This is a genomic window from Bowmanella denitrificans, assembly GCF_002887595.1.
Classification (GTDB): domain Bacteria; phylum Pseudomonadota; class Gammaproteobacteria; order Enterobacterales; family Alteromonadaceae; genus Bowmanella; species Bowmanella denitrificans.
The window spans coordinates 1-461,373 of sequence record NZ_PEBU01000003.1 but is presented as its reverse complement, the minus strand read 5'-3'; the positions used below and the strand labels follow the sequence as shown (position 1 = coordinate 461,373).

Below are 461,373 nucleotides of genomic sequence, written 5' to 3'. Positions count from 1 at the left end.
TATCAGATTTCAGGCATTTTTTAGTTTAATAGGTTGTAGACCGACTGGACTAAAAAATTGATCTGGGAGGATGGTGGGGGTATTATTCTGTCCAGTTGGTCTAAATAAGGAAGTAAAGTGAATTACCCAAGAATTACCAGCCTCACATTGCTGATTGCTATTTTTACCCTGGCCTGGATGGTGCCAGGTGGGCCGGTAGAAACCCGCGATTTTTCGCATTTGCCTCCCCTGATCGCCTGGTCGTTTAATGTGTTTTTGACCGCATTGGTGATGGTGTCACTGGCACTGGTTTATTTTATGCACAAAAGGTTGCGCTGGGCATTTCAGGCTACGACTATTGCAGGGCTGGCCTTTGCCCTGGTGTTTTTGCTTGATCTGGCGGAAATCTTCCCGGTATCACCGGATCCTATGTCCGACCTGTTATTCACTTTAGAGATTGCCGGGTTGCTATTTGGCCTGATTCTGATGTGGCTGAGTGTACGCAGCTTGCAAACCTGCGATAACTGGCAAAGTCATGTGGCTTTGCCCGGTTGGGTGCAGGTTGTATTGGTGCTGATGTTACTGTTTGGCGCTTATGTGGTGTATTTTGCAACCTCAGCAACCTTACAGTTTTGAATCTTTGTCTGGCAGGCCTGCTAAGCTGATGCTCAGGCCAGCAATCGCATTAAACTGCTGTGCAGTGCGGCTTTGGGCAGTGGCGTCTGGCCTAAAACAGCAATCAGCATGGCGCCCATCAACTGCTGTTGCACCGCTATAGCCTGTTGGCTGTTAATGCACAGACTGTGCATAAAGGTCTGCAATAAGCTGTGTTGATAATTCGCCAGCAGCGGGTCCTGGGCAGCGTTACCGGCGCTGCGCAGGTATTCCATCACCAGATATAATTCCTGACGAAACAAAGGGATAGCCTGGTCATAATAGTCCAGCAGAATATGCAGCTTTTCCGTAAGTGTTTGCTGTGGGGTTAGCTGCAGGGCATAGCCGCTGGCCGCATCCAGAAAGCCTTGAATACAATACTGGAACAGAACTTCTTTGCTGGCAAAGTAGTGATACATCTGGGTTTTCGAAATACCTAAACTGGCAGCAATTTCCCGCATACCGCACCCGGCATAGCCTTTATCGATAAAAAGTTGGGTTGCGACCGCCGCGATTTGCTGCTTTTTTTGTTGATGATCAACTATCTTGGGCATCTGTCTCAGGGGGAGGTTACCAGACCAGTCGGTCACATTACCTTGTGCGTGTTTTCGGAGCAATAACGCTCAGGCATAAAATCTTTACCGCATATCAGCGGCTTATCCATAAAGTGACTATGCTGAGTTAACCACAGGCTTAATTCACAGAATAAACGAGGTTGGATTGCGCTTAATCTTTCGTGCGCTGGTGCTGACAATGGGTAGTTTCTGTTTATCCATACCGGCAATGGCACAAGCCATCGAACATACCATCTACACCTATCATTCTGATCCGCCCTTTTATCTGCCAGAGCAGCCCTCAGATCTCAGCAGAGCCTGGGTGGATAGATTTAATCTCAGTCAGGAACAGATCAAACTGAGATTGCTGCATATCGAGCGGGCTGCACTGAATCAGTTGATAGAACAAGGCAAACCCTACCTTATTCTGTGGGCCAATCCGGTATTTTTTCATGGCAGAGATGCCGCAATGCAAGCCTCGGAAGCGATTTTTTGGGATGCCGACATTCTGCTTAGCCGCGCGGATAGCCCGCTGGAATACCACGTACCGGCCGATCTTATCGGCTTGCGGCTCGGTGCCAGGCGCGGTTTTTACTACAAAGGTATTAATGAGTTGGTGGAGCAGGGCAAAATCACCCGTTTGGATGTTGATACGGATAACCAAAATTATCGCCGTCTGCTTAGCAACGACATTGACGTGTTTATTATGCAGCGTTCGGCCTATTACTACTGGCGGGTAAATGGCCTGGACGTTGACTTGCTGTATGTTGCCAAAGAGCCCCATGATGGTTATTCCCGTCATGTGCTGGGCAGTGCACAGCAGGCTCAGGTGTTACAACAAATAAACCGCTTTATTCGAGACAGCCATGACAATCCTAATTGGCGGGCACAGTTAATGAAATGGGGCGTAGAAGGTCTAATGAACCCCTTTGAGCTGGAACTGGAAGAATTGATGGAGGTGGATTTGGATAAACAGTAATCCCGCCGGATACTGCGTTGGTCGCAGTAGCCATAGCATGGTTGTTGCCAACTTGTTAATCTGCCCAGGAAGACATAACAACAATCATAGGAAGATCTCTGATATGAAAAGGTTTTTACTGCCGCTGGCATGCTTGTCTGCTGGCGTTGCTCAGGCCGGTGCCGATCTGGACATGGCCAATAAAATCCGCAGCGAAGGTTTTTATAACTCCCATGTCATGCATACGCTGGAACACCTCACCGACAAAATCGGCTCCAGGCTGACCAATTCACCGCAAATGGATCAGGCAAACCGCTGGACAATGCAACAACTGAAGACCTGGGGGCTGGAAAATGCCTATCTTGATCCATTTGACTTCGGCCGTGGCTGGTCACACGACTCGGCGCTGATTAATCTGGTATCCCCCCGTGATGAATCATTACATGGAATTCCGGTGGCCTGGACGCCTGGGACCCAAGGCAAGGTCGAAGGGGAGGTGATGCTGTTTGATGCGGTCACCGAGGCGGATCTGCAAAAATATCAGGGCAAGCTTAAAGGTAAAATTTTACTGATGGGTGAACAGCCTCCAATAGGTAAGCCCAAGACTATTATTTTCGAACGCCATGACAGCAAAAAACTGGAAGAGCTGAAGGAATTTGACCCCAGCCGTCCGGCCAGCCATGAAGGCTGGATGACGCCGATTCGTAAGGATGATCGTCTGCAGCGCTATCAGTTTGGCAAAGTGTTGGACGCCTTTCTGGCCAAAGAAAAAGTTGCCGCCGTCATCTATCGTTCCAGCCGCCAGGGGGGACTGGTCAGGGTCTTTGGCAAAAGCCACAAGGTAGGGGAAAGTTTCCCTGTACCGGCCATGATTATCGAGCAGGAAGATTACAGCTTGCTGCAGCGCATGCTGGATCGCAATGAAACACCTAAACTGGCGCTGGATATCAAAGCGCGTTTTCACGATGAACATACCGATGCCTACAATACCATTGCCGAGATCCCTGGCTCCGACAGCAACCCAGAGGTGGTTATGGTGGGTGGGCACCTGGACTCCTGGCATGCCAGTGATGGGGCGGTGGACAACGGCGTGGGGGTAGCGGTAGCCATGGAGGCGGTACGTATTCTTAAGGCCCTTGATGTCAAACCCAAACGTACCATTCGTATCGCCTTATGGTCAGGTGAAGAGCAGGGCCTGCATGGTTCACGAGCTTATGTGGAAGAGCATTTCGCCACCCGCCCTGAACCCAAAGACAAAGCAGAGCGCGCCTTACCCCGTTATTTGTGGAAGAGCCCGGGTTGGCCGATTGAAACCAAGCCGGATTACGACAAACTGTCGGTTTACTTCAATATGGATAATGGCAGCGGCCGATTCCGTGGGATCTACACCGAAGGCAATGTGGCGGTCAAACCGCTGTTCAGCAAGTGGTTCAGCCCTTATACAGATCTCAGTACCGGCGCTGTTTCCAACTTGTCCACCGGTGGAACCGACCACGAATCCTTTGACGATGTCGGGCTGCCCGGCTTCCAGTTTATTCAGGACCCGCTGGATTACAGTACCAGACTGCATCACACTCATATCGATTCCATCGATCATGTGATTGAGGATGATCTTAAACAAGCTTCTGTCATTATGGCGGGTTTCCTTTATGAAGCCGCCATGGCGGATGAGCGGGTGCCGCGTAAGCCAATTCCTGCCGCGCCTTCGCAACTAAAACAACAGCGCCTTAAGCTGGAAACCGAAAAAGAGCGTCGTCAGCGTGAACGTGATGCGCGCCAGGTTTTGGATACCAAAGCTTACGGTATTTAAGCATCTACCCGCCGCCAGCGGCGGGTACCTTCCAATCTGCACATTGTTTTTTAACAATTCATTGACATATGATTGCTGCGATATTAATTTGAAAGCGCTTACATTCCGATTAGTTACCCTTTGCGGGTATTTTTTTGTTAATTGTTTGTAAGCGCTTTCATTGCTGTAGGTAAGCCTCTGCGAGTGGTATGGCGGATGCAATCGACAGCCAACCACAAACTGTAGAGGGAGAATCTGACTATGAACCTGCTGCGACTGATTATGTTGCTGGGCATTCTGGCATCGCCGCAAAGTCTGGCGGCGCTGATTAACAATGGCGATTTCGCCAGCTGTGACTTAAGTGGCTGGCAAACTGATACCGACGGCGCCCCTGGTGGCGCCAACGATTTCAGCATTGAGGGCAGCGCCCCTAACTGTTCCGCCGGTATTCATGTGGATGCGGCCAACACCGATGTGTTTTTTGCCAATACCTTGTATCAGGCGCTGGATTTTACCGGCATGGGGCTGCTGAAACTGAGCCTGGACTTCTCTGTTGACAGTGAACTAACCAGCCAGGACAACGGCTTTGTGGCCGACTATTTCGCCATTGGTCTGGGCGACGGCTCAGGGGCACTGTTCGATCAATTTGGTTTGTCTGGCAGTCTGATCATGCCAACTGATATCAATGGGGCGGCAGACTTTAGTTTGTCCTGGCTGATTGATGCGAGCCTTTTGAGCCAGCCCAACTGGACACTGGAATTCCAGGTTCTGGTCGGTGCTGATCGCAATGGTTTGACAGATTTTGGTCGTTCCTCTTTGTTTGTACATCAGGTGTCTCTTGAAGCGGTTAGCAGCCAGGTGCCGGAGCCTGTCAGTCTGATATTGATGCTGGCAGGCTTGCTGCTACTGGGCAGGACGCTAAACAACCACCAGGGAGCACGCCAATGAAACGCCATGCATTAAGCCAGGTATTGGCGGCCTCACTGCTGCTTGGTGCCAGTCAGCTCGCTTATGCCGACTGGGCCGCGTTAGACAGTCAGGTACAGATTCACAGCGCTAATCCGGTGTTTGACAGGGTCAACCGGGTTTACCGGGTGACGGTGACCATCAGCAATAACAGCGAACAGACGTTGACCGGGCCATTTCGGCTGCTTGTCAGCGAGCCCAGTGTGGCGCTGGTGGAACAAAGCGGTGAAAGCGCCGAGGGGATTGCCTATATCGATGTGGAGCAGAGTGAACTGGCAGCGGGGCAGAGCCTGAGTTTGGATCTGAAATTTGCCCTGGACAGACGCCGCCTGACCTTCAACGCCAGTTTGATGAACAATCCTTCCGATTGGCAACTGGTTTGGCAGGACGAATTTGATGGTGCGCAGATTGACACCAACAAGTGGGGATTTGAACAGAACTGCTGGGGCGGCGGCAATGGTGAGCAGCAGTGTTACACCAACAGAGATAAAAACGCTTTTGTGCAGGATGGCCTGCTGAATATTGTTGCCCATCAGGAAAGCTTCACCGGCCCGGCCGGTCCCAACGGTGAGACCGACAGCTACGCAACCTTGCCTTACACCTCGGCGCGTTTGCGTACCTTGAACAAAGGGGACTGGACCTATGGCCGGTTTGAAATCCGCGCCAAGCTGCCTGCTGGTCAAGGCACCTGGCCAGCGATCTGGATGCTGCCCAGTGATTATGTGTATGGCGGTTGGGCGGCCTCCGGTGAAATCGATATTATGGAAGCGGTTAACCTCAAAGCTCAGTCGGATAAACCCGGTGCCACGCCAGGTGAGCTGGAAAATCGCACCCATGGCACACTGCATTATGGTCGGGTCTGGCCGGGGAATGTGTCTTCCGGCGCAGCTTTTGAGCTGCCGGGCGGCCTGAATCCGGCCGATGATTTCCACACTTATGCATTGGAATGGCAGGAAGGAGAAATTCGCTGGTATGTGGATGATGTGCATTTTGCTACCCAGCGCGACACAGGCTGGTATGCTCAGTATCTGGATGCCAATGGTCAGATGCAGACCGCGCCTGGCAGTGCACCCTTTAATGAACGCTTTCATTTGTTATTGAATCTGGCCGTAGGCGGCGCCTGGGCAGGTAATGTGAATGAAAAAGGCATTGACCCTAATGTGTTCCCGCAAACCATGCAGGTGGATTACGTCAGGGTATATGAATGCGCCGTCAATCCAACCATGGGCGCCGGTTGCGAGACCATCTCCGCAGATGCTGAACTGGTGGAAGGCCATGCTGCGCCTGACATTCCTGATCCGGTGGATAACCTTGGTGCCGGACCGGTGTTTAATCTGTATGCCAATGGCCTGTTTGAAGGGCTGGGTTTTAACAGTTACAACCCCGAGGGCGCCGTGCAGTTTAGCCAGGTGCAGGAGCCGGGCAAAGATCTGGTACTGCAACTGGATAAAAGCGGTTCGGTCGGCAATCTGTATATCGAATATCCACCGGGACTGGATCTGACTCATTGGCAGGAATACGGTGAGCTGGTATTCGATGTCAAACTGCAATCGGCCGATGCCGGCAGCGAATTGCTGGTGAAACTCGACAGCGGCTGGCCCTTTGTCAGCGATACCGCAGTGCCGTTAGCTGAGATTGGGCAGTGGCAGGAAGTGCGCCTGAATATTGCTGAGCTTTTGGCCAAAGGTAACCGTTTTGCACCAGGCAACTACGCCATTCTGGCCAGTATCCTCAACCCTGTGGTGTTTGAGCCAACCGGCGCCATGTCGGTGCAACTGGATAATATTCGCTACCAGTATTCGCTGGCGAATCGCAGTGAAGCAGTGATCTTCGATGAAGCCGACCATCCGCCTTTTGTTCTGGCCAGCTATGTGGCAAATGGCGATGTGACGCTGGAACAGGTCACCAGTAGTGACAGCCAATATGGCCAAGTCAAGCAAATCAGCTTCAATACCAATGAATCGGTGGTGTACTTTCAAACTCAGGTGGATACCAGCGGCACACCGCTGCGCCTGGATGTCAGTGGCTTTGACTTTATTGAGTTCGACTTGAACGTACTGGCAGATCCGCGTGAAGTGCGCAATTTTATGCTTAAGATGGATTGCGGCCACCCGTGCAGCTCAGGCGATGTTGCCATTGATGCGCCGGCTATCGGGCAGTGGACCCACTATCAGATTGCTATCAGTGACTTACTGACAAACCCCGGCTCCAGCCTGGATGTCAGCCGTGTGGATACGCCGCTGGTGCTGTTTCCGGCCTGGGGCAATCAGCAAGGGGTAGTGATGCAAGTGGATAATGTGCGTCTGACCGGCGACGGCGATGACAGCAATAACCCCGAGCCGCCGCCCAGCAATATTGTGGTGGAAGATGAGTTGGTGCTGTTTGCCGATACACCGGCCTATGGCTGGACATTATGGGACTGCTGCGCCAATGCCTCGCTGACGGTGGTGCAGGACAATGATCCAGGTTTCGGTAATGTGGTGGAAGTAAACTTCTATGGGCCCTCCGGCACAGTGTCAGGGTTGCAGGCTAATATCGCCCATGACCTGCGCCCGGTGGCTGGCGGTACCTTGGAGTTTGATCTGAAACTGGTGTCGGCGCCAGAGGATGCCGGGGCGCTGATCCTGATTAAAATTGAAGGGCAAAACAGTAGCTACGCCCAGTTTGCCTTAAGTGACAGCCTGGAAGGTCAGGCTCCGCAGGTGGGGCAATGGCAGCATTTCAGCTATGACATCAGCGCCTTAGCCGCGGCCGGGCTGGATCTCAGTCAGATTAAACTGGTGATGATCTTCCCCGAGTGGGGGCGGGCACTGGGCGCCGTCTATCGATTGGATAACCTGGTGATTCGACCCTAAGCAACATTTGCACTCATCTGTTGGCTATCATGCCAGATACACCGCCAGCATTCTGCTGGCGGTTTCTTTTTTCAAGGTATTAGAAGCGTTCTCTTAATGGCCTGATACTATGATGTGAAATATACTTTATTCTTTGTTTTCTTAATTTGTTGTAATAAATAATTCTTTGTTGTAGCTTTGTTAACAACACATAAGCGGCGTTACAGGAAAGACATAATGACAAATCGTAAACCCAATAAGCTTTTGTTGGCGGTACAGGCCGCCTTGCTTGCCAGCCAGGCCTTACCCGCCCTGGCCCAGGAGGCGGACCAGAATGAAGTGGAAGTGGTGGAAGTCAAAGGCTTCCGTGGCTCGGTACAAAAAAGCCTGAATATCAAAAGGTTGTCCAGTACGATAGTGGATGCCATCTCTGCCGAGGATATCGGCAAGTTCCCTGATCAGACGGTGGCCGATGCTATGTCGCGTATTACCGGGGTGCAGGTGGAAAAAACCGATGGCGAGAGTGATAAAGTCAGTATTCGTGGTACCGCGCCGCACCTTAACCTGACTTTGCTAAATGGCCAGAATGTGGCGTCAGCCACGGCCTCGACCTCCATTCTGACACCATCCAGAGGCTTCAATTATTCCTTGCTGCCTGCCGAAGTGGTGGAAACCCTGGAAGTGCATAAATCAGCCCAGGCCAAGGTAGACGAAGGCTCTATTGGCGGCACTGTGATTGTGAAAACCCGCAAGCCATTGTCTTCCGATAGCAATTATCTGGTGCTGTCGGCTCGTGATGGTTACCAACAAAGCAGTGGTGAGCACAGCCCATTGCTGTCGGGTTTTTATTCCTGGAAGAATGAAGACAGCAACTTTGGTTTGAACGTCGGTGCGGTATACAAAGACAACAGTATTCGCAGGGACCGTTTGAATACCGCCGGTTTTGTGCCAGCCCAGATTGACGGTAAGGATCTCTATGCACCGTCGGAAGTGCGCGCTTCACGTTATGAATCGGACAAAGACCTCAATACCCTGACCGCCACCTTCGAATATGCGGCGAGCGATGCCCTGAAACTTACCTTTAATAACCTGTATTCCAGTGTCGATGTCAGCAATAAGCAGGTGGCTAACGGTGCCTATGTGGTCGGCAGTGTCAACGACATCATCAATTCGCAGCTGGTAGGTGACACCATAGTGTCAGGTCAGGTCCCTGGCAATGAAGCGGATGCAAACTGGGCCAAAGAAGTGCTGTACAGCGCCGGTAGCCACGACGGCAGTTACGATACCCGCGTGCATGATCTGCAACTGGAATACCGTGGCGATAACTTTACCTGGACCGCGCAGCTTGGCCAAACCAAGGCTGAAGGCGAGATTCAGGACGATCAGGTTGAGTTTCAGTCCAGCGCACTGGTGGGATTTGATCTCAGTGGCGGCCAGATCCACTATGATTTGCCCGATGATTTAACCCCGCAAGGCTACACCGGCCTCTACACCCATAGAAACCTGATCAGCAATACCCAGAAAGAAACCTACCTGCAAACCGATTTGAATTGGATGCTGGACTCAGACTGGCTGAAGTCGGTGGATGTGGGTTTGAAATACCGTGACCACAATAAAACCTCCGGTTTGTACAAGGTGGTATGGCACCCTAATGATGTGGGGGCCATGACCCTGGCAGATTTTACCGACGGCAAGCTGATGGACGACTTTATGGGCGAAGGACGCCAGCAGTCAGACTTATACCAATTCCGCTATGCCAGTTGGGACGAGTGGACAGCCTCTACCAAGCCACTGCGTGAATACGACCATATGCAGTATGGTTTCGATCTGACCGAAAAAGTCACCAATGCTTATGTGCAGGGAAATTTTGCCTTCGACAAACTAAGCGGCAATATTGGCGTGCGTTATGCCCGTACCGAGCAGCGCAGTGAAGGGGTGGACTTTTACATGAAATATACCTGGGATCCTGCGTCCTGGACCTGGGTACCGGTGATCGTCGACCGTGACTACACTGATGTGCTGCCGAGCCTGAACCTGAATTATCAGTTGCAAGATGATGTGATCCTGCGTTTCGCTGCATCCAAGGTCATGTCGCGTCCGGATTATGATCTGTTGACCAGTCGCCGGGGGTACCGGTTAAGCGCCTGGTCTAACCCCAAAAATCCTGGGTTCCAGGGCAATCCAAACCTGGAGCCTTATCGTGCGACCCAGTACGATTTGTCGGCCGAATACTACTTTACCAAGTCGTCTATTTTGTCACTGGCGTTTTTCTATAAGGACATCAGCACTTACATTGACGAACAGTACTTCCCGGAGATGCTGCCGGATGACGAGGGTAATGTACAGGAATACAACCTCAAAACCCCGGTCAACAGCGACGGTGGTGTTAACCAGGGTATTGAGGTGAATATTCAGCATGACTTCAACAATGGCTTTGGAGTGCTGGCCAACTATACCTACGCTGATGCGGATATGGACGAGGAAGGTAAGGAGTTACCCAACAACTCAAAAGACACCTATAACGCCACGGTTTACTATGAAAAGCATGATCTGTCGGTGCGACTTTCCTACAACTACCGCGGCAGCTACTACGCTGGTGTGGTAGGGGATCTGCGCTGGTACCAGGACGGTTATGGCCAGTTTGATGCCAATATCAGCTATAACCTGAACGATAATGTGACCTTGCTGCTGCAGGGGGTAAACCTCAGCGACAGCAAACAGGAAGCCAATGTAGGTGACGACAGCCGCCCCTACTTTGTTAACCACTATGGCCGACGTTTGTTTGCCGGTGTGCAAATGAAGTTCTGATAGCGGTTATCCCGAATAGTCAAAGGCCACCTGCGGGTGGCCTTTATAGTCTGTTTCAATTGACAGTTGTTCCAAAGGGGGAGGAGTCAACTGAGTTGTTGAAATGCGTTAAATGCTATCTGTCGTCCGACTCTGAGTTGCGGTCAACAAATCTTCAATGACAGGATAAACAATGTAGTTCACCAACAGCTGCAGTATTAAGCGAGCACCCGGGCCCTGTCGGTATTGCTTTTGAATGGGTGGTCAAAAAATAGTCATAAATTTACCTTAAAGTTGACCTGCCAATAAGGCGCGAAATTAATTTAACTCTAAGGAAAGTCAAAATGAAAATGGTGAAAATGTTATGTGCTTCGGTTGTGCTTGCTTCAATGTCATTTTCCGCTTCTGCAGCAAAATATTGTTTGGGCACTGTCAGCAACGTGAGTGTTAACTCGAATGGAGCAACAATTAGCGCATTTTATAATAGCTCGCTGGACCCGCTTTTCGTACCAAGTTCTCAATCAAACTATGCTTCGATTGTGTCTGCGGCAATCAGTGCAGCAACCAGCCAAGACACGGTTCGTTTCTATGTATATTCTGAAACTGACGACGAAGGTCGCGATGTTAGTTGTTATGACAACACAACTGATTTGGTGAGCAACATCATTGTTGACTGATGCAATTCAAGTGGAGAGAGGCTCTCTCCACTTACTTTCATGCAATTACAAAATACTTCAACTTATTGATATTTAGCTACTTTATCAGGCAACGAGTTTTAAATTAGATTCAAAAGCCAGTATGTTTTTGTTGCCAATCTGTTTGTCGGCATTGCTGCAGACGGTTTTGCCCCTTAGCCTTGCGATCCCCTTAGTGGGTCGGAATTGATTCCGACAGCCAGCCCGATGCAACCCAGGTAGGTCGAAATTTATTCCGACAAACATAGCCCATCCCCTGCGATTAACAGACAAAAACCTGACGATAATCTCAATTAGGAATTATTATCATTTAATTGCTGTTACCCTTACCCTGTTGTTTTCCAAATGGTACATGATGCAATGAGTAAACCCAGTCCCCGCCAGTTAACCCTGATATCTAACCAACTTCTGACCCCACATATGCGCCGATTGGTGCTGGGGGACGAGAGTCTGGCTGATTTCCCCGACGTTTACCCCGGAAGTTATATCAAGCTGTTGTTTAATGCCCAGGGGGAAACCGATCTCAGTCAACTCAGCCAAGAGCAGCGGCCAGCCATGCGTACCTACAGCATTCGCGCGTTGGACAGACTAAACGCCAGGCTCACCCTGGACGTGGTGATGCACGGCAAAGGCCATGAAACCGGGCCGGGTTCAAACTGGGCGGCAACGGCCAAACCCGGACAGCCTATCTGTATTGCGGGCCCTGGACACCTGGCCAAACATGCCGCCTTAGAGGAAGGCGCGGATTGGGTATTTTTTGTTGGTGATGCCACTGCGTTACCCGCCATTGCCTGTTACCTGCAGAGTCTGCCGGCGCAGACCGTCGGCTATGCGCTTATTCAGGTGAAAAGTGTCGATGATATTCAGCCACTTAGTGCTCCAGCCGGGGTCGAGATTCGCTGGCTTCAAGAAGAGGCCAGGCAATCCTTGTCTGAACAGGTTATGGCCCTGCCCTGGTTACCGGGGCGGGTAGGGGTATGGGTTGCCTGCGAATTCGACATGATGCGAGCGCTGCGTGGCTATTTTCGCAATCAACGTAGTGTGCCGCATCAGGATATTTATATCAGCAGCTACTGGCGCCGCGGTAAGCCTGAAGATCTGCATGTGATTGATAAACGCGAAGATGCTCAGCAGTTTGAGGCTGGTTAAGGTAGGGAAAAATGTGAACAGGCATTAACTGATGAATATTTGACCTGGTGGCTGGTTCTGGCAGAATTTTCCTGATGGTTTCTCGGGCTTAACCAATACGGGGCTCCCGCATAAGGGAAGTGATGGATGCCAAATCAAGTTCAACAGGCTGTTAAAGGCTTTCTGCTATTTTTGTTCAGATTTGATGGCGAGCTGAACCGGCGATATTTCTGGCTGCATTTTGTCTTGGCTCAGTGCCTTATTTTGGTTGCCGTTATTCCCAGTAGTGGGCGGGAAGGGGGCGAACTAACTGTTTGGAGCTCCATGCTACTGATTCTTGGCACATTGGCCATGATTTCTGCATGGGTCAGACGGCTACGGGATATTGGCTGGACCCTGTTCACCTTAGTGTTAATGCTTGTTCCCTATCTTAATTTATTGCTGTGGTTAGTTATTGGTCTGACCCGCGGCGGTGCCCAGACCAATCCATTTGGTTTTTTATCAAGAATCAGCGCTCATACTTATGTGGGGTTGGGAATGTTAGTGCTGATGTTGGCAAAATTGGGCAGTGATATGGCGCCTACAGTGGGCAAAAACCTACCCAGTGGCAACATAGGGGCTGATTTAGCCAGCCCTCAAACAACAAAGCTGCTTAAACCCTCAGTGTCTGAAGGGCAACTTGAGTTACTGGAGTTTGCCCGCCATGAGTTGGAAAGCAACTATTATCAGCATGGGCCAATTTATTATAAAACTACGGGTTCTTTGGCCGAGGCCCAGGTTTTTTTCGCCAGACGTGTCAAACATCCTAAATTGGTGATGGCGATACCCAGAACTGAACAGGAGATCCGCAAAATATACGGCAGTGATCTCAGTCCGAGGGAGGTTGCGCTAATCCAAGAGCAGATGCAGCAACTTGACAGGCAAATGCAAACAGCCCCGCTTCAGGCAGATACGACCTCGGGACCACTGTCTATAGCAACGTTGAACAGGCAGTTGGAAAATGAAGCCGTGGATACGCTGATACTGGTTGGGCACAGCAATGATAAAGGGGTGTTGCTGCCAAGTGGAGAAATGGTCAACCTTCCTTATCTGATTAATAAAGCTATGCGCCACCGTAAGCAGGTGCTGGTGTTATCCTGTAACTCGCAAAAACTGGTTGGTGAAGGCAACAGTGGTCTGGTGTCCGTGGACAGGCTGGAATTTGAAGCTATTTTGGCGGGATTGCATCAGGCTGAGATCATGCGTTGTCGTAATCAACCCTGTAGCACTTCCATGGGAGAGTATCTGGCTGAGTTGGACAAAGGAATAGCTACTGCCGTGCAGGCTGCCAGGGGTAAAAAAACCGTCGTTATTGCAACCCTTAGCGGCAGCGTTATGGTAACAGGTGTGTATCTTATCAATGAGGAACGGGAATGAAGATATTTGGCCATCAGTTGGATTATGCGGCTAAGGTGTTCGATGCCCATCGCCGGCCTGTTGACTGCGGTGCCGATGATACGGAACTGAAACAAAGGTTAACCTTGGCCCAGGGGTATTCCCGGGTTGTGATGCAGATTCTGGTGTCACTGATTATTTTAGCCGGATGCTTCGCCATTCTGTGGTTATCTGATGACCAAAGCCTGCAAAAAGGCAGCTTTGGATTGATGGGTACGGTTATCGGTTACTGGCTGCGTTAGCATAGTGAGATAGACTGGCGGGAATCAGCATCAAGGTAACTGGCAGCCAAACAGCCCCTGGTCAAACTCGCTGAAGGCGCAGGGGGTTCGGGGCACTATTGATCTTGTCTAGCCCCCTGAACGGCTGATTACTTCATGGCCGTTGTAAATTAAACGGGTTGACCAGGGAATGGGGTTTCTCAGGGCATAATGGGCCATACAACCATTTTCTGCTTCATTCAGTAGATCTTTGATCCGCTCTTCTGGCTCAGGGCTGTCAATCAGCACATGGGTTTCTACCACATCGCAGCCACCTTCGGTCATATAGCCATGCTCGCGCATATGGCCAAGGTTAGTACGAAATACAATGCGCTGTTCGAGCTTCAGGCTGTCTACCCGAATGTTACGGGCATTGAGGATATCGGTTAAATGGGTCATTAAGCAAAAACCAATGCCTGCCGCAAAAAATGCCAGGGGCGGTGGCGCGGTATCTTCACCAACCGGCGGCTGCTCATCGCAATACAATGTAATCGGGCTGAAGCCGGGAATATTGACCGACACCACCCCGGTTTTGCTTTGCATCTTACCCGCTTCTGCCACCAGGTTGACTTCGAAACGGTAGGGTTCGGGATGCCGCGCTTTGCTAAAGGGCGAAATCTGATACTGAGTGGTTTGCGGTTGCTGGTCGCTTAGCTCGCCAACGTGAAAAAATTTGTCTGCCATGCTTGCCTCATTGATGTTCTTAACCGGTAAACATTTTAGGGCTAAAGACGCGACGGAAGTCGTCAAAATGGCCTTTGATTTGCACTTTTTTGACGGTATCGTGCAGTTATTGATGTGATTATGAAGGAATCCGTTATGTTGACCGAGCAAGATAAAAAGATCCTGGCGCAACTGCAGGCCAATGGGCGTATGTCGATGGTGGAGCTGGCTAAAGCAACCCATATGTCTGAGTCCACTTGCCTGCGCCGCACCAAAAGCTTGGAGGAGTCTGGGGTGATAAAGGGCTATGGCGCCATAGTGGATGCCGAGGAAGCGGGCTTTGGCGTCACTGCCTTTGTGCAGGTCAGTATCAACCAGCAAAATGAAGCGGCCTTTGACCGGTTTAAAATGGCGGTACGAGCCCACCCCCTGATCCTGGAATGTTACTCCTTATCCGGTGCTTATGATCATCTGATGAAAGTGGTGGCACGAACTAATAAAGAACTGTCGCACTTTATTCTGAAAACCCTGCGCGCCTTTCCCGAGGTCAGGGAAGCGCAGACCTTGTTTGTCTTGCAGCAGGTTAAACATAGCCGCGCTTTGCCGGTAAACCTGCCATAAAAGAGCAGTGCCTAGAAGGCCAGCGATTCTGAAAATACGGCCGCTGGCATATTGTTACGACAACGGCTCGTTTGTTTTCAGTTTCTCCCTTGAAATCAGGCTGCTTGATTAATAACGCCAGGTCAGTGTGGCCTGAACCTGCCGGGGCGCGCCGTAAAAGGCCTGGTCCCAGTAAAGGCTGGCCAGGTGTTTCTTATCCGTCATATTGCTGGCATTGAGGGCCAGGCTCAGATTGTCACTGGCCTCATAGCGAACAAACAAATCAATCAAGGCATAACCTGGTTGCTCGCGGCGCAGAGCTGGCTGTGGCTCAATATAGATATCATCCTGCCATTTCAGGCTGGCACCCAATGACAGCGCTGGCAAGCTGCTGGGATAGTAAACCCCCGACAACTTGGCCATATTGCGCGGCACATAAGTACGAACCTGTTGACCATCGTTACCCTCGACGCTGTTTAGCCAGGTATAACCAAAGCTGATGTTAAAGGCATCACCGATACTGCCCACCAGTTCAAGTTCTGCACCATCCGATTGATAGTCCAGACCGTGGTAGGTATTTACGCCATTATTGACAGCGGCAAATTCACCAACGTTTTTCAGATCGGCGCGAAACAGCGCCAGGGTGGCGGTGGCGTTGTTATTCAGATTGAACTTGGCACCGATTTCGGCATTGTTGCCTTTGGCAACGCCCAATGCCTGAAAGTCCGGGTCGACAAAAGATTGCGGGGTAAACACCTCACTGTAGCTGGCGTATAAGGCCATGTTTTCATTCAGCTCATATAAACCGCCAAGGTATGGCACGGTTTCGGTGGCATCCGAGCTGGCATCGGTACCATAGCTATAGCCATGCTGGGCCACCGACATATTGCGGGCGCCTAACAACAGCGAAAACGCGTCACTTAAGTGCAGTCTTGTGGCCAGATAAACCGAGCGATGAATCTGCTTGTCCTGATGGCCGCTACTGTAAGGATCCGAGGCATCGAAATCACCGACCTGGGTTTTCCCTGCAGCCCAGTCTGCCCCCAGGGCCGAATCGCTAAATTCGTTGTCGTAGAAGGACTGACCGAACAGTTCAATGTGGGCGTAGTTCACACCCAGCATCAGCTCGTGCTGGCGGCCAAACAGGCTGTAGCTGCCGCTTAAATACAAATCAGCAATGCGCTGGGTTTCATCCAGATCATATTGATTGGGCAGGCCAATCATGCCCAGACCCGTCTGTTTATCTGGTGCGCCGTATACGTACATCACCGCAGAGTCTTGTACTACCTTGTTCTCGCTAAGCAGGGCATTCAGACTCCAGTTGTCGGAGAGCTGATGACGCAATTCGGCAAAGGTCTGGCTGTTTTTCACATCGCGGTATGCCCACTCGGGGGCGGTGCTGGTGGCAACATCAAAATCAGTTGGACTACCGTCGCTGTAAAACAGCGGCAGGGCACCGGATAAGCTGCCATCCACTTTGTTAAGGTTGTAACTGTGACCGAGAGTAATGGCGGTATGCTCGCTAAACACATATTCAGCCACCAGGTAAAGCAGGCTGTTGTCGTCTTCCTTGCGATCCAGATAAGAGTCGGCCCGCTCTTTTACCACCACCGCGCGGCCATTCAGATTAGCGCCAAGGCTGCCAGAAACATCGCCTTCAAAGCGCAACCGACTGTCTGAACCTGCCGACAAACTGGCATAGCCGCTTAGCTGCTCACTGGGGCGTTTTCGCAGATAGTTTACCGTGGCAGACGGATTGGCCAGCCCGGTTACCAGGCCAGCCGCGCCTTTTATCACTTCTACCCGCTCAAATACGGCAGTATCCGGGTTGCCATGGGATAAACCGGCCGAGAAGGGCACACCGATACCGTCATATTGGAAATTCACCACATCAAAGCCGCGAGCCGTGTAATAGATTCGGTCGGTTTCGACTTTTTCCACTGTCACCCCTGGCGTATACGCCAGCAAGTCGTTTACTGAACGCAGGGCGAAATCGTCCATTTGCGGACGGGATACCACGGTGACGGTTTGTGGGGTTTCATAGACGGTCAGGTCCAGCTTAGTCGCGGAGCGGCTGGCTCCCTGGTTACCGTAGACCTGTATCACTTCAACGGCTTGATTGTTCGCCGGATTGGCAGCGGCGGAGTGACTTATTGCTATGGATATAAAGGACAGTTTTACCGCCAGCGCTGCGGCGCTAAGAGGTTTGGTGCGTAACATAAATGTATTCCTGGCCTGCAATTTTGAGGCGACATAGTATGTTGGAAATATATTTTTGTAAATGATAACGCTTATCGTTAAGTGGTTTTGTGCTGATAGTGAAGATACATATATGGATTACTGACAGCTCGCAGCAGCGAGCTTGTAACCATGCAAAATATGCTTATACACTTGGGGGTCATTGAAACTGCTTAAGTAACCGATTTGCTATGCGTATCCTAAATATTAGTATTCTGCTTGGCCTGTTGCTGGGGTGCTCCCAGCCGCCATCTACCGAAGTCGTCAACAACCAGCCTGGCAGTGCCAGTCAGGAAGAGCATCGCTTTAACGTCATACTGAATGGCAATGTGGTGGGGCATTTGTATGCCACCCATCAGAATAACGACATCAGTATTGATTATGATTTTAAAAGCAACGGCCGTGGCCCGGCCTATAAAGAGCAGGTCAGCTTAAACGCAAAGGGCATTCCGCAAAGCTGGAGAATCAGCGGTAACACTACGTTTGGCAACCCGGTGGAAGAACAAATGCAAATTCATGCCGGGCAGGCTACCTGGCGGGATGCCACCGGCCCGGGTGAAGCCAGAATAGACAGTAATGCGCTGTATGTACCGCAAAACAGCAGCCCTTATCAGGCCTATATAATGGCCAGGGCACTGATGCAAACCGAAGGCAAAAGCATGGCCGCGCTGCCTGCCGGCACCTTAAACCTGACGGCGTTGGAAACCTTGCAAGTGCAGAGCGAAGAAGGTCCGGTGACGTTAAACACCTTTGCCCTGGCGGGGGCGGATTTGGACCCTGATTATCTGATCCTGGACGGTAACAAACAGTTTTTTGCCTATATTACCCCGCGTTTGATTGTGATCCGCGAAGGCTTTGAAGCTGAGGAAACTAAGTTGCGCCAGCTGTCGGCCAAGTATTCCACCGAGCGTTTTGAAGCCCTGCAATCTGAATTTGCCCACCATTATCAAGGCGCTGTACGGATTCGTAATGTGCGGGTGTTCCAGCCACAAAGATTAAGTTTGAGTGAGCCTGTGTCTGTGTTGGTAAACGGCGAGAACATCACTGCCATTGAACCGCTGGATATTGCTACGCAGGCCGGTGAAACCGAAATCGACGGCGCGGGTGGCACCCTGATTGCCGGGCTGTATGAAATGCATGCCCACACCGGTGACGACGACGCGCTGATGAACGTGCTGGCCGGCGTCACTTCAGTGCGGGATATGGGCAACGCGCTGGACGTGCTGGACGAGCTGAAAAATAAAATCGACAGTGGTGTACTGGCCGGGCCGCGTATTACCCGCTACGGCATGATAGAAGGTAAAAGTCCGTCCAATAACAACAACGGTATCCTGGTGGAAACCCAGGAACAGGCCATTGCCGCCGTACATACCTATGCCGAGCATGGCTTTGACGGGGTGAAGCTGTACAACAGTATGAAAGGTGAGTGGGCACCGGCCATAGCCGATGAAGCCAAACGGCTGAATATGCGCGTCACCGGCCATGTACCGGCTTTTTCTAACGCCAACGCCATGATCCGCGCCGGCTTTGATGAAATGACCCATATTAACCAGGTGATGCTGGGCTGGGTGTTAAAGCCCACTGAAGATACTCGTACCTTATTAAGGCTGACCGCCCTGGATCGTTTGCCCGCCCTGGATCTAAGCAGCCCTGCGGTACAGGAAACCCTGGATTTAATGGTAGAAAATCAGGTGGCTATCGATCCCACTCTGGCTATTCACGAATACCTGCTGTTGTCGCGTAACGGTGAAACCCGCGCTGGCGTCAGGGATTATATTGACCATATGCCGCCTGGCGTGCAGCGCAGTGCTAAAGTGTCGCTGGCAAAAGTGGCCAGCCCGGAGCAGGACCAAGCCTATCGTGGTGCCTATGAGCAGATCCTGACCACGTTGAAAATGATGAAAGAGCGCGGTATTCAGCTGCTGCCCGGCACCGATCTGGGCGGCGCCTTTAATCAGCACCGCGAGCTGGAACTGTATCAGCAACTGGGTTTTAGCCCGGCTGAGCTGCTGAAGCTTGGCAGCTATGATATGGCCAACTATCTGGGACACGCCGACCGCGGCAGTATCGAACCCGGCAAACTGGCGGATTTCTTCCTGGTGCCCGGTAATCCAACCGAAGATATCAAGGCGATTAAAGCCATCAGCCTGGTGTCCCGTGGCGGCGTGTTTTATTACCCCAGCGAGGTGTACCCAAGCTTTGGCATTAAGCCTTTTACCAATATTCCCAAGGTGAAGGCGCCTGCCAGTTTGTAATTCAAATGTTTAAGCAGGTGGGCGACCCGGTATCGACGTTGCCCACCTGTTTCAATTAATCTTTCGTGCATTGCTGCCAATATTACTCGACGGTTTCTTTTGTCAGCATGTCGATCATGGCCCTGGCCACCCCGGCCGAAGACAAATAATTCTGCCCGGTGATAATCCGTCCATCGATTTCAATATGCGGCGTATTGCGCGGGCTATACAGAAATGTGCCGCCGCGCTGCTCAATGGTCTTGGTAATTAAAAACGGGAATTCCTTAAAGTAAGGTCTGTCGGGATGTTCGTATTCGTCGGGATAGCCGCTGATACGCCGCCCTTTAACCAGGTACTCACCGTTTTGCAAACGAAGATGGGCAATACCGGCGGTACCGTGGCAAACCGCAGAAATAATGCCGCCATGCTGCTCATAGATACTCATACTGATTTTTTGCAGCTGTGGGTGGTCCGCTACCCCATACATAGCATTGGTACCCCCCACATAATGTACGGCGCGGTAGTCTTCTGCCACCACCTGCTCGGGTGTCAGGGTATGACCAATGGCATACATAAAATCGCTGTCGTACAGATACTTTTTGTGCATGGGTTCTGAGGTGTTGATATAGGCCAGCGGCAACGCGCCGCCTTGAGGGCTGACAAAATCAACGCTAAATCCGGCCCTGGCAAATTCGTCATACGCATTGACGATTTCCGAGAAGCTTACCCCGGTAGGCAGGTTGGAATCACCATGAAAATGCGCGCTGGAAAGGATAAACAGAATGCGCTGGCCATTGTGCGAACTGGCCTCACCGACGGCGCTTTTGCTTAAGATTTGCCACACCCCATCAAGCTTTTTCAGCAACAACATATCGATATAGCGCTGCTGTTTTGCCGGCATCAGTATCTCGGCCTTGACGATGGCCAGGTTGCCTTCCCTGTCTACATTTAAAATACGGCCGAGGCGCCCGTTAAACTGGCCCTGATTGGCGTCTTTGTACCAACCAATATAGTCATTTGCCGTGACCTCCCAATAAGGCTGGTCGTTCTTTTCCAGATACAAGCGTGCCTGCTTGTGAAAAGCCTGTTTTAATCTGGCCTTATCGCTGTAGGCGCTGCCGTGGAAATAATGCTGGATGGCGGTTTCTATGGCGGCATGCTCTTTGGCATCTGTCGCCCCTGTGCCGGCATCAGCCGCTGCAAGCTGCGTAAACGTCAGCGAAATCAGCAAGGTGACAAGTGTAAATAATCGATGTTTCAAAATGGTAGCCTCCGTTAAAGTGGCTGGCCACGTTAGCGAAAAGGCTGGCAAAAACACTACGAAATGATAATTCCGTAGTGCCGGATTATGCTTTCGCAGCCTTTTATGGCGGGAGTTGACGGAACTTGGCCGGGGTGGTGCCGGTAAATTTCTTAAACGCCGAGTAAAAGGTGGATAGGGAGTTGTACCCCGACGCATCAGCAACATCTTCGGCACTTAATGCGGTATCACAGAGCAGCAGAGATTTGGCATGTTCAATGCGTTTCTCATTCAGGTAATGAGGAAAAGACATCGCCAGATTGTCGTTCACAAACTGCGATAATTTGGAGGTGTTGGTGCCCAGACGTTTGGCCAGTTGCGCCAGGGTCAGGTTGGGATTAAGGAACAACTGCTCGTCGTTCATCAATTGATTGAGTCTGGTCAGCATGGCGGCGGCATCGTCGTCTGGTATTTTCTTATCCTGATAGCGATTTTGTTGGCGTTCCTTGCGGGCCAGCATCGCCATCACAATACTAAGGTAAAGGATCAGCGAAAAACTCAGCGCGCCGCTGATATAAGAGGTATAAGCACCGGTGAAATAGGCCAGCCAGATAACCGCCGTACCCAACCAGATACTCAGGCAAAGTGTTGCAGGTGTAGACAAGTCAAAGGGCTTTTGTCTGACTTGCAGCAGCCAGGGCTTAATATGCCAAAGGCTAAGCAGCAGATAAAACAGCCACACATAGTTCACCACTTTATACAGCAGATCACCCCACAGTGCGGTGTGGGTTTGATAAGGATAAAGCACGCCTATTACCAGGATGGCCGACAATGGCGCCAGCACATGGCCGAAGCTGTACCTGGAAACAGCGGACCCGCGTTGTACCGACAAGCAATACAGATATAAAAACGGCCCAATCAACAGACAGGCAGACAGCCCAACCTGCAGGAAAATTTTGGCCAGGTCCGGTGAAAAATAGAAAAACACCGATTTACCCACGCGGATGCTGAGCATCAGCAACAGGCAACCGAGCAGCAAATCGCTTTGGCTGCGATGGGTTTTGCTAAACAGGTAACCTACCAGTAACAGGGCATTAAATACGCCCAGGGCGCTGAAGAAAAAAAGCAGTTGTGCGGTCATCTAATGGTTGTCATTTCAAGCTTGTAACTGTCGGTGACCACTATATCTTCTGCATTGCGCTGGGCAACCCCTATGTATTTATCCTTAATGCCTAGCCGCCTGCTAATCCTAACCGGCTTGGTTAATTTCAGCCTGCTGTGCTTGCTTCTGTTTATTGATACCAAAGCGAAAACACAGCAGATGGGCGAGGCCCAGCATGGTGAATGACAGGATAAGTGGCATCAGCACGAATTTATCCACCAGATAACCGGCAATCAATGCCCCCAACGAGGCAGCACTGATTTTTGCAGCCGCTACCCACATATACACCTGGGCAGCAACCTGTTCGGGGGCATACTCACTGCGGGCCGCCAGGGTGCTGGCAAAAAACAGCGCATTAACCAGGCCGCAAAGCCAATAGGTAAATAGTCCTACCGGCAAAGACGGGCTTAAACCAATCCCTATCAAGGTGAGCAGCAATATCGCTGCATGCTGTTTGAGCAGCGTCAGGGCGTCCGCGCGCAGCGGTTTAACCATCAACAGCAAACCACCGCACAAGGTGCCGATGCCATAACAGGTGACCAGATAGGCGCCCTGTTCCTGAGCGCTTTGCCAACTCTTTGCAAGGTACACGGCGAGCACAGGTAACGCAGCCACGCTGCAGGCTGCCACTGAGGTCATAATAATAGTGGTACGTAATGGGGCAGAGCGGCTAATCAGGCGCATCACCTGCCCAACACTTTGGATCTGCGCTTTATCTGCGCCTGTTTTGGTTGCAGGGGCAGGGAAACTGAGTATGCAGATGCCCGCCAGTATCGGCAGCAGCATCAATAGCGTCAGTGCCATCTGTGTTGAGTAGCTGCCAGAGAGGACTGCCACCACCAATGGCCCCGCCGTAATACCCATGGCATAGGTTATGGCGTCCCAATTTTGCGCGCGGCGTCGGGTCTCCCGGTTTGGCCCAACCAGGCCAGTCAACTGGGTGCTCAGGCCCCCCATCAAAAAGGAGCTGCAGGTGCCACATATCAGCAGCGATGTTACTGTCAGCCACATCAGGTGCTGGTTAAAACCCATGATGGCAAGCTGAAAGAAGCCCGCGTAGATAAAAGCCGCGGCAATCAACAGGCGGCGGGGATCCCTGGCATTATCCAGCCAGCGGCCAAACAAGGGGCCGAGCAGATGCGGAAAGGTCAGACAGGCTGCCAGCGCCCCGGCGGTTTGCCCGCTGGCACCTTGCTGATTGGCCAGCAAAATAACTGCCACGGTGGAGCCGCCGGTGGCGGTTCTTGCCAAGGTGGCGGCTAGAACATACCTGAGTAACACCGGAAAGTTAAATAAGCCCACCACTCTGGCAACCTTGTACATCGGCGCTGTTCCTTATTAGCTGAGGTTTAACTGTGTCAGCAGAGTTTCAAGACTGGCCCGCTCGGCACTGGTTAAAGGTTGTAGCGGCTGGGGTAAACAGTTGCCTTCGGTGATACCCAGAATATCGGCCGCGGTGGCCATCACTCTCATGCCGCCGCGGTTGCGCACAAACAACTGCCACAGTGGCTCTAATTGCTCTGCCCATTGTACTGCCTGATGATCTTTGATGGCCTGAACTATGCGCATGGCGGTTTGCGGAAACAGGCCGCCCACCACCGACAACCACAGATCGCAACCGGCTTGCAGTCCGGCCACGGCAAATTTGTCGCCACTGACACCAATGGCCACGTTTGCCGGAACAATGGCACGTAACCTGGCCAGACGCTCTGCACCTTGTGCATTGGCAAAAGGCATACCGGGGATCTTAATCGCTGCCACATTGTTGAGCCTGGTAACCTCGGCGTACAATTCATCGCTAAAGGTAAACTGGGTGACGCCGGGATTTTCGTAAACACACAAAGGTACCGACAACTCAGCACTGACCTTGGCATAAAGATTGTAGACTTCCGCCTCAGTCAAGGGATGGTAGGACACCGGTGCCAGCAATACCGCCTTCACGCCAGCCTGCTGGGCGAGATAGGCTTTTTGCAAAACGTCTTTGGTACGTAGCGCACCAATACCCACCATCACCGGAATGCCGTCGGCCAGCGCCACGGTTTTCTCAGCCACAGACTGAAATTCAGCGTGGTCCAGATAAGGGTACAACCCGGTAGAGCCCATGGCACAGATGGAATCCACTTTGGCGTTGGTTAAACGGCTTAGTAGCTTTTCAAACGCCTGAAAATCAATACACTCATCCCGAAAAGGGGTCAGCGGAAATGCACTTAAGCCTGTAAACATTGGAACTCCTGTAGAATAGGGTTAAGACAAAAAGATGGGCTTGAGCGCGCATAGCGCTATAATGGCCCGTGACAAAAAATATATTGTCATAGGACAAAAATGAAAGTCAATATATCAGGTAACAACGCGCAGAGTATTTTTGAATCGGTGCGAGAGCTAACCCAGAGCGGCGACCTGCCCGCAGGCGCATTACTGCCGCCGGTACGCGAACTGGCCGACACGCTGGGCGTGAACCGCAATACCGTGTCATCCGCCTATCAGCGCCTGGCCAAAGCCGGTATTGCCATTACCCAGGGGCGCTTGGGTACACGCATTTGTCAGTTAACCGATGCCGGTGAGCAGGAGGGCATGACCGACACCGCCTTGTATGACCTGGCCGATGGCAGTCCTAACCGTGACTGGTTACCTGACTTAAATCAGGTGGCAAGCCGCACTCAGTTTCAACAGTACCTTTACGGTGAAAACACCCTGTTGCCGGGGCTGGCCGAATTTGGCCAGCAATGGTTTGCCCGCTGCTGCCCGGGCGATTTTGAAATCGTGCTGAGTAATGGCGCCATAGACGCCATGGAGCGTTTAATGGCGGCACATTTGCTGCCAGGCGACACTGTGCTGGTGGAGCAGCCCTGTTATATCAGCTCGGCAAATGCCATCCGTCTGGCCGGTATGAAGCTTAGCGGCGTGCAAATCGACAGATTCGGCATGCAAACCGAAGCGCTGCGTGCGGCGCTCGCCAAAGGCGCGCGTGCGGTGATTATTACCCCCAGAGCGCATAACCCAACTGGCGCTTGTCTGTCGGCAGAGCGCGCCCAGGCACTGCAGGTGGTATTGGCGGAGTATCCCAATGTATTGGTGATGGTTGATGATCACTTTGCGCTGATGGCCGAGTCTGAATACCATTCGGTTATACCCGCTACCACGCAAAACTGGGCCATATTCCGCTCGGTATCCAAAGGATTCGGGCCGGATCTGCGACTGGCCATTATCGCTGCAGACAAAGACACGGTAGCCCGTTTCAATACCCGTTTAGCCCCGGGCATGTCCTGGGTGAGCAGGGTACTGCAGGCCATGGTACTAACCTGCCTGACAGATCAGGCAGTGCAGGATAAGTTAGCAGACACCAAACTGCAGTGTGCCCGACAGCGCAATTTCTTACTTGATGCGCTGGCGGCGTACGGGGTGGCATGCCCTATGACAATCGACGGCCTGAATGTCTGGGTGCCGGTCACAGGTAACAGCCAGGCAGCAGCCTATGAATTATCCCGTAAAGGCTGGCTGGTCAGGCCTGGCACCTCGTTTGATATTAATCAGGAATCCCAGGGGCTCAGGGTAAGTATTCCGAATTTGGAGCAAGATATCGCCCAGCGCTTTGCCCGTGATCTGGCCAATATCCGGTATTAACTGACCGACTTAACATCTGAAGTGGTTCAGAGGTAGTCCTTAGTCAGTAAATTTCAAGTGTCCATTGAGTGCGATTAACGTATAAAAATGAATTAAGTGCAGTTTCAGAATACTAGTAGTTACTTTGGCGTAAGTTTCAGGGCTTTAATATACACAGCTCTGTCTTCTATGCTTTTCATTAAGTAGTTATTGGAGCTGACAATAGGGAATATCAGTATTTTCCTGTCATCTCCACTGCAGGTATTGTTGTTCTCTAAAATCGAACTCACTTTATCGGCTCGAGACTTTGCCAATCCCAAGTTAGTTAATTTGGATTCTGGTTTCACTGGCTGAGCGTCATGCATCCCCACCACAAATGCAAAACTGTAACCGTCGTCAATAAGCTCTTCGCGAATAGTGCATAGTGCTTTTTCAATCGGCTTACTTATCTCATCTTTACTGGGCTCGAACATAATCGGAGGAGAGAACTCTTTGTAGTCAAATTGATAGTTTGTGTCTTTGGTTTTCAATTCTCTTACTGCGGCAGCTAAATCTTTGAGCAGATATTCAAAATCAGGCTTTTCACTGAGACCGATAGCAATATATAAAGAACCTCCAAGTGTGATAAGAGTGGATAACAAAGTTGGTACTAACTGCAGTGCCCACTTTTGCTTGTTGCTTTGCGATGAATTGTTTGGTTTTTCAATTATTCCTAACCAAATTGACACTTTGTGAATAGACATAACAAAGGTAAATGAACACATCCAAACCAAAAAGAAAAAAATTGTTACCCAGATAAAGTCTAACTCCAGGTCTGTGCTGGGCAATAACGTCGAAGTAGAAGGAGCTTTTCCCGCAGAAATGGCTGCGATAAGATCCCTTAAATCAGAAATTTGGTTGGGAAGCTCTTCCTGTTGCTTTTGTAATTCTTGCAATAGTGCTACGTTCTTCTGAACGGATTCTTGCAGTAGCAGTAGGTCTGGTTCGGAATCTGGAACAGAATCCCTGATGAACAAGCCCGCGAGTAGAGTCAATATACAAAGCAGCACTAGCGATGTGCCTGCTTTTTTTAAGTTGTTTTGCTTGGCGGTTGAAGAGGGGAATTCTGTGAAAGTTGGCTGCCGGGAAATCTTGACTGAGGGATGATTGGAGCTGACAACTTTTAATGTATTAACTTGTTTTTTGGGCTTTCTATTTATGTGATCCGGCAGAACAAAACAGAATAGTGCAGAAACTAGAAATAACACTGAAAGAATCAACAGCGCTTCCATCGTAGACTGTTCCTTAGTATTTTATTGATACAGAATGTCTGGCGGATAAAGAGCTTAACCCAACTAAGTAATAACATCTACTCCATTGCTTTAAGCATATCCAATTGAAGTTTCTTTATGTTTTGACTTGCTAGATCTTTCTTCATTGTAAACTGACTGATAATTTTTTGTTTTGGATATGGCAAGTTACTTCGCTTTCACACTCAGCTTTGCCTTTTCTGCATGTTCGGCCCCCCAATCGCGCATCAGCATTAACAGTGGGGTCAGGGTTTTACCGTAGTCGGTCAGGGAATACTCCACATGCGGCGGAACCACATCAAACACTTCCCGTCTGATAATGCCGTCGTCCACCAATTCCTTTAACTGCATGGTTAACATCCGCTGAGTAATGCCATTGATCATACGTTTCAGGGCGTTAAACCGGCATCTGTCATTTTCCAGCAGGTTAAACAAAATTATCGGCTTCCACCGACCACCTATCACTTTAAGGGTTACGGTAACTGAGCAGCCAAAAGGTTCATCGTAGTTCATATGTGTGCCGGTTATTTGCAGTATATAAAAGGATACTACATTACAAAAATGTGCGTACTTATGTAAATAGAACTGTTGGGATAGACTCCGGAAACTCAAACTTCGGAGGAAAACATGCAAGCCGTTATCATTGAACAATTTGGTCCAGCAAGCGCGATGAGGCTGGTGGAATTGCCCACCCCTACACCAGGCCCGGATGAGGTGTTAGTCAGGGTCAAGGCCGCATCGGTCAACCCGGTGGATATACAAACGCGACGGGGCGATTACCAAAGCGCGATACCCTTACCAGCCAAGCTGGGGGTGGACTGCGCCGGAGTGATTGAACAAGTCGGCGAGGGGGTGAAAAATCTTAAAGTGGGAGATGAAGTTTTCTATGTTCCCAGGCTGCTGGCCAACGAAGGCAGCTATGCCACCCATCATGTGGAAAAGGCAGCTATTGTAGCTAAAAAGCCTGGCAGTCTGTCATTTGAACAGGCTGCCACATTGCCATTGGCTGCCGGCACTGCCTGGGAATGTTTGATAGAACGTGGGCGGCTAAAGGCCGGTGATAAGGTGCTGGTACATGGCGGCGCAGGTGGTGTTGGCGTGTATGCCATTCAGATCGCCAGGCATATCGGCGCGTATGTGGTAACAACGGCCAGTGCCAGAAATAAGGCATTTGTAGAAAGCCTTGGCGCCGATAAGCACCATAACTACCAAGAAGCTTCGTTGTACCAACAGCTTCAGCAGGATTACCCCGCGGGCTTTGACATTATTGTCGATACCGTTGGGCACCACACCATACAAAACAGTCTTGCACTGCTCGCAGATGGTGGCAGGCTGGTATCTATTGTTGATATGGCCGTACCGCAAAACCTGCTTAACGGCTGGCAGGCCAATGCCGAGCTGCATTTTGTCTTTACCACCCAATCGGCACAAAGGCTTAGCGAAATTGCCAGTGTGGTAGACGCCGGGGGGATTAAACCCATCCTCGAGCGGACTATGGGCCTGAACGATATTGTGCAGGCTCATGAACTTATCGAAGCGGGCAGTCGACAGGGCAAAATTGCTATAACGATAGATTAGTTGTCTTAGCTACCAATGCAGCCAGAGGCACTTCTCTGGCTTTTATTCTCGTTTAACTTGGTGCTGCCTGTTTTTAGATGCAAGCCTCTTTCCAGATAAATCAGAGCACTCTCAGTAAATATAAATCCTTATATTTCATTCTCTTAAGTTCATTGATGAATGCAAATTCATGGATGTGTGAGAGAAAACACCCTAACGCCTCACTAGCCACAAGAGCATAATCCCAAGCATCACGACTGTTGGAGCTCAGTGGCTTGTTAATTTGCATACAGAGCATGGGGCTGAGAGCTTGCTTTGATTTTTAAGAGACCATTTTAACTTAGTTAAAAATAATACCATTAGATGGACACCTTATGACCACCTTATACCTATTACTAAAGGCGCACTTGGCCAATGTGCCGGAAATCAAAATAACCCTACCCAGGTTTAATGACCGGCATTATGTTTGGAAAATTTTTTCTGCTTTTAGATATGTGTCCATCGTACTTTTCTCGTTTGCTCAGATTCAAGGATGTTCTAGCTTTAAACTGGCAAATATGAGCGTCAATGAAGTGTTTTATATAGCCGTGGCAAGTGGTGAAAACACCAATTACTACAGAATTACGGTAAATGCAAAAAGTGTATTGGGAGAAGCCGAGTACCAAGCTGGTTGGTATCCATCCCATGCTGTCGATAAACTTTATGGTGGCGGTTCAATTCACAACGAAACCAGAGCTATTCTTACGGAGTATGAGTTATACGAAACTTTTAATACTGCATACAAAACGGCCTATCAGAGTTATCTGACAGAGGCGAAAAATCCTGATACCAGTGAAGAGAAAATTGCCAAATTTTTGCTGACATTAAAGCGCTTAAGAGCATTGCCTGGAGAGGGAACTCCTTTACCTGAAGGGGCAAGAGAAATTGAATATGATCCGTCCGCAAATATGGCCCTTCATCATGCCGGACAAAAGTTTGTTATCGCCTTTTCTTCCAATCCCGATCAAGTGCTTCAAAATATTAAATCAACGTCCGAGTCAATAGATTCCGGTGCAACAATACAGAGGTTATCAGGCATTCTTTCCCATCAGGCGCAAAGCTCTAAAGAGATACTTAAAGTAGAAAAAGTCCAGTCTGATAAGTTTGACAGTGCCCTTGTTGACATGATGCAAAGGGTAAAGGAATCGCTCAAAGCCGGTGACGAAGTGACTGACAAGAACGTTGGTGTTGAACAAGTAAGACTGAGGGCAAACCTGGAAGCCCTGATATCCCTGACGGAGACACTGCTATGACGTTACGCATACTATCTACTCTGTCTGTCTCATCAGTCATCTTGCTCGGATGCGCGACAGCAACACTGGATGTGACTGTTGACTTGTTTGATGCCGATCCATACGAACGCCCCCCATTATCTGCCAGGAAAGCGGAAATAATGTTAACCGATTTAAGTAAATTAAAAGGTGAAGCCAGCAGGCAACATGGACTTGAATCCAGCCTGGCTGTTGAATCTAATCAATTATGTCTGTCGGCATTGAAAACGTTACAACCTGAAACAGAGAATTTTCAACATTGCGGGACCTGGAATGCGACCATGACGGTTACCGAAAAAGACTCTCCAGTGTGCAACGAGGCCAAGAATGTTTGCGATGCTCCCCGCCCGGTAGAGCAAAAGAATTTTGAAGAGAATAGTAGCTTAGAAAGCTACTTGAAGAAATTGAAAGCGAATCAGAACAAGTTTGAGCTGGAGCTTAATGTCGCAGAAACACATATAAAGCTTTACATTCAGGCCTACAAAGAGGCCTATCGGCAAATTGTGCAAGGAAAGTGTAATGCGCTTTTGAAGGGCAGTACGAAAACGTCAGAATGTATAGCGCAAGGTCTTGCTATGAATGTCATGGAATTAGAATCCAGATATTTTCCATCGCCTTATAAAAACTCCCGACGTAGAACGCAGAAAAATATTTTTGTTGAGCAAGCGTATCTCTTAGATAGGCAAGCGGTATTAAGTGATATTAGAAACTATGCAGTGCAATTTACGCCTTCCAAACTTACAGATATTGCCTGCGAAGGAGAATGTGACAACGCTGAAAGCTTGCTAAAACATGAGCTTATGCGCTTTGCAAATATTAGGGTAATTAATAATAGTGACAAATGTGAGGAGCTTGATGAAACAGAAAAGTCTGATAATAAGCAGAAATGTGTAGTCTCTGACAAAAAAGCCAAGTCAGATAGTGGGATTGGTAAAGAAGGCGTGACCAATACCCAAGAATCACCTGTTTTCTGTCAGGAAGACGGTCAATGTATTTTAACCCTCTCCGCCTTGGAATCCCTAGCTTTGAATATGGTAAATGATGTAGTGGGGAGTTACAGAGGGCTTAATCAGCAAAATTTCTACATTGACTGGCTGTATATTGAACACCTGTTAAACAGAAAACTAACCACTGCCCGGATCAATAATGAATCGGAGGCTTTCCAGTTCTGGTTGGATTACGCAAAAAGCTTGCAACAACAGATTTTCAAGCTGGCCAAACGGGCAGGTTACACTAGTAATAGTGCTGGTAGGAGCGTAGCTCAGCCCTTTGCGGATAGCAGTCTGCAAGGTTCCAATTTGGCCCTGGCAAACGAGTTGGAATCGCTGCGAAATGATCTGCCACAGAGCGCTTCTTCGCAAATGGCCCTTGAAGGTTTAGTAAAAAGCAAAACGTCATTAAACGAAATGGTAGATCGGCTGCAAAACGCAGGTGATCCGGTTTGGCGTATTGTTACTGATCCTGCATTCCGGAATCGTTGGAATCAGATCAATAAGGTGTATTTTAGAGCGGATGGTAATACTTCCGTTGTCATAGTAAGGGATGCACCAGCCAGATTCAGAACCTCTAACGCTAAGAATAATCCAACGGTGTTGGCCACTAATCAGATCATCATCAGTAAGGCGATTGCAGATGCAGCAATAGACACTGTAGGCGTTTTTACAGGTGTGCCATTTCCCTCAGGAAATTCTAAGCAAGAGCAGCCAACTAACCCGCAGAGCTCCCCCTCTGTCAATGTCGGCGTAGAGAAAGAAACGCTTACCCTAGCCTTAGCTAAGCGCAATAAGGTGTTAACAAATCTGAAGGGTGAATTGAATAAAATTCTGTTCTCCATCGCCGACGCAGATAAAACAAATGCGTCAGATATTAAAGAGGCTAAAGAAGGGTTGGATGCCATCTTGTCTGCCTATAAGTCTGTGCTGGAAGCAGGGATGAACAACAATGTCCAGTAATCCACAACAAACAACTGACGGAGCACAACGTTCGGTGACACGTCAAATTACTTCAGAAAGAATATTTCTCTGGTTAAAAAACAATGCCTTGTGGTCGGGCATTTGTTTGGTTTGCGTCTGGTCTGCATATTTTCTGGTTTATAGAAGCTTGATAGATGGGCTTAACGTACATCATTCCACATGGCTTTTTCATCTCTTGCCGTTATTAGTTGCTGTTATTACTTTAGGAATTATTTACCTTGCTACGGCAGATTTAATAATTGACAAGAACGGCCATATACCCGTTAAGCAACTGAATATTAATCGCGGGTTGATGGGGCTGGCATACATGTACCTTATTTTATGGGCGTGTGTGTTGGTTTTTCTTTTGTTAAATACCCAGCCACTAGTTTTTGAAGCCGAGGACGAATCAGAATGCTATCAGAAAAATATTATTGCTGTTATTCCTGGTTGTGACTTTTCTCTACCGGAATCCATCGATACGACTGAGGGCAAGACAGATCGAATGCCAAATGGGGCTGAGTATTGTGGTGATATCCCGCCTCAATGGGTATTAGTGCTGGGAGGTATGATTCTGGATTGTCAGGTGGACGGTACATGCCGAAGCCAGTTGTCTTGCCCGAGTGAGAAGCGCCAAGTGAGTAAACAAGCGGCCAATTGTCATAATGCACTGGATAGATTGTTTGGTCAGCAAGACAACGCTGTTTGCGCCGATACCAGCTTCGCAGAGTTGCAGTTGCTGCAAGGGCAACTGCAAAAGAAAAGACAACGACTACACAATCAGAAGCAATGCCTGTCCATTGGGAATGGCCCGGATATTTGTGGTCAACCGACACTGGATTTGACCAGAAAGGATATCAGTCGAATCGATGAACTTTTAGAATCAATTTCGTTGCAACTGGCTCAAGCTAAAGTCAATGAAATGTTAGACAAGAACTTACCTGGAGCCCCTGTATTAGGAGGCGTTGTAGTGCCTATCTACTTCATTGCCTTAGCTATTTTTGGGGCCTTAGTGGCGATGGCTCGTAAATTACCGGAGTTTCAGAGTCGCCTGGATGCCAACTACAGTGAAACCTACGAAGACGATCTTGCATCCAATCTTTCCAAAGACCAGCCACTGAACCCAAGTCAACTTCCTGAGTTACTGGTGTTTCAGGTTGTTCAGGTGATTTGTGCCCCTGTTATTGCCATCGTCGCATACGCTCTGGTGGATCCGGAACAATTGTATGTTGGCGTCGTAACTGCATTTGCTGTGGGGTTTTCATCTGAGTGGGTGTTGCTGCTGATCAGAAATGTGACTGATAAGTTAGGTGCGGCCGCTCCAAGAGGCCCACGTATTCGGAAAATCAGAGAGAAGGCTGAGCAACAACTTGCAATCGCAGTCGACAGTATACAACTGCCAAGCGGTGAGGCCAGAGTCGGTGACAGAGTGGTGTTGGTTCAACCGGTAAACCAATACATGATTGGTAGTGAATTCGTCATCACATCTATCAAAGTTGACGCCATTACTGTCCGTGAAGTAGATGGAAAGGCCACCTTGTCCAAGGCACCCCATTTCTTTGATCTAAAAGTTATTCAAACCGAATACGTTAGCCTTACACAACCAAATGGATAAGCCATGAAAGCTCATTACCGAACCACCAGCAGTAATGGACTAAGGTTAAGAAAATCTCCGCATGATGGTGAGACGTTAAAGGTACTGCCAAGCCATACACTGCTAACTGGTATGGGCGAAGAAACCTGGGTCAAAGTGAGCACGGCAGATGGGCAAATTGGCTACGTGCTCAAGGATTTTCTTGAGCCAGTATCCGGACCTTTTGCTTCAGCACAGAATGAGATTGTTTGCTACACAGCAAAGCACCAGGCCATAGAAAGCGACAGCCCCATATTGATTAATCGCGACTTTTTGCAAAGCGTGGAAAAAATGGAAGAGTTGGCTGCCGCGCATTCGATTAATTTGACTGTCACCAGCAGTTTTCGCAACCCCAAAGTGCAATTAAGAAATACGGTCGTCGTGCCTTCAAATATGTCTAATCATCATGTTGGCCATGCATTGGATGTAAACTTCTTATACAAAGGGAAGCTTTATGGTTGCAGTTCATTTACTGATAGATGCGGCCCGCCTTCTGAAGTCTGCAGATTTATCCGCGAAGTAAAAAAGACGGTTCCCTCTATTCGCTGGGGGGGAGATTTCACAGTGCCTGACTATATACACTTTGACGATGGGTTAAATGTGACGAATCCACAGCAGTTCTTAACCAAATTACATAAGTACTGGCTGGATTGATAGGAACTGGTTAAGAAGATGCAATGTGCTGCCCGTCAGGGCTCGGAATGACATTTTAACGTCTGCTGGCTAAAGTAAGCGGCCAGATCGGCGGCGTCCTGGTCGCTGAGTTTGGCCACCATAGGCTTCATCAGCGCACTCATACCGCCGCTGCGCTGGCCGTCGCGATAGGCCTTAATGGCTGATTCCAGGTACTGGGCATGCTGGCCTGCCAGATTCGGGTACATGGCCGCGATGCTGTTGCCATCAACGCCATGGCAGGCGGCGCAGGTGGCGGACTTGGTCTTGCCAGCCTCGGCATTGCCAGCGGCCAGTGCACTGCTGGCCAGTCCAACAGACAAGATAGCCACTAATGTCAGGTATGTTGCTTTCATAAATGTCTCCAAACTTATGTAAAAATGCGGTCGCTGCCAGATAGTGTCAGCCTCAGGGCTGGTAAAAATCCACCGAGGAATTCACTACCGGCGTGACGATATTGGCGCGCACCACGTAATCACCAAAGCCTTCCCCGTGCAGTTTGTTTTGGCTCCATTGGCTTATCAGCCCTTCCAGTGTTTTTAAGATATCCTCGATTTGCTTATTGCTTTGATACAGCCTGGGAATACGTGTGCCCTGGCGGTTTCCGCCCAGGTACAAGTCATAGCGGCCCAGCGCCCGGCCCACCAGACCCACTTCGGCCAGCATGGCGCGGCCGCAGCCGTTGGGACAGCCGGTGACGCGAAAAATAATCGACTCGTTGGCCAATTGCTGCGCCGCCAGTATATCGTCCAGATGCTCAATCAGCTCGGGCAGCACGCGTTCCGCCTCAGCCATGGCCAACGGACAGGTAGGGAAGGAAACACAGGCCATGGCGTCTTGCTGCTGGGGTGTCAGGTGTTGGTTTACCAAACCATGTTCCACTGCAATGGCATTGATGTCTTGCACATCCTCAGGGGCAACACCGGCGACAATAATGTTCTGATTCGGCGTCAGGCGAAAATCGCCTTTATGCATGGCGGCAATTTGGGCCATCCCGGTTTTGCGTAATAGACCCGGTTGGTCAATCAGGCGGCCACTGGGGATAAACAACGTCAGATGCTGCTTGCCGTCGATGCCCTGTATCCAGCCAATACGGTCACCGCGGCTGGTGAAGGCATAGGGTTTGATGGGGGCAAACTGGCAACCGGCCCGCTGTTCTACCTCGGCTTTGAAGATATCGACTCCAACCCGGTCCAGGGTGTATTTGGTTTTGGCATTGCGCCTGTTGCTTCTGTTGCCCCAGTCCCGTTGGGTGGCAACCACTGCTTCGGCAATGGCCAGCACATGGTCTAAGGTGATAAAGCCAAACTCACTGGCCAAACGCGGATAGGTACTGGTATCGCCATGGGTCATGGCCAGCCCACCGCCGACCAGCACGTTAAAACCAATAAGCTGGCCGGCCTGTTCGATGGCCACAAAGTTCAGGTCGTTGGCATGAATATCCACGTCGTTTTGCGGCGGGATCACAATGGCGGTCTTAAATTTGCGCGGCAGGTAATGCTGGCCCAGTATCGGCTCACTTTCCGGCTGCTCTACCTTTTCGCCGTCCAGCCAGATTTCCGCATAGGCGTTGGTTTTGGGCAGCAGATGTTCAGAGATTTTCTTAGCCCATGCATAGGCCTGCTGGTGTAATTCGCTCTCCACCGGGTTAGACGTACAGAGCACATTACGGTTGACGTCACCGGCGGTGGCTTTGGCATCCAAACCCAGTTGGTTCAGCAGTTGGTGAACCGGCTTGATATTGTGTTTCAGCACGCCGTGCAGTTGCACGGCCTGGCGGTTGGTCACCCGGATAGAGCCGTATTCCGTGCTGTTGCCAGCGAAGGCATCAATGCCCAGCCATTGTTTAGGGTTGATAATGCCGCCCGGCAACCTGACTCTGAGCATTACGCTGTGCAGTGGCTCAAGTTTCTGCTTAAGGCGTTCAGCGCGTATATCCCGGTTGTCCTGCTGATACATACCGTGAAAGCGAATTAACTGAAAATTGTCACCGTTAAATCCGCCGGTGAGTTGATCGTTCAGATCTTCGCGAATGGTGCCGCGCAGAAAGTTACTTTGTGCTTTAAGGCGCTCGTTGTCGGATAAGGGTGTTTTTTTCATCATTGCACTCTTGTCGGGGCAGGGCGTTACCAAGCGCCACTGCCAGCGTAGAAGATGGTTTCTCTGGTCAGCGACTCGCCACTGGCCAGTTCCTCGATATAAAAATGAATGTCAGTTTTTTTCTGCTCCGGGGTGTCGGGCACCGACACCGCCAGCGCCGTGGTGGCATGCTCACCGGCGCCCACTTCAATCTGAGTTGGGCCCTGTATCTGCAGGCCGTTAAGCCCGTCCACCCGAATGCGGTAGTGTTTGCTGTGCTGGGATTTATTCAGGGTTTTCAGCACAAAGGTGTTTTCAATATCGCCCTGGTTATTAATACGGTACAGGGATTGGCGATCGCGGATCACGCTGACCTCGAAGTCGTGGCGATGCATCGCCCAGGCAAACATCATCGTCACCGTTAGCAGCACCGCCGCGCCATAGCCCAGATGCGCGGCCCAGGCGGTTTTACTGCCGCTTTCGGCGGCGTAGCGAATCAATCCTTTGGGGTAGTTGAATTTATCCATGGTGGCGTCACAGGCATCTACGCACAGTCCGCAGTTGATACAGGCGTATTGCAGGCCGTCACGAATGTCGATACCTACCGGGCACACCTGCACGCACAGGGTGCAGTCAATGCAATCGCCCATGTCCTGAGGCTTGGCAGCACTGCGCTTTCTCGGCCCACGTGACTCGCCGCGGGCAGCGTCATAGGCCACCAGTTTGGTGGATTTCTGGAACATGGCAGACTGGAAGCGCGAGTAGGGGCAGATATGCTGGCACATTTTTTCCCGTAACCAGCCGCCGTTAATATAAGTACAAGCCGCAAAGAACCACACCCAACCCTGGATAAGCAGGCTGGCTTCTAAGGTAAAGAAGGATGAATACAACTGTCTGGCGGGCACAAAATAGGAAATAAACACCAATCCCGTAGCCAGTGACAGCGCGCCCCACAAGCTATGTTTAAGGGCTTTTTTGGCCAGCTTGGCTGAACTCCAGGGCTGTTTGTCCAGAGTGCGGCTGTGGCTTTGGCTGCCTTCCACCCGCCGCTCAACCCAGTTGAACATTAAGGTCCACACGGTTTGCGGGCAGGCGTAACCACACCAGACCCTGCCATACAGTTGGGTCACATAAAACAACAGAAACGCGCCGAGGATAAACAGCAGGGCGAAAATCGCCAGGTCATGCGGGTACAAAGTGACGAAAAACACATCCAGGGTTTGCTGGCCAATATCAAACTGTACCGCCTGGCGGCCATTAAAATGCAGCAGCGGCAGCAGTACAAACAACCCCACCAATAAAAAATTCAGATAGCGGCGGATACGCTGGAAGCGCCCACTTTGCTCACGGATATAAATCTTGGCCGGCGAGGCAGGCACCTTAAGAATAATGTGCTGCTCAGAGATGGATGAATGATCCATGTTACCCCCACAGGAACTGGCTGAAAGACCCGCGGAAGTGTAAGGATTAATTCTGTCTGTAATAGATACAATAAAGTAAATTACAATAGGTACAGATTGCGTGGTTAAAGCAGGCCTATGACGAGTTTTATATACGAACAACTGGCACAGCATTTCAGTGAGCAAATCCACACCGGATTATGGCGGCCACAGCAGCGGCTGCCGTCTATCCGTCAGCTTAGTGAGCAGTTTGGGGTGGCTAAGATCACCGTGCAGCACGCCCTGCATAAACTCGAAGCCAGCGGCCTGGTGGAAGCCAGACCCCGCTCCGGTTATTTTGTCAGCCAGCGCACTGTGCCCGGCGTGCCTTCCACCCGGCGGTTGCTTAACACCCAGCCAAGCCTGGTGAATATGCCGCTGATTTTTCAGGACATTATGGCAAGAAGCGCGGCCTTTGATCTGTGCCCCGGCGCGCCTGTGCATGAACCTGTTAACCATCTGCTGCAGCTTAATCGCCATATTGGCAGGGCCATGCGTCAGCATCCCTACAATAAAGCGGTGTACTACACCGGTCCGCAAGGTAATCCGGCCCTGCGCGAGCAGATTGCGCTGCTTTACCGCGGCCGTAATTGTGCGCTGGATGCCGCGGCGCTGTGTATTACCGCGGGCTGTCAGAACAGCCTGTTTCTGGCGCTGATGAGCTGCTGCGAACCCGGCGACACGGTAGCGGTGGAAAGCCCTGCCTTTTATGGTGTATTGCAACTGTTGCAGCAACTGCGATTGAAAGTGGTGGAAATTCCGGTGTCGCCGACGCTGGGCCTGAAAGCCGCCGATCTGGAAGCGGTAATACGTAAATGGCCGGTGAAGGCCTGCGTGGTCACGGCCAGTTTTGCCACCCCGACCGGGGCTTCGATTCCCGGCGAGGAAAAGCGCCAGTTGGTGGCACTGGCAGATAAGTACGAGCTGACGTTAATTGAAGACGATATTTACGGCGATCTGGGTTTTCACTTTCGCCCCGAGCCACTCAAAGCCTTTGATAAGAACGGCAATGTGATTCTATGCAGCTCCATTTCCAAATCGCTGTCCAGGGATTTGCGCTTAGGCTGGGTAGCCGGTGGCCGTCACCATGACAAGATTGTGCATTTAAAGCTGATAAACCAACTGGCCAGCGGTCAGGCCATGCAAGAAGGGCTGGCCAGCTTTATGGCCGAAGGGCATTACAAACGCCACCTGCTGCAATATCGTCAGCAGTTAAAACGCCAGCGCGACGATTTACTTAAGGCCTTAAACGAGCTTTGGCAATTTCCCTTTCGCTACACCGTACCCGAGGGCGGCATAGCACTATGGCTGGAGCTGCAAAAACAGCAGGACACCAGCCGTTATTATCAGCCGCTGTTAAAGGAAAATATTGTGATCACCCCAGGCGCCTTGTTTTCTACCCAGGGGCATTTTAATCACTACCTGCGCCTCAGCTTCGCCCACCCGGCCACCGGCCCAAGACGCCAGGCCCTGGCCCGACTGGCTGAGATATTTGCTGGTCGGGGTTAGGTTGTTGGCAACAAAAGATCAAGCTGACTTGCTGTGTGGTTTGGCTCTTGTGCTTGAAGTGGGTGATGGGGCAGGGGGGCAAGTGTTCTGACCCTTCGAGCACTGAGCTAGTATAGGTTAAGCCTGCTTGGTCTGTTTACTGGCAAGTATTACCTGGCGCTGCATTTCGTTTGCGCCTTGCATTACTTTGCTGAACACTTTCTTTTTCTCGGCAGACGATGCCGTGCGAAAAAAAGTGGAAAAATCGCTGTCAGCACTCTGTTTTGAGCGGTTAAAAATCATGACCTTACCCTTTGTTTACTGACTTCAGTGCATTCTGGCCGAACTATCTAGTTTCGTCCAGCCCCTGATCCAGCTTGTTGAGTGCCTCTCTCAAGGACTCGCGAGTATACTTTTGGGCAATATGGCTGTCAATTTTGCTGATATTGTCCTTATATGCCACGGTCCTATCAATATCCTTATGGAATAGCATTACCCGTATCTTGGAGCCGTATATGGCTTTGAGTTGATTGACTACAGTCTGAGCGCTAAAAAACTGCTCTATAAAGACTTCCCGCTCTATACGACGCCCCTCGACAGTCTCTCGCTTTTGCACGAAATCCCAGGCAAGTAAAGGATCCATATAGACATAAACAATCACTACGAAGCGCTTCTTACGTAAAGCCCGGTCAATGTTCTTCTTGGCTATGTCCAGCTTGGACAATGTTCCGTCGAGGATAAAGCTCTGCTTGTTGGCAAAAGCTTTATCTAAAATGCGTTCAACAAGTATGGATACGGCGCGGTGGAACAAATAGGAATTTGCACCGTTATAACCAGGTACAAATTGTCGCAGCTCATCAGCATCTATACGAACAACTCTTTGTTGAGGATCTAGTGCCTTTAGCATTTCGATTGAGGTTTCGGTTTTTCCTGCACCTGGAGAGCCGGCCATAAATATGGCAACTGGATTTTCCTCGGCAGGAAAGCGTTCTTTGCATGTATAACTTGCAGCAATTTTGTTCTTGTTGGCACCAACTTTGGCCCATGCTGCTGCGGCTTCTTCCGTGCGTTTTTCTTCATCGCTTAGGGGCATGCTACATACTTATTTGGGAGCACAATTCAGCAACAAGAGTAATCAATTGGGAATGCCGTAGCAAAGTTCTTACTATTCATGCTGAATTTATTTTTTATATCATGGTGTAAAGCTTAACTAAGGTAAAAAAGTTTAAGCTACCGTACGGCAAAGTATGCGCTCATCTAGTTAAACAGAGTTAAAATGGAAACTATTGCACAGTTGGTGTCAGGGGAAATAGTGCCCCTTAACTTCCTGATCCGAACAAGGTTACTACTGCTACTTCGCTTGTTGCTTAAAGCGAGTCAATACCGCTGCCAAGCACGTAAAGATAGATAACCGTTAGATAAAACACCGAGGCCAGAAATACCGTTCCAAGCAATGATCCAATTGTTGTTCCCTTAGGTTGGCCGCGCCAGCCGCGAAGCAAAATGGCGAGTGAGAACAGTGCCAGGATCCAGTGCGAGATAAACCACAGCGTCTCTCCCAGTCCCAAACGGTAGAAATCATCCGAGTTAAGTCTTAGCAGATAATCTATTGTCACTATGGCTAGTAGGCCGCCAATCCATATCCTTATGGCATTCCCCATAGCTATCCAAACCCTTATGTTGAAGCGAAGCAGATTGAACCTGAAAAGATTATGCTAGACTGAATTTTGTACGAACTCTATCGTAAAACTTTAGCGGTGAAACTAATTCAAAGGTTAAGGAGGACTATATGCCAACCTATGTTGGAGCCAGGGATCTTGCCGGCAGATTAGCCTTTGTCGGCACCCACCAGTTTATCGTTTTGTTACCTGAAAACGGGGTGTATCCGACAGTTGTATTACCTGATGGGAGATCGGTACAGCCCCGGAAACTAGGAAAACAGCAACATGGGTTTGTTATTGGTGCGCAAAATAATGGTCGTTTGATAGTCGAGTACTTCGAAAAATCAGACTACCAAGCCACACTCGAATTTTTTGATCCTGTTACTCATACAAGATGGTATAGGTCAGACTTTGATACCGAGATGAGGATCGTTAAGCACGACATTGGTGGTACTGAGTTCATCCGAAAAATTATAAGACTTGTGAATAATTACATAATAAATGAACAGCAAGACAACATACCCTACCCATTTTCAGGTCTAAACGTAAATAGTAATAGCTGGACGCAAAGCCTGATTCATGCAGCAAACGGCAAGGTAAGTGGTAACTTTACCGGACTGGACATTTCCCATGATAAAAGAATCCCAGCAATCTACTTTGAAGCCATATGTCCTGTCGAGCCTCGTCCCAAGGTGAATCAATGAAAGCCAGACTATTAAAACCATGGGGCGTTTTCACCGGCTCATTCCTGCTGTTAATGATATTGGATTATTGGCTGCGGATTTACGATGGCAATATTAAAACTGGTGGCTTGTCTGAACCGCTGTTGTGGCTGCTGTGGGCACCCTGTTGCCTGCTGTCGCTATATTTTCTGTATCAATCCAGCCTGGGAATAAATACCGGTTTGGGAAAAGTGCTGTTTGTGCTTTTCAACATAGCACTGGCATGCCTGGGGGTTTTGGCGTTGGGTTTAGGCTATACCGTGGTTACCGGGATTGATGCTTTGTGATGGTACCACTATCACTGCTGTTCCTGCTGTTGTATTCAATGCCTACTTACTTTTATTACTCGCATGATTTGCGCGCAGAAAATCTGCACAAGCCAAGGGGAGAGAAGCAGAAGTTGAACAAGCTGTGCCCGCCACCAATGAAGTTAATACTGAAGAAGATACAGACAGTTTCTCCAACTAGGCCCCCTCACCCCGCCCCTCCCGAAGGGACTCTGAACCAATTCATAAGGTCCCTAAGTAGTTACTTTAACTGGTTTAAATTCACCTAATGTAACCATTAAGGGATATTGGGTGAGGTGTTTGACAGTGCTGGTATAAAGTCCTAAATTGAGAGTATTAAGTGGTTAAAACAACCATAAGGTAACTAAGGTGGGACTTTAAAGTGAAAAGCGTGACAGCTACGGCATTCGCAGAAGAGATCGGAAACAGGTTGAAGCAAGCTCGGCTAAATCGAGACCTTACACAATCCGAAGTCGCAGAGCTTGCTGGCATTGCCCGCAAAACGGTTTTGAATGCTGAAAAAGGAAAAGTGCAGCTCGACATCATGATTGCGATATTAATGGCATTGGACCTCACTGAACAGATTGATCTATTTCTCCCTAAACAAGAAATTTCTCCCTTACAGCTGGCCAAATTGCAAGGAAAGAAAAGACAGAGAGCCTCTGGCCAGCGCAGTAACAAAGATGAGGAAACACCAGGATGGTAATGGAAGTAATTAAGATAACTTACCAAGACGATGTCGTTGGCGCAGTGAGTTTTGACACTGAAAAGGGATTTGGGTCATTTGAATATGACCCAGGCTTCGTAAGAAATGGTGTCGAGCTGTCCCCGATCAAAATGCCATTATCGAATCGCATTTATAGCTTTCCCGAACTAGATTTCAATACGTTTAAAGGACTACCAGGGTTAATTGCTGACTCATTACCTGATGATTTTGGTAACGCGGTTCTCAACGCATGGGTTGCAGGTCAGGGCCGTTCACCGAGTGACATTACACCACTGCAACGCCTGCAATATACGGGAAAGCGAGGCATGGGAGCGCTTGAGTATGCGCCAGCTACACAGTTACGAAGTTTAAATGCTTCACAAAAGGTAGAAATCCAATCGCTCGTTTCAATTGCACAAGAAATCTTAGATTCACGCGGTAATTTTGAAGTAGAACTCAAACAAAATAGCCAAGACGATAGAGAGGCAATGATGTCTTTATTATCTGTTGGCATGAGCGCTGGAGGAGCAAGACCGAAAGCCGTATTAGCATTTAATGAAGATTTTACTCAAGTCCGCTCCGGCCAAGCCAACGTCCCAACCGGTTTTACTCATTATTTGATGAAGTTTGATGGTGTTAGTGAGCATAACAAAAATCAAGAAACCTTCGGTGATCCATTAGGTTATGGTGCAATGGAGTTTGTTTATCATTTAATGGCTAACAAATGCGGTGTCGATATGATGCCATGCCGCTTACTCCATGAAGGCAATCGACGACACTTTATTACACAGCGGTTTGATCGAATTAAAAATAGCAAGGTACACGTACAAACGCTAAACGGTCTTGCCCACATTGATTATAAAAAGCCGGGGTCATTCTCTTACGCAGAGTTATTTGGCATTGCCAGACAGTTGAAGCTTTCCGCTGTTGAAGCTGAGCAGCTATTCAAGCGCATGACGTTCAATATCATTGCGCGAAATCATGACGACCACTCAAAGAACTTTGCCTTTATGCTGAAAAAAGACAAATGGTCTATCGCACCAGCTTATGATGTAGCCTATAGCTATAAACCAGGTAATAAATGGGTGAATAGCCATTGGATGAGCTTGAATGGTAAAAGAGATAACTTTACACGAAGTGATTTCTATAGCTTAGAGAAACTAAGCCCTATTTTTAACAAGAGAAAGATCGACGATATTATTGATACAACGATCGAGCACGTATCAACTTGGCGTCAGCTTGCTCAGGAATGGGAAGTTCCAAAAACACTGATAGATGAAATACAAGAAAACCTGCGCCTCAATATTTAGTGAGGTGGCTATTCCTGTATGCGAAAAAGGTGACCTCTTATTAAGGCCATCTCAACCAATCAGCAGTTTAGCCATCACAATTCCTTTGTAGCTCTTATCTCAAGAGCTTTAATGTCGCTACCAAAATGGCGAGGTTGGAATTTTGTTAGTGAAGACTATCGGCCGAAAGCCTTTAAAAATGGTGGCCCCAGCTGGACTTGAACCAGCGACCTACCGATTATGAGTCGGGTGCTCTAACCAACTGAGCTATAGGGCCATTTTGAGATGCGTTTTACGCCATTGCGGTGTAAAAGCGACGCGCAGTATAAGCAGTTTTGTCTGCGCTGTCATTAGTTTGCAAAGCTTAACAGGCACAAGCGGCGAATATTTGCTCAGGTGCTGGGTCTGCCGACATTCGGGTTGGGATTAGTTGATGTAACCACAGAGGCACAGAGGGAAGAGAGGTTTATAAAATGTTTCTCGCGGAGACGCTGTGGCGCTGGGGTGCGCGGTGTTGGTTGCTGTCTCTGTTTTTGATGGTGGGTTTGTTTGTGGTTGATGTTTTGGTGCTATCAATCTGGCCCAAGATCGCTTGGCATTGAAGTTTCTCTTCCTCAGCGCCCTTTGCCCTTTGCGTCTCGGCGAGAGTGAATTATTTGGTGTAACCACGGAGACACAGAGGGCAAATTGGCAATCACTAACAGAGCGCCAGGCTCTGTTAGTGATTTGGCAGAATTAAAGCGGCAGGGGCACGGGTTCGCCGTTTAACAGGCCTTCGCCATCTTTCAGGGTAAAGGTACTTTGTAAGCCTTTCTGGGTTTCCACCATCAAGCCTTGCTGCATCAGCATATCCAGCAACTGCGGGGCTTGTTGCTGGGCCATTTGCTCGGCCTGCATCTGATCCAACTGTCCTGCGGCAATGGTCGGTTGCATTTGCTTGAGCATATGCTGCTCGGCAATAAACAGCAGTGCTTCGCGATCGGCATCGATTTTGGCATCCACCGCCACATGTGCCAGCCAGAATTCCTTATACATCCATTCGCTACCGTCCATATCTGCTACATTTACCACCTGACTATTGATATAGCCGTTGATTTTCCCCATAGGCAGGGTGACGCTGATTTTCGACAGGTTCAGGGCTGGATTGTCCTGCAATAGAATTGGCAGAACTTCCTCTAAATAATCCAGCATGGCCTCGGGGTCAGCGAAACTGCCGGATTTCGCCATTTGCTGATATTCAATCAGCACATCTTCGTTCAGGTTTTGCAGTTGTACTTCCAGTGCCAGCTCGCTGGCCTGATACTCACCAACATCCACTGCGTCGGCCAGATAGGCTACCAGCATTTCACCCGTGCCTTTCTCTGCGTTACGCTTGGTGCCGACATTCACCGCCAGACCATTCAACTTTGCCTGTTTACTGCCCAGGCCTGGGATATCAAACAGAATTTCACCAAGACCAATATGGGTCTGGCTGTCATAGAAACCGCCTTCCATCATGGTGGCCATATCCACATCAGCGTCCATTTGAATACGCAGGTCTTTAACGGTTAAACGTCTTTCATCACCCTTATTACCACTTAAACTGGCGGCGTGTCCGGCGTATTGAACATGGCTTTGGCCAATCTCACCACTGCCCTGATAGCCACTGAATGTAAAGGTGGTGCCAGGTTGTGGCGCTGTGCTGAAGGCCGGGATCTGGTCGGTAAAGCGATGGTCGCCAAACAGGCCAGTCAGGCCACTTAGCCGATAAAGGGGCAGGTCATCAGTCCAGGTCAGGTTTTTGCGCAGCGCTTCGCCGCTAATATCAGCCTGCCAACTGGCCAGGCCCAACAGGCCCTGGGATGACAACAGCACCGGGCCATGTTGAATATCAAGCTGAATATTCAGCGGCGGGAATTCGGGCAAGTCCTGGGCTGAAGCCGGGTCCAGCTCAGCCATATCAAAGTGCACATCAATTTGTGCCTGAGTGCTGAACCAGCCTTGCTGCCACTGCTTAATACTGGCCTGATAACCGGCCTGTTCATTCAGTTTGGCCACTTGTTCCTGCACCTGCTGATGCACATTCTGGCCGATAAATTTGGGCGCGATCAGGGCACCAGCCACCACCACGGCAACGGCGCCGAGCATGAGTCCTTTTTTCACAAAGATTCCTTGTTTGAGATAAATAGCGGACGCGCAAGCTACTAGATTCTGCGTCGCTTATCCAGCCCAATCATGCCACCTAAGGCCAAAAGCAGCAGTATGCCCAGCGCGCCGCCGCCAGAGCCACCACTGTTATTGCTGGCAGGTGGCGGGGCAGGGGCCACCACCTGAATATTAAGACTGTCTGAGCCACTGGCCCCAAAGGGGTCGGTAGCGGTCAGGGTCAGGGTGATCAGTGCGGCCTCGCCGGGGGCCACAAAACGGGTGATTGTGCCGTTGCTGGTCAGCTCAACCTGCGGTCCGGCGGTTTGTTGCCAGACGAGATTCAGGTCGGCCTGGTCATCCAGGGCGCTGGCCGATTGCACATTTACCACCGCGCGGGTATTGACCTGCATATCGGCGCCAGCATTCACATTTGGGGCACGATTACTGTCATCGTCCAGCAGGCTGATAAGTAAACGGCTGGGTTCGGCCAGGCGGGTATCTGCCAGGGCGGTTAATACCAGCTCCAGATTTTCCGTGCTTTCGCTCAGATTGTCGTTGATGGGACTTAGCACTATGCTGCGTGGCGTATTGTCACCGTCTTGCCAGTGCAACGTGCCAGAGGCGGCCACTATATCTTCCCCGGCCTGCGCGCTTTGACTGTTAAGCTGATAGCTAACCGACAGGGCGCCAGCACTGCCACCGCTTCGCACCACCGACACATTCACGGGTTGCTGGTTTTCCAGTAAACTCAATTCGGTCTGTGCAAAGGCAATCAGCCCGCTGGGCGCTTTACCACTGATATTAATACGGGCCAGGCTCTGCCCCAATGTGGCGCCGTTACGCGGGTCGAATAAACGCACAAAAAAACTTTCCTGTGGTTCATCATCCAGGCTATCCGCCAGGATTTGCAGATTAAGGTGCTGACTGTCGCTGTTATTGGTATCCCAGCTAAGGCGGCCAGCCAGGGCGGAAAAGTCCTGAGAAGTGGCCGAGCCGGGCAGGGTTTCGTACCCCACCTCTACCAGACCAGGGGCGTTTCGTTGCAGTTGCACCGCTAAGGTCAGGCTTTGCCCTTCTTCGCTTTGCAGTTGATCGCTGGCGAAACCGATTTGCGCCAGTGCCACCTGTTTGCTGTTGTCGCGCAGAATATACAAACCACTGTTTACATCGCTGACTAAAATCAGGCCGCTGGGCAGAAAGGGGTAGACTCCCCAGGCACCGTTAAAACTGGTTTGATCCGAGGCGGGAAAGGTATCGAAGAATCCCACTTCCTTCGGGCTATTGGCATCGCTGATATCCAGTATGGTCAGGCCGCGTTCGTAATTAGACATATAGTAGCGGTTACCCCGCACAAAGCCGTTGTGATCGGTGGCGCGGGTCGGGCCTGTCCAGGTCGCTGCCAGGCGCGGGTTGCTCAGATCACTGATATCAAACACGCGCAGGGTGGTGTTCAAACCCAGGCGCCGTTCATCCAGTTCATCGTGCACCAGCATATAGCGCTTATCTTCGCTCCACCAACCGGAGTGCACATATTCGGCATTGGCGTAACTGGCCTGGCTCAGCTGGCTGACGACCTTATCGGTATATTGCCAGAGGCGGAACTCGTTTTCGTTAAAATCCAGCATAACCAGGCAGCCTGAAGGGTCAGCCTGACACTGACTGTCGGCGCGCTCGTCATCAATGGTCAGAGACGCGGCATCATGGCTGTAATCGCTGCGACTGGCCGACGGCGAGGCATAATCCAGCGTTAAGTCGGTGGGGTTAGCCAGACTAAAACCGTGCAGCGCGCCGAATCGGTTGCTGGCACCACTGATATGCAGTAGCGGCGTATGTCCGCCAAGGGCGATATTCAGGCTGTAGTCCAGTTGGCTGATATACAGATTATGCGCTGCGCCATGCAGCATCTGACGTTTGACCAGACTGACCTGGGCAGGCAACTGATTTAAGTCAATAATACTCAGCCCTTCACTGGCCCCATCTGCGGTGGCGTAAGCGTAAGCGCGCCATACTCCGGCGCTGCTGTCGAAATACTGGTATACCTTAATATCCCGCCAGATAGTGGACTGGCCGCTGATGCGGCCAACAAGCACAGGGGCACTGGCATCGGCCAGGCTAACCACCGCCACGCCATTAGCCAGCCCGATTAACGCATATTCGATGCCGCTGTTCAGATCCACATGCCCCCAGATATCATTGGCGGAACTGGGATTGCCCAATGCGGTTAATGGCAGATGACCGACAAGATCGACATTGTTGCAGGCATAATTGCCGGCCCGGCCATCCACACAAGATTGAGCGCTTTGCTGACTGTTTAATGATGCCAGGCGCTGCAGCTTTTGTTGCAGGGGCTGGTCGGGTTGCGGGTGCTGGTCCTGAATGGGCACAAAGCCCTGGCTGGATAATTGTTGCAGATAGTCTTTGGGCACCCCGCTGATAAAGGTCAGATGGGTATCGGGGGCCTGGCTCTGGTATAAATCAATTCGATTGTAACCAGCTGTTACAGACACCAGATTGCCCAGCAGCGCCAATAAATCTTCCTGGCTCTGTATCTGATAGCGGCCTTGTGCCACTAATACCCTGTCGCCCTTATTGGCGCGGCTGACGGCATAGGCGATAGTACGGCAAGGGCGCAGGCGATTGTCACACAGGCCCAGATCCTGACCGTTTTCAGCCACAAATCTGGCTTTATCGTGTTCACTATGGCTTAAAGCGCCTTGACTGAACAGCGCACAAACCAGCATCATAGAAAGAATATTCGGCCGCATGCCAAGACCTTGATTAAAACAGCAAAATGACGATTCACCCTGTGGCAAACATAGCAGCATTTCTTCGTAGTATAAAATATTCAAGCCCGCGCATTATCGGCTTGATGAGTATGCTGCTGGTGTTGTCTGGCTGTGGCTTTTTTACCCCACCGCACCGTTTACAGGTAGAGCTGCGTTTTGACGGTCGCCCATTGCCCTGTGGTACCGCGCTGAGTCTGCAAGGTTCACCCTGGTATCTGGAACATTCCAAGTTTTATTTAAGCCAGTGGCAGGACCAGGAAGGTAATAGCCTGCACCTGGAAAACAACAAATGGCAAACCGGCGAAACCGTGCTGGTATCCATTGAACAACGTGACTGCTGGCAGGACGGCGAAATGCTCGGTAATCATCGGGTGGTGTTTGACGCAGATGTGGATTTGGCCGACGTGCAGCAACTGCAATTCGTGCTGGGCATTCCTTTTGCGCAGAATCATCAGAACCCATTGGCTCAGCCGTCACCGCTGAATCTGTCCAGCATGTTCTGGACCTGGCAAAGCGGACACAAGTTTGCCCGCTTTGAACTAAAGTCAGTGGCCGACAGCTGGGCTTTTCATCTTGGTAGCACCGGCTGTGCGGCCGACTCGGCCATGCGTGCCCCGGCCGAAGCGTGTGAACAGCCGAACCTGCTGGCGTTTTCCCTGCAGCGCCCTAAAGGTAAAGGGGAAACCCTGGTTTTTCATCTGGACAGACTGATAGAAGGGATTCGCGTCAGCCAGGAAAACAGCTGTACATTCCATCCCAATGAAACCGCCAGCTGTGAGCAGTTGCTGAGCAATCTGCGTCAGTCTGTGATTGAGTGGATCTAAATGCGCCTGGCAGCAACGTGGCTATTGCTGCTGTTGCTGGGATGCGGTCAGCCTGACAAGCCGTATCAGTGGGCGTTGCCGCAAGGCTTTCCCGAGCCAATAATACCAAACGATAATCCTATGTCTGAGGCCAAAGTGGCCCTTGGCCGGGTACTTTTTTACGATCGCAACTTATCCTTCAATAAAACTCAGGCTTGTGCCTCCTGCCATCAGCAAGCTTTTGCTTTTGCCCAACCTGCTAAGGTGGCCACCGGCAGTACCGGGCAGTTGCACAGGCGCAACAGTCTGGCGCTGGTGAATGTGGCATATAACACCACCCTGACCTGGGCTCACCCGGAATTAACCCGAATTGAACAGCAGTTACTGATCCCGTTATTTGGTGAACATCCACTGGAGATGGGGATCTGCGGTCATGACCAGGAAGTGCTGGCGCGATTTGATACCGCTGATTATCGCCCGCTGTTTAACGCTGCCTTTGGTGATGAAGTGCCAAGCTACGACGGCATTGTCAAAGCGCTGGCCAGTTTTGTGCGCAGTCTGGTGTCTTTTGACAGTGCTTTTGACCGCTACGCCTACCAGATGCAGGACGATGCGTTGTCTGAGTCTGCCAAGCGGGGCATGGCGCTGTTTTTTTCCGAGCAATTGGAATGCCACCATTGTCATGGTGGCATTAATTTCAGTCAGGCCAGCCGCCATGCCGGGCAGCTTTTGCAGATACGCCAGTTTCACAATACCGGCCTGTATAATGAGGATGGCCAGGGGGCATATCCCGCCAGTGATATGGGCTTATATGAAGTCACCGGGCAGGGTGTGGATATGGGCCATTTTCGTGCGCCGACCTTGCGTAATATCGCCCGCTCAGCGCCTTATATGCATGATGGCAGTTTGCCAACATTGGAAGCGGTACTGGATTTCTATGCCGCTGGAGGGCGGGGGGCCGGCATCGACAGCCCGGTAAAAAGCGTGTTTATGCGGGGATTTACCCTGAGCGTGGAGCAAAAGCAGGATTTACTGGCATTTTTACATAGCTTGACGGATGAAAACTTTCTGACTAAGGAAGAATTCGCGCATCCCTAGCAGTTCAGCTCGCTAAAACCCGGTTTTTTCTCATTAATTTGCCATAATAATGGGGTGCGCGGCGTTACAAACTCTGTTATCTTTTGCTCAAATAAGTATAACGATAAAGTCAGTTGCTACGGGGACGAACATGACTGAAAAGCCTTATCTGCTGAGTGGTCGCAACACCATTATCCACAAGTTGCGTAAGTTTGACTTGCTGATCCTCAATGGTGACGACAATCCGCCGGTGCTGGTGACCTATAAAGGCATCAAGGAATATAACGGCAAGATCCCTGATAATAAGCGGGATGCCAAGCTGATGGATATGGAACTGCTGGATGTGACGCTGGGGGATTTCTTCGGTGAGGAAAAGATCCTGTTGTTTATCCAGACCCTGAATGGCAAGGAATACAAGATTGATTACAGCAAGGTGGGTACCGATTTGTTTATTCGTATCCACCAGGACAGCATTATTTAAGCTGTTTCTGCACAAAATAAAAAGGGCCGGATTCGGCCCTTTTTTGTTTTTGCGGTGTAGGTTTGGCGTGCTGAACTGTATAGATGCTCGATGGTTTGACCACTGCATGATATTACTGGCAGTGTGATTTTGCCGGTGCTGGGGCGTAAGCCCTTGATATCGCGTTTAGTCAGCATTGTTGGGCTAAAGCCCAACCCACAGTAAGTCGCAATGTATTCCAACAGCAAACTGAGTAACAGCCGTGGGTCGGAATTCATTCCGACAGCAAAACTAATTTACAGCCGTGGGTTGGAATTTATTCCAACAGCAAAACTTAGTTGCAGCCGTGGGTTGGAATTTATTCCAACAACAAAACTTGTGTAAAAATGTGGAGCAGAGTGAATTCCGACTGTCTGACCCCTACCGAAAAGCCAAGTAAGTTCAGTTGCGTTGAATGGCTCGTTTTCAGAGCCAGAATGCAGGCGGCTAGCGGCCTGCCAAGCTCTGTTGTGACTTGCACCAGGGTGGTGAAATCTGAAATATTTTCCTCAATAGCCGTTATTCTAAGGTAAAATCTTCCCCGATATCTCACTATTCCTGGCTTTTATCCTTCGATACGCGCAATTCGTCACATTGCCACACAAATGCAACCTTTAGCTGGTTACACTGCGCAGGTTGGCGTAGTGAACCAACCTATACATGTTATTCCTAATGCATGTATTGTTTCCCTGATTGGGGGTCCGTTTGGTCCCCCGCTTTCCTCTCGCAGCTACTTTTATTCAAGCCTAATGATGTGCTTGCAAGTGGTACTTACTGCAAAGTTTTACCAGTGTGTCTTTTTGCAGTGGTTTTATCAGATAGTGCTTGGCGCCAGCCTTAACTGCCCGTTGTACCATGGATTTTTGCTTATTGCCGGTCAAAACAGCAATCACGGTATCACTGTTGATACAGTGCATATTGGGAAGTTGGTCGGCAATCAACAAGCCATCGGTGTCTGGCAGATTAATATCCATTAAAATCAGTTCAAACTTTTTGGCTTGCAGTAAGGCCAGGGCGCGTCGGCCGGTGGGGGCCCACTCAAAACTCAGCCCCATGCCTTCAATAAGCTTTTTGCCCATCATGGCGGCCAGGTTATCATCTTCAACCATCAGAATGCGGGATGCTCTGGCTTCCTTGTTGATTTGCAGTGAGGGTGGTTGGGGCTTGGAGTCTGGTTGAGGTTCTGGCTCAGACTCTTCAGCGACGTCGGTCACTGCTTCTGGCAGTGCCAGTTTAAGTAATAAGGCATCAAGCAAATGCAAAGTGCGATGTTGCAGGCGAATCAGATTCGGTCTGAAGCTGTTTTGCTGAAGTTCCTGTAACAACAAACGTAACAAGCGGACATCTTCATCGCTGACTTGTTCTTTGGACAGATGCGCATCGGCCTGGGCAATTGCCTGGTCAAACTGGTCGAGAAGCGATTCAAACTCTCCGCGTAGTTTACGCTTTCGCTCCGCCCCTTCCTGCACCACATCAATGCTGATGTCATCCTGTGCTTGTGGTTGCAGCGGCACATCAAGGTTGGCCTTATGCAGATTAATGCCGAGCTTTTCCAGTTGCGCATAGCAAATGGTGATCGGGCGATGTAATTCATACAAGGGGCGGGCAACAATATAATCGTCAATCACCCGACTCTGGAAGTAATTAAACGCCTGCATTTCTTCATGTTTGGCACAGACCACTAAAAAAGCGTGTCTGCAAAGCTCTTCATCCGGTACTTCTAACAGGCATTGATAATAGAGCTTCAATGAACTCTCAAGACTGGGAGTGGCCAGCAGAATCAGTTTATTTACGCCATCTTTAAGTTTGTCTACCAGTTTGGCTTTGGAATTAGTGATTTCATAAATCAATTCGGACTGCTTAAACACCCGGAGGAGCAGCTCGTCGTCCTTTACATTGGTGCTGTACAGCAATAAATGCAGGGCCTTAGGTTCTGTCATGTCCAGCCTCCAATTGCGCTAATGCTTCAGCCAGAGCATGCTGCGCAGCTTGGCTGTGCTTAGTGAAACTGACCAGCCAGTCTTGTATGACATCAAGATCCAGTTGCCTGGCACCGGCTAACTGCTCGCCCTGTTCACAACAAAGATGTAATTGTTTGGCGCCATAATACAAACTGCTGCTTTTCAGACTGTGGGTAAGGGTTTTAAGACGTTGCCAGTCACGCTGCTTTACTGCATTGACCACATCCTGATGACGCAGGATCAGGCCGCTGTGAAAGGTACTGAGTAAATCCTGTTCATCTTCTGAGCTAATGTCGCCCACATGCCGGGATAGTTTGGACAAGTCGATGGCCATATTTGCCTCCTTGACGTTCCCTTAGCCGCGCCGGCCACAGGGCCGGGCTTGTTTAAGTGTCAGCCATAATCGGCAAAAATCAACTCTCTATATGGTGGTAGTTTGCTGGTAAATAATGTCTTTTTTGAGCGGTGCCAGCGCGGCCAGAATGCGATTTTCCTGTTGATAGGTCAGGCCAATCAGGCGCATGGCCTGCTGAACATGTTCCACCACCGCATAAAATTCGGCTTCGGTGACATTGCGCTCCTGATGAGATTCCCGCATGGATTTGCCGGTATAAGTACAGGGGCCGCCGATCAGGGCGCAGGTTTGCTCGGTTAACATTTTGCGCAGATGGGACTTGGGTACACCGTTAAAATGTGGGCCAAGTTTTGGGTCGTTATAGATGCGGTTAACTGCCAGTCCGAACACTTTGTCCAGTGTTTCGCTGCCACCGATTTCATCATAAAGACTGACCGAGGGTTGGCCAGCACAAGCCGTCAGAGCGACGACTAATATAACTAGTAGGCCTTTTTTCATAAGTTCACCGTCGCAGACAGATACAAACCACTGGCTTTCTCATCAAAGGGCAGACGCCCCAGATCCACATAGGCTGCGGTTAATGACCAGTGTTTGTCAGGGAAGTAGGCAATAAACACATCCATCACGGTTTTTTCTTCTGCCAGGCCACCGAGACGGTCGCTTTGCGTGCGCCATTCAATGCCTATCGCGGTGGAAGATGAGGGCAGCACTGCCAACGAACCTTCCCATTCCAAGTTATAACCGTCGTCGTTTGCTGACTCAAAACCCAGCAATCCAAAGGTATTGGCTTTGGTCATACGAGCGGTAAGGTTTAACAGCAGATTATTGCCCATGGCCCCGCCCAGCCAAAGCTTGCTGGCTGACAGATAGATATCAGTGCCTGAATCCTTTGTCGCTCCCAGTAATTTAGGGACGCCGGTGTCGGGTAGCGGAATTGCACCATCAGATAAAGGCAGTGAAGTGGCAAAGTCACGGTTCTTCTTATACTGCACACCGGCAGACACCTGCGGCATCCAGGTACCCTGGGCAAAAATCGCATCACCAAACAACCTGACCTTAAGGCCGACAATGTCCTGCTCGATATCCGTGCCGGGCGCCGTTTGTATCGCACCTGCGGTGAGCAGGTTAAAGACGTTGCCGACCACACCAGACTCTACTTTGAGGTTCTGGCGCTGCACAGACAATTCCACTCTGTCATAAATACCAATAGCGGCACCGAAAGTACGCAACTGATATTCGCCTAAATCCAGTTGCTGTAATGCGGCAGTGCCATTGATTTCTTCTGCACTGCCGTAGCCTGCAATAACCGCCCAGGGTGTAATACCGCCGCCTGCGGTACCTTCAAAACTGGTAATGCCGCCACTGGCCACCAGTGAACTGCCGGTCGCGACCACCTGAGTGCTGGTAGTCAGCACAAACAGTCCCATAATTTGCTTAAAATTCATATTCTTCCCGATTGTGTTTGGCAGCATCCAGTATGGAAGCAAATATCGGCACTGACCAGTTTTTGCAAAAAACGCCGGGTTTTTGTGCAGTTGTGCGAATGGACAAGATTATTCTTTGTTAAATAAAAGGATTGTTGCTATCAATAAGTTAGGTCGGCACGAAAATATGCTTTTCGGCGGACTGTCCCTGGTGGTCAATCGACCTTTTTGTAGAATCAGCAGGTTTCTTATATGTTCTCCGTACTGATTTGTGATGATTCGCAAGTGGCGCGCAAACAAGTCGCCAAATGCCTGCCGCAGGATTGGGACGTTGCGGTACATTTTGCCCGTCATGGCGAGGAAGCGGTGGCGGCACTGGCAGAAGGCAAAGGACAATTGCTGCTGCTGGATTTGAATATGCCGGTAATGGACGGTTATCAGGTGCTGGAACATATTCAGAGTCATGGCCTGACAACCGCCGTGATCGTTATTTCTGGTGATATTCAGCCCGAGGCCCATGAAAGAGTAAAGAAGCTCGGGGCCTTAGAGTTTATTGAAAAACCTATTAAACCCGATGTGCTTAGCGCCTTATTAAGCAAGCATAAACTGTTTGCCAAACAGGAAGTTGCACCCGCACCACAATTAGACCGACTGGATCCTAACCTTCGCGACTGCTACCAGGAGATCACTAATATCGCTATGGGCCAGGCAGGTGACCATCTGGCCCGTATTCTTAATGTGTTTGTTAAGCTGCCCATCCCAAATGTCAATCTGATCGAAGCCTCTGAATTAACCATGATGTTGCAGGACATCGAAGACAAAGAAACCGTGTCCGGTATCTGTCAGGGCTTTGTGGGTGCTGGAGTATGTGGTGAAGCGCTGTTCATACTCAGTGACTCCAGTTTCAGTGACGTGGCCCAAATACTCAATATTGAAGATGAAGTGGACGACAGAGTTCAGCTCGAACTGTTAATGGACGCCGCCAATATTCTGATTGGTACCTGTTTAAATGGTCTGGCGACCCAACTGGATATGCATTTCAGTCAGGGCCACCCGGTGGTATTGGGGCAGCATCGCAATATCACCGAGTTGATCAATACCAATAGAGCACGCTGGCGGCGTACGCTGGCCATTGAGCTAAGTTACGGGTTGGAAGGCTACAAAGTGCAATGCGACCTGATACTGCTGCTCACTGAGGAGTCGTTAAAAGTGCTTAACCATAAACTTTCGCATTTGCTGGAGGACTGAGCATGAGTAAAGAGCTCCTCAGCGACATGACCGAGTTCCACTGGATGATGGACATGCTACAGACGGTGGATGTGGGATTGGTGGTGCTGGACAGGGCATTTAACATTAAGCTTTGGAATGGCTTTATGGAGTCCCATTCTGGCTTGTTGCCCAGTCAGGTGCGGGAAAAGTGCCTGTTTGATTTGTTTCCGGAAATAGACCAAAAGTGGTTCAGCAATAAATGTCGTCCGGTATTCGATTTAAAAAACCGCGCGTTTATCATTTGGGAACAGCGGCCTTATGTGTTTAAATTTTCCAACTATCGGCCATTAACCGGTACCGAAGACAATATGTATCAGAATATCACCTTGTCGCCGCTTACCAGCACAACGGGCAAAGTGGATAACATCTGCATGATGATCTACGACGTCACTGATGTGGCGGCCAGTAAGAAAATGCTGGAATCTGCCCAGGTAACGCTTAACGAGTGGCATGAAAGGACCTGACAGGCTTGCCAGTTACCTCGTTTTTTATTGTGCTGGTCTGCTGTGCCTATGCCATTTTTGAATGTCAGGGCAGAATATAAGCAGTGGCGACGAATTGGATATTGAATGTGAGATGGTTGTTTGTGCTGATGGGCTTGATGGCGTTGCCGGTCCAGGCAGCCTTTAAATGCGAAGCCGATCTGCAATATGGCCTGGCGGTCAATGACCGCTATATTAGGGTTATCAACAAGTCACGTACGCTTTACCAGATTAACCAGAGCAAGCAGTTGATTGTGCGTGGCGAGTGGATTGGATTGCCAGCCGAGCAACAGGAAAAACTGCAGGAGCTGGCCAATGGCCTGCATTATGCTGTGCCAAAGGTGATATTGCTGGCCAGTGAAGGGGTGGATCTGGCCATCGGCGCGGTGGATCACGTTTACGTAGGTTTGGTGGGCAGCGATCATGAAAGCTACGAACGCTTGCAGAAAGCGTTGTGGCGGGTCAAACAAAAGGTTAAAACCAAGTTTATCCGTGCCAGCGACAATTATTACATTGGTCCCCGCAGCCTGGAAAACGTTGATGAGTTAATGGACGCGGAGCTGGAAAGCGAGATTGAGGAAGCCCTGACCACCTCTGTTGGTGGTATTTTGTCCGCCATTGGCGGTTTGCCTGCTCAGGGCGATGCCACGCTGGAAAAACGCATGGAAATGTTGTCAGCCAAGCTGGAAAACATGGGCGCTGAGATTGAAAAACACATTGCTCCACAAGCCAATAGTCTGCGCCTCAAAGCCGAATGGTTCTGCAACGAAATTAAGCGGTTGGACAGAGTGGAAGAAGAATTGCGCCGCAGTATCCCCGCATTAGCGCCTTATGATTTGATCGTTACCGGAGATGCTAAACCGCTTAAGTGATCTTCGCCATGGACGATAACATTCCTGTTAGCCGTGACTAAAAACATGATATGTATCATAAATATCGGTTATCTTATGGGCTACTATTATCAGTCGCGCCCTAGATCGTTCAGGAGTGGGAATGTTTCGGGAACTCTATCTTTTTATTGAGAAGACTTTCTTCTTTACCCTTACCAGGAAGATAATCGGTAATCTGACCTTCCTCTATCTGTTTCAGGTGGTGGCCTTGTGGTTGGCATTTTCCGAGTCCGGCTGGGCTAAGTCCTCCGTACTGCATATTGTACTTGGGGTGCTGAGTGTACTGGTTTTTCTGTTTACCTTGTTTTACATGCATTACCTGATTGTGCGCCCAGTGCAGGCCATGGTTAAGAATCTGGATGAAATCAATCATAAGCAGGGCGATCTGTCCGGTCATCTGCCGGCGTTTACCCACGATGAGTTCCGCCAGTTGTCAGATGGCTACAATACTTTTGTGGACAATCTTTCGACGTTGTTGAAAGACATCAGTAATCACGCGCTTGGGGCCAGTACCAAAAACCAGGAGGTATTGCTTAAAGTCAATAACGCTTCAGCTAATGCCCGCCGCCAGGACAAAATCAGCGATGATATTTTTGCCTCCAGTAAACAGGTAAACGAAGAAATTCAGGCGATTGTCAGTCGTACCGATGAGGTGGCAGATGCGACCAAGGACAACCTGGGGGCTGCACAATCTTCTATGACCCGCTTAGTGCAACTGTCCAGTGATATCAGTGACATCGACGGTTTGCTTAAGGAATTTGATACCACTGTCGGTGGTATGAAAGACAATGCCGACAATATTCGTAATATTCTGAAAATGGTGCAGGAATTTTCCGATCAGACCAACCTGCTGGCCCTGAACGCCGCCATTGAAGCTGCCAGGGCAGGTGAAGCTGGACGCGGCTTTGCGGTGGTGGCCGATGAAGTGCGTACTCTGTCGGTTAAAGTGAATGAAGCGACCGGCCAAATCAATACCTTTATTAATCAGATGGAAGGCCTGGTGAAAAACACCCAGCAGGAGTCCGTTAAGCTCACCGAAGTGGCAGGCAAGGCACAAGCGGATATCTCTCATACCAATGACCAGTTTGGCCAGATGGTGGAACAACTGGAACAAAATACCCAGCGTCTGGCGGCCATTGGTGAATCCGTGCATGCCCTGCGTCGCACTTATGATGCTGCCCATGAGTCTGTAGCGAATATTTCCACCCTAGGGGCGGAGATCCGCTACGACATGCAGCAGGTGGAAAACGAAATTCAGGAATTAAAAGTGGAAACCGAAACCACCCAGAAGAAACTGCATCGATTCTTGTAAGTCAGCTAAAATATCGCTGCGCTTTGGGGGTGGTAAGGCAGAATATCCATCCCCCTGCCAACCCGGCCAGGGCCTGGGTCAACAAGCCTAATTCGCCACGGGCACCGGCAATTAAGGTGATATCCATAATTGGCTGCATGGCAAGATGTATACTCAGCAAGGCCACAAAGCCTGCCAGGGCATAAAGCCAGGCCGGTAAGCGCATATAATGTCGTCTGAGTAGCCCCACTACTAAGAAGGCCAATGCTAAACCTATGGCAATGACGGCCCCGTAGGTTGGCAATAATCCCCACCAGTCACTAAGCGTCATCTGGTAACGATCAGAGAAGCTGATAGTAATATTCTGCTGGGCCAATCCGGCCAGTACAAACTGGCTATGCATCAGGCTGGCCAATGTAAAACAGACCAACCAGGCCAGAAAAAAGCGAAACATCAAGACCAACCATGCAGGCATGGTACCCCCTATTTTATTGTAATTACGCTTCTTCCCTGTTTTGGTGGGGAGATTTAAACGAAAGTGTCTGCTCTGAAGATAAACCGCCCCTACTATTCCCCGAAATTGGTATTATCTTGAAAAACAAAGAATAAGTATCATATTGATGAGCAATTAACCAGCTCTGTATGAGTTTATAAAGTGCTAGTGAGAGCGACAATGACATTTAACCTATACCTGCAAAAAGCCCTGGCTTTGCTTGTCAGTATCTTTGCTTTGCCTGCGCTGGCGGTGGATGAGCCGATAGGAGCCTTTCAAGTAGAGGTGCGGGCAAGCGGCCTGAACTATCCCTGGGCGCTGGCTGAGCTACCGGATGGGCGATTACTGGTTACCGAGAAAACCGGCGCACTGAAACTGATTGACCAACAGGGCCAGGTGACTAAGGTATCAGGCGTGCCTGACGTGTTTGTTAAAGGGCAGGGGGGGCTGATGGATTTAGTCCTTCATCCGCAGTATGCCAGTAATGGCTGGCTTTATATCAGCTATGCCTATGGTAATGCCGAGGCCAATCACCTGCGGGTGATGCGAGCCAGACTGCAGGAAGGGCGTTTAACTGAGTCGCAAATACTCTTTACCGCCATGCCGGCCAAGGCCACCCCGGTGCATTATGGTGCGCGTATGGCATTTCTGGGTGACGGCAGTCTGGTCATTGCCAGTGGTGACGGCTTTGATTATCGCGAGCAGGCACAAAATCCTGCCAGCCATTTGGGCAAGCTGATACGGCTTAATGATGATGGCAGTGTTCCGCCAGACAATCCTGTGTTTAGTGACGGTGCGGACGGCCTGTACAGCCTTGGGCATCGCAATCCACAGGGACTGGCCTGGGATCCGATTAGAAAGCGCTTATTTGCCAATGAACATGGACCAGCCGGTGGTGATGAGATAAATCAGATAGTCGCCGGTAAAAATTACGGCTGGCCGGTTATTACTCAGGGTAAAGACTATTCAGGGGCCAACATTAGCCCTTTTAGAGACTACCCTGGTATGCAACATCCGCTGGTGGACTGGACGCCGTCTGTCGCTCCTTCCTCTTTGGTAGTGTATCGGGGGCAAATGTTTCCTGAACTGACGGGTGATTTACTGTCTACCACGCTGGTGTCCCATGACGTCAGACGTGTGGTACTGCAGCAAGGTGCCGTGGTTCGACAGGATGCACTATTCAGCGCCATCGCCGGTCGCCTCAGAGATATTCATATTGGTGCACAAGGCCAGCTATATCTGCTGAGCGATGGTGAAAATGGCAAAGTGCTGGAAATTCGCCGCTGATTTTGTCATGTAAATGTCATAAAAATTTCATCTTGGTACATACTTGGTTTAACGGTAAACCAAGGGTTCACTATGACCAGATGGATTTACATCCTGCTGATAACATTGTGCTTATTCTGGCCGAGGGGTTCAAACGCCGCATCGGAACAGTTTAATTTCTATGCCAAGCTGAATGTCTCTTACCTTAGTGCGGATGAAGGCGAGGGGCGTTTCAGTGACATTAAAAGCAATGCTTCCCGAGTGGGGATAAAAGGTGAAATGGCATTGGATGGGGATCTCAGTGCCTTTTATTTGCTGGAGTGGCAGGTGGACCTGGCCGACCTGTCCGGTGACGACAATATCACCTCACGCAATCAATATGTGGGGCTGCGCGGTAACTGGGGCGAGGTGTCGCTGGGCCGCCAGGACACAGTGCTTAAGACCTCACAAGCTAAGATTGACCAGCTTAATGACCTGCAAGGGGATATTAAAAACCTCTGGCGTGGCGAAAACCGCCCTTCTGATACCCTGACCTACCGCAGTCCTAAATGGCAACACTGGCAACTTTCCGGCACATTTATCGCTGGTGGCGCTGAGCAGGCCTCCACTTATTCCGCCGCGCTTGGCTATGGTGATGCAGAGCTTAAAGCCACACCCCTTTACCTGGCGGTAGCAATGGACAGCAATGTCGCCGGTTATGACATTCAGCGCCTGGCGGCTCACTACAAATGGCAGAACTGGGTGTGGGGAGCCATGGCGCAACACCAGAAAAGACAGAGCGATGGCGACAATCGAAATGGCTGGCTACTGAGCAGCGCCTATACTCTGGGGCAGTGGGCGTTCAAATTGCAGTACCAGACCATGGAAGACGATTGGAGCCTGTCTGGGGCACTGGATTATAAGCTGGCCAAGCAAGTTAAGTTATTCACCTTTGTCACCAGGCAGGACAAACAGGCCTTACCGGACATGAACTGGTTAGGTCTGGGCGTAGAGTTGCGCTTTTAAACCCATTATGGGTATGGCACCTGTCACAAAGCCAGCGTGTTTGGGGCGCGGTGCAGTCAGAAGAACTGTCTACAGATAGCAGGAGTAAGCTGTTATGACCATCAAGAATCGATTATTCAGCAATGCCGCCATCGTGTTGGTAGCTATCGTGCTGATGTTCATTTTATCCCGGTATTCTTCTTCTACGCTCAGTACGCTGGCACAAGCACAGGCCGAGGCCGAGCAACTTAATACTGGTATGCTGATGTTAAGACGCCATGAGAAGGACTTTCTGGCCAGAAAAGATCTGAAATATATCGAACGCTTTGATCTGACCTTGCAGGACGTCCAGGCGCTGACCCGCTCTTTGCAGCGCTATTACCAGCAGTTTGACCTGCCAGACACAGAATTGATGCAGCTAAAGGATACCTTTGCCGCTTACGGGCAAAATATGCATGAGTTGGTGGAGCAACAAAAAACCATTGGCCTGGATCATGAAGATGGTTTGTATGGTGCTTTGCGTAAAGCAGTGCATGGCATTGAGCAGGAACTTAAGCGCGCCGACCAATCTGCATTACTGGTTAATATGTTACAACTACGACGTAATGAGAAGGACTTTATGTTGCGTCGGGACTTGAAGTATTTACAGGACTTTCAGGCCAATCTGACTAAGTTACGGGATGCTATAGGTCAGAGTAATCTGGACAATGCCAGTAAAACAGCACTGCAGGAATTGTCTGTCGTCTATGCACAGGGTTTTGAGCAACTGGTTAAGGCAGAGCAAGCCATTGGGCTGGACGAAAAGTCTGGCATTCGCGGCAATTTGCGTAACACCATTCAAAGCACCGAGGAGGTACTGGATGCGGTTATGCAGCGCACCCGCGATGAGATTGAGCAGGCCATGTCTTTCAACAATCTGCTGGTCAGCCTTTTGACCCTTGTGATCACTATTTTGGTCGCAACCCTGGCCTGGCTTATTGCCCGCAGTATTATTATCCCTATTCAGACGGTGAGCCACACCGTGCACCGTATCCGTAACGAGAATGACTTTACTCTTCAGCTAAAAGTAGAAGGACGTAATGAGCTGGCCAGCATGGCTGCCGATCTGAACCTGTTGGTAGAAGCTTTTCGCAATGTCGTGGTCGACATTAATCGCTCGGTCAGCATGCTTAACGATGCTTCGACCGAATTGGCACAAAGCGCTGAGCAAACCGCTAATGACATGCGCAGCCAATTGCAGGAAACCGATATGGTGGCAACGGCGGTGACGCAAATGAGCCACACCATAGATGAAATTGCCACAAACACAGAAAATACTGCTGGCAAGGCCAGAGACAGCAGTCATTTTGCTTCAACCGGTGCCAGTGAAGTACAGCAAAGTGTCGCGCAAATCCGTGACCTGGCCAGTCAACTGACCGACTCAGCCAGTGCGGTGGCGGAGCTGGAAAAAGAAAGCCAGGTTATCGGGGCGGTATTGGATGTCATTCGTGGGATTGCCGAACAGACCAATTTGCTGGCTTTGAATGCTGCCATTGAAGCGGCACGAGCCGGTGAACAGGGCCGGGGGTTTGCCGTGGTTGCCGATGAGGTACGCAGCCTGGCCACCCGCACACAACAAAGTACAGAAGAGATCACCAAGACGGTAGGCAGCCTGCAGCAACGTACCCAGGCGATTGTGCAATCAGTTGACAGCAGTCACGGCAAAGGACAACAAGCGGCAGAGCGGGCCAGTACGGTGGGGGAGTTGCTAACCCGTATTACCGGTGACTTAAACAGTATTATGGAAATGGCTACTCAGGTGGCAACAGCCATTGAAGAGCAATCCTGTGTCGCTGCCGAGGTAGGGAAAAATGTGGTTCAGATTCGTGATTTGGCTGAACAGGTCAACACTGCATCTATTCACAACAAAGAGGCCAGCGATATGGTGGCCGAGCAGGCGGCAAATTTGAAGGCGTCGGTTAATCGATTTAAGGTATGAAACGGATGGAAAAGGAGGACACGGCACGCCGTGTCCACAAGAATGCTTAGTTGCAAGCGTCTTTCAGGGCTTTACCGGCTTTGAAAGAAGGCAGTTTGGAGGCTGCGATGTTGATGGTGGCACCAGTCTGAGGGTTACGGCCTGTACGGGCAGCACGCTCAGATACTTTGAAAGTACCGAAACCCAGGATAGCCACTTCGTCACCGCTGGACAGTGCTTCAGTTACTGCACCAGTGAAGGCGTCAATAACACGGCCTGCAGAGGCTTTGGAGATGTCGGCGCGCTCAGCAATTGCATTGATGAGATCAGTTTTATTCATTGGATGCTTCCTTTTGTTTTATGTTGATAGTGGGCTGGAGATAAGCTACTCCATACCCAATTCATTGGCGACGCCTGTGAGGTATAGCTTTGCGACCCAAGGTCAGCATTTTTATACCTCAACTGGCTATCGGCACAGTCTTTAACACCTTTGCCACTCGTACAAAGTGTCACGAGTGGTGCAAATCTGCCGGACAGGTATGACATTTTTCATTAACGGCGCATGCCATTAACGCACAACCAGCCGGATCCCGCAACCATGCAGGTACTCCGCTTGCAGTTCCAAGTCTGCCACTACCAGAGGCGCATTCTGCAACCAGTCGTCGGCAAATTCCAGTATTAACTTATCTTGCTTGGTTTTTGCCCTGATCTGGGGCAAAAAATCATCCAAACGTTTGATATTTAACAGTACGCCGAGCTGCAAGATACAAACCAGCTTTTGTACCTGCTCGACACGGTACTGGGAAAATTCCGGAAAATCCGACGTTTTTATCTTCTTCCGATGAAAACGAACCAGGGTGGCCAACAAATCTTGTTGCTCCTGATTAAAACCCGGTAAATCAGCGTTTTGCAGTATATAACCGGAATGGCGCTGAACGCCACGGGAATTTATCTGTAATCCGACCTCATGCAGCAAGGCTGACCAGCCAAGCAGGCTTTGTAGCTCGGCGCTGCGGATTTCCCAGTCATCGGCCAGTTGCTGATACAGGGCCATGGTTGTGGCCAATACCCGCCTGGCCTGCTCGGTGTCGACATCATAACGTACCGCCAGGCTTTCGGCGGTGCGCTCACGTATGTCCTGATGTTCAAGGCGATCTTCCATTTCGTAGATCACCCCCTCACGCAGGGCGGCCGTAGAAAACTCCATTTGCTGGATATCCAGGCTTTCGAAGATGGCGATAAGTATGGCGAGTCCAGCAGCAAAAATGGGCTGGCGGTCATCGCTGAGCTCTTTAAAACCAAGCTTATCCATATGTTCTGCTTTGACGCAGGCATCCTGCAGTTTCTTCAGTTCTTGGCGGGTGACGATGGCGCCTTTTAGCTCGGGATTCACCTCCTGAGCGAGACTGACGATGGTTTTAATGGTGCCAGAAGTGCCGATACACACTTCCCAGCCCAATTGCCGGTATTTACGGTCAATCATCTCCAGCTCTTGTTTGGCGGCAGTGATGGCGCGGTTAAAGGCCTTACTTTTCAGCTCGCCATTTTTAAAATAATGCTGGGTGAAACTGACGCAGCCCATCTGCAGGCTGCGCATTAACAACGGTTTAAAGCCATTACCAATCACAAATTCGGTACTGCCACCACCGATATCAATGACCAGACGCTGGCCGGTATCTTCGGTGGTATGGGCAACGCCCTGATAAATCAGACGCGCTTCTTCGACGCCGGAAATGATTTCCACCGGATAAGGTAATACCTGGCGGGCGGCACGAATAAAGTCCCGGGCGTTGTGGGCCTTACGCAGGGTATGGGTGGCCACTATGCGCACCGAATCGGGGTTAAATCCCCGCAAGCTGTCAGCGAATTGCTGCAAGGTGGCAATGCCCCGGTCGATGGCGGCCTGGTCCAGGTATCCTTCTTTGTCCAGGCCGTCCGCCAGTCTGACCCTTTGTTTGACTTTGTAGAGGATTTGCACACTACCGGCGTTAATCCTGGCAACCACCAGATGAAAGCTGTTTGAGCCCATATCCAGCGCTGCTACATGGGTAACGTTTCTGGCCTCCACGTCGGAAAAGGCATTGGCTAATTGGTTCATGGATTATTATTATCGACTTCCAGAGCCTTCAGATAATCGTAGATTTCTACCTGGGAACGCAACTTTTTCCTGTTGCCTCGTCTCACATACTTGTTGGTTTGTTCCTGATCTATCACTCTGGCCTTAATGGTGTCTTTAAATTGAATGTGCAGAATATCCAGGACGCGTTTCTTTAATACCGGGTCTAAAATCGGGCAACCTACCTCAATACGGTTATCCATATTGCGGGTCATCCAGTCGGCCGAGGAGATAAACACTTTCTGGTCGCCGGCATTTTCAAATACCATCACCCTGGGGTGTTCAAGGAACCTGTCCACTACGCTGATAATCGAGATATTTTCACTCAGGCCTTTGACGCCTGGCACCAGTGAACACATGCCACGCACAATGGCGCGAATTTTTACCCCGGCCTGGCTGGCGCGGTAAAGATCATCAATCAGTGGAATATCCACCAGGTTGTTCACCTTGAGCAGGATCTGGGCCTTGTGTCCTTCTTTGACATTCTGCACTTCCTGGCGGATTAACAATTGGATTTTTGTGCGCGCGTTAACCGGCGATACCTGCAAATGATGGAACTTGAAGCGACGGTAAGGGTATTGAATAAAATCAAACACGTCTACCGCTTCCTGGGCCAGTTCCTGATCGCGGGTGAACAGACTGAAATCGGTATAAATTTTGGCGGTTTTTTCGTTGAAGTTACCGGTGCCAAAATGGGCATAATGGACGAGCTGCCCATGTTCTTCACGGCTGACAACGCAAAGCTTGGAGTGAATCTTTAAGGTGGGAATGCCCAAAATCACCTTTATTCCTGCGTCGGTCATGGTCTTGGACCATTCGATATTGTTTTCTTCATCAAAACGAGCGCGCAGCTCCACCACCACTGTCACCTGTTTGCCGTTGTTTACCGCGTCTATCAGCGAGTTGACGATGCGTGACTTGCTGGCAACCCGGTAGATATTCAGGCGAATATGCTTAACGCTTGGGTCAAAGGCTGCCTGGCGCACAAATTCAGTGAGATGCAGGAACCTGTGGTAAGGGTAGTACAGCAAAATATCGCGTTTGCTGATAGCATCAAATACCGTGTAGTGATCGGCAAATTCCCTGGCATTAATAGCAGGCAGCGGCGGGTTTTCCAGGTATTCACGACCAACATTGGGGAAACCGATAAAATCTTTAAAGTTGCGATAGGCGCCACTGGCAATCAGACTGTCGTAACTGGAGATTTTGAGCTGTTTTTTCAGAAACTCCAACATATCGGCTGGCATGTCACCGTCGTAGACAAAACGCACCGGCTCGGCAATCAGGCGCTGTTTCATACTTTCCGACATCTTCTCCACGTAACTTTCATCAATTTCATCGTTGATGCGATATTCGGCGTCACGGGTCATTTTAAATGAATAAGCTTCCAGTCTGTCGAAATCGATAAAGCCGCGGAATATCTGTTCCAGACACAGGTTGATAATATCGTCGAGCAGGATGATATGTTTTTTCTTACGACTCTTTTCCGGCGGAATCAGCACAAAACGCGACATATATTCGGTGGGCACTTCCAGCAAGGCATACTGAGTTTTTTGCTCTTCCTTACGAATGGCGACAAACAGGTAAGTGGCGGCATCATTAAGCCTGTCGACCAGTTTCACCTTGTTGCTTAGCAGCACCGGTGCCATATAGCGCAGAATTTTGTTCTGGAAATAACTCTTCAGCCACTGGGTCTGGTAGCCGTCCAACTCATCTTTAGCAATCAGAAAGATCTGGTACTTGGCCAGACGCGCCACCACTTCGGCGTGAATGCGCTCGAAGTCATCGGTCATGACCAGCACCCGTTCCTGGATCTTATCCATCAGTTCTTTGGTTTGCTGGGCGGCCTCGGTATTCTGGTCATTCAGGTGAATGTAGATCTGGCGTTTTACATCAGCCACCCTGACCCGGTAAAACTCGTCCATATTGTTAGAGTAAATGCCCAGAAAACGGATACGCTCAACAATGGGGTTACGCTTATCTGCAGCTTCTTGCAAGACCCGCTGGTTAAAGGCCAGCCAGCTCAGTTCCTTTGGATAGTAAATGGTATTGGTGTTCATCTTTTTCGCTACGGCGATGAAAATTCGCAAAATTCTAGCAACAGTGCCAGCCGGTTAATATGAAGCTTTTATGACGATGAGAGGAGGCCGATCAGCACTTTTGTGCTAAAACGGTAACAGCATCTTGCTCCTCACTCCTCACTCCTCACTCCTCACTCCCAATCTATATCGACTATCAGATCATTGGCTATCTGTTCCAGTGCGTCGCTGAGTGGATCGGTATCGAAGTCTTGTGGGATCTCGATCACCACATTGGCTTTAAACAGATTTCCTCCCCAGTTGGGGGCCGGCTCACAATGGGACTGGAACTTGATAATGTTCAGGTTGAATTGATGTAGCACTCTGGTTAATTCCTGCACAATGCCAGGTTTGTCATTACCCATAATTTCCAGGTTAACCTGTTGCGTCTGGGTTTCTGCTGGGGCATCACCCTGCACCAGACGAATATTCAGCTCTGGCATCGCATCCAGTTTAGTTAATAGTGGTTGCACATTGTCTTTAGGTAACTGTACCTGAACAAAACCGGTAAACAGGCCAGCCATATGGGCAAAGTTACTGGATAGCCAATTTCCCTCCAGTTGTCTGACCGTGCGGGATATTGCCTCCATAATGCCGGGTTTATCTTTACCAATCAGGGTGAAAATTACTGATTCCATCTTATTCTCCTGTGCAACCTAAAGGCGGGACGGCGCATGGTGGGGACCTTTGTGCGCCGGATGAGCAAACTATAATACCAATTCACATAAATAGCAGCTTAATGCTTGGCTCGGCAAGCGGCGCAAATCAGCCAAGGGTCAAACAGTTAGTAATTCGCTCAGGTGGCCTTTACAATGTGGCCAGCTCAGTATTGACCGGTTGTTTTGTGCAAGCAGAATTTCAGACAGCATCACCAGGCCTGGGAGGCCGTTTAACCCGGGATCGGCTGGCGGCGCGAATTATTACCTTTGGTGGTTTGACTGTTTTGGTCACCCTGGCCATGCTGATATGGCATTTGTTATACGTGACGGCTCCTCTGGTTCTATCTCCCTCATTGACTCCCAAAGCCGTCTGGCAATTACCGGCTCAAGAAGTGCTGTTACTGGAAGATCTTCAGCAGGAACGGGCGCTGATAACCCGGGGCAATGATTGTCAGTTGGCGTTTTTTCAGGTGCAGGCGGAGCAGGGGGCGGGGCTTAGTCCTTTGAAACAATTGCCACTGGACTGCCATACCAAGGTTAAAGCGTTGCACTACCATGGTGGACGTTACCTGACGACGCTGACCAGCGAAGGTATGTTGCGGATGGAACGCCTGACCCGTGTCGGTGAGCAGGTGTTACGTGAACTACAACTGTCGCTGTATCTTCCCGATCTTCCGGAAAAAATACCGGCAAATTCCTGGCAGGTTGCCTTGTCTGAAGACTGGTTGGGTATTGCCGTGCCCGGCCAGACACATTGGCAGCTTTACTGGGTTTCCCGTCTGCAGGCCGGACAGGTAATTAAACAAAGATTGCCTGCCTCAGAGCACTTGTTGTTGCTGCCGTCGTTGACCTTGGCGGTCCAGGCCAATGCTGCTCAACTGACCTTTAGCAGCCCGACTCAAAGTAACAGTCTTACATTATCTGCGCCGGTACAAAAGCTGCTGTCTTTTCCCGGTGACAAAGCGTTTTTGCTGGGTTTTGCCGACGCCAGGGTTGAAAAATGGTCAGGTTTCAATGATGCCGGCCAGTTCCGGTTCAGGCCAATTTATGCATTAGCTGAACCATTTGAGGTTCAGGCGCTGCAAATGGCGCAGGGAAAGGATTTAGGTGTATTGCTTGGCAAACAGGGTGAACTGTGGCTGTTCTTAAGCAGTACCGGTGAGGTTCTGGCCAAACACCAGGGCGTGGCAAACAGTAAGGGCATATGGCTGGTTGATGCGCGACTTTACAACTGGAATGAGCATGACGTGCAGCAATGGCGCATTGACAATATCAGTTCCATCGTCAGTTTTGAGAGCCTGTGGCAAAAAGTCTGGTATGAAGGTTATGCCGAGCCGGATTATGTTTGGCAGTCCTCTGCCGCGGAGGACATCAGTCAAGCCAAATACAGTCTTGTCCCTCTGGTGATTGGCAGTTTGAAGGCGGCCTTGTTGGCATTGATTATTGCGATTCCACTGGCGGTCGGTGCAGCAATTTATACCGCTTATTTTGTGCCTGCCAGGTTACGTAATTGGTTGAAGCCCGGCATTGAGCTGCTTGAGGCCGTACCGTCCGTGGTTATAGGCTTTATCGCCGCTATCTGGTTAATTCCCATTGTTGAGGATTATCTGCTGGGTATGCTGCTGTTCCTGGTTTTTTTACCTATCAGCCTGCTGCTGCTGGCGTTGGTGCAAAAGCCGTTATCCCGAGGTATGTCACTGCGCTGGCAATCCGGCTGGGAATTGCTACTGATGATACCGCTGGTGCTTTTTCTGGCTTGGCTGGCATTTGTGCTGGGCGGTGTGGCGCAGGACTGGTTATGGCCACAAGGCTGGTTCCCGGGACAGGACAATCACAGCAGTAAAAACGCGCTGGTGGTGGCTCTGGCGCTGGGCATTGCAATTGTACCCAGTATCTACTCCCTGGCAGAAGACGCCATTTACGAGGTACCAGGGCACCTGCGTCAGGCTTCATTTGCGCTGGGTGCCACCAGAGCACAAACCTTGAGGCGGGTAGTATTGGTCGCCGCTTATCCGGGGATCTTTTCTTCCATTATTCTCGGGCTTTCCAGGGCCTTTGGTGAAACCATGATTGTGTTGATGGTCACCGGCAATACGCCGGTAGCAGACTGGGATGTGTTTGCTGGTATGCGGTCTCTTACCGCCAATATCGCCATTGAATTGCCCGAGTCTGAGGTCAACAGTATCCACTATCGGGTGCTGTTTTTTACCGCTCTGCTTTTATTTGTTTTTACCTTTATTATCAATACCCTGGCCGAATTGGTAAGGGGCAGACTACGGAAGCATTATCAAAGTGTTTAAGCGCCGCTTTTTCGCCAGACAAAAAGATGGCCTACCTATAGTCGGCGGGGCTGCATTGGTGGCGATTATCCTGTTGCTGCTGTGTGGCATGGTAGGGATCATGCTGGTTAAAGGCATGCAACATTTCTGGCCTAATCCGTTGTATCAGGTGAGTTATGTGGATGAGCAAGATCAGCCACAACAGATGTTTGCGACCTTATTGTCGCGGGACTTTATCACCACGAGAGGCCAGAAACGTTGGTTGTTCAACCAGGCAAAATTGTATCAGTTCAGTGACCAGCAGCATTTGCTCAGGCAAGAACAGATTATAACCTTGCTGGCATTGCCTGATTTAATTGATGTTCAGCTAAGAAGTGGCAATAGATTGTTTGCCAGGCTGAACGGTTTGACATTTGCAGGTAAGGCAGTGGACATCAATCGTCTGCCCAATGTGCTGCAAGATGTCAGTGTTGAGGTGGCGGCAATTTCAGCCATTGAACAGGGCAGATTAGCCGCCATACACCAGTTACTGGCCGAGTACGACCGACGCGGCGTTGAAGTGGATGCGCCAGCCAGAGTCAAGTTGGAGGATGAATTCGCTGCGCTGATGGCGGAACTTAAAAGCCGTCGCAGCCAAATGGCCCAGTTTGAATTGCAACTGCTGTTTGATTCAGGCCAGTCTTATGCACTACCCCTCTGGGAAGTGGAAAAGTATCAGCAAATCAACCAGCAAACCGCGGTGCAGCGATTTGCGACCTTTTTGTCCAATATATGGGAGTTTGTCAGCGATACGCCTAAGCGCGCCAACAGCGCTGGTGGGGTCTTTCCTGCCCTGTTTGGCACAGTGGTAATGGTGTTGTTAATGACCTTGATTGTGACGCCTCTTGGGGTCATGGCAGCCATTTATCTGAATGAATATGCACCGGAAAACTCGCTGACTTCGTTGATTCGAATTGGTGTAAACAATCTGGCTGGAGTGCCATCTATTGTTTATGGGGTATTTGGCCTGGGTTTTTTTGTTTATCAGGTCGGTGGCAATATCGATAAGCTGTTTTTCAGTGAGCATTTGCCAGCGCCCACATTTGGAGCGCCGGGCATTTTCTGGGCGTCGTTGACCATGGCCATGTTAACCCTGCCGGTGGTGATTGTGGCAACAGAAGAAGGTCTTCGAAGAGTGCCCAATAGCCTGCGGCAAGGCAGCTATGCCCTGGGCGCCACTCAGTTTGAAACGCTGTGGCGTACGGTTATTCCTATGGCCAGTCCTGGCATTATGACCGGCGTGATCCTGGCCATCGCCAGAGGCGCCGGTGAAGTGGCCCCGTTGCTGTTGGTCGGTGCGGTAAAATTTGCGCCAACTCTGCCTTTAGATGGTGAATTTCCTTACTTACATCTGGACCGGCAATTTATGCATCTTGGTGTGTTGATTTATGATGGTGCATTTCACAGCAACAGTATTGGTCACGGTTCTTCAATGATGTTTGCTTCTTGTCTGTTATTGCTACTGGTAGTTATGACCCTGAATATTATCGCGGTCATGGTGCGGTCCAGGTTACGCCGCCAATACCAGGCGATGGCAGGACATTGGTGAGGTTGGAGTAATGCATATGTTTGAGTATTTTGATTTGTCCAGGCAAGGCCTGGATCTCGACAGCCTGAGTCAGGAACAGGTTGCCATTGATGTGCGCGACCTAACCTTAACCTTTGGTAACAAACGGGCTTTGCACCATATCAATATGCAGGTTCCTAAACGTCATGTCACGGCGCTGATTGGCCCGAGTGGCTGTGGCAAGTCGACATTGCTTAGTTGTTTTAACCGGCTGAACGACCTGGTACCCAATTGTGTGGTTGCAGGTGAAGTGCATATTAATGGCCGCAATATTTACCATCGTAAGGAAGAAGTGGCGCTATTGCGTCGACAGGTGGGTATGGTGTTCCAAAAGCCCAACCCTTTTCCCATGTCCATTTATGAAAATCTGGTCTATGGCCTGAAAATTCAGGGCATTAAAGACAGGCGCACCCTGGACAATGCGGTAGAGCAGTCGCTGCGGGATGTCGCGCTTTGGCGCGAGGTCAAGGACAGGTTGTTTGAGTCTGCGCTGACCCTGTCTGGTGGTCAGCAGCAGCGTCTGGTGATTGCCAGAGCCATTGCCCTGCAACCTGAAATATTACTGCTGGATGAACCGACCTCGGCGCTTGATCCGATATCCACCCTGACCATCGAAGAGCTGATTACCCAGCTCAAGGAAAAATACACCGTATTGATCGTTACCCACAACATGCAACAAGCGGCCAGAGTGTCTGATTTCACTGCCTTTTTGCATCAGGGCCATTTGATTGAATACTCGGATACCGACAGATTGTTCACCCGACCCAAAGAACAGCAGACCGAAGAATATATTACCGGCCGTTACGGCTAAAATGACGGATATCAGAGGGATGGGCAATATTCCTGAGAATTTGGCGTTCGGGGACATATAACAGAATTTGCAAACTCGAAACTCGAAACTCGAAACTCGATGCTCGAAGAGGTAACCATGCAACAAATAAAACTCAATACCCATATCTCCGGGCGTTTTAATCTGGAGCTGGAAAATCTGCGTAACTCCGTGCTGACCATGGGCGGCGTAGTCGAGCAGCAGCTTTGCGACGCCATTAGCGCATTGCGGGATAACAACCGGGCGCTGGCAGAAAAAGTCATGCTCAATGACCTGATGGTTAACAATATGGAGGTACAGATCGATGAGGAATGTACCCGTATTATTGCCAAGCGCCATCCCGCTGCCAGCGATCTGCGGTTGGTGCTGGCGATTAACAAAGCGACAGTGGATATTGAGCGAATCGGTGATGATGTTGAACGAATCGCCAAACTCATTGTGAAAGGCAATTTACCCGTGTCTGAAGACATCAAAAACGGTATGATCGCCACCGGCAATCACGTAATGGAAATGTTGCGCCAGACCCTGAACGCCTTTGCCAGAATGGACGCCGATGCGGCTTTGACCATTCACATTGGTGATCAGGAAATAGATGAACAATATAAGCAGTTGCTAACTCAGGCTGTGGCTGAAATGCAGCAGGATATTGATGCATTACCGCAATGGCTGGATATACTTTGGGCTATGCGCGCATTAGAACGCGTTGGCGACAGGTGCAAACACGTTTGTGAGTATATAATCTATCTGGTGAAGGGCAAGGACGTGCGGCATATCTCCCGCCAGGCGATGCAGGAGAAAATGCAAGAACACAGGTAATACTGCCTGATTGTCATAAAACTGAAATATTTCATTCATATTTTGTGGTGTATCATGCGCCACCACCTTGAAGGTAGAAACAGTGCCATTTATGTCAAGTAATTCATTTCTAGAGGTTTTTGCGAAATCGCCGCTGAAACCGCTGGAAGAGCATATCAACACAGTTCATGAGTGTAGCCAGGGTTTGTTACCGTTTTTTGAAGCGGTATTTGCCAAAGACTGGAAAACTGCCGAAAAACTACAACATGATATTTCCCACCTGGAACGTAAGGCCGATGCCCTTAAGCGAGAGCTGAGAGTCAACTTGCCGGCAGGTATTTTTATGCCCATCCAGCGTCAGGATTTACTCGATCTGCTCAGCCAGCAGGATAAAATTGCCAACCGTGCCCGTGATATCTCCGGATTGATGCTGGGACGTGAACTGGCCATACATGAATCCCTGCACGACTTGTTCCGTAATTTTGTGATGCGCTCCATTGATGCTACCCGTCAGGCACAAAACGTCACGAATGAACTAGACGAGCTGCTTGAAACCGGCTTCAAAGGCCGTGAAGTTAAAGTGGTTGAAGATATGATCGATCAACTCGATCAGATTGAAGACGACACGGACAAAATGCAGGTGGTATTGCGTCGCGAGCTGTGGAAACTGGAAAGCCAGTTAAACCCGGTGGACGTGATGTTCCTCTACAAGGTCATTGAATGGATCGGCGATTTGGCCGACATCTCACAACGCGTTGGGTCGCGACTCGAATTGATGCTAGCCAGTTAAAGGGCAGTTCTGATGGATATTTTAACTACATACGGCTTTATGCTGATAGTCACGGCTGCGGTCGTGGGTTTTTTAATGGCCTGGGGCATTGGTGCCAATGATGTGGCCAATGCCATGGGGACCTCCGTGGGCTCCAAGGCGCTGACCATTAAGCAGGCTATCATTATCGCCATGGTGTTCGAGTTCGCCGGTGCTTATCTGGCCGGCGGCGAAGTTACCTCGACTATCCGTAAAGGCATAGTAGACAGTGCGTTCTTTGTGGATGCCCCCGAGCTGTTGGTGTACGGCATGATTGCGTCGTTGCTGGCAGCGGGGATCTGGTTGGTGATTGCCTCTTACCTTGGCTGGCCGGTATCTACGACGCATTCTATCGTTGGCGCCATTATTGGTTTCTCTGCTGTTGGGGTGAGCTCACAATCTGTTGAATGGGCCCAGGTGGCAGGTATTGTCGGTAGCTGGATAGTGACGCCTGCAATATCAGGCTTTCTGGCATACATTATTTTTATGAGCGCACAGCGCCTGATCTTTGATACCGATTCACCCTTCGCTAACGCCAAACGCTATGTACCTTACTATATGGCGCTGGCAGGTTTTGTGATGTCGCTGGTGACAATCAAGAAAGGCTTAAAGCACGTAGGGCTGCATATTGGCAATATGGAAGGCTACCTGATTGCCATTGCCATCGCCGCAGTGGTTGGTGTGTGCGGTAAGCTTTATATCAACCGGATTAAGCTGGACCGCGAGGCAGACCGCAAGATGCAGTTCGCCAGTGTGGAAAAAGTGTTTGCTATTTTGATGGTGGTTACAGCGTGCTGTATGGCCTTTGCCCATGGTTCAAATGACGTGGCCAACGCTATTGGTCCGCTGGCAGCCGTGGTCAGTGTGGTGCAAAGTGGCGGCGAAATTGCCGGAAAAGCGAAACTTGCCTGGTGGATCCTGCCTCTTGGTGCAGTGGGTATCGTAATGGGACTGGCGATTTTCGGTCACCGCGTTATCCAGACCATTGGTAAAGGTATTACGCATTTGACTCCCAGCCGTGGCTTTGCTGCCGAACTGGCGGCGGCCACAACCGTGGTGGTGGCATCTGGCACCGGTCTGCCGATTTCTACCACACAAACCCTGGTAGGGGCGGTGCTGGGGGTAGGTATGGCCCGTGGTATTGCGGCACTGAACCTTGGCGTTATCCGTAATATTGTGGTGTCCTGGGTTGTCACGTTACCTATCGGTGCGGCCTTGTCGATTATGTTCTTCTTTATGCTTAAAGGGATCTTTGCCGCTTAATCGCAGTAAAGCTTAAAACCCGGCCTTGGCCGGGTTTTTACTTTTCGGGCTAATTGCTTTTGGCCAGACTATCGATATAGTCTCGGGGGGTTATTCCATTCCAGGTTTTAAAGGCGCGATTAAAACTGCGGGCATCTGAAAAATGCAAGCGCAGGGCTACCTCCTCTAAGCTCAGATGCCTGGCCAGTAAGGTCTTAGCTTCCTGATTCAATACCTGTTCACGGCATTGCCGGAAACTGCTCTGGCTTTCGGCAAGTTTACGACGCAGCGTTGCCACGCTATAGCCAAGTTCGCTGGCAATGGCGTCCTGGCTCTGAATACCTGTTTCCAGCAGACCTCTTACCCGCCTGACCAAATGACCGGCATTGTTCTGACCCAAGTGAAACTGCAACTGATTATAGACATGGCTCAGGGTTAATGGTGCTTGCCATTGCAGAGCGTGATCGGCCATGCCTATCTGATAATGCAGTACATAACATGACGCCCCGAATTTCAGCGGCAAATGGCCAAAGGCGGCCTGCAACACGGAATTGTCACCGTTGTCGGCACGGCTTTGTACTTTAACCAGGCTATGGGCCGCACTATGACCGCCTAAAGCACAAACCACACCATGCACATACAGAAGCACGCAGTCCAGGTTAAAACGGATATGCTCCGGCTGACTTTCATCCAGATAGGGAAACTGGCGGTCATCGATAATATAGAGTATTTCTCTGTCCCGGCGCTCCACCTTGTTATAGGCGCCACCATGAATGAAATTGTACGACGCGGCCAATTCCTGTAATGCATTTTGCAGGTTGTGGCATTTGCCCAGATGGGACAGAACATGGTCATTGGTGCCAGGCAACAACGGCCGCTTTGACATATGCAGGGATTCGTCGCAGACCTCAATGGCAAAGGATTCCAGCAGGCGCAGGAAGTCGACAATGTCCAGAGTATCCTGGTTATCCAGGCCTGACTTACGCAACATGTCCTGTAAACACAGGCCCGACTTCGACAGGATTTGGCCCAGTAAGGTCACCGCATTACGGCGGATCTTAGGTAAGCTTGCAGCGTTTTTTTCCGGCACGGGAATACGGCACCCCATGGAAGACTGTGGGACAAAATAGAGCATAAAGGTGAGTCCTTATCAATCCTGCCAAAGTACAGTGCCGTTGCCATCAAAGTTAAGGTGCGTTCAGCCAGGCCTTAATTTGGCTGATGCCGGCACCCGACCAGCCCAGTTTTAAATGATTCACCGCAATAGTGGCAGAACCGCCGTGATTGCCCAGGCCGCTGGCATCATTACAGCTGGAAACAAACACCACACCGTCTGATGGTCCGGTATGCTCGTTGTGAATCAGGGCGATATCGGCCTTGTTGCCACACAGATTGTGAACCCTGACGGCCGGATCGGTGCCTGCTGCTCGTACCATATCCACCAACGATTCGGGTAAGAAGGCATCAATACCCTGGCCATGGGTATAAAAACCCCAGCCGCCTTCATAGGTGGTGTACCAATCCTGCTCACTTACCGGTAAGGCATAAGTATTGTCCCAGCGTTTAAGCATTTGTACCGAGCCGGGAAAATAGCTGGAGGCATAACTCCATTGGTTGCCACTTTGCCAGATGCCGTAGCAAAGAATGCTGTCATGGGCGGTTGGGCCGTTAATCACACCACCACAGCCTGGGTAAACCGCAAATGTATGGGTCCAGCCATGGCGAAATGACCAGTCAATACCGTTATTCGGGCCGCCCAGCATAATCAGGCGCCTGACATCATTCTGATAGCTGGTACTCCAGGCTTGGGTAACAGAAGAGATATACATACGTGCGTTAAACGCACTTTTTGACCAGGTTACCAGGTCCACCTGACTGGCCCCGGTTTTGTTTTTGATTATATTGATGGCATTGGCGATCTGTTCGGCCCAGATATAGCCATCACCATTTTTATGCGCCAGTGACAAGGCAAACACCTTAAAGTCATCGGCTGCCAGGCTCTGCATCAGTCCGCTGGATGGGCAATTTTGCTGACCACAGCCATAGTCACCGGCATCATTGGGGTTGGCCCAGGCCAGATCCGCATCCTGGTTAGCGCCATGGATCAGCAATACCGGTACGGTTTTGCTGTTGGTATTCCAGCCGGGTGCGTGATAGAGCAGAAACAGATCAGAAGATGGGCTGGGATCGGCAAAAAAGGTAGCACGTTGACCCGTCTGATCACCGCGTCCGTCAGCGGGAAAGGCTTCCTGACCGATATGGCCACTGGTATCCCGCCAGCGCTCTACTTTCACCCAGCCGTTATTAATGCCGGAATTGAAGCTGGCTTCCAGGCTGGTTGGCCCTGCATGAACGGGCCCATACAGGCCCATAGTGAATAAGAGCGCGGCAAGCGCCTTCAGCAAACGACTTGTTGTTAGCATCATCTTCTCCTGGTGCGGGTTTAAATGGCCAGATCCCGTTTCAACTGTTTAGCCAGCGCGAGTCTGGCTTCCTGTGCTACAGGTAAATCGCCGAATGACAAAAAGGCATGGATAGTGCTCTCAAAACTTTGAAAACGAAGTAACACATCGGCTTGTTGCAAGCGCCTTGCAAAGCGCTCGCCTTCGTCTTTTAGTGGATCAAATCCCGCAACTAACAGTGCGGTGGGGGGCAGATGTGCGAGGTCGTCCAGCAACATCGGCGACACTTCCGGATTGTCGCTACCAGCATTGCCACCCAGGTACCAGTCGCGGGTACCGTCAATGGCGGCATTGGCCAGCAGGTAGTCACCGCCGCCGAACATCAGGCGGGATGGGTATTGTTCATGGGGACTGTGCACATCCAGTACCGGATAAATCAGATATTGGGCAGCCAGTCGTTTAACGCCTTGACTGTGCAGGCGATGACTGGCTGCCAGGGCCAGATTGCCGCCAGCACTGTCGCCCATAATGGCAATATGTGCAGGCGACGCATTTAAAGTGTCAGCCTGAGTAAAGACCCAGTTTAATGCCTGACTGACATCGTCTAACCCGGCGGGGTAGGGATGCTCCGGGGCCAGACGATAATCCAGACTGACAAACAAACAGCCGCTTTTTTGACAAAGATCTCTGACTAAAGCGTCGTAGCAATCCAGGTCACCCAAGGCCCAGCCGCCGCCATGAATAAAGAGTACCAGGGGCTGTGGTGCATCGCTGTCCGTCAGGGGCCGGTAAAGCCTGGCCGGAATTTTGCCCTGCAGGCCGGGAATGGCCAGGTCTGTTACCCGGCAGTCCTGGTTTACCGGCCCCTGCAGGCCAATAAACATGGCTCTGGCGCCGTTTCTGGATACCTCTATACCGCTGTCGCTTTGCTCGGTGTCTGGTACCTGCTGATTAAATTGCGCCAACAGCGCGGTGGTTTCCTTATCCATCATCTTGTTAAAACCTGTATTTAAGGTTAATTCCAAAGGTTCTTGGCGCACCGTAGTAACCCAGCTGTACACCAGGTGAGGCACTAAGATCAAAGCCATGCTGGCGGTAGCGTTTGTCGGTCAGGTTGTTGCCGTACAGACTCAGCTGCCACTGCTCGTCATCGGTAAGATAGGTCAGGGACATGTCCAGTAAGGCGTAGCCGGGCTGGGCCAACACCTCGCTGGAACTGACGGTCAGATAGGTTTTACTGCGATAACTGCTGGATAACGACATGCTCAAGCTGCCGCTGTCCAGATCCAGCCAGTAATCCAGTCCGACCCGGCCATTCCATTTAGGTGCATTGACCAGTTCACGTTGGTCACTGATTTCTGCGCCAAAATCGCCGACCAGTTCGTCGTAGCCGCCCCCCAGGTAACCGGCATTGATATTCAGGGTCAGGGCATCGGTCAGCACCGCCGAAAACTCCAGCTCGGCACCGTAGATTGTGGCTTTACCGGCGTTTTCAAACAGCGATAAAAATGCCCCGCTGTCTGGATCAATGGAAAAGCGACTAAGCTGGAAGTTTTTGTAATCGTTGTAAAAAGCCGCCAGGTTCAGGCGGATATTGTTGTTATTGAGCAGGGATTTTGAGCCAATTTCGTAGCTCCACAGGGTTTCGGGATCAAAAGGCTGGGCAAATGAGGTCAGTCGGCCGTTAAAGCCACCGCTTTTAAAACCCCGACTGGCGCTGGCATAAAGCATATGGTCGCCGCTGAGTTTATAATCCACTGTCAGTTTGGGCGAAAAGTTGCTCCAGTCTTGCTCTGCGGTAAACCCGGTGGGGCTATAGCCCTCGCCTTTGCCAAAGGCCGCTTCCATGCCTTCAGCGCTATCAATACCGGTACCGGCAAATTCTTCGCCACGACTGGTGACCTGCTTTTTCTCTTTGGTGTAGCGAGCGCCCAGCGTCAGCCCAAGTTGTTCACTAAGTTCCCAGTTCAGATTCGCGTAAATAGCGCTGCTGGTATTTTTCTGGTCACGCAGCCCGGCATTGATCACCGGGAAGGGCAGGTAGTTACCGTCGCCAAGCGGCACAAAGAAGTCGGGTGCGACGGCACCGCCAAAGGTACTGTCGTCCTCTTTAAAGTAATAGAGGCCGGATACCAGCGACAGACCATCAGCATGATAGAGCCACTGCAGTTCCTGGCTGATCTGGTCCTGATCTTCAAAGTTGTAAATGCCAAATGAACTGTCGGGGGTGCCGTCCAGATCCAGATGGGTGCGATAATCCATTTGCCGGTAGGCGCTGATGGATTTAAAGGTATTGTCACCCTGTTGATATTCCAGGGTAAGCGCTGCGCCGCGGGTTTCCAGGCTTTCCAGATCATTGTAATTGACGTTCACTTTAAACGGGTCATTGCCCACCGGCCGCAGGCGCCCCTCTTTAACCGAGTAAATAGGGGTTTCACGGTGTGGCGTGCGCGAACGCGAGGGAGAACCGTCGGAACCATCCACTACCAGATAGGCAGAGAGGTCGTCGCTGATGTGATACAGCAGGCTGCCCCGCCAGGCCAGCGTATCTTTGTCATAATCATCCCCGCCGTCCCACAGATTGTCCGCATAGCCGTCACGTTTGCTGCTGGTTATGGCGAAGCGGCCAAGCAATTTGTTTTCCACCAGCGCACCGCTGATGCTGCCTTTAAGCCCAAACTGGCCGTAGTTGCCTGCGTTCAGATCCAGATAGCCTTCGGTTATTTCCGAGGGCTTAGCACTGGTAAACTTTACCGCACCGCCGATGGTATTGCGGCCATACAAGGTACCCTGCGGGCCACGCAACACTTCAATCTGCTGAGGGTCAACCACATCCAGAAAAGAACCCTGGACCCGACCCATATACACGTCATCCAGATAGACACCCACACCAGGATCGTTAAACGAGATGGAATCAATTTGCCCCACACCACGGATGTAGATCACCGCATTAGAGGCATCTCCCACATGCAGACTCAGGTTCGGTACATGGGATTCAAGATCGCCAAGGTCCAGGACCTGCATTTTTTCCAATTCATTGGCGGATAACGCCGTGACGGCAATGGCCACATCCTGCAGATTTTCGCTGCGCCGGGTGGCAGACACCTGGATAACTTCAATACCCTGTTCGGCCCGTTTACTGGTTAGCTCCTGCAATGCCAGTGCCTGAGGCGCCAACAGCATGGCGACAGAAGCAGCCAGCAAGGACCGGGTATAAGGGAAGGTGTTCAGATTCATGAGGTTTGGCATGATGTGAAATTATTGTTAATGGTGGGCAAATTGTTGCGTTAGGTGGCAGTAACAACAAGGACAAAAAGCTTCAATCTGAGAGGACAAATACGCTCAGGACAAAGCCATGCAATACTGCTAGCATTAGCTAATCTGATTAATAAATTGTGTTTTAATAGGTTTTTATAGAGGAGCGTGTGATGAAGTGGCCTAACCTGAAACACCTGAATTATCTGGTGGTCTTGCACGAAGAGCAGCATTTCAACCGGGCTGCACAACGCTGTTTTGTCAGTCAGTCGACCTTGAGTACCGCCATCCAGAATTTGGAAGAGCAACTGGGTTGTCAGTTACTGGAGCGGGATCACAAGACCTTTATTTTCACCGCCCTGGGGTTGGATATGGTGGAGCGCAGCAAGGAACTGCTCAACGGCGCCAGCGAGCTGGTGGAATATGCACAGAGCGCCGGGAATTGGCAGGCCGGTAAATTAAAGCTGGGCATTATTCCCACTATCGCACCATTTTTGCTGGAAGGCTTGATTGATAAGGTGGGCAAGGCTCTGCCCGACCTTAATTTACAATTGCAGGAAAACACCACCAGTAATCTGTTACGAGAGCTGAACAGTGGTGAACTGGACTTGTTGATTCTGGCCTTACCGATGGAAACACCGGGCTGCAAACAAATGGTGATTGGCCACGATCCTTTTCATTTAGTGGCGCATCCACATATGCTGGAATTGTTGCCGCAACCACTGGATTACAGCGCCTTGCCGAAAGACAGTGTGTTTTTGCTGCAGCAGGAACATTGTATGACCGGCCATGCGGTGAGTGCCTGTGGTCTGAAACATAAAGAGCAGGTCAGTGCCTTAGCAGCCAGCAGCCTGTTTACGCTGGTGCAACTGGCCAACAGCAAACTGGGGCTGACATTTTTGCCGGAGCTGGCCCTGAAAAGCGATATTTTGCAGCACAGTGCTTTGGTGTCTTTTCCGGCCGAAGACAAGGCGTATCGGGAAATTGGTCTGGTGTGGCGCAGTGGTACCACCCGGGTTCGGCTGTTCCGTCGTATTGCCGAGCTGCTGCAACCCTTAATGCCCAAACCCATGCTGTAAGTGGGTGACAAAAAAATATTTTCAGATTCACCAAACTATTTTCTGCCCGGCCTCGACATTAAGGGCAGAGAATAACAAAACTGCAGCGCAAGTGGACATGATTGGGGTAGGCCTTGTTCGAACAAAGTGATGAAACGCTAATCCGTAAGGCCTTAAAGGGGAATAACGGTGCCTGGCAGAAGTTGGTTAAACGCTATGACAAGGCCGTCTACAACTATGGCCTGCGCATGACCGGCAATGCCGACGATGCCATGGATCTGCTGCAAGAGGTGTTCTTGTCGGTGTTTCGCAACCTGCAAAGCTTTCGTGGTGAAGGCAGTTTTAAGGCCTGGTTGTTCCGTATCGCCCATCACCGCATGGTGGAGTTTTACCGGCGTAAGCGTGATTACCAGCCGTTGGATGAGGAAAACCCGTTGGTGGACGAGTTGGCTTGTGTCAGTCGCCTGACCATCGCAGACGCGCAGTCGCGGGAACTAGTCAGGGCAATGCAACAGTTATCGCTGGAGCAAAAGGCGGTGGTGGAGTTGAAATTTTTTAGTCAGTTTACCTTTGAAGAGATAGCCGAGCAGTTAGGTGTATCCAGTAATACGGTGAAATCCCGTCTGTACGCGGGGCTCGGCAAGCTCAAAGACGTGATGGAGGTGCACTATGTCTGACAAACATGAATTATTTGCTTTGTGGCTGGAAGGCCGGTTGTCTGCCGAACAGCAGCAGGTATTTGAACGGCTGTGTGCCGACGATGACGAATTTGCCCGGCAGGTTAGCCTGGCCAGGCAAGTTGAACAGGCGGCAACGCGCTATGAAGAACAACCTGTACCCAACTGGCAGATCCCTGCCATCGGCCCGCAGCCGGTAGCTGATTCGTCCTGGTGGCGGGGCCGGGCCATGCCGTCACTGTCTTTTGCTATGTCGATAGTGGCGCTGGTGATGGTGCTGTTTCGGGTTGAGGTGCAAGTGCATGGCGGCAGCCTGACGGTAAGTTTTGCCGGGCAGGGGCGAGAGGATGAAATACGCCGCCAGGTGGATGCTGAAATTGCCCAGTTCCGCGAGCAGCAACAAGTATTGCTGGCCAATTACAGTCGTGAGATGCGTGAGCAGCAACAGGACGTCAGCAGTCAGTTAACCAGCTATCTTCTGAGTGCCAGTCGCACCGAGCGGCGAGAGGATTTTGCTGAATTAATTAAGTTCGTCAATCAACAGCGGGAAGACGATCAACAGTTTTATGCCCGTCAGTTTAACAAGCTTCAGCAACAGGTTTATCTGGCGCCCGAGACTGGGCAGCGCGATAACCTGTCACCGATAAAATGAGGTCAACCATGAAAAAGTCATCCCTATGTTTGCTACTTGCCGGTATTTGCAGCGTGAGTGCCCAGGCCGCACCGCAGCTTGAAGAACTGAGTAAAGAGCTGGAAATTATGAGCAGCATTATGCAAACCAGCTACAAACAAAACCGCGATAGAAAAGGCATCAGCGTGCGTAATCTACAAGCCACTTATCTGGCCGGGCAGGGGGTGCTATTCAGGGTGCAAACGTCTGGCAGCAGCCAGTACCGCTTTTCCTTTAACGGTATTGATCATGTGATTCCGGTACCACCTGTGGCCCCGCATATTGAAATGAATGGTAACGCCATAGTGATAGAGAATGACGGCCAGGTGATTGAATACGAGTCCATCGGCGATGAGTTGGAAAGGGTGCGTGAACTCTTTGTTGAGTCTGGTGAAAAGCTTAGTGAGCTGCACAGTAAACAGCGTGAACTGAACTGGGAAATACGTGAAGTGGAGCGTCGCAACCGCGACAACGAGTTTGAAAAGCGTCATGCCGAGGGGGAGCGTCGCAAGGAACTTGAAAAAGAAGCCCAGGAGCTGCAAAAAGAACTGGCGCAGATACGTGAGCGCCAGCGCGAAGTGGAACAATATGCACAGCAACTGGAAGAAGAGCGACGTGATGCAGCCAATAAACGGGCCGAAGCAGCGCAGGAGCAAAGTAAAAAGTTTCTTGCCGAGTTTGAACACAATACCGCCGATATCCTGTGTAAATACGGCAGTGGCCTGAAGAGCCTGCCTGACGGTGAACATATCACCCTGATGCTGGACAACTATGCCGGTGGCAAGGGCCGCAGCAAAAATCAGGATCGCATCTACGTGTTTGACTATAAAGATGTGCAGGCCTGTGTGGCCGGTAAACTGGATACCCAGAAATTGTTAAGTAAGGCTAATACATACGAGTTTTAGTGTTCGGTGGCACAGGTAACGCCACCTGATATTGATAAAAAGCCCGCTATCGTAGATAGCGGGCTTTTTTAGGCACTGAATTAAGCTTGTACTTGGTTTGACGTAGCTGATTTTTTGTTCCCAAACACAGGCTTGAACAGAGATAAAACATGGCGTTGCCTGGGTTGTAAGGTCATATCACATCGAAGGTTTTTTCCAGCAGGTAGTGCAAGGTTGCCACGACGACCAATATAAACAACATTGAAATCGCACGAATGGTGAAGAAATGACGAGATAGCTGCCAGTTTCTTTGCAGATAAAAGACATCAAAAAGGATAAAGAGTACAGCCAAAATAGAGCCGACCGCGCCACCTACATAGAGCAGGGCAAAAAGATATAGTTGTGAAATCAGAAAAGACAAGCTGCTGGTTTGTTCAGGCGCTGAACCGAGTATCAGATGCATATAGCTAACGCCGAGCAGCAGGGCGGCCAGGGTCCAAGGCAGGTATTCCAGTAATGACTTTCTCATACGACTCTATTTAACCACGCTTTTACGTCACAGGGTTCCTACCATTGGGGGCTAACCGTACTGGCTTTGCTGGCTGTTTTGGGCGGTGCAACCAGATTGGAAAGGCGAGCAGATTTAACCAAACCATTCTCGTCGAAATAGCGAAGCTCACCACAATGCCCAGAAGCCTCGGCCTGGCAGGGGCCATAGGTAAACTCTGCCAACTTGTACTTTCTATACATGCCCAGCTCTTCGGTGACCATTCCGCCCAGGTCTTCTTCGTTTTCAAGAAAATAGGCGGTGCCTTCATCCTGAAAAACACTGATAGGCAAAGCCTTATAGTACTGATAAAAGAAAATAGCGTTTTCTTTTTCGTAAGCCAGTGTTTTAACCGCAGGAAACTTGCTACCAAGGTGCGTGACGACTTGCTGGTGAATAGCCAGCTGAAGGGCATTCTGATCCTCGTCAGGGTACTTTACCAGGTATAGGTTGGGATAAACCTTAGACTGGATAAAGCGCATATTTTTATAGAAAACATGGTGAATGCCCAACCCAATCAGGCTAAGTAGCAGCAAAGTGTATAACACCCTGGCCCGCATTTTATTCCTGAATATCCACAGGATTAGCCTGACGGCAACAAACAAGATGCCGCTTAGCAGGAACAACACAAAGATGATTAGAACTATTTCCATGGCGCCTTACGTTTATCGCCTTGGTGGAAATATATTTTTGGTAACTTCACCAATTTCCCTTTCCTGGTTTTTCCTATAAATAGGGCAATCCAGCACTTACTTCAAACAGGCCGGATTGGTTTCACTGCATGATGGATGGAGCAAGCCTTATTATTCTGGATGAAACGCCCCCGGTTGCCCGATTAGGCATGCCTGACTCAGTCGTCTGACTTTCCGATAAATCGATAAACAGCTGCGCCGATAGCGCCACCAACAAGCGGTGCCACCCAGAAAAGCCACAGCTGTGCAGTGGCCCAATCGCCGACATATAAGGCTACACCTGTGCTTCGTGCAGGATTGACTGAAGTGTTCGTGACGGGGATGCTGATAAGATGTATCAGGGTCAAACCCAAGCCAATGGCAATCGGCGCAAAACCAGCAGGCGCACGCTTGTCCGTAGCACCCAGAATGATCAAGACAAACATCATCGTCATTACGACCTCGGTAATCAGAGCAGCTTGCATGGTGTAGCCGCCCGGCGAGTGCTTAGCATAACCGTTTGACGCGAATCCGCCTGTTATATCAAAACCAGCCTGCCCCGAAGCGATAAGGTACAAAACGCCCCCCGCTAAGATGCCACCAAGCACTTGCGCGGCTATATAAGGCAGAAGTTCCTTTGCCGGGAACCTACCACCTACCCAAAGCCCAACCGAAACCGCCGGGTTTAAATGACAGCCTGAAATATGTCCTATTGCATAGGCCATCGTCAGTACAGTCAGACCGAAGGCCAGAGACACACCCAGCAGCCCAATGCCAACTTCCGGGAACGCCGCAGCGAGCACAGCACTACCGCACCCGCCAAGAACCAACCAAAATGTACCTATAAACTCAGCAGCATATTTCTTCACTGTCATCCCCTATTCAGTTTGTGAATTGTCCTGGCTCGCTTTAGCGTCAGTCTGAAAGCGCTTGTTATGTGCGTACCTCTACAGATTAAAAGAGTTAACTTTTGAACCACAGAAAAAGCAATGAGTCCTCTTTTTCCGGGGGGATGCCACGCTTATATGGCAACCATTGAGGAGAACTATCCATGCCTGATTTCAACTATTTCTATGGCATTGACTTTGCCAAACTGAGTTTTAGTATCAACGGCGAAGACTGCTATGGCAAGGTCTTGAATGCATGACCTCCTTGTCATTTATGACATGCCCTCCATGGCATGCCAGTCCCATTTCTTTACTGCGCGGTAAAGAAACGAGACGCAAAGAAAGCGCGCCCGCTGGATTCCCAACTACGTCAGTCCAGGGCACTACTAAAAGGCGGTCGTGAAAACGACGTTCCAGACGCGTCTTCCACTCAATTTGCTCCAGGCAAATTGCCCACCTTTTAGCAGCGCCCTGAACCGACCGGGAATTTTTTAGCGGGGGGCAAAGCGGCTCGGGCCGCTTAAGGGGGGCACCTGATTGATGTTTTTGTCGGTTAATGTCTGCTTTGTGCCAATCGCGGAGATTGACTGCAATAAAGGTCTTGTCACCGCCTAATTCTCTCAAACTGTTTCAACAACTACGACCCCTTGATCGAAGTGTAGCGGAAAACCAGTCCGGCAACATGGGCTTGTTAAGTTGTGTCTGCATTTGCGACAAAGTAATCATAATATTTTCGCGCCTCTTCCTCTGGCCCTAGCGCAACATCAATGAGCATTTTAAGACTCCACACGGGACCGGGGACTACTTGCTCTAAGTCTAGGTCTTCGGGGTAAGCTTCTGGGTCTACCGCCATTTCTAAGTTTTCAAACCACCAAATCTCTATTTTTCTTAGTAAACCGATCATTTCTTCAAACGCTTCGGCGACATCAAAGTCTACACCTGATGACGCAAACGTTAGCATTTCGTGAGCTAAGGTGTTACGACACCTTTTAATATGTTCGAATCTCTCTAAATCTTTATCATCAATAGCATCCATATCTTGTAGCCATTTCAATGATGCATAGAGAGGGCTTCTGTTTAGGATGAGCACCTTTTCTTTATATTCAGGACTAATAATCATCCCATTTTCATCAAATCCATTTGTGAAAAAACCTTCGATCTTCTCAATAATACTTCTCTTGAGCATTTCGAAGGCCATCGAAAAGATAGAAGCAGTAATAATATTTGTTTTAAGCGTCTCAGGATGAAGTGCTCGCTCCCATGATGCTTTAACTTTTTCATCCATGCTCGCTCTCTATAGCGAAACTTAACGAATGATATGGACTTCCCCTTTCCCGGAGTTTTGCCAAACTTAAGTGGCAACTGTTGAGGAGAACTGTCCATGCCTGATTTCAACTATTTCTATGGCATTGTTTAGCCAAATTGGGTTTTAGTATCCATGGTGAAGATTGTCGTGGCAAGGTTTGAATAACATGACTTCCATGTCCTTTATGACATGCCCTCCATGGCATGCCAGTCCCATTTACAACAGGCGTCCTGCCTGTTGCCCTGTGCGCCAGCTAAAGCTGTTCAATCTGGTTCCAGACCAGATTGTCTTTACTGCGCGGTAAAGAAACGAGACGCAAAGAAAGCGCGCCCGCTGGATTCCCAACAACGTCAGCCCAGGCCACTACTAAAAGGTGGTCGTGAAAACGACGTTCCAGACGCGTCTTCCACTCAATTCGCTCCCAGCAAATTGCCCACCTTTTAGTAGCGCCCTGAACCGACCGGGAATTTTTTAGCGGGGGCAAAGCGGCTTGGGCCGCTTAAGGGGAGGCACCTGATTGATGTTTTTGTCGGTTAATGTCTGCTTTGTGCCAATCGCGGAGATTGACTGCAATAAAGGTCTTGTCACCGCCTAATTCTCTCAAACTGTTTCAACAACTACGACCCCTTGATCGCAGAGTGTTGTGGGGACTGGGGGCTAGAACCCCCCGGTTACCCGGTTATAACGTGCTTACGACCTCACTGAAAGTTTTCCTATTAATTCCCCAGCAATCAAGTAAACAGCCAATCACTCCTCTAAGTTCGATGGAAGACTGCGAGTGATTTCTAAATAATCTACTCATTGCAAGACTCTCAAGCTCTTTTGCAGATGAGAAAGTACTTTTTCCGACTTCTGCCTTAGCAAAATATTCGCCAAGGATGGCGGTTGGCAAGGAATCAAAATCCGCCATTACCTTAGTACGCACTTGTGAAGATATAGATTTTCCTTCAGGTGCAAATTGTTCGACCAGAGACAAGGATAGAGATAACATTTTAGTAACTCCTTCCCTCCCTTTTGAGCCAAACGTAAAGCCTTCAACAAGCTTATTTATTCTATTATCATGATCTAAAAAAGATAACTCCTTTAATACAAAGTCGACGCCAACACAAAACAGAGATAAAGTGTAATAAAAGCATCTAATAGCGAGTTCTAGCTGACTTGGTTTTGTTAATATTTGTTCCGCAAAAAATCTAGACACCTCAAGCCATCGATTACATTCATCAAAGCTAATCTCTTTGGATAATAGGCTTTTGCACTTAACAATTTGTCCCTTCCAATCGCCGTCAAGCTTACCTAGGCTGTACTTTTCTATCTCAGAAAAAAATTCTTCATCGGAAAGTCGGCTATTCAAGAAACCCTCTGATTTATTAAGCTTGGACAAAAAACTTCCATCCAAAACCAATACATCCAAATCAGAACCAAAGTCCTTAACTTCTTTTCTCTTATCAGTTGTTGCAACAATTACTTTATTTGCCTTAATAGCTTTAGCTAGACCTTTAGCCCAGAATATCCGTTCTATTGCTTGCGGCGTTTTTTTGTTCTTCACATCGACAATAGTAATACTTCTGGTGAGAGACGATTCTCTACTATATAGCCAAAGATCAATATCTGTTACATCAAATCCTTCATATACAAATGGAACACCACGAACAACAAAATAGCCTGACTGCATAAAATAATGTCTAAGCTGTTCTTCCATTTCGAAGCCTTTCGGTAATTTTGGGGCCATTAGAAACCTCCGCCTGTTCTTAATGCACTAATCATATCATTGGTTTCAAATGGACTTTTCTGTATTTGCTCTCTGCGAATAATTTCGCGATTTGCTTCAGGCCCTCTAAATTTTGTAATTGCAGCGCCAGGCAATGATTGAATTGATTGCTCGCTAACATCGCCCTGCCTTATAGCTAGCAAGGCCAATTCTCCAACCTCTTTTTTCAGAAGCCTCATTAGCGGGCCACTTCGGCGTCCTTTCGATCCATGTCGAATTGCAACAACTCCTTTCAACTCTAGAATTTTATAGTCCTGTCCAATTGCACTAACAGGCCCGACTTCTCTGCCTTCTATTAACGCTCCTAGTAAGCGATCAATCATGGAAATTTGGCCTCGCGCATATGAGCTTTTAGTCATTCCATAAGTCAAAGAAGCCACAAATGCTTTAGCCAAGTCGAATGCGTCATCAACCATAGAACTGCTGTATTTTGAAAATGCCGAAGGCAATGTTAAATAACCAACTTCCTCCTGGCTATTGCTAACAACATTAATATCAAAGAAGCCTATAGAGCTTACTTTTCTAAAAAGATTATCTCCCAGCATTTTCACAGCATCTGCATGCGGTAGGCAGGCTTTTTTCTTAAGAACTTCAGTCAGTTCCAAAAGCGCAGATTGCTCTTGCGTGCTTAATGAATCTAGGACTGCCTTAGTTTTTATCGCTGAATCACGTCTAAACAAGTTGCCATTAAAAATCAAGTTCTCACTTTTTGTGATAGGCTCAATATCTACAAAACCAATTTTCTCTGAGTCGTAGAATAACTGTTTTACATCATTGGCAGCCAATTTATACGTATCCGATAGCTTTTCTGAGACTTCATTACTACTTATTGGTTTATTGGATGCTATTTCAGCTAGCTCTATAGCTGACAATTCAATATTTCTTGGCTCAAGTGATTCAAAAATGTTTGCCGTATGCTGGAGTGCGGAAATTGTAGTCACACCTAAAACCCCAACACCATTACTTGCCACATCAATTAACTCTTGCTCTTTTAGAATATCAAGCAGCTTAGGGAGCTCAAAAGCCGTATTGATATTCGATGCATTTGCCAACACATGTAGCCTTTCATTTGTGATAACACTTTGATTAGATTCTGATATTGCAGAGAGCAGAATGCCGGCTTTACCAGCAACAAAAGTATTCTGGTAATCACCTTGGTTAGTTACATTCTGAAGTTTATTTGTATGGTGAATTAGCCAAGAGCCTTGTACTTTCTTATCCATCCATCATCGTCCTAATTTTAATGGCACGTCATAACAGTTTAATAGACAGCGAAGCGCCGTGTTTAAACACGGCGTTTCGCCGTACTTTCGCATAGCCATTTTTTAGCATGCTTATAACCCTTTGCCTAGCATGAGTTTTTTGGGCTGCCCCAAGATGGTGCCGGGCAGAGGCGAGCTGGTTCCTTACTATTGCTGTTATACGGATGCTTGCTTGGGGTTGTTTGAAAATTCAGCGATTCGTAAGCGTTGATGATAGCTTTTTCCTCGGTGCGCTCAGAAGTAGTCGCCGAGGAAATGGCCAGTTAATTATCTGTTGCAGCGGTTGTGCCTGGACCTGAGGTTGTCACACTTCCATACATCACTCTGTTTAAAAATGTGCGAGGTAACACTTCAGATCTGGTCGCTTTATCTCACCGCCTTTGGGTACTCATTCACTGCATCTATTTCTCCACTTCTGAGCCTTGATACCAGACATTTTCTTCAGGTCTTTACCAAGTCAGCTTGGTTTTTTGTTAGCAAATTGGCTTTCCCTTGGCCGATGTTCAGCTAGTACGAACAAAAATGATGGATTGTTTAACTTCATATTATTCAGCTGGTTAGTCTTTCATTCACAACTTTTCACAGCACTTCAAGACACTTCATCCGGCCTCATTTACAAAAATTTTGCATCTGCCGGGCGAGGGCCGCGGTGGGTTCTCCCGGTAATCAAGTCGGCCAGGCCGAAACGTCCGGGATGGGTGTGCAAAGCAGATAAAAATACAAGGGGATCATAACAATGCATCAGTTCAACAAGGCCAGGGTGACCTGTGCCATTCAATTGGCCTTAATCGCCGGATTAGGTTTACAAAGCCATGCCGTAATGGCGCAGCAACAGTCAGCCACTGATGAAGTGGAAACCATACAGATTAAAGGCATTCGCGGCAGCGTGGTGAAATCGCTGAATAACAAGCGCTTTTCCGACAGCATTGTGGATGCCATTACCGCCGAGGATATTGGTAAATTTCCGGATCAGAATGTGGCAGAGTCGCTGCAACGTATTACCGGCGTTTCTATCACCCGTGGTTATGGTGAAGGCGAGCGGGTCAGCATTCGTGGGACCACAGAAAGTCAGAACCGCACCTTGTTAAATGGTCAGGCGGTGGGCTCGGCGGATTGGTGGACTAACTCGGCGCCCAGCCGTGGCTTTAACTATACGATGCTGCCCTCGGAAATTGTTTCGGGGCTGGAGGTGTATAAGTCCCCCCAGGCCGATGTGGACGAAGGCTCCATTGGCGGCACCATCGTAGTGAAAACCCGTAAGCCGCTGGATTTGGACGCCAATTCGATATTTGGCTCGGCGATGGCGCAGCACAGCCAGGTATCGGGCGAGACTGATCCGGTGCTATCGGGTTTGTACAGCTGGAAAAACACCGATGAGACCTTTGGTGTGTTGTTCTCTGTGATCCGTCAGCAGCGCAACTTGCAGCGCCACGGTATTGAAGCCTGGAGTTGGGATCACCGCGATATCACTCTGGAAGACGGCACGGTATATGAAAACCTGTATAGTTCCGGCGGCGGCGGTTCAGCACGCTTTAGTCAGGAGCGGGTCAGAACAGGTCTGAACGCGGTGTTGCAATGGCGCCCGCAGGACAATCTGGAAACCAGCCTGAATATTCTGGACTCCACCTTAGACGCGGATAACGAAAACCAGAACTTTCTGTGGTTGCCGGAGTATAACGGCTCAAAGTATCAGGATGTGACGATTGTCAGCCACGATGTGGTAGGTAACTTCCTGGCAGCCGGTACATTAGGCCTGGCACCCGAGGGGCAGGACAACATTCTGGATGAAACCAAGGTACGTAATTCCAAATTAAAGACCAAGGTATATGACTTCACGCTTAAGCATGAGGGTGATATCTGGGAAAGCCGTCTGCAGGCAGGTTATACCGAGGGCAGTGGTGGCTCACAGGCGGATCGAAGTGTCGGTTGGGGCGGTAACTATGTGCATAGTTATGACGCCTCCAAGGTCGAAAGCATTGAGACCCGCTATGATGCGGACCCAAAAGATGGCGAACAATGGGACCTGAGCTTTTTACGCTACGACAATAACCTGGCCGACGATGAGGAAACCTACCTGCAAACAGACTTTTCCCGGCCGTTGGAATTATCGGTTTTTGACAAACTGAAATTTGGCGTTAAGTATCGCGACCATTCGCGTTTTAACACCAAAAACACCACCGATGCACGTACCGATCTGAACTGGCGTCTGGCTGATTACTCCCTGGAGATGCCCGGCGGCTTCCTGTCCGGGCAGGGCACAGCGGGCACGCTGCGCGACTACGCTATTACCGATTCAGATAAAGTGCGGGCTGAAGGGGATGCGCTTAACTGGGATTATCGGGTACTTAAGGCCAGTACCTTTGAAGTGAAAGAAAAGATCCTGGCTGGCTACGTTATGGCCGATATTGACGTGGAGGGGATGCGCGGCAACCTTGGGGTGCGGGTGGTGCAAACCAGACAGACATCCAGTGCTTATGAAGGCGAAGTGTGGATCAGCAAAGAAAAGGATTATCTGGATGTCCTGCCCAGTCTGAATCTGGCCATTGATTTGGATACAGATCTGATCATGCGATTTGGCGCGGCCAGGGTCATGTCCCGCCCGGACTACAATGCCATGACCGCGTCCACCTCATATAACACCGAAACCCGCACTGGCACCGGCGGTAATCCCGATATCGACCCTTACTATGCTAACCAGTTTGACCTTAGCCTGGAATGGTATTTCAGTGAGGCAGGTATCTTCTCGGCGGCGTATTTTCATAAAGATGTGCAGTCTTTCCTCGACAGTGTGACGTCCTTTGAACGCTTTGAGGGCGAAGATATTCGTATCAGTCGCCCCAGCAATGGTAAAGGCGGCACTATTCAGGGGCTGGAGCTGGGATATCAGCAAGAGCTATATCAAGGCTTGGGGCTGATGGCTAACTACACATACGTAGATGGTGAAGCCAAAGACGGGCAAGGGAACGATATCACGATTCCGGGTAATTCTGAGCATACCGTCAATGTTAGTGCTTACTATGAAAATGACGTGTTAAGCGGCAGGATTTCCTATAACTATCGTACCGGTTACGACTCGGGCTTTGACTGGCCTGGCTATATCGATGATTACGGTCAGTTGGATGCCAACGTTTCCTATAAGGTCAATGACAACCTGACTCTGGTACTTGAGGGGATTAACCTGACCGATGAACTGATTTTCAGTTACCAGGAAAAAGGTGTGGAAAATGCCCTGACTGGCTTATATCGCGACGGTCGCCGATATGTGGCAGGGGTTAGATTTAATTTTTAATGGGTTTTGACAACAACTAGGGGTGCCCTCTCATAGTGCTGTCTGCAAGGCCTCTTACCTTCGGGTTGGAGGCCTTTTTTGCTCGCGGCTAAGGAAAATCTGGCCTGCAGGAACTATCCAGGCTTATTAAATTTTTATTTTGAATCAAGTATATAGCAGACAATGGCGATTATTTGAGTAAAATGGACCTTTGCGCAGATGCTAACGGACCATTAAAACGGGAAGCTATTGTTGAGATCAGTTCTGTTCGGCTTGTTCGCCTCGATAGCCATACTGTCTGTCAGTCTGGCGGCGAAGGCAGATCTGTTGACAGCCACCATTGCTTACCAGCAGCAACATTTTGAACAGGCCAGGCAGGAGTTTTTGCAACTGGCCAGGCTGGGAAATGTGGATGCCTTGTATAATCTTGGCGTCATGAATCTGCATGGCCAGGGCCAGGACAAAGACCACGCCAGAGCCTTTGCCTGGTTTTCCATTGCCGCCGATTTTGGCCTGTCTGAAGCGGCGTCAGCCGCCAGTCTGGTGTATCAACAGGTTGACGATAAAGACCCGCTCAGTGCATTAAAACAAAGTCTGGAACAGGACTTTGGCTATCAGCATTATCAACGCACCTTACAGCCGCATTTTGTCTCTAGTGTCAGCCAGGAGGAAGATCTGGCGCCACAGCGTAGCCATTTTCTTGAGCCTGTGTATCCTCCGGAAGCCTACAAGAAAGGTCTGGAAGGCTGGGTATGGCTGGAGTTTGATATCGACCCCAGTGGCGCTGTGAAAGATCTGGAAATAATCGATGCTTACCCGCCACAGGAATTTGAGCGGGCCATTTATAATGCCGTCAGCCGCTGGCGTTACCAGCCATTGCTAAAGGGGCAAGAAGCGCAGACCTATCACAGCCGTTCGTTGCTCTATCATTTCAGTACCCACAAGGGGCGTCGCTACCGGGAGAGCTTTTCGCGGCAAAGCAATGCCTATCAACAACGTATCAGTGAATTGATTGAACGCGCCGAACAGGGCGATGCGCTGGTGCAGTATTATATTTCCAACTGGCTGATGACCGAACAAAGCAATGCTGCCTTGTTGTTACGTCGCCATTATCAGCAGGAAAATGCCCAGGGGGAAGTGCTGCTGGGCGCGGCCAAAAACGGTTATGCCCTGGCCCAGTATCGACTGGGCAGCAGTTTATTACGCGGGCAACTGGCACAGTCAGACCGGCAAAAAGGCCTGAATTGGGTGTTACAGGCCGCTCAGTCTGGTTTGGCCGTGGCACAATATCGCCTGGCCAGGGAAATACTCGACAGCAGCGATATTCAACAAGACAAGGAAAAGGCCACAAACTGGCTTAGTCAGGCGGCAAAGCAGGGGCATTTTCGTGCCATTCGCGACCTGGCTGAATTGCATTTGCAACAGCAAAACTGGCAGGCCGTGACCGCACTTGTGGCGCAGGGGCTGCAGCAAGACGATGACCACCCACAGTTGCTGTTTATTCAGGCCAGATTATTGGCCGGTCAAAATGAGTTTCAGGCCGCGCGTAAAAAGGCCAGCCAAGCCATAGACGAAGCGCAAAGCCGCGGCTGGTATCAACAGGATATGCAGGCCTGGCTGGTGCAGCAGAGTAAAAACCAGCTATCCGACTAAGCACCAACCAGATTGATTTGCATAGCTGCATTCAACGTTGCCTGAGCATCAGGTTATTTTGCTGGGATTCCAGTAAGCTGATAACCAATTGCTGCTGCTCTGGATTGACCGCCAGACTAAGCGGCAGGCCACGATTGTCTGGGCAGCGATTTAGCTGATGCAGCAGTTGCACTTCACCGCTTTGTCTGTTCAGAACCAATATATCCAATTGATTCAGGCCGGGCAGGGCAAAATACAGTTCAGAGGATGTCAGGGCCGGGCGCATATAATCGAAGGCCTGCTCAAGTCGCTCATGGGAAACTTCGGGCAAAGCCTGTTGCATCAGGGTCAGTATCTGCTCGCGATAGGTAGCAAAACTGGGATTTGGTATGGCCGGATTTTCCTTATCATCTATCAGGTCAATCTGTTGCTTGGTCAGGTCTAATCGCCCGCGGATCGCTTTATCCTGTTGCAAGGCACTGAAATACAGTTGTTGCTCATCATCCTGCCAGTAAAGGGTGGAAACCTCGGTAAAATCTGTCAGCAGTGGTTGATAGCTGCGCGCGTAAAGGTTAAGCAGAAACACGCGCTGACGTTTGTCCTGCAAGAGTAAAAATGTGCCCTGTGGCGACCAGCTCAGAAAATCGGGCTGAATATCTTCGGGCAGCGAGCTGATTAAAGTCGCGATGGGCTTGTGGCTATGTTTTACCCAGACTTCCTGATGAACCTGCTGATCCACATAGTCGAAATATTGTGAGATATAAGCAGTCTGCAAACCATCGGCAGAAATGGCCGGTAAATATTCCATATTGGGAGAGGAAGTCAGGGCTTGTAACTTTGCCGGCGATGACAATGCCAGCGTAAACAGGTTAGCCTGCAGGTTGCCGCTGGAAAGGAATAGCTCGTCAACCTTATCGTTATGAATTTGCGCCACGTCCTGGATAAAACCTGGAGGCACCCGCAGAGGTTGGACATTACTGTGTATATCTGCCAGTAGCAGCTGTTGACCGGTTAACCAGAAACGTTGTCCTGCTTCCTGCCATTTCAACGTGGCGACCGGCGGTATCACCCTGAGCAGTTCAGCTGTCTGTTGTTTGTCCTGCCAAAAATAACTCAGTCTGAGATGTTTATGGTGCTGGTTAAGCAGCAACAGATGCTGGCCGCTGTTGTCCACGTCAAAGTCTCTAACCTGCTGCCAGCTTGTTTGTTCCGACATACTGCTGATGTCAAACCTGAGCAGACGAGAGGTGAGGGGATCCAGATAATACAGGCCGCTTTCAGTCCAGCGCAGTTTTTTATGCCCGCTATCGGGCTGACAATCTGTGGCGGCTTTGTCTTTGGCTAAACGCCAGGTTTCCACCGGGCCGCTCAAATCCAGTATACGAATCTGGCAGCTAAAGGCGTTTTGGCGGATATACGCCAGGGCGTTACCCTCTGGTGACCAGGCGGGAGACAGCTCGTCATAGCCACTTTGTCTGATGCCATGAATATTGCCGCTTTGCCTGTCGTACACCATGATATCGCGCAGGCCGCTTTGTTCGTCCTGCTGGGTAAACAGCAGATAGCGATGGTTGTGAGAAAGAGTAAGAAAGGCCTCATCACCCGGACTGGCAGTCAGTTGCGCCTTATGTTGATAAGATTCGGGGGGACGCGGCCAAAGCGCCCAGGCCAAAAAAGCGCACAATAAGATGCCTGACAGAGTGCTGAGCACGGCGTTTTGCAGGGATATCCGCAGCGGTTCGGTTTGCATGGCATCCAGATACTGGATATCTGCCACCAACTGATAACCTTTGCGTGGTACGGTGCGAATAAAGGTTGGACTGTCTTTGGGCTCCTGCAGTGACTTACGCAACTGGGTAATGGCCTGGCTGACCGAATTGTCGCTGACCACCACATCCGGCCAGATGGCATCCATAATTTGCTGGCGCGAGACGGCCTGCCCTGGGTGGTTTATCAGCAACCTGAGTAGTGCCAGTTGTCTGGCCTCAATATCGTACCAGATACCGTCAATCTGCAACTTCAGGGCGGCGAAATCCACCAGGACCTGGTTCAGTCGAATCCGGTTAATGCTACCCAGTTCTGTCAACGGCTTTTCAGCTTCCCTGTAAGTTTGTGAAAATATTGGTAAATCACTGCTGTGCAATGTTATTTTATGGTTCCAGACGCGCTAAGGCAACGGCCAATCCTGGCCTCAATGATAGATAATGGCGCACAGCAATGGATCTAAGCTGGTGGTATCAGCATCTTCGAGGGCAATATGTAATGCAACGGCAGCTATTGATTTTGACAGCGTTGTCAATGGTGGGCGCCACGGCAGCGGCCCAACAGAGTGATGATGCCCTGGAGCATATCAAAATCCGCGGCATACGCAGTAGTTTGCTTGAAGCCATTAACAGCAAAAAAGAAACCAGCAATTTCATTGATGCCATTTCGGCCGAAAATATTGGTAAATTTCCGGATAAGAATGTGGCTGAGTCGTTACAGCGTCTTACCGGTGTCTCTCTTTACCGGGTGATGGGCGAAGGCGAGCGCATTGGCGTGCGTGGTACTGCTCCCAGCCAAAACCTGACGCTGCTTAATGGCCAGAGCATCGCCTCTTCTGATTGGTGGATCTCATCCCAGCCGAGTCGCGGATTTAATTACACCATGATCCCCTCTGAGCTGGTGGAATCGCTGGAGGTGAATAAGTCACCCCAGGCTGATCTGGATGAAGGCTCGCTGGGCGGAGCCGTGGTACTGAATACGCCCAAGCCTTTGGATACCGAGTCCGGTAAAATGATGCTTAAGGCACAGTTACAGTATACGGATTTGGCTGATAAGTGGGCCCCACAGTTTTCTGCACTATATAACTGGCGGGATGATGGTGGCGATCTGGGCTTACTGATGGCGCTGGTGAAGCACAGACGTAATTTACGTCGCGACGGTCTGGAAGCCTGGGGTTGGGCGGAGCGCAACTTCAGCACCCAAGCGGATGGCAGTTTGCGCCAGGTAGAAGCTGAGAATGCAGATATTCAGGGGTTGTGGACGCCAGGGGGCGGTGGCTCGGCATTGTTTCAACAAGCCAGGGATTTAACCAGTTCACTGTTATCCGGCCAGTGGCGAGTGAGTAAAGACACGGAGTTAACGCTGAACCTGCTTTATTCTGTGCTGGATGCGGATAACTCCAACCAGAATTTTCTGTGGCTTCCCAGCAACAGCTATCAGGCCAATGGTTTAATCTCGGATGTGCGGATTCAGGACCAGAGTTTACTGGCTGCTACTTATCATGCCTTGCCGGATGAGGCGTTTAATACCTCAATGGAAGCCATATGGCGTAATTCCCGTATTGACCAGAAAAGTGCACAACTGTACCTGAAGCATTACTTTGGCTATTGGCGGGCGGACCTGCAGGCCGGTATTACCGCCAGCGGCGGTGACACCAGCGCGGATTCTACGTCGCAGTGGTCGGCCAATAGCAGTTACCGTGTGGATACCAGCGCTGAGCGGGATATCCGCGTCAGCTATGATCTGTCCCCTCTCAATGGCGATAACTGGTTTATCAGCGAAGTGCGCCAGGACGCCAGTTATTCTCAGGATCAAGAGCGTTATCTGCAAATGGATCTGGCTCGTTCTATGGATCACCCGATACTGGCGGAGCTGAGTTTTGGCCTGAAATACAAAGACCATGGCCGGGAATTGCAGCGATTGCGTACCCGCAATGGCGGTTATGATGGCCTGGCTGGCGATCTGGACTGGCGCATCAGCGACTTCAGTGGCCATTTTCCTTCGGGTTATCTTGGCGGCGTGGGGTCACAGCACAGCCTGAAAGCCTTCGCCTTTGTGGATATCGACGCGCTATCTGCCGCATATCGTGCATTGCCCTTTGTTATCAGCGAAGAGCAACAAAGCCGTTTTGTGATTGATGAGCAGGTAACTGCAGGATACCTCAAGCTCAATTTAAAGGGGCGTGATTACCGTGGTGATCTGGGTATGCGTCTGGTGCATACCAATCAACGCTCGGCTGGCTATCAGCAGCAGACAGATGACATGTCAGACGCTGTCTGGATTAGCCGCGAGCGCAGTTACACCGACATTCTTCCCAGTCTCAATCTGGCCATCGATTTGCATGAGGACCTGGTGTTAAGAGCCGCCGCCGCCAAGGTGATGGCCCGTCCTGACTATGAACATATTATGCCGTCGGTTAATTACAACAAAACCCAGGCGCAAGGGGTGGCCGGTAACCCACAGTTAGATCCGTTCCGGGCCACGCAGTTTGATCTGGGGTTGGAATGGTATTGGCAGGAAGCCTCACTGGCTTCCGTCGCACTTTTTTATAAGAACGTGCGCTCTTTTGTGGATATCTCCCGCTTTCTGGAAGTGCATGAAGGCATAGAGATGAGTATTGACCGGCCGCTGAATGGCCCTGGCGGTACAATTAAAGGGCTGGAACTGGGGCTGCAGCACGAGTTTATTTACGGGTTGGGCCTGATTGCCAATTACACCCTGGTGGATGGCGAACGTGATTCCGGCGCGCCAGGGCAGACGTTATCGGAGATCCCCGGTAATTCCCGTCACACCTTTAATGTGTCTGGCTATTACGAAGATGAATTGCTCAGTGCCAGGTTGTCTTATAACTATCGCACCCGTTATGCCACCGGCCTTGGCGAGGCACGTGCCGACAACACCGGACAGTTGGATATGAACCTGACCCTGCATATCAGTAAAAACTGGGATTTACTGCTGGAAGCCATCAATCTGACCGACGAAGTGTTATTTTCCTATGACAGAGTACGCACTGCACCTATTGGCATTTATAAAAACGGTCGGCGATTTTATGTTGGCGCCAGCTATAGGTTTTAACCAGCCCCTAAAGGGACTCAAAACAGAGGGTAAAGGCTATGTTAAAAATACCAAAATGGCTACGAAGTGCAGTGATGAGCACCTTGCTTGTTGGTCATTTCAGTTTTTTTCTGCCTGCTCAGGCAGCGCCGCTGGAGTCAAAAACCATATTGGCGGTATTTGCCCATCCGGATGATGAGTCTTTTGTTGGCCCCGTGCTGGCAAGGTATGCGCGGGAAGGGCATAAGGTGTATCTGGTGGTGGTCACTGACGGACAACTCGGGGTGACGGCACATGCCGGTATCGCTGCCGGTGAGCCGTTAAAGCAGGCTCGTTTAGCTGAAACGCAATGTGCTACCCAGGCACTGGGGATAGAAGCGCCAATCATGCTGGATTTTGTGGACGGTAGCCTGGCCCAGTCAAAGACAATGCAACCCGTTGCAGCGCAGCTCGGTCAATTGTTCAGTCAACTCAAAGCGGATGTGGTAATTACCTGGGGGCCGGAAGGGGGCTATGGTCATCCTGATCATCGTATGGTCAGTAATCTGGTGGCTGAGGTTTTTCAAAAAGGTGGGGATAACTGGCCACAAGCTTTGTATTTTGCGGCGGCGGCCGATATCGACCTGCACAACTATAACGACTATTCAGCTAATTTTGGCCAGTATATTAAAGCGCGCTGGCACACCAGTGCACAGCAATGGCTGACCCATAAGATTGCCTTTAATCAATCTGACAAACAGCAGGCCGCCGCCGCAGTGGCCTGCCATCAGTCGCAATTTACCGCCGCTGATATAGCGGATATTAACGCGTTTGTTGGTGCCAAACCCTGGCATGTATATCTGCGTCAGGCCTATACCCAAACAGCGCTCAGACAAAGTTTGTTTGAATAAGCAGACAGGCAGGCAAATTCCGCGTCATCACAGGAAGCTGCTGTCCACAAACTGCTGTAAATGGGCTTTTTGATCAGCAGACAGCGTCTGATAGTAATGCTGGAAACGCTCGCGGATATAGCTGATACGCACTACCCTGGTGTAACTGGCATCTTGTGTGGCGGTGCTTCGGACCATCACCCCCAGCAATCGGCCTTTTTCGTCAAATACACTGCCGCCGCTCATACCTGCCTGAGCGGGAAAGTTGGCGATAAATTCCACTTGCGCATGATAAGGAATATTGCCTTCTTCATCGCCCTGGGCTTTGAGGGCCAAAATCGCTTGTTCGGCAGCCTGGTCAGTTAAAATACTGCCCACTGAGACACGGCCATAAGGATAGCTGACGGTATCTTGCGGATAACCCAGAGCCAGGACCTTTATGCCGCTCTGCGCGTCCGTCCAGGTTGTGTTTGTGCTGAGTACCTGGTCTGGATCGTACAGAGAGACTGGCGTCTGGGTATTAATATCCTCAGGATATTGGGCCAGGTTACTGACCGGAGTGATTTGACTGTCCACCAGGCCCAGATAGAAATCTTCGGCTGGAAGAATCGTGGTGTTTTGCGCATCTGCACTGATATCCGCATGGTAGAGTGGGAAATTAGCGGTATTCATATCCCATAGATTTATCTCGCCGCTCTGTGCCACTATGTGTGACGTGGCATAAATCCCCTGGCCATAAAAATCCTCGATATGGCCTTCGGCAAAGTTCAACCAGCTTGACAGCCCAAAGACGTGATTGGCCGACGCATAAAAACCCAGACCGGTTTCGCTGTTAGTGCCAATAATACTGATACTGCCGCTTCTGAAGGTTCCTACCCGCCCTCTGACCCGCTCCAATAGCTTGGCCAGGTCGCTGTCGTCTGCTTCCAGTATCTTTTCCACGTTTTCGCTGTAACCGTCAGCCTGGCTGAGGGTTAAGGCCTTAAGGCCATCATCTGTTGGAGGGGGATGGCCTGGCGAAGGCCCGGATGAGCTGTTGCATGCGGATAAAAACAGCAACGCAGTAAGGGAAATGGCTCTAAGTAACATCTTTACATCCTTAGTTGGTTAAATAAGAGCGTGTTGACCTTTTGAGTATGGATTTTGCGGCAGTTTGTGGGCCCTTTATACAAGGCAGAGCGAACGTGGTGTAGTGATTCTACATGAGTGAGTAATAACGCCGTAGAAAGGGCCCACAAGCGCTGCCCGAAGGGTTCAACCCAGCCCCTCCTGCCTCGGTGTTGCCGGCCTTTGACTTAGGCCCACTAGGCTTGCAGCCCGGCGTCGTGACCAGAAGGGGCTGGATTTGAACAAAATTTATACTCAAAAGGTCAGCACGCTCTTGCTAGCCTAGTGATTTCTGCCTGCACAGACTTCCCGAAAAATGGCATAGTTTGTTACTTTTTGTACCGGCTTATTGGTGGGCACGGAACAATACCTGACTAAACTATGTGGCTATATACTTTACTAAATTAGTCGGGTATGGCATGCTCTGAACCCTTAAAATCAAAGGGTTTTGGTATGAAATTAACTTCCAAAGGCCGTTATGCCGTAACGGCGATGCTGGATGTCGCACTGCATTCCCAACGTGGCCCGGTGCCGCTGGCGGATATTTCTGAACGGCAGGAAATTTCACTTTCTTATCTTGAACAGCTTTTCGCCCGCCTGCGTCGTCATAAGTTGGTGTCCAGCGTGCGCGGTCCGGGTGGTGGTTATAAACTGGGTCGTGACGCCGGCAGTATCTCTGTCGGGGAAGTGATCCATGCCGTAGATGAATCGGTGGATGCCACCCGTTGCAGCGGCAAGTCTGATTGTCAGGGGGGCGAGCGTTGCCTGACGCATAGTCTGTGGAGCGATTTAAGTGAACGCATCGCCCTGTTCCTGGATGGCATCAGTCTTGGCGAATTAATGGACAAACATGACGTGCAGCAGGTTGCCCTGCGCCAGGACAAGCATAAATCTCACCCTGATTTGAAGATTACCCTGCAAGTGTAAAGCGACCTTATGAGAATACCCCTGTATCTGGATTATGCCGCCACGACGCCAGTCGACTCGCGTGTGGCGGAAGTGATGATGAAGTTTCTGACCCTGGATGGTGTGTTTGGTAACCCGGCTTCGCGCTCGCATAAATATGGTTGGCAGGCCGAAGAAGCGGTGGATTTTGCCCGCAACCAGATAGCCGAGCTGGTTAATGCTGACGCCCGGGAAATCATTTTCACCTCTGGTGCCACAGAATCCGATAACTTAGCCATTAAAGGTGTGGCCAGACAGCACAGTGATAAAGGCCGGCATATCGTGACGCTGGCCACTGAACATAAGGCCGTACTGGATACCTGCGCCGATCTTGAAGCCCAGGGCTTTGAAGTGACCTATCTTAAGCCGGGTAGCGATGGCATTGTCACGCCTGAACAATTTGCTGCGGCGCTGCGCAGCGACACCATTTTAGCCTCGGTGATGCAGGTTAATAACGAAATCGGGGTGATTCAGGATATTCAGACCCTGGGTGACATCTGCCGCGATAGAGGCATTCTTTTTCATGTGGATGCCGCTCAAAGCGCGGGCAAAATCAGTATCGACCTGCAGCAACTGCCGGTGGATTTGATGTCCTTTTCCGCGCATAAATGTTATGGACCCAAAGGCATTGGCGCCTTGTATGTGAGACGCAAGCCCAAGGTTCATTTACATGCATTGAATCATGGTGGCGGTCATGAGCGTGGCATGCGCTCCGGTACGCTGGCTACCCATCAGATTGCTGGCATGGGAGAAGCCTTCGCTATTGCCGGTCAGGAAATGGCCGCAGAAAGTGCCAGGTTAGCAACTCTGCGGGAAAAATTATGGCTGGGTATTAAAGATATTGACGGCATTCAGCTCAACGGGCATCCAAGCCAGCGTGTGGCGGGAAATCTGAATATCAGTTTTGCCGGTGTGGACGGCGAAGCCCTGCTGATGGCGTTAAAAGATTTGGCCGTGTCCTCCGGCTCCGCCTGTAACTCCACCAGTATTGAACCTTCCTACGTATTAAAGGCCATTGGTCTGAGTGACGCATTGGCACATAGCGCTATTCGCATATCGTTGGGCCGTTTCACGACCACAGAGGATATCGACTTCGCTATCACGCATATTCACGAAAACCTGCAAAAGCTGCGTACTATGCCGGTGGGCTGGTAGGCAGCCAGATTACACTGGCTGGACTGGCGCGCCTTAAATTCAAGGTGCGCCTTACTGACGGGGTTGGCTGGCCAGGTTTCTGATGGTTCCCACAATCGCGCGTAAACCATTGCCGCGGGTGGGGGAGATATGCCGTTCCAAATCCAGGGCCTGAAAGTAGCCGTCAATATCAAACGCCAGGATCTGAGCCGGGCTTTTGTCCTGATAGGCTGCCATTACCAGTGCCAGCAGGCCATTAACGATAATCGCGTCGCTCTCTACATCAAAATGTAAATGCTCGCCCTGCACCGTGCTTTTTAACCACACACTGCTTTGGCAGCCGCGCACCAGACGTTCTTCGGTTTTATCTTCTGGTGTCATCGGGGACAGGGATTTACCCAAATCGATAATGTATTGGTAACGCTGTTCCCAATCGTCAAAAAACGACAGGTCTTCAATAATTTCGTCGCTGCCTGGTAAGGTCATCTGCTTCTCACATCCCGTACATCTTAAAAAAACAGGCCGGCTTCCAACAGAGCTTCTTCGCTCATTCTTTCCCTGGACCAGGGGGGATCAAACACTAAATCCACTTTAACCTGCTTAACATTCGGCACCATAGCCACCCGGTATTCCACATCGCTGACCAACACTGGCCCCATACCGCAGCCAGGGGCGGTAAGTGTCATCTGGATCGTCACTACATGACTGTGTTGATCGACACTGACTTCGTAGATTAAACCCAGCGCCACCAGATTAATCGGGATTTCCGGATCGAAAATGGTTTCCAGTGCCTGCCAGACCTGTGCTTCGATGATCTTATCGTCTGGCGGGGTGTCAAATGCCAGTACTTGGGGCTTACGACCCAAGGCGTCGGCGTCAGTACCGTCAATACGCAGCATATTACCCTGCCAGGTGACGGTGTAGTTGCCGCCCAAATCCTGGGTCAGATTGACAAATTCCCCTTCCGGAATCACCTGAATTTGCCCCGATGGCACGCGTCTGGCTTTACAGTCACGTTGGGTGACCACCATTCTTTGTTGCATCAGCCTGAGTCCTTAGCTGACGCTGAAGCTTTCGCCGCAGCCACACTCGTTAACGACGTTAGGATTGTGGTATTTGATTACACCATTGATGCCTTCTTTGACGTAATCTATTTCGGTATTGCGCACCAGTTCGACAGCGTCTGCTGCAACCGCCAATGTCAGTTTGCTGCTGATTGGAAACAGCAGGTCATCTTCTTTTCCTGCATCCACTAAATTCAGCACATAAGCATAACCCGTGCAGCCGCTCACCTTAGTCGACAAGCGCACCAGCTTACCGGGCTGACTGGCCAGGCTGGCTTCAAAGTGGCGTACGGCAGCATCGGTCAGAGTGACCACTGACGTACTGGGAACAAAGGTCTCAACCGTCATAACTAAACTCCTATGCCAGCATGGATTGGGCTTTTTTCAATGCCTTAAACAAGACATCCACTTCATCCAGGCTGTTGTAGATGGAAAACGACGCTCTGGCTGTACCTGGTACATTCAGGCGGCGCATTAAAGGCTGTGCACAGTGATCGCCGGTGCGAATGGCCACGCCTTGTCTGTCGAGAATAAAACCGACATCGGCCGGGTGGCTACCGTCCAGAACGAAACTCAGCACGCCTATTTTATCTTTGGCCGTGCCAATAATTTTCAAGCCCTCGAATGCCTGAGCCTGTTCGGTGGCACTGGCCAGTAAGGCTTTTTCATGGGCTTGCACGGCAGCGACATCCAATGACATAAACCAACTGATAGCAGCGGCCATACCTATGGCACCGGCAATATTTGGGGTACCGGCTTCCAATCTGTTGGGCAGCGTTCCCCAGGTGGCGCATTCATAGCTCACCTTAGCAATCATTTCGCCACCGGTTTGCCATACCGGCCAATCTTCCAGTATCGTCTGACGTCCCCACAGCACACCAATACCTGTGGGGCCGAATAGTTTGTGGCCGGAAAATGCGTAGAAGTCACAACCTATCGCCTGCACATCCACCTGGCCATGGGCAATGCCCTGAGCACCGTCGATAAGCACCAATGCACCTGCTGCCTTGGCGCTGGCGGTGAGTGACTGAATCGGATTAACGGTTCCCAGTGCGTTGGAAACATGGGGCAGGGCAACAAAGCGGGTTTGCGGGCTAAGTAAGGCGTTGAAAGCGTCTACGTCCAGCTCACCGCTGTCCAAAATGGGGGCGACCTTTAGCTGTGCACCACTGCGCAGGCAGGCTTGCTGCCAGGTCACCAGATTGGCATGGTGTTCCATTTCGGTGACCAGCACCTCATCACCGGGTTGAAGGCGCTGTGCCATGCCATTGGCCACAATATTAATCGCCTCCGTGGTGCCACTGGTCCAGATCACTTCCTGCCTACTGCCGGCCCGAATAAAATCGGCAACAACATCCCGGGCCTGTTCGTAACGGCGTGTGGCCTCATCTGACAAGGCATGAGCACCACGATGCACATTGGCGTTGCACTGAGTGTAAAAGTTGACCAGTGCGTCAATAACGGCCTGCGGTTTTTGCGTAGTGGCCGCGTTGTCCAGATAGACTAACGGCTTACCGTCAACTTGCCTGGACAGGATAGGAAATTGTGCCCTTAACCCATTAAGATCCAGGCTCATTTGACCTCCATCTGGCTGAACTTGTCCTTAAGTTGTTCCTGCAGCCAATCAGCCAGTGCTGCATTGGGCATGTCGTTAATCAATTCCTGGATAAACCCAAAGTTCAGCATAATCAGTGCCTGTGAGCGGGAAATCCCACGGGAAAGCAGGTAGTACAGGGCTTTTTCTTCAATCTCAGCAACGGTAGCGCCATGGGCGCATTTTACGTCGTCGGCATAAATTTCCAGTTCGGGTTTGGTATTAATCTGGCCACGACGTGATAGTAACAAATTGCGATTATTCAGCTCTGCCAGGGTTTTCTGAGCGTGGCGATGAATATGAATGCGACCATTAAATACCGCCTTGGCGCGATCGCCGACTATACCTCTGGCATTTTCTTCGGTGGTGCCATTGGGCACGGCGTGTTCTATACAGCTGTGCAAGTCAAAGGTTTCGCCACTGCCCAACAGGTAAATGGCATTAAACTTGGCATGGGCATGCTCGCCGGCATGCTCAATATCCACATCCAGGCGTGACAGATCGCTACCATAGGCGACCAGCGTGCTGTTAAGTTGCGCCTTTTCCTGCAGGCGGAAATGATTACCGCCCACCTGAATGGCTTTGTGCGTATGCATTGCCAGGCGGTAATGTTCAAGATGCGCCCGTACACCTAGACTGTACTCGGCAAAGGCCGTGTTCAGGCTGGGATCCTGACCTTCACCCTGCTCAATCACGCACAACCTGGCATTATCACCCAGCCTTACCAATAAGCGCAGATGGGATTCCTGGCCCTGACTGGATAAATTAATAATGCGTAGTGGCTTATCAATCTGTACGCCCGGGGCAACATCAACTACCAGACCCTGCTTGGCCACCAGATCGTTCACCAGACCAAACAGATGATGTGCAGGTTTGATTTTGCCAAACAGGTCATCGGCAACGGCCTGACCCTGGGCATCCAGTTGGCTGAGCGACTGGAGCATTAAACCTTCGGGCAGGACAAGATTGTTGAGTGATTGCTGCAGCACTCCGTCGATAAACAACAGATCCAGGCTGTCCAATCCGGTAATGTCGGATGGCTGCGGCTGACTATCTTTTTGTCCACCGAGTTCAAGCTGTTCGATAGGGCTGACAGAGGTGTAGCGCCATGCTTCCGTTTTGCGATTGGGCCAGCGCTGCTGCTTCAATGCTGCCAATGCCTGCTGTTTGATAGCATTCAACTGGCTGTGGCTGGCGCGCTCAACAATTTGCTCAAGCCATTGGCTCATGCGCCGGCCTCCTGGGCTTCACCAAGCCAGGCATACCCTTCTTTTTCCACTTCCAGAGCCAAAGAGGCATCGCCACTTTTGACGATTTTGCCGTCGGCCAGAATATGCACAAAATCCGGCTTAATGTAGTCCAGCAGGCGCTGGTAGTGGGTCACGACAATAAAGCTACGCTCTGGGCTACGTTGGCTGTTTACGCCATCGGCCACCACTTGCAGGGCATCGATATCCAACCCGGAATCCGACTCATCGAGAATGCACAGAGTCGGTTCAAGCAAGATCATCTGCATGATTTCGTTGCGCTTTTTTTCGCCGCCGGAAAAGCCTTCATTGACGCCGCGCTTCAGAAAATCGAGGGGTAAATGCACCTGCTTACAGGCTTCCTTGGCTTTTTTCAGAAATTCAGCGGCGCTGAGTGGCTCCTGACCGCGGGCTTCACGCATAGCGTTAACCGATTCTTTCATAAATTCCATATTGCTGACGCCAGGAATTTCCACCGGATACTGGAATGCCAGGAACAGACCGGCGCGGGCGCGTTCTTCGGTTTCCTGTTCGAGCAGATCCTGGCCATTCAGTTCAACCTGGCCATCGGTCACTTCATAACCGTCACGACCTGACAACACATAGCCCAGCGTACTCTTACCTGCACCGTTCGGACCCATAATGGCATGGACTTCGCCTGGCTTGATATCCAGGCTCAGGCCCTTGAGAATGGTTTTATCTTCTACCTTGGCATGCAGGTTTTGAATTTTTAGCATGAAATACCCCAATAACTTGTGTTGCTGCGCCGCTGGTCGTCGACTCTCTCGTCGATAGCTTCCAGCCGGGCGCTCTAAATCAGTTTAATTAGCCGACGGAACCTTCCAGGCTGATCTCAAGAAGCTTGCCGGCTTCCACAGCAAACTCCATGGGCAGCTCTTTAAACACTTCTTTGCAGAAACCGTTGACTATCATGGATACCGCTTTTTCTGGGTCCAGGCCACGTTGCTGACACAGGAACATTTGCTCATCACTGACCTTGGATGTGGTGGCCTCGTGTTCCACAATCGCTGACGGGTTGCGGCTTTCTATGTAAGGAAAGGTATGGGCACCGCATTGATCGCCAATCAGCAGCGAATCGCACTGTGTGAAGTTACGTGCCCCTTCGGCGTTGGGACCCATCTGTACCAACCCGCGATAGGCGTTGTTGGCATCACCGGCGCTGATCCCTTTAGAGATAATGGTGGATTTGGTATTTTTGCCCAAATGAATCATCTTGGTGCCAGTGTCGGCCTGCTGTTTGCCCCGTGCCAGTGCCACCGAATAAAACTCGCCGACACTGTTGTCGCCTTTAAGAATACAGCTTGGATATTTCCAGGTGATGGCGGAACCGGTTTCAACCTGCGTCCAACTAATATGGGCATTGGTATGGCAAATGCCGCGCTTGGTCACGAAGTTGTAGATACCGCCTTTGCCGTTTTCATCGCCTGGGTACCAGTTTTGCACGGTGGAGTATTTGATTTTGGCATTGTCCAGCGCCACCAGTTCCACGACGGCAGCATGCAGCTGGTTTTCATCACGCTGTGGCGCTGTACAACCTTCCAGATAGCTCACATAGCTGCCTTCGTCGGCCACAATCAGCGTTCGCTCAAACTGGCCGGTGTTTTGTTCATTGATACGGAAGTAGGTGGACAATTCCATGGGGCTACGCACCCCTTTTGGAATATACACAAAGGAACCGTCGGTAAAGACAGCACTGTTCAGTGCGGCAAAATAATTGTCTGAGCGCGGTACAACACTGCCCAGATATTTTTTAACCAGATCCGGGAAGCGGTGCACCGCCTCTGAAATTGAGCAGAAAATCACTCCGGCTTCTTCCAGTTTTTCACGGAATGTCGTGACAACCGACACTGAGTCGAACACCGCGTCCACTGCTACACCTGCCAGCATTTGCTGTTCGTACAAAGGGATGCCCAATTTTTCATAGGTGCGCAATAGCTCAGGGTCCACTTCATCAAGTGACTTGGGTTTGTCCTTCATGCTTTTGGGCGCGGAGTAATACGAGATGGCCTGATAATCTATTTTTGCATAATGAAGATGCGCCCACTCAGGCTCTTCCATCTTCTGCCAGGATTCAAAGGCTTTCAGGCGCCATTCCAACAACCACTGTGGCTCGTTTTTCATGGCTGATATTTTGCGGATCACTTCCTCGTCCAGGCCTGCCGCGAAGGTCTCTGACTCGACATTGGAGACAAAACCCGCCTCATATTTGCGCGCTAGCGCCTGTTCGATTTGTTCACTCATAGAATCTGGTCTCTATCACTGGTTCAGGGTCAGTCGCTTGACTTAACGGCATCACTAAGCCGTTATTAACTAAAGAGTGCATGTTGTACGTGGTACAACGCCTGGATTACCTATGGATTATTATTGCCAGTTTGCCCGGCGGTTAGAGATAAATCCTGGTCACACTGAAATTCAGCTCTGATATAGGGCGGCATTTTATATTACTTGAGCAATTTACTCAAGTATTGGCTATGTGCAGACAACCCGGGCGAATCAGGGCGCGCACTATAGCACCTTGTGCTGCATATTGGTATCAGGGGGAATTGGGCAAATCCAGACAGATCAGGCCTTTGGCATCGTTGCTCGGCCTTGTGCAATCGTCCAGCAGATACGACTCCCCGGCTTGACGATATAAGGTCTGCAGACGTCCTTTAATAAGCCTTGCCATCGCTTTGTCCCATTGTTTGGCTAAGCGGCGACCCTTATCAGTGTGTTTGAACGCTGGGTATAGTTTCATCAGGGCAAATGGTTGCACCGTCATCTGCGCTTTTACATCAGGGTGATTCTGCAAATAGGCTTCTATGCCCCAGATATCGTCAAGCACATAATGGATTCTGCCTGCCAGTAAAATCTTTATGGCAACATCAAGGTCTGGCACTTCGTAGTATTGCATTTGCAGTTGTGGTAGATATTTTTCAAAGCCGTATTCGCTGATCCAGGAAACGGGTTGGCCTGTTAAGCTGCTGATGCCCTGCCACGGGGTTTCTTTTAGGTGTACCGCGGCAATCAAATCTGCGTCGTGGGCATGCTTTGGATACAGAGCCCATGGCTCTTCAGCTGTGTACGACACCAGCCACAAGTCGGCCTTGCCTGCGGACACCATATGTTTAGAGCGGGCATAGGTGGTATAGACATATTGCAACGCATAGTTAGGATAAATTTCCCTGAGAATTTGCTGGTAGATGCCATCTCCGGCTTCATTGACAAAATTGGGTGGCCACAGCGCACTGGCGACCACCAAGGGCTCTGGTGTTTTAGCCCAGCAGAACGGAGTCAACAGGAGGAATACCAGTACAACCGCCTTTTTTGTTACTACCATCAGGGGTCTTCGCTATATGTCATATATAACAATATTAGGCGAAAGCGCGCAGAACTTCGTTGCTAAAGGTTATGATAAGTTTTCTGTGTGGCTGAATGGTCAAGCGGTATTATTTTGCATATAATCCGCGCTCAAAATTTTATCCTCTTTAACTTTGGAGACTTTTAACATGGCTCTGGAACGTACTTTTTCCATTATTAAGCCTGATGCCGTTGCGAAAAACGTAGTTGGCGCAATCTACAACCGTTTCGAGTCTGCTGGCCTGCGTATCGTAGCGTCCAAAATGCTGCATATGAGCAAAGAGCAGGCTGAAGGTTTCTACGCTGAACACAAAGAGCGTCCTTTCTTTGGTGCTTTGGTTGCGTTCATGACGTCTGGTCCTGTCATGGTTCAGGTTCTGGAAGGTGAAGATGCTGTGCGTAAGAACCGTGAAATCATGGGTGCCACCAACCCGAAAGAAGCACTGGCCGGCACTTTGCGTGCTGACTACGCCGTGTCCATTGATGAAAATGCTGTGCACGGTTCTGATGCCCCTGAATCAGCTGCACGTGAGATTGCTTACTTCTTTGCTGACGAAGAAATCTGCCCTCGCACTCGTTAATTCATAGCGGGTGAGAAAAAGGGAGCTCAGGCTCCCTTTTTTGCCAGAAAAATCTCGATACCCAGTAATTTGGGTAGCCAGTTTTAAATTGCGTTTAAAAAATGTACAATTCCGCCCCCGAAGTTTGAGGTGACTATTCATGGCTAATGCTAAAACCAACTTGTTGGATCTGAACCGTCAGGGACTGCGCGACTTCTTTGCCAGTATTGGTGAAAAGCCTTTTCGCGCTGACCAACTGATGAAATGGATCTATCAGGCCGGTGTCGATGACTTCGAGCAGATGACCAACCTCAACAAAAGCCTGCGTGCTAAATTGGCTGAATCCTGCGTGATTGAAGCGCCGGAAATTTCCCGTCAACAGAATGCCAGTGATGGCACGATTAAGTTTGCCCTGATTTTAAAAGGGGGACAGGAAGTTGAAGCGGTGTGGATCCCGGAAACAGACCGTGCCACCTTGTGTGTGTCTTCGCAGGTAGGCTGTGCATTGGAATGTACATTTTGCTCCACGGCTCAACAAGGGTTCAACCGCAATCTGTCCGTGGCGGAAATCATTGGTCAGGTATGGCGGGTGGCGAAAACCATTGGTTTGTCCAAAGATACGGCCAAGCGCCCCATTACTAATGTGGTCATGATGGGCATGGGAGAACCACTGCTCAACCTGAAAAACGTGGTACCGGCCATGGACATCATGTTAGATGATTTTGGTTTCGGTTTGTCTAAACGTCGCGTTACCCTTAGTACATCTGGCGTGGTACCGGCTTTGGATTTGCTGGGTGATCAGATTGACGTTGCGCTTGCCGTCTCATTACATGCGCCCACAGATGAACTGCGCAATGAAATTGTGCCGATCAATAAAAAGTATCCTATTGAGGAACTGTTGGCTGGGGTGCGTCGCTATCTGGCTAAATCCAATGCCAATCAGGGCCGGGTCACTATTGAATATGTAATGCTCAATGGTATCAATGACAGCATGGATCAGGCACACCAACTGGCCAGAGTGCTGAAAGACACGCCAAGCAAAATTAACCTAATCCCCTTTAATCCGTATCCTGGGTCGCCTTACACTTGTTCGAGTAATTCCCGTATTGATCGCTTTTCCAAGGTGCTGATGGAATATGGGCTCACGGTGGTGGTTCGTAAGACCAGAGGGGATGATATTGATGCAGCATGTGGTCAATTAGTAGGCGATGTAGTAGACCGTACTAAACGTATGCTAAAAAAACAGATGAAGGGTGAGTCAATTTCAGTAAAAATGGCCTGATTCACCATAAATTTTGGGTTCAGATGCGCAAGTTACTCTTTTGCATAATATTCTTTATCAGCGCCTGTGCCAGTCAATCGCAGATTGACGGTGCGGGCCCCGCGGCCGACTTTAATGCACAAGATGCCGCCAGAACCAGGATCTCTCTGGGTCTCACCTACCTGAAAAACGGCAACTATAGTCAGGCAAAATACAATCTGGATAAAGCGCTTGAATACGCCCCCAATATGGCCGATGCCCACTACGGTCTGGCTTATTATTACCAGTTGGTAGAAGAAAACCGACATGCCGAGGATGCATATCGTCAGGCCATGAAGTTGGATAACAGTAACCCTGACATTGTTAACAGCTATGGTGCGTTTCTGTGTCAGTTGGGCCGTTACGACGATGCAAAAAAATATTTCCAGCAAGCGCTGGACAATCAGGCCTACATCCGCAGTGCTGAAACTTATGAAAATATGGCGTTGTGCGCACAGAGTCAGAATCAGTTGGACGACGCAATAGGTTATCTGCAAGGTGCACTGAATCATCAGCCTTCCAGAACAAAAAGCCTGATGCTGTTGACCGAAGTGCTGGTTCAGCAAAGTAACTGGGCAGAGGCTAAAGCAGCATTGGCGAAGCTGGAACGGTTAGGTCGGGTCTCGCCGCAGATGCTGCTGTTAGGTTATCGCATTGAAGCAGGGCAGGGAAACCTGCAAAGTGCTAAGGGATACGGTAATATGCTCAGTGAACTGTATCCTCAGCATCAGGCGACTCAGCATTATCTTGAGTTAGCGGCGAGTCAGCAGGCTGAGCAGAAAGAGCTTGTACGCCCTAAAACCTCCGATTGGCAGGTGCAGGAACCAGCTTCTGCAGAGCCGGCAGAGGACGACAACCGGTCTGAGCCTGAGTATCATGTCGTGGCTGAAGGGGAAAACCTCTACCGGATATCACTCAAGTACAATATAAAAATGAAAACCCTGATGGAATGGAACCAATTACAGGATCCATCGTCCATTTATGTTGGTAAGAAACTCAGAATAGCCCCGCCACAATGAGCAGGGATCAACATTCACTCAAACAGAGTAACAGCAGTATTATGACAGACGAACAGGTTGCCGAGCAGACACAAGCCACAGGACCGGGGACGATGCTCAAGGAGGCGCGCGTGGCCCGGGGACTGAGTATTGAAGAGGTGGCAACCAGGCTGAACCTGAAACCGGCTAATATCCAGAGCCTGGAGACAGAAGTCTTCGAACAGCGCATTTCCATTACCTTTATTCGTGGCTACTATAAAAACTACGCCAAGCTTCTGGATGTTGCTCCGCAGCAGGTGCTCGAAGCATTCGATGCATTGAATGCTGCCAAGCAGGAGCCGGCGAAACTGCAGAGTTTCTCGCGCAAAGTGGCTAAGCAAGCCAGCGATGATCGATTGATGCTGGTGTCATACGTAATCCTGGCAATTATTATTGCTATGGTAGTGGTATGGTGGTTACAGCAAAGCAACAGCAGTGAGCCCATCAGTACCAGTGCCATCGTTACCGCAGAGCCGGCAACATCACAACCTCAGCAGGAACAGTCAGCGCTGACTGCCGCGTCAGAACCCAACATTCCCGAGCAAGTGCCACAGGATGAGCCTGAACTACCAGCACAAGTTATCGAACAACCGCAACAATCGTCAGTGGATGTGCAACGTCAGGCAGAGCCTGGGGCAACAGAAGTCACTGATTCAAGCCCGGATGACACTGTAGCCGAGGATGTATTGGCAGCCGCTACCCAAGATATATTGCCGACCGAGGCAGAGCTGGTATTTCAGTTCAGTGCTGATTGCTGGGTGAATATTGTCGATGCAACCGGTGAAGCCATTGCGTATGGCGTTAAAGTGGCGGGGCGTACTATGCCCGTGTCTGGTGTGCCGCCTTTTGAGGTGACCTTGGGGGCGCCAGAAGCCGTGCAGATTAATTTCGATGGTGAAGCGGTGGATATGTCCCAGTTTCCCAAAGGGCGCTCTGCCAAATTCACATTGCCGCTGCAATAACCTATTAAGAATCTAGTTGGATTAAAGTTAACATGTTTGCCGAATCACCTATTACACGTCGTAAGTCCACCCGTATTTATGTGGGCAAGGTACCGATTGGTGACGGTGCGCCCATCGCCGTGCAGTCTATGACCAATACCCCTACAACCGATGTGGATGCGACGGTGGCGCAAATTAAGCGTATACAGGCCGTTGGTGGCGAAATCGTGCGGGTCTCTATTCCTACTATGGATGCTGCTGAAGCCTTTAAGCGTATTCGTGCTCAGGTGGATATCCCATTGGTGGCGGATATTCATTTCGATTATCGCATTGCCCTGAAGGTGGCCGAATACGGGGTGGATTGTTTGCGCATTAACCCGGGCAACATTGGCAGTGAAGAGCGCATTCGCGCGGTGGTGGATTGTGCCAGAGATAAAAATATTCCCATTCGTATTGGTGTAAATGGTGGCTCGCTGGAAAAAGACTTACAGGAAAAGTACGGTGAGCCGACCCCGGAAGCGCTGGTGGAGTCAGCCATGCGCCATGTGGATATTCTGGACAGACTCAATTTCCACCAGTTTAAGGTCAGTGTTAAAGCGTCGGACGTGTTTCTGGCTGTTGGGGCCTATCGTTTGCTGGCGCAGAAGATTGATCAGCCCCTGCATTTAGGGATTACCGAAGCGGGCGGACAGCGCGCTGGTGCAGTAAAAAGTGCGGTGGGGCTGGGCATGTTATTGGCTGAAGGTATAGGCGATACCATTCGCATTTCTTTGGCCGCTGATCCGGTGGAAGAAATCAAAGTTGGTTTTGATATTCTCAAATCTCTGCGCATTCGCTCCAGAGGTATCAATTTTATTGCCTGCCCCAGTTGCTCCCGTCAGGAGTTTGATGTGATTGGCACGGTCAATGCGCTGGAGCAACGCCTGGAGGATATACTGACGCCAATGGATGTGTCTATCATCGGCTGCGTGGTCAATGGGCCTGGTGAGGCTGAGGTGTCAGACCTGGGATTGACCGGGGCACGCAATATGAGTGGCTTTTATCTGGATGGCGTAAGGCAGAAAGAGCGACTGGCAAACGACGATCTGATTGAACAACTTGAGAAACGGATCCGCGCCAAAGCGGCCGTTTTGGACGAGAAGAACCGCATTCAGGTGAAAAATGCCTGACCTTTGCGCAGCCAGGCCCTATAATCGCCGCCTTTAGGTTAAAACCCGCGTGCATAATGGCATCGCAGTACGGAATCGAGACAGACACAGGTGAGTAAGCAAATTCAGGCCATTCGCGGAATGAATGACTGCCTGCCGGAACAATCCGGTCTATGGCAGTGGGTAGAGCAGAACATACGTGACACCGTTAAAAGTTACGGCTACCAGGAAATCCGCACCCCCATAGTGGAAAGCACCGATCTTTTTAAACGTTCTATCGGCGAAGTGACTGATATCGTAGAAAAAGAAATGTACACCTTTGAGGATCGCAACGGCGACAGCCTGACTTTGCGCCCTGAAGGAACGGCCAGTACTGTTCGAGCTGGCAATGAACACGGCCTGCTGTATAACCAACAGCAGCGCTTGTGGTACATGGGGCCGATGTTCCGCCATGAACGTCCGCAAAAGGGGCGCTATCGTCAATTTCATCAATTCGGTGTGGAAATCTTTGGTTTGCCAGGACCTGACATTGACGTGGAAGTGATTCTGCTGACTGCCAGGTTATGGCAGAAATTTGGTCTTTCCGACAAAGTGCATCTGGAAATTAATTCGCTGGGCTCCAGCGAGTCCCGGGCAGAGTATCGTGATGCACTGGTGGCTTATCTTAAGCAACACGAAGACAAGCTGGATGAAGACAGCAAACGTCGCATGTCGACCAACCCGCTACGGGTGCTGGACAGCAAAAACCCAGAAGTGCAGGCGTTATTGCCAGATGCACCGGACTTACTGGACTACATCGACGACGAGTCTCGCCAGCATTTTGGTTTATTGTGTGAACGTTTAGCCCTGGCTGGTATCCAATACCGGGTTAATTCGCGCCTGGTGCGTGGACTGGATTATTACAATCGCACCGTTTTTGAATGGGTAACCGATGCGCTCGGTGCTCAGGGCACAGTGTGTGCCGGCGGTCGCTACGATGGCCTGGTAGAGCAGTTAGGAGGCAAGACCACGCCCGCTGTGGGATTTGCCATGGGTCTTGAGCGTTTGGTTCTGCTGCTGGAATCCCTGCAGTTGGTCGAGTTGCCCGCGGAGGTAGATGTTTACCTGAGCCTGTTGGGCGATAAAGCCGAAGCTTATGGATTAACGCTGGCTGAATCACTACGCGACGCCTTGCCTGGGTTACGAGTGCAAACGCATTGTGGTGGCGGCAATCTGAAAAAGCAGATGAAGCGTGCGGATAAAAGTGGCGCTGCTATTGCCCTGGTCATTGGCGAAGAAGAGGTAAATCAGGCTGTGGTTGGGGTTAAGTACCTGCGTGAAGACAAACCACAGACACAAGTTAGTATTGAGCAGTTGCCATCGCTTCTGGGCGCGGCACTTTCACAGAATCTATAAAAGGGGAACGGGATGGAAATCTACAGTACCGAAGAACAACAAGTCGAAGCCATTAAAAAATTCTGGAAAGAAAACGGTACCGCCATCATCCTCGGTGCGGTAATCGGTTTGGGGGGCCTGTGGGGCTGGCGTTATTACAATGAGCAGCGTATTGCCGGTATGGACGAAGCGTCCAATCAATATCAGCAAGCTATGCAAGGCCTGGAAACCGATGAACAGGGATTCAGCAAGGCGCTGGAGTATGTTAAGGCCAACCCGGACAATAATTATGCGCTGCTGGCGGCGATGCAGCTTGCCCATCAGGCCGTGAGCCGTGACGACTTAAATGAAGCAGCCAAACAACTGGAGTTTGCCGCCTCTAAAGCCAAGGTGCCAGCCATTGCCGCTGTCGCTAAGTTACGTCTTGCCCGCGTGCAATTGCAGCTTGAGCAATACACCGAAGCAATGAGTGCTCTGGACGGTATTGCCGAGGATAGTTTCAAAGCCCAGGTGCAGGAGCTGAAAGGTGACATTCATCTGAAGCAGGGTAATCTTGACAAAGCCAGGGCAGCCTACAGCGCAGCCTTGGAAGTGAGCAGCAACAATTTGCTGAAGATGAAACTGGATAATCTGCCAGCCGTTGCCAGCGTATGAGGAGTATCGGGGTGAAAAAGCCAATTCAGGCGCTGTGTTTGCTTTCGGTGTTGGGACTGTCTGGGTGCTCCATAGTGCCGCAATGGATGGATCCAACAACCTGGTTCGCTGATGAGGAAGAGCTGAAAATCAAACAGCTTAAACCCATTGATGCGCAATTTGTTCCCACCACCCTGTGGCAACAAGACGTCGGTGGTGGCGTCGGCGGGCATTTTTCCCGCCTTAAACCTGCGGTTGCATACGACAAAGTTTTTGCAGCTGATCGCCATGGTGAAGTCATTGCTTTTGATCAGGTAAGCGGCAAACAGCTGTGGCAACGTGATTTTGCCCGTTTCAGTGATGACGGCTGGTTTTCCGGTATTGCCAGATTATGGCGCTCTGGTGAAGCGGCGCGAATCGCTGGTGGCATGGCTGCATCTTACGAGAAGGTATACTTTGGCACCGAAAACGGCGATGTGATCGCGCTGGATATCAATACCGGTGAAACCCTTTGGCAGGCTAAGGTTAAGGGTGAAGTGCTGGCCAAGCCTGCAGTGGCGGATGGCCTGGTAATCGTCAATACCGGCGCTGGCATTATGTTTGCGCTGGATGCAGAGTCCGGTGAACAGCAATGGCTATATGAATCGGAAGTACCGCCGCTGTCGTTACGCGGTATTTCAGCTCCCACTGCGTCAGCGGGCGGAGCCATGGTCGGTACGGCTTCGGGTAAGCTGGCCGTGGTGATTATGGAAAATGGTCAGATTGCCTGGGAACAAGCCATTACTGCACCAACCGGTGCCACAGAGCTGGATCGCTTAGTTGACATTGATATCGAGCCGCTGATTTTGGGTGGGGTTATCTATGTGGTGTCTTTCGATGGTACCTTGGCCGCTGTAGAGCTGCGTAGTGGACGGGTGATCTGGAAGCGTGATTATCGGTCTTACCGTCGTATTACCATGGACGCCAACAACCTGTATGTGGTGGACGCAGACAGTGTGGTTTACGGTCTGGACCGCCGCAACGGCGTAGAGTTGTGGAGCCAGAACAGCTTGAGAGGTCGCCTGCTGACGGCGGCAGAGCCTGTGGGCGATTACCTGGTTGCCGGTGATAAGTATGGCTTCCTGCATTGGTTTAATCAGTCTGATGGCAAGCTGGTCGCGCGTTTGGATGTGGGTGGTGACGACGAAGACGAAGGTATTTTTGCCGCCCCTGTGGTGGATGGAAAAGTACTCTATACTCTGACTCGCGACGGCCAGTTACGGGCAGTGCAAACACCCTAAAGCATCTGGCCTGAAACCTGATAGAATAGCGGCCCGATTAAGGGCCGTTTTTGTGTTTAATGATCTTTTGCGCCGCAATAGCGGCTCGTATCGCCATATACCGCCGGGCGGTTTGGCAAGTAGGAAATCATCTTTATGTTACCTGTTGTAGCTTTGGTGGGACGACCCAATGTCGGTAAGTCCACCCTGTTTAACCGATTAACCCGCAGCCGGGACGCCCTGGTGGCGGACTTCCCCGGACTGACCCGTGACCGTAAATACGGCCAGGCTAAGTGCGAGGGGCTGCAGTTTATTGTGGTAGATACCGGCGGGATCAGTGGCGATGAGCAAGGGATTGATGCAGAAATGGCGCAACAATCGCTGCTGGCAATTGAAGAAGCCGATGTGGTGATGTTTCTGCTCGATGCCCGGGCTGGTTTGACGGTGGCCGATGAAGCTATTGCCCGTCATCTGCGCATGCAGAATAAGCCAGTGCACCTTGTTGCCAATAAAGTGGACGGCATTGATGGTGATAGTGAAGTGGCGGAGTTTTATCGTCTGGCACTGGGTGATGTGCATCAGATTGCCGCGGCTCACGGCCGTGGCGTCGGGCAATTGTTGGATAATTTGGTCAAACCCTTATCCGAACAGTTTCCTGATATGCTGATAGAAGAGCCAGATGTGGCCCAGGAAGAGCTGGATGCCGAAGCACAACTTGAGAAACTGCAGAGCCTGCCAATTAAACTGGCCATTGTCGGGAAACCCAATGTGGGTAAATCGACACTGACCAACCGTATTCTGGGTGAAGAGCGGGTGGTGGTGTTCGATCAGCCCGGTACCACCAGAGACAGCATCTTTATTCCTATGCAGCGTGACGAGCGAGACTATGTGTTGATAGACACAGCCGGCGTGCGCAGGCGTAAAAAAGTCTCAGACATGGTGGAAAAGTTCTCCATCGTTAAAACGCTGCAAGCCATTGAAGAAGCCAACGTGGTACTGATGGTGATTGACGCCAGAGAAGGGATCACTGATCAGGATCTCAGCCTGCTGGGTTTTGTGCTTAATTCAGGTCGATCCTTGGTGCTGGCCGTGAATAAATGGGACGGCCTGGATGTGTCGGTAAAAGATGATATCAAGCGGGAGTTGGACAGACGTTTGGGCTTCATTGATTTTGCTCGTCTGCATTTTATCTCGGCGTTGCACGGCTCCGGGGTGGGCAACCTGTTTGAGTCGGTACAGGAAGCCTATGATTCTGCCACCCGCAGAATTAACACCTCTATTTTGACCCGCATTATGGAAATGGCCCAGGCTGACCATCAACCGCCGTTGATTCGCGGTCGTCGGGTAAAAATGAAATACGCCCATGCTGGGGGATATAATCCACCGGTGATCGTTATCCACGGTAATCAGGTGCAGGATTTGCCCGATGCCTATAAGCGGTATCTGATGAACTATTTCAGAAAGTCTCTGAAGGTGATGGGCACGCCGATTCGCATTGAGTTTCGTGAAGGGGCTAATCCCTTTGAAGGTAAGAAAAATCAATTGACCCTGGCTCAGGAGCGCAAACGCAAACGCCTGATGACTTTTCATAAGAAGAAGTCGTGATGCGCCTGGTCTTATTGCTATTGGTCGGCCTGTTACAGGTTGATGTTGCCCTGGCGAATGACTTCACTGTGTATTTAATTCGCCACGGCGAAAAACAACTGGAGCAGGGTAAGGATCCGGCACTGACTGTCGACGGGTTACAGCGTGCTGACAACCTGGCACAAATGCTGTCTGCGGTACCACTGACCGCTATCTATAGTACCGATTACCGTCGCACCCAGCAAACCGTTGCTGCCCTTGCCGGGCAAAAGGGAATCGAGGTGCAAAGCTACCCGCCGGGCCAGTTGGCGACATTGGCTGCCACCCTGAAACAACACAGACAGAACGCACTGGTAGTGGGGCACAGTAACACCACACCTGAGTTACTGGCACTGCTGGGTGGAGGTGACGTGCAGATGGATGAGTCCAATTACGGCGATCTTTACCAACTGGTTTTTGTTGATGACAAGGTGTTGGTGACTCACCTTAGAGTACCGTTACAACCATAGCCACTAACGCGATTCAGACGGAGCGTATTACTGTGCTTCAGGCCTGGATAACACAGATCAGTGGCTTTTGGACTCCAGACCTTTGACCTCGCTGATAATAGTACCATCAGCCAGTTTAGTGGTTAACTGATCGCCTTGTTTAATGTCGCCAAGGGTTTTAATTACCTTATCGCCTATGAGGCTGATACTGTAACCCCGTGCGAGCGTGGCAAGGGGGCTCACCGTATCCAGTAAGTGGCCGTTTGCGGCCAGACGCTGACCCTTGCTTATCAGTAACTGTTGCATATTGCGGATCAGACTTTGCTGCAGATAATGCAGTTGCTGTGTTTGTCCGGTAAGCTGCTGAGCGGGTGAGTAATGCATCAGACGACTTTCCAGTGTTTGCAATCTTTCCTGTGTTTTAGATAAGTGACGTTGTAAAAAGAAGGTCAGGGTATCCGCCAGTCTGTCCAGTTGTTGTGCTTGCTGGTGCAAACGGGCTTGCGGATGATGGCGGACCAGGCGGCTTTCCAGCAATTGCTGGCTGTAGGCTTTGGTCTCCATTAAGGCCGTCAGACGCTGGCGTAAACGAATGGCCAACTGGTTAACGCGATGTTGTAGCTCGTCTTTGTCCTGACTGACCAGCTCAGCTGCCGCGGAAGGGGTAGGGGCACGCAGATCGGCAACAAAATCGGCAATACTGACATCAACCTCATGGCCCACGGCACTGATAACCGGCAATCTGGAGGCATAAATACAGCGGGCCAGGCGCTCGTCGTTAAAACACCACAGGTCTTCCAACGAGCCACCACCGCGACCGACAATTAGTATGTCCACCTCACTGCGCAGATTAGCAAGCTCGATTGCGCGGATTAACTGCATTGGCGCTGCTTCACCTTGCACCTGACTGGGGTAAAGAACGACTTCAATGGCCGGGTTACGTCTTTTCAGCACCGTGAGTATGTCGTGCATGGCTGCGCCGGTTGGCGAGGTGATCACACCGACTTTAAGAATCGGCTGGGGCAGGGGGCGTTTATGACTCTGATCGAACAACCCTTCAGTCAACAGCTTGCGTTTAAGCTGTTCAAATTGCTGCTTCAGTAAGCCCTCGCCCTCTGGCTCCATATGCTCGACAATTAACTGATAATCGCCACGGGGTTCATACAGACTGATACTGGCACGCACCAGCACCCTATCGCCTTCCCGTGGGCGCATGCTGACACGCCGATTGGCGTTTTTAAACATGGCAGCACGTACCTGAGCACGTTCATCTTTAAGGGTGAAATACCAGTGCCCTGAGCTGGCCGCAACAAAATTGGATATCTCTGCCCGCACCCAGACAATCCCAATCTCACTTTCCAGTACTTGACGGGCAAAACGGTTCAGGTGGCTGACGGTGTAGATTTGTTGAGTACTTGATGACATAAAAAAACTTATCCGGCGGCAAGAAAACAAGTTTACCCTAAAGGGCAAAACAGCTACAATTGCGCCGCAACTAAATCCTCATTCTAAAGGTGTTGTTGCGATGCTCAGAATCGAAAAAGAAGCCCTGACTTTCGATGATGTTTTGTTAGTCCCAGGTCATTCTACCGTCCTTCCTCATACTGCCAGTTTAAAGACCCGCTTAACCCGTGGTGTTGAACTGAATATCCCGATGATTTCTGCCGCAATGGACACCGTCAGTGAGGCTCGTTTAGCTATTGCTTTGGCCCAGGAAGGCGGCATCGGCTTTATTCACAAGAATATGACCGCTGAAGATCAGGCCAGTCATGTGCGCCAGGTGAAAAAATACGAAAGTGGCGTGGTGTCTGATCCGATGACGGTGACACCGGATGCCACCATAGGGGAAATCAATGCGCTGAGCAAGCAGCATGGCTATTCAGGTTTCCCGGTTGTTGACAGAGACAATAATCTGGTCGGCATAGTGACAGGCCGCGACCTGCGTTTCGAGAACAATCTTAGCCTGCCGATTGCCAATGTCATGACCCCCAAAGAACGTCTGGTGACGGTTAAAGAAGGCGCAAGCTCCGAAGAAGTGCTGGGCTTGATGCATGAACATCGCATTGAGAAAATTCTGGTGGTGGACAACGCCTTTAAACTTAAGGGCCTGATTACCGTAAAAGATTTCCAGAAAGCCGAAAGTAAGCCAAATGCCTGTAAAGATGCCCTTGGGCGGTTGCGCGTTGGGGCTGCCGTCAGCGTGGGTGCCGGCACCGATGAGCGCATCAAGTTGTTGGTAGAGGCCGGTGTTGATGTATTGCTGATTGATACCTCTCACGGTCATTCCCAAGGGGTAATTGATCGGGTTAAGAAAGTGCGCGCCGATTATCCTGAACTGCAAATTATTGCTGGTAATGTGGCGACGGCAGAAGGTGCCAAAGCCCTGGCCGAAGCCGGTGTGGATGCGGTAAAAGTAGGGATTGGCCCTGGTTCTATCTGTACTACCCGTATCGTAACCGGCTGTGGTGTACCGCAAATAACCGCCGTTTCAGATGCGGTCGAAGGGTTAAAAGGCACGGATATCCCTGTGATCGCCGACGGCGGTATTCGCTTTTCCGGTGATATCGCCAAAGCCCTGGCGGCCGGTGCCAGTTGTGTGATGGTAGGCAGTATGTTGGCCGGTACGGAAGAAGCACCGGGTGAAGTGGAACTGTATCAGGGCCGCTACTACAAGTCCTATCGCGGTATGGGTTCACTGGGGGCGATGAATCAAAGCCATGGTTCCTCTGACCGTTATTTCCAGGACAGCAAAAACGCTGAGAAGCTGGTACCTGAAGGTATCGAAGGTCGTGTGGCTTATAAAGGCCCGATTGCCACTATCGTTCACCAGCAGATGGGTGGACTGCGCAGCGCCATGGGCCTGACCGGCTGTGCCACCATTGACGAGCTGCGTACCAAAGCCAAATTTGTGCGTGTGACGTCGGCAGGCATGGGCGAGTCGCATGTGCACGATGTGACTATTACCAAAGAAGCACCTAACTACCGCTTAGGCTAATTCACAGACAGATTAAACGGGGGAGCAGGGCAGCTCCCCTTGATTCTTCAGCGCGGCCTGGCCGCAGACACACTCAAATGGGAAATCCATGACTGTAAATATTCATGACCATCGCATATTGATCCTGGACTTTGGTTCTCAGTACACCCAGCTTATTGCCCGTCGTATCCGTGAAATCGGCGTATATTGTGAACTGTGGGCGTGGGATGTCACAGAAGCGCAAATCCGTGAATTCAATCCACAGGGGATTATCCTTTCTGGTGGCCCGGAGTCGGTGACCGAAGCGGGCTCACCGCGTGCGCCTGACTATGTATTTAATGCCGGGGTACCGGTATTTGGTATATGTTATGGTATGCAGACCATGGCCGAACAACTGGGCGGTAAAGTACAGGGCTCCAATATTCGTGAGTTCGGCTATGCCCAGGTAGAAGTGCTCAAGCCTTCACCCTTGTTGGACAAAATTGAGGACCATATCAGCACTGGCGGCAATGCTCTGCTGGATGTTTGGATGAGCCACGGTGACAAAGTTAGCGCCATACCCGACGGTTTCACTACCCTGGCGAGTACCGAAAGCTGCCCCTTTGCAGCCATGGCCAACGAGGAAAAGCGTTTCTATGGCGTGCAGTTCCACCCTGAAGTCACCCACACCCGTCAGGGCCAGCGTTTGCTGGAGCATTTTGTGCTGGATATCTGTGGCTGTGAGAAACTCTGGACACCTGCCTCTATTATCGAAGATGCGGTTGAGCGCATTCGTGCTCAGGTTGGAGATGACGAAGTGATCCTTGGCCTGTCCGGCGGTGTGGACTCATCTGTTACCGCCATGCTGCTGCATCGCGCCATTGGTAAAAATCTAACCTGCGTATTTGTCGATAATGGCTTGCTGCGTTTAAACGAAGGCCAGCAGGTGATGGATATGTTTGGCGATCATTTTGGCCTGAACATCGTCAAGGTGGATGCCGAACAACGTTTCCTTGGTGAGCTTGCCGGAGTAGAAGATCCAGAAGCCAAACGCAAAGTGATTGGGCGTGTGTTTGTGGAAGTGTTTGACGAGCAAGCCTCCAAACGCGCCAACGCCAAATGGCTGGCGCAGGGCACGATTTACCCGGATGTGATCGAATCGGCAGGCTCTGCCACAGGTAAAGCGCATGTGATCAAGTCTCACCATAATGTCGGCGGTTTACCCGACGATATGGAACTGGGACTGGTGGAACCATTGCGTGAACTGTTTAAAGACGAAGTGCGCAAGGTCGGCCTGGAGCTTGGCTTGCCTTACGATATGCTGTATCGCCACCCCTTCCCTGGACCAGGCTTAGGTGTACGTGTACTGGGCGAAGTGAAAAAGGAATATTGCGATCTGCTGCGCCGCGCAGACGCCATCTTTATCGAAGAGCTGCATAAAGCTGATTTATACAACAAAGTCAGTCAGGCCTTTACCGTATTCCTGCCGGTGCGCTCGGTTGGGGTCATGGGCGATGCACGTAAATACGACTGGGTAGTCTCGCTGCGTGCGGTCGAAACCATCGACTTTATGACCGCCCACTGGGCGCATCTGCCGTATGATTTCCTCGGTAAGGTGTCTAACCGTATTATCAATGAAATCGATGGGATTTCCCGTGTGGTTTATGATATCTCCGGTAAGCCACCAGCCACTATTGAGTGGGAATGATTTCACTCGTTACTAGCTTAAGCGCAGCCTATTAGAGTAAGAAAGCCCATATTTTTATGGGCTTTTTCGTTTTTTGTCTGGCTGGTTTTAGCAATTGATAGCCGCGTGAAGCACCGCTTGAGCGTGGTCCAAGGCGGTATTATCGAAACATGATGCGGTGAGTGACAGCCGATGCCAAGCATCACAACTTCAAGTCGAGGGATAACCTCTGCGAAGTTACCAGCCTGGCAGTGACGTGCGACGGCTCTTCTGCTTACAGGCAAAGCGGGTTAATGCGGGCACGTCCGGTAAACCATTCTGCCGGTGCATCTGCAAAAGGGCGGGAACCGTTGTTGTGATGAATCATGGTCGTTCTCCTTACTAAGCGTCATTGAAACATTGCAGTCAGTGAAGGCCATGCATCGTCGTTGCCTGTCGGCAGAATCAAGCCAGGTTCTTACGGAAAAAGTCCGTTAACTTATCGAAAGGAATTTTGTCTGCCTGGTCATAAAGGTCCACATGGTTAGCATCTGGAATGATGATCAGCTCTTTCGGTTCTGCCGCCGCCTCATAGGCGGATTCGCTGAAGTAGCGCGAATGCGCTTTTTCGCCATGGATCAACAACGTCGGACGCGGTGAAATTTCATCGATGTACGACAGCAACGGCATGTTCATGAATGACAGCGGATTGGTCACCGTCCATGAGGCGTTGGAGTTGATAGCCCGTGGATGGAAGCCACGTTCCTTTGATTTGTAATAGCCCGCATACTCCACCACAAACTGCGGTTCGCCACCTGCCAGTTCCAGAGAGACCGGGCCGACTGCCGGTTTTCCGTTTTCGGCATCGGCCCAGCGCTGCTGGCTCAGCATTTCCAGCGCCGCTGTGCGATCTTCCTTGCTCATGCTGTCATTGTAACCTTTAGACATCACCCGGCTCATGTCATACATGGTGCTGGTCGCCACGGCCTTGATGCGCTTGTCTACGGCGGCCGCATTCAATGCCATGCCACCCCAACCGCAAATGCCGATGATGCCTATATGCTCACGGTCCACATGTGCTTGCAGGCCGAGAAAGTCCACTGCGGCGCTGAAGTCTTCGGTGTTGATATCCGGCGACGCCACATGACGGGGCTCGCCACCGCTTTCTCCTGTGTAGGACGGATCAAACGCCAGGGTAATAAAGCCCTGTTCGGCTAGCGTCTGTGCATACAGGCCGGAAGACTGTTCTTTGATGGCGCCAAAGGGACCACTCACGGCAATGGCCGACAGCTTACCGCTGATACCCTTGGGTGCGTAAAGATCCCCAGCCAGGGTGATGCCGTAACGATTAGTAAACGTCACCTTGCGGTGATCCACCTTGTCGCTCTTGGCGAAAGTTTTGTCCCACTCATCGGTGAGCGATAAGGCGGTGTTGGCTGATACGGTTGAACTAATGGTTCCAATGGTCATAGTGGCAATTCCTACTCCAGTCATTTTCATGAGATTACGACGACCGGTATCCGGTACGTCCTGTTCCAATATTTCTTGTTGTCTCTTCATAATGTCTTTCTCCATTTCTAGTGCGTTCATTTTTTCTCGGCGTGTGCGGTCATGAGTACTAACGTCGCCGATACCAGCAACAGACAAGCACTGGCGGCAAAGGTGTTTTGATAACCTGACGCATCAAATAACACTCCGCCCAGGGTAGACCCCAGCGCAATGGCCAGCTGAATTACTGCTACCATTAAGCCGCCAGCAGCTTCCGCTTCCTTTGGCAAAGTGCGCGGTATCCACGCCCACCAGCCAACCGGCGCGGCGGTGGCAACTAGCCCCCACAGACCCAGCAGCGCCATTACAGCGGCAATCCAACCACCAAAAAACATCAGCGCCACGGCGATAACCGACATCAGTAGCGGAATGGTGAACAGGGTCTGGTAGAACCCACGTGCCAGTGCGCTGTTGATCAGTAGTGTGCCGAAAAAGCCTGCCACACCAGTCAGCAGCAGAATCAGTGAAAGGGTTGACACCTCAACTTGGGTAACGGATTCCAGAAACGGGCGCACATAGGTGTACAGAGTGAATTGCCCCATGAATAAGGCTGCTATTGCCAACATGCCGGACAGCACCGCTGGCCTGCGTAAGGGGGCAAACACCTTGAATACAAGGGCAAACCCACCACCATGATTATCTGCAGACGATTCTACCGGCAGCGATGGCAAGCTGATCCATTGCCAGACAAGGGTGAGCATCGCCACTGGCACCAGGCAAAAAAATGCGCCACGCCAGCCGATTATGGAACCCATATACGCGCCCAGCGGCGCAGCCAACACCATGGCTAGCGCATTTCCGGCATTGAAAATCGCCAGTGCTTTGGGCACCTTTGTTGGCGGCACCAGACGCATGGCCACAGCGGCAGGCAGCGACCAGAAACCACCAATTACCATTCCGATCAGCCCACGGCCAATCATGTAGGTCAGGTAATCCTGCGCCAACGCCACTACGGCAGCGGAAAAACCCATCATCACCGTCAGCCCAAGCAGCAAAGTCTTGCGATTCATACCTCCGGCCAGCACCGAGATAAACAGGCTGGTCAGTACCGCAAAGACCCCGGATATGGCAATGCCTTGCCCCGCCATGCCTTCTGTTACGTTCAAGGCACTCGCGATGGGAGGCAGCAAGCTGACCGGCATGAACTCCGACGCAATCAGTGTGAAGACACACAAGGTCATGGCAAAGACTCCGCTCCAGTGGGCCTGCTCGCCTAAGGGGGGGCGGCTGGCAGCTTGAGCTGATGGCGTGGTCTCGTTACCTTCATTTATGACGATGTCATTCATGGATTCAGATACTGTGTCAGTGCTGAGAGAGTGCGTGCGGCGGCCTCTGGACCGATCTGTTCTGCTAATACCGTTGCCAACTGTTGCAGTTGCGGTGCGCTGAGGCCTGTGTTCATGGCAATTCCCACGTGCGCCTGCAATTGCGGTTCGGTACCAGCCAGGACCGATAACATGGCTAGGGTGGCGATCTCCCGGTCCTGCCAGCTCAGGTTGTCGCGGGCAAAAATGTCGCCAAACAAATGGGTCTTCAGGAATTCATCTACAGCCGGGGAAAAATCAAACAGGGGGCCTTTTACCGGACCGCCGGCCAGTTCAGTCTGGTTGGCTGTGCCTTGTTCCAGTAGGGCGTCGCCTTGCGGGATTGGCGTCCGTGGTATGTCACCTTGAGCATCCTCGATACTTTGTTCGCGGCGCTCCGCCAGTACACCCATGAAGGTACCCAGTGCATTGAGACTGCGAGGAAAACCCGCGTAGGCATACAACTGCACCAGTACCTCCTTGCCGTCGTTCACTGTCATGCCAGCATCCAGTGCTTGGTTGAGCGCGCCTTTCAATTTTGCCAGGTCACCCGCTGCGGCCGATGCTGCAACAGGGATGATTGCCTGTTGCCGTTGACTAAGTGTCTGTTCTTGATTCATGTTGATTTCCTCTTGCGTATCTGAGAGTTGTTCCCAGGCTTGGGGTAACGAGATGCAGATACCGAGTATCAACAGTCGGGAGGCAATACGTGCTGTCTTCATTTTCGCAACCTGTCGTTCAAGAGTGTTGAGGGATTAGTGGCTGTGATACTGCTCGTCGCTCACTTTCTCCATCCAGATTACGTTGTTGCCTTTACCATCCAATCCGGTCACCACCAGGTGGGTCATTGCCGTTTTCTCGGCACCGCCGTGCCAGTGTTTAACGCCAGGTGGGCACCAAACCACGTCACCGGTTTTTATTTGCTGGATGGGTTTACCCCATTCTTGGGTCAGGCCCACCCCCTGAGTCACGATAATGTGCTGACCTCTGGGGTGGGTATGCCAGGCCGAGCGTGCGCCTGGCTCAAAGGTGACATAAGCGCCCGATGCATTGATGGCATCGGTGCCGGGGAATAGGGGGTCGATACGTGCGGCACCGGTAAAGAGCTTTTCTGGACCAGCCATAGATACTTGGGAACCAGCCAGGGTAATTGCCTGTGCTGGGGAAGGCTTCTCTTCGCCTGCAAATGCCGAGACTGCAACATAGACTGTCACTGTACATAGCAGTGTTCTCAGAACGGGTACGCTCATTATGTTCTCCTTATTATCCGTCCATAGCACTATTGGTTACCGATGCTTGATTCATCCGCAACTATCTCAATGGTGGCACTCATTGCGCCGCGAAAATTCAGGTTTTCTGTGCCTTCGATGATTCGCCCGAGGTTTACCAAGCCGCGTGAGTAACCAAAGTCCCGATAAAAAATCGCGAGGTTTCCCCAAGGCGCATAATAGGTAATGTCGCCTACGCGGGGTTCATAGCCGTCAGGTGCCCCTTGTGTTGATAGTTTTTGGGGCAAATCCGCGACTTTTTCCGTCGAGGCATAATCTTTCAGCTCCAGGGTCATGGGGAGTTGTGCAATAAAATCCCGGCTGGCAGCGGTGTTTTTGAGTGTGGCGGTCATCGTGTTGTGACCAAGCAAAATTTGAAGTGTATACACTTTGATTAACTCTTCTTCCTGGCTGGATTTTCAGCGCTAGAGACCGTGGCAGTGCCAGTAGCGCTGTTCTCAAACAACTTATGTATGGTCAAACAATAAGCCTGGGAAGCACTATCAACAACCAGTCTGAATTCATTGCACACATGAGCCAGTTTAATAGATGGAGGAAAGTAATCGGGTGTAAGATAAAGTTGTATGTTGATTTATCTAATGTATTCATCAATCTAGTGGGTGACGGTATGCTACATTCTTGGTCTTCCCAGTATCTAAACACAAAGGGGAGGTTGACTGAGTATGCGTGAAGAATTGAGCGATCTAGCCCTATTTATGACTGTCGCTGAGGAAAGAAGCTTTACTCAGGCGGCGACACAGTTGGGTTTGTCGCAATCTGCTGTCAGTCATGCCATACGTCGGCTGGAGACAAGTGTGGGCATAAAATTGCTCAACCGCACATCGCGGCGCGTATCCACTACCGATGCGGGGGAAAAATTGCTGGCCGCTTTACGCCCAGGTTTGGGGATGATAAACGCACGAATTGAAGAGTTACGATTATTAGGAGATACGCCGCGAGGTTTGGTCAGGATTGCGACGAGTAAGCCCGCGCTGCGTACCATCCTCTGGCCAAAACTTTCCCGGATTATTAGCGACTATCCGGAAATCCAGATCGAGCTGAACGTAGAGAGTCGACTCACTGATCTGGCGGAGGAACGATTTGATGCCGGCGTGAGACTCAGGGAATTCGTCAGCCCAGACATGATCGCAGTCAAAATTGGCCCGCCCATTCGCCTCGCTGCTGTGGCAACTCCCGGTTATTTTCAGCAACACGGTGTTCCTGAACATCCCGATGATCTGGATAATCACGCCTGTTTGGCATTGCGTTTCCATGCTCATGCCTCGATTTATGATTGGGAGTTTGAGAAAGATGGCGAAGAACTCGTCAAAAAAATCTCCGGCCCCTTTATTTTCAGTGAAAGTGATATTGCGATTGAAGCAGCTAAAGCTGGCCACGGCATTGCCTTTGTCACTGAGCCTGAAGTAATCGGAAGCATCGAAAACGGCTCATTGCGACGGGTGTTATCCGATTGGTGTCCTCCTTTTGATGGCTACTATCTCTGCTATTCGGGCCGACGGAACCTTAGCTCCGCCTTTAGATTAGTGATTGATCGACTTCGATACGCATAGTCTTGGTCAACTTGCTAACAAAAAGATCAGCACTTGGAGGCTGCTCTGAACACTACTGACCTAGATGGTAGCCGCTGGATATGAGGAAATTCTTATTATGGTATTGCTCATGGTTCCTGTGGTGATGTATTTTTCAAAATATTGATATTAAAGGCTTTTGTCTGCTTGCTCATGATGGGGTGGAATGAACGACGCTGAGCTTGTATTGATTTGAAAAGGCGCAAAAGCGCCTTTTCTATGCATTCGGTATTTATCTCAGATTGTCGAACTGACGCTTTAAATCGTAGTTTTCATCAGTGACAATTTTTTCCAATGTCTGAACTCTTTCCCGTAAAGTAGTGACTTCCTGCTTAAGATTGTTTAATTCATTCTCGTTAAGCTTCGGGGCCTTTTTATGTCTGGAATTCACCAGTTCAACCAATGCCCAGCAAACGATGGCGACAATGGCCACAGCAGTCAAATTCATAGTTAATCCTTACACTTGTTTGGGAAATATCCTAACTTGTTTTGCAAATAGTTAGCCAATCAAAAATGCTTTATAATTCATGTGATTAAAAAATAGTGCTGGATTTAATAGAAATAAAAGTGGCCGTTCAAACCAATTGATAGCCAGATTCACCAACCTGACGGATGTTTTTATAGTGACTGATGAGATGTGGATGTCCAGGGCCCTGGAACTGGCCAAGCAAGCCTGGCAGGAGAACGAGATCCCGGTCGGTGCCATTTTGGTCAGAAATGATCAGATAGTGGGGCAGGGCTGGAATCGGCCGATTGGCAGCCACGACCCTTCTGCTCATGCGGAAATGCTGGCGGTGCGCCAGGCCGGGCAAGCCATTGGTAATTACCGACTGTTGGATACCACCTTGTATGTGACGCTGGAACCTTGCCCAATGTGTGCCGGATTACTGGTGCACAGCCGTATTCAGCGCCTGGTGTTTGGTGCCGCCGACTTAAAAACCGGTGCTTGTGGTTCGGTGATGGATCTAGTGCGCCACCCGGGCTTGAATCATCAGCTTGAGGTGACCGGCGGCGTACTGGCCGAACCTTGTGGTGCGCTATTGTCTGATTTTTTTAAGTGGCGTCGTGCGCAGAAAAAGGCGGAAAAACGGCAAAAATCGACTGGGGAAGACTAGCAGGCTTGCGCCATATCCACTGGCATATCAGCGGATTGAAAGGTCTGGCGGCGCAGCTGCACTTTCTTTAATACTTTCTTCAACACCTGGCGGCGGCGCTGACCTGAGCTCACCGGCTTTCTGGCTTTAAATACACTTCTTTTACGCATAATACCTCCATATCACTTCTTCATCTTACTGTCGCATACCTATATGACAGCTTTGTTAAAGCGTAGACAGCATATGATGGCGATTAATTCCAAATCAATCGGTAGATTGTAACTTTTCTTCGATGGATTCAGATTCCGGCAGGCTTTGCGGTTGTTGTTTTTCGCGCTGTTCTTCCAGCCACACCAGCGTATCGTAGTAACGGCGAATGTTAGAAACGTAGGTCACAGCTTCGTCACCTCGGGCATAGCCATAGCGGGTGGTTTTATAGTGTTTTTTCTGGCGTAGCAGTGGCAGGCGTAGTTTCACATCCACCCACAGATCCGGATTGGCGCCCTGACGCTCGGTGAGGATTCTGGCGTCTTCAAGGTGGCCCATACCAACGTTATAAGCAGCCAAGGCAAACCAGATGCGATCCGGGTGGCGAATACGATCCGGAATACGCCGGATAAGTTCCTGCAAATATTGGGAGCCACCACGAATACTCTGCTCTGCATCCAGCCTGGATGTTACGCCAAGATCTTTGGCGGTAGGCAGGGTCAGCATCATCATACCGCGCACTCCGGTTGGCGACTTGGCCCTGGGATCCCAATGGCTTTCCTGATAGCTCATGGCGGCCAGCAATTGCCAGTCCAGACTGCCTGCATGTTCTTCAAACCACTTTCTGTACTTGGGTAGCACATTATCTACAGCCTGAATAAACAGGCGGGTATCCACATAATTAAATTGCCGTACATGGCCGAAATATTTATCTTCCAGTGCCGCCAATCGGCCGGATTGCTGCAAATTACCAAAATAGTCCAGCATGGCGGAAAACAGTGAGTCGTCCTGCTTCTTACTCATGGCCCAGGCTACCCGCTGTGGTTCTTGCAGGGTAAAGCCAATAGCCAACTCTGGATGACGACGGCGCATCAGTGCCAGGATATTCGAATCGGTGACCGTGTAGTCATATTGCCCGGCGATAACCGCTTCCATCAACTCTTCAGAGTCCATATCGCTGCTTTCCTGCCAGGTCAAAGCAGGATATTGCTGTTTTAGGCTGTTTAACGTGTCTGTGTGACTGCTGTCTGCCACCACAACCAGGCTTCCGCTGAGATCGCTGACGTCCCGCGGACGCTGCTGGCCTTGCTTAAACACCAGCTTCTGACTGACTTGCTGATAGGGTGGGCCGAAGCGAAAATGCTCGACGCGTTGCCTGGTGACGGTCAATTCCGCCGCCAGTAAATCCAGATTCTGTTGCTCAAGGTGATAAAAAGACTGACTCAGGCTGTAGTAGGGAAAAATTTCCAGTTTCACCCCCAGATAGTCTGCAAAACCCTTGGCCAATTCGTATTCAAAACCTTCTGGGCCGCCCGGACCTGTATAGTAGGTGGTGAGTCCATACAATGTGCCTACTTTCAGCACCCCACGTTCCAGCACCAGACCCAAACTGCTTTGTGATGGCGCGCGGTCGCAAGAAAGCAGCAACAAAGCACCTAATACTAAAGTCAGGTGTTTGAGTTGACTGATTATTTTGCTTCTTTTTGCGACTGCCATGGACTACAGATAGAAAACACATAAGCCGCCATTGTGACCAAAAAGTGCATTGGGTGCCAGCCTTTAAGCGCAACTAACCATGTAGCCAAGCCCGAATAATGTAAGGGATTTTTGCGTCTATGCCGGTGTGAAGGGCTGATAACAGCAAAGCTTATCAGACGGGCGATTTTCTACTATAATCCGCCGCGCAAATTCCTGACGACCGAGCCATCTGCCCATATTAAGCGCAGATGAGTCCTAAACATTGAACTTTGGATGACTAAAACATGCTGATCCTCCGCGGTGCGCCAGCCCTTTCCGACTTCCGAATCCAAAAGCTGCTGACTCAGTTGGCCGAACAACAGCTGGATGTAACCGACCTGCACGCAGAGTATGTGCACTTTGCCCAGGTAACACAGGCGCTGACCAGCGAGGAAGCCGAAGTGCTGAACAGCTTGCTGGTGTATGGACCCAAAGTCGCAGAGCATGCAGCAGACGGCGAACTGGTGTTGGTGGTGCCACGCCCTGGTACTATTTCTCCCTGGTCCTCCAAAGCTACCGATATTGCCCACAACTGCGGTCTGAATAAGGTCAAACGCTTAGAGCGCGGTATTGCCTATTATGTAAAAGGGGTGGCAACGGGCAAATTAGCCGATGTGGCTGCCATGCTGCATGACAGAATGACAGAATCTACATTTGCTGATCTGCAACAAGCCCAGCAGCTATTTATTGAGCAGCAACCTGCTGCCATGACCAGTGTGGATATTCTCGGCCATGGTCGTGGTGCGCTTGAAACAGCCAACGTTGAAATGGGACTGGCCCTGGCAGAAGATGAAATTGACTATCTGGTCAGCAGCTTTGAACGCCTGGGACGTAACCCCAATGACGTCGAACTCTATATGTTTGCCCAGGCCAACTCTGAGCATTGTCGACATAAGATATTTAACGCCGACTGGACCATTGATGGGGCTGCCCAGCCCAAGTCCTTGTTCAAAATGATCAAAAACACCTTTGAGCATTGCCCTGACTACGTGCACTCGGCCTACAAAGATAACGCCGCGGTAATGGAAGGATCGATAGCAGGACGTTTTTTCCCCGATCCTGCCAGTGGCCAGTATCAGTATCATCAGGAAAGTATCGATATTCTGATGAAAGTGGAAACCCACAACCACCCAACGGCTATTTCGCCATTCCCGGGTGCCGCAACCGGCTCCGGTGGTGAAATTCGTGATGAAGGTGCCACAGGTCGTGGTGCAAAACCTAAAGCCGGTCTGGTGGGTTTTTCCGTATCTAACCTGCGTTTGCCTGGCAATGAGCAGCCTTGGGAGCAGGACTTTGGCAAGCCCGGTCATATTGCCAGTGCCCTGGATATTATGATTGAAGGCCCGCTTGGCGGCGCCGCATTTAACAATGAATTTGGCCGACCCAATATTCTTGGCTATTTCCGTACCTACGAGCAGCAGGTTAACAGCTTCAATGGCGAAGAGATTCGCGGTTATCACAAACCTATTATGCTGGCCGGTGGTCTGGGTAATATTCGTGCCCAGCATACGCAAAAAGCCGAGATCCCGGTGGGGGCCAAGCTGATTGTGTTAGGTGGTCCGGCCATGAATATCGGATTGGGTGGTGGTGCGGCCTCATCTATGGCGGCCGGCCAGTCCAACCAGGATCTGGATTTTGCCTCAGTACAGCGCGACAACCCGGAAATTGAACGCCGTTGTCAGGAAGTAATTGATCGCTGCTGGCAGCTTGGTGAAGACAACCCTATTCAGTTTATTCACGATGTGGGCGCCGGCGGTATTTCCAATGCTTTCCCTGAGCTGGTCAATGACGGCGGCCGCGGTGGACGTTTTGAGCTGCGTAATGTGCCTAATGACGAACCCGGTATGTCACCTCTGCAGGTTTGGTGTAATGAATCCCAGGAACGTTATGTTCTGGCGGTCGCACCACATAACCTGGCACGTTTTGAGGCTATTTGTGAACGTGAGCGTGCGCCTTTCGCAGTCGTGGGTGAAGCGACTGCCGAGCCGCATCTGACCCTGACCGACAGTCATTTTGATAACAAGCCGGTGGATCTGCCGCTAGATGTATTGTTGGGTAAACCACCGAAGATGCATCGCGATGTGCAATCCAGCAAGGCCGCAGGGACAGAATTTGACACCACAACGATAAAGTTGGATGAAGCGGCTGAGCGCTTGTTGCAATTGCCGACTATTGCTGAAAAAACCTTCCTGATCACCATAGGCGATCGCAGTGTGACGGGTTTGGTTAATCGTGATCAAATGGTTGGCCCCTGGCAGATCCCGGTGGCGGATGTGGCCGTGACTGCTGCCGGTTATGACACCTATCACGGCGAGGCCATGGCCATGGGCGAACGGACTCCTGTGGCGCTGCTGAGCCATGGTGCCTCGGCGCGTATGGCGGTGGCGGAAGCGATTACCAATATTGCTGCGGCGGATATCGGCGAACTGAAACGCATCAAGTTATCGGCCAACTGGATGGCCGCTGCCGGTCACCCAGGCGAGGATGCCGGTTTGTATGAAGCGGTTAAGGCGGTGGGTGAAGAGCTTTGTCCGGCCCTGGACTTAACCATTCCGGTGGGCAAAGACAGTATGTCGATGAAGATGCGTTGGCAGGACAATGGCCAGGACAAGGCGGTGACAGCCCCTCTGTCGCTGGTGATTTCCGCCTTTGCCCGGGTAGAAGATGTCCGTCGTACCTTAACCCCGCAGTTGCGTCTGGATAAGGGCGCTTCACAGCTAATTCTGATTGACCTGGGTGGCGGTAAAAACCGTCTGGGCGCGTCTTGTCTGGCCCAGGTATACGGTCAGCTTGGCAATAGCGCACCGGATCTGGATAACCCCGAATTGCTGCGTGGCTTCTTTAATGCCGTGCAAAGTCTTAACCGCCAGGGCCTGATTTGGGCCTACCATGACAGATCCGACGGCGGTCTGTTCACTACGCTGGCAGAAATGGCTTTCGCTGGGCATTGTGGTGTGGATATTAAGCTGGACGGTTTGGGGGACGCCCTGTCAGCCCTGTATAACGAAGAACTGGGCGCCGTGTTGCAGGTGCCGGCGGATAAACTGGACGCGGTGATGCAAGTCTTTGCCGCCAATGGTTTGACTGAGCTGGTGCATAACATCGGTCAGGCAATCGATGGCGATAAGCTGCAATTCAGCCTTGCCGGTGAGATTGTGTTGTCCAATAGCCGCAGCCATTACCGCAGATTGTGGGCACAAACTACTCACCAGATGCAGTCTATGCGTGACAATCCTGATTGTGCTGCGCAGGAACTGGCGATTAAAACCGATAGTGCAGACCCTGGCCTGCACGCCAGTCTGAGTTTCGATCTGAACGAAGATGTGGCCGCGCCCTATATTGCTAAAGGTATTCAGCCTAAGGTGGCTGTTCTGCGTGAGCAGGGCGTCAACTCCCATGTGGAAATGGCAGCAGCCTTCAGCCGCGCCGGGTTCAATGCCATTGATGTGCATATGAGTGACATCCTGGCTGGCCGTATCACCCTGGAGCAGTTCCAGGGCTTGGTCGCCTGTGGTGGTTTCTCATACGGTGATGTGCTGGGCGCCGGTGAAGGCTGGGCCAAGTCCATTCTGTTTAATGATATGGCCCGTGAGCAGTTTCAGCGCTTCTTCCATCGCAACGAGACCTTCTCGCTGGGGGTGTGTAACGGCTGTCAGATGATGTCCAATCTTAAGAGCCTGATCCCAGGTGCTGACTTATGGCCGCATTTTGTCACCAACCGCAGTGAACGTTTTGAAGCACGCTTCTCTATGGTCGAGGTGATGCAGTCGGAATCCGTGTTGCTGCAGGGCATGGCTGGCTCCAGAATGCCGGTGGCCGTGTCGCATGGTGAGGGCCGTGCCGAGTTTGCCAATCAGACAGGTTTGCAATCTGTAATGGACAATCACACCGCAGCGCTACGTTATGTGGATAACTACGGTAAGGTGACAGAGCAGTATCCCGCCAACCCCAATGGTTCACCACAGGGGATCACCGGCCTGACCAGTAAGGACGGCCGCGCAACTATCATGATGCCACACCCGGAGCGCGTGTTCCGTACCGTGGCCAATTCCTGGCATCCGGATGACTGGCAGGAAGACAGCCCATGGATGCGCATATTCCGCAATGCCAGGGTATTTGCAGGATAAATGAATAAACGGACCTTCGGGTCCGTTTTTGCTTTGATCTTGCAGAAAATTTTACCGAAATGATGCGTTTGAGCTAGGTTGGGCGCAAAAATCCCGACTTTTTCCCGATTTATTCATATTTTTTTACTTAAGCTGTTGTTAAATAAAAAAACTGTGTTTAGTATTTGTACCGTTTCGTAACTAAGTGTAATCCGCGATTACCCGAATGCGAAATAAGAGTCAGCTGTTAGCTAGTTTTGGTGGAAAAGGAAGTACCGCGATAGACGCTGAGTCGAGCAAGGATTTGTAGACAGAAAAAATAATAACAGAGACAGTTTATGAATCGCTCATCGAGAGGTTTTGGCCTGGCAGGCGTGTTGTTTGCGGTGATCATTATGGTCGTCACCGCATTCTTTGGTGCCAGGGCCGATGCGGCACCAGCAATGGTGCAGATTAGCGTTTCTGGTGACGTTCACGGTTAACCAGGCGCTGTTGTTCGCTTTTTTTCAGTAGCACGTAGGTGGCTGCCAGGCCGCCGTGGTATTTTTGCGCTGTATGAAAGGCCAATACTTCCGGAATTTGCCTCAGCCACTGATTCACATAGCTTTTCAATAAGGCCGGGAAGGGTTTGCTGTGCAGTCCCAGGCCGTGCTGGATAAGCAGAGTACGTAAGCCTCTGCGGTGTGCCAGCATCAGGGTTTCAAACAAATTGTGCCGGGCTGACTCAATGCGCTGCATTTGCAGGTTCAGTACTTCATCAATCTGGTATTGGCCGAGACGCAGTTTCTTGTGCACGCCTTCCTGCACACCGTCTTTTTTGTAATCGAGAAAATCGTAAGGATCCAGGGGCTCGACCTTCTCGACACTCAGGTAGTTGCCATCCTGCTGCAATTGTTTTTCCAGTGCCTGGCGTTTCAGAGACTGCGCCAGCGTAGCTGAAGAGGGACCAATATGGGTCACTTTGTCATCGCGTTTTATCGGCACGACATCGGCCATCGCCTGCAAAAAATCGGTGGGTTGCTGCTGGTCAGACATTGCTCTTTCCCCATAGATTAAACAGTCCGAAGGCTATTGTATCAAAGCTGTTGGAGAATGTGTTGCGCCAACTTTTCCAATAGCCCATGCATTTGTGCAACAGCATGAGGGTATCCGTCGGTCTCTAAGGCTGCACTGGCAAAGAAGTCTTGCTGGTCTTTTACTTGTCCTTTGCCGTCTAGGCGCCAGTAGCGTGCCTGCAGCACAACCCCCTGTTGCTGATCGATAAGCAAATGACGAATCTGAATTCTCAACTCATCTTCGCTCATTTTTACCTGTGGCTCTGCACTGGTGATAAATCTGGTTTTGCCTTTAGCATTCAACGCATCAGCCAGTGTCATGGGCATGCTGCGTTGTAAACTTTGCGCCCACAAATGTTGACGGGATACCTGTAACTGTCCGGTTATGGTACGCATTACCAGGCCGTCTTGCTGTAAATAGTCAGGCAGTGGTAACAAGCTTAAACGCATGGTTTTTGATTGATTATCCGATTGTATAGTCGGTACCGCGGGTGGTGTCAGTAAGTAATACTGAATAGCAGGTGGCGCGCTGCTGCAGGCCGATATCAATAAGACGATGCTCAAACTTAAAAATCGCATTAATTGGCTCCTGTCGCCCTGGGCTGTGACTCGTCACCCTGGCCTGAAAATATCAGACTGTTGGGGGTTTGGTTCAACTGTTGCAACAGTGGCTGGCTTTGCTGCAGGGTGCGCTGAATTTGTTGTAAGGTACGTTGCAATTCCCCCTGGCTGGTGGAACCATCGGCAAAATCAGCCGCGAGTTGTTCCAAGCTGGCTAACGTGGCCCTTAGCTGTTCAACCAGTTGCTTGTCCTGTAATTCCGCCAGTAATCCCTGCATTGACTGTAAACTGGTGCGTATCTCCACCATGGTCTGTGCACTGGTGCCCAGCATATCACTGGCGTTCTCAGCCAGTTCCTGCAGGGGCAAGTGATTAAACTTATCCAGCAGCGCTGAGAATTTCTCGGTCAGTTGTGACAGTTCGCCGGAAACACTGGGGATAACCCGATAATTCTGTAAACTGACCAGGTCATTATGGCGTGCCGACAAGGGCGCGTATGTTAGCTCAATAAGCTGTTTGCCGGTTAACAGATTGCCATTGCCAAGTGAGGCGTGCAGTCCATCCTGTATCCACAGGTCCATTTTTTCATCCAGTTTTTGTTTGCCCACAAGGTTGTCACTTAAGCCTATCTGACCTGGATAAAGGGAAATCAGTACTGGGATTTGGTACTGAGGTTCAAGGTAAGCGGGTTGTTGCTCAAGGGGCAAATTGACCGCCAGCACTTTACCTATATTCAGTCCACGGTAGGTGACAGGGGCGCCGGGGAATAACCCTTTGACCGAATCTTCCAGCAATAGCAGGTATTCCTGGCTGTACTGGAAATCAGGCGCCGTGGCCTGCTCGTAATCCGGGTAAACTTTAAAGTAGGTGCGTTCGGTAATCACTTCGCCCTGCGGTAAATGAGCTGGTACGCCAAAGGTGACGCCGTTGGTCAGCAGTGTTTGTAAATTTCCGGCCTGGATACTGAGCCCTTCTGCGCTAAGGTCCATTTTAACCCCGCTGGCGTTCCAGAACCTGCTGTTGCTGGTCACCAGTTTATTATAAGGCGCCTGGATAAAGGCATTGTAATACACGGTGCGCTCGGCCACATTGAAGTGCACATGATCGATTTTCCCCACTTCCAGCCCTTTATAAATAATCGGGTCGCCAGCCGCATAGGCAAAATCCTGTCCGCTGGATAGAGTCAGGTGTAAGCCCGGGGCGCCTGCCGGGGTTAGCGGCGGTGTATCCAGCCCTTTGAACCTGACACTACGCTGGGGGCTGTTGCCCGGTTCCAATTTGATGTAGGCGCCGGACAATAGCGTCGACAAGCCTGAAATGCCGCTCAGGCTGACCTTTGGTGTAACCACCCAGAAGTTAGCGTCTTGGGTTAGCAGCGGATCGGCATCAGCGGTCATTCTGGCGGTGACAATCACACTGGATAGATCTTTTGCCAGGGTGATCTCCTTGACCAGACCGACTTCGACATCACGGGCGCGAATTTTGGTTTTTCCCGGCTCCAGGCCTTCGGCTGAACGAAACTCTATCTGTACCACAGGGCCTTGCTGGCTGAGTTGCTGATAAACCATCCACACACCAACCCCCAGCGCTATCAGGGGGATAAGCCAGACCTTAGACCAACTGGTTACCGGCTCTACGCGGGCTTGGGTCGCTATATTGTTATCTGTCATCTTGTTGATGGTTCCATATCAATCTTGCATCGAAACTATTGGCCGCCAGCATGGTGAGCAATACTACGCCTGAAAAAGCCATTGCTGCAGGGCCTGGGTACACTGCCATGGTATTACCCAGTTGTACCAGGCTGACCAGTATGGCCACCACGAATACATCGATCATCGACCAGCGGCCGATAAAGTCGGTAATACGGTATAACCTGGTGCGCCAGGTACGTAAACCAGGACTGTTACGCTGGATACTGTAGTTGAGCCAGGCCAGGACAATCAGTTTGGCGATGGGGATCAGCAGGCTGGCGACAAAGATAATCACGGCAATGGGATAAGAGCCTCCCCGCCATAAGGTAACAACACCACCCAATATGGTGTTGGGATCCTCTTTGCCCAGCAGCATAGTGGTCATAATAGGGAATAGGTTGGCAGGAATGTATAAGATCACCGATGCCGCCAGCAATGCCCAGGTGCGCTGCACCGTCTTATGCCTGCAAGGGGGGATGCGTCTGGCCGATTGCCAGCGATTTTCACCCAACAGCCGAAGTTGCCTGGTGAGCTGAAATTCATCCAAATACAGCAATACCGTGACCAGGCAGAGGGTAAAGAGTAAATAGGCGTAGAACGACATACCAAGTTCTATATCGGCAATGGATTGCATCTTTACCAGACTAATCAGCGCGCCGATAAAGAATATCTCCGCCATGCTCCAGGGGAGCAGGGTAAATATCAGTTTTTTGACCCAGGCTCCTCTGGGTGGATATTGCTCGGCCCGGATAAATACCGCCAGATAACACAGACCGAGTAAAATACAGCCGGGGACGACATAAATGGCCAGGATCTGCAGCACCGCTAACAGCATATACTCCTGATCAACCAAAGTACTGATGCTAAGTGGAATGCTCATGGCCTGAAACTGGCCACGTAAATCGAAAATCATAAAATCAAACGGCAGCGACGCCAGCAGAAAACACAGTCCCGCCAGGCTAAATGCCAGTATTTTATCTGTAGCCAGATGCCGATACTGGCTCAGCATGTAACCGCAGCGCGGGCAGATGGCTCGCTGCCGATGCGCCAGGGCAGGGATATGTACCTTAAGGTCGCATTCCGGGCAGCGGCTGGATATGGATGCTGGCATAGGGAAGATAAGCCCAATGGGTCGTGTTGCCAGTGTAATCATCCTCGGTCTGGGTGTGCAAGTGCTTGAATTTTCTGATGGCTAAGCATAAAGCCGAGGCATTAGAGCCTGTTGACCTTTTGAGTATAGATTTTGTGCAAATCCAGCCTCTTCTACTCACTTATGTAGAATCACTACACCACGTTCGCGCTGCCTTGTATAAAGGGCTCACAAACTGCTGCAAAATCATACTCAGAAGGTCAACACGCTCTTAGCTACCGGACGCGAAATCTGCAGCCTTGAACCTGTCGGGGCTTGTTCACCCGGACATTTATTTTTAAGGTAAGTGACGAAGCAACCTGTGAGATTCAAATATGATAAAAACAACCAGCCTGCTGCTAGCGACCATGCTGATGGCCAGTCAGTCTATGGCGCAAAACAACAAATTCAGTGCTGAGGATATTTTCGAACTGGAGTATGCCAGTGATGTGCAGATAAGCCACGATGGCGAATATATTGCCTATGTACGCAGTGGTTATGACATTATGACCGACGGCCTTCGCAGCAGTGTATGGTTATTTGACCTCGATAAGCAAAGCAATGTGCCCTTGCTGGCAGATGGTCACCAATACAGCCAACCTCGCTGGTCACCGGATGGAAAAAAACTGGCCTATGTGTCAGATGCCAGTGGCAGCAGACAATTACACCTTTATTGGCTGGATGAAGATAAAAGTGCGGTACTGACTCAGTTGCAAAAAGGTGTCAGTGATATTAGCTGGTCTCCTGATGGTAAATGGCTGGCGTTTACCATGGATGTACCTCAGGGCAAGTCTGATTATGCCAAATCAGTGAAGCGAATCAGCAAGCCCAAGGGAGCCAAATGGTCTGAAGAACCTATTATTGTTGACAAGGTCCGCTATCAGGCCGATGGACGTGGCTTACTGGAGCCAGCTTTTAAACAGGTCTTTGTTATTCCGGCCAGTGGTGGCACCCCCAGACAACTGACGCAGGGAGAATTTCAGCATTATGGTCCGCTGGCATGGCGTCCGGACGGCCAGGCCCTGCTGTTTTCCGCTAATTTTAACCCCGATTGGGAGTACCAGACCGGCGAAGCCGACATTCATCAGGTGGATTTGCAGTCGGGTAATATCACCGCTGTCACTCATCAGCCTGGCAGTGAGCGCCAGCCGATGTTCAGTGCCGACGGTAAGTACCTGACTTATTTGCAAGAAGGGAATGAACCTGTTCCTTATAACACCAGCCGGGTTGCATTGCTGAAATGGGGAGAGGACTCGCCGAAGATCTTGACCGATAAACTGGACCGGTCTGTGGACGATGTACAGTGGCAGGGCAGCCGTAATCTGGTGATACAGTATGACGACAACGGCAAACGTAAACTGGCCGAGTTGAGTTTGGCGGGTAAACTCAAGGAACTGACTGACGAGTTATCAGGTACCAGCCTGGGAAGGCCTTACATCAGCGGGCGTTTCAGCCTGGCGGACAATGGTGCCATTGCCTTTACCCTCGGCACCGCCCAGCGTCCTGCCGATTTAGGTTATCTGTATAAGGGCAAACAACGCCAGTTAACCGCGTTGAACGATGATCTGCTCAGCCACAAGGAGCTTGGCCAGGTCCACGAGATTGAATATGCCTCGTCGTTTGACGGCGAAAAAATCCAGGGCTGGTACATTACGCCGCCGGGGTTTGACCCGGCCCAGCAATACCCGTTGTTACTGGAAATTCATGGTGGCCCACATCTGGCCTATGGACCGCACTTTGCAGCAGAGTTGCAGCGCTATGCGGCAGAGGGTTATGTGGTGTTTTATGCCAACCACAGAGGCAGTACGTCTTACGGTGAACGTTTTGCCATGCTGCTGGATGGTAAATACAGCTCCAAAGAAGACTTTGCCGACCATAATTCCGGCGTCGATGCCCTGCTGGCCAAAGGGTTTATCGATAAAAGCAACCTGTTTATTGCCGGTGGTTCTGCCGGGGGAATCGCCACGGCCTATGCGATTGGTTTGACCGACAGATTTAACGCCGCCGCCATTACCAAACCGGTTATCAACTGGGTCAGCAAGGTACTGACTGCCGACAGTTATCTTGGTCAGATTCGCAATCAATTCCCTGGTATGCCCTGGGACAATCTTGAGCATTACTGGCAGCGTTCGCCATTGTCGCTGGTGGGCAATGTGAAAACGCCATCGCTGATTATGACCGGTGAAGCGGACAGGCGTACGCCCATTTCTGAGTCAGAGCAGTTTTATCAGGCGTTGAAGCTACAAAAGGTGGATGCCGTTCTGGTCAGAGTGCCAGGTGCGCCGCATGGTATAGCCGGTAAACCTTCAAGAATGATTGCCAAAATTGAACATACCCTGGCTTGGTTTGAGCGCTACAAAAAATAGAACGCCTTTAGGTACCACACTGGGGGTCACAGATAGGTGATCCCAGCGCAGCAGAACGACGCATTACTGCGTTGCTGGCGCAGGGCACCTGGGGGTGCCCTTGTCAAATACAACGCGCCAGTTGCCGTCTTCTTCCAGTCGCCAAACCGAATTAAAGGTGGCAAAGCGTTCACCCTGTTGGTTGTAAACCGGCCCGCTGCTATAAGCAAGTGTACCTGAGGCCAGCACCGTAACCTGTTCAGGCGCCCAGGAAAAAGGGGCCTCAGGCCCTTGAAAGTAGCCTTGCCACTGGCTGACAATTTCCTCGCGCCCCGTCGACGCGTTGTTGCCGTTAAAAAATACCGCTTCAGCAGCAACAAACCGGGCAAATGCTTGCAGATCTCTGTTGGCCATACTTTGCGCAAAGGCGGTTTCGGCCTGCCAGACCTGCTGTTGTGGCGATGGGCTTTCATCTGCCTGGGCGTTTAGCGTGACAGTATTCAGTAAAAAAGCAGTGCCCAGTAAAAAGGCGGCGGCACGGACCTGCATAGGGTTCTCCTGTCTAAAATTACTAATTATTTATAATTTATGTACACAGAAACACCTAAGCCATCCCGATAAGATACGGGCTGGTAAGCCAAATCTCAGCTCGTGCTAGTTTGCTACAAACAACAAAGCTTGCTTGGTGGTCAGTTCGGCTAATTGCGGCAGGCGGGCAGCATAGGGCTGATGCATATCCAAGGCACTGTGTAAGGGCAGGGTGGCTACACCACTTAGGGCAATGTCCTGCACATTGGGGGTTTTAAGAATACGGGGCACATCGCGTTCACCATATTGAGAGATGGATGGAATCAGCGGACGTAACCTGGCAATCAGCAGATCCAGCAGTTCTGGCGTGATATCACCGCCAAATATAATAGTTTGGGTATTGAGCACTGACTCCAGCATATGAATAGCGATGCGCATAGGCTCGGCAGCTTGTTCCAGCCATTTGTCTACCACCTGTGGCTGACTGTCCAGTAAAGCCGCCATGCCAACCAGATCCATGTGCGGTTGGCGGGCCTGACCACGCAACGCGTCTAAAGAAGCAAAATCGTTAAGTCTGCCCAGTTCACCATCTTTGTCACTGGTTTCTGGGGTCACAAAAATCTCACCCATGGCACCGGTGAGTTGGTTGTGCCCCAGCATAATCTGCCGGCCAAATACCACAGCAGATTCCACCTGCAGTCCCAGATGAATATATACAAAGCTGTTCAGGCCTCTGGCTTCGCCATGCAACATATGGCAGGCGGCGCAGGCGGCGGCAGTGGTTTCCAGCACCACTGGCTGATTGAGTTTGTCAGCAAGCAGTTGAGTAAAATCCTGTCTGGCCTGATGGTTGGGATATTGATGGTCAAACTGATCAACAAAACTCAGGCCAATACCCAGCAAGTCACCGGGTTCTACAGCATAGTCGGCCAGCAGTGCCTGCATAGCCAGTTCCAGCCCGTGTTCCAGCGACGCGCCACGTTCAATCTGACATTGCCCGAGCTTTTCGTTGGTCAGGTTATACATGGCCAACTGACAGTGCTGGGCAAATACGCGGATCCCGAGGCTGTAGGTGCCTTTGCCTGATAAGGCCAGCATTTTGGATGGCTTACCAACGGTTCCTTCTTTTTTGATGCCTAACTCGGCGACCAGATCAGCGGCCAGCAGTTCATCCACCATATTGGTAATGGTTTGCTTGGTCAGGCCGGTAATCTTGGCAATCTCTGCCCTGGATATGGGGCTAAGGGTGGCGATATGTGACAGCACCAGCCGTAGATTCAACGCTTTGTTTTGTTTGGAGTTTGATGCCTGCAACTATCACGTCTCTGGATTCAAAGTGGCCGGAACATTGTACGTATTATGCTGATCGCTGCCAGCACTATTTGTTGCATTTTTATTTAAGTAAAAATGATTGACATATGAAACGGTCACCCTACACTAGCCTTAGATGTAAAGTTAACGTAATAGGGTTGTGAATGCTAAAGCTGTTTTTACCGCTGGCCTGTGGCCTGATGTTATTGGGGCCACCTGCTGGTGCCAAGGATGAGCCTGACTTTGTTGCTGCGCTGGCCAATGCCGCTAAAGCAGACGAAATCGTAATTGATGCCGAGCAGGCTCATCGTCTTAAAAATAAACAATTAACGGCGGCCATGGCCTGGCACGGTGCCAGCCCCTGGATCAGCGCGGTCAATCGCGGTGCCACTGACACCTTCGAGCGTTATGGGGTAAAGGTACTGGTGACCACAGATGCCCAGTACGATCCGGCCAAGCAGGTGGCCGACATAGAAAACATTCAGGCCCTTAACCCGGACATGCTGTTGTCATTGGTGATTGATGGTATCAGCGCCAAGGTGGGGCTACAAAAAACCGTAGACAGCGGCACCAAACTGGTATTGCTGAGTAACCCTATTCCGGGGTTTGTTCACGGCCGGGATTACGCCGGGATCGTTTCTGATGATATGCAGGGCATGGGGCAAAAGGCGGCCGAGGCTGTTAACCGTCACGTGCAGGGCAAGGGCAAAGTAGGAGTGATATTCCACGATGTAAATTACTTTGTGACCAACACCAGAGATCAGGCATTCCTGAAGGCGCTTGAAGGTTACCCGGGTATTGAAATTACCGCTAAAAAGGGTTTTGTTAAAGAGCAGGATACCAGTGCTATCGCCTCTGCCATGATGCTCAGAAACCCAGATATCGATGTGATTTATGTGGCCTGGGATTCTGCCGCCGAAGGGGTGGTGGAAGCGCTACGCGGCGATGGCTTCTCTAAAGTAAAAGTTGTGTCTCACGATCTGGGGGTCAACAACCTGCTGGATATGGCCCAGCGTGGCAATATGCTGGCCTCCGTGGCGGATCGTCCCTACGAGATTGGCGCCACCATGGCCAGAGTGGCCCTGCTGGCCGAGCTGGGCGAATCTGCTCCATTATTTACCCTGGTACCTTTTGACCTGGTGACCCGCGACAATATCCGCGATGTCTGGCAGCAAGCTTATCAGGCCGATGTACCACGAATTATCAACCTTGCCCTTGGAGACTAACATGTCCACCACTTCACCTGCGCTGGCGCGCCAGGACTGGGCTACCAAGCTACTGAAGCGCCAGTATTTTATTTACTACATGTTTATTCTGGTGTTGGCTGGTTTTGCCATCTTCCTGAATGACACCGGCTTTTTAAGCCTGAGTAACTTTATGAATATTATCCGCCAGACCGCGCCTATTACTATTATGGCGGTGGGCCTGAGTTTTGCACTGGCGGTGGGGCACATTGACCTGTCCATTGGTTCGGTGGTGGCACTCAGTGCCATTGTTGGGGCCATTTTACTGCAATATGTAGGTATGCCACTGGCTGTGGCCGGGGCATTGCTGACCGGTATGTTAGTGGGCCTGATCAATGGTTTGTTGATTGAACGGCTCAGAGTCTCGTCACTGCTTATAACGCTGGGTACCATGGGCGTGATCACTGGTATTACCCGCCAGGTCAGCAATCTTGAGTCTATCCCGGTGATCGACCCCATGTTCCGAGCCTTATTTGGTAATGGCGAGTTTCTGGGCGTGCCCGGATTGCTGTGGTGGACCCTGATCTTTGCCCTGATTGGTTATGTGGTGCTGAACAAACTGGTGTTTGGTCGCCACCTGCTGGCGGTGGGCGGCAGCCCCGAGTCAGCGCGCGCCATGGGGATTCGTATCGAAAACGTGCGTATTAAGGCACTGATCGTATGCTCACTCTGTGCAGCCATTGCCGGTTTGTTGTATGCCGGTCGCTTGGCGGGCGCCCGTTATACCCTGGGGGAAGCAGACCTGCTCACCGTGATTGCTGCCGTAGCCATTGGCGGTGCCAGCTTGTTTGGTGGACGGGTCAGCATTATTGGTGCGGTTATCGGCTCCTGGCTGATGGGCATGATCAACAACGGTTTAATTCTGTCGGGCTTTTCCACCGACGAACAAATGATTACCCGTGGCCTGATTTTGATTACCGCTGTCGCCATCGGCGCAAGGGAGGCAAGAAATGGTTAGAAATGCATTAAGCCAGACCATTCTGGAAGTCAAAGGGATCACCAAACGTTTTGGTGGGGTGGAAGCCCTGCGTGGGGTGAGCTTTAAGGTTAACAAAGGCGAAGTGGTGGGGCTGCTGGGCGACAACGGCGCCGGTAAGTCAACCCTGGTCAGATGTATCTCTGGTATTCATCCACCGGATGAAGGCGAGATCCTGATTGCCGATAAGCCGGTAAAACTCAATTCGCCCATGGATGCCCGGGATGCCGGTATCGAAACGGTATTTCAGGATCTGGCCATCGTGCCTGAATTTGACGTGGTACAGAATCTGTATCTGAACAGGGAAATCCGCTCGTCCAATCCGCTACTACGTTGGTTGGGTTGGCTGGATACCAAAGCCATGACCAAGCGTAGTCAGAAATCGCTGAATCGCCTGAACAGCCGTATTCCCAGTCTGAATGAAAAGATTGTGAATCTTTCTGGTGGTCAGCGCCAGGCGGTTGCCATTGCCCGTGCTGTTAGCTGGGGGGCTGAAGTGGTGATTATGGATGAGCCCACCGCCGCCCTCGGCGTGGAACAAAGCGCTCAGGTAAATGAGCTGATTAAACTGATTAGTTCACAGGGCGTGGCCGTGGTGCTGATCAGCCACAATATGCAGCATGTCATGGATACCTGCGATCGCGCCGTGGTGCTTTATCAGGGCCGTTGCAGTGCCGATGTGGCCATTGCCGATGTGGATAAGAACGATCTGGTGTCGCTGATCACTGGTGCGTCGGGTCTGCAATTCGCCGAGTCTGCGTAGGAGAGAATGGATGCAGAGGAATATCAGGCAATTATTGGATGCCATGAGTCTGGAAGAGAAGGTTGGACAATTGTTTGTGCTGGCCTTTGCCGGACGGGATTTGGATTACGCCAGCTATCTGGTACGTGAACGCCATATTGGTGGCTTCTACCTGACCGATGACAATGCGGCCACCCCAGAGCAGGCTAAACAGCTGGCAACCCAGTTACAACATCAGGCCAGCCTGCGTCCTTGTGATGCGCCATTACTGTTGGCGGTGGATCAGGAAGGGGCCTGGGGTATCTTAACCAAATATTTGGATCTGGGGCCGGGTAACCTGGCGCTGGGTAAGGCTGACGATGAAAAGCTGACGTCAGAGGTATATCAGATGTTTGCCCGGCAAATCGGCGCTCTGGGTTATAACTGTATTCTTGGCCCGTGTGCCGATGTAAATACCAACCCGGACAATCCGATTATCGGCCAGCGCAGTTTTGGTGAACAGCCGCAAGCGGTAGCCAGACAGGTTTGCGCCGCGGTAGAGGGGCTGCATCAGGGCGGATTACTGGCCTGTGCCAAACATTTCCCCGGTCATGGTGACACCGCCGAAGACAGTCATCAAACCCTGCCAGTGGTGGATAAATCAGAGGCTGAACTGCTGGAGCAGGATCTGATGCCGTTCCAGGCCGCCGTTAACGCCGGGGTGGATCTGGTGATGACTAGCCATATTCGCTTTCCGCAACTGGACAGTGACTTACCCGCGACCTTATCCAAACCCATTCTGACTGAACTACTAAAGCAGCAAATGGGGTTTGGCGGCATTATTATCACCGACAGTATGAATATGTGGGCGATGCGGCGTCAGTATGACCCCGTTGGGGCTGCTTTAATGGCCCTGGAGGCCGGCGCACATTTGGTGATGCTGTCGGAAGAACATTATGAAAATCAAAGCACCGACTACAAGGCTATTCAAAAAGCCACGCTGGACGGAGTGATTGATGCGGTGCGACAAGGAAGAGTAAGTGAGTCTTTGCTGGACAGCCGGCTGGGTGAGGTACTCACTATGCGTTATCAGAAGCTGCAACGACCATCCAGTCCCCTGATTCAAACTCAGGATGGGAAACTGTCGGTGCAGGCAGCACGACAAGCGATACGGCGCCTCAGGGAGAATAAGCCCATGCCCGATTTAACCACGCCCTGTTATTTTATCCCGTTGGCAGACCCTGCCAATCAGGAGCGCCTGGTTAACAGTCGCGGCATTGGTCCCAATGATCCCAGGGCTGCCAGCAGCGAGCTGCTCAAATCGTTGCACGGCAAGCTACCTGAACTCATTGCGGTGGAATTTCCCCAGTTGCAGGCCTTCTTAACCGCACCTGATCAGCGTTTTGCTGATAAACCCATTCTTGCCGTGTGGGAAGATTACCCTTTGCCAGGGGAAGACTTCGACCCCGCGCAAGGACAAAGGCTGACGCAGCTGTTACAGCAATATCCGGATAATCTGCATTTGCTGCTGCTCGGACCTGACTACCCGCTTCAGCATTTTTCAAACGTGCAAAGTTGTATCTGCACCTACTCCAGCCGCTGGGTGTCAGCCCAGGCCCTGGCTGAGTTTTTACTAACCCATCATTAACTTTCTTAACAAATAGTTGACATTAGTCTAAATGATGGATAAATAATAAGTAAAACCAAAAGACATATTGTCGTTTACACCAGATAGCAATTAAAACGAGAGGATAGGGAATATGAACAGATCACTTAGCCGCCTGACACTAGCCATCCTGGCCGGTTGCTGTGCTTTACCCGTTACCGCCCAGGAAAGCGCCGCCACTGGCGCCCAGGCGGCTGATAAAACCGAAGTTATCCAGGTCCGTGGCATTCGTGGCAGCCTGACCCAGGCGCTGGCCACTAAGCGTATGTCAGATTCTGTTTTAGACAGCGTTTCTGCTGAAGATATCGGTGACTTCCCTGATAAGAACATTGGTGATGCGTTGCAGCGTATTCCCGGTGTGACAGTAAATAGAGGTTATGGTGAAGTCGAAGGGGTTAACATCCGAGGAACATCACCCCAGCAAAGTATTGTGTTGCTGAATGGACAAAATGTAGCCAGCGTTGGTTGGTTCGATTTGGGGGGATTTAAAAGAAGCTTTAACTTTGAGCTGGTTTCTTCCGAGCAGATTGCTGGCATGGATGTATACAAATCCACTGATGCAGAGGTAAATGAGGGTGCAATGGGTGGCACAATCAACCTCAAAACTCGCAGACCTCTTGATATGCAATCAAACACTATATTTGGCTCAATAGAAGGAAGTCACAATGCCAATAGTGATGGTTGGGAACCAAGTGTATCAGGGTTGTACAGTTGGAAAGGTGAAGACGAAAAATTTGGTGTACTTGCCGCTTACTCCGTGGAGCAGCAGGATATCGTCAGGGAAACCTTAAGTACATTTAGTAACCCGATGCAATGGAATTTCCCTGGAGATGATTATGATAGTGACACTGTTGTCAAAGACACCGACGGAAACTTGTTGACGGTTCCGATAGGTTTCGCGTCTATTCATTTTAATGAAGAAAGAAAACGGGAAAGTGGTCAGCTTACTTTGCAATATCAAGCCACAGACGACCTGCTGTTTACCCTTGACTACAATCGATTTGTCTTAGCAAATCCACATCTAAACACGGCACTGTTTGCATTTTTCCATCACAACGCGGTAGTGGAAGCGGACTCGGTTGTTACCAATTCTCAAGGTGTAGCGGTTGCGGGTAAGGTGGTTGCTGGCCGTCAGGATTCTTCCCGCCTTCCAATGTTTAGTAATCCAGTAATTCGCGACCCAGAAATGAAGTCAGATATATTAAATCTGACTTTTGAATACGAAGCTGAAAGTTGGGCTTTGGATGGTGTTATCGGACGCTCAAATGCTGAATCAAGAGGAATGCAGTCAAGTACTTGGTGGGGAAACCAAGACGATAAAAGTAAGACTGGATTTTCATATGATATTTCAGGTCCTTTGATTTTGACTCCAACAGATCCTGATTATGTAACGGACCATAGCCAACAACAGTTATATTCGGAGTTTTCTTACCTAAACAACGTTAGAGATAATGAAATAAAATATTATCAACTAGATCATACGTATCATCTTGAATTAGGTATATTCACCTCATTACAAAGTGGCATTAAATATCAAGATCAATTCTTCTCAGCTGCTCAACATACGTACGATGCAGGCTTGCTGGCTAAGGGCATGGCAGATGGGCTTAAATTGTCCGATTTCAATGGTGGGCATGTTACAGGGTTAAATGGTAAAGAAGGTCGTCCGGGAACTGTTTCTGGTTTTGCGCTTTTAAACGACTCTATTTGGGGCTATGCAGAAGCTAACAAAGGGGCTCTCAATATTGTCAAGCAGTTCCGCGTAGAGGAAGAGATAACATCAGCATACTTGAAAGCAAACTTCGAAGGTGAAACTTATCGGGGGAATTTCGGGCTTCGTTATGTAAGTAATGATGTGACATCACTTGGAACATCTAATGGAACACCAAATGGCACCCCTTTGAAAGGAGAGAAAAGCTATAATGAATTGTTGCCTAGCTTTAATTTAGTCAAAGATTTAAGTGATGATTTGTTAGTTAGGTTTGCTGCCTCATCTACCTTGTCAAGACCTGATTATGATCAAATGCAAATGCTTTCCGATATCGCAGAGTTTCAACAAAAAGCTACGGTAGGCTCTCCTGATATAGATCCATATACTTCAAATCAGTTTGATGTTGGTGTGGAGTGGTATTTTGACCAAACATCAATTCTCAGCGCAACTGCATTTTTTAAAGATATTAGCGACTACATTGAGCAAACGACTGAAGTCGAAGACATTGACGGATGTAGTGCATGTCGTGTGACTCGATTCCGTAATGCTGGCTCTTCAGAAGTAAAAGGAATAGAGCTGAATTATCAGCAAGATTTCGGAAACGGCTTCGGTGTTCAGGCAAATTATACCTATACCGATAGCACTTTGGAGCAAGCGTCAGGTGTTTCTATTCCAATGTATGAAGTTTCAAAGAACTCGTATAATTTAGCAGCTTATTATGAGAACGAAATTCTCAGTGCAAGAGTTGCTTTTAATTCACGTGATGAGTGGTCATTTAATTATAATGGGGTTTTAGCGGTTGCAGATGACTATCAGCAAGTAGATGCGTCAATTGTATGGCATGTAAATGACAGAGTGGACTTGTCACTGGAAGGTATTAACCTTTTGAATGAAGCTAGAATTGGACGACTACCCGAATTTGGAACAACTCATAGCGTGGATGAATTTGGTGCAAGATACTTCATCAGCGCTACATACAAAATGTAAGAAGGGAAAGCGCAGTCGTTAATGGTTGCGCTTTTTAATTTAATAAGGAACTTTGAATATGATTAATCGCAAGAAATTATCTCTAATTTTCTCACTTGCTATAGTTAGCTTTCCTACCATAGCAGATGTTTTTGTTGGGTGGGGAGGTACAAGAGACTATGCGTTAAGGGATCTGCAGTCAAAAACTACTGCTACATTAGTTAACGTCCGCTGCCAAATTATTTTAGAAATTCCTTCGCCTGGCAGTGGTACAGTTTGGCGGTGTGAAGGTGAGAGTCTTTAGAAAAGATATTATATTTTTTAATTTTTGTTTTTTGGTGATGAAAATGAAAGAATGCAATAAGTTATTAACTGTTTTCTTGGTTTCCTTTTCAATAATATCCTTCGGTTCTATGGCCGGAGAATGGAAAGATATACAAGCAGCTGGTGTAGGAGAAGCACAAGCAAGATCCGTCTACTATTCGATGATTTCTGGCAGTGTCCAACATGTAGGTCCTATTTGCCGTGCTGATGGTATGTTTCCATGGCTTTGGTACTGCAACGGTAGAGCATATTTTAACTAACTCTTATATTTTTTAGTATTTTATTTTCAAATAACTCACCCGGAAGAGTAAAAAATTAAATGGAATTACCCATTTTAGTTTCAATAAATTCGCAATGGTCAGATGGTAGTTTCTGGCCTGAATAAACCGGGTGAGTTCCCACCCAGAATAACAATAATGAGATGCAGTAGTTGTCGGTCTCATACCATCATTAACTAGAGGATCGGATATGAAATTGAGATTGTCCTTGCTGGCCGCCTGTTGTGCAGCGTCCGTCAGCGCTCAAGCCGCCAATGGTGGGGTACAGGATTTCCTGGATGCCCTGCGTAACTTTGAATCTGGCATTAACCCCAATCTGGCGGATTTCTATCTGCAGAATCTGAATAACCCTGTGTATACCTACGCACAGGTATCAGCACCAGGCAAAATGGTTCGTGATTGTGCCACCGGCAGCATGATTCCTGAGCCTACTACCATCAGTGAGTTTTTTACGAAGTTGGGGGTAGATGGCTACTACAATTCTCAAACTCCTTATGATGCGCAGATGTACCGCAATATGCAGTACAACTCGCTCAATGCCTGGGGTTTTGTCGGCTATCAACTGGGTGAGGCGCTGCTGATTGATACTGGCTATTACAGCCCGGTAACTAAGGTCGTCAACGGTGTTGAATACGACAGCTTCTATATCTTTGTAGATGACAGCAACTGGATTGGTTGTAAAACCGAAGCCCTGGTAGAAGTAGTAGGCTCCGGCGGCAATAAAGTGGTGGCGACTTCCTTGAACAACTGGGAAGGCACCTTTATTGGTAAGAACGGTATCAACTCCTTTGCCGATCTGCGTATTCCGGAGAAGCAGGAACTAGTGATGCGTGACGCCATGCGTTTTAACTACAACGTGATGACGCAGTTACTGGAAGATGCCAATATGACCTGGGCACAGGCCCTGGCCAAGAGCTGGCCGGATACCGACGAAAACGGCAATCCTATTCAGGTTCAGGCCACTATGTCTGGTTTGCTGGCTGCCGCTCACTTACGTGGTGCCTGGGGCACTGGTGCTCTGCTGACACAAGACCAGATCACCTGTGACGAGCTGGGCACTTGTATCACCAAGTACGTACATAAATTTGGTGGTTACAACACCTTGTTTGATACGCCGGCTACTGAGACCATTGAAGGTTCCAGCTATGACGAAACCCTGTCTGCTGGCTGGGGCGACGATACCGTGATTACCGGCGGTGGCGTAGACACCATTCTGCTTAATGAACAATCCAACTCTGCGGTGACTGTCAACGATTTCACTGTTGGGGAAGATTTAATCGTTCTGCGTGACTGGGCTGACCCAGCACCACTGTCCAATCTGGTGGTATCTGATACTGCTGATGGTGCACTGTTGTCTTTCTCCTCACAGTCAGTATTGATTAAAGGTGCGACGGCAGCTCAGATCAACGCAAACCCCTCAGCCGTGATTGTACAGTCCAAGGTCTTTACTATGGCCTGGAGTGGTACTCAGGTTGCCAATAACTTCAACCCTGCGGTAGATAAAATCCGCGGCACTGCCGGTATCGGTTTTAAACATCTGAAAGCCTATGAAAGCAATGGCTCGCTGTTTGTTGGCGTACAAGCCGCCGACGGTGGTATTTACAGCTATGTCGAAATGCCCGGATTGGGCCTGAATGACTTGCATGTAGGCATGTTTGACAATATGACCGGCAGCTTCGACCGTCTGGGTTATGTTGTTTCCCTTGGCTGGCAAACCTGGGGTTGGAATATGGTGGTCACCGTTGACACCTTCTTCCCGGATAAAACCGAAATCAGCTTGGGTGTATTCCAATACAGCTTCAGCCAGTTACAGCTGAGCCAAAATGGCGCAGATACCGTGCTGTCATTAACTCCTGCCGCTGCTGGTGGTAATAACAAGCAACTGGTCCTGAAAAATACCCTGGTGTCGGATTTAAGCGCCGCTAACTTCACCGGTGTATCGGGTAACTTCAGCGATATCACCATCGATAATCCGGTGTTCTTTGATATCAGCGCCAGCGTCTCTGGTGGTAACGGCAGCATTAGTCCTGCCCCCGTTGGTGGCGTGATTACCGCCCAGGGCAATCAGGACTTTACCGTTACCTTTTTACCGGATAGCGGTTACACGGTAGATACCCTGGTGGTAGACGGCGTGTCCGTGGCAGCAGCATCAAGCTATACCTTTAGTAATCTGAATGCGGCGCACAGTCTGGTGGTGAGCTTTAAGGTCGGTGATACCGGGCCAACCTGCCCGGCACCCTGGGATGCAGGTGCGGTATATACAGGTGGTATGCAGGCAACTTACAACGGCACCATCTATGAAGCCAAATGGTGGTCGCAAAACAACCTGCCAACAGCGGGTGATCCTTGGAAAGTCATTGGCCCCTGCTCCTGATAAAACGCTGATTTTATCGTCTGTCAGGTTCTGATAATTCGCGGGCTGGTAATCAAACGGCCCGCGACATCAACCAACAGACCAGGATGTCCGAGCAACATTGTTGTGAGTTCAGGCACCTGGGATTCAATATAAACCGTTAAGTACAAAGCCGGTAAGGACTAGCCCTCTCGTTTTTACCGGTTTTTTTATTCTTCTTTCTAAGTTATTTATTCGGCTGCATTTAAGAAACCATCATATTTATCCATGTAAGATATTTCAGTCTTCACTTAGGTCATAAATTTGTCATCATAAGATGGACGGTATTCTTTGCAATGCATTGCCATATATTTTGTTAATGTTACTTGCAATGTTTCTGCGTTATTGAATTTGTCTCAATCCTTAAATCTAAGCCTATATGACCTGATTAAGGGGTTTGTTAACTACTGTTACTTTTGTAAGTATGGAAATTGGGTTAAAACCTGGCGCTTGAGTAAGATGCTATTTTTTAATTTATTACCCCCCTCTTTTGCTCTGATTTTTGAATTTTTTATTCTATCGTAAATACCTATATTTCAACCTTTTTGTATAAATTTTGTTAACCATTTCTTTAATGATTTGTAAATTGTAACATATTGAAATCAATGCATTTATCTCTTGAATGACAGCGTTGTCAATATTACTATCAGTGCATCTTGATAGAGGTTTGTCTGAGTTTGTATGCAAATGGAGTTTGTGTTTTATCTCGATTTTTTGAGTTTGATGTATCGCAAGAAACTCAGGTGTATGGCATAAGGCGATATGTCTTGCTGTTTCATATTAACGCATTGCCATATTTATCTTATTTGCCGCCTGTAAAAATATTTTTGCTTGTCTTGCTGGTGTTTTGTGTTGACGCTAATTAAGCGACCTTATTTAGATTGATGTGTCTTTTGTAATTAGCTGTTTTTTAAAGGTGTATTTAAAAGTTTTGTAAAGTGGTTTTCGATGGCATTGGATGTCATATCACACGGATTTAATAAGCAACAAGGTGTACTTTATGAGTGATAAGACCAATAAGGATTTCGTCAGTCTTGATGGAGAAAGTTATTACGTAAAAAATCCATTAAGTAAGATGGAAAAAGCGTTGCCATTAAGAACTTTGTCTGAGGAAGATTTCAGACACTGGCAGGATTATGGCTATGTCATCGTTAAAAATGCTATTGCCAGGGAAAAGGCACTAACGCTATTCGACACGGCTTGTGATTTTCAGCAACTAAACAAGTCTGATCCCGCAACCTGGTACCCACCAAAGCAGTTCAAAACAGAGCTGGAAGAGCATTTATACATCTATGGTTTTGTTGAGATGTACCAACACCAGTTGCAATGGGATATCCGCCAAAGTGAGCGGGTATACAACGCTTTCGTGGATATTTGGGATACCGAAGCCCTTTGGGTCACCCTGGATCGCGTTAACCTCAATCCACCCAATATAGGCAACCGTTCACGGGCGAGAATTCCTGCCACCGACAAAGGCTTTGATATTCACCTGCACTGGGATGTGAATACCAAACACCAGCTCTTGCCACAAAGGGTGCAGGGCATTATCGCGCTAAATGACAGTGACGACAGTACCGGCGGTTTCCAGTGTTGTCCGGCACTATTTAAAGACTACGACAATTGGCTGTTAAGCCAACCAGACGACCGGGACCCTGTGCGCCCCGATATCCGCGAAGCTGGTTACCCCATTGTGCAGCCCAGGCTGGAAGCGGGGGATATGCTGATCTTCAACGGCTGGCTGGCGCACGGGGTGAAACAGAACAGCTCAGAAAATGGCATCCGCAGTGTGTTTTATCTGTCAATGATGCCGGCGCTTAATGACAACGCGCGCTTAACCGCATCACGGGTGGATTCATGGCGCAACCTAAGTACACCTTGTTGGAACAAAACTCTGATTGGGGATCAGGACCGTCATGAAAGCCTGCGCTATGGCCCCGCAGAATTAACCCCGTTGGGGGAAAAGCTGCTGGGGTTAATGTCATGGCAAGAAGGAGAGCAATAATGCGCAGGATCTGTCTGGCTTTACCCACCAATCGCCAGTGTATGGCGACCATCGAGCTGCTTTATAAAGAAGCCTGTTATGCGGCATCAAATTTTGATGTGCAGGTCTGTTTGTTGATCATCGATACCTCAGAACCACAGGCACTGGAAAAAAACGCCACAGCTGTCAGCCATTTGCCGGTGTCCCCCAATATAGAAGTGGTGCATCTGGATGAATCACAGCAGCGGCAATTTCTACACACACTGTGCCAGCGAGCTGGGTACGAATCTGAACGCTTGCTGGAGCTGATGCTGCCAAAAGGCGTGTCTTATGGTGCCTGCACCAACCGGGCCTTTTTGTTTGCCGCTGCACTGAATTGCCAAACGGTGCACCGCCGCGATTCAGACTGCCACTATCAGGTATTACACGGCGATATCGTTTTTCCGATTCATCAGGAATTGCTGAGTTTAGGGCACATGGCAAGTACCATTAGCGATACCAGTATCACCCGTGATCTCACCGAAAGTCAGACGTCGCAAGCTGTGGCGATGGTTGCGGCTTCCTTTATTGGTGAAATGTCGGTGGATATTGGTGAAATGCAGCAATTATCTGCTGATATCTATTTTGATGTGGTGAAACTCTGGGCCAAAAAGGGCGCAACCCAAGCCGAACAGCTTGAACTGGTTGAAGAGTCCTTTAAAGGTGCTGGCACCGAAGTCTTTAGCGGTGACCGTGCCACCCTGGGCCGTGCCGACCCTATGCGGGTGGATATGTGCAATATCAGCTTTTTTGGCGTACAGGAAGTGGTGCCATTGCCACCGGCAAAGGACACCATTGGCTCGGATTATTTTCTAATTCATTTGGTTTATCACGCTGAACTGCCTGCCGTGGTGCATAACCGCCATATCGACAACTTCTATACGCCTGAACGCAGAACCGACCTGGGTTTTGCCAATTACCAGCGGCGCTTTATCAAATTTATGCTGTCTATGCCTTATTTTCACCGGGCCTACCAGCTAATGGCAGCAGCCGGTCCTGGTGCACTGCTTGACAAACAGCAGCGCATCAATAGTGCCGAGGTCTGCCACATTATCGAAAGCACCTTAAATATTGATACTGACCATAGTCATCAGGTGTTTGACGACATTATCAGAAATTACCGATTACTGGGCGGGCGCTACCAAAGTGTCGCCAACCAATTGGTTAACGAGAAGAACAGCCTTATCGAGCGGGCCAAGCTGGATATGCAAGATTACCTGTTTTTATCCAGGAACTGGATGCAACTCATTAATTTATCTAAAGAATTAGGATTATAGGTGAAGAACATGCTGCCATATACGCTTTCGCAAGACGCTGATGTACATTGTGCGGATGATGAAATCATCTTTGACCTGGACGGGATCCAGCGCCAGTTCTGCAGACTGCAAAAAGAGATCCCCGAACTGGATATTCGCTTTGCAATTAAATCCTGCCCGGTGAATGAAGTGCTACAAACCCTGGTGAGCGCCGGGGCCGGATTTGATGCGGCCAGTATTGCTGAAATCAAACAAGCCCTTGCCATTGGCGGGGTTATCCAGCGAATTCACTACGGCAATACCATTAAATCCGATAAGCAGATTGCCGAGGCGCACCAACTGGGAGTCAGAGATTTTGCCGCTGACAGCCGCGATGAAATTCTGGCCATTGCCAGATTTGCACCAGGCAGCCGGGTGTTCTGCCGGTTGGCCACCGACGGCAAAGGGGCAGTATATGGCTTAAGCCGCAAGTTTGGCAGTTCGGTATCCGCCTTGGTCGAGAATCTGTTGCTGGCCAGGGAGTTGGGCCTGGTACCTGCTGGTATTTCTGTCCATATTGGTTCGCAGCAAATGTCAGATGCGGCCTGGACCGCGCTGTTTGAACGGCTTGCTAAGGTAGGGCAGGAGTTACAGCGCCTGGGGATTCGGCTGGAATATATCAATCTTGGTGGTGGCTTGCCTGCCCGAGGATACAGCACTAAAGCCGGTGAACCCTTGCGGCCGGATCTTGAAGCCATTCTTCTGGCGATTCGCAACGGCATGCAGAATCTACAGCAGCAACTAAAGCAGAATCTGCGCTTTATCCTTGAGCCAGGACGTTTTCTGGTGGCGGACTTTGGTGTGATCCGTGCACACGTTTTGCGCCTGTCGCAACGGGTTCAGCCGGAGGGCAGGGAACAGCACTGGCTATTTTTAAGCTGTGGTCGTTTTAATGGCCTGTACGAAACCGATGCACTGCGTTATCAGATGATCTTTCCTGGTCATGACAGCACCGATACGGTGGGTTGCATTGTGGCCGGTCCCACCTGCGACAGCGACGACGTGTTTAATGACGAGAACAACCTGATCAGTGTACCTCGCAGCTTAAAATCCGGTGACGAAGTGTGGCTTTTGTCCTGCGGCGCTTATTCAACCAGCTATACCACGGTAGGTTTTAACGGTTTTAAACCCCTTAAGCGTAGCTTTATCCGGGATACAGGCACGCAGCTGGCTGAACAGACGGTGCTGGTGGATAGCGCCCGACATATGCAGGAGCTGGCCCGCTGGAGCAGCTTAACCAACATAGCGTCCGAAAAGCGCAGCCAGGCAGGTAACGCCTGATGACACACTATGCCAAGTTAACGTCACCCGATAGCCAGATGAGTGAACAGTCAGCCGCCGGGCTGGCCTTCAGAAAACTGCAGGGCAGAGACTGGCCACGGATTATGCAGGTTCAGCAACTTACCTATCCCGATGCTCTGCTGGAAAGTCAACCGGCTTTACAGGCCAAACAGGCTGTCTCGCCGGATACCTGCTTTGTGGTGGATGTGCAGGGGCAGGTGGAAGGTTATCTGCTGGCCTTACCCTATCAATTGGGTAAATCACCGTCTTTGAATGATGACAGGGATATGGCGGCCATCTTCGATAACTTGCATATCCATGATTTCTGCCTGAGTCCTGCCTGTCGTGGGCAGGGTATGGGCAGACGTATTATTCAGGGCTTGTTGTCATCTCCAGTACTGAACCGATTCAGAACCGCTTCGGTGGTCAGTGTGATGAACAGCCGCTATTTCTGGGAAAGTTTTGGCTTTTCTGATTATTGCAACCCTTGTACGCCCAATCTGTCCTCTTATGGGCAGGAGGCCAGTTATTTGTCTTTGGACTTGTCATGAATATTTCAGTGGTTATTCCTACATACAACCGCCAGACCTTGTTGCAACACACGCTGGAGTCCCTTTGCCGGCAAACATTGGACAAAGAGGCATTTGAAGTCATTGTGGTGGACGATGGCGGTACGGATCAATCTGCAGCGCTTTGCCAGTCATTCGAACACAGGCTGAACATCCGTTATTTTTGGCAAACGGATGCGGGATTCAGACCCGCCAAAGCCAGAAACGTTGGTATTGTGGCGGCGGAGGGCGAGGTGATCCTGATGCTGGACTCCGGGATTATCCTTAGCCAACAGGGCCTGGCAAGACATGTGCAGCGCCATCAATCTGCTGAGCTGAATAAAGTGGTGATTGGCTATGTGTATGGCTTTAAGGCTGATCAGCAGGCGCTGACTACTGTGATCGAGTCTGTCAGCAGCGAGGATGTTGATGCGTCTGTTCAGGTTATGCAGCAAGCCGGGCTATTTGACAGTCGCCAATGGCAATACGATGAACTGGGTAAGAATCTGGCCATGTGGCCAGCGCCTTTCGACATTTTCTGGACAGCCCATGTATCAGCGAAACGCAGTGAACTGATCCGCGCCGGCTTGTTTGATGAAAGCTTTACCTCCTGGGGTGGTGAAGACGTGGACCTGGGTATTCGTTTGTTTCACAACAACAATAAGTACGAGCTGGCGGACGATATCTGTGCTATCCACTGGCCGCATTTCGAGCAGTCCGGCAGTAGTGAGACTGAGAATGAGGCGGCTATCAATGCGGTGATCAAGATCAATCAGAAGTATCAATCCTGGCAGACCAGTTATTATATGAAAACACTGGGTGAACCGCTGTATTCATTGAATAAAGTTGTCCGGGTGCTGGGAAAATAAGGAAGCCTTGTAGTATGAAAATCAGTGTTGTCATTCCTACTTATAACCGTAGTGACTTGTTAAACAAAACCCTGACGTCGTTGGTCAGCCAGACCCTGGACAAGTCATTGTATGAAGTGGTTGTGGTAGACGATGGTGGGGTGGATGACTCCCGCGCTGTTTGCGAACAGTTTCAAGCGCAAATAAACGTCCGATATTTATGGCAACAAGACCTGGGTTTCCGGGCGGGTAAAGCCCGTAATCTGGGCATCACCTACGCAGAGGGCAAGTATATTGTGCTGCTGGATTGCGGCATTGTGCTGTCGCCATCCGGGCTGGCCCTGCACCTGGAACGGCACGAAGCGGACGAGTATGCCAAAGTCATTATTGGCTATGTATATGGTTTCGGTGCAACAGGCAGCGATGCCGAGCTACTGAAACAATGCATTAATGCCGACGACGTGGAAAAAGCCATTCTGCTTGCCAAAGAAAAAGGTCTGTATGACATTCGCCAAAGCCAATATGACGATCTGGGCGACAACATTTCGGCATGGCCAGCGCCTTTTGATATTTTCTGGACCGCCCATGTGTCGGCTGAGCGTCAGGCACTGATTCGTGCTGGCCTGTTTGATGAAGGCTTTAACAGCTGGGGCGGGGAGGATGTTGAACTGGGGATCCGGCTGTTTAAACACAACAACAAGTTTGAACTGGACAAGGACATTTGCTCTATTCACTGGCCACATCAGGTAGACGACGCCGAGCTTGATGACAAGGTCAGGCAGGCCGGGGTCGCGCGGCTTAAAATCAAAGCCATGCACAATCTGTGGCAAACATCTTTCTATGACCGGGAACTGGGAGATGCCATTTATTCGCTGAATCGGGTGATTCGGGCATTTGCCTGAGAGTAAGGGGCTAACGCATGTTTACCAGAACCCTGCTTTTTATGGCGATACCTATCGCCATACAAACCTTGTTGTTCTCGTCCAAATCCTTTGTCGACACGCTGCTGCTGGCCGAAGTCAGCATGGAGGCGGTGTCGGCCACCGGCATTATCGGTCGGGTGATGCTGGTGGCCATTATTACATTGCTTGGTGTTTCTACCGGCGGTGGTTATGTGGCGGCACAATGTGCCCAGGATACCGGCAAGTTAAACTCTGCCACCCTGACGACCTTTGTTATCAGCTTAGCCCTTTGCGCCCTGATTGTTTTTGGCCTGCTGCTATTTGACTGCGCGGTGATAGCAATGTTTAGCCAAAGCGCTGTGGTTCAGCAACAGGCCGGGCTTTATCTGGACATTGTGCTGTGGAGCCTGCCACTTTTGTGTTTTTCATCGGTGGCGGCTAGCTACTTGCGCATTGCCGGTTACTCAAACTGGGTGTCGGGCATTATCAGCCTGGGCGTGCTGATTAATCTGGCGGTCAGTGCCGTGCTGATTTATGACTATGGTCTGGGTATTGAAGGTGCGGCCTATGGCACTTTGGTCGGCGGAGTATTTGAAATACTGGCCTTAGGCGTATTCTTGCTGATTAAAGGCATTAATCCGTGTCGTTCAGTGTTTTTCAGTCGCACGCAATTTGCCCTGATCCGCGAGCAAATTGTTACCGCTACCTCATCTGGCTTAGTGTGGTCGTTAGGGGCCTTTCTGTTTTATTCGTTTTTAGGCCGAAGCAGCCCACAGGCCTTGCACGCTATCAGCATCATTATTCCCATCGAAAGCCTGTTGTTGTCGCTGACCATGGGCATTGCCACTGCATCCAGCATTTTGATTGGCAAGGCCATACCGCATGAGCCCAGAACGCATATTAACAGCAAGTCTGTTAGTGCCATCCTGCTGTGTATCGGCTGTGTCAGCCTGATTGTTTTGCTGTTCAGCTTGTTCAGGGACAGCGTTGTTGGCTATTTCAACCCGGAGCACAACTCACAGGTGTTGAATGATTTTGTCACCCTGATGCTGATCGGCGTGGTGATTAAGTCGTTATCCATTCAAACCATGAACGGTGTGATCCGCAGCGGCGGTGATGGTCAGTTCTGTATGAAACTGGATATTGTGATGCAGTGGCTGATTATCATTCCCAGCAGTTTTGTGATGCTGAAGCTGGGCTACAGTGCCTTACATATCTATATGCTGGTGTTAGTGGAGGAAGCGGTAAAGGCCGTTGTCTCGCTCTATCGCTTTAAAAGCGGCAAATGGTGCCGCAATCTCAGCCTGGCCTGATTTTTACAATAACCCGCTCAACCGAGCATTACATGGAGTCGCAGCATGCCAATGTATCAGAACATCTATTTGCAGGATGATGCCAATGCGTCGGCCACCGCCCTGAGCATGGGGGAGCAGTGTTACTGCTCGGGAGAAATGGATGTCACGCTAACCTGGGTAACGGATCCGTCATTCAGTGGCACGGATATTCATGCTGATTTGTTTGAGAACTGTATCAGCATCGGCAAGTACTGCTATCTGGAAAGTCTCAATCGTATGGCGTTTCAAAATGGTCCGGTGAAGCTGACCAGTGTAAAGGTCAATAATGGCAAGCCAGGGCGCATCAAAATCGGTAATCAGGTGGGCTTGCAGGGCACCGCCATTGTGGCCTATGAATTGGTGGAGATTGAGGACCGGGTCACCTTCGGGCCAGGGGTAACGGTGATGGACAGCAGCGGTCACCCGCTGACAGGCCGGGGGCTGGACGATGAAGCCGCGCGTATCCGTGCCAAGCCGGTACTGATTAAACAGGATGCCTGGATTGGACTGGGAGCGGTGATTTTAAAAGGAGTGACCATCGGGCGCGGCGCGGTGATTGGTGCCGGTGCCGTGGTTAGCAGCGATATACCTGACTACTGTGTCGCGCAGGGCAATCCGGCCAAAGTGGTAAAACAGCTTGATCCCTTGCAGCATCAGTCTACCAAGGCTGAAGTGCTGGCGGGGACGGTTTAGGTAGCGGTCCTGCTAAGCAGATATTTGAAGTGATGTAGTTAAGGAGCCTTTTGTGAAGGATTCACCGACGCGTTTTGGCCTTTCTGGTCAGGCGGCCGAAAGCTTGCCAGCCCTGACGGCACTGCGTGGTATTGCCGCCTTGTTAGTGGTGGCGTTTCATTTCGATATTTTTATTGCCCGCTTGCTGCCTGGTGGACTGACCCCCGCTTCAGGCAAGTTATACCTGATGGTGGATCTGTTTTTTGTCCTCAGCGGTTTTATTATGTGCCATGTGTATGGCCATCAGTTTAGTCAGGGTTGGTGTAAACAAACGTTCCGCCGTTTTATCCTGGCACGCTTTGCCCGTATTTACCCGCTGCATCTGTTTAGCTTGGTACTGGTCATCGGGCTTTGGGCACTGATGTACCTGACCGACAGTTTTAACCGGATGTTTGAGCTGACTTACGATATCAGTGCCTTGCCCGCCCATTTAGTGCTGTTGCAGGCTGCGGGGACGCACAACGAAGCGACCTGGAATTCCCCCTCCTGGTCCATCAGTGTGGAATGGATGGTGTATTTTTTGTTTCCCTGGCTGGCTTTGTTATTGGCTAAGGGCAACAAAGCCACGCCCTGGCTGCTGCTGTTATTTTGTGCTGCCGGGTATCTGGCCATAATGTTTTATTTTCAGCCGGCTTACTGGGCCAGGCGCTGGGATCTGCTGGGGATCCCGGTTGAATATCCTTATCCCACCGGGACCATAGATGTGCTGACCGGCTCTGCTATTTTGCGTTGCCTGTGCGGATTTATCCTGGGCATGCTTTGCCATCGCCTTTATATGTTGGGCACGGCAGCTAAATGGGCTGCCCGGCGTTTTTTGCCTTGGTTAATCATCTTGGTGCTGGTAGCGGGATGGCATGGACAGTGGTTGATTGACCCGCTTGCGGTAGTGCTGTTCACCGGGATAATACTTTACCTCGCTAATTCGCCAAAGGGCAATGGTAAAGGCCTGGAACGGCCCGTTTGGCAATGGCTGGGGGATATTTCCTATTCCATGTATCTACTGCATATGCCGATGATCTTTGCCTTTATTGGCGTGCGCCGCGCACTCTATCAGTCTGATCAGTTAGCCCTGCCGATGGGCTACGATTTAACCCTGTGGCAAAGCTGGGGATTGCTGGCACTGATGTTTGTACTGCTGTGTTTGTTCTCAACCCTGAGTTACCGCTATATCGAAAACCCGGCCAGGTATTGGCTCAAAAGCCGCTTCAGTCAAAGTGGGGTGACACAGGGGCCGTTCTTGGTTATGAAGTAAAAATCAGGACTTGATATGGACTATACGCAGAAGATTCTAGAATGGCGTCCCCACCAGGAATCGAACCTAGATCTAGCCCTTAGGAGGGGCTCGTTTTATCCATTAAACTATGGGGACCTTGCCGTTGCTCAGTTAAGTGACTGAGCAGGCTGGGCATTATTACCTAAGGTTTAGGGGATTTAAACCCCTAACGTTTAGATACAAAGTCATTTGGCTGAATATTGGCCAGCGGTGCGCCGCTGGCAGATTCCACTACGGCATATTGCTGTTGAACCTGAGTGACAACAACCTCTACCGGGTGCAGGAAATACTGGTAATGGCTGTTACCCAGTTGGTCCATAAACTGATTCAGCTTAAACAGCCTGAGCTTGTCGCCGCGGTTAACCCCTTGCTGCTTTCCAAGGTCAATCGTGAGCTGTTCATTGTTAACCTGCAATACCCTGCCATTGGCCGGCAGGCAGGCCACTTCTTCGTCGATGCGCTGGGCAAGGTTATTCAGCAGATCGTTAATTGCCAGACCATAGCTGGATTGCCAGAATTGGTGACTGGCCGGTTGCACGCTTTGATGCAGGTCATAGGGCCAGGGCGCACTGGTATGAAACGTCTCATTTAACAATAATTCGCCGGTCATGCCGTCAATCAGCATGGCATTTAAGGCAAACTGACGCTCGATGCTGGCCGAGCGCCAGAAGGTCAGTGTTCCGGGTTCGTCCTGTTGGTGACTGAGGTCGGTAATTTGTGCCAATAACACCAGTTGCCCGTTGTTTTTCCTGCTTAGTCCCATGGCCTGGCTACCTGGATGCAGGTCGGGCTTGATATAAAAGTCCTCAATGGTGCCTAGCTGCAGATGGCGGCTGGATAGCTCCATGGCTTTACGCAATTTACCCGGCAAGACTTTGCCTAAATCAAACATCTCGCCCAGTGTGGCCTGACGTTTATCCGCAATGGGAAACCAACTGGTGACAAGACGTTTACGGTAATCTGCGGCGCTGCACTGGCTGTCCTGCGGGAAAATATCGGCACGAATGGACACGGTCACAATATCGTCCTGGTAGATTTCATTGATCAACTCAACCCGGTCAACCTCACCACCGGCGCGAATTTCAAAGCGATCATCCTGCAACAGGCCATTGGCCAGTTTCTGTACTGAGCTGACCCGTGCGCCGGCAAACATCAGGGCCTGTTTGATGGCTTCCTGGGTAGCCAGTTGTCTGGCTTGTTGTTTGTCGCCCTGTACAACCACGGCCTGGCCGCTGGCCTCAAACCAAATGGCCTGACTTAACGGGCTGATCAGCAAAAACAGCAGCAACAAACATTGTTTCACGCAGGTACCTTCAGGGTGGAAAACGTTTGTCACCGACTATGCACAATATATACCGTTTTAGTCGGACAAAACTTTGACGTTAGTCGGTACGTATTTTGCTTAACTTAAATGTTCAGATAATTAATGGCAGGGCGTATAGCCCTGTAAACAGACTTCGAGGTGGACAATGCGCATCCTGGGATATGGCCTGTTGATGATTTTACTGGGTGGTTGTTCGAGCCTGTATGATAAGCAGGTGGAATGGGAATATATCGAACCCGCCACTTATCCTGTACTGCAGGCTGTGGGTTATGCCCCCATTGCTGAGCAACAGGGCAGTTCCGATACCCTGAAAATGCTGCAAGCCATTAAAGCTTCTAAGCTGGATGCTTACCGGGAACTGGCTGAGCAGGTATACGGTCAGCGCTTATCCGGCCAGGAGAGTTTGTCTAATCTGGTGTTGAGCAATGCCCAGTTGAAGTCGTCGGTGGATGGCGTGATCCGTGGAGCCAAAGTGGTTAAAAGTTATGCGGTAGACGACAACACTTATGCCACTGAACTGGAACTGGATATGCGTAAAGTACATGACATCTACCTGGCGGTAGCCAAGCCCAAGCGGGTTAAAAAGGTCCGCTACTACTAAAATACTTTTCACCGCAGAGCCGCTGAGCACACAGAGAGAAGCAGGAGTGCTTTGATACTATCTGTTAAGAAATCTGTAAATTCTGTGCCTCAGTGGTGAAAGATACGTCCTGTTGCCCGACCATGTTAACTTCTCGCCAAGACGCTGAGGGCGCCAAGAGAAGCTCGCGGAGAACGTCAATCCATGATAAGGAAGTCTCGGTGAGTCTTGCTGCTTCGGCTGTTGAAAACTCTGGGATCTCTGCGCCTCAGTGGGGAAAAAAATACGTCCGCGTCAGACCATGTTAACTTCTCGCCAAGACGCTGAGGGTGCCAAGAGAAGCTCGCGGAGAACGTCAATCCAGGGTAAGGAAGCCTTGGTGAATTATGCTGCTTCGGCTGTTGAAATCTCTGGGATCTCTGCGACTCAGCGGTGAAAAGGCATTTTTTGCAGGTCTGTTTCTGGACCTTGGGTATAGCTGGGGAGCTTAAGCGCTGACTCCGCCGCCACGGTTGCCGGAATGTTTTCTACCTGCCTTGTCATAGGTCAGGCTTTCTTTGGCGCGGGATTCAATAATCAGACTACGTAAGTGTTCCAAACGCAGTTGACCCTGTTCTACCGCGGTGGCATTAACCTGGGTGCGGTACTGACAATCTTTGACCAGATCCAAAATCTCGGATTTCAATTCTTGCTGTTGTGGTAATAGTGGGTCAGGTAACAGCTTACCGAGCTGCTCATCCTGTAACTGAATTTGCTCCAGCAGCGTTTCTTTTTCCTTCACCAGACTGATCAAGGCTTCGGCGTCACGGCTGCTGATTTGGTGAAGTTCATTGTCGAGCAACAGTTGTAACTGCAACAGGGCATCTTTCTGCTTGTTTAACAGTTCCAGGCTCTGCTGCATCGACACTTAGGATTTCACTCCAAACAGTTCACCTTCCAGTTTGGCGATTTTCTGTGCCAGCACTTCCGGGTTTACTTTGTATTCACCAGACTGGATAGCGCGCTTCAGACGATCGACCTTATCCTGATTAACCGGAGCATCATTGCCTTTCTTTTGAACCTGCGCCAACTGCTGGGCAGACTGGGTCAGCGACACTGAATCCTGCCTGGGGGCAGTTGTCTGTGCCTTGGCCTGTGTTGCCTGGGCGGCCGCCTGGTTTTGCGCCTGTTGCTGCTGATTCAGCTTCTGGCTGTCCACCTGCGGCTTATTTACATTACCGTTGATGTTGTTAATAGACATACTCACATCCACTACCTGATAAACCTCTGCTCATGTTATCGGCAGATGCAGACTTTACTTTAGCAAATTATTTAGCCACTCACACCTTTTGCAAACGCTTGCAAACCGCTTTATTGCGGTGGCTGACCATAGTATCGGCCGCTTTGTTGAAAAAATAAGCACAACAGGGGCGTTAGCCGCTTAAATTCCTACCGCCACTTCCATTGCGCTGACCACACGAGCGCCAATCAGTTTGTCGGAACTGACATTTTTTACCAAGATGGTGTCACCGATATTACCATCTTGCTGGGCCACGCCGCTGGTTTTAATAAAAAGTCCGGCGGCAGCTGCACGAATCACGATACTGTCGCCCTTGCACACATAGCAAAGCAGTCCGGGTTCAATGGGCTGCCCCGGGCGAAGTCGCCTTTTGCTTCTGGCCCCTGTTAGCTCTTCAACGGCCGAGTAGGTGGTGCTGCGCAATTGCCCCAGTTCCATTTCCACCACTTCCAACTGCGTGTCATCCAGCAGAGTACCAGGGGAAATCGGTACTTTGGTAACCACCACGGGCTGAACCTGCCGCACCTTGACCATCACATACAAAAACCAGTTATTGGCCGGGCAACTCACTTTAACGGTAACGTTAGACTGGGTCAGGCTATTTTCGCTGGCCTGCGCCGTAAAGGGCGTGTCGCATTGTGGCACCTGTAATCTTTCGTCAACTTCCGCTGCCATCACATCCAGGCGGGTATCTTCAGAGGATAAGGCGGTGACACGCTCAAACACATACTGTCTGGCGGCATCACGCACAGCCTGATGGGGGGATGAATTATCCACCGGATCGGCGAATAGTTCGGCGTTTTGCCCCAGTAAAAGAAAAAATATCAATATTCTCATGACACTAGCTAAATTATTCATGTCTACTTCAAGCCACTTTGGCTATGCTTAATGGCAAATTCTAGTAACATAGCCTGGTATGACTGCCGGGTTATTGTCGGATTACAGTAGTTAGGGCAAGTATTGTGCCTGAATTGCAATATCACTGAGGTGGTTTTATGGCGGGGATCCTTGATTCGGTTAACCAGCGCACGCAACTCGTAGGTCAGAACAGGCTGGAGTTATTACTGTTTAAGTTGCGGGGACGCCAGCGTTTTGGCATCAACGTCTTCAAAGTCCGGGAGGTACTGCAGTGCCCACCGCTCACAGCTATGCCGAGGCTGAACAAGTTTGTACGGGGTATCGCGCATATCCGCGGGCAGACTATTTCGGTCATCGACCTGAGTCTGGCCACCGGCGGCAAACCCATCGAAGATATTGCAAAGTGCTTTATCATCATTGCCGAATACAATCGCTCAGTGCAGGGCTTTTTGGTCAACTCGGTGGAACGCATCATTAATATTAACTGGGATTCCATCATGCCACCGCCAAAAGGGGCAGGGCGCGCCAGTTATTTGACGGCCGTTACCGAAGTGGACAAGGAGTTGGTGGAAATCCTCGATGTGGAAAAGATCCTCAATGAGATTTCGCCGCTTAATACCGATGTCAGTGCTTCAGTCACCGAAGGCCTGGATGTATCCGGCATTCAGGATAAAATTATCTTTATTGCAGATGACTCATCGGTGGCACGCAATCAGGTAACGAAGGCGCTGACCAGCCTGGGGTTAAAAATTGAAGCGGCCAAAAACGGTATGGAGGCCCTGGTAAGGTTACGTGAGCTGGCGGAAGAAACCGGCGATGTCACCGACAAAGTCGGGGTGCTGGTATCTGACATTGAGATGCCGGAAATGGATGGCTACACTCTGACTGCGGAGATTAAAAATTCCCCCGAGCTGAAAAATCTCCATGTGGTTCTGCATACTTCCCTAAGTGGTGTATTTAATCAGGCAATGGTGAAGAAGGTTGGAGCGGACGACTTTATCGCTAAGTTCCACCCGGATGAACTGGCCAACTCGGTTAAAAAATGGTTAGGTCTTGAATAGTTTGAGAATAATTTGTGCCTGATAAAGAAATAGGAAACCAGGATTATGCCTTGTTCCGGGATTATCTGGAGCGTCAGTGCGGTATAGTGCTGGGTGACAATAAACAGTATTTAGTGCGCAGCAGACTATCCCCTTTGCTACGCCGTTTTGATTTACCTGACTTACCCCAATTGATCAACAATGTGGTGAATGGCCGGGATCGCACCTTGCGAGAAGCAGTTATTGATGCCATGACCACCAATGAAACCTTGTGGTTTCGGGATACCTACCCCTTTGAATTATTGAAGAATGAGCTGTTGCTTAAGTTTAAAGGAAAAACTGGCCCATTGCGCATCTGGTCTGCTGCCTGTTCATCTGGTCAGGAGCCTTATTCCATCTCGATGTGCATACTGGAATTTTTACAGCGTAATCCTGGTGCTTTTCCAGGGGGCGTGCAGATTATTGGTACAGACATCTCTTCAGATATGCTTAACCGCTGTAAGCAGGCAGAGTACGACAATCTGTCGCTGTCCCGGGGATTGTCCGAGGAGCGTAAGCGGCAATTTTTTGAACCTACCGCCAATGGCACCATGCGGCTAAAATCCCAGGTCACCAGTATGGTGTCGTTCAGACCGATTAATTTACTGGAGTCATATGCCTCTTTGGGGAAATTTGATCTGGTCTTTTGTCGAAATGTGCTGATTTATTTTTCCGCCCAGATTAAATCGCAAATACTGCAACAAATTGCCGCCGGCCTGCAAAAGGATGGAATTTTGTTCCTCGGTGCCTCGGAATCCATGTCTGGTTTGTCAGAAGCCTTTAGCATGGTACGCTGTAATCCTGGTTTGTATTACGCCAAAAAACAATAACTTACCTTAACTTCTCCAAAGTGCCGGTTTGATGACGTCATTAAACTGGCATATCTATTGCTAAGTTTTTGCCAAGACAAACTCCGTGGTAAGGAGAACAAGGTGGCAATCAGCTTAGATAAATTAGTCGGCTTGCATCATCGCGCGCTTCAGGTACGTACCGAGAAGATGGAAGTGATGTCAGGCAACCTGGCCAATGCCAATACCCCTGGCTACAAAGCCCGCGATATTGACTTTAAAACCGCCATGCAGGCGGCTCAGACCGAGCGCACCTCCAGTTTATCCCGTACCCACGAAAAACACTTTGCTGTTGAGGTACGTAATCCCGGTGAGCTGATGTACCGGGTGCCTACCCAGCCGGATACCGGCGATGGCAATACCGTGGATGTGCAAGCGGAGCGAAATGCCTTTTTAGATACCGGTATGCGTTATCAGGCCGGTATCGAATTTCTCAATGGCAAATTCAAAGGCTTTAAGAAGGCCTTAAGTGGAGGGCAAGCCTGATGAGCCTGTTTAACATTATGAATATCGCCAGCACCGGCATGAGTGCTGAGTCGGTCAGGTTGAATACCACTGCCAGTAATATTGCCAACGCCAACAGCGTCAGCAGCAGTATTGATCAAACCTATCGCGCCCGTAAGCCGGTATTTGCCGCAGAAATGCAGCGCGCCATTGACGATCAAACAGCCGGCAGTGGCGTAAAAGTGCTGGGTGTGGTGGAAAGCGACCGGCCGCTGCAGGTGGAATACAGCCCTGGCCATCCGATGGCCGACAAAGACGGCTATATCTACAAACCCAATGTCAATATTGTCGAAGAAATGGCCGACATGATGTCAGCGTCCAAGGCCTATGAAACCAATGTGCAAGTTGCTGATACCACCAAGCGGATCTTCCGCCGTGTATTGCAGCTTGGTCAGGGTCAGTAAGCCTCTGAGGATTAACTTATGGCAGATTCAGTAAGCAATAACCAGGATATCCGCGACCTCTACTGGCCGCAGGAAAGCAAGGTGCCGGAAAACACCAACGGTCAGCTTAAGCAGGAAGATTTCTTCGCCTTGCTAACCGAACAGTTAGCCCAGCAGGACCCCACCAAGCCGGTGGACAATGATCAGATGATCGCGCAGATGACCAGCTTCACTATGGCCGACAGCCTGACCAAGCTGCAAACCAGTTTTGAAGGCTTTGCCGCTAATATGAACTCCAGTCAGGCCCTGGCCGCGTCCGGGCTGATTGGTCAGCAGGTATTGGTAATTGGTGATAAAGCCAGCCTGGCAGATAGCGAAAATGCCGAGGTATCCGGGGTGATTATCAATGAAAAAGCCGCCCATGATATGAAGATCACCATCGAAGATAACAGCGGGCAAACGGTGCGGACTATGACCCTGGGCTCCAAAGAGCCAGGCAATATCGAATTTAACTGGGATGGTACGGATAACAGCGGCAACCCCTTGCCGCCCGGCAACTACACCATTACCGCGACGGCCAAGGTGGGAGAAAAGCGCATTGATCTGCCCACCGCCATTAACCGTCATGTCAATAGCGTCAGCCTGGCGTCAAGCAGCCAGGGTGTCATTCTCAATCTGGCCGGCGAAGAGAGCGTTAAGCTTTCTGATGTTCTGCAGATTGGCAGCTGATAGGAGAGAACCAAGATGTCCTTCAATATTGCATTAAGTGGTGTAAACGCCGCCCAGCGCGACCTGGATACCACCGCCAATAATATTGCCAACGTCAATACCGTCGGCTTTAAACAGTCCCGTGCTGAATTTGGTGATGTGTATGCTACGTCTTTGCTGGCCGGTTCCAGAACTAAAGTCGGCGATGGGGTATTAACCCAGGAAGTGGCCCAGCAATTTAGCCAGGGAGCGTTGCAATTTACCGAAAGCGCCCTGGATCTGGCCATTAGTGGCAACGGCTTTTTTGCCCTGGCCCCGGATCTTTCCTCGCGGGATTTTTCTTATACGCGCTCTGGGATGTTTAAGCTCAACTCCGATAATTATGTGGTGAATTCTGGTGGTCAGCATTTGCTGGGTTTTCCGGTTAACGCTGATGGGACGTCTGCTTCTGTAGCTACCAGTACTATGGTGCCGATTCGTGTGCCCGACTCCTCTGGTGCCCCGCAGGCCACCACCGAGGTGGATATGAAAATGAATCTGCCAGCCAGCGCGGTGGGGTTGGATCCTGCTCAGTTTGACCCCGATGATCAATTAAGTTACCACGCCAAGACCTCTATTACCGTGTATGACTCTTTGGGTGACAGTCATGTGCAGACCTTTTACTTTATTAAAGATGGGACTATTGTCGCGCCAGGCAACCCCAATCAGTGGATTATGGTCACTGCAGTTGATGACCAGCTTGTGAATATTGATCCTGCAGTTGCTGCTGCACCTGCAGTCAATACTGCTGGTACAGCGACGGGTAACACGGTCGCTGGTGCTCGACTCGAATTTAATAGTGGCGGCGAGTTTTTAGGCGTCAGAGCAGCAGATAATGTGGCAACATCAGACTTTAAACTTGAGACAGAGGCGCTAGGCACTATTCTGACCAATGGTTCTGATCAGGCTCAAACGTTAAAGATTGATTTCAATTTTTCCGGTGGTCCACCACAAACCCCAGAAGAGCCAACCCAATATGCCGATCCTTTTGTGGCCACTACCTTAGCCCAGGATGGTCTGCCTGTTGGTCGCTTAACCGGCATTGAAATCAATAAAGACGGGCTGGTACTGGCCAAGTACTCAAACGGTACTTTTGACCCTATTGCCAGAATTGGCTTAATTCGCTTTGCCAATGAGCAGGGTCTGACCCAGCAAAGCAATACCCAGTGGAAGGAAAGTATTCTGTCCGGCGAAGCCCTGGCGGGTGAAGCGACCACCGGCACCTATGGGGATATTAACTCCCAGGCGCTGGAGTCGGCCAACGTCAATCTGACCACTGAGCTGATTGATATGATTGTTGCCCAGCGTAACTTCCAGGCCAACTCCCGCGCACTGGAAGTGAATAACCAGTTAAATCAAACGGTATTGAATATTAGATAACAGTAGTCTCTAGTTGTATGATAAATAAATATTGTACAACTAGCCTGTCTTTCTCAAAAAAAAAGCTGGAGGTGATTTAGATTCTATCTGTATGGGATTTTAAATTTTTAAGGAAAAAACTTATGAGATTATTTTATTTTTTACTGTTTTCTTGGTTTTATTCTTTCAGTTATGAGGTTTCTGCAAATTATCTTATTTTTGCAAAAGATGATAACTATCAGAATAACAGCACACCACTCAAAACTTCGCAAGCAGAACAAAAGTTCCTATCGCTATCTAAAGTATCAGTGTCACCGTATTCTTTTGAAACTGAATCGTCCGAATTACTTATTGAATTGGGGCAAGGCGTAACAGGTTCGCTATCAACTGGCCAGACACATGAAAATGTTCAGTTTAAAATAGTAGGTTCTAAGACTTGGGGTGGTTTGAATGGTCCTGTATATATAGAGTTTAGCCGGCCTATTCAAGGTATTGGTTTTTACTATCTCGATAAAGACTCAGGAACTCCTGAGATTACACTAACTTTTGATGAGGATCTGAACAGAAAAGTAGTTTTTTCTGCCAAGCAGTCTATCACTACGTCATTAAATTATCTCGCTGTGGTAGCTGATAATTCATTTAGTAGAGTGAGAATAGATAGTTTAGGTTTTTCGAATCAGCCAATGTTTATCGATAACCTCTCCATAATTAATGAGTACTATCTTGGAAGTATTCCAGATGCCTTTTCACCTGTATCTTTAAATTGGAGAAAGCTCAAGCAAAGGAATACTTTTCATAGCGGTGTGTCTAGATCGGGATGTTACTATGATACTATTTATGAGGATGTTGGAGGAGCCTATCTAAGAGATGAATTTGTTGATTCAAGGGTCCACCCAGTAGTAGCGTGGTCAAGTCCTATAGAAGCTAACAATTATCACATTGGATGTGTCGGAATTGAGTCAGCAGAAAATGATAAGAAAAGAGGGCGTCCTAGACCGGTTCAATGGAATAAGCAGACAATGTACTTTCACGCATCTTCACCTCTAAGTGAAAGCATTGCCCAATGCTGGTCTGCATGGACTTATCCTACTCCAGGCAGTGGTTTCAAAGTTGGATTAGGCCAATATATAATTAAAGCACCTGAGTGGCAGCACAAGTATTTAAATAATGGGAATGTCGTTTCAGCTGTCACATTTGTTTCAGATGGATTTACACCATTTGGGATGCAAATGAATACTCGATGCGCATTTGATTCACCCGAATCAATTGGAGTTAAGTTCTTAGGAGCTGTATCTGAAGTGTTTGGTCCAAAATAGGGATGTGATATGTTAAATAAATATGTGCTTCTTTTAATCTTGACTCTCAGCATTTTGAAGCAGGAAAAAGCGTTTTCTGCTATTGACTCTAACGTTGATTTTGATTTATACAGTAGAGTTATGTCGCAATGTAAAATTCTAAACTATGATGTACGATCTACCGGTTGGCCTATTGGAAGAGCTGGATACCAGCCAACGCAAGATACTATGAGTGATCAGTCTTCAGATTATAGAAAAAGATTAAGACAAATTGTAGGTGATAAATCGATTGCATGGTACATACAAGAGAATAGGTTTGATGCGCGTAATCCCGTGGAATCAGAAATTATATGTTTCCCTTTAATAGAAAGTTATAATCGTTCTGGAGTTCCATCAGGAAATACTGATGCAAGTAGAATTGGATTAGACTTTAAGTATTTCTGGTATGACGAGAAATACTACACACAGCAAGAGTTTGAAGCCACAGGTTATGTTTCGCAGTGTTCTGCTGGATTGGTTGATATGAGCCTTGGCGGAGAGGTTTATAAAGAGTACCCTATGAATCTAACAAAGATTCAAGATTATGATTACGGATTTCAGCCTTTTGTTCCAGATGGGAGACTTAAGCCTGTAGTGAGTCAGATTGCTGTTTATGCACCTACTCAAGAAAATGCAGAAGACTTATTTCTTGAACTTGGAAATAATGCAATGCTTAGATTGTTTTCAAAGTGTACTGTAGATAATAGGAACCATAGTTCATACTTGATTATGAGATCCCCTGGGTTTAGATTTATCAGATCCGATCATTTCTATTGATAACTTCTTTGAGTTGTTAAAAGTTTAATTGATTGTCGCTAGGAGAGAAGCGAAAGGAGTAAGGTGGCTTGCCACTTTACTCCTTATTTTTTACCACGAAAGACACAAAAAACACGAAAGTGTTTAGTGCTGACAAAGCCATCTTAGTTATTGACTTATAGCGGCTCTGAGTGACAGTGGATTCAGCTGAATCGCGCTTTCACGCATCCACGCATCGGGATTCGGAAAAAGCCTATGGCTGGCGATTGGATTGCAGTCCGAATCGCTCAGTTGAGCTTTACGTTAAAGCTTCAGGCTCTGCTTTTTGTCGGAATAAATTCCGACCCACTGTGGGTTGGGCTTGAGCCCAACAATAATGGAATGCAATAAACCATATTAACCAAAAGAAAAAAATCGACATATCGAAGTGCTGGCTCAGCATTTTTCCTAACACCTAACACCTAACACCTAACACCTAACACCTAACACCTAACACCTAACACCTAACACCTAACACCTAACACCTCACGCCCCACACATCCTGGCATCAAACTTGCTCCATTCAAACTAAGTGTTCACCTGAGTCAATAAACCGTCATGGACAAATTGCTCTATATTGCCGCCAGTGGTGCCAGGCAGGACCTGCTGGCAACCTCAGTGCGGGCCAATAATCTGGCTAATGCGCAAACCAACGGCTTTAAAGCCCAGTTGGAGCAGGCCAGAGCCATGCCTGCGTTTGGCGAAGGGTTGCCGACGCGTGTATTTGCCATGACCGAAAGCCCCACCAATAACTACGAAGGCGGCGCCATGATCCGCACCGATCGTGACTTGGATGTGGCCATTCAAGGTGCAGGTTGGCTCAGCGTGCAGGATAAACAGGGTAACGAAGCCTATACCCGTGCCGGTAATTTGCAGGTCGGCCCGGATGGCTTGCTACAGGACGGTCACGGTAATCTGGTGATCGGTGATGGTGGCCCTATCGCGCTGCCGTTGCCCTTATCGAAAATTGATATTGCCAATGACGGCACTTTGTCTATCCGTCCGCAGGGCGCCCCTATTGAAGTGCTGGAGGAAATCGGCCGGCTGAAACTGGTCAATCCCAATGTGGCGGAAATGGAAAGGGGCAGCGATGGACTGTTCAGATTAAAGAGCGGCCAGCAGGCTGACGAAGACCTAAACGTGCGCTTGGCCAGTGGCACACTGGAGGGCAGCAATGTCAATCCGGTGGAAGAAATGGTCAGCATGATTAGCTTGCAGCGGCATTATGAGCTGCAAGTGAAATTAATGAAGGAAGCGGGGGAAAACGATACCCGGGCAAACCGCTTGCTGCAGATTTTGTAATGGTTAACTAAGGCGGAGGTGACCTATGCACCCAGCATTATGGATCAGTAAAACCGGCCTGGATGCGGCCCAAACCGATGTGTCGGTGGTGTCCAATAACCTGGCCAACGCCAGTACCATTGGGTTTAAAAAGGGCAGGGCAATCTTTGAGGATTTGCTTTACCAGAATATCAATCAACCGGGCGGCCGTTCTTCTGCCGATACTGAGTTGCCATCCGGCTTGATGCTGGGCGCGGGCTCCAAAGTGGTTTCAACGCAAAAAGCCTTTACCCAGGGCAACCTGCAAACTACCGATAACGCATTGGATATGATGGTGCAAGGCCGCGGCTTTTTTGAAATTCTGCAACCTGACGGCACCATTGCTTATACCCGCAATGGCCAGTTTACCTTAAATGAGAATGGTGAAATTGTGACACCTGGTGCGGGCTTTCAGTTGCAACCGGTGATTGCCGTACCAGAAGATGCCCAGCAAATTACCATTTCTCAGGATGGTCAGGTGTCTGCCACCATTCGTGGCCAGGCCGACCCTGTGGTATTAGGGCAAATCACTATCTCAGATTTTATTAATCCAACCGGCTTACAACCTATCGGGCAGAACCTGTATGTTGAGACCGCCGTCAGTGGTGCTCCGCTGCAGGGGGTGCCGGGTCTGGCTGGATTTGGCACTATCATTCAGGGTGCATTGGAAACCTCTAATGTGAATGTGACCGAGGAGTTGGTAAATCTGATTGAAAGCCAGCGTTTATACGAAATGAACTCTAAAGTGATTTCGTCGGTTGACCAGATGCTGGGTCAGGTTATTCAGCAGCTTTAATAAGGGTTAAGGTTATGAAAATCCTGATGTCCTTTACTTTGATGCTGTTGTTGGCGGCCTGCAGCAGTACTCAAACCAGACAGCCAATGCCCAATGATCCGTTCTTTGCGCCGGTGATGCCCGATATTCCCGAGCAGAAGGTTAATGACGACGGTTCTATTTTTCAGGATAACTTTTCCAGCAGCCTGTACTCGGACGTTAAGGCCCGTCGTATTGGCGACATTATCACTGTGGTGCTCAGGGAAAATACCACGGCCAGAAAGTCTGCCGGAACCAATACCAACAGAACCAGTGAAATGGCATTGGATCCCATTACCGGATTGGGTGGCAACGCAGTCGCGATTGGCGGCGAGTCAGTGCAGCTTGGTGTAACGTCAGCCAATGACTTTCAAGGCTCAGCGACCGCCAATCAGAGTAACAACCTGGCAGGCAATATCTCGGTTACCGTGATCCAGGTGCTACCTAATCAAAACCTGGTGGTCAGGGGCGAAAAATGGCTGACCCTGAATAACGGTGATGAATATCTGCGCTTAACCGGTATTGTGCGAGCCGCGGATATCAGCCCGGAAAACGAGGTGAACTCCACCAAAATCGCTAATGCAAGAATCCAATACAGTGGTACAGGTACCTTTTCGCAGGCCCAGCAGCAAGGCTGGTTAACCCGCTTTTTCTCGTCTGAATGGTGGCCCTTCTAGGAGGCATTATGGCTAAGTTAGCGTATTTCTTAATAGCCGGTTTGTTGCTTAGCGCGCCGCTACAGGCTGCCCAGCGTATTAAAGATTTGGTGTCTATTCAGGGGGTACGCAGTAACCAACTGGTGGGTTATGGCCTGGTGGTGGGTTTGCCGGGTACTGGCGAACAAAGCCCGTTTACTGAGCAAAGCTTTCGCACCATGTTGTCTAATTTCGGCATTATGATGCCCAGTAATTTAAAGCCAAAGATCAAAAACGTGGCCGCGGTGGCGGTGCATGCAGAGTTACCACCTTTTATCAAACCCGGACAAACCATTGATGTTACCGTGTCCTCAATCGGGGAAGCGGGCAGCCTGCGCGGTGGAACCTTGCTGCAGACGTTCTTAAAAGGCCTGGACGGTAATGTTTATGCGGTAGCTCAGGGCAGCCTGGTGGTTAGCGGCTTTGGTGCAGAAGGAGCCGATGGCTCGCGTATTGTGGCCAATACTCCCACGGTAGGCAGTATTGTCAATGGGGCGATTGTGGAGCGATCTGTGCCCAGTGGCCTGATGCAAAATGACTATCTGACACTGAATCTGCACTATCCCGATTTTTCCACCGCCCGTAGCCTGGCCGAAGCCATTAACAAACGTCTTGGTGCCGATCCAGCTAATGGCTATGCCATTGCCACGCCCATTGATGCGGCATCAGTCAGGGTGTCGGCCCCCAGGGATGTTGGGCAACGGGTAGGCTTTCTGGCGACCCTGGAAAACTTTGAATTTGAACCTGCCGACGCTCCGGCCAAGGTGATTATTAACAGCCGCACCGGCACTATCGTGATTGGCAAGGATGTGCGCTTATTACCGGCAGCCGTGACTCACGGTGGCTTAACGGTGACAATCTCGGAAAATCAGCAGGTGTCTCAGCCCAATGCGCTGGCAGAGGGGGAAACGGTGGTCACGCCGCAGTCCGTGGTAGATGTGAATCTGGATGACAGCCGTATGTTTAAGTTTGACCCCGGCGTTACCCTCGATCAGTTAGTGCGTGCAGTTAATGAAGTTGGCGCCGCCCCAGGTGATTTGATGGCCATTCTTGAAGCGTTGCGGCAGGCCGGTGCGCTGCAAGGTCAACTGATAATAATCTGACGATGGAACAGACACTTTCTCTTAATCAACTGGAGCAGTCGCGCAATGTGCATGACCTTAAAGGTCTGGACAATCTGCGCCGTGCGGCTCAGGCGGGTGATAAGGGCGCGTTGGAAGAGGCGGCCAAGCAGTTCGAGGCCATCTTTGTACGCATGATGCTAAAGTCTATGCGTGACGCCCAGGATGTGCTGGCCGATGAAGACAGCCCGTTTAATTCCCAGCAGGTTAAGTTTTACCGGGATATGCACGACCAGCAACTGGCAACAGATTTGGCATCCGGTGGCAGCCTGGGCCTGGCCGATCTGATTGTCAAGCAGTTAGGTCAGAATGTGGAAGGTTACACGCCGGCCAGTGTTCTTCGCAGTGACGGCAATCTGTCGGATATCAATCGCAGCCAAATCAAGGCGCTGGACAGTATTCAGGCGCGCGCGCTGGGGCCGCTTAATCAGCCCGGCAATAAACAGCCGGCCTTTGCCGATGCCAAAGATTTCATTGCCGCCCTGTTACCACAGGCCGAGCAGGCTGCGGCGCAACTGGGGCTGGATCCCAGGGCATTGGTGGCCCAGGCCGCGGTGGAAACCGGCTGGGGGCAGCAAATGATCCATCTGCCCTCTGGTCAGAACAGCCATAACCTGTTTGGGATCAAGGCCGACAAACGCTGGCAGGGAGATAAAGCGCTGGTCAATACCCTGGAATACCAGCAGGGTATGGCCAAACCACAAAAAGCCGCATTCAGAGCCTATGATTCCTTTGCCGATTCAATGCAGGATTATGTGGATTTTATCCGCGACAATCCCAGATATCAGCACGCCATCGGCCAATCTGGCGACAGCCGCCGCTATTTTCAGGAACTTCAGAAGGCGGGTTATGCCACTGATCCAAACTACAGTGACAAGATTATGCAGGTGATGGAACGCTTGCCCTGATCTACATTTCTGGCGTAATTATTGCTTTAGTTTGTTCATGGTAACAAGGATTTGACGAGGCGGAGCCCGTCGAACAAGCCCAATCTGTGTTTCGGGGAAGTCCATGACCCTTATTCGTACCTCTGATCTGCTGAGCATTGCTGCATCGGGCATTAATGCCCACAATAATATGCTGCGCACCACGGGTAATAACATTGCCAACGTGAATACCGAAGGCTTTGTGCGTGAACGCACCACTTATGTGGCGCAGTTAACCGGCGGGGTAGGACGAGGTACCACGGAGCGTATTTTAAATACCTTTGCCCAGAACCAGTTACGCCGCGACACCACCACCTTAAGTGAAGCTCAGTCGTTCTACGATAAGATTTCGCAACTGGACAATATGCTGGCCAGTGAAGCCAACAGTATTTCCGGCAGTCTCAGCCGTTTCTTTGCTTCCATGCAAACCGCCATTGACGAGCCTGGCAACCTGGCTTCCCGTGATTTGGTGCTGGGGGAAGCTAATTCTTTGATGGAACGTATGTCCAGTCTGTCAAAATATATGCGCCAGATGGAAAAAGACGTTAATCAGGAACTGACCAGCGTTACCCAGGAAGCCAATGATCTGATCAAAACCATATCTGCCCTGAATACCCAGATCCGTTATGTGGAAAGCGCTTCAACCCAGCAGGAAGCAGGCGTGCTGAGAAACGAGCGGGATCTGGCTATCCAGAAGCTATCCGAAATTGTCGCCATTGAAACCCGTAATCTGGATGATGGCTCTACTATGGTGCACCTGAAAAACGGTGAAGCTCTGGTGATGGAAGCCGGGGTGTTTAATCTGTTCCAGATCAGTGGTGATCCAGATGCGCAGCGGCAAAGGCTCACCCTGGTGGCATCTAATGCGCCCGTCACCCTTGGCGTGGATGAAACAGATATGGGCGGCAAAATGGGCGGGCTGTTTTCATTTCGCGATGAAGTACTGGGGCCCAAACAGCGGGAGCTGGGGCAACTGGCGCTGGCGTTTGCCGATGCCATGAACGAGCAGAATGAACTGGGTATGGATTATGACGGCCAGTTGGGTGCCAAGCTGTTTGAGTTGCCAGAATTTCAATCATTGGGATATCAGGATAATTCAGCGCCTAATCTGGCCATGAATGGCCGGGTGGAAGAGAATCAGGCTGAGAATCTAACCACGTCGGATTATCGTGTTACGGTAAATGCGGTCAATGCTGGCCCGCCCGCGACCCTGGACGTGACCGTTGAGCTGTTAAATTCAGACGGCTCGCCAACCTTAGGCACCAACGGCAACCCGATTGTGTATACCTATGCCGGCGCAAATGCGTTATCTACCGGCGCGGGCAACTGGAGTAGCATTGGCGATGGTCTGGAAGTGGAATTTCCAAGCGGTGCTTATGCGGTGGACGACCGTTTCCTGCTACAGCCAACACGTAACGCCGCCTCACAGATTGATTTAGATGTACTGCGTGGGGAGGATCTGGCCTTTGCTTCGCCAATTAAGGCAGAAGGCAATATTAATAACTTAGGCTCTGCTACCGTGGTATCCACTGCGGTGACTAATACTCATGTAGACAATGCCGCGCCTTTTGACCCCGACACCTCGGCTTTTGATGGCGCAGGTGGGCTACAGGGCCCAGGTGCTGCACCCGGCGGTGGTGTGGGCGCACCAACCCAGATCCGTTTTACCGCCGCCGATACCTTTGAAGTGCTGGACAGTGCCGGTACGGTGATCACCACGGTGGCAGGCGCAACCGATTTAAGAAATCTGATCGAACAGGCTAAAGGCACACCAGGCTGGCCGGCTGCTTTTAGCTCACCGCCACTGGACGATTACCCTGGCTATGACGTTAGTCTCGAAGGGGTACCTAAGGCCGGAGACACCTTTAGTATTGGCTATAATACTGATGGAGTGGATGATAACCGCAATGGCCTGGAACTGGCTGGACTGCAGGATGTCAACACCGTGCGCCGGGATGCCAGTAAACCCTTTAGTGACCAGAATGCCACTACTTTTCATGGTGCCTATGCCGACACAGTGAGCTCGGTGGGGGAAAAATCCGCTACCGCTGGCATTGAATTAAAAGCCGCCAAGGCGATGCAGCAACAATCCAATGACTGGTTTCAGTCGGTATCCGGGGTGAGTCTGGATGAGGAAGCGGCCAACTTAATCCGTTTTCAGCAGGCCTATGCGGCATCGGCCCGTATTCTGAGTACGGCGCAGACCCTGTTTGATACCATTCTTAGTGCTGCCAGGTAATGAGGTAACAAGATGAGAATCTCCACCAGTCAGCTATTTGACCGCGGTATCAACAATATTCTGAATGGCCAGGGTGACCTGTCCGATATTCAACAGCGCCTGGCCTCGGGTAAAAAGCTATTACGCCCATCTGATGATCCTGTGGGGGCATCCAAAGTGATTCGCCTGACCGAGGAACTGGACCAGATTAAGCAGTTTCAGCGCAATAATGAATTACTTACCGCAGCCTTAAAAGAACAAGAAGCGGTAATGCGCAATATTAATGACGCCGTGACTAACGCCAGAACCAAAGCTATTCAGGCGGGCAGTGGTGCCATGACGCCGGAAAGCCGGGCCGCTATTGGCGTAGAGATTGCTCAAATCCGCGATCAGGTATTCGACCTGATGAACTCCAAAAATGCCGCGGGTGAATATATTTTTGCTGGCTATCAGTCCAAATCCCCAGCCTTTGTGTATGACCCCAGTGCCACTGGCAATAAGTATTATTTTCAGGGTGATGAAGGCACTACCAGTTATCAGTTGTCACCGTCGGTGAAAATTATGGGCAATGACTCCGGCAAGTCGGTGTTTGAAGATGTGTTTGCCCGTTTTAAATCCAACATCATAGGCTCTACCGCAACGGATGCATCATTAAAAATAAGTGAACAAAACGATCTGGACCGTTTTCACCAGCAAAACTATGATGCCGTTACCCCGGCCAATAATAGTTTTCAGATACAAATCAATGGCGCGGGTAATCAGGTCACAGTAACCAATACCGGTACCGGGGCTAATTTAGGTACCTTTAACTTTACCTCTGGTGAGCCTTTTACCTTTAACGGTATGCAGTTCACCATCGATGGTGCTCCTGGGGACACAGTGGATTTTTCGCTGAATCCACCGGAGAAAAAGAACCTGGCGCAGACCCTGGATGATTTTTTTGTTGCCCTGGACAACCCGGATATCCCTCAGCAGGATTTTTTGACCGCCCTGGATGATGCCATTATCGGTATGGACAATGGCCTGAAAGCCCTTGGCGCGGCGACTTCAGGTATTGGCGGGCGCCTAAATGTGGCTGGTGCGGTGTTTGAATCCAATCTGGATCTGGAAATCGCGTCCAAGGAAGCCCGCTCTGTGGTGCAGGATGTGGATTATGCCCAGGCGGTATCTGACCTTAGCCGCCAGGAAACCGCCTTACAGGCGGCGCAAGCCACCTTTTCCAGGGTCACCAGCTTATCGCTGTTCGATTACGTACGTTAGCGACTCCTAAGTGAGCTTAAGTTCCAGCTCCGACAGGTAGATGCGGCTCTGCTGGCCTTGATGGCTGGCATAATAGCTTATGTAGAGTCTATCGCCCTTTCTGACCAATCCGGGGTAACTGGTATCGCCGCCGGAGGGCAATATACACAGCAGTTTCTTTTTCCAGCTAACCAAGTCCAGACCTATAAGCGCTGTTTTAGGCCCGGATGCCCGCCAGATCCTGCCTGCCAGCAACGCTTGGTTGCCTTCCAGCAACAGCATAGCCGGTCCGCCCAGATAAAAGCCCAGATCCTGCCATTGCCAGCGACGATAGGGGGGCTTGGCGATACCTAGCTGTGCTGTGCAGGTATCCGCGTCCCGCCTGAGCAGTATATAGGCAGTTCCATCCGCAGCGAACTGCAAATCTGATTCATTGGGGTAACCCTTGCCGTGTTTACGTAAGCCGAACAGCTCCGGCTCGATACAGTCAAAGCTGCCACGTGGGTTGCCGCTGTAGAACCTGGTACTTTGTGCACTGCGATTGTATGCCACCCCATAAGCCTTATCGTTATGCCAACTGATACGCCACAGCCACCAGTTCCTGTCTGCAAAACCTTTTGCGGCAGTCCAGCTATAGCCGTCCTGAGACAACCAGGTGCTGGGTTGTCCGTAGCGGGTTTTGTTGTCAGCGCCGCAGTACCTGGCATAGGCCAGTAGCATCAGTTTATTGTCTGGGGTCAGGGACAGCTTGGGATCGCGCAGATCGGCTCCAGCGATGCGCAGTAGCTGGTGCCTGAGCACCTTGCCCTGCCAGTCCAGATAAAGCACCCGGATTTTGCCATCGCCACTGATATGGTTTGTTGCTTCGCGAAAGCAGCACACCAGCATGTTGTTGAATTCACAAAGATCGCTGAAGGCATTGTGGGGGGCGTGGGACCATAAGTTGGTCTGATGGATTATGTGCATTTTCTATACATGCCGAAATTGTCTGGGAACCTATTGAAACGCAAGTCTTTTATCAATGCAAAGGCGGCAAAGTTTTTCCGCTTTGCTTGCCGGGCGGCAAAAATTTTCTAAAGGAGTTTTCAAGGGCGTCGATAACCTTAAGCGAGAGAGCCAGTAACACTAACTTTTCAACCAAAGTTATTGTTCTTAAAGTGTTTTTAACCTTCGGCGAGAGCCGGATGCCAGCTGACTGCTGGACTGAGAGTGTAGGAGAGGTCTATGTCCTTGTACGTTAACACCAACGTTTCGTCTATCAATGCGCAACGTCAATTGTTCAACTCCGGAACAGCATTGAATGTCTCATTCGAGCGTCTGTCTTCTGGTTTCCGTATTAACCGAGCCGCCGATGATGCCGCTGGTTTGCAGATCACCGACCGTATGACTTCACAAGTCATGGGCCTGCAGCAAGCTGTGCGTAACGCCAACGATGCCATTTCACTAACCCAGACCGCTGAAGGCGCATTGCAGGAAATTACCGGTTCCTTGCAGCGCATCCGTCAGTTGGCTGTACAGTCACAAAACGGTATCAATACGTCTGCTGACCGCACCGCGCTGCAAAAAGAAGTGTCTGCCCTGAAAGCTGAAATGAGCCGTATCGGCACTACTTCACAGTTTGCCGGGGTTGATTTGCTGACAGGTACTTATTCTGCAGCCTTCCTGGTGGGTGCCAACGGTGGTCAAACCATCTCTGTTAACCTGTCAAGAAGCGGTGGCTTTGGCACTTCAGGCTTAGGTCTGACTAGCCTATCTGTTGCCACAGCAGCCAATGCGTCAGCTGCCTTAACATCTATAGATGCGGCTATTTCCACTATCGGTGCTACCAGAGCGGATTTGGGTGCGTTGCAAAACCGCTTCCAGTCAACTATCCGTAACCTGAGCAATATCATCGAAAACGTATCCGGTGCCCGTTCAAGGATCCGTGATACCGACTTTGCTACTGAAACGGCTGAACTGACTCGCAACCAGATCATTCAGCAAGCCAGTACCACAGTGCTGAGTCAGGCTAACCAAAGACCGCAGGCCGCCCTGCAGTTACTGGGATAAGTTAAACCTACATGACGCCAGGAGGTAGAGTGAGAGGTGTCATGCAGGTGAGAGGATCGCTCATTCTCTCCTAACGTAAGAGCGATTGGTCGGAGGAATTCCTCCGACCATTTTTCCCTCAAAACAGGCCAATGAGTACCGAGCAAATCCTTGATTTAGCTTGGCTTTTTGCGTTGCTAAAAAAAGTGCTAAAGCTTTTTCCTGATCTGAACGATACATAGGGCAAGACACTTGGTGAAAATAACAATAACAGCCAGGAGTCAGGACGAAACCGTCAAAAAACATAATAAAGGTTTCGCCAACGCCAAGATTACTAATAAAAACAATAAGTCTGGCGCTTAGTATCGATCAAGTTAGGAGAAAATCATGAGCTTATTCGTCAGCACCAATGTGTCGTCGCTTAATGCGACCAGACAATTGTTTACATCCAATGCTAATCTCAGCACTGCCTTTGAGCGTTTGTCATCTGGTTTCCGTATTAACGGCGCCAAAGATGATGCAGCCGGCCTGCAGATTTCTGACCGTATGACGGCACAAATTCAGGGCCTGAATATGGCCGTGCGTAACGCCAACGACGGTATTTCTCTGGCACAAACCGCAGAAGGGGCGATGCAGGAAATCACCAATGCACTGCAGCGTATTCGCGTGCTAGCAGTGCAATCACAAAACGGTATTAACAGCTCGGCTGACCGTCTGGCCCTGCAAAAAGAAGTTTCGGCACTTAAGCTGGAGATCAGTCGTATAGCCACAACATCACAATTTGGTGGTGTGAATATTCTTGATGGAAATTACTCTGCGGTATTCCTGGTGGGAGCCAATGCGGGTCAGTCTATCAGTGTGAATATTTCCCGCCCTGGTGGCTTTGGGGCTTCCGGCTTGTTTAACGGTATTGATGTGTCAGTAGCCACGGCTGCGCAGGCATCTGCCGCTATGAGCCTGGTGGATACTGCAATATCTATTATCGGTGGGGCCAGGGCCGACCTGGGTGCGATTCAAAACCGCTTCCAGTCCACAATACGTAACCTGAGCAACATCTCTGAGAACGTGTCAGCGGCAAGATCGCGCATCAAGGATACAGACTTTGCCGTCGAAACGGCAGAATTGACCCGCTGGCAGATTATCCAGCAAGCCAGTGTGACTGTGCTTGGCCAGGCTAATCAACGGCCTCAATCTGCATTGTCACTGTTACAAGGATAATAAAGATGAACAAGGTAACGTCATTGCGGGGGCAAGCGGCGTCATCCTGAAGACAGAATGGTGAATATGTGGGCTTGATCTCTATTCACCAGCCCTGGCTCTCATAAATGTTGGTTTAAGTATTTAACTAAATGAGAAATAAGGGAAAAGAAAGGTCGGTATGCAAAGTTTGTGGGGGCAAGCCGCATCCGACCTGAAGACAGAGAATCTTTACCGAAACTTGATCGATAGCAGGATGCACTTTTAGCAAGGGACGGCTCTTTTATTTAAAAAGGCCGACTGACAGGCGTGACGCCAGGAGGTAGTGAGAGGTTTGAGGTTTGGCCATCAAACCTGTCGTGTCGGCCAGAGCATTCGCTCACTTTCTTGCATTTGCAGGCTCAAGTACCGGCAAAGCCAGTCAGAAAACTGACTGACGGATAGAGAAAAGCACATAGCGTGCCAACTATTAATTGCCAAAAAAGGCGTCAATACAACAAAAGCAATAAGACGCTAACTTGTTAGGAGAGAAATCATGAGCCTATACGTTAGTACTAATGTCTCGTCACTGAATGCGACCAGACAACTTTTTACCTCAAATTCCAATTTGAGTACTGCCTTTGAGCGATTGTCTTCCGGCTTTCGTATCAATGGTGCAAAAGACGACGCAGCCGGTCTGCAAATCTCTGACCGTATGACCGCCCAGATCCAGGGCCTGAATATGGCGGTGCGAAATGCCAATGACGGTATTTCCCTGGCGCAGACTGCGGAAGGGGCGATGCAGGAAATTACCGGCGCTTTGCAGCGTATCCGCGTACTGGCGGTGCAATCGCAAAACGGTATCAACAGTTCGGCTGACCGACTGGCGCTGCAAAAAGAGGTGTCTGCTCTAAAGCAGGAAATCAGTCGGATAGCGTCAACGTCCCAGTTTGGTGGGGTGAATATCCTGGATGGTACGTATTCTGCGGTATTCCTGGTGGGCGCTAACGCTGGCCAGTCAATCAGTGTGAATATTTCCCGTCAGGGCGGATTTGGGGCGTCGGGATTGTTTAACGGCGTGAACTTGTCGGTGGCTACCGCCGAAGGTGCATCAAGATCCATGGCGATGATAGACACAGCAATCTCTATCATTGGTGGGGCCAGAGCGGACCTAGGTGCGATTCAAAACCGCTTTCAGTCCACCATACGCAACCTGAGTAATATTTCGGAAAACGTGTCAGCGGCAAGATCGCGCATCAAGGATACAGATTTTGCCGTTGAAACGGCAGAATTGACCCGCTGGCAGATTATTCAGCAGGCTAGTGTGACGGTGTTGGGGCAGGCGAATCAGCGGCCTCAGTCGGCTTTGTCACTGCTGGGTGGTTAATTTTAACAGTCTGGATTTGTTGTGGTGATGTGTATTATTGCCCAGTGTAGAAAAAGGAAATTCACCACAGAGACGCAGAGAGCACAGAGGTTTTCCTTGTTGGGGGATTTGGTCAGAAACGAAACGTGCCAAGGTCTACCAATTCAAGGTGAACACATTGTCATTCGAGAGGGTAGGAAATGAGAGGCCGACCCTGGTGAGAAAGGGGAATACCTTGTCTCACCAATCTGGACACCAGCAGCATCAAAGCAATGCTGGTTCCCAGTCTCAGGATTGAGGCTGGGATAAGGAAAAAAACGCCGACTGACGGACTGAGAGTGTAGTAGTGGTTGAGAGGCCAGTTTGCATTCTCTAACCCGCAGTCGGACCGAAACCTTATTTGCTCGTTCTCCTAACTTGAGCAAGTTGGCCGGGTCATCTGACCCGGCTTTTTTAATCTGCCGCTGTCAAATTTACCATCACCAACCATATACACTTTTTATAAGCACAGTGCGTGCCAATAATTTTTTCCAAGATCTACTATCTGATTCTTAGTTGCAGAGTTTAGACCCAGTGCTAGGCAAATACGCATAGATTCATTGCTGCACGTTTTATCTCAAGTCTGTCAAATCGTCAAAGTGGCAAACGGTTGGGACTCCTTAACTACCGCTTCTGTAGTATGGAAAAATCAATACAAAACAGTTGCTTAAGTTTATTTTAAAAAAATATCAAATTTTTCCTAAAGACTCTCAATGATATGCCGATACCTAAAGTTGAGGGGTATTTTAAGTTTTGAATTTTGGCTTGGTGTCAATCTTCAAGTGTGAGGCAACTCAGCAATGGGTTGATTTGAGGCAAGTCAGCAGAGGTATGAGGGTACCTTTGTTGGCTTTCAGGAGGTAACTTCCATGACTTTGTTTGTAAATACTAACGTATCGTCCATCAATGCTCAGCGCCAGTTGTTCAACTCAGGCAATGCTTTGTCAACGTCGTTTGAAAGACTGTCATCAGGTTTTCGTATTAACCGTGCTGCTGATGATGCTGCTGGTCTGCAAATTTCTGACCGTATGACGTCGCAAATTCAGGGCTTGAACCAGGCTGTGCGTAACGCTAACGATGCCATTTCTTTGACGCAAACCGCTGAAGGCGCATTGCAGGAGATTACATCTTCACTGCAACGTATCCGCCAACTGGCTGTGCAATCACAAAATGGTATTAACTCGTCTTCTGACCGTACGGCGTTGCAGAAAGAAGTGTCTGCGCTTAAGCAGGAGATCAGTCGGATAGGTAGCAACACTCAGTTTGCTGGTGTTGACCTGTTGACGGGTAATTACTCAGCTGCCTTTTTAGTCGGTGCCAACGGTGGCCAGACTATTTCTGTTAACCTTTCACGTTCTGGTGGTTATGGGGCTTCTGGTCTTAGCCTGGGAAGCTTGACTGTAGCAACTGCGACAGGTGCTTCCACGGCATTAACCACTATCGATAATGCCATCTCCACTATTGGTGCGGCCCGTGCCGACTTGGGTGCATTGCAAAACCGTTTTCAGTCCACTATCCGTAACCTTAGTAATATCGTCGAGAATATCTCCGGTGCCCGTTCGCGGATCCGCGATACCGACTTTGCCACTGAGACGGCGGAGCTGACACGTAACCAGATCGTGCAGCAGGCGTCATTGTCTGTACTGAGCCAGGCCAACCAGCGCCCTCAGTCAGCCTTGTCTTTGTTGGGTTAACCTGAAATGGCCGTTATACTTTGAAGTATATCGGCCACTTTCTTTACTCTTTAAGAGTGGAGGTGAAAAATGGACGTTAATTTTTCACAGTTGCCCCCAGGGTTTTCAGGCGCAGCGCTTGATGCTGTGGCTGAGCGTAGCAACGTATCTGTTGTTTCTGAGAAGGAAGCACCTAGATCAGAATTGGCAGGTAAATTGCCTGAAGAAGTTAAAGTCGAGGAAACGGCCGCCGATAAAGAGAGTATCGAAACGGCTGTGCAGGATGTGCGTGACTTTGTGCAGGCACAGAATCGCAACCTGAATTTTGCCTTCGACGAGGGCAGCAACCGTTCTGTTATCAAAGTAACAGATGCACAATCCGGTGATGTGATAAGACAAATCCCATCGGAAGAAGTGTTAAAGCTGGCTGAGCGCATAAAGGAACTTCAGTCTGAAGTTGGCGCAGCAGTAGGAGTACTGTTTAATAAGTCAGTATAACTTTATGAGGTAGAGCATGGCTATTCAGTCTTTAGGAGTTGGTTCAGGCTTGGCCCTGGATGACTTGGTAAAGCAGTTGTTGGAAGCTGAGCGCAAGCCCAAGTTCGATCGTCTGGATAAGCGGGAAGAATCACTGGATGCTGTTATCTCAGGTATCGGCTCGCTGAAATCCAAAATGGATGCCTTTAAGGAATCTGTTGATGCACTACGCCGGGATACGGCCCTGTCTAAACGCTCCGCAGTAACGACTCATCCTGGTGTCAGTGGCGAGGATGCTACTGGCCCCTTTACCGCTGAGGCATCTAATAGTGCGGCAACCGGCTCTTACCAGATTACTATAACAGAGCTTGCCAGTGGCAGCCGGGTTGAAACGGCCAATGCTGCAGATGGAGGATTTAACAGTAGTTCTGATGTGGTCAGTGCCTCTGCCGGTACCCTGACTTTTCAAGTCGGCAGTAAAAGTTTTGACGTTGACGTCACGGCCGGTATGACGGTTCAGCAACTACGCAATAAGGTGAATAGCTCTGCGAGTAATTTTGGTGTCACCGCCAGTGTGATCAGCACGGGTACTGCAGGTGGGGGCGCTAAACTGGTATTTAGCTCTGATGTTACCGGCACCGGTAATGACCTTAAAATCATTAATAAGAACGATATTGCTGATTTAGAGAGGGTGTCTACCACTGATTCGACCGAAACCCAGACTTACCTGGGCTATGCAAAAAATGCCACTAATGCTAAAGCTACCATTGACGGTATTTTGGTGGAAAGTGCCACTAATCGTTTTGAAAACGTAATTGAGAACGTTGCTTTTGAGGCAAAAGAACTGTCCAGCAAAGATGCGCTTGATAAGTTCGTGGCGTCAACGCTTGAGATAGGATACGACAAAGACGGCGTTGAGAAAAAAATCCGCGACTTTGTAGATGACTACAACACCCTGATTTCTGAGATCACCACATTGACCCGCTATGGTCAGTCCGAGTTGGAAGAAGATGGGGCCTTGGCCGGTGATTTTATGGCCAGAGGTATCCAGAGCGGTTTGGCCAGCATTGTTTCCAGTGCGGTGCCTAATTCTAAGCTCGGCAGTTTATTCCAGCTCGGGGTTTCTTTTGATGAAGACGGCAAGCTGCAAATTTCCGATTTTGACGAATATGGCTTTGGTAGTGGTGAAGATAAACTCAAAGAAGCCTTTGAAGATAACTTTGACGAAATTGCCAAGCTGTTTACCGACGATGAGTTTGGTATTGCCACAAAAGCCTACGACTTTGTCTATGAGTACACCACCTTTGGCGGCCTGCTAAGAAGCCGTGAAGACTCCTACAAAAATGAAAAAGACTTACTGGCCGATGACCGGGAGCGCCTGGAATTACAGATGCTGAACTATGAAGATATCCTGCGCAAAAAATATCTGGCATTGGACCAGACCGTCAGTCAGTTAAATCGTACCGGCAGTGCTTTGATGGCATCTTTGGCCTCAACCGGATTTTAAAGGAGCTGTATAAATGTCACTTAAAGGTATCAACGCCTATAAGAAAGGTAATATTAAACAGGATATTGCCAGTGCCGACCCGCATAAACTTACACTGATGTTAATGCAAGGCGCGTTAGACAGAATGGCGTTTGCTAAAGGCTGTATTGAGCGAAAAGAGTTTGAAGCAAAAGCTGAGCATTTATCCCGGGCCTCTGCCATTGTGATGAATCTGCGTGATACGTTGGATATGTCATTGCAAAGTGAAGTGTCTGATAACCTCTATGCATTATATGACTTTATGCTGCAACGCTTAATCGATGCTAACGTACAGAATAGCTTGAAGATTATGGACGAAGTGATTAGTCTGATGTTACCCATAAAGACCGCCTGGGCTGAGATTCCCGAACAAGCCAAACAAGAGGCTTATGAAGCAAGGCGGCAAAAACAGCAAGCGGCCGTGTGAAGAAACTAGACTTAGACCATGCGCTAACTTTTCCTTCGCTGCATGACTACAATGAAGCCCTTAACGGGCTTCTTTTGCAAGAAGTCCTGGAATTTGAAAAACTTGCCGAACTTATTACTCAACGAGATCAGGTCGTTCTTGCTTATCTTGATGGCCTCCCTGTCGAAGCGAAACAAACTTTTGCTAAGGCCGAGCTTGACTGCAACCAAACTATTCTCAGTGCAATTAAGCCGCTGCTTAATGAGACTGAGCAAGATCTAAAGAAACTGCTGAGAGGGAAAGCGGCAATTAAAAAATATAAAGGTCGGCGTTAGCTACTTTAATGGACTAGATTTTGAGCGATGCTGCTGCATATAGTGCGATCAAAGTTATTGTTAGAAAACCTAAATATAACAGCGACTAAACGCGTAGGAACCCAGTGAGTTCCATACTTAGTATATACATTGGAGAATGCTCATGCTCTCAGATAAATCAATAATTATCACTGGGGGTACCGGTTCTTTTGGTCAGCGATTTGTGGCAAAAGTTCTGGCTGACTATAAACCGAAAAAACTCATTATTTATTCACGTGATGAGCTCAAACAGTTTGAAATGCAACAAAAATTCGACCATCCCTGTATGCGTTATTTTTTGGGGGATGTACGCGATAAGCATCGCCTTAAAACAGCAATGCGAGATGTAGATTTTGTTGTGCATGCGGCTGCATTAAAGCAGGTACCTGCTGCTGAATATAACCCCATGGAATGTATTAAAACCAACATTATGGGCGCACAAAATGTGATTGAAGCCGCCATCGAGTCTGATGTTGGTAAAGTCATTGCGCTGTCTACTGATAAGGCGGCAAACCCGGTGAATTTGTATGGCGCCACTAAGCTGGCATCGGATAAATTGTTCGTAGCGGCTAATAATATATCCGGCGCCAAAGGTACCCGCTTTGCCGTTGTGCGTTATGGCAATGTTGTTGGATCGCGGGGCTCGGTAGTGCCGTTTTTTAAAGAGTGCTTGGCGCAAGGTAAGACTAAGTTACCTGTTACTCACGAAGAGATGACTCGTTTTTGGATAACTCTGGATGACGGTGTTGAGTTTGTTATTAAGAACTTTCAACGAATGCAGGGCGGCGAGATATTTGTGCCTAAAATTCCCTCCGTCAGAATTCTGGATCTGGTTGAGGCCATCAGTGGCAAGCGTGACTATGAAGTGGTGGGTATCCGCCCAGGGGAAAAAATTCATGAGGTGATGGTACCTGAAGAAGTAGCCCACCATAGCCTGGAATTTGATGATCACTTTGTGATTCGTCCGCCTATTACCTTTTTTGAGAAGAACATCAATTATCGCAAGAACAAGTTAGGGGAAACAGGCCGGGAAGTGGCAGACAGGTTTGAATATCACTCGGGTACCAATCCGCATTTTCTAACGGTTGAAGAACTCCGCGAGCTGAACGAGTCAGCACTATGATCCCTTACGGTAAACACCAGGTTGACCAGGAAGATCTGGATGCCGTTATCGATGTACTGGAAAATCAGTTCTTGACCCAAGGGCAGCAGGTACCTGCCTTTGAAGCTGCATTAAAGGATTATTGCGGTGCGGCACATGCAGTCGCGGTAAACAGCGGCACTTCAGCCTTACATATAGCCTGCCTGGCGCTGGGTGTGGCAGAGGGAGATCTGGTCTGGACCTCACCCAACTCCTTTGTTGCGTCAGCCAATTGTGCCCGGTATTGCGGTGCACAAATCGATTTTGTGGATATTGATCCCATTACACGCAACTTATCTGTTGAGGCGTTGACACAAAAGCTGGCAAAAGCCAAACAAGCCAATCGTTTGCCAAAGGCCATTGTGGTTGTGCATTTTGCCGGTATGAGTTGTGATATGCGCGCCATTTCTGCCCTGACAGCACCGTTAGGTATAGTGTTAATCGAAGATGCCAGCCATGGCCTGGGCGGCCGCTACCTGAATAAGGCCATTGGGAGTTGCCAGTTTTCGGATGCCTGCGTATTGAGTTTTCATCCGGTGAAATCCATTACCACCGCCGAAGGTGGCACAGTGCTGACAAATAGTGCCAGCTTGGCAGAAAAATTGCGCCTGTTTGCCAGCCATGGCATTACCCGCGCTGCTGATTTGATGGACAGTGAGAGTGAAGGCCCCTGGTATTATCAGCAGATTGCGTTGGGTTATAATTACAGACTCAGTGACTTGCATGCTGCACTGGGCATTTCACAGCTTCGCAGACTAGACAGCTTTATCGCAAAACGTCGTGAGTTGGTGCAAATTTATTGCGACAAACTGGCCGGATTACCCTTGGTATTACCGATGGAAAGCTCAGACAGTGCCTGGCATTTGTTTACAGTCGAACTTCGGCAACATGATAGGGCTGAGATATTTGCCCGGCTGCAACAGGCTGGAATTGGTGTGAATGTTCACTATATTCCCATTCATTTGCAGCCTTACTACCGCCAACTTGGGTTTGGGCCTGGGGATTTCCCTTGTGCTGAGGCTTACTATCAGAATGCGCTGACGCTGCCTTTGTATCCAGGGCTGAGCGCCGATAACCAACGGTATGTAATTGATACCCTGGTCAGTATTTTGGGATAAGAATGCAATTAACCACAGAGGCGCAGAAGTGGTTATAAATAGTCTTAAACTAAGAGTAGTCAATGCAAACGATAGCCATTATACCTGCCCGCGGCGGCAGCAAGCGTATCCCGAAAAAGAATATTAAAGCCTTCTGTGGTAAACCATTGATTGCTTATTCCATCGAGGCAGCCAAGGCCAGTGGTTTATTTTCAAAGATAGTGGTTTCTACTGATTGCCCCAAGATAACTGACATAGCCCGGCAATACGGTGCCGAGGTGCCCTTTATCCGACCACCTGAACTGTCAGACGATTTCACCGGCACCACCCCTGTGGTGCGCCATGCTATTGACTATTTACGGAATCAGGGTATTCAGCCCGAATATGTGTGCTGTATCTATTCTACCGCGCCGCTGCTGCAGGCAATTTATCTGCAACAGGGATTGCACCAACTTCAGCAAAATCTGGATAAATGTTTTGCTTTTTCCGTAACCAGTTTTGCTTTTCCCATCCAACGGGCCATTCGGGTTTTAGCAGACGGCGGTGTTGAAGCGATAAATTCAAAGTTGATTGGCCAGCGCTCGCAGGATCTAGAGGAAGCCTACCATGATGCAGGGCAATTTTACTGGGGTAGAACCTCGGCTTGGTTGGAAGGACAGCGTATGTTTGCACCGCACAGCCTACCCATTGTATTACCCCGCCACCTGGTCCAGGATATTGACACACCGGAAGATTGGCAACGCGCCGAATTATTGTTTAAAGCATATGTCACCACAGAGGCACAGAGAACACAGAATTAGAGCAACTATTCTCAGAGGAGAACTTGGTTGTTTATGACACCCGACATTCTCCGTGCTCTTCGTGTCTCTGTGGTAAAGCCATAAATTTAGGGGATTACGTGACAAATAACGCGCCAAAAAAAATACTGTTAATCAGAATGTTGGGCTTAGGCGATGTAACTTGCATCGGGATCCCAGCGTTACGTTACTTTAAACAACGCTTCCCCGAAGCACAGTTTAGCTTTTTGACCTTTGCAGCCGGTAAGGAAGTGATAAAACTGGCTGAGCCAGATGTCAATGTGTGGGGCTTAGACAAAGATGCCTGGCCCGAACATATTATCCCCGCCATGGAAACCTTCTTAGGCCTGGCAGAGCAAATTATCGGTGAAGGGTACGATCAAATCTGGAACCTGGATACCTGGTTTATGCCTTGCTTTTTAAGCCGCTTTTTGAAAGACGCAGGTGAAAAGGTGATGGGAAATACCATGAGCATTTCCGTACAGACGCTGATTGATGAGTTTCAGTCACAGCAGCTAAAACCTGAATACGTGAACGATCCTGCTAGCTATATGCAAAGTAGTTTTTTTAGCATGGTGCGCTGGCATACACCATGGTGGCAAGGGGGATTGGTGCCTGACTTCGGTTATCCGGAATTTTATCTGCGCAGTTGCTGTGGCTTTGATCAACTGGATATGGATATGTCGATTCAGGTGGCGGCCGACCAGGAATTAAAACGCATCGGCAAACAGCAGAAAGTCATAGCATTGGCGCCGCAATCCCGCACACCAGAGCGAGCCTATCCTTTTGCTGATGAGCTGAAAGCTGAACTGGAAAATCGGGGTTATCATGTCTGGACCGGGTTTGATGGCTCGGTGTCTTTGCGTCAAACCCTGATGCAGCTAAAAGCATCGGATTTACTGGTGACGGCGCCGTCTGCACCGCAGTGGTTGGCAACAGCGGTTGGTTGCCCCAGTCTGGTGATATGTGGCGATGTGGATCCCCGCACCCTGATGCCAGATTACGCCACCGATCCCCATGAAGGCCCTATACCCGCCTTACAGTTGGCAGACAGTATTGATTCTATATTTAGCGAGCAGGCGCAATGAAGTCTATTCATATCGGGCAAAGAACCATCGGCCCCGAGCAGCCGCCTTTTATTATTGCTGAGTTGTCTGGCAATCACAGTCAGAACCTGACCACCGCCATGAAGATGCTGGAAGCGGCCGCAAAGGCTGGCGCCCATGCCATCAAATTGCAAACCTATACCGCTGATAGTATGACCCTGGATGTGCAAAAACCGGGTTTTGTAATTGAAGAGCAGGATAGCTTGTGGCACGGCGAGAAACTGCATGCACTTTATCAACGCGCCGCCACACCCTATGAATGGCATGCGCAGCTATTCGCCAAAGCCAGGCACCTGGGAATGGAAGCTTTTAGTTCCCCCTTTGATGAACAGGCGGTGGATTTTCTTGATAGTCTGGATGTGCCCTGCTTTAAAATTGCCTCTTTTGAGCTCACCGACATCCCGCTTATCCGCAAGGCCGCCAGTAAGGGTAAGCCGCTGATTATGTCCACCGGTATGGCCAGCCTGGCGGAAATTGAAGAGGCAGTGGCTACCGCTAAAGCCGCGGGTTGCCAGGATATTATATTGCTTAAATGCACCAGCACTTATCCTGCTGAGGCAGCCAATACCAATCTGCTTACCATACCGCACATGCGCGACGCCTTTGGCGTGCAAGTGGGGTTGTCTGACCATACTGGTGGCATTGGCGCGGCGGTGGCATCAGTTGCCCTTGGCGCAACGGTGATTGAGAAACACTTTGTACTGGATCGTAATGCAGGCGGCGTAGATGCTGCCTTTTCGCTGGAGCCGCAGGAATTAGATGCGCTGGTGATGGAATCAATGCGTGCCTGGCAGGCAATGGGGCAGGTGGTGTATGGCGGCAGTCAGGCCGAAGAGAAGGCTAAGCAATACCGCCGTTCTATTTATGTCAGTGCGGATATCCAGGCTGGTGACATCCTGGGTAAACATAATCTGCGCATAGTGAGGCCGGCCTTTGGCCTGGCCCCTAAGCACTGGGACAGCGTACTGGGCAAAACCGCCAAAACAGCTCTCCCCAAAGGCACCCCCCTGTCTTGGGAATCTATAGAGTGATGAGAGAAGAAAACCACAGAGACACAGAGAGCACAAAGAAATTGCTATAAATAAGTATCGCTAATCAGAACTTAGATAGTCTATGGATGGAAATGACTTAACTGGCAAAATTATTGGTGCTGCAATTGAAGTCCATAAGGCTCTTGGTCCCGGATTGTTGGAATCTGCCTATGAAGCTTGTCTGGAAGAGGAAATAAAAACGCTGGGGTTAAGTGTCAAACGTCAGTTAGAGCTGCCTTTACGGTATAGAGGTATTCAAGTAGCCGTTGGCTATCGTATTGATTTGTTGGTTGAAGATAGCGTTATTCTGGAGTTGAAAACCGTTGATGCTATTCAACCTATCCATAAGGCGCAGTTACTGACGTACTTAAAGTTAATGAATCTTAGATACGGCTTATTATTAAACTTTAATGTTGAAAAGTTACACCAAGGTATTTGTAGAATTTTAAATGGGTAGTTTTTTTGGTAAAATTTGTCCTCTTCGTGCTCTCTGTGCCTCCGTGGTTTGATCATCTTTATGAATAGGGTTTTATTCAGGGTGGATGGGCATAGCCAGATGGGCTTAGGCCATCTGATGCGCTGTCTGGCGCTGGCTCAACATCTGCAAGCAGAAGACATTGAGGTAACCTTTGCAGTATTGCCCGGCACAGTACCATTTTGCCGTGCCCGCCATGATTGGGTGGGCGCAGTATTAACCATTCCAGAAGGTTTGACCCAGCAGGATGAAATCGCCTGGCTAAGTCAGCAGCCAGCCTTTCAGCAGGTCGATATAGTGGTGCTGGATGGCTATCAGTTTAATGAAATCTACCGACAAGCCCTTAAGCAAACAGGCTGTCAATTGGCCCTGTTTGATGACAACAATAATTCCGGAATGTTACATGCGGATCTGGTTATCAACGGCGCAGCGAATGCTGAACAATTAGGCTATAACCTTAGCGCCCCTGATGCGAAGTATTGCCTGGGCGAGAAGTTTCGGGTATTGCGCCGGGAGTTTACCTACGCGGAAACCAGTTGGGCTAAGCGTAATTCACTATTGATCACTATGGGCGGCAGCGACCCGGCCAATCTGACCTTACCTTTGCTAAAAGCTTTGGATAGTGCCGGGGCAGATATGCCCATCAGGGTGATTACCGGTGCTGCTTATCCCGTTTTAACTGAACTTCAGAGCTTTTTGCAACAAACCAGACTAACGATTCAGCATATTCATAACTGCCAACAGATGGCGGATGCCTATAGCCATGCAAAACTGGCTATTAGTGCAGCCGGCGGCAGTCAGTTTGAACTGCTGGCTTGTGCCACGCCGGCATTGCTGACCGTTGTGGCAGATAACCAGCTAAATGCAACGCAACAAGCGAGTCAACAAGGTTGGTGCCAACTGTATGATAGCAGGACAAGCTTCTCTGCCAACGCTATGGCCAACGATATCATTGTGTTATGGCCGGATGAAAACAAACTCACTGCAATGCATAGCAACGCGTTAAAGTATGCTGATATCAATGGCGCCGTGCGGGTTATACGGGCAATGTTAAACTTGGCTAAGGAATCCTGATGGAATTAAGTGGTTATCAGGTTGTGTTGCGGGATATACAAGCTGAGGATCTGGAGCTAATCAGAGCCTGGCGTAATGACCCGGAAGTAAGTCGCTTTATGCTTAGCCAGGAACGAATCAGTGCCGAGCAACAGCAAGCCTGGTTTAGTAAAATCCTTAAAGATAACACCCAGCGGCACTGGCTCATTTGTTACAAAGATAAACCCATTGGTGTGGCAAATATCAAAACAGTGCATAAAGGCGACAGTATTGAAACAGCGAAAGTACTGGAGCCAGGGCTGTATATTGCCGATAACCGTTACAGGGGCAATATTCTGGCCTTTTCCCCGACCTTGTTAATAAACGACTATTGTTTCGAACGTTTAGGTACAGAGTTGCTACAAGCCAGAGTGAAAGCCGACAATACGGCTGCCCTCAAGTACAATGCGAAGCTTGGCTATAAACAGCTAGCAAAGGACGACCTGATTGAACTTTGTTTAGATTACCAAAGTTACAGGGTTGCAAGCGAATCTATAAAGGCCTTGCTAGGCCGGACTAAACGAAGCAATTGAAATGACCAAAAAAAAGCCAATTGAGCAGAGAATTAAACAGCTGGCTGCAGCACATCCTGACATTGCTGTTGTGTGGTTATATGGTTCCCGTGCCAGAAATACGGCAACTGATAACAGTGATTATGATTTGGCGGTCGCTTTTAAGTCATTTATCAAAGATTCTGCTCTGGACGCAAGATTGCGCCCGGAAAGTCTGGCGCTTGATTGGCAACAGACACTATCCACGCCTTTATCTGTGGTTGATATCAATTTAGCGCCTATTCCATTGGCTATGACAGTAGTCGATGACGACCGCCCATTGTATGTGGCAGATATAAGAAGAAAAATGATGGAAGAGCAGCGGATTAGATCACGCTGGGAGCATGAATATGAAATCCAGCAATAGTCCGTTAGCCCCTTATTGCGAGGCAATGGAAAGTCACATTGAACAGATTATGGGCGACCTGGTTGGGCTGGAAGACATTCTTGTTCAGCGGGATTTGTCAGTTCACGAATATCGCTCCGCAGAACGCTTGCTGCAGTTACTGGTTGAATCCGCTATTGGTCTGGCAAAACACTGGAGCAAATTATTAAAGGTATCGCCGCCCAAAGATGCATACCAGACATTCAGTCGCTTACATGAAAAAGGTGTGTTGACCGAGCAGCAATTGCTGCAATGGCGCAAAACTATCGGTCTGCGCAATGCTCTGGTGCATGATTATCTGAATATTGACCGACAAATTATTATAGAAGTAATAAGAAAACAGTATTACCAATCCGTTTATGCCTTTACTCAATTAGCTATCAAAGCTTTGAGTACTAAACAGTAAGAGCTTATGAGTAACCAACAAAAATTAGTCCAGTCTTTTTCCAGCGCACTTGCCATTGCACAAGAGCAAGTACAGGACCTGTTAGCTTACAACAGTATTCCCGAGTGGGATTCTACCGCACATATGATTCTGATAGCAGAGTTGGAAGGCCAATTTGATGTGATGCTTGATACCGATGACATTATTGATATGAGCAGTGTCGGCAAAGCGAAAGAGATTTTGACTAAACACGGGGTTTCATTTGAATAAACCGTTGGCGAGTGCAGCATTACAAGGAAAGCGCATTCTGATCACCGGCGCCACTGGCGGGATAGGTCAGTGGGTTGCTAAGCTTTGCCATGAGTCTGGTGCCGACGTGATGTTACAAGGCCGAGACACCGCAAAGCTGGATGCCTTGTGTGCGACACTAACAGACCGTGTAAAGTGTTTTCAGTACGATGTTACCGATGAACATGCGGTAAAACGGACCTTCGCCCAGATTCAATCGGACGGGCTTGATGGGCTGGTGAACTGTGCGGGTATTATGCAAGACAGCGCCCTGGCTATGACAAGACTGCAAAGCGTACGCGAGCAGTTTGATGTAAACGCTGTCGGTAGTTTTCTGCATTTACAATTGGCCAGTCGTATTATGATGCGCAAACGAGCCGGTAGCATTGTCAACCTGTCATCGGCCGTTGGTGAGCAGGGCAGTGGCGGGCAAATAGGCTATGCCATGTCTAAGGCGGCGGTCACCGGTATGACAAAGTCGGCGGCCAAGGAATTGGCTCCTTTTAATATCCGGGTTAACGCTGTTGCGCCAGGTTTTATCGATACCGACTTAGTTGCCAGCTACTCGGAAGGAAAACGTGCGCAAATATTCAGCCACATTCCTCTTGTGCGCGCCGGAGAAGCCAAGGAAGTAGCTGATTTAATAAGCTTTTTATTATCCGATCATGCGGCCTATATCACAGGGCAAATAATCGGCATTGACGGTGGAATGCGTCTCTGATGTTTTTCAACCAGCTTGCTTCATTCTCCGGGCAACCCGCGTGCATAGCAGAGGGTAAAGCCATTAGCTATCAGGCACTATCTTCCATGGTGGAAGAAAAGGTGATGCAACTCAGTGCGCTGGCCCCACAAGGGCGAAAGCTTATTTTGCTGCAAGCTGATAATGACCTTTATACCTTGGTCATTTATCTGGCTGCGCTACAGGCATCCCATGTGTTGATGCTGGTGGAGAGTAAGCTAAGCCAAGACAAGCTTGAACAACTTATAGAGAGGTATCAGCCCAATTTGCTGATTACAGGCCAGTCAATCCAGTGCTTAAGTGAAAAGCCGATAATCATGGCTGAAGAGCTGGCCTTGCTATTATCTACCTCTGGCAGTACAGGCTCTCCCAAGCAAGTGGCCTTAAGTCAGCAAAATCTTCAGGCCAATGCAGATTCCATCTGTGCCTATTTACCTATTAAGTCAACAGGTAAAACCATTACTAGTTTACCCTTCGCATATTCTTATGGCTTGTCGGTTATTAATAGTCATCTTAACGCTGGTGCTTGTATTGTGCTTAACCAGGCCCCTGTGACTGCCAGAGAGTTTTGGCAATGTTTTGAGCAAGAGCAAATTACCAGTATTGCTGGTGTGCCGCATAGCTGGCAAATGTTGCTGCGTTTAGGCATTACAAAGAAAAACTGGCCACATTTAAGCTACATTACCCAAGCAGGTGGCAAGCTAGATACCGACACAGCAAAACAGCTTGTGGACTATGCACAAGCACATAACATACTCTTTTATATAATGTATGGGCAAACCGAAGCCACCGCCCGAATGGCCTACCTTTCCCCTGAAAAAGTCGTAACTAAAGCAGACTCTATCGGCCAAGCTATTCCGGGTGGAAAATTGGCATTAAAATCAACTGATGGTGGCTGGATAGACAAGGCAAATGCCGAAGGTGAGCTCTATTATCAAGGGCAAAACGTAATGCTCGGTTATGCAGAAACGCAAGCCAATTTAGCAGAATTTAAGCCTTTAGAGTGGCTCGCTACCGGTGATCTGGCCCATCGAGACAATGACGGTGATTTTAAAATCACAGGCCGTAGTAAACGCATCATTAAGCCGTTTGGTCAAAGAGTGAATCTGGATGAGGTAGAGCAAAAACTCAGTACACGAGGTTATCAGGCACTGTGCGTAGGCAATGACAGCCAACTACAAGTGGCCATAGTTGATTGTGAAAATACAGATGCATTAAAAACAGAGTTAAGCCAATGGTTGCAATTGCACCCCAGCGCGATAACAGTAATGCAAGTAGATAAAGTGCCAGTTAACGCTAATGGTAAAAGAGATTATCAGCAGTTGGCGCAGATGTTGAAGCAAGCTGAGTCAGCAGTGCAAGAAGTAACACAGTAGAGAGATAATGCTAAAAGATATTCGACAACATATAGAGCAAGATGAAACGCGTCAGGAGCAGCTTGAGGCTGATCTCGCCCGGTTGATTGAGAAGACCCACCATCAGAATATCGAAGCCTTTCTTCGTTACATTCCTTCTTTGTTGCCAATAGTGACAAATATCCACACACAAAATATTGGCGTGTTTGCCAACAAGTGGGGCCAACTAAATTTAGTCGACTATGGGGCGGGCAGAACCTTGTATGGATTCCATCCCAAGCAAGAAATTCAGGCTCAGCTTGATGCGTATAGCAACCACAGTCTGTTTGTGGATTTTAGTGGCAAGCAACTGCCAGCAGATGATTCAGCACAGAGCCATAATACATTAGAAAGTTTAGCTGCTTATCAAGCCTATATGCAACGCCAGCCATTACCATCAAGCATTAAAGCCATGGTGGTGCTGGGCATTGGTTTAGGTAGCCATATTAAAGCCCTGATTGAACAATTTGATGTGGAACATCTGATTATTTACGAGCCTGAGAGCCAGTACTTTCAAGCATCGGTACTGGCGGAAGATTGGAAAAGCATTCTCGAACAAGCCAGTAAAAAAGGGACAGGCATCTATTTACAAGTAGGCAAAGACGGTCGAGATTTACTTAAGGATGTCAGCGAGTTACAAGAGCATGTGGGTATAGACGGGTTTTATTTATACAAACACTACAATCACCCGGTGTTTAATGCGTTAGAGAATCAGCTGCAAAGTCAGCCTTGGTCAAAGCTAATTCAGCAAGGACTTCGCTATGATATGCAGATGAATGGGGCTGATTATATTGCCAATTGGCAACCTAGATTCGAGCTTGACGGTTACCAAGATATAGACGCAGAGAACTCTGAAACATTTGCCCAAAATATCGCTGCCTTTCAGCATTATTACCCCAATATCTATAAAGAATTTAAAGATTATCAACCACAAGCCTGGTTACCCATCACAAATGAAAATGGGCAGGTCAACCTGCTACACAAGGCCACCTTGACCCCTTGGTGCGGAAAGCAGCCCAAGACAGAAGCTGAGGCTAATTTTGACAACTTTTCCCAACACCCCAACAAAGATGGCTTGGTGTTAGGTTATAAAGGTAAAAAGCTCAGACACTATCTCCACTACCAGTTTGTTAATCAGACCGAATCCTTACTAGAGAATGAAGAAGAGCTAGGGCTGTTACCAGAGTCGCTTAAATCTTTGATCATTTTTGGCATAGGCTTGGGTTATCAGCTCGAAAGTCTGTTTGAACAGCGTAAGGTAGAAAAACTTTTCTTATGTGAGCCAAATCGGGATTTCTTCTATGCCTCATTATTCTCCATTGATTGGCATCACATCTTAAAGACCATTGATGAGTCTGATGGTCGCCTCTATATCAATGTAGGGGATGACGGTACTAATCTGTTTAGAGACTTATTAAACCAGTTTTATGCCATTGGCCCTTATGTGTTGGCTAATACTTATTTTTACCAGAGTTACCACAACCCAAATTTAGTCTCTGCCGTCGCGCAACTGCGTGAACAGCTGCAAGTAGTTATCTCCATGGGAGAATACTTTGATCATGCTTACTTTGGTATCAATCATACGATTGAAGGACTTAAACGTTCTTACCCTCATTTAGTTCATACGCCAAGAAAATTGCTCAGTATTGAAAATAAAGATGTGCCTGTTTTTATCGTGGGAAACGGTCCATCTCTAGATTATTCCATTGATACAATTAAAGAATATAGAGACCAAGCTATTATCGTTTCATGCGGAACCTCGCTTCAGGTGTTATATAAAAATGGCATTAGGCCTGATTATCATGCTGAAATTGAGCAAAATCGTTCCACCTATGATTGGGCCATGCGCCTTGGTTCGTTAAATTATTTAAAAGAGATAACTTTAATATCTTGTAACGGTGTCCATCCTGATACCTGCAATCTATACAAAAATGTGCTTATCTCCTTTAAAGAAGGGGAGTCTTCGACAGTATCTGCATTAAATGTATTGGGTAAAGAAAATTTTCACGCTTTAACTTTTTCATTTCCAACCGTCAGCAACTTTGTAGTTGACCTCTTTACTACGTTGGGATTTGGTCAGCTGTATTTTATGGGGGTGGATTTAGGATTTTTAGATGTTGAACATCATCATTCAAAAGCTTCTGGTTATTTCGACGAGAAAGGCAACCCACTGATCGATTACAAGGACAGTAACTATACGGGACTAATTGTCGAAGGTAATTTTCAGTCAGCTGTGAATACCAAACATGAATTCAAAGTCTCTAAAATGGTGATAGAGGACACTCTGCGAGCCGCAGTAGGGGATTTTTTTAACACCAGTAATGGCGCAAAAATAGCTGGTGCTGTACCACTCAGAATTGAGAATGTGCTTATTGTATCTAACAGCCAAGCTAAAGATAGGGCAATACAAGCCCTTGACGACAAGGCTTTTATTAAAGTACAAGGTGATAGGTTCGCGCAAGAATTCTCGCAAAAATATTCAAAGGCGCTGCTGCTTGATGAACTTAGTGACTTAATTGATACTATCAACCAAGATGTAGAATCTGATCAGCAAGCTATGTCCATTGTGGATGATGTTAAAAATCAATTATTCAGATCTTATCAAAAAGGCCATTCGCTGCTTTTTTATTATCTCTATGGTACCTCGAACTATGCTAATGCCTTGATGGTAAAAATGCTAAATCTTACATCTGATGGTGACTTGTCCTTTTTTGACCAAGCTAAGGAGTTGTGGCTTAAAAACTTACAAAAAATTGCTTGGTTGTTATCAGATAATGATACTTATTTTGATGTTTCTTCATCATTTATTAATCAAAGAACTCAAAGTTACTTTCAGCAGGTAAGAAATGAAAACTTTACGCTCGTCACTGATCAAAATAATTTAAACCTAATCGTTAAAGAGTGTTTTAAAGTAAATAATATTGGCAACAAGGTTCAAGTGTTTAGTCTATCGGATATAGAGTCACGACAAGCCAATGCAGAATCATTAAACATCTTGTATGTCTCAGATTTGGATAAAATTCGTCTGAAGCCAAATCTATTTAATCTACCTTGGTCGCTCGTCTTTATTGAGGGGCAATATATAGATTTAGAGTGCTTAAATATCAATGCGCCTATTTTATTCAGTTCAGGAGACTTTCATCAACACAACCAACCTGCTAGTTGTCATCCATTGTTCCATGTTTATCTAGCCTTTGCTTATGCAAAATGCAGTTCAAAAATTAAGGTAATGATTCCAAAGTTTCTTGTAACTGCGCTAGATGAAATTTATGCTGATTTTGGAAAGATATTAGCTCATTTTCCCTATGCATATGATTGTGGCAGAGTAATAGGTTTTTCCTATGAACCTTTAAAAAATCAAGATTTATTAATGAGCAACGGTGCGCGTGCAATACGCCTTCCTACTCCAGTCGAAAAATCTAAGTTTATTCAGATGCTCATTACTGAAGAACAAAGGGCTCACATAGTAGACAATGTTTTCGAGTTATGTCCTTTTTTGCGCACTAGTGCTAGGTTTAAGGGGGCATAAATGGATGAAGAAATGAAACAGTACATGGATGACATGGCCGTTTTTGAAGAAAAATACGAGGAGCTTCTAGAGAGCCCTGTATATCATTTTCTTCAGCCTGAAAAAGAACGCATTTTGTTACCTCTGCTTTCAATTTTGCACAAACACCACAGTTTCCGTAGTCAGGCCTATCGCCTGGTGGATAAGTTGTTCAAATGGGATGATTCAAAAGCATTGTGTAACTACCCCTATCTGGCTGTTAGGCTCTTTAAAGAATTCGAATTAAAGAGTATTTCCGATGATCAAGTATACAAAGTACTGCATTCTTCTGGCACCACTGGCCAGTCATCGAAAATATATTTGGATAAAGAAACAGCTCAATTGCAAACCAAAGTGTTGACGAGAATATTGCAGCACTGGTTGGGTAAATCACGTCGACCCATGTTGCTTATTGATTCTCCCCATACTGTTAAAAAAACAGGTGGAATGACTGCCAGGGCAGCAGGATTGCAAGGCTTATCTTTTTTTGGTCGCAGCCATACCTATGCCCTCGATGCCAATATGAATCTGGACATTGATAAGGTATCCAATTTTTTTGAACAATTTAAAGGCCAGTCCGTTCTGCTGTTTGGTTTTACCTTTATGGTTTGGCATAGCTTTATACAACAGTTGCAAAAACATAATATTTACTTCGAACTGCAAGATTCGATATTGATTCATGGTGGTGGCTGGAAAAAGCTGCAAAAGGCGTCTGTTTCTCATCAGACATTTAAACAGCAAATCCAAACCCAGTTAGGCGATGTACGTGTACATGACTATTACGGCATGGTTGAGCAAACAGGCACTATTTATATGGAATGTGAACAAGGCTTTTTTCATTGTCCAGTATGGTCAGATATTGCCATTCGCAACCCTGTAGATCTGTCGTTTTTGCCTTTTCAGCAGGTCGGCTTGATACAACTGACCTCCGTTCTGGCCAGAAGCTACCCAGGGCATTGTATTCTCACAGAAGATCTTGGTTATATAGTTGGCGAGGATGATTGCAGCTGTGGTTTAAAAGGTAAGTACTTTAAGGTGTCAGGACGTGTACCCAATGCCGAGGTGAGGGGGTGCAGTGACACCTTTTCCTGATTTAGCTGAACATAAAGACATTAAATGGCATATCAAAGCGCCGCATGCTCCCGCAAGCATAAAGCCTTGGAGCGACCAACTTATCCTGGAGGTCGATAGCCTCGCCAGATTTTTGTTGCAGCATAAAATTAGCAAGGAATATCCGGAAATAGTCGCCCTGGGTTTTTGGGCTAGAAAAGCTAACTTGCTTAAGATGTTACCTGGGCAGGCAAGGTTCAAAGAGGCAAAAAAAACGCCTGCGGTATTTCATGTAGGGCCTGCCAATGTCGATACCGTGTTCTTCTATTCATTCTTATTGTCAGTGCTGGCGGGAAATCAAAATATCGTCAGAGTGAGCAACAGAAGTGGCGCTCTGGTTTACCAACTTATTGACTTGCTTCAAGGGTTTTTTTACCAATATGCCAATTCCGAGTTTGAGCAGTTAATTTCCATTATTGAATATCCTGCGACATCAACAGGTGTGACAGTGACTTTGTCTGAATGGGCAAATATGCGGGTGATTTGGGGAGGAGATAACAGTATCGATGCCATAAACCACATAGCGCCTCATGCTAACCAATTAACCTTTCCAGACCGTTATTCCATTGCACTTATGCAGATTGAAGATGCAGAGCAAATACCACAGGCCGTTGAGGCAATGGTCAAAGATCTATTGCCTTTTCGTCAACAAGCTTGCTCTTCACCTAAAGCCATCGTTTGGTGGAATACATCAGAACAATTACAGAACGCTTTCTTTCTACAGCTCAACCAAGTTTTAGCAAACAAAGAAAATGGCTTTGATATGCGTGATCAGGTAGAACAGTTTGTTGATTGTCAGCGTATGGTCATTACTCACAAACCTGCAGTTAAAACCATAGAACATAACCATATAACATGTCTTGATTTAGACAAATTACTGCCAGACTATTTTGACATCCATACTGGCCATGGCTTGTTGCTCAACATCAGAGTCGATACTTTAGATTCATTACCTTATGCCGATAAACTACAAACTATTGCTGTTTTTAATATACCTGATGCCATGCAAAATGAATTGATGACTAATCACTATGTAAAAAGGGTGACATCCTTAGGTAAAGCCTTGTCATTTCAGCATATCTGGGATGGGGTGGATTTATGCGAAGCGTTTGGGCAATTAACATGCTAGCGACAACATCAGACAACAAAAGCAAAGCTGTTTTATTTGGCGCAGGTAAAGCTGGGCTAGCAGCCAAGCATAATTTGGCAGAACAGTTTCAATTTATCGCCTTTTGTGACAATGATAAAAGTAAAGTTGGTCAAGTGATTGACGGTCTGCCGGTAGTATCTCCAGACGATCTTGGCTCCATGAAATATGATCGAGTATTGATTGCCAGTGAATTCGCAGAGCAAATAAAAGAACAGTTAATGTCTACCCATCAAATTGCGGCTGAACTCATTGAATCGGTCAAATGGACGGATCTTAAAGAAGTCACATTAGGGCAAGATGCCGAAACTGAGCAATTTGCTGTTTACCTACTAAAACGAGTGTGCAAACGTCTTTCGGAGCTTGAGATAGCTTATTATGTGGATGCTGGCACTTTGCTAGGCATATATCGAGACAATCGCCTGATCCCCTGGGATGATGATTTAGATATAGCGATAGATGCCAATTACTTAGCAGAAACGGTAGACGCAGTGGAAAGGCTTTTGGCGGATTTACAATATACAACATCCGAACCTTGGCAGTTACATCAGCAAACTTCATCCACCCAGTTTGGTAATGTGCCCAAAGGCGCAGTGAGGGCGTTAAAACTCTGCCCAAAAGATGCCGATAGCAAGCTACCCATGATGGATATTTTCGTCAAATACTCTGATGGGGAATGGATGGATTATTGTTTGGCCTCTCGTGGAATTCGGATGCCCAGTCATCATCTGCAAACGCTAGGCAGCATCGAATTTGCTGGGCAGCAACTTAATATTCCAGGTAGGGTAGAAGATTACCTCGAACGTCACTATGGTGACTGGCGTACACCTAAAAAAGATTGGGGATTAGGAGATTTGACCAATGCCACTGTGTTCTAGCAAGTCCGAGGTAATGCGTTCGTTATGACCACTGTACTTACTTATGGCACTTTCGACCTTCTACATATTGGTCACTTGAATATCCTCGAAGGCCTTAAGGCTAAGGGGGATAAGTTGATTGTAGGCGTTTCTACTGATGAGTTTAATCAGCAGAAGGGCAAAAGAAGCTTATTTTCCTACGAGCAACGAGCACGCATGATTGCTGGGCTTAAGTGTGTCGATATGGTGATACCAGAGGAGCATTGGCAACAAAAGGCAGATGATATTAAAGAATTTGATGTTGATATTTTTGGTATGGGCAGCGATTGGCAGGGTAAATTTGACCACCTAAATGAGCTGTGCGAGGTGATTTATTTACCACGAACGCCAGATGTATCATCAACTAACTTAAAAAACGCCCTTTCAGTTATAAATAAAAAGAGCATCCAAGATATCAAAAATGGCCTGGACAATCTTTACGATATAGTCAAAGCAATGGGGTAGATTCGCGTAATATGTCGAGTTTTAACCCAATTGATTTTGTTGTTACCTGGGTAGATGGTAATGATCCTGCATGGCAGCGAGATTACGCTCGCTATGCACCTGAAAGCGAAATCATGAATGGCACCGAACGGTTTCGTGATTGGGGTAATCTAAAGTATCTTTTTCGGGCATTTGAGCAATTTACCCCCTGGGTTAACAAAATTTATTTCGTTACTTATGGGCATTTGCCCAAATGGCTTGACACTAACCATCCAAAACTCGTTATAGTCAATCATCGCGATTACATGGACAAGCAAAATCTTCCGGTATTCAACAGTCATCCCATAGAAGTAAACTTTCATCGTATCAAAGGGCTATCTGATCATTTCGTCTATTTCAACGACGACTGTTTCATTCTTGAACATCTGCAGCCAGAAGTTTTTTTTCGAGATGGATTACCTGTAAATGTAGCGATAGCCAATGTAATGAGTGACGGAGTCATTGCACCTGTCATTCTTAATAACCTTGAGCTTATAAATAAAAATTTTAATCGCCACAAAGGCCAGAAACTTACTAAGAACCAAATTATCCGTAAGTACTTCAGAAAATGGTTTCATTTAGGTTACGGGTTGAGAATGCTCGATACGCTGTTGCTGATGAAATGGCGCGTATTCACTGGATTTGTTGAATATCACCATCCTCAACCTTTTCTAAAATCTACCTTTGATGAAGTTTGGTCAAAAGAACCTGAAGCCCTTGAGAGAACATCAAAATCTCGCTTCAGGAGCAACTACGATGTGAGCCAATATCTCATGCGGAACTGGCAGCTGGTATCCGGAAACTTTTCTCCAGACACAGTAAAAAATGCCTTCGAGCGCAGGAAGTATGTGGAGCTGAGAACCGTAAAGGATGTTGAAAAGGCATGCGCTGAAATTCGTTCAGGTAAATACCAGATGTACTGCCTTAACGATGCAATGTCCAAAGGGCGTTACACCGCTGAAGACGTCTCACTCGAAGGAATTGAACACTCCAAGCAAATCGTCATTGATGCGCTGAATTCGTTAATGCCCCAAAAATCAGGATTTGAGCGGGAGTAGACATTGATTACCTGTGATACATCGCTTCATAGCGCTGCTCAAAGTGGTACAAAAAAAGCCTGGGCTTGGGGCGTATCTCAGGATGCCCACATTCAGCTGACGCGAGCGCCTTACACATTTCAAGGAATCATTGATGGTAACAGTGAGCAGCTCGAAACAGGAAGAATGGTCTCAGGTATACCGGTCTTCGGGCATGCCAAGCTTTCATCATTGTGTGTAGAAGATATCATTCTGGTGGTTTTTGCAGACCTAAAGGTTTTCGGAGAACAGATTTTAAAGCAGATTGCTGGTTATGGTGCTTTCCAAGTAACTGCGCCGGTAGATTATTGGCTTCAGCAAGACATTGATGTCATGTTGAGTAGTTTGAAAAATCTTTTCCCTTTAGGGAAAGCAGCATCTCACCCCTCTAAATTGGCGAACAATAGGATTTTACTCGCACTACCTAACTTGTTTAAAGGCGGAGCCGACCGTCAGATGGTGTTACTGGCCATCGCGTTGGCTAAGCTCGATTATGAAGTACTTTTTTACACGTATGGCAATGACGCGGAAGGCACCAATGAGTGGCAAATGTGGTTGCAGGAAGCTGGCGTTAACCGGGTTAGCTCGCCACAAATACGTCAGCTGGAATACTCATCATTAATAGTTAATGGAGAGCGACTGGATAAGTATTTTCCTCCGCGATTTGCAAGCATGCTCGTTTCGTTGATTGATGTTCAGAAAATGTTTTCGCCATTCTTGTCCATAGGGTTCCTGGACAATATGAATGTTCTGTTAGGACTTTCAACATTATTTACTCAATGCGGTGAACTTATATTGTCCGCCCGTAGCCAGGCACCAGCCGAGGTACCAGGATTCGTTACTATGGCTCCTTTTCAGGTCATGAAAGAGCTATATCTACATATCCTGCAAAGTCAACGCGCTACTATGGTATGCAATAGCCCGACAGGCAGGACATCGTATTTACGATGGCTAGATGCTACTGAAATCGAATTAGGTTGTATTGAGAATGCAGTTTATCTAGAGCCTACAGAGTTATCGCCAATTCGCAGTGAGCTATCTATAGGTGCAACCGACCTGTTGGTTTGTGGTGTCATGCGTCTGATTGAAAGCAAGCGACCAATGGATTTCGTTGAGGCAGTACATAAAGCACACCTCAAGAATTCTGACATATTTGCCGTTATAGTAGGGGACGGCCCTTTGTTTTCAGAAGTGTCGGCGTTGATTGAATCGTTGAATGCGCAGGGCTACATCAAAATGGCTGGTCTTCAGGAAAGTGCCTTACCTTACCTTGCTGTAAGTGATGCATTTTTGCATACCTCCTGTGTGGAGGGGACAGCAAATGTGTTGTTGGAAGCTCAGGCCATGGGCGTGCCTGTTTTTGCTTATGAGTCAGACGAGACCCGGCATGCGGTGAACAAGACTGAATTATTTCTATGTGAAGATGGAAATACCACGGCAATGAGCGAGTTAATTTCTGACAAGCTGGTATATCGAAGAGATAAAAAAGGTGCTGATGGCACCGATTTTGAAGATGCCCTGCGAATGGCTAAAGATTATCTGGCGCAAACCAAGCGTAATATTAAAGCTCGGCCGACAAATGAATAGGGTAGAGGACCAATAATGGCAACTGGACAACAGATTGAAACTCGCGGTCATGTAGTGGGATTTAAAGAAGAGATCTCTAAAGCTGCTGAGACCAACGACAATACCTTCTTTACATGGTTTGACGCAGCTAAGGATAAAGACACTGCATTTGTTCGTGGTAGCTGGGATTTTTCATTGCATATGGCGCAAGAGTTTGCACCGCATATCAGCCGTCCTGAAGAAAAAGTGATCATGGAAATTGGTCATGGGGCAGGGCGTATATTAGCGGCAGCCAGTCGTTCGTTTAAACATGCCATCGGTGTTGATATCCACGAGAACAATGAGAAAGTTGCCGAAGAACTCAATGCCAGAGGTATAGATAATTTCACGCTTTATCAGTCTGATGGTAAGAATTTGCCGGTGCCAGATGACAGCGTGGATTGTGCTTATTCTTTTATTGTTTTTCAGCATCTGGAAAAAATAGAAGTGTTTGAACACTATCTTCAAGAAATTAATCGTGTTTTAAAGCCCGGCGGAGTCGCTGTGATTTATTTTGGTCGAAAATATAAGCACTCTATTAATAGAGATTCGCGCCTGCGTTACTTGTGGGATAAGTGGATGGAAGGCTTTCGTATGCCAAAAGGCTACGAAGAGCTACCGGCCAAAGTCAATATGACGAACTTGAGAGTGTCACTATCTTACGCCCGTGCACAGGCTTCTGAGTGTGGTTTTAAAGTACATAAAGAGCTGGTATCCAAGAAAACTGTACCTGATGGCGTTACTCTATATGGGGGTCAGAATGGTTTGGTGCTTTTTAAGCTCTAATTTCCGTGTCGCGCAGTTTGGGGTGGCTGTTGAGTTCTTCTGGGATTTTGACAGCATTTGCTTTCAGCGGTAGATGCCACGTTAAAGTATTACGCCGATTTACAGATAAATAAGCTACGGTGGGCGAATCATCCCCATCGATAGCGTTGTTTTGAGAGAAACCTTATGCATCAGCAAACTTCCCATACTCAGGCGCCTTCGCAGGTGATGCAGCATGATTTTGTCAGTCACCAAAATGACTTTGAAAAAGTTTATGCAAAGAAACAAACGGGTGACAATGGTCTCAGATTTCCCCTGCAAGATGTTGATGTATTGAAATGGCAAAGAGGTGTTAACGCCGATGATTTTTACGCCTATATGTATCGACGTTACACCTGTCACATTCTGGCCAACATAGACATAAAGGATGGTATGGATATTTTGGTTTTGGGATGTGGAGTTGGCTCAGATGAGAAAAATATAAAGAAGCTTTATCCGAATTGCCGTACCTGGAGTATCGATATCTCTGCCCAGATGATTGAGCGAGCTATCGCTAGTCAATCACCCAGTCAGTTTGCCTTGGGTGTAGCGGAATCCCTGCCATTTCCCGCCAATTCTTTTGACAGGATTATCTCTCGCGAAGTCATCGAACATGTGGCTGCGCCTGCGCTCATGATGCAAGAAGTTTCCCGGGTCTTAAGGCCTGGTGGAATTGCTATGATCACCACTGAAAATGAAGAGTCGTGGGGGTTGGGCAATGATCGATATACGTTTATCCGTGACAAAATAGTGTCAATAGGTAAGGGGATTGCCAAGGTGTTTGGTGTGACTTTTGAGGAAGCATTGCCCGCCAGTTACAAAGATGAAGCCCCAACTTTAAAGGAGTTCCAGGATTATACAGCCTCAGCAGGCCTTACGTTGGAAAAAACGTTTTGGGACGGGGCCTTGTATAAGTGCCTGCCTGTTTTTCAACATATTATTGGACCTAAAAGAATGGTCCGTTGGGCTCATTACTTTTCTTGTCTTGAAAATACCCCTCGTTTGGCGTTTTGGTTTTGTGATCAGGTGAAGTACAAGGTAACAAAACCCCAATCAGACAATGAAACGGCTAATACGCCCGTATTAACGGTACCTGGAAGTGACAGTATATTGGTGGAAACTGATAGCGGTCTACACGACCCAGTGTCCGGGAAAACCTATCAGAAATTGAATGGTGTTCCTGACATGGTTCCCAAGGTTGAAAATCCCGAAAGCGGTGGTACTGCGAAGGCAATGCCGGTCAAGAAGAACAGCCAGTTATACAACTACGTGCGAACCAAAATTCGTTTTATTTATCGCTTAGTCTTATTGCTTGTTGCATGGTTGGTAAGTGTTGTAGTGACTAAAAATAGTGATAGACCATCCCAATTTATCAAAGATAGAACTTGGGATGAGTATATTGCTGTGAGTTTAAGAAAGTCCCGTTTGTAAGGCAGCTTTGCGAATACTGCTGTTGTGTGGTTCGGTGATTTGGAGTCTGGAACGCTTTTGTGTCTGAAAATTATGAGAAACCCCTAGCATTTATTTTTGGTGCAGGCTTGGGAGGTCAACGAGCATATCGATACCTTAAGCATCATTATGAAATAGAGTGCTTCATTGACAACAATCCGTCCCTGAACGGAAAAACCTGCATGGGGGTAACCATCCAACTTCCAGACAAGGTAGATGTACATAAGGTTGATCAAATCTTTGTCGCGAGCATGTATTCCAATCAGATCTGTAACCAGTTGGTTAACGAGCTCAAGGTAGACCAGCATAAGATCAAACTGGTAGATAAAGCGACTTTGCACGGCAAGCACGAAAAACTTAACACCAAGTTACCTGTATTGGTCCTTATGGCGTTCTATGCCCTTGTCGTGTTGTTCTTTGTACTGTCGCTCAAGGAGTAGTCATTGATTTGGTTTGAGCTTGTGTTGCTTGGGTTATCTCTTCTGCTTAGGATTGCTCTGACGCGTAAAGCGAAACTGGGTTTTGATACATTTGGTCACTTATATTTTTGCGACTTATTTCAAAATCAGAAAAGTGGCCCTTTTGATGGTATTGCGACGGGAATCGCCCATAGTCATAAATTGGAAAGCGCCTTGTATTTCAATTGGCTGATGGCAAAAATCCCCCATTACAGCGAAAAGAAAAACAGACGCTATTTTAACTGCGCAATGGACGCCATTTTCGGGCTGTCACTGATTCCTATGTGCACAGCGTCGGGGCTTCCATTAGAATCTGCATTGGCGGTCAGTCTAGTTTACCTATCCTGCCCAATGTGGTTTTCAGGTATGGCAATTGGACCCCGGATCACGAATTTTACCCCAAGGTTGATGTCGGAGTTATTGGTCAACCTATATTTCATTTTTGTGTTTTACCATCAGAGTACGGGCAACTTGGGAGTGCTTATCGTTGCCGTGTTTATGGGAATTGTCGTTTTATTGTCCTCCAAGTTTGGTACCCAAGCGTTGTTGTTTTTGACTATTTTGCTCGTACTGTTGTGTTGGTCAGTACAGCCTGCTTTGCCACTGTTTTTGACAATAGCCGCAAGCTTGATAGTGACCAAAGGACGCTACGCTGCAATGTTGTCAGCTCATCTGAAGCACTTGCATTGGTACCTGAAGGAGAACATTGCGAATCGTATGTTTATCTCTACGCGAAATGACGTGAGGCAACTCGCCTTGCCTTTCAATCGCTATGACAGTGTTTGGAATAACATTAAAGCCGTGAGCATCCCTTATGCGGCAAAGAACAGTTACACCGCAGTTCTGTTCAAACTGCCTCTGTTGGTTTTGCTAAGTGCTATATGGCTTGCTTCACTTATCGTAGATAGGGTGTTAACTGTGCCAGACTACAGTCCACTTGTTCTGGCAGCCGTTTTCCTGTTTTTGCTAACGAGTCAAAAGGTTTTCTTGTTTTTGGGTGAAGCGGAGCGTTACCTGAATCATATTGCTGTATTTGTCGTTTTGCTCTTTGTTGATGTCGTTTATCAGATAGATCTTCCGTGGTTAATTCTGGCCGTCGCCGGTTACGGTTTATTATTTGGTTTGATGGAGCTCATAATAGAAAATGAACAAGCGCATAAATTAACAACCAAAGTGCATGAGAAACAAAGGGTTATGTCCTGGCTGATGGCTCAACCCAAACAAACGGTATTGCTTTCACCTTATCATTGCATGGATGGTGTGTGGCGAGTGCTTAGGGAAACCTCGCATCAGGTTTTATATCCGATAACCATGAAAAAAGATAAAAAAGAACTTTTCGAATCCAAATTTTCTGACAGGTATCCGTTTTGCAAGTTGGATGACCCTGAAGGACTGTTTAAAGAGTTTGGTGTCGGGGTCATTGTGTGTGAATCCGGCACGTCTCAAGAGGTTGCGCAATCCTCAGCATGGCAGAGAGAGGCCGTAGGGGGGCGTTTTTATGATGTTTTTACTCGAAAAAAAAGTAACGCAAGACCGGGATCGGATAGTTAAATGATAATCAGCGATCTCAGACAAATCTTTAGTGTTAATAACATCAGTCCCTTGATGAACAGTCATACATCGTGTCCTGTTCCGATGCTGGTTGACAGCGAAACGGTTTCCTTACTGTTTTCGTCCAGAGATTCACAGCAACGAGCGCGGGTATTTCAACTCAACTACAACCTGATGACGCATCGGGTCAATGATGTTGTAAAGACACCCGTGCTGGACGTTGGCCCCCCAAGTTTTTTTGATGACGATGGTGTTTATCCCAGTTGCGTGGTGACGGAAGGTGACACAATGTGGTTGTACTACATGGGCAGAAGCAATCGTGTTGCACCTTTTTACAATATGGCCATCGGTATCGCTCAGCACGATCAGCAAAGCGGCGAGTTTAAGAAAGTATTTTCCGGCCCGGTGCTTGGTCAAAATATAAATGACCCCTGGATGGTTTCTACTCCTTGGGTCACACGTGCGGGTTCAGAGTGGATAATGATCTATTTGTCCGGACTAGGCTGGAGTGAAAATTTCGAGACTTCGACTTATCGATTGAAGATCGCAACGTCCCCCAATGGCCTGGATTGGACTACATCAGAGCGTTTCATCCAGGCTTTTGAGTCAGTTGAAAACGTAGCAAAACCTTGCTTGATAGAGACTGACACTGGCTGGTATATGCTTTTTTCATATATTGCTGAGCAAGGGGGGCAGTACCAGTTAGGGTATTTGCATAGCGAAAGCCCTCACAATTGGGACGAGTGTGAAATTCATCCGATTATGGTTGAAGGTGAGGGCGACGAACGCGAAGTGGCAATGTATGCGTACCCCACTGTTTTTCAGTGCGAAAACAGGTTGCACATTGTCATGTCTTCCGCGGACTTGGGGAAAACCGCTATGTACTGTGCAACGTTAACAAGGAGTGAGTGATGGGGCTTGATGTATGCCTTACTTTAGATGCTGACTGGGCCCCTCCTAATCAGCTTGAAGTGGTTGTTGAGCTCTTGGAAAAGTTTGAGGTCAAAGCTACGTGGTTTGCTACCGACAATAGCTCTGTGATGGAACGAATCTCCGCCAACCCGTTGTTTGAGGTGGGCATTCATCCCAATTTTTATGCGGATGGAGAGTTTTCTGGTACCCAGGACGAAGTTTTGGCAGGGTACATGCGCAGGTTTCCAACAGCCAAAGTGGTTCGCAGTCATGGGTTGTTTTCAAATGGGCGTCTGTTAACAAGCTTTGTCAATCAGGGGCTGTGTATTGATTCATCGATATTTATGCCGGAACACAAAGACGTACAAGGCTATCAACTGCAAATCGGAAAAAATGTGCTAACCAGGGTCCCCTTTAGTTGGGCAGATGATCACTTTTTGACTAAACCTCAATGCCCTTCAGCACTAGAGTGGGTTAATCAAAATATGCGGCAGGTTGTGGTTATGTTCCACCCCGTGCATATTTTTTTAAATTGCCGGAACCAGCAGGACTATTTGACTTATCGCAGCACAGACAGGCCGGTAATGCATGACGAATACGGGGTTAGAAATATGTTCGAGGAGTTGCTTTCCAGTGCAAACTGTGCCGACTACAGGGTTGTACATTTGTCAGAACTGGCAAAGAAAATGACGGGCTAGCTGGCCCTCTGATTTGAATGGCTTAAACGTGAATATGCAACCGAGTTAACTACAATATTACACACGTATGAAAAGTGAACTACAGATTAAGAAATGTCAGCGATTAATTGACAAGCTAAGTCTGAATTTAGACAACCAAGTTGTGTTGACGGAATGCGCCAGTGGGGGTTATTTGTACACCCCCATTATGGCATTGTTGGCGGGTGCTAAAGGGGTTGTCGCGTATGGGAAAACTACCCGGTTTGGCAGTTTTGACGACAATGCCAAACTCCTTGTGGATATAGCAACAAAGCTTGGCTTGGCTGACCGGTTAGTTGTGACGGATTCTATAGCGAAAGTGATGGCGCTTGCTGACACGGTCGATTTTGTGACTAACTCAGGCATGTTAAGGCCCATTACGCCAGAGTTAATGTCGAGGTTTAAGCCAGGGGCCTTTATTAGTTTGATGTGGGAGCCGTGGGAATTCAGACCGGGTGATATAGACATCGAATATTGCCAGGAAAATCAGATACCCATTGTCGGCGTGAACGAGTTTGGAAAATTGCTTAGCATGGAGAATTATCCATTCTTCCTCTTTACCAAAGCAGCGCACCATATGAACAGTATGATTGCGAATGAAAGTATCGCGTTATTTGGTGGTTTCTTAACTGGCAATTTGATCCATGAAAAATTGAATGCACTGGGTATTGAGCATATTTGGTTTACCCCGGATGGTAGTGATGGGAGTTTAAGCTTTTCTGAGGCAAGAGGGCTGTTGGAAAAGGATGTGCTGGATATCGTCGTGTTTGCTGAACACCTGGTAAATACTGTTTTGGTAGGGCACCGTGCGCCGTTGACGTTCCAAGAGCTAAAAGCACATTTCCCTGAATTAAAAGTGATCCATATCTGTGGCGCCATTGACAGCGAAGAGCTTATGGCCTCGGGTCTCAATAGATATCCCGATACCATTAGTGGTTTCGGCTATATGAGCTTTCAGCCAGCAGACTTTTCATTCATGCCAGCCATTGAACTTAACTGTATCGGTCTAAAGGCCGCAGAGGTGTTCGGCAATACGTACAAAATCAATAATGACTACGAACATGCTATCAAGGTCGCCGAGGAGGCTGGTTATGCCCTGGATTTTCCAGGCGGTTTTTACAACTACCGGCCCAGAGATATGGAAGATTTCTCTGAGATTCAATTATGCGAGAAGTGATTAGAAAAACCCTAAACTTTCTGGTCCGGCGAGCCATAAAACTAAATATGGCTCATACCCTGAAACGTTATAACAGGACCAATCCTCCATATGAGGATGTATTCGATTGGCGAGAGAAAGGGGACTTTATATTCGGTAAGGGAAAAAACATTACGGTCTATGGCTCCACCAGTATTAGCGGTGATGTCAAGGTCGGCCCCAATACCTGGATCGGCCCGTTTGTGTGTTTGGATGGTTCAGGGGGGTTGGTGATTGGCGCAAACTGCTCTATCTCTACTGCGGTGCAAGTATTGACGCATGATTCTGTTGACTGGGCGTTGTCTGGCGGACAGGCGGCCTATGCCAAAGCTCCGGTGAATATTGGCGACAACTGTTTCATTGGCACGGGGGCGGTTATTTTGAAGGGGGTGACAATCGGGGAGCAATCCGTTGTTGGTGCAAATACCGTGGTAAACAAATCCTTACCAGCGCGCAGTATCGCAGCTGGCAATCCTATGAAAGTAATAGGTGAAATATCTGTGAATGAAAACGGGGTAATCACCAAACACTTCTTTCACAAGAAGTCAGACTTAACAGACAACTAATAAATGTTATTGATATCCGCTTTTTAAGGCGTGTGAAAGGTCTCCATTTTACGCAGGGCAGGATCAAACGGACTGTACCCAATAACCGAAAGGTTTATCGTCATCGCGGTATGGTGCTCTTACTTTTTGACAATGAGCGTCCATTCCCATAACGGGTAGTCATGGATAAGGCTGACGTACTTACTGAAGTGTTTTTTGCAATAGTCAAACCAATAGCAGGGGTCACTATAGTACAGGTGTTCCTCTTGCCAATCTACGTAGGTGCTTAGCATGTTGAATGCAAACCCACCGTTGCTATGTGTATTGAGCTGAGCTAACACATCATGAATAAATGATTTCCAGTCTTTTTCTGAGGCATCAAACTTGACATTAAAGGTTCCGGATACAAAACCAAAATCGGCAGTAGACTGTATCTGCGGTTCATTAAACAGTGAGATTGGATAAGGCTTGTTTGTTAAAGTCTGGCGAGCTTCCTCAAGCATTTTTTCACTAATATCGTACCCCTGATACTCGGTTATGCGATTTTCCCATATCGCGTCTATGTACTCTGCCAGAGATCCGTAACCGCAGCCATAATCCAAAACCGAGAAAGGCGAACTGACTTGCTCGAGAAGCTTACACAGTTGCTGAAATCTCAGGCTTTGACAGTTTTCCGTATTCCAGCCAACCGCTTTTGATTGCAATCCGTGTTTCTGAAGGTTATCGGTATACAGAGCATTGATTTTGTTCAATTGAGCGGGTTTGTGCATGTTTAAAAACCTACCTCATCGGATTTTTTGTGAAATGGTGGCGTTCGCTGCGGCACATATACATCCTTCTCGGCAGTATCCTTCATGATAATTGCACCAGCACCGATAAGGGTTTCATCGGCAACTTTCAGGCTATCTCGCAACGTTGCATTTACCCCTATGAAAAGGTTGTTGCCAAGCTGGCACGATCCCGAAATAACGACATGGGATGAGATGAAGCAATGGCTGCCAACAGTGCTGTGGTGGCCAAGGTGGTTACCACTCCAGAAAATGGTGTTGTTGCCGATTGTTGTGAATGGCTGAATGGTATTGTCTTCGAAAATGAATACGTTTTTCCCCAATTTAGTACTTTCCCAAATTTCAACATTGGGATGGATGAAGTTGGCGAACTGATAGCCCAATACGTCGATTTCTTCATACACACGTTGCCGGGTCTTGTTCATGTTGTTGTAACCAATGGCAACAAAGACATCCGTTTGGCTTGGCGGCAGCATATCCGCAATAGACTCAATGGCCATCAAAGGGCGGCCTGCGAATTGCTCTTCACTGATGTATGCGCGATGGCAAGCGAATGCGATGACTTCATAGTCGGAGTACTTATCAAAGTATGCCGCTGCAACTTCAGCAAACAGACCTGTGCCAATAATGGTGAGTGGTTTTTTCATGACTGCTCCAGTTGAGAGAAGGGCAATACAAAAAAGCCTTCGTATTCAGACAAAAGCTGCTGGCGCTGCTGTTTCAAGGTTTCTGGGTTAAACAGACGCGTGTAGTAATAGTAAGGCAAGTCCTGGGTTCCCCATTTTTTCTTGAAGCTGTAGACGCCGTCTTGGGTCAACCAGGTACCTCCCCAGTTCCAACGCTTGAAACCCTTTACCCTTGCTTGTTTCATAGCCTCGTAAATAACCAGCGCCAGAGCCTGTGTATTCCGATATTCTTCTACAATAACCGGAGTAAAATATTCAACTGTAGCGTTGTAATAGAGCAACAATAATCCGGCGACCGGTTTGTTTTCAATTGTTGCTATATACATCGACCATTCTTGGTCATTCATTAGTTCTGGCACAAGCTGAAAAAACGACTCATGCTTGGCCACTCCCCCTATAGCGTCCATATTGTGCTTATGCGTTTGATATAAAAATGCCATGTCTTCAGGCTTTTGTGTGGCATAAACCTGTACTTGCGATTTAATCGCCTTACGAATGTTTCTGCGCCTGGGGGATTCAAACAGGTTGATTAAGTCTGCTTCGTCAACATTGTCGGGGAAAGCAGTAAACTGGCCGATACGCTCATCCTTAAAATCATAGTCAGACCAGCGCTCGTAGTCATCGTTATCTTCTAGCAGCGGGTTTGTGATAATGGTCGCGCTCGCAGCATTGTTACTTTGAGCTTGAGTGTAAAAGTGTTGGATGAGCGCGCGTTTAGATTCAGCGCAGGGGGTTCGTTGAAGTACACCTCCGTTGCTGCCATAAAAAGGCATTGAATTGTAGACTTTGCCTAAAGTGCCCCCTTTTATTACGAAAGGCAGAATGCCCGTAATGGATTCGCCTTTTGATGCAACAAGTAGGCAGGCATCAGCATGTAGGTGTTGAGTAATAAGGCCAACGTACCGTGATGAGGTATATATCAAGCTTGCTCTACAGGATTGACCGTAGTCTGTTAACAGTTGCAAATTGTCTGTACAGTCGATGTTAATTTCAGACACTGTGCTGTTCCAACCATGTGCTGACGTTTAACAACGACCAGATGAGCAAACGACGATTTCGTTTTCCTGAAAAGTGATCATCCAGTAGGGTAGAAACAACTGTTTTGTCCAAGAATTCGAAAAGTGGTGTATTATTGTCGATCAGTTTACGCTTTACGAACTCAATACTTTCTCCTTTAAACCAACTTGCATCAGGCGCGGAAAAGCCTTGTTTTACAGCTGTGGAAGCCTGATTGGGGATGTAATTAGACATGACTGTTCTTAAAATCTGTTTGCCATCTTTAGTTTTTTGAAAATACTTTCCTGCCTTGTTACCAGGCTCATTCTCATTAATGCGAACTGCATCGTGTAAATTGTTGAGTTTCAATGAAACAGGGCATTGCATGGCAAAATCGACCAAATCATTATCCAGAAAAGGTAATCGTGTTTCCAGTCCATGTGCCATACTTAACTTGTCTTCAACGACCAGCAAGCCGTGTAGAAATGTTTTGGCTTCAAAATACAGGGAGTGATTGATATAGTCTTCCGGCTTTTCAGGAGTACTCATATTGGTGTTAAATACATCCCGAAAAATATCCCGCGTCCATACATCACTGACTTCATGCCAGATTGGTGAAAGCAAGGCTTTTAACTCAGAATTGGACACCAGTCTTTGCCAAAACAAGTAGTATTTGTCGATGTAGTCTTCAAAATTCTTATTGTTCACCGCGCGATAATAGCGCCATGGATAGCCACCAAATAACTCATCACCACCAGCGCCGCTGAGTACAACCTTGACAAATTTACCGGCTAGCTTAGCTGCATAGTAATTAGGGTAACTTTGACCTACTCTGGGTTCTTCCAGATGATAAGCAAGTGTGGGCAAGCAACGTTCCATATCACCCGCTTTGAGCACCATTTCATAGTGTTCTGTTTTAAACAGGTATGACATGTATTCGGCTTTGGCTCGTTCATCAAAGGCTAGTTCTAAACCAGATGCTGAATTAAGATCAAATCCACATGTAAAAGTTTTAATATAAGGGTGTGAACGAGCTGCGATCGCAGAAATTGAGCCGCTATCAATACCGCCACTTAAGTAGCTGCCAACTTCTACGTCGCTCACTAGTTGCCGATTGACTGCCTGGACAAAAAGTCTGTCCAGTTCTTCTCTGTATTCTTCTTCTCTTTTTGGCGTCTCAGGTTCGCGAAATTCATAATCCCAATATTGCTGCAATGCAAATTGTGGTTTATAGTTGTTGGTTTTTAATGTCGCAAAATGTCCGGCAGGTAATAGTTTGATGCCTTCTACTAGGGTGTTGTCTGTGAATATATTTTGGAATGTGAAATATTCGAGTAGCGCTTTTTTGTTAAGTGCATTCTCAAAGCTTGGGAGTGCCAATAGTGCTTTTTGTTCCGAAGCAAAGGCAAAAGTGCCATTACTTTCGCCGTAATAAAGAGGCTTGATACCATATCTGTCACGGGCAAGCAAAAGAGTATTCTGCTGTCTATCCCAAAGTGCAAAAGCGAACATGCCATTAAATTTTTTAATGGCTTCGGTTCCCCAATGAGATAAGGCATTTAGTAATACTTCTGTGTCTGTGTTCGACCTAAACCAATAGCCTTCTGCTTCTAACTCTATTCTGAGTTCTCTAAAGTTATAAATCTCTCCGTTGTAACTCAAAGCGTATCTATGATTTGCAGAGAGCATCGGCTGATGGCCAGCAGGTGAGGGATCAAGGATGGCTAAGCGCCTGTGACCTAATCCCACATTGCCTTCAATCCAATGTCCTTCACCATCAGGTCCTCTATGAGCAACGGCGTCAGTCATGTTTTGTAGCTGAACAGGAGATATGGCACGATTGTTTAACTGGACAATGCCTGCAATGCCACACATGGTTAGAGAGCCTTTAAAGCGTCGATAACATATTGATAGTCATCAGCAGTCATCTTATTGTGCAAAGGAATAGCCATGGTCTGATCGTTGCAAAACATTGCCACTGGATAGTCTGCGGGGCTAAGCTGCATAGCTTGTGTAAAGTAGCTCAGCATATGAATGGCATGGGTGCCTGGTCTGGTGGCAATACCTTTTGACTGAAGCACATCCATGATCTCGTTGCGAGGTAAGGGGGCCGTCTTTGGATCTACCCAGGTCACAAAGGCTTGCCAGGCTGGGGTGCAGGCGTCGGGCACAACTGGCATCTTTAACCAGGGTATCTCTGCCAGAGCCTGGCGATAATTCTGGGCCGCTTGCTGTCTTTCATTTATAAAACCTTTGAGCTTTCCAAGCTGGCTTAACCCCACTGCGCCTTGCAGATCGGTCATTCGGTAGTTAAATCCCATCATATTAAAATCGGGTAACAAGTATGGCTTAGGCCCGTGATGACGTTGTTCCTCAGAAATCTCAGCACCATGATTGCGGAGCTTTTGCATGATTTCTGCCAGATCAGGATCATTGGTAAGCACCATACCCCCTTCACCCGTTGTGATAGTTTTACGAGGATGGAAAGAGAAGGCGGAAGCATCACCCAGGGTGCCAGCGTAAGCGTCTTTGTATTTTGCACCAGCGGCGCAGGCTGCGTCTTCGACAATTTTGACTTGGGAAGGCAGAGCATCACGGATGGCATCCATATCGGCACATAAGCCAAAAAGATGTACAACAACAATAGCCTTCGTTTTTGGGCTCAACTTGGCCTGAATTTTTGTAGGGTCTATGTTGTAAGTTTGCAGGTCTATATCCACAAATACTGGGGTCGCCCCGCAATACAGCACTACATTGGCCGAAGCGACCCAGCTAAATGCAGGGACCAGCACTTCATCGCCTGGCCCTATCTCTAGTGCATGCAAAATTAGGTGCAAAGCGGTAGTGCAACTGGTTGTTGCGATACCGTGCTGGGCACCATGAAAATCGGCAAAGCCTTTTTCGAAGGCCGCCACTTTAGGCCCCTGAGTGAGCCAACCCGTTTCAATAGGCTCTTTGATTGCTTGCCATTCAGCTTCGCCCGTGACGGGCTCGGAAATATTGATGCGCCGCTCAGTCATGGGGATGCTCCATACGCCACTGGATTAAACGTTTCAGGCCTTCTTCGAGGCTGATCTGATAATCAAAACCGAGGTCATGACTCGCCTTTTTCGGACAACCAATACGATTTTGCACCAGGCGTCTGGCATCTTCTGCATCATAGGGTTTGTACTGGACTTTTAACTCAGATTGCCGCAACTCCAGTATCAAATCACAGAGTGCTTTGATACTGGTTTGCACCCCTGTACCGACATTGTAAAACTCATCAGTCACTTCAGATTGCATGGCCAATACATTACAACGCGCTACATCCTGTACCGAAACAAAATCATAAGCCTGCGAACCATCGCCATTAATCAGCGGCGCTTCGTTGGCGTCAATCTTATTCAGCATAATGGGAATCACCCCAGTGTAGGCAGCAGTTTGGTCTTGGTGGGGTCCATAGACGTTCATGTAACGCAAGCCCACGTAATCAAGGCCGTAGCGATCAAAAGTGGCGCGGCACATGGCTTCACCAGCAATCTTAGTCGCTCCGTAAAAATTTCGATTGTTGAATGGATGCTCTTCGGTCATTGGAACCTCAACTGCATCGCCGTAAACCGACGCAGACGAAGAGTACACCAGTCTTTTTACATTATTTTTCACACATGCCTCGAGCACGTTATAGGTACCCTGCATGTTGACGTCAAATGCGGTACGCGGGAAGTCTTTACAGTGTAACAACCACATGGCGGCCAGGTGAAATACTCCATCTATGCCTTGCATCGCATGATTTAACACATCGATGTCACGGATATCGCCGCCGAAAGGATAAAATATGCAGCGTGGATCATTTAGAAAGAGCTCGATGTATTCTTTTTTTCCTCTTGTCAGGTTGTCGTAGATGACCACTTCAGCCACATCGCTCTTTAACAGTTCCTCTACTACATGACTACCAATAAAGCCTGCTCCACCAATGACTAATATTCGTTTTCCCGTTAATTTCATACAGGCGGTTTCCTCTGATTAAAGGTGGACAACTGTGGGGGGAGTATTCGACGTTTCCCGTTTGATTCGCGCAATGATCTCATCCAAAAACGCTTCTGATGCAATGGCGACAACAACTTCCCGCGGGAGTGTTTTTAATGTGTGAGGTGGCTGCAGTGTGAAGCCTTCTAGCTCTGTTTGGAGATACTCGGCCTTTCGGTCGACAATACTATGAATTGTCAATTTTCCATGGGCTCTTATTTCCTGTAGCAACGCCTGACCTATTTCCCCTGCTCCGTAGATACAAACCTGTGAAGACTCACTAGCTTTCAACTTTTTGTACAGTAATTTTGCTGGACCGTTAAAAAAATAGAATATGTTGTCCGCGAGTTTACCAATCATTTTTTACTGCTCTTTTATACAGGATCCTTAAAAAATTCAGAGGCTTCTGCAAATTTCTGAAGCTTGGATCCTCTTGTAAACCAACTGGTTATTTATGTGGTCGTGAGATAACTGTTCAGCTATAAACACCTTGTAACGTCAACCACTATCTCTGGTATATCACTTGTTTCTGTGAGGACCTTCATAATATCGGCAGATTTTGGAGTTTTCTTGAGGTACAAACTTACACAATTTTGGAGCTTGGTTCTGACTGAACAACAACTTTAGTCTATAAAGTGTATAACAAAGTATAATCTTCCATACTATTGCGACAGCGCATCGCTTACTTTCCCACCAACCCTCTGCTATTCTTAAGGCTGAGGTTTGAGGGGGGCTTATGTTAGAGATTAACAGTACCAAATCCAATGCATCTTTGCTGCAACAAGTACAGCAGAAGCAGAATTCGCTGTTTGAAAAGCTGGCTTCCGGTAAGCGGGTGAACAGTGCTGCTGACGATGCGGCGGCCCAGCAGATTATTGATCGTTTGACGTCGCAAACATCCGGTGTGCGTCAGGCCTATAACAATGCCTACGACGGCGTGTCCTTGGCCCAGGTGGCTGAAGGCGGGTTGTCTGGCATTAGCAATGATGTTAACCGTATTCGCGAACTGTCTGTGCAGGCCGGAAGTGGCATTTTGACCGATGCGGACCGTAAGGCACTGCAAAAAGAAGTGTCGCAGCTGCAAGACAATATTAAGCAGACCATCGACCAAACCGAATTTGCTGGTAAGCCGCTGCTTTCTGGTGAAGGCAATGTAGATTTTCTGGTGGGTGCCAATTCAGGGCAGTCCATCAGTGTTGGCACCAAAGATATTGCCGGTGGTTTGAGTGATGTGCTGAATATTGATATCAGCACCGCCAAAGGTGCCTCTGATGCCTTAGAGGTTGCTGACAGTGCAGTTGAGTATGTTGGCTCTGCCCGGGCTGACCTGGGTGCCACTCAGAATCAGTTTGAAAGTGCCGCACGTAATCTGGCTAATACTGAAGTGAATGTGCAGGCGGCCAGAAGTCGGTTGCAGGACCTGGATTATGCACAGGGCTCAGCAGATAAAGCGGCCAATGATATATTGGGGCAGGCATCCATTGCCGTGCAGGCCCAGGCTAACCAGCAAAAAGGCCAGGTGCTGGCGCTGCTTGGCTAAACCTTGCATTTTGAAATATGAAAACGCCGCACTTGTTGCGGCGTTATTGTTTGTTTTTCCCCAGCTCTGAGCAAAGTAGCGTCACCAGTTCGTGCAACACCACATAGCGCCGCTCTTGCAAAACGGGCAAAATCCGATCCCAGTCCAGATTCAAGTAATCATGCACTATGGCATTTCTTAGGGCTATCGCACCCCGAATGGCTTTAATATCCGGTGTCATCAGGGCAAGATGCTCATAAATACGTTCTACCGCAGCACGTGCTTCAGATGGTACCGGCAATCCCTTCGCTTTGAGCAGATGTTTGCTGACACCAATAACTGCTTCGGTCAGTACTTGCAGGTTACGCTCAGTAGCGCTTCTCTGGTTAAATGACAGGCTGCCGTGCAGGCTTTGCTCGGCCAATTCATCCAGCCCATGAATGTGCTGTTCTACCTGTTCGGTAAGAGCGTAAATATAAGCCTGATAGTCAATGCCGGTGTTTTTCATGTTCATATTTATATTCTTCCCACATAGACCAGCAGCGCTGTTGTTCTCTTCGTAAACGCAAACTATCGCGACACAACAACAGGCTCCCCTCGTTTATGATATTCAGGGCCAGAGGCACTGGGGCCCTGTTTATATCTACCAGGCTAACCGGCTCTGTGAACTGTTGCTGTAACTGATAGCGCAATTCGTCAAGATGCTCGTAGTTGCCAATAAAATCAGGTTGCAGAGCCAGGGCAATATCAAAGTCACTATCTGCTGTCCAGTCTTCTCTTGCTCTGGAGCCGTACAGCCAGGCTACTTGCACACTAGGTTGGCAAGCAAAGAAATCTTGAAGGCGGGTCAGTGCGTCGTCCATCGTTATTTCTTCACAATACCGGCCAGTTTGCCGTTGTCCAATACCAGCAAAGAGGTAATGCGGTTTTTCTCCATCAGGGCAAAAGCTTCGGCCATTTTGGCATTGATGTCGATGCTCTTGGGATTGAGCGTCATCATCTGTGCGGCAGTTAAATCGAACACGTCTTTTTTATAGCGGGTAAAACCGCGACGGATATCACCGTCTGTGATAATGCCATAGCCCTTGTCTGCCTCGACAATAGCTATGCCTTGCTGACCACCGCTAATGGCATCGACGATGTCGGCAAAGCTGGCGCTGGTTTTAACTAACGGCAGATGGTCTTTGATCATTTCATCCTGCACGCGGGCAAGCAGACGTCGGCCCAGACTGCCGCCGGGATGAAAACGGGCAAATTCTTCGGGTTTAAAATCCCGTGCCTTCATCAGCGTTACCGCTAAAGCATCGCCCATGGCCAGGGTGGCAGTAGTGGAGGCGGTGGGGGCCAGTTGCAATGGACAGGCTTCTTTTTCCACCCCCACATTTAATACCGCATTAGCAGCCCGGCCCAGGCTGGAAGTGGCGTTCCCGGTCATGCCAATCAGAAAGTTACCGTTTTCTTTTAAAAACGACAGCAGTTTGACGAGTTCTTCTGTTTCGCCGGAATTGGAAATAGCGACAAAAATATCTTCCTTGGCAATCATTCCCAGATCGCCATGGTAGGCTTCGCCCGGATGCATAAAAAAGCTGGGGGTGCCGGTACTGGCCAGGGTTGCGGCAATTTTTCTGCCGATCTGCCCCGATTTGCCCATACCGCAGACCACCACCCGGCCTTTAGTGCTGAGTATGTTTTCTACGGCCTGGCTGAATTGACTATCCAGCTTGTCTGACAGTTGGCTGATAGCCTGGGCTTCGATGTCAAAAACGTCTTTGGCAATATCTAGGTAATTCAATGGAGCACTTCCTGAACAGGCTTGGCCTTGGCTATTTGGGGTATTTTGACCGATACAACGGGGATTTGTCGAATCTGTTGGTGGTTTTGGGATTGGGGGGCGTCGTTTCAGATGGATTATTGCTGTTACCGTCCCTGGTAACAGCCCTGCGGGCCGACACTAGACTGCTGATGTCAAAAATAGCTCCGGGCGATTTTTTGTCTCCTTGCATCCATGCAGGAGACCCTGCGGGCCGCCATTAAACTACTGGCGTCAAAAATCGTTCCTGGTGATTTTTTTGCTGTTACCGTCCCTGGTAACAGCCCTCCGGGCCGCCATTAAACTACTGGCGTCAAGAATCGTTCCTGGCGATTTTTTGCTGTTACCGTCCCTGGTAACAGCCCTTCGGGCCGCCATTAAACTACTGGCGTCAAATTTCATTCCAGATGATTTTTTGCAACCAACATCCTTGTCGGTTGCCCTTCGGACCATCATTAAACAGCTGATGTCAAAAATCGCTCCTGGCGATTTGTAACAGCCCTTTGGGCCGCCATTAGACTACTGGCGTCAAATTTCATTCCAGATGAAATTTTGCAACCAACATCCTTGTCGGTTGCCCTGCGGGCCATCATTAAACAGCTGATGTCAAAAATCGTTCCAGACGATTTTTTGTGCGGTTCTTAAGCGCTTGATCACAAACCTGAATCTCTCAGGTTGCGATTGACCGGGTAATGGTTAAAATCCAAGGGTAGAATGTCGGATACAAAGATATCAAATAGTTATCCGTTTCTTTATCGAGGGCTGAATGCCATTTCAGTCAGGTTTAATGTCACGCGTGGGTTGTCCGCAACTTTGAGGTCGCTAAGGTATGAGTAAAATTCTGATTATCAGTGGGCTGGAGGCTCGCCGGATAAGTCTTCAGACGGTACTCACCTTTATGGGCGAACACTGCGATTGCGTTACGCCCGACCAGGCCTTTGACTATCTGGCTAAGCAGGGCCCCTATGCCTGTGTGTTGCTGGATGCCGATAGCGGCGAACTTAACGATAAACTGTTACGGCTGCATCCGGCTCAGCCCTTTATTATGGTGGGGGCCGATGGTATGGAACATCAGGGCAACCTGGTGGGCGTATTACCAGAGCCGGTAACCTATCCCCAACTGACCCAGATGTTACATCGCTGTCAGGAATACCTGCAGCGCCGCCCCAGCCAGGGTGGCGCGGTACATAACAAAACAAAACTGTTTCGCAGTCTGATAGGTAAAAGCAGCGGCGTGCAGTTGGTGCGCCATATGATTGAGCAGGTGGCACCAACCGATGCCAATGTGCTGGTGTTGGGGGAATCCGGCACCGGTAAAGAGGTGGTGGCGCGAAATGTACATTACTTGTCTAATCGTCGTGAAGGGCCGTTTATTCCGGTCAATTGTGGTGCCATTCCTGGTGAACTGCTGGAAAGTGAACTGTTCGGGCATGAAAAGGGGGCATTCACCGGCGCGGTGAATTCAAGAAAAGGCCGGTTTGAACTGGCCGAAGGTGGCACGTTATTTCTGGATGAAATTGGCGATATGCCGCTGCAAATGCAGGTTAAGCTGCTGCGGGTGCTACAGGAACGCAGTTACGAGCGAGTTGGCGGCACTAAGCCTATTCAATGTGATGTGCGGGTGATTGCTGCCACCCACCGCGATCTGGAAAATATGATCACCGACGGCAAATTCCGTGAAGATTTGTACTACCGGTTAAATGTGTTTCCTATCGAAAGCCCGCCATTGCGTGAGCGTAAAGAAGATATTCCGCTGTTGTTGCAGGAACTGGTGTCCCGTGCCCTGAGTGAGTCCGGGCGCAGCATCAAGTTTACCGAAGGTGCGTTGAAATCCCTGATGGAGCATCACTGGGCCGGCAATGTTCGTGAATTGTCGAATCTGGTGGAACGCCTGCTGATTCTTTACCCGGATAAAGTGGTGGACGTTAGTGATTTACCGCATAAATACCAGCACCATCAGGCCGATGATTATGAACCTGAGTATCCGGAAGAATTGCTGGAACGCGAAGCCATTAATGCCTTGTTTGGTGATTTTACCGAAGAAGATGACGAAGCCGATGATACCGGCTTCAGTCAAGTCGAAGACCCGGAAGTCAACGGGCAGTCCCAGGCATTGCCAGAACAGGGATTAAACCTGAAAGAATACCTGGCTGAGCTGGAGGTTAGTTTAATTACCCAGGCACTGGAACAGCAGGAATGGGTGGTGGCCCGGGCCGCCGAAGTGTTGGGCATGCGCCGTACTACGTTAGTTGAAAAAATGCGCAAATACGGTATGAGCAAAGGCGACGAATAGCCCCACGCCTCATTATGCTGCCCTATCAACCACTGGCTTTTTTCTGAGCCAGTTCTGGATTGTACTGTGTCTTGCATCTGACCGGTTGGTAATTGTAACCAGCAAGGTTAAGCTGACAGTTCCTTAACGCAAATTGAGATGCACACTATGCCACGTATTCTGGCTTTTTCCGGCAGCAGCCGTAAGGATTCATTTAATCAAAAGCTGGTAAGCATTGCCGCTGATGCCGCCAGGCAGGCTGGTGCCGAGGTCACGCTGATTAATCTTGGCGATTATCCTATGCCAATCTATAACCAGGATTTACAGGATGAACAAGGGCTGCCCGAATCTGCGATGGCCTTTAAGCAACTGTTAATTGAGCATGACGGGCTGCTGATTGCGTCACCTGAATACAACAGTGCTTTTAGCCCGCTACTTAAAAATGCCATTGATTGGGCGTCCAGAGCTGCTGAACCTGGTGAGGCGCCGCTTATTGCCTACCGTGGCAAAACGGCGGCCATTATGTCTTGTGCGCCAGGTGCGTTGGGGGGCTTACGCGGCCTGGTATTTTTAAGAATGCTGTTACAAAACATTGGCGTGATGGTGCTGCCGGGGCAGCGAGCCATTGGTCAGGCGGGCTCTGCATTCACCGAACAGGGGCAGTTAAAAGACGCTGAGCAGCAACAGGCTATCAGCAAATTGGCTGTAGAGCTGGTGGACACCCTGAATAAGCTAAGCCGTTAAGGAGCCGTTTTATGCAAGATGAGGCCTTGATTCACGCACTGCTGCTGGATGGCAAAGGCGGTGCGTCGGTATTGGATTGGCAAGGAGTGAAAAACTGGCAGCCGCAGGACGGGGTGTTGTGGGTGCATCTGGATTATAGCCAGCCGCAAAGTATTGAGTGGCTGGAGCAGGGGGCTGACCTTAATCCCGTGGTCACCGATGCATTACTTACCGGTGAAACCCGCCCCAGAACCATTCGTATCGACAACGGTTTGTTGCTGGCCTTGCGTGGCGTCAACTTAAATCCCGGCGCCGATCCCGACGATATGGTATCGATACGGCTGTGGGTTGAACCAGGGCGCATCATCAGCACCAGAAAACGTCGTTTGCTCTCTGTCACCGATGTTGCCAATGAATTAAAAGCCGGGCAGGGCCCGGCTCGCACCGATGAAGTACTGGCCAGTTTATTGTCCAGACTGGTGGCCAGAATGTCTGACACGGTGGATTATTTCGAAGATCAGGTGGCTGAGTTCGAAGAGCAGGCGCTGGAGCAGCAAAATGCCCAGATGCGCGCCGAACTTGGTCGGGTGCGGCGGCAGATTATCTCTCTAAGGCGCTATTTGGCGCCGCAACGTGAAGCCATCTCTCAGTTGTTGTCTGACCGTATCGATTGGTTTAGCCGCGATGTACGATTAAGTTTTCAGGAAACCCTGGACAGCTTAATGCGCCATGTGGAAGACCTGGATGCGGTGCGTGAAAGGGCTGCCGTTACTCAGGAAGAAATAGGTAATCATCTGGCCGAGCAGATGAACAGTCGCATGTATGTGTTGTCTATTGTGGCCGCGTTCTTCTTACCTTTGGGCTTTCTGACCGGGTTGCTTGGCATTAATGTCGGGGGCATTCCTGGTGCCGAGAACCCATTGGGCTTTGGGGTGTTTATTGCCCTGTTGGTGTTGGTTTGTGGATTGCAGATTGTCTGGTTCAGGCGCAAAGGCTGGCTGTAAACTCAAATTTTATACAATTTAACCGAGAGCTATTGAGTTTTTAGCCAGTTGCTCCATATTGAAGTTATGAGCATTCTTCGGTACCGCCACGTGCGTCAAGCTGTATACCGGCCTCGTTACTTTAGTCTTTTTACAACGGCGTTGTGTTTGCTGGTTTGTTGGCTGGGTAACAGTGCAGGTGTTACCCGTTCCGTCAGCGATTCATCTGTGCTCACTGTTACGCAATATGCTGACGCACAGCTGTTGCAAACGGATCTGGACAAAGACGACTCCAGTCTGGTCGGCTCAGTATCGAACGTTAGCGCTCTAACCCAGCCCTACTTATTCGTTCCTGCATCCCCTCAAGCCGTATACACCGCCAGTATTGGGCTACCACAGCCGCGGGCTCCACCTCTGGCAAGCTGAACCATAAAAAATTTACCCCGTATCGCCTATACTTAAACCTCGGTTTCTTAGCGAGCGGGCGACGTTCAGTTTGTTGGAGAATCCAAAATGACAAATAAAATATTGAAAACCCAGGCTTTAGGCCAGGTGACCCAGTTTTGCTCTACCGAAAGCGTTGAGCCGTTAAACCTTGATAGTGCTGCCGTTAAAGTAGTAACAGATTTTACCCGCCGTAGTCCCCAACTGATAGATAAGGACGTATCTGTTGACCAGGCGCTGTTTATGATGAAAAAAGGCCATGTTAAGGCCAAGTTGGTGGTGGACGCCGATGAGCAGTTTCTCGGTATCGTCAGCTTTGCTGACCTAAGCAGTCGTAAGATACTGATGATCGCCAATCAACGTCAGCAGGACAGAAATGAACTGACGGTGGAGGATGTGATGGTGCCACGCCGGGAATTGCAAGGTATCAGCTATGCGCAATTGAAAAATGCCACTATCGGCGATCTGGTCAATACGCTGCGTAGTTTGGGTGAGCAGCATATATTGTTGGTGGATGAACTGGGGCATTTGCGCGGCCTGATCTCGTCCAGTGATATTGCCAGGGCCTTGCACATACCGCTGGATATCAGCCTTAAAGCCAATAGTTTCAGAGATATTTTCAATGTCCTGCACGAGCATACTGAGCTGGTCTGACAACCTGTGATTCTGTGGATGGCAGGCTGCTGGCCTGCCAATATTCCAACTATTGTCAGGCCGCTGGGCCTGTCATTCCTTTGCGTAATCCGCTAAAATCCGCCTCCTTTGTAAGCAAGATTTGATAGCTGATTTATGTTTGAAATCAATCCGGTAAAAAACGCCTTGGCGAATGTCCGGGAGCGCTCCAATGCGCTCAGGGGGTATCTTTGACTTCGATAGCAAGCAAGAGCGCTTAGAAGAAGTCAATCGCGAACTAGAAAGTCCCGATGTTTGGAATGAGCCAGAACGGGCCCAAGGGCTGGGTAAGGAAAAAGTTGCCCTGGAGAAAGTCGTCGACACTATCGTCGCCCTGGAAAAAGGTGCCGAAGATGTAGAAGGCCTGCTGGAACTGGCGGTTGAGGCCGAAGACCAGGAGACCTTTGACGAAGCAGAAGCGGAGCTGGCGCAACTGGTGGCCAAGCTTGAAGATCTGGAATTTCGTCGTATGTTCTCTGGTCCTAACGACGCCAATGACTGCTATCTGGATATTCAATCCGGTTCCGGCGGTACAGAAGCGCAGGACTGGGCCAATATCATGCTGCGCATGTATTTGCGTTGGGGTGAAGAGCACGGCTTCAAAACCGAGCTGATTGAAGTTTCTGAAGGCGAAGTGGCGGGCATTAAGAGCGCCACCATCCGTTTTCAGGGCGAGTATGCCTTCGGCTGGTTGCGGACCGAAACCGGTGTACACCGCCTGGTGCGTAAATCACCGTTTGACTCGGGGAACCGTCGTCACACGTCCTTTGCCTCGGCTTTCGTTTACCCGGAAATTGATGACGATATTGAGATTGAAATCAATCCGTCTGATTTACGCATCGATACCTACCGTGCCTCAGGCGCGGGTGGGCAGCACGTAAACCGGACCGACTCGGCCGTACGTATAACCCACGTACCCAGTGGTATTGTGGTGCAGTGTCAGAATGACCGTTCACAGCATAAAAACAAAGATCAGGCCTTTAAACAGTTGAAAGCCAAGCTGTATGAAATGGAACTGATGAAGCAAAACGAACAGAAACAAGCCATGGAAGACGGCAAGTCGGATATTGGCTGGGGCAGCCAGATCCGTTCCTACGTGCTGGATGACTCCCGTATCAAGGACCTGCGTACCGGGGTAGAAACCCGCAATACCCAGGCCGTACTGGACGGTGGGTTGGACAGATTTATACAGGCCAGCCTTAAGTCCGGCCTGTAAACGCAATCAGTAATCAGGAATACACAGCAGATGACAGACATGCAACAAGATGAGAATAAATTGATTGCGGAGCGCCGTGGCAAATTGGCCGAGATCCGCAGCAATTGCCCGGCCAATGGTCACCCCAATGAGTTCCGCCGTGAGCACTATAGTCAGGATTTGCAGGATGTCTTTGGTGACAAAGACAAAGAAGAGCTGGTTAGCCTGAATACACAGGTGAGTGTGGCGGGTCGTATACTGGCCAAGCGCGGTCCCTTCCTGCTGCTGCAGGACATGAAAGGCCGCATTCAGGCCTATGCCAGTAAAGAAACACAGCAGGATATTAAACAGCGTTACGGCACCTTGGATATCGGCGATATCATAGGTGTTAGTGGTGCGCTGCATAAGTCCGGCAAGGGCGATCTGTATGTGGATATGGCCGAGTATCAGTTGCTGACCAAGTCACTGCGTCCGCTGCCTGAAAAGTTCCACGGCCTGGCTGATCAGGAAACCAAGTACCGCCAGCGCTATGTTGATTTGATTATGAGTCAGCAGACCCGCGACACCTTCAAAGTGCGCAGTAAGATTATCAACGGCATCCGTAAGTTCTTGACTGAACGTGACTTTATGGAAGTGGAAACGCCGATGTTGCAGGTGATCCCAGGTGGTGCATCAGCCAAGCCCTTTGTCACACACCATAATGCACTGGATATCGATATGTATCTGCGTATTGCTCCTGAGCTTTATCTGAAGCGTTTGGTGGTGGGCGGCTTTGAGCGGGTGTTTGAAATCAACCGCAACTTCCGCAACGAAGGCTTGTCTACCCGCCATAATCCTGAGTTCACCATGATTGAGTTCTACCAGGCGTATGCGGATTATCATGATTTGATGGACCTGACCGAAGATATGCTGCGTACTTTGGCGCAGGATGTATTAGGCACCACGGAAGTCATTAATACCATCCGTGATGCAGACGGTAATGTACTGAGCGAAAAGCGCTATGACTTTGCCCAGCCCTTCACCCGTCTGAGCATGGGCGATGCCATTTTGAAATACTGGCCAGAAGCCGATGAGGCTGCCATTCGCGACCCGCAGAACAATATGGACAGCCTCAAAGCCATGGCCAAGAAGCTGCATATTAAAGAGCCGGAAGTAGACGGTATCTGGGGGCCAGGTAAGTACCTGTGCGAAATTTTCGAAGCGACAGCCGAAGAGCAGTTGGATCAGCCGACCTTTATCACTGAGTATCCGTGGGAAGTGTCACCGCTGGCGCGTCGTAACGATAAAAACCCCTTTATTACCGATCGCTTCGAATTCTTCGTTGGCGGCCGTGAGCTGGCTAATGGTTTCTCTGAGCTCAACGATGCCGAAGATCAAGCTGCCCGTTTCCGCAAACAGGTAGAAGAGAAAGAAGCCGGTGATGATGAAGCCATGCATTACGATGATGACTATATTCGTGCGCTGGAATACGGCTTACCGCCAACAGCAGGTGAGGGTATTGGCATCGACCGCCTGGTGATGCTGTTTACCGACAGTCCTACCATCAAAGACGTGATCCTGTTCCCGCATATGCGCCCGCAGGCTGAGTCTTAAGTTGGAAGTAGGCAGTTGGCTGCATTATCTGCAACTGCCTTTTTTCTTCCCTGCGTCTTGTCACTTTTGCTAAGGTTATTAACCTACTTCGTTGGCAGGGTAAAGGAATGGCCTTTGAGGATCTGGCAGTTTGGAAGCGGTCAGCACGCCTAAGCGCTTCACTGTATCAACAATTAGCCAAGTTAAAAGATTATGGCTTCAAAGAGCAGATAACCCGTTCTGGATTGTCTATTCCAAGTAACATTGCTGAGGGAATGGAACGTCAATTCAACAAGGAAAGGCTGCAGTTTCTGTCTTATGCCAAAGGTTCATGCGGAGAACTTAGAACACAGATTTATATTGGCTTGGAAATTGGGTACATTGAACCCGTCATCGGGAAAGCGTGGTTACAGGATAGTCGGGATATTTCTGCCATGCTTTCAGGCCTAATGGAACATATACAGAAAAAGGAGGCTTAGCCTCCTTCTGCCACCGAATGTCAGCCAACTGCCGACACCGGCTTTAATGGCCGCAGCCGCCTTCGCCGTGCACATGGCCATGGGCCAGTTCCTGTTCGGTGGCGTCACGTACCTCAAGTACCTCTACATCAAATTTCAGGGTCACACCTGACAGCGGATGGTTACCATCTACCACCACCTCGTCATCGGTGATATCAATGATCATCACCGACTGTTCACCGTCATCTGTGGTGGCGCGAAACTGCATACCCACTTCCACGTCCATACCTTCAAACATAGACTTGGGAACCAGTTGGATCAGTTCGTCGTGGCGCTCGCCATAGGCGTTGGCAGGTTCTACTTCGGTAACAAACTTATCACCGGCTTGTTTGTCCAGCAGAGCGTCTTCCAGCCCCTGGATCAGAAAATGCTGACCATGCAAAAAACTCATGGGCTTGCCGTCACGGGAAGAGTCAATCTGCACATCTTCTGTGGTACTGACGGTGTAGTGCATGGTTACAACTTTGTTTGGGGCAATTTTCATGGATAGATAGCCTTAATTTTCAAGTGAATAGGGAAGAGGTAACACCTCGAACAGCACGTCAGGTTGTTGCTTGCTGCGTAGCAAGGTACCCGTTTGTGTATCGTTAGGTAATACAGCCAGCAGCCAAGTCTCTTCGCTTAACGTCGCACAGCTTAACACAGTGCCGCTTCGGCGCCAGTTTTCCTCAAGCTGTACTTCCAGTGCATCGCCAGGTGCCATATTGGTCGCGTGCCTGGCATGAAGAATGTAGGCTGCCCGTTTGTTTTTACCCAGGTAACGGGTACGTGCCACGGTTTCCTGACCCATATAGCAGCCTTTGGTAAAGCTAATGGCATCCAGGGCCTGCATATTCACCATCTGCGGCACAAACTCGGCACTGGTTTGTGCATTAAGTTTTGGCAAACCGGCCTGAATATCCAGCATCTGCCAGAGATTTTCCGTATAAAGATGGTCTGATAGCGCCTCAACGATCTGGGTAGACAGTGGTTTATGCAAACCCACAATATAGCGAATGTCCGGGCTGTCCTGTCTTATGATCACAGACCTGTCGGTGCAATTGATGCCAAGATGGGTTTGCGGTAACTGACAGCCCTGCTTTGTCAGCCAGGCCTCTGGAATTGGCCCGACAATACCAAACCAGGTTAAATCGGTTTTGGTTAATGCGACTTTGGAAAATACCGCATATTTTTTCAGCTCCGGCAGCGATTTCTCTATTGCTTCACTGTCGCTCAACATAAACATCTCTTCGCCTTGGCTAAACACCTGATACAAAGCCCAGGCCTTCCCTTTGGCATCACAATGGCAGGCGTACATGGCTTTATCTGTGGTTAAGCGCTCAAGATCCTGGGTTAACTGGCCTTGCAGATATTTCAGTCTGTCTTCACCGCTGGCCTGAAGCAGGGAAACCTGGCTAAGAGGGATGACAAAATTTGTCGGTAAGCTTGTGCTATTGGCAGTAGATTGAATTGAAGGCATGAAAAGTCAGCAATTGTCAGCAATGCCGGGATCATGGGGGTAAAGCTTAGGTTAAACAAGATCAGTTTGGTGAATTGAGTTAATATGCAGGCAACCCACAAAGTTGTTAAAGAGAGGGCAGGATGTTTACGATGCAAAGAGTCAACCGGATCCGCTGGGCATGTCGTCGCGGCATGCTGGAGTTGGACGTACTGTTTCAGCCTTTTTTTGATGAGGCGTTCAGTGAATTGACCGATGACGACAAGGAAACCTTTGAGCGGCTACTGACTTGTGATGACCCGGATCTGTTTGCCTGGGTAATGGGCCATCAGCAATGTGATGATCCTATGCTGGCCGCTATGGTCGGGACCATAGTTAATCGTGTCAAAGTATAGGATTGAGCTAGGTCATTCAGAATTACAACAGCGATGTCTGGCGGGCTTGTACGGCCTGTTGATCGCCTCAGTATGGTGCTGGCAAGCGCAGGTTTTGCCCTGGCAATGGTGTTGGCAAACACTGGTTACATTGTTTTTATTATATTTGCTGTACCGTCGCTTGAAACAACCTCAGCAAGTTCGTATTTTCAGTCTGTCCGAGCAAGGAGACTGGCAATGGCTGGATGAGCAACAATCCGGCTTAATGCGGATTTCATCCTCAAGCCGGGTTACAGCCTGGTTGTTGTTTATCTCATTGCAGGATGCATTTGATAAGCATCAGCGCCAATACCTCTGTGTGTTTCGCGATGCCATATCAGTCGCCGACTATCGTCGTTTATGTCGTATAATCAGCCAAGGCGTTCACCCCGATTTGGAGGGCAACAGATGAATATCAGACAATTTACCCCGGAGTCTTTGCCCAAAGTACCCGCCATGCTACTTCGGGCTGCGGTTAAATCTGGTCAGCAGGCCCCTGCGCCGCAGCTCCCTGAATTGGTATTGCGCTGTGAAGGATTAAAAGCTGATTCCGATAAACTCGATGAGTATCATGAACTGTTGGCTTGGGATAAAGAACAGGTGCATCCTTGCTGGCTGCATTGTCTGGCTTTACCGCTTCACCTCGGCTTATTGCTGGATAAAGGTTTTCCTTTCAAAGTCATGGGGCTGGTGCATATGGAAAATCATATCACCCAGTACCGACCCGTTAGCCGCCATGAGAAGTTGTCTATTAGTTGTCGCTTCGATAAGTTGCGCCGCCACCGGCTTGGCTGGCAGTTTTCGCTGCTGACGGATATTCAGGTGGGTGAGGAGATGGTTTGGCAGGGGCGCAGTGTCAGCCTTGTAAGACAGGGGGATTTGCCGAAAAGAAGCCTACCTTCCAGCTCAGCCAATTTACCAGCAGGACAACTCTGGCATCTGGATGCCAGTTTGGGTCGTCAGTATGCCAAAGTATCGGGTGATTATAACCCCATCCACTTATATCCCTGGTCGGCGCGTTTCTTTGGCTTTAAATCGCAAATTATTCATGGCATGTGGAGTAAGGCGCGCTGTATTACCGCGCTGGCACCATTGCTGGGAGAGGCTTACAGCCTGAGTGTCAGTTTTCGCAAACCGGTATTTTTACCTTGTGAAGTCAGTTTTCACGCCGAAGAGGGTGAGAATGGTGGCAGCTTCACCCTGGGCTCTGCCGGTGGTCAGGATTTGCATTTAAGCGGAAAATATCAGCCGGTTGTTACGCCGCATTAGTAACAGGCTGAACGGATATGTGAATATCACACAGAGATGAGGCGGAGTCTGAATTCTCCGCCTACCTCCACTTAATGGCACGTTTTTTAGCTAGCTTGATAACGCTCAGGAATAAGGATAGATGGTTGAGGGTTGTCCTGTAGATCGGGGTAGTCCAGATTGTAATGCAGTCCGCGGCTTTCCTTGCGTAACATAGCGCAACGCACAATCAGCTCAGAAACGGTCAGCAGATTACGAAGCTCCAGCAAATTGTTTCCTACTCTGAAATTACTGTAGTACTCATCAATTTCCTGCTTGAGCAATTCTATCCTGCGCATAGCCCGTTCAAGGCGTTTATTGGTGCGTACTATGCCTACGTAATCCCACATAAACAGACGAAGCTCATGCCAGTTATGCTGAATTACCACTTCTTCATCAGAATTACTTACCTGGCTTTCATCCCAGGGCGCAATGTCTTCGTATATATCTTGCTGCTGCAGCCTGGCCTGAATATGTCGGGCTGCGGCTCTGGCAAATACCACACATTCCAGCAGGGAGTTGCTGGCCATGCGATTAGCGCCATGTAAACCGGTATAGGCCACTTCACCGATGGCATAAAGATTTTCAACATCGGTACGGGCATCGAAGTCTGTCATCACGCCGCCGCAGCTGTAGTGAGCAGCAGGTACCACCGGAATCGGCTCACGGGTAATATCTATGCCCAGGGAGCGACATTTGCGATAAATGGTAGGGAAGTGCTTTATAACGAAGTCGGCAGGCTTGTGACGAATGTCCAGGTACATACAGTCAGCACCCAAGCGCTTCATTTCAAAGTCGATGGCGCGAGCCACCACATCACGCGGGGCGAGTTCCGCCAGTTCATGAAACTTATGCATAAAGCGTGTGCCGTCGGCATGGGTCAGGTAAGCCCCTTCACCACGCAAGGCCTCGGTAATAAGAAAATTACGTGCCTGGGGGTGATACAAGCAGGTGGGATGGAACTGATTAAATTCCATATTGGCTACCCGGCATCCGGCTCGCCAGGCCATGGCAATACCATCACCACTGGACACATCCGGATTGGAGGTGTATTGGTACACTTTACTGGCGCCACCAGTGGCCAGTGCCACAAAGCGACTTCGAATCACTTCCACCTGTTCCAGATTGCGGTTCCAGGTATAGGCTCCCAGCACTCTGTTGGTGTTTAGCCGGCTTTTGATCAAATCAACCGCATTGTACCGCTCAAACAACTGAATATTGGGGTGCTGACGCACAGCATCTATCAGAGTGGTTTGCACTGCCTTACCTGTCGCATCGGCGGCATGCAAGATGCGTCTGTGACTGTGGCCGCCCTCGCGGGTCAGGTGGTAGCGCGCTTCCCCTTGTTCATCCGTTTCCTGATCAAAAGGAACGCCAAAATTGATCAACCACTGCATGGCCTGCTTAGCGTTACCAGCGGTAAATTCCACCGCGGCACGCTCACACAACCCGGCACCAGCCACCATGGTATCTTCCACATGGGAATCTATTGAGTCGGTTTCGTCAAATACCGCGGCAATGCCACCTTGTGCATACATGGTTGAACCTTCACCAACAACACTCTTACTCAGGACAATGATTCGACACTGCTGAGCCATTTTTAACGCCAAACTCAGGCCTGCTGCGCCGCTGCCTATGATTAAAAGATCACATTGATGTTCAACCGCTTGATGCATGAGGTAAACTGTTCAGGTTTCATTGAGTTTGGGCATGATACTATATCTTGCGGGTTTGGTATGAATTCCTGTATCGGGCCAATTTTTGCTGGGGACTTGTCGACTTGATTGGTATGCGGTTGGTTACGTGTCAGCCGCACGTTGTTCATGTTGGATGCAAGTTTAAAAAATAATTTCGAACTTTTTTTCAGACCTCGTGTCTATTTAGGTGCTTGCAAGAGCCAATGCATCAGAAAAGCGGTTCAAGAGGGGATGTGGCTCGGATGAGCGAGCAATTTACAGATCAACAGTTGGTTGAGAAAGTACAACAGGGCGACAAAAACGCGTTTAATTTTTTGGTCATTAAGTACCAACATAAGGTCGCCCACTTGGTATCCCGATATGTTAAGAACACTGGTGATGTAGCTGATGTAACTCAGGAAGCTTTTATCAAAGCATACCGGGCATTGCCCAGTTTCCGTGGTGAAAGTGCTTTTTATACCTGGTTATATCGAATAGCCGTTAACAGTGCGAAGAATTATCTGGTGGCTCAAGGTAGGAAGCCGCCAGCCAATGATGTGGACGCAGAGGAAGCAGATTTTTACGACGGCAGCGATGCGCTTAAAGAGAACAGTTCTCCTGAGCGTACGCTGATGTCGGAGCAGATGGAAAAGTTGTTGTTTGACACAGTCGACAAGCTGCCCGAAGATTTACGTATGGCAATTACCCTACGTGAGCTGGAGGGACTAAGCTATGAAGAGATCGCTACCGTTATGGATTGCCCTGTGGGCACAGTACGGTCACGTATCTTCAGGGCGAGGGAAGCGATTGATAAGGTCATTCAGCCCCTGTTACAGAAATAGCCGACACGTGAAAGTGCCCGCGTTAATCAGGAACTTTGTTTAATGAAGCAGCAGAAACTGGAAAACCTCTCGGCCCTGGTAGACGGTGAAGAATCCCTGCAGGGGTTCGAACTGGATATGCAGGCCGAACAGGAACTGGTCGAAAAATGGCGCAACTATCACCTTATTCGTGACGGATTGCGTAAAGAACTGCCTCCTCAACTGGACTTCGATATCAGCAGCAAGGTTGCTGCCGCGCTGGATAATGAGCCGACAATACTGGCACCACAGAAAAAACGTATCCAGGATTTACCTGTGATTGGTCATGTTATTCCGTTGGTTCGCCAGGGGGGGCAATTCGCGATTGCAGCCTCTGTGGCCGTGGCCATGATTCTCGGGGTGCAGCAGCTCAACCAGACACAGCCTGATCAACCCTTTAATTCGGCGCCAGCCCTGGCGGTGCCTGGTATGCAACAAGGTGGATTGTCACCGGTGAGTCTGGAGCAAACCAGGCCGTTACCGCAAACTGATGCACTGGAACAGAAACGCAGAATCAATGCCTATCTTAGCGATCATGAACGGCAGATGCGTTTAAAAGCCAATCAGTTTGATAAAGTTGATGAGCAGAATACCCAGCCCGAGGCGCAGCAAAACTAATATGCGGCGCTGGTGGTATGCCCTTCTAATTTGCATTTCTTTTTCCGCTGCTTCGCAATCTGATGACAGCGCTCAGGCTTGGCTGGACAAGATGGCCTCGGCGCTTAAGCAGCTTAATTACCAAATTTCTTTTGTATTGATTCAGGCCAATGGCGGATTCGAACCCTATCTATGGCGGCATGCTGTAATGGAGGGGATTGAGGTTGAGCACCTGAGCCTGCAAAATGGGCCAGGACGGGAAATTGTGCGCATTGGTGACCACGTCAGCTATTTCGAGCCTAATGTCCCTGCCTATGCTATTCGCTCGGCCAATATTAATGGTCCGTTACCCGTTACCTTGTTCCGCCAGCCAGAATTGCTACAAAATGCGTATGATTTTGTCATGGTTGGACGCAGTCGGGTATCTGGCCGCTCAGCACAGCAAATCCGTATTGTCAGTAAAGACAAGAGCCGGTACGGCTTTAACCTGTGGTTAGACCAGGACAGCGGTCTTATTCTTAAACTGGATATGATGAACCTGCAAGGCGAGCCACTGGAACAGGTTCAGGTAACCTCATTGCATGTTACGCCAGAGCCTGACGAGTATTTTTCCCGTATTGAAGCAGCTAAAATGCCGCAAGCTGTACATTTGCCTGATTTAGATTCAACAACCGCGAAATGGCAGGTGAACTGGTTACCCGTCGGTATGGTGGAAGTGCGCCGTGACATGCACAGACTGCCTCTGACCGGCCAGATGGTTGATTATGTGATGCTCAGTGATGGGTTGGTGGATGTGTCATTGTATCTGCAAGTGGTTGATCCAGGTTCTTCGGAAAATGGTTGGTTAAAATACGGTGCCAACACCTTGCTTTCCCTGCAAAAAGGTCCGGTAGAGATTACCGTTGTGGGTAAATTACCTCCGCAGACCGCCAGTGCTATTGCCAACTCAGTACAAATTGTCGGAAACGAACCATGATCGAAGAATTGGGTGTTATTAAGAAAGTCGATCAGGATCATATCTGGGTGGAAACACAGATCAAAACCACCTGCGGTGGTTGTGTGGCCAATCAGGATTGTGGAACCGGTGCTATCGCTAAAACCTTATCACCGAAAAGCCAACTGTTGATATTCCGCTGTACCAAACCGGCTAATGTCGGCCAGAAAGTCAAGCTGGGCATTCCTGAAGATGATTTACTCAGTGCCTCAGCCTTAATGTATATGCTGCCGTTGCTGGTGCTGATTGCTTCAGCATTAGCTGCCGAATCATTGCTGCCAATGTTTGGGGTCTATCATGAGCTCTGGACAGTTGTGTTTACTGCAAGTGTCACTGCGCTAAGTTTTTTGCAGATTCGCCGACATCTTCAGGGCAGCAAAGGGCGAAAATACCAACCCAAGTTACTGGAATTGGTGCCCTTGCGGGGCACCGGAATTGATATCAGGGAAGTCACCGATAACTAGTTGTGATTTATTCTTGCACCTTCATCACTACAACAAGATCGCAAAGCGCGAAAGAAAACGGTAAAATCGCCGCCTTACATAATTAGTCCAGCTTTCAGATCTTAAGTAGGAATGTCAGACATCAACATGCAGCTCAAGCATATCCGTAATTTCAGTATTATCGCCCACATCGACCATGGTAAATCCACATTGTCAGATCGCCTGATTCAGCATTGCGGAGGCCTGACCGACCGGGAAATGGCTGCGCAGGTTCTGGATTCCATGGATCTGGAACGTGAACGTGGCATTACCATCAAAGCTCAGAGTGTTACGCTCAATTACAAAGCGAATGACGGTGAAACCTACCAGTTAAACTTTATAGATACCCCAGGACATGTGGATTTCTCTTATGAAGTGTCGCGTTCGCTGGCTGCCTGTGAAGGTGCATTGCTGGTGGTGGATGCCGGTCAGGGGGTGGAAGCTCAGACTCTGGCTAACTGCTATACGGCCATTGAAATGGACCTGGAAGTGGTGCCAATTCTTAACAAGATTGACTTGCCGCAGGCCGAGCCCGATCGTGTTGCCGCCGAGATTGAAGATATCGTTGGTATTGATGCCATGAATGCGGTGCGCTGCTCGGCTAAAACCGGTATCGGCATTGATGAAGTACTGGAAGTGATTGTTAAGCAAATTCCACCGCCGCAAGGTAACAGCGAGGGGCCTTTGCAAGCGCTGATTGTGGACTCCTGGTTTGATAACTATCAAGGCGTCGTGTCATTGGTAAGAGTGATGCACGGTGAACTGAAAGCCGGTGACAAGATTAAAATCATGTCCAATGGCCAGGTTCATCAGGTGGATAAAATCGGTATTTTCACCCCTAAAGCTACCGATACCGGTGTATTACGCACAGGTGAAGTGGGCTTTATTATTGCCGGTATCAAAGAGATCCATGGTGCGCCGGTCGGCGATACTATCACTCTGGCGAAACAACCTGCGGAAAAAGCCCTGCCTGGTTTTAAGAAAGTGAAACCTCAGGTTTATGCCGGTATGTTTCCTATCAGCTCAGATGATTACGAAGATTTCCGTGATGCCCTGTCTAAGTTGAGCCTGAATGATGCTTCCCTGTTCTTTGAACCAGAAAACTCCAGTGCACTGGGTTTTGGCTTTAGGATCGGTTTCCTCGGCATGTTGCATATGGAGATTGTGCAGGAACGCCTGGAGCGGGAATATGATCTGGATCTGATCACCACAGCGCCTACCGTGGTTTATGAGGTACTGACGACTAAAGGTCAGACAGTACAGGTGGACAACCCATCTAAGTTGCCGCCGGTAAACGATATTGAAGAAATTCGCGAACCTATCGTGGAAGCCAATATTCTGGTGCCCAAGGATTACCTGGGTAATGTAATTACTCTGTGTATCGAGAAACGTGGGGTACAAACCCATATGACCTATCACGGTAATCAAGTGGCGGTGACCTATGAACTGCCAATGGCCGAAGTGGTCATGGATTTCTTTGACCGTTTGAAGTCTACCAGCCGGGGCTTTGCTTCACTCGATTATAACTTTAAGCGTTTCCAGACCGCCGATATGGTGCGATTGGATATTTTGGTTAACGGTGAGCGGGTGGATGCGCTGGCTGTTATCACGCACAGAGAAAATGCCCAATACCGTGGCCGGGATCTGGTAGAGAAATTGCGTGAACTGATCCCCAGACAGATGTTTGACATTGCCATTCAGGCGGCTATCGGTAACCATGTGATAGCGCGTAGTACCGTTAAACAGTTACGTAAGAACGTTATCGCCAAGTGTTATGGCGGTGACGTAAGTCGGAAGAAGAAACTTCTGCAGAAGCAGAAAGAAGGTAAAAAACGGATGAAGCAGGTAGGGAATGTGGAGCTGCCGCAGGATGCCTTCCTGGCCGTACTGAAAGTAGGAAAGTAAATGGCAAATTATTTCTCGATAGGCCTGGTACTGGTTACCCTGGCATCTGGCCTAATCTGGCTGGCGGACGCTCTGCTTTGGGCACCTAAGCGCAAGGAAAAAATGGCGCTGGCCAGAGCCAGCAATCAAGCCAATCTGGACGATGAGACCTTGCAAAAAATTGCACCAGAGCCTTATCTGGTTGATACAGCCAAGCAGATCTTCCCGGTCATTGCCTTTGTGCTGGTCTTGCGTTCGTTTTTGTATGAACCCTTTCAGATCCCTTCCGGTTCGATGATGCCAACCTTGTTGGTGGGTGACTTTATTCTGGTGGAGAAGTTCACTTACGGCCTGAAAGATCCCGTCGCGAGAAATAAATTTATTGAGGTGGGGGAACCTGCTCGTGGCGATGTGGTGGTGTTCAAATATCCTGAAGATCCCAACACCGATTTTATCAAGCGAGTCGTGGGGTTGCCGGGTGATACCGTGGTGTATCGAAATAAGCAGGTATTTATCAAACCCGCCTGTGATGTAACGGTAACTCCGCAATGCCCCGGTATGAAGCCAGTTGAACTGACCTTTGAGCAGCGTGGTGAATTTTTCCAGGATCTGGTGCCTCTTGAGCGTTTTACCGAACAACTTGGTGAAGTGAGCCATCAGATTTTGCGTAATCCGGCCGTTCCCCCTCATGCACAGATGTATTACAAGCAACCTGGTACCGCAGCCGACGAATTTCTGGTGCCGGAAGGGCAATATCTGGTACTGGGGGATAATCGCGATAACAGTCGTGACAGCCGCTACTGGGGTTTTGTGCCGGACGATAATTTAGTCGGTAAAGCCGTGGCGATTTGGATCAGTTTTGAATTTGACCGTGAACCCAGTAGCTGGGTGCCTGGTTGGATCCCAACTGGTGTGCGTTTCTCCAGAATTGGTGGTATCCACTAGATGCTGGATCCTTATAAAAGCCTGCACAAAAAGTTAGGCTATCAGTTTAAGGATATTGGCTCACTGGAACTGGCGTTAACGCACAGAAGTGCCGCCAAGCAGCACAATGAACGCCTGGAATATCTTGGTGACTCGGTGCTGGGCATGGTGATTGCCAGGGCCCTTTATCTGCGTTTCCCCGAGCAGCCTGAAGGCAAGCTGACCCGAATGCGGGCTACTTTGGTGAAAGGCGATACACTGGCCGAACTGGCGCGGGAATTTGAACTGGGTGACTTGCTCAAATTAGGGCCGGGAGAATTGAAAAGTGGCGGTTATCGGCGTGATTCTATTTTGTCGGATGCCATGGAAGCCCTTATTGGCGCCATTTTTCTCGAAGCGGGCTTAGATACCGTAGATAAACTGATACTGAACTGGTATGCCAGTCGCATTGAGCAACTGGACCCCAATGTACATCCCAAAGATCATAAAACCCGTTTGCAGGAATATTTGCAGGGCCGGAAGTTACCCTTACCTGACTACGAAGTGGTGGATGTGAAGGGCAAGTCCCATGACCAAACCTTTGTGGTGGAATGCCGGGTGGCCGAACTGACAGATGCGGTGCGTGCTAAGGGCAACAGTCGTCGCCGTGCTGAACAACAGGCCGCTAAAATGGTACTGGAGAAACTGAACCATGCAAGCTGAATCTACAACCTACTGCGGCATGGTGGCCATTGTGGGTCGACCCAATGTGGGTAAATCCACTTTGCTGAATAAACTGCTGGGGCAGAAAGTCAGTATTACCTCGCGAAAACCACAAACCACCCGTCACCGTATTCTGGGTATTGATACCGAAGGTGAATACCAGGCGATATATGTGGATACGCCAGGACTACACAGAGAAGAAAAGCGTGCCATCAACAAATTGATGAACCGTGCAGCCTCAAGTTCGTTAGGTGAGGTGGGGTTGGTGTTATTTGTGGTGGAAGGCACCCGCTGGACCGAAGACGATCAAATGGTATTGAGTAAGATCCAGGATTCCGGTCTTGAATGCTGGGTGTTGGTGAATAAGATCGACCAGATTAAAGACAGGGATGCCTTATTGCCACATCTGCAATGGTTATCCAGCCAGCATGGCTTTAAACAGGTTATACCCGTCTCTGCCAAACAAGGCAGTAATCTGGAGCGCTTACGGGAACTGGTGCAACAAAGCTTGCCCGAGTCTGAGTTTTATTTTCCTGAAGACTACGTGACCGATCGTTCGTCACGTTTTATGGCAGCGGAAATTATTCGCGAAAAGCTGATGCGTTTTACCGGCGATGAATTGCCCTATTCGGTGACGGTGGAAATAGAACAGTTTAAGTTGTCTGACAAAGGCGTCTACCAGATAAACGGTCTGATTCTGGTGGAACGGGACAGTCAGAAAGCCATGGTCATTGGCAAGGGCGGCCAACGTCTTAAGACCATTGGTCAGGAAGCCAGACAGGACATGGAACGCTTGTTTGACAATAAAGTGTTTCTGGAACTTTGGGTGAAAGTGAAATCCGGATGGGCAGATGATGAAAGGGCGCTGCGCAGTCTGGGGTATGGAGACAACGACTAACGCCACCGGCTAACAGTGCAAAGAGGCTTTGAACTGCCTCTTTCACGACTGCACTGCCCCCGCATTTGGAGAGAGATTATGTTGGATAAACTTGCTGACATTCGCCGGGAGTACAGTCGCGGGGGATTGGACCGTCAGGATTTGCATGACGACCCCATAGTACAGTTTGACGCCTGGTTGAAAGACATTATTGATACCGGGCTACCTGATCCGACCGCAATGACAGTCGCGACCGTTGATGCCAATGGGCAACCTTCACAGCGTATTGTGTTGCTTAAAGATGTCAGCCCTGATGGCTTTGTGTTTTACACCAACCTGGGCAGTCGTAAGGCTGAAGAGCTTAAACAAAACCCGCGTATTTCCCTGCATTTTCCCTGGCATATCATTGAACGCCAGGTAAAAGTCTGTGGCGTGGTGGAGTCGCTATCCAGCCTGGAAGTCAGCAAATACTTTCTGTCCCGCCCCCGAGAGAGCCAACTTGCGGCCTGGGCCTCACAGCAAAGCCGCCCAATATCGACCCGGCAGTTGCTGATGAGTAAATTTGCTGAGGTAAAAGACAAATTTGCCAAAGGGCAAGTGCCGTTGCCCAGCTTTTGGGGTGGGTACAGAGTTATTCCACATGAAATCGAGTTTTGGCAGGGGGGCGAGCACCGATTGCACGACAGGTTTGTGTATCGTCGTCAGCCCGACAACACTTGGCAGATAGAACGTTTAATGCCTTAAGGCGCTAACGTGATTGACAGCCATTGCCATCTGGATTTCAGCGATTTTGATCATGACCGGCAGGTGCAGATTGCACAGGCAAGGCAGCATGGCGTTACGGATATCGTTATCCCAGGTGTCAGCGCTGCGCAATGGCCAAAGCTGATTACCTTATGTCAGGCTAATTCCCACCTGCATTTCGCCCTGGGCCTGCATCCTTATTTTCTGGCCGACTTTCAATCTGAACACCTTGAGCAACTGGACGGCCTGTTGCAGGAATATGCAGGGCAGGTGGTGGCCGTTGGCGAAATAGGTATTGACCTGGTCATCGACGCCGACGCAGGGCTACAGGAACAGGTGTTTATGGCGCAGTTAAAATTGGCCGAGAAGCACCAACTGCCGGTGATTATTCACCACCGTAAGTCTCACCATCTGATTCTGCATTGCCTTAAAACGGTGCGCTTTACGCAGGGCGGTGTGATACATGCCTATTCCGGCTCAAAGCAGCAAGCCCAGGCTTATATTGGGCAGGGGTTCAAACTGGGGGTTGGCGGCACTATCACTTATCCCAGAGCGCGTAAAACCCGCCAAGCCATAAGTCAGGTGCCACTTGAAGCTTTGCTGCTCGAAACCGACAGCCCGGATATGCCCATGAGCGGGCGTCAGGGGGCTAGAAACAGCCCAGTATATCTAAGCCAGGTACTTGACAGCCTGGTTGCCCTTCGCCAAGAGTCACGTCAACAACTGGAAAGGCAAACCGAGCAGAACACCCGCCAGTTATTTAAACTCAATAGGTCTTGATGCTGGAGATGGCACTGTCACCAGTTTACGGTAACGAACCTTATAAAAAGCACGGGTCACCAGTACACCAATCGCAAAGGCAAGCAATAACAGCGCGTATGTTTGCTGGCGGCGGTGATCCTGAACCTGAGTCTGGAAATGCATGATGGCCTGGCGGTCCATAATAAGGCGAATGTAGCCCAGTAGTTTATCGTCCTGAAACACTTCTTTGACGTACAGCATGGGTTGATTTGATACCTGAGTTTTGAACATATCAACCAGGTCCAGACTCTGTCCGGCTTCGTACATTAACTCACCATATTCATTGTGCAAGGTGGCATTTAACACGTGGTTGTCTTCCACCAACTGCTGCAAGGTGCGCTGTACGGCGTTAATATCCTGATCCTGCATCAGGCTGGCGGCCAGTTTTGCGCTATGGGAAACCAGGCTGTTACCTAACTGATCCGCCTGGGCGCTTAAAATTTGCTGATCCTGCTCAACGCTGGATAGCCAGATATTAATACCAACAGCCGCAGCCACCACCGCCAATCCCAGATTGGCCAGACGTTTGTAGATGGAATAGGTGCTGGGTAACCCCCATTCCAGATGAAATAAATGCTTGGTATTCATATGCCGCTACAATAGGGGATCGGTGATTAATTGCAAGTGCATAGCAAGGTTATTCACCCTATAACCCCGTTGGCCTGTAAGTCAGTCATGTCCTGTTCGTTCAGCCCCAGTTCCTGATGAAGAACGGCCTTGGTATCCTGCCCGAGCAAAGGGGGTGGATGGCGGTAAGTCACCTTTGAAGCACTGAACTGGATTGGATTACCAACAAAAGGCAGATGGCTTCCATCAGGTAAGTCGAACTGACGCCTAAGTTGGCGGTGCTGTACTTGCGGGTTGGCAAAAGTCTGCGCCAGATTGTTAATAGGGCCACAGGGAATGGTGGCGGCTTCCAGCTCTGTCAGCCAGCTCTGACTGGACTTTGTGAGCATGATGGATTGAATGGCTGCAACCAAGTCTTCCCGATGCGCTACCCGTAATGCGTTAGTTTGGTAACTCGGGTTGTTTTGCAACGATTCGCAGCCAGCCAGGGTGCAGAAGCGGGCAAACTGCTGGTCATTGCCGATGGCCACAATAATGTGTCCGTCTGATGTGGCAAAGCATTGATAAGGAACAATATTAGGATGGCTGTTGCCCTGTCTTTGCGGGGACTGACCCGAAACCAGATAATTCATCGCCTGGTTAGCCAGACTGGCCACCTGTACATCCAGCAAACTCAGATCAATGTGTTGCCCGGCACCTGTGCTGTGGCGATACAGTAATGCGGCCTGAATGGCGTTACAGGCATATAAACCGGTCAGAATGTCTGCTACCGCAACGCCGGTTTTTGTTGGCTGGGCGTCGGGCTCTCCGGTGAGACTCATCAGCCCGCCCATGGCCTGCACCATAAAATCATAACCGGGCCTGGATGCCAAAGGGCCGCTTTGTCCAAAACCAGTAATAGAGCAGTAAATAAGTCGCGGATTAAGTGATTTCAGGCTGGCGTAATCCAGACCATACTTGGCTAATCCGCCGACCTTAAAATTTTCCACCAGTACATCTGCCTTTGCTGCTAATTGGCGAATAATGTCCTGGCCCTGAGGCTGGCCGAAGTCTACTGCTACCGATTGCTTATTGCGGTTGGCAGCACAAAAGTACGCGGCATTTTGCTCAAAGTTATCCACAAAGGGCGGTCCCCAATTGCGGGTATCATCACCTTTACCTGGCGGCTCAATTTTGATCACCTGGGCCCCAAAATCGGCCAGCATCTGTGTCGCCCAAGGGCCTGCCAGTATGCGGCTGAGATCCAGTACCTTAATACTACTCAGCGCACCGGCTTGAGATTGCTGCATTGGGCCTCCTTTTCATTGCTTTGGGTCGCTATGCTACAACGATGTGACGTATTTGCTAACTGCTTTTGCCGTTCCTGGCTATTGAATTGTCAGAGTAAGCCTGCAAGAATCCTGGGTCTTATTTCGCCAGTCCTGTCAAGGTAGCCGTAGTGACCGAATTACAACTGACTTCGGAGCAGCTTTGCTCCAGCGCCTTCTTACAAGATCTGTTTGCCATCCCTGACCTGCAGTTGTTTCATCTGGCCAGTAGCAGAGTTTGTACTAACCTGAGCGAAGCCCAGTTAGGGGGGATAAGTTGTTCTTTATCTGGTGCGGCTGGCTCTGTGACCGCACCTGATTGGCAATCTGCTGAGTTGGTGGTTCGTGCACAAGCCCTGACCCTGGAAAAATTGCTGGCCGTGCAGGATGCAATGCAATCCTGGTTGCACATAGGTGCGATACAAAAACGTTTGGTGGACGATTGTGTGCATGAGCCAGCCGCTGCATTGTCGGTGCGGGTTTGTCCACAAGGGCTTCCCCAGGGAGTACTGCAGCAACTGGCATTAAGTCTGCAAATTGAAATGAATCTGCTAGCTAGTGCGCCGACCCTGACTAAACCGGGCTTGTTGGTGATGGATATGGACAGCACTGTTATTCAGATGGAGTGTATTGATGAGATTGCGTTGCTGGCTGGGGTTGGTGAACAGGTAGCAGAAGTCACTGAGCTGGCGATGCAGGGCAAGCTGGATTTCGCTCAAAGCCTGACCGAAAGGGTTGGGTGTTTGGCTGGCGCCGATGCGCAGATATTGCGTCAGGTCAGAGACCGGCTGCCATTAATGCCGGGACTGGAGCGTTTGGTGCGAGTACTTAAGAGCAAGGGCTGGAAGATAGCCATTGCATCAGGCGGCTTTACCTTCTTTGCCGATTACCTGCAACATCGATTGGGCTTGGATGCTGCTGTTTCAAATCAACTGGAAGTCGTTGATGGCAAACTGACTGGTAAAGTTCAAGGCGGTATAGTCGATGCCAGGGTCAAGGCACAGACTCTGACAGACCTGGCCAGGCAGTTTGGTATTGCCCCGGAGCAAACCATTGCAATGGGAGACGGTGCTAACGATCTGGTGATGATGGACGCTGCGGGCCTTGGCGTGGCTTATAAGGCTAAACCCTTGGTGCTGGAAAAGGCCGATGCGGCCATTCGCTTTGGTGGCCTGGACGAATTACTGTATTTGTTAAGGTAGGGTGATGGCAAAGGATCTTCAGCATAAATCCTTGTATCTGGATGGTGGCGACCACCAGTTGCACCTTTGCCATATCAGTCAGGTTGGTAAAGAGTCCGGCCCTGGCATATTAATGGTGCACGGCTCTATTGAGAATGGCCGCATTTTTTATAATGAAAAGGGGCGGGGGCTGGGGAGTTTTCTGGCCAGACAAGGTTTTGACGTCTATGTACTGGACCTGCGTGGCCGGGGCTTAAGCACACCGTCCATCGCCAGAGGGGCGGAGCATAGCCAATGGCATTACATTAATGAAGATCTACCTAGGGCGATGGAACTGGTCAGCCATCGTCACCAGGGCAAATTCAGTGTGGTGGCCCACTCCTGGGGCGGGGTGTTGATGATGGCCTGCCTATTGCGTCATCCGCAATGGATTGAACAAATTGAACGCCAGGTGTTTTTTGGCAGCAAGCGTAGCGTCAAAGTGCATAACCCAGAGCGTTGGTTGAAAGTAGACTTGGTCTGGGGGCTGGTTTCGCCGCTGGTATCCGGTTGGTATGGCTATTTGCCGGCCAAGAAAATGGGGCTGGGCGCAGACAATGAAACCTTTGCTAACTGGCGTGATGTGACCAAGTGGGTGAAACAGCGTCGCTGGCAAGATCCAACGGACGGTTTTGATTATCAGGCGGCTGCCAAAAGCCTGCAGCTACCTGTAACCTGGTTTATTACTGGTACTAAGGACCATGCGCTTGGCCATGTCAAAGATATGCAACGCTTTATGGCCGAGCTGGGCATGGCTGATGCTCCCCAGTCATTACTTGGCATAGCCAATGGTAACAAACTGGATTATGACCATATCAATATCCTGACTCATCCCAGTTGCCAGAATGATCATTTTACTCAGGTAGCCCGATGGTTGAGGGATGGGAGCTGGGAGGATGTTGGAACTTCCTGATCTATTCGTTATCTAAACGCTGAATTAAATACCGTCTGAAGGAGACGCAATGAGCAATAAGACTACTCCATCTTATGAGCATGAAAGAGGAATTATTAAAGACAATGCCCTAAAAGCATTGGTCACCAGTAAGCTGTTCAGCACGCGAGTGGTGAAAGCGAAAAAGGGCAAAGGGTCCTATTCCAGAAAAGGGCGTAACTCGAAAGATTACGCCCTTATTTTTTGGTTTAACAAGGTGCAGATGTCAAACCTCATGGCCTGAACTGTTTGCTTCAATATGGTGGCTGTTAAAGCCATATCGGTACATCACTTCCGTTGTTATATCCAGTAAATCCACCGTTGCCGCCACATTCCACAATTGTTCTTCCAGCATTTTTGCCTTATGCACGGCATAGCCATTCACGTAGGTAAGCTCCGAATGAAGTAAACTGATATCCGGTCGGCCGGTTTTGGTTATAAATAGCTTCAGGGCAAAAAAACGTCCTTTCCCCATCGCCTGGCTGATAAATTCACGGCGTAGCGCATCATTGCTGAACTGCATAGCGAGTTTGACCTGAATGGCTTGCTGTATATTGGCTTGTTTGGGGTTGAAGGCAACAAAGAGTTCAAATGCACTGGGAACATTGTGGGTACGCATTCCCTTTAAACTGTGTTCAATGAAATTACGGCTTTCCATGCGAGCGGCATAAAGTACATAGAGATTACGATGTTGTTCGTCACTTCGGTAAGTTAAAAGCGGTGCCAGACTATGTTCAACGGGTACGCGAGCCAGGCTGTCGGGTAACAACTGTATTCCGTCTTTACGAATAAAGGCTGCCAGATTAAGGATATTAGCGGCATAGATATTTCGCAAAGCTTCACCAATGCCAGCCATTTCCTGTTGTTCATGTACAGGTTTAAGGCTACGTCGGTTGTTTTTTATCAGTTCCTGAAAGAAGGCTTTGGCGTGCTGTTCGCGGCTGCTGTCACCTAACATCAGGTGCACTATATTGCGGTCCGCACTGACATGAACCACGTCGTAATAAATGCCACTGAGCTGATGTTTTTGGGTGAGTTTCTGCAATTTGGGCAAACTGATTTCCAGTTGAACGCCTGCATCCAGGGGAAACTGATGCTGTAATTCAATGCGCAAACCACTGGCAGAGAAATCCTCACTGACACCGCTAAGGTTCAGATCCTGATGTACCAACTGCACAGGGGTTCGAAGCAAAAACCGGGTTTCACGACGCAACTCCTGGTATTTAAAACGGAAAGGTAAAATACTGGCAGGTGCGCGGTTGCGTGGATGGCAGAACAGCTGGAGTTTGGTCAGCAATTGTTTTTGCAGTTTACGTTTCTGATATGCCTGTGTGGCCCATTCACTGCTAATGTCTGTAATCAAGGCGATATGGCGCAGATTTTTCAATCTGGACATCAGCCGCGGTGGCGGTGGCTGGTTTTGCCGCCTTACCATTTCGCTGACTGAGTCGGGCAGAGAGAGTGGCAAATGGCATTGCTCGGGGTGCATTTCACTGAGCTGCAACTTAAACACCCGCCAGCTGATTTTGCGCGAACCGTAGGCCAGAAAAGCCCCCTTCAATTCAGGGTTGGCATCCAGCTCTTCCATGCTGGCAGAATAAAAATAACAACGCCCCTGCGTAACATGGGAAAACGCAAACAGGACCATCTCGCGCTGATTTGCCTCACGTGCAAGTAACTGTTGCAAACGTTGGCGACCAAACAGGTAACCAAGTCTCAGGTGATTATCTTCGTCCTGCCAGTAACGAAATATCTCCCTGTTGCAGTCATTAAACAGCAGGTACTGTGGCTCTAGCTCGTCTCCGTGCTGGGCAATGTATACCGGCACTGAGGTAATATTGGGAATGTAGTATTGCTCGTAGCCTTTGGCGACAATAGCGTCAATAGTATTGTCCATATTGACCTTGTAGCGGCGCTTGTTACCCTGGATGAAACGCTCAAGGAATTGATCAAACGCTTTTTGTTCCTGATCAAAGAGACGCTTCAACGCCAGGCGCTGTTCTTCCCGGCTGTGATCTATGTCGGTTACCAGGTAATGCACGCCTTCGCCACGACTCAGTCCATAGTCCAGTTCCAGGCCGCGAAAATGTACGGTTATTTTTTCGCCGGGTTTAAACATGTAGCGTTTATGCGCTTTAACCTTTAAACCACTAACCGAGATATCAATACTGGTCGCATGCACGGATTCCTTAAGTTCGGTAAAAAGCTCTACCGGCACGACAAAATTCATGCGCTCTTCACGGCGTTGATGCACACCTGCAAAGTCGATTAATGGCGCCACATAACGACTTTCCAAAGGCAGGCTCTGCTGAGTATCGGCCTCACCACTGAGCATTTCGCCTTCGGCCAGCTGTTTGCTGTGCATAACCCTGAAATTATTCTCGGTGTTACAAACAGCTTCATACACTCCCAGGGTGTAAGCGCCGAAGCAACGTACCTGACGCTCAAAAACTTCCTGGGCAATGTCATCCAGATAATGGGTGATACCGTCGAATTCGTACGGCAAGCATTCACCATCTACTGAGCCGCGAAGGTCGATAATACGCTGACAAGGCTTAGCCTGGCGTTTTAGTTCCATCTTCAGTAGGAAACGTTTAGGGCGGGGCACGTTTGCCGCCACCTGGGACAGGATCTGGTTAAAAGCCGGTTCCTTGACCACAGGTTTCAGCTGTTCGATAAGTTCCTGGTATTGTTCGATTCCTGCTGCCATTGCCCTTTATCAAGCTCGTCTGTTATACCTATATTATCGGTAGTAAAGGAATTTTCTTGCGCTGGCAAGTCATATCGCATTAAAACTTCCTGCGTAACATCCATTACTTCACATAAACAAATTACATTCCACAGGCGCTCTCTTTTTTCCAAATATTTGTTGCAAGTATGTTCTTAACTCCGATTTATGAACAAAGCTGGTATGCTTAGCGCCATCATTGGATCTTATTCGTTTGGCGATGGCAAAAAGAAAAACAGCCTTTGTTTGCAGTGACTGCGGTGCAGAATTCCCGCGCTGGCAGGGCCAGTGCAATGATTGTGGTGCCTGGAACACCATTTCGGAATTTGTTGTCTCACCGGCTAAAAGCGGTGTCGACAACCGCCGACATGGTTATGCCGGGCAAACATCGGCGCAGGTGCAGACCCTTAACAATATTGACTTACAGGCACTGCCGCGTTTCTCTTCCGGTTTTAAAGAGCTGGATAGGGTGTTAGGTGGTGGGGTGGTGCCTGGTTCAGCCATTTTGATTGGCGGCTCACCTGGTGCAGGTAAAAGTACCCTGTTATTGCAAACCATGTGTAATCTAGCCAAACAGCGCGAAGCACTGTATGTCACTGGTGAGGAGTCACTGCAACAAGTGGCACTTCGGGCGCACCGACTGGGTTTACCTACTGATAAATTGAAATTGCTGGCAGAGACCAGCATTGAAACAATCTGTGATGTGGCGTTGACACATAAGCCACAACTGATGGTTATCGACTCCATTCAAGTCATGCATGTGGCTGATGTGCAATCGGCGCCGGGCAGCGTGTCTCAGGTCAGGGAAAGCGCAGCTTATTTAACCCGTTTTGCCAAACAGCAGCATATCGCCATGTTGATGGTAGGGCATGTAACCAAGGATGGCAGCCTGGCTGGCCCCAAAGTGTTGGAACATTGCATAGACTGTTCAATGATGTTGGAAGGGGATGGCGATAGCCGTTTTCGTACCTTGCGAGGGCAGAAAAACCGTTTTGGCGCAGTTAACGAGCTAGGGGTTTTTGCCATGACGGATAAGGGCTTGCGCGAAGTCAGCAATCCGTCGGCGATATTTTTAAGTCGTGAAGAAGAAGCCTCTCCAGGCTCTTTGGTGATGGTGATTTGGGAAGGCACACGACCTCTGCTGGTTGAAATTCAGGCGCTGGTGGACTATTCACAAATGGCTAATCCACGTCGCCTGGCGGTGGGACTCGATCAAAATCGCCTGGGTATGTTGCTGGCGGTTCTGCATCGTCACGGCAATATCCAAATGAACGACCAGGATGTGTTTGTGAATGTGGTGGGTGGGGTTAAGGTCAATGAAACCAGCGCCGATCTTGCATTGTTGATGGCGATGATTTCCAGTTTCCGCAATCAGGCCCTGCCACGCGAATTGATCGTGTTTGGAGAAGTGGGACTGGCGGGGGAAATTCGCCCTGTGCCCAATGGCGCTGAACGCCTGGCTGAAGCCGCCAAACACGGCTTTACCCGGGCTATTGTGCCGGTGGCCAATATGCCTAAACAGCCAATTCAAGGCATGCAGGTAACCGGGGTAAAACGCCTGGCTGAGGCCCTTGAAGCACTTTAATGGTCTCCCTCATCTGGTGATGCGAGCGCCTCCAGCTCGCGTTTTAATAAAGAGTCATCGCCCACATTCAATTCGATAAGACGACGCAGATTAGAGGCACTATCGATATCAATCATATTGATTTTGATACCCACCTGGTTGTCATCTGCGTGCATAATCTGGCCATCCAGCATAATGCTACTAGCCATGCCCGGCAAACTTACCACCAACAGTACAGATTCTTTCTGATCGGCACTAAAATCGTGCGGGCAGGTTATCAACACCCCTTTTAGGGAAATATCTACCAAGCCGCATTGCCATTTACGCTGCCCCTGACGCAGTTCACAAGGCGCGGAAAAAACAATGCGGGTAAATTTTCGACGGTTTTCTGTTGTCATCGTATTAGGCCTGACCATATTGGTATAAGCATAGTCACAGATACACATAAAATACATATTCAATCTAAAGCTAATTGTATGATTCATAGTGGAAAAACCAAGCCTGCAAGTGAAATTTGCTGATAACTCAGTACTGGCAGTATCTGGCGGATGGTCTGGGGCAAAAATAGCAGTGTGGTTTAATAACAATAAACAGCAGGTCTGGCCTGCTGTTTTCTACTGGAATGCTGCAGCCTCCTGCTGCAGGTAGTCGAACCATTTACTTACTGATTTTCTTGTACTTCAGTCTGTGTGGTTCGGGCTCTTTGTTCAGCCGCAACGCGTCCTGCTATGCGGCTTAAGGACGCTGTGCCAGGGTGAACCTGGCGTCGCTTACATTCCTGCTGGAATGCTGCAGCCTCCTGCTGCAGGTAGTCGAACCATTTACTTGCTGATTTTCTTGTACTTCAGTCTGTGTGGTTCGACTACGTCCTTACCAAAGTTTTCTTTGAGCCAGGCTTCGTAGTCGGTGTAGTTTCCTTCGTAGAAGTTCACCTGACCTTCGTCGCGGTAATCGAGAATGTGGGTAGCCACCCTGTCCAGGAACCAGCGGTCGTGCGAGATAACCATGGCGCAGCCTGGGAATTCCAGCAATGCGTTTTCCAGTGCGCGCAGTGTTTCCACATCCAAATCGTTGGTTGGTTCGTCAAGCAGTAGCACGTTGCCACCGGCTTTTAACAACTCAGCCAGGTGCAATCGGTTGCGTTCACCACCAGACAGATCCTTAACAAATTTCTGCTGGTCGTTGCCTTTAAAGTTAAAGCGGCTGACATAAGCTCGGCTGTTAATTTCAAAGCTGCCGATACGCAGAATATCCTGGCCGTTGGACACTTGTTGCCAAACGGTTTTGTCACCATCCAGGTGGTCGCGGAACTGTTCAACGCTGGTCAGCTTGACAGTATCACCCACCACAATTTCACCACTATCAGGTTGTTCAATACCGCTTAGCATACGGAACAACGTGGATTTACCTGCACCATTGGGACCGATAATGCCAACAATGGCACCCTTGGGCATAGTAAAGCTTAAATCGTCGATCAGTACCCGATCGCCATAGGATTTACGCAGGTTTTTAACCTCAATGACTTTGTCGCCCAGACGCTCGCCGGGTGGGATAAAGAGTTCGTTGGTTTCATTACGTTTCTGATAATCGCCGCTGGACAGCTCTTCAAAACGCGCCATACGTGCTTTGCTCTTGGCCTGACGACCTTTGGCATTGCTGCGTACCCATTCCAGTTCCTGTTTGATGGAGCGCTGGCGGGCTTGCTCGCTTTTCTCTTCCTGTTCCAGACGTTTGTCTTTTTGCTCAAGCCAGGACGAGTAATTGCCTTCCCAAGGAATGCCGTGACCGCGGTCAAGCTCCAGGATCCATCCGGCCACGTTATCCAGGAAGTAACGGTCGTGGGTAATTGCGACCACTGTGCCTTCATAGTCGTGCAGGAAGCGCTCTAACCAGGCCACAGATTCGGCATCCAGGTGGTTGGTGGGTTCGTCCAGCAACAGCATATCGGGTTTTTCAAGCAGTAATCGGCACAGTGCCACACGGCGACGTTCACCACCAGACAGCTTACTGACATCGGCATCCCAGGGCGGCAAACGCAATGCATCGGCGGCACGTTCCAGGGCATGGTCCAGATTGTGCCCGTCTTTAGCCTGAATAATGGCTTCCAGTTCCCCCTGTTCCTTGGCCAGCGCATCAAAATCCGCGTTTTCTTCTGCGTAAGCCGCATAGACTTCATCCAAACGCCTCAGCGCATACACCACATCGGCAACGGCTTCTTCGATATTGCCCCGTACATCTTTGCTTTCATCCAGGCGAGGTTCCTGTGGCAGATAGCCAATCTTAATGCCTGGTTGAGGGCGGGCTTCACCTTCAATGTCTGTGTCAATGCCGGCCATAATGCGCAGCAGCGTGGATTTACCGGCCCCGTTTAAACCCAATACGCCAATTTTGGCGCCAGGAAAGAAGCTGAGTGAGATATTTTTCAGAATTTCGCGCTTGGGCGGCACGATTTTGCCAACCCTGTGCATGGTGTAAACGTATTGAGACATGAAGTTCCAAGCTTTGCTGGTTTGAGATGGCGGATATTCTAAACCAGATATCCATGTGGTTAAAAGGCACTGGCGGGACGCTTTATAACAGTAAATTTTCGCTTATGGCGATTCGGTGGCAGGCAATGAGCGCTTACCTATGTACATCCGGGGTAAAATGACTAGAATATGGCCTCTTTTTCGCAGACCGAGCCGGCCAACGACGGCCCCCATTCCCTGAGGAGAAACGATGCTTTCACGCGCCATGAATATCCAAGATTTCGACCCTGAACTGTATCAGGCCATTCAGAATGAGACTCAGCGTCAGGAGCATCATATTGAGCTCATCGCCTCAGAAAACTATTGCAGCCCCAGGGTACTGGAAGCACAGGGCTCTCAACTGACCAACAAATACGCTGAAGGCTATCCGCATAAGCGTTATTACGGTGGTTGTGAATATGTGGATGTGGCCGAAGATCTGGCCATTGAGCGTGCCAAGCAACTGTTTGGCGCTGATTATGCCAACGTACAGCCTCATTCCGGCTCTCAGGCCAACAGTGCAGTATTTATGGCGCTGCTGGATGCCAATGACACTGTGCTGGGTATGAGCCTGGCTCACGGTGGTCACCTGACCCATGGCGCTAAGGTGAGCTTTTCCGGCAAAACATACAATGCGGTTCAGTATGGTCTGAACGAAGAAACCGGTGAAGTGGATTATGCCCAGGTTGAAGCGCTGGCCCTTGAGCATAAGCCGCGTATGATTATTGCTGGGTTTTCAGCTTATTCCGGCATTATGGACTGGTCGCGTTTCCGCGCTATTGCCGATAAGGTTGGTGCATACCTGCTGGTGGATATGGCGCACGTTGCCGGTTTAGTCGCGGCGGGCTTATATCCTAACCCACTGCCGCATGCCCATGTGGTGACCACCACCACGCATAAGACCCTGGCGGGTCCTCGTGGCGGTCTGATTTTGTCGTCCTGTGGTGACGAAGATATCTATAAAAAGCTCAACAGCTCGGTATTCCCGGGTAATCAGGGTGGCCCTTTGTGTCACGTTATCGCTGCTAAGGCCGTGGCCTTTAAAGAAGCGCTGCAGCCTGAATTTAAGGCGTATCAGCAACAAGTGATTGTGAATGCCAAGGCCATGGTCGCGGTGATGCAGGCGCGCGGTTATAAAGTGGTATCCAATGGAACTGAAAACCACCTGTTCCTGCTTGACCTGATTGACAAAGATATCACTGGTAAAGATGCGGACGCGGCACTGGGACGCGCCAATATCACGGTTAACAAGAACTCGGTACCCAATGATCCCCGTTCTCCCTTTGTTACCAGTGGTTTACGTATTGGTACACCGGCTATTACCCGTCGGGGCTTCAAAGAAGAGCAAGTTAAGCAGGTAGCGACCTGGATCTGTGATGTGCTGGACAATATGGGCGATGAGTCTGTGATTGAGCGCATCAAAGGCGAAGTGGTCAGCCTGTGCGAAACCTTCCCGGTTTATGCCTGATATATACTACAGGCAGATAAAAACGCAGCCTTGAGCTGCGTTTTTTATTGCCGCTTTAGGCTACTGTTTCTATATATAAACTCGCTTACCCAAATTTTAATAGTGTCGAATCTGTTGATGGAACAACCAAGATGCATGGCTTGACCATTTTATCTCTTCTGTTATTGGATGGTGTGATATTGCCATCACAATTAACCTTAGCCACACAAAGCCCCTCAGCACTGCAATATGTGTTGAGTGAAGAGCAGGACAAGCGCGCGGTTAATACCATTGGTTGCATTATGAACAAGCTGGATATTGATCTCGAACTGTTGATGTTGCCATGGGCAAGAGCCAAACGTGAATTAAACGAAGGTAAGGTCGATGGCGTGTTTCTCACCTCGCCCGATGAAATCGCAGGGGGAATCAGCTCTTCACCTATCCTGCTTGAAAAATGGTTTCTATTTCAGCGCAAATCAGTTGTGGAGCAAGGGGCCAGGGACAGGCTTGGCGTGGTCAGGGGATCAGATATTGAGAACTGGCTATTAGACAATCAACTCTTGCCATTGATAAAAGCACGAGACACTGCACAGTTGGTTCAGCAATTTGAAGCGGGACGCATCGACTACTTTGTTGCAGACGATAGCCAGGTTCGCTTTCTTTTTAAAGCACCGGTTGGTCATCGTGAATTTCTGCGTTATGTTCCTAAAACCTTGACGTTTTCTGCCGCTGTTGTACAGCGTTTTCCTGACTTGCAGGAACAGTTTAACGCTACTATTGATAAATGCGATCCTCAGGTTCGAGCGCTATCTGATAGTGAACGTCAGCAGGTAAAGGACTTTATTACTGAACACCTTTTGCATCGTTTTAATGGCACGTTGCAGCCGATGATAGAACAGTGGCTACTAAGGGTTAAGGAGGCAAGCCCGGACATGCTGGAAAAGCTCGAAGCGCAATGGCAGGCAGAGTTACAAGGGACATCGGGGGCACTGATCAAACAGATAGTGCATAACGGGTTGGCGCAAAAGCTAAGAGACATTCAGCAAGAACTGAGTGTTATTGCTGAGCTTATGCTGACTCAGCAAAATGGCGAGTTAATTGCTGCATCAGTGGTGACCTCAGACTACTGGCAAGGCGATGAACTGAAGGTTCAGGCGCTGAGTTATCAGCCTCTGTATATCAGTTCATTGCACTATGACGCCTCAACACGCCAGTTTCTCACCCATGTCAGTCTGGCGTTATCCGCAAATGGGCAAAGGTACATTCTGATTGTTGGCGTGCGCCTAGAGCAACTGCTCAAACAAGGGGCACTCAGACTTTAAACCGCCCTACATTGTCATTCAGGCCCTTGGCCATACTGCCAATATCATCAGATACTTGTTTGGTGTCACCGACAATGCTGACACTCTGTTGCGACAAACCATGCAGGGCACTGATGCTGCGATTAATCTCATCCACCACCTGGCTTTGTTGTTCCGTGGCGGTGGCAATTTGATAAATCATATCATTGGTTTGATTGACCGCCCCCTCTACATCGGTGAGCGAGTGGCGGATTTTTTCTGACATCTGCACAACACCCTCAACCTGGTCGGTCCCACTATTAATTGCGTTAACCGCTTCAGTAACGCCACTCTGTAAACCCTCAATCATACGCTGGATATCTTCAGTTGATTGTTGGGTGCGGCTTGCGAGGGTTCGCACCTCATCGGCCACCACGGCAAATCCGCGCCCTTGTTCGCCCGCTCTGGCGGCCTCTATCGCTGCATTTAAAGCCAGCAGGTTAGTCTGCTCGGCAATACCCCTTATCACATCTAACACTTGCGCGATGCTTTTTGATTCATCGGCCAATTTTGTGATCACAGTACTGGCATGGCTGACTGCGCCGGAAAGTTTATTGATACTAGTGACGGATTCGCCCACTATGGCGGTTGAGTGAGTGGTTTTGTCTTTGGCTTCCCTTGTGCTGCTAAGTGCACTTTGTGCGTTGTTGGCTACCTCGTGTACGGCATGACTGAGTTGATTGACGGCGGTTGCGATTTGATCGAGATTTGAACCTTGCTCCCCGGCAATCTCTTTACCCTGTCTGGCAGAGTCATTGAGGCGGGTGACGGTTTTATCCAGGCGGTCTGCATCCATTTTGATCATTTTGATCAGCTCCTGCAGCTTCGCCATCAGGCCATTAAAGGTGCCAGCCAAGAGAGACAGTTCGTCTTTGCCTGAACTATTCAGACGACCTCTCAAATCGCCTTCACCTTCACTGATGGTGGCTATCATACGGTTTAACTCGTTGACCCTGTTGGTAACTAATCTGGGACCTAGTACGATGCTGAGTCCGCTAGCCAATACAACCAGTAAAATAACCATCAGCAGAACATTGCGCTGCCGATCACCAGCCGCTTTGGCTTCCGCCGTAGTTCTGTCTGCAAGCTCTTTGACCATGGCGCCTGTCAAATCATAATGATTACGCAGTCTGGAAAAATCTGTCATTACCTTTGTACTGTTATAGGTTGCTGCTTCGGCTGTTTGCCCTGCGTCTGCCATAGCAAACACTTGTTTGGCAGCGTTGTGCCAGGTTTCATAATCCCGGTCAAAGTCTCTGATAGCTCTGGTGACATCCGGATAATCCGCCACCAAAGCGCGTACCTGATTCATGCGATCGAGGGCTTGCTGGGCATTTTCGTCAAACTCGTCACGCTCTTTTTGAAAATTCGCCAGACCCAGGTACTTCTTGGTGACATAGTTTTGTGAGGCAGTAAGCGCCTGGTACAGATCACGATCCGCATTTAAACCAATGTCTATCGCATTCATAAAGGTACTGGACAACAGATGGGCATCGGCAGACAGTCGTTTTCCGTTATTCATACTGAGAATACTGACGACGATCACCAGTACGCTAATGAGTAGCAGTGGCAGAGAAAACTTGGTACGAATAGTCAGATTATTCAACTCGATCATACAACGGCTTCCTTTGTGTCGGATACATCCTAAATTGTGTTAGACCAGGGGCAGCAAGGACCACTTTGTTAGAATAACCATAGCTCAAGTAGGTGAAGGTTAATAAAAATATCGAATGCTGCCTGACTTGTTGGGACAGGGGACATCAGCTGCACAAGATAACTCTTTGCAAGCCATGATTTTGTCAACTATAGGTAGGAGCTGTTTATGGTTACACCATTGAAAACAGCAGCTATGGGATTCACAACAGGGACATCGATTATGAAAAAATACCTGCTTCCTTTCTTACTTTGCTTGGTTGCCAATCCGGTTTCGGCAGAACTTAGTCAACAGGGAGAGTTTTACGCAAAGCTAAATGTTAACGGTCAATTAGCTGATGAGGGCGAGGATAGCTTCAGCGAAATTCGCAGCAATAATTCCTGGATCGGCGTAAAGGGCGATATCCGCCTGCAAGAAGAATTGTCAGTGGTTTACCGACTTGAATGGAAAGTCGATATTACCGGGGAAAAGGGTGTCGATAACCTGACGGAGCGTCCTCAGTACGTGGGATTGCGAGGGCGTTTTGGCGAATTGACGCTGGGACGTAATTTTACAGCGCTGTGGATGGCACAGGGAAAAATAGATTTATACAACCACTATGAAGGTGATATTGCCGCCATTTGGAAAGGGGAAAATCGTCTGTCTGATGTGGCAACCTACACCTCACCAACATGGCATGGTTTTCATGCCGTCCTGACTTATCAGGCTGAGAAGTCCTCTGCAGGGGATGATGCTATTTCAGCAGGACTGTTTTATGGTGACGCTAACCTAAAGTCTTCCGCCTGGTTTGTCGCACTGGCACAGGACTTTGATGTGGCGGGCTTTGATGTCACTCGCGCCTCAGTTCAACATAAACTGGGCGCTGGCAAGCTAGGCATTATGTTGCAACGACAGGACCCCTCCGCTGGTGGTGACGCCCGTAATGGTGCTCTGGCCAGTTACAGTCATCGCTGGGGGGAATGGGAATGGCGCGCTCAGTTACAGAGTATGGAAGATGACAGAACCTACAACCTGGGATTCGATTATCATCTGGGTAAGCAAACTAAGGTCTATGCCTGGGCTGCTCATATTGAACAGGATGACAATCCTGATCGGCGCTATCTGGCCCTGGGCTTTGAACATAAGTTAAGTATTGATTTTTAATATCCGCATTATCTGGGTTGAAAAAGCAGGGTAAAGCCCTTGCTGTGTAAGTCTTCCACTCTGATATGCAATTGCTGACCGTCTAGCCGGTAATGCAGGCGCTGAGGGAAGTCGTGACCTGCGTTGACAAAAGTGGCACTATTCTCAGTGCAATCTTGTAATGCAAAGGCAACAGGCAGCGCATTTTCACTGACCTTGGCCAGATAAAAGATTTGACCTTGCATCACCTGCAGACGCAAATCTTCACTGCTTTGTCCTTTACTACTGTTGCTGCCTGCGTGCCCTTCAAAACTGTTGTCACTGACTTTTTGCCAGTTTTCCCACAAGGTTTTGTCGCCTTTTTGCATCTGCCACTGCCCCAACAACCAGGATAATGCGCCTAAGTTGTCACAGTTTGCTGCCGCTGAGGGATAAGCTATGGCAAGCAAAGCTGACATTAATAGTATTCTCATGATGCCTGGGCCTCTATGACTGTTATCCGAAGCGTTTTTTTGATAGCTTAGCGGCGGCTGCCAGGCTCTACAACTGTGAGAGCTTGTCGGTGGCAGAATTTTCCTTCCTGGAGTGACCATGTATTGTCCCTTTTGTTCTGAACAGGAAACCAAGGTAATAGATTCCCGACTGGTGGCTGACGGCCATCAGATCCGTCGTCGTCGTGAATGCCTCAAATGCCACGAACGATTTACCACTTTCGAAACCGCCGAGCTGGTGATGCCTAAGGTCGTCAAACGTGATGGCTCCCGCGAACCCTTTAACGAAGAAAAGCTGCGCGCCGGTTTGCAGCGTGCACTTGAGAAACGCCCAGTCAGTACAGAACAAGTAGAGAAGTGTGTTAACCGGGTGATGTCTACGCTACGCGCCACAGGTGAACGCGAGGTGGACAGTAAACTGATCGGCAATGTCATTATGAATGAACTAAAGGAGTTGGACAAAGTGGCCTATGTGCGCTTTGCCTCGGTGTACCGCTCCTTCGAAGATATTCGCGAGTTCGGTGAAGAAATCGCCCGTTTGGGAGACTGACATGTCGCAATTCAGCCAAGCCGATCATCAATGGATGGCTAATGCCTTGCAACTGGCAGAAAAAGGGCGTTATACCACCTCACCTAATCCAAACGTTGGCTGTGTGATTGTTTCTGCCCGCGGTGAACTGGTTGGGGAGGGCTGGCATCAGCAGGCTGGTGGCCCACATGCAGAGGTGTTTGCCCTAAGACAAGCCGGGGATAACGCCAAAGGAGCTACTGCCTATGTAACGTTGGAGCCATGCAGTCATTATGGGCGCACGCCCCCTTGTGCTGAAGGTTTGATTAAAGCCGGCATCAAACGTGTGGTGGCCGCTATGCAGGACCCTAACCCACAGGTAGCTGGACGTGGTCTGCAAATGCTGCAAGATGCCGGAATTGATGTACAGGTCGGCCTGTTGAAAAGTCAGGCCGAAGCCCTGAACGCAGGATTTATTCAACGAATGACGCAGGGACGGCCCTTGGTGACACTGAAGCTGGCGGCCAGTCTGGACGGCAAAACCGCGATGGAAAATGGCCACAGTCAGTGGATTACCAGCGAACAAGCACGTTTGGATGTGCAGCGTGAAAGGGCGAAAAGCTGTGCTATTTTAACCGGCTCGGGCACCGTGATGATTGATGATCCCATGCTGAACGTGCGACTTGATGCAAATCAGTTGGGCATAGATACCCCGGTTGTACGTCAGCCTCTGCGGGTTATCGTCGACAGCCGTAACCAGCTAACTCCCAAATATCGTTTGTTTAGTTTGCCTGGGCCGATTCTGCTTGCGAACAAGTCAGTTAGCCCCCATTTGTACCCTAAACAGGTTCGCCAGTGGCATTGTCAGGAAAAGGGCAAGCGGGTGAGCTTGCCCGCACTGTTGACCCATTTGGCCGAGTCCGGGGTGAACAATTTGTGGGTGGAAGCGGGCGCGGCGCTGGCCGGTGCACTGTTAGAATATAAGCTGGTTGATACATTGATGCTGTATCAGGCGCCTAAGATCATGGGCGATAAGGCAAAGGGTTTGGCACTGATGCCAAGTCTCAGTCATATGCAGCAAGCCATTGCCCTGCGCTGGCAGGATATTCGCCAAGTAGGCGAGGACCTGCGCCTGACCGCCCAAGTTATCTATCCATCTTCCCAAACGGAGTAACCTATGTTTACAGGTATTATTCAGGCCGTTGGTCATATTCGCGCCATTGAGCCGACCGGTGGTGATGTGCGTTTGACCGTTGATAGCGGCAAACTGGATATGAGCGACGTGGCACTGGGGGACAGTATTGCCACTAACGGTGTGTGCCTGACCGTGGTAGATTTTTCGTCGCAGCACTATGTGGCCGATCTTTCCGCAGAAACCCTGAAACGCTCCGGGTTTGCTCATTACAAGGTGGGACAGCGGGTGAATCTGGAAAAAGCCATGCTGGCGTCTACCCGTTTTGGCGGACATATTGTCAGTGGGCATGTGGATGGGGTGGGTGACATTTTATCTGTGCAAAGCAGCGCCCGTGCGGTGGAAATATGGGTACAGGCGCCGGATGAGCTGGCCCGCTATATTGCACAGAAAGGCTCAATTACCGTGGATGGTGTTAGCTTGACGGTAAACGATTTGGACGGCGCCAGATTTATGCTGACCTTGGTGCCCCATACCTTGAAAGAAACCAATATAGGTGATTATCAATCCGGCACTAAAGTTAACCTTGAAGTTGATGTGGTTGCCCGCTATTTAGAACGTTTGTTGCTGGGAGACAAGGCCGCACAATCGGGGGCCAAAAAAGACATCAGTATGGCGTTTTTAGCCGAGCATGGATATCTAAAAGGCCGCTAACGATACAACGAGGCTGCCGACAAATCGGTGGCAGATTTACCCTACAAAATTGAGTGGAGACTATGGCACTGAATAGCACCCAGGAACTGATTGACGATATCCGCCAGGGCAAAATGGTGATCCTGATGGACGATGAGGATCGGGAAAATGAAGGTGATCTGATTATGGCGGCGCAGCATGTTACGCCGCAGGCCATTAACTTTATGGTGACCCATGCCCGGGGCCTGGTCTGTTTGCCAATGACGGCGGAGCGTTGTAAACGCCTGAATCTGCCGTTGATGGTGACCAACAACGGTGCACAGTTTTCCACAAATTTTACCGTGTCCATTGAAGCGGCCAGTGGTGTTACCACCGGGATTTCTGCCGCTGATCGCGCGCGCACCGTGTTGGCTGCAGTGGCACCTGATGCTAAAGCCGGTGATATAGTTCAGCCCGGACATATTTTTCCGTTGATTGCCAAAGATGGTGGTGTACTGAATCGGGCTGGACATACCGAAGCCGGGGTTGACCTGGCACGGTTGGCCGGGGCAGAGCCCGCCGCCGTGATTGTCGAGATTCTCAATGACGACGGCAGCATGGCCCGGCGCCCGGAGCTGGAAAAGTTCGCCGAAAAGCACGGCATAAAGATTGGCACTATTGCCGATTTGATTGAGTATCGTAACCTCAACGAAACCACCATTGAAAAGGTGGCGGAGTGCCGCCTGCCGACGGAATTTGGCGAGTTTGACCTGATTACCTATAAAGATGAAATCGACGATCAACTGCATTTTGCCCTGCGCAAAGGCGACATTGCGGGGGATGTGCCAGCACTGGTGCGGGTGCACCTGCATGATACTTTTGGCGATCTGCTGGCGTCCCAGCGCTCATTAGATCGCAGCATGGGCCTGCATCAGGCCATGGCGCGTATCGCCGATGAAGGCGGTGTGCTATTGATTCTGGGTAAGGAAGAATCCAATCAGGATTTGATTGCCAAGGTTCGCCAGTTTGAAGCCGAGGATAAAGGTGAACAAGCGCCTGCACCAGGTTGGACTGGAACATCCCGAACCGTCGGAGTGGGCTGCCAAATTCTAGCGTCTCTTGGGGTGCGTAAGATGCGTTTGTTGAGCAAGCCGAAGAAGTATCATGCATTATCCGGCTTTGGCCTGGAAGTGGTGGAATACGTGAATTAAGCTCAACCTGGATGGAAACCATATTCCATCCAGCCTGCCTGTAATTTTAGCCATTCACCTAAACGGCGGCTGTGGTATCATACGCGCCGTTTTGATTATGGGGATAGAGCATGAATATCATCGAAGGTAACCTGCGCGCCACCGGCAAGAAATTTGCCGTTGTTGTGTCCAGATTCAACAGTTTTGTAGTGGAAAGCCTGGTGGAAGGCGCCCTGGACACGCTGGAGCGGGTAGGTGAGGTCAATGATCAGGATATCACTCTGGTACGGGTGCCTGGTGCTTATGAGCTTCCAGTGGTGGCTAAAAAATTGGCCGAAAAGCAAAAGTTTGATGCCATTATTGCCCTTGGAGCCGTTATTCGCGGTGGTACCCCACATTTTGATTTCGTGGCTGGTGAATGTAACAAAGGCCTGGCGCAGGTATCGTTAGAATTTGGTATTCCTGTAGCCTTTGGCGTTATCACTACCGACAGTATTGAACAGGCCATTGAGCGTTCAGGTACCAAGGCGGGTAACAAAGGTGCTGAAGCGGCGATGGGCGCACTGGAAATGGTCAATGTCATCGACCAGATCGAAGGAGTCTGAGCGGTGAAACCATCTTCCCGTCGTAAGGCTAGAGAACTGGCGCTGCAAGGCATTTACTCCTGGCAGATGTCAAAAAATTCAGCCCACCAGATTGAACTGCACCTGGCGTCTACCAATGACATGGCCAAGGTAGACCTGGCATTTTTTCAAGAACTGCTGCGCGCCGTAATCAATGACAGCGCCGAGCTGGATGCGAAAATTCGCCCTTACCTGGGGCGTTTGCCAGAAGAGCTGGACCCTGTGGAAAAAGCCATTCTGCGTTTGGCTACCTATGAGCTGGTAAAGCGTGTTGACGTGCCATACAAGGTAGTGATTAACGAAGCCATTGAACTTGCTAAGGCTTTTGGTGCCGAAGAGAGTCATAAATTCGTTAACGGGGTGCTGGACAAAGCGGTTCGTACCCTGCGCAAACACGAGCAAGCCTGATTCCTGTGAAAGAATTCGACATTATTGCCCAGTATTTCAAACCGCGTAGCCATGTGCGCCGGGACGTGCAATTGGGAATAGGGGACGATTGCGCCATTGTCAATGTGCCGCAAAATCAGTCCCTGGCAGTGACCACTGACACCTTAGTCAGTGGTGTGCATTTTCCCGAAAACACCCCCCCCAGGGCTATTGCCCATAAAGCGGTGGCGGTCAATCTCAGCGATTTGGCCGCCATGGGGGCGGAGCCTGCCTGGATTAGCCTGTCACTGGCCATGCCCAATGTGGATGAGCAGTGGCTGGACGAGTTCTCTTTGGGAATGCAGGAACTGACTGAGTATTACTCGGTGCAATTGATCGGTGGTGATACCGTAAAAGGGCCCCTCAGTATTACCCTGACAGCACAGGGCTTTGTGCCTAAAGATCAGGCCTTAACCCGCGCTAAAGCCAAGCCAGGAGACTGGTTGTATGTTACCGGTACCCTGGGAGATGCCGGATTAGGGCTGGATATGCTGCAGGGGAAAATGGATGTACCACCTAAACATCGTAATTTCGTTGCCAACCGTTTGAATTACCCTACCCCTAGAGTACTGGTTGGAACGATGTTAAGGCGCATCGCCAGCAGCTGTATCGATATATCCGATGGCCTGATTGCTGATCTACGGCATATTATGCAGGCATCAAATTGCGGTGCGATATTGCAGGTGGACAAATTGCCCTTGTCAGAGGCCATGCGCGACAGTGTTGCCGGGGAGCAGGCACTGCGTTATGCACTAACCGCCGGTGACGACTACGAACTATTGTTTAGCGTATCCGAAGAGCAGAAAGGCAATCTGGACCTGGCGATGACCACGGCCAGTGTGTCGGTCACCTGTATCGGCCAATTAAACGGTGTGCAGGGGAAACTGGAACTGCGCGATGGCAAGGAGCGTTACGCCTTTGAAGGACAAGGCTATCAGCACTTCAGCTAAATCCAACCCTGTACATTTACTAAGTCTGAAAAATCCTGCCCATTTCCTGGCGCTTGGATTTGGCTCAGGCCTGGCACCCTGGGCACCTGGTACATTTGGCAGTCTTGCCGCCGTGCCGCTGGTTTTACTGGCCGCTTTTAGCGGCAGTGCGCTTTATTTGCTTGTGACCTTGGCGGCTTGCGTGGCAGGCATCTGGATCTGCGGTAAAACCGCCAGGGATATGGGGGTGCACGACCATAGTGCTATCGTCTGGGATGAAGTGGCCGGCATGTTGCTGACCTTTATGCTGGCGCCTGTCAATCTAACCACGCTGGTGGCTGGATTCATTCTATTTCGTCTGTTCGATATTGTTAAACCCTGGCCCATCAGCTATCTGGATAAGCATATTCATGGCGGTCTGGGTATTATGCTGGACGATATACTGGCTGGCATACTGGCCTGCTTAAGTTTGCATGGGCTTATTTATCTGGGCTGGGTGTGACTGGTAAGATTCTGGTGCCGGTTTAGACTTCGGTTGGCCGATTCAAGTTCTGCTAGTGTTTCGTTTATCATCCCCAGTTGTTGGTTCACTGCATCTGACTTCAAAGTCACATTGAAATCCGAAATTACTCTTACTAACAATGAGTTGGTTTGTTCAAATACCCTGGCATAGGACTGTGCAATTTTTATCTGGTCATTAATCAACTTCAGGTCTTCACGGATCTCATCCATTGAACGACTTTGCTCTTGGTTTGATTCCATTAGTTGCATTTGCTGCTGATAGGCCAGATTCAGTTGTCTGTTAATCATTTGAATATGTTGATGAAGATCTTCCCTAACTATGGATTGCGTATTGATACTATGATCATAGGTTCTAGCGCTTATCTGGTTAAACTTACTGTCAATTATGTCAGACAGGTTTTGCTGGAAGTTGGTTAACTCCGGGGTTTCCGTACTGGCTTTGTTTCCATTTATGCTTGTTAATGTTGTGTTTTGATATACATCACCAAGCTGCATGGATAACAGCAGGGCCATTGCAAACTTAAGCCAATTTTCTGTAAGCCTTTCAGCTATAAGCTGCCATAACCCCGGCGTTGCAGGAGCAATCGAATTCATGGTTTTAACTCTGTAGGTTGTACTTTAAAGTAGTGACAGAGAGTGCTTGTTTCTCTCAGGCTTATCTCGCGTAATGTGTATAAGCTGCCCAATAAAATGGATGGCGGTAGCGGGGATTGCTGGCAAATTCTATCTGGGTCTGTTGTAGCGCTTTAGCATAGTCTTTTGAATCACCCAGGTGGCGATAAAAACTGAGCATAAATTCCGCGGAAACTTTATCCGAAATTGGCCACAGCGTAGCGATAACGTTGTTAACGCCGCTGACCAGAAAGCCTCTTGCCATACCTTGCATTCCCTCTGATCTAAAAGTATTACCCAGACCAGACTCACAACCGTTTATTACAACCAAGTCATTTTGAAATGAGTGGCTGTAAAGTTCGGAAAATGTAACAAAACCAGGGTCATAACTCCCCTCATTCCATAAACTCAGTGTAAACCCTACGTTTGTTGGCTGATTCGGATTAAAGTAGCTGTGTGTGGCGATATGCAGAATTCGGGCTTCCCTGACATTTTGACTGAGGAGTTGCTGTCGATTTGCTTGTTCCTGCAAAAACTGCATGGTGTTTTTATCTCTATAAATGTCCTTTAAACCATTGGCTTCATACTTTGACCATTCCAATCGCGGTAGCTTATTCGCCCAGTTCTGTTGTTCTTGCTCTGAACTAGCAACATGGGTTGTTATCGGGGAAGAGAAGATAGCTAGATCCAGAGCATCGCGCTTAATATCGGTGCGCGGAAGAAAATGGCTGGTAGTAGAAGGGATCTGTTTTAGCTTCAATTCATTAATTAGAAGTTTGCCCTGTTTAGTCGGGATTGCCGAAAAAGGAAAGGCACTTAAACTGGGGCTGGTGATGATCAGGGCTTCTGATGCTGTTGACTCAGATACTTCAGCCGGTATCAGGTAAGATGACATCTTCTTAAGAATCGGCCAGGGATTCTGGTCGGGTGAACGAAGTTTTTGTTGTAACCCTGATAGATTGTCCTGATGTTTCTTAATGTCACTCAAGCTTCGATAGATAAAAGAATCATGAGATACAATAAATGCGCCAAGCTCTTGCTGTAACTCTATGTAGGCGAGGACGATTTGCCCTTGGACTAGCTTTTCCTGAATTTCTGTTAATGTCTGGGCGGGTATAAGCTCAGCTGGGCCAACTTCCTGCAGCTTTTCTTTGTTGTTCTGGTACCACATTAATTCCTGTAAAACAGGGGACTGGATAGCTCCGGGCTTATCAAGCTTAAGTAGTCGCTTCTCAATGCTCAGTTCGAGAGAACTGTCTTGTGCGCCGTCGACAGCCATTTTTGCAGCTATGCTGCTTATCTTAGTGAGTCGAGACTCGTCTGTGGTTATATCCTTTACGGCATAAACCTTGCGCATACTGGCTGCCAAAGAGGATTCGTATAGATTAAACGCAATATCAAATTCGCTGTCGGCTAAATGTTGTCCTATTAGCCTATTATAAAAATCGGAAACTTTCTGACTCCAGGCCGGACCTAGTAGTTCAGGATCAAGTTCCTTCCTGATCTTTTCAATATCATCCAGCGCTTGTTCAATATAGGGCAATGCTTGCTGTTGTGACCTTTGCAGCAGCGCTGTCGCTGCCTCCATACTCACTTGGATCTTTAACACCGGGTCTGAAGCACCAGAAGAAAGTACATTTGCTTTTCGAAAATAGTCAGCTGCATCATCCAGCCTGTTTGCTACCAGTGATGCTTTCGCCAGCCATAAATACGCTTTGATCTTGTCTTGAGGTTCCGGTACTTTTTCAAGTAACCCCAACACTTCTTCACGTACTTCTTCAGGATAGATTTCACTATGGTAGTAATCGGTTAAAGCTGTCAGGCGACTCGTATAAGTGGTTGAAAAAGCTCTAGTGCTATCAAGGCAAAGCGCCATATATACATTGGCATTGTGCTTGTCCTCCAGGTAGCGATAGGCATTGCCTAATGCACATAGGCTGTCGGTATACCAACTGGGCATTGAGGACTCAGAGAAAGGAAGCACTTGTAAAAAATAGGTAATGGCCTGCTGATAATTTCCTAACGAATATTCCAGGTTAGCCAGGTTTCGGAATGATAGTGCCCGGCTAAAGCTATTGTCATTATCAATGCTTAATGCCAATGATCGCGAATAGGTCTCGCTAGCACTTTCCAGCATCCAGAGACTTCGTTTAATCCAGGCAATGTTATTCATTACCTGTTGGTTCTTAGTCAGATCAGCCAAAAAATAAGAATGATGGAGCGCTTTATATTCATCTATCAAGGCTGTTCTGAGATGCGAAGTGTGTTTTTCAGCGTAAAATTTCTTAAGCCAGTAATATGCCCTGTTGTCGTAGTATTCTAGTAATACCCTATGTGGTACATATTGCTTTTTTGACTCAAGTTTGAGTAAATATTCTACTTCCTGAAGGTATGCAAATCCCGATGCCAATTTGTTCTGTGATAGGAGTGATTCGGACAACAAGACAATTAAATGTATTCTCTGATATAGCTGTAGTTCCATAGTATTAGTTAGCAAATCCATGGATACACTTTCTGCCAGTGCTGCCTTTTTGAGCTTAAGTACTGCGTCAACATATATGATGCCAATATGTACGGAAACGTCGGGTGAAAGTAAACTTTTTTCTAGCTTTTCGTAGGCAGACATTATCTTTTCAAATTGAGCTGCTGACCAAAGTGTATTGAAGTATGTGAAAAGAAATGCAGAAATGTATTGGCTTTTGTTAGATTGAAGTTTTTTTAATAGATTCTCATAACTGCTTTTTGTCTTATCTGTAAAATTTTCACTTTCCCACTCTTTGGCTAATAAGGCTATCTCTAACAATTCAGGGGAGTTTGATGTGGAAAAAATTATGTCAATAGGCTCATTGTTTTCATTGGCTTCGTTTATATCAGGTAAGTAAACGCAGAGCCTTTTTTTAATATTCTTATAATAGTCAGGGACTATAATGAGTTCTTTTAATGGCGATAAAGATAATGCGCTGATTTCTAATTTTTCGTCATCGTAGTAGAAAGAAGTGAAGAAGGATGCAGATTTGTCTACAATGAGTAACTCATCTGCACCCTTTATGGCATATTCGGTTAGAAAACGTCTATTTTTTAGTTCTGATTGGCAGTCTGCTTCACTCTTTTCAACGCCGACCAATACATAAATCAGTAGCAGAAAAATACTAATTTTCACACAACCAAAGTCCATATTCGCTAACTGACTTAACGTTTCCATTCGAAGTTTTGGATGTTATCTCATTAAGATCTGAATGTATGTCTTTCTGATCAGGATCGCCTTCTTTTGTCAATTCCTTAATGTAGGTCAACATTAGATCCGGAGTGCCGCCACTACCTGATGCTGTCGTCATATATCTAATAAATCTTTTTCCAGATGAACCTTTTCGGTCATCTTTAATGCTCCAATACCATCCTTCCTCAAGATATATTTCACAATAATTCAATATGGCAGACTCGTTCAGGTCATTAGCTTGATCAAAGTGACGATACTTAAGCTTTAGACTGTCGTTTCTATCTCCTTTCATAATGACAAAATAGTCTCCTGCAACAGGATGTTGATAATTTTCTAACGTATCAACAACTTTAAAGTAAACCCAAGATTTTCTGATGTCTGGTTTTGACATACATATCTCCCGCGACTCAATTAGTAAGTTAGATTAAATAATATCTCTCATCTTCTTAATGTTGCTATTTTTTCCATTTGTAACATCTCTTGATTTTTCTAAGATCTTATGGAATGTATCAGCTATTATTATGCTGCATACCGGCCCTAGTTTTTTTACTTTTCTATCAGGAGTTTTAGTATTTTTGTTTGAATTTGAAAAATTAAAATTTGTTTTTCCATTTGGAGTCCTTCTAGTGGAACGAAAGAATGACTCGCATAAAAAGTAATACAGTAATGGCGGGTTATCTAATATTGATTTTTTATCGGGCACATTATCCAATATGTTAATACTTGTTCTAATGCTATTACTGTTTTCTTCCATTTCAATTTTTGGATTTAGTTCTTGTTCTGTTAAAAAGGTGCATAATTCCTTTATTTCTTTGTCGATGTTACTATTTTCAATCTTCAAAATAATGCTCTGGATATCCAACAGTGATTCTTCATTCCCTCTGAGTAAGTTTCGAATGGAAAGGATGTTGTTCGGCCAGGTTGGTCCATTAATTCTTATATTGATGGCAGGGAAGATAAGTTTTGAAAAATTTACATTTTTTGAGGATGCATCAAAGAAAAATAATGCCCAGTCTACCAACACACTAGAAGGGAGCCGATTATAACCATTGAGCCTGCCATTTCCGGTGAAATGGAATAACTCATTCAAAGTTAATTCTCTGTTTTCATTCACTCTATAGCGCTGCTTCACCATTGCATGCCCAAATCTAAACGCTGCCATAGTAAACTCTCTTGGGATTGTATTTTTGAAGAACAACTCTGGCATTTTATTATTGGAACCAAAATAGTACATCCAGATATCTTTGTGTAGAATTTCAAAAAGAAAGTCATTAATCACAATGTTTTGATATGAGCTTATTGTCATTTCTCTGGCGTAAGAAAATTTATCAGTAGCGCTGTTGTAACTACACTTTTCCACAAAACTATTGTGGAGTTTCTGAAACTGAAGATGTAGTTGAGAAATTATTAGGTTCTCGTCATTTCGTTGGTCAGGAATCAACGCTCGCTTTGTGTTGTTATTGCGTAAAAGGTCCGCATCTTTCTGTATTTTTCCATCGTCTGTTACGGATTCTCCTAATTTCAGATTTCCTTTTTCATCTACCAAGCCTGCGTCTTGATGTTCTGCATAGCAGCCGGAAATGTACAGACAAGACAGGTCTAGTTGCAGACTGGTATCATTAAATGTTCCTGATGTTGAGTTGCTACTAGGAAAGGAAGCTAGTGTGCTGGACTGGGTTATATCATGGTCAATAAATTGTCCAAGAAAGGTATATCCAGCAGGGATACTTGATAATCGTTCGAATTGAGCATTGAACATTATCTCCCCAAGGTCGATTAATGTTCCTTTACTTGGTTTGGGGACCGCAGACGAAGTGACGCTTTTCGTGTTTTCAAAATGGGTTTCCGCAAATCCGTGCATTCTCATTATTTCCTCCTATTAAGGTGAAATGACGATTCTTGTGTTATTCCAGATGTTAAGCCTGTGATATTGAGTTGATATTTACCTGCCACCAGAGCTTGTGATGGAATCAAAACAACTATGTCCCCGCTTGCTGAAATTGAAGCCGTTAAAGATGTCTCACTACCAGTGCTGCTACTTTTTATATTGACCAAAAAGTTCTCATCTTCAAAAGAGACTGGTTGCACCACTAATATTAATTGGGTCTTCTTATCACTAAGTTCTATGATTTTCTCAGGCTGGCTGGTAGAGCGCAGCGTACCTAAATGCACCAGTTGATTACTGGCGCTGATGGCAGGAATCTGGGTGCTGCTGTTTGGCCAAAGTAAAGCTGCCAGCAATACACAGGCACAAGCGGTGCCTAAAGAAGCGGATAAAGACGCGCCAATAGGGGTAGTAAATAACCAGCGCCATAAATTAAAACCCTTGTCTGGCTTGACAGTTACCAGCTCAAGTTTGGGCAGGACAGAGGCGAATACGCTGTCCAGCTCAAGTTGTTCAAGTAACTCAGGGTTGTCCATTAAATAGTCCTCAAATTTATCCAGTTCATGCCCGCTAAGCTCACCTCGAACATAGCGAAACCCCATGGCTAGCCAGTCGTCCTGCTCAGTTTGATGCATGTTGTTGTCCTCCTGGCTGGTACCACAGTGCTCCAGAGTAAAAAATGCCGTCATCCCTGACTGGCATAGCTATTGGGTGAGTCGTAGCCTGAATTTCTCTCAGCCAATATTGAGAATTTAGGTAAGGAGGTACAGCAGGTGAGGGGATTTGCATCATTGCCAGCAGTAAAAGCAATAAATGTGACAGCCCAACCTTATCGATATCAAGATTCAGCCGGGTCTGCAGCATTTGCTTTAATCGTTGCCTGGCCCGAAATAATACCCGGTCAAAGTGTGCAGGAGGCAGGTCAAACTGCTCGCAAATTTGTGTTTTGTCACAGCCTTGCACAAAGTATTGAATGAGTAGTTGCTTATCCCGTTCATTGGTCATTTCTGCCATTAGCTGGCGCACGATACTTACTAGCTGTTCCGTGCTTAATTGCTGCTGCAGATCACTACGGACATCAGCAAACACCTGGTCAATATTCTCGTCGGCCTCGGTTTTGCGGCGCTGTTCCTTGCGGTAATGAGTGATTAGCAAGCTGATACCAGTGCTTTTGATATAAGCGCCCAATGCCTTTGGGTTGTCGATGCTGCCGTTTCTGGCCGCATGGATGACGGTGAGGAAGGTATCCTGAGTGAGATCGGCGGCCAGTTCAGGGTCCTGGCAGCGGCTGCGCAAAATAAAGAACAAACGGCGCCAGTACAAACTGACCAGCATCTGTTCAGATCCTTTCTTCCCTGAAGCAATACCGCTTAATAGAGATTCAGGTGAAGTGGAGTCGATGGATAACGGCTCTACATTCACCGAAGGTGTCTTCTATCTTTATATTTATAGAATCAGCCTATGCCAGGTCTTGGCTAAGCGCAAGATCGAAAATTAGCCAACTCGCTGTAATGTCTTGTTTTTCAATAGCATTGTGTAGGAGGGAACGAGATGCCGGACTGGCCGGCATCTGAAGGAAGGGGTTATTCTTGGGTCGTGAGAAAAGCCTGAATCTGGGCTTGTATGCCAGGGCCGTCAATTTGCAGTTCTGCATACATCTCTTCCTGGGTGCCCTGCATAATAAAACTGTCGGGCAGGCCAAGCGTCAGTAAGCGGCTGCTCAATTGCTGGCGATGTAGTGATTCACCCACTGCGCTGCCCGCACCACCTTGAATGGCACCGTCTTCCAATGTGACCAGCAATTTGTGCTGCTGGGCCAGTTGTTTAATCAGCGCATCGTCTAAAGGTTTGACAAAGCGCATATCTGCCACAGTGGCATTGAGTTTTTCTGCTGCCTGTAGTGCGCCAGGCAGCAAAGTGCCAAAGTTAAGAATGGCAATGTCCTGGCCCTCTCGTAACACTTTGCCTTTGCCTAGTTCCAGGGCCTGCATCTGTTCTTGTATTGCCACGCCCATACCTTGGCCACGAGGGTATCTTACTGCCGCAGGACCGTTATGCAGATGGCCGGTATACAGCATCTGGCGGCACTGATCTTCATCTGACGGCGTCATAATCAGCATATTGGGAATGCAGCGCATAAACGGAATATCAAAAGCACCCTGATGGGTAGGGCCATCCGCTCCCACCAGTCCGGCGCGATCAACGGCAAAAAGCACCGGCAGGTTTTGCAGTGCCACATCATGGATCAACTGATCATAGGCTCGCTGCAGGAAGGTGGAATAAATGGCTACCACAGCGTTATAGCCTTCTTTGGCAAGGCCGGCGGCAAAGGTCACCGCATGTTGCTCGGCAATGGCCACATCAAAATATTGCGCAGGATACTGCTGGGAAAACTTCACCATACCCGAGCCTTCACGCATGGCTGGTGTAACGGCCATTAACTTTTCATCTTGGCTGGCCATATCGCATAACCAGTTGCCAAAGATGGCAGAGAAGGTTGGGCCTGATGCTTTGGCTTTAGGCAGACTGTTGTCACTGGGATTAAATTTAGGTACGGCATGGAATTTAATCGGATCTTTTTCCGCTTCTTCGTAGCCTTTACCTTTTTTGGTCACCACATGCAGAATATGCGGGCCACTCATTTGGCGCATATTACGCAGGGTATCCACCATACCGTTCACATCATGGCCGTCGATGGGGCCGATATAATTGAAGCCCAGCTCTTCGAATATGGTACCAGGTACCACCATTCCTTTAATGTGTTCTTCGGCGCGGCTGGCAAACTCCTTGATAGGAGGTACGTTGGAAAGTAGTTTTTTACCGCCGTCGCGAATGGAGTTAAAGAAACGCCCGGTCAGCAGCCTGGCCAGGTGACTGTTAAGGGCTCCGACATTCTCTGAAATCGACATTTCGTTGTCGTTGAGTACAACTAACAAGTCTTTTTTAATATCGCCAGCATGGTTCATCGCCTCAAACGCCATGCCCGCTGTCATAGCACCGTCGCCAATCACCGCAACGGTTTTTCGCCCCAGCCCTTCTTTTTCTGCCGCCACCGCCATGCCTAAAGCGGCGCTGATGGACGTCGAAGAATGGCCGACGGCAAAGGTATCGAATTCACTTTCCGGTGGCCAGGGGAAGGGGTGCAGCCCGCCTTTTTGCCGGATACTGGGCATGCGTTCCCGTCGTCCGGTCAGAATTTTATGCGGATAGGCCTGGTGGCCCACATCCCAAATCAGTCGGTCAAAGGGGGTGTTATACACATAGTGCAGCGCCACGGTTAATTCTACCGTGCCCAATCCGGAGGCAAAATGGCCGCTGCTCTGACTAACACAGGTCAGCAGATATTGGCGCAGCTCCTTGGCCAACTGGCGCAGTTTATCCTGAGGCAGCTCACGTAATTGCTGCGGTGTATCGGCCAGAGCCAGAATGGGGTAATGGGCTAAATCCAGAGTCATGTGCACTTATTATTTTAGTGGTTACGGTCAATGATATATCCGGCGAACGACCGCAAAAGATCCGTATTGTAAGGTAAAGGCTGCAATGCTTGAAGTGCTTGCTGATAAAGTTGCTGTGCAAGCCCTTTGGCTCCGTCCAGACCCAACAGCGCCGGATAAGTACTTTTGTTCAGGAATTGGTCAGAACCCTGACGTTTTCCCAGTGTTTGCGTATCGCCGGTCACATCGAGAATATCGTCTTGCACCTGAAATGCCAGACCAATGGCACCGGCAAATTTCTGTAGTTGCAATCGCTGCTCTGTAGGCACGTCAGCCAAGATGCAGGCCAGCTCTACTGAAGCAGTGAGCAAAGCCCCTGTTTTGCAGCGGTGCAAAATTTCCAGTTGCTGAATATCGATTGGTTTGTCAGTGGCGGCCATATCCAGTGCCTGTCCGCCGCACATGCCCTGATATCCAGACGCTTTGGCCACGGCACTCACCAGGTGGATGCGCCTTTGCTGGCATTCTGCGCTCAGAGGGTAATCGCACAGCAGACTGAAAGCCAGGGTTTGCAGGGCATCGCCAGCCAGTATAGCGGTCGCCTCATCAAACGCGATATGACAAGTGGGTTTACCGCGGCGCAGGTCATCGTTGTCCATAGCGGGCAAGTCATCATGCACCAGGGAATAACTGTGGATACATTCAAGAGCCATCGCGGCCGCATCCAGGTCTTCCTGTCTGACCTTAAGCATACTGCCTGTTGCATATACAAGGGCAGGCCTGACGCGCTTGCCCCCCATCAGCAATGCATACCCCATGGCGTCTTTGAGCCTGGGAGCTAGATCCGGCAATCCCTGAATCTGCGTCTGCAACAGATGGTTGATTCTGGCCTGATACTGGCCGAATTCTTCTAGCCAATCCTGTGACATGTATTATTCGCCAGCGTCATCAAAGGGAAGCAATTCAGCCTGACCTTGTTTTTCCATCAGGATACTGACCTTTTGCTGTGCCTGACTTAGTTTTGACTGGCTGTGCCGGGTAAGTTCTATACCTCGTTCAAACTGGGCTAACGCTTCTTCAAGGGGCAAATCGCCGCCTTCCATTTGCTTGACTATGCTCTCAAGTTCGGCAAGGGATTGTTCGAACGACAAATTTTCAGTTTTCTTTCGGCTTGTCATAGGTGTTTGCTGGCTATTGATTGCCCGTCAAAACAGGTGCTGGCGGGGCTGGGAACTGGCTTCGCACCTTACCCGAGGGGGCAATTATGGTCAATCACTTTTACCCCCGGCAAATTGTTGCTTTAGAAAGATTCTGGTGGGTCGATAAATTGGTGAGCCAAGTCAATAAGTTAAGATTGGCCCCTAGATCAATATAATGATTTCTGAACATTGTCGAATTCGGCGAGTTACGGCAAACTTGTTATGGGAATATGCTTTAGGGCATGTTTATCAGAAAAATAGCTAATCTGGTGATAGTCGCGCATTCGGGGAGGACGGAGTGGATTTAGCAACCCTTATCGGCATGTTGGGTGCCGTTGGTTTTATCATTATGTCCATGATCCTGGGTGGCGACATTATGATGTTTGTCAACGTCCCCTCTATCCTGATCGTATTTGGTGGCTCGCTGTTTGTGGTGATGAGTGCGTATACCATGGGGCAGTTCTTTGGCGCTGGTAAAATCGCCGTCAAAGCCTTTATGTTTAAAATTGAGGCGCCTGAAGAGCTAATCGAAAAGATTGTAGAAATGGCTGATGCCGCCAGAAAAGGCGGTTTTCTGGCCCTGGAAGAAGCAGAAATCAGCAACCCTTTTATGCAAAAAGGTGTAGACATGCTGGTGGACGGTCATGATGTAGATGTCGTGCGCGCCACGTTGGCTAAAGACATCAGTCTGACTTCAGAACGGCATGAATTTGGTGCATCTATCTTTAAAAGCCTGGGGGATATTGCGCCTGCCATGGGCATGATAGGTACATTAATCGGTCTGGTGGCCATGCTATCGAATATGGATGACCCAAAGGCCATCGGCCCTGCCATGGCGGTGGCTTTGCTGACCACTTTATATGGCGCGTTCTTTGCCAACGTAGTGGCTTTGCCTATTTCACAGAAGTTGGGTAACCGTGCTGGCCAGGAAAAACTGAATCAAAGCTTGGTACTAGATGGAATTCTGGGTATTGCCGATGGTCAAAACCCCAGAGTGATTGAAGCGCTGCTGAAAAATTATCTGGCTGCCAGTAAGCGTGCCACGGGCGACACCGAGGAGTAGGGCGAATGGCAACTGAAGAACAGGAATGCCCCAAATGCCCATCCGGGCTACCGGCCTGGATGGCAACTTTTGCCGACCTGATGTCGCTGCTGATGTGCTTTTTTGTTCTGTTGCTGGCCTTCTCAGAAATGGATGTGCTGAAGTTTAAGCAAATTGCCGGCTCGATGAAGTTCGCGTTTGGCGTGCAGAATAAAATTGAAGTTAAGGATATTCCCAAAGGCACTAGCGTAATTGCCATGGAATTCAGACCAGGTCGACCCGATCCCACCCCCATTGAGAATATTCAGCAGCAAACTATTGAAATGACCCAACAAATGTTGGAATTTCAAGCGGGTGACGAGGACTCCGCCGGTGGTCGTCAGAAACAACGCGGTACTCAACGTGGTGGTAAATCACAGCAAACCGCGCAGGAAACCGCCAGTAGCTCGTCCCAGGCCGCTAGTCAGGAACAAACCAACGAGTTGGTAAAGAAAATCGCCCAGCAGATGGAAAAGCAGATTCTTGATGGCGCCATAGAGATGGAATCTCTTGGGCAACAGATTACGATTCGCATCCGTGAGAATGGTGCGTTTTCCGCAGGTTCTGCGTTTCTGCAACCCCAATTTATTCCGGTACTGCGCAAAATTGGCAGCCTACTGGTGGATATTCCGGGTCGCGTTGAAGTATCCGGGCATTCGGATAATCAGAATATTGCCAATGAACTTTATCGCTCCAACTGGGACTTGTCGGCGCAACGCGCCGTTGCTGTAGCTGAAGCCATGCGTGGTGCCGAAGGCTTTGATGAATCCAGAATGACTGTGGTGGGCATGGCTGATAATAAACCGCTGGCACCAAATAATACCGCTGAGGGAAGAAGTCGTAACCGCCGGGTGGAAATCGCCATTAACCAGGGCTCGCCGAAGGAGTCCAAGCCTATTTCCATCGTTGAACCGGAAGGGAGTTAAGTGGTCAGTAAATCAGTCGTCAGTCGTCAGTTGGCATAGCCGGGGCGACCTGAACTGCCAACTGGATAGTAACCACGGATTTTGAAGCTATTGTTGTTGGGCTTAAGCCCAACCCACAGTGGGTCGAAATTGATTTCGACAGCAAAGTTCGGATAAACACAAAGAGTCAGAGTAGATTCCGACAGCAAAACCCAGTCCAAGCGCCGTGGGTCGGACTTGAGTCCGACTGGATGAAGCCGTCAGAACTAAGTGGTCAGTAATCAGTAGTCAGTTAGCAGAAATTCGTTTACAGAAAGCTAGGGCGAGTCAGACTAAACTGCCAACTGCCAACTGCCAACTGCCAACTATGGCCGAGTCTGCTATACTCCGCGCACTTTTGCCCTAGGTTGTACCCGTCGATGAAATTTATTCTTAAGCTGCACCCGGAAATCTCCATCAAGAGCGACTCGGTGCGCCGCCGTTTTACCAAAATCCTTGAATCCAATGTGCGTAATATTTTTAAGCCGTATGAATTCAAAGTGGCGGTGTGGAATAAATGGGACAAGCTGGTGATGGAAGCCAGAACCGAGACGCCCGAGCAGGCTGCTTTGGTGGTGGATCAGCTTAAACGCATTCCGGGTATCGAGCAGTGTCTGCAGGTACGACAAAGTGAATACCAGGATCTGGACGATATTTATCAGCAGGTCAAAGCCGTTTGGCACGACAAGCTCGCTGGTAAAAGCTTTGCGGTCAGGGTTAAGCGTCGCGGCAAACATGAATTCAGTTCGGTGGACGTGGCCCGTTATGTGGGCGGCGGCCTAAATCAGCATTGTGAAACCGGCGGCGTTAATCTTAGCAAGCCCGATGTGATGATAGAGCTGGAAATTGATAAAGAGCATCTGCTGATTATCGATGACAGATTTAAATGTCTGGGCGGTATGCCATTGCCCACCCAGGAAGACGTGGTATCGCTGATTTCTGGTGGCTTTGATTCCGGCGTGGCCAGTTACCAGATGATTCGTCGTGGTGCCCGCACCCATTACTGCTTCTTTAATCTTGGTGGCAGGGAACATGAAATCGGGGTTAAGCAGGTGGCCTGCTACTTATGGAAACAATACAGTACTTCGCACCGGGTTAAGTTTATTGCGGTGGATTTTGAGCCCGTGGTGGCGCAAATTCTGGAACGGGTGGATAACGGCCTGATGGGCGTGGTGCTAAAACGTATGATGATGCGCGCAGCCAGCATTGTCGCGGATAATCTGGATATCTCGACTTTAGTGACAGGCGAGGCATTAGGCCAGGTATCCAGCCAGACCTTATCTAATCTGGCGGTCATTGACCGGGCCACAGAAAAATTGGTGCTACGGCCGCTGATTTGTTGGGACAAGTCAGACATTATCAGTCTGGCCAGACAAATCGGCACCGAAGATTTTGCCAAAGGCATGCCGGAATATTGCGGTGTGATATCCAAAAAGCCCACGGTCAGAGCCATCCTCAGTGAAGTCGAGGAGCAGGAAGCTAAACTGGATGCCGATCTGGTGGACCGTGTGGTCAAAGCATCCAATGTGCTGGATATTCGCCGTATGGCGCAGGAAACTGAAGCCGAAGTTCCGCAGGTGCAAACCAGCGATGCCTTACCCCAGGGGGCAGTGGTACTGGATATCCGCAGCCCCGAGGAGGAGGAGGACAATCCTCTGACGGTGGACGGTCACGAGGTGAAAACTCTACCGTTTTTCCGTCTGGCCAGTCAGTTTGGCGATTTGGATCAAAGCCAGGAGTATTATCTGTATTGCGCCCGCGGAGTGATGAGCCGTATGCAGGCTTTACTGTTGCATGAACAGGGCTATCAGAATGTTAAGGTGTATCGCCCCTGATGCCGGCCTCCCTGGCCGGGCAAGGCTAATATAGGCTATAGGCTGGCGAAGCTGAATTTTTCATCCCGCCAGCCTTCAACACCACCAATCATTATTTTGACCTGAAAGCCAAACCGGGCAATCAGCTCGGCAGCCTTGTCTGCACCGTTACAATGCGGCCCTGCACAGTAAACTACAAATGCTTTGCCAGCACACAGATCCTGTAAAACGGCGGGACTCATCTGTGTTCTGGGCAGATTCATCGCCCCTGGCACATGCTCACGGGCATAGGCATTGGGGCCACGTACATCCAGCAACACAAAGTCAGGTTGTTCCTTTTTCATGGCTTCCTGTACATCGGCGCAATCGGTTTCAAATGCCAGTTTGGCGGCAAAGTGTCGCTGAGCTTCTTGAGGAGCGGCGGCGGGAATACGCATTACTTCAGATGGTGTCATATCATTCTCCTGTTTTTACCCTCACAGCGAGGATATATGCATTAAAACAGGGGCAGCAGTTGCAGAACATTGACCTGTTTAACAAAAAAAGTTAATTTTCAGCCATGAAAAATAGCACAGCACATCACGTTGCTATCTGTGTTTATGACGGCTTATCCATGCTGGAATATGGTGCGGCGGTGGAAATATTTGCCTCCCATGGCCGTGACAGGGGCGACTGGTACCAGACACAAGTGATTGGTACCGATCACAATCGCATCCGCTTAAGTGGCGGTGGCTGGCTGGAAGTGGATAAAATGATTGGCTCCCTGGCTGACTTTGACACTATCCTGATGCCGGGCTGGCGTCATATCGATGCCGAGGTTCCAGAACCACTCATCCAGGCATTGAAACAAGCCAGCGAGGCTGGCAAGCGTTTGGTATCTTTTTGCTCGGGGGCCTTTGTGCTGGCTGCCGCTGGAGTATTGGACGGGAAATGCGCCACTACCCATTGGAAGTATGCCGAGGCTTTTGCCCGTCGTTTCCCGGCTGTGAAGTTGCAGATAAACCGTCTCTATGTGCAGGATGGCAATGTCCACACCTCCGCAGGTAGTGCGGCTTGTCTGGATTTATCGATTCAGCTGATTCGTGAAGATTTTGGTTTAGAGCAAGCCAATCGCACCGCCAGGCGTCTGGTGGTGCCGGGCCATCGGGATGGTGACCAGCAGCAGTTTATCGAATTGCCTGTGCCTAAACGGCGAGGTGAGCTGAGTAAAACCCTTGAATGGGCCATGCAAAATCTGGCAGCGGGATTAACGGTGGAGCGATTGGCGCAGCAGAGCCATATGAGCCGCCGGACCTTTGATCGCAAGTTCAAGCAAAGCTTTGGTCTAAGCGCCAAACAATGGCTTTTAAATGCTCAACTGGAACAGGCCAGATACTGGCTGGAAAGCTCTGACTTACCTGTTGAGTTGGTGGCGCAGCAATGTGGTTTTGCCACTGCTTTATCTTTACGACTGCACTTTGAGAAAAACCTGGGGCTAACCCCCAGCCGCTACCGAAAGCAATTTAATTTGCTGGCCTGCCATGCTTAATTGTCTGCCAAAGTGCCTGATGTTGGGGTAAAGACATACCCTGCTGCGCCGCAGAGCGAACCAGAAAGCCGTTGATATAATCCACCTCCGTTTGCCGCCCATGGGTAAAATCCTGATGCATAGATGAGAAGTTAGCAGCAGTGGCGTGAATCACCTCGGCAACCTTGTCATCCAAATCCTCAGATCCCGGAATGCCAAGGTTTTGCATAAGCTTGGCGGTTTCCTGATTGAGGGCCTGGATCTGCACCTGAAACTCCGCTGATGCCAATTCACCATTACGGATATTGTGCAGGGCAGTAAGGGGATTAATCACCGCGTTAATAGCCAGCTTAGCCCACTGCAAAGGACGAAGGTCCTGGTGCCACTCGCTGGGTGACAACAGGTTGGTGATTAGCTGTTGCACTTGCATCATGGTATCACTGTCAGGCTTTTGTACCCAACTCAGATCGGTCTGCCCGTGGCCGGTTTCCTGTACCCGGATGCCTTGTTTTAGCGCGGCCAGCCGGGTTATGCCCAATGCAACGGGGTGGGCAGGCAAGAGTGCACGGCACTCATGTTCAGTGCCAAGACCGTTATGCAACAATATCAGCGGCTGTGAACTGAGGGACGGCTTGAGGGATTTCAGTGCTGGCAGTATCTGATAGGCCTTGAGTGGCAGTATCAGTAACTCACTGCCACGCAATTGTTCCTGGCTGATTGACGGGGGAGTGAAAGTATCCACTCTGCCATCAACTGACTGAAAATGGATAGTTTGTAATGTAGTATCTCGGCCCATCACTGCATAATCCACCCCCGACCATTGGCAACGGGCCGCCAGCAAGCTGCCGATCGCCCCCTGGCCCAGGATCACTACTTTCATTTACGCTTGCCCATTAGTTTTTGCATCAGCCTGACAAGCAGAATCAACAGGTAACCCAGAGCAATGCCAAGTAAATTGGCCTGTAAATCTTCCCAGCTACTGTGACGATGTGGCACCCAGTGCTGAGACAGTTCACTGAGTACGGCAAACAACACCAGCATGCAAGCCTGCCAGGCAGGGTGATAGCGCAGGCTATACCAGCATAACCAGGTCAGGCCAAGGAAAAAGCTAATGTGGTGCTGTTTGTCATTGCTGCCGTCAACCAGTAAATACTGGGTGGGTAACCATAACATGACGCAGAACACCACCAGTGCCAGCAGCATTAAAATGAAAATCCATGGATGTTTGACGCGCCTTGCGATCTTGCTTCGCCAGCTAGCCATGCATGCCCCCTATATTGGCTAACTGTGGCCATCTAAGTGCCCAGGGCGGAGTAAACTTCTCCACTTCCCGGTTGTATTCCGGGCTGTTAAAGTGTTGTCCTGCCGCTGGCTGGCAGATAAAACTGAAGGCATTGTTTTGGTAGGTAAATCTTAGCGCCAGAGCATGCAGATAGGTGCGATCGGCTGGTGTAGCGCCATAATGTGAGTCGCCCAGTATGGGCGCGCCAAGGCTTTTCATCATTACCCGAATTTGGTGAGTTTTACCTGTGTGTGGCCGTACCACAAAAAGCCGCAAGCCGTTCCCCAGTCCGGCACTGAAAAACTGACTGACCGCTGGTGACAATTTGCTGGTGGATAGCTTCCACTGACCACGCCTGGCTTTTTGCATATCGCCAATCACGGCACCTTGCTTCTTAGCCGGTTTCTTGTCTGACAGGGCAATATAGTATTTTTCCACCTGGCGTTTGGCGAACAGGCCAGACAGCGCTGCTGCTGTGTCAGCATTTTTGGCTATGAGTACCAAGCCTGAGGTGACTTTATCCAATCGGTGCACCGGCCACAACGGACGGCCACCTAATTGTTGGCTAAGCATGGTCACCAGGCCGATGTTCTGGCCTTCCTGATGCATACCAATAGTGGGCGGTTTATGGACGGCGAGGAAATCGGGGTGGTCAAAATGTACGTCTAAGGTCATGCAATGGCCAATGGCAACTTAAGGGAGCCCCTACAGTTGCTGGATGAATTTTATGGCCTGATGGTACTCCAAGTCGCTGATGAGGTCATGTAGCTTACCGCGATTTTCCTCCGTCAAAGACAAGCTGCCCAGTAAACTGTCCAATTTAGACGGAGAGATAAATTCGTTGCTTTGCAGCATAGCGACCAGTGTTTGGTAAGCCAGCGGATCAGCCGTTGCTTCTGTGGTTGCAGCGCTGACCAAAGAGGGACCCGACAGAAGCGCCTGTATCTCTGCCAGGGTCGCATCTAAATCATGGGTAAAGGCAGGGTAATGCTGCATTGCGTCAGCGGATGCCGACTTAAGGCCGTGCTCCAATGTCGAAGCACTTTGATATAAAGGTGTCATGCCCAGATTGCCAGCCACGCCTTTAAGGCTGTGTACCAATTGTCTGGCTTCCTGCCATTGTTTGTCGGTCATCAGTTGCCTGATGTGCTCTGCAGTCAGGCCGTATTGGTTAACAAAACGTTTGAGCATATTGTTCAATAGTTGCTTGTCGCCCCCTAATTGCTGCAAGGCAAACTCCATATCCAGATACTGAGCCATCCGCCCCTCCTGCATTTCGTTCGTCCAATAACTTCTTACACTTAATGTTAACAGGAAATCGGCAAGGTACGAGGCGAATGAAATATCTATGCGCTATTGCCGGTCGCCATTTATCTGGCGTTTCGGCCCTTGTATCGGACAACAACCATTTGTTCGGTTGGCAAGGCTTGAAATAAGATTAATACTACCCATCTATGGGGTCTTGTATCCAAACTAGGATCAATTTTGCAGCAGACAACAATGACTTTTGCCGAGCGCCTGGCCAAACTGAGCCAGGCTGATATTGCTGATTCGCTGAAAGGCGTACTGCGTGGTATAGAAAGGGAAACGCTGAGGATTAATAGCAACGGCAGTATTGCTCAGACGCCTCACCCCAAAGCCTTGGGTTCCGCCTTGTGCCATGAATATATCACCACCGATTTTTCTGAAGCACTGCTGGAGTTTATTACTATACCGCACGCCGACCCCCGCCAGGCGCTGGCGCAGTTGCGTGATATTCACAAATTTGTATTGGAACGTATTGGCGATGAACGACTGTGGCCAATGAGCATGCCCTGTTACATAGAGAGTGAAGACAGTATTCCCATTGCCCAATATGGCAGCTCGAATGTCGGCAAGATGAAAACCTTGTACCGGGTGGGGCTGAAAAACCGCTATGGCAGCATGATGCAAGCCATTGCCGGTGTGCATTTTAATTTTTCCCTGCCGCAGGCATTCTGGGATAAATGGTTACCAGCGGTATCTGCCACAGACGCTGATCAAGATGCTGTATCGGCTGCCTATTTTGACATGATCCGCAATTATCGTCGCTTTTGTTGGTTAATTCCTTATTTGTATGGCGCGTCACCAGCATTGTGTGGCTCCTTTATTAAAGACAATCAGTCCAATCTGCCGTTTGAGCGTTTGCCCACCGGCTCCTATTATCTGCCTTATGCCACGTCACTGCGCATGAGTGATCTGGGTTATACCAACAAGGCCCAATCTGGTCTAAATGTTTGTTATAACCAACTGGACAATTATGTTGCGTCGTTGCGTCAGGCCATTAATACCCCTTCTGCTGATTACGCCAAATTTGCCGGCAAAAAAAATGGGCAATACCAACAGTTAAACAGCAATGTCTTGCAAATCGAAAACGAGCTTTATTCTCCCATCCGGCCCAAACAACCCACACGTAAACTGGAAAAGCCCACGGATGCGTTGGCAGAGCGGGGGGTCAGTTACATTGAGGTGAGGGCGTTGGATGTCAATCCATTCAGTGATGTGGGGATTAGTCTTGAGCAGTTTTATTTTCTTGAAACTTTTCTCGTGTATTGTGCCGTTTGCCCAAGTGCTGAAATGCGTGGAGAAGATTTCGCAGAAACCGAACGAAACCTTCGCACCGTGGTAGTGGAAGGTCGCAAACCTGATCTGATGCTGAGTAATAATGGCCAGAGCCAAACATTGAAAGACTGGGCGCAGGAACTGCTTAAGGGCATGGCAGAGGTGGCAGTGATTTTAGACAGCGTGCAGGGAGGGGATGCTTATCAAAGCGCAGTGCATACTGAACTGGACAAAGTTCTGGACCCTTCTCTGACGCCTTCAGCCAGAATTCTTCAGCATTTAAAAGACACAGGACAAGGTAGCGGCGCCTACGCGCTGGAAATGGCAGAGTATTACAAACAGACGCTGGCGCAGCATCAGTATAGTTATCACAGCGAAGCTGAGCTGGAGCAACTGGTCGCCGATTCATTAGCAGCACAGGCAGAAGGGGAGCGCCAGGATAATGTTTCTTTTGATCAATTCCTGCACGACTATTTTGCAGTGGCTGATAGGACCTGTGCCTGATTGCGCCTCAATCGGGGCTGAAAAAAGACAAAAAAAAGCCTGGCTTCAAAGCCAGGCAACAATTTACAAGGGACACACTCAAACACACAATCATTGAGAGTCACGCTAAAGGAAGAAGTTCAGTCCGATGCAAAAAAAAATTTTATTCCCGTTAATCTGTTGTCTGCCTTTGTTGTTGGCGGGCTGTGCCACCAGTCCACCTAAGGACAGCAGCAATATCTGTGAAATTTTTTACGAAAAACGTGACTGGTACGATGCGGCTTCTGATATGAAGGATAAATGGGGGGTGCCTATTCATGTGCCCATGGCAATGATGTATCAGGAAAGCTCTTTTCGCCACGATGCCTTGCCACCCAGAGACTACGTATTTTTTGGTTTGATCCCCTGGGGAAGAATCAGTTCAGCCTACGGCTACTCTCAAGCTAAAACCCCCACCTGGCAGGACTATGTGCGTGAAACCGGCAACGGTTGGGCGTCGCGGGAAGATTTTGATGATGCCATGGATTTTATGGGCTGGTTTATCAGCAAAACCCACAAGATTAATGGTGTGTCCAAATGGGACGCTTATGCTCAATATCTGAATTATCACGAAGGTTGGGGCGGCTACAAGCGCAAGACCTACAATCAAAAAGCCTGGCTTAAGAAAGTGGCAGGCCGGGTGAAAGAAAGATCGCAGCGCTATGCTGGGCAACTGAAATCCTGTCAGGAAGATTTGGATAAAAGCTGGCTGTGGCGCATGATCTTTGGTTAAGCCTCAATACTCCGGATAGGCAAGTTATACCGTTGCAGTTAAAAAAAGTTGGGCCCATGGTCGATCTATGATGCAGGTAAACGACTGATAGATAGTGTTTAACTGTAAGGAATCGACCGTGACTGACACCAAAGGCCCAGCCTCCTACTTTCCCGCCATTGAAAAGAAATATGGCCAATCTATTCAACACTGGCTGTCATTGTTGGACAGCCTGCAAGGGTTGAAACATATGGAACAGGTAACCTGGCTCAAGGAACAGCATCAAATGGGCCATGGTCATGCCAATGCCTTGGTGGCCTATAAAAGGTCGACAGACTCTGGCTTACGGAATTGAGTATCAATTTGATGAAATCTGTTAATCCCTGAACTGGCGGTTGCCGTACATCGGCAGGTTTCGCATTATCCCCTTGGTACTGGCTTACCCATGGTCAGTTGCTAGAGAAACCAAGGAGATAACTTGATGCGGGTGTTGTTTTTACTGATTGTGGCGCTGGTATGTTGCAGCAAAGACGCCGTCGCACAGCTCAGGCTACCAGCGCTGCTGTCTGATGGCGCGGTGCTTCAGCGGGATAAGTCGTTGCAGATCTGGGGCTGGGCCAGTCCTGAAGAGCGCATCAGTCTGATATTTGAACATCTGCATCTAACCGCCACGGCTGATAGTCAGGGGCGCTGGCAAATTCAATTGCCTGCACAGCAAGCCGGTGGCCCTTACACCTTCAAGTTTGTCGGCCAATCACAACAGATTCAGCTTAACGACCTTTACTTTGGGGATGTCTGGCTGGCATCCGGCCAATCCAACATGGAACTGCCGGTTCGACGGGTGCTGGAAAAATACCCGCAGATGGCAAACCGTAAAAACTTTCCTCTGATCCGCCAGTTTCTGGTACCCAGAGCCTATGATTTTCAGCATCCCCATGATGATTATCCACAGGTGGCATGGCGCACAGCCAGTGTTGAGCATATTCAGGATTTCTCCGCATTAGCCTATTTTTTTGCCGAAGCGCTTACCAAAGCCGTGAATGTACCCATTGGTATCATCAATAGCAGTTATGGCGGCTCGCCGGTGCAAAGCTGGATGAGCGAGCAGGCACTGGCAAATTTTCCCGATGAGATGGCGACTGCCAAATATTTTCGCAACCAGGCTAACATCGACGCACTGGAAGCCGACAATCAGCAAAAGCATCAGCAGTGGCACCAATTGGCTGACCATCAGGATCTGGGCCTGTTGAGTGACCCTGCCTGGTACAGTGCCACGTTGCAGGACAAAGATTGGCCAAGCCTGCATATGCCTGGCTTTTGGCAAGAACAGGGCGAGTCGTTTTCGCATGGCGTATTGTGGTTGCGAAAAAACCTTTATCTGACTCAGCAGCAAGCCAAACAAACCGCCATATTGCGACTGGGCAGTATCACTGATGCGGACCAAACCTATATCAACGGCCAGTTGATCGGCAATACCACCTATCAGTACCCGCCGCGTATTTATCAGGTGCCGGCGGGGCTGCTTAAAGAGGGGGAAAATACTCTGACCATCAGAGTCTTAAGTCATCGCGGACAAGGGGGCCTGGTGCCGGATAAGCCATACGAACTCAGATTAGTGGATGAACGTATCGATTTAAGCGGAGACTGGCATTACCAGATTGGCACTGACATGCCGCCGCTGGCCAATGCTGAGTTTATCGCCTGGAAGCCGCTTGGCTTATTCAATGCCATGCTGGCCCCCGCCACCCGTTTTGCCATTAAAGGAGTGATCTGGTACCAGGGCGAGTCAAACACTGGTGCACCACAGCACTACGCAGACATGTTTATGGCGCTGATCCAGGACTGGCGCTTGAAATGGCAGCAACCCGCTCTGCCTTTTGTGTTTGTTCAGCTTTCGGCCTTAAACCCTTACCAACATGAGCCGGTGCAAAGTAACTGGGCAGCGTTACGTCAGCAGCAATTGCAGTCTCTGGCGCTGGATAATACTGCCATGGCCGTTAGCTTTGATTTAGGTGAATGGAATGATATTCATCCATTGGAAAAAAAGCGGCTGGCACAACGGATGGCCCTGGCAGCCAGGCATCTGACTTATGACGAGGTCGACTTGGTGTATTCCGGTCCACTGTTTTCACATCTAATCCGCAAGAAGAACAGCCTGCTGCTTGCCTTTAACCATATGGGAACTGGGTTGACGGCTAAAGGCCAGACCTTGACCGGCTTCACCCTGGCAGGTAGTGATGGCAGATTTGTTAACGCCAAGGCCAGAATTGACGGACGATATGTCAGATTATGGTCAGATGAGGTTTCAGACCCTGTCGCGGTGCGTTATGGCTGGCAGGATAACCCCCAGGATGCCAACCTGTATAACCTGGAAGGGCTGCCTGCCTCTCCATTTGAGGCAACACTTATGCCCAATAACTAAAGTTACGTTAGGTATCAGTGATAGAGTGCGGCTGCGATGCGTTGGAGGATTCAAGGCAAACCCGGTTACGTCCCTGACCTTTGGCCTGATAAAGGGCCTGGTCTGCGGCAATAAGCGCATCGTCAAAGTTTCTTTGAGTGGCATTAAAACGCGCCACGCCGAAACTGGCGGTAATACTGACTGACAGTCTCATGGTTACCTGCAGGGGGGTGTCCTGAATAATGCCGCGTAATTTTTCTAACAGATTGATGACCTGAGCTTGATCCGAATCAATGAGCATCAGGGCGAATTCTTCGCCGCCCATGCGGCCAAATACGTCGCCCTTGCGGATATGCTCGCCGATAAGGTCGGTAAAGTGCCGAAGAACCTTGTCGCCCACATCATGGCCATAGGTGTCGTTAACCTGTTTAAAGTGATCAATATCCGTAATGGTGACAAATACCCTGTGACTTCCTTTGCGTTTAAACCGGCCCCATTCCCGCTCCAGTTGTTGCAAAAATGCCCGCCTGTTGGCTATGCCGGTCAGCTCATCGGTCAGTGCCATGGTCTGGAAGCGCAGTTCCAGAGTCTTTCTTTCGGTAATATCCTGCGCGCTTCCTTCAAACCAATGGTGGTTGGCAGTGGATACCTTGGCTAACTGATGAAACCAGCGTATCTCTCCGTCTGTCGTAACAATGCGATGCTCTATATTTAACTCGCCGGTTCGAACTGCCCAGGCCATGCCATCTTTGAGGGCTTGTTTTTCTTCCTCAGGAACCAGCCCCAGTAGCGTGTTAAAACTGGCCTCAACCGCGCCGGGCCTGTATCCGTAAAGCTCAAATAAAATATCTGACCAGCTCATATCGCCAGTCACCAAATTACCATTCCAGTAGCCCAACTTAGCGGCCCGTTGCGCACTTTGCAGTTTTTGATTGACCAGGCGCATGCTTTGTTCAAGGTGTTTATGGTCAGTGATATCTGTCATATAGCCAAACCAGACCACCTGGCCATCCTCTAACTGGTGGGGCCTTGAGTGAATCTCCCGCCAACCTGCTCTGGGTTTGACCACTCTGAATTCATACCGCCAACTTTTACCCAGGATACTGTTTTTCAGGATGGTCTTAACCAGCTTGCTCACATCATCAGGATGAACGTTGGTCAGACCATATTTAGCATCCTCTTTTAATTTTTCAGCAGAGACGCCAAGCATTCTGACCATGCCCTGATTAACATAAGGAAAGTGACCGTGGCCTTTTTTGTCGAGGATGAACTGATAAATGGCACCGGGGATTTGCTCTGAGACACGGTTTAAAAAGGTATAGGTTTGCGTCAGCTCTTGCTGGGTTTTGATGGAATCAGTGACATCCAGATGGGTACCGCACATACGCAGGGCCCGGCCGCGTAAATCCCACTCAATAATTTTGCCAGTTGACTGAATGATGCGCCAGTCGCCAGACTTGTGATACATCCGATATTGGCAACTGAATTCGTGGGTCTGCTGGTTCAGATAGTTATCCATGGTGTTTTCAATGATGCGCAAGTCCTCTGGATGAACCAACGAGATAAACTCCCCCAGTGAAATTTCCCGTCGCTGATGAGACAACCCCAGCAGATGATGCCAGCCAGAATTAACCAGGACTCGCTGGTCCTGCAAACGCCAGTCCCAGGTGCCGATATTGGTGGACTGAATGGAGTATTGCATTTGCTCTGATTCCAGTCGGCTTTCCATTGCCGATACCGACACAATCAAGGCAACCAGAGCAAGGCTGTTGACATAAAACCAGGTGCCAAGAGGCGGATTCTGCAAGCTTGAAAAAATTCCCTGGTGATTTAATGCTGCATAGAAGGCTAACGCCGAAAAGCTTAGCACCACCCAGGATGTGGCAGCCAAATTGGTACGCAGGGCAATCCAAAGCAGGCCGAGCACCGGCAGCAGGGCCAATGCAGGAGCTACCGGACTGTACTCAAATACAAACAGTTCTAAGCCAATGAGTAGCATCATGGCAAAGACCAGCAAGTTAGACGCATTAAGCAGCGCCGCCAGACGGTTTAGATTGAACACCAGCAGAGCGATGCCAAATACCAGCATGCCGGTAATATCACCGAGAAACCAGGACAGAGCAGCAGATGGGAAATCCTGCTGTGGGATCACGCCATTGAGGGTCAGTACGCCAACCCCCATTAAGGCCATCAACAATGGGCAGCCAATTACAGCAATAAGGGTAAAGTAATAAAAGTCTTTGCTGCGTTCCATTTGCACGTCGAAATGCAGGCGCTTAAGCAGGTAGCAAGCAAAATAAATGGCAGACAAGGATGCTACGCTAATCGTTAAAGACAGGAGGAATCCGTATCCTGTCACCACCATTTCCTGGAAGATGCCGCCCAGTAGTATCGCCGGCCAAAGGCGCATGTCCCAGCGCAGCAACAACGCAACGGCGATACCCACAGGGGGCCATATCAGGCTGATATTGTAAGTGAGGGTGGCGAGTTTAACGCCTAAATAACTGAACAAGGCGTAACTAAACGCCAGAACCAGAAATTGTACGGCATAATTCAGCGTTTTTTGTAGCTGGCTTGTTTCACTGACGCTAAGGTGCTTAAAGCGCTCGGGCATGCATGATCCACTGACTACTGTTCCCTGATGTTATGCTGACAGTCTAGTCGAGGATCTGGTTGTGGGAAATTTTAAACCTGTTGACCTTTTGATTCGCTGCTGAAAAATCTTACTCAAAAGGTCAACAGGCTTTAAGTAACACCAGCAACGCGCCATTGCCGCCCCATTCCAGCGGTGCCTGATGAAATGCCAGTACGTCGGGGTGTTGTACCAGCCAGTTGGGCACGGATTTTTTTAATATATGTTCACCTAAGCCGTGCACTATGCAAACACAGTAGCAATGTTGTTTGACAGCAGTATGCAGTAAGGCGGCGATTTCCAGTTTGGCGTCATCGCGCTTCAAGCCATGTAAGTCCAGAATCAGATCCGGTGGGTAGTCGCCGCGGCGCAGGCGTTTTACTTCATAACTGTCACTGCCGGGCTTGGTGTATTTAATCGGCTGATTTGGGTCAAACCAGGCTTCAAAGCCGTCAGAGAAAGCGAAACTGGCCGCTGCCTGACGGGCCTGGCGTTGCGCAACACAATGCTGGTTAGTCCGGTTTTGTCTAAGTTCTGCGGTTTTATGCTTGCTGGCCGGTGGGCGAGGGGGTATTTTGTCCTGCTTGATACGCCTGACGCCCTGAACTTCGCTGCGAAACAGCGATAACTCTTCTTCGTTCAGATCGGATTTCTTGGTCATAAGGTAGAGAGCCAGGGCAAAACTGGCGGCATAATAGCAAGCCTGTGCTTAAGGGCAAAGTTTGGCTGATTTTACTATCGGCAGCCAGTCAGGTAACTGGCATAATAGGCGCGCATTTTTTTTCAGGTAGAGATTTATGACAGACAAGCTTACATGGCCAGATGCCGTCACCGATTTACAAACAATTTTGGATATGATGCGCTGGGCCATGAGCCGTTTTAATGAGGCGGGCTTGTATTTTGGGCATGGTACCGACAATGCCTGGGATGAAGCGGTTTGCCTGGTACTGCAGGTATTGCACCTGCCGCAGCAGGATCCTGCTGCACTGTACAACGCACGTCTGACCCAGTCAGAAAAGCAGCAGGTGGTAGAACTGGTGCAGCGGCGGGTGGATGAACGTATCCCGCTGGCGTATCTGACTAATCAGGCGTGGTTTTGCGGTTTACCATTTTACGTGGATGAGCGCGTACTGGTACCACGTTCGCCCTTTGCCGAGCTGATTATCAACCAATTTTCACCCTGGCTGAACTTTGAGCCGGACAACATACTGGATATGTGCACTGGTAGTGCCTGCATTGCCATTGCCGCAGCCCATACCTGGCCAGGCGCGCAAGTGGATGCGGTGGATATCAGCGCGGATGCGCTGCAGGTGGCGGATATCAATATTCAGGAGCACGGCCTGGGCGACAGGGTATTCCCGATTCAATCAGATCTGTATCAAAACCTCGGTGGTCAGCGCTATGACCTGATCATTGCCAATCCTCCCTATGTGGATGCCGAGGATATGGCTGATTTGCCCGAAGAATTTCACCACGAACCCGAATTGGGTCTGGCGGCCGGTTTTGACGGGCTGGACCTGGTGCATCAATTACTCAAAGATGGGCCGGATCATCTTAGCGAGCGGGGCTGGCTGTTTATTGAAGTGGGTAATTCCATGGTACATATGGAACAGCAGTATCCTGAGCTGCCATTGAGTTGGCTGGACTTTGAACAGGGTGGACTGGGTGTGTTTGCCATCAGCCGTGCTGATCTGGTGGCCTATTGGAATCAACAAGCAGGATAACAACAAGACTATGGCTGGAAATCATTTTGGCAGACTTTTCACCGTGACCACCTTTGGTGAAAGCCACGGCATTGCCATCGGCGGTGTGGTCGATGGCTGCCCACCGGGGCTGGCGTTAAGCGAAGCTGATCTGCAGGTAGATCTGGACAGACGTAAGCCTGGCACCTCTCGTTATACCACGGCCCGTCGTGAAGATGACGTGGTAAAAATACTCTCCGGCGTATTTGAAGGTAAAACCACCGGTACGTCCATTGGGTTACTAATCGAAAACACCGACCAGCGTTCCAAGGATTATTCCAATATCAAGGATATTTTCCGGCCTGGTCACGCCGATTATACTTATCAGCAGAAATACGGCCTGCGTGATTATCGCGGCGGTGGTCGTTCCAGTGCCCGGGAAACTGCTATCCGGGTGGCGGCGGGAGCCATTGCTAAAAAATACCTGAAGGACAAACTAGGTATTGAAATCACCGGTTATTTGTCGCAGTTGGGGCCAATCAGGCTTGAACCGGTGGACCTGGCTATCACCAACGACAATCCGTTCTTTTGTGCCGACCCTGGCAAACTGGACGCGCTGGATGAATATATGCGCGATCTGAAAAAATCCGGTGATTCCATTGGTGCCAAGGTGTCAGTGGTGGCCCGACATGTGCCAGTGGGACTGGGCGAACCGGTGTTTGATCGTCTGGATGCAGATATTGCCCATGCCATGATGGGCATCAATGCGGTAAAAGGTGTTGAAGTAGGCGACGGTTTTGCGGTGGTGGAACAAAAAGGCTCCGAACACCGTGATGCCATGACGCCAAAGGGTTTTGCCAGCAACCGAGCCGGCGGTATTTTGGGAGGGATTTCCAGTGGCCAGGATATTCTGGTACATCTGGCCTTAAAACCCACCTCCAGTATCAGCGTGCCGGGTGACACCATCGATATACAGGGCAAAGCGGCCGAGATTGTGACCAAGGGCCGTCACGACCCTTGCGTTGGCATCCGCGCCGTGCCCATTGCCGAAGCCATGCTGGCGTTGGTGCTGATGGACCATTTCCTGCGCCATCGTGGGCAGAATGCCGACGTACAATCACACACCCCTATTTTGCCAGGACATCTTTCTGAGTAACCTATCTTTACCTGGTCGCGGCCCGCTGATTTGGCTGGCCCTGGCCTACCTGCTGTATTTCGGTCAGTTAGGGGTGTTAACCCCTTATCTGGCCATGTTTTTAGATGGCCGTGGGTTAACGTCGGTAGAAATCGGTCAGTTACTGGGCCTGATTACTCTGACGCGTATTTTGGGGCCGAATCTGTGGGCCAATCTGGCTGATCGCAGCGGTAAATGCCTGCGTATCCTGCAACTGGGTGCACTATTGGCCCTGGTCAGCTTTTTTGTGATTTTTTTCGCCGACGGATTCTGGGGACTGACCTTATGCTTCGGCCTGATCATGATGTTCTGGACCGCCATCATGCCACAGATGGAAGTGATCACCCTTAACAGTGTCGGCGGTGATGCACATCGTTATAGCCGTATTCGCCTATGGGGCAGTATGGGCTTTATTCTGCTGACCATCAGCGCCGGGCGTTTAATTGACTGGTTTGGCACCGAAGTGTTACTGGCCATTTGTGTCAGCTTACTGGCTGCCTTGTTGCTGGTCAGCAGTCGCTTGCGTGAGCCGCAGCAGGTACCGGATGATACGCCGCACACCGGGTCGATCTGGAGTAAGATCAACAGCCCGGTGTTTCTGGGCTTTATTCTGGCCCTGTGTTTACTGCAAGTAGGCTTCGGCCCCTATAACAGTTTCTTTACCTTGTATATGAAAGACCTCGGCTACAGCGGTTTACAAACCGGTTTACTGTTGTCTTTGGGGGTGGTCGCCGAGATCCTGATTTTTCTTAAAGCCGGTCGCCTGATTCAGCGTTTTGGTATAAAGCAGATGCTGCTGGTGAGTCTGGTCCTGACCGTGATTCGCTGGTGGGTATTGGCGCGTTTTGCCCACTTCCCTGGTATTCTTATTCTGAGTCAGTGTATTCATGCTGCCAGCTTTGGCCTGACTCATGCCACCGCCATTCAGTTTATCCACCGCTATTTCGGTCGTCGCTTCCAAAGTCGCGGTCAGGCCTTGTATGTGAGTCTGGCAGGAGGGCTGGGGGGCGCTATCGGTAATTATGCTGCCGGGCTGCTGTGGAACCAGGGCCAGGGTGCTGAACAGACCTTTATTGCTGCGGCTATGGTGGTGGCAGTGGCCCTATTGGTGATTGTGCTGATCCCGGCCAGAAAACTGCAATGTGAAGAGATACCCAGGCCGGTCTGACACAGACCGGCTCACCCCAATACAGCTTTTTACAAAGCACAACATCTCGCCACACAGCTCTCACAGCTCTCAGACACTGACTTGATTACTCTGATGTCACACTCAAAACATCAGGAACACGTTATGTTAAAGCTGGAACCAACGTTCAAATTATCCGCTATTGCACTGACCTTAGTCTTTGCCCAGGGGGCTTATGCTCAGGAGCAGGTTGAAAAGATAGAAGTTGTACACAAACGCAGCAGTATTTTGTCTGAGATTACCGAAAACAGTGAAAAACTGATTGCCATGCCCGGCGCATTGGGCGACCCGCTGCAGGCGGTATTTGCCCTGCCAGGTGTCGTGGCTGCCGGTGGCTCGATGGCGGCACCCGCCGTGCGTGGTTCGTCCCCCAGTGATAACAGCTTTGAAGTGGACTTTATGCCAGCTGGCTATATTTTCCATGATTTTGGCAATTCCATCTTTAACAAGTACCTGTTGCAAGACTTTCAACTGTATTCAGCGGCCTACGGTACCAGCTATGCCAACGTTACCGGCGCGGTGTTTGATGTGACCTTGCGTAATCCACGCCATCAGAATGTCAAAACCATTGTGGATATGAGCATGTTTAACTCCGGTGTGTTTGTCGAAGGGGCCATTAGCGATAATCTGGCGTTCTACCTGTCCGGACGTAAAAGCATGTTGCCACTGTTTTTCTCCAAAGGTGAAGAGCTGGAAGACGAGGACGGTGAGAAGACCGGCGTGGTCATTAACGACGCGCCGGATGATAACGATTACCAGGGCAAACTGATGTGGGAGCCCAACGGTAATAACCAGTTCAGTCTGTCTTTTACCGGTGCTAATGACAGCGCGGCGGCCAATTTTAATGAGCGGGCCGAATTGTCATTGAAGAATCCTGAATATCAGGGCGATGCAATCTTTAAACGCGGTTTTAACAGCCAAAGTCTGATCTGGGATCACTTTGCTGATGACTATCAGTTTAAGCTGGGCGTGGGGGCGCTCAGCGGTGATGAGCGCCTGGAATACGGTAAAGCGGCCACAGGTACGGATGGCTTTTACCAGGACGTTAAGAATAAGCAAGTGTCGCTCAAAGGCCGCCTAAATTACCGCTTAAATCGCCGTCATCACCTAGTGGTGGATGCGGCCTATTATGATCAGCAATTCAGTGTAGATTACGACATGTTTTTGTACACCTGTACCGAATTGGATCCCGATTGTGACCTGAATAAAGGTGAGCGTATAAAGGACCAGCGTAAGGTGGACTTTGCCAGCCAAATGTTGTCGGTGGCGCATATCTGGCAGCTTAGCGAGGCGCTGGAGTCTGAGCTTGGCGTGCAGTGGCATCGCAATGATCTGACCGATGAGAATTTTGTTAACCCCAGACTGGCCCTTCGCTACCAGTTAGATGACAGCAATCGTATTAACTTCAAAGCCGGCCGCTATAACCGCATGCAGGATATTCCCTATCTGATGGAAGAGATTGGTAATCCGCAACTGAAATCTCAGACGTCAATGCATACCAGTCTGGGGTTTGAGCAGGACCTGGCTGATGAGTGGAGCTGGTCACTGGAAACCTATTACAAGACCATGGACAAGCTACCCTTGGCGCTAAACGGTTATGCTGATGCGGATAAGCTGTACAGCAACGAGGTAGAAGGGCGGGCTTATGGAGTGGACCTGATGATCAACAAAAACCGCACCGAAGATTGGTATGGCTGGTTGTCGGTCAGTTATGGCAAGAGTGAGCGCACCGACCTGCGTACGGATATCACCCGTGATTACTATGCAGATACGCCGCTGGTGATCAATGCTGTGTTTAACTATCAAATCAATGAGCGCTGGAATGCTGGCTTTAATTTGACCGCCCGTAGCGGTCAGGCCTATACGCCCATAGTGGGTGTTAAACATAATCCTGACTTTGAAGGGCGCTTTTTGCCGGTGTATGGCGATCCTTTCTCAGAACGATTCGATACTTATGGTCGCCTGGATGTGAGGCTGGAGCGTAAAGTCGATTTCTTTGGTCTGGATGCCAAGCTGGTGATGGAAGTGATGAATATCCTCGGCGTGGAAAACATCAGCCATGTGGATCTAGATTACCCTAAGGTCAAGTCCACGTCAGATTTGATTATCAAGGAGGAAGAAGATGACTTTGGTATCCGGCCTTCAGTAGGTTTTAGTGTGACCTTCTAAACCAAAAGGTTAAGTGACAAGCCGGGCCACCTGCCGGCTTGTCAGTCTGGCAAATTTCATACATTAGGTATTTTTCTACATAAACAATAAACCCTATGCCTTTGCTATAGTTAAGTTGTCATGCCGGGCTGAGACGACTGCACATAGTGTGAGTCAGAGGAGGGTTGTTGTATAGGTTACCAACACGCATCGGTTTACATCGTTTCACCATGCGCACTGTGATTGGCCTGAGTTTACTTTGGTATTTGCCCGTTAGTGCGCAGGACGCCAGTACTACGGATAGCCAGACCGAAAAAGGTCGGGCTTTATTTGCAGAGGCCAACAATTACCTGATGACCATGCCGGCCAGGGCCCTCAATACCCTGCAAAATAACCTGCCGTTCTTACAATATCTCAGTCCAGAAGAGCAGTTCGACTGGTACTTCGCCACCTATCGTGCGGCTAAATCTATGGATAAATCTGCCATTGCAACTCAGGCACTGGAATCCCTGGTGGAGTATGACGTGAGCCAGTTTCGGGCGCACAAACAAGTGTCACTGCTGAGTGCGTTAGGCATTTATTTTCGTGAACATCAGGCCTTTGCCCAGGCCGGGCGGGCTTTTCAATGTGCCATAAGCCAGAGCGTGACTATTGACCAGAAGCTGGCGTTGTCTGTCAGTCTGGCCCTTATTTTTCGTTTTCAGGCTGACTATGAGTCGGCCACTACCATGTATGAAGCTGTCATTCGCAAAGCGAAGCAAGTAGGCGCGACTGTTCATCAGGCCAATGGTAACAACAATCTCGGTGTGGTACTGCTTATGAAAGGTGAGCCGCTGGCAGCGGCGCCGCATTTCGCGCAAGCGCTGGAATATAATCAACTGGCAGGCAGACGCAGTGCTATGACAAACAGCGGGATTAATCTGTTACTGTCGTACCTGCTGTCTGGTCAGAAAGAGCGTTATCTGCGCTTGGACACCAGGGTTGAGCATATGATTAAAGGCAGCACCAACCAGTCCAAACAAGCTTATTACGCCGCGCTGCAAGTCCTTAACCAAGCCAGTCAGCAAGGCGGCGCCGATGAAAAAATGCAGGCTGATTTCTTGCACAACTTTGCCAATATCGATGATTATGGGATCCAGACTATTCTGGCCCGCATTGCACCGCAATTTGGCATGGTGGGTGATTTGCCTGTTTTTATGCCAGAGAAACCGTTACCCGCGTTAAAAGACTGGTTTGAAGCACAGGCTATTTGTCAGCAGGTTGGTAAAGAGAGGTTGTCGGCACAGCAACTGGCCGCCGACTTGCTTGCTACCCGTTAGTACACGGCTTGGGCCGTGGCTCAGCCGGTGATACAATCCGCGCCGGTTATTGTGGTAGTGGAGCCGTTGTGTCAGACGTACATCAGGTTGAAGATTTAATCAGGTTGTTTAACGGCCAGTTTGCGGCCAGTCATAACACACGTCTGGTGCGCGGTAACCATGAGCCTTTGTATTTGCCAGCTAACGCGCAAACCCCATTTCATCAGATTATTTTTGCCCATGGCTATTACGCCAGTGCCCTGCATGAAATTGCCCATTGGTGTCTGGCGGGGGCAAAACGCCGTTTGCTGGAAGATTATGGTTACTGGTATTGCCCGGATGGGCGCAATGCCGAGCAGCAGGCGGAATTTGAGAAAGTCGAAGTCAAACCTCAGGCCATTGAATGGGGCTTATGCGTAGCTGCGGGCAAGACGTTTCGGGTCAGTACCGACAATCTTAATGGCGTAGAGCCGGATCGTGCCGCCTTTAGTCGCGCCGTGCTAGCTCAGGCCGTTAAATATCTGCAAAACGGCTTCCCGCCCAGAGCCAGGCAGTTAATGCATTGCCTGCAAGACTTTTATCAAACACCAACCATCTGTGCGGCAGACTTTGCTGTGGAGGAATATGATGTCCTTTAAACTAGGGCTGATAATCAACCCCTATGCCGGTATTGGCGGTGCTCTGGCTTTGAAGGGCAGTGATGGCAAAGAGATAAGGGAGAAGGCCCTGGCCATGGGGGCAAAACAGCTTGCCCCCGAGCGTACCCGTCAGGCGCTGAGTGTTTTACTGCCCTATGCGGATAGGCTTGAAATCCTTACCGCATCCGGGCCGATGGGGGAGGACCTGTGCCGGGAAATGGGCTTTCGCTGCCGCTGTATTTATCAAAGTCCTGCTCAGTCTGAGCCGCAGGATACCGAAAATACTGCCCAGGCACTGATGGCAGAACCAGTGGATTTATTGCTGTTTGCCGGCGGTGATGGCACGGCCCGCAATATCTGTAGCGCGGTGGAAGACAAAGTACCGGTACTGGGGATTCCGGCTGGCTGTAAAATTCACTCCGGAGTTTACTGCGTAACGCCTAAGGCTGCCGGGCGGCTGGTAGAAATGCTGGTGCAGGGCGAGCTGGTCAGTTTGCTTGAAGCCGATGTGATGGATATTGATGAGTCTGCCTTTCGCGAGGGCAAAGTACGGGCCCGCCGCTACGGCGAAATGCGAATTCCTTCTGAGCTGCGCTATGTGCAGGCAGTCAAAATGGGCGGCCGGGAGTCCGATGAGCTGGTGCTGGAAGATATCGCCGCCCATGTGATTGAACAGATGGACGATGAGCTGTTTATTATGGGCTCGGGTTCGACCGTGGCGGCCATTATGACGGAAATGGGCCTGGAAAATACGCTGCTGGGGGTGGATTTGGTCCGGCATCAGCAGTTAGTGGCCAGCGATCTTAGTGCTGGGGAATTACTCGAAGCGATTCAGGGCCAGCCAGCCAAGTTGGTGATTACCTTAATTGGTGGTCAGGGACATATTTTCGGCCGTGGCAACCAACAACTGAGTCCGGCGTTGATTCGGGCTGTGGGCCGGGACAATATTCTGCTGGTGGCCACTAAAACCAAATTGCAGTCACTTAATGGCCGGCCGTTGATTGCTGATACTGGCGATGCAGAACTGGATAAGGCATTAAGCGGGTTAATACCGGTGATTACCGGCTTCCACGACCAGGTACTTTACCCGGTTGCTTCACCCGAATAACGTCTGTGTATTGCTAAACCACAGAGTCACAGAGGGCACAGAGAACTGCACACAAAGCTTCTCGCTGTGACAGAGGCACGAAGAAATAGACGCAGAGTTTGCTGCAATTGCTTGAGATCTTGGTGTCTCTGCGGTGAAATATAGTAGTAAGGAATAACATGTCAGAGCAACGTTTTAATCAATTTGTCGATGAGGTGGAAGCCGCCTTTGACCAGGCAGTAATGGATGGCAGCGATCACGAGCTGTTTATTTCCAGTTACCTGAGTGGACATTTTTCATTGATGGTGGCCCGCGCTTTAAATAGTGCGGAATATTGCCTGGAGAAACTGGACAGCGCCATGCAGCAAAGTCTGACGCAGGCTTTCGCCAATCGCGAACTGGAAAGCGCCGATCAGGCTCAGGTACAGGCACTGTGGCAAAAAATGCTGAGTAAATAGTCAGCAGCAGGCTTTTGGGGCGAGCAATCTTGGTATGACGTTCAACCTTGTACCTGTTTCTAGCCAGGGCGCTGTGGTGCAATGAAAGGCATGCAGAGCAGCACTATAGGCAAGGTGCGGTATTCTATCTTTGTTGGGCTAAAGCCCAACCCACAGTGGGTCGGACTTAAGTCCGACATCCCGTTGACTGTTTTACGCTGCCGCCCGGGCTTCCTGCCCGTCAAAAAACAGCTGAAGACTCAATAGTATTAACCATGAGTCAGTTGCGAGCCATTGCCAGGGTTAATCTTGCCCAAATTTGTTTAATTGTCGAAACTCATTGAACCGTTCTTGTCTTCTTTGTGCATTAATTTCTTGTTGGCGTGCTCTTCGTTTTTCGGTGCTAAGTTTCAGATCTGTGTTTTTGAAACTAGCGATTCGCTGTTTTCTGACTTCCTCCCGGTTTACGCGTCGAATTTCCTGACGTCTGTGTGGGGATGGTTCAAAGGCAAAGTAATCTGGGATTAACCTTTGCGCACGCTGTTCCAAACTTACGACCAGGCAATGATGATCCGTCAGGGTTTTATCCGGCCCATCAGTGTAAAGCTCAACTGATAACGGCGTTCCTGGCGAGATATAGCATCTGTCCAGTCTTGAGTAGGTATGGCGCCCATCTTCCCGTCCTTTGGTGGTGGCACCAATTCTTACCCCAGCATCCATAAAGCCGCTTACATAAGGCATATTTTGGCGTAAATTAAAATCTCCCAACACAATTGGGTATTGATGAGTAGTGGCCGACTCCAGTACACATTTTGCATAGGTTATGGCATAGGGGGACTCATGCTGTTCGCCTTGTGAGGGCCCAGGAGCATGCAAGACTAAAAAACGTGACGTTTGGCCGTCGTGGTGGGTAGTAATGCTGACGGGGTTACGAAAGTCCAGCGCCGGGCGCAATGTGTCTTGTTGTACTGATGCCAAACTGGCGGTTCGTGAAGCGGCAGTGCTGGTGCGAGCCGGTCTTAGCTGATTAAGGCGGTTAACCTCTGCTTGCGCTGCCGCATATTCACGCTGATGCATCGCATTGCACTGTATATCAAATGAAGCTTGCCAGCCTGTGTATTGGCTAACATCACTGAATGTCGCGCCGTTTCCGGAAAATATCAATATATTTTCCTTCAAGCCATTTGCGCCACCAAGGCTGACTGCCGCACATTGCAGTGACAAAACCCGCAATCCTGTACCAACGGCATTAAGAGTCTGTTCACCTTTGGTCTTATTCTCAAGAATGACAAAAATAAAGGGTTCGATACCCACTATGCCAGTAATAATGTCGCCAATAACGGGGGAAAACTGCTCGGCCTTTTCGGCGGTAATTTTTTGGATATTCCAGACAATAATTTTCATGACATCCTTGCTCCAGAATAGACTGTGCCCTACCAATTGTAGGTAACAATCTGAGTGTCAACGCTGATAATCAGATAGAGCGTAGCCTACGAACTTGACTACTACCAAAGCCTGGGCGGATTTTATACAGCAGGCTTGCCGTTGACTGTTTTACGCTGCTGCCTATCCCTGTGCAGCCGCTTGTTCACCCGCCTTCGCCCTTGCGATAAAGTGTGATTTATCTGGTGCTACGGCGGGTGACCGGGCTTCCTGCCCGGAAAAGAAACGGCTCAACACTCTATGATATTTACCGCCAGACCGCCGCGAGCCGTTGACTGTTTTACGCTGCTGCCTATCCCTGTGCAGCCGCTTGCTCACCCGCCTTCGCCCTTGCGATAAAGTGTGATTTATCTGGTGCTACGGCGGGTGACCGGGCTTCCTGCCCGGTAAAGAAACGGCTTAACACTCTATGATATTTACCGCCAGACCGCCTCTTGCCGTTGACTGTTTTACGCTGCTGCCCATCCTTGTTCAGCCGCTTGTTCACCCGCCTTCGCCCTGGCGATAAAGTGTGATTTATCTGGAGCTACCGCGGGTGACCGGGCTTCCTGCCCGGAAAAGAAACGGCTTAGCATTCAATGATATTTACCGCCAGACCGCCTCTAGCCGTTTCTTTGTACTTCGATTTCATATCGTTGCCGGTGTCCCACATGGTTTTGATCACTTTATCCAGTGAAACCTTATGGTCGCCGGTGCCGCGCATGGCCAGGCGGGCAGCGTTAATGGCCTTGATGGAGCCCATGGCGTTACGTTCAATACAGGGCACCTGCACCAGGCCACCGACCGGATCGCAGGTCAGGCCCAGATTATGTTCCATACCGATTTCGGCAGCGTTTTCCACCGCTGATACGCTGGCCCCCAATATTTCAGCCAATGCACCGGCGGCCATAGAGCAGGCGACGCCCACTTCACCCTGACAGCCTACTTCGGCGCCGGAAATTGAGGCATTTTTCTTATACAGGATACCAATGGCCGCTGCGGTCAGCAGATAGCGTACAGCGGTATCTTCATCCACGCTGCGCACAAACTTATCGAAGTAACAGAGTACCGCCGGAATAATCCCAGCAGCACCGTTAGTTGGAGCGGTTACCACGCGGCTGCCGGCCGCATTTTCTTCATTGACTGCCAGGGCAAACAGATTAACCCAGTCCATGGCTGCCATCGGATCGGCACTTTTCTCGTTTTGCAGTTTGCGATACAAATCCGGGGCGCGACGTTTCACTTTCAGCCCGCCAGGCAGTATGCCTTCGGTCATTTTGCCTTTTTCCACACAGGCCGCCATCACCTGCCAGATATGCCAGAGCTTGGCGCGAATTTCTTTTTCGCTTTGAAATACCTGCTCGTTTTTCAGCATCAGGGTACTGATGCGCATACCGTGCTCTTTGCAGTGCGCCATCAGCTCGGCGGCGGTTTCAAACGGGAAGGGCACCGGTTTTTCATCATGCTTGAGAGCAGTGGCTTTTTCGTCCTCGAAGTCTTGTTCCTTAATAATAAAGCCGCCACCAATGCTGTAGTAAGTCTGGCTGGCCAGTAGCTCTTCGCCCTGGTAAGCAAAAAAGCTCAGGCCATTGGAGTGCAATTTCAGGGTTTTTCGGCGATGGAAGACAATGGCACCTTCACGGGGGAAACTCACGTGCTTTTCGCCGCCTAAGTTAATTTGCTGGGTTTTATCTATATCTGCCAGCATTGCGTCAACCTGATCCACATCCACGGTTTCCGGATCGTGCCCCAGCAGGCCAAGAATGACTGCTTTACCTGTGCCATGGCCTTTACCCGTCTGACCCAGTGAACCGTACAACTCGGTTTTGACAAAATCAGTGCGCTCAAACAGCCCCTGGTCTTTCAGATCCTGCAAAAAGGCTTTGGCGGCACGCATAGGGCCGACGGTATGGGAGCTGGACGGGCCGATGCCAACACTAAACATGTCAAATACACTGATCATAGGGTTCTCTTTATGGATTTCTTATAACTGACCAATATTGACCATTCTGGTCAATCTGACAAACAGACAAAAGTAATAGTGCGGATTAGAAAAGTTAATGCGATGTAAAGTTTCGCGTAAACAACCGCAAAGACTCGCGCTTTTAGATTGACCATTCTAATTTCTATCGTTAGCCTGATTTAAGGCTGCTACACCATTAGAAACAGGCGCTAATTCTCTGATATGGAATGGAATATCGACACCCTGATATTGTTGCTTATCCCGCTGACCAGCGCTTTGGTGGGGTGGTTTACTAACTATCTGGCAGTCAAAATGATGTTTTACCCGCTGGAGTTTGTCGGGATCCGGCCTATCTTCGGCTGGCAAGGGCTGATCCCTGCCAAGCGTCGCAAGATGGCAGAAATTGAAGTGGAACTGGTATTGGGCAAATTGCTCAGTGTCGAAGAAATTGTCAATCGGCTGGATGCCGGGCAACTGACCAGTGCCATTGAACGCCGCCTTAAGCAGGTGCTCAGACGCATCGTTAATGATGTGATGCAGCAATCCGCCCCTAACTTGTGGGCCGCATTGCCGGTGCAGGGCAAAAACCTGGTGTACAGCCGGGTGGAACTGGATATCCCTAACGTGGTGCGCAAGATGGTGCACGATTTCCAGCAGAACGTGAGCGAAATCTTTGATATCCGCGAAATGGTGGTGGAACAACTGTCTAAAGATCCCGAGCTGATTAACGAGATTTTTCTCAAAGCCGGGGCCAAAGAGTTCCCCTTTATTGAGCGTTCCGGCCTGTATTTCGGTTTTCTGTTTGGTTTGCCCACTATGCTGATTTGGTCGTTCTACCAGTTCTGGTGGATCCTGCCCTTAGGCGGCCTGATTGTTGGCTATGCCACCAACTGGATTGCCATCAAAATTATCTTTGAACCTAAGCGACCGCATAAGGTGGGTATTTTTACGGTTCAGGGGATGTTTTTGAAACGCCAGAAGGAAGTGTCGCGGGTTTATGCCGAGATTATCGAACAGAAGCTGCTTAACTCCCAGAATATCACCCATGCGGTATTAAAAGGCGCAGGTTCAGCGCAGTTGCTGGAACTGATTGAGCTGCATGTTAATGATGCCATTGAGCGCTATGTGGCACTGGCCCAACCATACTTTGCCCTGGCGGTGGGCAGTGACGACTATTTCCGTATGAAGGAAATGGCGGTCAAACGTATCTTTGAGGACTCGGATAAATTTCTGCACTATGCCCATGACTATGCCAATGGTGCGCTGAATATTGGTGAGGATCTGCGGGTTAAGATGGAAGCCCTGAGTCCGGAGGAATTTGAAGGGGTGCTTCGTCCGGCGTATAAGCAGGATGAATGGAAACTGATTATCGTCGGTGCGGTATTAGGAATGCTGGCCGGGGTAGGACAGCTTTATTTGATGTTGTTGTAGGTAGTCGGCAAAGGCTTCTCGCTGTGACGCTAAGTTCGCAATGATACTTTCAAATACTCTGTGTTCTTTGTGCCTCTGTGGTTATTTACAATTTTTTTGGAAAGAATTTTTCACCACAGAGTCACAGAGTCACAGAGAGCACGGAGAAGAGCTTGGGTTATTAGGATATCTCTGCGGTGAGAGGTTTTGTGTCTTTATAGTGTGGTTCGCGGTCAAAGTGAATTTATAAGCTATATCACCGTGAAAAACACGAACGACACGAAAAGATTTCTCGCTGTGACGCTAAGTTCCCAGTAGTGCTTTCCAATACTCTGTGTTCTTCGTGCCTCTGTGGTTATTTGTGTTTTTTGGACAGATTTTTTTCACCGCCGAGACGCAGAGAGCGGAGAGTTTTCTAAGGCATAAATTGAGCAAGCTCCTGTTTTTCTCTGTGAACTCCGCGGCTCTGCGGTGAAGAAGTATCGCCAATTGAAAAATTATGTATATTGATACAGGTGTAATAGATAGTGTTAGAATCAGCCTGTTTTGACGAAGTTTATCGAGAATGTGCGCTCACTTTCCCCAAGCGCCAGACACCCAACCCTTTGTAAAGCTTGAAGAAGGTGAAAACGTTGCGTGTTTACTGAGACCTCGTTTACACTGCTTTCTTACTTTCCCCAGAAGTGCGCTAAGAGTGGAGCCACAAAGTATCGCGCTAACTATTTGAAAATAAGGGATTAATGTGAAGACCGCAGGGCAATGCTACCAACGCAGAAGCGAACATTATCACGAATTCAATATAATAAGCTGTTATGTGGAATAAGGTAGTGCAAAGATGGATACTGTATTAATAATTTCAATCTATGTAATTTTAATTTTGATTTCATCATTACCATGCCTGCTTCTTTATCTTATAGCAGCAAAGTTACTTCCTTCCCGATATAGTGTTAAACCAAAAACCATGACTTTCTCCTCAATAGTTTTATCTATCATAACTGCACTTGCTTTAAAAGTAGAACTAGAAGGAGGTGTTTTGTCAGTACCATTTGTTATCATTGTGCTTTCTGTGGCTTGGTCACTGGTGTTGCTTATCTTTTTGGTCTTATACAAGGAGTCCATTAATGCAACTTATGAACAATAATCCACATAACAAAGTGTTAAACTATGCAGCTTTCAGCTGCCGGACAATCCAAAGCTTCGCTTCGGCTTGCCGGTTAACACAGCGTTAGGTTTACCGATGAGAACTATTCTGGCACTCTTATTAAGCATTGTCTCAGCGTACTCCTATCCACTTGAAACTGATTCATTTCCTCTGGTTAACACAAAGTGGTTTAACTATGGGAGTAAAAACACGGTTATCTGGGGATTTTATGAAAATACTCTGACAAGAGAGTTATCTCTCTATCCAGAGCGGGGTGTAACCACCTTCAACATTCGATATAAGAAAATAGAGCACGGATGGCTGATTGAGCTCATTTCCCCTGGTGGAGAGGTTGTTGAAGACCTGTATGTGAACATACAGGCTAGAGATGAAATTTACGTTGGCGATACTCTTGATTATTTGAGCTTATATAGGCCAACTGGATATGGTAGTGATAAGTAGCATTTTGACCATAGAACCTAACAAGTTAAATCATCGGAAAACCACTCGCTACGCTCGCGTTTTCCGCTGTTCAAAGCGTTAGCTTTCTTTGAGGTTTTGATGAAAATCGTAGCTTTTATTTTAATTGTGCTCTTTAGTATGGCTCATGCCGATGAGCCATTAGAAGCGCCTAAAAGTTACCGTACTTGCGATGCTCACATCAACTTTTGTGCGTATAGTGAATTAGGTAAAAACACTACAGTTTATGCAATTAAAGACAAGTTTACTCTTACTGAACTATACCAAATTCCGGGATGGCATCGATCAATATTGATATCCCCAACAGGGACGTATGTAGCCATAGGTTATTCAGGATTAAATTTGGTAAGCAAAGATGTAACCTCTGAAGAAGTGATGCTTACGATATACAAAAGTGGCTCACGAATTAAGGAATACAAGTTAGGTCAACTTCTTCACTCAATGGACTCACTAGAGCCTACAGTTTCACACTATCACTGGGGCAGCATCACGCGTATTGATGAATATGGTGTTGAATTAGAAACGGTTGAAGGCTCCGTTGGCATAGTTCATAGCACTGGCAAAATATATTTGCCAAATGAAAGCTAACAAGTGACTGTGTCCCCAAGCCAATATGATCAAGGGGGCTGATCAAGGGATCAACCGAGCCAAAGCTTTATCCCTAAGTGGCCCAGGGCAGGATCAAACTTTGTAAATCATCTTAAAGTCTGATCAAATACGCGCAGTTTCCCCTACCAACCTCAGCCTATGTCACTGTTTTGCCACCTTGAACTCGTCAAAGAAAACCGCTCAACTATTAATCAGGAGCACAACTTAGTGGACGTGTTGTTCCTGGTCATTTCCGCCGTCACGGCAGGGTGTGAGGGCTGGAAGGACATCGAAATCTATGGCCACAGCAAGCTTAACTGGCTTCGTCAGTTTCGGCCATTCAATGCGGGTATTCCCACCCGGCACAGCATTGCCCGGATTTTCAGAGTGGTAGACACCGATTCACAAGTGCTTTCGCTGTTCAGTTGGGTCAACGAGCATCGCCAGAAAAGTGCGAAGCCTGTTATTGCTTTTGATGGCAAGATGTTGCGTGGTACCAGTCAGCATCTGCCGGAAAATCTGCATTTGGTCTCAGCATTTGACTGTGAAAGCGGTTTGACTCTGCTGCAGAAGCAGGTCGACGGGAAAAGCAATGAAATCCCTGCGGTCCGGGCGTTGTTGGACATATTGGATATTACCGATACGGTGGTGACACTGGATGCCCTGCATTGTCAAAAAGAGACGCTGAAACGGCTCACCCAACGTCAGGCGGATTATGTGGTACAGGTCAAAGGCAATCAGCAGAAGCTGTACACCGTTATCAATCAGTGTTTTAGCCAGGCGGGGGAGCCGGGTGCCTCGGTTTGTTCATCGCACAGCCAAGGGCATGGTCGCGAAGAGGTCAGACAGGTTTCTCTTCTCGATGCCAGCCAATTGCCCCAGGACATCCTGCCACACTGGCCGGGCGTCAAGCGCATTGTGGCGGTTGAGCGTGAGCGTAGCCAGGGGCAAAAGACCAGCTACAGCACCCACTATTACCTGACATCATTAGACCATGCAGACAGCATAGCCAAGGCTATACGCCAACACTGGCTGACCGAGAATCAGCAACACTGGGTGTTGGATGTGGTGTTCAAAGAAGATGAATGCCAGATTCAGGAGCCGATAAGTGCGCAGAATATGGCGTTGTTCAGGCGGGTAGTGCGCAACATGGTGAAGCAACACAGCAAAAGCAAAGATTCCATCCGAGGCAAATGTGTCAGGGCCAGCTTCGATGATAATTTCAGAGCAGAATTACTCTTTGGTTAATGGAATTAACAAAGTGCGCTCACGCCCTATTAAGTGGCCCCAGCCGCTTTGCCCCCCGCTAAAAATTCTCGGTCTGTTCAAGGCGCTGCCAAAAGGTCGGCAATTTGCTGGGAGAAAATCGAGTGGAAAGCGTGTCTCGGATGGCTTCTCGGAGATTCAGAAGTTATTGTTGCGTACCTGATACCATAAGCCATTCCCGGTTTTCTCAAGTCATTCTTTTTCTACCACGAAGATGTATGGACTGCTGATAGTGTAAAAGCTAGCGTGCTCACTAGGTGTATCCTTCTTGGGGAAGGGAATCCATACATCTTCGTGGTGATGGAAGTCTTGGGAAAAAGTCTGGTATGGAACCAGATTAAACAGTTTTAGCCGGCCTGCAAGGCAACAGGCCGGACGCTTGTTGTAAATGGGGCTGGAGGGTGCGGTGCGTCATATAAGACATGGAGGTCATGTTATTCAAACCTTGCCTTGCTGCACTTCGCCGTGGATACTAAAACTCAATTTGGCTAAAGCAACACCATAGGTACAGTTAAAATCTGATATAGATGGTTCTCCTCAACTGTTGGCATCACTTGAGTTTGGCAAAACTCCTGGAAAGATGGAGTCCATATCATTTTTTTGGCGAGTAGGAGGTAAATTGGAAAATTCATGGAAGCCTAAAGGTTGGCTGAGTATTTTATACGGTTTTGTATTACAGCCATTTACGTTTTTGTATGTCAATAAAGCCAAACTTTTTTGGTTTTATTTTATTTTGACAGTATTGGTTTCATTAATTGATACAAAATTGCATGCAATACCAAACAAAGAAGCTTGGTATCAAAGCATATACCTCACGTGGATAATTTTAATAGCTTGTCCTTTGCATTCCTTTCTAGTAGCTCGACGTTACGATAAATCTCAGGTTAGAAAATGGTACGCTAGCTGGTGGGCTACATTAGTATGTTTTTTAGTAGTCTTCATTTTAATGTTTTTGGGTAGAACATTCTTATTTGAACCATTTTCTATTCCTGCATCGTCAATGAGCCCCAGCTTAAATCCCGGTGACCAAGTAATAGTTAGTAAAAAAGGGTATGGGAACTACAAATACTTGGGAATGCAAATATATAAAGCAGAACCATCCAAAGCTTTGCAAAGGGGAGATGTGGTAGTTTTTCAATATCCACTCAATCCCAGCATTGATTATGTTAAAAGAGTTATTGGATTGCCAGGTGATAAAGTGATCTACCGTAACAAAAGTATTTTTATTAAACCTTTGTGTTTAGATGAATCGACCGATTGCCCTAGTTTTAAAGAAGTTGAGAAGAAATATAAATTCACTCAAAAAGAAGATGGTTCTGAACTCAAGTATTATCAAGAATCGTTAGGCCGAGTGTCGTATGAGATAAAATTGAACAGTAATCATATAGATCTGACCAGTCGTTATTTTTATCAAGCTGGGACTATGCCAGATGAATGGTTAATACCAGACAATCATTATTTTGTATTGGGTGATAATAGAGACAATAGCTTAGACAGTCGTTATTGGGGGGTTGTGCCTGAGAGTAATATTGTAGGTAAAGTAACCTTTAAATGGTAATTAGCTCAGCAACCCACTGCAGTGCAGGACTATTAACAGTTGGCGTTCCACAGAGCGTTGGTTATTTTAGCCCACTATCAAAAGCTCCAAAGTGGGGCGTTGAGGCTGGAGAAAAAGGGTAGAAGATTTTCCTGAACCGAAAATGGTCAATAAATGAACTAAAAATAGCGCCTATTTTTAAAATCTGGAGTTATCTATCTCAAAAACTCTCCTGGATTTTAAGTAGGACCGTCATCTGAAAAGGAGGCTGTGGTTTTTCTACAGCCCCGTTATACACACATGGAAGCTGCATGGTAATAGAGAACCTTGTCACAAAATTCGAAAGTTATAGTGGCTTCGCGATACTGAGACGCCAAATAGAGCTTTTCGAGAATTTTACATTTGAAGGTTTTCTTTCGACTGACGAAGACATGCTTCTGTTCCAGTGGGGCTGCTATGAGTGGGGCGAAGGGGAATTTTTTGAAATTGATCTAACTAGACAATTAAGTGGGCCGCCTGATACTAATACGGAGCAGCTCAGTTGTACCTTGTACTTCCAGCCTAATAAGGAGCTACAAGCATTAGGGAGTGGAAATTTCTGGTGTTCTTCTCGCTCAGAGACAAAGAAATTCTGGTCTGACATTATCAATCACGCCTCGTTTAATGCTTGTAAAAACCTCACGGCTATTAAGTCTAATATCGAGGCAGAGTGTGTATAACAAGTGACAGTGGTTAAAGAACCAACAAACTGAGCAGTGCTAATACATCATCTCTTGCGAAACGAATAAGTAACAATCCTGCTAACCTGGCACGCAGGTAGTTATACAAAGCCAAGCAGTAGCGCCGGGCATACCTATCCACCGCTTAGATAGAAATATGCTTTACCCCGAAAGCGCTGGCGGAACCGAAACTGCTTTCGCCAAAAAACCACCCGCCAATACCCGAAATGCCTCAATGGCCTTAGGTAGCACAGTTTTAGGCTCTGGGCTGGCCGCGACCCAAAGGGCGGCATTGAGTGTGGCAGCACCATTTAGCAGTCGGGCGGCGGCTTCGGCATCGACTTGTGGCAGGATGTACATACCCTTGCTGCTTAGCGACATTCTTAATACGCATTGCCCTACAAGGCACTAATACGCTGGCGCAGCCGCGGTGCGGCAAAATCTAAAAAGCTGCGCATTTTCAGCGGCATCATGCCACGGGAGGTATGCAACAGATGTATGGGCAGTGGTGGCGGTTCAAACTCCGGCAGAATAATCTGCAATTTGCCCTGGTTAATAGCATCGGCGGCTTGGTAATGCAGCAGCCGGGTAACCCCCACCTGTCGTATCGCTGCACATAATGCGGCGTCATTATTGGTGACTGACAGTCTTGGCTGAATATCCAGTTCCAGCAATGTCGATGAGCCTGGCTGGGTAAAGCGCCAGGTTGCCACCGCGCGGTTAGTATCTGAAGTCACACAGGGGATTTGCAACAGATCATCCGGGTACCTGGGCACACCTGTTGTGGCCAGTAGCGCCGGGCTTGCACAAGCGATCACGCGAACCTGACCAACCTGGGTCGCCACCATTGTGCTGTCGGGCAGGCGGCCAATTCTGACCGCCATATCCACATGGTCCTCAATCAAATCCAGATTATGATCCGCCAGTAGCAAGCGGACCTTAATGTCGGGATACAGGGCCAGAAAATCACTAATGAGCGGCAGCACATGTAAGCGGCCAAACATTTGCGGAGCGGTGATCACTAGCTCGCCCTTGGGTTGGGTATATTCGCCTGTGGCCTGACGCTCGGCTTCTTCAACCTGTTCAAGAATGCGCTTACAAGCCGCTACATAGTGTATGCCCGCTTCCGTCAGACTGAGTTTGCGGGTAGTACGCACAAGTAAGCGGGTGCCGAGTTGCTTTTCCAGCTCAGACACTTTGCGGCTTAAGGTGGCCAGTGGCACGCCCAATGCTTTACTGGCGGCAGAAAAACTGCCGGTATCCGTCACTTTAATCAGCATGGCCATGGCGTCAAGACGATCCATTTTATTCCATAAATCGGAAATATATTTCTCAAAATTACCGGATTATCTTGTTATTTGAAAGGTGTCAGACTGCTTCGTGAACAATAAACAGGAGGCCTGACGGCATGCATTCCACTTTGACAGACTGCCCACAACCGGCCATTGGCTATGACCATGTGGGCATTCGGGTATCCAACCGACAACGGGCCCTGCGCTTTTATCAGGGGCTGGGATTTCGTGAAACCTACCGCATTCCCCGTGGTGAAGCCAATGAGATGGTCACGCCGGCGGGGGTGCGAATTAACCTGATTTTTAATGGTGCCACACGCCCTGGCGCAAAGAATGTGTTGCTGGATGAGCCTGTCAAGCTTCCGGGTATGACACATCCGGCCTTTTTGGTAGCTGATATTCAGCAGTTTCAAAACTGGCTGACACAGCAGGGCATCGTGATTACCGAAGGCCCTAAGCGCATCGGGCCACGCCGGGTGGCCCTGTTTATCCGTGATCCGGACGGCAATGTACTGGAGTTTAATCAACTGATCCCTGCGGAGGGCGAAAACCATGAAACTGTATGATTTAGAGGTATCGGGCAATTGCTATAAAGTGCGTTTATTTGCTGCCCTGGCGCAGATTGAGCTGCAACTGGTGCCGGTGGATTTTAGTCGCAACGAGCATAAAAGCGCGGCCATCTGTAGCCTGAATCCCTGGGGCCAGGTGCCTATTTTGCAGGACGATAATCTGGTGTTACGTGATGCCCAAGCCATCCTGGTGTACCTGGCCGGACGTTACGGCGGTGAAGCCTGGTGGCCGGGTGAGGCCCATCTGCAAGGACAGGTGATGCAGTGGTTGTCGGTGGCCGCCAGTGAAATTCAGCATGGCCCTAATGCGGCCCGGCTGGTGAAGAAGTTCGGTGCGCAGTTGGATATGCAACAGGCGCAGGCGCGCAGCGAATACATTCTGGGCCTAATGGATAAACATCTGGCGGAGCAGTCATGGCTGGCCGCGAGCAGGCCAACCATTGCCGACTGTGCGGTATTTCCTTATGTGGTACTGGCCTGGGAAGGGGAGGTGGATATTAGCCCTTATCAGCATATTCAAGCCTGGATAGCGCGTATAAAAGCATTGCCGGGGTTTATTGGTATGCCTGGGGTTTGATCGACATCTAAATGGGGGCCTGTGCGGGCAGGCCCAGTGACAGCAGTTGCTGTTTGGCATAGCGCATAAAGCCGGTAGGACCGCAGATGTAGGACTGGCCGCCAAGCAGGGGAAACTGCTTGGCAATCAGGTTCAGTTCCATTACGCCGCGGAAATGACTGACACCAGTCTAGTCAGCTCTAATTGAATACCAGCCATGTACCAGCATGGCCTGAAAAAATGGCGTAACCGTACTAAAACCAGCCGCCTTTATCAGGCTTTGCATCTGTGACGGAGAAGCTAGACTCAACTGATCATTAAGATAAGACGGGTCGGTGCTCATGCCCGCCTGTTGATGTAAAGCAACCCAGTGCTGGCAAATATCAGCGAAACTGGCGGCTTGTCTGTCCCAGCTTAAATCCGCATTCACTAATATCGCACCAGGTTTCAGGCGTCTGGCAATCTGCCGGTAATAAGCCCGTCGTTCATTCAGAGGCAGGATAAAATGCGAAACCAGAATACTGGTAGCAGCGTCAAACGGGGTTGTATCCTGCATGTCATGCAGGTAACCGCTAAAAAAAGTGCAGCGCTGCGCTATCCCTTGCTGATGGGCTTTTTGCTGGCAGCGGGCCAACATGGCCGCCGCCGGGTCTACCAGGGTGAAATGCCTGCCGGGAAACGCCCTTGCCAGATACAGCAATTCTTCGCCGGTGCCAGCGCCCACACAAAGCAGGTGGGCATCTTCGGGTAAGCTGGCAAACAGCGCCTGCATCTGCCAGTGCAGTGCGTCTTTTAGAGGCTGCATATGGGCGCGGCTACTATCATAGCGCGCTGCCATATCTGTATTAAATGCCTTATCGAGTATGTTTTGCATGGACTTTATTTACCTGATTCAAATACTTATTCATCGCCAAGGCGTACAGGGACTTAGCGTGGTTTCTGTTCCTGTCACTGTTACTTTTAGCGCTGACACTCTATTTACTGTCTAGCTGTATCTGGATCAGAGCATGGTGCACATGGACCCCGGTCATCACCCCTGAAGCGCTGGCCAGCGTGGCGTTTTGCATTGGAATCGCCATATCACCGGCAGCATAGACGCCGGCCACCGTGGTTTGCTGACATTCATCCACCTTCACCACCGGCCCCATAAAACCGGGCTCAAAGGCACAACCAAGCTGTTTTGCTAATGAACTGGCCATTTGTGTGTTAGGGCCCACATACAGGGCCTGTATGGGAAGCTCGCGGCCATCAGCCAGTCGCACGGCGAGGATTTGCGGAGCCGTGCCAAGTAACTCAATTACCGGACTTTCTTCTATCTGTACGCCGCGTTTTTCCAACATTTGGCGCGCGTCCGAATCCGGTGAAAACTGCCCTTGAGTAAAGTAGGTGGTGGAGCCCCAGTCGGGTGCCAGCTTAGCCTGGTGAATAGAAAACTCGCTGGTGGCCAGTACACCCAAAGGGACGTTTTTATTTTCATAGCCATGACAATATGGGCAGTGGATGACGGTTTTACCCCAACGTTCAGGCAAGCCAGGGATATCCGGCAATTCATCCTTAACGCCGGTGGCCAGAATGACTTTGGCGGCAGCCATATGCTGACCATTGGCCGTTTCTGCACGAAAGCCTGTGCTGACTTTTTTCACATCGACCACCTCAGCTTCCAATAAAGAAAACCCCGGATAAGCCTGCAGTTTGGCCAGGGCTTTATCGCGTATGGTAGCCGGGCTCTCGCCATCCAACGTGAAAAAGCCATGCGAGTTAACTGCAAAGCGGTTTCGGGGCTTAGCGCTGTCGATAACCAGTACCTGTTTTTGTGCCCTGACCAGCTGCATGGCGGCAGACAGACCGGCAAAGCTGCCACCGATAATCATTACATCAAATTTCATAATAAGCCCTCTCTTTAAGTAACTATTAGTGTTACATGAGGTGCGTGTGCTGTTCAACACAAGAAACATTAAAAGTTACATAAGGCTGTGGTAGCATATGGAAAATTTTTTAAACAGCCAGTTATGCGCAAAGACAGCCGCCTTTCCCGGGTACTTCATGCCTTGATCCATCTGCATCACTATGGCAAACCCGCAACCTCTGACGACTTAGGTAAGATGCTTGGCACTAATCCTGTGGTGGTGCGCAGAACCATGGCGGCACTGCGTGAACAGGGCTATGTGAGTGCGTTGAAAGGGCACAATGGTGGTTGGTCGCTGGCGAAGCCGCTAACCGAAATCACTTTATATGATGTGCATAAGGCCCTGGGCGAGGGCTCGGTATTTACTATTGGTCTGACCGACGAGCATAACAATTGCCCCATCGAGCATGGCGTCAACAAAGCCTTGCGTGACGTGATGCAAGAAGCCGAAGCACTAATGTTGGCACGCTTTAAACAGGTTAGCCTGGCACAGCTGGCCAGCGAGTTCGAACGCCACGACCGTACCGGCGGATAAATAATTTTCCCCTTTCAGTCGATTTATGTATATACCTAATAGGGGTATGACAGTTTTGTGACCAATAGGTGACAAGGTGAATCGCTGGCTGGAAATGTTCTGTTTGTTTGGGTTGGTGCCACTGATGGTGGCGGTTTTTTCCGCTTATTCGGTTAAATGGCTCATTCCCATACTGTTGATAATAGGTTTTTTCTGTTTATGGCTGCTGCTGAACGATCCAAGATTTAAGCGCTTCCGGCTCTGGCATCTGCAAGGATTAGGTCACTGTCTGCGTCATCAATTGTTGCTGTTTGCGCCCCTGGCATTAGTCATTAGTGTGTTGGTCTATCTTTGGTTGCCGCAGTTTTTTCTATGGTTACCAAGCAAAGATCATCAGCTTTGGTTACTGACGCTGGCCATTTATCCGTTGGTATCGGTGCTGCCGCAGGAACTGGTGTTTCGCACCTTTTTCTTTCATCGCTATAAACATATTTTGCCTTCCAAATTGGGTCGTTTGGGCTTAAGTACATTCAGCTTTGCCCTGGCCCACGCCGCTTACGGTAACTGGGTTGCGGTTGTGTTGTCCGGGGTTGGCGGTCTGTTATTTGGCTATCGCTATATTCAAACCCGCTCTACCTTAATTGTGGCCATTGAACATTCGTTATGGGGGATGTTCTTGTTCACTATTGGTCTTGGCGTCTACCTGATGCAAATAGAGGGCATAGGCATCATCAATTAGGCCATTTCCGATGGCATTGAATACGCTAACGTCTATAATCGGCGGCAATGACCATCCGTAGTGGAATAGCTGAATTTATGACCGATTCTCGTCGATTGCTGCCCGAATGGGCGCCGCAGGAAGCTGTGATTCTGGCCTGGCCTCATCAGGATACCGATTGGGCACCTTGGTTGGAAAAAGCCCGTAGCTTATACCTTGAGCTTATTGAAGCTATTAATCAGGCCAATTGCGGGGTGTTACTGCTGATTCGTGAAGCCGATATGGCCGATTTTCAAACCCGCGCCGCTCACTGCCAGCAAGTGTTGCTGCTAAAAGCCAATCCTAATGATACCTGGCTGCGTGATTATGGTTTTCTGACCTGTACCTCTGAGCAGGGGATGCAGCCGGTGGAATACCAGTTTAACGGTTGGGGCAATAAATTCGATGCCCGCCGCGACAATCTGGCTAATCGCGATATTCTGGCCAGGCTGTGTAAATTGCCATTAATCAGTACCGAGATGGTGGCTGAAGGCGGCGCGCTGGAGATAGACGGCGAGGGCCATTTGCTGTCCACTGCCTTATGTCTGCTTAATCCCGAGCGTAACGGCGCGATGAGCCTGGACCAATACCGGGCGCAGTTTAAGGAGTATCTGGGAGCGAGCCGGGTCAGCATCTTCGAACATGGCCATCTGGAAGGGGATGATACCGACGGGCATATCGATACCCTGGTACGTTTTACCCCGGATAAGGGCCTGGTCATTCAATCCTGTTTTAATCGCCCGCAGGATGCACATTTTGACGGCTTGCAAGCGCTGGTGGACGAATGCCGCGAGGCATTACCTGACCATCAGATATTTGAATTGCCACTGCCGGAAATCTATAGCGACGAAGGCGACAGGTTACCGGCATCCTATGCCAATTATCTGATTAACAACCAGCAGGTGTTATGTCCCATTTATGGCCAGCCAGAAGACCAGTTGGCGCTGGAGGTGCTGACTAAGGCCTATCCGGCCCATAACATTGTGGCATTGGATTGCGCGGTGCTGGTACAGCAATATGGCAGCTTGCATTGCATTAGCATGCAGGTGCCCCAAGGTACATTAAAAGATGACGTGATGGCGCAATTGCGCAGGGGAGTAACAGTCTATGGCTAAACTTAAAGTCGGTCTGGTTCAGCAGGCCGTGGCAAATAACGACAAGCTCAGTAACTGGAACAACAGCGCCGCACAGGTGCGTAAGCTGGCCGCTGAGGGAGCCGAATTGGTGATGTTGCAGGAACTGCACAGCACCCTGTATTTCTGCCAGGAAGAGAATACCGACTATTTTGATTTGGCCGAACCTATTCCCGGCCCTGCCACCGAGTTTTTTGCCGCCCTGGCTGGGGAGCTGAATATTGTGCTGGTCACCTCGCTATTTGAAAAGCGCGGTTCGGGCCTGTATCACAATACCGCTGTGGTGTTTGACCGCAAGCAAGGCATGGTGGGTAAATATCGCAAGATGCATATCCCTGACGATCCCGGTTTTTACGAGAAGTTCTATTTCACACCAGGCGATCTGGGGTTTGAACCTATTCAAACCAGTGTCGGTAAGCTGGGTGTACTGGTGTGCTGGGATCAATGGTATCCGGAAGCGGCCCGATTAATGGCTATGCGTGGTGCCGATATGCTGTTTTATCCCACAGCCATTGGCTGGGATATGACCGATACTGCGGATGAACGCGAGCGTCAGCACACCGCCTGGCATACCATTCAACGCGCCCATGCGGTGGCCAACTCGCTGCCGGTGATTGTAGCCAACCGTACCGGCTTTGAAGCCTCGCCCATTGAGGGCGACCCGGGTATTCAGTTCTGGGGCCAAAGCTTTGTGGCTGGTCCGCAAGGTGAATTACTGGCCCAGGCCAGCAGTGATAAAGAAGAAACTTTGCTGGTGGAGCTGGATCTGGCCCGTACCGAAAACGTGAAACGTATCTGGCCCTATTTCCGTGACCGTCGCATTGACGCCTATGAAGATCTGACCCGTCGCTGGCGGGATTAAAGGCCTCTAAAAGCGCCATCTCTCAGGGTGGCGTTTTAATTTTTGTTACTGCAATAACATGGAACTATAGAGGAAGAATAAAGTGGTAACTTGTTTTCTGCGTTATGTTATCGACCCCAATAAGCTGGAAGAATTTGAAGCCTATGCCAGGATGTGGATCCCGCTGGTCAATAAATTTGGTGGGCAGCACAACGGCTATTTTCTGCCTTCAGAAGGGGCTAATAATATAGCGTTGGCGCTGTTTACTTTTCCCAGTCTGGCAAGCTATGAGCAATACCGCCAGGACTCCTTTAATGATGCCGACTGCCAGGCGGCCTTTCAATACGCAGAGCAAACGCAGTGCATTGTTAGCTATGAGCGTAGCTTCTTCAGGCCGGTTTTGGCCTGAAGGGGCAATTATCAAATAACGCAATGCGTTAGCGCCCAGCCCGCCAGCGGGCCAGGTGACTATGTTGTTGTTACAGACTAAGGTCCAGCACTATTTTACCCAAGGCCTGATGTGACTCACAGCGTTGGTGGGCTGCCTGGATCTGCTCAAGAGGGTAGACCGAATCAATCGCCAACTGCAGTTGCTCGTTCTCAACAAGCGTGGTGATCTGCTCAAGATCGCCGCCATTGGGGTTGACCCACATACGATGAAAATGCACTTGCTTTGCTGCCAGTAGGGCTTCAGGCAGCTCATCCAGGGTGGAAATTAAAAAGCCGCCGGGTTTAATCAAGTCGACACTTTGCTGCAATAAGTCGAGGCCGCCACGTGCCGCATACACCATATCAACGGCTTCGATACCCTGATGCCAATCTGCCTGGTGGTAATCTCTGACCTCATCTGCGCCTAAGGCTTTGATATAGTCTTGCTTGGACGCTGAGCCGGTAGCGATAACCGTTGCCCCTTTGGCTTTGGCCAGCTGCACTGCCAGGCTGCCTACCGCACCGGAGGCATTATGCACCAGCAAGCGCTGACCGGATTGTAATTTACCCTGACTAAACAACCCCTGCCAGGCCGTTAGTGCTGCCAGTGGCAGGGCAGCAGCCTGCACAAATGAAAGATTAGTGGGTTTGGGCCTGACGACATCGGCATCTACGGCTATCCACTGGGCATTGGTGCCCTGGGCCTGAATAGGCGTGTAGGCGTACACCTCGTCACCTGGTTTAAGATGATTAACTTTGTCTGCCACCTCATCGATTATGCCAGCACAGTCCCAGCCCAGGATCAGCGGCAACGTATGGGTTTCTGTACCACTGAGCATGCCGTTGCGGATATGAAAATCCACCGGGTTGACACCACTTGCCATCACCCGAATCAGTACCTGACCGGGTTGGATCACAGGTTTGGGCTGCTCGCTCACTGTCAGTACTGCGGCGTCACCATATTGATTAATAAAGGCTGCTTTCATTTTTCATTCCTTGTTGGTTTCAGCAGCCTCAGTATCAAGATTTGCCGGTATTCTGGATAATGAAGAAATTGAATAGCAATGATTGATAAAAACCATATATGGCCTGCTAAGGTGTGTTTACCATCTCACAACACTTGGCCCCCTATGTCACTAAAACTGCCGATACCCTTGCTGTTTGGCGCTCTGGTATTTGCAGCTACCGGGAGTTTGCTTTTGTACTTAGCCATTGACGATATGCTGGACACCAGTCAGTTTCTAAGCGGCGCCAGATATGGTGTGGGCACAGTAGAAGACATTCGCCAGCATTATCAGGAGATTGGCAGCACTGCCAGGCGCTCCCGTACTCTGGTGAATAGCGCACTGATTCGCCTGACACTGGCAAGTGGCGAGACAGTGTTGGTTGTGCATGATTACGGATTGTGGGAAGCCGAGCTACAAACCGGCCAGCAGGTTAGGCTGGCTTATCAGGCTCAGGCGCCAGAACAGGCAAAACTGGTAAACTTAGCTGCGTTATGGGCGGGCCATATCGGGATGCTGGTGCTGGGAAGTTTGTTTGTCGGTGCCGCTTATCTTCTGATCCGAGTGTTTCGCTGAATTCACCTTGTCAGGGGTCATTCGGCTTTGTTAGATTGCCCTGAATATTCAATGGCTTGATGTCGATGCCAAGCTCAGCTCACAGGGAACTGTATGGAATATCCGATAGCCGGTGCCTGCCAATGTGGCGAGGTAACCTATCAGCTTAACGCGGCACCGCTGATGGTGGTGGCTTGTCATTGCAAGGAATGTCAGAAGCTCTCGACCAGCGCATTCAGCATTACTGCGGTAGTGAAGGCCAAAGATGTGGAATTTCAAGGTCAGATGCAAAAGTGGCAGCGTAAGGCCGATAGCGGCAATATTAATGGCGCAATGTTCTGCCCAACCTGCGGCAATCGGCTGTATCACTTTAATCCAGAAGAGCCGGATATTATTAAGTTGAAGCCGTCTAATCTATCCGATACCCGGCTTATCCAGCCAACCGCCCATGTATGGGTGAGTGAAAAGCAGGACTGGTTTACCTTACCCGCTGATGTTCCTGTTTATGAGCGCCAGCCCTGAATCCACTTCGCTCAGTCATTTCCAGACATCATAGAGGTTAAGCAACCACCTGGTCGTCATTTGCACAGCAATGAGGAGCTGCAGATTCCAGACATCATAGAGGTTAAGCAACCACCTGGTCGTCATTTGCACAGCAATGAGGAGCTGCAGAGCACTATCCTTAAGTATCAATATGCTCAGAATAAGCAGACAACTGAGCATGGTTTAGGACAATGGCGACAGATCCCAGCTATGCCAGCGCCTGAGTCAACCAGGACAGAACTGGCGAGATACCGCTTGGAACTTGGCCTTGCAGATAATATCCCAAACCAGAGCCGACAGGCTTGCCATCAGCTAACGGCTTAAGTTGTGCGGCGCCCTTTATCAGGGTCTGGCCGCTAAACACCAGACCCAGCCCGGCCTGAGCCTGCTGAATGGCAAACAGCTCTTGATCAAAATATGTCAGGTTTATGTGGCCAGGAGAGCCGGCTAGTTGTTGGCAATAAGTTTGCCATGGGGCGGCTGGCAAGCTGGTGTTTTTCCATCTTGGTAAAAATATGGGGCAATCCTGCCCGGCCTCGAACCTGGCAAGTTGGCTTGCCGTGCCATACAGGTTGAAATGTTCATGGGTAACGGGCTGAGCCTGGTTTGCTACCAACCCAAATCTGATCGCCAGAGTACTGACTGACAGCGATGGCTCCAGTTGTTCGCCACTGCGTATTTCTATTGGCGTATCGGGTAATAAAGCCTGCATCTCTGCCATTCGGGGCAGCAGCCAGAGCGCGGCAAATGACGAAGTGCAACGTATCACCAGCCCCTGACTTTGCCCCTTCAATTCCTGAAGCGTCTGACCAATGGCGTGCAGGCTGGCGCGAGTGACCTTAGCCAAACGGATACCGGATTCGGTTAGTGCAACCTGGCGAACCTGCCGGCTAAATAGTGTCACGCCCAACCAGGCCTCCAGATTACGAATCTGATGCGATACCGCGGTGGGTGTCAGGTGCAACTCGTCGGCAGCCAGTTTAAAGCTGAGGTGACGGGCGGCTACGTCGAAAACCCGTAAGCTGTTAAGTGAAGGAAAGTCTGACATTTTCTTATGGATGAATAAATTTCATCTTAAGTGTAAAAAGCATCTTTTGTCAGAGGCAACAAAAATTTGCAAGATAAGCCCTGTTAATTTGAACTAACGGAGCAAAAGCAATGAAAATTCTAAGATTAGATGCCAGTGTCAGGGGCGATAGCCATGAGCGACTCAGCTACAGGTCAATTTCAAGACAGTTAGCTAATCACTTTTTGTCTGAACTTAAGGTGAATAAAGTTCACTTTGAAGTGAAATTGAGAGATGTGGGCAAAATCCCCCCGGCTTTTATTGACGAAGCCTGGCTGGCAGCCTGTTTTACACCAGAAACCAAGCGTACGCCTGAAATGCAACAGGCACTGGCCCTGTCTGACAGCCTGATAGATGAGTTGCATTGGGCAGACTTGTTACTGATCTCCACCCCTATGTATAACTACGGTATGCCAGCGGCCCTGAAGGCCTGGTTTGATCAGGTTATTCGGGTGAACAAAACCTTCAGTTTTGACTTGCAACGTGGCGACTTTCCACTGGCCCCGATTTTTTCCGGAAAGCGCCTGGTGTTGGTATCCTCTACCGGGGAATTTGGCTTTGAGCCGGGTGGTGTGCGTGAGCATATGAATCACTTAACTACCCATATTCGTACCTTAAGCCATTATCTGGGGGTAGAGCAGGTGGATGACGTGCAGGTGCAATTCCAGGAATTTGCCGATTCACGACATGAGGCGTCCAAAGCCCAGGCTTTTGAGGCGGTGGCTGCACTGGCAAAGGCGTTTCTGCCGCAGGTGCCTAAACAGATAGAAGAGCTGATGCAGAGCGCTTGATTTTTTGTTTACTGTTCTGCAGCTATGCTTATCACTGATAACAGCGAATCAAATTATCCAGAGTTGTAGTGAATAGTGCAGGCAAGGTTTTGACATTCTGGCGTGGTTCAATAATGCCCTTTTTAACATGGGGGCTTGCAACTGTATTACTTGCATCCCCAGCCGCGTTTGCTTTGCAGGGGCAGCCTGATGACAACCGGACATTAAGAAGGGGACTATCCAATTTACCTGGCTCGTTAGACCCGCAGCAGCATAAAACCACCAACGACAGTTTATTAGCCATTGAGCTTTTTGCCGGATTAGTCCGGCTTGATCCCAAGGGTAGGGTGGTGGCGGACACCGCTTCGCACTGGCAAGTTAGTGAAGACGGTCAGGTTTATCGCTTTTTCCTACGCAAGGACGCCAGGTGGTCCGACGGGCAACCATTAATTGCAGAAGATTATGCACTGGCGTACCAGCGAATTTTGCAAGGAGGCCAAGGTACCCCTATGTTGTTTAGATCAGGATTGGTAAGTCAACCAGCAGATAGCAAGGCTAAAATGCCGGGCATGTTCGCCTTGTCAGAGACTGAACTGGAAATACGTTTGTCTGCAGCAACGGGCGAGCTGCTTTACTGGCTGACTGACACTGAAGCCATGCCCGTTCCCAGCCATTTATACAAGCATATGGGGGATGAATGGGTGGCAAAGCGGCCATTTGTCAGTAACGGCCCTTATACTTTGCAAAGCTTTAGCCCGCACTTAATCCAGTTGACCAAAAACCCTCTTTATCATGCAGCCGAGGAAGTGGGTATTGAGCATGTTCGCTATGAAATTTTGCCAGCAAATTTAAGCATGGGCCGTTACATTGCCCAAACCCAGGCCGACATTGCCACTGATCTGGCGTATTATCAGCTACAAAGCGCCGGGCGCATGGCGGGATACAGGGTCATTCGACAATTAAACAATGCGTTGTTGATGTTTTATTTAAACCCACAGGTAGAAGGCCTTACTGATATTCGGGTTCGTCAGGCACTGAATCTGGCTATGGATCGTCAACTTATGGTGAATATGCGGCAAAAAGGGGAACAGGCCATGTTTGGCCTGGTGCCAGAGCAAGCCGATTACCCTTCGGAGCCGGAGCCCGCCCAAACCTACCCGCAAATGCTGGCGCAGGCTAAGCAACTTATGAGTGAAGCCGGATACAGCCACCAGCAACCACTTAAACTGGAGTTGCTTACCTCTGATCGGGATTTGAGTATCAAGGATTCGGCGATGGCCATCCGGATTTGGGCCGAGCTGCCGATTGAATTTACCTTAAACAAGCAACCTTTTAGTCAGGTAGTTAAGCGTATCTACGCAGGGGACTTCCAGGTGGTCAGGCGAATCTGGCAGACTAATCATGGCGATCCTTTGGGCATGTTGCAGATTTACCTGCCGCAATTTGCGCCTCTTTTGTATCCAACGGCAGATGCGCACATTGAGCAGCTACTGGCATTATGCAGAAGCGAGCCACAACACCGCTTTCAACATATTAAAGCGTTGGAGAGGTACCTGCTTCAGCAAGTACCGAGTGTACCAGTATTACAGAATGCCAAATTTCAACTGGTATCAAAACGCGTTGCCGGTTGGTCAGATAATAGTCTGGCCCGTAACGAAAGCCGCTGGCTGACACTCAAGGACGGTGACCAATCTAGCACCTTAAATGAGGTTGTTAGACCCGTTGGTCATTAGATTCAGGGGCTTGCTAAGCCCCTGAAGGTTTATGCTCAGGCAATATAGCTGATATGCTGGTGGAAGCGTAAGGTCAGCGCGGTACGCTGCGGATCAATACCCAGACTTTTGGCAAAGCCATCCAGCGCTTCTTCCACCCGGTTCATAAAGTGTCCGTAACCAAACTCGGTATTGTCTTCCTTACCGGCGACAATAATAAAGTGGGCGGTTTCCACCAGGTTGTCATTGTCCCAGTAAGCGACAAACTGCTGGCCTGGCGCATCCGGATCAAAACTGATTTTTTGCAGCTCGGCATTATGCTGAGACTGATCCACCTGGCTGTTACGTACCAGCGGTGTCAGACCATTAGCAACCATGGCCAGACGATCCAATTTTTTATTGCGGGTGGCAGTTAAAAACTGCTCTTCCAGCGCCAGATAAAGCGGTGCAAAGTGCTCGCTGCTGGTGGCTTCAAACTGCTGCTTTAGCTGCCTGGTCATAGGCAGGCTCAGCGTCACATAGCTGATAGCAGAATGCTGCTGAGGCAGTTCGCACTGTCTGGCTTTGTATCTGGGAAACAGGCCTCGTAGTTTGTACCCATAACTTTCTTTATGACCTTTTTCATGGGCGAACAAGTCATAGGACAAATGCTGGTGATCACGGATTTTTATCTGGCTGTCGGTCTGAGGCAATTCGGCTTTAAGCTGGCTGATAACGCTCATAACCTGTTGGTGGAATTGGGCAGCATGTGCACGCAGCTCAGATCCTGTGGCTAAAAACAGCAGGCGGATTTTTCGTGCCTGATAATCTGCTGTGGTGAATAGATTCTGCCCTTCATGTACCACAGGATCATAGAAGAACAGGATCTGCTTGGCGGTTTGAAAATGCATAGCTTCATTGTGATAGCGCACCACTGGCAATTTGTCATTGGCGATCATATGTACATTATGAAGGCCCGCAGCATCGGCCAGGGCAAAGAAGCGCTGACTCAGTTTGTCGTAGCAGGACTTGGCGCTGTCAAAGTGCTGATAAAAGCTGTTGTCGGTTTTGATCTCTGCCAGCAGATACTGGTTGGATCTGGCGTTAGTGGGAATATATACCCGGTGTTTGGAATGACTGGCCATGATGTCTCCTTGGACTGAATGACTTAGATGGCCAGATGTTAGCGGCTGTGCATGTCAGAAAAGTTGTTCCAGATTAAGTTTTTTGCCGACTGTTTAAAGCGGCTGGGCAATTCAGGTACTTTTTTGATCTGAAACAAAAATTCTCTGGCAAGCCACCATTTTCAAACTACCTTTTATGCTTAGGGGCTGAATTTGAACAGAAAACTCAGCTCAGTTGCTACATAGCTCTGTGTGAAACCAATATGGCTTTCCGGTGAGGCAGTACGGAGACAAAAACAATAAAAGGTTCGTAACATGCCGCAGTCCCGCACGCCAAGCACTAATGCCTGGGATACACCTGTAGGGGATTCAACTCAGGGCCAGTTTGCCCAGGTTTATGTCGAAGAAGCTAACCTGATTGCACTGCGTCGCCGCAATCTTGGCGTACAGGCTAACGCCGATGCCAGCAAACTGAGCCTGCCAGAGAGCATTTTTCCCAGTAACGGTTTCGTTGCTGCACCAGTGCTTGACGGGGTGCTGACGGAACTGGAACAGACGCAACCTGCCTGGCAGCACGAAGAGGCTGAAAACCAATGCCAACCACGGCAAGGCCTGATTGGACTGGCGTTATCCGGAGGCGGAATTCGTTCTTCCACCTTTAATCTGGGAGTGATGCAGGCGGTACAGCGGGCGGGCTTATTTCCTTATATGGATTATCTGTCCACCGTATCCGGCGGTGGCTATATCGGTACTTACCTGACGACCTCGATTCAGGAAAATCTAAGTCTGGGTGAATCCCCAATGATTGATTCCACGACGTCCGAGCAGGATAGGGCGGACCCATTTCCCTTTGTGCACCAAACCGGTCAGGTGGAGAACAGCCGTTTTCGACATCTGCGTAATTATGCCAGCTATCTGACCCCACAGGGGCGGGCACAATTGCTGTTTGCGCCGCTTATCCTGTTGCGTGGATTTTTGATTAACCTACTGGCTATTGCCCCGCTAATGCTGGGAGCGGCCCTGTGTTTATTCGTGCTGTTAGACTATCAAAGTGCAACTGGTAATTTTGTTTTTGCCTGGGAACCCTGGTTAGCTGAGCAGTTGTTGGCTGAGGCGGCAGGGGTCTATGATCTGAAGCAGCGCGTGTTGCTGCGCTTTCCTCTGAGCCTTTTGGCGCTGGCGCTACTTGTGGGGTATTTTTTCAGCTATCCGTTAGTGCACTTTCGGGATTTTTGGCGTGGAGTGACAGAAAACACCCGCCGCGGCGCCCGGATGGCCAGACTGAAAAGATATCGGGCGTTTTTTCTGATTTTTGTAGCGGCGGTGGCATTGGAATCTATGCCGCTGTTGATGGAGTGGTTGCACAAACCGCATTATTGGCTGGCGTGTTTAGGTTCGGTCAGTCTGCTGCAATCGGCTCTGGCGCAAAGGGTGCTGGTGTGGCTCAAAGCCAAGCTGGCCAGTATGGCCATGTTGCTGGCGGCTTTGATTCTGATGCTTTTACTGCTGGTGGCTGTATTGTTTGTGGCCAAATTGATGATACAGATGCGTTGGCATTGGCAGTGGGTGTTAGTGTTTGGCGGCCTGGCCTTTGTTTATGCACTGGTGTTTGTGGATATCAATGCCACCTCTATCCACAAATATTATAAAGATCATCTGGTCAAAGCCTTTGTGGCGCAAGCTGCCGCTGATGATGCGCCAGACCCCAACAGGCGGGGGCAGTGGGTGCCGAGGCTCAGCGAATTAAAGCAAACCCATCAACCTTATCACTTGCTCAACGTGACCCTGAATATGGACTGGGGCGATAAAGACAATCAGCTGTTTAAGAATGGCAGACGGGCCAGCTTTTTTGTCTTCAGCAAGCTCTTTTGTGGTGGTCCGCGTTGTGGCTATGTGCCTACCGAACAACTTGAGAAGGTCGAACGGGACCTGGATATTGGCACGGCAATGGCCATTTCCGGTGCTGCGGTGGCACCGAATATGGGGCGAGTAGGCAACCCCTGGTTGGGCTTTCTGTTTGCCTTTTTCAATGTGCGCCTCAACTATTGGTTGCGCAACCCCATGCGACTCGACAAGCAAGGCGATAAGGTGAGTGTCTGGTATCGGCCCGGCCCTTTATATTTGCTGCGGGAAATGCTGCAACGTTTAGGCAGCGAGCGACCCTTTGTGAATCTCTCGGATGGTGGCCATATTGAAAATACCGGCATTTATGAGCTGTTGCGCCGCCAGTGTCGCTTGATTATTGCCGGTGATGGCGAATGTGATACCAGACTCACCTTTGGTGGGTTGGCCGAGGTAATTCGTCTGGCCAGAATTGATTTTGGTTTTCGCATTCAAATGGATGGCCTGGATGAGCTGCGTGCCGGTGAACAACGCTATGCCATTGGCACGATTTATTATCACGAGGATTGGCAGAACCCGCAGAACAACAGAATTGGCAAACTGATTTATCTGAAATCCAATCTTGGTGGTGACTACAATCTGGCCGCCACCTTAAATCAGGAACTGTATCGCACTTCTGCCGGCAGGGACGATGACTATCTGTTTGACCGCAATGCCTATCTGGCCTTCTACCGCAGTATGCACCCTGATTTTCCCCATGAGACCACAGCAGACCAGTTGTTTGACGAGGCTCAGTTCGAAAGCTACCGGGCGCTGGGCTTCCAGGTAGCAGCGTCTGCTTTACTTAACCCCTGACAGGAGATTAGCCATGAGTTTTGCATCCGCATTGAAAAGTATCGGCAATGGTATTAAAGATTTGTCGCAACTGAATGTGCGCACTTATACGGGTAATATTGATGCGCAGATTAGCGGTGAAAATGCCGAGGAAATGCTCAATCTGGCGCGCCAGAATGGCCAGCTAAAACTGGTGGGGCTGACCACCATTAATCTGGACGGTGATGTTAATCAGTTCATTTCCAGTGATCAGGAGATCAATGAGAAATTGCACAACGCTCACCAAAGTGCGGTACAGGCCTCACAGCGTAGTCGTGAAGTCACGTTTAACCTGTTTGCTTCGGCAATTCGTGAGGCGGTGGGCAAAATTAGCATCGATCCCAATCAGGACTGAACAGCATGCTGGGGCCCGCGCAGCTCAGGCAGATGGAGCAGGGTGACTTCAGCCTGTTGGGCGTTACGCTGGATGCACTACCAGATGACGGGCATCTGCATCTGGCCGGCCAGGACAGCGATCTGCAAAAAGCCCCATGGCTGGGTATTGCCCGCACCTGGCTGTGGCTGCTTGGCTACCTGAAACGGGATACGCAGAAACAGCAGGCTGATAGTGATTTTATTCAGGGGCTGATGCGCTTTCAGCAAGAAGTGGGCTTAACTGCCGATGGCGTGCTGGACAATCTGAGCTGGCAGGCGCTTAAATCTCTGGCGGCGTTTGATTCTGATACTCAGGTGGAAACCTGGGACCCGGCTAATCCAGCCTTTCGCCGGGCAGTACAGCTAAGGTTATTCAGCTATGGCTTGTGCAAAACAGCGCCGCCCTTTGCAGAGTTGCCAAGCGATCAGGATACAAAGCTGCAAAAACGCCTGCATCAGGCATTGGAAGATTTCACCCGCCTGGTTGCCTGGTATGCTTTGTCCGCTGAACCATTGGACAGCGGCTGGAACCGGCCCTTGCTCAGATTACTGTTTGCCCACCAAGAGCTGATAGCCCTGTTACCTTTTGACGGAGAGGGATTCAGGCTATCTGGCGGACATCCGCTGCTGCCCATGGCAGCCCCTCAGGCGAAAGCACTTAGACGACGCTTTGTCGGAAATCTGGCATTGGTGGAGTTGTGGTTGATGGGGTATCCGGTAAGGCCTGGTAACTTTAAGGCCGATGGCCCCCATGACGGCCACGCAAAAGGCACGTTGTATTGGGCGCTGAAACAATTTGCTAAAGACCGGCAACTGCCCATCGCCAATACCCATGCAATTCAATTAGGGGCCTGGTTTTTCCATAAAAGCCGGCAAATTTTGTCGGATGATCCGCCATTGCCTGCAGAGCAACTGGATGCGGTCATGGCCGATAGTCATCAGCGCCACAAGCTGGAGACAGGCTATAAGAGTCTGGGGGCCAGGATTGTGGATGGGGTCAAGCGCTTGCTACGCTGGTTTGGTGCGCTACTGCGTCAGGTGCTGGACAGGGCTAAACAGTGGTTTATTAACCTGGCCCGGCTACTGCACAAAGGTGCCAGCGAGATCTACGCAGAATTTAAAGCGCTGATAGAGATATCCGCCCGAGGCTGGCATTACTGGCAGGATAATCCATTGCAACTGTCGGACCGCCAGTCACTGATGATTTTCAAGCAACGGGATTTTGATTTGGATTTGATATTCAATCCACTGCCGAACAGCACTCAGATAGCATGTCTATTTAACACCATGCAATTAAATATCCAGTCCATGGCACTGGGGGGACAAGTGCTGGTGCAACTGATCGCCCTTATCCGGCAAATAATGTCACTGGCCAACATGCTGATTAACTGGCTGGGTGTGGTGGTAGCGCTATACCGGCTGGGACTATGGCTGAGGGCCAACCTGCCGCTGTTGGCAGAAGCCGGTGAATTACAAGCAGCTTTTAAGCAACTGGATGGTCAGACTAAATAACGAATCAACTGCACAACCGCCAGGATTATCATCAGTGGCCAGATCCAGCGGCTCATTTTGGCCACCTGCTCGGGTGAAAAGCGGTGACGTGAGCGTTCCAGTAACGGGATCAGTATCACCAGTGCCAGAAATAATCCACCAAGAATATATAAAACGGTCATCCATTCATCCCATTGTTATGCCACGGCACTTTGGACCCTGACATAAATATGCCACAATCGGGGCAATTATAACTACAAGGAACCTCGATGGAATTCAGAATTGCCTCAGTTGTCTTGCTTGGGCTCAGCCTCAGTGCCTGTAATCCGGCCCCCCAGCAAAACGTTAAATCAGAGCATCAGGCCGGTGACAGCGCAGCGGTTGCGTCGGCAACAACAGAAATGCTGGCAGGTAAGGACTACCATTCATTTGCCAATCCAGAACAGTTAAAAGTAAAACACCTGGACCTGGATCTGGATGTGAACTTTGCGACTCAGGTTATTTCCGGTGACGCCAGTATTCAGTTTGAGCGTGTCGAACCTAAAGCCTCGACCCTGGTGCTGGACACCAGAGATCTGACCATTGAACGGGTTACGGCTATGGGCAAAGACATTCCCTTCAGCTTGGCCGCTGCTGATCCGCATCTTGGTGCTGCGCTGAAGATTGAGGTGCCTGCTGATATTGATGTGGTGACGGTCACTTATCATACGTCACCGGATGCCTCTGGCGTGCAGTGGCTGACGCCGGAGCAAACTGCCGGCAAGCAGCACCCCTTCTTGTTTACTCAGGCTCAGGCAATTCATGCCCGTAGTTTTATCCCGCTGCAAGACTCTCCACAAGTTCGAATGACCTACCAGGCCACCATTCGCACTCCGGCGGATTTGCTGGCGGTGATGAGTGCTTCCAACGATCCGGATACCGAGCGGGACGGTGAATACCATTTCTCTATGCCGCAGCCCATTCCTTCATATCTGATTGCCCTGGCCGTTGGCGATTTGGCATTTAAACCCATGGGTAAGCGCACCGGTGTGTATGCAGAACCTGCCATGCTGGATGCGGCTGCGAAAGAGTTTGAAGACACCGAAGCCATGCTGGAAGTGACCGAAAAGAAATTCGGCCAGTATCGCTGGGATCGCTACGACTTACTGATTCTGCCGCCGTCCTTCCCATTTGGTGGTATGGAAAACCCACGTTTGTCCTTTATCACTCCCACCGTGATTGCCGGTGATAAGAGTCTGGTCTCACTGATTGCCCATGAGCTGGCGCATTCCTGGTCTGGTAATACGGTGACTAATGCCACCTGGCGTGATCTGTGGTTGAATGAGGGGTTCACCACCTATCTGACCTACCGGATTATGGAAATGATTTATGGCCCAGAGCGTGAGCAAATGGAATTTGTATTGGGCCAGCAATCTTTAGAGGCAGACCTTGCCAGCTTGCCGGCACAGGATCAATTACTGGCTATTGATCTGCGCGGTCGCGATCCGGATGCGGTGTTTTCTGATATCCCTTACGAAAAAGGTGCCTTGTTCGCCCGCGAGCTGGAGCAAAAGGTGGGACGTGATGCGTTCGATCAATTCCTGATGGGCTACTTCGAGCACTTTGCCTTTGAAAGTATTACCACCGATCAGTTTGTTGCCTATCTCAATGACACGCTGCTTAAAACCCATGGTGACAAACTGGATGCCAAGCGCATTCAGCAGTGGATTTTTGAACCGGGCGTTCCGCAAGGCGCACCCATGGCGCATTCTGATGCCTTTACCAAAGTCGATGCGGCCAGAGACAATTGGCTGTCCGGGGAGCTGCCCGCCGATAAGATTGACACCCAGGACTGGAATACCCATCAGTGGCTGCATTTTCTGAACAATATGCCAGAGTCGCTGAGCGCCCAGCAAATGGCTGAATTGGATAAGGCATTTAACCTGACCCAGGCGGGCAATAACGAGATAGCCCATAGCTGGTTGTTGATGGCTGTTAATAACTGGTATGAACCGGCTTTTGGCCGTTTGCACGATTACCTGCTACATATTGGCCGTAACAAACTGGTTAAGCCACTGTATCAGGCCTTGTCGAAAACAGAACAGGGTAAAGCCTTTGGTAAACAAGCCTTTGAGCAGGCCAAAAGTGGTTATCACCCACTGACGGTTAAGGCTAATGAAGGGTACTTTAATTGATTAACCAGTGACAGCATAGCAATGCCAGTCAGCATAACTGACTGGCATTCACTGCTTTGTATCAGGCTTTTCTGCTGCGCAGCAGCCCCAGCAGGGCCATACCTAATGCTATTACTGTTAGTGGCGCAGGCTCTGGTACCTGACCACCCGGCTGAGTGATTGGGCCTTGACCTACATCGATCATGCTTTGATCCAATCCACGGGTGAAGTCAAAATGGTTGTCATACTCATTGCTGTCATCACGTAATTGGAACAATAGCTCATTGGTGCTTTGCAAGCTGCTATACAGTGAAGCTAACAGACCGCTATCCGTGCTGGTAAACCAACCTGTGTCAAGGATATTGTCGCGGAAACCGCCGCCGCTTTGTGCACCGGTTACATTACCGTTTCCATCGGTTTGTTCAGCGTTAATATTACTCCAGTTGCCAAACTCAACACCATTTACCAGCAGGAAGTTGGCGTTGTAATCAAAATTACCAGAGGCAGTATCGCCGTCATGTAAGGTGAAACGGAAAGACGCGCCCGCCAGACCACCGCCCAGAGAGTCTAATACTGAAGAGGTAAAACCGCTTTGCACACCAATAGTACCTGGATTGCCTTGATAAGCGTCAGGGGTTCCGGTATTAAAGAAACCCACAAACAGCTCACTGGCAGCCAATTGGCTGACAACATGTGAACCATTGGTACCGAGCAAATCAACGACTACCCCCCCAACGGTAGATGCGCCCAGTGCGGTAACATCCAAACCTAGTCCCGACGTGTCAGTTAACAAACTTGCGTTGGCAGCACCTGCGAGCATACCCAACGTGAGAATCAAACCTTTCAACTTCATTTTTACTACCTTCTCAAATCCTATGAAATAAACAGCCAAAGATTGTGGCTGTCGGACGTAAGCAACTAGCGGGCCAAAATTAAATTCGTTTAATATCAATTTTTTACGCATTCTTGTTGTGCTAAGTGATTGATTATGTAAATAAATCAGACACTCAGTGCTGAATGGCAATCATCCTGGTGAATTCAATATAACGAGCGAGGTATGAATAAAAGCGGGCCCTACAGACAGGGCCCAGGTATCTATATTTACCTGTTTCGCAGGAAACCGAGTATCGCCATACCTAAGGTCATCAAGGTGAGTGGAAGTGGCTCGGGGATCTGCCCCCCAGGCTGAGTGATTGGGCCTTGACCTACATCGATCAGGTTTTGGTCCAGCCCTTGGGTAAAATCAAAAAAATTGTCGTAGACATTGTCGTCGTCACGCAATTGGAAGAGCAGCTCGTTGGTGCTCAGTAAGCTGGTATACAAAGAAGCGAGCAAACCAGCATCGATACTGGTAAACCAACCTGTATCAAGGATGGAATCCCGAAAGCCTCCCCCGCTTTGAGGGCCGGTTACCGTACCCGAACCATTGGTTTGCTCAGCGTTTACGTCGCTCCAGTTGCCAAACTCTAATCCATTGACCAATAGAAAGTTGGCGTCCTCATCGAAATTACCTGGACCGGTATCACCGTCATAAAGGGTAAATCGAAAGGATGCACCGGATAAACCGCCTCCCAGAGAAGCCAGTACAGCGGCGTCAAATCCTGTTTGTATGCCAATGGTTCCAGGGTTACCCCGGTAGGCAACCGGCGTCCCATCATCAAAGAAACCATCAAATAATGCGCTGGCAGCGAGTTGGCTAACAACATGGGTACCGTTATTGCCGAGTAAATCTACCACTACACCGCCTACAGTAGTGGCACCAACGGACGTGACATCAAACCCCAATCCTGAAGTGTTTGTGAGCAGACTTGCATTAGCAGAGCCTGCGGCTATCCCTAAGGTGAGAATTAATACTTTCATCTTCATCTTAGATTGCCTTTTAGATTGTATTGAATGGAGTCAGCAAGGCTGACAAATTAAATGAGCAAAAAATGAACCACTTTGAAAGGTTATGTAAAACAATAAGTTAGAGCTTAATTTGTAAAAGCAGGGGAAAGGAATGTAAAACGATTCGACAGTAATCGTGCTAGGATGCTTCGCTCAGCAATAGGCGTAAAGGCGATATTTATGCTACTTAAAATTCATCATGTGGCGATAATCTGCTCTGATTATGCCAAATCCAAACACTTCTATTGTCAGGTTTTGGGCTTGTCGGTTATAGCGGAACATTATCGTCCGCAGCGGGATTCCTGGAAGCTGGACTTGGCCCTGCCGGATGGCGGACAACTGGAACTGTTTTCATTCCCTGAGCCGCCTGCCAGACCCAGTCGCCCGGAAGCCTGTGGGTTGCGTCATCTGGCTTTTGCTGTGGCCAGGCTTGATGACGTGATTGCTCATCTGACGGAGCAAGATATAGAAGTGGAAGCTGTGCGGGTGGATGAATATACCGGTCGCCGTTTTACTTTTTTTGCCGACCCTGATGGCCTGCCTTTAGAACTGTATGAAATATAGAGGCTGCATCACTGAGATGACAGCCTCAATGTCTGATAAGGGATTAATCCAGGCGGAATTTTTCTACCTCGCCATCAAGTTGCACAATGAGTTCTTTAATTTGATCGGTGGCCTGGTGCGCCTGCTGCGATAAGTTTGCGCTGTTTTGTGCAATACCTGCTATTTCATCCACCCGGTTACTGGTGCTTTGTCCGGCTTTGAGCTGGGTGTCTGCGGCTTCGGCGATATGCTGACTCATTCCCATAATCGCGCTCAGGGACTGACCAATATTGACCAACTGCTCAGACACCTGGGTGGCATGTTTTACCGCCTGTTCACTGGTGTCGATACTGGCATTGACGGAAGACTTGGCCTCTTTGGTGGCGGTTTGCAGTTTTCCGATAGTTTGCTGAATTTCGCCGGTACTGGCCTGCGTGCGCTGGGCCAGTTGCCTGACTTCATCGGCAACCACGGCAAAACCCCGGCCCTGTTCCCCCGCCCTGGCGGCTTCTATGGCGGCGTTTAAGGCCAGCAGATTGGTCTGTTCGGCTATGCCCTGAATCACAGACAAGACACTGGCAATCTGACTGACTTCATCTTCCAGTACCTGGATATTGCTGCCAGCCTGCTCAATTTGACGCTCCAGCAGGGCGATAGTGGCGGTAGACTGAGCGGTAAGCTCATTGGCCTGTTTACCCTGATTTTCAGCCGTACTGACAGACTGTGAGGTGAGATCAGATTGTTCTGCCACTTGCTGGGCAGAATGGGTCAATTCACCAATGCTGGTTGCAACCCGTTGGGCCTGGCTGTTGAGCGTATGTGTCAGCTTGTCCAGTTCCTCAAAACGTGATTGTGAATCCTTGCTTTGACTTTGCAGGCTGCTGGCCGCTGACTTGATGCTTTGCACCACTTCCTGCAATTTCGTCTGCATATATAATACTGCACCGAGAATACTGTCTCTTGGCACCTGACCGACATTTTGCGCCAGTCGCAAATCGCCTTTGGAGACCCGCATAACAGACTCGCGCACTTGTTGGATTTCACCGCCAAGGGCATGGCTTATGCCAAAGCCAAAACGTGCCAGGGCTGCGGCCAGCGCGACCGCAATCACCACAGATAACCCAACCAACCAGATAGCGGTATCCCAATAGCGCTGATCCACTTCTTTGTAGCTAATGCCGGTGCCCACATACCAACCCCATTTGGGGGTTTTCTGCACCACCGACGTGAGATCCACCACTTCCCCCTCACGTTCTGAATTCCAGTTATAGGTGAGTATCTCACCTGTGCGACTTCCAACCAGATTCTTCACCATCTGGCCGATACTTTTGCCCTGCGCATCGGTGAAATCATTAAAGCTGGTGCCATGTAATTGCGGGTCATGGGGGGTGGCGACAAAGTTCAAGTCAGCATCCACCACATACACGTATTCAGAATCGTGGTACTTATTTTCACGCAGAATTTGGGTGGCCAGGCGTTTTGCTTGATCTTCGTTAATGGCACCTGAGGTTACCATCTGTTCAAACTGCTGGATAACGTTGACGGTGCTTTTCATTAACTGATTGATTCTGGCTATATTGTCTTCTTCACTGGCAATACGCAGTACCTGCAAGCCAATAAAAGAAACTGCCAGCAAAGACAGAAAAATCGTGACGGCAAACGCAATGATTTTGGCGCGTAAACTAACAGAACTAAACATAAGTCCCCCGAAAATTGAACAATATTCCGTGTTACTTGTTGTGGTTATATTTCATCCATCCTTGTGACAATTTACCAAATGCAGAAGGCTTGGCAACAGCTTGTTTACTTTTGTGTGCTGTCAGCCGACATTTGCTGCAATTCTTGAATTCGGTTTTGATAGGCTTGTTTAATGCAGTCGCGTCTGTCCGGGTCTTTCCAGCATTCATCCCGGCCTTTTAGCCAGCCTCTTTGCATAGCGCGCAGCGTATTTCTGCTGGGCTTTTTAGCCTGACGCCAGGCTGCCTGATAGACATCGGCCAATTGCTTATCCAGTAAGGCAAGTTCAGCATCGCTGCATATTATTCCTTCACTGGTACCTTGTATGGCTTTGTTGCAGTCAAATGATGGGTTGATAGTTCTGGGCTCAGTGTAATCAACACTGTGATCGCAACTGCCGTCCTTTTCGCAATCATTGATACCGTCTTTATCTAAGTCCCAACTAGGGTGCATGCCAGGGCGAAGCTGACTACTTTGCTTCTCTACGGGGGGAGTAGAGGAATGGACAAACAGCGGCAGGGCTGCCAGCCCTGCCACAAGTATGGCAATTAGTCTGCGCATCTTGCACTCCAATATGGTGATGCCATGACTATAGCCTTTGTTGACCGTTTAGATAAAAATAAATAGTCCTACTGTGCCAGGTGTTGTACCACATCCACCTTAAAGCCACCCGGATCGGTGAGCATAAAATGAATCTGGCCCCAGGGCTCTTCTTTCAGTTCCATGGCAATATTCAACTGCATTTGCTTGGCCTGTTCAAAGGCGGCGGCAGCGTCTTGCACTTCCAATGAAATGACATAGCCCTGTGTTTGCATCATGGGATGCAGGAAGTCCGGCTGATTGGCCAGCTCTGGCAACATAAAGCCTAACTGTATGCCAGTGCCTGGATGTAACAGGTGTAAATAGAAGGCGGAATCAAAGAATACCGCTTCGAAACCAAACACGCTTTGGTAAAAGGTTTTAATGCTGGTCAGGTCGCCGGTGACCATCACCGGAAACATGGCTTGGATTTCTATCATGCTTATCTCCTGTTGGTTGAACGGGGTAAAGCATGCGGTTTTTTCAGCCGGAGATATTGTACAAAACGGACAACTTACCGAATTGACCTGGGCTGGTGCCACTCATGGTTTTAAATTCACGGATAAAATGGGCCTGATCGTGGTAATGGTTTTGCCATAAGCCCGGATTCTTCTCAAGCTGCTGCAAATGAAACTGGAACCGCCAGACTCTGGCAAAGGCTTTGGGGGACAGACCCAAATACAACTGACTGAGTCGGCGCAACTGGCGGGCGGACAGGCCAAATTCACTGCATTGACGATCGCCCAGATGATTTAATGCGCCATGCTGCAAGCGGCACTTATGCATAAAGTGCAGCAGACGGCGGTCGGTATCAAAACCTTTAAGCCTTGGCAGCAAAAGCTGGCTGATAAGGGCGCAGCGCTGCTGGAATTCCCGGGTGCGATGTAAGCTCTCAAACAATTGCAGTGGCAGGCTATCAGCCAGCAGTGCGTCAGCATGCACAGAAGATAAGTCCGCCCATTCACCCAATGCAGTCTGGCAAAGCCCGCCAAGCCCTAAAGGAAAGAATCGAATCCCAAAATATTCAACGGGGCCTTGCATGGTAAAAGTCTGGGCCTGGGTAAAGGGACTTAACAGAAAACTGTCATTGAGATTGGCACTACTGATAATCCAATCCACACAGTTGTCAGGCAGGCTATTGTAGCCATATGCGCCACAGGGAATAGTGAGTTGCCAGAAGCTTTGCACCCAGTTCTGCAGTTCCGGCTTGGCCGCTTGCTGCTGGTAGGCGCCCTTTTGAAAAACCGGGCCCTGGGTAACAGGGTAGGGGGCTATCGGGCCTGGCATTGACTTTCCTGCTCGTTATATCTGCGCCCGTTATGATGACCTGACATCCGCTGTGCTCCTTTGGCAAGGTTGTTCCATGCTAATCACAAATTTTCGGTCTTGCCAGTTTTATGACCTAGTTGAGCTGGGGGGCGGGACGAAGCCCGGGCAGTTTTTTGCCGAACACACATAGTACCAGACCAGCCATAATCGCCATTGCAGCATAGAGTTCATGAGATTGTAACTGTTCGCCCAATAGCCAGGCCGAGCAGGCAATACCGACAACGGGCACCAGTAATGCAAAAGGCGTAACCGTGGCAGCCGGGTAATTGAGCAGCAGTTTCCCCCACCAGGCAAAGGCCAGTAAGGTGGAGATATAGCTGACAAATGCCAGGGACAACCAGGCGTCTGGTGAGGCATTGGCCAGCAATGTCAGCGGTTGGCTGGTTTCCAGCCACAATGACAAGCCCAGTAGTGGCAGGGGCGGTACCAGGCAAACCCAAACCAGAAAGTGCAGGGCGTTAACGCCTTTGACTCTTTTGGTAATGAGATTGGCGATAGCCCAGAAGAGTCCGGCCAGCAGTATCATGCCCAGACCCAGCGGCGTAACACCACCGGTGGCGGTAAATATAAATACGGCAAAACCGGCCAAGGCCACGCCGATGCCTGCAACCTGATGGCGGCCGATGCCTTCTCCGAGCAGCAGCATACTCAGCAAAATGGTAAAAAACACCTGAGCCTGTAGCAGTAATGACGCCAGCCCTGCGGATATCTCTGATTTCATGGCCATAAATACCAGACCAAATTTCAGCACACCGAGGAACAAGCCAACGCCAAGGATATTCCACCAACTGGTTTTCGGACGCGGGATAAAAAATACCGCGGGTAGGGCGGCCACAGCAAAACGCAGGGCGGAAAACAACAGCGGTGGAAGTTCCTGTAAGCCAAACTTAATAACAGAGAAATTCAATCCCCAAATAGCCACAACGCTCAGTGCGAGTAACAGATCCCGAAATAACATGGTGTGCCCTTCTAATGCCTGGCCGCCATACTATGAAGATTCACAAAATCTCACCAGCAATTTGTCCTAATGGTGACAATAAGCAAATCTATTGTTCCGGGGCTGACTCGAAATAGGGTGGCAGGTGTTATTTACAGGCTATTTGAGCTAAACACTATCAGGCACCCGCTGGACTGTCTGCGGGATAGGCAAGTCACGGTGCTTGTCATCCATACCCGGCAGCTCTACCTTGGGAAAGCTGAACTCTTTATAAGGCATCAGCGACAATAAATGGCTGATGCAGTTAAGCCTGGCTTTTTTATCATGATCACCGTCAATCACGTACCAGGGGCTGTTTTTACTGTTGGTATGTTCGAACATTTCATTGCGGGCCTGGCTGTATTCGCGCCAGCGGCTGCGCGAGATCAGGTCCATGTCGGAAAATTTCCAGCGTTTTAGTGGGTTATCCAGGCGTTCCTGAAAACGCTGCTCCTGCACATCGGCAGACACACTGAACCAGTATTTCACCAGGCGGATCCCTGAACGGATCAGCATCAGTTCAAATTCCGGGCAGGCACGCAGAAATTCCTGATGCTCGCCATCGGAACAAAACCCCATGACTTTTTCCACTCCGGCGCGGTTGTACCAACTGCGGTCGAACAGCACGATTTCGCCGGCGCTTGGCAAATGCTCCACATAGCGCTGAAAATACCACTGCTGGCGTTCCTTGTCGGAAGGTTTGCCCAGTGCCGCGATACGCACCACCCGAGGATTGAGCTTTTCACTGATGGCTTTGATGGCCCCGCCTTTACCTGCTGCATCGCGGCCTTCAAAAATCACCACCAGCTTCTGGCCGCTGTTAACTACCCATTGCTGGAGCTGAATGAGTTGCACCTGGAGGGTTTTAAGCTGCTGTTTATATTGCTGTTTGTCCATACGGGTCACCTTGTTCCTGCTGTAAGCCTTATAGCAAGCACTTGGGATTCTGTCATGTACAATCAGCAGAAAAACCGTCCTGGCAGGACGACACTTAGCAGATGAGTTGGCTTTTAACGAATTTTTCAATGCTGCTTAAAAAAGGAAAACAGGGGCCGGACGGTATTAAAACCTGCTGTACCCCTGTTGTATTGAGAGCTTAATACTGCCAGGTCAGGCTCAGTGATACCTGACGCGGCTTTCCATAGTTGGCGTAGTCGATATTGGCCCAGTAAACCTTATCAAACAGGTTGGTGACACTGAAGGTAGAGCTGAGTTTGTCGGTAAACTGCCAGTTTACATACAGATTTGCCAGTACATAGGGGCTTTGTTTATAAGTTACGCCGTCGGCTTGCTGAGGATGTGTAACCCCATAGCCAATGGTTTCACCCTGCCAGTTAAAACCGCCACCTAAGGTCAACCCGTTTACCCAGTCACCCAAATCGTAATGAGTGGAAAGCTGAGCAGAATGTTCCGGCAGGTTAGTCCAGATTTTATCGTTATTGTGCCGCTTGGTATCCACATAGGTATAGCCCGCATTCACCAGCCAGTCTTGGTTAATGTGGCCGGAAACACTCATTTCCAGACCTCGGCTTTCGGTACCATTAACACCTCTATAAGCAGAACTGCCATCTGGCAACGAATTGTCAGGTTGGCTTTCATCGCGCACCGCGTAGTTGTCCTGACGGGTTTTAAAAATCGCCACAGTGGCAGACAACTGGCCATCAAGCAGCTCGCTCTTGATGCCCAGTTCGACGTTGGAGCCCAGCACAGGTGCCAGCAGGTTGTTGTTTTTGTCCTTGTAATTCTGGGGGGTAAAAATATCCGTATAACTGGCGTAAAGTGCATGATCCTCATTTAGATCGTAGACCAGCCCCACATAAGGCGTGACTTCCTTACTGACTTTGTATTGGCCGGTGGTGGCGGCATAACTGCCTTCGGTGTCGAAATTGTCGGTACCGGTGCGCCAGGAACTTAATCGTGCGCCGCCAATCAGGGACAAATCGTCTGCCAGTCTGAAACGGTTGGCGATATACAGCCCCTGCTGTTTGGTGGTGGCAATACGGTAAGCGCCGGTGCGGCTATATTCCGGCATGGGCGCCTGACCGTCATAATGCCAAGCATCTGGTACTTGATAGGTCCAGCCAGACAAGGAGGTAAAGCCTAATGTAGTGGATTCCAGTTCAGACCAGGTGGCACCCAGAATCAGATCATGCTCCAGACCAAATGCCTGGTAACTGCCGGTCAGATACAGATCCACGCTGGTACGGCTGTCGTCTCCGGCCCCGATACCTGCTCTTAACAGCATGCCTTGACCGGTGTTTTTATCGGGAAAACCACTGGCGTAAACCCGCAGGCTGGATACGTCGCCATCGGTTTTTTGCACCGACACTTTGGCCTGCCAATCCGTGTTGAAACTGTGCTGCAGGTCGGCAAACAGAGTGCTGGATTCACGCTGCCAGTGCGTCCAGTTAGGCGCAAAGCTGGTAGACACCGGCATGTTGGCTTCGCTGCCATCGGCAGCATGAATGGGAATAGTGCCCCAGATAGTCCCTTGTGGGTTGTTATCCTGACGCTGATAGCCTATCGCCGCTGTGGTGTTATCGCCCAGGTCGCCTTCAATGATGGCCAGGTAAGCGGTTTTATCTTCACTGTATCGGTCACGGAAACTGTCTGAATTCTGGTGGGCCAGTACCAGGCGACCACGGATTTGCCCTTCACTGTCAAAGGGACTGGAAACATCCGCCACGCCACGACGCATATCCCAGGAGCCTGCTGTGGCAGAGACCGATGCCGAAAACGCATTGCCGGGGCGCTTGCGCAGTAAGTTGACGGTGGCTGAGGGGGAGCCAACACCGGAAAACAAGCCATTGGCACCGCGGATAACTTCAATACGCTCATACAGGGCGGTGTCGTACTCCTGGTTGGTGGAGCCGCTGTAAGTGGGAATGCCGTCTACCTGAAAGTCGGTGATCTGAAAGCCGCGAGCAAAATACAGCGGACGCTGGCTGTCATATAAGGTGACGTTTACCCCTGGTATATTCATCATAACATCGTTGATATCCAGCATATTGGCAGCGTCCATCAAGGCACGGGAGACTTCGCTGATCGATTGTGGGATCTCCCGCACTGTCAGCGGCAGACGGGTAGGAGTGCCCTGGTCCAGTTGCTTACCTACTACAGAGATCTTTTCCATGCGTTCCAGTGCCGAGCCCGGCGCATTTTGTTCGATTTCCTGCTGGGCAATTGTCTGGCCAGACAATACCAGCCCCATAAACAGTGCCAGCGACGTTTTTGGCAAAGCCAGCGGCAGTTTGGTGTCGAAGGTGACTAAAGAATCTGTGCATTTCATGTAGATGAGTCCCTGTGTTTGTGGTTGAATTTTGTGTGCAAATGAGAATGATTATCGATGGCGTGCGAGTGTATAGAAAGCCAGAATGAAACGCAACCCACAGGGACAGAGCTAAGAGCAGATATAAAAAAGGCGCCCGAAGGCGCCAGGAGGGCATTAAACGTATGACTAAAACTTCACGCTGACATAGGCGCCAAAGCGACGATCAGTCTTAAATTGGGTGCCGGGTGTGGTTTGTCCGGCCTGGTTGTAGATCATCTTGGTTTTGATGATCTCATCCAGCAGGTTAGTGGCTTCCAGACCAATCTTGACATTGTCGGTGAGGTTATAGGCCACCGACAAATCCAGTTGCCCGGTGGCCTCAGCCATCACTGGAGCAAACAGGTTGGAGTCACGACGGGTCAGCAGATATTCAGAGCGCCAGTTATATGCAATACGGGCTGAGATACCATGCTTTTCGTACATAGCAGTCATGTTGACGGTGTCATCGGAATAACCTGGCAGCGGCAGATTATTAAAGGCGCGGAAGCGGTTACGGCCGTCTTCGCCACCACTGCCTGTGCCAAAGCCTACCTCATCGTTAATATCGGACTGATTGATATAGGTATAGTTGAGCGACACCCCTAAGCCTGACCAGATGCCCGGCAACTGGTCAAAAAACTGAGTATACGCCAACTCAAAGCCCTGAATCGTACCCGACCCTTCATTGGTGTCGGTCTGGAAATTGACCGGGAAGGTGACACCGGCCAGCTCATTGGTGATCTCTTCGCTATACAGACGTTTGCGGATAATATTTTTCAGCTCTTTGCGGAACAGACTGGCGGTCAGTGAGTTACTTTCACTCATATACCACTCATAGGTCAAATCAAGGCTAAGTGCTTCCTCCGGCTCTATATTACGTGGATTGCCGCTGATGCCGTCAAAACCAATATTCTCATAGGGCAAAGGCTCACCGTTTGGCCCGCGTGGCTCGGAATGTGACTCGGTAATGGAACGGAAATAGCGGAAGTTTTCAAACTTCGGCAAAAAGATATTCTGCGAGGCGGCAAAGCGCACTACACGCTCGTCATCCAGCTCCACACTCAGGTTAAAGCTGGGCAGCACTTTGCTGTATTTATCACCTTTGACGTGCAGTGGTTCCGTATTCAGCCAGTTTTGATAGGCAAGCTGGTCGGCGGTATACATGGCCTGTTTGGCGGTATCCCAGCCAGGAATAGGCTCAGGGAACAGGGTGGCACCGGTGGATTCCACCTGCCAGCTCACATAACGCAGACCAAGGTTACCGCGAACAGGGTAAGCCAGTTCAAAATTGTCGTAGTTCAACTGGGTGTAGAATTCGCGCCGGGTTTCCTTACTGCTGGAAATCTCGGATGGCAGGTAAGCCCCGTCAATTTCGCAGGTGCCGCTGATGGTGACACAATTACGGTCCCTGAGCTGGACAAAATTGTTGTAGCCACCGGCTTTGGTGGTGTCGTGGAAATTCTGCCAGTTATGCAGGTCAGCAAATCGGGCAAATAGGATAGTTTGATCCTTGGGCAATACGCCACCGCCAAAGAAATCACCGGCATGAAAACTATAGAGTTCATAGAGTTCGGGGTGTCCAGGACGGTCTGCGGTGCCGGTATAGGAGGTCGCCTGTCCACCGTTAGCATAAGGATTCCAGGAGCCGTCGGCCATTTCGCCCCAGTTCCAGGCAGAATCCCGCTTAATCTGCTCTTTGCTCGACGCATAGGCACCGAACTGGATAGATTTTATCCACTTATGTTCCAGCTGATAGGTGGCATCAAAGGCGTAAGAGTCTGATTCGGCGTCGGTATCGTCTTCTTTGTCCATGGCCGAATTCAGGTACATGTCACTGACAGGATCGGGGGCCAATGGGCTGGTCAGGTTCTCGCCGACAAAGTTAACCTGGGTTTTGTCGCCGCGCACATCGAAAAACACATCGTTGTGCTCAAAACTGTTATTGATGGTGTAGTCGTAAACATCGTATTCGGACTCAATGTGCTGGTAATCAAACTCCAGCTTCCAGGCATCGCTGGGTGAAAAGGTAAAATGCACACTACTGTCTTCCACCAACTGCTCAGCATAGCGCCAGCGCGACTGAGCCAGAGAGCGGTAGTTCATCAGCAGCGTGCCTGAGGTCATAAAGCCGTTTTCATCAAAGGTGGCGTCATCTGTCACCTGAATCTGATTAGGGTTAACGTTAAATCCTTGCTCACCTAAGGTGATGACCCGCTCATCCCAGGTTAACGAAGCGTTGGAGCGCAGATATTCCGCTGTTACCTCGAAGGTTTGCGAGGGATTTCTGAATTGCAGCGAGGTGGCCAGGCCGCGGCGTTTACGCTCAGAATCAGCACTGCGGATATTGGCATCGGCCGGTACGTATCTGGTTTCACCGGGATACTGACTCAGTTCGGTGCCATAGTTACCAAACTGCGGCATTTCACGGGCGGTGGCGCTGCGCTCATAATAGTTGCCCAGGGCTGCACCGTCGCCTCTGTCCTTATAGTCAGAACTGGAAGCGGACAGCAGCACACCAAATTCACCGATGTCGCTGTTCCAACGGTTACTCACTACTGCTGAACCGATGGGTGTCCACTCACCACGGTGATCGCCATAGCTGCCTTCCAGCGTGGTACTGGCGAAGAAGCCGGCACTGTCAAAAGGCTTACGGGTGACCAGATTGACGGTGCCGGCCACACCACCGGCAATTAAATCGGCCGTATGGTTTTTTACCACTTCCACATAACCCAGTAATTCGCCGGGAATATCCTGGTAGCTCAGACCGCCGCCGGTACTGGCGCTAAAGGCATCTCGGCCGTTGATTTCGCTGCGTACCCGGTCAAGGCCTCTCACTACCACGCCGGTACCTTCAGCGGCAAAGTGGTTTGGGTCGTCGGATGAGGCAAAGCGTTCAATGGTGACGCCTGGTACACGCATCAGTGCTTCGGTGACGCTTTTATCCGGCAGTGCACCAATGTCATCGGCACTGATGACATCTTTCACTGTATCGCCTAAGCGTTTCAGTTCCTGAGCAGTGATAACACTGCCGCGAATACCCACCACGGCAATTTTCTCTACCGATTCTTCAGGGTTAGTTATGTTTTCCTGCTGTTGAGCGACTGCAACGCCAGCGGTGAAAGACGACAGTGCAGCGGCTACCGACAGGCAGGCCAGGGATTTATTGTGCATAAGTAAACTCCATGTTAATTATTATCAGGAAATGTTGAGCTGCGTGATAATAAGTACCAGGAATTGTGTGTTTTGCAATCAATTTTTGTATCAAAAAGGAAAATATTTTGTAAAAAGCCCTGCGGGGTAGTGTTGATGACGGTGTTGAAAAACAGCACATGATGGCAATGTGGGCATTGCGTTTAGCTGTGATACCATTGGCGCAGGAAGAAAAAAACAACCACTTATGCTGCATCTTGTTCAATCAAATAAAATGGAAGTGCTGGCGGCGCAGCTTTGCCAGTATCTGGCTGAAGATCAGGGCGATATTGAGCAGTTATTCGAGCCGCAGCCCATTTGGGTGCAAAGTCCGGGTATGGCCCAGTGGCTGAAACTGCAGGTGGCCGAATCGCTAGGGATTGCCGCTAATCTGACTTTTCCACTACCGTCCAGTTTTATCTGGAATCAGCTTTATTTGCGGTTATTACCTGAATTACCGCAGGAGTCGGCGTTCAGCAAAGATAATATGTGCTGGAAGCTGATGGCGATTCTGCCGTCATTGTGTGATGACCCCAACTTTAGTGCCGTGGCCAGTTACTTAAAGGTGTCTGAGGCCGGACAGGAGTTAAAGCTGTTCCAACTGTGCCAGAAAATCGCCGATTTGTTTGACCAGTATCTGGTATATCGCCCTGACTGGCTATTGGCCTGGGAGCAGGGGCAGCAGGTTGATACGCTGGCTGAGCCGCAGCAAGCCTGGCAGGCACAGCTTTGGCGTGAATTAAAACGGTATACCGAGGTGCTGCAGGAGTCGCCATGGCACCGGGGCAATTTGCATCAGCGCTTGTTGGAATGCCTGAGTGACAAGGATTGCCGTGACGTTTTGCCGCCTAGATTACTGGTATTTGGTATTTCCGCCTTGCCGGTTCAGCAGCTTGAAATCCTCGGCGCCCTGGCCAAACAGATTGAGGTGGTGATCTTTTGGTTTAACCCCAGTCAGCACTACTGGGGAGATCTGGTGGATGAAAAACGCAAAGCCCGTGCTGAGTTACTCAAAGCGCAGGCTGGCGATGAGCTGGCCGATTATCTGGAAGTGGGTAACCCCCTGCTGGCGTCCTGGGGAAAACAAGGTCAGGATTTCCAGGATATGCTGCTGGAACAGGGGCCGCAGCAGCATGATTTATTTGTGGATGTGCCGCCACAGAATCTGCTCGAACATATTCAGCATGAAATTCTGAATCTGACTCAGCGGGGGAGTATGCTGCCGTTGTCGGCCGAGGCGCTGCTGGATCAGGCCCCCAGCTTGCCCAAAATTGTGATTGCCGATAACGATGACAGCCTGGTATTAAGCAGCTGTCACTCCAGATTGCGTGAACTGGAAGTGCTGCATGACCATCTGCTGGGCTTTTTTAAACGGCATGCCGACTGTCATCCCGGTGATGTGATTGTGATGATGCCGGACGTGGCCGATTATGCGGCATTGATCCACGGTGTATTTGGCGGACACAGACAAGAGCTGGCCATTTCCTATGCTATCTCAGACCGCAGTCTGGCCCAGGAATCGCCGCTGCTGGGCAGTTTTGTCAGCTTGAACAAATTACAGTTGTCGCGGCTTGGTCTGGCCGAAGTGTTGGATATTCTGGAAGTACCGGCGGTGCTACGCCGTTTTGAACTCAGTGAGGCACAGTTCAATCAACTGCGTCATTATCTGCAGGATGCCGGGATACGCTGGGGATTGGATGGCAAGGACAAGCGTCGCTGGCATTTGCCCGAGGATGAACAAAATACCTGGCTGTTCGGACTAAAGCGCCTGATTGCTGGCTATGCCATGCAAACTGAGCTGTATGCTGGCTCAGACCAGACCCCAGGTGCCTTTATTGCGCCTTATGCGGAGCTGGAAGGCCAATCCAGCCAGGTGCTGGGTAAGCTGCTGTTATTTGTTCAGCAGTTGTGTGACTGGCTGGTATTCTGTCAGACACCAATGCCCTTGCAGAGCAGAACCGCTTGGGCGCTTGAGCACATTGAGCGAATGTATCTGGCCGATGACCATGACGAACAGTATTTGCAGGGCTTAAGAAATGCACTGAATGCACTTAGCCGACACCAGCATCAATATCAGGGCGATATCGAGCAGCGGGTGTTTTGTCAGGCTCTGGAGCAGCAGTTGCAGGAGTCTGGCGTTGGGCAGCGCTTTTTGGCCGGTAGCGTGAATTTTTGTACCCTGATGCCAATGCGCAGTGTGCCCTTTAAACTGGTGTGTTTGCTGGGCATGAATGATGCTGATTATCCCCGCCAGGTTACCCCGCTGGGCTTTGATCTGATGCAGCAGTCTGCTCCCCGAAAAGGTGATCGGTCCCGTCGTTTGGACGATAAATATCTGTTTCTTGAAGCGCTGTTGTCGGCGCGTCAGCAGCTGTATATCAGTTATCAGGGCCGCAGTGCCAAAGACAACCAGCCCCTGGTGCCTTGTGTGCTGCTAAGTGAACTCGTGGATTATTGCCAACTGGTGTATTGCCGCGCCGACGGCGGGCCACTGAGCGACAGCCTGACCCGGGTTCAGCATTTACAACCTTTTCACCCGGATTACTTTGACGCCAGACATCCGCTGAGTTTTGAGCCTCAGTGGCTGGCCCTGGCAACGGGGCATCACAACGAGGCCGAACCCTTTATTGTCGGCGAGTTACCCTATCTACCTGCGCAAAGTAGTATTGGTGTTGAAGAACTTATTGGCTTTTTCATCCAACCGGCCAGGGGCTTTTTCCAATTGCGCTGGCAGGCCAGGTTTGCTTATCAGGACAACAGACTGGAAGAAGATGAACCCTTTTTCCTCAGCAGTCTGGACCGTTATCAGTTGCTGGCAAGACTGGTTGACAATACGGCGTCTGTAACAGACAAAGAAGTTCTGACCGCGCGTTTACATGGCGAAGGTGTGCTACCTGGCGGTCACGCCGGGGTGCTGGCCCTTGAGCAACTGCAGCAACAGGCCGAATCTATCCGGGATAGCTTGCTGACCTATCGTCGTGACTTGTGTGCCCGGCGTGAAATATTGCAACTGACAATTCAGGGGGTGGACATCAGTGGCTGGCAGGATCATCTGTATGGCGAACAACTGGTGCTGTGGCGCTCAGGTAAGGTTCGTGCCAAAGACAAGCTGCAATTGTGGTTGCGTTTGCTGCTGCTGTGCGCTCAGGGGGTAAAACTCAATCAGGCGGTATTTGTCGGCACTGAATCCGAGCCCTTTATGCTAAACGGCATGCCGCGCGACCAGGCAGTTGCCGCCTTGAATATCTACATCCAGGCCTGGTGCGATGGACACAATCAGCCTTTACTGCTGTTACCCGAGTGTGCCTGGTTGTGGCTGGATAAAGGCGACTGGGACAAAGTGCTGAAAAGTTTTTCAGGCAACGACTTTGCCAAAGGAGAAGGGCAGGATGTGCATGTGGCCCGCATTTGGCCCGATCTTGCCCCCCATCAGCAGGAATTTATCCGGATCAGTGAATCCTTGTTGGGGCCCCTGTATCAATGGAGTCAGGTATGAGGCCCCTACACATTCCTTCCTTTCCGCTGACTGGCCAATCCCTGATTGAAGCCAGTGCCGGGACCGGCAAAACCTTTACCATAGTGCGCCTGTATCTGCGCCTGCTGCTGGGGCTCGGCTGCGAGCCCTTGTCGGTGGACAAAATACTGGTCGTCACTTTTACCAATGCTGCCACTGCGGAACTGAAAAGCCGCCTGCGTACTATGTTGACCAAGGCTCATCATGATGTGCTAGTCGGCCAGACTGACGAAGCCGTGCTCCAAGACCTGATATGTAGCGAGGAACAACGGGAATTAGCCTGCAGGCGTCTGCAACTGGCACTCAGGCAAATGGATGAAGCGGCGGTGTTTACCATCCACGGCTTTTGTCAGCGGGTACTGACCCGCCATGCTTTTGAAAGTGGCAGTCGTTATCAACAGGAATTGATTCTGGATGAGTCAAGCCATCTGCATCAGGCCATTAAGGATTTCTGGCGAGCCAGAATATTGAGACTTCCGGCGCCGTTGCTGGAACTCAGCCTGAAACTGTGGTCCGAGCCGATGGCGCTGCTGCGCCAGGTGCGAGGTTTACTCAACCAGGATTTTGCCTGTCAGGATAAAGCCGCGCCGCTGGAAGAATTACTGCAGCAGTATCAATGGTTATTGGCCGACAGCAAAAGCTGGTGGCTTGAAAATCAGGTATTCGAACGTCTTTGGCAAGCTAATCTGAATAAGCGAACCCGTCTGGGTAAGGGCGAATTGCTGACTCAAATGGAAGCATTCTGTCAAAGTGCAGAGCTGTTTTTGCCACAGGGCGGCAGTTTTGAGGACTTTCTACCGGAAAAGGTGGCTAAGGCATTAAGTAAGGCCAGCCCGGATCTGTCTGATCTGGATTTTGCCCGTTTTGAGCAACTGCAACGTTTGCACACTCAGCTGGTGGAAGGCCTTAAAGTTACCCTTTACCTGGAAGCCATTGACAGCCTGCGCAGCAAACTGGCGATAAGTAAAGATAGCGCCAATCAGCTCAGCCCCGATGATTTACTCAGCCAACTGGCCAATGCCTTAAATGGAGCGCAGGCCGACGCTCTGATCAGCGCAGTACGGCAGGCCTATCCGGCGGCCATGATTGACGAATTTCAGGATACCGATGCCGTGCAGTATGGCATTTTTAATCGCCTGTATCCGCCCACAAGCCATGACTGCCTGATTATGATTGGTGACCCGAAGCAGGCCATTTACGCTTTTCGCGGGGCGGATATTTTTACCTATATCGGCGCCAAGCGAGAGGTGGGCGAGTCTCGCTGTTTCACTTTGGAGACTAACTGGCGATCAGAGCCTGTGATGGTGGAAGCCATCAATAAGCTGTTTATGCAAAGCCCGCAGGGCTTCTTGTATAACCAGGATATTCCGTTTTTACCGGTCAAGGCCGGACAATCCAATAAGCAGTTACTGTTAGATGGTAAAGGGGTGGCGGGACTGGCCTTTGAATACCTGAATTGTGCCTCGCCACAGGGCTTTTCGGCCGTACAAGGGCCGCTGGCCGAACATTTTTCCGGGCAAATTGCCGCCTGGCTGGCCTGGGGCCAGCAAGGCCGGGCCCTGTTATGCCATGGGCAGGTACAAAGCCCGGTAAAACCTAAAGATTGCGCGGTGCTGGTGCGCGATAGGTTCGAAGCACAATTAATGCGCGATGCACTGGCGAAACTGAATATTGCTTCGGTGTTTCTGGTACGGAAAAGTGTGTTTGCCACCCAGATTGCCGCTGATCTGTTGCTGCTACTGCAAGCCATGCAAAATCCCGGCGACGAAGCCAAAGTGAAAGCCGCCATGCTCACCGAACTGGTCGGATTGAGCGCGCTGGAGTTTGAAACCTGGCTGGCCGATGATAGTCGCTGGCAGGAACTGCTGGGGCAGTTTTTCCATTGGCAGCGGCTCTGGCAACGTCAGGGTATTGCCAGTGCGCTGGCGCAGATGCAACAGCAGCTAAGCCTGATGGCCTCTGTTCAGCGGCGTTTTGCCGACCATTTGCGGCGTATCACCGACCTGCGCCACCTGTTTGAGCTGTTGCAGCAACACAGTCTGGAAGTGCAAGGTGAAAGTCAGCTTGTACATTGGTTTGCGCAGTGCTTGAGCGAGCCAGATGACAATCATGAAGGTCAGCAACTGCGTTTGGAAACCGACGACAATCTGGTGCAGATCGTGACCATGCATGCCGCCAAAGGGTTGGAGTATCCGCTGGTGTTTATGCCCTTTGCCTGTCGCTATCAAAAACGTGTAGATCCTCTTTATCACGACGATGAACGCAAACTGTGGGTAGACTTTCTGGGCCGCCAAGAGAATCTGGCCCGGGCTGCAACAGAGAAGCTGGCAGAAGATATTCGCCTGCTATATGTAGCCCTAACCCGGGCCGAGCATTGGTGCAGTGTTGGGGTGTTTGACACCACGGCTGGCGGGCAGAGCCGCAACCGGGCTATCAGCGGCACGGCACTGGGTGCGCTGTTGCTGGGCCCCGGTGCTGAGGTGCAGGAAGGAACACTGCAAACCGCCTTGCAACATCTGGCCGATAGCCAGCACATCCACTATAAGCCAATTACTGAGCAGGACATTCAGCCCGGTCAAATCCCGGTCGCCGAGTTACAACCACTGGAATGTGCTCGCCTGGGCAGGAGCTTGCGACAGACCTGGCGACTGACCAGCTACTCGGCTATCAGCTTACAACAGGACCATCTGCCTGGGCCTGGGCAGGATGAAGGCGTCACACCTGCTGTTGTGTCTGTCAATCCGCCCGGTTTAGACCGATTTGCCTTTACCCGCGGCGCCAGGGCCGGTTCATTCCTGCATGGCGTATTGGAAATACTGATGTCTGCGGAAACGGCCGCTCAGGGAGAGATGAACCGGGAATTACTGGCGCGTTGTATCGAAGAACAGGCATCGCTATTTGCCATTGAAAGTCAGTGGTTTGATGTACTGCAGGAATGGCTATGGGATGTCGTCAATGCCCCCATTCTGGCTGATGAACCGCTGCGCTTGCTGGACATACGCCAGGCCAAGGTGGAGCTGGAGTTTCACCTGCCTTTGCATCAGGTACAGGCGCATAAGTTCAACCGGATACTCAACCAATATATGCCGTTTATGCAGGCCCGTTACGACTTTGACAGTTTAAATGGCATGCTCAAGGGGTTTGTCGATCTTATCTTTGTTCATCGCGGCAAACTTTATGTCGCCGACTATAAGTCCAACTACCTCGGGGCTGATTTCGGGGATTATCAGCACAGTAATATGGCGCAAGCCATGGCCGAGCATGATTATTACTTGCAAGCGGTACTGTACAGTCTGGCACTGCACCGCTGGCTGCAAAGCCGCTTACAGCATTACGACTATGACCAGCATGTGGGCGGCACCTGTTACTGGTTTTTGCGCGGTATCAGCCCGTCTCACCCTGGACGGGGAATTTTTCAGTTAAGGCCAGACAAAGCCATGATTGAGGCGCTGGATGCCTTATTTAGCGGCGAAAGCACCAGCGGCGGCCAGATGGAGCAATTAAGCCTATGCTAGACAGCCGTTCTTACCTGAAGCCTTTACTGGCGGCAGAACAGCTTCCTGTGTCTTTTACCGGCTTGGATGTGGGGCTGGGCGACTTTATTGCCACCCGGGAAGCCGCATCTGGTGATCAGTTTGCTCGCCAACTGGGGGTGTTTGCCGCAATTGTCAGTCAGCAACTGGCCAGTCAGCATGTGTGTGTCAGGCTGGACGAGTTAACCCGCCTGTATAACTTGTGTGTGCCGATGCTGGATCAACCCTTACCTATGCTGTTTGTGTCACAGGTGCAGGAACTGCTGAGTCAGGCTGCCACGGTGCATCTGGTGGCAAACAATGCTGTGGCGGCTGCTAGGCCTTTGGTGCTGGATGGGCAGGGCGTGTATCTGCAGCGTTATTGGTGGTATGAATATGCACTGGGCCAAAGCCTCAAGCAACTGGCGCAGGGACAGATCAGGCTGGATACTCAAGGCTGCAAAGCTCAGCTGGAGCAGTTATTTTCCGACACTTCAGAGCCGCGCGACTGGCAGAAACTGGCGGTGGCGCTGGCCGCCACCCGCAGGCTATGTGTGATTACAGGTGGCCCGGGAACGGGCAAGACCACTACGGTCACCAAGTTGATGGCGTTAGTGCAGGGGTTAAATCTTGCTGCGGGGTTAACCCCTCTCAGAATTGTGCTGGCCGCGCCAACCGGAAAGGCCGCAGCCCGACTGGCAGAGTCAATTTTGCAGGCCAAATCAAGGCTAACTGACGAGCTGGCCGCCCATTTACCAACACAAGCTGCCACCTTGCACCGACTGCTGGGGTTTCAGCCCGGCAAGGCCGCGTTTCGTCACCATGTGGATAATCCGCTGGCGCTGGATATGCTGATTCTGGATGAGGCGTCCATGGTGGATTTGCCACTTATGGCTAAGCTGCTGGCCGCGTTGCCAGGTCATGCCAGGTTGGTGCTGCTGGGCGATCGCCAGCAACTGGCCTCGGTGGAGGTGGGTTCGGTTTTGGGGGATATTTGCCAGAGCCTGTCCGAAACCGACTGGTTGGATGAAAGTGGCCAGTACGATGCTGATACAACCGCATTACTTAATGCCCTGACCGGGGCAAATCTGACAGCCAATGGTAAACCGACCAGTCTGCTTCAAAACAATTTGGTGATGCTGAGAAAAAGCCATAGATTCAGCAGCGCCAGCGGCGTCGGGCAATTAGCGCAGGCTATTAATAGTGCAGATATGCGACGGATGCTGGCTTGCCTGCAAAGCGAAACCAGCGGCGAGGTTGACTGGTACGCCAAACCTACTCAGGGCCAGGTGGTGGAACTGGTATGCAGACTCTTACAAGACTACTTTACTGCTGTTGAGACAGGCGATGTGCGGGGCGCATTCACCGCGCTGATGCGCCAGCAGCTGTTATGTGCCACGCGTCAGGGGCTTTGGGGGACCGAGCAATTTAACGCCAGAATTGAACTGGAACTGACCCGCCGCGGCTGGGTTAAGCCGACCCAGGAACTGTACCCTGGTTGCCCGTTAATGGTCAGCCAGAATGATTACCAGGTTAAACTCTTCAATGGCGATATGGGCATCTGCCTGGCGGATCAGGATGGTTTACTGAAAGTATGGTTTATGCAGGCCGATGGTGAGCTTCGGGCTGTGCTGCCCAGTCGTGTTCCGGCCTGGCAGAAACTCTATGCCATGACCATACATAAAAGCCAGGGCTCGGAATTTAAACATGCCTTGATTTGTCTGCCGGATGGGGCCTCTAGCCTTGTCAGCCGGGAGTTACTGTATACCGGGGTAACCAGGGCTAAACAGAAAGTCAGCTTATTCGCCCCGGAATCGCAACTCAAGGCCGCGTTGACCAGTCACTGCCAGCGCGGCTCTGGTCTGGCCGACAGGCTGAAAATCAGCACAAGCGAAGCCGACTGATTTGGTCTACTGTTAAAGTCTGTGGGTCATGCGGTTAAGATGGCGCTGCTGACGTTTTTGCCAGGCTTTGCGCACGGAATAGCGCCATAGCAGGTTCATGCCGAAATAACCGGCCAGGCCAAATACCACGGCGCAAATCCCGCACCCCACTAAAAAGGCCGGACCGATGGTTTCCAGGCTCTGTACTACCCAATCCCAACTTAGTTGAAAGGTAAACGCCTGAGGTGGCTGACCAAGTACCCATACGCCGACAAGATAAGCGCCGTAGAATATCGGGGGCATGGTGAAGGGGTTCGTGATCCAGACAGTGGCGACGGACAGTGGTAAATTGACCCGCAACGGAATGGCGCAGGCCGCTGATAACCACATCTGAAAAGGGACTGGCCAAAAAGCAAAAAACAAGCCCAGGCCAAAGGCACCGGAAGCCGATTTACGATTGAGATGCCAAAGGTTGGCATCGTGCAGCAAAGTGCCGAAAACTTTCAGGGCTTTTTGGTCTTTAATAGACTGATGATCAGGTAAAAAGCGCTTTATAAATTTCTTCGGCATAAACATCTCTGATTAGTTTCTCCCTGAAACGGATTCCGTACCGTTTCGTGGCGTTGCCAGAAAAATGCGGCTTCTGGCTGACAAAATCAAACTGGCTGTTGTTTGATTCTGGCGGTGCATCCCTGCGCCGCATGGGCACCTATGTTACGGGTGCCTTAATTTAGCGAATCCGGACTATCAGGCGGCATTACTATGGATGGTTGGCTTTTCAGTTTTATGACAGCTGCAGCGCTTTGTCTATTACTGCCTGTGCTGCCTTCAATCTACCTGTTGCCAGCGCTGCTGTTTGGCGCTCTGGCGCTTGGCTATCAACGCCATTTTATCCTGTCTGGCCTGTTGACCGGATTGGTTTGGATGGCGAGTGTAGGCCATTGGCAGCTAGCCTGGCAACTCCCGGATTCGAAGATCCGACAAGTGGTGGTGTTGGAGGGGCAGGTGGAAAGCCTGTTGCATCAGCAGTCTGTGCAGCGCTTCAATCTTAATGTAAGCGAATTTGATCATCAGCCGGTTTGGCAAAACGTAAAAGTACGCCTGGTCTGGCGAAAGCCGGATTGGCCCGTTAAACAAGGGCAAAGGGTGCGTTTAGCGGTTAAGTTAAAACCGCCCCATGGCAGCCTTAATCTGGGCGGTTTTAACTATCAGCAATGGCTGTTTGCCCACAGCATTCGGGCGACCGGCTACGTAGTGCGCTCAGAACAAAACCTGTTACTGGAACAAGGTCAAAGTGTTCGTCAGACCTGGCTGGATGAATTTGCCACATTGGACTTACAGCACAGCGCCTGGCTGGCGGCACTGAGTTTGGGTTACCGGGGCTGGTTGGAAACGCACGACTGGCAGTTGGTGCAGCGCACAGGGATTGCTCACCTTATTGCTATATCGGGGTTGCACCTGGGGATGGTGTCCAGCTTCAGTTATGGTCTGTTGGTGATTTTTCTTGGGCCTGTACTGGGGCGATTTTATCCGCACTGTAATCTGCATAAACTGGCGTTATCCGGCGCATTATTGGTGGCTTTTGGCTATGCCGCCCTGGCCGGATTCAGTCTGCCGACGGCCAGGGCCTGGCTGATGCTGGCAATGTTCGTGCTGCTGCTGAACCTGCAACTGCACTGGCGGCCCAGGCGGTTGTTGCTGGTGTGTCTGGCTTTGTTTATTTTACTGTTTCCCCTTAGTTTGCTGACCTTAAGCTTCTGGCTGAGCTTCGCCGCCGTTCTGATTATCTACTTGGTATTCTGGCGCTGGCCAGCAGGTCGTGGTTTTTCTGTCATGACCTTTATCTCGGCACTGGTGCGGATGCAACTGGCTCTGAGCTTATTAATGTTGCCACTGGTGGCCTGGCAATTCGGTTTGGTGTCACAGGTCTCGCCGCTGGTGAATTTGTTAGCAGTGCCCTTTGTAACCATGTTGTTGCTGCCTTTATGTCTGCTTGCGTTGTTGGCCCTGGCGCTGCAGCATGACTGGGGACAATGGCTGTTCAGTTGGGCAGACCGACTGCTTGAGTATGGGCTGTCTGCGCTTTTGAGGTTTGATGCCTTAAGTCAAAGTGCATTTGCGGTGCCGCATTTGTCGTTGTGGATTTGGCTGTGTTTCGCATTGGCTATGATCTGGCTGCTATTACCTAAAGGATTGGTGAATCGCGCCTTTGGTTTTGTGTTGTTATTGCCACTGTTATCGGCGTTTTTGCCATCGCGGGATCTATCCTGGCGTATCGAAGTGGTGGATGTGGGCCAGGGCCTGGCGGTATTAGTACACCGGCATGGACGGGCACTTTTGTATGATACCGGGCCCGCTTATGCTTCTGGTTACAGTGCCGCCGAGGGGCAAATATTGCCCATGCTGCGAGCGCTTGGGATAACACAACTGGATTATTTGTTGGTCAGTCACCAGGATAACGATCATGCCGGTGGCACAACGCTGTTGCTTGAACAGATTTATGTTGAGCAGTTACTGTCAAATCTGGGCCGATGTCGCTATCCCTGGCAGACGGTCTGGCAAGGTCTGAGGCTGCAAGTGCTTTGGCCTTTGGCGGATTCACAGGGCAGCCAGAATAATCTTTCCTGCGTGGTTAAGATAACCGACGGACAAGTCACTGTGCTGTTGCCGGGCGATATTGAAGCAGCTGTAGAGCGCGAGTTGGTGGCCAGAAACACACTTTCGGCACAGATTCTGATCGCGCCCCATCATGGCAGTGCCACCTCGTCTTCCAGTGAATTTATTGCCGCCGTTAATCCAGAATATGTGGTGTTCAGCCAGGCCTACCTGAATCGTTGGGGTTTTCCCAAACAGCAGGTTCAACAACGTTATACCGATGCGGGTGCCAAGCTGTATTTGAGTTCAGCGTCCGGGCAACTAAGGTTTCGGATTGACAATGGCCGGATTGAGGCGGAAGGATTGCGCTCCAACGGCTTAAACCCTTGGTATATGGAGCAGCCCAAATGATGTGGGTGACCGAATTTTAGGCAAAAACCTATTGATAGTTGGGGAATTATTGCCTGGCGGTTACAATAGTCCGATTGGGCCCGGTTGAAGCGGGCGTTAAACGGATACCCTGACCACTGTCATGAGTCGAAAAATCAGCGCTTCGGTCTTTCCGCGCTTTCTTCGTTACCTGCGCGAATTTAAGCTGGCCTTTGTGATGGCCATTATTGGTATGATTGGCTATTCGGCCGTGGATGCCTTTGTGATTTTCCAGATGCAGCCGCTTATCGACGAAAGCCTGGTGAAGGGCAATGTGGATTATCTGCGTATGGCGGCCTATCTGGTGCTGCCGCTGTTTATTCTGCGTGGCTTATTTAACTTTATGGGAAGCTACAGTTTGTCCTGGGTGGGTAATCAGGTGGTGATGCGCATGCGTCAGCAGCTGTTTAACCAGTACATTCATTTACCTGTCTCTTATCACGACCAGCATTCTTCCGGGCAGATGATCTCCAAAGTTATCTATGACACCGAGCAGGTGGCTAATGCTTCGGGCAAAGCAATGTTAACCCTGGTGCGGGAAGGTGCGCTGGTGGTCTACCTGCTGGGGATCATGTTTTATCACTCCTGGCAGCTGTCGCTGATATTCCTTTTGATTGGCCCGGTGGTGGCGGTGATTGTGTCGGTGGTAAGCAAAAGGTTTCGCCTGGTCAGCCGCAATATCCAAAAGGCCATGGGCAGCCTGACCAATGTGGTAGAGCAGGTGATCAAGGGCCATAAGGTAGTACTGATGTTCGGCGGCCAGAAACTCGAAGAAGAGCGCTTTGCCGAAAGCAACAACCATAACCGCCAGCAAAATATGAAGCTGGTGGTGTCCCGCCTGTTAAGTGAATCCACGATTCAGATTATTGCCTCCGTCGCCCTGGCGGTGGTGCTGTATCTGGCCAGTACCCCAGGTATGATTGAAAGTCTGACGGCAGGGGTATTTACCTCTGTCGTGGTCAGTATGACCATGCTGCTGAAGCCCCTTAAACAGCTGACCACTGTCAATGCCGAATTTCAGCGCGGGATGGCCGCTTGCAGCAGTGTATTTGAAGTGCTGGATGAACTGCGCGAGCAGGATAGCGGCAAGGTCCGTCTGGGTCGGGCCAGAGGTGAGATTGCTTTTGATAAGGTCGACTTTGCCTATCCGGGTAAAAGCAACAATGCCCTGAAAAACATCAGCTTTCATGTGGCACCGGGGCAGAGCCTGGCTCTGGTGGGGCGTTCCGGCAGCGGTAAGTCGACCATTTCCAGTTTGTTGACCCGTTTTTACCGGGTGGAACAGGGCGGCATCAGTCTGGATGGGCATGAGCTGAATGATATTGGCCTTAAGGATCTGCGTCGTCAGTTTGCTCTGGTGTCCCAGCATGTCACGCTGTTTAACGACAGTATTGCCAATAATATTGCCTATGGCGCGGAAGATTCAGTGAGCCGGACTCAGATTGAAGAGGCCGCGCGTATTGCCCATGTGATGGAATTTGTGGAACAGCTACCTGAAGGTCTGGATACCAATATTGGTGAAAATGGCCTGATGCTGTCTGGTGGTCAGCGGCAGCGTATCGCCATTGCCCGGGCGATTTTGCGTGATGCCCCCATCTTGATTCTGGATGAAGCCACCTCTGCACTGGATACCGAGTCTGAGCGTCTGATTCAGGATGCGCTGGATAAGCTGCAGAAAGACCGCACCAGCATTGTGGTGGCGCATCGGTTATCCACCATAGAAAACGCCGACCAGATCCTGGTGATTGATCAGGGGCGTATCCTGGAGCAGGGCGACCATCAAACCCTGCTGGCCAAAGACGGGGCCTATGCGCAATTGCATAAATTACAATTCAAGGAAGGGATAGCGGTATCGTGAGCTGGCTGGAGAAACGCTGGTACCGGCCCGATCCTCTTATCTGGCTGTTGTTACCACTAACTTTGCTGTTCTGGCTAATCTCAGCCTGCCGTCGCTTGTTGTTTCGCCTGGCTATTAAGCGCAGCATCAGGGTCGATGCACCGGTGATTGTGGTGGGCAATATCTCGGTAGGGGGCAATGGTAAAACCCCGATGGTGATTCGCCTGTGCCAGTTGTTAAAACAGCAAGGTTTTCACCCTGGAGTGGTGAGCCGCGGTTATGGTGGCAAGGCACCCTATTACCCTTATAGCGTAGCGGTCAACAGTGACCCTCGGGTGGTGGGCGACGAGCCGGTTATGATGCGCCACCATCTGGGCTGCCCGTTGGTGGTCGATCCGGACAGGGTGCGTGGTGCCCGTTATCTTATCGATGAACATAAGTGCAATATCATTGTGTGTGATGACGGTTTGCAACATTACCGCTTGGCCAGGGACATTGAAATTCTGGTGATGGATGGTCAGCGCCGACATGGCAACGGTTATCTGCTGCCCATGGGGCCACTGCGTGAAGGGGCCTGGCGACAAAAGACGGTGGATTTTGTGGTGGTCAATGGCGGGGTAGCCAAGGCCGGTGAGCATTTGATGTCGCTGGAGTCGGGCCAACTGGTCAATGTTAAATATCCCAGCCAGACCCAGTCTATCAGCGAGCTGAGAAAGCCTGCCATTGCATTGGCGGGGATTGGTAACCCGGAGCGTTTTTTCAAGCTGCTGGACAGTCGTCAGGTCAGGCTTAAGCAGAAACTGGTGTTTGCTGACCACCACCCATTCCGGGATGGGGATATTCCCGATGATTTAGTGCTGATGACCGAGAAAGATGCCGTCAAGTGCCGGGACTTTGCCCGCTCGCAATGGTGGTATCTGCCGGTAAGTGCTAAGTTAACCGAACAATTTAAACAACAACTGCTGGAAAAAATCCATGGCATTTGACAAGAAGTTACTGGACATTCTGGCTTGCCCGGTATGTAAGGGAAAGCTGCTCTATCAGGCTGAAGCCGCTGAGCTGGTGTGTCGTTTTGATCGCCTGGCGTATCCTGTTCGCGACAATATTCCGGTGATGCTGGAAAACGAAGCCAGAAGTCTCAGTCTGGATGAGCTGGAAAGCATTAAGGGCTGACAAAATGAAATTCACCTGCATCATTCCGGCCCGTTACGCGTCCACGCGTTTTCCTGGCAAACCCTTAGTGGATATTTATGGCAAACCCATGATCCAGCATGTGGTGGAACGCGCACAGGAATCCGGGGCCAGTCGCGTGGTGGTGGCCACAGATGACGAGCGAATTGCCGAGGTGGTGGAGGGTTTTGACGGCCAGGTTTGTATGACTGGCAGGCAGCATGAATCCGGCACCGAGCGCCTGGCGGAGGTGGTAGATTTACTGGCGCTGGACAGTGATGAGATAGTGGTGAATGTGCAAGGCGATGAGCCTTTTATTCCCGCTGCCAATATTCAGCAAGTCGCGGAAAATCTGAATTTACACCGGCAGGCTGAAATGGCCACACTGGCCGTGCGTTTAAGTGACGTGGAAGAGCTGTTTAATCCCAATGTGGTCAAGGTCGTGACCGACAAGCTGGGTTATGCACTGTATTTCAGCCGTGCCACTATTCCTTACGACAGAGCGCGTTTTCTGGATGCTGATAGCATTGACGAAATAGGCGATTACTACTTAAGGCATATTGGCATCTACGCTTATCGTGCTGGCTTTATTAAACAATATGTGAACATGACCCCATCCGGTCTGGAACAGATTGAATCCCTTGAACAACTCAGGGTGCTTTGGCACGGCGAAAAAATTCATGTGGATGTGGCGGTACAGACACCCCTAACGGGCATTGATACGCCCGATGACCTGGCCAGGGTACTCAGCCAGCTAAAACGCTAAAGGAGAAAACGATGGCAACGGTTGTGATTACCGGGGCGGGCCGGGGCATAGGTCTGGCACTGGTTCAGCAATATATACAGCGTGGTGATAAGGTGTATGGCTTGTGCCGACGAGCAAGCCAGGAGCTGCAACAAAGTGGTGCAGAGGTGCTGGAAGGGGTGGATGTGGCCGATGTTGCCAATCTGGCAGATGCCCTCAAACCGCTCGCCAATGTGCAGGTTGATATCTTGATCAATAATGCTGGAGTGCTGGGCAACGAGTGCTTCGACCTGCCGGATCCTGCCAGTGTTGAACATCAGTTTCGTGTCAACGCCCTTGGGCCGTTGCTGGTCAGTCAAATGCTGGCGGTACATATGCAAAAAGGCAGTAAGATTGCCATGATCACCAGTCGCATGGGCTCCATGGCCGATAACGGTTCCGGTGGGTATTACGGCTACCGAATGTCAAAGGCTGCCTTAAATGCCGCCGGTGTGTCAATGGCCAGGGATTTAGCTTGCCGTGGTATTGCCGTAGCGCTGCTTCACCCTGGTTATGTGCAAACGCAAATGGTTAATTTTGGTGGTGATGTATCGGCACAGGTCTCTGCGCAGCGCTTGATACAACGGATTGATGATTTGAACCTGGAAAACTCAGGATGCTTCTGGCATGCCAATGGTGATGAGCTTCCCTGGTAGGTGGATAGAGCGTGTTGACCTTTTGAACAAAAATATATTTGAAAGATAAACAGCCCTGGAAATAAAAAATTCCTAACGCCTCTTGTTCTGCTGTAAATCCTGCTATAACTTAACAATTGTGTCACTTCTTGGTGACACCCTTGTACAAGTTCTCAATGCACATCAGCCAGCAGGGTGTCCAGATTGCAGAAAGTTATCATTCAGGCCTGCTCTGAGCAGGACAAGGAATGGCTAAGCCATGTCCACAACGGCACCCGTATTGATGTTCAACTGCTGGATCAATACGACAGCCGTTTTCAGAGCGAGTTGGTAGGGTATCGCTTTGGGCGCTATCTGATTATTCGCTTTGATGAGTTTGTGTTGCCGCAAAGTATGAACTGTACCGGTCTGATAGCCGTGTGTCGCTTTTTGGTGGAAGACAGTCTTGGCGAATGTTTTGCCTTTAAAAGTGAAATCGTTAACACCTTACGCAGGCCCGACAAGTTACTGTTTATTGCCTTCCCCAATGAAATACATCGCAGGCCGTTGCGCGCCAGCAAAAGACTAAGTCTGAAAATCCCCGCCAGCATCGCATTACGCAGTAATCAAACGACAGGCGCCGCATTTGATGGCGTGTTAATCGATGTGTCCGGCGATGGTTGTCGTTTCCAGTTTGATGCTTCTCATACCGGGCGAAAGGTAAATTTGTTGCCTATTCTGGTTTGTATTGACTGGCAGGAAAAAGGCATAAAAAAAGAGGTCAGCGGTATGGTGCGTAATTCCAAGATGCAGGATGGCTTTTTAACGGTTGGCATACAGTTCGACGAGCAACAACCGGACTTGGACAACTTAGTCTGACTGCTCTTTACTTACTTCAGGGGCCGGATTTAACTTAATCTTTAAAGCAAGATACAACGCCCTCAGGGAAGTGCTTCATCCTTTTAACATCGCAGACATGCCGTCTCTTTTCGCCAAAACCAAAGCGGCATAAAGCAATGGGGACCTATTATGGCAGGTGAGCAGCAGGATACTGATAAGGCGGAACAGGAATATTGGATAGATCACCTGAAATTTGGTGTCAGGGTTGATATTCAGTTACTGGAGCTGCAGAAGCGTCGTTATCATGCCGAGCTAATGGGCCTGCGTATTGGCCGCTATATTGCCCTTCGTTACGATCCAAACAACTGGCCTGTCGGCGAGCAGACTACCGGTATGATGGTGGTCTGCCGTTATCTGGTGGAAGAGACATTGGGTGAGATATTTGCTTTTAAGGCCGAGATACTGCAACTGATTCGACACCCTGATCACCTGATATTTCTGGCCTTTCCCAAAGAGGTGTTTAGGCGCAGTCTGCGCGATACCGCGCGTAGCGAAGTGAATTTGCCAGCCACGGCCAGCATAGGTGAGCATTCTTATGTTGGACAGATTATTGATATTTCCGAAGGTGGCTGCAGACTGGTGTTGCCGCAGGAACCGGATGTGCACGAATGGCAGCAACAAGTGCTGAAGCTTGTGATTGATTGCCCGCAAAGTCAGGGGGCTACCCACACTGCCAAAGTGCGTAATCATCGCGAAGAAGAGGAAGGATTCTGTCTGGGATTGCAATTTGAAGCGCCGCAAGCCTGGGTACAGACTTTGCCCTGAGCATTGCCTTTTATTTACATTTATTTAAAGTGATGGCCTGGTTTAGGCAAAGAGGAATGCCATGGGGCCCCTGATGCTCGATTTGGCCGGTCATGAACTGAGCGCCGAAGAAAAAGAAATCATCGACCACCCACTGGTTGGTGGTTTGATGCTAACCGGTCGGAATATTTATGATCTAAAGCAGCTTGCGGAGTTAATTCAGCAGGTTCGTCAACATGCGCGCAATAAGATACTGGTAGGTCTGGAGCAGGAAGGCGGTAATAAACAAGTTTTGAAATCTGGTCTCAGTCCACTGCCAGCCATGGCATCGCTGTATCGAAGTGCAGAAGGTCATCTGGACAAAGCCTGCGAACTGGCGCAACAACTTGGCTGGTTGCTGGCCGCCGAGCTGCTGGCCCTGGATATTGATTTGTGTTTTGGGCCGGTTCTGGATATTCATGGCCATTCCCCGTTGGTGGCGGACCGGGCTTTTCACAGCAAGTCTCAGCATGTGATTGAACTGGCTGGTCACTTTGCTAAAGGCGTACATCAGGCGGGTATGAAAACCGTAGGTAAGCATTTTCCCGGCCTGGGCTACGTTCAGGATGCTGAGCAGCCAGTGGATAAACGCAGCGAAGCGGAAATTCGCAATCATGATATGCGGGTGTTTAAAGCCCTGCATGAACAAGGGCTGCTGGATGCGGTTATGCCTGCTCATGTGACATATCCCGCAGTAGACAAGCTGCCTGCCTGTTTTTCCCGGCGCTGGCTGCGTGACATTCTGCGTAAGGAGCTGGATTTTGACGGTGTGGTGTTTTCCGGCAACTTGTCAGTAATGGCTGCTAAATCCGTCAAAGAGTTTGGTGACAGGGCCAGACAGGCCATGGATGCGGGCTGCGATATGGTGCAGGTGTGTGGGCATCGTGATGGCGCGATTCAGGTGCTGGATGCTTTGCCATCCACTTATCAGGCCAGCGAACGGCTGCAGGCCTTACAAAAAGGGCCTGCATCTGATATGACCGCCTTGCAGCGCAAAGCACAATGGCAATCAGCCAACAGGATGGTGGAAAGTCTGCATGCCGGTTAAAACATTACTACTCTTCAGCGGGCCGGGCCTTGCCACATTGTTGTGGCTTTTTTTGTTCCAACAGGGATTGCCGTTACCCATTGTGTGGACTGCCAGCATTACCTTGCTGACGGCCTTTTACTGGATCACCGAAGCCTTGCCGATTCCAGCTACTTCTTTAATTCCTTTTGCGGCTTTTCCGTTAACCGGGGTGCTGAGTCATCAGCAGGCGGCCTCGTCGCTGGGCAGTCATGTGATTATTCTGCTGATGGGGGCTTTTATGCTGTCCAAGGCCCTGGAAAAATCTAATGTTCACAGTCGATTTGCCTTTTACATGGTCAGTCTGACCGGTGCACAAAGCGCCAGGCGCCTGGTGCTCGGTTTTATGCTGACGGCAGCTCTGCTGTCTATGTGGATATCCAATACCGCGACGACCTTAATGTTGCTGCCCATCGCCCTGGCGGTGTTAAAGCGGGTTGAGGATGCACGCCTGTCTGCTGCTATTTTGCTGGGGATTGCCTATTCGGCCAGTCTTGGTGGTGTAGGCACACCTATTGGCACGCCACCCAATATTATTTTTATGAGTGTATATAGCCAAAGCCAGGGACAAGAGGTGAGTTTTTTAGACTGGATGGCCTTTGGCTTACCCATTGTGTTAATCGCCATACCGCTGATGGCATTGTGGCTGACAAGAGGACTGGGAAAGCTGGATAACCTTCAACTTCCTGCTGCGGGTCGATGGGACAGCGGCGAGAAGCGGGTACTTTACGTTTTCGCCATTGTGGCTCTGGCATGGATCTTCAGGCCTTACTGGACTGCCTGGTTTGGGCTTGAATCAGTTGGCGACAGCACCATCGCCCTGGCTGGGGTAGTGGCCATGTTTTTGACCCCTACAGGTAAACAAGCCGGGGAAAAACTGCTGGATTGGCAGACCGCCAACGATATTCCCTGGGGCATGCTGCTGCTGTTTGCGGGCGGAATTTGTATCGCTAAAGCCTTTGATGCATCAGGTTTGAGTGCGGCCATGGGCAGTTGGCTGGGTGGCTTATCAAATCTGCCGGTTTTGCTGCTAATTCTGGTGTTGTGTCTGTTTGTGACCTTCCTAACCGAGATCACCTCCAATACGGCCACAGCAACCTTATTGATGCCGATACTGGCCACGGCCGGGGTGGCTGCAGGAGTTGATCCTAAACTACTGATGATTCCGGCCGCCATTAGCGCCAGTTGTGCCTTTATGTTGCCGGTTGCTACTGCGCCCAACGCCATCGTTTACAGTACCGACAAAGTGTCGATCCGCACTATGGCCCGGGAAGGCCTGGTACTGAATATTATGGTAGCCGTTATCGTAACCTTGGTGGTGTATGTGGTGTTGGCCTGACATTGATTGAATTGTAAAGATTGCGTCAAGGCCATGACAAAAACAGCCGCATCAGGTTAACTCTCGCTATTTAAGCGCTTTGTCTCAGCAGTCTGTCGAAGTCAGGGATATGTTTGATCAGACTTGCTTTATAGTTCGTACCCCATTGATGAAATTAAAATTTTTGCCCGCCGCAGATGGCGGGCATGGTATATCTCAAGGACATCCTATGAAGTTGTTTATGCCTGCTGCGGTGTGCGGGTGTTTAATGTTGCTGTGTGGCATTTTCAGTGCAGGGGTATCGGCGCAGGCAGGACCTGCTGCCAGACCCGCTAAAGTGTTGACCAGCACCTTAGAGTTTGAACGGCAAAGCAGCCGGGTGGAAGCGGTTGGCACAACAGAAGCATTGCAGTCGGTGGTGCTCTATCCCGCGGTAGCTGACAGGGTGGTTGCCGTCCATTTTCAGCCGGGTGATCGGGTGGTTAAAGGGCAACTGCTGCTGGAACTGGATGCCCGGCGTCAGAAAGTCGCAGTTGAGCGTGCAAAAATTCTGCTGGCCGATGCCGAGCGCACGGTTGTGCGTTTGCAAGAGAACCGTAAACGTGGCGCGATTGCGCAAAGTGAACTGGATGACGCGGTAACCCAGCGCGACCTGGCTAAAGTCCAGCTTGATGAGGCCAATACCGAGTTGCAGGATCGCCAGGTGATCGCGCCTTTTGACGGTGTGTTAGGTCTTACTGATGTGGAAGTGGGTGACCGGATTAACTTACAGACTGCCATTACCAGCATCGATAACCGCACACAGTTGTTTGTTAATTTCCGCGCCCCTGAAGCAGCACTGGGGCTGTTGCAATCAGGCGCAACATTAAACCTCAGGCCGTGGCAGAACCAGGAGCAGGAGATTCCGGCCCGCATTGTCCAGATAGATTCACGTGTTGATAGTGCCAGCCGCACTATTGGCGTGCGCGCCATCATTGACAATACCCAGGATAATTTCCTGCCGGGTATGAGTTTTCGCGTGGCGCTGCATATTGAAGGGGACAGCCATGCGGTGATTCCTGAAGTCGCACTGTCATGGGGGGCCAATGGTGCTTATGTGTGGGTGGCAAGAGAAAACAAAGCCGAACGAATTGAAGTGCAGATTAAGCAGCGTTTGAAAGGTCGATTGCTGGTGTCTGGTGCTTTGCGTGAGGGCGAGCAGTTAATCACCGAAGGTATTCAAAGCCTGCGTGATGGTCAGACTGTGATGGCGGCAAATGGGTAAGCATTATGAGTTTTAAACAATACCTGCATAGTAACGATTTGCCGTCGCTGTCCATACGTCGTCCGGTGCTGATCGTGGTGTTAAATCTGCTGATTATTATCGCCGGTTTTGCTGCCATCAACGGTGTTGAAGTGCGGGAATTGCCGGATGTTGACAGACCCATTGTCACTGTAACAGCCAGCTTCCCGGGTGGTTCACCGGAAACCGTGGATACCGAAGTGACCAGCAAGCTGGAAGGGGCGGTGGCCAGGGTCAGCGGCGTTAAGTCAATCCGCGCGCAAAGTGAGGAAGGTTTTGCCCGTATCGTGGTGGAATTTCGCCCCGGTATAGATTTAGATGACGCCGCCAATGAAACCCGTGAGTCGGTCAGCCGGGTACAGCGGGAATTACCCGATGATGTGGAGCGCTTGTCCATTATCAAGGCAGACAATGATGCAGAATCCGTGGTAAGCCTGGCGGTATCCAGTGACAAACTGGAACTGGAAGCCCTGACTCAGGTGGTGGATACCGACCTGGCTCCCTTGTTTCTGAGTATTCCTGGCGTGGCGGATGTGCGCTTAAACGGCGACAGAGAACGGGTACTGCGGGTGATGATTGACCCGCTGCGCCTGACCAGTTTTAATCTAACCGTGCCGGATGTGGCCGCAGTGCTGCGTCAGGCGCCTTTTGATGTGCCAGCCGGTAGCTTACGTTCAACCGATCAAACCCTGATTGTGCGTGCAGATGCCACCTCGGTGACTGCTGTTCAGGTGGAAGACATAGTGATACAAGGCGACACCCGCATTGGTGATGTTGCGTCGGTGTATTTCGGCCCGGCCGATGCACAAAGTTTTGTGCGACTGGACGGCAGACCCGTGATTGGCGTGGAAATTATTCGCCAGGCCCGTTCCAATACCATAGAGATTTCCGATGAAGTGCTGGCCATGGTCAAGCGTCTGGAAAAACGTTTTCCGGAGCTCAGGTTGCAAGTCACCTCAGATGATGCCCAGTTTATTCGTGGCTCGGTGGAGGAGGTGATCACCTCGCTGGGACTGACTATTTTGCTGGTGATTGCCACCCTTTGGGTATTTATTGGCTCCTGGCGTGCCACTATTGTGCCAGCACTGTCTATCCCTGTGGCGCTGGTCGGTTCCCTGGCCATTATCTGGGCACTGGGTTTTTCCATTAATATTCTCACCTTATTGGCTCTGGTACTGGCTACCGGCCTTATCGTCGATGATGCCATTGTGGTATCGGAAAATATTCAACGTCGTCGAGGTATGGGATTGGGGCCAAGAGCGGCCGCAGTGATTGGCAGCCGGGAGGTATTTTTTGCTGTGGTTGCCACCACGGCGGTATTGGCTGCGGTGTTTGTGCCCATCGCGTTTTTGCCATCCACCGCAGGAAGACTGTTCCGTGAGTTTGGTGGAGTATTGGCCGGGGCAGTGATTATCTCATCCTTTGTGGCACTGTCACTGGTGCCGGCGCTGACGGCCAGACTGCCGGTGAAAAATGGCGGAACTCATCTATTCAGTCGTTTTGGCTATCGTCTGCAAAAAGGCTACAGCCGCTCACTGCACTGGGTACTGGACCGCGCCTGGCTAACCTTTTTTGCCTGTTTACTGGCCGCTGGAGCTGCCAGTGGTCTGTACCATTATCTGGAAAACGAACTGCTGCCCACCGAAGACCGCGGCAAAATCCGTATCTTTGCCCGCGGGCCGGATGGCGTTGGACTTAATTTTATGGACCGACAAGCCAGGGCCATGGAAGAAGTGTTGTTGCCTTATGTGGACGACGGCGATATTGATTCTATTTACACCGTTGTAGGGCAGTGGGACCCGAATATTGTATTTATTACCGTGCCACTGCGGGACTGGAGCGAGCGTAAACACAGCCAGCAGGATATCATCAATGAGATTCGTGGGCCGCTGGCACAAAATCCCGGCGCACCGGGCCGGGCATTTGGCTCCAACAGTCTGGATTTGCGCGGTCAGGGCGGTGGCATTGAGCTGGCGCTAACCGGTGATGACTATGCCAGGATCTATGCCGCCGCGTTGGCTTATGCCAGAGAGATTGAACAAAAACTGCCGCAAATGGGCAAGGTGGAGATTTCCTATCAGCCCACCCAGCCGCAACTTCGCGTCAATATCGACAGACGCCGGGCCGAAGAATTAGGCGTGGCATTGTCGGATATTGCCACTACCCTGCGCTCTGCCATCAACGGTGACGATGTGGCGGACTTAAATGTAGGCGATCAGTCTATTCCCATTATGCTGCAGGCGCAAAATCACACCATTAACGATCCGGGCGATTTGTCCAATCTTTATGTGGGCTCACGCAGTGGTCAGCTAGTACCGCTTTCAAGTCTGGCTAATATCAGTGAAGAAGGGGTGGCTGCTGAACTGGAACGTTATGCCCAGCGCCGTGCCATTGAGATGGATATGGAGCTGCCAGCGGATATGTCTATTGCTGAGGCGGTGGAACAATTGCGTCAGTTGGCCGAGCAAAGTTTACCGGACAGCATCGCGCTGGTGTTTAAAGGCGAGGCCCTGACCTTTGAGGAAACCGCTTATGAAGTGCTGCTGACCTATGTGCTGGCCTTTATTATTGTGCTGCTGGTGCTGGCCGCACAGTTTGAAAGTGTTAATAGTGCGGTAGTGGTAATGTTAACCGTACCTTTTGGCATTGCTGCGGCACTGCTGGCACTGTTTTTAACCGGTACCTCGATTAACATTTATTCGCAAATCGGCTTGGTGATGTTGATTGGTTTGCTGGCAAAAAATTCCATTTTGCTGGTGGAATTTGCCGATCAGCTCCGGGATAAAGGCCTGGGGGTGCGCGAAGCAGTGGAGAAGGCCGCGGTTATTCGCCTGCGTCCTATTGCCATGACGCTGTTCTCTACTATATTGGGTGGCTTGCCGCTGATTTTATCTGTCGGTGCAGGCGCCGAGGCACGTAATGCCATAGGCTGGGTGGTATTCGGCGGGCTTGGACTGGCGGTGGTGTTTACCTTGTATCTAACCCCGGTGTTGTATTTGGCTTTGGCTCGTTTTACTAAGCCCAGAGCCGATGAAAGTGAACGTCTGGAACGTGAACTGGACGCCGTGCAAGGGTTAGATCATTGATAAATGGGCTGGGTTACTATCCGGCCCATTTTTGTCTTCACTATCATTCTCAGTGACTTAGGAGGAATTAAGCTACAATTTGTAGCGGTCGGTGAGAGATTTTAACTTGTTGTATCACTGTACCCTATAGCCCAGACGTTCCGGTTGTTAGCATCTGTTTTGTTGTTGCTTGGGATTGGCGATAACAAAGAGTGGACAGCATGAGTTATAACAACCCGGCAGGGGCAGGCACCAATGGCAAAAAAGCAGCCAGATTACCTATCTGGTTGCCTTTGTTACTGATTGTGTTGATGCTGCTGGGGTATGTCTATTATGACCATCTGCGTGAACACGAGCAGGCAGTAAATCGCAACTATTTTAGTGAACTGGCCAGTATTTCCCTGCGATTCAGGCAGAAGCTGGAACAACTGGATACGCTCACCAGCTGGGATACCAAAGGCTTTAGCCAATCCAACCAAACCAGAATTAAAACCCTGTTTCCCTCTGCCAGACAAATACAACTGGCACATTGCCAATTACCACCTGCATCCCCCGCCCCTGCACAAACACAGACCGAATTATTAAGCCTGCCAGGGGTGTTAGCTCTTAAAGACAATCGCATCATCTTCCCGGTGACTAACAGTGGAAATGCGGCATCAAATAGCGATGCCAAGGTATGCTGGCAGTTGGATTTGGCCGATTTGATGGACTCAGATAAGCGCAATTTCAGTCAGCTACTGCTGGTACATAAAGATAACAGCATTCTGGCGGATACCGGCACCAATCCGGTTTTATCTGTAGTGAATGTCGACGAATTCAGTAAGCAAATAGCCGTTGAACTGAATCGCGACTGGCTGCAACTTTTGAGCAACAGTGGCAAGAACAGCAACATCTCTATGGATGAAAAAGTATTGCTGCCTGGGTTCAGTCATTACTTGGATATTCAGATAAACCCGGGTGCTTACCGTTTGTATTTTTATCCATTCAGGCTGGGGCAACAGCCGGTATTCCTACTGGGCGTCCTGCCCAGTGAAAAGCTTTCTTCTAACAGCAGTGAGCGCTGGACCTGGGGGCAGTGGTTGCTTGGTATGATTTCCCTGGTTTTTGCCTGGGTGATGCTGCGTTTGTTCCTGCTGTCGGTACATCAGACGGTGGATGAGTTGTTTTACCGTATTACGATGTACAGTACCTACTTGTTATTTATTGCAGTGGTGGCGCTGTCATTGGCCTATGCACAGATGCAACTGGAGAAAAGTGATAAGGCGTTGCGGGCATTTGAACTGGCTGAGCGAACTGCAAACAATCTGGATTCAGACTTACACCGCATTTTCACTCAGCTTAAGCCGCTACACAGCTTTTACAACCAGTTGATAACAGACCATTCACTCGACAAGGCTCTGACTCAGGAAGCGCTACATCAACAGCTTAAAAAGCATAGTCCATGGTTAGATATTGAAAACCAGCCGATGACACTGACTTGCAATAGTGAACCGCGATCCAATCGTCAAGCGGCAATCTGGACGGTTTTCGATGCCGCACGTTTTGCCTTTACCGACACCAATATCAGCCAATGTGCAGGTGAACAGCCACCGATGACGGCACACACAGAATTTGCATTTGAGCCGACCTTGATTCAGGCCTCTTTGGTGGATGGTAGCGGTGTTCAGCGCGGGCCGAGGTTTTCCTATGTGGAGCAATATGGTTCCAGTAAGTTTTCCGACTTATCCAGACGTCAGTATTTTCAAACCGTGCGGCAGGGGCTGGGCTGGCCAGTGGCAGATTATGCACCTGACTGGGGTGGGACACTGCAGTTTTATATTCAAAGACTGCGCAATATTGAAGACGGTACCCTGGGTACCACACTGGGCCTGGCGCTGCCAAAAGGGGGACAGTTTTTTGAGATTGTAGGGGATATATTTCTGCCGTCCCTGCAGATACCGGAAGATAACGCCAGGCACTACCAGGATTTTATCAGAATGGTTATCGACAGACGCAGTGGCGACGTGCTGTTTCATGACCAGTCTCGCTACAGCCTGACAGAAAAGTTGGACAGTGGTGATCTGGGGACAGAGGCACTGCGTTTTTCCTTGCAGGCTGAGCGAGATAGCAAAAGGTACAATGAGGAGGCTGATATTCGACCGCTCAGCGGGCACTATCACGGTTTTCCTGGGTGGTTTGTTCATGTGCAAAGCAAGATCAAACCCTGGTCCGTTGTTGTGTTTATCCCGTCAGATGCCCTGAATAATTATATGACCAATATGTTCTGGTTAAACTTCGTTCTGCTGCTGAGTTGTTGTGCCGTAAGCTACATTACCGTGGCTCTGGTGCGGCGCTTGGTCGATACCGGAAAGGTAAAAACGGCCTTGCATATCCCTCTTGTAATTGACAGGCGCAAGCTGGTGCTATTTACCTCTGTGTTAACTGCGGCAATTTTAACCGGGTACTGGTGCGGTGCGGCGCTGGATTACTCAATGGCAAAGCGCCAATTTTTTGCTGTTTTTATGGCGCTGCTTTATGCCACATTAGGTTTGTTATGGGGAAGCTGGCATTTTTGGCGTATGAGCAGGGAAAACCGGCATATTCAGCTAAGGGTGAAACCAATACGGGTAGGCATAGGCTGGTTTAATCTGCTATTGGTGTTCACCGCTGCCAGTGTTTTACTGACCTTTTATCTAAATCAACTTGGTCCTGCTAATGGCGGCGCGCTGAGTTGGTATTATCAGGAGCTAAGCAAATCGCGGCAAAACGCCACAGCGCAATGGCAACAGGAAATACGTAACCGCTACTTCTATCATTCACAGGTCAATACACAGAAAATGGGGCAAGCTTTGCCTGATGTCCCATTGCAAGACCGCGGAATTGCCAATGCGCGCAAACCTGAGGATATTATGTCCTTCGGTCATTTTACTCAGCTCACTGATATTCATGAATGGCTGCAACGTTATGTCTTTGGTCGCCGCCCCAGTGGTGCTGATACAGATATCCAAAGAAATGCCAGTCCCTGGCCGAATATTTTGCTGGTCAGTGCAGGTATGGTCTTACTGATAGTGTTGTGGGTAGGGTTGAACCGAGATGTGTTGTATGTTCGGCTATTTGGCAGTCTGAATCTGCTACGCCATCTTAACCGCCTGCATCAGCAGGTTAAATCCTCCAAGTACCATAGTCCTGATCCTAAGTTGTGTATCTTCCTTCGTTCCGTATACCAAAAGGGCCAGAGCCTCGACAGGCATGTGCAGCAGTATCAGCAGCATAACCGTCAGGCGATTAGTCTGACAGACAAGTTGCTGGCGTTGTGCCCGCTTTTTTCAAGAGATAATCTTGGCAGTTTTTGCGGTATCAGAATCGCCATTGAATGGTCACAAAACCGTTACCATCTGTGCCTGTATAATCTGGAGCACGCATTGGAGGACTTAAAGGCCAGAGGCCAGTTACTGGACTTGCTCAATCAACTCAAGGCGCTTAAGGAACAGGATAAGCTAGCCGGATTGGATCTTTATTGTGACTATCATTGTCTGCGTAAGGTAAATGCCACCGCCAATTTACCTGGAGAAGGTAATAGGGAATTGATGCCAGCGCTGGAGTACATGGCCTGGGCTGATTGCTTAAAAGATTTCACGGTGCAAAATGCTGATCAGGATATTCTGCCTTTGGATGTGGACTTTATTGCCAAGGAGGTTCAGGCCATGCCGATGTTACATTTTGTCTATAAAGAATTGGTAAATATGCCGGAACCTAAAGTACACAAGGTCTACCACGACCTGCGCTGGCTTACTCTCAGGGACGAGCAGAAAACGGCCGATGAATGGTCGGCAGTTCATCGTATTTTGCTCAAAGCTGAAGCCTTGTTCCGGTTTTGGTGGAGTGCCTGCAGCCCGGCTGAAAAGTTGGCTTTGTACTATTTATCTTATGGTAAAAGAGTAAACCCCAACAATGTGGTGGTGTTGGAGCAATTAGCGGCCAATGGTTTAATCATTGTTCGTCATGGTCGCATTCGTATCGCCAATCAGAGCTTCGCTTACTTTGTTCGCCACGCTGAATCGGTCGAAAACCTCAAAGCGATGATCCTGCAGGGTAATATCGGCCACTGGCACCAATATAGACTTCCTATCACCTTGATGGCGGTGGTGTTACTGGTGGCGCTGGGGATCTTCTCCGGTAACTCTTTGTATATGGTGATATCGTCGTTATTAGGTCTGCTGGGACTGGTGGGTAACTTGCTTGGAAGCGTAAACTTTATTCGCAGTAATGTCGGGCAGTAGATAGCGCTTCAACAGTGCTTTTTCTCCCGATTGACTGAACTGCATCGCTCTTGAATCCGGGATGCGTTTGGCCCAACCCCGACTCAGGATATCTTCCAGTATCCAATAGCCGAGACTGCCAGCCAGATGGAACCTTCGTTCACTCCAATCAAGACAAGCCCGACATAAAGGCCGTTGGCTTTGCTCAAGGGGAAGGATGTCGCAACCCAGATGAGTAAAGTGCAGCTTGCCTGGTTCGGTCAGGCGGGCCTGGCTGTCTTGTTCAACTAGCAGTCCTTGTTGCAACAACCCTTGATATAAACGAACCCCGAGCTCGCCTGCCAAATGGTCGTAACAAACTCTGGCCCTGCGTAGCATGGGATCCTGTGGCCCGGTTTGATGTGCAGACTGAGTCAAACTGCTGGTCAGGTTCAGCAAGTTTTCAATCAATCCAGCCACTTGTTCATTACGCAAACGAAAATATTTATGTCTTCCTTGTTTCACCATCAGTAGCAGCCCTGAATCAAGCAGTTTGGCCAGATGACTACTGGCGGTTTGGCTGCTGATCTCCGCTTCCAGCGCCAGCTCTGTGGCGGTCAGTGCTTTTCCTGCCATTAACGCTATCAGCATGCTGGTACGCGCCGGCTCGCCAATCAAGGCGGCAACTTGGGGTAGGGAAGGGGGAGTGTCAGGCATAGTTCGATGGCCATCGAAGCATAGTGAATCATAGCCAGCTAGACTGCCGCAAAACCTAACAGGAGACAAGTGATGACCATTACCTGCTTTATTCGTTACAGGCTGGATCCCACTAAGCTGGATTCGTTTCGCCTTTATGCCCAGAACTGGGCACAGATTATTCCTGCCTGTGGTGGCCAGTTAGTTGGTTACTTTCTGCCTTATGAAGGCAGCAATGTTGAAGGATTCGGCTTAATCAGCTTTGCCAGTCTGGCCGAGTATGAAGCATATCGCCAGCGATTGAAGCAAGATCCTGCGGCAAAACAGAATTTCAAGTTTGCACAACAGGAGGGTTTTATTCTTGCTGAGTATCGCACTTTCCTTGAAGCAGAAGCACAGAGTTATTTGTCATTGGTCTCAGTAGGACAAGCAAATGATTGCCGTCATCTTTGAGTTAACCCCAAACCAGGGCTGTATGGATGAATATCTGCAACTTGCCGAGCAGTTAAAGGTGGAGCTGTGCCAGATGGACGGCTTTATCTCGGTTGAGCGCTTTGAAAGTTTGAGCGAGCCTGGCCGGTATTTGTCACTGTCGTTCTGGCGCGATGAAACCGCTATTCAGCATTGGCGCAATCTGCCCGCACACCGGCAGGCGCAGGCCAAAGGCCGCTCGGGTTTGTTTAGTCACTATCGCCTGAGAGTCGCCCAAGTATTGCGTGACTATGGCTTGCACCAACGCCTTGATACACCTGCAGACAGCCAGCGACACCATGGAGCGGATGATGGCACTGCTTGAGTATTTGCAAAGCCGATATTTGAGCGAGCCACAGCTGCTTGCACGGGGCAATTGCACTCAGGAACAGTTGCGGCATTGGCAGGAACAAGGAATGGCGCCCAAGGCTTCTTATCGCGTGAGCATGGTGCTGGCTTGCCAATCCGTGCTGGCGGAACATCAGGAGCAGCACTATGTGCTCTACTACGCAAGGGCCACGCCAGCCTGGTTAAGACAGTTGGACCGGCTATCCGCGGGCCATCAAGCGTTTAACCTGTTCCATAAACAGTATAAAAAGCGGCTGAAAGTACTGAAAAAAATGCGTCTCTGCCCCTCTGGCTGTGCATTTAATGCTGAGCTTGATAAGCATATTAAAAAGGAATGGCAGCATTTTCTGAATGGCACCTACGGTCTGTGCACCCAAACCGGGCGTGTGGCAGAAATTGTCGATAAGGAAGCGGCCATCGCTGTGATTGACGAGCTTAGTTTGGCTCAGCACACAGATTATGAATCGACACAGTTGCTAATGTCGGCAAAAGTATTGCTGAATAAAGCCTGTGCGCCTTTTCCTGAGCATGAATATCCGGGCAGCTCGCGGGCCAGGTATTTATCGGATTTTGCAGAATAAAAAATAAATAACAATGAGTTCGGGACATGCCTTTTTAGGTACAATTTAAGCAAGCTTTGTTGTCATTAGCAGCATGTGGACCAGGTAGGTCCACCATGTTGGAGCAGAAATCCTATTTTTGTTAATTTGTCTGTTGTCTGTTGTCTGTTGTCTGTTGTCTGTTGTCTGTTGTCTGTTGTCGTTGTGAGCAGTGGTAGAAACATCCGCGATATGGGCACTAGGTTAACTTTTCTGTTGGCGTTACTTGTTATCAACGCTGACAGTCCCGCCGACATCCTGGCTTTGTAATGCCAGTTCAATCAACCTAATACCGTTCAGTGCATCCTCCGTACTGACAGTAAAAGCAAGGTGATTATTGATGCAGTCGGCCAGATGATGATAAAGATGCTGATAACCACCGGTAAGCGTCGGGATCTGATTCGAGTCATTGGCGTGATAAAGTGTTCCATACTGCTCAGGCGTTTCTGCGGCCCAGTTTACTTCAGTTGGGGTTATGCCGCGCCTTAGTCTGTCTTCTTGAGGATCCAAACCATATTTGATGTAGCTGCCTTTCGTCCCTTGTAATTTGAATCTTGGATTGGGGCCTGCCTGATATGGGTCGGCATGCAGTATTACCTCTTTATCTGCATAGTGAAGTTGCAAATGGAAATAGTCCACTGCCTGGGCTTGGGGCCTCAGTTTTAATACTCTTGCCGTAACGGCCTGCGGCAGGCCAAACAGGGCTAATGCCTGATCAATTAAATGTGGCCCTAAATCATACAGGATACCGCTACCGGCCTCTTTGTTCTCGCGCCAGCGTTGCTGTGGCTCAGGTCGGAAGCGATCAAAATGGGATTCAAAAAACTTGATCTGCCCCAGCGTGTTTTGCTCAATCAGGTGCATGATGGTCAAAAAATCGCCATCCCAACGCCGGTTGTGAAAGGGGGCCAGCAGTTTACGCTGGCGCTTGGCCAGCTCAATAAGTTGGCGACATTCTTCACTGGTTATTGTTACTGGTTTTTCTATTAATACATGCTTGCCCTGTTCCAGCGCCTGCTTTGCCAGAGAAAAATGCGCCTGATTGGGAGCGGTGATGACGACCAGCTCGGCTTGCGCTTGAGCGATTAGGGTTTCGGCGTCATTAAAGCACATAACGTCCGGATATTGCTGCCTAACCGCTTCGGTCTGTGAAGAGCTGATAGCGCGTAAGCTAAATTGTGCTGACGCTTGAATAAAAGGCAAATGAAAAACCTTGGCTGACAAACCAAAGCCGATAACAGCAGTATTAATCGATTGCATAGAAAAAACTGGCAATGGGATTTAGGGCAATTATCCACGCTTGAGTGGACCAAGTAAAAGGCCGTGACACAGAGTGATGCTATACATCTGCTGCGTTTACTATGTTTTGGCCGGGGCTTGAGGTATTTTCATGGCATCCTGATTACAGTAGACTCCTTGCCCTGCAATTGGCTGTTAGGGGGCCGGGTAAATGGACGATGCAGTAAATATGATTAATGGGCAGCCACCTAAGAGATTTTCATTTTGGCAGGCCCTGGTGACCCGTTGGGGCTGGCTAAGCCCAAGTCAGAAGCTGTATGTGTTGGCATTGGTTATTTTACCTTTTCACCAGGGCTGGATGGTGGCATTGCCTACCGCTCTGGCGCTGGCTATGGAGTTTTGGCCCAGATTCACAACGTGGTGGGAATCACTGGCCGGAAGGGCGTTGATTTTGCTTTTTTATGCTGCCATTGCCAATTTCGCGGTGGCGGGTGCGGCCGGACTGGTTAATGATGTCACAGGTGTTGCCGCACACAATCTCAGCTACACACATAATTTTGCTATTTTACTATTGTTTCCCACCTGGGCTATCAGCATCAGTTTAATCCTGTTACTGCTGTTTCAAATGCTGTTGCCTTTGTATCTTATTGCCATACTGTTGCTGAAACCCTTTGGTGAAAAAGGCATGCGTCTGCTGAGTCGTTGTCGTTACCCCATTTCCACTACCTTGGTCCGTATATTGTTGTCTACTATGGTGTTGGTCAATCTGATGGACGCAGTTCAGCACTCCAGCCACTTTGCTGAAGGGCAGCAAATTACCTCCACTATTATGCAAAAACTGACAGGTAAAGGGACGGAGTCGGCTCCAAAGGCCAACCAGGCATTGCTTCCGTCAGAGTCAACTTCTTCCTTATCTGCGGAATCGAGGACAGGGCAGAGCAGTTTTGGTCTGCACATTAATAATGGTGGTAACCTGTTGTCCTGTAGTCTGGCCAAGTGTGATTACCGGAATTTCACTCGGGTCGCGGTGGCGAATTTTGTGTATTTTTTTGAATCAGATGAATACTCACGTTGCCAGCTTGATAAGGGCAGTAAAGTCGTGGAATTAAATGACTATGAAATCTTACAAATCACTCAACAAGATGACGCTGCTCTGGGTTATACCTTTGAGGTGAAAAAATGTATCTCAGCGGCCTTTGGCCATTAATACAGTCCTTTGATAATGCGTTTTCTGACGTTTTATTGCACCAAGTCAGTCAGCTTGAGCGGGGTGTTCGACCAGCGCTTTCAGGAAAACATCCAACACCCTTTTGTTCCTCTGCGCCTGGCGGGTTGCCACAAAAAAGTCAGTCTGATAACTGAGCGTCTCGGGTAACAGAGCACGCATTTCCCCTTTTTCCACCCAGCGACTGGCATAGTGCTCCGGTAAAAAGCCAATATACTCATGGGTCAGCACCAAAAAGGCCACCCCTTCGCGGTCATTGGAGGTGGCGGTGACATGCAGATGGTCGAATAATTGTGGCTGATTCATGTGCTGGGCGTAAATGGGTAACACCGCGCTGTGTTTGCCAATATTGGCTAAATCATCTGTTTGCACAAACAGGGGGTGCGCGGCAGAGCAATAAAGGGCGCTGCTCTCGCTATACAAGGGTTGCAACCTCAGACCGTCAATGGGTTGCAGGCTCGGCATCACCCCTACATCCAGTTCACCTTCCAGTAAGGCCAGACTGATATCGGCAGGGTTACTCATGCGGATATTGATGCGGATTTCACTGCTGGTATGTTTAAGCCTGGCCAGCGCCTGACTGATGGTGCGGTGAGGAATAGTCACCAGATTATCGATAATGCCAATGTTCAGCTCGCCTTTGAGCACCGAATAGGTGTTATTGACTTCTTCCTGGAATTGCTCGGTGGCATGCATTAGTTTCAGGGCGGCATCGTAGACTTTCTGTCCCTCTAAGGTCAGGTTAAAACCCGCCCTGCCACGGTTGCATAGTTTCATGCCCAGGCGTTTTTCCAGATCGGAAATGTAGATAGAAATTGCCGAGCGGCTAAGATTCAGAATGCCTTCTGCGCCGGTAAAGCTACCGGCCTGTACCACAGCAATAAAGGTTTTCAGCAATTTCAAATCCAGATTACTGACCTGGCGAAGTTTTCTGGCACTGAGCATGTTGCAAATAGGTTAAGAAAGTCGAAACTGAACTGTATCAGTTGCTGATTTACCCGCCAAAGGAATTTGCTTAGATTCTTAACAGCTAATACAGGGATTTTATTATCATGACTTTTCATCCCAACCGACATTCCATGTCCAGTCACTGGCTGGCATTCACCAGTAACCGGCGCTTTCATCAACAACCCCGGCTGGTTGACCGTGCAGAAGGGATATTTTATTACACCCCACAAGGGCAGCCACTTTATGACAGCTTGTCTGGCTTGTGGTGCACCCCATTGGGTCACGGTAATCAAGCCATTACCGAAGCCATCAGCAGACAACTGGGATATCTTGATTATGCTCCGGCCTTTAATGTCAGCCACCCACTGGCATTCGAACTGGCCGACAAGCTAGCGGAGCTGGCGCCAGGGGATCTGAACCATACATTATTTTGTAATTCAGGTTCGGAAGCAGCCGACACCGCATTAAAACTGGCCAGAGCTTACTGGCGAGCCAAGGGGCGTGCAGAGAAAACAAAATTTATCGGGCGCAGTAAAGGTTATCACGGGGTGAATTTTGGCGGTATTTCCGTCGGCGGAATTGTCGGCAATCGCAAGCTCTATGGGCAGACGCTGGATACCTACCATCTTCCTCACACCTGGTTAGCGCAAAACCGTTTTACCAAGGGAGTGCCGACTGAAGGTGACTATTTAGCCGACAGTCTGCTTAGTATTCTGGAGGTACAGGATGCCAGTAATATTGCCGCGGTGATAGTCGAGCCTATGGCCGGTTCCGGTGGCGTTATTGTCCCTTCAGCGGGCTATCTTAAACGTTTGCGGGAATTGTGTGACCAGCATGACATTTTGTTGATCTTTGACGAAGTGATTACCGGCTTTGGCCGACTTGGCAGTTTGTTTGGGGCCGATTTCTTTGATGTACAGCCGGATATCCTTACCTGTGCCAAGGCGCTGACCAACGGGGTCATGCCAATGGGGGCAGTGATCAGTAATGATGACATATATGCCACGTTAATGGACCAGCCTGGTGATGACTACCTGATTGAGTTTCCTCATGGTTACACCTATTCCGCCCATCCTTTGGCTTGTGCGGCCGCTTTGGCAAGCCTGGCACAATTAACCAAACCTGCACTGATGTCTAAAGTTCGGGAGTTGTCTGGGGTGTTTGAGCAGGCTATACACCAACTTAAAGGTCTGCCGCTGGTGGAAGATATCCGCAATATTGGTCTGGCTGGTGCCATCCAGATTGAAGCTGATCCGGCTCATCCACTTAAACGGGCCAGCGATATCAGTGCCCTTTGTTGGGATAAGGGGGTGTATGTGCGATTTGGCGGCAATAATCTGAGTTTTGCCCCGCCCTTTATCTGTACTGCTGAGGATATTCAGCATATTTTCGCGCGGGTTGCCGAAGCCATTCAGGAATATGCCAAAACCCTCTGAAATCAAAGGGTAAAAATAGCAAATAGACTACACTGAAAGAGCATTATCTATTCAGGGTAGTCTGCATGAGAAAAACAGTATCCGCTCTTTTTGCCTGCCAGTGTCTGGCAGGAATAGTCAGCCAGCCAGGTAACGCTGCTGACACGCAACAACAAATGGATCTGTTTGCCCTGTCGCTGGACGAATTACTGGATATCAAAGTTGAAGCACGCAAGGTCGAAGAGGATCTGCAACAAACCCCATTGGCTGTGACAGCCCTGTCAGCAGGACAATTGTTGCAGGCCGGGCATGAGAGCCTGCTGGAGGCCGCTTACTTTCTGCCAAATATGGATGTTACCACAGTAGGGGAAAACTCCGGCTGTACGCATTGTGCCAATATTACCTTGCGTGGGGTGGGGCAAGTGGATCCTATCCCCACTATTGATCCCAGCGTCGGGCTTTACATTGATGGCGTCTATCATGCCCGTTCCCCAGGAGGCATTTTTCGTTTCCTGGACTTGGAGCGTTTAGAAGTCCTGCGTGGGCCGCAAGGAACGTTATTTGGAAAGAACACCATTGGCGGCGCCATTCAAATTTTTACCAACAAGGTCAGTGAGCAACAAAGCTTCAGGTTGCAGGCTGATATTGGGGAGTTTCAGCGCCGTGACCTGGCATTGGTTTGGAACCAGCCCATTGGACCTGACCAGGGATTGCGTTTGGCAATGTCGAAAAATGACCGTGACGGTTTTGTGATCAGAGAGAATGGCGACAGGGAAGGGGGCGAAGATGATTTCAATCTGCTGGCTAAGTATCAATTTGCACTTGGAGAAGGTCTTGATCTGACCCTGAGTTATACCGGGCAATGGCAAAAAAATGGCAGTGCGCCATCAGTTCTGCCGGTAAAAAATGACAATGCCAGTTTGATAGAGCTGTATAACTGGGTGGCTCAGAGCTCAATGCAATTTGAGCCACTACCGCCATTAACCATCAGTCAAAATCAGCATGATAGTGCTGCCACACAAGCCAATTCCAATAGTCTCAGTCAGTACGGTCTGTCAGCCACAATAAACTGGCAGCTTACCCCTGAGATAAGGTTAAAGTCGATAACGGCGTATAACAGTTTAAATGCGACTTATAGCCGCGATTTTGACAACAATCCTGTGAATATTGGCGTCACTCATGATTTACAAGCGCAAAACCAGCGTAGCCAGGAATTTAACTTAATGGGCAGTAGTGCACAGGCGGATTGGCTGCTGGGTTTGTTTGCCTTTGATGAAGATACCTATTACCAGGCTGATTTTATCTTTTTTGAAAATTTATATGCCGCGCTGGAAGCCCTGCCAGGCCCACTGGATGGTTCCTCCCTGGCCAATCCAACAGACATTGGCGGGTCTGGTAATCCCCTGAATATTGGGCTGGATTTGGACAATCGCTATCAGAACTGGCTGGATAACCAAAGTTATGCAATGTTCGCCCAAGGGAACTGGCATCTGGACAACCACTGGACACTCACAATGGGTGGGCGTCTGACCTATGAGCGAAAATCTCAGCAGGTGGTGGGTTATGCCAATGTTGCAGAAGTGGAACTATTTCGTCGTACCGATGGGGATGCACAAGGGGCTATTCGCAAATCATGGCGGGTGTTTTCACCTTTGCTCGCGGTTCAATATCAGTATAACCCCAGCTTAATGCTGTATAGCTCGGTCTCAAGAGGGTTTAAATCCGGCGGTTTCAACGGATTGCCCAATTCGGCTGTGACTGCCCAGCCATTCGATCCTGAGTATCTGACGTCGTATGAATTGGGGATCCGTTCACAATGGCTGGATAACCGGCTGCGTCTTAATCTGACCGGCTTTTATATTGATCATAAGGATATGCAATTGCGCGGAGGCCAATCCAGTGAAGAATCAGGTCTTGAAATTCTAATCGATAACGTCGGAAAAGCCCGCAGCAAAGGGATTGAAATGGAATGGGAGGCACGTCTAAGTGCCCGCTTGGGACTCAGTGGCAGCCTGTCTTATATTGATGCCCGCTTTGTTGATGTGGGCAGTGCCACACAGGTGAGTCTGGATTCCCGATTGATTCGAACGCCGCCCTGGACGTCCAGTGCCGCGCTATGGTACCGCTTGCCCCTGAGTGGTGATGGCAGTCTGACCGCCCGCCTTGACTGGGCGTTTCGCAGTAAAACCTATAATGATGTGTTTAATTCGAGTCTGGCGGTGCAAAAGGCCTTTAGTCTGGTCAATGCCAGATTAAGCTGGGAAGTGAACAAGCAGCTTGAAGTGGCCGCATATGTGACAAATCTGACCGATACTTATCATGTGATTGGGGCCAATGATTTTACTCAGGCCTTTGGTGTCGCCGAATTTTACCTGGCACCACCGCGCCAGTGGGGCCTGAGTCTGGGATACCGTTTCTAGGGGCTGTTTATCTTTCAAGTATAGATTTTGTTCAAATCCAGCCCCTTCTGGTCAAGACGCCGGGCTGCAGGCCTAGTGGGCCTAAGTCAAAGTCCGGCAACACAATGATGTAGGGAACGTCATTGAACAGCTTTAGCTGGCCGCTTGCGGTGACAGGCAGGAGCCTGTCATACCGAGCAGGAAGGGCTGGGTTGAACCCTTTGGGCAGCGCTTGTGGGCCCTTTCTACGGCGTTATTATTCACTTATGTAGAATCACTACACTACGTTCACTCTGCCTTGTATAAAGGGCCCACAAACTGCTGCAAAATCATACTCGAAAGATAAACAGCCCCTAGGTTACAAATTGTATAGCTTGTTTGCTGTGTTACCCTTGCAGTGGCATCCGCTCAGGTTAACACTATGAATGTAATGAGAGTCTTGTTAACCACAATTTTATGGAGAATGTCAGGGATGAAAAAAGCAATGCTACTAAGTATGGCGCTGGGATTGAACGCTTGTGTGTCACTGTCCCAAAATGGGGCGAATGTAAAAGTGGTGGATACCCTTGATGAAGTACCGGGTGATTGCACCGAAGTAGGATATCAGGAAGCAGCAAGTGCCGACGAGGTTTTCGCCTCTGCGCTGGCTGCGGCAGAAATTGAGCTGCGCAATCGCGCTGCCGAGCATGGCGCGAATCTGATCCGAATCACCAAAAAACGCGCCGAAGTCCTGCCTTTATCCGGGGCTGTCATGGGTGGCATGACCTACGCTTGTCAAGGCTTCAAAGGGAGCTAACCAGGCCAGGTTAGCCCGCTTTGGCCGGTTCAAAAATCACATAAACCTTTTTACAGGGCGTCAGGCTATGCCAAATTCCGCTAAAGTCGGCCGGGATAACAAAATGCTCGCCTGCCTGAATAAGGGTTTTATGCCCTTGTTCATCTTCCAGTTCGACCTGGCCTTGCAGTAACTGGCAGTATTCATACTCGCTGTAGCTGACTCGCCAACTGCCGGTATCGCTACCCCAAAAACCAATGTGGAACTGGTTAGATGGATCACTGTAATGATTGGCAATGTATTGGGTAACTGGTCCGCTAAGCTGCTTTTCTGCCGGAGTAGGGTAGCTTTCAGCATATTGGCCATATGGCTTTAGCTTGATAATCTTCATTTATATGCCCAGTTTGTCACGCAGGTTGTAATAGGCGGCACCTAATGCCGTAAAGGGGATTTGTAGTGCCCGCCCACCCAGTAAAGGCAGATGGGGCAATTTAGCGAACACGTCAAAGCGCTGTGCCTGACCACTGAGTGCCTCTGCCACCACTTTGCCGGCCAGATGTGTACAAGTTACGCCATGACCACTATAGCCCTGCATGTAATAGATGTTGTTATCCAAGCGGCCAAATTCAGGTAGTCGGGATAAGGTCAGCAGAAAGTTACCCGTCCAGGCAAAATCAATTTTCACCCCTCGCAATTGCGGAAAGGTGGCTTCCATTTTAGGCCGGATCAGTCGTTCGATATCCGCCGGATCCCGGGCTCCATACACGACGCCGCCGCCGTACAGCAGTCGGTGATCGGCAGTCGTACGATAATAGTCCAGCAGGTAGTTACAATCTTCGACACAATAATTGGCCGGTAACAGTTCCCGGCAGCGCTCTTCGCCGAGTACTTCAGTGGTAATAATCTGCGTGCCACAGGGCATATTGCGCTTGCCCAGTTCCGGTAGTACGTGGCTAAGATAGGCATTGGCTGCCACCACCATAAAGCGGGCGGAAACCTTACCGGCTGGGGTCTGAATACTGAGTTTTTCACCACGCTGTACGCTGACAACCGGGCTTTGTTCAAATATCCTGCCACCTAAAGAGGTAATGACTCTGGCCTCGCCCTGAGCCAGTTTCAAGGGCTGGATATGACCACTCATGCCATCGGTCAGCCCGCCAACATAGCGGTTGGAACTGACAATTTTTGCTAATTCCTCCCGGTCCAACAATTCAAGACGCTGATTGCCATGTTTTTGCCAGAGCTGTTGATGGGCCTCCAGATGGTGCATTTGTTTGCTATTGAGCGCGACAAAGGCCCCGCCCTGCACATGGTCGCAGTCTATCTGGTAAGTCTGAATCAGATGACGGATGATGTCGCCACCTTCAAACATCATGGCGGCCATTGCGTCTCCGGCAGCCTGGCCATATTTGGCCGTGATATGATCCACGTCGCGGCTGTAACTGTTGACTATTTGCCCACCATTGCGGCCACTGGCACCAAAGCCGATACGGCCTGCTTCCAACAGCACCACTTTAAACCCGGCTTCGGCCAGGTGTAGCGCCGATGACAAGCCGGTAAATCCACCGCCCAGCACGCAAACGTCCGCCTGCAACGCTTCCTGCAAAGCAGGATAGTCAGTATTACCGGCATTGAATCTGTAATAACTTGCCACATGCTCTTGCATGACAACTCCACTGAAAAGACAGACCCGGGCGGGTCTGCCCGGGCAATAACGAATTTAGAAGTGATAGCTCAGCCCAAGACTGACTTTGGATGAATCATCGCCGTCCAGATCGTTGTACCAGGCACTGACATCCACAGAGAAATGTTCATAGTCTTTGACTAGCGATGCCCGGCCCCAATTGTAGTCGCCGTCTTCACCATCGACTTCCCAACCCTGTCGGCCAAATTCAAATTCCAGCGCCATGTCTTCCTGTATGCTGTAGGTTGCAACTACGGACAAGTGCAGAGCGTCAAGATCGTCATAACCATTGGAGGCCATGGAGTCGTTTGTATAATCAAGGTTCAAACCCAGACTGAAATTATCTGACAGGGCTTTACTCAAACCTGCGTGGAGCTCCAGATAGCTGTATTCGTCTTCATCAAGGTAGGCGTAGTAAACCGCCATCAGGTCATATTCAAGACCGCCACCCAGTTCACCCGCATAGCCGGCAAACAGGTCCACCTCGGTGTCGTCCGTGACGGGGGATGCCCAGATACCGGCATACCAGCCTGATTCATCGGCCGCCCAGTCAATGCCACCTTGCAAGGCTGCATCCTTGTCGTTGAGGCTGACACCTCGGAACATATAGTCAGAAGTGATAGTGACATAGCCACTGACTTCTGCATGGGCTAAGGTGGATAGACTGCCGAGCAGCGCTGTAGTGAGTAGCTTGGTTTTGAGTTTCATCCTGATTTCCTTCAATACATTATTGTTGGTATATAGGTCTGACGGGACCGCTGACTCCGCCTTTAGGTTCTACAGATTATCTTGCTTGAGCAAAAAGCCCGGGCTTTTCAGCCGTTTTCTCCTTAGGTTAGTTGGATCCAGGTCGTCTTTAATTCAGTGTATTTATCCAGTGCATGCAGTGACTTGTCACGGCCGTTGCCGGACTGTTTGTAGCCGCCAAATGGCACGGTCATGTCACCATCGTTATAGTTGTTGATCCACACCGAGCCGGCCCGCAGTTGCCTGGCCAGACGATGGGCGCGGGACAAATCAGAGGTCCAAAGCGCAGCCCCCAGGCCGTAATCACTGTCATTGGCGATACTAATAGCCTGAGCTTCATCATCAAATGCAATCACCGACATGACTGGGCCAAAGATTTCTTCTCTGGCAATACGCATTTGATTGGTGACACCGGTAAAAATCGTGGGCTCAACAAAAGCGCCCTGGTGTTTATCTGCAGGTGCTGCCCCCCCTAGTGCCAGCTTGGCACCGCCTTCCTGCCCCCACTGAATGTACTGCAATACGCTGCCCTGATGCTGTTTGTCCACCAAAGCGCCCATATTGGTGGCCGGGTCCAGTGGATCGCCGGGTTGGAAGCTGCGACTGGCCTCAATCACTTTTTGCACAAACTGCTCGTGAATACTGCGTTCAACCAGCAATCTGGTACCGGCGACGCAGACTTCGCCCTGGTTATAGAAACAACCGCTGGCGGCGCTGCGTGCTGCCTTATCTAAATCCGGGCAATCGGCAAACACGATATTGGGGTTTTTACCCCCGGCTTCCAGCCACACTCTTTTCATATTGGACTGGCCAGCATATTCCAGTAGGGTTCTTGCCGTGCGGGTAGAACCGGTGAACGCCAGGCAGTCCACTTGCATATGCAAGCCCAGGGCTTTACCGACTGTGTGGCCAAAGCCAGGCACGACATTCAATACACCAGCTGGAATACCGGCCTCGCTGGCCAGTCTGCCCAGAAACAGGGCGGTTAGCGATGACTTCTCTGATGGCTTTAACACCACAGAATTACCCGCGGCCAGGGCTGGCGCAATTTTCCAGCAGGCCAACCATAATGGAAAATTCCAGGGAGTAATGGCGGCCACTACACCTATGGGCTCACGGGTGATTGTAGCCAGTACGCCTGGCTCGGTGGGTGCCACTTCGTCGTACACTTTGTCGACGGCTTCACCATGCCAGCGAACGACATCTGCGCTGCCAGGGACATCAACATGAAAGCTCTCACTAATCGGCTTACCCATATCCAGGGTTTCCAATGCCGCCAGTTCGGTTTGATGGCTTTCCATCAGAGCAGCCAGACGTATCAGCACTTCCTTGCGCTGTTTGGGCGGCATATCGCGCCAATGACCCTGTTCAAATGCCTTTCTGGCGGCATTGACAGCCAGTTCAACATCCACTTCGTCGCATTCAGCGATGCTGGCAATCACCTCCCCATCGGCCGGATTAATGCAGTCGAACCAGCGTCCGCTTTGTGCTGGCTGATATTGGCCATTGATATAGGTGCGGCCTTCAATGCGTTTTTCACTGATTAACCTCTGGCAATACGACTGCCAGTCGGCATAGGACATCTTATTCATCCTTTCCTCCTAAACAGCAAATTCTTCTAGATTTGCTGTATATAGCTGAATCGTTTGGCCAGTGTTAAAAACTGGCCGGGGTCACGGCACTGATTAGCTTGCACACCGCCTTGCCCCGATTAACAAACTGATGTGGCAACTGAGTATTTAAATAGTAGCTGTCGCCTGCTTTTAAATGATATTCCTGCTGCCCCTGTAATATTGTGATTTCGCCACTGAGAATAGTGCCGGCTTCCTGGCCTGGATGGCTTATCCACTCATCTCCGGTACCCATACCAGGCGGGTAGATTTCCTGTAAGAAGGTCAGTTGCCTGTCCGGCTTCTCTGCACCCACCAACAAGTACTGCACGCCATCACTGCCGATGTCGGTCAGTTCCTCTGAAGCGTATACCAGCTTATCTTCTTCAATAAACTCACCGGTAAAAAACTGGCTTAACGGCATGGACAGGCCATTGAGTATCTTATGCAAATTACTGATTGAGGGGCTTACCGCATCACGCTCAATCATAGACAAGGTACTGTTGGGCAGGCTCACCAGCTTGGCCAGCTCGCGCTGCGATAAACCGCGCTGTTTTCTGAGGGCTTTGATGCGCTTTCCGACTTTCATGGCTGGTTTATCGCCTGTAAATCACGCAGTCTGGCCTTTTCCACTCGTCTGGCGTAATACCAGGAGGCGAACACCAGTGACGTGACAATAGCAATAATGATGGTCGCCAGCGCATTGATTTCCGGGCTAACGCCTAAGCGTACCGACGAAAACACCACCATTGGCAACGTGGTGGAACCTGGTCCTGATACAAAACTGGCAATCACCAGATCGTCCAGGCTCAGGGTAAAGGCCAGTAGCCAGCCGGAAACCAGCGCTGGAGCTATCATCGGCAGAGTGATGGTGAAGAAGACCTTAACCGGTGTCGCACCTAAATCCTGGGCGGCTTCTTCCACTGACATATCCATTTCCGTCAGTCGCGACCCCACTACCACGGCCACATAGGCCGTACAAAACGTGGTGTGGGCCAGCCAGATAGTGGTCATGCCACGACTCTGTGGCCAGCCGACCATCTGTGCCATGGCCACGAATAGCAGCAGCAGAGACAGACCAGTAATCACTTCAGGCATCACCAGTGGTGCGGTGATCATACCCCGCAGCAGTGTGCTGCCCTTAAAGCCTTTGAATCTGGCCAGCACAAAAGCGGCCAGGGTACCCAGCACCACCGCCCCTGAGGCCGAGAAAAACGCAATCTTCAGGCTATTGGCTACGGCATCCAGCAACTTTTGGTTTTGCAGCAACTCACCATACCATTTGGTGGAAAAACCGGCCCAGACCGTGACCAGCCTGGACTCGTTAAAGGAATACACCACCAGGATCAGCATTGGGGCATACAGAAAAGCCAGACCCAGCCATAACATCATTTTACTGAAGGAAAAACGCATTAGCTTTCCTCCGTCTGGCGATTCTGGATGCGATCAAACCACATAATGGGCACAATCAGCAGGGCCAGCATCACGATGGCCACCGCCGAGGCGACCGGCCAATCCCTGTTATTGAAGAATTCTTCCCACAGAATTTTGCCAATCATCAGGGTTTCTGGCCCCCCCAGCAGCTCAGGAATGACAAACTCACCTACCGCAGGAATAAATACCAGCATGCAACCGGCGATAATACCAGCTTTGGTCAGCGGTACTATCACGCGCATCAGGGTGGTAAAAGGGGAGGCGCCTAGATCCGATGAGGCTTCAATCAGGCTGTGGTCCAGCTTCATCATATTGGCGTACAGCGGCAGAATCATAAAAGGCAGATAGGCGTAGACAATGCCGATATACACGGCAATATCGGTGTGCAGCATAATAATAGGTTCATCAATCAGCCCCAGGCCCATCAGGAAATTATTGATATAGCCATTGGGTTTAAGAATGCCAATCCAGGCATAAATGCGGATTAAAAAGGATGTCCAGGACGGCAGAATGACCAGCAAAAGCAACACATTGCGGGTTGCTGCCGGTGCACGACTGATGGCCAGGGCCATAGGGTAGCCGATCAGCAGACACAGCAGGGTGGAGACCAGGGCAATACGAATAGAGCTTAAATATGCGGATAAATACAGGTCATCACTGAACAAATAAGCGTAGTTGCCCAGATTCAGGTCGATGGTCAGGCGGTTATCATCAAAAGTGACCAAGTCGGTGTAGGGCGGAATGGCAATGTCTGTTTCAGCAAAGCTGATTTTCAGCACAATAATAAAAGGTACTAAAAAGAACAGCAGCAGCCAGATATAAGGAATGGCAATCACCCCGCTACGGGGTTTAAACAACCACATTTGTTGGAGGCGTTTAAGCAGTTCCATCGCTAGTCCTCCAAAACCACACAAGCGTCCGGTGTCCAGGACACAAAGACTTCCTGTTCCAATTCAAAAGGCAGTTCACGACGTCGGTCGTTGGTCTGGGTCACCTGAATAAACTGTTTATTGGGCAACAAAATATGATAAATGCTGTGCTGTCCAAGATAGGCTAAGTCATCAATGATGCCCTTGCCCCAGTTGTATTGCTCTTCAGGCTGCTCTGCGCTGATGCGAATTTTTTCCGGCCTCACCGCCACACTGACCGGGCGGGTATTACCGGGACCACTGATACCGTGGTCTATGTAGATGGGGCGTGCCAGATTTGGCACATTAATGGTGACATAGGCGGGTTCTTCTTCGACGATCTCGCCGGCAAACAAATTAACCTCACCGATAAAATCCGCCACATAACGGCAATTGGGGAATTCATAAATGTCATGGGGTGAGCCAATCTGCAGTATTTCCCCGGCATGCATGATGGCAATACGGTCGGCCATGGTCATGGCTTCTTCCTGATCATGGGTAACCATCACGCAGGTTACGCCCACGCGTTTGATGATATCCACCAGTTCTAACTGCATTTCGCCCCGTAGCTTTTTATCCAGGGCGCCCATGGGCTCATCCAGTAGCAGTAACTTGGGGCGTTTGGCCAGGCTGCGGGCCAGGGCGACACGCTGGCGCTGGCCGCCAGACAATTGTGATGGCTTACGCTGGCGGAAGCCTGTCATTTGCACCAGCTTAAGCATCTCCTCCACCCGGCTGGCGATATCTGCCTTACTGAGCTTGTCCTGCTGCAGTCCATAGGCAATGTTTTGCTCTACTGTCATATGCGGAAATAACGCATAGGACTGGAACATCATATTAAAGGGGCGACGATAAGGTTGAATCTGGGCAATGTCTTCGCCACTTAGCAGGATTTTCCCCTCTGTCGGTTTCTCGAAGCCGGACAACATGCGCAGCAAGGTGGATTTGCCGCAGCCGGAGCCGCCCAGCAGGGCAAAGATTTCACCCTGATAAAATTGCAGGTTTACGTCACGCACGGCCAGATGACCGTCAAAGCTCTTACTCAGGTTTTTCAATTCCAGCAACACCGGGCTGGGCGTATTCGAGAGGTGTTTTAAGGTCATTGGTACTGGGATCCTTTATCGCATTCAATCAGGTCCGGGCCAGTTGGCCCGGACACATCCTGTGGCTATCTGCCGGCCTTCATTTCCGTCCACACTTTGTTGGTGGCACGGGAAACCTTGGCAGGGCGAACCTCAAAGGTGTAGAGCTTGGCCATGACGTCGGCCGGTGGGTAAATGGCTGGATTGCCGGTAATTTCAGGATCGACCATGCTGGTGGAGGTCTTGTTGCCATTGGGGTAGGACACATAGTCGCTGATGCCGGCAATCACCTCAGGCTCCATCAGGTAGTTAACAAAGTCGTAGGCGGCTTCCATCTGTTTGGCATCTGCCGGAATGGCCAGCATATCAAACCACATGGCAGCCCCTTCGTTGGGGATCACATAGCCGACCTGTACGCCATTACCTGCTTCGTCAGCACGGTCGGCGGCCTGAAACACATCACCGCTCCAGCCAACCGCCACGCAAATGTCACCATTGGCTAAGTCATTGATGTACTGAGATGAATGGAAATAACGAATATGTGGACGAACCTTTTTGAGCAGTTCACCGGCCTGTTCGATTTCCTTAGTGTCATTGGTGTTAGGATCCAGACCCAGATAATGCAATGCTGCGGGTACAATTTCAGAAGCGGCATCCAGGGTCACAACACCGCATTCGGCCAGCTTTGCCACAATTTCAGGTTTGAAAATCATATCCCAGCTGTTGACCTGATAATCTTCGCCCAGGACCGCCTTAACCTTTTCCACGTTATAGCCGATGCCCGTGGTACCCCACAGATACGGAATGGCATATTCGTTACCTGGATCAACTTTTTCCAGTTTGGACATCAGCAGGGGATCCAGATGCTTCCAGTTGGGTAACTTACTGCGATCCAGTTTAGCGAATACCCCCGCCTTAATCTGACGGCCCAGGAACTGTGCTGAAGGAACCACCACATCAAAGCCGGTATTGCCGGTCAGCAGTTTAGCTTCCACCACTTCATTAGAGTCAAACACATCATAGACCACTTTGTTGCCGGACTTCTGCTCGTAGTTGGCAATAGTGTCTTCGGCGATGTAGTCGCTCCAGTTATAGACATGCACTGTATCAGCCTGCGCCGCTGCGCAAACCGAACCGGCCAGCATGGAACCGGCCAGGAACCGCAATTTTGTTGTGAGTTTCATTGTTCTTCCTTTTTTCAAATTGGTTGGAGGTTTAGGTCAATCGTGCCGATTTCACTGTAGTCCAGCTTTGTTATTGTTTTAATTGGGCCTGGGCCAGATCCAGCGCTTGCCAGGCTCTTTCAGTTAAGTCCTTGATTTCATTGCGGTCAAGAATGAAGGGTGGGGCAATTATCATGGTATCGCCCGTGGCCCTCATCACCAGACCGGCTTGCAGGGACATGTCCCGGCAAACAGTACCGGCACGCCCATTGCCGGCAAATCGTTGCAAACTGGATTTATCCCTGACCAGCTCCAACGCGCCCACCAATCCTTTGCATCTGGCCTGCCCCACTATGGGGTGGTCGGCCAGGGGCAACCAAAAATCTCGCATGGCCTGACTCAATTCATTTTTAACTTTGTCGATGTGGCCTTCAGCCAGAATCTCTAAAGTGGCCAGTGCTGCCGCACAGGCAACCGGATGACCCGAATAGGTAAAGCCATGGGCCAGATCGTTGGTATGGGACAGTAGTGCTTCTGTCACCCTGTCCGATACCAACACACCGCCCAACGGAATAAAGCCATTGGTAATGCCTTTGGCAAACACAATAAAATCGGCTTGCAGGTCATAAAACTGACTGGCAAACCATTCACCTGTGCGTCCGAATCCAAAGATCACTTCGTCGACCACCAGTAGCACCTGATACTGTTGGCATATTTGCTGAACTCTTGGCCAGTAGCTGTCTGGTGGGATAATTACGCCGCCAGCACCTTGTATGGGTTCGGCAAAAAAAGCCGCCACACGGTTGGGGCCAAGCTCAAGAATTTTTTCTTCCAGTTGATTAGCTGCCCAAATACCAAAAGCCTGTTCGTCAAGCTCGGTTTTATCCTGGCGGGCGCCAAACCAATAAGGCTGAGCGATGTGGTGAATATTGCCGAGGGGGTCAAACTGCTCATGCATAAAGCCCATGCCGCCCAGGCTGGCACCGCCAATTGTGCTGCCGTGATATGCATTGTGTCTGGCAATCACCGCCTTGCGCTGTGGTTTGCCTTTGGCATCCCAGTAACGGTGAATAAGGCGCAGGACCGAATCATTGGCTTCTGAGCCCGAATTGGTAAAAAACACCTTATTCAGGTGTGCTGGGGCACGATGAGCGATAGCCGCAGCTAATTCTGTTGCCCTGGGATGGGTGCATTGAAAAAAAGTGTTGTAGTAGGGCAGCTCGTCTAACTGCGCAGCAATAGCCTGCTTAATACGCGGCTGGCTATAACCCAGATTACAACACCACAGGCCGGACATGCCATCCAGCAGCCGATGCCCGTTCGCCTCAAAAATATAGGCTCCTTGTGCATGGCTGATAACTCTTGTGCCGTTACGATTAAGCTCGGTTTGATTGCTAAAGGGATGCAGGTGATGGGCTGCATCCTGGCGTTGCCATTGGGGTAAGGATGTCACGGCAAGATCCTCTTACTCTGGTAACAAGCATCAATAAACCCCTGCAAGATACGGGCATTCTGCGGGTATTGGTGTGGCATCCACTCCGGGTGCCATTGCACTGCCAGTAAAAATCGCGATGCGGACCGGGAAAACGCCTCAATCAACCCGTCAGGTGCGGTCGCTTCAACCGTTAAACCCTGCCCCAGACTTTTTACGCCCTGCATATGGATAGAGTTAACCTCTATGCTGTGCTGATGTTCAAACCAACCGGCCAGCAGCCCCCCCTGACTCAATGAGACAGGGTGGGCCGGGCCATACTGGATATCCAGCTCTGCACTTTTATCTTCTCTGTGCTCTAACAGGCCTGCGACTTCGTGCAGACGATGGTGCAAGGTCCCGCCAAAGTACACATTCAGTTCCTGAAAGCCCCGGCAGATGCCCAGAATGGGCACGTCCAGCGCCAGTGCCTTGTCAAATAATGCCCAATTGCTGGCGTCCCGGTGTGGATCCCGTTCAGCATCATCGCCTTCCTGTTCAGATTCCTGGTAGTAGCTGGGATGCAGATTCGAGTAAGAGCCGGTAAGCAGTATGCCGTCAAGACCAGACAACAAAGCTGTCTGACTGACATCAGGTAACTGATGAAACAAGGTGGGAATTATCACCGGCACCACCGCATGATTCCCCTGCAACAGGGCGCGAATATACTTGTCCCCGGCCTGATGATAGGCATGGGGGCCGCGTTGGATCATGTCGGCACAGACACCAATAAACAGAGTTGAGGCGTTTCGCACTTGTATGGCTCACTGAACAAAATATTGAAACGTTAGGTTCAAGCTATTGGAGTTAATTATAAAGTTCAAGTGGCAATCTGCTGATTTAGTGTGCAAAACAACAAAGCTTACTTTAACCAATCGTTAACAAAGCGTTGTTTTTCAGGCTGGAATGTCCAATATGCTTTATGTTTAACTGATATGAACACGAACAAGTGTTCAATATAATAAACGTCGGAGATGATCATGGAGTTAAGCTCCTTTCTTGTCAATTACCCGGATGTAGAAGTTTTTGACCTGATTCTGTCGGATTTAAACGGCGTGGCCCGCGGCAAAAGAATCAAACGGGACTCCATTGAGGCCGTGGTGGAGCAGGGCATGCATTTACCCTTCTCTGTGCTGGCATTGGATGCATCAGGAGAGACAGTGGAAGCCTCTGAACTGGGGCTGGAGATCGGTGAACCGGATCGCATCTGTTATGCTGATTTGAAGACCCTCGCCATTTGTCCCTGGCAAACACAACCGGCCGCGCAGTTACTTTTTAGCATGTATGACTACGAAGGCCATCCAGTGATGATCGACCCACGCCATCAGGTCAGTCAGGCGGTAGCCTTGTTCAAAAAACTCAACATGCACCCGGTTGTTGCCGTGGAGCTGGAATTTTACTTAATTGATGCTGAGCGCACTGAAACCGGACATATCCAGCCACCCATTTCCCCTAAAACCGGCAAAAGAGAAGCTAATACCCAGTGTCACTCGATGCTGAACCTGGATGACTTTGCCGAGTTTCTACTGGATGTGGATAATTGCTGTCAGGCCCAGGGGGTACCGGCCGACACAGCGGTTTCAGAGTACGCACCGGGACAGTTTGAAATCAATTTGCGTCATGGTGATGACCCACTGCTGGCATGTGATCACGCCATGATGCTTAAGCGCATTATTCATCAGGTGGCCGAGCAACACGGCATGCAGGCTACCTTTATGGCTAAGCCTTATGGCCATCTTGCCGGTAGCGGTTTGCATATCCATGCCAGCCTGGTGGATGAAGACGGCGAAAATCTGTTTGGCGAAGGGGAGCCGGAAGAAAACCCCTTACTACTGAATGCTGTGGCCGGTTTGCTGGACAGCATGCAGCAAAGTACGGCGTTTTTATGTCCGAATATTAATTCTTACCGACGTATGCAGCCAAATCTGTATGTGCCCATGTATGTGAACTGGGGCGTGGACAATCGTACCGTGGCAGTGCGTATTCCTGCCGGTGAACCCCATAGCCGCCGGGTTGAACACAGAGTAGCCGGAGCGGATGCCAATCCTTATATTGCGATGGCGGCAATTCTGTTTGCCATGTATCATGGTATCTCCAACAAGCTCACCCCCCCTGCGCCGCAGGAAGGCAATACGTTCGAGTTCGACAATCCATCCTTACCAAGCCGTTTACCGGATGCGCTGACGCTGTTAAGTGAGTCAGCAGTCTTCAACCAGTATTTTGGGGCTGACTTTATCAAGGTCTACCGGGCCTGCAAGGAGCAGGAGCTGCTCAAGTTCGAACAAACCGTGACGCTCAAGGAATATGATTTTTATCTCAACACTCTTTGATGCAGATTTATGACCAACGCCAATTATTCGCTCTATCAGCCAGCTAACACATTTGTATTCGCGTCCAAAAGCAAAATGGATAAGGATACCGACGTGGTCATTGCCGGTGTGCCGTTTGACCTTGCTACCTCTGGTCGGCCGGGGGCGCGTTTTGCCCCTACCGCTATTCGCCAGGCATCAGCCAACCTGGGATGGGAGCAGCGCCGCCATCCCTGGAAATTTTCACTGCGCCGTAAACTGAAGGTCGCCGATGTGGGCGACGTCAACTTCTCTCATGGCGATGCCCCAGGGGCAATGCAGGCGGTGCGCGAGCATATTGCCAAGGTTATGGAGCTTGGCGCCATTCCCTTTACCTTTGGTGGCGACCACCTGGTTACTTTACCTGTCCTTCAGGCCATGGTGGCCAAACGCGGACCGGTTGCGTTACTGCATTTTGATGCACACACCGATGATTATTCCGGCGGCAGTGAGTTTGACCATGGCAGCGTGTTTTATCATGCCAGGGAGCAGGGCTTGCTGTTAGACGGCAAAGTGATGCAACTGGGGATCCGTACCGACCACAGCAGCAAAACCCCCTTCGAGGTTATCCCCGCGGAAGCGTTGTGGCATGCCAGGGCATTGGAAGTTGCCGAGCGGATTAAACAGACCATGGGGGATGCCCCTGTGTATCTGACCTTTGATATTGATTGTATTGATCCTGCCTTCGCACCAGGTACCGGCACGCCGGTGATTGGCGGCATCAGCCCGCACTTTATATTGGAGTTGTTACGCAATCTGCAGGGGCTCAACTGGGTAGGCATGGATATTGTTGAAGTGTGTCCGGCCTATGACCATAGCCAGATTACCAGTCTACTGGCTGCGACCCTGGCTACCGATATGTTGTATCTGCTGGCCAGCCAAAAAAATAGCTAAGGCAGGGATTGTGCCAGGGTATGCAGCATGCGCTTGAGTTCTTCAAGGGTTTTGCTGCCCCTGGGTTTTGACTGATTGACCACCACCAGCAACAGTGCATGACTGGTTTCATGGAAGGTCCGGCCAATACGCTGACGTTCGCTGAGCGGCAGTGGTACCCCGAGTTTTTCCAATCTGTTGGCTACGTGATTAATGACCAATTCGTCATGTTGTTCGTCCAGCGTCATTAATTGTGGTATGGCGAACATACCCTGCACCAAATGCAGCAATCCACGCTGCTTCCTATACAACTGGTGCATATGATTGACAAACAGCTCAACAAACTCCTGCAAAGTGGCTGGGGAATAATGTTCATCCTGCGTCAGGGTATTGGCCATTTGTTGCAGCCAACGTTGCCCCATGGCATGCAAGATTGCTTCCTTATTAGGGAAATAGTGATACAGGGTACCGACCGAAATACCCACTTCTTCGGCAATGCGTATGGTGGTTAATGCCGCAGGTCCCAACTTTTCAAGCAATTCGCCAGCCACCTCCAGAATTTGCTCCTGACGGGCAATGGAGCGCTTCTGACTGGGTAAGTTTCTAGGCTGCAGGGGTTTGCTCACGCGGCTCAGTTTCCAAATTTATCGCGCATGGCATAGTAGAGCATACCTGCCACCAAGCCGGGGTATCGCAACCAGGTGCCGCCGGGAAACGTCGGGGTCGGGTAACTGGCCAAGGCATTAAAATCCTGAGGCTGCCCGGCAATGGCTTGATCTATTAATTTTCCGGCTAGCGTGGCCAATGCCAGACCATGCCCGGAATAGCCCTGCGCAATATAAATACGATTGTCCAGACATTGAAAGTGAGGCATACGATTCAGGGTAATGGCCAGCGTACCGCCCCAGCCGTGTTCAAGCTCCACCCCGGCTAATTGTGGGAAGATTTCTTCCAGATAGGGGCGCACAAAACCACGGATATCTGCCGGAAAGCGGGAAGAATAATTTTCGCCCCCGCCAAAAAGTAAGCGATGGTCAGCCGTAGTACGGTAATAATTGATCACAAACTTGGAGTCGGCCACAGCGACATTATCGCGGATAAGAGCCCGGGCCTGCTGTTCACCCAAAGGCTTAGTGGTGACGATAAAATTATTGATAGGCATGATTTTCCCGGCCACTTTCGGGAAAAGCTTACCCAGATAGCCATTGCAACCTAAAACCAACTTGTCAGCCTGGACTTGCCCCGCACTGGTCTGGATGTTCAGTCCTTGTTTAGTGCTGCGAATGCCGATCACCCGGCTTTTTTCACAGAGTATCGCGCCTGCTTGCTGGGCAAGCTGGGCCAGGGCCAGAGTAAAATTCAACGGATGCAGGTGACCAGCGCGCATATCCAATTCAGCCCCGTGGTAGCGCGGGCTGGCCAGCATGGTGGCTAATTCGTCTTTATCCACAAACCGCTTGTCGTGGTAGCCATATTCCTCGTTGAGCTTGCGCACATTGTCGCGCATGTGTCTGGCATGACTGGGTTTGAACGCGGTATGTAATATGCCGGGCACAAAGTCACAGTCAATTTTATGTTGATCAATCAGGTTACGCACCAGATCCACAGAATCCAATGCCAGTTGCCAAAGTTTACCGGCGGCGTCAGAGCCAACCTTGGCTTCCAGCTCACTTTGATCCAATCGCTGTCCAGGGCTGACCTGGCCGCCATTACGCCCTGAGGCGCCGTAGCCGAGATGTTCGGCTTCCAATAGCATGCAGCTCAGCCCGCGTCTGGCGCAATGAAGTGCTGTGGATATACCGGTAAGACCCCCACCTACAATACAGACATCGACGTTGTGCTGACCGTTTAGCGTCTGGCAGGGCACCTGGGTGTTAGCGCTTTGTAAGTAGTAAAGTTGCTTGTTGTCTTCCATCCCGGCCTCTAATGGTTGAGTAGCGCAGATACCGATATGGCGCAATTGTTAGCTTTTGACGTAAATTGTCATATTGTTAATTAGCGCTTTTTACCCTAGCATATCGAATAATAATTCGAAATAGAATTATAAGCACAATCTAACAGGTGATATATGGAAGATGTAAAGAAGTGGCTGTCCAGCCATCGCATCTCAGAAGTTGAATGTCTGGTGCCGGATATGACGGGCAATGCCCGAGGCAAATTTATTCCCGCCAAGAAGTTTATTAAACAGGAAAGCCGGCTACCTGAAAGCATACTGATTCAAACCGTAACCGGTGAATACACCAGCGAACACTATGATATTGTCAGTGAAACCGACTCGGATATGTTTCTGGAGCCTGATACCAGCACCATTCGCGAAGTGCCCTGGGCAGATGAGCGTACTGCTTTGATTATTCACGATTGTTATCTGTCCAGTGGTCAGCCCCATCCGTTGTCGACACGTAATGTTCTGAAAAAAATTCTGGCTTTGTATCAAAGTAGGGATTTGGTGCCTGTGGTGGCCCCAGAAGTGGAGTTTTTCCTGGTGGCACAAAATACCGATCCGGATTATGAGTTAACGCCACCAGTTGGACGCTCCGGTCGGCGTGAATCGGCTCGTCAAAGTTACAGCATCGATGCGGTTAATGAATTTGAGAAGATCATTGATCAGATGTACGACTACTGTGAAAAAATGGAGCTGGGCATTGATACCCTGATCCATGAATCTGGTGCGGCGCAATTTGAAGTGAATTTTTTACATGGCGATCCACTTAAACTGGCCGACGAAGTGTTCTTGTTCAAGCGGGTCGTGCGGGAGATAGCCCTGTCCAATGGTGTATATGCAACCTTTATGGCCAAGCCGATGCGCAGAGAGCCCGGTAGTTCCATGCATATCCACCAAAGCCTGGTGGACAGGAAAAGTGGCAACAATGCCTTTTCCACCAAAGACGGTAAATATTCCAGCTTGTTCTTCAATTACATTGCCGGTCTGCAGAAATATGGCCCCAGCGCGTTATGCTTCTTCGCACCCAATGTGAACTCTTATCGGCGTTTTACACCGGACAATTCTGCACCGATTAATTTTGACTGGGGGTATGACAACCGTACCACCGGACTGCGGGTGCCAGAGAGTGAACCGGATGGTTTCAGGGTGGAAAACCGTTTGCCCGGGTCTGACGCTAACCCTTACTTAGCTTTTGCTGCAACCCTGGCCTGCGGCTATTTGGGACTGACTGAAAACCTGCAACCTCAACAAGCTAATGAAGGCAATGCCTATACGCAGGAAATAGAAGTGGCGCGCAATCTGGAAGAAGCGCTACGTTTGCTGGATAAATGTGAGCCGCTGCGCAGCCTGTTGGGTGAAGACTTCAGTTATGCTTACAGTGCGGTGAAACGTAATGAATGTGAGGCGTTCAACGAAGTGATCAGCTCCTGGGAGCGTGAATTCTTGCTGTTGAATGTGTAATGGCGAAGAGCGTGGGGGCTTAGCTTCCCACGCCCTGCTTATTACATCTGTGACTGCAGATAGTTTGGCAGACCAATCAGTTTAATCAAACGAAGCTGCTGTTCCAGCCAATAGGCGTGGTCGTCCTCGGTATCTTTAAGCAAGCCGGTCAGCATATCGCGGCTGACATAGTCCTGCTCTTGCTCACATAATTTAATCGTATCTTTAAGCAGGCGTTGTACATCATATTCCAGGTTCAGGTCCGCCTGTAGCATTGCTGGAACGTCCTGACCAATATTCAGGCCATCGCGCTGGCTCATATCCGGCGTCCCTTCCAGAAACAAAATACGCTCAATCAACGCGGCTGCATGACCTTTTTCATCGTCAAACTCATGATCAATGCGTTCGAACAGTTTGTTCAGGCCAAAATCCTGGTACATACGTGAATGGATAAAATACTGGTCCATCGCAGTCAGCTCACTGGCGAGCAGGCGATTCAGGGCGTCGATGATTTGGGTATTACCTTTCATTTATATCTGTCCGTGCCGAAAAATCTGTGCCTAAGTGTAGTGGAATATCGAGTGTTTTGGAAATTATTCTTTAATATCAATGGATTATCTAATGAAATCAATTCTCGTTGGTACTTCGTTTTGTTACTCTGCTGCTAATTTGACCATTAAGCATTTGCCCGGACAGGAAAATGCGCTCGAATCTGCAAGTAAAAACCAATTTTTACGGTCTAATTGTTCAGAATCGCTGTTTGTTTATACGCTTTGTTGGTTAATTGAGCGAACGAGTCAAGGTTTCATGAATATTTCATAATTGGGCTTGCGCACCCTTTTTGCCTATGTATAATACGCACCATCTTGAGACGGGGCGCTAAGCAAGACCCGCCAAGAACAGGTTACAGACGCGGGATGGAGCAGCCTGGTAGCTCGTTGGGCTCATAACCCAAAGGTCGTCGGTTCAAATCCGGCTCCCGCAACCAAATAGAAAGCCGACAAGTATTTGCTTGTCGGCTTTTTACTTTTCCGACTGCAACTTGATGAGGCCGAGTGCTATCGCCAGAGATTTGCCTTAACTTGCAAATCTTTGCCGTGAACTTTATACTTGCGCCTCGAAATCTGGACGGGCTCCCTCTTAGTAAAGAATAGTAACGTCCCGATTATCAGGGGAAGAAAACCTGAATTTGGTTTTCTCCATCGGATGTTGTTTATCAGGCATCCGGGTTGTCATAGACAACCAATACTTGGACTAGAATCCAGACCTGACAAGCCCCGTTAGAATCGGGGCTTTTTGTTAGTCTTGGTCCCCAAATCTGAGCAACGCTGTTACCGTTTGGGTCTGCATGTCGCTCGTTTTTGGCTACATAGATTGTCAGGGGAGAAATCCCCGAAAAATGTCTGGGCTTGATGCCCTTTTTTTGTTTTTGGAGCCTGGCTGTGTCAAAACTGGAACAAACATTGACTGAAATGCTAACCCCGGCAGTCGAAGCCTTGGGGTTTGAGTTACTTGGTATCGAGTTTGTACGGGCAGGTCGGCATTCCACGCTGCGAGTTTATATCGATCACCCGGATGGTATCTCGGTGGACAATTGTGCTGATGTGAGTCATCAGGTCAGTGCGGTGCTGGATGTGGAAGATCCTATCTCCACGGAGTACGACCTTGAAGTATCGTCTCCTGGTATGGACAGGCCATTATTTAAAGAAGCGCATTACCTCAAAGTAGTGGGCGAAACGGTATCTGTGCGGCTGCGTATGCCCATGGATAACAGAAGAAATTTCAAAGGCAAGGTGCTCAGTTGTGAAAACGGCACTCTGACCGTGGAAGTGGATGGCGTGTCCTATCAACTGGCCATTGCCAATATTGAGAAAGGTAATCTGGTTCCTAACTTCGACTAACGTCAAGTGGGTCTTAGTCAACAGGTCATCCAACTAGCAACGTGGAAGTTTTTGTGAGGCAACAGGGCAATGAATAAAGAAATTCTATTAGTGGCTGAAGCTGTATCCAATGAAAAACAAGTTCCCAGAGAGAAGATCTTTGAGGCATTGGAGTACGCGATCGCCAGCGCCACCAAGAAGAAAAATGAAGGTGAAATAGAAGTCCGGGTCAGTATCCATCGCGATACAGGGGATTTTGACACCTTCCGTCGCTGGAGAGTGACGCCGGATGATCAGCCTCAGGAAAACCCTTTTGCTGAAATTACCCTGTCTGCAGCACAAATTGATGAGCCTGATATTCAGGTCGGCGATTATGTAGAAGAGCAAATTGAATCTATTGTCTTTGACCGTATCACGACTCAGACCGCCAAGCAGGTGATCGTTCAGAAGGTCAGAGAAGCGGAACGCGCGCAGGTGCTGGCCGAATATGAAGACCGTGTGGGTGAACTGGTGACCGGCACGGTCAAGAAGGTCAACCGCGACAACATCATCATCGATTTGGGTAACAATGCCGAAGGGGTGATTTACCGTGAAGATATGCTGCCGCGTGAAACGTTCCGTCCGGGTGACCGCGTACGCGGCTTGTTATATGTGATTAAACCTGAAGCCCGTGGCGCCCAGTTATTTGTTAGTCGCTCCAAACCAGAAATGCTGGTAGAGCTGTTCCGCATTGAAGTACCGGAAATAGCCGAAGAAGTGCTGGAAATCAAGGCCGCTGCCCGCGACCCGGGTTCACGTGCCAAAATAGCGGTTAAAACCAACGACAAACGTCTGGATCCTGTTGGCGCCTGTGTGGGAATGCGGGGTTCAAGGGTACAGGCGGTATCTGGCGAGCTGGGCGGTGAACGTGTTGACATCGTACTGTGGGATGAGAATCCAGCCCAGTTTGTGATTAACGCTATGGCGCCTGCTGAAGTGGCTGCCATTGTAGTTGATGAAGACAACCGTACCATGGATGTGGCTGTGGAAGCCGACAACCTCGCTCAAGCTATCGGTCGCAGCGGTCAAAACGTACGTTTAGCCAGCCAATTGACAGGCTGGGAACTGAATGTGATGACGGTGGAAGATCTGAATGCCAAGCATGAGGAAGAAAATTCCAAAGTGTTACAGCGTTTTGTTAAGGGACTGGATATCGACGAGGACTTCGCTGCGGTGTTGGTGGAAGAAGGTTTCACCTCGCTAGAAGAAATTGCTTATGTACCTGTTGCTGAGCTGCTGTCCATTGAGGGGCTGGAAGAAGAAATGGTCGAAGAGCTGCGTGAACGAGCGCGTGCTGCATTGACGACTCAGGCGCTGGCAAATGAGGAATCACTGGAGAATGCCGAGCCTAAGGATGAGCTGTTAAACCTGCCTGGTATGGAAAGACATGTGGCCTTTATTCTGGCCAGTCGCGGCATTACTGACCTGGAAGGGTTGGCCGAGCAGGGTGTCGATGAAATCAGTGATATAGAGGAACTGGGCGAAGAAAAGGCGGCTGAGCTGATTATGGCTGCCCGCAATATCGTCTGGTTCAGTGAAGAGTAAGGTCAACGGGGGGAACTAGCACTCATGGCAGATGTATCCATTGAAAAGCTTGCCGGTGATATTGGCACATCGGTTGACCGCTTGGTTCAGCAGTTCGCAGATGCTGGCATTGAAAAGCGTGTAAACGATCAGGTAAATGAAGACGAAAAGCGTATCTTGCTGGACCACTTGAGTCGTCAGCATGGTGGTTCAGGCAATGCAGAACCAACACGCATGACGTTAAAACGCCGCACTACCAGCACATTGAGTATCAACACTGCGGGTAAATCCAAGTCAGTGAAAGTGGAAGTCCGTAAGAAGCGTACTTACGTGAAGCGCAGTGAAACTGACGAAGCTCGTCTGGCAGAAGAAGAAGCCAGACGCCGCGCCGAAGAAGAAGCAGCACGCTTGGAAGAACAGCGTATTGCCGAGGAAGAAGCGCGTAAAGCGGCACAAGAGCGAGCTCGTAAGGAAGCTGAAGCTAAGGCGAAAGCCGAGGCTGAGCGTGCAGAGCGTGAACGCCGCGAAGCGGAACAGCGTGAAAAAGAAACCAACCTGAGTGACGAAGAACGCGAAGAGCGCGAAAAAGCCCGTCAGGAAGCCGAGCAGATTCGGGTTGCTCAGGAAGAAGAGAACCAGAAGAAACTGGAAAAAGAAGCTAAGAAGGCGGCAGAAAAAGCCCGCAAGCTGGCTGAAGAAAACGAGCGTCGCTGGAAAGAAGAAGATGAGCGTCGCCGTCGTCGTGAATCAGAAGAGGTTCACCTGCATTCCAATCGTTACGCTCAGGAAGCGGAAGACGAAGAGGATATGCAATTCGAGCGCGGCGGACGCCGTCGCAAGTCCAAAAAGAAAAAGAACGCTGGCGCAGAGTTGATGCATGGCTTCAACAAACCTGCCCAGCCGGTGGAACGTGTGGTAAAGATAGGCGAAACAATTACGGTTGGTGAATTAGCCAACAAACTGGCCATAAAGGCTACCGAAGTGATCAAAGCCATGATGAAGATGGGTGAGATGGTCACGATTAACCAGGTATTAGACCAGGATACTGCCGTGTTGGTGGTAGAAGAAATGGGTCATAAATATGAGCTGGTTAATAACAATGCCCTGGAAGACGAACTGCTGGCGGAAGATACCACGTCTGACAAAACGACCCGTGCACCTGTGGTGACGATAATGGGTCACGTTGACCATGGTAAAACCTCATTGCTGGACTACATTCGTCGCGCCAAAGTGGCGGCCGGTGAGGCTGGTGGTATTACTCAGCATATCGGTGCCTACAGCGTAGAAACCGACCTGGGCAAGATCACCTTCCTGGATACACCTGGACACGCGGCTTTTACCGCAATGCGTGCCCGTGGTGCGACAGCCACCGATATCGTTATTCTGGTGGTGGCAGCCGATGACGGTGTGATGCCGCAAACCAAAGAGGCCGTGCAACATGCTAAGGCCGCTGGTGTTCCCCTGATTGTTGCCATCAACAAGATGGACAAGGAAAGTGCCGATCCGGATCGGGTAAAAACCGAACTGTCTCAGTTGGAAGTGATTTCTGAAGAATGGGGCGGTGAGCACCAGTTTGTTCCTGTATCTGCCAAAACCGGTATGGGTGTCGACAGTTTGCTGGAAGCGATTTCCCTGCAGGCCGAAGTACTCGAATTGAAGGCGGTACCTAAAGGTCCGGCTAAAGGCATAGTGATCGAGTCACGCCTTGATAAAGGTCGTGGTCCTGTGGCCACAGTGCTGGTACAACAGGGCGAACTGAAAGCTGGTGACATCCTGTTGTGTGGATTCGAATATGGCCGTGTACGTGCTATGCGCGATGAACAGGGTAATGATGTCAAAGTGGCTGGTCCGTCTACACCAGTTGAAATACTGGGTTTGTCTGGCGTACCCGCTGCCGGTGATGATGCCCGTGTCGTGCAGGACGAACGTAAGGCACGTGAAGTTGCCAGTACCCGTCGTACCAAGCAGCGTGAACTGAAGTTGGCGAAACAGCAAAAAGCCAAACTGGAGAACATGTTTGCCGATATGGAAGCCGGTGAAGTCAGCGAATTGAACGTTGTACTGAAAGCTGACGTACAAGGCTCGGTCGAAGCTATCAGCGATTCATTGCTGAAACTGTCCACCGACGAAGTGAAAGTTAATATCGTCGGCAGTGGTGTGGGCGGTATTACTGAAACTGACGCCAGCCTGGCAGCGGCTTCCGGCGCCATTATCGTTGGCTTTAACGTCCGTGCTGATGCAACTGCGCGCCGGATGATTGAAAACGAAGAAATTGATTTGCGTTACTACAGCGTCATCTATGATCTGATTGATGAAGTAAAAGGTGCAATGAGCGGTATGCTTGCCCCTGAATTCAAGCAGGAGATCATTGGTCTGGCTGAAGTGCGTGACGTCTTCCGTTCACCCAAACTGGGTGCCATCGCCGGTTGTATGGTCACCGAAGGCACTGTGAAACGTAGCGCCCCCATCCGCGTGCTGCGTGATAACGTGGTGATCTACGAAGGTGAACTGGAGTCACTGCGCCGCTTTAAAGACGACGTGTCTGAAGTACGTAACGGCATGGAGTGTGGTATCGGCGTGAAGAACTACAACGACGTGCGCGTAGGCGACCAAATCGAAGTTTTCGAAACTATCGAGATTAAACGGGAGATCTAATGACGGATGGGGGGCGCGTCCTCCCACCACATTAGTGACTATGTAGCGGAGGCCTGCCGAATGGTATTGAGCCTCCGTTGCTGTCTTTACGAGAGTAAAAACATGGCTAGAGAATTTTCAAGAACTGACCGAGTCGGTCAGCAAATCCATAAAGAAGTCGCCAGTATTCTGCAGAACGAGTTTAAGAATCGTGATCCACGCCTTGGTCTGGTGACAGTTTCTGGCGCCGAAGTATCCAGGGACCTGTCCCATGCCAAAGTCTTTGTGACGTTTTTTGACACCGATGAAGCGAAAATCAAAGAACAGATGGCAATACTGGACGACAACAAGGGCTTTGTCCGATCCTTGTTATCAAAACGCATGAGTATGCGAACCGTTCCTGCTATTCGCTTTGTACAGGATGTGTCGATTACCGAGGGGATGCGTTTATCCAGCCTGTTGACGGAAACAGTGAATAAAGACAAAGAGCGGGCGCGCCAGGCCGGTCGGGACTTGGACGAAGAGGATAAGGAATAAGTGGCCAAACGTCGCAAAGGCCGTGCCGTAAACGGTATATTTTTGTTGAATAAGCCGCTGGGCGGTTCGTCTAATCAGGTTATGCAGCAGGTACGTTGGCTGTTTGGCGCGGCCAAGGCAGGACATACCGGAGCGCTGGACCCTTTGGCAACCGGTATGCTGCCTATCTGTTTGGGGGAAGCCACCAAATTCTCGCAGTTCTTACTGGATGCAGATAAAACCTATCGGGTGACGGCTAAACTGGGGATTCGCACCAGTACGTCCGATGCCGATGGCGAGGTTGTCGAAACCCGCCCTGTAAATGTTACTGAGGCGCAGGTTCATCAGGCTGTGATGGGCTTTAAAGGCAAAAGTAAACAAGTACCCTCCATGTTCTCTGCCTTAAAGTATCAGGGCAAACCCCTTTATTATTATGCCCGCCAGGGCATAGAGGTGCCGCGAGAAGCCAGGGATATTGAGATATTCGATATCCAAATCAGCCGCTTTGACAAGGATGAAGTGGATATGCAGGTGCATTGCTCCAAAGGCACTTATATCCGTTCATTAGTAGATGATCTGGGGCAGTTGCTGGGCTGTGGCGCTTATGTGACCATGCTGGATCGCGTGCAAGTCGCCAATTACCCGGTGGATAACATGATGGGCCTGGATGAACTGCAAGCGCTGGCGGAGGAGTGCAGGGATGGCGAAAGCGTGAATTACCAGGCTCTGGACGCGCTGCTTTTACCTATGGATACCGCGGTAGCTGCATTGCCAGCCGTTAGGGTAAAGACCGAGAAACTGGCGTACTTCAGCAATGGCAATCCCGTGCAAGCCGACACCGCAGATTTGACCGGACAGGTCAGAGCCTATGCTGAAGAGGATGGCCGTTTCCTTGGTGTGGCAGAAGTGGAACAGCCAGGGCGTTTGGCGCCCAGGCGATTAGTGGTGTACTGACAACTTTCTGCACAGCCGGGCAAGCGACCAACCTTGCCCTTTATCTGTAGCTTAACCAGCTTCCGGTGGCAGGCAAATCCACCTGGATATGATGTTTTTCCGCCTCGGCCAGTAATTTACTGATAGGTTCAAGGTAAAGGCCATAAGTGGTGTGATGGATAGGCAGCGTGTGCTCTGGGACCAATTGCTGAATCGCAGCAATACTATCGCTGGCATCCATGGATATTTTACCCAGCGGTCCGGTCGTGCCAACACCGCCCAGATGCGGTATAAATATATCCATATCGCCTTGTCGCTTCAGCTGTTCAACTAATGGCGCAGTGATAAAGGTATCCCCCGCCCAGTACAGGTTTTTGCTCCAGCTTTGGTGGCTGAAGGTTATCCAGTAGCCATTACCATGCCCCAGTAATGCTTGAATATCTGCATCCGTACTGTGCGCTGTTGGCATGGCAGTGATGCTGACCGCATAATCGCCTTCGTTGTAACGCCAGGTTTTGTTCCAGGGCATCTGCACATGCTGGGTAAAGCCCAATTCATTTAAAAGCGGTGTATCAACTGCTGGTGCCAACATCTTGAGTTGTCTGGACAAAGTCGCTCGCGCGGTTTGATCAAAATGATCTTCGTGGCTATGGCTGATTAATACCAGATCCAGGTCCTCTGCATCCCATTCCGGCAAAGCGACCAATCGGGCGTGGTCTTTGATATTCGGACCAATACTCAGATCAAACATTTCATTGGGGTCGCCCATCTTATAAGCCTGATGACCTTCACCCAGCATGGGGTCTGTTAACAGTCTGATGGGGCCGAATTCAATCAGCATGGTCGGGCCGCCCAGCCACTGTATGTCCACAGAATCTGCATTCGTCTCGGCTGGGGCACATAGCGATGCAGTTAACAGCGCAGCGCTAAGTGTTTGGCTGCTAATGGTCTTGATACGGGTAAAAGCCATAGGATTTCCTTATTAGTTGCAATGTGGAGGCAAGCATAAGGCCTTTTAAATTGTTGGGGAATATGAGACAAATTTGTCTTTGTGTATAAAGAGATTTGACAATGTTGGGGCTGGATACCATCAGAACCTTTGTTTTGGTTGCTGAATGCTTAAACTTTTCTGCTGCTGCGCGGCAGTTGCAACTTCCTCGTGCCACCGTTAGTGCCCGTATTCAGGAACTGGAAAGACGGCTGGGAGTCAGATTGTTGCGCCGTAACACCAGAAATATGTCTCTGACCCATGAAGGAGGGCAATATCTGATAGCCTGCCAACAGGCCCTGAGTACGCTGCAGACTGCCGAAGATAAATTACGTAATGATGGCCAACTCAGGGGCAGCATACGTTTGTCTCTGCCAGCGCTTTTACCTGATTCTTCTTTGCTCAGGCAACTGGCGGCATTTTGCCACTTGAACTCAGAGGTATCTGTGGAACTGGTGGTCGATGATGCGCCTCTGGATTTCATCGAGCATCGTATTGATCTGGCAATTAGAGGGGGGCACCCAGTGAAAGACAATCTGGTGGCCAGAGAACTGGCTAGCTATCCCATAATACTGGTGGTAAATAAGCTACAGGCCCGGCAATGGTCAGATCCTTTGCCATCAAATATGTTGTTGGATCCATTAGCCAGAATGAAACCTGCACTTAGGTCGCCGCGTTTGCATTGCCAGGATCTGGGATATGCATTGCAACTATGCTTGAACGGTACGGCGCCAGCCTTGTTACCTGAACCTTTGTGCCGAACGCATCTGCAATCAGGTGAATTGGTGCAGTTGCCATCACCATTCCCATTACCGGATTTGCCATTGTATCTGGTCTATGAGCCTCGCAGTCAATTGAGTCAGGCCGCGCAAGCATTAATCGACTGGTTGTTGTCTGCAAAAGACTAATGGCCCTGTCTTGCTATTCCTAGCCGCATCGCTATAATACCGCCTCTTCCGACCCGCTGAATTAGTGATCGGCCGGTCCTAACTTAGGAGAAAATCATGTCACTAACTAAAGAAGAAACCGCAAACATCATCGCCGAGTACGGTGTGAAAGAAGGCGATACTGGTTCCCCAGAAGTGCAAGTTGCCCTGCTGACTGCCAATATCAACAAGCTGCAAGGTCACTTTGCGGATCATAAGAAAGATCACCATTCACGTCGCGGTCTGCTGCGTATGGTAAGTCAGCGTCGTAGCATGCTGGATTACCTGAAAGGCAAAAATCAGGACCGTTACCTGGATCTGATCAAGCGTCTGGGTCTGCGTCGCTAAGCGCAACATCAGATTTTCAAGCAAAAGGCGCCTTTCGGCGCCTTTTGTGTTTTTTAAGCTTGTTGGCCTCGCGTACTAAGCTTTGCGTGTGAGTTTGTCCAGATAACCCATGGCAAAGGCCGACAGCACAAAGGTCAGGTGAATAATCACGTACCAAAACAGTTTGTCGTTATGGATATTCTGCGCATTCATAAAAATCTTAAGCAGGTGGATAGAGGAGATAGCGACGATAGAAGCAGCCACTTTGTTTTTTAGCGAACCTGAATCCAGTTTGCCCAACCAGTCCAGTTTCTCTCCGTCACCATCAATATCCAGGCGTGATACAAAGTTTTCATAGCCTGAAAACATCACCATCACGATTAAGCCGCCCACCAATACCAAATCGATCAATGACAGTACCACCAGTATCAGATCGGCTTCTTTCATTGACAGGATAATCGGCAGGATATGCAGCACTTCCTGGAAGAACTTAATGCCAAGCGCCAGCAACGCCAGACTAAGACCAAGATAAATCGGTGCCATAATCCAGCGCGAAGAGTAGATCAGTTTTTCAACCAGCTTTTCCATGATGCCATCCCGTAACTTAGATGGCGCACATTATGGCGATAGTTTGGCGCATTGCAACGGCTAAGCGCAGCAGCTCTTAAGTGATTCAACAAATGCCTGTTCCATAGATGTGCCGAGGTCTGGGCTCAGCGTAAATCCTTCACGGCACACATCGAGGTTTAAAATGCTGTGTCATAACAATGTCGTCGCCTGTCAAAGTGGCTTTTGAAGTGAAATATTGACCAAATCCGGCAACCAATCATTTAACTTATCTGGTGCCAATGCTTCACTATAGAGAAAGCCCTGACCAGTATGGCAGCCAGCTTGTAACAGAAACGCACGCTGCGCCGGGGTTTCTATGCCCTCAGCAATAACCTCCAGCTTTAGAGCCTTGGCCATGGCGATAATGGCCAGAGTAATCTGATTATCCTCGTTGTTGTGGGGTAATTCTAGGATAAAGCTGCGATCTATCTTAAGCGCATTAATAGGTAAACGTCGCAAGTAGGATAAGGATGAATAGCCTGTACCAAAATCATCAATAGACAAGCGGAATCCCAATGATCTCAATTTGGTTAACAGATTCAATGTGGCGTCCGCTTGCTCCGGGATAAGGCAACTTTCGGTTAATTCCAGCTCGATGGACTGCGGGGAAACAGCATACTGTCGCAAGGTGGCCAACAGCTTGTGACTGAAATCCGGTGCGGCTAACTGCAGAGCAGAAATATTGATAGAAACAGGCACCTGCGGCAAGCTGCCTTTTTGTATGTCCTGACTGACAGTTTGCAGTACCTGTTCACTGAGGGTACCAATTAAACCGAGTTTTTCAGCCAGCGGAATAAAATCTTTGGGGGATACCTGACCTAATTCAGCATCCCGCCATCTTACCAGCGCTTCAAGGCCAATCAGCCGGCCTGATAACAACTCCACCTTAGGCTGGTAGAACACCTTGAGTACCTGATTTTGCAATGCATGACGCAAACCTTGTTCCAGTCGCAATTCGTCAGCCGTTTGTTGCCCGGCGCTGGCTTGGTAGAAGCAATACTGGTTACGACCAGCACTTTTGGCCTGGTACATGGCCAGATCCGCATGTTTAATCAATTGTTCGCTGCCCTGGCCGTCTTTAGGATAGAGGCTGATACCAATACTGGTGGTCAGGAAAAAATCCTGTCCTTTAATTCGAAAAGACAAGTCAAACTGTTCAATCAGACGTTTAGCCAGGCATTCCAATGACCTGGCCTGATCCACCTCAGGGATCAGAATAGTGAATTCATCTCCACCAATGCGCGCCACTGACTCGCCTTCTCTGACGGTCGAGGTTAGGCGTCTGGCCACTTCTTTAAGGGCCTGATCACCGGCCTGATGGCCCAGGGTGTCGTTGATCCGTTTAAACAGGTCAAGATCGAGAAACAGCACCGCCATTTTATGATGATGGCGATGGGCATTGGCAATCCCCAGATGCAGCCTGTCCATAAACAATCTTCTGTTGGCCAGGCCGGTCAACTCGTCAATATAGGCAAGCTGATGGATCTGCTTTTCCTGTCGTTTTCGTTCACTGATGTCGCTGAAAATGCCAGCAAACTGGCAGATCTCGCCTTGTTCGCCGCGAATGGCTGTTATAGACAACCACTGCGGATAAATCTCGCCATTTTTACGTTTATTCCAAATTTCCCCTTGCCACAGTCCCTGTGACAATAAGGTTTCCCACATTTCCTGATAGAAACGTTCATCGTGTAGCCCTGAGCTGAGCAAATCGGGCTTCTGGCCCACGGCTTCTTCGGCGCTATAGCCGGTCAGAATGGAAAAGCTTGGATTAACGGATTCTATCACCCCATCCACATTGGTAATCATAATGCCATCCAGAGAGGCATCGATGACCTTTTGCGCCAGTCGCAAATAATCGGTAGAAGTGCGAAGTGCAGCGTCCCTGGCCCGCAGCGCCTGCTTGAGCTGCTCAACATAAGTGTGTTCTACATTCAGTAAAATATCGGAAAAGGATAACAAACCACAGAGTTGTTCCAGCTCATCACATACTGCCAGATGCCTGAAGTTTTGTTTTTTAAGCAGCTCCACGGCCTGCAATAAGGTGCAGCTTTTACTCACGGTTAGTAATGGCTTGGCGGCCACGCTACCCAGATTCAACCCTGTTTTGCCATCCGCAATAATGTGAATCAAATCGCGTTCTGAAACGATGCCGGCCGGCCCATCTGCAAACATAACAATGGCGGCATCCAGGCCTTGCTGGCGCATGGCTGCCACGCCGTCGGCCAGGGGCAGTGCTGCATTCAGTATCAAAGGTGGACGATTCAGACTGGAGCCCACATCCCGCAAGCTCAGATAAAATTCAATACGTTGCTGGCGGACAATATCGGTTTGGGTCAGGATCCCCAATGGGCGCTGCAGTTTGTCCAGGACCAACAGGCGTCGAATACGTTTCTGTAGCATTAAACTCGCCGCGTCGTTCAGCATCATGTCGCAGTTAACCTGAATGACCGGACAACTCATCAGCTCAGCCACAGGTGTTTGGTAAATGCCTGGTGATTGAAAATCAATGACTTTGGCATCTGATTCTGTCCAGATACCGACAATCCGTTCCTCTTCCATGACCAATACACAACTGACGGAGTGGGTTTGCATTAACCTGGCTACGTCGCAAATTGGCGTGTGGGGTGGGCAACTAATGATATTGCGGCTGGCCAGCTCACCCACGGTGGGCTCTGTTTGACCAAGGTTTAGCAATGGGCCGAGTACATCCTGCATAAGCGCTCATCGATACTGCTTTAAACCTTCATACTAACCCATTCTGGTGGATGAGATATTGATCCACCGCAAGCGCAGTCAATGCTGGTGCAGTGACTAAGTGTTGCATTGTTGTGATGATACAATGTATCATTTTGTGGGTTTTATATTTGAGAATCAACAGAGAACCCTTTCTTTATGGCAGAGAACCAGGGATTACATTGGACTCAGATGTGACATTTAATTGGTATGATATAACATTTAGGGGTGAGTATGATAAAGCGGACCTTGGTGGCTGTAAGCCTATCAAGTTTGTTCAGCGCCATGGCCATTGCCCAGTCCTTGCAGGGACAAGTGGTAGACGAGCAGGGACAACCTGTCAGTCACGCCAAAGTGCAGTTGCATGGGCGATATCAGGCCTTGAAAGCCGACGAACAGGGACGATTTCAATATAACGCTTTGCAACAAGGCGAAGTCGAACTGCATGTGTCGGCACCGGGCTTTGCCCATAAAAGCCTGCATGTGCAGATACCTGAGCAGGGGCTGAACAATCTGCGCATCGTTATGCTAACCACCAGTATTGAAGTGGTGGATGTGACGGCCAGCCCTTTTCATGCCTCGGCCATTGAATCAGCATTGCCGGTGACGGTATTAAGTGGCGACAAATTGCGTAACGTCCAGGCTGCCACCCTGGGCGATACATTAGCCAAAGAAGTCGGCGTGCACAGTAATTCCCATGGTGGGGTGGCCAGTACCCCTATTATCCGCGGTCTGGATGGCCCCAGAGTGTTGATTAGCCAAAATGGTCTGGATGCAGGGGATGCATCCAGGGTCGGGCCGGATCATGCTGTTTCTGCTGAAGCCAGCACGGCCACACAAATTGAAGTATTGCGCGGTCCGGCCACCTTGTTCTACGGCAGTGGTGCCATAGGTGGGGTGGTCAACGTGGTGGATAATCGCGTGCCAACAGATAGTCAAACCCGCGGTGAATGGACACTGGAACATGCGTCGGTAAATAACCAGAAGCTGGCGTCGTTTAACTTTAACGGCGGTTTGGAGCGTGTCGCGTTGCATCTGGATGGCTACTGGCGGGAAAGCGATGATTATAAAGTACCAGGGCTGGCGGACCCGGATGACGAGGATAGTGCCGACAAGGTCAAGAGCTCCTTCGCCGAATCTCAGGGCGTTACTCTGGGCAGCAGTTACTTGCTCGACAACGGCTATATCGGTATCAGCTACGGACGTTTAAACCGGGAATACGGTATTCCCGGCCACAGTCATGGGGATGAGAATATTGCCGTCACGGCAGATATGCAGCAGGACAGAGTGCAGCTACTCAGCGAACTGCGCTTTGAGCAGGGTTTTATCAGCGCGCTAAACACGAAGCTGTCCTATACCGATTATGAACATGCTGAAATCGAGTTGGGGCAGGTTGGCACCACCTTTAGCAACGAAAGCAAAGAAGCCCGTATGGAGTTTTTGCACAACGAAGTGCTGGGCTGGCACGGTGGACTAAGTCTGCATTACAAGCGCAGTGATTTTGCTGCAGTGGGGCAAGAAGCCTTTACCCCGCCTTCGGTGACCGACAGTCTGGCCCTGGCCTTGATGGAAGAGCGGCATTTTGGCCCGGTACTGGCCCAGCTTGGTGCGCGCATCGAGCGGGTGACCCTGAAGGCCGATAATCTGTTGTTCCCTGATTCAGCGGTGCATGGTCATGACGACCACGACCACGACCACGACCACGACCACGACCACGACCATGGGGATCAGATGACCCGGCGTTTTAGTGCCGAGCATGAATTTGAGCCATACAGTCTGTCGGCGGGGTTGGTCTGGGATTTTACCCAGGGCTACAACCTGGGGATCTCCGTGTCCCACTCCCAGCGCGCACCTTCGGCTGCTGAGTTGTTGTCTTTTGGCCCGCACATTGGCACCGGCAGTTTTGAAGTGGGAGCCTTGTTTAAACTGTATCAGGATGCCCATGGCGATACCTATCTGGGATTGACCGACCAGGCCATTGATTTGGAGTCGGCCAATAATCTGGACCTGACCCTGCGCAAATTCAGCGGCAATCTGGGCTTTATCCTCAATGCTTTCTACAACCGGGTGGACAACTACTACTACCAGCAAAATACCGGCTTATTTGCTGAATCTGGGCACGACCATGACCACGGCGACGAACATCAGCATGGTGATGAGCACGCTCACGACCACGGGGAATTACCTGTTTATCTGTTTACTCAGGATGATGTGGTATTGCATGGTTTTGAATCTCAGCTGTTCTGGCAGTTTATGCCGCAGTGGAAGCTCACCTTGCAGGGGGATTATGTGCGCGCCAGACTGCAGGACGGTGGCGATCTACCGCGCACCCCACCTTTGCGCCTGGGCGCCAACCTGGCTTATGAAGGTCAGAGCATCAGCGCTGATCTGGGTTTAACCCGCTACTTCGAGCAGGACCGCACGGCTGTCCTTGAGAGTGAGAGCGCGGGTTATACCTTGCTCGATCTTAACCTGGCTTACCACCTGGGGTTAGACGGACATGAGCTGGCATTTTATCTCAAAGGTCACAACCTGACCGACGAGGAAGCCCGGCCACACACTTCATTTCTTAAACATTTAGCTCCTTTACCCGGCCGCTCTGTCGCGGTGGGGATCCGCGGCTACTTCTGATACAAGATACACAACAAGGATTCACTATGACTTTGCAAACTCAATTAAAACACCTGAGCCTGATTATCGGTGCCACTATGCTGGCTGCTTGTGGCGATGCCACCACACAGATTATTGAGAAAGATCCCATTGTGGTGCCCGGGGATGGTGATGATCACGATCATGGTGACGTGAGCAGCGCAGGGCGACTGCTGGTTACCAGTAAAGGCAGCAACCAGGTCACTCTGTTTGAGCTCGAAGATAACAGCCTGTTGGCCAGTATCGGTCTGACCTTTGAACCCGCTTATCTGTATGCCTCTCCGTCCAAGCGCTATGCCATGCTGGTGCAGCGCAATGACAATCAAGTGGAGTTTATTGATGGCGGATTGTGGCAGGAAGACCATGGCGATCATTTACACCCCTACCAACAAGCACCGGCTTTGATGGATTTCAGCTTAAACGGTAGTCGTCCCACTCATGTCACTGTGGGGGCCAGCCAGGTGGCGGTTTTCTTTGATGGCGATGGTCAAAACGGGGTCAATGCCTCTGCGGCCATGTTTGACGAGATGCATATTGGCAGCGACAACAACGACTATCCCATCCAGGAGTTTGACACTCATATGCATGGCGCGGCCCAAGCCCGCGGTGAAAACCTGTTCGCGACCCTGAGGGATGCAAACAGCGCTACGACATTGCCTGATCGCATTGCCCGTTTTCATGCCCACGGTGACCACTTCCATCAGGAAGAAACCTATGAGGTGATTTGTCCTGTGCTACACGGCAGTGCCCAAAATCACGATGCTGTTGCCTTTGCCTGCGGCGATGGTGTCGTGGTGATTACCGAGCAGGATGGCCAGTTCAGTGCCAGTAAAATAGTCAACAGCGCAGATTTTACTGAGGGTATGCGAATTGGTAGCTTGCGCGCCCATCTTGCAGGGGAACAGTTTTTTGGCATTGCCGGCAGTCAGGTGTTTGTTATCAATCATGAGGCCGGTGAGATGGAAAAGCTTGACTGGCAGCCTCACGAAGGGGCTACTTTACTGGCGATGGAACTGAGTCTGGATGGCGAAACCCTGGTGATCCTGGATAGTCAGGGTTACTTGTCGCTGTTACAGGCCCATGCCCATGACAATGAACTGCACTGGGAATTAGCGCATAAGCTGGACATCAGCGAAGCAGACGTGGCAGATATGCCCGAGGGCAGTCGCTTTGAAATGACCTTATCCGGCGAACAGGTGTTTGTCGCCAGCCCCATTGAAAAGCATATTTTAAGTGTGGATTTACACGACGCTACCATCAGCACTGAACTGGAACTGGACTTTGTGCCACAAAAGTTAACCTGGCTGGGGATTGTTGGTGAGGTGGCTGACGCCCACGACCATTGATACAGCAGGGATTCATTTCATGCTGTAATATTGACGTTCAGCCCGCTGTTGCGGGCTTTTTATCACCAGGAAAGGGCCACAATGCACTTCAAAGCCGCCATACCCACCAACATCATTACCGGCTTTCTCGGTGTGGGAAAGACCACCGCCATAAGCTATCTGCTTAAGCATAAGCCTGCCCATGAAACCTGGGCGGTGCTGGTCAATGAGTTTGGTGAAGTGGGCATTGATGGCGCGCTGCTCGGGGCTAATAAGCAGAAGGTCGTTATTCGCGAGGTAGCAGGGGGTTGTATGTGCTGTGCATCCGGCCTGCCCATGCAAATCGCCCTGAATATGCTGATTGCACGCAGCAAGCCCGACCGATTATTGATAGAGCCCACCGGGCTTGGTCATCCGGCGGAGGTATTAGCTGCGTTGTCATCAGAACATTATCGCGGTGTGTTATCTTTACGCGCTACATTGACACTGGTGGATGCCCGCAAGGTCAAGGAGCAGCGTTACCGTGAACATGATATTTTTCGCCAGCAATTACAGGTGGCGGACCGGATCCTGGCAAACAAGGCGGATTTATACGAAGAATATGACGTGCCGGTGCTGGAGAGCTTCTTATGTCATCTTGGGCTTGGTACCAAGATTGACACTGTCCAGCATGGACAGATCGACCCAGCATGGCTGGACGGTGAAAGTGCCTACAGAACGTCTTTAGTGCAGACCGGCCGCGAAATACAGGGCCAGGACACAGGTCCATTGCCGACGCCGCAAAGTGGTTTTGTGCGTAAAGAAAATCAAGGGGACGGGTTTAGCAGTTGTGGCTGGGTGTTTGCCGCCGGGCATTGCTTTGTGGCGCACAAACTAACGTCTTTGTTGATGGGCCTTGAAATGGACAGAGTCAAGGCCATTATGTTCACTGAACGGGGCTGGATATTGTTTAACAAAGCCGATGGCATATTAACCAGCAGTGAACTTAACGAAGCCCCTGACAGTCGAATGGAATGTATCAGCAGCATGCAACAGGATTGGACAGCACTCGAATCTGCATTGTTGTCTACGCGCTATGAAGCTGATTTGATTGCAAGCAAAGAAAAGAAGGAATTGTGATGAAAAAATCCACGGTCTGGTTGTTTATTAGCTTTAGTTTTTTGCTGCTCGGTGGCGTGATGCTGGCGTTGGAGCACCATTTTTATCAATATGTCGATACGCAGGGAGTGCTGCATGAAAGCCTGTTTCTGCCATTGGGGGTGCTGAGTATGATTTTAGGTGGCAGCCTGCTGAGTGTGACCTTGATGTACAGGCTGCTTAGCAGCTTTAAGAGCGGCGCGAGTCGGCCGGGCATGCAGGGCTGACTGGCACATCGATATCGAAATGCCATACAGACTCCTTGACGCCCGGTTTGCTGTATAAGGCTATTGCCGGTTTATTTTCCCAGCTTGTACATAAATGACGTAAGCACCACGCTAGCTGGCTGTTTGCTGCAAATTCTTGATTAACGCTATGCCCAATTCATTTATACCAGGCCTACTTATGGCCACTATTCAGATAGTCTGCCAGTCCGCCTAATTGCAGGCTTTGCACATGGTCCACAATCGGCGCAAGCTCAGCAAAACCCTTGGCACTGGTACCATGCACCTTGTAGCTGAGGATAATCTCAGTGCCCTTATCATTGGTGTTAAACTGCCAGTCCAGCGCGCCGTATAGGCCCATGCCCTGCAATGGCCCCAACCCGCCGGTCATACGCAACAGTTTACCCGGCTCGACAAACACGACCTGCATATGCATGGCTTGCTTATCGCCCGAAATTTCGCAAAAACAGCCGCCTGCCTTAGCCTCTATGCTGAGGTTGCTGGCTTGACCCCACCAGGTGTGATCCTGTGGCCACCAATTTCCCACATCCTCTACCATAAGCTGCCAGCTTTTGTCTGCCGAGGTGCTGACCTGTACGCGATTTTCCAGAATAAACCCGGTATCAGATAAATACTGTACTTTGGCGTTGGCAAACTGACTTAATAGCATCAAAGAGAATAACCAGAATTTCATTGCGTTACCTGCATGTTGGAAAGCTGTCACCAGCATAGTGGGCACAACGTAGTTTGCCAACTAGGGCCTCAGCCTGCCAGGCTAAAGTTCAAAAAAACATCGGATACTCAGGCTTTTACGCTACAGGGTTTGACAGCTTGCAGGATTCGGGTTTCACTTGTGCAAGACAGTTCAAACTCCGCCTGATTCATGCACAAAGCCACGCAACTTAACGCCTTACAACTGACTGCCAAACCCAGCCGACGTCTGATCAATCAGGCTTTAAAGGAAGAGCAGGCCTTAAACGCCACCTTTATTGGTCAGCAGCGTGCCCGCGAAGCACTGAACTTTGGCTTAGGCATTGATGCCAAAGGCTATAATTTGTATGTGATGGGGGAGGCGGCCACAGGGCGATTCACCCTGGTGCACGAATATATCGCCAAACATGTCAGTAGCGTGCCCACACCGGATGATTGGTGCTACATCAATAACTTTGATGATGAGCGTGAGCCCTTTACCTTGCGTCTTCCAGCCGGGGAGAGTCGTAAACTGGCGGCCGACCTTGACAGTCTGATAGACGAATTGCTGGATACTTTTCCTGCCGCATTTGACAACCCAGGCTACCAGCGAAAAAAGGCCAATATCAAGCGGGAGTTTGATCAGCGTTACGACAAGGCCATCGCCGAGGTGGAGCTGTTTGCGCAGCGTAATAATGTGGCACTGTATGAAGAAAAGGGCACCATCAGCTTTTCGCCCATTGTTAATGGCAAACCTATTACCGATGAAGAGTTTGCCGGGGCGTCAGAGCAGGAGCGTCAGCACTTTTACGATCTCATCAGCCAACTGGAAGAAAAACTCAGCGAACAACTGCTGGAGTTGCCGCAGTGGAAGCGTGAGTCGTCTGAACACGCTCGCAAGCTGACCCGCGAAACTGCCGAGCAGGGCATAAAGCCGTTGCTAAAGGAACTGGAGCATAAGTATGCCGGGGATTTAGGCATTCTTAAATTTCTGCGTCAGCTTAAACCGCATTTGGTGGAAACCGTGATTGAGGTGCTGGGAGAAGAAAATAAAGAAGAAAAGCAGGATGACTTTGATCGTCGTACTGTGCTTGAAGAACAATATCTGCCCAATATTCTGGTCAGCCATGAATTAAATGGTGGCGCGCCGGTTATTTATGAACCCAATCCAACCTACCAGAATCTGTTTGGCCGGGTGGAATATACCAATGTGCAGGGCTCGGTATTCACTAATTACCGTATGATTCGCCCCGGCGCTTTGCATAAAGCCAACGGCGGTTACTTGCTGCTGGACGCGGATAAAATGATCCAACAGCCCTATGTGTGGGAAGCATTAAAACTGGTCCTAAAACGTGGCGAACTGAAAATGGACATTCAGCAGCATGATATCGGTATGGTGAATTCAGTCACGCTGAACCCACAATCAGTGCCGATCAAAGTGAAAGTGGTGTTGCTGGGTTCAAGGGATCTTTACTACACCCTGCAGGAATACGAAGACGAGTTTCATGAACTGTTCCGGGTGCTGGTGGACTTTGACCATGAGATCCCCCTGGATAAAACCACCTTGTATGATTTTGTCGGCCGGGTTCGCTGCCAGGTCAAAGAAATGGGCTTACAAGGTATTTCTGCCAAAGCCATGTACCGGCTGGTGGAATACAGCCTGCGTCTGGCCGAGCATCAACACAGATTGTCGGCGCGCTTTGCAGACGTGATCGAGCTGTTGCATGAAGCGCAATTTTTCTGTGCCCAGCAGCAAAGTGACGAGCTGGATGTGACCCACATTGAAACCGCCCTGGATGCTAAAACCCAGCGCAGTGGCCGTATCAGCCAGGCGCTGCTGGACGATATCAAAGAAGGACAGATTCTGATTGAAACCGATGGTGAAGCCATTGGTAAAGTGAACGGTCTGACAGTACTGGAAATTGGCGATAGCCTGTTTGGTACGCCAGCGCGGATTACCTCAACAGTATACGCCGGTGCCAATGGCGTGGTGGATATCGAGCGGGAAGTCGAGCTGGGCCGGCCGATTCACTCAAAAGGGGTGATGTTATTAACCGGTTATCTGGGGCACAAATACGCCCAACTGTTCCCGCTGACCTTGTCGGCCAATATCGCCATTGAGCAATCCTACGGGCAGATTGACGGTGACAGCGCGTCATTGGCGGAACTGGTGGCACTGTTGTCAGCCTTAACCTTGATCCCGGTACAACAAGGGCTGGCAGTGACCGGCTCCATTAACCAATATGGTCAGGTACAAAGTATTGGTGGCGTGAACGAAAAAATTGAAGGGTTCTTCAAGCTGTGTGCTCACCGGGGTCTGACCGGTCAGCAAGGGGTGGTGATCCCCAAGTCCAATGAAGTTAATCTGATGCTGGATAAGGAAGTGGTGCAGGCAGTGAAAGCCGGCCGCTTCCATATATATTCCGTGGAAACTGTCGATCAGGCGGCCGAAATTCTGATGGGACGCGAAGCGGGCCAGCTAAGCAGCCGTGCCCGTTTCCCCAAAGGCAGCATTAACAGTTTGGCGGTCAATCGCCTGAGCCAGATTGCCCGCATCGTTAACGGGGCGGATGAGGAGTAGCATTTTTCAATAAAGTCAGTGCTGTCTGTTCAGCCCGGCTAATATCATCTGCGCTGGCGGTGCTTAGCAGCCGCTGTTCCTGCCACTGATATCTGTCGGCAAACTCAGGTTCCAAGTGCCTAAGCACTTGCAGATAAGCCAGGGCCTTGGCGGTGGAATCCTCGCCCATGCGCTGTCCCATTGCATCTCGAAGCAGCAATTTAATGGCATTCACGTGACCTGTTTGTGCCGCGTTTTCCAACAATGTCTGCTGGTGCTTAAGGTAGGCTTGTCTGGCCGCGACATAGGCATCGCGCTCCAGCTTATCTTGCCCGGTAGCCTGCAAATAAAGTTTTGCCGACACTGTGCCAATCTCTGCGGCTGCCTCAGGGTGGCCTGCCACAGCAGCTTGCATTAATAAATCTGCGAAACGGTTTTTGTCGGCGCGACTAATGCCCCTGCAGTAGCTATATCTGTCATAGTTATTGGCGAATGAGGCACTGGAATCACCGGTCTGGCGCAGCTCATCCAGCTTTTGCTGGTGCGCCACATCGTTGTCTGCACTGTAATAGCAAAAATACAGATTACGGCCCAGCTGATATTGGGCCATGGGATCCTGCTGCCGGGCTTTCTCATTCAGGCGATTAAATTCTGTCAGCAAAGGCTGAGGCAGGCGCCAATCATCTACATTGGGAGCTGACTCGGCAGTATCTGCTATTGCAGCAGACTGCGGCTCTGGCGTGTGGGCTAAGGAGGCCTGATTCGATTGCTGCTGTGGCCAGTACCACCAGGTCAGTAACGCCATCAGGCTGATGGCAGCGAGGTATTTTTGCATAGGGTTAATTGTTATTCAGTTTATCTGCGCTGGCATTATACAGGATGTTGCCGTCGATCAGGGTCATCAAAACGCCTGTCTGTGCCAGTGCTGCGGCACTGATTTCACTGTCCAGCGAACGGTCCAGGATAATTAAATCAGCGTTCATCCCGGCCTTTAGCTGGCCAATACGGTTGTCCATGCCTAATAAGCGGGCAGATTGTTGCGTATAGGCATTCAATAATACCTGCAAAGGCAATCGTTCCTTGGCGTTTAATGTGCCCCGCTCGGGTTCCTGCAGATTTTGTCTGCTGATAGCCACTGCCATGGCGGCAAAGGGATTGTAATCCGATACATTCCAGTCACTGCCACCGGCAATTGCCGCACCGGCCCGCCATAAACTGGCTGCGGGGTAAATTTGCCCGTGACGGGCTTTGCCCAAATAAGGTTGTAGTGCTTCAACACTGTACTCATCTGGTTGTGCCCACAGCAATTGCATCGAGGCTAACACGTCCAGTTGGGCAAAGCGTGGAAGATCGTCGCTGGCGATAAGCTGCAAATGGGTAATGGAAAAGCGTACCGGTTTATCAGGCCCCTGTGCTCTTGCCCTGGCAAAAGCATCCAGACTCTCGCCAATGGCAGCATCACCAATGGCATGAATATGCACGCTGAATCCCCGCTGCTGGGCCATCAGCACAAAATCCTGCAGTTGTGGTGGCGGAATATAAAGCTTTCCTGCCCAGTCAGGACCATGTTCCTCATTATGCAGATAGGGTGAGTGCAGGGCGGCCGATTGAGTAGGGTATTCCATCACACCATCGGCATAAAGTTTAATTGTGTCAGCCATCAGCCCGCAGGACTCGGCTTTCGCCCTAAGTGCCAGCAGGCGGGTAAATTCCTGTTCGCTGGCCTGGCCTTTACTGCCAAGGGCCAGATTCACTTTCGCCTGCAAGCGCCCCTCGGCACTTAGCGCGCAAAAGGTCTCGATACTGCTGTCATTGCTGTTGGCTTCCAAAAATGCCGTGATGCCTGCCTGATAGAAGCCTTGCAGTGCGTTTACCAAAGCGCTCTTACGCTGGTGCAGAGAAGGCTTGGGAATATGTTGGCTGATTAGGGCTGTGGCCCCATCAATCAACATGCCAGTCGGCTGCTGATTGGCATCCTTTACAATGCGCCCATCATTGGGGGCCAGGGTTTGGCTGTCGATACCGGCCAATGACAATGCCAGACTGTTGGCCCAACCCGTATGGCCATCGGTACTGATAATGAATAACGGCCGCTGAGGCAGAATACGGTCCAGTTGCCAGCGATCCACATCCACCCCAACACTTGGCAGATTCAGGACTTCCAGCCATTCACCTGGGTAGTCTTTGTCACACTGATGAATATGCTCGGCCAGCGCTGATAATGTCATTGCCTGGTCTTGCAGATTACAGGCCTGCAAAGCCAATGCGCCCTCAATACTGTGGATATGACTGTCTATCAGACCGGGTAATAGGGTTTGGCCCTTGAGCCGGGTAACCTTAGTCTGCGGACCTATCAGGGGCTCGAGCTCTGCATCCTTACCAACCAGCAGAATCTTACCGCCCTTTATTGCCAGCGCGGTGGCAAGTGGCTGTGCCGGGTCCTGGGTCAGAATATGGCCACCCTGAATGACCCAATCGGCGCTGACCGTTTGCGTCGTTGAATGGCTGGCACAGCCTGCCAGTAACAGTGAAAGCGACAAATACACCAACTTCATCTTTTTAGCTTTCCATTAATTGATACAACCAAACCCTGCCTGGCTATTGTTAGTCCGGTAGGCCTGATTTGGCAATAGTGATAACAGCGCTTATTGATGTGTGGGTATTTTGCTTGCTGACTGCAAACGACGGGTGTTCCTGGCTAACCAGTAATCCATGCTGACGAAGCGACCGGCACCGGCAAAAAACACCACTAACAGCATCACAAAATAGGTAATGGAAAATTCAATGCCGTTGTTGAGAATAACGAAGTTACCGCTGCTGGTTAGCCACTCGTAATGACCATGCTCCTGTAAAATCGCTTTGGCCCGGGCCAGTTTGTCAGCGGAGTCCAGTACCTGCTGATTGGCAAACAGACCACTAGGGTCGGCAATGGCCTGCCAGCCGTTTTGCCAATGCACACTGAATGCGGCAACCAACATAGTGATCATCAGCGGGATACTGATATAACGCACGGCAAAACCCAGCAGTAAAAGCACTGCGCCCAATATTTCGGTCCAGGTCGCCAGTAGTGCGAGTACGTAAGGAAATGGTAAACCCAGTCCCCAATCCTCATTGCCAAACCACTGCACCACATTGTCAAAACCTTCTAGCTTATTCACACCGGCCATCCAGAACACCGGTACCAGATAGAGTCTCAGGGCCAACGGCGCCAGAAAATCCAGTGCACGGGTTTTATCAAACTGTAAATGCAGGCGGGTAAAGAACTGAAATAACGGCATTTGGGGTCCTGAAGCAATTAAGTTACTGCTATCAAGGACCCGACAGACTAATAAATCTATTCAATGTTCATGTATCGCAGGCTCTGCTGTCAGACTTCCTCCAGTTGCTCTGGGCAATGCTCTATTTCGCTGAATTCGCCGTCTTCGTCTTCCATTTCCAGAATGACATTAAAGCCCCATAATCTGTGCAGATGCTTCATCACTTCCTTGCGACTCTCTGCCAGAGGGATGCGGTTGTGGGGAATGTAGCGCAGGGTTAAGGCCCGATCGCCACGAACATTCACGTTATACACCTGGATATTCGGTTCCAGATTACTCAGATTGTATTGGGCCGAGAGTTTTTCACGCAGCAATTGATAACCCTCGGCGTTGTGAATGGCCGCCACCTGTAAATGGCTGTCCCGGTCATCGTCATGAATGGCAAACAAACGAAAATCACGCATCAGTTTGGGGGACAAGAACTGGCTGATAAAACTCTCGTCCTTGAAGTTTTCCATGGCGAACTGCAGGGTTTTCTGCCAATCGGAGCCAGCAATTTCTGGAAACCACTGTTTGTCTTCCGCGCTGGGGTGCTGACAGATACGTTTGATATCCATAAACATATTAAAGCCCAATGCATAGGGGTTAATGCCTGAGTAATAGGGGCTGTTGTAATCGGGCTGCGCGACGACATTGGTGTGACTGTGCAGAAACTCCATCATAAAGCGGTCCGTCACCCGACCTTCATCATACAGGTGATGCAAAATATGATAGTGCCAGAAGCAGGCCCAGCCTTCGTTCATCACCTGAGTTTGTTTTTGTGGGTAAAAATACTGAGAGATTTTGCGCACTATGCGTACCAGCTCACGTTGCCAGGGTTCCAGCAGTGGCGCGTTTTTCTCGATAAAATAGAGCAGGTTTTCCTGTGGTTCAATGGGAAAACGTTTACGTTTAGGGTCGGCCTCGGTTTCCTGCTTTTGTGGCAGAGTTCGCCATAATTCATTGACCTGAGACTGCAGGTACTTTTCCCGACTCTGCTGACGTTCCTGTTCTTCGCGCAATGACAATTTTTGTGGGCGTTTATATCTGTCTACACCAAAATTTGCCAGGGCATGACAAGAATCCAGAATAACTTCCACTTCGGCAATCCCGTATTTCTCTTCACAGCGGGCGATGTAGTTTTTGGCAAACACCAGATAGTCGATAATGGAACTGGCATCCGTCCAGGTCTTAAACAGGTAATTGTTTTTGAAAAAACTGTTATGTCCATAACAGGCATGTGCCATTACCAGCGCCTGCATGGTGATGGTGTTTTCTTCCATAAGATAAGCAATACAAGGGTCAGAATTAATCACGATTTCGTAGGCCAGTCCCATCTGACCGCGTTTGTAGCCCTGTTCGGTTTGAATAAATTTCTTACCATAGGACCAATGGGTGTAATTGATGGGCATGCCGATACTGGCATAGGCATCCATCATCTGCTCAGCGGTAATAATTTCAATCTGGTTTGGATAGGTATCCAGGTGATAATGTCTGGCAACCCGGTCAATGTCTGCCAGGTACTGGTCAAGAAGCTCGAAAGTCCAGTCTGGTCCATCGGATAAGGGTTTGCCTCTACGTCTTTTGCTCACTTCAGCCCCTCCTTTAACTTGCCGGAACCTGCAGCCTGTTCTATGTACCTGCAGTACCAGATATGGCAACAAATAGTGGTGTTATGCTTGCAGTATAGTTCATCCTGGCTGGCTGCAAGTGATTGTGAGATGGTTGAAAATCACCCTTGGCGCTTTACAGGTCGTGCGATAGCGGTCATAACTAAGCAACCAATTCAGCACAGGAACCGCGATGACAAATCTGATGAAAGCCGATGGCGAATGTCTTGATCAGCAAAAGCCCTGCGCGGGCGTAGATATGATCGTCACGCCCAAAGATAAAGATATCGGTGGCTTTTTTGTACGGCGTTGCCTGCCTGTGGCCAAACTGCGCTCTGTGGGGCCCTGGATTTTCTTTGACCATATGGGGCCTGCACAATTTGCAGCGGGGCAGGGCATTGATGTGCGTCCCCACCCGCATATTAATCTGGCAACGGTTACCTATTTATTTGAAGGTGAGATTTTACATCGGGATTCCCTGGGGAGCCTGCAAGCAATAAAGCCAGGCGATATTAATTTGATGGTAGCCGGTTCTGGCATTGTGCATTCCGAGCGTGAGCGTCCTGAAGTCAGAGAGACCGCGCATAGCCTGCATGGTTTGCAACTTTGGCATGCGCTTCCCGCTCAGTACGAGGAAATCCCCCCAGCTTTCTATCATTATGGCGTGGATGACATTCCCAGCCTGAAGATTGGTGATGTATCGGTCAGAGTGATGATGGGCAGAGCTTACGGGGTAGTGTCACCGGTGAAAACCTTCTGCGACACCTTGTATCTGGAAGCGTTTTTACAGCCAGGTCAACGCCTTGAGTTACCCCAGGCACAGGAGCGGGCCATTTATATTGCCAGCGGTGAGGTTGAGGTGAATGGCAACAAAGTGGCGCAGCACAATCTGGCATCGTTATCAGCCGATTGCAAAATTGAAGTCTGCGCCACTGCTGTCACCCGCCTGGCCATGATTGGTGGCGAACCTTTGGGGGAACGCTTTATGTACTGGAACTTCGCTTCCAGCCGAAAAGAGCGGATACAGCTGGCAATGCAAGACTGGCAGGAACAACGTTTTGCCAAGGTGCCGGGAGACGAACAGGAATTCATTCCATTACCCGAATGACATTGACGGCTGGTCTGGGCTAGCATAGCAGCCATCTTATCAAGGGGCATCCCTGGTGATGTGCATGGAGCAGATCTTGAATCAAACCGCTATTCCTTCGAAATTACTGATCTTAATTGCGCTCTTGCAGGGCCTGGCGTTGTTAGGATTGCACCAGACAATCGAATTGGACATCTGGCCGTACCACCATCCTGACTTGCTATTTGCCTTGTATGCATTGGTGATCGGCGGGCCGTTGGTGTTGCTGCTGGGTTTGAACGATACCAATTTAAAACCGCTGTTTGCCTGGACCGGGGCCTACAGCCTGATTCTGGCTGGGTTGGGGTTTTACGTGGGGCGTCAGGCTCAACCAATTGCCGATGTTGATGAACAGGTGCTGTTACCCGGCCTGGCAATTACCCTGGCGATTGCCAGTTTTAAGACATTAATGTATCTGCAGCAAGGTCTGGCTCAGGGCAGTTTTCGACATCTGCAGTATCCTGCATTGTTTTTGCATTCCTGGCGCAACTTTCTGACGCTGGGCCTGGCCCTTGGATTCACGTTGAGCGTCTGGCTGGTATTGATGCTATGGGCTGCGCTGTTCGATGCGGTAGGGATTAAATTCTTCGAAGCGCTTTTCACTTCCCACTGGTTTTATTATCCCATACTGGCTATGGCACTGGGATTGGGGATAAGTCTGCTCAGACGTCAGTCCGCCATTATTGATACCATTGTGCATATTCAGCAACTACTGGTGAAGTGGCTGCTGGTAATGCTGGTGCTGGTTAGTGCACTGTTTTTAGTCACACTCCCTTTTACGGGGCTGGAGCCACTTTGGCAATCAGGCGGCAGTACGCTGATTCTATGGATGTTGGCGCTGATGCTGTTTTTTGTGAACAGTGTTTATCAGGCCCAGACAGAGGCGACTGTGTATCCACGCTGGTTGCATCGACTAATCTATTCAGGCTTGGCGCTGATGCCACTGTACAGTCTGGTTAGCGCCTATGGATTGTATCTGCGTGTCGAACAATACGGTTGGTCGGTATCCCGCTGCTGGGCGGTTTTGATCTGGCTGCTATTGAGTTTGTTCTCTCTGGGCTATTTCTGGCAGATCCTACGCAGGCGTGACCACTGGCTTATCGGCTTATGCAAGGTCAACGTCCCGATGGGTAAAATAGTGCTGTTAGCCATGTTGCTGGTCAATTCGCCGTTGCTGAATTTTTTGCAAATCTCTGCTGACAGCCAGATGGCCAGGTTAGAACAGGGTAAAGTGACCATATCCGATTTTGACTTTAGCTACTTTCGTCACCAACTGGCAGGACCTGGCTATCAGGCTTTGCAACAGATTAAGGCCGACTACGCTGATAGCCACCCGGAGGTGGTAGTACGGATCGACGCCCTGTACCAGTTGCATCAGGACGAGACCGCAGTGCCAAGCGCGGTACAGCTAAGCCAGGTGATTAAAGGTGTGGAAAACACAGTGCCTGAGGCGTTGATGACGGCCATTGTCGCACATCTGCAAGCTGATACATGGCGTTTAGCGCAAAATAGCGGGTACTACCTCAAAACGCTGGACTTAGATGGCGATGGCCAGCAGGATTACCTGCTAATCGAAGAGAATGACTATTCGCCGGCCTTTACGCTGTTTTATTTTGACCAGGGGGGGTGGCTGAAACACCCTCTTGATTGGCATAACCGTCATCAGCAATCTTCCGGGCAAGATCTGATTGAAGCGATAAAAGCGTCAGACTTTGAGTTGATTTTGCCCAGATGGAAGCAGATACGTGTTAAGGACTTGACACTGTATAGCACACCGGAATAACAGCAGCATCTGGCATCCATTGGTGAATTGCCTTAAGGTCAGACTGCACGACACGAAAACAACCGATAACGAGAATATAAAAAGAGGAAACCATGAAAAAATCTCTTCTGGCAACCCTGATTGCCTCAACTTTTGTGCTGGGTGCTTGTGGTGACAATACTTCGTCACAACAGGCTGCTGCACCTGCCGTTGCAGAGCAAAGCCAGACCGGTAAAGCGGAACTGGGGAGCTTCGGTGTAGACTTAAGCGCCCGCAATGAATCAGTGAAACCCGGCGATGACTTTTTTATGTATGCCAGTGGTACCTGGTACGACAATTATGTGATGCCGGCTGATAAGACCCGTTACGGTGCTTTTACTGCCCTGGCTGACAAAAGTGAAGAGCAGGTCAAAGCCATCATTGACGAACTGGCCACTGCCGGGAATTTAACTGGCGAGAAAAAGCTGATTGCAGATTTTTATCGTGCCTATATGGATACCGACAGTATTAATGCCAAGGGAATCAACCCCATTCAGCCCATGCTAGCGGATATTGCCGCGATTGATTCGGTCAGCGCCTTGACCCAGGCTTTTGGTAACGCCTGGCTGACTGGCACCAACACGCCCATTTATGCCGGATTGTGGTACAACCGTCTGGATCCCGATAAATATGAAGTAAGTGTGGGCGTAGGCGGCTTAGGCCTGCCGGATCGTGACTATTATCTGGAAGATTCCCAGCGTTTTGCCGATATCCGTAAGGCTTATCAGGCCCATATGGCCGAGATGCTGGCATTTGCCAAGGTTGATGATGCCGAAAACAAGGCTGCACAGATCCTGGCGCTGGAAACCCGTATTGCTGAAGTTCAATGGCCGCGTGAAAAGCGACGTGACCGCGATTTGACCTTGAACCAGGTGGAACGTGCCGCACTTTCCGATCTGTACCCAAATTTTGACTGGAGTGCGTATTTTACGCCCAGCGGCTTACAGGTGCCTAACCTGAATATCAGCCACCCCGAGCCGGTGAAAGCCGTTATCGGGATAATCAACGATACGCCTCTGCAGGTATGGAAGGACTATCTGACTTACCATGCTATCAGCGGCAATGCGGGTTATCTGGCAGAAGAGATATACCAAGCCAATTTCAACTTTTACGGCAAAACCTTAAGTGGCCAGCAGGAGCCACGTCCACGCTGGAAGCGGGCGGTGGATGAGATGTCTGATATTGAATCGCTGGGCTTTGCCATTGGTAAGGTTTATGTCGATAAATACTTCCCGGAAAGTTCTAAACAGCAGATGTCTGAACTGGTGAAAAACCTGCGCACTGCCTTGGGTGAAAGGATTAAAAATCTGGATTGGATGGGCGAAGAGACTAAGGTGAATGCCTTGGCGAAACTGGAAGCCTTCAGACCGAAAATCGGCTATCCGGATCAGTGGCAGTCTTTTGAAGGCCTGAGTATCAGCCAGGATGATTTGTTGGGCAATGTGCACAACCTGCGCAAGTTCTTCAATGCCCAGGACATTGAACGCGAACTGAAGCCAACAGATCGTGAACGTTGGGGTATGCCACCACAGCAAGTGAATGCCTATTACAACAGTTCCTTTAACGAAATCGTTTTTCCTGCAGCCATCCTGCAGGCGCCTTTCTTTGATCCGAACGCTGACCCAGCGGTTAACTATGGTGCCATCGGTGCGGTAATTGGCCATGAAATGGGCCACGGTTTTGACGACCAGGGCTCAAAATCTGATGCCCACGGCGTACAAACTAACTGGTGGACAGATGCAGACCGCACTGCATTTGAACAAAAAGCCGATATGCTGGCGGCCCAATACAGCGCATATGAACCCATCGAAGGCAATTTTGTTAATGGTCGCAACAGTCTTGGCGAGAATATAGGCGATGTGGGTGGTCTTTCTATGGCTTACCATGCTTATAAACTGAGTCTTAATGGCAAAGAGGCCCCGGTGATTGACGGCCTGACCGGTGATCAACGTTTCTTCCTGGCCTGGGCTCAGGTGTGGAAGGAAAAACGTACCGAACAGAGTATGTTGAACCAGTTACGCGCCGGCACGCATGCGCCTGGTCGCTACAGAGCACTGGCACCCAGAAACCACGATGCCTGGTATAAAGCCTTTAACGTGCAGCCTGGCGATGCGTTGTATCTGGCGCCAGAAGAGCGTGTTCGTATCTGGTAATCTGGCCCGACAGCCATACAAAGCCGCCAATCTCTGGCGGCTTTTTGTCCAGGGATGGACGCTACTGATGTATCAGACTCCACCCGGCACTTTTGCCTGAATAACAATCTATACTTTTGTTTTTTGGATACCCCATTCCATGCAATTAGCTCGTCTTCGCCTGCTTCTGCTGCCTTTTTTTGCAGTTTATTTGTTTGCCTGTGCTGCCCCCCAGATTGATCCACCTAAGCAGATTACGATTCTGCACACCAATGACCATCATGGGCGCTTCTGGCGCAATGAGCAGGGCGAATATGGCATGGCGGCGCGTAAAACCCTGATTGACGCTATCAGACAGGAGGTAGCGGCAAACGGCGGTGAGCTATTGCTGCTTTCTGGCGGTGACATTAACACCGGTGTGCCTGAATCAGACCTGCAGCAAGCCGAGCCGGATTTTCTGGGCATGCGAATGCTGGGCTATGACGCCATGGCCTTGGGTAATCATGAGTTTGACAATCCCCTGGCGGTAATAGAAAAGCAGCGTCAGTGGGCAGGCTTTCCTATGCTATCTGCCAATATTTATGACAAGCGCACTGGTAAGCGCAAATATCAGGCCTATCAGATGTTTGAGCGTTTGGGGCTGCGTATTGCCGTGCTGGGCCTGACCACTGAGGATACCGCCAAAATAGGTAATCCGGCCTTTATTGGTGAACTGGAGTTTCGCGATCCCAAGGCCGAAGCCGCGAAACTGGTGGCCGAGATTCAAACTAAGGAGCAACCTGATTTAATCATTGCGGTGACCCATATGGGCCACTACGACGATGCCAAAAGTGGCGTTAATGCGCCTGGTGATGTGGCTTTAGCCAGGGCATTACCCGAAGGAAGCCTGGCCATGGTCATCGGTGGTCATTCGCAGGAGCCGCTGTGTATGGAAAAACCCAACCACAATCGTACGGATTACCAACCAGGACAGGCCTGCCAGCCAGACAAGCAAAATGGCACCTGGATTATGCAGGCCCATGAATGGGGTAAATACGTAGGCCGGGCCGATTTTACTTACCAGCAGGGCAAACTCAGTTTAGGTCGTTATCAGTTATTACCGGTTAATTTGCAGGGCGTACCGGAACCGGCTATCAGTGAAAATACCCAGATGCTGCAATTAATCCGCCCTTATCAGGAAAAAGGTCAGGCTAAATTATCGGTGAAAATCGGCGAAACCCATGGGGGGTTCGAAGGCAACAGAGATAAAGTGCGGTTTGTGCAGACCAACCTTGGCCAGTTAATTGGTGCAGCGCAAATGTACAAGGTGGGGGCCGATTTGGCAATCATCAGTGGTGGTGGCATCCGTGATTCCATTGCCAGTGGAGACATCAGTTATAAACAAGTGTTAAAGGTACAGCCTTTTGGCAATACCCTTGCGTATGTGGATATGAAGGGCGAAGCACTGAGAGCATATCTGCTGAATGTGGCTGCCAAATCCCCGGATTCAGGTGCCTATGCACAGCTTTATAATGTGAAGATCAGTGACAAAGATGGGGTGATAGAGATTGCCGGTAAGCCGTTGCAGTCAGAGCGACTTTATCGTCTTGCCCTGAACAGCTTTAATGCTTCGGGTGGTGATGGTTACCCCGTATTGCTTACGCATCCTGGTTATGTGGATACCGGCTTTGTGGATGCCGAGGTTTTACGTGAGTTTATTACCCTTAACAGTCCGCTGGATGCGCAAACCTTCGCCCCTTAGGCCTGATGGCTGGATGAAAAGGTTAATTTGCTGTTGCACTTGTATTAAAGCGATGGCCATAATCTGCCATTACAACCCGACTTGCATCGGGACATACTAACTACAAATTTAGCAACAGGGAGCAACCACATGGCATTGACTATTAACTTTGATCTTCAGGAACAGGACCTGGATTATTATCGCCAGATGATGCAAAAAACGCAGGATGCGGTGCGTGATCTGGACCGCGCCGAGGTACTGACCGCCGCTCGCAAGCTGGCTACCGAAGTGCGTGATGAAGTTCCGGAGTTTGTTGCCAGCCGTCTGCTGCAGCTCGAACAACTGGTCAATATGGTAGAAGACAATGACTGGGATCTGACCGAAGAAGAGAAGCTGGATGTGCTAAGTGCACTGGCTTATTTTGCCAAGGCCGAGGACTTAATTGATGACAGATTGCCTGTACTGGGCTTTTTGGATGACGCCATTATGATTGAGTTGGTGGCCCGTGAGCTGGCTGACGACCTGAAGGCCTACGAAGAGTTTTGCGTATACCGTCACAATGAAATTGAGCGTCGTGGTGAGCAGGCTCACACGACTAAAGCCGACTGGCTGGAAGCCAAACGTAAGGAGCTGCATGCATGGATGCGCCGTCGTCGCTCCGAAAAACGCAGTGGCAGTGGCTCGGCGGGATTCCGCTCGTTCTTCTCGTTCCGCGGCTAATTGTCGTAGGGCATAAATTAAAAAGCCGCCTGATTGGCGGCTTGTTTCAAGTGCTAACTGATCTTAGCGTTTGTCAGTACCGGTAGCACCGGTAATACTGGAATGGATAGTATGCATGGTATTGCGGGCTTCTTCCCGCTCTGCATCAATCTGTGCCTGTGTTTTGCATTTTTTCATCTTTAACATGCTGCCAGTAGTGCGCTCAGCTCGGCAAATCATATCGTCGCGTTCGGCACTCTGATTATTCGCGGCAACCTGGCCATCTGACTTGTTTCCTGCACAGCCTCCTATGGCAAGTGCCACAGCAGCGACAATAAGTAGCTTTTTCATAGGTTTAGTTTCCCTGTTTATAGTGAATTATTGAAGTCCTTTGGCTTCAAGTGTAACGCTACACCAAAGATGCAACGAACAACAAGTAAACAAATGTAACCAAGATGTTACCGGGTGGCCTGGCGCGTTATGCAACCTGCTTTTTAAACAGCTCGCGAAATACCGGGTATATATCCTCCACCGAACGAATATGTTTCATGGCAAAGTTATCGTGTAAGGTGGCCAGGGCTTCATACTCCCGCCACAAACTTTGATGCTGTCGCTGGGTTATTTCGATATAAGCGTAATAGCGAACTAAGGGCAACAGGCGCTCGTCCAGTAAGCTTGCACATTGTGGCGAATCGTCTGCCCAGTTGTCTCCATCTGAGGCTTGTGCGGCATAGATATTCCATTCTCCCCTTGGATAGCGGGCCTGAACGATTTCGTCCATTAACTTAAGGGCGCTGGATACAATAGTGCCGCCGGTTTCCTGTGAATAGAAAAATTCCTGTTCGTCTACTTCCTTAGCCTGGGTATGGTGGCGAATATAGACCACGTCGACATTTTTGTAAGTGCGGGTTAAGAACAGGTAGAGCAGAATATAGAATCGCTTAGCCATGTCCTTGGTGGCCTGGTCCATAGAGCCGGACACATCCATCAGGCAAAACATCACGGCTTTACTGGTGGGCAAGGGGCGTTTTTCAAAGTTGCGAAAACGCAGATCAATGGTATCCAGAAACGGCACTCTGGCAATGCGCGACTTAAGCTCTGCAATCTGCTTTTCCAGCTCGATAATGTCCAGCTCATGGTCGTGTTTGTCGTTCTTTAGGGCCTGAAGCTCAGCTTCCAGCTCACGCAGTGCCTTGCGTTTACCACCGGTCAGGGCGATTCGCCGGGCCATGGAGCCGCGCAGTGAACGGACAATATCCAGATTACTGGGCACCCCGTCGGTTTTAAACCCTGCCCGGTAGGTTTTGTATTCCACCAATTTGTCCAACTGGTTTTTTTTCAGATTGGGCAAGGCCAGGTCTTCAAACAGCAGATCCAGATATTCGTCTTTGGATATCTGAAAAACAAAATCATCCTGACCTTCGCCACTGTCAGAGGCATTGCCTTTGCCTGCACCACCGCCTTGTCCGCCCAGTGGGCGCTGAATACGGTCACCCTGACTGAACTGATCATTACCAGGGTGAACCATATCCCTAACGCCACCTTTGCCGGTGTGGAATATGGGCTCTTTGATATCCCGGGTGGGGATATTAACACTTTCCCCGGTGTCTATATCGGTGACACTGCGTCTGGACACCGCATCTGACACCGCCTTCTTGATTTGTTGCTTGTAACGGCGGATAAAGCGCTGCCGGTTGACAGTGCTTTTACCCTTACTGTTTGCTCTGCGGTCAATAAAATGCGCCATACCACTACCTCGCGCTTTAGGATGACTTACGCACGCGTAGATACCATTCACACAGCAGCCTTACCTGTTTCTTGGTGTAGCCTTTTTCCGTCATGCGCTTAACAAAGTCGTCATGTTTTTTCTGATCTTCGGCGCTGCTTTTGGCATTAAAGGAAATCACCGGCAGCAGATCTTCGGTATTAGAGAACATTTTTTTCTCTATAACAGTGCGCAGTTTTTCATAACTGGTCCAGGCCGGGTTCTTCCCTTTGTTGTTGGCTCGGGCACGCAACACAAAATTAACGATTTCATTTCTGAAGTCTTTGGGATTACTGATACCGGCAGGTTTTTCGATTTTTTCCAGTTCGGCATTTAATGCTTCACGGTCAAATAACTGGCCGGTCTCTGGATCCCGGTACTCCTGATCCTGGATCCAGAAATCCGCATAAGTCACATAACGGTCGAACAGGTTCTGGCCATATTCTGAATAAGATTCCAGATAAGCGGTCTGAATCTCTTTGCCGATAAACTCCACATATTTGGGTACCAGGTAGCCCTTTAAAAACTCTTTGTAGCGCTCGGTGGTGTCCTGCGGAAATTGCTCCCGTTCGACCTGGCGTTCCAGTACATAAAACAGATGAACCGGGTTGGCTGCCACTTCCTGAGCGTCGAAGTTAAATACCTTGGACAGGATTTTAAAGGCAAAACGGGTAGACAGACCTTCCATGCCTTCGTCCACGCCGGCATAGTCACGATATTCCTGATATGACTTGGCTTTAGGGTCGGTGTCTTTCAGGCTTTCGCCGTCATATACCCGCATTTTGGAGTAAATACTGGAATTCTCGGGCTCTTTGAGCCGTGACAGCACGCTGAACTGAGACAGAATTTCCAGCGTACCAGGTGCACAAGGGGCACCGGTTAATTCGCTGCTTTCTATCAGTTTGCGATATATGCGCTGCTCTTCGCTGACCCGCAGGCAGTAGGGCACTTTGACAATATACACCCGGTCGAGAAAGGCCTCGTTATTGCGGTTATTGCGAAAACTCATCCACTCTGATTCATTGGAGTGGGCCAGAATAATGCCGTCAAAGGGCAGGGCAGAGAAACCTTCGGTGGGATTGTAGTTGCCTTCCTGCGTGGCCGTAAGCAAAGGATGCAGCACTTTGATCGGGGCCTTGAACATTTCCACAAATTCCATCAGGCCCTGATTGGCCTTGCACAGTGCACCCGAATAACTGTAAGCGTCCGGGTCATTCTGGGCAAAGGTCTCCAGTTTACGGATATCCACTTTTCCCACCAGAGACGAGATGTCCTGATTGTTGTCATCACCAGGCTCGGTTTTGGCCACGGCAATCTGGTCCAATACCGAGGGATGCATTTTCACCACCCGGAACTTGGAAATATCGCCATTGAATTCATGCAGGCGTTTTCTGGCCCAGGGCGACATAATGGTTTTCAGGTAGCGCTTAGGAATGCCGTATTCTTTTTCCAGGATCTCGCCGTCTTCTGAGACATTAAACAATGACAGGGGATGGTCATTCACCGGTGAACCTTTCAGGCAATACACTGGTACTTTTTGCATCAGTTCTTTGAGTTTCTCGGCCAGCGATGACTTACCGCCGCCCACCGGACCAAGCAAATAGAGTATTTGTTTTTTCTCTTCCAGGCCCTGAGCCGAATGTTTCAGGTAGGAGACAATTTGCTCGATGGATTCTTCCATGCCGAAAAAGTCAGAGAAAGACGGGTACCTGGCAATGGTGCGGTTGGAAAATATACGGCTCAATGCCGGTTCCTGGGAAGTATCCACCATTTCCGGCTCGCCAATGGCCAATAACAGACGTTCAGCGGCATTAGCATAGGCTGTTTTGTCCTGCTTACACAGGTCAAGAAATTCGCTGATACTGTATTCTTCTTCTTTGTGAGCTTCATATCGTTGTTGGTAGTGCTCGAAAATACCCATAGCCACCTCCGGGATAATCAACTGAAATCACGCGATTGAGAAAAGAGCAGGTACTTGATGACCCTACCTAAAGGTTAGACCCTATTTTCCGCCTCTGTGTTGCAATTTGCAGATTTCATTGCAAAAAATTGTATTGAGGGCCTGACAGGCGGCACGTCAATGCCGACTCGCTAAAGGGACGGCTTACTGCGATGGAAACAATTTTTAACCAAAAGACACTGGACCTGACTGACACGGGCATGGGCTTCTTGTTCTACTGTGGGTAAACTGCGTTTTTTCACCTGCCGCGAGAAGCCTAAACACATGAAAAAATTCTCTTACCCTATCGTTAAAATCGCCGTGGCAGCGGCATTACTTGGCCCCCTGGCGGCTTGCCAGCAAACACCGCCAGAGTCAGTCAGTGCTGCGCAAGCACAAGTTCAATCCGCCAATGCGTTGTTGGCTGAGTGGTCCGGTCCTTATGGTGGTGTGCCGGCATTTGACAAAATGCAGCTATCTCAGGTGAAGCCCGCACTGGAAACGGCCATGGCGGCGCAGTTGGCTGAGCTTGATAAGATTGCCAACAATCCGGCCCCGCCCAGCTTTGAAAATACCATTGTTGCTTATGAGCGCACCGGTAAAGAACTGGACAGAGTATTTACCTATTACGGAATCCTCAGTTCCAACCTGTCCAGCCCAGAGTTTCGCGCCATCCAAAAAGACATGGCACCCAAACTGTCAGCCTTTAATTCCCGTATCGTGCAAAACGACAAGCTATTTGCCCGGATTAAAGCGGTGTATGAAAGTGATGATTTAAGCACCTTACGTCCCGATCAGCAGCGCCTGGCGTACCTGATCTATGACAGCTTCGCCAGTAATGGCGCAACCCTGGATGATGAGGCAAAGGCGCGTTACGCGGCCATTAATCTGGAATTGTCCAAGCTGCATACCCAGTTTGCCAATAACGTCCTGGCAGACGAGGAAAATTACGTATTATTCCTGGATAAGGCCCAACTGAGTGGCTTACCAGAATCTCTGGTTAACGCGGCTGCGCAGGTGGCCAAAGACAGAGGCCAGCCTGGTAAATACGCCATTACTAATACCCGCTCATCCATGGATCCATTTCTGACCTTCTCTGATCAACGTGACTTGCGCGAGAAGGTGTGGCGTACCTATTACAACCGTGGTGATAACGGCGACAGCTATGACAATAACGCCATTATTGCCGACATTCTTAAATTGCGGCATGAACGGGTGCAATTACTGGGGTATGACAATTATGCCCAGTGGCGACTGTCTAACCGCATGGCCAAAACGCCGGAAAATGCCATGCAATTGATGCAAGCGGTTTGGCCGGCAGCCATTGCCCGGGTGAAAGAAGAAGTCAAGGATATGCAGGCGGTGGCCGACGCTGAAGGGGCTAACATCAAGATTCAGCCATGGGATTATCGTTATTACGCGGAAAAAGTGCGTAAAGCTAAATATGATCTGGACTCAGATGAAGTGAAGCAGTATCTGCAACTGGATAAGTTGCGCCAGGCCATGTTCTATGTGGCAGGACGTTTGTTTAACTTCGACTTTACGCCCGTTCCGCAAGGTAGTGTGCCGGTATTCCATCCTGATGTGCAAGTGTTTGAAGTGAAGGACAAAACCAGTGGTGAACTGGTAGGATTGTGGTATCTGGATCCTTTTGCCCGCCAGGGCAAACGCAGTGGTGCCTGGGCTAACAGCTATCGCAGCCACACCAGTTTTGATGGTGCGAAAACCGTGCTGTCTTCCAACAATTCCAATTTTGTTAAAGGCGCACCGGGCGAAGCCGTGCTGATTTCCTGGGACGATGCCACTACGTTCTTCCACGAATTCGGCCATGCGCTGCATGCCTTGTCGTCCAAGGTTGCCTATCCTACCTTGAACAGCGGGGTAAGGGACTACACCGAGTTTCAGTCACAATTGTTAGAGCGCTGGCTGCTGACCGACGAGGTCATTAATAACTATCTGGTCCACCATCGCACCGGCCAGCCTATTCCTGCCGAATTGGTGAGCAAAATTAAAAAAGCCGCCACCTTTAACGAAGGGTTTAAAACCACAGAGTATCTGGCTTCAGCCTTAGTGGATTTGAAACTGCATATGACAGACCCCACCAATATTGATGCCGACGCTTTTGAGCGGGATACCCTGAATGCGCTAGGCATGCCCAAAGAGCTGGTGATGCGGCATCGAACGCCGCAATTTGGCCATGTGTTTTCCGGCGAAGGCTATTCTGCCGGTTACTACGGCTATATGTGGGCAGAAGTGCTGACCTCGGATGCCGCGCAGGCATTTGCCGAAGCACCGGGCGGTTTTTACGACCAAGAGATGGCTGATAAACTGGTTAAGCACCTGTTCTCAATCAGAAATGCTCAGGATCCGGCGGAAGCGTACCGGGATTTTCGTGGCCGGGATGCCAAGGTGGAAGCGCTAATGCAAGACCGTGGCTTTCCATTAGGTAAAAGCGTAAAAATGTAACATGAATGGATAGCAATAAGGCCGCAACAGCGGCCTTATGTTTAACTGGCGTAGCCTATTTTGAGTGTCGAGTATTAATTGGCTAGCCCGGCTTTAGGATTAGGCCCCCACTGGTTTTCTTCTGGCTGGCTGTCCTGAATCAGGAATAACAGCAACACCAGGAATCCCAACAGCGGAATCAGCATTAACAGTGCCCACCAGCCGCTTTTGCCGGTGTCATGCAGGCGGCGCACCATAATTGCCAGGCTGGGGATCATAATAACCAGCGAGTAGATAAGACCAGGTATGCCGCCGAGCAGGCTCAGAAGCAAAGAGACAACAAAGTTGATAAGAAATACCATCCAGTATTCTTCACGTCTTGAGCGGGTTGAAAAGGTGAAGTAGTCACTGAAGAACTTTTTATACCACTGCATATAATGTCCGTATTTAAGGTGTTGATTGTAATTGGTTTTTATAACAAATTTGGCTGAAAGGAACAATTCGAGGGTGGGTATATCAATTAATAAGTCTGGATTAGCTGGCAGACTTGACCCGGCCATACAGCTGGATGCCAGCCAACTGCAGGTGCACAACAAGCTAACCGAGCTAGCCAGGGCTATTGTCACCCATCAACGGGCAACAGCCCAAGGCCTGTATATCTGGGGTAAGGTGGGGCGCGGTAAAACCATGCTGATGGATGCCTTTGCCCGCCAGTTGCCAACGGAGCTGGTTCGGCGTCAGCATTTTCATGAATTTATGCAGGACCTGCATCAGCAACTGATCCCATTGACCGGTAAAAGCGATCCGCTGCTACATGTCGCCAGACAGTTGGCCAAACAATGCAAAGTCATTTGCTTTGATGAGTTTTTCGTCTCGGATATTGGGGATGCCATGTTGCTGGGCACCTTATTTGGCCATCTGTTCAGAGCCGGACTGATGCTGGTGGCAACCAGTAATTGTGCACCAGCGCAACTGTATCGCAATGGCCTGCAACGACAGCGTTTTCTGCCAGCCATTGCCGATATTGAACACTTTTGTGAGGTAATAGAGCTCAGTGGTGACACAGACTATCGGCTGCGTAGTCTAACCCAGGCGCCTTGCTATTTTGTTGCGCAAGGGCCAAAGCCAATGGCAGCATTAAACCAGCAGTTGTTGCAAAGGTACCTGGGCGATGTTTTACCCTGCACGGTGGAAGTTAATGGCCGGGTGCTGAATTGTGTGGGGCGGCGGCAACAGTGTATCGCCTTTCACTTTGCTGCGTTATGTGAAGGCCCGCGCAGTCATCTGGACTATATTGCCCTGGCGCAACAGTTCAGCACCTTGTTGGTGTTCAATGTGCCCGAGCTGTCGGCAGCGCCGCAGGAACAGATTAAAGCCAGGGGCACAGAGGACAGTGCCGCCGGCTCAGGCCCGACCGGTGAACGGCAGGTCACGCTGGGGCAGATGGACGATGCGACGCGGCGCTTTATTGCGCTGATAGACCAGTGCTACAGCAGCGGTACCCGGGTCGTGATCTCGGCCAGTGTCGCGCTGGATAAGCTGTATACCAATGGCACCTTATTATTTGAATTTGAGCGGCTGAAAAGCCGACTGGCCGAGATGGGGTCTTTACAGTATCAGCAGGGTAAGTGGCAGAGAATATGATCCAATCAGCTTGCTTTACGTACCCAGCGTTTAGAGAAAATCCAAGGTATTATTCATGTTAACGTTGCATCACCTGAACAACAGCCGCTCCCAGCGCATTTTATGGTTACTGGAGGAGCTGGCGTTACCTTACCAGATCCAAACTTACCAGCGCGACAGCCAGACGATGCTGGCCCCGGCGGCACTAAAAGCGGTTCACCCTCTGGGCAAATCCCCGGTGATCACCGATGGTGAGCTGGTACTGGCTGAATCCGGCGCCATTATTCAGTATTTGTGTGAACAATATGGCCCGGAGTGGATACCGCCTGGCGACACGGACGAGTATCGCCATTATCACTACTGGCTGCACTTTGCCGAAGGCAGTCTGATGCCGCCGATGCTGCTGAAACTGGTACTGGATAAGATTAAGGCCAATGCGCCCTGGCTGATTAAACCTATTGCCTCAGGCATCGTTGCTAAGGTTAATCGTGCCTTTGTCGGGCCGAACCTGACCAATAACCTGGCCTTTGTGGAAGGGCAACTGGCTGGTAAGGATTGGTTGCTGGGTGACAAGCCAAGTGGCGCCGACGTGCAGATGAGCTTTCCATTGGAAGCCTCACTGGCCCGCGGCCTGGTAACGGACAAACATCCTAATATCCGCGCTTATGTTAAACGTATCCATGCCCGTCCGGCTTATCAGCGCGCACTGGAAAAGGGTGGGGAATATCAGTATGCCTGAGGCTTGATGTTTACCACGAAAAACACGAACGCCTTGTTTTCACCGCGGAGACGCAGAGAACGGAGAGTTTTCTAGGGCATGAACTGAATTTGCTGCTGTTTTTCTCAGTGAACTCCGCGGCTCTGCGGTGAGAGGTTTTGTGTTTTTCTTGTGGTTCGTGGTCAAAGTGCATTTAGAAGCTATATCACCACGAAAAACACGAACGGCACGAAAAGATTTCTCACTGTGACGCTAAGTTCCCAGTAATGCTTTCAAATACTCTGTGTTCTTTGTGCCTCTGTGGTTATTTGTGCTTTTGGGACAGATTCTTTCACCACAGAGGCACAGAGGGCACGGAGAAGAGCTCGGGCTATTTGGATGGCTCTGCGGTGAAGAAGTATCGCAAACTGAAAAACTATGTATATTGATACAGGTGTAATAGATAGCGTTAGAATCAGCCTGTTTTGACGAAGTTTATCGAGAATGTGCGCTCACTTTCCCCAAGCGCCAGACACCCAACCCTTTGTAAAGCTTGAAGAAAGTGAAAACGTTGCGTGTTTACTGAGACCTCGTTTACACTGCATTCTCACTTTCCCCACAAGTGCGCTAAAAGTGAAGTCGCAAAGTGTAGCGTTAACTATTTGAAAATAAGGGATTACTGTGAAGATGGAAGGGCAATGTTACCGACGCAGATGCGAACTTAATCACGAATTCAATATAATAAGCTGTTATGCCTAGAATTAAGCTTATGCGCAATTTTTATTTTATCTTTTGTTTATTTTTGGTTGGGTGTACCAAAAATACTAATACAGCCCCAAACGAGAGTGAGCTAACTAAACATTTCAATGAACATCATCGCTCTTTTGATAAATTGAGAAGTATGATCATAAGTGACTCTCACGACTTGGATTATTTTCAAATTCGAGAGGGGAAAATAGGTGAATATGACCTAACTGAAAAAGGTTGGAGTAAAGACTACGGACATTATGTCCCATTCAGTGTCGTCACAGGTACATATCGATTAACAAGTTCGCGTTACGATGAGTATGTTCAATTATTAAAATCTACAAAAGCTACTGCTGTAGATTATTACAATGGAAATGTGGCAATCAGTATATTTTCCGCGGGCTTCGTTTTTGGTGGTTGTATTAGTGAAATAATCTATCAACCCGATAAAATAAGTCTCTCTCGCCCTTCGTGGGCGACAACATACTATCAGGCATATTTCGACGAAAACTGGGGGGCTCAGACAAAATGCAACTAAGGCATAACAAACCGCTGTAGTCGGTCGCAAGCTCCCTGGGACAATAACACGTGGGCTCAGTCGCTTTGCTCCTAATTTTAGCCCACGTGTTATTGCCCCTAAGCGGGGCGTTGAGGCTGTATAAAAACCCTAAAACAGCTCAATAAATAATCAACAATTGCTTCCCCCTGACCTGTGTCTGTGATCCAATAGGCTTATCAAATTGGCGCAGGAGCCTTGATGATGCCGCGTTTTAAACCCCTCAATTATCAGCAACACTCGATGGTGGTGATTAACTATCTCGACCAGTTGCAGCCTGGCACGTTCGAACATGCCATTCACCATTTGATTGATGAGAAGCTGGATTTGTCGGTGTTTTATCCCAGGTATAAAAATGATGACATTTGCCGTCCCAGGGCAAGAGCATGAATGCTCATTTTTCGAGCACTTCGCCCATACCGGCCACTAACACCCTCTCTAAATAGTCTGT

At 49.8% G+C, this 461,373-nt stretch carries 409 protein-coding genes, 3 tRNA genes and 1 pseudogene; 258 read left to right on the top strand and 155 right to left on the bottom strand.

Features of this window, described 5'->3' with window-relative positions; genetic code table 11:
* The first annotated feature begins 117 nt into the window (after positions 1-117).
* Positions 118-615, top strand: a complete 498-nt coding sequence (locus CSR04_RS08820) for a DUF8051 family protein (protein ID WP_102795894.1) — start codon at positions 118-120, stop codon at positions 613-615.
* Positions 616-647: 32 nt separating this feature from the next.
* Here CSR04_RS08820 and CSR04_RS08815 read toward each other — a convergent pair whose 3' ends face one another.
* Positions 648-1,187, bottom strand: coding sequence for a TetR/AcrR family transcriptional regulator (locus tag CSR04_RS08815; protein WP_102795893.1), 540 nt, complete (start codon positions 1,185-1,187; stop codon positions 648-650).
* Between the two features lie 199 nt (positions 1,188-1,386).
* On the opposite strand from CSR04_RS08815, the gene CSR04_RS08810 reads away from it, so the two are divergent.
* The 9 genes from CSR04_RS08810 (at position 1,387) to CSR04_RS08765 (ending at position 14,020) form a co-directional block, all read left to right on the top strand.
* On the top strand, positions 1,387-2,166 hold the full coding sequence (locus CSR04_RS08810) for a substrate-binding periplasmic protein (protein WP_102795892.1): 780 nt from the start codon (positions 1,387-1,389) through the stop codon (positions 2,164-2,166).
* 103 nt (positions 2,167-2,269) lie between these two features.
* Positions 2,270-3,955 carry a M20/M25/M40 family metallo-hydrolase gene (locus tag CSR04_RS08805; protein WP_102795891.1) on the top strand — a complete coding sequence of 562 codons (1,686 nt, stop codon included), beginning with the start codon at positions 2,270-2,272 and terminating at the stop codon, positions 3,953-3,955.
* A 240-nt stretch (positions 3,956-4,195) separates the two neighbouring features.
* Positions 4,196-4,882: a hypothetical protein gene (locus CSR04_RS08800; RefSeq protein ID WP_102795890.1), complete on the top strand. Its 687-nt coding sequence runs from the start codon at positions 4,196-4,198 to the stop codon at positions 4,880-4,882.
* Entirely contained in the window at positions 4,879-7,755 is a 2,877-nt protein-coding gene (locus tag CSR04_RS08795) for a glycoside hydrolase family 16 protein (RefSeq protein ID WP_245921485.1), read from the top strand. Before CSR04_RS08800 ends, CSR04_RS08795 begins: the two co-directional genes overlap by 4 nt.
* 216 nt (positions 7,756-7,971) lie before the next feature.
* The gene (locus CSR04_RS08790; RefSeq protein WP_102795889.1) at positions 7,972-10,542 is read left to right on the top strand and encodes a TonB-dependent receptor; all 2,571 of its coding nucleotides are present in this window, start codon (positions 7,972-7,974) and stop codon (positions 10,540-10,542) included.
* A 323-nt stretch (positions 10,543-10,865) separates the two neighbouring features.
* Positions 10,866-11,198: a hypothetical protein gene (locus CSR04_RS24710; RefSeq protein WP_146027134.1), complete on the top strand. Its 333-nt coding sequence runs from the start codon at positions 10,866-10,868 to the stop codon at positions 11,196-11,198.
* A gap of 378 nt (positions 11,199-11,576) precedes the next feature.
* The gene (locus CSR04_RS08775; protein WP_102795886.1) at positions 11,577-12,365 is read left to right on the top strand and encodes a siderophore-interacting protein; all 789 of its coding nucleotides are present in this window, start codon (positions 11,577-11,579) and stop codon (positions 12,363-12,365) included.
* Positions 12,366-12,491: 126 nt separating this feature from the next.
* A complete protein-coding gene (locus CSR04_RS08770) occupies positions 12,492-13,760 on the top strand; it encodes a DUF805 domain-containing protein (protein ID WP_102795885.1) in 1,269 nt (422 codons plus the stop codon).
* Positions 13,757-14,020 (top strand): hypothetical protein, encoded by a 264-nt coding sequence (locus CSR04_RS08765; RefSeq protein WP_102795884.1) that lies wholly within the window; start codon positions 13,757-13,759, stop codon positions 14,018-14,020. The genes CSR04_RS08770 and CSR04_RS08765 overlap by 4 nt, the downstream gene beginning before the upstream one ends.
* Positions 14,021-14,128: 108 nt before the next feature.
* Here CSR04_RS08765 and CSR04_RS08760 read toward each other — a convergent pair whose 3' ends face one another.
* A complete protein-coding gene (locus CSR04_RS08760) occupies positions 14,129-14,722 on the bottom strand; it encodes an OsmC family protein (protein WP_102795883.1) in 594 nt (197 codons plus the stop codon).
* Positions 14,723-14,857: 135 nt separating this feature from the next.
* On the opposite strand from CSR04_RS08760, the gene CSR04_RS08755 reads away from it, so the two are divergent.
* Entirely contained in the window at positions 14,858-15,322 is a 465-nt protein-coding gene (locus tag CSR04_RS08755; RefSeq protein ID WP_102795882.1) for an Lrp/AsnC family transcriptional regulator, read from the top strand.
* 108 nt (positions 15,323-15,430) lie between these two features.
* Here the strand turns inward: CSR04_RS08755 and CSR04_RS08750 are convergent, their stop codons facing one another.
* On the bottom strand, positions 15,431-17,521 hold the full coding sequence (locus CSR04_RS08750) for a TonB-dependent siderophore receptor (protein ID WP_102795881.1): 2,091 nt from the start codon (positions 17,519-17,521) through the stop codon (positions 15,431-15,433).
* Between the two features lie 209 nt (positions 17,522-17,730).
* Between CSR04_RS08750 and CSR04_RS08745 the strand changes: the two genes are divergently transcribed.
* Positions 17,731-19,794 (top strand): amidohydrolase family protein, encoded by a 2,064-nt coding sequence (locus CSR04_RS08745; protein WP_102795880.1) that lies wholly within the window; start codon positions 17,731-17,733, stop codon positions 19,792-19,794.
* Between the two features lie 82 nt (positions 19,795-19,876).
* On the opposite strand, the gene CSR04_RS08740 is transcribed toward CSR04_RS08745, so the two are convergent.
* The 4 genes from CSR04_RS08740 to CSR04_RS08725 form a co-directional block, all read right to left on the bottom strand.
* The gene (locus CSR04_RS08740) at positions 19,877-21,034 is read right to left on the bottom strand and encodes a nuclear transport factor 2 family protein (RefSeq protein ID WP_216362531.1); all 1,158 of its coding nucleotides are present in this window, start codon (positions 21,032-21,034) and stop codon (positions 19,877-19,879) included.
* A gap of 103 nt (positions 21,035-21,137) precedes the next feature.
* Positions 21,138-22,154, bottom strand: a complete 1,017-nt coding sequence (locus CSR04_RS08735; protein ID WP_102795879.1) for an AraC family transcriptional regulator — start codon at positions 22,152-22,154, stop codon at positions 21,138-21,140.
* A 108-nt stretch (positions 22,155-22,262) separates the two neighbouring features.
* Positions 22,263-23,498, bottom strand: coding sequence for an MFS transporter (locus CSR04_RS08730; protein WP_102795878.1), 1,236 nt, complete (start codon positions 23,496-23,498; stop codon positions 22,263-22,265).
* Positions 23,499-23,513: 15 nt separating this feature from the next.
* The gene (locus tag CSR04_RS08725) at positions 23,514-24,398 is read right to left on the bottom strand and encodes a dihydrodipicolinate synthase family protein (protein ID WP_102795877.1); all 885 of its coding nucleotides are present in this window, start codon (positions 24,396-24,398) and stop codon (positions 23,514-23,516) included.
* A gap of 99 nt (positions 24,399-24,497) precedes the next feature.
* Between CSR04_RS08725 and CSR04_RS08720 the strand changes: the two genes are divergently transcribed.
* Positions 24,498-25,796 carry an aminotransferase class I/II-fold pyridoxal phosphate-dependent enzyme gene (locus CSR04_RS08720; protein ID WP_102795876.1) on the top strand — a complete coding sequence of 433 codons (1,299 nt, stop codon included), beginning with the start codon at positions 24,498-24,500 and terminating at the stop codon, positions 25,794-25,796.
* Between the two features lie 119 nt (positions 25,797-25,915).
* Here the strand turns inward: CSR04_RS08720 and CSR04_RS08715 are convergent, their stop codons facing one another.
* Positions 25,916-27,046 carry an OmpA family protein gene (locus CSR04_RS08715; protein ID WP_102795875.1) on the bottom strand — a complete coding sequence of 377 codons (1,131 nt, stop codon included), beginning with the start codon at positions 27,044-27,046 and terminating at the stop codon, positions 25,916-25,918.
* Positions 27,047-27,232: 186 nt separating this feature from the next.
* Positions 27,233-27,577: a winged helix-turn-helix transcriptional regulator gene (locus CSR04_RS08710; RefSeq protein WP_102795874.1), complete on the bottom strand. Its 345-nt coding sequence runs from the start codon at positions 27,575-27,577 to the stop codon at positions 27,233-27,235.
* 114 nt (positions 27,578-27,691) lie between these two features.
* Between CSR04_RS08710 and CSR04_RS08705 the strand changes: the two genes are divergently transcribed.
* From CSR04_RS08705 to CSR04_RS08685, 5 genes are all read left to right on the top strand, one after another.
* On the top strand, positions 27,692-28,642 hold the full coding sequence (locus tag CSR04_RS08705) for a zinc-binding dehydrogenase (RefSeq protein WP_216362530.1): 951 nt from the start codon (positions 27,692-27,694) through the stop codon (positions 28,640-28,642).
* Between the two features lie 353 nt (positions 28,643-28,995).
* Positions 28,996-29,913 (top strand): hypothetical protein, encoded by a 918-nt coding sequence (locus tag CSR04_RS08700; RefSeq protein WP_102795873.1) that lies wholly within the window; start codon positions 28,996-28,998, stop codon positions 29,911-29,913.
* Positions 29,910-31,883 (top strand): hypothetical protein, encoded by a 1,974-nt coding sequence (locus CSR04_RS08695; protein ID WP_102795872.1) that lies wholly within the window; start codon positions 29,910-29,912, stop codon positions 31,881-31,883. The genes CSR04_RS08700 and CSR04_RS08695 overlap by 4 nt, the downstream gene beginning before the upstream one ends.
* Positions 31,873-33,498: a stage II sporulation protein M gene (locus CSR04_RS08690; protein WP_146027133.1), complete on the top strand. Its 1,626-nt coding sequence runs from the start codon at positions 31,873-31,875 to the stop codon at positions 33,496-33,498. The genes CSR04_RS08695 and CSR04_RS08690 overlap by 11 nt, the downstream gene beginning before the upstream one ends.
* Before the next feature lie 111 nt (positions 33,499-33,609).
* The gene (locus CSR04_RS08685; protein WP_172449294.1) at positions 33,610-34,170 is read left to right on the top strand and encodes a M15 family metallopeptidase; all 561 of its coding nucleotides are present in this window, start codon (positions 33,610-33,612) and stop codon (positions 34,168-34,170) included.
* Between the two features lie 35 nt (positions 34,171-34,205).
* On the opposite strand, the gene CSR04_RS08680 is transcribed toward CSR04_RS08685, so the two are convergent.
* From CSR04_RS08680 to ccoG, 3 genes are read right to left on the bottom strand one after another with little or no spacing between them, the layout of a single operon-like run.
* Positions 34,206-34,544, bottom strand: a complete 339-nt coding sequence (locus CSR04_RS08680; protein WP_102795869.1) for a c-type cytochrome — start codon at positions 34,542-34,544, stop codon at positions 34,206-34,208.
* 52 nt (positions 34,545-34,596) lie between these two features.
* A complete protein-coding gene (cysI, locus tag CSR04_RS08675; protein WP_216362529.1) occupies positions 34,597-36,291 on the bottom strand; it encodes an assimilatory sulfite reductase (NADPH) hemoprotein subunit in 1,695 nt (564 codons plus the stop codon).
* Between the two features lie 23 nt (positions 36,292-36,314).
* Positions 36,315-37,688: a cytochrome c oxidase accessory protein CcoG gene (gene ccoG / locus CSR04_RS08670; RefSeq protein ID WP_102795867.1), complete on the bottom strand. Its 1,374-nt coding sequence runs from the start codon at positions 37,686-37,688 to the stop codon at positions 36,315-36,317.
* A 117-nt stretch (positions 37,689-37,805) separates the two neighbouring features.
* On the opposite strand from ccoG, the gene CSR04_RS08665 reads away from it, so the two are divergent.
* A complete protein-coding gene (locus CSR04_RS08665) occupies positions 37,806-39,215 on the top strand; it encodes an aminotransferase-like domain-containing protein (RefSeq protein WP_102795866.1) in 1,410 nt (469 codons plus the stop codon).
* A 117-nt stretch (positions 39,216-39,332) separates the two neighbouring features.
* Here CSR04_RS08665 and CSR04_RS24910 read toward each other — a convergent pair whose 3' ends face one another.
* From CSR04_RS24910 to CSR04_RS08655, 3 genes are all read right to left on the bottom strand, one after another.
* A complete protein-coding gene (locus CSR04_RS24910; RefSeq protein ID WP_172449293.1) occupies positions 39,333-39,497 on the bottom strand; it encodes a hypothetical protein in 165 nt (54 codons plus the stop codon).
* Positions 39,498-39,540: 43 nt separating this feature from the next.
* The gene (locus CSR04_RS08660) at positions 39,541-40,287 is read right to left on the bottom strand and encodes a zeta toxin family protein (protein ID WP_102795865.1); all 747 of its coding nucleotides are present in this window, start codon (positions 40,285-40,287) and stop codon (positions 39,541-39,543) included.
* Between the two features lie 274 nt (positions 40,288-40,561).
* Positions 40,562-40,855: a hypothetical protein gene (locus CSR04_RS08655; protein ID WP_102795864.1), complete on the bottom strand. Its 294-nt coding sequence runs from the start codon at positions 40,853-40,855 to the stop codon at positions 40,562-40,564.
* A gap of 128 nt (positions 40,856-40,983) precedes the next feature.
* On the opposite strand from CSR04_RS08655, the gene CSR04_RS08650 reads away from it, so the two are divergent.
* The 4 genes from CSR04_RS08650 (at position 40,984) to CSR04_RS08635 (ending at position 43,880) form a co-directional block, all read left to right on the top strand.
* Entirely contained in the window at positions 40,984-41,559 is a 576-nt protein-coding gene (locus tag CSR04_RS08650; RefSeq protein ID WP_102795863.1) for a hypothetical protein, read from the top strand.
* The gene (locus tag CSR04_RS08645; protein ID WP_102795862.1) at positions 41,556-41,864 is read left to right on the top strand and encodes a hypothetical protein; all 309 of its coding nucleotides are present in this window, start codon (positions 41,556-41,558) and stop codon (positions 41,862-41,864) included. The genes CSR04_RS08650 and CSR04_RS08645 overlap by 4 nt, the downstream gene beginning before the upstream one ends.
* A gap of 382 nt (positions 41,865-42,246) precedes the next feature.
* The gene (locus tag CSR04_RS08640; protein ID WP_102795861.1) at positions 42,247-42,570 is read left to right on the top strand and encodes a helix-turn-helix transcriptional regulator; all 324 of its coding nucleotides are present in this window, start codon (positions 42,247-42,249) and stop codon (positions 42,568-42,570) included.
* Positions 42,564-43,880: a type II toxin-antitoxin system HipA family toxin gene (locus CSR04_RS08635; RefSeq protein ID WP_102795860.1), complete on the top strand. Its 1,317-nt coding sequence runs from the start codon at positions 42,564-42,566 to the stop codon at positions 43,878-43,880. Before CSR04_RS08640 ends, CSR04_RS08635 begins: the two co-directional genes overlap by 7 nt.
* 179 nt (positions 43,881-44,059) lie before the next feature.
* Here the strand turns inward: CSR04_RS08635 and CSR04_RS08630 are convergent.
* From CSR04_RS08630 to CSR04_RS08620, 3 genes are all read right to left on the bottom strand, one after another.
* Positions 44,060-44,136, bottom strand: a tRNA-Ile gene (locus tag CSR04_RS08630).
* A gap of 458 nt (positions 44,137-44,594) precedes the next feature.
* On the bottom strand, positions 44,595-46,001 hold the full coding sequence (locus CSR04_RS08625; RefSeq protein ID WP_146027132.1) for a YdgA family protein: 1,407 nt from the start codon (positions 45,999-46,001) through the stop codon (positions 44,595-44,597).
* A gap of 41 nt (positions 46,002-46,042) precedes the next feature.
* Positions 46,043-48,751: a choice-of-anchor B family protein gene (locus CSR04_RS08620; RefSeq protein WP_172449292.1), complete on the bottom strand. Its 2,709-nt coding sequence runs from the start codon at positions 48,749-48,751 to the stop codon at positions 46,043-46,045.
* A gap of 104 nt (positions 48,752-48,855) precedes the next feature.
* On the opposite strand from CSR04_RS08620, the gene CSR04_RS08615 reads away from it, so the two are divergent.
* From CSR04_RS08615 to CSR04_RS08605, 3 genes are all read left to right on the top strand, one after another.
* Positions 48,856-49,596, top strand: coding sequence for an MbnP family copper-binding protein (locus tag CSR04_RS08615; protein ID WP_172449291.1), 741 nt, complete (start codon positions 48,856-48,858; stop codon positions 49,594-49,596).
* Entirely contained in the window at positions 49,597-50,673 is a 1,077-nt protein-coding gene (locus CSR04_RS08610) for a methanobactin export MATE transporter MbnM (protein ID WP_102795857.1), read from the top strand.
* A 130-nt stretch (positions 50,674-50,803) separates the two neighbouring features.
* Positions 50,804-51,133 carry a hypothetical protein gene (locus CSR04_RS08605; RefSeq protein WP_102795856.1) on the top strand — a complete coding sequence of 110 codons (330 nt, stop codon included), beginning with the start codon at positions 50,804-50,806 and terminating at the stop codon, positions 51,131-51,133.
* A gap of 764 nt (positions 51,134-51,897) precedes the next feature.
* Here CSR04_RS08605 and CSR04_RS08595 read toward each other — a convergent pair.
* The 4 genes from CSR04_RS08595 to CSR04_RS08580 form a co-directional block, all read right to left on the bottom strand.
* The gene (locus tag CSR04_RS08595; RefSeq protein WP_102795854.1) at positions 51,898-53,091 is read right to left on the bottom strand and encodes a response regulator; all 1,194 of its coding nucleotides are present in this window, start codon (positions 53,089-53,091) and stop codon (positions 51,898-51,900) included.
* On the bottom strand, positions 53,078-53,446 hold the full coding sequence (locus CSR04_RS08590) for an Hpt domain-containing protein (RefSeq protein ID WP_102795853.1): 369 nt from the start codon (positions 53,444-53,446) through the stop codon (positions 53,078-53,080). The genes CSR04_RS08595 and CSR04_RS08590 overlap by 14 nt, the downstream gene beginning before the upstream one ends.
* 87 nt (positions 53,447-53,533) lie before the next feature.
* Positions 53,534-53,965 carry a group I truncated hemoglobin gene (locus tag CSR04_RS08585; RefSeq protein ID WP_102795852.1) on the bottom strand — a complete coding sequence of 144 codons (432 nt, stop codon included), beginning with the start codon at positions 53,963-53,965 and terminating at the stop codon, positions 53,534-53,536.
* Positions 53,962-54,912: a DUF3034 family protein gene (locus CSR04_RS08580; RefSeq protein WP_172449290.1), complete on the bottom strand. Its 951-nt coding sequence runs from the start codon at positions 54,910-54,912 to the stop codon at positions 53,962-53,964. Before CSR04_RS08580 ends, CSR04_RS08585 begins: the two co-directional genes overlap by 4 nt.
* A gap of 231 nt (positions 54,913-55,143) precedes the next feature.
* Between CSR04_RS08580 and CSR04_RS08575 the strand changes: the two genes are divergently transcribed.
* From CSR04_RS08575 to CSR04_RS08560, 4 genes are all read left to right on the top strand, one after another.
* Positions 55,144-56,139: a response regulator gene (locus tag CSR04_RS08575; protein ID WP_102795851.1), complete on the top strand. Its 996-nt coding sequence runs from the start codon at positions 55,144-55,146 to the stop codon at positions 56,137-56,139.
* 2 nt (positions 56,140-56,141) lie between these two features.
* A complete protein-coding gene (locus tag CSR04_RS08570) occupies positions 56,142-56,624 on the top strand; it encodes a PAS domain-containing protein (protein WP_102795850.1) in 483 nt (160 codons plus the stop codon).
* A gap of 107 nt (positions 56,625-56,731) precedes the next feature.
* Positions 56,732-57,514, top strand: a complete 783-nt coding sequence (locus CSR04_RS08565) for a YggN family protein (protein ID WP_245921481.1) — start codon at positions 56,732-56,734, stop codon at positions 57,512-57,514.
* 121 nt (positions 57,515-57,635) lie between these two features.
* The gene (locus CSR04_RS08560; protein WP_102795849.1) at positions 57,636-58,844 is read left to right on the top strand and encodes a methyl-accepting chemotaxis protein; all 1,209 of its coding nucleotides are present in this window, start codon (positions 57,636-57,638) and stop codon (positions 58,842-58,844) included.
* Position 58,845: 1 nt separating this feature from the next.
* On the opposite strand, the gene CSR04_RS08555 is transcribed toward CSR04_RS08560, so the two are convergent.
* Positions 58,846-59,298 (bottom strand): hypothetical protein, encoded by a 453-nt coding sequence (locus CSR04_RS08555; RefSeq protein WP_102795848.1) that lies wholly within the window; start codon positions 59,296-59,298, stop codon positions 58,846-58,848.
* Positions 59,299-59,496: 198 nt separating this feature from the next.
* Here CSR04_RS08555 and CSR04_RS08550 point away from each other — a divergent pair, with 198 nt between their 5' ends.
* The 3 genes from CSR04_RS08550 to CSR04_RS08540 all read left to right on the top strand — a co-directional run bounded on the left by CSR04_RS08550 (position 59,497) and on the right by CSR04_RS08540 (position 63,544).
* Complete coding sequence (locus tag CSR04_RS08550) at positions 59,497-60,603, top strand: PQQ-dependent sugar dehydrogenase (RefSeq protein WP_102795847.1); 1,107 nt, start codon at positions 59,497-59,499, stop codon at positions 60,601-60,603.
* Between the two features lie 72 nt (positions 60,604-60,675).
* On the top strand, positions 60,676-61,587 hold the full coding sequence (locus CSR04_RS08545; protein WP_102795846.1) for a porin: 912 nt from the start codon (positions 60,676-60,678) through the stop codon (positions 61,585-61,587).
* Between the two features lie 94 nt (positions 61,588-61,681).
* Positions 61,682-63,544, top strand: a complete 1,863-nt coding sequence (locus CSR04_RS08540; protein ID WP_102795845.1) for a methyl-accepting chemotaxis protein — start codon at positions 61,682-61,684, stop codon at positions 63,542-63,544.
* A gap of 46 nt (positions 63,545-63,590) precedes the next feature.
* On the opposite strand, the gene CSR04_RS08535 is transcribed toward CSR04_RS08540, so the two are convergent.
* The 4 genes from CSR04_RS08535 to CSR04_RS08520 all read right to left on the bottom strand — a co-directional run bounded on the left by CSR04_RS08535 (position 63,591) and on the right by CSR04_RS08520 (position 68,355).
* Positions 63,591-63,863 carry an HU family DNA-binding protein gene (locus CSR04_RS08535; protein WP_102795844.1) on the bottom strand — a complete coding sequence of 91 codons (273 nt, stop codon included), beginning with the start codon at positions 63,861-63,863 and terminating at the stop codon, positions 63,591-63,593.
* A gap of 228 nt (positions 63,864-64,091) precedes the next feature.
* Positions 64,092-65,621, bottom strand: a complete 1,530-nt coding sequence (ppx, locus tag CSR04_RS08530; RefSeq protein ID WP_102795843.1) for an exopolyphosphatase — start codon at positions 65,619-65,621, stop codon at positions 64,092-64,094.
* Positions 65,618-67,699 (bottom strand): polyphosphate kinase 1, encoded by a 2,082-nt coding sequence (gene ppk1, locus CSR04_RS08525; RefSeq protein ID WP_102795842.1) that lies wholly within the window; start codon positions 67,697-67,699, stop codon positions 65,618-65,620. The genes ppx and ppk1 overlap by 4 nt, the downstream gene beginning before the upstream one ends.
* 152 nt (positions 67,700-67,851) lie before the next feature.
* Positions 67,852-68,355, bottom strand: a complete 504-nt coding sequence (locus tag CSR04_RS08520; RefSeq protein ID WP_102795841.1) for a glycine cleavage system transcriptional repressor — start codon at positions 68,353-68,355, stop codon at positions 67,852-67,854.
* 206 nt (positions 68,356-68,561) lie between these two features.
* Here CSR04_RS08520 and CSR04_RS08515 point away from each other — a divergent pair, with 206 nt between their 5' ends.
* From CSR04_RS08515 to CSR04_RS08490, 6 genes are all read left to right on the top strand, one after another.
* The gene (locus tag CSR04_RS08515) at positions 68,562-70,676 is read left to right on the top strand and encodes an ABC transporter permease subunit (protein ID WP_172449289.1); all 2,115 of its coding nucleotides are present in this window, start codon (positions 68,562-68,564) and stop codon (positions 70,674-70,676) included.
* Positions 70,669-72,243, top strand: a complete 1,575-nt coding sequence (gene pstA / locus CSR04_RS08510) for a phosphate ABC transporter permease PstA (protein WP_245921477.1) — start codon at positions 70,669-70,671, stop codon at positions 72,241-72,243. Before CSR04_RS08515 ends, pstA begins: the two co-directional genes overlap by 8 nt.
* Before the next feature lie 16 nt (positions 72,244-72,259).
* Positions 72,260-73,072, top strand: a complete 813-nt coding sequence (gene pstB / locus CSR04_RS08505) for a phosphate ABC transporter ATP-binding protein PstB (RefSeq protein ID WP_146027131.1) — start codon at positions 72,260-72,262, stop codon at positions 73,070-73,072.
* A gap of 117 nt (positions 73,073-73,189) precedes the next feature.
* Entirely contained in the window at positions 73,190-73,906 is a 717-nt protein-coding gene (gene phoU, locus CSR04_RS08500; RefSeq protein ID WP_102795979.1) for a phosphate signaling complex protein PhoU, read from the top strand.
* Positions 73,907-73,997: 91 nt separating this feature from the next.
* Complete coding sequence (locus CSR04_RS08495) at positions 73,998-74,675, top strand: TIGR00153 family protein (RefSeq protein WP_102795838.1); 678 nt, start codon at positions 73,998-74,000, stop codon at positions 74,673-74,675.
* A 12-nt stretch (positions 74,676-74,687) separates the two neighbouring features.
* On the top strand, positions 74,688-75,956 hold the full coding sequence (locus CSR04_RS08490; RefSeq protein WP_172449288.1) for an inorganic phosphate transporter: 1,269 nt from the start codon (positions 74,688-74,690) through the stop codon (positions 75,954-75,956).
* A 49-nt stretch (positions 75,957-76,005) separates the two neighbouring features.
* Here the strand turns inward: CSR04_RS08490 and CSR04_RS08485 are convergent, their stop codons facing one another.
* From CSR04_RS08485 to CSR04_RS08470, 4 genes are read right to left on the bottom strand one after another with little or no spacing between them, the layout of a single operon-like run.
* On the bottom strand, positions 76,006-77,070 hold the full coding sequence (locus tag CSR04_RS08485) for a helix-turn-helix domain-containing protein (protein ID WP_102795836.1): 1,065 nt from the start codon (positions 77,068-77,070) through the stop codon (positions 76,006-76,008).
* Between the two features lie 52 nt (positions 77,071-77,122).
* Positions 77,123-78,361, bottom strand: a complete 1,239-nt coding sequence (locus CSR04_RS08480) for an esterase/lipase family protein (RefSeq protein ID WP_245921474.1) — start codon at positions 78,359-78,361, stop codon at positions 77,123-77,125.
* Positions 78,362-78,378: 17 nt separating this feature from the next.
* On the bottom strand, positions 78,379-79,329 hold the full coding sequence (locus tag CSR04_RS08475) for an alpha/beta hydrolase (RefSeq protein ID WP_102795835.1): 951 nt from the start codon (positions 79,327-79,329) through the stop codon (positions 78,379-78,381).
* Positions 79,330-79,333: 4 nt separating this feature from the next.
* Positions 79,334-81,574, bottom strand: a complete 2,241-nt coding sequence (locus CSR04_RS08470; RefSeq protein ID WP_245921470.1) for a TonB-dependent receptor — start codon at positions 81,572-81,574, stop codon at positions 79,334-79,336.
* Between the two features lie 191 nt (positions 81,575-81,765).
* Between CSR04_RS08470 and CSR04_RS08465 the strand changes: the two genes are divergently transcribed.
* The 4 genes from CSR04_RS08465 to CSR04_RS08450 all read left to right on the top strand — a co-directional run bounded on the left by CSR04_RS08465 (position 81,766) and on the right by CSR04_RS08450 (position 84,902).
* A complete protein-coding gene (locus CSR04_RS08465) occupies positions 81,766-82,671 on the top strand; it encodes a hydrogen peroxide-inducible genes activator (protein WP_102795833.1) in 906 nt (301 codons plus the stop codon).
* Positions 82,672-82,784: 113 nt separating this feature from the next.
* Complete coding sequence (locus CSR04_RS08460; RefSeq protein WP_102795832.1) at positions 82,785-83,327, top strand: RNA polymerase sigma factor; 543 nt, start codon at positions 82,785-82,787, stop codon at positions 83,325-83,327.
* A complete protein-coding gene (locus tag CSR04_RS08455) occupies positions 83,320-83,979 on the top strand; it encodes a hypothetical protein (RefSeq protein ID WP_102795831.1) in 660 nt (219 codons plus the stop codon). Before CSR04_RS08460 ends, CSR04_RS08455 begins: the two co-directional genes overlap by 8 nt.
* A gap of 8 nt (positions 83,980-83,987) precedes the next feature.
* Positions 83,988-84,902: a hypothetical protein gene (locus CSR04_RS08450; protein WP_102795830.1), complete on the top strand. Its 915-nt coding sequence runs from the start codon at positions 83,988-83,990 to the stop codon at positions 84,900-84,902.
* 172 nt (positions 84,903-85,074) lie between these two features.
* On the opposite strand, the gene CSR04_RS08445 is transcribed toward CSR04_RS08450, so the two are convergent.
* From CSR04_RS08445 to CSR04_RS08420, 6 genes are all read right to left on the bottom strand, one after another.
* Positions 85,075-85,410 carry a hypothetical protein gene (locus tag CSR04_RS08445; protein WP_102795829.1) on the bottom strand — a complete coding sequence of 112 codons (336 nt, stop codon included), beginning with the start codon at positions 85,408-85,410 and terminating at the stop codon, positions 85,075-85,077.
* 38 nt (positions 85,411-85,448) lie between these two features.
* Complete coding sequence (locus CSR04_RS08440; RefSeq protein WP_146027130.1) at positions 85,449-86,081, bottom strand: hypothetical protein; 633 nt, start codon at positions 86,079-86,081, stop codon at positions 85,449-85,451.
* A 197-nt stretch (positions 86,082-86,278) separates the two neighbouring features.
* Positions 86,279-86,968 carry an aquaporin Z gene (gene aqpZ / locus CSR04_RS08435; RefSeq protein ID WP_102795978.1) on the bottom strand — a complete coding sequence of 230 codons (690 nt, stop codon included), beginning with the start codon at positions 86,966-86,968 and terminating at the stop codon, positions 86,279-86,281.
* Positions 86,969-87,677: 709 nt separating this feature from the next.
* Positions 87,678-88,271, bottom strand: coding sequence for a hypothetical protein (locus tag CSR04_RS08430; protein ID WP_102795827.1), 594 nt, complete (start codon positions 88,269-88,271; stop codon positions 87,678-87,680).
* A 700-nt stretch (positions 88,272-88,971) separates the two neighbouring features.
* Positions 88,972-90,021: a hypothetical protein gene (locus CSR04_RS08425; RefSeq protein WP_102795826.1), complete on the bottom strand. Its 1,050-nt coding sequence runs from the start codon at positions 90,019-90,021 to the stop codon at positions 88,972-88,974.
* Complete coding sequence (locus CSR04_RS08420; protein ID WP_102795825.1) at positions 90,021-91,283, bottom strand: hypothetical protein; 1,263 nt, start codon at positions 91,281-91,283, stop codon at positions 90,021-90,023. Before CSR04_RS08420 ends, CSR04_RS08425 begins: the two co-directional genes overlap by 1 nt.
* Before the next feature lie 775 nt (positions 91,284-92,058).
* On the opposite strand from CSR04_RS08420, the gene CSR04_RS08415 reads away from it, so the two are divergent.
* Complete coding sequence (locus tag CSR04_RS08415) at positions 92,059-94,611, top strand: TonB-dependent receptor (protein ID WP_102795824.1); 2,553 nt, start codon at positions 92,059-92,061, stop codon at positions 94,609-94,611.
* Positions 94,612-94,842: 231 nt separating this feature from the next.
* Positions 94,843-96,243, top strand: a complete 1,401-nt coding sequence (locus CSR04_RS08410; protein WP_245921467.1) for a TonB family protein — start codon at positions 94,843-94,845, stop codon at positions 96,241-96,243.
* Between the two features lie 31 nt (positions 96,244-96,274).
* Here the strand turns inward: CSR04_RS08410 and CSR04_RS08405 are convergent, their stop codons facing one another.
* Complete coding sequence (locus CSR04_RS08405) at positions 96,275-98,308, bottom strand: winged helix-turn-helix domain-containing protein (RefSeq protein WP_172449287.1); 2,034 nt, start codon at positions 98,306-98,308, stop codon at positions 96,275-96,277.
* 131 nt (positions 98,309-98,439) lie between these two features.
* Here CSR04_RS08405 and CSR04_RS08400 point away from each other — a divergent pair, with 131 nt between their 5' ends.
* On the top strand, positions 98,440-101,061 hold the full coding sequence (locus CSR04_RS08400; RefSeq protein ID WP_102795822.1) for a TonB-dependent receptor: 2,622 nt from the start codon (positions 98,440-98,442) through the stop codon (positions 101,059-101,061).
* Positions 101,062-101,135: 74 nt separating this feature from the next.
* Positions 101,136-101,930: a PIG-L deacetylase family protein gene (locus CSR04_RS08395; RefSeq protein ID WP_216362527.1), complete on the top strand. Its 795-nt coding sequence runs from the start codon at positions 101,136-101,138 to the stop codon at positions 101,928-101,930.
* A 27-nt stretch (positions 101,931-101,957) separates the two neighbouring features.
* On the opposite strand, the gene CSR04_RS08390 is transcribed toward CSR04_RS08395, so the two are convergent.
* Complete coding sequence (locus tag CSR04_RS08390; RefSeq protein ID WP_102795820.1) at positions 101,958-102,998, bottom strand: hypothetical protein; 1,041 nt, start codon at positions 102,996-102,998, stop codon at positions 101,958-101,960.
* Positions 102,999-103,469: 471 nt separating this feature from the next.
* Here CSR04_RS08390 and iscR point away from each other — a divergent pair, with 471 nt between their 5' ends.
* The gene (gene iscR / locus CSR04_RS08385) at positions 103,470-103,943 is read left to right on the top strand and encodes a Fe-S cluster assembly transcriptional regulator IscR (RefSeq protein WP_102795819.1); all 474 of its coding nucleotides are present in this window, start codon (positions 103,470-103,472) and stop codon (positions 103,941-103,943) included.
* A 9-nt stretch (positions 103,944-103,952) separates the two neighbouring features.
* The gene (locus tag CSR04_RS08380; RefSeq protein ID WP_102795818.1) at positions 103,953-105,116 is read left to right on the top strand and encodes an IscS subfamily cysteine desulfurase; all 1,164 of its coding nucleotides are present in this window, start codon (positions 103,953-103,955) and stop codon (positions 105,114-105,116) included.
* Between the two features lie 51 nt (positions 105,117-105,167).
* On the opposite strand, the gene CSR04_RS08375 is transcribed toward CSR04_RS08380, so the two are convergent.
* The 8 genes from CSR04_RS08375 to CSR04_RS08340 form a co-directional block, all read right to left on the bottom strand.
* Positions 105,168-105,581: a SufE family protein gene (locus CSR04_RS08375; protein ID WP_102795817.1), complete on the bottom strand. Its 414-nt coding sequence runs from the start codon at positions 105,579-105,581 to the stop codon at positions 105,168-105,170.
* Between the two features lie 23 nt (positions 105,582-105,604).
* A complete protein-coding gene (sufT, locus tag CSR04_RS08370) occupies positions 105,605-106,138 on the bottom strand; it encodes a putative Fe-S cluster assembly protein SufT (protein ID WP_102795816.1) in 534 nt (177 codons plus the stop codon).
* 12 nt (positions 106,139-106,150) lie between these two features.
* Entirely contained in the window at positions 106,151-106,507 is a 357-nt protein-coding gene (locus CSR04_RS08365; RefSeq protein ID WP_102795815.1) for a HesB/IscA family protein, read from the bottom strand.
* 10 nt (positions 106,508-106,517) lie between these two features.
* On the bottom strand, positions 106,518-107,735 hold the full coding sequence (locus CSR04_RS08360) for an aminotransferase class V-fold PLP-dependent enzyme (RefSeq protein WP_102795814.1): 1,218 nt from the start codon (positions 107,733-107,735) through the stop codon (positions 106,518-106,520).
* Positions 107,732-108,982 carry a Fe-S cluster assembly protein SufD gene (gene sufD, locus CSR04_RS08355; protein WP_102795813.1) on the bottom strand — a complete coding sequence of 417 codons (1,251 nt, stop codon included), beginning with the start codon at positions 108,980-108,982 and terminating at the stop codon, positions 107,732-107,734. The genes CSR04_RS08360 and sufD overlap by 4 nt, the downstream gene beginning before the upstream one ends.
* A complete protein-coding gene (gene sufC / locus CSR04_RS08350; RefSeq protein ID WP_425427684.1) occupies positions 108,979-109,749 on the bottom strand; it encodes a Fe-S cluster assembly ATPase SufC in 771 nt (256 codons plus the stop codon). Before sufC ends, sufD begins: the two co-directional genes overlap by 4 nt.
* Positions 109,750-109,825: 76 nt before the next feature.
* Complete coding sequence (gene sufB / locus CSR04_RS08345) at positions 109,826-111,262, bottom strand: Fe-S cluster assembly protein SufB (RefSeq protein ID WP_102795811.1); 1,437 nt, start codon at positions 111,260-111,262, stop codon at positions 109,826-109,828.
* A gap of 292 nt (positions 111,263-111,554) precedes the next feature.
* On the bottom strand, positions 111,555-112,340 hold the full coding sequence (locus tag CSR04_RS08340) for a substrate-binding periplasmic protein (RefSeq protein WP_102795810.1): 786 nt from the start codon (positions 112,338-112,340) through the stop codon (positions 111,555-111,557).
* Positions 112,341-112,509: 169 nt separating this feature from the next.
* Between CSR04_RS08340 and ndk the strand changes: the two genes are divergently transcribed.
* The 10 genes from ndk (at position 112,510) to CSR04_RS08290 (ending at position 122,705) form a co-directional block, all read left to right on the top strand.
* On the top strand, positions 112,510-112,941 hold the full coding sequence (gene ndk / locus CSR04_RS08335) for a nucleoside-diphosphate kinase (RefSeq protein ID WP_102795809.1): 432 nt from the start codon (positions 112,510-112,512) through the stop codon (positions 112,939-112,941).
* Positions 112,942-113,080: 139 nt separating this feature from the next.
* The gene (gene rlmN, locus CSR04_RS08330; RefSeq protein ID WP_102795808.1) at positions 113,081-114,202 is read left to right on the top strand and encodes a dual-specificity RNA methyltransferase RlmN; all 1,122 of its coding nucleotides are present in this window, start codon (positions 113,081-113,083) and stop codon (positions 114,200-114,202) included.
* Between the two features lie 23 nt (positions 114,203-114,225).
* Positions 114,226-115,239: a type IV pilus biogenesis/stability protein PilW gene (gene pilW / locus CSR04_RS08325; RefSeq protein WP_102795807.1), complete on the top strand. Its 1,014-nt coding sequence runs from the start codon at positions 114,226-114,228 to the stop codon at positions 115,237-115,239.
* A 41-nt stretch (positions 115,240-115,280) separates the two neighbouring features.
* Positions 115,281-116,219, top strand: coding sequence for a RodZ domain-containing protein (locus CSR04_RS08320; protein ID WP_172449286.1), 939 nt, complete (start codon positions 115,281-115,283; stop codon positions 116,217-116,219).
* A 32-nt stretch (positions 116,220-116,251) separates the two neighbouring features.
* Positions 116,252-117,367, top strand: a complete 1,116-nt coding sequence (ispG, locus tag CSR04_RS08315) for a flavodoxin-dependent (E)-4-hydroxy-3-methylbut-2-enyl-diphosphate synthase (RefSeq protein ID WP_102795805.1) — start codon at positions 116,252-116,254, stop codon at positions 117,365-117,367.
* A 90-nt stretch (positions 117,368-117,457) separates the two neighbouring features.
* Positions 117,458-118,741, top strand: a complete 1,284-nt coding sequence (gene hisS, locus CSR04_RS08310; RefSeq protein WP_102795804.1) for a histidine--tRNA ligase — start codon at positions 117,458-117,460, stop codon at positions 118,739-118,741.
* A gap of 12 nt (positions 118,742-118,753) precedes the next feature.
* On the top strand, positions 118,754-119,374 hold the full coding sequence (locus CSR04_RS08305) for a YfgM family protein (protein ID WP_102795803.1): 621 nt from the start codon (positions 118,754-118,756) through the stop codon (positions 119,372-119,374).
* Between the two features lie 11 nt (positions 119,375-119,385).
* A complete protein-coding gene (bamB, locus tag CSR04_RS08300; RefSeq protein ID WP_102795976.1) occupies positions 119,386-120,633 on the top strand; it encodes an outer membrane protein assembly factor BamB in 1,248 nt (415 codons plus the stop codon).
* Between the two features lie 135 nt (positions 120,634-120,768).
* Positions 120,769-122,217, top strand: a complete 1,449-nt coding sequence (gene der / locus CSR04_RS08295; RefSeq protein ID WP_102795802.1) for a ribosome biogenesis GTPase Der — start codon at positions 120,769-120,771, stop codon at positions 122,215-122,217.
* Positions 122,217-122,705, top strand: coding sequence for a histidine phosphatase family protein (locus CSR04_RS08290; protein WP_102795801.1), 489 nt, complete (start codon positions 122,217-122,219; stop codon positions 122,703-122,705). The genes der and CSR04_RS08290 overlap by 1 nt, the downstream gene beginning before the upstream one ends.
* Before the next feature lie 57 nt (positions 122,706-122,762).
* Here the strand turns inward: CSR04_RS08290 and xseA are convergent, their stop codons facing one another.
* The gene (gene xseA, locus CSR04_RS08285; protein ID WP_102795800.1) at positions 122,763-124,109 is read right to left on the bottom strand and encodes an exodeoxyribonuclease VII large subunit; all 1,347 of its coding nucleotides are present in this window, start codon (positions 124,107-124,109) and stop codon (positions 122,763-122,765) included.
* A gap of 100 nt (positions 124,110-124,209) precedes the next feature.
* Between xseA and guaB the strand changes: the two genes are divergently transcribed.
* Both guaB and guaA read left to right on the top strand, forming a co-directional pair.
* Complete coding sequence (gene guaB, locus CSR04_RS08280) at positions 124,210-125,679, top strand: IMP dehydrogenase (RefSeq protein WP_102795799.1); 1,470 nt, start codon at positions 124,210-124,212, stop codon at positions 125,677-125,679.
* An 88-nt stretch (positions 125,680-125,767) separates the two neighbouring features.
* Entirely contained in the window at positions 125,768-127,345 is a 1,578-nt protein-coding gene (guaA, locus tag CSR04_RS08275) for a glutamine-hydrolyzing GMP synthase (protein WP_102795798.1), read from the top strand.
* 423 nt (positions 127,346-127,768) lie between these two features.
* Here the strand turns inward: guaA and CSR04_RS08270 are convergent, their stop codons facing one another.
* From CSR04_RS08270 to CSR04_RS08250, 5 genes are all read right to left on the bottom strand, one after another.
* The gene (locus CSR04_RS08270; RefSeq protein ID WP_216362526.1) at positions 127,769-128,893 is read right to left on the bottom strand and encodes an alpha/beta hydrolase; all 1,125 of its coding nucleotides are present in this window, start codon (positions 128,891-128,893) and stop codon (positions 127,769-127,771) included.
* On the bottom strand, positions 128,890-130,137 hold the full coding sequence (locus CSR04_RS08265; RefSeq protein ID WP_216362525.1) for an MFS transporter: 1,248 nt from the start codon (positions 130,135-130,137) through the stop codon (positions 128,890-128,892). Before CSR04_RS08265 ends, CSR04_RS08270 begins: the two co-directional genes overlap by 4 nt.
* Entirely contained in the window at positions 130,134-130,775 is a 642-nt protein-coding gene (locus tag CSR04_RS08260) for a carboxymuconolactone decarboxylase family protein (RefSeq protein WP_216362524.1), read from the bottom strand. Before CSR04_RS08260 ends, CSR04_RS08265 begins: the two co-directional genes overlap by 4 nt.
* A 135-nt stretch (positions 130,776-130,910) precedes the next feature.
* Positions 130,911-131,405 carry a (R)-mandelonitrile lyase gene (locus tag CSR04_RS08255; protein WP_102795795.1) on the bottom strand — a complete coding sequence of 165 codons (495 nt, stop codon included), beginning with the start codon at positions 131,403-131,405 and terminating at the stop codon, positions 130,911-130,913.
* A 29-nt stretch (positions 131,406-131,434) separates the two neighbouring features.
* Entirely contained in the window at positions 131,435-131,812 is a 378-nt protein-coding gene (locus CSR04_RS08250) for a cyclophilin-like fold protein (protein WP_245921463.1), read from the bottom strand.
* 294 nt (positions 131,813-132,106) lie between these two features.
* Between CSR04_RS08250 and CSR04_RS08240 the strand changes: the two genes are divergently transcribed.
* The gene (locus CSR04_RS08240) at positions 132,107-132,994 is read left to right on the top strand and encodes a LysR family transcriptional regulator (RefSeq protein WP_102795793.1); all 888 of its coding nucleotides are present in this window, start codon (positions 132,107-132,109) and stop codon (positions 132,992-132,994) included.
* A 250-nt stretch (positions 132,995-133,244) separates the two neighbouring features.
* Here the strand turns inward: CSR04_RS08240 and CSR04_RS08235 are convergent, their stop codons facing one another.
* The gene (locus CSR04_RS08235; RefSeq protein ID WP_102795792.1) at positions 133,245-133,460 is read right to left on the bottom strand and encodes a hypothetical protein; all 216 of its coding nucleotides are present in this window, start codon (positions 133,458-133,460) and stop codon (positions 133,245-133,247) included.
* Between the two features lie 187 nt (positions 133,461-133,647).
* On the opposite strand from CSR04_RS08235, the gene tadA reads away from it, so the two are divergent.
* Positions 133,648-134,127: a tRNA adenosine(34) deaminase TadA gene (gene tadA / locus CSR04_RS08230; RefSeq protein WP_102795973.1), complete on the top strand. Its 480-nt coding sequence runs from the start codon at positions 133,648-133,650 to the stop codon at positions 134,125-134,127.
* Here tadA and CSR04_RS24905 read toward each other — a convergent pair.
* Positions 134,124-134,276, bottom strand: a complete 153-nt coding sequence (locus CSR04_RS24905) for a hypothetical protein (protein ID WP_172449284.1) — start codon at positions 134,274-134,276, stop codon at positions 134,124-134,126. The two genes, tadA and CSR04_RS24905, sit on opposite strands and share 4 nt — an antisense overlap.
* Positions 134,277-134,370: 94 nt before the next feature.
* Complete coding sequence (gene mltF / locus CSR04_RS08225) at positions 134,371-135,810, bottom strand: membrane-bound lytic murein transglycosylase MltF (protein WP_102795791.1); 1,440 nt, start codon at positions 135,808-135,810, stop codon at positions 134,371-134,373.
* Positions 135,811-136,076: 266 nt separating this feature from the next.
* On the opposite strand from mltF, the gene purL reads away from it, so the two are divergent.
* Both purL and CSR04_RS24900 read left to right on the top strand, forming a co-directional pair.
* Positions 136,077-139,958 (top strand): phosphoribosylformylglycinamidine synthase, encoded by a 3,882-nt coding sequence (gene purL / locus CSR04_RS08220; protein WP_102795790.1) that lies wholly within the window; start codon positions 136,077-136,079, stop codon positions 139,956-139,958.
* Between the two features lie 317 nt (positions 139,959-140,275).
* A complete protein-coding gene (locus CSR04_RS24900) occupies positions 140,276-140,419 on the top strand; it encodes a hypothetical protein (protein WP_172449283.1) in 144 nt (47 codons plus the stop codon).
* On the opposite strand, the gene smrA is transcribed toward CSR04_RS24900, so the two are convergent.
* Genes smrA through CSR04_RS08200 form a run of 4 tightly spaced genes read right to left on the bottom strand, consistent with a single transcriptional unit; the run spans position 140,391 to position 144,355 of the window.
* Positions 140,391-140,972: a DNA endonuclease SmrA gene (gene smrA, locus CSR04_RS08215; protein WP_102795789.1), complete on the bottom strand. Its 582-nt coding sequence runs from the start codon at positions 140,970-140,972 to the stop codon at positions 140,391-140,393. The two genes, CSR04_RS24900 and smrA, sit on opposite strands and share 29 nt — an antisense overlap.
* A 41-nt stretch (positions 140,973-141,013) precedes the next feature.
* Positions 141,014-141,571, bottom strand: a complete 558-nt coding sequence (locus CSR04_RS08210) for a PqiC family protein (protein ID WP_102795788.1) — start codon at positions 141,569-141,571, stop codon at positions 141,014-141,016.
* Complete coding sequence (gene pqiB, locus CSR04_RS08205; protein ID WP_102795787.1) at positions 141,571-143,223, bottom strand: intermembrane transport protein PqiB; 1,653 nt, start codon at positions 143,221-143,223, stop codon at positions 141,571-141,573. The genes CSR04_RS08210 and pqiB overlap by 1 nt, the downstream gene beginning before the upstream one ends.
* On the bottom strand, positions 143,213-144,355 hold the full coding sequence (locus CSR04_RS08200; protein ID WP_102795786.1) for a paraquat-inducible protein A: 1,143 nt from the start codon (positions 144,353-144,355) through the stop codon (positions 143,213-143,215). The genes pqiB and CSR04_RS08200 overlap by 11 nt, the downstream gene beginning before the upstream one ends.
* 353 nt (positions 144,356-144,708) lie before the next feature.
* Between CSR04_RS08200 and CSR04_RS08195 the strand changes: the two genes are divergently transcribed.
* On the top strand, positions 144,709-146,739 hold the full coding sequence (locus CSR04_RS08195) for a S9 family peptidase (RefSeq protein WP_102795785.1): 2,031 nt from the start codon (positions 144,709-144,711) through the stop codon (positions 146,737-146,739).
* Positions 146,740-146,802: 63 nt separating this feature from the next.
* Here CSR04_RS08195 and CSR04_RS08190 read toward each other — a convergent pair whose 3' ends face one another.
* The gene (locus CSR04_RS08190; RefSeq protein WP_102795784.1) at positions 146,803-147,267 is read right to left on the bottom strand and encodes a YybH family protein; all 465 of its coding nucleotides are present in this window, start codon (positions 147,265-147,267) and stop codon (positions 146,803-146,805) included.
* A 105-nt stretch (positions 147,268-147,372) separates the two neighbouring features.
* Positions 147,373-148,560 (bottom strand): ROK family transcriptional regulator, encoded by a 1,188-nt coding sequence (locus tag CSR04_RS08185; RefSeq protein ID WP_146027129.1) that lies wholly within the window; start codon positions 148,558-148,560, stop codon positions 147,373-147,375.
* A gap of 161 nt (positions 148,561-148,721) precedes the next feature.
* On the opposite strand from CSR04_RS08185, the gene CSR04_RS08180 reads away from it, so the two are divergent.
* The 16 genes from CSR04_RS08180 (at position 148,722) to CSR04_RS08110 (ending at position 169,047) form a co-directional block, all read left to right on the top strand.
* The gene (locus tag CSR04_RS08180; protein WP_102795782.1) at positions 148,722-149,783 is read left to right on the top strand and encodes a substrate-binding domain-containing protein; all 1,062 of its coding nucleotides are present in this window, start codon (positions 148,722-148,724) and stop codon (positions 149,781-149,783) included.
* A 1-nt stretch (position 149,784) separates the two neighbouring features.
* Positions 149,785-150,759 (top strand): ABC transporter permease, encoded by a 975-nt coding sequence (locus CSR04_RS08175; protein WP_102795781.1) that lies wholly within the window; start codon positions 149,785-149,787, stop codon positions 150,757-150,759.
* Positions 150,752-151,540, top strand: coding sequence for an ATP-binding cassette domain-containing protein (locus tag CSR04_RS08170; protein WP_102795780.1), 789 nt, complete (start codon positions 150,752-150,754; stop codon positions 151,538-151,540). The genes CSR04_RS08175 and CSR04_RS08170 overlap by 8 nt, the downstream gene beginning before the upstream one ends.
* A 10-nt stretch (positions 151,541-151,550) precedes the next feature.
* Entirely contained in the window at positions 151,551-153,146 is a 1,596-nt protein-coding gene (locus CSR04_RS08165; RefSeq protein ID WP_102795779.1) for a glycoside hydrolase family 3 protein, read from the top strand.
* A 112-nt stretch (positions 153,147-153,258) separates the two neighbouring features.
* A complete protein-coding gene (locus CSR04_RS08160; RefSeq protein ID WP_102795778.1) occupies positions 153,259-155,862 on the top strand; it encodes a TonB-dependent receptor in 2,604 nt (867 codons plus the stop codon).
* A 326-nt stretch (positions 155,863-156,188) separates the two neighbouring features.
* On the top strand, positions 156,189-156,425 hold the full coding sequence (locus tag CSR04_RS24705; protein ID WP_146027128.1) for a hypothetical protein: 237 nt from the start codon (positions 156,189-156,191) through the stop codon (positions 156,423-156,425).
* Positions 156,426-156,633: 208 nt separating this feature from the next.
* Entirely contained in the window at positions 156,634-158,817 is a 2,184-nt protein-coding gene (locus CSR04_RS08155) for a carbohydrate-binding protein (protein WP_102795777.1), read from the top strand.
* Between the two features lie 1,018 nt (positions 158,818-159,835).
* Positions 159,836-160,837, top strand: coding sequence for a phytanoyl-CoA dioxygenase family protein (locus CSR04_RS08150; RefSeq protein WP_102795776.1), 1,002 nt, complete (start codon positions 159,836-159,838; stop codon positions 160,835-160,837).
* Positions 160,837-162,132 carry a DUF6271 family protein gene (locus CSR04_RS08145; RefSeq protein WP_102795775.1) on the top strand — a complete coding sequence of 432 codons (1,296 nt, stop codon included), beginning with the start codon at positions 160,837-160,839 and terminating at the stop codon, positions 162,130-162,132. The genes CSR04_RS08150 and CSR04_RS08145 overlap by 1 nt, the downstream gene beginning before the upstream one ends.
* Positions 162,133-162,141: 9 nt before the next feature.
* Positions 162,142-163,431, top strand: a complete 1,290-nt coding sequence (locus tag CSR04_RS08140) for a type III PLP-dependent enzyme (RefSeq protein ID WP_102795774.1) — start codon at positions 162,142-162,144, stop codon at positions 163,429-163,431.
* A complete protein-coding gene (locus CSR04_RS08135) occupies positions 163,431-163,982 on the top strand; it encodes a GNAT family N-acetyltransferase (protein ID WP_102795773.1) in 552 nt (183 codons plus the stop codon). Before CSR04_RS08140 ends, CSR04_RS08135 begins: the two co-directional genes overlap by 1 nt.
* A complete protein-coding gene (locus CSR04_RS08130; protein WP_102795772.1) occupies positions 163,979-164,848 on the top strand; it encodes a glycosyltransferase in 870 nt (289 codons plus the stop codon). Before CSR04_RS08135 ends, CSR04_RS08130 begins: the two co-directional genes overlap by 4 nt.
* Positions 164,849-164,862: 14 nt before the next feature.
* Entirely contained in the window at positions 164,863-165,729 is an 867-nt protein-coding gene (locus CSR04_RS08125) for a glycosyltransferase (protein ID WP_102795771.1), read from the top strand.
* Between the two features lie 17 nt (positions 165,730-165,746).
* Entirely contained in the window at positions 165,747-167,042 is a 1,296-nt protein-coding gene (locus CSR04_RS08120) for an MATE family efflux transporter (RefSeq protein WP_102795770.1), read from the top strand.
* Positions 167,043-167,087: 45 nt separating this feature from the next.
* Positions 167,088-167,756, top strand: a complete 669-nt coding sequence (locus CSR04_RS08115) for an acyltransferase (RefSeq protein ID WP_102795769.1) — start codon at positions 167,088-167,090, stop codon at positions 167,754-167,756.
* A gap of 52 nt (positions 167,757-167,808) precedes the next feature.
* Positions 167,809-169,047, top strand: a complete 1,239-nt coding sequence (locus CSR04_RS08110) for an acyltransferase family protein (protein ID WP_102795768.1) — start codon at positions 167,809-167,811, stop codon at positions 169,045-169,047.
* A 42-nt stretch (positions 169,048-169,089) separates the two neighbouring features.
* Here the strand turns inward: CSR04_RS08110 and CSR04_RS08105 are convergent.
* Positions 169,090-169,164, bottom strand: a tRNA-Arg gene (locus CSR04_RS08105).
* Between the two features lie 70 nt (positions 169,165-169,234).
* Complete coding sequence (locus tag CSR04_RS08100) at positions 169,235-170,371, bottom strand: flagellar assembly protein T N-terminal domain-containing protein (protein WP_172449282.1); 1,137 nt, start codon at positions 170,369-170,371, stop codon at positions 169,235-169,237.
* Between the two features lie 166 nt (positions 170,372-170,537).
* Between CSR04_RS08100 and CSR04_RS08095 the strand changes: the two genes are divergently transcribed.
* Entirely contained in the window at positions 170,538-170,993 is a 456-nt protein-coding gene (locus tag CSR04_RS08095; RefSeq protein WP_102795766.1) for an LPP20 family lipoprotein, read from the top strand.
* A 466-nt stretch (positions 170,994-171,459) separates the two neighbouring features.
* On the opposite strand, the gene flgN is transcribed toward CSR04_RS08095, so the two are convergent.
* The 3 genes from flgN to flgA form a co-directional block, all read right to left on the bottom strand.
* A complete protein-coding gene (flgN, locus tag CSR04_RS08090; RefSeq protein ID WP_102795765.1) occupies positions 171,460-171,873 on the bottom strand; it encodes a flagellar export chaperone FlgN in 414 nt (137 codons plus the stop codon).
* Between the two features lie 6 nt (positions 171,874-171,879).
* The gene (gene flgM / locus CSR04_RS08085) at positions 171,880-172,212 is read right to left on the bottom strand and encodes a flagellar biosynthesis anti-sigma factor FlgM (protein ID WP_102795764.1); all 333 of its coding nucleotides are present in this window, start codon (positions 172,210-172,212) and stop codon (positions 171,880-171,882) included.
* A gap of 180 nt (positions 172,213-172,392) precedes the next feature.
* A complete protein-coding gene (gene flgA / locus CSR04_RS08080; protein ID WP_172449281.1) occupies positions 172,393-173,088 on the bottom strand; it encodes a flagellar basal body P-ring formation chaperone FlgA in 696 nt (231 codons plus the stop codon).
* Positions 173,089-173,246: 158 nt separating this feature from the next.
* Here flgA and CSR04_RS08075 point away from each other — a divergent pair, with 158 nt between their 5' ends.
* The 15 genes from CSR04_RS08075 to flgL all read left to right on the top strand — a co-directional run bounded on the left by CSR04_RS08075 (position 173,247) and on the right by flgL (position 188,512).
* Positions 173,247-174,170 carry a chemotaxis protein CheV gene (locus tag CSR04_RS08075; RefSeq protein ID WP_102795762.1) on the top strand — a complete coding sequence of 308 codons (924 nt, stop codon included), beginning with the start codon at positions 173,247-173,249 and terminating at the stop codon, positions 174,168-174,170.
* Positions 174,171-174,184: 14 nt separating this feature from the next.
* Positions 174,185-175,018 carry a CheR family methyltransferase gene (locus CSR04_RS08070; RefSeq protein WP_102795761.1) on the top strand — a complete coding sequence of 278 codons (834 nt, stop codon included), beginning with the start codon at positions 174,185-174,187 and terminating at the stop codon, positions 175,016-175,018.
* A 102-nt stretch (positions 175,019-175,120) separates the two neighbouring features.
* Positions 175,121-175,522, top strand: a complete 402-nt coding sequence (gene flgB, locus CSR04_RS08065; protein WP_102795760.1) for a flagellar basal body rod protein FlgB — start codon at positions 175,121-175,123, stop codon at positions 175,520-175,522.
* On the top strand, positions 175,522-175,944 hold the full coding sequence (flgC, locus tag CSR04_RS08060; RefSeq protein ID WP_102795759.1) for a flagellar basal body rod protein FlgC: 423 nt from the start codon (positions 175,522-175,524) through the stop codon (positions 175,942-175,944). The genes flgB and flgC overlap by 1 nt, the downstream gene beginning before the upstream one ends.
* 18 nt (positions 175,945-175,962) lie before the next feature.
* Positions 175,963-176,652 (top strand): flagellar hook assembly protein FlgD, encoded by a 690-nt coding sequence (locus CSR04_RS08055; RefSeq protein ID WP_102795758.1) that lies wholly within the window; start codon positions 175,963-175,965, stop codon positions 176,650-176,652.
* 15 nt (positions 176,653-176,667) lie between these two features.
* A complete protein-coding gene (gene flgE, locus CSR04_RS08050) occupies positions 176,668-178,050 on the top strand; it encodes a flagellar hook protein FlgE (protein WP_102795757.1) in 1,383 nt (460 codons plus the stop codon).
* 122 nt (positions 178,051-178,172) lie between these two features.
* A complete protein-coding gene (locus CSR04_RS08045) occupies positions 178,173-179,345 on the top strand; it encodes a hypothetical protein (RefSeq protein ID WP_102795756.1) in 1,173 nt (390 codons plus the stop codon).
* Between the two features lie 9 nt (positions 179,346-179,354).
* Entirely contained in the window at positions 179,355-180,140 is a 786-nt protein-coding gene (locus tag CSR04_RS08040) for a hypothetical protein (protein WP_102795755.1), read from the top strand.
* A gap of 576 nt (positions 180,141-180,716) precedes the next feature.
* Entirely contained in the window at positions 180,717-181,460 is a 744-nt protein-coding gene (locus CSR04_RS08035; RefSeq protein WP_102795754.1) for a flagellar basal body rod protein FlgF, read from the top strand.
* A 25-nt stretch (positions 181,461-181,485) separates the two neighbouring features.
* The gene (gene flgG, locus CSR04_RS08030; RefSeq protein WP_102795753.1) at positions 181,486-182,274 is read left to right on the top strand and encodes a flagellar basal-body rod protein FlgG; all 789 of its coding nucleotides are present in this window, start codon (positions 181,486-181,488) and stop codon (positions 182,272-182,274) included.
* A gap of 14 nt (positions 182,275-182,288) precedes the next feature.
* Positions 182,289-182,969: a flagellar basal body L-ring protein FlgH gene (flgH, locus tag CSR04_RS08025; protein ID WP_102795752.1), complete on the top strand. Its 681-nt coding sequence runs from the start codon at positions 182,289-182,291 to the stop codon at positions 182,967-182,969.
* Positions 182,970-182,977: 8 nt separating this feature from the next.
* A complete protein-coding gene (locus CSR04_RS08020; RefSeq protein ID WP_102795751.1) occupies positions 182,978-184,090 on the top strand; it encodes a flagellar basal body P-ring protein FlgI in 1,113 nt (370 codons plus the stop codon).
* A gap of 2 nt (positions 184,091-184,092) precedes the next feature.
* The gene (gene flgJ / locus CSR04_RS08015) at positions 184,093-185,016 is read left to right on the top strand and encodes a flagellar assembly peptidoglycan hydrolase FlgJ (protein WP_102795750.1); all 924 of its coding nucleotides are present in this window, start codon (positions 184,093-184,095) and stop codon (positions 185,014-185,016) included.
* Positions 185,017-185,119: 103 nt separating this feature from the next.
* On the top strand, positions 185,120-187,273 hold the full coding sequence (flgK, locus tag CSR04_RS08010; protein ID WP_102795749.1) for a flagellar hook-associated protein FlgK: 2,154 nt from the start codon (positions 185,120-185,122) through the stop codon (positions 187,271-187,273).
* Positions 187,274-187,285: 12 nt separating this feature from the next.
* Complete coding sequence (flgL, locus tag CSR04_RS08005; RefSeq protein ID WP_102795748.1) at positions 187,286-188,512, top strand: flagellar hook-associated protein FlgL; 1,227 nt, start codon at positions 187,286-187,288, stop codon at positions 188,510-188,512.
* Positions 188,513-188,518: 6 nt separating this feature from the next.
* Here the strand turns inward: flgL and CSR04_RS08000 are convergent, their stop codons facing one another.
* On the bottom strand, positions 188,519-189,457 hold the full coding sequence (locus tag CSR04_RS08000; RefSeq protein WP_102795747.1) for a hypothetical protein: 939 nt from the start codon (positions 189,455-189,457) through the stop codon (positions 188,519-188,521).
* 258 nt (positions 189,458-189,715) lie between these two features.
* Here CSR04_RS08000 and CSR04_RS07995 point away from each other — a divergent pair, with 258 nt between their 5' ends.
* The 36 genes from CSR04_RS07995 (at position 189,716) to CSR04_RS07820 (ending at position 225,530) form a co-directional block, all read left to right on the top strand.
* On the top strand, positions 189,716-190,540 hold the full coding sequence (locus tag CSR04_RS07995) for a flagellin N-terminal helical domain-containing protein (protein WP_102795746.1): 825 nt from the start codon (positions 189,716-189,718) through the stop codon (positions 190,538-190,540).
* A gap of 366 nt (positions 190,541-190,906) precedes the next feature.
* On the top strand, positions 190,907-191,737 hold the full coding sequence (locus CSR04_RS07990) for a flagellin N-terminal helical domain-containing protein (RefSeq protein WP_102795745.1): 831 nt from the start codon (positions 190,907-190,909) through the stop codon (positions 191,735-191,737).
* Positions 191,738-192,251: 514 nt separating this feature from the next.
* Positions 192,252-193,082 carry a flagellin N-terminal helical domain-containing protein gene (locus CSR04_RS07985; protein WP_102795744.1) on the top strand — a complete coding sequence of 277 codons (831 nt, stop codon included), beginning with the start codon at positions 192,252-192,254 and terminating at the stop codon, positions 193,080-193,082.
* A gap of 887 nt (positions 193,083-193,969) precedes the next feature.
* Positions 193,970-194,794 (top strand): flagellin N-terminal helical domain-containing protein, encoded by an 825-nt coding sequence (locus CSR04_RS07980; protein WP_102795743.1) that lies wholly within the window; start codon positions 193,970-193,972, stop codon positions 194,792-194,794.
* A gap of 69 nt (positions 194,795-194,863) precedes the next feature.
* A complete protein-coding gene (locus CSR04_RS07975; RefSeq protein ID WP_102795742.1) occupies positions 194,864-195,271 on the top strand; it encodes a flagellar protein FlaG in 408 nt (135 codons plus the stop codon).
* A 16-nt stretch (positions 195,272-195,287) separates the two neighbouring features.
* Positions 195,288-196,757, top strand: a complete 1,470-nt coding sequence (fliD, locus tag CSR04_RS07970) for a flagellar filament capping protein FliD (protein ID WP_102795741.1) — start codon at positions 195,288-195,290, stop codon at positions 196,755-196,757.
* A gap of 13 nt (positions 196,758-196,770) precedes the next feature.
* Positions 196,771-197,202: a flagellar export chaperone FliS gene (gene fliS / locus CSR04_RS07965; RefSeq protein WP_102795740.1), complete on the top strand. Its 432-nt coding sequence runs from the start codon at positions 196,771-196,773 to the stop codon at positions 197,200-197,202.
* Positions 197,199-197,516, top strand: coding sequence for a hypothetical protein (locus CSR04_RS07960; RefSeq protein ID WP_102795739.1), 318 nt, complete (start codon positions 197,199-197,201; stop codon positions 197,514-197,516). Before fliS ends, CSR04_RS07960 begins: the two co-directional genes overlap by 4 nt.
* A gap of 142 nt (positions 197,517-197,658) precedes the next feature.
* Complete coding sequence (gene pseB, locus CSR04_RS07955) at positions 197,659-198,657, top strand: UDP-N-acetylglucosamine 4,6-dehydratase (inverting) (RefSeq protein ID WP_102795738.1); 999 nt, start codon at positions 197,659-197,661, stop codon at positions 198,655-198,657.
* Positions 198,654-199,793: a UDP-4-amino-4,6-dideoxy-N-acetyl-beta-L-altrosamine transaminase gene (pseC, locus tag CSR04_RS07950; protein WP_102795737.1), complete on the top strand. Its 1,140-nt coding sequence runs from the start codon at positions 198,654-198,656 to the stop codon at positions 199,791-199,793. Before pseB ends, pseC begins: the two co-directional genes overlap by 4 nt.
* 62 nt (positions 199,794-199,855) lie before the next feature.
* Positions 199,856-200,572 (top strand): pseudaminic acid cytidylyltransferase, encoded by a 717-nt coding sequence (gene pseF, locus CSR04_RS07945; RefSeq protein WP_102795736.1) that lies wholly within the window; start codon positions 199,856-199,858, stop codon positions 200,570-200,572.
* A 98-nt stretch (positions 200,573-200,670) separates the two neighbouring features.
* On the top strand, positions 200,671-201,657 hold the full coding sequence (locus tag CSR04_RS07940) for a glycosyltransferase family 9 protein (RefSeq protein ID WP_102795735.1): 987 nt from the start codon (positions 200,671-200,673) through the stop codon (positions 201,655-201,657).
* A complete protein-coding gene (gene pseI / locus CSR04_RS07935) occupies positions 201,654-202,706 on the top strand; it encodes a pseudaminic acid synthase (protein WP_102795734.1) in 1,053 nt (350 codons plus the stop codon). Before CSR04_RS07940 ends, pseI begins: the two co-directional genes overlap by 4 nt.
* A gap of 82 nt (positions 202,707-202,788) precedes the next feature.
* Positions 202,789-203,163 carry a GxxExxY protein gene (locus CSR04_RS07930; RefSeq protein WP_102795733.1) on the top strand — a complete coding sequence of 125 codons (375 nt, stop codon included), beginning with the start codon at positions 202,789-202,791 and terminating at the stop codon, positions 203,161-203,163.
* 60 nt (positions 203,164-203,223) lie between these two features.
* The gene (gene pseG, locus CSR04_RS07925) at positions 203,224-204,255 is read left to right on the top strand and encodes a UDP-2,4-diacetamido-2,4,6-trideoxy-beta-L-altropyranose hydrolase (protein WP_102795732.1); all 1,032 of its coding nucleotides are present in this window, start codon (positions 203,224-203,226) and stop codon (positions 204,253-204,255) included.
* The gene (locus CSR04_RS07920; protein ID WP_102795731.1) at positions 204,255-204,806 is read left to right on the top strand and encodes a GNAT family N-acetyltransferase; all 552 of its coding nucleotides are present in this window, start codon (positions 204,255-204,257) and stop codon (positions 204,804-204,806) included. The genes pseG and CSR04_RS07920 overlap by 1 nt, the downstream gene beginning before the upstream one ends.
* Position 204,807: 1 nt before the next feature.
* Entirely contained in the window at positions 204,808-205,191 is a 384-nt protein-coding gene (gene mntA / locus CSR04_RS07915; protein WP_102795730.1) for a type VII toxin-antitoxin system MntA family adenylyltransferase antitoxin, read from the top strand.
* On the top strand, positions 205,175-205,615 hold the full coding sequence (gene hepT, locus CSR04_RS07910) for a type VII toxin-antitoxin system HepT family RNase toxin (protein ID WP_245921459.1): 441 nt from the start codon (positions 205,175-205,177) through the stop codon (positions 205,613-205,615). Before mntA (CSR04_RS07915) ends, hepT (CSR04_RS07910) begins: the two co-directional genes overlap by 17 nt.
* Before the next feature lie 6 nt (positions 205,616-205,621).
* Positions 205,622-205,864, top strand: coding sequence for an acyl carrier protein (locus CSR04_RS07905; protein ID WP_102795729.1), 243 nt, complete (start codon positions 205,622-205,624; stop codon positions 205,862-205,864).
* Positions 205,857-206,603 (top strand): SDR family NAD(P)-dependent oxidoreductase, encoded by a 747-nt coding sequence (locus CSR04_RS07900; protein ID WP_102795728.1) that lies wholly within the window; start codon positions 205,857-205,859, stop codon positions 206,601-206,603. The genes CSR04_RS07905 and CSR04_RS07900 overlap by 8 nt, the downstream gene beginning before the upstream one ends.
* The gene (locus tag CSR04_RS07895; protein ID WP_102795727.1) at positions 206,603-207,997 is read left to right on the top strand and encodes an AMP-binding protein; all 1,395 of its coding nucleotides are present in this window, start codon (positions 206,603-206,605) and stop codon (positions 207,995-207,997) included. Before CSR04_RS07900 ends, CSR04_RS07895 begins: the two co-directional genes overlap by 1 nt.
* A 7-nt stretch (positions 207,998-208,004) precedes the next feature.
* Positions 208,005-211,544 carry a motility associated factor glycosyltransferase family protein gene (locus tag CSR04_RS07890; RefSeq protein WP_102795726.1) on the top strand — a complete coding sequence of 1,180 codons (3,540 nt, stop codon included), beginning with the start codon at positions 208,005-208,007 and terminating at the stop codon, positions 211,542-211,544.
* Positions 211,545-212,654, top strand: coding sequence for a LuxE/PaaK family acyltransferase (locus CSR04_RS07885; RefSeq protein ID WP_245921458.1), 1,110 nt, complete (start codon positions 211,545-211,547; stop codon positions 212,652-212,654). It begins immediately after the preceding gene.
* The gene (locus CSR04_RS07880; protein WP_102795725.1) at positions 212,638-213,801 is read left to right on the top strand and encodes an acyl-CoA reductase; all 1,164 of its coding nucleotides are present in this window, start codon (positions 212,638-212,640) and stop codon (positions 213,799-213,801) included. Before CSR04_RS07885 ends, CSR04_RS07880 begins: the two co-directional genes overlap by 17 nt.
* The gene (locus CSR04_RS07875) at positions 213,795-214,697 is read left to right on the top strand and encodes a nucleoside-diphosphate sugar epimerase/dehydratase (protein ID WP_172449279.1); all 903 of its coding nucleotides are present in this window, start codon (positions 213,795-213,797) and stop codon (positions 214,695-214,697) included. Before CSR04_RS07880 ends, CSR04_RS07875 begins: the two co-directional genes overlap by 7 nt.
* Positions 214,698-214,721: 24 nt before the next feature.
* A complete protein-coding gene (gene tagD, locus CSR04_RS07870) occupies positions 214,722-215,180 on the top strand; it encodes a glycerol-3-phosphate cytidylyltransferase (RefSeq protein WP_102795723.1) in 459 nt (152 codons plus the stop codon).
* Positions 215,181-215,191: 11 nt separating this feature from the next.
* Positions 215,192-216,256 carry a Stealth CR1 domain-containing protein gene (locus CSR04_RS07865; protein ID WP_102795722.1) on the top strand — a complete coding sequence of 355 codons (1,065 nt, stop codon included), beginning with the start codon at positions 215,192-215,194 and terminating at the stop codon, positions 216,254-216,256.
* 3 nt (positions 216,257-216,259) lie between these two features.
* Positions 216,260-217,861: a glycosyltransferase gene (locus CSR04_RS07860; protein ID WP_102795721.1), complete on the top strand. Its 1,602-nt coding sequence runs from the start codon at positions 216,260-216,262 to the stop codon at positions 217,859-217,861.
* A 15-nt stretch (positions 217,862-217,876) separates the two neighbouring features.
* Entirely contained in the window at positions 217,877-218,665 is a 789-nt protein-coding gene (locus tag CSR04_RS07855) for a class I SAM-dependent methyltransferase (RefSeq protein ID WP_102795720.1), read from the top strand.
* 165 nt (positions 218,666-218,830) lie between these two features.
* Positions 218,831-220,114: a class I SAM-dependent methyltransferase gene (locus CSR04_RS07850; RefSeq protein WP_102795719.1), complete on the top strand. Its 1,284-nt coding sequence runs from the start codon at positions 218,831-218,833 to the stop codon at positions 220,112-220,114.
* A 200-nt stretch (positions 220,115-220,314) separates the two neighbouring features.
* The gene (locus CSR04_RS24700) at positions 220,315-220,572 is read left to right on the top strand and encodes a hypothetical protein (protein WP_146027127.1); all 258 of its coding nucleotides are present in this window, start codon (positions 220,315-220,317) and stop codon (positions 220,570-220,572) included.
* Positions 220,573-220,575: 3 nt separating this feature from the next.
* A complete protein-coding gene (locus CSR04_RS07840; protein WP_102795717.1) occupies positions 220,576-222,141 on the top strand; it encodes a hypothetical protein in 1,566 nt (521 codons plus the stop codon).
* Positions 222,142-223,053 (top strand): glycoside hydrolase family protein, encoded by a 912-nt coding sequence (locus tag CSR04_RS07835; protein WP_102795716.1) that lies wholly within the window; start codon positions 222,142-222,144, stop codon positions 223,051-223,053.
* Entirely contained in the window at positions 223,053-223,751 is a 699-nt protein-coding gene (locus tag CSR04_RS07830; protein ID WP_102795715.1) for a polysaccharide deacetylase WbmS family protein, read from the top strand. The genes CSR04_RS07835 and CSR04_RS07830 overlap by 1 nt, the downstream gene beginning before the upstream one ends.
* A gap of 67 nt (positions 223,752-223,818) precedes the next feature.
* Positions 223,819-224,946, top strand: a complete 1,128-nt coding sequence (locus tag CSR04_RS07825) for a hypothetical protein (protein ID WP_102795714.1) — start codon at positions 223,819-223,821, stop codon at positions 224,944-224,946.
* A complete protein-coding gene (locus tag CSR04_RS07820) occupies positions 224,934-225,530 on the top strand; it encodes an acyltransferase (protein ID WP_102795713.1) in 597 nt (198 codons plus the stop codon). The genes CSR04_RS07825 and CSR04_RS07820 overlap by 13 nt, the downstream gene beginning before the upstream one ends.
* 119 nt (positions 225,531-225,649) lie before the next feature.
* On the opposite strand, the gene CSR04_RS07815 is transcribed toward CSR04_RS07820, so the two are convergent.
* Genes CSR04_RS07815 through CSR04_RS07785 form a run of 7 tightly spaced genes read right to left on the bottom strand, consistent with a single transcriptional unit; the run spans position 225,650 to position 232,347 of the window.
* The gene (locus tag CSR04_RS07815) at positions 225,650-226,279 is read right to left on the bottom strand and encodes a class I SAM-dependent methyltransferase (protein WP_102795712.1); all 630 of its coding nucleotides are present in this window, start codon (positions 226,277-226,279) and stop codon (positions 225,650-225,652) included.
* 2 nt (positions 226,280-226,281) lie between these two features.
* Positions 226,282-226,944, bottom strand: coding sequence for an acetyltransferase (locus CSR04_RS07810; RefSeq protein ID WP_102795711.1), 663 nt, complete (start codon positions 226,942-226,944; stop codon positions 226,282-226,284).
* A complete protein-coding gene (locus CSR04_RS07805; protein ID WP_146027126.1) occupies positions 226,941-227,981 on the bottom strand; it encodes a GNAT family N-acetyltransferase in 1,041 nt (346 codons plus the stop codon). The genes CSR04_RS07810 and CSR04_RS07805 overlap by 4 nt, the downstream gene beginning before the upstream one ends.
* Positions 227,974-229,854: an asparagine synthase (glutamine-hydrolyzing) gene (gene asnB / locus CSR04_RS07800; protein WP_102795709.1), complete on the bottom strand. Its 1,881-nt coding sequence runs from the start codon at positions 229,852-229,854 to the stop codon at positions 227,974-227,976. Before asnB ends, CSR04_RS07805 begins: the two co-directional genes overlap by 8 nt.
* 2 nt (positions 229,855-229,856) lie before the next feature.
* The gene (locus CSR04_RS07795; protein ID WP_102795708.1) at positions 229,857-230,999 is read right to left on the bottom strand and encodes a DegT/DnrJ/EryC1/StrS family aminotransferase; all 1,143 of its coding nucleotides are present in this window, start codon (positions 230,997-230,999) and stop codon (positions 229,857-229,859) included.
* On the bottom strand, positions 230,992-231,966 hold the full coding sequence (locus tag CSR04_RS07790) for an NAD-dependent epimerase/dehydratase family protein (RefSeq protein ID WP_102795707.1): 975 nt from the start codon (positions 231,964-231,966) through the stop codon (positions 230,992-230,994). The genes CSR04_RS07795 and CSR04_RS07790 overlap by 8 nt, the downstream gene beginning before the upstream one ends.
* A gap of 18 nt (positions 231,967-231,984) precedes the next feature.
* Positions 231,985-232,347 carry a hypothetical protein gene (locus tag CSR04_RS07785; RefSeq protein ID WP_102795706.1) on the bottom strand — a complete coding sequence of 121 codons (363 nt, stop codon included), beginning with the start codon at positions 232,345-232,347 and terminating at the stop codon, positions 231,985-231,987.
* A 376-nt stretch (positions 232,348-232,723) separates the two neighbouring features.
* On the opposite strand from CSR04_RS07785, the gene CSR04_RS07780 reads away from it, so the two are divergent.
* A complete protein-coding gene (locus tag CSR04_RS07780) occupies positions 232,724-233,527 on the top strand; it encodes a flagellin N-terminal helical domain-containing protein (protein WP_102795705.1) in 804 nt (267 codons plus the stop codon).
* Positions 233,528-233,570: 43 nt separating this feature from the next.
* Here CSR04_RS07780 and hepT (CSR04_RS07775) read toward each other — a convergent pair whose 3' ends face one another.
* From hepT (CSR04_RS07775) to CSR04_RS07765, 3 genes are read right to left on the bottom strand one after another with little or no spacing between them, the layout of a single operon-like run.
* Positions 233,571-234,020 (bottom strand): type VII toxin-antitoxin system HepT family RNase toxin, encoded by a 450-nt coding sequence (gene hepT, locus CSR04_RS07775; protein ID WP_102795704.1) that lies wholly within the window; start codon positions 234,018-234,020, stop codon positions 233,571-233,573.
* Positions 233,995-234,369: a type VII toxin-antitoxin system MntA family adenylyltransferase antitoxin gene (mntA, locus tag CSR04_RS07770; RefSeq protein WP_102795703.1), complete on the bottom strand. Its 375-nt coding sequence runs from the start codon at positions 234,367-234,369 to the stop codon at positions 233,995-233,997. Before mntA (CSR04_RS07770) ends, hepT (CSR04_RS07775) begins: the two co-directional genes overlap by 26 nt.
* 2 nt (positions 234,370-234,371) lie before the next feature.
* The gene (locus CSR04_RS07765; RefSeq protein WP_102795702.1) at positions 234,372-235,298 is read right to left on the bottom strand and encodes a KpsF/GutQ family sugar-phosphate isomerase; all 927 of its coding nucleotides are present in this window, start codon (positions 235,296-235,298) and stop codon (positions 234,372-234,374) included.
* 847 nt (positions 235,299-236,145) lie between these two features.
* Between CSR04_RS07765 and CSR04_RS07750 the strand changes: the two genes are divergently transcribed.
* The 7 genes from CSR04_RS07750 to CSR04_RS07720 all read left to right on the top strand — a co-directional run bounded on the left by CSR04_RS07750 (position 236,146) and on the right by CSR04_RS07720 (position 243,656).
* Positions 236,146-237,609, top strand: coding sequence for a sigma-54-dependent transcriptional regulator (locus CSR04_RS07750; protein WP_102795699.1), 1,464 nt, complete (start codon positions 236,146-236,148; stop codon positions 237,607-237,609).
* Between the two features lie 147 nt (positions 237,610-237,756).
* The gene (locus CSR04_RS07745) at positions 237,757-238,332 is read left to right on the top strand and encodes an NADPH-dependent FMN reductase (protein WP_172449297.1); all 576 of its coding nucleotides are present in this window, start codon (positions 237,757-237,759) and stop codon (positions 238,330-238,332) included.
* Positions 238,333-238,343: 11 nt separating this feature from the next.
* Entirely contained in the window at positions 238,344-239,315 is a 972-nt protein-coding gene (gene zntB / locus CSR04_RS07740) for a zinc transporter ZntB (RefSeq protein WP_102795697.1), read from the top strand.
* 492 nt (positions 239,316-239,807) lie between these two features.
* Positions 239,808-240,392, top strand: coding sequence for a CBS domain-containing protein (locus tag CSR04_RS07735; RefSeq protein ID WP_102795696.1), 585 nt, complete (start codon positions 239,808-239,810; stop codon positions 240,390-240,392).
* 135 nt (positions 240,393-240,527) lie between these two features.
* Positions 240,528-241,626, top strand: a protein-coding gene (prfB, locus tag CSR04_RS07730; RefSeq protein WP_102795695.1) for a peptide chain release factor 2 whose coding sequence is annotated in 2 segments (ribosomal slippage) — positions 240,528-240,602 and positions 240,604-241,626 — 1,098 coding nt in all. Because the reading frame shifts where the segments join, the coding sequence is not laid out codon by codon here.
* Between the two features lie 30 nt (positions 241,627-241,656).
* Positions 241,657-243,198 carry a lysine--tRNA ligase gene (gene lysS, locus CSR04_RS07725; RefSeq protein ID WP_102795694.1) on the top strand — a complete coding sequence of 514 codons (1,542 nt, stop codon included), beginning with the start codon at positions 241,657-241,659 and terminating at the stop codon, positions 243,196-243,198.
* Between the two features lie 107 nt (positions 243,199-243,305).
* Positions 243,306-243,656, top strand: coding sequence for a four helix bundle protein (locus CSR04_RS07720; RefSeq protein ID WP_102795693.1), 351 nt, complete (start codon positions 243,306-243,308; stop codon positions 243,654-243,656).
* Between the two features lie 43 nt (positions 243,657-243,699).
* On the opposite strand, the gene CSR04_RS07715 is transcribed toward CSR04_RS07720, so the two are convergent.
* A complete protein-coding gene (locus CSR04_RS07715) occupies positions 243,700-244,179 on the bottom strand; it encodes an FKBP-type peptidyl-prolyl cis-trans isomerase (RefSeq protein WP_102795692.1) in 480 nt (159 codons plus the stop codon).
* Between the two features lie 12 nt (positions 244,180-244,191).
* On the bottom strand, positions 244,192-245,154 hold the full coding sequence (gene ygfZ / locus CSR04_RS07710) for a tRNA-modifying protein YgfZ (protein WP_102795691.1): 963 nt from the start codon (positions 245,152-245,154) through the stop codon (positions 244,192-244,194).
* 122 nt (positions 245,155-245,276) lie between these two features.
* Between ygfZ and CSR04_RS07705 the strand changes: the two genes are divergently transcribed.
* The 3 genes from CSR04_RS07705 to CSR04_RS07695 are packed head-to-tail and all read left to right on the top strand — an operon-like array spanning position 245,277 to position 246,815.
* Complete coding sequence (locus CSR04_RS07705; RefSeq protein WP_102795690.1) at positions 245,277-245,528, top strand: FAD assembly factor SdhE; 252 nt, start codon at positions 245,277-245,279, stop codon at positions 245,526-245,528.
* Positions 245,515-245,958 carry a protein YgfX gene (locus CSR04_RS07700; protein WP_146027125.1) on the top strand — a complete coding sequence of 148 codons (444 nt, stop codon included), beginning with the start codon at positions 245,515-245,517 and terminating at the stop codon, positions 245,956-245,958. Before CSR04_RS07705 ends, CSR04_RS07700 begins: the two co-directional genes overlap by 14 nt.
* Entirely contained in the window at positions 245,955-246,815 is an 861-nt protein-coding gene (locus tag CSR04_RS07695; protein WP_172449278.1) for a MaoC family dehydratase, read from the top strand. Before CSR04_RS07700 ends, CSR04_RS07695 begins: the two co-directional genes overlap by 4 nt.
* Before the next feature lie 86 nt (positions 246,816-246,901).
* On the opposite strand, the gene nadB is transcribed toward CSR04_RS07695, so the two are convergent.
* Positions 246,902-248,509: an L-aspartate oxidase gene (nadB, locus tag CSR04_RS07690; protein ID WP_102795687.1), complete on the bottom strand. Its 1,608-nt coding sequence runs from the start codon at positions 248,507-248,509 to the stop codon at positions 246,902-246,904.
* A gap of 263 nt (positions 248,510-248,772) precedes the next feature.
* On the opposite strand from nadB, the gene rpoE reads away from it, so the two are divergent.
* The 10 genes from rpoE (at position 248,773) to CSR04_RS07640 (ending at position 257,353) form a co-directional block, all read left to right on the top strand.
* The gene (gene rpoE / locus CSR04_RS07685) at positions 248,773-249,351 is read left to right on the top strand and encodes an RNA polymerase sigma factor RpoE (protein ID WP_102795970.1); all 579 of its coding nucleotides are present in this window, start codon (positions 248,773-248,775) and stop codon (positions 249,349-249,351) included.
* Between the two features lie 42 nt (positions 249,352-249,393).
* A complete protein-coding gene (locus tag CSR04_RS07680; RefSeq protein ID WP_102795686.1) occupies positions 249,394-249,987 on the top strand; it encodes a sigma-E factor negative regulatory protein in 594 nt (197 codons plus the stop codon).
* Position 249,988: 1 nt separating this feature from the next.
* Positions 249,989-250,942 carry a MucB/RseB C-terminal domain-containing protein gene (locus CSR04_RS07675; protein WP_102795685.1) on the top strand — a complete coding sequence of 318 codons (954 nt, stop codon included), beginning with the start codon at positions 249,989-249,991 and terminating at the stop codon, positions 250,940-250,942.
* Positions 250,939-251,424, top strand: coding sequence for a SoxR reducing system RseC family protein (locus CSR04_RS07670; protein WP_102795684.1), 486 nt, complete (start codon positions 250,939-250,941; stop codon positions 251,422-251,424). Before CSR04_RS07675 ends, CSR04_RS07670 begins: the two co-directional genes overlap by 4 nt.
* A gap of 126 nt (positions 251,425-251,550) precedes the next feature.
* Complete coding sequence (gene lepA, locus CSR04_RS07665; protein WP_102795683.1) at positions 251,551-253,347, top strand: translation elongation factor 4; 1,797 nt, start codon at positions 251,551-251,553, stop codon at positions 253,345-253,347.
* Complete coding sequence (gene lepB, locus CSR04_RS07660) at positions 253,348-254,271, top strand: signal peptidase I (RefSeq protein WP_102795682.1); 924 nt, start codon at positions 253,348-253,350, stop codon at positions 254,269-254,271.
* Positions 254,272-254,952, top strand: coding sequence for a ribonuclease III (gene rnc, locus CSR04_RS07655; protein ID WP_102795681.1), 681 nt, complete (start codon positions 254,272-254,274; stop codon positions 254,950-254,952).
* On the top strand, positions 254,942-255,850 hold the full coding sequence (era, locus tag CSR04_RS07650) for a GTPase Era (protein ID WP_102795680.1): 909 nt from the start codon (positions 254,942-254,944) through the stop codon (positions 255,848-255,850). The genes rnc and era overlap by 11 nt, the downstream gene beginning before the upstream one ends.
* Before the next feature lie 78 nt (positions 255,851-255,928).
* Positions 255,929-256,573 carry a pyridoxamine 5'-phosphate oxidase gene (pdxH, locus tag CSR04_RS07645; protein ID WP_102795679.1) on the top strand — a complete coding sequence of 215 codons (645 nt, stop codon included), beginning with the start codon at positions 255,929-255,931 and terminating at the stop codon, positions 256,571-256,573.
* 9 nt (positions 256,574-256,582) lie between these two features.
* A complete protein-coding gene (locus CSR04_RS07640; protein WP_102795678.1) occupies positions 256,583-257,353 on the top strand; it encodes a TatD family hydrolase in 771 nt (256 codons plus the stop codon).
* Here the strand turns inward: CSR04_RS07640 and CSR04_RS07635 are convergent.
* Together CSR04_RS07635 and CSR04_RS07630 are read right to left on the bottom strand one after the other, a co-directional pair.
* Complete coding sequence (locus tag CSR04_RS07635) at positions 257,330-257,962, bottom strand: AhpA/YtjB family protein (protein ID WP_102795677.1); 633 nt, start codon at positions 257,960-257,962, stop codon at positions 257,330-257,332. The genes CSR04_RS07640 and CSR04_RS07635 overlap by 24 nt on opposite strands.
* Before the next feature lie 53 nt (positions 257,963-258,015).
* Positions 258,016-259,230, bottom strand: a complete 1,215-nt coding sequence (locus CSR04_RS07630; protein ID WP_102795676.1) for a CaiB/BaiF CoA transferase family protein — start codon at positions 259,228-259,230, stop codon at positions 258,016-258,018.
* Between the two features lie 149 nt (positions 259,231-259,379).
* Between CSR04_RS07630 and serB the strand changes: the two genes are divergently transcribed.
* Genes serB through CSR04_RS07615 form a run of 3 tightly spaced genes read left to right on the top strand, consistent with a single transcriptional unit; the run spans position 259,380 to position 261,643 of the window.
* Positions 259,380-260,450 (top strand): phosphoserine phosphatase SerB, encoded by a 1,071-nt coding sequence (serB, locus tag CSR04_RS07625; RefSeq protein ID WP_216362523.1) that lies wholly within the window; start codon positions 259,380-259,382, stop codon positions 260,448-260,450.
* A 4-nt stretch (positions 260,451-260,454) separates the two neighbouring features.
* Positions 260,455-261,381, top strand: coding sequence for an alpha/beta fold hydrolase (locus CSR04_RS07620; RefSeq protein ID WP_102795675.1), 927 nt, complete (start codon positions 260,455-260,457; stop codon positions 261,379-261,381).
* A gap of 49 nt (positions 261,382-261,430) precedes the next feature.
* Positions 261,431-261,643 (top strand): ribosome alternative rescue factor ArfA, encoded by a 213-nt coding sequence (locus CSR04_RS07615; protein ID WP_102795674.1) that lies wholly within the window; start codon positions 261,431-261,433, stop codon positions 261,641-261,643.
* Here the strand turns inward: CSR04_RS07615 and CSR04_RS07610 are convergent.
* Entirely contained in the window at positions 261,626-264,109 is a 2,484-nt protein-coding gene (locus CSR04_RS07610) for a PilZ domain-containing protein (protein ID WP_102795673.1), read from the bottom strand. The genes CSR04_RS07615 and CSR04_RS07610 overlap by 18 nt on opposite strands.
* A 238-nt stretch (positions 264,110-264,347) precedes the next feature.
* Between CSR04_RS07610 and radA the strand changes: the two genes are divergently transcribed.
* On the top strand, positions 264,348-265,712 hold the full coding sequence (radA, locus tag CSR04_RS07605; RefSeq protein ID WP_102795672.1) for a DNA repair protein RadA: 1,365 nt from the start codon (positions 264,348-264,350) through the stop codon (positions 265,710-265,712).
* Here the strand turns inward: radA and CSR04_RS07600 are convergent.
* Both CSR04_RS07600 and ettA read right to left on the bottom strand, forming a co-directional pair.
* Positions 265,709-266,176, bottom strand: a complete 468-nt coding sequence (locus tag CSR04_RS07600; RefSeq protein WP_102795671.1) for a PilZ domain-containing protein — start codon at positions 266,174-266,176, stop codon at positions 265,709-265,711. The genes radA and CSR04_RS07600 overlap by 4 nt on opposite strands.
* Before the next feature lie 336 nt (positions 266,177-266,512).
* Positions 266,513-268,180 carry an energy-dependent translational throttle protein EttA gene (ettA, locus tag CSR04_RS07595; RefSeq protein WP_102795670.1) on the bottom strand — a complete coding sequence of 556 codons (1,668 nt, stop codon included), beginning with the start codon at positions 268,178-268,180 and terminating at the stop codon, positions 266,513-266,515.
* A 229-nt stretch (positions 268,181-268,409) separates the two neighbouring features.
* On the opposite strand from ettA, the gene glyA reads away from it, so the two are divergent.
* Together glyA and CSR04_RS07585 are read left to right on the top strand one after the other, a co-directional pair.
* A complete protein-coding gene (gene glyA, locus CSR04_RS07590) occupies positions 268,410-269,666 on the top strand; it encodes a serine hydroxymethyltransferase (protein ID WP_102795669.1) in 1,257 nt (418 codons plus the stop codon).
* Positions 269,667-269,845: 179 nt separating this feature from the next.
* On the top strand, positions 269,846-270,967 hold the full coding sequence (locus CSR04_RS07585) for a substrate-binding periplasmic protein (protein WP_172449277.1): 1,122 nt from the start codon (positions 269,846-269,848) through the stop codon (positions 270,965-270,967).
* Here CSR04_RS07585 and CSR04_RS07580 read toward each other — a convergent pair.
* Positions 270,957-272,600, bottom strand: coding sequence for a methyl-accepting chemotaxis protein (locus CSR04_RS07580; RefSeq protein WP_245921456.1), 1,644 nt, complete (start codon positions 272,598-272,600; stop codon positions 270,957-270,959). The two genes, CSR04_RS07585 and CSR04_RS07580, sit on opposite strands and share 11 nt — an antisense overlap.
* A gap of 261 nt (positions 272,601-272,861) precedes the next feature.
* Between CSR04_RS07580 and CSR04_RS07575 the strand changes: the two genes are divergently transcribed.
* Positions 272,862-273,782 (top strand): porin, encoded by a 921-nt coding sequence (locus CSR04_RS07575; RefSeq protein WP_172449276.1) that lies wholly within the window; start codon positions 272,862-272,864, stop codon positions 273,780-273,782.
* An 8-nt stretch (positions 273,783-273,790) separates the two neighbouring features.
* Here CSR04_RS07575 and CSR04_RS07570 read toward each other — a convergent pair whose 3' ends face one another.
* Positions 273,791-274,234: a DUF6265 family protein gene (locus CSR04_RS07570; RefSeq protein WP_146027124.1), complete on the bottom strand. Its 444-nt coding sequence runs from the start codon at positions 274,232-274,234 to the stop codon at positions 273,791-273,793.
* 118 nt (positions 274,235-274,352) lie between these two features.
* Here CSR04_RS07570 and nrdR point away from each other — a divergent pair, with 118 nt between their 5' ends.
* The 8 genes from nrdR (at position 274,353) to CSR04_RS07530 (ending at position 280,234) form a co-directional block, all read left to right on the top strand.
* The gene (nrdR, locus tag CSR04_RS07565; protein ID WP_102795665.1) at positions 274,353-274,802 is read left to right on the top strand and encodes a transcriptional regulator NrdR; all 450 of its coding nucleotides are present in this window, start codon (positions 274,353-274,355) and stop codon (positions 274,800-274,802) included.
* A 1-nt stretch (position 274,803) separates the two neighbouring features.
* Complete coding sequence (ribD, locus tag CSR04_RS07560; protein ID WP_102795664.1) at positions 274,804-275,934, top strand: bifunctional diaminohydroxyphosphoribosylaminopyrimidine deaminase/5-amino-6-(5-phosphoribosylamino)uracil reductase RibD; 1,131 nt, start codon at positions 274,804-274,806, stop codon at positions 275,932-275,934.
* Positions 275,935-275,937: 3 nt separating this feature from the next.
* Positions 275,938-276,606 carry a riboflavin synthase gene (locus CSR04_RS07555; RefSeq protein ID WP_102795663.1) on the top strand — a complete coding sequence of 223 codons (669 nt, stop codon included), beginning with the start codon at positions 275,938-275,940 and terminating at the stop codon, positions 276,604-276,606.
* Between the two features lie 62 nt (positions 276,607-276,668).
* Positions 276,669-277,775 (top strand): bifunctional 3,4-dihydroxy-2-butanone-4-phosphate synthase/GTP cyclohydrolase II, encoded by a 1,107-nt coding sequence (gene ribBA, locus CSR04_RS07550; RefSeq protein WP_102795662.1) that lies wholly within the window; start codon positions 276,669-276,671, stop codon positions 277,773-277,775.
* Positions 277,776-277,885: 110 nt separating this feature from the next.
* Complete coding sequence (gene ribH / locus CSR04_RS07545; protein ID WP_102795661.1) at positions 277,886-278,359, top strand: 6,7-dimethyl-8-ribityllumazine synthase; 474 nt, start codon at positions 277,886-277,888, stop codon at positions 278,357-278,359.
* A gap of 3 nt (positions 278,360-278,362) precedes the next feature.
* Positions 278,363-278,785 (top strand): transcription antitermination factor NusB, encoded by a 423-nt coding sequence (nusB, locus tag CSR04_RS07540; protein WP_102795660.1) that lies wholly within the window; start codon positions 278,363-278,365, stop codon positions 278,783-278,785.
* A gap of 5 nt (positions 278,786-278,790) precedes the next feature.
* Complete coding sequence (gene thiL / locus CSR04_RS07535; RefSeq protein ID WP_102795659.1) at positions 278,791-279,753, top strand: thiamine-phosphate kinase; 963 nt, start codon at positions 278,791-278,793, stop codon at positions 279,751-279,753.
* Positions 279,722-280,234: a phosphatidylglycerophosphatase A family protein gene (locus CSR04_RS07530; RefSeq protein ID WP_245921452.1), complete on the top strand. Its 513-nt coding sequence runs from the start codon at positions 279,722-279,724 to the stop codon at positions 280,232-280,234. The genes thiL and CSR04_RS07530 overlap by 32 nt, the downstream gene beginning before the upstream one ends.
* On the opposite strand, the gene CSR04_RS24695 is transcribed toward CSR04_RS07530, so the two are convergent.
* From CSR04_RS24695 to xseB, 9 genes are all read right to left on the bottom strand, one after another.
* Positions 280,216-280,542 carry a hypothetical protein gene (locus tag CSR04_RS24695; protein ID WP_146027123.1) on the bottom strand — a complete coding sequence of 109 codons (327 nt, stop codon included), beginning with the start codon at positions 280,540-280,542 and terminating at the stop codon, positions 280,216-280,218. The two genes, CSR04_RS07530 and CSR04_RS24695, sit on opposite strands and share 19 nt — an antisense overlap.
* A 367-nt stretch (positions 280,543-280,909) precedes the next feature.
* A complete protein-coding gene (locus CSR04_RS07520) occupies positions 280,910-284,026 on the bottom strand; it encodes a CHAT domain-containing protein (RefSeq protein WP_172449275.1) in 3,117 nt (1,038 codons plus the stop codon).
* Positions 284,016-284,474: a hypothetical protein gene (locus CSR04_RS07515; protein ID WP_102795655.1), complete on the bottom strand. Its 459-nt coding sequence runs from the start codon at positions 284,472-284,474 to the stop codon at positions 284,016-284,018. Before CSR04_RS07515 ends, CSR04_RS07520 begins: the two co-directional genes overlap by 11 nt.
* Before the next feature lie 33 nt (positions 284,475-284,507).
* Positions 284,508-285,950 (bottom strand): peroxidase family protein, encoded by a 1,443-nt coding sequence (locus CSR04_RS07510; RefSeq protein WP_102795654.1) that lies wholly within the window; start codon positions 285,948-285,950, stop codon positions 284,508-284,510.
* Positions 285,950-286,603 (bottom strand): hypothetical protein, encoded by a 654-nt coding sequence (locus CSR04_RS07505; RefSeq protein ID WP_102795653.1) that lies wholly within the window; start codon positions 286,601-286,603, stop codon positions 285,950-285,952. The genes CSR04_RS07510 and CSR04_RS07505 overlap by 1 nt, the downstream gene beginning before the upstream one ends.
* Complete coding sequence (locus CSR04_RS07500) at positions 286,590-287,303, bottom strand: RNA polymerase sigma factor (protein ID WP_102795652.1); 714 nt, start codon at positions 287,301-287,303, stop codon at positions 286,590-286,592. Before CSR04_RS07500 ends, CSR04_RS07505 begins: the two co-directional genes overlap by 14 nt.
* A gap of 248 nt (positions 287,304-287,551) precedes the next feature.
* On the bottom strand, positions 287,552-289,423 hold the full coding sequence (gene dxs, locus CSR04_RS07495; protein WP_102795651.1) for a 1-deoxy-D-xylulose-5-phosphate synthase: 1,872 nt from the start codon (positions 289,421-289,423) through the stop codon (positions 287,552-287,554).
* A 14-nt stretch (positions 289,424-289,437) separates the two neighbouring features.
* Positions 289,438-290,331, bottom strand: coding sequence for a (2E,6E)-farnesyl diphosphate synthase (ispA, locus tag CSR04_RS07490; RefSeq protein ID WP_102795650.1), 894 nt, complete (start codon positions 290,329-290,331; stop codon positions 289,438-289,440).
* A gap of 3 nt (positions 290,332-290,334) precedes the next feature.
* Positions 290,335-290,580, bottom strand: a complete 246-nt coding sequence (gene xseB / locus CSR04_RS07485; protein ID WP_102795649.1) for an exodeoxyribonuclease VII small subunit — start codon at positions 290,578-290,580, stop codon at positions 290,335-290,337.
* A gap of 319 nt (positions 290,581-290,899) precedes the next feature.
* On the opposite strand from xseB, the gene pomA reads away from it, so the two are divergent.
* The 3 genes from pomA to thiI all read left to right on the top strand — a co-directional run bounded on the left by pomA (position 290,900) and on the right by thiI (position 294,461).
* On the top strand, positions 290,900-291,664 hold the full coding sequence (gene pomA / locus CSR04_RS07480) for a flagellar motor protein PomA (protein WP_102795648.1): 765 nt from the start codon (positions 290,900-290,902) through the stop codon (positions 291,662-291,664).
* A gap of 5 nt (positions 291,665-291,669) precedes the next feature.
* Positions 291,670-292,608, top strand: a complete 939-nt coding sequence (locus CSR04_RS07475) for a flagellar motor protein MotB (RefSeq protein WP_102795647.1) — start codon at positions 291,670-291,672, stop codon at positions 292,606-292,608.
* 398 nt (positions 292,609-293,006) lie between these two features.
* Positions 293,007-294,461: a tRNA uracil 4-sulfurtransferase ThiI gene (gene thiI, locus CSR04_RS07470; protein WP_102795646.1), complete on the top strand. Its 1,455-nt coding sequence runs from the start codon at positions 293,007-293,009 to the stop codon at positions 294,459-294,461.
* Between the two features lie 35 nt (positions 294,462-294,496).
* Here thiI and CSR04_RS07465 read toward each other — a convergent pair whose 3' ends face one another.
* A complete protein-coding gene (locus tag CSR04_RS07465; RefSeq protein ID WP_102795645.1) occupies positions 294,497-294,895 on the bottom strand; it encodes a rhodanese-like domain-containing protein in 399 nt (132 codons plus the stop codon).
* 104 nt (positions 294,896-294,999) lie between these two features.
* Here CSR04_RS07465 and CSR04_RS07460 point away from each other — a divergent pair, with 104 nt between their 5' ends.
* Positions 295,000-295,968 (top strand): helix-turn-helix domain-containing protein, encoded by a 969-nt coding sequence (locus tag CSR04_RS07460; protein ID WP_102795644.1) that lies wholly within the window; start codon positions 295,000-295,002, stop codon positions 295,966-295,968.
* Here CSR04_RS07460 and CSR04_RS07455 read toward each other — a convergent pair.
* Genes CSR04_RS07455 through CSR04_RS07440 form a run of 4 tightly spaced genes read right to left on the bottom strand, consistent with a single transcriptional unit; the run spans position 295,943 to position 298,489 of the window.
* Positions 295,943-296,827, bottom strand: coding sequence for a ketopantoate reductase family protein (locus CSR04_RS07455; RefSeq protein WP_102795643.1), 885 nt, complete (start codon positions 296,825-296,827; stop codon positions 295,943-295,945). The genes CSR04_RS07460 and CSR04_RS07455 overlap by 26 nt on opposite strands.
* Positions 296,824-297,210, bottom strand: a complete 387-nt coding sequence (locus tag CSR04_RS07450; RefSeq protein WP_146027122.1) for a VanZ family protein — start codon at positions 297,208-297,210, stop codon at positions 296,824-296,826. Before CSR04_RS07450 ends, CSR04_RS07455 begins: the two co-directional genes overlap by 4 nt.
* The gene (locus tag CSR04_RS07445) at positions 297,203-297,904 is read right to left on the bottom strand and encodes a TIGR01621 family pseudouridine synthase (RefSeq protein WP_102795641.1); all 702 of its coding nucleotides are present in this window, start codon (positions 297,902-297,904) and stop codon (positions 297,203-297,205) included. The genes CSR04_RS07450 and CSR04_RS07445 overlap by 8 nt, the downstream gene beginning before the upstream one ends.
* Positions 297,905-297,934: 30 nt before the next feature.
* The gene (locus tag CSR04_RS07440) at positions 297,935-298,489 is read right to left on the bottom strand and encodes an Hpt domain-containing protein (protein ID WP_172449274.1); all 555 of its coding nucleotides are present in this window, start codon (positions 298,487-298,489) and stop codon (positions 297,935-297,937) included.
* Positions 298,490-298,714: 225 nt separating this feature from the next.
* Here CSR04_RS07440 and gshA point away from each other — a divergent pair, with 225 nt between their 5' ends.
* The 4 genes from gshA (at position 298,715) to CSR04_RS07420 (ending at position 303,465) form a co-directional block, all read left to right on the top strand.
* Complete coding sequence (gshA, locus tag CSR04_RS07435; protein ID WP_425427683.1) at positions 298,715-300,313, top strand: glutamate--cysteine ligase; 1,599 nt, start codon at positions 298,715-298,717, stop codon at positions 300,311-300,313.
* A 127-nt stretch (positions 300,314-300,440) separates the two neighbouring features.
* Positions 300,441-301,064 (top strand): transglycosylase SLT domain-containing protein, encoded by a 624-nt coding sequence (locus tag CSR04_RS07430; protein ID WP_172449273.1) that lies wholly within the window; start codon positions 300,441-300,443, stop codon positions 301,062-301,064.
* Between the two features lie 118 nt (positions 301,065-301,182).
* Entirely contained in the window at positions 301,183-301,398 is a 216-nt protein-coding gene (locus CSR04_RS07425; RefSeq protein WP_245921450.1) for a DUF4287 domain-containing protein, read from the top strand.
* Between the two features lie 126 nt (positions 301,399-301,524).
* Entirely contained in the window at positions 301,525-303,465 is a 1,941-nt protein-coding gene (locus CSR04_RS07420) for a sialate O-acetylesterase (protein WP_102795637.1), read from the top strand.
* 7 nt (positions 303,466-303,472) lie between these two features.
* Here the strand turns inward: CSR04_RS07420 and CSR04_RS07415 are convergent, their stop codons facing one another.
* Positions 303,473-306,058: a GGDEF domain-containing protein gene (locus tag CSR04_RS07415; protein ID WP_102795636.1), complete on the bottom strand. Its 2,586-nt coding sequence runs from the start codon at positions 306,056-306,058 to the stop codon at positions 303,473-303,475.
* 121 nt (positions 306,059-306,179) lie between these two features.
* Positions 306,180-306,737: an endonuclease SmrB gene (smrB, locus tag CSR04_RS07410; protein ID WP_102795635.1), complete on the bottom strand. Its 558-nt coding sequence runs from the start codon at positions 306,735-306,737 to the stop codon at positions 306,180-306,182.
* A 136-nt stretch (positions 306,738-306,873) separates the two neighbouring features.
* Here smrB and prmB point away from each other — a divergent pair, with 136 nt between their 5' ends.
* The 8 genes from prmB (at position 306,874) to CSR04_RS07370 (ending at position 315,747) form a co-directional block, all read left to right on the top strand.
* Positions 306,874-307,800 (top strand): 50S ribosomal protein L3 N(5)-glutamine methyltransferase, encoded by a 927-nt coding sequence (prmB, locus tag CSR04_RS07405; RefSeq protein ID WP_102795634.1) that lies wholly within the window; start codon positions 306,874-306,876, stop codon positions 307,798-307,800.
* A 10-nt stretch (positions 307,801-307,810) separates the two neighbouring features.
* Positions 307,811-308,914 carry a chorismate synthase gene (aroC, locus tag CSR04_RS07400; RefSeq protein WP_102795633.1) on the top strand — a complete coding sequence of 368 codons (1,104 nt, stop codon included), beginning with the start codon at positions 307,811-307,813 and terminating at the stop codon, positions 308,912-308,914.
* Positions 308,862-310,100 carry an MFS transporter gene (locus CSR04_RS07395; protein WP_102795632.1) on the top strand — a complete coding sequence of 413 codons (1,239 nt, stop codon included), beginning with the start codon at positions 308,862-308,864 and terminating at the stop codon, positions 310,098-310,100. Before aroC ends, CSR04_RS07395 begins: the two co-directional genes overlap by 53 nt.
* Positions 310,101-310,223: 123 nt before the next feature.
* Positions 310,224-312,287, top strand: coding sequence for a TonB-dependent receptor plug domain-containing protein (locus CSR04_RS07390; protein WP_102795631.1), 2,064 nt, complete (start codon positions 310,224-310,226; stop codon positions 312,285-312,287).
* Positions 312,288-312,454: 167 nt separating this feature from the next.
* Positions 312,455-313,585, top strand: coding sequence for a hypothetical protein (locus tag CSR04_RS07385; RefSeq protein ID WP_146027121.1), 1,131 nt, complete (start codon positions 312,455-312,457; stop codon positions 313,583-313,585).
* A 68-nt stretch (positions 313,586-313,653) separates the two neighbouring features.
* Positions 313,654-314,202 (top strand): elongation factor P hydroxylase, encoded by a 549-nt coding sequence (locus tag CSR04_RS07380; RefSeq protein WP_102795966.1) that lies wholly within the window; start codon positions 313,654-313,656, stop codon positions 314,200-314,202.
* A complete protein-coding gene (locus CSR04_RS07375) occupies positions 314,192-315,310 on the top strand; it encodes an ATP-NAD kinase family protein (RefSeq protein ID WP_102795629.1) in 1,119 nt (372 codons plus the stop codon). The genes CSR04_RS07380 and CSR04_RS07375 overlap by 11 nt, the downstream gene beginning before the upstream one ends.
* A gap of 158 nt (positions 315,311-315,468) precedes the next feature.
* Entirely contained in the window at positions 315,469-315,747 is a 279-nt protein-coding gene (locus CSR04_RS07370; RefSeq protein ID WP_102795628.1) for a YfcL family protein, read from the top strand.
* A 282-nt stretch (positions 315,748-316,029) separates the two neighbouring features.
* Here the strand turns inward: CSR04_RS07370 and CSR04_RS07365 are convergent, their stop codons facing one another.
* Positions 316,030-317,130, bottom strand: coding sequence for an endonuclease/exonuclease/phosphatase family protein (locus CSR04_RS07365; RefSeq protein WP_102795627.1), 1,101 nt, complete (start codon positions 317,128-317,130; stop codon positions 316,030-316,032).
* Between the two features lie 607 nt (positions 317,131-317,737).
* Positions 317,738-319,111, bottom strand: a complete 1,374-nt coding sequence (locus tag CSR04_RS07355) for an L-serine ammonia-lyase (RefSeq protein WP_102795625.1) — start codon at positions 319,109-319,111, stop codon at positions 317,738-317,740.
* A 222-nt stretch (positions 319,112-319,333) separates the two neighbouring features.
* Here CSR04_RS07355 and CSR04_RS07350 point away from each other — a divergent pair, with 222 nt between their 5' ends.
* The 7 genes from CSR04_RS07350 (at position 319,334) to CSR04_RS07325 (ending at position 326,252) form a co-directional block, all read left to right on the top strand.
* Positions 319,334-320,542: a DUF445 domain-containing protein gene (locus CSR04_RS07350; RefSeq protein WP_102795624.1), complete on the top strand. Its 1,209-nt coding sequence runs from the start codon at positions 319,334-319,336 to the stop codon at positions 320,540-320,542.
* 814 nt (positions 320,543-321,356) lie between these two features.
* Entirely contained in the window at positions 321,357-321,662 is a 306-nt protein-coding gene (locus CSR04_RS24690; RefSeq protein WP_146027120.1) for a hypothetical protein, read from the top strand.
* Positions 321,663-321,758: 96 nt separating this feature from the next.
* The gene (locus tag CSR04_RS07345) at positions 321,759-322,124 is read left to right on the top strand and encodes a hypothetical protein (RefSeq protein ID WP_102795623.1); all 366 of its coding nucleotides are present in this window, start codon (positions 321,759-321,761) and stop codon (positions 322,122-322,124) included.
* Positions 322,125-322,223: 99 nt separating this feature from the next.
* Positions 322,224-322,730 (top strand): hypothetical protein, encoded by a 507-nt coding sequence (locus CSR04_RS07340; protein WP_102795622.1) that lies wholly within the window; start codon positions 322,224-322,226, stop codon positions 322,728-322,730.
* A 159-nt stretch (positions 322,731-322,889) separates the two neighbouring features.
* Entirely contained in the window at positions 322,890-323,978 is a 1,089-nt protein-coding gene (locus CSR04_RS07335) for an ISAs1 family transposase (protein ID WP_102795621.1), read from the top strand.
* A gap of 637 nt (positions 323,979-324,615) precedes the next feature.
* The gene (gene lepB / locus CSR04_RS07330; protein ID WP_102795965.1) at positions 324,616-325,554 is read left to right on the top strand and encodes a signal peptidase I; all 939 of its coding nucleotides are present in this window, start codon (positions 324,616-324,618) and stop codon (positions 325,552-325,554) included.
* Between the two features lie 290 nt (positions 325,555-325,844).
* Positions 325,845-326,252, top strand: a complete 408-nt coding sequence (locus CSR04_RS07325) for a hypothetical protein (RefSeq protein WP_102795620.1) — start codon at positions 325,845-325,847, stop codon at positions 326,250-326,252.
* Positions 326,253-326,414: 162 nt separating this feature from the next.
* Here the strand turns inward: CSR04_RS07325 and CSR04_RS07320 are convergent, their stop codons facing one another.
* Positions 326,415-326,612, bottom strand: coding sequence for a hypothetical protein (locus CSR04_RS07320; protein WP_245921448.1), 198 nt, complete (start codon positions 326,610-326,612; stop codon positions 326,415-326,417).
* A gap of 38 nt (positions 326,613-326,650) precedes the next feature.
* Positions 326,651-327,556: a LysR family transcriptional regulator gene (locus CSR04_RS07315; RefSeq protein WP_102795619.1), complete on the bottom strand. Its 906-nt coding sequence runs from the start codon at positions 327,554-327,556 to the stop codon at positions 326,651-326,653.
* A 104-nt stretch (positions 327,557-327,660) separates the two neighbouring features.
* On the opposite strand from CSR04_RS07315, the gene CSR04_RS07310 reads away from it, so the two are divergent.
* Together CSR04_RS07310 and CSR04_RS07305 are read left to right on the top strand one after the other, a co-directional pair.
* Complete coding sequence (locus CSR04_RS07310; RefSeq protein ID WP_102795618.1) at positions 327,661-328,110, top strand: VOC family protein; 450 nt, start codon at positions 327,661-327,663, stop codon at positions 328,108-328,110.
* The gene (locus CSR04_RS07305; RefSeq protein WP_102795617.1) at positions 328,097-328,690 is read left to right on the top strand and encodes a glutathione S-transferase family protein; all 594 of its coding nucleotides are present in this window, start codon (positions 328,097-328,099) and stop codon (positions 328,688-328,690) included. Before CSR04_RS07310 ends, CSR04_RS07305 begins: the two co-directional genes overlap by 14 nt.
* 7 nt (positions 328,691-328,697) lie before the next feature.
* Here CSR04_RS07305 and CSR04_RS25375 read toward each other — a convergent pair whose 3' ends face one another.
* The 3 genes from CSR04_RS25375 to CSR04_RS07295 all read right to left on the bottom strand — a co-directional run bounded on the left by CSR04_RS25375 (position 328,698) and on the right by CSR04_RS07295 (position 330,555).
* Complete coding sequence (locus tag CSR04_RS25375; RefSeq protein ID WP_281259786.1) at positions 328,698-328,832, bottom strand: hypothetical protein; 135 nt, start codon at positions 328,830-328,832, stop codon at positions 328,698-328,700.
* A gap of 27 nt (positions 328,833-328,859) precedes the next feature.
* The gene (locus CSR04_RS07300; RefSeq protein ID WP_102795616.1) at positions 328,860-329,543 is read right to left on the bottom strand and encodes a class I SAM-dependent methyltransferase; all 684 of its coding nucleotides are present in this window, start codon (positions 329,541-329,543) and stop codon (positions 328,860-328,862) included.
* A 100-nt stretch (positions 329,544-329,643) separates the two neighbouring features.
* Complete coding sequence (locus CSR04_RS07295) at positions 329,644-330,555, bottom strand: NAD(P)/FAD-dependent oxidoreductase (protein WP_102795615.1); 912 nt, start codon at positions 330,553-330,555, stop codon at positions 329,644-329,646.
* Between the two features lie 123 nt (positions 330,556-330,678).
* Between CSR04_RS07295 and CSR04_RS07290 the strand changes: the two genes are divergently transcribed.
* From CSR04_RS07290 to CSR04_RS07270, 5 genes are all read left to right on the top strand, one after another.
* A complete protein-coding gene (locus CSR04_RS07290) occupies positions 330,679-331,110 on the top strand; it encodes an RrF2 family transcriptional regulator (protein ID WP_102795614.1) in 432 nt (143 codons plus the stop codon).
* A 76-nt stretch (positions 331,111-331,186) separates the two neighbouring features.
* Positions 331,187-331,828, top strand: coding sequence for a CPBP family intramembrane glutamic endopeptidase (locus CSR04_RS07285; protein ID WP_245921446.1), 642 nt, complete (start codon positions 331,187-331,189; stop codon positions 331,826-331,828).
* Between the two features lie 77 nt (positions 331,829-331,905).
* A complete protein-coding gene (locus tag CSR04_RS07280; RefSeq protein WP_102795963.1) occupies positions 331,906-332,961 on the top strand; it encodes an agmatine deiminase family protein in 1,056 nt (351 codons plus the stop codon).
* Positions 332,954-333,841: a carbon-nitrogen hydrolase gene (locus CSR04_RS07275; RefSeq protein ID WP_102795613.1), complete on the top strand. Its 888-nt coding sequence runs from the start codon at positions 332,954-332,956 to the stop codon at positions 333,839-333,841. Before CSR04_RS07280 ends, CSR04_RS07275 begins: the two co-directional genes overlap by 8 nt.
* Before the next feature lie 82 nt (positions 333,842-333,923).
* Positions 333,924-334,229: an NIPSNAP family protein gene (locus CSR04_RS07270; RefSeq protein ID WP_102795612.1), complete on the top strand. Its 306-nt coding sequence runs from the start codon at positions 333,924-333,926 to the stop codon at positions 334,227-334,229.
* Between the two features lie 70 nt (positions 334,230-334,299).
* On the opposite strand, the gene CSR04_RS07265 is transcribed toward CSR04_RS07270, so the two are convergent.
* Positions 334,300-335,235 (bottom strand): NADP-dependent oxidoreductase, encoded by a 936-nt coding sequence (locus CSR04_RS07265; RefSeq protein ID WP_102795611.1) that lies wholly within the window; start codon positions 335,233-335,235, stop codon positions 334,300-334,302.
* Positions 335,236-335,379: 144 nt separating this feature from the next.
* Between CSR04_RS07265 and CSR04_RS07260 the strand changes: the two genes are divergently transcribed.
* On the top strand, positions 335,380-335,829 hold the full coding sequence (locus CSR04_RS07260) for a DUF3592 domain-containing protein (RefSeq protein WP_102795610.1): 450 nt from the start codon (positions 335,380-335,382) through the stop codon (positions 335,827-335,829).
* Between the two features lie 93 nt (positions 335,830-335,922).
* Positions 335,923-336,330, top strand: coding sequence for a GFA family protein (locus CSR04_RS07255; protein WP_102795609.1), 408 nt, complete (start codon positions 335,923-335,925; stop codon positions 336,328-336,330).
* A gap of 229 nt (positions 336,331-336,559) precedes the next feature.
* Here CSR04_RS07255 and CSR04_RS25370 read toward each other — a convergent pair whose 3' ends face one another.
* A complete protein-coding gene (locus CSR04_RS25370) occupies positions 336,560-337,399 on the bottom strand; it encodes a LysR family transcriptional regulator (RefSeq protein ID WP_102795607.1) in 840 nt (279 codons plus the stop codon).
* 110 nt (positions 337,400-337,509) lie between these two features.
* Here CSR04_RS25370 and CSR04_RS07240 point away from each other — a divergent pair, with 110 nt between their 5' ends.
* Together CSR04_RS07240 and CSR04_RS07235 are read left to right on the top strand one after the other, a co-directional pair.
* On the top strand, positions 337,510-338,208 hold the full coding sequence (locus tag CSR04_RS07240; RefSeq protein ID WP_102795606.1) for an FMN-dependent NADH-azoreductase: 699 nt from the start codon (positions 337,510-337,512) through the stop codon (positions 338,206-338,208).
* A gap of 113 nt (positions 338,209-338,321) precedes the next feature.
* Entirely contained in the window at positions 338,322-339,920 is a 1,599-nt protein-coding gene (locus CSR04_RS07235) for a peptide ABC transporter substrate-binding protein (protein ID WP_102795605.1), read from the top strand.
* Positions 339,921-339,955: 35 nt separating this feature from the next.
* On the opposite strand, the gene CSR04_RS07230 is transcribed toward CSR04_RS07235, so the two are convergent.
* Positions 339,956-341,023, bottom strand: coding sequence for a DUF3083 family protein (locus CSR04_RS07230; protein ID WP_102795604.1), 1,068 nt, complete (start codon positions 341,021-341,023; stop codon positions 339,956-339,958).
* A 294-nt stretch (positions 341,024-341,317) separates the two neighbouring features.
* On the opposite strand from CSR04_RS07230, the gene CSR04_RS07225 reads away from it, so the two are divergent.
* From CSR04_RS07225 to CSR04_RS07215, 3 genes are read left to right on the top strand one after another with little or no spacing between them, the layout of a single operon-like run.
* Complete coding sequence (locus CSR04_RS07225) at positions 341,318-343,699, top strand: patatin-like phospholipase domain-containing protein (protein WP_102795603.1); 2,382 nt, start codon at positions 341,318-341,320, stop codon at positions 343,697-343,699.
* 13 nt (positions 343,700-343,712) lie between these two features.
* Positions 343,713-344,072, top strand: a complete 360-nt coding sequence (locus tag CSR04_RS07220) for a hypothetical protein (protein WP_102795602.1) — start codon at positions 343,713-343,715, stop codon at positions 344,070-344,072.
* Between the two features lie 5 nt (positions 344,073-344,077).
* Positions 344,078-345,604: a peptidoglycan-binding protein gene (locus CSR04_RS07215; protein ID WP_102795601.1), complete on the top strand. Its 1,527-nt coding sequence runs from the start codon at positions 344,078-344,080 to the stop codon at positions 345,602-345,604.
* Here the strand turns inward: CSR04_RS07215 and CSR04_RS24895 are convergent.
* On the bottom strand, positions 345,592-345,765 hold the full coding sequence (locus tag CSR04_RS24895; protein WP_172449272.1) for a hypothetical protein: 174 nt from the start codon (positions 345,763-345,765) through the stop codon (positions 345,592-345,594). The genes CSR04_RS07215 and CSR04_RS24895 overlap by 13 nt on opposite strands.
* Positions 345,766-345,852: 87 nt before the next feature.
* Here CSR04_RS24895 and CSR04_RS07210 point away from each other — a divergent pair, with 87 nt between their 5' ends.
* A complete protein-coding gene (locus tag CSR04_RS07210; RefSeq protein ID WP_102795600.1) occupies positions 345,853-347,757 on the top strand; it encodes a M1 family metallopeptidase in 1,905 nt (634 codons plus the stop codon).
* A gap of 61 nt (positions 347,758-347,818) precedes the next feature.
* Here the strand turns inward: CSR04_RS07210 and CSR04_RS07205 are convergent, their stop codons facing one another.
* The gene (locus CSR04_RS07205; RefSeq protein ID WP_102795599.1) at positions 347,819-348,589 is read right to left on the bottom strand and encodes a hypothetical protein; all 771 of its coding nucleotides are present in this window, start codon (positions 348,587-348,589) and stop codon (positions 347,819-347,821) included.
* A gap of 248 nt (positions 348,590-348,837) precedes the next feature.
* Positions 348,838-349,602 carry a hypothetical protein gene (locus CSR04_RS07200; protein WP_102795598.1) on the bottom strand — a complete coding sequence of 255 codons (765 nt, stop codon included), beginning with the start codon at positions 349,600-349,602 and terminating at the stop codon, positions 348,838-348,840.
* Between the two features lie 201 nt (positions 349,603-349,803).
* On the opposite strand from CSR04_RS07200, the gene gloA2 reads away from it, so the two are divergent.
* Positions 349,804-350,187 carry an SMU1112c/YaeR family gloxylase I-like metalloprotein gene (gloA2, locus tag CSR04_RS07195; protein WP_102795597.1) on the top strand — a complete coding sequence of 128 codons (384 nt, stop codon included), beginning with the start codon at positions 349,804-349,806 and terminating at the stop codon, positions 350,185-350,187.
* Positions 350,188-350,230: 43 nt separating this feature from the next.
* Here the strand turns inward: gloA2 and CSR04_RS07190 are convergent, their stop codons facing one another.
* The 8 genes from CSR04_RS07190 to CSR04_RS07155 form a co-directional block, all read right to left on the bottom strand.
* Complete coding sequence (locus tag CSR04_RS07190) at positions 350,231-351,865, bottom strand: methyl-accepting chemotaxis protein (RefSeq protein WP_102795596.1); 1,635 nt, start codon at positions 351,863-351,865, stop codon at positions 350,231-350,233.
* A 104-nt stretch (positions 351,866-351,969) separates the two neighbouring features.
* Positions 351,970-352,464, bottom strand: a complete 495-nt coding sequence (locus tag CSR04_RS07185) for a lysozyme inhibitor LprI family protein (protein WP_102795595.1) — start codon at positions 352,462-352,464, stop codon at positions 351,970-351,972.
* A 68-nt stretch (positions 352,465-352,532) separates the two neighbouring features.
* On the bottom strand, positions 352,533-352,922 hold the full coding sequence (locus CSR04_RS07180) for a VOC family protein (protein ID WP_102795594.1): 390 nt from the start codon (positions 352,920-352,922) through the stop codon (positions 352,533-352,535).
* A 43-nt stretch (positions 352,923-352,965) separates the two neighbouring features.
* Positions 352,966-353,769 (bottom strand): helix-turn-helix domain-containing protein, encoded by an 804-nt coding sequence (locus tag CSR04_RS07175; RefSeq protein ID WP_102795593.1) that lies wholly within the window; start codon positions 353,767-353,769, stop codon positions 352,966-352,968.
* Between the two features lie 115 nt (positions 353,770-353,884).
* Positions 353,885-354,769 (bottom strand): EamA family transporter, encoded by an 885-nt coding sequence (locus CSR04_RS07170; RefSeq protein WP_102795592.1) that lies wholly within the window; start codon positions 354,767-354,769, stop codon positions 353,885-353,887.
* A gap of 147 nt (positions 354,770-354,916) precedes the next feature.
* Positions 354,917-355,684: a polyphosphate kinase 2 gene (gene ppk2, locus CSR04_RS07165; RefSeq protein ID WP_102795591.1), complete on the bottom strand. Its 768-nt coding sequence runs from the start codon at positions 355,682-355,684 to the stop codon at positions 354,917-354,919.
* 199 nt (positions 355,685-355,883) lie between these two features.
* Positions 355,884-358,076, bottom strand: a complete 2,193-nt coding sequence (locus CSR04_RS07160) for a TonB-dependent siderophore receptor (protein WP_216362522.1) — start codon at positions 358,074-358,076, stop codon at positions 355,884-355,886.
* A gap of 168 nt (positions 358,077-358,244) precedes the next feature.
* On the bottom strand, positions 358,245-361,268 hold the full coding sequence (locus tag CSR04_RS07155; RefSeq protein WP_102795590.1) for a TonB-dependent receptor: 3,024 nt from the start codon (positions 361,266-361,268) through the stop codon (positions 358,245-358,247).
* Between the two features lie 226 nt (positions 361,269-361,494).
* Here CSR04_RS07155 and recC point away from each other — a divergent pair, with 226 nt between their 5' ends.
* From recC to recD, 3 genes are read left to right on the top strand one after another with little or no spacing between them, the layout of a single operon-like run.
* On the top strand, positions 361,495-364,782 hold the full coding sequence (recC, locus tag CSR04_RS07150; RefSeq protein WP_102795589.1) for an exodeoxyribonuclease V subunit gamma: 3,288 nt from the start codon (positions 361,495-361,497) through the stop codon (positions 364,780-364,782).
* Positions 364,779-368,315, top strand: coding sequence for an exodeoxyribonuclease V subunit beta (gene recB / locus CSR04_RS07145; RefSeq protein WP_172449271.1), 3,537 nt, complete (start codon positions 364,779-364,781; stop codon positions 368,313-368,315). Before recC ends, recB begins: the two co-directional genes overlap by 4 nt.
* Entirely contained in the window at positions 368,309-370,216 is a 1,908-nt protein-coding gene (recD, locus tag CSR04_RS07140) for an exodeoxyribonuclease V subunit alpha (protein WP_102795587.1), read from the top strand. The genes recB and recD overlap by 7 nt, the downstream gene beginning before the upstream one ends.
* A gap of 12 nt (positions 370,217-370,228) precedes the next feature.
* Here recD and CSR04_RS07135 read toward each other — a convergent pair whose 3' ends face one another.
* Complete coding sequence (locus tag CSR04_RS07135; RefSeq protein WP_102795961.1) at positions 370,229-370,765, bottom strand: DUF2062 domain-containing protein; 537 nt, start codon at positions 370,763-370,765, stop codon at positions 370,229-370,231.
* A gap of 192 nt (positions 370,766-370,957) precedes the next feature.
* On the opposite strand from CSR04_RS07135, the gene CSR04_RS07130 reads away from it, so the two are divergent.
* The 13 genes from CSR04_RS07130 to CSR04_RS07070 all read left to right on the top strand — a co-directional run bounded on the left by CSR04_RS07130 (position 370,958) and on the right by CSR04_RS07070 (position 390,297).
* On the top strand, positions 370,958-373,201 hold the full coding sequence (locus tag CSR04_RS07130; RefSeq protein WP_102795586.1) for a DNA internalization-related competence protein ComEC/Rec2: 2,244 nt from the start codon (positions 370,958-370,960) through the stop codon (positions 373,199-373,201).
* A 121-nt stretch (positions 373,202-373,322) separates the two neighbouring features.
* Positions 373,323-375,077: a lipid A export permease/ATP-binding protein MsbA gene (msbA, locus tag CSR04_RS07125; RefSeq protein ID WP_102795585.1), complete on the top strand. Its 1,755-nt coding sequence runs from the start codon at positions 373,323-373,325 to the stop codon at positions 375,075-375,077.
* Complete coding sequence (lpxK, locus tag CSR04_RS07120; protein WP_102795584.1) at positions 375,071-376,042, top strand: tetraacyldisaccharide 4'-kinase; 972 nt, start codon at positions 375,071-375,073, stop codon at positions 376,040-376,042. Before msbA ends, lpxK begins: the two co-directional genes overlap by 7 nt.
* On the top strand, positions 376,032-376,229 hold the full coding sequence (locus CSR04_RS07115; RefSeq protein ID WP_102795583.1) for a Trm112 family protein: 198 nt from the start codon (positions 376,032-376,034) through the stop codon (positions 376,227-376,229). Before lpxK ends, CSR04_RS07115 begins: the two co-directional genes overlap by 11 nt.
* Before the next feature lie 4 nt (positions 376,230-376,233).
* Positions 376,234-376,992 (top strand): 3-deoxy-manno-octulosonate cytidylyltransferase, encoded by a 759-nt coding sequence (gene kdsB, locus CSR04_RS07110; protein WP_102795582.1) that lies wholly within the window; start codon positions 376,234-376,236, stop codon positions 376,990-376,992.
* An 11-nt stretch (positions 376,993-377,003) separates the two neighbouring features.
* Positions 377,004-377,666 carry an SDR family oxidoreductase gene (locus CSR04_RS07105; RefSeq protein ID WP_102795581.1) on the top strand — a complete coding sequence of 221 codons (663 nt, stop codon included), beginning with the start codon at positions 377,004-377,006 and terminating at the stop codon, positions 377,664-377,666.
* A 183-nt stretch (positions 377,667-377,849) separates the two neighbouring features.
* Positions 377,850-378,503 carry a PilZ domain-containing protein gene (locus CSR04_RS07100; RefSeq protein WP_102795960.1) on the top strand — a complete coding sequence of 218 codons (654 nt, stop codon included), beginning with the start codon at positions 377,850-377,852 and terminating at the stop codon, positions 378,501-378,503.
* Positions 378,504-378,653: 150 nt separating this feature from the next.
* On the top strand, positions 378,654-379,289 hold the full coding sequence (locus CSR04_RS07095) for a PilZ domain-containing protein (protein ID WP_102795580.1): 636 nt from the start codon (positions 378,654-378,656) through the stop codon (positions 379,287-379,289).
* Positions 379,290-379,362: 73 nt separating this feature from the next.
* Complete coding sequence (gene nagZ, locus CSR04_RS07090) at positions 379,363-380,355, top strand: beta-N-acetylhexosaminidase (RefSeq protein WP_102795959.1); 993 nt, start codon at positions 379,363-379,365, stop codon at positions 380,353-380,355.
* Positions 380,345-381,712 carry an SLC13 family permease gene (locus tag CSR04_RS07085; RefSeq protein WP_102795579.1) on the top strand — a complete coding sequence of 456 codons (1,368 nt, stop codon included), beginning with the start codon at positions 380,345-380,347 and terminating at the stop codon, positions 381,710-381,712. The genes nagZ and CSR04_RS07085 overlap by 11 nt, the downstream gene beginning before the upstream one ends.
* Before the next feature lie 208 nt (positions 381,713-381,920).
* Positions 381,921-382,955, top strand: a complete 1,035-nt coding sequence (locus tag CSR04_RS07080; protein WP_245921444.1) for an efflux RND transporter periplasmic adaptor subunit — start codon at positions 381,921-381,923, stop codon at positions 382,953-382,955.
* Between the two features lie 5 nt (positions 382,956-382,960).
* Positions 382,961-386,059, top strand: a complete 3,099-nt coding sequence (locus CSR04_RS07075; protein WP_102795578.1) for an efflux RND transporter permease subunit — start codon at positions 382,961-382,963, stop codon at positions 386,057-386,059.
* Between the two features lie 200 nt (positions 386,060-386,259).
* Positions 386,260-390,297: a hypothetical protein gene (locus CSR04_RS07070; RefSeq protein WP_102795577.1), complete on the top strand. Its 4,038-nt coding sequence runs from the start codon at positions 386,260-386,262 to the stop codon at positions 390,295-390,297.
* On the opposite strand, the gene CSR04_RS07065 is transcribed toward CSR04_RS07070, so the two are convergent.
* Positions 390,226-390,972 (bottom strand): ArsR/SmtB family transcription factor, encoded by a 747-nt coding sequence (locus CSR04_RS07065; RefSeq protein ID WP_102795576.1) that lies wholly within the window; start codon positions 390,970-390,972, stop codon positions 390,226-390,228. The genes CSR04_RS07070 and CSR04_RS07065 overlap by 72 nt on opposite strands.
* A gap of 72 nt (positions 390,973-391,044) precedes the next feature.
* On the opposite strand from CSR04_RS07065, the gene CSR04_RS07060 reads away from it, so the two are divergent.
* The 3 genes from CSR04_RS07060 to CSR04_RS07050 are packed head-to-tail and all read left to right on the top strand — an operon-like array spanning position 391,045 to position 392,351.
* The gene (locus CSR04_RS07060) at positions 391,045-391,404 is read left to right on the top strand and encodes an NIPSNAP family protein (RefSeq protein WP_102795575.1); all 360 of its coding nucleotides are present in this window, start codon (positions 391,045-391,047) and stop codon (positions 391,402-391,404) included.
* A complete protein-coding gene (locus CSR04_RS07055) occupies positions 391,385-391,747 on the top strand; it encodes an antibiotic biosynthesis monooxygenase family protein (protein ID WP_102795574.1) in 363 nt (120 codons plus the stop codon). Before CSR04_RS07060 ends, CSR04_RS07055 begins: the two co-directional genes overlap by 20 nt.
* The gene (locus CSR04_RS07050) at positions 391,731-392,351 is read left to right on the top strand and encodes a DUF6058 family natural product biosynthesis protein (RefSeq protein ID WP_146027118.1); all 621 of its coding nucleotides are present in this window, start codon (positions 391,731-391,733) and stop codon (positions 392,349-392,351) included. Before CSR04_RS07055 ends, CSR04_RS07050 begins: the two co-directional genes overlap by 17 nt.
* A gap of 240 nt (positions 392,352-392,591) precedes the next feature.
* Here the strand turns inward: CSR04_RS07050 and CSR04_RS07045 are convergent, their stop codons facing one another.
* Positions 392,592-393,629, bottom strand: coding sequence for an oxidoreductase (locus CSR04_RS07045; protein WP_102795572.1), 1,038 nt, complete (start codon positions 393,627-393,629; stop codon positions 392,592-392,594).
* Between the two features lie 190 nt (positions 393,630-393,819).
* On the opposite strand from CSR04_RS07045, the gene CSR04_RS07040 reads away from it, so the two are divergent.
* Positions 393,820-394,815, top strand: a complete 996-nt coding sequence (locus tag CSR04_RS07040) for a hypothetical protein (protein ID WP_102795571.1) — start codon at positions 393,820-393,822, stop codon at positions 394,813-394,815.
* A 45-nt stretch (positions 394,816-394,860) separates the two neighbouring features.
* Here CSR04_RS07040 and CSR04_RS07035 read toward each other — a convergent pair whose 3' ends face one another.
* Entirely contained in the window at positions 394,861-395,778 is a 918-nt protein-coding gene (locus tag CSR04_RS07035) for a LysR family transcriptional regulator (RefSeq protein ID WP_102795570.1), read from the bottom strand.
* 107 nt (positions 395,779-395,885) lie between these two features.
* Between CSR04_RS07035 and aptA the strand changes: the two genes are divergently transcribed.
* The 3 genes from aptA (at position 395,886) to CSR04_RS07015 (ending at position 400,391) form a co-directional block, all read left to right on the top strand.
* Positions 395,886-397,217, top strand: coding sequence for an omega-aminotransferase AptA (gene aptA, locus CSR04_RS07030; RefSeq protein ID WP_102795569.1), 1,332 nt, complete (start codon positions 395,886-395,888; stop codon positions 397,215-397,217).
* A 65-nt stretch (positions 397,218-397,282) separates the two neighbouring features.
* Positions 397,283-399,616 (top strand): TonB-dependent receptor, encoded by a 2,334-nt coding sequence (locus CSR04_RS07025; RefSeq protein WP_102795568.1) that lies wholly within the window; start codon positions 397,283-397,285, stop codon positions 399,614-399,616.
* 451 nt (positions 399,617-400,067) lie between these two features.
* The gene (locus CSR04_RS07015; RefSeq protein ID WP_102795566.1) at positions 400,068-400,391 is read left to right on the top strand and encodes a hypothetical protein; all 324 of its coding nucleotides are present in this window, start codon (positions 400,068-400,070) and stop codon (positions 400,389-400,391) included.
* 10 nt (positions 400,392-400,401) lie between these two features.
* Here the strand turns inward: CSR04_RS07015 and CSR04_RS07010 are convergent, their stop codons facing one another.
* From CSR04_RS07010 to CSR04_RS06960, 11 genes are all read right to left on the bottom strand, one after another.
* Positions 400,402-400,761, bottom strand: a complete 360-nt coding sequence (locus CSR04_RS07010; protein ID WP_102795565.1) for a cupin domain-containing protein — start codon at positions 400,759-400,761, stop codon at positions 400,402-400,404.
* Positions 400,762-402,036, bottom strand: coding sequence for an NAD(P)/FAD-dependent oxidoreductase (locus tag CSR04_RS07005; RefSeq protein ID WP_102795564.1), 1,275 nt, complete (start codon positions 402,034-402,036; stop codon positions 400,762-400,764). It abuts the gene before it with no gap.
* Positions 402,037-402,090: 54 nt separating this feature from the next.
* Positions 402,091-402,762, bottom strand: coding sequence for a TorF family putative porin (locus CSR04_RS07000; RefSeq protein ID WP_102795563.1), 672 nt, complete (start codon positions 402,760-402,762; stop codon positions 402,091-402,093).
* 122 nt (positions 402,763-402,884) lie between these two features.
* Positions 402,885-404,384 (bottom strand): aldehyde dehydrogenase, encoded by a 1,500-nt coding sequence (locus CSR04_RS06995; RefSeq protein ID WP_216362537.1) that lies wholly within the window; start codon positions 404,382-404,384, stop codon positions 402,885-402,887.
* A 73-nt stretch (positions 404,385-404,457) separates the two neighbouring features.
* Positions 404,458-405,000, bottom strand: coding sequence for a cupin domain-containing protein (locus CSR04_RS06990; protein WP_102795561.1), 543 nt, complete (start codon positions 404,998-405,000; stop codon positions 404,458-404,460).
* A complete protein-coding gene (locus tag CSR04_RS06985; protein ID WP_102795560.1) occupies positions 404,997-405,824 on the bottom strand; it encodes an ABC transporter permease subunit in 828 nt (275 codons plus the stop codon). The genes CSR04_RS06990 and CSR04_RS06985 overlap by 4 nt, the downstream gene beginning before the upstream one ends.
* Positions 405,824-406,735, bottom strand: a complete 912-nt coding sequence (locus tag CSR04_RS06980) for an ABC transporter permease subunit (protein WP_102795559.1) — start codon at positions 406,733-406,735, stop codon at positions 405,824-405,826. Before CSR04_RS06980 ends, CSR04_RS06985 begins: the two co-directional genes overlap by 1 nt.
* Before the next feature lie 2 nt (positions 406,736-406,737).
* Positions 406,738-407,856 (bottom strand): ABC transporter ATP-binding protein, encoded by a 1,119-nt coding sequence (locus CSR04_RS06975; RefSeq protein ID WP_102795558.1) that lies wholly within the window; start codon positions 407,854-407,856, stop codon positions 406,738-406,740.
* Between the two features lie 65 nt (positions 407,857-407,921).
* Positions 407,922-409,019 (bottom strand): extracellular solute-binding protein, encoded by a 1,098-nt coding sequence (locus tag CSR04_RS06970; protein WP_102795557.1) that lies wholly within the window; start codon positions 409,017-409,019, stop codon positions 407,922-407,924.
* Positions 409,020-409,089: 70 nt separating this feature from the next.
* Positions 409,090-410,451, bottom strand: a complete 1,362-nt coding sequence (locus tag CSR04_RS06965; protein WP_102795556.1) for an aminotransferase — start codon at positions 410,449-410,451, stop codon at positions 409,090-409,092.
* On the bottom strand, positions 410,448-411,224 hold the full coding sequence (locus tag CSR04_RS06960) for a gamma-glutamyl-gamma-aminobutyrate hydrolase family protein (RefSeq protein WP_216362521.1): 777 nt from the start codon (positions 411,222-411,224) through the stop codon (positions 410,448-410,450). Before CSR04_RS06960 ends, CSR04_RS06965 begins: the two co-directional genes overlap by 4 nt.
* Positions 411,225-411,449: 225 nt before the next feature.
* Between CSR04_RS06960 and CSR04_RS06955 the strand changes: the two genes are divergently transcribed.
* Both CSR04_RS06955 and speB read left to right on the top strand, forming a co-directional pair.
* Positions 411,450-412,799: a glutamine synthetase family protein gene (locus tag CSR04_RS06955; RefSeq protein ID WP_216362520.1), complete on the top strand. Its 1,350-nt coding sequence runs from the start codon at positions 411,450-411,452 to the stop codon at positions 412,797-412,799.
* 9 nt (positions 412,800-412,808) lie between these two features.
* Complete coding sequence (speB, locus tag CSR04_RS06950; RefSeq protein WP_102795553.1) at positions 412,809-413,711, top strand: agmatinase; 903 nt, start codon at positions 412,809-412,811, stop codon at positions 413,709-413,711.
* Here the strand turns inward: speB and CSR04_RS06945 are convergent.
* Positions 413,708-414,316: a TetR/AcrR family transcriptional regulator gene (locus CSR04_RS06945; protein WP_172449270.1), complete on the bottom strand. Its 609-nt coding sequence runs from the start codon at positions 414,314-414,316 to the stop codon at positions 413,708-413,710. The two genes, speB and CSR04_RS06945, sit on opposite strands and share 4 nt — an antisense overlap.
* Positions 414,317-414,321: 5 nt before the next feature.
* Positions 414,322-415,605: an NAD(P)/FAD-dependent oxidoreductase gene (locus CSR04_RS06940; RefSeq protein WP_102795551.1), complete on the bottom strand. Its 1,284-nt coding sequence runs from the start codon at positions 415,603-415,605 to the stop codon at positions 414,322-414,324.
* Positions 415,606-415,758: 153 nt separating this feature from the next.
* Between CSR04_RS06940 and CSR04_RS06935 the strand changes: the two genes are divergently transcribed.
* The gene (locus CSR04_RS06935) at positions 415,759-417,093 is read left to right on the top strand and encodes a glutamine synthetase family protein (RefSeq protein WP_102795550.1); all 1,335 of its coding nucleotides are present in this window, start codon (positions 415,759-415,761) and stop codon (positions 417,091-417,093) included.
* Between the two features lie 41 nt (positions 417,094-417,134).
* Here the strand turns inward: CSR04_RS06935 and bfr are convergent, their stop codons facing one another.
* A complete protein-coding gene (gene bfr, locus CSR04_RS06930) occupies positions 417,135-417,602 on the bottom strand; it encodes a bacterioferritin (protein ID WP_102795549.1) in 468 nt (155 codons plus the stop codon).
* 381 nt (positions 417,603-417,983) lie between these two features.
* Between bfr and CSR04_RS06925 the strand changes: the two genes are divergently transcribed.
* The 6 genes from CSR04_RS06925 to truB all read left to right on the top strand — a co-directional run bounded on the left by CSR04_RS06925 (position 417,984) and on the right by truB (position 424,619).
* Positions 417,984-418,060, top strand: a tRNA-Met gene (locus tag CSR04_RS06925).
* 454 nt (positions 418,061-418,514) lie between these two features.
* Positions 418,515-418,973 (top strand): ribosome maturation factor RimP, encoded by a 459-nt coding sequence (rimP, locus tag CSR04_RS06920; protein WP_102795957.1) that lies wholly within the window; start codon positions 418,515-418,517, stop codon positions 418,971-418,973.
* 69 nt (positions 418,974-419,042) lie between these two features.
* Positions 419,043-420,536 (top strand): transcription termination factor NusA, encoded by a 1,494-nt coding sequence (gene nusA / locus CSR04_RS06915; protein WP_102795548.1) that lies wholly within the window; start codon positions 419,043-419,045, stop codon positions 420,534-420,536.
* A 24-nt stretch (positions 420,537-420,560) separates the two neighbouring features.
* Entirely contained in the window at positions 420,561-423,170 is a 2,610-nt protein-coding gene (infB, locus tag CSR04_RS06910; protein WP_102795547.1) for a translation initiation factor IF-2, read from the top strand.
* Between the two features lie 102 nt (positions 423,171-423,272).
* Positions 423,273-423,686, top strand: a complete 414-nt coding sequence (gene rbfA, locus CSR04_RS06905) for a 30S ribosome-binding factor RbfA (protein ID WP_102795546.1) — start codon at positions 423,273-423,275, stop codon at positions 423,684-423,686.
* Entirely contained in the window at positions 423,687-424,619 is a 933-nt protein-coding gene (gene truB, locus CSR04_RS06900) for a tRNA pseudouridine(55) synthase TruB (protein WP_102795545.1), read from the top strand.
* A 40-nt stretch (positions 424,620-424,659) separates the two neighbouring features.
* Here the strand turns inward: truB and CSR04_RS06895 are convergent, their stop codons facing one another.
* Positions 424,660-425,568: an MBL fold metallo-hydrolase gene (locus CSR04_RS06895; protein WP_102795544.1), complete on the bottom strand. Its 909-nt coding sequence runs from the start codon at positions 425,566-425,568 to the stop codon at positions 424,660-424,662.
* A gap of 101 nt (positions 425,569-425,669) precedes the next feature.
* On the opposite strand from CSR04_RS06895, the gene CSR04_RS06890 reads away from it, so the two are divergent.
* Together CSR04_RS06890 and rpsO are read left to right on the top strand one after the other, a co-directional pair.
* Positions 425,670-426,494, top strand: a complete 825-nt coding sequence (locus CSR04_RS06890) for a LysR family transcriptional regulator (RefSeq protein WP_102795543.1) — start codon at positions 425,670-425,672, stop codon at positions 426,492-426,494.
* A gap of 96 nt (positions 426,495-426,590) precedes the next feature.
* On the top strand, positions 426,591-426,860 hold the full coding sequence (gene rpsO / locus CSR04_RS06885; protein ID WP_102795542.1) for a 30S ribosomal protein S15: 270 nt from the start codon (positions 426,591-426,593) through the stop codon (positions 426,858-426,860).
* 75 nt (positions 426,861-426,935) lie between these two features.
* Here rpsO and CSR04_RS06880 read toward each other — a convergent pair whose 3' ends face one another.
* Entirely contained in the window at positions 426,936-427,427 is a 492-nt protein-coding gene (locus CSR04_RS06880; protein WP_102795541.1) for a TIGR00645 family protein, read from the bottom strand.
* A 192-nt stretch (positions 427,428-427,619) separates the two neighbouring features.
* Entirely contained in the window at positions 427,620-430,163 is a 2,544-nt protein-coding gene (locus CSR04_RS06875) for an EAL domain-containing protein (protein ID WP_102795540.1), read from the bottom strand.
* A 252-nt stretch (positions 430,164-430,415) separates the two neighbouring features.
* Between CSR04_RS06875 and CSR04_RS06870 the strand changes: the two genes are divergently transcribed.
* The 4 genes from CSR04_RS06870 to CSR04_RS06855 all read left to right on the top strand — a co-directional run bounded on the left by CSR04_RS06870 (position 430,416) and on the right by CSR04_RS06855 (position 435,519).
* Positions 430,416-432,812: a TonB-dependent receptor gene (locus CSR04_RS06870; protein ID WP_102795539.1), complete on the top strand. Its 2,397-nt coding sequence runs from the start codon at positions 430,416-430,418 to the stop codon at positions 432,810-432,812.
* 26 nt (positions 432,813-432,838) lie between these two features.
* Positions 432,839-434,176: a YncE family protein gene (locus tag CSR04_RS06865; protein WP_102795538.1), complete on the top strand. Its 1,338-nt coding sequence runs from the start codon at positions 432,839-432,841 to the stop codon at positions 434,174-434,176.
* 81 nt (positions 434,177-434,257) lie between these two features.
* The gene (locus CSR04_RS06860) at positions 434,258-435,274 is read left to right on the top strand and encodes a CobW family GTP-binding protein (protein ID WP_102795537.1); all 1,017 of its coding nucleotides are present in this window, start codon (positions 434,258-434,260) and stop codon (positions 435,272-435,274) included.
* Entirely contained in the window at positions 435,274-435,519 is a 246-nt protein-coding gene (locus CSR04_RS06855; RefSeq protein WP_102795536.1) for a DUF3955 domain-containing protein, read from the top strand. Before CSR04_RS06860 ends, CSR04_RS06855 begins: the two co-directional genes overlap by 1 nt.
* 172 nt (positions 435,520-435,691) lie before the next feature.
* On the opposite strand, the gene CSR04_RS06850 is transcribed toward CSR04_RS06855, so the two are convergent.
* Positions 435,692-436,210: an SRPBCC family protein gene (locus tag CSR04_RS06850; RefSeq protein ID WP_102795956.1), complete on the bottom strand. Its 519-nt coding sequence runs from the start codon at positions 436,208-436,210 to the stop codon at positions 435,692-435,694.
* Between the two features lie 189 nt (positions 436,211-436,399).
* Between CSR04_RS06850 and CSR04_RS06845 the strand changes: the two genes are divergently transcribed.
* Positions 436,400-438,787 (top strand): Lon protease family protein, encoded by a 2,388-nt coding sequence (locus CSR04_RS06845; RefSeq protein ID WP_102795535.1) that lies wholly within the window; start codon positions 436,400-436,402, stop codon positions 438,785-438,787.
* Here the strand turns inward: CSR04_RS06845 and CSR04_RS06840 are convergent.
* The 4 genes from CSR04_RS06840 to CSR04_RS06825 all read right to left on the bottom strand — a co-directional run bounded on the left by CSR04_RS06840 (position 438,765) and on the right by CSR04_RS06825 (position 443,654).
* Positions 438,765-439,601 (bottom strand): hypothetical protein, encoded by an 837-nt coding sequence (locus CSR04_RS06840; protein ID WP_102795534.1) that lies wholly within the window; start codon positions 439,599-439,601, stop codon positions 438,765-438,767. The two genes, CSR04_RS06845 and CSR04_RS06840, sit on opposite strands and share 23 nt — an antisense overlap.
* Before the next feature lie 4 nt (positions 439,602-439,605).
* Positions 439,606-441,321 (bottom strand): amidohydrolase, encoded by a 1,716-nt coding sequence (locus CSR04_RS06835; protein ID WP_102795533.1) that lies wholly within the window; start codon positions 441,319-441,321, stop codon positions 439,606-439,608.
* A gap of 90 nt (positions 441,322-441,411) precedes the next feature.
* Positions 441,412-442,044: an HvfX family Cu-binding RiPP maturation protein gene (locus CSR04_RS06830; RefSeq protein WP_102795532.1), complete on the bottom strand. Its 633-nt coding sequence runs from the start codon at positions 442,042-442,044 to the stop codon at positions 441,412-441,414.
* An 89-nt stretch (positions 442,045-442,133) separates the two neighbouring features.
* The gene (locus CSR04_RS06825) at positions 442,134-443,654 is read right to left on the bottom strand and encodes a SpoVR family protein (RefSeq protein ID WP_102795531.1); all 1,521 of its coding nucleotides are present in this window, start codon (positions 443,652-443,654) and stop codon (positions 442,134-442,136) included.
* Positions 443,655-443,865: 211 nt separating this feature from the next.
* Between CSR04_RS06825 and CSR04_RS06820 the strand changes: the two genes are divergently transcribed.
* From CSR04_RS06820 to CSR04_RS06800, 5 genes are all read left to right on the top strand, one after another.
* On the top strand, positions 443,866-444,780 hold the full coding sequence (locus tag CSR04_RS06820) for a pirin family protein (RefSeq protein ID WP_102795530.1): 915 nt from the start codon (positions 443,866-443,868) through the stop codon (positions 444,778-444,780).
* A gap of 64 nt (positions 444,781-444,844) precedes the next feature.
* Positions 444,845-446,581, top strand: coding sequence for a DUF4153 domain-containing protein (locus CSR04_RS06815; protein WP_172449269.1), 1,737 nt, complete (start codon positions 444,845-444,847; stop codon positions 446,579-446,581).
* A 92-nt stretch (positions 446,582-446,673) separates the two neighbouring features.
* Complete coding sequence (locus CSR04_RS06810) at positions 446,674-448,752, top strand: M13 family metallopeptidase (protein ID WP_102795528.1); 2,079 nt, start codon at positions 446,674-446,676, stop codon at positions 448,750-448,752.
* A gap of 139 nt (positions 448,753-448,891) precedes the next feature.
* On the top strand, positions 448,892-450,472 hold the full coding sequence (gene ushA, locus CSR04_RS06805) for a bifunctional UDP-sugar hydrolase/5'-nucleotidase UshA (protein ID WP_102795527.1): 1,581 nt from the start codon (positions 448,892-448,894) through the stop codon (positions 450,470-450,472).
* A gap of 129 nt (positions 450,473-450,601) precedes the next feature.
* Positions 450,602-451,171 carry a YkvA family protein gene (locus CSR04_RS06800; protein WP_102795526.1) on the top strand — a complete coding sequence of 190 codons (570 nt, stop codon included), beginning with the start codon at positions 450,602-450,604 and terminating at the stop codon, positions 451,169-451,171.
* 63 nt (positions 451,172-451,234) lie between these two features.
* Here CSR04_RS06800 and CSR04_RS06795 read toward each other — a convergent pair whose 3' ends face one another.
* From CSR04_RS06795 to CSR04_RS06785, 3 genes are all read right to left on the bottom strand, one after another.
* A complete protein-coding gene (locus CSR04_RS06795; protein ID WP_102795525.1) occupies positions 451,235-451,501 on the bottom strand; it encodes a putative periplasmic lipoprotein in 267 nt (88 codons plus the stop codon).
* A 127-nt stretch (positions 451,502-451,628) separates the two neighbouring features.
* A complete protein-coding gene (locus CSR04_RS06790; RefSeq protein WP_102795524.1) occupies positions 451,629-452,897 on the bottom strand; it encodes a YeaH/YhbH family protein in 1,269 nt (422 codons plus the stop codon).
* Between the two features lie 16 nt (positions 452,898-452,913).
* Positions 452,914-454,836 (bottom strand): PrkA family serine protein kinase, encoded by a 1,923-nt coding sequence (locus tag CSR04_RS06785; protein ID WP_102795523.1) that lies wholly within the window; start codon positions 454,834-454,836, stop codon positions 452,914-452,916.
* Between the two features lie 303 nt (positions 454,837-455,139).
* Between CSR04_RS06785 and CSR04_RS06780 the strand changes: the two genes are divergently transcribed.
* The gene (locus CSR04_RS06780; protein ID WP_102795522.1) at positions 455,140-457,320 is read left to right on the top strand and encodes a M3 family metallopeptidase; all 2,181 of its coding nucleotides are present in this window, start codon (positions 455,140-455,142) and stop codon (positions 457,318-457,320) included.
* A 74-nt stretch (positions 457,321-457,394) separates the two neighbouring features.
* On the opposite strand, the gene CSR04_RS06775 is transcribed toward CSR04_RS06780, so the two are convergent.
* A complete protein-coding gene (locus tag CSR04_RS06775; protein WP_102795521.1) occupies positions 457,395-457,733 on the bottom strand; it encodes a DUF805 domain-containing protein in 339 nt (112 codons plus the stop codon).
* Between the two features lie 73 nt (positions 457,734-457,806).
* Between CSR04_RS06775 and zapE the strand changes: the two genes are divergently transcribed.
* The 4 genes and pseudogenes from zapE to CSR04_RS06755 form a co-directional block, all read left to right on the top strand.
* Positions 457,807-458,943, top strand: a complete 1,137-nt coding sequence (gene zapE, locus CSR04_RS06770) for a cell division protein ZapE (protein ID WP_172449268.1) — start codon at positions 457,807-457,809, stop codon at positions 458,941-458,943.
* 55 nt (positions 458,944-458,998) lie between these two features.
* Positions 458,999-459,661 carry a glutathione S-transferase family protein gene (locus CSR04_RS06765; RefSeq protein WP_102795519.1) on the top strand — a complete coding sequence of 221 codons (663 nt, stop codon included), beginning with the start codon at positions 458,999-459,001 and terminating at the stop codon, positions 459,659-459,661.
* A gap of 727 nt (positions 459,662-460,388) precedes the next feature.
* Positions 460,389-460,904, top strand: a complete 516-nt coding sequence (locus CSR04_RS06760; RefSeq protein WP_146027116.1) for a hypothetical protein — start codon at positions 460,389-460,391, stop codon at positions 460,902-460,904.
* A gap of 222 nt (positions 460,905-461,126) precedes the next feature.
* A pseudogene (locus tag CSR04_RS06755) lies at positions 461,127-461,297 on the top strand (IS1182 family transposase); the annotation flags it as partial.
* Positions 461,298-461,373: the final 76 nt, after the last annotated feature.

Excerpts from the sequence above, each read along its gene's own strand:
- CSR04_RS08815 (WP_102795893.1), bottom strand. The coding sequence starts at position 1,187 with ATGCCCAAGATAGTTGATCATCAACAAAAAAAGCAGCAAATCGCGGCG.
- CSR04_RS08810 (WP_102795892.1), top strand. The coding sequence starts at position 1,387 with ATGGGTAGTTTCTGTTTATCCATACCGGCAATGGCACAAGCCATCGAA.
- CSR04_RS08805 (WP_102795891.1), top strand. The coding sequence starts at position 2,270 with ATGAAAAGGTTTTTACTGCCGCTGGCATGCTTGTCTGCTGGCGTTGCT.
- CSR04_RS08800 (WP_102795890.1), top strand. The coding sequence starts at position 4,196 with ATGAACCTGCTGCGACTGATTATGTTGCTGGGCATTCTGGCATCGCCG.
- CSR04_RS08795 (WP_245921485.1), top strand. The coding sequence starts at position 4,879 with ATGAAACGCCATGCATTAAGCCAGGTATTGGCGGCCTCACTGCTGCTT.
- CSR04_RS08790 (WP_102795889.1), top strand. The coding sequence starts at position 7,972 with ATGACAAATCGTAAACCCAATAAGCTTTTGTTGGCGGTACAGGCCGCC.
- CSR04_RS24710 (WP_146027134.1), top strand. The coding sequence starts at position 10,866 with ATGAAAATGGTGAAAATGTTATGTGCTTCGGTTGTGCTTGCTTCAATG.
- CSR04_RS08775 (WP_102795886.1), top strand. The coding sequence starts at position 11,577 with ATGAGTAAACCCAGTCCCCGCCAGTTAACCCTGATATCTAACCAACTT.
- CSR04_RS08770 (WP_102795885.1), top strand. The coding sequence starts at position 12,492 with ATGCCAAATCAAGTTCAACAGGCTGTTAAAGGCTTTCTGCTATTTTTG.
- CSR04_RS08765 (WP_102795884.1), top strand. The coding sequence starts at position 13,757 with ATGAAGATATTTGGCCATCAGTTGGATTATGCGGCTAAGGTGTTCGAT.
- CSR04_RS08760 (WP_102795883.1), bottom strand. The coding sequence starts at position 14,722 with ATGGCAGACAAATTTTTTCACGTTGGCGAGCTAAGCGACCAGCAACCG.
- CSR04_RS08755 (WP_102795882.1), top strand. The coding sequence starts at position 14,858 with ATGTTGACCGAGCAAGATAAAAAGATCCTGGCGCAACTGCAGGCCAAT.
- CSR04_RS08750 (WP_102795881.1), bottom strand. The coding sequence starts at position 17,521 with ATGTTACGCACCAAACCTCTTAGCGCCGCAGCGCTGGCGGTAAAACTG.
- CSR04_RS08745 (WP_102795880.1), top strand. The coding sequence starts at position 17,731 with ATGCGTATCCTAAATATTAGTATTCTGCTTGGCCTGTTGCTGGGGTGC.
- CSR04_RS08735 (WP_102795879.1), bottom strand. The coding sequence starts at position 22,154 with ATGACCGCACAACTGCTTTTTTTCTTCAGCGCCCTGGGCGTATTTAAT.
- CSR04_RS08730 (WP_102795878.1), bottom strand. The coding sequence starts at position 23,498 with ATGTACAAGGTTGCCAGAGTGGTGGGCTTATTTAACTTTCCGGTGTTA.
- CSR04_RS08725 (WP_102795877.1), bottom strand. The coding sequence starts at position 24,398 with ATGTTTACAGGCTTAAGTGCATTTCCGCTGACCCCTTTTCGGGATGAG.
- CSR04_RS08720 (WP_102795876.1), top strand. The coding sequence starts at position 24,498 with ATGAAAGTCAATATATCAGGTAACAACGCGCAGAGTATTTTTGAATCG.
- CSR04_RS08715 (WP_102795875.1), bottom strand. The coding sequence starts at position 27,046 with ATGGAAGCGCTGTTGATTCTTTCAGTGTTATTTCTAGTTTCTGCACTA.
- CSR04_RS08710 (WP_102795874.1), bottom strand. The coding sequence starts at position 27,577 with ATGAACTACGATGAACCTTTTGGCTGCTCAGTTACCGTAACCCTTAAA.
- CSR04_RS08705 (WP_216362530.1), top strand. The coding sequence starts at position 27,692 with ATGCAAGCCGTTATCATTGAACAATTTGGTCCAGCAAGCGCGATGAGG.
- CSR04_RS08700 (WP_102795873.1), top strand. The coding sequence starts at position 28,996 with ATGACCACCTTATACCTATTACTAAAGGCGCACTTGGCCAATGTGCCG.
- CSR04_RS08695 (WP_102795872.1), top strand. The coding sequence starts at position 29,910 with ATGACGTTACGCATACTATCTACTCTGTCTGTCTCATCAGTCATCTTG.
- CSR04_RS08690 (WP_146027133.1), top strand. The coding sequence starts at position 31,873 with ATGTCCAGTAATCCACAACAAACAACTGACGGAGCACAACGTTCGGTG.
- CSR04_RS08685 (WP_172449294.1), top strand. The coding sequence starts at position 33,610 with ATGGGCGAAGAAACCTGGGTCAAAGTGAGCACGGCAGATGGGCAAATT.
- CSR04_RS08680 (WP_102795869.1), bottom strand. The coding sequence starts at position 34,544 with ATGAAAGCAACATACCTGACATTAGTGGCTATCTTGTCTGTTGGACTG.
- cysI (WP_216362529.1), bottom strand. The coding sequence starts at position 36,291 with ATGATGAAAAAAACACCCTTATCCGACAACGAGCGCCTTAAAGCACAA.
- ccoG (WP_102795867.1), bottom strand. The coding sequence starts at position 37,688 with ATGGATCATTCATCCATCTCTGAGCAGCACATTATTCTTAAGGTGCCT.
- CSR04_RS08665 (WP_102795866.1), top strand. The coding sequence starts at position 37,806 with ATGACGAGTTTTATATACGAACAACTGGCACAGCATTTCAGTGAGCAA.
- CSR04_RS24910 (WP_172449293.1), bottom strand. The coding sequence starts at position 39,497 with ATGATTTTTAACCGCTCAAAACAGAGTGCTGACAGCGATTTTTCCACT.
- CSR04_RS08660 (WP_102795865.1), bottom strand. The coding sequence starts at position 40,287 with ATGCCCCTAAGCGATGAAGAAAAACGCACGGAAGAAGCCGCAGCAGCA.
- CSR04_RS08655 (WP_102795864.1), bottom strand. The coding sequence starts at position 40,855 with ATGGGGAATGCCATAAGGATATGGATTGGCGGCCTACTAGCCATAGTG.
- CSR04_RS08650 (WP_102795863.1), top strand. The coding sequence starts at position 40,984 with ATGCCAACCTATGTTGGAGCCAGGGATCTTGCCGGCAGATTAGCCTTT.
- CSR04_RS08645 (WP_102795862.1), top strand. The coding sequence starts at position 41,556 with ATGAAAGCCAGACTATTAAAACCATGGGGCGTTTTCACCGGCTCATTC.
- CSR04_RS08635 (WP_102795860.1), top strand. The coding sequence starts at position 42,564 with ATGGTAATGGAAGTAATTAAGATAACTTACCAAGACGATGTCGTTGGC.
- CSR04_RS08620 (WP_172449292.1), bottom strand. The coding sequence starts at position 48,751 with ATGCGGCCGAATATTCTTTCTATGATGCTGGTTTGTGCGCTGTTCAGT.
- CSR04_RS08615 (WP_172449291.1), top strand. The coding sequence starts at position 48,856 with ATGAGTATGCTGCTGGTGTTGTCTGGCTGTGGCTTTTTTACCCCACCG.
- CSR04_RS08610 (WP_102795857.1), top strand. The coding sequence starts at position 49,597 with ATGCGCCTGGCAGCAACGTGGCTATTGCTGCTGTTGCTGGGATGCGGT.
- CSR04_RS08605 (WP_102795856.1), top strand. The coding sequence starts at position 50,804 with ATGACTGAAAAGCCTTATCTGCTGAGTGGTCGCAACACCATTATCCAC.
- CSR04_RS08595 (WP_102795854.1), bottom strand. The coding sequence starts at position 53,091 with ATGACAGAACCTAAGGCCCTGCATTTATTGCTGTACAGCACCAATGTA.
- CSR04_RS08590 (WP_102795853.1), bottom strand. The coding sequence starts at position 53,446 with ATGGCCATCGACTTGTCCAAACTATCCCGGCATGTGGGCGACATTAGC.
- CSR04_RS08585 (WP_102795852.1), bottom strand. The coding sequence starts at position 53,965 with ATGAAAAAAGGCCTACTAGTTATATTAGTCGTCGCTCTGACGGCTTGT.
- CSR04_RS08580 (WP_172449290.1), bottom strand. The coding sequence starts at position 54,912 with ATGAATTTTAAGCAAATTATGGGACTGTTTGTGCTGACTACCAGCACT.
- CSR04_RS08575 (WP_102795851.1), top strand. The coding sequence starts at position 55,144 with ATGTTCTCCGTACTGATTTGTGATGATTCGCAAGTGGCGCGCAAACAA.
- CSR04_RS08570 (WP_102795850.1), top strand. The coding sequence starts at position 56,142 with ATGAGTAAAGAGCTCCTCAGCGACATGACCGAGTTCCACTGGATGATG.
- CSR04_RS08560 (WP_102795849.1), top strand. The coding sequence starts at position 57,636 with ATGTTTCGGGAACTCTATCTTTTTATTGAGAAGACTTTCTTCTTTACC.
- CSR04_RS08555 (WP_102795848.1), bottom strand. The coding sequence starts at position 59,298 with ATGCCTGCATGGTTGGTCTTGATGTTTCGCTTTTTTCTGGCCTGGTTG.
- CSR04_RS08550 (WP_102795847.1), top strand. The coding sequence starts at position 59,497 with ATGACATTTAACCTATACCTGCAAAAAGCCCTGGCTTTGCTTGTCAGT.
- CSR04_RS08545 (WP_102795846.1), top strand. The coding sequence starts at position 60,676 with ATGACCAGATGGATTTACATCCTGCTGATAACATTGTGCTTATTCTGG.
- CSR04_RS08540 (WP_102795845.1), top strand. The coding sequence starts at position 61,682 with ATGACCATCAAGAATCGATTATTCAGCAATGCCGCCATCGTGTTGGTA.
- CSR04_RS08535 (WP_102795844.1), bottom strand. The coding sequence starts at position 63,863 with ATGAATAAAACTGATCTCATCAATGCAATTGCTGAGCGCGCCGACATC.
- ppx (WP_102795843.1), bottom strand. The coding sequence starts at position 65,621 with ATGAACCAATTAGCCAATGCCTTTTCCGACGTGGAGGCCAGAAACGTT.
- ppk1 (WP_102795842.1), bottom strand. The coding sequence starts at position 67,699 with ATGAACACCAATACCATTTACTATCCAAAGGAACTGAGCTGGCTGGCC.
- CSR04_RS08520 (WP_102795841.1), bottom strand. The coding sequence starts at position 68,355 with ATGGAATCAGTAATTTTCACCCTGATTGGTAAAGATAAACCCGGCATT.
- pstB (WP_146027131.1), top strand. The coding sequence starts at position 72,260 with ATGTTTGAGTATTTTGATTTGTCCAGGCAAGGCCTGGATCTCGACAGC.
- phoU (WP_102795979.1), top strand. The coding sequence starts at position 73,190 with ATGCAACAAATAAAACTCAATACCCATATCTCCGGGCGTTTTAATCTG.
- CSR04_RS08495 (WP_102795838.1), top strand. The coding sequence starts at position 73,998 with ATGTCAAGTAATTCATTTCTAGAGGTTTTTGCGAAATCGCCGCTGAAA.
- CSR04_RS08490 (WP_172449288.1), top strand. The coding sequence starts at position 74,688 with ATGGATATTTTAACTACATACGGCTTTATGCTGATAGTCACGGCTGCG.
- CSR04_RS08485 (WP_102795836.1), bottom strand. The coding sequence starts at position 77,070 with ATGCTCTATTTTGTCCCACAGTCTTCCATGGGGTGCCGTATTCCCGTG.
- CSR04_RS08480 (WP_245921474.1), bottom strand. The coding sequence starts at position 78,361 with ATGATGCTAACAACAAGTCGTTTGCTGAAGGCGCTTGCCGCGCTCTTA.
- CSR04_RS08475 (WP_102795835.1), bottom strand. The coding sequence starts at position 79,329 with ATGATGGATAAGGAAACCACCGCGCTGTTGGCGCAATTTAATCAGCAG.
- CSR04_RS08470 (WP_245921470.1), bottom strand. The coding sequence starts at position 81,574 with ATGAATCTGAACACCTTCCCTTATACCCGGTCCTTGCTGGCTGCTTCT.
- CSR04_RS08465 (WP_102795833.1), top strand. The coding sequence starts at position 81,766 with ATGAAGTGGCCTAACCTGAAACACCTGAATTATCTGGTGGTCTTGCAC.
- CSR04_RS08455 (WP_102795831.1), top strand. The coding sequence starts at position 83,320 with ATGTCTGACAAACATGAATTATTTGCTTTGTGGCTGGAAGGCCGGTTG.
- CSR04_RS08450 (WP_102795830.1), top strand. The coding sequence starts at position 83,988 with ATGAAAAAGTCATCCCTATGTTTGCTACTTGCCGGTATTTGCAGCGTG.
- CSR04_RS08445 (WP_102795829.1), bottom strand. The coding sequence starts at position 85,410 with ATGAGAAAGTCATTACTGGAATACCTGCCTTGGACCCTGGCCGCCCTG.
- CSR04_RS08440 (WP_146027130.1), bottom strand. The coding sequence starts at position 86,081 with ATGGAAATAGTTCTAATCATCTTTGTGTTGTTCCTGCTAAGCGGCATC.
- CSR04_RS08430 (WP_102795827.1), bottom strand. The coding sequence starts at position 88,271 with ATGGATGAAAAAGTTAAAGCATCATGGGAGCGAGCACTTCATCCTGAG.
- CSR04_RS08425 (WP_102795826.1), bottom strand. The coding sequence starts at position 90,021 with ATGGCCCCAAAATTACCGAAAGGCTTCGAAATGGAAGAACAGCTTAGA.
- CSR04_RS08420 (WP_102795825.1), bottom strand. The coding sequence starts at position 91,283 with ATGGATAAGAAAGTACAAGGCTCTTGGCTAATTCACCATACAAATAAA.
- CSR04_RS08415 (WP_102795824.1), top strand. The coding sequence starts at position 92,059 with ATGCATCAGTTCAACAAGGCCAGGGTGACCTGTGCCATTCAATTGGCC.
- CSR04_RS08400 (WP_102795822.1), top strand. The coding sequence starts at position 98,440 with ATGGATCTAAGCTGGTGGTATCAGCATCTTCGAGGGCAATATGTAATG.
- CSR04_RS08395 (WP_216362527.1), top strand. The coding sequence starts at position 101,136 with ATGAGCACCTTGCTTGTTGGTCATTTCAGTTTTTTTCTGCCTGCTCAG.
- CSR04_RS08390 (WP_102795820.1), bottom strand. The coding sequence starts at position 102,998 with ATGTTACTTAGAGCCATTTCCCTTACTGCGTTGCTGTTTTTATCCGCA.
- iscR (WP_102795819.1), top strand. The coding sequence starts at position 103,470 with ATGAAATTAACTTCCAAAGGCCGTTATGCCGTAACGGCGATGCTGGAT.
- CSR04_RS08380 (WP_102795818.1), top strand. The coding sequence starts at position 103,953 with ATGAGAATACCCCTGTATCTGGATTATGCCGCCACGACGCCAGTCGAC.
- CSR04_RS08375 (WP_102795817.1), bottom strand. The coding sequence starts at position 105,581 with ATGACCTTACCAGGCAGCGACGAAATTATTGAAGACCTGTCGTTTTTT.
- sufT (WP_102795816.1), bottom strand. The coding sequence starts at position 106,138 with ATGCAACAAAGAATGGTGGTCACCCAACGTGACTGTAAAGCCAGACGC.
- CSR04_RS08365 (WP_102795815.1), bottom strand. The coding sequence starts at position 106,507 with ATGACGGTTGAGACCTTTGTTCCCAGTACGTCAGTGGTCACTCTGACC.
- CSR04_RS08360 (WP_102795814.1), bottom strand. The coding sequence starts at position 107,735 with ATGAGCCTGGATCTTAATGGGTTAAGGGCACAATTTCCTATCCTGTCC.
- sufD (WP_102795813.1), bottom strand. The coding sequence starts at position 108,982 with ATGAGCCAATGGCTTGAGCAAATTGTTGAGCGCGCCAGCCACAGCCAG.
- sufB (WP_102795811.1), bottom strand. The coding sequence starts at position 111,262 with ATGAGTGAACAAATCGAACAGGCGCTAGCGCGCAAATATGAGGCGGGT.
- CSR04_RS08340 (WP_102795810.1), bottom strand. The coding sequence starts at position 112,340 with ATGGTAGTAACAAAAAAGGCGGTTGTACTGGTATTCCTCCTGTTGACT.
- ndk (WP_102795809.1), top strand. The coding sequence starts at position 112,510 with ATGGCTCTGGAACGTACTTTTTCCATTATTAAGCCTGATGCCGTTGCG.
- rlmN (WP_102795808.1), top strand. The coding sequence starts at position 113,081 with ATGGCTAATGCTAAAACCAACTTGTTGGATCTGAACCGTCAGGGACTG.
- pilW (WP_102795807.1), top strand. The coding sequence starts at position 114,226 with ATGCGCAAGTTACTCTTTTGCATAATATTCTTTATCAGCGCCTGTGCC.
- CSR04_RS08320 (WP_172449286.1), top strand. The coding sequence starts at position 115,281 with ATGACAGACGAACAGGTTGCCGAGCAGACACAAGCCACAGGACCGGGG.
- ispG (WP_102795805.1), top strand. The coding sequence starts at position 116,252 with ATGTTTGCCGAATCACCTATTACACGTCGTAAGTCCACCCGTATTTAT.
- CSR04_RS08305 (WP_102795803.1), top strand. The coding sequence starts at position 118,754 with ATGGAAATCTACAGTACCGAAGAACAACAAGTCGAAGCCATTAAAAAA.
- der (WP_102795802.1), top strand. The coding sequence starts at position 120,769 with ATGTTACCTGTTGTAGCTTTGGTGGGACGACCCAATGTCGGTAAGTCC.
- CSR04_RS08290 (WP_102795801.1), top strand. The coding sequence starts at position 122,217 with ATGCGCCTGGTCTTATTGCTATTGGTCGGCCTGTTACAGGTTGATGTT.
- xseA (WP_102795800.1), bottom strand. The coding sequence starts at position 124,109 with ATGTCATCAAGTACTCAACAAATCTACACCGTCAGCCACCTGAACCGT.
- guaB (WP_102795799.1), top strand. The coding sequence starts at position 124,210 with ATGCTCAGAATCGAAAAAGAAGCCCTGACTTTCGATGATGTTTTGTTA.
- guaA (WP_102795798.1), top strand. The coding sequence starts at position 125,768 with ATGACTGTAAATATTCATGACCATCGCATATTGATCCTGGACTTTGGT.
- CSR04_RS08270 (WP_216362526.1), bottom strand. The coding sequence starts at position 128,893 with ATGAACGCACTAGAAATGGAGAAAGACATTATGAAGAGACAACAAGAA.
- CSR04_RS08265 (WP_216362525.1), bottom strand. The coding sequence starts at position 130,137 with ATGAATGACATCGTCATAAATGAAGGTAACGAGACCACGCCATCAGCT.
- CSR04_RS08260 (WP_216362524.1), bottom strand. The coding sequence starts at position 130,775 with ATGAATCAAGAACAGACACTTAGTCAACGGCAACAGGCAATCATCCCT.
- CSR04_RS08255 (WP_102795795.1), bottom strand. The coding sequence starts at position 131,405 with ATGAGCGTACCCGTTCTGAGAACACTGCTATGTACAGTGACAGTCTAT.
- CSR04_RS08240 (WP_102795793.1), top strand. The coding sequence starts at position 132,107 with ATGCGTGAAGAATTGAGCGATCTAGCCCTATTTATGACTGTCGCTGAG.
- CSR04_RS08235 (WP_102795792.1), bottom strand. The coding sequence starts at position 133,460 with ATGAATTTGACTGCTGTGGCCATTGTCGCCATCGTTTGCTGGGCATTG.
- tadA (WP_102795973.1), top strand. The coding sequence starts at position 133,648 with ATGTGGATGTCCAGGGCCCTGGAACTGGCCAAGCAAGCCTGGCAGGAG.
- CSR04_RS24905 (WP_172449284.1), bottom strand. The coding sequence starts at position 134,276 with ATGCGTAAAAGAAGTGTATTTAAAGCCAGAAAGCCGGTGAGCTCAGGT.
- mltF (WP_102795791.1), bottom strand. The coding sequence starts at position 135,810 with ATGGCAGTCGCAAAAAGAAGCAAAATAATCAGTCAACTCAAACACCTG.
- purL (WP_102795790.1), top strand. The coding sequence starts at position 136,077 with ATGCTGATCCTCCGCGGTGCGCCAGCCCTTTCCGACTTCCGAATCCAA.
- CSR04_RS24900 (WP_172449283.1), top strand. The coding sequence starts at position 140,276 with ATGAATCGCTCATCGAGAGGTTTTGGCCTGGCAGGCGTGTTGTTTGCG.
- smrA (WP_102795789.1), bottom strand. The coding sequence starts at position 140,972 with ATGTCTGACCAGCAGCAACCCACCGATTTTTTGCAGGCGATGGCCGAT.
- CSR04_RS08210 (WP_102795788.1), bottom strand. The coding sequence starts at position 141,571 with ATGCGATTTTTAAGTTTGAGCATCGTCTTATTGATATCGGCCTGCAGC.
- pqiB (WP_102795787.1), bottom strand. The coding sequence starts at position 143,223 with ATGACAGATAACAATATAGCGACCCAAGCCCGCGTAGAGCCGGTAACC.
- CSR04_RS08200 (WP_102795786.1), bottom strand. The coding sequence starts at position 144,355 with ATGCCAGCATCCATATCCAGCCGCTGCCCGGAATGCGACCTTAAGGTA.
- CSR04_RS08195 (WP_102795785.1), top strand. The coding sequence starts at position 144,709 with ATGATAAAAACAACCAGCCTGCTGCTAGCGACCATGCTGATGGCCAGT.
- CSR04_RS08190 (WP_102795784.1), bottom strand. The coding sequence starts at position 147,267 with ATGCAGGTCCGTGCCGCCGCCTTTTTACTGGGCACTGCTTTTTTACTG.
- CSR04_RS08180 (WP_102795782.1), top strand. The coding sequence starts at position 148,722 with ATGCTAAAGCTGTTTTTACCGCTGGCCTGTGGCCTGATGTTATTGGGG.
- CSR04_RS08175 (WP_102795781.1), top strand. The coding sequence starts at position 149,785 with ATGTCCACCACTTCACCTGCGCTGGCGCGCCAGGACTGGGCTACCAAG.
- CSR04_RS08170 (WP_102795780.1), top strand. The coding sequence starts at position 150,752 with ATGGTTAGAAATGCATTAAGCCAGACCATTCTGGAAGTCAAAGGGATC.
- CSR04_RS08165 (WP_102795779.1), top strand. The coding sequence starts at position 151,551 with ATGCAGAGGAATATCAGGCAATTATTGGATGCCATGAGTCTGGAAGAG.
- CSR04_RS08160 (WP_102795778.1), top strand. The coding sequence starts at position 153,259 with ATGAACAGATCACTTAGCCGCCTGACACTAGCCATCCTGGCCGGTTGC.
- CSR04_RS24705 (WP_146027128.1), top strand. The coding sequence starts at position 156,189 with ATGAAAGAATGCAATAAGTTATTAACTGTTTTCTTGGTTTCCTTTTCA.
- CSR04_RS08155 (WP_102795777.1), top strand. The coding sequence starts at position 156,634 with ATGAAATTGAGATTGTCCTTGCTGGCCGCCTGTTGTGCAGCGTCCGTC.
- CSR04_RS08150 (WP_102795776.1), top strand. The coding sequence starts at position 159,836 with ATGAGTGATAAGACCAATAAGGATTTCGTCAGTCTTGATGGAGAAAGT.
- CSR04_RS08145 (WP_102795775.1), top strand. The coding sequence starts at position 160,837 with ATGCGCAGGATCTGTCTGGCTTTACCCACCAATCGCCAGTGTATGGCG.
- CSR04_RS08140 (WP_102795774.1), top strand. The coding sequence starts at position 162,142 with ATGCTGCCATATACGCTTTCGCAAGACGCTGATGTACATTGTGCGGAT.
- CSR04_RS08135 (WP_102795773.1), top strand. The coding sequence starts at position 163,431 with ATGACACACTATGCCAAGTTAACGTCACCCGATAGCCAGATGAGTGAA.
- CSR04_RS08130 (WP_102795772.1), top strand. The coding sequence starts at position 163,979 with ATGAATATTTCAGTGGTTATTCCTACATACAACCGCCAGACCTTGTTG.
- CSR04_RS08125 (WP_102795771.1), top strand. The coding sequence starts at position 164,863 with ATGAAAATCAGTGTTGTCATTCCTACTTATAACCGTAGTGACTTGTTA.
- CSR04_RS08120 (WP_102795770.1), top strand. The coding sequence starts at position 165,747 with ATGTTTACCAGAACCCTGCTTTTTATGGCGATACCTATCGCCATACAA.
- CSR04_RS08115 (WP_102795769.1), top strand. The coding sequence starts at position 167,088 with ATGCCAATGTATCAGAACATCTATTTGCAGGATGATGCCAATGCGTCG.
- CSR04_RS08095 (WP_102795766.1), top strand. The coding sequence starts at position 170,538 with ATGCGCATCCTGGGATATGGCCTGTTGATGATTTTACTGGGTGGTTGT.
- flgN (WP_102795765.1), bottom strand. The coding sequence starts at position 171,873 with ATGCAGCAGAGCCTGGAACTGTTAAACAAGCAGAAAGATGCCCTGTTG.
- flgM (WP_102795764.1), bottom strand. The coding sequence starts at position 172,212 with ATGTCTATTAACAACATCAACGGTAATGTAAATAAGCCGCAGGTGGAC.
- flgA (WP_172449281.1), bottom strand. The coding sequence starts at position 173,088 with ATGAGAATATTGATATTTTTTCTTTTACTGGGGCAAAACGCCGAACTA.
- CSR04_RS08075 (WP_102795762.1), top strand. The coding sequence starts at position 173,247 with ATGGCGGGGATCCTTGATTCGGTTAACCAGCGCACGCAACTCGTAGGT.
- flgC (WP_102795759.1), top strand. The coding sequence starts at position 175,522 with ATGAGCCTGTTTAACATTATGAATATCGCCAGCACCGGCATGAGTGCT.
- CSR04_RS08055 (WP_102795758.1), top strand. The coding sequence starts at position 175,963 with ATGGCAGATTCAGTAAGCAATAACCAGGATATCCGCGACCTCTACTGG.
- flgE (WP_102795757.1), top strand. The coding sequence starts at position 176,668 with ATGTCCTTCAATATTGCATTAAGTGGTGTAAACGCCGCCCAGCGCGAC.
- CSR04_RS08045 (WP_102795756.1), top strand. The coding sequence starts at position 178,173 with ATGAGATTATTTTATTTTTTACTGTTTTCTTGGTTTTATTCTTTCAGT.
- CSR04_RS08040 (WP_102795755.1), top strand. The coding sequence starts at position 179,355 with ATGTTAAATAAATATGTGCTTCTTTTAATCTTGACTCTCAGCATTTTG.
- CSR04_RS08035 (WP_102795754.1), top strand. The coding sequence starts at position 180,717 with ATGGACAAATTGCTCTATATTGCCGCCAGTGGTGCCAGGCAGGACCTG.
- flgG (WP_102795753.1), top strand. The coding sequence starts at position 181,486 with ATGCACCCAGCATTATGGATCAGTAAAACCGGCCTGGATGCGGCCCAA.
- flgH (WP_102795752.1), top strand. The coding sequence starts at position 182,289 with ATGAAAATCCTGATGTCCTTTACTTTGATGCTGTTGTTGGCGGCCTGC.
- CSR04_RS08020 (WP_102795751.1), top strand. The coding sequence starts at position 182,978 with ATGGCTAAGTTAGCGTATTTCTTAATAGCCGGTTTGTTGCTTAGCGCG.
- flgJ (WP_102795750.1), top strand. The coding sequence starts at position 184,093 with ATGGAACAGACACTTTCTCTTAATCAACTGGAGCAGTCGCGCAATGTG.
- flgK (WP_102795749.1), top strand. The coding sequence starts at position 185,120 with ATGACCCTTATTCGTACCTCTGATCTGCTGAGCATTGCTGCATCGGGC.
- flgL (WP_102795748.1), top strand. The coding sequence starts at position 187,286 with ATGAGAATCTCCACCAGTCAGCTATTTGACCGCGGTATCAACAATATT.
- CSR04_RS08000 (WP_102795747.1), bottom strand. The coding sequence starts at position 189,457 with ATGCACATAATCCATCAGACCAACTTATGGTCCCACGCCCCCCACAAT.
- CSR04_RS07995 (WP_102795746.1), top strand. The coding sequence starts at position 189,716 with ATGTCCTTGTACGTTAACACCAACGTTTCGTCTATCAATGCGCAACGT.
- CSR04_RS07990 (WP_102795745.1), top strand. The coding sequence starts at position 190,907 with ATGAGCTTATTCGTCAGCACCAATGTGTCGTCGCTTAATGCGACCAGA.
- CSR04_RS07985 (WP_102795744.1), top strand. The coding sequence starts at position 192,252 with ATGAGCCTATACGTTAGTACTAATGTCTCGTCACTGAATGCGACCAGA.
- CSR04_RS07980 (WP_102795743.1), top strand. The coding sequence starts at position 193,970 with ATGACTTTGTTTGTAAATACTAACGTATCGTCCATCAATGCTCAGCGC.
- CSR04_RS07975 (WP_102795742.1), top strand. The coding sequence starts at position 194,864 with ATGGACGTTAATTTTTCACAGTTGCCCCCAGGGTTTTCAGGCGCAGCG.
- fliD (WP_102795741.1), top strand. The coding sequence starts at position 195,288 with ATGGCTATTCAGTCTTTAGGAGTTGGTTCAGGCTTGGCCCTGGATGAC.
- fliS (WP_102795740.1), top strand. The coding sequence starts at position 196,771 with ATGTCACTTAAAGGTATCAACGCCTATAAGAAAGGTAATATTAAACAG.
- pseB (WP_102795738.1), top strand. The coding sequence starts at position 197,659 with ATGCTCTCAGATAAATCAATAATTATCACTGGGGGTACCGGTTCTTTT.
- pseC (WP_102795737.1), top strand. The coding sequence starts at position 198,654 with ATGATCCCTTACGGTAAACACCAGGTTGACCAGGAAGATCTGGATGCC.
- pseF (WP_102795736.1), top strand. The coding sequence starts at position 199,856 with ATGCAAACGATAGCCATTATACCTGCCCGCGGCGGCAGCAAGCGTATC.
- pseI (WP_102795734.1), top strand. The coding sequence starts at position 201,654 with ATGAAGTCTATTCATATCGGGCAAAGAACCATCGGCCCCGAGCAGCCG.
- CSR04_RS07930 (WP_102795733.1), top strand. The coding sequence starts at position 202,789 with ATGGATGGAAATGACTTAACTGGCAAAATTATTGGTGCTGCAATTGAA.
- pseG (WP_102795732.1), top strand. The coding sequence starts at position 203,224 with ATGAATAGGGTTTTATTCAGGGTGGATGGGCATAGCCAGATGGGCTTA.
- CSR04_RS07920 (WP_102795731.1), top strand. The coding sequence starts at position 204,255 with ATGGAATTAAGTGGTTATCAGGTTGTGTTGCGGGATATACAAGCTGAG.
- mntA (WP_102795730.1), top strand. The coding sequence starts at position 204,808 with ATGACCAAAAAAAAGCCAATTGAGCAGAGAATTAAACAGCTGGCTGCA.
- hepT (WP_245921459.1), top strand. The coding sequence starts at position 205,175 with ATGAAATCCAGCAATAGTCCGTTAGCCCCTTATTGCGAGGCAATGGAA.
- CSR04_RS07905 (WP_102795729.1), top strand. The coding sequence starts at position 205,622 with ATGAGTAACCAACAAAAATTAGTCCAGTCTTTTTCCAGCGCACTTGCC.
- CSR04_RS07895 (WP_102795727.1), top strand. The coding sequence starts at position 206,603 with ATGTTTTTCAACCAGCTTGCTTCATTCTCCGGGCAACCCGCGTGCATA.
- CSR04_RS07890 (WP_102795726.1), top strand. The coding sequence starts at position 208,005 with ATGCTAAAAGATATTCGACAACATATAGAGCAAGATGAAACGCGTCAG.
- CSR04_RS07885 (WP_245921458.1), top strand. The coding sequence starts at position 211,545 with ATGGATGAAGAAATGAAACAGTACATGGATGACATGGCCGTTTTTGAA.
- CSR04_RS07875 (WP_172449279.1), top strand. The coding sequence starts at position 213,795 with ATGCTAGCGACAACATCAGACAACAAAAGCAAAGCTGTTTTATTTGGC.
- tagD (WP_102795723.1), top strand. The coding sequence starts at position 214,722 with ATGACCACTGTACTTACTTATGGCACTTTCGACCTTCTACATATTGGT.
- CSR04_RS07865 (WP_102795722.1), top strand. The coding sequence starts at position 215,192 with ATGTCGAGTTTTAACCCAATTGATTTTGTTGTTACCTGGGTAGATGGT.
- CSR04_RS07855 (WP_102795720.1), top strand. The coding sequence starts at position 217,877 with ATGGCAACTGGACAACAGATTGAAACTCGCGGTCATGTAGTGGGATTT.
- CSR04_RS07850 (WP_102795719.1), top strand. The coding sequence starts at position 218,831 with ATGCATCAGCAAACTTCCCATACTCAGGCGCCTTCGCAGGTGATGCAG.
- CSR04_RS24700 (WP_146027127.1), top strand. The coding sequence starts at position 220,315 with ATGGGGGTAACCATCCAACTTCCAGACAAGGTAGATGTACATAAGGTT.
- CSR04_RS07835 (WP_102795716.1), top strand. The coding sequence starts at position 222,142 with ATGATAATCAGCGATCTCAGACAAATCTTTAGTGTTAATAACATCAGT.
- CSR04_RS07830 (WP_102795715.1), top strand. The coding sequence starts at position 223,053 with ATGGGGCTTGATGTATGCCTTACTTTAGATGCTGACTGGGCCCCTCCT.
- CSR04_RS07825 (WP_102795714.1), top strand. The coding sequence starts at position 223,819 with ATGAAAAGTGAACTACAGATTAAGAAATGTCAGCGATTAATTGACAAG.
- CSR04_RS07820 (WP_102795713.1), top strand. The coding sequence starts at position 224,934 with ATGCGAGAAGTGATTAGAAAAACCCTAAACTTTCTGGTCCGGCGAGCC.
- CSR04_RS07815 (WP_102795712.1), bottom strand. The coding sequence starts at position 226,279 with ATGCACAAACCCGCTCAATTGAACAAAATCAATGCTCTGTATACCGAT.
- CSR04_RS07810 (WP_102795711.1), bottom strand. The coding sequence starts at position 226,944 with ATGAAAAAACCACTCACCATTATTGGCACAGGTCTGTTTGCTGAAGTT.
- asnB (WP_102795709.1), bottom strand. The coding sequence starts at position 229,854 with ATGTGTGGCATTGCAGGCATTGTCCAGTTAAACAATCGTGCCATATCT.
- CSR04_RS07795 (WP_102795708.1), bottom strand. The coding sequence starts at position 230,999 with ATGACTGAGCGGCGCATCAATATTTCCGAGCCCGTCACGGGCGAAGCT.
- CSR04_RS07790 (WP_102795707.1), bottom strand. The coding sequence starts at position 231,966 with ATGAAATTAACGGGAAAACGAATATTAGTCATTGGTGGAGCAGGCTTT.
- CSR04_RS07785 (WP_102795706.1), bottom strand. The coding sequence starts at position 232,347 with ATGATTGGTAAACTCGCGGACAACATATTCTATTTTTTTAACGGTCCA.
- CSR04_RS07780 (WP_102795705.1), top strand. The coding sequence starts at position 232,724 with ATGTTAGAGATTAACAGTACCAAATCCAATGCATCTTTGCTGCAACAA.
- hepT (WP_102795704.1), bottom strand. The coding sequence starts at position 234,020 with ATGAACATGAAAAACACCGGCATTGACTATCAGGCTTATATTTACGCT.
- mntA (WP_102795703.1), bottom strand. The coding sequence starts at position 234,369 with ATGGACGACGCACTGACCCGCCTTCAAGATTTCTTTGCTTGCCAACCT.
- CSR04_RS07750 (WP_102795699.1), top strand. The coding sequence starts at position 236,146 with ATGAGTAAAATTCTGATTATCAGTGGGCTGGAGGCTCGCCGGATAAGT.
- CSR04_RS07745 (WP_172449297.1), top strand. The coding sequence starts at position 237,757 with ATGCCACGTATTCTGGCTTTTTCCGGCAGCAGCCGTAAGGATTCATTT.
- zntB (WP_102795697.1), top strand. The coding sequence starts at position 238,344 with ATGCAAGATGAGGCCTTGATTCACGCACTGCTGCTGGATGGCAAAGGC.
- CSR04_RS07735 (WP_102795696.1), top strand. The coding sequence starts at position 239,808 with ATGACAAATAAAATATTGAAAACCCAGGCTTTAGGCCAGGTGACCCAG.
- lysS (WP_102795694.1), top strand. The coding sequence starts at position 241,657 with ATGACAGACATGCAACAAGATGAGAATAAATTGATTGCGGAGCGCCGT.
- CSR04_RS07720 (WP_102795693.1), top strand. The coding sequence starts at position 243,306 with ATGGCCTTTGAGGATCTGGCAGTTTGGAAGCGGTCAGCACGCCTAAGC.
- CSR04_RS07715 (WP_102795692.1), bottom strand. The coding sequence starts at position 244,179 with ATGAAAATTGCCCCAAACAAAGTTGTAACCATGCACTACACCGTCAGT.
- ygfZ (WP_102795691.1), bottom strand. The coding sequence starts at position 245,154 with ATGCCTTCAATTCAATCTACTGCCAATAGCACAAGCTTACCGACAAAT.
- CSR04_RS07705 (WP_102795690.1), top strand. The coding sequence starts at position 245,277 with ATGTTTACGATGCAAAGAGTCAACCGGATCCGCTGGGCATGTCGTCGC.
- CSR04_RS07695 (WP_172449278.1), top strand. The coding sequence starts at position 245,955 with ATGAATATCAGACAATTTACCCCGGAGTCTTTGCCCAAAGTACCCGCC.
- nadB (WP_102795687.1), bottom strand. The coding sequence starts at position 248,509 with ATGCATCAAGCGGTTGAACATCAATGTGATCTTTTAATCATAGGCAGC.
- rpoE (WP_102795970.1), top strand. The coding sequence starts at position 248,773 with ATGAGCGAGCAATTTACAGATCAACAGTTGGTTGAGAAAGTACAACAG.
- CSR04_RS07680 (WP_102795686.1), top strand. The coding sequence starts at position 249,394 with ATGAAGCAGCAGAAACTGGAAAACCTCTCGGCCCTGGTAGACGGTGAA.
- CSR04_RS07675 (WP_102795685.1), top strand. The coding sequence starts at position 249,989 with ATGCGGCGCTGGTGGTATGCCCTTCTAATTTGCATTTCTTTTTCCGCT.
- CSR04_RS07670 (WP_102795684.1), top strand. The coding sequence starts at position 250,939 with ATGATCGAAGAATTGGGTGTTATTAAGAAAGTCGATCAGGATCATATC.
- lepA (WP_102795683.1), top strand. The coding sequence starts at position 251,551 with ATGCAGCTCAAGCATATCCGTAATTTCAGTATTATCGCCCACATCGAC.
- lepB (WP_102795682.1), top strand. The coding sequence starts at position 253,348 with ATGGCAAATTATTTCTCGATAGGCCTGGTACTGGTTACCCTGGCATCT.
- rnc (WP_102795681.1), top strand. The coding sequence starts at position 254,272 with ATGCTGGATCCTTATAAAAGCCTGCACAAAAAGTTAGGCTATCAGTTT.
- era (WP_102795680.1), top strand. The coding sequence starts at position 254,942 with ATGCAAGCTGAATCTACAACCTACTGCGGCATGGTGGCCATTGTGGGT.
- pdxH (WP_102795679.1), top strand. The coding sequence starts at position 255,929 with ATGTTGGATAAACTTGCTGACATTCGCCGGGAGTACAGTCGCGGGGGA.
- CSR04_RS07635 (WP_102795677.1), bottom strand. The coding sequence starts at position 257,962 with ATGAATACCAAGCATTTATTTCATCTGGAATGGGGGTTACCCAGCACC.
- CSR04_RS07630 (WP_102795676.1), bottom strand. The coding sequence starts at position 259,230 with ATGCAGCAATCTCAAGCCGGTGCGCTGAGTAGTATTAAGGTACTGGAT.
- CSR04_RS07620 (WP_102795675.1), top strand. The coding sequence starts at position 260,455 with ATGGCAAAGGATCTTCAGCATAAATCCTTGTATCTGGATGGTGGCGAC.
- CSR04_RS07615 (WP_102795674.1), top strand. The coding sequence starts at position 261,431 with ATGAGCAATAAGACTACTCCATCTTATGAGCATGAAAGAGGAATTATT.
- CSR04_RS07610 (WP_102795673.1), bottom strand. The coding sequence starts at position 264,109 with ATGGCAGCAGGAATCGAACAATACCAGGAACTTATCGAACAGCTGAAA.
- radA (WP_102795672.1), top strand. The coding sequence starts at position 264,348 with ATGGCAAAAAGAAAAACAGCCTTTGTTTGCAGTGACTGCGGTGCAGAA.
- CSR04_RS07600 (WP_102795671.1), bottom strand. The coding sequence starts at position 266,176 with ATGAATCATACAATTAGCTTTAGATTGAATATGTATTTTATGTGTATC.
- ettA (WP_102795670.1), bottom strand. The coding sequence starts at position 268,180 with ATGTCTCAATACGTTTACACCATGCACAGGGTTGGCAAAATCGTGCCG.
- glyA (WP_102795669.1), top strand. The coding sequence starts at position 268,410 with ATGCTTTCACGCGCCATGAATATCCAAGATTTCGACCCTGAACTGTAT.
- CSR04_RS07580 (WP_245921456.1), bottom strand. The coding sequence starts at position 272,600 with ATGATCGAGTTGAATAATCTGACTATTCGTACCAAGTTTTCTCTGCCA.
- CSR04_RS07575 (WP_172449276.1), top strand. The coding sequence starts at position 272,862 with ATGAAAAAATACCTGCTTCCTTTCTTACTTTGCTTGGTTGCCAATCCG.
- CSR04_RS07570 (WP_146027124.1), bottom strand. The coding sequence starts at position 274,234 with ATGAGAATACTATTAATGTCAGCTTTGCTTGCCATAGCTTATCCCTCA.
- nrdR (WP_102795665.1), top strand. The coding sequence starts at position 274,353 with ATGTATTGTCCCTTTTGTTCTGAACAGGAAACCAAGGTAATAGATTCC.
- ribD (WP_102795664.1), top strand. The coding sequence starts at position 274,804 with ATGTCGCAATTCAGCCAAGCCGATCATCAATGGATGGCTAATGCCTTG.
- CSR04_RS07555 (WP_102795663.1), top strand. The coding sequence starts at position 275,938 with ATGTTTACAGGTATTATTCAGGCCGTTGGTCATATTCGCGCCATTGAG.
- ribBA (WP_102795662.1), top strand. The coding sequence starts at position 276,669 with ATGGCACTGAATAGCACCCAGGAACTGATTGACGATATCCGCCAGGGC.
- ribH (WP_102795661.1), top strand. The coding sequence starts at position 277,886 with ATGAATATCATCGAAGGTAACCTGCGCGCCACCGGCAAGAAATTTGCC.
- CSR04_RS24695 (WP_146027123.1), bottom strand. The coding sequence starts at position 280,542 with ATGATTAACAGACAACTGAATCTGGCCTATCAGCAGCAAATGCAACTA.
- CSR04_RS07515 (WP_102795655.1), bottom strand. The coding sequence starts at position 284,474 with ATGTCAAAACCAGACATCAGAAAATCTTGGGTTTACTTTAAAGTTGTT.
- CSR04_RS07510 (WP_102795654.1), bottom strand. The coding sequence starts at position 285,950 with ATGAGAATGCACGGATTTGCGGAAACCCATTTTGAAAACACGAAAAGC.
- CSR04_RS07505 (WP_102795653.1), bottom strand. The coding sequence starts at position 286,603 with ATGCATCAAACTGAGCAGGACGACTGGCTAGCCATGGGGTTTCGCTAT.
- CSR04_RS07500 (WP_102795652.1), bottom strand. The coding sequence starts at position 287,303 with ATGCTGGTCAGTTTGTACTGGCGCCGTTTGTTCTTTATTTTGCGCAGC.
- dxs (WP_102795651.1), bottom strand. The coding sequence starts at position 289,423 with ATGACTCTGGATTTAGCCCATTACCCCATTCTGGCTCTGGCCGATACA.
- ispA (WP_102795650.1), bottom strand. The coding sequence starts at position 290,331 with ATGTCACAGGATTGGCTAGAAGAATTCGGCCAGTATCAGGCCAGAATC.
- xseB (WP_102795649.1), bottom strand. The coding sequence starts at position 290,580 with ATGACAAGCCGAAAGAAAACTGAAAATTTGTCGTTCGAACAATCCCTT.
- CSR04_RS07475 (WP_102795647.1), top strand. The coding sequence starts at position 291,670 with ATGGCAACTGAAGAACAGGAATGCCCCAAATGCCCATCCGGGCTACCG.
- thiI (WP_102795646.1), top strand. The coding sequence starts at position 293,007 with ATGAAATTTATTCTTAAGCTGCACCCGGAAATCTCCATCAAGAGCGAC.
- CSR04_RS07465 (WP_102795645.1), bottom strand. The coding sequence starts at position 294,895 with ATGACACCATCTGAAGTAATGCGTATTCCCGCCGCCGCTCCTCAAGAA.
- CSR04_RS07460 (WP_102795644.1), top strand. The coding sequence starts at position 295,000 with ATGAAAAATAGCACAGCACATCACGTTGCTATCTGTGTTTATGACGGC.
- CSR04_RS07455 (WP_102795643.1), bottom strand. The coding sequence starts at position 296,827 with ATGAAAGTAGTGATCCTGGGCCAGGGGGCGATCGGCAGCTTGCTGGCG.
- CSR04_RS07450 (WP_146027122.1), bottom strand. The coding sequence starts at position 297,210 with ATGGCTAGCTGGCGAAGCAAGATCGCAAGGCGCGTCAAACATCCATGG.
- CSR04_RS07445 (WP_102795641.1), bottom strand. The coding sequence starts at position 297,904 with ATGACCTTAGACGTACATTTTGACCACCCCGATTTCCTCGCCGTCCAT.
- CSR04_RS07440 (WP_172449274.1), bottom strand. The coding sequence starts at position 298,489 with ATGGCTCAGTATCTGGATATGGAGTTTGCCTTGCAGCAATTAGGGGGC.
- CSR04_RS07430 (WP_172449273.1), top strand. The coding sequence starts at position 300,441 with ATGCAAAAAAAAATTTTATTCCCGTTAATCTGTTGTCTGCCTTTGTTG.
- CSR04_RS07420 (WP_102795637.1), top strand. The coding sequence starts at position 301,525 with ATGCGGGTGTTGTTTTTACTGATTGTGGCGCTGGTATGTTGCAGCAAA.
- CSR04_RS07415 (WP_102795636.1), bottom strand. The coding sequence starts at position 306,058 with ATGCCCGAGCGCTTTAAGCACCTTAGCGTCAGTGAAACAAGCCAGCTA.
- smrB (WP_102795635.1), bottom strand. The coding sequence starts at position 306,737 with ATGACCAAGAAATCCGATCTGAACGAAGAAGAGTTATCGCTGTTTCGC.
- prmB (WP_102795634.1), top strand. The coding sequence starts at position 306,874 with ATGACAGACAAGCTTACATGGCCAGATGCCGTCACCGATTTACAAACA.
- aroC (WP_102795633.1), top strand. The coding sequence starts at position 307,811 with ATGGCTGGAAATCATTTTGGCAGACTTTTCACCGTGACCACCTTTGGT.
- CSR04_RS07395 (WP_102795632.1), top strand. The coding sequence starts at position 308,862 with ATGCCGACGTACAATCACACACCCCTATTTTGCCAGGACATCTTTCTG.
- CSR04_RS07390 (WP_102795631.1), top strand. The coding sequence starts at position 310,224 with ATGTTAAAGCTGGAACCAACGTTCAAATTATCCGCTATTGCACTGACC.
- CSR04_RS07375 (WP_102795629.1), top strand. The coding sequence starts at position 314,192 with ATGTCCTTTAAACTAGGGCTGATAATCAACCCCTATGCCGGTATTGGC.
- CSR04_RS07370 (WP_102795628.1), top strand. The coding sequence starts at position 315,469 with ATGTCAGAGCAACGTTTTAATCAATTTGTCGATGAGGTGGAAGCCGCC.
- CSR04_RS07365 (WP_102795627.1), bottom strand. The coding sequence starts at position 317,130 with ATGAAAATTATTGTCTGGAATATCCAAAAAATTACCGCCGAAAAGGCC.
- CSR04_RS07355 (WP_102795625.1), bottom strand. The coding sequence starts at position 319,111 with ATGATCAGTGTATTTGACATGTTTAGTGTTGGCATCGGCCCGTCCAGC.
- CSR04_RS07350 (WP_102795624.1), top strand. The coding sequence starts at position 319,334 with ATGGAATGGAATATCGACACCCTGATATTGTTGCTTATCCCGCTGACC.
- CSR04_RS24690 (WP_146027120.1), top strand. The coding sequence starts at position 321,357 with ATGGATACTGTATTAATAATTTCAATCTATGTAATTTTAATTTTGATT.
- CSR04_RS07345 (WP_102795623.1), top strand. The coding sequence starts at position 321,759 with ATGAGAACTATTCTGGCACTCTTATTAAGCATTGTCTCAGCGTACTCC.
- CSR04_RS07340 (WP_102795622.1), top strand. The coding sequence starts at position 322,224 with ATGAAAATCGTAGCTTTTATTTTAATTGTGCTCTTTAGTATGGCTCAT.
- CSR04_RS07335 (WP_102795621.1), top strand. The coding sequence starts at position 322,890 with ATGTCACTGTTTTGCCACCTTGAACTCGTCAAAGAAAACCGCTCAACT.
- CSR04_RS07325 (WP_102795620.1), top strand. The coding sequence starts at position 325,845 with ATGGTAATAGAGAACCTTGTCACAAAATTCGAAAGTTATAGTGGCTTC.
- CSR04_RS07320 (WP_245921448.1), bottom strand. The coding sequence starts at position 326,612 with ATGTACATCCTGCCACAAGTCGATGCCGAAGCCGCCGCCCGACTGCTA.
- CSR04_RS07315 (WP_102795619.1), bottom strand. The coding sequence starts at position 327,556 with ATGGATCGTCTTGACGCCATGGCCATGCTGATTAAAGTGACGGATACC.
- CSR04_RS07310 (WP_102795618.1), top strand. The coding sequence starts at position 327,661 with ATGCATTCCACTTTGACAGACTGCCCACAACCGGCCATTGGCTATGAC.
- CSR04_RS07305 (WP_102795617.1), top strand. The coding sequence starts at position 328,097 with ATGAAACTGTATGATTTAGAGGTATCGGGCAATTGCTATAAAGTGCGT.
- CSR04_RS25375 (WP_281259786.1), bottom strand. The coding sequence starts at position 328,832 with ATGGAACTGAACCTGATTGCCAAGCAGTTTCCCCTGCTTGGCGGCCAG.
- CSR04_RS07300 (WP_102795616.1), bottom strand. The coding sequence starts at position 329,543 with ATGCAAAACATACTCGATAAGGCATTTAATACAGATATGGCAGCGCGC.
- CSR04_RS07295 (WP_102795615.1), bottom strand. The coding sequence starts at position 330,555 with ATGAAATTTGATGTAATGATTATCGGTGGCAGCTTTGCCGGTCTGTCT.
- CSR04_RS07290 (WP_102795614.1), top strand. The coding sequence starts at position 330,679 with ATGCGCAAAGACAGCCGCCTTTCCCGGGTACTTCATGCCTTGATCCAT.
- CSR04_RS07280 (WP_102795963.1), top strand. The coding sequence starts at position 331,906 with ATGACCGATTCTCGTCGATTGCTGCCCGAATGGGCGCCGCAGGAAGCT.
- CSR04_RS07275 (WP_102795613.1), top strand. The coding sequence starts at position 332,954 with ATGGCTAAACTTAAAGTCGGTCTGGTTCAGCAGGCCGTGGCAAATAAC.
- CSR04_RS07265 (WP_102795611.1), bottom strand. The coding sequence starts at position 335,235 with ATGAAAGCAGCCTTTATTAATCAATATGGTGACGCCGCAGTACTGACA.
- CSR04_RS07260 (WP_102795610.1), top strand. The coding sequence starts at position 335,380 with ATGTCACTAAAACTGCCGATACCCTTGCTGTTTGGCGCTCTGGTATTT.
- CSR04_RS07255 (WP_102795609.1), top strand. The coding sequence starts at position 335,923 with ATGGAATATCCGATAGCCGGTGCCTGCCAATGTGGCGAGGTAACCTAT.
- CSR04_RS25370 (WP_102795607.1), bottom strand. The coding sequence starts at position 337,399 with ATGTCAGACTTTCCTTCACTTAACAGCTTACGGGTTTTCGACGTAGCC.
- CSR04_RS07240 (WP_102795606.1), top strand. The coding sequence starts at position 337,510 with ATGAAAATTCTAAGATTAGATGCCAGTGTCAGGGGCGATAGCCATGAG.
- CSR04_RS07235 (WP_102795605.1), top strand. The coding sequence starts at position 338,322 with ATGCCCTTTTTAACATGGGGGCTTGCAACTGTATTACTTGCATCCCCA.
- CSR04_RS07230 (WP_102795604.1), bottom strand. The coding sequence starts at position 341,023 with ATGGCCAGTCATTCCAAACACCGGGTATATATTCCCACTAACGCCAGA.
- CSR04_RS07225 (WP_102795603.1), top strand. The coding sequence starts at position 341,318 with ATGCCGCAGTCCCGCACGCCAAGCACTAATGCCTGGGATACACCTGTA.
- CSR04_RS07220 (WP_102795602.1), top strand. The coding sequence starts at position 343,713 with ATGAGTTTTGCATCCGCATTGAAAAGTATCGGCAATGGTATTAAAGAT.
- CSR04_RS07215 (WP_102795601.1), top strand. The coding sequence starts at position 344,078 with ATGCTGGGGCCCGCGCAGCTCAGGCAGATGGAGCAGGGTGACTTCAGC.
- CSR04_RS24895 (WP_172449272.1), bottom strand. The coding sequence starts at position 345,765 with ATGACCGTTTTATATATTCTTGGTGGATTATTTCTGGCACTGGTGATA.
- CSR04_RS07210 (WP_102795600.1), top strand. The coding sequence starts at position 345,853 with ATGGAATTCAGAATTGCCTCAGTTGTCTTGCTTGGGCTCAGCCTCAGT.
- CSR04_RS07205 (WP_102795599.1), bottom strand. The coding sequence starts at position 348,589 with ATGAAGTTGAAAGGTTTGATTCTCACGTTGGGTATGCTCGCAGGTGCT.
- CSR04_RS07200 (WP_102795598.1), bottom strand. The coding sequence starts at position 349,602 with ATGAAGATGAAAGTATTAATTCTCACCTTAGGGATAGCCGCAGGCTCT.
- gloA2 (WP_102795597.1), top strand. The coding sequence starts at position 349,804 with ATGCTACTTAAAATTCATCATGTGGCGATAATCTGCTCTGATTATGCC.
- CSR04_RS07190 (WP_102795596.1), bottom strand. The coding sequence starts at position 351,865 with ATGTTTAGTTCTGTTAGTTTACGCGCCAAAATCATTGCGTTTGCCGTC.
- CSR04_RS07185 (WP_102795595.1), bottom strand. The coding sequence starts at position 352,464 with ATGCGCAGACTAATTGCCATACTTGTGGCAGGGCTGGCAGCCCTGCCG.
- CSR04_RS07180 (WP_102795594.1), bottom strand. The coding sequence starts at position 352,922 with ATGATAGAAATCCAAGCCATGTTTCCGGTGATGGTCACCGGCGACCTG.
- CSR04_RS07175 (WP_102795593.1), bottom strand. The coding sequence starts at position 353,769 with ATGCCAGGCCCGATAGCCCCCTACCCTGTTACCCAGGGCCCGGTTTTT.
- CSR04_RS07170 (WP_102795592.1), bottom strand. The coding sequence starts at position 354,769 with ATGTTATTTCGGGATCTGTTACTCGCACTGAGCGTTGTGGCTATTTGG.
- ppk2 (WP_102795591.1), bottom strand. The coding sequence starts at position 355,684 with ATGGACAAACAGCAATATAAACAGCAGCTTAAAACCCTCCAGGTGCAA.
- CSR04_RS07160 (WP_216362522.1), bottom strand. The coding sequence starts at position 358,076 with ATGAAATGCACAGATTCTTTAGTCACCTTCGACACCAAACTGCCGCTG.
- CSR04_RS07155 (WP_102795590.1), bottom strand. The coding sequence starts at position 361,268 with ATGCACAATAAATCCCTGGCCTGCCTGTCGGTAGCCGCTGCACTGTCG.
- recC (WP_102795589.1), top strand. The coding sequence starts at position 361,495 with ATGCTGCATCTTGTTCAATCAAATAAAATGGAAGTGCTGGCGGCGCAG.
- recB (WP_172449271.1), top strand. The coding sequence starts at position 364,779 with ATGAGGCCCCTACACATTCCTTCCTTTCCGCTGACTGGCCAATCCCTG.
- recD (WP_102795587.1), top strand. The coding sequence starts at position 368,309 with ATGCTAGACAGCCGTTCTTACCTGAAGCCTTTACTGGCGGCAGAACAG.
- CSR04_RS07135 (WP_102795961.1), bottom strand. The coding sequence starts at position 370,765 with ATGCCGAAGAAATTTATAAAGCGCTTTTTACCTGATCATCAGTCTATT.
- CSR04_RS07130 (WP_102795586.1), top strand. The coding sequence starts at position 370,958 with ATGGATGGTTGGCTTTTCAGTTTTATGACAGCTGCAGCGCTTTGTCTA.
- msbA (WP_102795585.1), top strand. The coding sequence starts at position 373,323 with ATGAGTCGAAAAATCAGCGCTTCGGTCTTTCCGCGCTTTCTTCGTTAC.
- CSR04_RS07115 (WP_102795583.1), top strand. The coding sequence starts at position 376,032 with ATGGCATTTGACAAGAAGTTACTGGACATTCTGGCTTGCCCGGTATGT.
- kdsB (WP_102795582.1), top strand. The coding sequence starts at position 376,234 with ATGAAATTCACCTGCATCATTCCGGCCCGTTACGCGTCCACGCGTTTT.
- CSR04_RS07105 (WP_102795581.1), top strand. The coding sequence starts at position 377,004 with ATGGCAACGGTTGTGATTACCGGGGCGGGCCGGGGCATAGGTCTGGCA.
- CSR04_RS07095 (WP_102795580.1), top strand. The coding sequence starts at position 378,654 with ATGGCAGGTGAGCAGCAGGATACTGATAAGGCGGAACAGGAATATTGG.
- nagZ (WP_102795959.1), top strand. The coding sequence starts at position 379,363 with ATGCTCGATTTGGCCGGTCATGAACTGAGCGCCGAAGAAAAAGAAATC.
- CSR04_RS07085 (WP_102795579.1), top strand. The coding sequence starts at position 380,345 with ATGCCGGTTAAAACATTACTACTCTTCAGCGGGCCGGGCCTTGCCACA.
- CSR04_RS07080 (WP_245921444.1), top strand. The coding sequence starts at position 381,921 with ATGAAGTTGTTTATGCCTGCTGCGGTGTGCGGGTGTTTAATGTTGCTG.
- CSR04_RS07075 (WP_102795578.1), top strand. The coding sequence starts at position 382,961 with ATGAGTTTTAAACAATACCTGCATAGTAACGATTTGCCGTCGCTGTCC.
- CSR04_RS07070 (WP_102795577.1), top strand. The coding sequence starts at position 386,260 with ATGAGTTATAACAACCCGGCAGGGGCAGGCACCAATGGCAAAAAAGCA.
- CSR04_RS07065 (WP_102795576.1), bottom strand. The coding sequence starts at position 390,972 with ATGCCTGACACTCCCCCTTCCCTACCCCAAGTTGCCGCCTTGATTGGC.
- CSR04_RS07060 (WP_102795575.1), top strand. The coding sequence starts at position 391,045 with ATGACCATTACCTGCTTTATTCGTTACAGGCTGGATCCCACTAAGCTG.
- CSR04_RS07055 (WP_102795574.1), top strand. The coding sequence starts at position 391,385 with ATGATTGCCGTCATCTTTGAGTTAACCCCAAACCAGGGCTGTATGGAT.
- CSR04_RS07050 (WP_146027118.1), top strand. The coding sequence starts at position 391,731 with ATGATGGCACTGCTTGAGTATTTGCAAAGCCGATATTTGAGCGAGCCA.
- CSR04_RS07045 (WP_102795572.1), bottom strand. The coding sequence starts at position 393,629 with ATGCAATCGATTAATACTGCTGTTATCGGCTTTGGTTTGTCAGCCAAG.
- CSR04_RS07040 (WP_102795571.1), top strand. The coding sequence starts at position 393,820 with ATGGACGATGCAGTAAATATGATTAATGGGCAGCCACCTAAGAGATTT.
- CSR04_RS07035 (WP_102795570.1), bottom strand. The coding sequence starts at position 395,778 with ATGCTCAGTGCCAGAAAACTTCGCCAGGTCAGTAATCTGGATTTGAAA.
- aptA (WP_102795569.1), top strand. The coding sequence starts at position 395,886 with ATGACTTTTCATCCCAACCGACATTCCATGTCCAGTCACTGGCTGGCA.
- CSR04_RS07025 (WP_102795568.1), top strand. The coding sequence starts at position 397,283 with ATGAGAAAAACAGTATCCGCTCTTTTTGCCTGCCAGTGTCTGGCAGGA.
- CSR04_RS07015 (WP_102795566.1), top strand. The coding sequence starts at position 400,068 with ATGAAAAAAGCAATGCTACTAAGTATGGCGCTGGGATTGAACGCTTGT.
- CSR04_RS07010 (WP_102795565.1), bottom strand. The coding sequence starts at position 400,761 with ATGAAGATTATCAAGCTAAAGCCATATGGCCAATATGCTGAAAGCTAC.
- CSR04_RS07005 (WP_102795564.1), bottom strand. The coding sequence starts at position 402,036 with ATGCAAGAGCATGTGGCAAGTTATTACAGATTCAATGCCGGTAATACT.
- CSR04_RS07000 (WP_102795563.1), bottom strand. The coding sequence starts at position 402,762 with ATGAAACTCAAAACCAAGCTACTCACTACAGCGCTGCTCGGCAGTCTA.
- CSR04_RS06995 (WP_216362537.1), bottom strand. The coding sequence starts at position 404,384 with ATGTCCTATGCCGACTGGCAGTCGTATTGCCAGAGGTTAATCAGTGAA.
- CSR04_RS06990 (WP_102795561.1), bottom strand. The coding sequence starts at position 405,000 with ATGAAAGTCGGAAAGCGCATCAAAGCCCTCAGAAAACAGCGCGGTTTA.
- CSR04_RS06985 (WP_102795560.1), bottom strand. The coding sequence starts at position 405,824 with ATGCGTTTTTCCTTCAGTAAAATGATGTTATGGCTGGGTCTGGCTTTT.
- CSR04_RS06980 (WP_102795559.1), bottom strand. The coding sequence starts at position 406,735 with ATGGAACTGCTTAAACGCCTCCAACAAATGTGGTTGTTTAAACCCCGT.
- CSR04_RS06975 (WP_102795558.1), bottom strand. The coding sequence starts at position 407,856 with ATGACCTTAAAACACCTCTCGAATACGCCCAGCCCGGTGTTGCTGGAA.
- CSR04_RS06970 (WP_102795557.1), bottom strand. The coding sequence starts at position 409,019 with ATGAAACTCACAACAAAATTGCGGTTCCTGGCCGGTTCCATGCTGGCC.
- CSR04_RS06955 (WP_216362520.1), top strand. The coding sequence starts at position 411,450 with ATGGAGTTAAGCTCCTTTCTTGTCAATTACCCGGATGTAGAAGTTTTT.
- speB (WP_102795553.1), top strand. The coding sequence starts at position 412,809 with ATGACCAACGCCAATTATTCGCTCTATCAGCCAGCTAACACATTTGTA.
- CSR04_RS06940 (WP_102795551.1), bottom strand. The coding sequence starts at position 415,605 with ATGGAAGACAACAAGCAACTTTACTACTTACAAAGCGCTAACACCCAG.
- CSR04_RS06935 (WP_102795550.1), top strand. The coding sequence starts at position 415,759 with ATGGAAGATGTAAAGAAGTGGCTGTCCAGCCATCGCATCTCAGAAGTT.
- bfr (WP_102795549.1), bottom strand. The coding sequence starts at position 417,602 with ATGAAAGGTAATACCCAAATCATCGACGCCCTGAATCGCCTGCTCGCC.
- nusA (WP_102795548.1), top strand. The coding sequence starts at position 419,043 with ATGAATAAAGAAATTCTATTAGTGGCTGAAGCTGTATCCAATGAAAAA.
- infB (WP_102795547.1), top strand. The coding sequence starts at position 420,561 with ATGGCAGATGTATCCATTGAAAAGCTTGCCGGTGATATTGGCACATCG.
- rbfA (WP_102795546.1), top strand. The coding sequence starts at position 423,273 with ATGGCTAGAGAATTTTCAAGAACTGACCGAGTCGGTCAGCAAATCCAT.
- CSR04_RS06895 (WP_102795544.1), bottom strand. The coding sequence starts at position 425,568 with ATGGCTTTTACCCGTATCAAGACCATTAGCAGCCAAACACTTAGCGCT.
- CSR04_RS06890 (WP_102795543.1), top strand. The coding sequence starts at position 425,670 with ATGTTGGGGCTGGATACCATCAGAACCTTTGTTTTGGTTGCTGAATGC.
- rpsO (WP_102795542.1), top strand. The coding sequence starts at position 426,591 with ATGTCACTAACTAAAGAAGAAACCGCAAACATCATCGCCGAGTACGGT.
- CSR04_RS06880 (WP_102795541.1), bottom strand. The coding sequence starts at position 427,427 with ATGGAAAAGCTGGTTGAAAAACTGATCTACTCTTCGCGCTGGATTATG.
- CSR04_RS06875 (WP_102795540.1), bottom strand. The coding sequence starts at position 430,163 with ATGCAGGATGTACTCGGCCCATTGCTAAACCTTGGTCAAACAGAGCCC.
- CSR04_RS06870 (WP_102795539.1), top strand. The coding sequence starts at position 430,416 with ATGATAAAGCGGACCTTGGTGGCTGTAAGCCTATCAAGTTTGTTCAGC.
- CSR04_RS06865 (WP_102795538.1), top strand. The coding sequence starts at position 432,839 with ATGACTTTGCAAACTCAATTAAAACACCTGAGCCTGATTATCGGTGCC.
- CSR04_RS06860 (WP_102795537.1), top strand. The coding sequence starts at position 434,258 with ATGCACTTCAAAGCCGCCATACCCACCAACATCATTACCGGCTTTCTC.
- CSR04_RS06855 (WP_102795536.1), top strand. The coding sequence starts at position 435,274 with ATGAAAAAATCCACGGTCTGGTTGTTTATTAGCTTTAGTTTTTTGCTG.
- CSR04_RS06850 (WP_102795956.1), bottom strand. The coding sequence starts at position 436,210 with ATGAAATTCTGGTTATTCTCTTTGATGCTATTAAGTCAGTTTGCCAAC.
- CSR04_RS06845 (WP_102795535.1), top strand. The coding sequence starts at position 436,400 with ATGCACAAAGCCACGCAACTTAACGCCTTACAACTGACTGCCAAACCC.
- CSR04_RS06840 (WP_102795534.1), bottom strand. The coding sequence starts at position 439,601 with ATGCAAAAATACCTCGCTGCCATCAGCCTGATGGCGTTACTGACCTGG.
- CSR04_RS06835 (WP_102795533.1), bottom strand. The coding sequence starts at position 441,321 with ATGAAGTTGGTGTATTTGTCGCTTTCACTGTTACTGGCAGGCTGTGCC.
- CSR04_RS06830 (WP_102795532.1), bottom strand. The coding sequence starts at position 442,044 with ATGCCGTTATTTCAGTTCTTTACCCGCCTGCATTTACAGTTTGATAAA.
- CSR04_RS06820 (WP_102795530.1), top strand. The coding sequence starts at position 443,866 with ATGACAAATCTGATGAAAGCCGATGGCGAATGTCTTGATCAGCAAAAG.
- CSR04_RS06815 (WP_172449269.1), top strand. The coding sequence starts at position 444,845 with ATGGAGCAGATCTTGAATCAAACCGCTATTCCTTCGAAATTACTGATC.
- CSR04_RS06810 (WP_102795528.1), top strand. The coding sequence starts at position 446,674 with ATGAAAAAATCTCTTCTGGCAACCCTGATTGCCTCAACTTTTGTGCTG.
- ushA (WP_102795527.1), top strand. The coding sequence starts at position 448,892 with ATGCAATTAGCTCGTCTTCGCCTGCTTCTGCTGCCTTTTTTTGCAGTT.
- CSR04_RS06800 (WP_102795526.1), top strand. The coding sequence starts at position 450,602 with ATGGCATTGACTATTAACTTTGATCTTCAGGAACAGGACCTGGATTAT.
- CSR04_RS06795 (WP_102795525.1), bottom strand. The coding sequence starts at position 451,501 with ATGAAAAAGCTACTTATTGTCGCTGCTGTGGCACTTGCCATAGGAGGC.
- CSR04_RS06790 (WP_102795524.1), bottom strand. The coding sequence starts at position 452,897 with ATGGCGCATTTTATTGACCGCAGAGCAAACAGTAAGGGTAAAAGCACT.
- CSR04_RS06785 (WP_102795523.1), bottom strand. The coding sequence starts at position 454,836 with ATGGGTATTTTCGAGCACTACCAACAACGATATGAAGCTCACAAAGAA.
- CSR04_RS06780 (WP_102795522.1), top strand. The coding sequence starts at position 455,140 with ATGAAAAAATTCTCTTACCCTATCGTTAAAATCGCCGTGGCAGCGGCA.
- CSR04_RS06775 (WP_102795521.1), bottom strand. The coding sequence starts at position 457,733 with ATGCAGTGGTATAAAAAGTTCTTCAGTGACTACTTCACCTTTTCAACC.
- CSR04_RS06765 (WP_102795519.1), top strand. The coding sequence starts at position 458,999 with ATGTTAACGTTGCATCACCTGAACAACAGCCGCTCCCAGCGCATTTTA.
- CSR04_RS06760 (WP_146027116.1), top strand. The coding sequence starts at position 460,389 with ATGCGCAATTTTTATTTTATCTTTTGTTTATTTTTGGTTGGGTGTACC.